General features: G+C 65.3%; 418 protein-coding genes, 4 tRNA genes, 8 pseudogenes and 2 CRISPR repeat arrays (2 of these 432 cut by a window edge). Of the genes and pseudogenes, 215 read left to right on the forward strand and 215 right to left on the reverse strand.

Annotated elements, in window-relative coordinates:
- Window positions 1–605: the 5' end (the start) of a hypothetical protein gene (locus Ga0080574_RS11930; protein ID WP_076699266.1), read on the reverse strand. The gene continues 1300 nt to the left of window position 1, outside the view; 605 of the gene's 1905 nt are visible here — the first part of the coding sequence; the start codon lies at window positions 603–605; its stop codon lies beyond the left edge, outside the window.
- Window positions 606–776: 171 nt separating this feature from the next.
- On the opposite strand from Ga0080574_RS11930, the gene Ga0080574_RS11935 reads away from it, so the two are divergent.
- The gene (locus Ga0080574_RS11935) at window positions 777–1826 is read left to right on the forward strand and encodes an AI-2E family transporter (protein ID WP_076699269.1); all 1050 of its coding nucleotides are present in this window, start codon (window positions 777–779) and stop codon (window positions 1824–1826) included.
- Between the two features lie 192 nt (window positions 1827–2018).
- Here the strand turns inward: Ga0080574_RS11935 and Ga0080574_RS11940 are convergent, their stop codons facing one another.
- Window positions 2019–2924 (reverse strand): YihY/virulence factor BrkB family protein, encoded by a 906-nt coding sequence (locus Ga0080574_RS11940; protein WP_076699272.1) that lies wholly within the window; start codon window positions 2922–2924, stop codon window positions 2019–2021.
- A 189-nt stretch (window positions 2925–3113) separates the two neighbouring features.
- Between Ga0080574_RS11940 and Ga0080574_RS11945 the strand changes: the two genes are divergently transcribed.
- Window positions 3114–3596, forward strand: coding sequence for a hypothetical protein (locus tag Ga0080574_RS11945; RefSeq protein WP_076699275.1), 483 nt, complete (start codon window positions 3114–3116; stop codon window positions 3594–3596).
- On the opposite strand, the gene Ga0080574_RS11950 is transcribed toward Ga0080574_RS11945, so the two are convergent.
- The 3 genes from Ga0080574_RS11950 to Ga0080574_RS11960 form a co-directional block, all read right to left on the reverse strand.
- The gene (locus Ga0080574_RS11950; protein ID WP_076699278.1) at window positions 3597–4064 is read right to left on the reverse strand and encodes a DsrE family protein; all 468 of its coding nucleotides are present in this window, start codon (window positions 4062–4064) and stop codon (window positions 3597–3599) included. It lies immediately after the preceding gene.
- Window positions 4065–4182: 118 nt separating this feature from the next.
- Window positions 4183–5556 (reverse strand): PhnD/SsuA/transferrin family substrate-binding protein, encoded by a 1374-nt coding sequence (locus Ga0080574_RS11955; protein ID WP_076699281.1) that lies wholly within the window; start codon window positions 5554–5556, stop codon window positions 4183–4185.
- Window positions 5439–6917 carry an MORN repeat-containing protein gene (locus Ga0080574_RS11960; RefSeq protein WP_076699284.1) on the reverse strand — a complete coding sequence of 493 codons (1479 nt, stop codon included), beginning with the start codon at window positions 6915–6917 and terminating at the stop codon, window positions 5439–5441. Before Ga0080574_RS11960 ends, Ga0080574_RS11955 begins: the two co-directional genes overlap by 118 nt.
- 147 nt (window positions 6918–7064) lie before the next feature.
- Between Ga0080574_RS11960 and Ga0080574_RS11965 the strand changes: the two genes are divergently transcribed.
- Window positions 7065–8723 carry an NAD+ synthase gene (locus Ga0080574_RS11965; RefSeq protein WP_076699287.1) on the forward strand — a complete coding sequence of 553 codons (1659 nt, stop codon included), beginning with the start codon at window positions 7065–7067 and terminating at the stop codon, window positions 8721–8723.
- Window positions 8724–8728: 5 nt separating this feature from the next.
- Window positions 8729–9769, forward strand: a complete 1041-nt coding sequence (locus tag Ga0080574_RS11970; protein WP_076699290.1) for a glycosyltransferase family 4 protein — start codon at window positions 8729–8731, stop codon at window positions 9767–9769.
- A gap of 38 nt (window positions 9770–9807) precedes the next feature.
- Here Ga0080574_RS11970 and Ga0080574_RS11975 read toward each other — a convergent pair whose 3' ends face one another.
- From Ga0080574_RS11975 to Ga0080574_RS11985, 3 genes are all read right to left on the reverse strand, one after another.
- Complete coding sequence (locus Ga0080574_RS11975; RefSeq protein ID WP_076699293.1) at window positions 9808–10716, reverse strand: inositol monophosphatase family protein; 909 nt, start codon at window positions 10714–10716, stop codon at window positions 9808–9810.
- A 71-nt stretch (window positions 10717–10787) separates the two neighbouring features.
- Window positions 10788–13313 carry an ABC transporter permease gene (locus Ga0080574_RS11980; RefSeq protein WP_076699296.1) on the reverse strand — a complete coding sequence of 842 codons (2526 nt, stop codon included), beginning with the start codon at window positions 13311–13313 and terminating at the stop codon, window positions 10788–10790.
- Complete coding sequence (locus Ga0080574_RS11985) at window positions 13310–14005, reverse strand: ABC transporter ATP-binding protein (protein ID WP_076699299.1); 696 nt, start codon at window positions 14003–14005, stop codon at window positions 13310–13312. Before Ga0080574_RS11985 ends, Ga0080574_RS11980 begins: the two co-directional genes overlap by 4 nt.
- 18 nt (window positions 14006–14023) lie before the next feature.
- Here Ga0080574_RS11985 and Ga0080574_RS11990 point away from each other — a divergent pair, with 18 nt between their 5' ends.
- Window positions 14024–14710: an arylesterase gene (locus Ga0080574_RS11990; RefSeq protein WP_076699302.1), complete on the forward strand. Its 687-nt coding sequence runs from the start codon at window positions 14024–14026 to the stop codon at window positions 14708–14710.
- Between the two features lie 11 nt (window positions 14711–14721).
- Here the strand turns inward: Ga0080574_RS11990 and Ga0080574_RS11995 are convergent, their stop codons facing one another.
- Window positions 14722–14925, reverse strand: a complete 204-nt coding sequence (locus Ga0080574_RS11995; protein WP_237219370.1) for a hypothetical protein — start codon at window positions 14923–14925, stop codon at window positions 14722–14724.
- A 178-nt stretch (window positions 14926–15103) separates the two neighbouring features.
- Window positions 15104–15664: a L,D-transpeptidase gene (locus Ga0080574_RS12000; RefSeq protein ID WP_076699305.1), complete on the reverse strand. Its 561-nt coding sequence runs from the start codon at window positions 15662–15664 to the stop codon at window positions 15104–15106.
- Between the two features lie 146 nt (window positions 15665–15810).
- On the opposite strand from Ga0080574_RS12000, the gene trxC reads away from it, so the two are divergent.
- A complete protein-coding gene (trxC, locus tag Ga0080574_RS12005) occupies window positions 15811–16236 on the forward strand; it encodes a thioredoxin TrxC (protein ID WP_237219371.1) in 426 nt (141 codons plus the stop codon).
- A 16-nt stretch (window positions 16237–16252) separates the two neighbouring features.
- On the opposite strand, the gene Ga0080574_RS12010 is transcribed toward trxC, so the two are convergent.
- The 3 genes from Ga0080574_RS12010 to Ga0080574_RS12020 are packed head-to-tail and all read right to left on the reverse strand — an operon-like array spanning window position 16253 to window position 17779.
- Window positions 16253–16873, reverse strand: coding sequence for a MotE family protein (locus Ga0080574_RS12010; protein ID WP_076699311.1), 621 nt, complete (start codon window positions 16871–16873; stop codon window positions 16253–16255).
- Window positions 16870–17229 carry a hypothetical protein gene (locus tag Ga0080574_RS12015; RefSeq protein ID WP_076699314.1) on the reverse strand — a complete coding sequence of 120 codons (360 nt, stop codon included), beginning with the start codon at window positions 17227–17229 and terminating at the stop codon, window positions 16870–16872. Before Ga0080574_RS12015 ends, Ga0080574_RS12010 begins: the two co-directional genes overlap by 4 nt.
- Before the next feature lie 13 nt (window positions 17230–17242).
- Window positions 17243–17779, reverse strand: a complete 537-nt coding sequence (locus tag Ga0080574_RS12020) for a flagellar basal body-associated FliL family protein (RefSeq protein WP_076699316.1) — start codon at window positions 17777–17779, stop codon at window positions 17243–17245.
- Between the two features lie 115 nt (window positions 17780–17894).
- On the opposite strand from Ga0080574_RS12020, the gene fliF reads away from it, so the two are divergent.
- Genes fliF through fliP form a run of 4 tightly spaced genes read left to right on the forward strand, consistent with a single transcriptional unit; the run spans window position 17895 to window position 21119 of the window.
- A complete protein-coding gene (fliF, locus tag Ga0080574_RS12025; RefSeq protein ID WP_076699319.1) occupies window positions 17895–19511 on the forward strand; it encodes a flagellar basal-body MS-ring/collar protein FliF in 1617 nt (538 codons plus the stop codon).
- Window positions 19508–20113, forward strand: coding sequence for a FliH/SctL family protein (locus Ga0080574_RS12030; RefSeq protein WP_076699322.1), 606 nt, complete (start codon window positions 19508–19510; stop codon window positions 20111–20113). The genes fliF and Ga0080574_RS12030 overlap by 4 nt, the downstream gene beginning before the upstream one ends.
- A complete protein-coding gene (locus Ga0080574_RS12035; RefSeq protein WP_076699325.1) occupies window positions 20106–20393 on the forward strand; it encodes a FliM/FliN family flagellar motor switch protein in 288 nt (95 codons plus the stop codon). Before Ga0080574_RS12030 ends, Ga0080574_RS12035 begins: the two co-directional genes overlap by 8 nt.
- A 3-nt stretch (window positions 20394–20396) precedes the next feature.
- A complete protein-coding gene (gene fliP / locus Ga0080574_RS12040; protein ID WP_076699328.1) occupies window positions 20397–21119 on the forward strand; it encodes a flagellar type III secretion system pore protein FliP in 723 nt (240 codons plus the stop codon).
- An 80-nt stretch (window positions 21120–21199) separates the two neighbouring features.
- Here fliP and trhO read toward each other — a convergent pair whose 3' ends face one another.
- Window positions 21200–22126 carry an oxygen-dependent tRNA uridine(34) hydroxylase TrhO gene (gene trhO, locus Ga0080574_RS12045; protein ID WP_076699331.1) on the reverse strand — a complete coding sequence of 309 codons (927 nt, stop codon included), beginning with the start codon at window positions 22124–22126 and terminating at the stop codon, window positions 21200–21202.
- A 76-nt stretch (window positions 22127–22202) separates the two neighbouring features.
- Here trhO and pncA point away from each other — a divergent pair, with 76 nt between their 5' ends.
- The 8 genes from pncA (at window position 22203) to Ga0080574_RS12085 (ending at window position 32267) form a co-directional block, all read left to right on the forward strand.
- Window positions 22203–22796 (forward strand): bifunctional nicotinamidase/pyrazinamidase, encoded by a 594-nt coding sequence (pncA, locus tag Ga0080574_RS12050; protein WP_076699334.1) that lies wholly within the window; start codon window positions 22203–22205, stop codon window positions 22794–22796.
- Window positions 22797–22865: 69 nt separating this feature from the next.
- Entirely contained in the window at window positions 22866–25214 is a 2349-nt protein-coding gene (locus Ga0080574_RS12055; protein WP_076699337.1) for a PAS domain-containing hybrid sensor histidine kinase/response regulator, read from the forward strand.
- Window positions 25151–26440 (forward strand): nicotinate phosphoribosyltransferase, encoded by a 1290-nt coding sequence (gene pncB, locus Ga0080574_RS12060; RefSeq protein WP_076699340.1) that lies wholly within the window; start codon window positions 25151–25153, stop codon window positions 26438–26440. Before Ga0080574_RS12055 ends, pncB begins: the two co-directional genes overlap by 64 nt.
- A gap of 88 nt (window positions 26441–26528) precedes the next feature.
- Window positions 26529–27950 carry a homospermidine synthase gene (locus Ga0080574_RS12065; protein ID WP_076699343.1) on the forward strand — a complete coding sequence of 474 codons (1422 nt, stop codon included), beginning with the start codon at window positions 26529–26531 and terminating at the stop codon, window positions 27948–27950.
- A 165-nt stretch (window positions 27951–28115) separates the two neighbouring features.
- Window positions 28116–29201, forward strand: coding sequence for a histidinol-phosphate transaminase (hisC, locus tag Ga0080574_RS12070; RefSeq protein WP_076699346.1), 1086 nt, complete (start codon window positions 28116–28118; stop codon window positions 29199–29201).
- A complete protein-coding gene (locus Ga0080574_RS12075; RefSeq protein ID WP_076699349.1) occupies window positions 29198–30109 on the forward strand; it encodes a prephenate/arogenate dehydrogenase family protein in 912 nt (303 codons plus the stop codon). Before hisC ends, Ga0080574_RS12075 begins: the two co-directional genes overlap by 4 nt.
- 2 nt (window positions 30110–30111) lie before the next feature.
- Window positions 30112–31062: an extensin family protein gene (locus Ga0080574_RS26985; RefSeq protein ID WP_442975568.1), complete on the forward strand. Its 951-nt coding sequence runs from the start codon at window positions 30112–30114 to the stop codon at window positions 31060–31062.
- A gap of 152 nt (window positions 31063–31214) precedes the next feature.
- Window positions 31215–32267 carry a cytochrome-c peroxidase gene (locus tag Ga0080574_RS12085; protein ID WP_076705909.1) on the forward strand — a complete coding sequence of 351 codons (1053 nt, stop codon included), beginning with the start codon at window positions 31215–31217 and terminating at the stop codon, window positions 32265–32267.
- A 67-nt stretch (window positions 32268–32334) separates the two neighbouring features.
- On the opposite strand, the gene Ga0080574_RS12090 is transcribed toward Ga0080574_RS12085, so the two are convergent.
- Window positions 32335–32895 (reverse strand): TlpA family protein disulfide reductase, encoded by a 561-nt coding sequence (locus Ga0080574_RS12090; protein ID WP_076699352.1) that lies wholly within the window; start codon window positions 32893–32895, stop codon window positions 32335–32337.
- Between the two features lie 22 nt (window positions 32896–32917).
- Here Ga0080574_RS12090 and argH point away from each other — a divergent pair, with 22 nt between their 5' ends.
- The 9 genes from argH to cueR all read left to right on the forward strand — a co-directional run bounded on the left by argH (window position 32918) and on the right by cueR (window position 43785).
- Window positions 32918–34309 carry an argininosuccinate lyase gene (gene argH / locus Ga0080574_RS12095; protein WP_076699355.1) on the forward strand — a complete coding sequence of 464 codons (1392 nt, stop codon included), beginning with the start codon at window positions 32918–32920 and terminating at the stop codon, window positions 34307–34309.
- Window positions 34306–34446 (forward strand): argininosuccinate lyase, encoded by a 141-nt coding sequence (locus Ga0080574_RS12100; protein WP_076699357.1) that lies wholly within the window; start codon window positions 34306–34308, stop codon window positions 34444–34446. Before argH ends, Ga0080574_RS12100 begins: the two co-directional genes overlap by 4 nt.
- Window positions 34443–34760, forward strand: a complete 318-nt coding sequence (locus Ga0080574_RS12105) for a DUF2834 domain-containing protein (RefSeq protein WP_076699360.1) — start codon at window positions 34443–34445, stop codon at window positions 34758–34760. The genes Ga0080574_RS12100 and Ga0080574_RS12105 overlap by 4 nt, the downstream gene beginning before the upstream one ends.
- Before the next feature lie 210 nt (window positions 34761–34970).
- Window positions 34971–36236, forward strand: a complete 1266-nt coding sequence (gene lysA / locus Ga0080574_RS12110) for a diaminopimelate decarboxylase (protein ID WP_076699364.1) — start codon at window positions 34971–34973, stop codon at window positions 36234–36236.
- 37 nt (window positions 36237–36273) lie between these two features.
- Complete coding sequence (locus Ga0080574_RS12115; RefSeq protein WP_076699367.1) at window positions 36274–38874, forward strand: TIGR02302 family protein; 2601 nt, start codon at window positions 36274–36276, stop codon at window positions 38872–38874.
- Window positions 38875–39144: 270 nt separating this feature from the next.
- Window positions 39145–40341 (forward strand): dual-specificity RNA methyltransferase RlmN, encoded by a 1197-nt coding sequence (gene rlmN, locus Ga0080574_RS12120; RefSeq protein WP_076699370.1) that lies wholly within the window; start codon window positions 39145–39147, stop codon window positions 40339–40341.
- 92 nt (window positions 40342–40433) lie between these two features.
- A complete protein-coding gene (locus Ga0080574_RS12125) occupies window positions 40434–40865 on the forward strand; it encodes a hypothetical protein (protein WP_236016363.1) in 432 nt (143 codons plus the stop codon).
- A gap of 47 nt (window positions 40866–40912) precedes the next feature.
- Window positions 40913–43399: a heavy metal translocating P-type ATPase gene (locus tag Ga0080574_RS12130; RefSeq protein WP_076699373.1), complete on the forward strand. Its 2487-nt coding sequence runs from the start codon at window positions 40913–40915 to the stop codon at window positions 43397–43399.
- A complete protein-coding gene (gene cueR / locus Ga0080574_RS12135) occupies window positions 43396–43785 on the forward strand; it encodes a Cu(I)-responsive transcriptional regulator (protein WP_076699376.1) in 390 nt (129 codons plus the stop codon). The genes Ga0080574_RS12130 and cueR overlap by 4 nt, the downstream gene beginning before the upstream one ends.
- A 254-nt stretch (window positions 43786–44039) precedes the next feature.
- On the opposite strand, the gene aspS is transcribed toward cueR, so the two are convergent.
- Window positions 44040–46031, reverse strand: coding sequence for an aspartate--tRNA ligase (gene aspS / locus Ga0080574_RS12140; RefSeq protein WP_076699379.1), 1992 nt, complete (start codon window positions 46029–46031; stop codon window positions 44040–44042).
- 179 nt (window positions 46032–46210) lie between these two features.
- Between aspS and Ga0080574_RS12145 the strand changes: the two genes are divergently transcribed.
- Entirely contained in the window at window positions 46211–47440 is a 1230-nt protein-coding gene (locus Ga0080574_RS12145; protein WP_076699382.1) for an SAM-dependent methyltransferase, read from the forward strand.
- Window positions 47441–47648: 208 nt separating this feature from the next.
- Entirely contained in the window at window positions 47649–50981 is a 3333-nt protein-coding gene (gene carB, locus Ga0080574_RS12150; RefSeq protein ID WP_076699385.1) for a carbamoyl-phosphate synthase large subunit, read from the forward strand.
- Here the strand turns inward: carB and Ga0080574_RS12155 are convergent, their stop codons facing one another.
- Window positions 50982–51269: a hypothetical protein gene (locus Ga0080574_RS12155; RefSeq protein ID WP_076699388.1), complete on the reverse strand. Its 288-nt coding sequence runs from the start codon at window positions 51267–51269 to the stop codon at window positions 50982–50984.
- Between the two features lie 279 nt (window positions 51270–51548).
- Here Ga0080574_RS12155 and Ga0080574_RS25895 point away from each other — a divergent pair, with 279 nt between their 5' ends.
- The 6 genes from Ga0080574_RS25895 to Ga0080574_RS12180 all read left to right on the forward strand — a co-directional run bounded on the left by Ga0080574_RS25895 (window position 51549) and on the right by Ga0080574_RS12180 (window position 57105).
- A complete protein-coding gene (locus Ga0080574_RS25895; RefSeq protein WP_156876352.1) occupies window positions 51549–52031 on the forward strand; it encodes a hypothetical protein in 483 nt (160 codons plus the stop codon).
- 86 nt (window positions 52032–52117) lie between these two features.
- The gene (gene gpmI / locus Ga0080574_RS12160; RefSeq protein ID WP_076699391.1) at window positions 52118–53635 is read left to right on the forward strand and encodes a 2,3-bisphosphoglycerate-independent phosphoglycerate mutase; all 1518 of its coding nucleotides are present in this window, start codon (window positions 52118–52120) and stop codon (window positions 53633–53635) included.
- Window positions 53632–54744: a murein hydrolase activator EnvC family protein gene (locus Ga0080574_RS12165; RefSeq protein ID WP_076699394.1), complete on the forward strand. Its 1113-nt coding sequence runs from the start codon at window positions 53632–53634 to the stop codon at window positions 54742–54744. Before gpmI ends, Ga0080574_RS12165 begins: the two co-directional genes overlap by 4 nt.
- 7 nt (window positions 54745–54751) lie before the next feature.
- Window positions 54752–56095 carry a S41 family peptidase gene (locus Ga0080574_RS12170; RefSeq protein WP_076705913.1) on the forward strand — a complete coding sequence of 448 codons (1344 nt, stop codon included), beginning with the start codon at window positions 54752–54754 and terminating at the stop codon, window positions 56093–56095.
- A 63-nt stretch (window positions 56096–56158) separates the two neighbouring features.
- Window positions 56159–56641, forward strand: a complete 483-nt coding sequence (locus tag Ga0080574_RS12175) for an RNA pyrophosphohydrolase (RefSeq protein ID WP_076699397.1) — start codon at window positions 56159–56161, stop codon at window positions 56639–56641.
- Window positions 56638–57105 (forward strand): hypothetical protein, encoded by a 468-nt coding sequence (locus Ga0080574_RS12180; protein ID WP_076699399.1) that lies wholly within the window; start codon window positions 56638–56640, stop codon window positions 57103–57105. The genes Ga0080574_RS12175 and Ga0080574_RS12180 overlap by 4 nt, the downstream gene beginning before the upstream one ends.
- 123 nt (window positions 57106–57228) lie before the next feature.
- On the opposite strand, the gene Ga0080574_RS12185 is transcribed toward Ga0080574_RS12180, so the two are convergent.
- The 4 genes from Ga0080574_RS12185 to dapE all read right to left on the reverse strand — a co-directional run bounded on the left by Ga0080574_RS12185 (window position 57229) and on the right by dapE (window position 63706).
- A complete protein-coding gene (locus Ga0080574_RS12185) occupies window positions 57229–58506 on the reverse strand; it encodes a lytic murein transglycosylase (RefSeq protein WP_076699401.1) in 1278 nt (425 codons plus the stop codon).
- Window positions 58507–58649: 143 nt separating this feature from the next.
- A complete protein-coding gene (rnr, locus tag Ga0080574_RS12190) occupies window positions 58650–60956 on the reverse strand; it encodes a ribonuclease R (protein WP_076699403.1) in 2307 nt (768 codons plus the stop codon).
- Between the two features lie 94 nt (window positions 60957–61050).
- Window positions 61051–62451: a dihydrolipoyl dehydrogenase gene (locus Ga0080574_RS12195; RefSeq protein WP_076699405.1), complete on the reverse strand. Its 1401-nt coding sequence runs from the start codon at window positions 62449–62451 to the stop codon at window positions 61051–61053.
- 106 nt (window positions 62452–62557) lie between these two features.
- Window positions 62558–63706, reverse strand: coding sequence for a succinyl-diaminopimelate desuccinylase (gene dapE / locus Ga0080574_RS12200; RefSeq protein ID WP_076699407.1), 1149 nt, complete (start codon window positions 63704–63706; stop codon window positions 62558–62560).
- Window positions 63707–63921: 215 nt separating this feature from the next.
- On the opposite strand from dapE, the gene Ga0080574_RS12205 reads away from it, so the two are divergent.
- Entirely contained in the window at window positions 63922–64995 is a 1074-nt protein-coding gene (locus Ga0080574_RS12205) for a Hint domain-containing protein (protein WP_076699410.1), read from the forward strand.
- Here Ga0080574_RS12205 and Ga0080574_RS12210 read toward each other — a convergent pair.
- From Ga0080574_RS12210 to Ga0080574_RS12230, 5 genes are all read right to left on the reverse strand, one after another.
- Window positions 64992–65324, reverse strand: coding sequence for a DUF8846 family protein (locus tag Ga0080574_RS12210; RefSeq protein ID WP_076699412.1), 333 nt, complete (start codon window positions 65322–65324; stop codon window positions 64992–64994). The genes Ga0080574_RS12205 and Ga0080574_RS12210 overlap by 4 nt on opposite strands.
- 61 nt (window positions 65325–65385) lie before the next feature.
- A complete protein-coding gene (locus Ga0080574_RS12215) occupies window positions 65386–66417 on the reverse strand; it encodes a sodium:calcium antiporter (RefSeq protein ID WP_076699414.1) in 1032 nt (343 codons plus the stop codon).
- 3 nt (window positions 66418–66420) lie between these two features.
- Window positions 66421–66666, reverse strand: coding sequence for a GlsB/YeaQ/YmgE family stress response membrane protein (locus Ga0080574_RS12220; protein WP_076699416.1), 246 nt, complete (start codon window positions 66664–66666; stop codon window positions 66421–66423).
- 98 nt (window positions 66667–66764) lie between these two features.
- Complete coding sequence (dapD, locus tag Ga0080574_RS12225; protein WP_076699418.1) at window positions 66765–67592, reverse strand: 2,3,4,5-tetrahydropyridine-2,6-dicarboxylate N-succinyltransferase; 828 nt, start codon at window positions 67590–67592, stop codon at window positions 66765–66767.
- Between the two features lie 271 nt (window positions 67593–67863).
- On the reverse strand, window positions 67864–70011 hold the full coding sequence (locus tag Ga0080574_RS12230; protein ID WP_076699420.1) for a methyl-accepting chemotaxis protein: 2148 nt from the start codon (window positions 70009–70011) through the stop codon (window positions 67864–67866).
- Window positions 70012–70265: 254 nt separating this feature from the next.
- Here Ga0080574_RS12230 and rimP point away from each other — a divergent pair, with 254 nt between their 5' ends.
- The 4 genes from rimP to infB are packed head-to-tail and all read left to right on the forward strand — an operon-like array spanning window position 70266 to window position 75684.
- Complete coding sequence (rimP, locus tag Ga0080574_RS12235; protein ID WP_076699422.1) at window positions 70266–70850, forward strand: ribosome maturation factor RimP; 585 nt, start codon at window positions 70266–70268, stop codon at window positions 70848–70850.
- A gap of 7 nt (window positions 70851–70857) precedes the next feature.
- Window positions 70858–72486 carry a transcription termination factor NusA gene (gene nusA, locus Ga0080574_RS12240; RefSeq protein WP_076699424.1) on the forward strand — a complete coding sequence of 543 codons (1629 nt, stop codon included), beginning with the start codon at window positions 70858–70860 and terminating at the stop codon, window positions 72484–72486.
- A 4-nt stretch (window positions 72487–72490) separates the two neighbouring features.
- Entirely contained in the window at window positions 72491–73174 is a 684-nt protein-coding gene (locus tag Ga0080574_RS12245; protein ID WP_076699426.1) for an RNA-binding protein, read from the forward strand.
- Entirely contained in the window at window positions 73171–75684 is a 2514-nt protein-coding gene (gene infB, locus Ga0080574_RS12250) for a translation initiation factor IF-2 (RefSeq protein WP_076699428.1), read from the forward strand. Before Ga0080574_RS12245 ends, infB begins: the two co-directional genes overlap by 4 nt.
- A gap of 151 nt (window positions 75685–75835) precedes the next feature.
- Here the strand turns inward: infB and Ga0080574_RS26725 are convergent, their stop codons facing one another.
- The 4 genes from Ga0080574_RS26725 to Ga0080574_RS12265 form a co-directional block, all read right to left on the reverse strand.
- A complete protein-coding gene (locus tag Ga0080574_RS26725; RefSeq protein ID WP_257787900.1) occupies window positions 75836–75964 on the reverse strand; it encodes a hypothetical protein in 129 nt (42 codons plus the stop codon).
- A gap of 163 nt (window positions 75965–76127) precedes the next feature.
- On the reverse strand, window positions 76128–76529 hold the full coding sequence (gene mutT / locus Ga0080574_RS12255; RefSeq protein WP_076699431.1) for an 8-oxo-dGTP diphosphatase MutT: 402 nt from the start codon (window positions 76527–76529) through the stop codon (window positions 76128–76130).
- An 82-nt stretch (window positions 76530–76611) separates the two neighbouring features.
- On the reverse strand, window positions 76612–77841 hold the full coding sequence (gene argJ, locus Ga0080574_RS12260; protein ID WP_076699433.1) for a bifunctional glutamate N-acetyltransferase/amino-acid acetyltransferase ArgJ: 1230 nt from the start codon (window positions 77839–77841) through the stop codon (window positions 76612–76614).
- Window positions 77842–78693, reverse strand: coding sequence for a peptidylprolyl isomerase (locus Ga0080574_RS12265; RefSeq protein WP_076699434.1), 852 nt, complete (start codon window positions 78691–78693; stop codon window positions 77842–77844).
- Window positions 78694–78885: 192 nt separating this feature from the next.
- Here Ga0080574_RS12265 and secA point away from each other — a divergent pair, with 192 nt between their 5' ends.
- The 3 genes from secA to Ga0080574_RS12280 all read left to right on the forward strand — a co-directional run bounded on the left by secA (window position 78886) and on the right by Ga0080574_RS12280 (window position 84342).
- A complete protein-coding gene (secA, locus tag Ga0080574_RS12270) occupies window positions 78886–81648 on the forward strand; it encodes a preprotein translocase subunit SecA (RefSeq protein ID WP_076699435.1) in 2763 nt (920 codons plus the stop codon).
- Between the two features lie 149 nt (window positions 81649–81797).
- The gene (locus Ga0080574_RS12275; RefSeq protein WP_076699438.1) at window positions 81798–82763 is read left to right on the forward strand and encodes a translocase; all 966 of its coding nucleotides are present in this window, start codon (window positions 81798–81800) and stop codon (window positions 82761–82763) included.
- A 25-nt stretch (window positions 82764–82788) separates the two neighbouring features.
- On the forward strand, window positions 82789–84342 hold the full coding sequence (locus Ga0080574_RS12280; RefSeq protein WP_076699440.1) for a substrate-binding domain-containing protein: 1554 nt from the start codon (window positions 82789–82791) through the stop codon (window positions 84340–84342).
- 66 nt (window positions 84343–84408) lie between these two features.
- On the opposite strand, the gene radC is transcribed toward Ga0080574_RS12280, so the two are convergent.
- From radC to dnaK, 3 genes are all read right to left on the reverse strand, one after another.
- On the reverse strand, window positions 84409–85173 hold the full coding sequence (gene radC / locus Ga0080574_RS12285) for a RadC family protein (RefSeq protein WP_076699452.1): 765 nt from the start codon (window positions 85171–85173) through the stop codon (window positions 84409–84411).
- A gap of 139 nt (window positions 85174–85312) precedes the next feature.
- Window positions 85313–86470, reverse strand: coding sequence for a molecular chaperone DnaJ (gene dnaJ, locus Ga0080574_RS12290; protein WP_076699454.1), 1158 nt, complete (start codon window positions 86468–86470; stop codon window positions 85313–85315).
- An 80-nt stretch (window positions 86471–86550) separates the two neighbouring features.
- Window positions 86551–88482, reverse strand: coding sequence for a molecular chaperone DnaK (gene dnaK, locus Ga0080574_RS12295; protein WP_076699457.1), 1932 nt, complete (start codon window positions 88480–88482; stop codon window positions 86551–86553).
- A 219-nt stretch (window positions 88483–88701) separates the two neighbouring features.
- On the opposite strand from dnaK, the gene Ga0080574_RS12300 reads away from it, so the two are divergent.
- The 4 genes from Ga0080574_RS12300 (at window position 88702) to Ga0080574_RS12315 (ending at window position 91379) form a co-directional block, all read left to right on the forward strand.
- Window positions 88702–89307, forward strand: a complete 606-nt coding sequence (locus Ga0080574_RS12300; RefSeq protein ID WP_076705916.1) for an alpha-ketoglutarate-dependent dioxygenase AlkB family protein — start codon at window positions 88702–88704, stop codon at window positions 89305–89307.
- 69 nt (window positions 89308–89376) lie between these two features.
- The gene (locus Ga0080574_RS12305) at window positions 89377–90150 is read left to right on the forward strand and encodes a potassium channel family protein (protein ID WP_076699459.1); all 774 of its coding nucleotides are present in this window, start codon (window positions 89377–89379) and stop codon (window positions 90148–90150) included.
- Window positions 90150–90650: a GNAT family N-acetyltransferase gene (locus Ga0080574_RS12310; RefSeq protein WP_198039808.1), complete on the forward strand. Its 501-nt coding sequence runs from the start codon at window positions 90150–90152 to the stop codon at window positions 90648–90650. Before Ga0080574_RS12305 ends, Ga0080574_RS12310 begins: the two co-directional genes overlap by 1 nt.
- Window positions 90651–90668: 18 nt before the next feature.
- Window positions 90669–91379, forward strand: a complete 711-nt coding sequence (locus tag Ga0080574_RS12315; RefSeq protein ID WP_076699461.1) for an NYN domain-containing protein — start codon at window positions 90669–90671, stop codon at window positions 91377–91379.
- 23 nt (window positions 91380–91402) lie between these two features.
- Here the strand turns inward: Ga0080574_RS12315 and Ga0080574_RS12320 are convergent, their stop codons facing one another.
- A complete protein-coding gene (locus Ga0080574_RS12320) occupies window positions 91403–92026 on the reverse strand; it encodes a TetR/AcrR family transcriptional regulator (RefSeq protein WP_076699470.1) in 624 nt (207 codons plus the stop codon).
- A 207-nt stretch (window positions 92027–92233) separates the two neighbouring features.
- Between Ga0080574_RS12320 and mbfA the strand changes: the two genes are divergently transcribed.
- Complete coding sequence (gene mbfA / locus Ga0080574_RS12325; protein WP_076699471.1) at window positions 92234–93208, forward strand: iron exporter MbfA; 975 nt, start codon at window positions 92234–92236, stop codon at window positions 93206–93208.
- Between the two features lie 143 nt (window positions 93209–93351).
- Entirely contained in the window at window positions 93352–96159 is a 2808-nt protein-coding gene (gene polA, locus Ga0080574_RS12330) for a DNA polymerase I (protein ID WP_076699472.1), read from the forward strand.
- A 135-nt stretch (window positions 96160–96294) separates the two neighbouring features.
- On the opposite strand, the gene Ga0080574_RS12335 is transcribed toward polA, so the two are convergent.
- The 3 genes from Ga0080574_RS12335 to nth all read right to left on the reverse strand — a co-directional run bounded on the left by Ga0080574_RS12335 (window position 96295) and on the right by nth (window position 99285).
- A complete protein-coding gene (locus tag Ga0080574_RS12335; RefSeq protein ID WP_076699474.1) occupies window positions 96295–97521 on the reverse strand; it encodes a S8 family peptidase in 1227 nt (408 codons plus the stop codon).
- 109 nt (window positions 97522–97630) lie between these two features.
- Window positions 97631–98644 carry an adenosine kinase gene (locus Ga0080574_RS12340; protein ID WP_076699476.1) on the reverse strand — a complete coding sequence of 338 codons (1014 nt, stop codon included), beginning with the start codon at window positions 98642–98644 and terminating at the stop codon, window positions 97631–97633.
- Window positions 98641–99285 carry an endonuclease III gene (gene nth / locus Ga0080574_RS12345; RefSeq protein ID WP_076699477.1) on the reverse strand — a complete coding sequence of 215 codons (645 nt, stop codon included), beginning with the start codon at window positions 99283–99285 and terminating at the stop codon, window positions 98641–98643. The genes Ga0080574_RS12340 and nth overlap by 4 nt, the downstream gene beginning before the upstream one ends.
- Before the next feature lie 124 nt (window positions 99286–99409).
- On the opposite strand from nth, the gene Ga0080574_RS12350 reads away from it, so the two are divergent.
- Both Ga0080574_RS12350 and Ga0080574_RS12355 read left to right on the forward strand, forming a co-directional pair.
- Window positions 99410–100240 (forward strand): methylated-DNA--[protein]-cysteine S-methyltransferase, encoded by an 831-nt coding sequence (locus Ga0080574_RS12350; protein ID WP_076699478.1) that lies wholly within the window; start codon window positions 99410–99412, stop codon window positions 100238–100240.
- A gap of 180 nt (window positions 100241–100420) precedes the next feature.
- Window positions 100421–101086, forward strand: a complete 666-nt coding sequence (locus Ga0080574_RS12355; protein ID WP_076699480.1) for a YiaD family glycine zipper/OmpA-like lipoprotein — start codon at window positions 100421–100423, stop codon at window positions 101084–101086.
- Window positions 101087–101245: 159 nt separating this feature from the next.
- Here Ga0080574_RS12355 and Ga0080574_RS12360 read toward each other — a convergent pair whose 3' ends face one another.
- Entirely contained in the window at window positions 101246–101935 is a 690-nt protein-coding gene (locus Ga0080574_RS12360) for a sugar transferase (protein WP_076705920.1), read from the reverse strand.
- 973 nt (window positions 101936–102908) lie between these two features.
- On the opposite strand from Ga0080574_RS12360, the gene Ga0080574_RS12365 reads away from it, so the two are divergent.
- The 7 genes from Ga0080574_RS12365 to Ga0080574_RS12395 all read left to right on the forward strand — a co-directional run bounded on the left by Ga0080574_RS12365 (window position 102909) and on the right by Ga0080574_RS12395 (window position 107555).
- Window positions 102909–103523, forward strand: coding sequence for a ribonuclease D (locus Ga0080574_RS12365; RefSeq protein WP_076699482.1), 615 nt, complete (start codon window positions 102909–102911; stop codon window positions 103521–103523).
- A gap of 3 nt (window positions 103524–103526) precedes the next feature.
- On the forward strand, window positions 103527–104135 hold the full coding sequence (lptC, locus tag Ga0080574_RS12370; protein ID WP_076699484.1) for an LPS export ABC transporter periplasmic protein LptC: 609 nt from the start codon (window positions 103527–103529) through the stop codon (window positions 104133–104135).
- A 10-nt stretch (window positions 104136–104145) separates the two neighbouring features.
- Window positions 104146–104643 carry an LptA/OstA family protein gene (locus Ga0080574_RS12375; RefSeq protein WP_076699485.1) on the forward strand — a complete coding sequence of 166 codons (498 nt, stop codon included), beginning with the start codon at window positions 104146–104148 and terminating at the stop codon, window positions 104641–104643.
- A 16-nt stretch (window positions 104644–104659) separates the two neighbouring features.
- Window positions 104660–105418, forward strand: coding sequence for an LPS export ABC transporter ATP-binding protein (lptB, locus tag Ga0080574_RS12380; RefSeq protein WP_076699488.1), 759 nt, complete (start codon window positions 104660–104662; stop codon window positions 105416–105418).
- A gap of 250 nt (window positions 105419–105668) precedes the next feature.
- Window positions 105669–106232, forward strand: coding sequence for a ribosome hibernation-promoting factor, HPF/YfiA family (gene hpf / locus Ga0080574_RS12385; protein ID WP_076699491.1), 564 nt, complete (start codon window positions 105669–105671; stop codon window positions 106230–106232).
- Between the two features lie 57 nt (window positions 106233–106289).
- Entirely contained in the window at window positions 106290–106754 is a 465-nt protein-coding gene (locus tag Ga0080574_RS12390; protein WP_076699493.1) for a PTS sugar transporter subunit IIA, read from the forward strand.
- A 489-nt stretch (window positions 106755–107243) separates the two neighbouring features.
- Entirely contained in the window at window positions 107244–107555 is a 312-nt protein-coding gene (locus Ga0080574_RS12395; RefSeq protein ID WP_076699495.1) for a hypothetical protein, read from the forward strand.
- Between the two features lie 196 nt (window positions 107556–107751).
- Here Ga0080574_RS12395 and Ga0080574_RS12400 read toward each other — a convergent pair whose 3' ends face one another.
- The 8 genes from Ga0080574_RS12400 to cysQ form a co-directional block, all read right to left on the reverse strand.
- A complete protein-coding gene (locus Ga0080574_RS12400) occupies window positions 107752–109182 on the reverse strand; it encodes a nodulation protein NodH (RefSeq protein WP_076699496.1) in 1431 nt (476 codons plus the stop codon).
- An 8-nt stretch (window positions 109183–109190) separates the two neighbouring features.
- Window positions 109191–110891 carry a DUF5927 domain-containing protein gene (locus Ga0080574_RS12405; RefSeq protein ID WP_076699497.1) on the reverse strand — a complete coding sequence of 567 codons (1701 nt, stop codon included), beginning with the start codon at window positions 110889–110891 and terminating at the stop codon, window positions 109191–109193.
- Window positions 110888–111898, reverse strand: coding sequence for a glycosyltransferase family 2 protein (locus tag Ga0080574_RS12410; protein WP_076699504.1), 1011 nt, complete (start codon window positions 111896–111898; stop codon window positions 110888–110890). The genes Ga0080574_RS12405 and Ga0080574_RS12410 overlap by 4 nt, the downstream gene beginning before the upstream one ends.
- A gap of 52 nt (window positions 111899–111950) precedes the next feature.
- On the reverse strand, window positions 111951–113225 hold the full coding sequence (locus tag Ga0080574_RS12415) for a glycosyltransferase family 4 protein (protein ID WP_076699505.1): 1275 nt from the start codon (window positions 113223–113225) through the stop codon (window positions 111951–111953).
- A complete protein-coding gene (gene galE / locus Ga0080574_RS12420; protein ID WP_076699508.1) occupies window positions 113206–114189 on the reverse strand; it encodes a UDP-glucose 4-epimerase GalE in 984 nt (327 codons plus the stop codon). The genes Ga0080574_RS12415 and galE overlap by 20 nt, the downstream gene beginning before the upstream one ends.
- A 5-nt stretch (window positions 114190–114194) precedes the next feature.
- Window positions 114195–115085 (reverse strand): UTP--glucose-1-phosphate uridylyltransferase GalU, encoded by an 891-nt coding sequence (galU, locus tag Ga0080574_RS12425; RefSeq protein ID WP_076699509.1) that lies wholly within the window; start codon window positions 115083–115085, stop codon window positions 114195–114197.
- A 121-nt stretch (window positions 115086–115206) separates the two neighbouring features.
- A complete protein-coding gene (locus Ga0080574_RS12430; RefSeq protein ID WP_076699511.1) occupies window positions 115207–116457 on the reverse strand; it encodes a glycosyltransferase family 2 protein in 1251 nt (416 codons plus the stop codon).
- Window positions 116458–116464: 7 nt separating this feature from the next.
- A complete protein-coding gene (cysQ, locus tag Ga0080574_RS12435) occupies window positions 116465–117262 on the reverse strand; it encodes a 3'(2'),5'-bisphosphate nucleotidase CysQ (RefSeq protein ID WP_076699514.1) in 798 nt (265 codons plus the stop codon).
- Window positions 117263–117387: 125 nt separating this feature from the next.
- Here cysQ and Ga0080574_RS12440 point away from each other — a divergent pair, with 125 nt between their 5' ends.
- Both Ga0080574_RS12440 and Ga0080574_RS12445 read left to right on the forward strand, forming a co-directional pair.
- Window positions 117388–118218, forward strand: a complete 831-nt coding sequence (locus Ga0080574_RS12440; protein WP_076699517.1) for an ABC transporter permease — start codon at window positions 117388–117390, stop codon at window positions 118216–118218.
- A 79-nt stretch (window positions 118219–118297) separates the two neighbouring features.
- Entirely contained in the window at window positions 118298–118912 is a 615-nt protein-coding gene (locus Ga0080574_RS12445) for a COG3650 family protein (RefSeq protein WP_076699518.1), read from the forward strand.
- A gap of 7 nt (window positions 118913–118919) precedes the next feature.
- Here the strand turns inward: Ga0080574_RS12445 and Ga0080574_RS12450 are convergent, their stop codons facing one another.
- The 3 genes from Ga0080574_RS12450 to gloB form a co-directional block, all read right to left on the reverse strand.
- Window positions 118920–119678, reverse strand: a complete 759-nt coding sequence (locus Ga0080574_RS12450) for a FadR/GntR family transcriptional regulator (RefSeq protein ID WP_237219372.1) — start codon at window positions 119676–119678, stop codon at window positions 118920–118922.
- Window positions 119679–119840: 162 nt separating this feature from the next.
- Complete coding sequence (gene clpA / locus Ga0080574_RS12455) at window positions 119841–122171, reverse strand: ATP-dependent Clp protease ATP-binding subunit ClpA (RefSeq protein WP_076699521.1); 2331 nt, start codon at window positions 122169–122171, stop codon at window positions 119841–119843.
- 155 nt (window positions 122172–122326) lie between these two features.
- The gene (gloB, locus tag Ga0080574_RS12460; protein WP_076699523.1) at window positions 122327–123082 is read right to left on the reverse strand and encodes a hydroxyacylglutathione hydrolase; all 756 of its coding nucleotides are present in this window, start codon (window positions 123080–123082) and stop codon (window positions 122327–122329) included.
- Window positions 123083–123144: 62 nt separating this feature from the next.
- Between gloB and Ga0080574_RS12465 the strand changes: the two genes are divergently transcribed.
- From Ga0080574_RS12465 to Ga0080574_RS12505, 9 genes are all read left to right on the forward strand, one after another.
- Window positions 123145–123894 (forward strand): class I SAM-dependent methyltransferase, encoded by a 750-nt coding sequence (locus Ga0080574_RS12465; RefSeq protein WP_076699524.1) that lies wholly within the window; start codon window positions 123145–123147, stop codon window positions 123892–123894.
- Between the two features lie 467 nt (window positions 123895–124361).
- Window positions 124362–124928 (forward strand): F0F1 ATP synthase subunit delta, encoded by a 567-nt coding sequence (locus tag Ga0080574_RS12470; RefSeq protein ID WP_076699534.1) that lies wholly within the window; start codon window positions 124362–124364, stop codon window positions 124926–124928.
- Window positions 124929–126467, forward strand: coding sequence for a F0F1 ATP synthase subunit alpha (atpA, locus tag Ga0080574_RS12475; RefSeq protein WP_076699537.1), 1539 nt, complete (start codon window positions 124929–124931; stop codon window positions 126465–126467).
- Between the two features lie 21 nt (window positions 126468–126488).
- Window positions 126489–127367 (forward strand): F0F1 ATP synthase subunit gamma, encoded by an 879-nt coding sequence (locus Ga0080574_RS12480; RefSeq protein WP_076699540.1) that lies wholly within the window; start codon window positions 126489–126491, stop codon window positions 127365–127367.
- Between the two features lie 16 nt (window positions 127368–127383).
- The gene (gene atpD, locus Ga0080574_RS12485; protein WP_076699543.1) at window positions 127384–128808 is read left to right on the forward strand and encodes a F0F1 ATP synthase subunit beta; all 1425 of its coding nucleotides are present in this window, start codon (window positions 127384–127386) and stop codon (window positions 128806–128808) included.
- Between the two features lie 100 nt (window positions 128809–128908).
- Window positions 128909–129346 carry a F0F1 ATP synthase subunit epsilon gene (locus Ga0080574_RS12490; RefSeq protein WP_076699546.1) on the forward strand — a complete coding sequence of 146 codons (438 nt, stop codon included), beginning with the start codon at window positions 128909–128911 and terminating at the stop codon, window positions 129344–129346.
- A gap of 203 nt (window positions 129347–129549) precedes the next feature.
- Window positions 129550–130470 carry a hypothetical protein gene (locus tag Ga0080574_RS12495; RefSeq protein WP_156876354.1) on the forward strand — a complete coding sequence of 307 codons (921 nt, stop codon included), beginning with the start codon at window positions 129550–129552 and terminating at the stop codon, window positions 130468–130470.
- 90 nt (window positions 130471–130560) lie between these two features.
- Entirely contained in the window at window positions 130561–130911 is a 351-nt protein-coding gene (locus tag Ga0080574_RS12500) for an H-type lectin domain-containing protein (protein ID WP_076699548.1), read from the forward strand.
- A gap of 90 nt (window positions 130912–131001) precedes the next feature.
- Window positions 131002–133158, forward strand: a complete 2157-nt coding sequence (locus tag Ga0080574_RS12505) for a methyl-accepting chemotaxis protein (RefSeq protein WP_083716830.1) — start codon at window positions 131002–131004, stop codon at window positions 133156–133158.
- 111 nt (window positions 133159–133269) lie between these two features.
- Here Ga0080574_RS12505 and Ga0080574_RS12510 read toward each other — a convergent pair whose 3' ends face one another.
- A complete protein-coding gene (locus Ga0080574_RS12510; protein ID WP_076699552.1) occupies window positions 133270–134280 on the reverse strand; it encodes a ribose-phosphate pyrophosphokinase in 1011 nt (336 codons plus the stop codon).
- 102 nt (window positions 134281–134382) lie between these two features.
- On the opposite strand from Ga0080574_RS12510, the gene Ga0080574_RS12515 reads away from it, so the two are divergent.
- Window positions 134383–134982, forward strand: coding sequence for a 2-hydroxychromene-2-carboxylate isomerase (locus Ga0080574_RS12515; protein ID WP_076699555.1), 600 nt, complete (start codon window positions 134383–134385; stop codon window positions 134980–134982).
- A gap of 57 nt (window positions 134983–135039) precedes the next feature.
- Here the strand turns inward: Ga0080574_RS12515 and Ga0080574_RS12520 are convergent, their stop codons facing one another.
- The 7 genes from Ga0080574_RS12520 to Ga0080574_RS12550 all read right to left on the reverse strand — a co-directional run bounded on the left by Ga0080574_RS12520 (window position 135040) and on the right by Ga0080574_RS12550 (window position 140056).
- On the reverse strand, window positions 135040–135552 hold the full coding sequence (locus Ga0080574_RS12520; RefSeq protein ID WP_076699558.1) for a methylated-DNA--[protein]-cysteine S-methyltransferase: 513 nt from the start codon (window positions 135550–135552) through the stop codon (window positions 135040–135042).
- A complete protein-coding gene (locus tag Ga0080574_RS12525; protein ID WP_076699561.1) occupies window positions 135549–136109 on the reverse strand; it encodes a bifunctional transcriptional activator/DNA repair enzyme AdaA in 561 nt (186 codons plus the stop codon). The genes Ga0080574_RS12520 and Ga0080574_RS12525 overlap by 4 nt, the downstream gene beginning before the upstream one ends.
- Window positions 136110–136185: 76 nt before the next feature.
- On the reverse strand, window positions 136186–136797 hold the full coding sequence (plsY, locus tag Ga0080574_RS12530; RefSeq protein WP_076699566.1) for a glycerol-3-phosphate 1-O-acyltransferase PlsY: 612 nt from the start codon (window positions 136795–136797) through the stop codon (window positions 136186–136188).
- A complete protein-coding gene (gene pyrC / locus Ga0080574_RS12535; protein WP_076699569.1) occupies window positions 136797–138080 on the reverse strand; it encodes a dihydroorotase in 1284 nt (427 codons plus the stop codon). The genes plsY and pyrC overlap by 1 nt, the downstream gene beginning before the upstream one ends.
- A gap of 91 nt (window positions 138081–138171) precedes the next feature.
- On the reverse strand, window positions 138172–138567 hold the full coding sequence (locus tag Ga0080574_RS12540; RefSeq protein WP_076699572.1) for a hypothetical protein: 396 nt from the start codon (window positions 138565–138567) through the stop codon (window positions 138172–138174).
- A complete protein-coding gene (locus Ga0080574_RS12545) occupies window positions 138564–139109 on the reverse strand; it encodes an aspartate carbamoyltransferase catalytic subunit (RefSeq protein WP_076699575.1) in 546 nt (181 codons plus the stop codon). Before Ga0080574_RS12545 ends, Ga0080574_RS12540 begins: the two co-directional genes overlap by 4 nt.
- Window positions 139106–140056 (reverse strand): aspartate carbamoyltransferase catalytic subunit, encoded by a 951-nt coding sequence (locus Ga0080574_RS12550; RefSeq protein WP_076699578.1) that lies wholly within the window; start codon window positions 140054–140056, stop codon window positions 139106–139108. Before Ga0080574_RS12550 ends, Ga0080574_RS12545 begins: the two co-directional genes overlap by 4 nt.
- Window positions 140057–140235: 179 nt before the next feature.
- Here Ga0080574_RS12550 and Ga0080574_RS12555 point away from each other — a divergent pair, with 179 nt between their 5' ends.
- The 4 genes from Ga0080574_RS12555 to Ga0080574_RS12570 all read left to right on the forward strand — a co-directional run bounded on the left by Ga0080574_RS12555 (window position 140236) and on the right by Ga0080574_RS12570 (window position 146636).
- Window positions 140236–141024, forward strand: coding sequence for a uracil-DNA glycosylase (locus tag Ga0080574_RS12555; RefSeq protein WP_076699581.1), 789 nt, complete (start codon window positions 140236–140238; stop codon window positions 141022–141024).
- Between the two features lie 118 nt (window positions 141025–141142).
- Window positions 141143–141685 carry a molybdenum cofactor biosynthesis protein B gene (gene moaB, locus Ga0080574_RS12560; protein ID WP_076699584.1) on the forward strand — a complete coding sequence of 181 codons (543 nt, stop codon included), beginning with the start codon at window positions 141143–141145 and terminating at the stop codon, window positions 141683–141685.
- 94 nt (window positions 141686–141779) lie between these two features.
- Entirely contained in the window at window positions 141780–143243 is a 1464-nt protein-coding gene (locus tag Ga0080574_RS12565) for an efflux RND transporter periplasmic adaptor subunit (RefSeq protein WP_076699587.1), read from the forward strand.
- Window positions 143244–143246: 3 nt separating this feature from the next.
- Window positions 143247–146636: an efflux RND transporter permease subunit gene (locus tag Ga0080574_RS12570; protein ID WP_076699590.1), complete on the forward strand. Its 3390-nt coding sequence runs from the start codon at window positions 143247–143249 to the stop codon at window positions 146634–146636.
- 93 nt (window positions 146637–146729) lie between these two features.
- Here the strand turns inward: Ga0080574_RS12570 and Ga0080574_RS12575 are convergent, their stop codons facing one another.
- Window positions 146730–147521 (reverse strand): protein-disulfide reductase DsbD domain-containing protein, encoded by a 792-nt coding sequence (locus tag Ga0080574_RS12575; RefSeq protein WP_076705924.1) that lies wholly within the window; start codon window positions 147519–147521, stop codon window positions 146730–146732.
- 157 nt (window positions 147522–147678) lie between these two features.
- Between Ga0080574_RS12575 and Ga0080574_RS12580 the strand changes: the two genes are divergently transcribed.
- Window positions 147679–148254, forward strand: a complete 576-nt coding sequence (locus tag Ga0080574_RS12580; protein ID WP_076699593.1) for a YqgE/AlgH family protein — start codon at window positions 147679–147681, stop codon at window positions 148252–148254.
- 360 nt (window positions 148255–148614) lie between these two features.
- Here Ga0080574_RS12580 and Ga0080574_RS12585 read toward each other — a convergent pair whose 3' ends face one another.
- Window positions 148615–149571 carry an L-threonylcarbamoyladenylate synthase gene (locus tag Ga0080574_RS12585; RefSeq protein WP_076699596.1) on the reverse strand — a complete coding sequence of 319 codons (957 nt, stop codon included), beginning with the start codon at window positions 149569–149571 and terminating at the stop codon, window positions 148615–148617.
- A 123-nt stretch (window positions 149572–149694) separates the two neighbouring features.
- Here Ga0080574_RS12585 and Ga0080574_RS12590 point away from each other — a divergent pair, with 123 nt between their 5' ends.
- From Ga0080574_RS12590 to Ga0080574_RS12605, 4 genes are all read left to right on the forward strand, one after another.
- Window positions 149695–151395: an acyl-CoA dehydrogenase gene (locus Ga0080574_RS12590; RefSeq protein ID WP_076699599.1), complete on the forward strand. Its 1701-nt coding sequence runs from the start codon at window positions 149695–149697 to the stop codon at window positions 151393–151395.
- Window positions 151395–152423 (forward strand): MBL fold metallo-hydrolase, encoded by a 1029-nt coding sequence (locus tag Ga0080574_RS12595; RefSeq protein ID WP_076699602.1) that lies wholly within the window; start codon window positions 151395–151397, stop codon window positions 152421–152423. Before Ga0080574_RS12590 ends, Ga0080574_RS12595 begins: the two co-directional genes overlap by 1 nt.
- 117 nt (window positions 152424–152540) lie before the next feature.
- On the forward strand, window positions 152541–152675 hold the full coding sequence (locus tag Ga0080574_RS12600; RefSeq protein ID WP_076699605.1) for an aa3-type cytochrome c oxidase subunit IV: 135 nt from the start codon (window positions 152541–152543) through the stop codon (window positions 152673–152675).
- A 33-nt stretch (window positions 152676–152708) separates the two neighbouring features.
- A complete protein-coding gene (locus Ga0080574_RS12605; RefSeq protein WP_076699608.1) occupies window positions 152709–153338 on the forward strand; it encodes a hypothetical protein in 630 nt (209 codons plus the stop codon).
- On the opposite strand, the gene Ga0080574_RS12610 is transcribed toward Ga0080574_RS12605, so the two are convergent.
- Window positions 153323–153649, reverse strand: coding sequence for an AzlD domain-containing protein (locus Ga0080574_RS12610; protein WP_076699611.1), 327 nt, complete (start codon window positions 153647–153649; stop codon window positions 153323–153325). The genes Ga0080574_RS12605 and Ga0080574_RS12610 overlap by 16 nt on opposite strands.
- Window positions 153646–154350, reverse strand: coding sequence for an AzlC family ABC transporter permease (locus tag Ga0080574_RS12615; RefSeq protein ID WP_076699614.1), 705 nt, complete (start codon window positions 154348–154350; stop codon window positions 153646–153648). Before Ga0080574_RS12615 ends, Ga0080574_RS12610 begins: the two co-directional genes overlap by 4 nt.
- A gap of 100 nt (window positions 154351–154450) precedes the next feature.
- Here Ga0080574_RS12615 and mobA point away from each other — a divergent pair, with 100 nt between their 5' ends.
- A complete protein-coding gene (gene mobA, locus Ga0080574_RS12620; protein ID WP_076699617.1) occupies window positions 154451–155047 on the forward strand; it encodes a molybdenum cofactor guanylyltransferase MobA in 597 nt (198 codons plus the stop codon).
- Window positions 155044–155523, forward strand: a complete 480-nt coding sequence (mobB, locus tag Ga0080574_RS12625; protein WP_076699620.1) for a molybdopterin-guanine dinucleotide biosynthesis protein B — start codon at window positions 155044–155046, stop codon at window positions 155521–155523. The genes mobA and mobB overlap by 4 nt, the downstream gene beginning before the upstream one ends.
- 263 nt (window positions 155524–155786) lie before the next feature.
- Here the strand turns inward: mobB and Ga0080574_RS12630 are convergent, their stop codons facing one another.
- Both Ga0080574_RS12630 and greA read right to left on the reverse strand, forming a co-directional pair.
- Window positions 155787–156791 (reverse strand): hypothetical protein, encoded by a 1005-nt coding sequence (locus tag Ga0080574_RS12630; RefSeq protein ID WP_076699623.1) that lies wholly within the window; start codon window positions 156789–156791, stop codon window positions 155787–155789.
- A 12-nt stretch (window positions 156792–156803) separates the two neighbouring features.
- Window positions 156804–157274 carry a transcription elongation factor GreA gene (gene greA, locus Ga0080574_RS12635; RefSeq protein WP_076699626.1) on the reverse strand — a complete coding sequence of 157 codons (471 nt, stop codon included), beginning with the start codon at window positions 157272–157274 and terminating at the stop codon, window positions 156804–156806.
- Window positions 157275–157571: 297 nt separating this feature from the next.
- Between greA and Ga0080574_RS12640 the strand changes: the two genes are divergently transcribed.
- The 3 genes from Ga0080574_RS12640 to cobO all read left to right on the forward strand — a co-directional run bounded on the left by Ga0080574_RS12640 (window position 157572) and on the right by cobO (window position 160191).
- On the forward strand, window positions 157572–159218 hold the full coding sequence (locus tag Ga0080574_RS12640) for an electron transfer flavoprotein-ubiquinone oxidoreductase (RefSeq protein ID WP_076699629.1): 1647 nt from the start codon (window positions 157572–157574) through the stop codon (window positions 159216–159218).
- A 111-nt stretch (window positions 159219–159329) separates the two neighbouring features.
- Window positions 159330–159419: transfer RNA gene (locus Ga0080574_RS12645), tRNA-Ser, on the forward strand.
- Between the two features lie 160 nt (window positions 159420–159579).
- Window positions 159580–160191, forward strand: coding sequence for a cob(I)yrinic acid a,c-diamide adenosyltransferase (cobO, locus tag Ga0080574_RS12650; RefSeq protein WP_076699632.1), 612 nt, complete (start codon window positions 159580–159582; stop codon window positions 160189–160191).
- Window positions 160192–160201: 10 nt separating this feature from the next.
- On the opposite strand, the gene Ga0080574_RS12655 is transcribed toward cobO, so the two are convergent.
- Window positions 160202–160861 (reverse strand): phosphoribosyltransferase, encoded by a 660-nt coding sequence (locus Ga0080574_RS12655; RefSeq protein ID WP_076699635.1) that lies wholly within the window; start codon window positions 160859–160861, stop codon window positions 160202–160204.
- Window positions 160862–160906: 45 nt separating this feature from the next.
- Between Ga0080574_RS12655 and Ga0080574_RS12660 the strand changes: the two genes are divergently transcribed.
- Window positions 160907–162064, forward strand: a complete 1158-nt coding sequence (locus tag Ga0080574_RS12660) for a M20 aminoacylase family protein (RefSeq protein ID WP_076699639.1) — start codon at window positions 160907–160909, stop codon at window positions 162062–162064.
- A 4-nt stretch (window positions 162065–162068) separates the two neighbouring features.
- Here the strand turns inward: Ga0080574_RS12660 and Ga0080574_RS12665 are convergent, their stop codons facing one another.
- The 7 genes from Ga0080574_RS12665 to Ga0080574_RS12695 are packed head-to-tail and all read right to left on the reverse strand — an operon-like array spanning window position 162069 to window position 169266.
- Window positions 162069–163823, reverse strand: a complete 1755-nt coding sequence (locus Ga0080574_RS12665) for an adenine deaminase (protein ID WP_076699642.1) — start codon at window positions 163821–163823, stop codon at window positions 162069–162071.
- Complete coding sequence (locus Ga0080574_RS12670; protein WP_076699645.1) at window positions 163820–164701, reverse strand: nucleoside hydrolase; 882 nt, start codon at window positions 164699–164701, stop codon at window positions 163820–163822. The genes Ga0080574_RS12665 and Ga0080574_RS12670 overlap by 4 nt, the downstream gene beginning before the upstream one ends.
- On the reverse strand, window positions 164701–165660 hold the full coding sequence (locus Ga0080574_RS12675) for an ABC transporter ATP-binding protein (protein WP_076699648.1): 960 nt from the start codon (window positions 165658–165660) through the stop codon (window positions 164701–164703). The genes Ga0080574_RS12670 and Ga0080574_RS12675 overlap by 1 nt, the downstream gene beginning before the upstream one ends.
- Entirely contained in the window at window positions 165653–166429 is a 777-nt protein-coding gene (locus tag Ga0080574_RS12680; RefSeq protein ID WP_076699651.1) for an ABC transporter permease, read from the reverse strand. Before Ga0080574_RS12680 ends, Ga0080574_RS12675 begins: the two co-directional genes overlap by 8 nt.
- The gene (locus tag Ga0080574_RS12685) at window positions 166426–167253 is read right to left on the reverse strand and encodes an ABC transporter permease (protein WP_076699654.1); all 828 of its coding nucleotides are present in this window, start codon (window positions 167251–167253) and stop codon (window positions 166426–166428) included. Before Ga0080574_RS12685 ends, Ga0080574_RS12680 begins: the two co-directional genes overlap by 4 nt.
- Before the next feature lie 4 nt (window positions 167254–167257).
- Window positions 167258–168298, reverse strand: coding sequence for an ABC transporter substrate-binding protein (locus Ga0080574_RS12690; protein ID WP_076699657.1), 1041 nt, complete (start codon window positions 168296–168298; stop codon window positions 167258–167260).
- Window positions 168295–169266, reverse strand: a complete 972-nt coding sequence (locus Ga0080574_RS12695; protein ID WP_076699660.1) for a LacI family DNA-binding transcriptional regulator — start codon at window positions 169264–169266, stop codon at window positions 168295–168297. The genes Ga0080574_RS12690 and Ga0080574_RS12695 overlap by 4 nt, the downstream gene beginning before the upstream one ends.
- A 557-nt stretch (window positions 169267–169823) precedes the next feature.
- On the opposite strand from Ga0080574_RS12695, the gene cyoA reads away from it, so the two are divergent.
- Genes cyoA through Ga0080574_RS12720 form a run of 5 tightly spaced genes read left to right on the forward strand, consistent with a single transcriptional unit; the run spans window position 169824 to window position 174678 of the window.
- Window positions 169824–170918 (forward strand): ubiquinol oxidase subunit II, encoded by a 1095-nt coding sequence (gene cyoA / locus Ga0080574_RS12700; protein WP_076699663.1) that lies wholly within the window; start codon window positions 169824–169826, stop codon window positions 170916–170918.
- Window positions 170908–172896 (forward strand): cytochrome o ubiquinol oxidase subunit I, encoded by a 1989-nt coding sequence (gene cyoB / locus Ga0080574_RS12705; RefSeq protein WP_076699666.1) that lies wholly within the window; start codon window positions 170908–170910, stop codon window positions 172894–172896. Before cyoA ends, cyoB begins: the two co-directional genes overlap by 11 nt.
- Entirely contained in the window at window positions 172893–173534 is a 642-nt protein-coding gene (cyoC, locus tag Ga0080574_RS12710) for a cytochrome o ubiquinol oxidase subunit III (protein ID WP_076699669.1), read from the forward strand. Before cyoB ends, cyoC begins: the two co-directional genes overlap by 4 nt.
- A complete protein-coding gene (cyoD, locus tag Ga0080574_RS12715; protein ID WP_076699672.1) occupies window positions 173534–173914 on the forward strand; it encodes a cytochrome o ubiquinol oxidase subunit IV in 381 nt (126 codons plus the stop codon). Before cyoC ends, cyoD begins: the two co-directional genes overlap by 1 nt.
- Window positions 173911–174678, forward strand: coding sequence for an SURF1 family protein (locus tag Ga0080574_RS12720; RefSeq protein WP_076699675.1), 768 nt, complete (start codon window positions 173911–173913; stop codon window positions 174676–174678). Before cyoD ends, Ga0080574_RS12720 begins: the two co-directional genes overlap by 4 nt.
- 88 nt (window positions 174679–174766) lie before the next feature.
- On the opposite strand, the gene purU is transcribed toward Ga0080574_RS12720, so the two are convergent.
- The 5 genes from purU to Ga0080574_RS12745 are packed head-to-tail and all read right to left on the reverse strand — an operon-like array spanning window position 174767 to window position 180675.
- Window positions 174767–175651: a formyltetrahydrofolate deformylase gene (gene purU / locus Ga0080574_RS12725; RefSeq protein WP_076699678.1), complete on the reverse strand. Its 885-nt coding sequence runs from the start codon at window positions 175649–175651 to the stop codon at window positions 174767–174769.
- Complete coding sequence (locus tag Ga0080574_RS12730) at window positions 175648–176211, reverse strand: sarcosine oxidase subunit gamma (protein ID WP_076699681.1); 564 nt, start codon at window positions 176209–176211, stop codon at window positions 175648–175650. Before Ga0080574_RS12730 ends, purU begins: the two co-directional genes overlap by 4 nt.
- Complete coding sequence (locus tag Ga0080574_RS12735; protein ID WP_076699683.1) at window positions 176204–179146, reverse strand: sarcosine oxidase subunit alpha family protein; 2943 nt, start codon at window positions 179144–179146, stop codon at window positions 176204–176206. Before Ga0080574_RS12735 ends, Ga0080574_RS12730 begins: the two co-directional genes overlap by 8 nt.
- Complete coding sequence (locus tag Ga0080574_RS12740) at window positions 179143–179415, reverse strand: sarcosine oxidase subunit delta (protein WP_076699686.1); 273 nt, start codon at window positions 179413–179415, stop codon at window positions 179143–179145. The genes Ga0080574_RS12735 and Ga0080574_RS12740 overlap by 4 nt, the downstream gene beginning before the upstream one ends.
- A 9-nt stretch (window positions 179416–179424) precedes the next feature.
- Entirely contained in the window at window positions 179425–180675 is a 1251-nt protein-coding gene (locus Ga0080574_RS12745) for a sarcosine oxidase subunit beta family protein (RefSeq protein ID WP_076699689.1), read from the reverse strand.
- Between the two features lie 94 nt (window positions 180676–180769).
- On the opposite strand from Ga0080574_RS12745, the gene Ga0080574_RS12750 reads away from it, so the two are divergent.
- On the forward strand, window positions 180770–181717 hold the full coding sequence (locus Ga0080574_RS12750) for a GlxA family transcriptional regulator (protein WP_076699692.1): 948 nt from the start codon (window positions 180770–180772) through the stop codon (window positions 181715–181717).
- 11 nt (window positions 181718–181728) lie between these two features.
- Here the strand turns inward: Ga0080574_RS12750 and Ga0080574_RS12755 are convergent, their stop codons facing one another.
- Both Ga0080574_RS12755 and Ga0080574_RS12760 read right to left on the reverse strand, forming a co-directional pair.
- Window positions 181729–182028, reverse strand: coding sequence for a hypothetical protein (locus Ga0080574_RS12755; RefSeq protein ID WP_076699695.1), 300 nt, complete (start codon window positions 182026–182028; stop codon window positions 181729–181731).
- 72 nt (window positions 182029–182100) lie between these two features.
- Window positions 182101–182679: a TetR/AcrR family transcriptional regulator gene (locus Ga0080574_RS12760; protein ID WP_076699698.1), complete on the reverse strand. Its 579-nt coding sequence runs from the start codon at window positions 182677–182679 to the stop codon at window positions 182101–182103.
- Between the two features lie 355 nt (window positions 182680–183034).
- On the opposite strand from Ga0080574_RS12760, the gene Ga0080574_RS12765 reads away from it, so the two are divergent.
- The 9 genes from Ga0080574_RS12765 (at window position 183035) to Ga0080574_RS12805 (ending at window position 192376) form a co-directional block, all read left to right on the forward strand.
- A complete protein-coding gene (locus tag Ga0080574_RS12765; RefSeq protein ID WP_076699701.1) occupies window positions 183035–183895 on the forward strand; it encodes an ABC transporter ATP-binding protein in 861 nt (286 codons plus the stop codon).
- A 13-nt stretch (window positions 183896–183908) separates the two neighbouring features.
- Window positions 183909–185186: an ABC transporter substrate-binding protein gene (locus tag Ga0080574_RS12770; protein WP_076699704.1), complete on the forward strand. Its 1278-nt coding sequence runs from the start codon at window positions 183909–183911 to the stop codon at window positions 185184–185186.
- A 5-nt stretch (window positions 185187–185191) separates the two neighbouring features.
- The gene (locus Ga0080574_RS12775) at window positions 185192–186004 is read left to right on the forward strand and encodes an ABC transporter permease (RefSeq protein WP_076705926.1); all 813 of its coding nucleotides are present in this window, start codon (window positions 185192–185194) and stop codon (window positions 186002–186004) included.
- Window positions 186005–186041: 37 nt separating this feature from the next.
- A complete protein-coding gene (locus Ga0080574_RS12780; protein WP_076699707.1) occupies window positions 186042–186578 on the forward strand; it encodes an OsmC family protein in 537 nt (178 codons plus the stop codon).
- An 83-nt stretch (window positions 186579–186661) separates the two neighbouring features.
- Window positions 186662–187765, forward strand: a complete 1104-nt coding sequence (locus tag Ga0080574_RS12785) for an acyl-CoA dehydrogenase family protein (RefSeq protein WP_083716833.1) — start codon at window positions 186662–186664, stop codon at window positions 187763–187765.
- A gap of 86 nt (window positions 187766–187851) precedes the next feature.
- Complete coding sequence (cynS, locus tag Ga0080574_RS12790; RefSeq protein WP_076705928.1) at window positions 187852–188304, forward strand: cyanase; 453 nt, start codon at window positions 187852–187854, stop codon at window positions 188302–188304.
- Window positions 188305–188867: 563 nt separating this feature from the next.
- A complete protein-coding gene (locus tag Ga0080574_RS12795; protein WP_076699713.1) occupies window positions 188868–189548 on the forward strand; it encodes a sugar transferase in 681 nt (226 codons plus the stop codon).
- A 177-nt stretch (window positions 189549–189725) separates the two neighbouring features.
- Window positions 189726–190970: a polysaccharide biosynthesis/export family protein gene (locus tag Ga0080574_RS12800; RefSeq protein WP_076699716.1), complete on the forward strand. Its 1245-nt coding sequence runs from the start codon at window positions 189726–189728 to the stop codon at window positions 190968–190970.
- A gap of 194 nt (window positions 190971–191164) precedes the next feature.
- Window positions 191165–192376, forward strand: a complete 1212-nt coding sequence (locus Ga0080574_RS12805; protein WP_076699721.1) for a polysaccharide pyruvyl transferase family protein — start codon at window positions 191165–191167, stop codon at window positions 192374–192376.
- On the opposite strand, the gene Ga0080574_RS12810 is transcribed toward Ga0080574_RS12805, so the two are convergent.
- Window positions 192334–193611 (reverse strand): glycosyltransferase family 4 protein, encoded by a 1278-nt coding sequence (locus tag Ga0080574_RS12810; protein ID WP_237219373.1) that lies wholly within the window; start codon window positions 193609–193611, stop codon window positions 192334–192336. The genes Ga0080574_RS12805 and Ga0080574_RS12810 overlap by 43 nt on opposite strands.
- A gap of 289 nt (window positions 193612–193900) precedes the next feature.
- Between Ga0080574_RS12810 and Ga0080574_RS25900 the strand changes: the two genes are divergently transcribed.
- Complete coding sequence (locus tag Ga0080574_RS25900; protein WP_156876355.1) at window positions 193901–194605, forward strand: calcium-binding protein; 705 nt, start codon at window positions 193901–193903, stop codon at window positions 194603–194605.
- Window positions 194606–194622: 17 nt separating this feature from the next.
- On the opposite strand, the gene Ga0080574_RS12820 is transcribed toward Ga0080574_RS25900, so the two are convergent.
- Together Ga0080574_RS12820 and Ga0080574_RS12825 are read right to left on the reverse strand one after the other, a co-directional pair.
- A complete protein-coding gene (locus Ga0080574_RS12820; RefSeq protein WP_083716836.1) occupies window positions 194623–196320 on the reverse strand; it encodes a glycosyl hydrolase in 1698 nt (565 codons plus the stop codon).
- 41 nt (window positions 196321–196361) lie between these two features.
- Window positions 196362–197777 carry a protoporphyrinogen/coproporphyrinogen oxidase gene (locus tag Ga0080574_RS12825; RefSeq protein ID WP_083716837.1) on the reverse strand — a complete coding sequence of 472 codons (1416 nt, stop codon included), beginning with the start codon at window positions 197775–197777 and terminating at the stop codon, window positions 196362–196364.
- A 186-nt stretch (window positions 197778–197963) separates the two neighbouring features.
- Between Ga0080574_RS12825 and Ga0080574_RS12830 the strand changes: the two genes are divergently transcribed.
- Window positions 197964–198881: a glycosyltransferase family 2 protein gene (locus tag Ga0080574_RS12830; protein WP_076699730.1), complete on the forward strand. Its 918-nt coding sequence runs from the start codon at window positions 197964–197966 to the stop codon at window positions 198879–198881.
- Between the two features lie 23 nt (window positions 198882–198904).
- A complete protein-coding gene (locus Ga0080574_RS12835) occupies window positions 198905–199840 on the forward strand; it encodes a sulfotransferase family protein (RefSeq protein WP_156876356.1) in 936 nt (311 codons plus the stop codon).
- 16 nt (window positions 199841–199856) lie between these two features.
- Here the strand turns inward: Ga0080574_RS12835 and Ga0080574_RS12840 are convergent, their stop codons facing one another.
- Genes Ga0080574_RS12840 through Ga0080574_RS12850 form a run of 3 tightly spaced genes read right to left on the reverse strand, consistent with a single transcriptional unit; the run spans window position 199857 to window position 203307 of the window.
- Window positions 199857–200933, reverse strand: coding sequence for a glycosyltransferase family 4 protein (locus tag Ga0080574_RS12840; protein ID WP_076699732.1), 1077 nt, complete (start codon window positions 200931–200933; stop codon window positions 199857–199859).
- Window positions 200934–200936: 3 nt separating this feature from the next.
- Complete coding sequence (locus Ga0080574_RS12845; RefSeq protein WP_076699735.1) at window positions 200937–201815, reverse strand: hypothetical protein; 879 nt, start codon at window positions 201813–201815, stop codon at window positions 200937–200939.
- Between the two features lie 16 nt (window positions 201816–201831).
- Complete coding sequence (locus Ga0080574_RS12850) at window positions 201832–203307, reverse strand: oligosaccharide flippase family protein (protein WP_076699737.1); 1476 nt, start codon at window positions 203305–203307, stop codon at window positions 201832–201834.
- On the opposite strand from Ga0080574_RS12850, the gene Ga0080574_RS12855 reads away from it, so the two are divergent.
- The 4 genes from Ga0080574_RS12855 (at window position 203293) to Ga0080574_RS12870 (ending at window position 209620) form a co-directional block, all read left to right on the forward strand.
- Window positions 203293–204861, forward strand: a complete 1569-nt coding sequence (locus Ga0080574_RS12855; protein WP_156876357.1) for a hypothetical protein — start codon at window positions 203293–203295, stop codon at window positions 204859–204861. The two genes, Ga0080574_RS12850 and Ga0080574_RS12855, sit on opposite strands and share 15 nt — an antisense overlap.
- 78 nt (window positions 204862–204939) lie before the next feature.
- Window positions 204940–205683: a sulfotransferase gene (locus tag Ga0080574_RS12860; protein ID WP_237219374.1), complete on the forward strand. Its 744-nt coding sequence runs from the start codon at window positions 204940–204942 to the stop codon at window positions 205681–205683.
- Window positions 205684–205983: 300 nt separating this feature from the next.
- Window positions 205984–208245 carry a GumC family protein gene (locus tag Ga0080574_RS12865; RefSeq protein ID WP_076699746.1) on the forward strand — a complete coding sequence of 754 codons (2262 nt, stop codon included), beginning with the start codon at window positions 205984–205986 and terminating at the stop codon, window positions 208243–208245.
- A 241-nt stretch (window positions 208246–208486) separates the two neighbouring features.
- On the forward strand, window positions 208487–209620 hold the full coding sequence (locus tag Ga0080574_RS12870; protein ID WP_076705934.1) for a glycosyltransferase: 1134 nt from the start codon (window positions 208487–208489) through the stop codon (window positions 209618–209620).
- A 3-nt stretch (window positions 209621–209623) separates the two neighbouring features.
- On the opposite strand, the gene Ga0080574_RS12875 is transcribed toward Ga0080574_RS12870, so the two are convergent.
- From Ga0080574_RS12875 to Ga0080574_RS12890, 4 genes are all read right to left on the reverse strand, one after another.
- A complete protein-coding gene (locus tag Ga0080574_RS12875; protein ID WP_076699749.1) occupies window positions 209624–209893 on the reverse strand; it encodes a hypothetical protein in 270 nt (89 codons plus the stop codon).
- Between the two features lie 377 nt (window positions 209894–210270).
- Entirely contained in the window at window positions 210271–226800 is a 16530-nt protein-coding gene (locus Ga0080574_RS12880) for a beta strand repeat-containing protein (RefSeq protein ID WP_076699752.1), read from the reverse strand.
- A gap of 810 nt (window positions 226801–227610) precedes the next feature.
- Window positions 227611–229410 (reverse strand): ABC transporter transmembrane domain-containing protein, encoded by a 1800-nt coding sequence (locus tag Ga0080574_RS12885; protein ID WP_076699754.1) that lies wholly within the window; start codon window positions 229408–229410, stop codon window positions 227611–227613.
- Window positions 229411–229555: 145 nt separating this feature from the next.
- Window positions 229556–229629 (reverse strand) — tRNA-Gly (locus tag Ga0080574_RS12890).
- A gap of 352 nt (window positions 229630–229981) precedes the next feature.
- On the opposite strand from Ga0080574_RS12890, the gene Ga0080574_RS12895 reads away from it, so the two are divergent.
- A complete protein-coding gene (locus Ga0080574_RS12895; RefSeq protein WP_076699757.1) occupies window positions 229982–230992 on the forward strand; it encodes an IS30 family transposase in 1011 nt (336 codons plus the stop codon).
- Between the two features lie 266 nt (window positions 230993–231258).
- Here the strand turns inward: Ga0080574_RS12895 and Ga0080574_RS12905 are convergent, their stop codons facing one another.
- From Ga0080574_RS12905 to Ga0080574_RS12925, 5 genes are all read right to left on the reverse strand, one after another.
- On the reverse strand, window positions 231259–232650 hold the full coding sequence (locus tag Ga0080574_RS12905; RefSeq protein WP_237219376.1) for a multicopper oxidase family protein: 1392 nt from the start codon (window positions 232648–232650) through the stop codon (window positions 231259–231261).
- Window position 232651: 1 nt separating this feature from the next.
- Window positions 232652–233080: a c-type cytochrome gene (locus tag Ga0080574_RS12910; protein ID WP_076699760.1), complete on the reverse strand. Its 429-nt coding sequence runs from the start codon at window positions 233078–233080 to the stop codon at window positions 232652–232654.
- Window positions 233081–233165: 85 nt separating this feature from the next.
- Complete coding sequence (locus tag Ga0080574_RS12915; RefSeq protein WP_076699764.1) at window positions 233166–233498, reverse strand: hypothetical protein; 333 nt, start codon at window positions 233496–233498, stop codon at window positions 233166–233168.
- Window positions 233499–233576: 78 nt separating this feature from the next.
- Window positions 233577–234338, reverse strand: coding sequence for a glutaredoxin family protein (locus Ga0080574_RS12920; protein ID WP_198039809.1), 762 nt, complete (start codon window positions 234336–234338; stop codon window positions 233577–233579).
- A 10-nt stretch (window positions 234339–234348) separates the two neighbouring features.
- Window positions 234349–235173 carry a DUF6692 family protein gene (locus Ga0080574_RS12925; protein WP_076699767.1) on the reverse strand — a complete coding sequence of 275 codons (825 nt, stop codon included), beginning with the start codon at window positions 235171–235173 and terminating at the stop codon, window positions 234349–234351.
- Window positions 235174–235347: 174 nt separating this feature from the next.
- On the opposite strand from Ga0080574_RS12925, the pseudogene Ga0080574_RS25910 reads away from it, so the two are divergent.
- The 5 genes and pseudogenes from Ga0080574_RS25910 to Ga0080574_RS12955 all read left to right on the forward strand — a co-directional run.
- A pseudogene (locus Ga0080574_RS25910) lies at window positions 235348–235455 on the forward strand (transposase); the annotation flags it as partial.
- Window positions 235456–235609: 154 nt separating this feature from the next.
- Window positions 235610–236059 (forward strand): annotated as a pseudogene (locus Ga0080574_RS25625) (transposase); the annotation flags it as partial.
- A gap of 132 nt (window positions 236060–236191) precedes the next feature.
- Complete coding sequence (locus Ga0080574_RS12945; RefSeq protein ID WP_076695235.1) at window positions 236192–237388, forward strand: IS256 family transposase; 1197 nt, start codon at window positions 236192–236194, stop codon at window positions 237386–237388.
- Window positions 237389–237445: 57 nt separating this feature from the next.
- Window positions 237446–238144 (forward strand): annotated as a pseudogene (locus tag Ga0080574_RS12950) (IS3 family transposase); the annotation flags it as partial.
- 192 nt (window positions 238145–238336) lie between these two features.
- Complete coding sequence (locus Ga0080574_RS12955) at window positions 238337–239773, forward strand: aminotransferase class V-fold PLP-dependent enzyme (protein WP_076699770.1); 1437 nt, start codon at window positions 238337–238339, stop codon at window positions 239771–239773.
- Window positions 239774–239785: 12 nt separating this feature from the next.
- Here the strand turns inward: Ga0080574_RS12955 and Ga0080574_RS12960 are convergent, their stop codons facing one another.
- From Ga0080574_RS12960 to Ga0080574_RS13020, 13 genes are all read right to left on the reverse strand, one after another.
- A complete protein-coding gene (locus tag Ga0080574_RS12960) occupies window positions 239786–240268 on the reverse strand; it encodes an Lrp/AsnC family transcriptional regulator (protein ID WP_076699773.1) in 483 nt (160 codons plus the stop codon).
- 4 nt (window positions 240269–240272) lie between these two features.
- Window positions 240273–242519, reverse strand: coding sequence for a molybdopterin-dependent oxidoreductase (locus Ga0080574_RS12965; protein WP_076699776.1), 2247 nt, complete (start codon window positions 242517–242519; stop codon window positions 240273–240275).
- A 63-nt stretch (window positions 242520–242582) separates the two neighbouring features.
- The gene (locus Ga0080574_RS12970) at window positions 242583–244082 is read right to left on the reverse strand and encodes an ABC transporter substrate-binding protein (RefSeq protein WP_076699779.1); all 1500 of its coding nucleotides are present in this window, start codon (window positions 244080–244082) and stop codon (window positions 242583–242585) included.
- Window positions 244083–244136: 54 nt separating this feature from the next.
- Window positions 244137–245063, reverse strand: coding sequence for an ABC transporter ATP-binding protein (locus tag Ga0080574_RS12975; protein ID WP_076699782.1), 927 nt, complete (start codon window positions 245061–245063; stop codon window positions 244137–244139).
- Window positions 245060–246067 (reverse strand): ABC transporter ATP-binding protein, encoded by a 1008-nt coding sequence (locus Ga0080574_RS12980; RefSeq protein ID WP_076699785.1) that lies wholly within the window; start codon window positions 246065–246067, stop codon window positions 245060–245062. Before Ga0080574_RS12980 ends, Ga0080574_RS12975 begins: the two co-directional genes overlap by 4 nt.
- Before the next feature lies 1 nt (window position 246068).
- Window positions 246069–247262 (reverse strand): M24 family metallopeptidase, encoded by a 1194-nt coding sequence (locus Ga0080574_RS12985; protein WP_076699788.1) that lies wholly within the window; start codon window positions 247260–247262, stop codon window positions 246069–246071.
- On the reverse strand, window positions 247259–248116 hold the full coding sequence (locus Ga0080574_RS12990; protein WP_076699791.1) for an ABC transporter permease: 858 nt from the start codon (window positions 248114–248116) through the stop codon (window positions 247259–247261). The genes Ga0080574_RS12985 and Ga0080574_RS12990 overlap by 4 nt, the downstream gene beginning before the upstream one ends.
- 10 nt (window positions 248117–248126) lie before the next feature.
- The gene (locus Ga0080574_RS12995; protein WP_076699794.1) at window positions 248127–249047 is read right to left on the reverse strand and encodes an ABC transporter permease; all 921 of its coding nucleotides are present in this window, start codon (window positions 249045–249047) and stop codon (window positions 248127–248129) included.
- Complete coding sequence (locus Ga0080574_RS13000) at window positions 249044–249901, reverse strand: alpha/beta fold hydrolase (RefSeq protein ID WP_076699797.1); 858 nt, start codon at window positions 249899–249901, stop codon at window positions 249044–249046. Before Ga0080574_RS13000 ends, Ga0080574_RS12995 begins: the two co-directional genes overlap by 4 nt.
- A complete protein-coding gene (locus tag Ga0080574_RS13005; protein WP_076699800.1) occupies window positions 249898–251355 on the reverse strand; it encodes a flavin-containing monooxygenase in 1458 nt (485 codons plus the stop codon). Before Ga0080574_RS13005 ends, Ga0080574_RS13000 begins: the two co-directional genes overlap by 4 nt.
- 3 nt (window positions 251356–251358) lie before the next feature.
- Entirely contained in the window at window positions 251359–252300 is a 942-nt protein-coding gene (locus Ga0080574_RS13010) for a LysR family transcriptional regulator (protein WP_076699803.1), read from the reverse strand.
- 202 nt (window positions 252301–252502) lie between these two features.
- Window positions 252503–253066 (reverse strand): peroxidase-related enzyme, encoded by a 564-nt coding sequence (locus tag Ga0080574_RS13015; RefSeq protein ID WP_198039811.1) that lies wholly within the window; start codon window positions 253064–253066, stop codon window positions 252503–252505.
- Window positions 253063–253545: a CMD domain-containing protein gene (locus tag Ga0080574_RS13020; protein ID WP_076699807.1), complete on the reverse strand. Its 483-nt coding sequence runs from the start codon at window positions 253543–253545 to the stop codon at window positions 253063–253065. Before Ga0080574_RS13020 ends, Ga0080574_RS13015 begins: the two co-directional genes overlap by 4 nt.
- Window positions 253546–253648: 103 nt before the next feature.
- Between Ga0080574_RS13020 and Ga0080574_RS13025 the strand changes: the two genes are divergently transcribed.
- The 14 genes and pseudogenes from Ga0080574_RS13025 to allE all read left to right on the forward strand — a co-directional run bounded on the left by Ga0080574_RS13025 (window position 253649) and on the right by allE (window position 268112).
- A complete protein-coding gene (locus tag Ga0080574_RS13025) occupies window positions 253649–254560 on the forward strand; it encodes a LysR family transcriptional regulator (protein WP_198039812.1) in 912 nt (303 codons plus the stop codon).
- Between the two features lie 240 nt (window positions 254561–254800).
- The gene (locus Ga0080574_RS13030; RefSeq protein ID WP_076699813.1) at window positions 254801–256285 is read left to right on the forward strand and encodes an ABC transporter substrate-binding protein; all 1485 of its coding nucleotides are present in this window, start codon (window positions 254801–254803) and stop codon (window positions 256283–256285) included.
- A 75-nt stretch (window positions 256286–256360) separates the two neighbouring features.
- Window positions 256361–257863: a M81 family metallopeptidase gene (locus tag Ga0080574_RS13035; RefSeq protein WP_076699816.1), complete on the forward strand. Its 1503-nt coding sequence runs from the start codon at window positions 256361–256363 to the stop codon at window positions 257861–257863.
- Window positions 257864–258163: 300 nt separating this feature from the next.
- Window positions 258164–259786: a thiamine pyrophosphate-binding protein gene (locus tag Ga0080574_RS13040; RefSeq protein ID WP_237219377.1), complete on the forward strand. Its 1623-nt coding sequence runs from the start codon at window positions 258164–258166 to the stop codon at window positions 259784–259786.
- 119 nt (window positions 259787–259905) lie between these two features.
- A complete protein-coding gene (locus Ga0080574_RS13045; RefSeq protein ID WP_076699822.1) occupies window positions 259906–260937 on the forward strand; it encodes an ABC transporter substrate-binding protein in 1032 nt (343 codons plus the stop codon).
- 4 nt (window positions 260938–260941) lie between these two features.
- Window positions 260942–262000 (forward strand): ABC transporter ATP-binding protein, encoded by a 1059-nt coding sequence (locus Ga0080574_RS13050; protein ID WP_076699825.1) that lies wholly within the window; start codon window positions 260942–260944, stop codon window positions 261998–262000.
- Window positions 261997–262851 carry an ABC transporter permease gene (locus Ga0080574_RS13055; RefSeq protein WP_076699829.1) on the forward strand — a complete coding sequence of 285 codons (855 nt, stop codon included), beginning with the start codon at window positions 261997–261999 and terminating at the stop codon, window positions 262849–262851. Before Ga0080574_RS13050 ends, Ga0080574_RS13055 begins: the two co-directional genes overlap by 4 nt.
- Window positions 262848–263657: an ABC transporter permease gene (locus Ga0080574_RS13060; RefSeq protein WP_076699832.1), complete on the forward strand. Its 810-nt coding sequence runs from the start codon at window positions 262848–262850 to the stop codon at window positions 263655–263657. The genes Ga0080574_RS13055 and Ga0080574_RS13060 overlap by 4 nt, the downstream gene beginning before the upstream one ends.
- 27 nt (window positions 263658–263684) lie before the next feature.
- Window positions 263685–264407, forward strand: coding sequence for an aspartate/glutamate racemase family protein (locus tag Ga0080574_RS13065; RefSeq protein ID WP_076699835.1), 723 nt, complete (start codon window positions 263685–263687; stop codon window positions 264405–264407).
- Entirely contained in the window at window positions 264404–265309 is a 906-nt protein-coding gene (locus Ga0080574_RS13070) for a polysaccharide deacetylase family protein (RefSeq protein ID WP_076699838.1), read from the forward strand. The genes Ga0080574_RS13065 and Ga0080574_RS13070 overlap by 4 nt, the downstream gene beginning before the upstream one ends.
- Before the next feature lie 3 nt (window positions 265310–265312).
- Window positions 265313–266251, forward strand: coding sequence for a polysaccharide deacetylase family protein (locus Ga0080574_RS13075; protein WP_076699841.1), 939 nt, complete (start codon window positions 265313–265315; stop codon window positions 266249–266251).
- Between the two features lie 159 nt (window positions 266252–266410).
- Window positions 266411–266674: pseudogene (locus tag Ga0080574_RS26490) on the forward strand (M20/M25/M40 family metallo-hydrolase); the annotation flags it as partial.
- Window positions 266581–267378 carry a M20/M25/M40 family metallo-hydrolase gene (locus Ga0080574_RS13080; RefSeq protein WP_237219378.1) on the forward strand — a complete coding sequence of 266 codons (798 nt, stop codon included), beginning with the start codon at window positions 266581–266583 and terminating at the stop codon, window positions 267376–267378. The pseudogene Ga0080574_RS26490 and the gene Ga0080574_RS13080, both read left to right, overlap by 94 nt.
- Window positions 267375–268112 (forward strand): (S)-ureidoglycine aminohydrolase, encoded by a 738-nt coding sequence (gene allE / locus Ga0080574_RS13085; RefSeq protein WP_076699844.1) that lies wholly within the window; start codon window positions 267375–267377, stop codon window positions 268110–268112. The genes Ga0080574_RS13080 and allE overlap by 4 nt, the downstream gene beginning before the upstream one ends.
- A 5-nt stretch (window positions 268113–268117) precedes the next feature.
- Here the strand turns inward: allE and Ga0080574_RS13090 are convergent, their stop codons facing one another.
- Entirely contained in the window at window positions 268118–269038 is a 921-nt protein-coding gene (locus Ga0080574_RS13090) for a LysR family transcriptional regulator (protein WP_076699847.1), read from the reverse strand.
- A gap of 48 nt (window positions 269039–269086) precedes the next feature.
- Between Ga0080574_RS13090 and Ga0080574_RS13095 the strand changes: the two genes are divergently transcribed.
- The gene (locus Ga0080574_RS13095) at window positions 269087–270511 is read left to right on the forward strand and encodes an FAD-binding oxidoreductase (RefSeq protein ID WP_076699850.1); all 1425 of its coding nucleotides are present in this window, start codon (window positions 269087–269089) and stop codon (window positions 270509–270511) included.
- Window positions 270512–270530: 19 nt separating this feature from the next.
- On the opposite strand, the pseudogene Ga0080574_RS26495 reads toward Ga0080574_RS13095, so the two are convergent.
- Window positions 270531–270836, reverse strand: a pseudogene (locus Ga0080574_RS26495) (SLC13 family permease); the annotation flags it as partial.
- A gap of 1110 nt (window positions 270837–271946) precedes the next feature.
- Here Ga0080574_RS26495 and Ga0080574_RS25915 point away from each other — a divergent pair.
- The 3 genes and pseudogenes from Ga0080574_RS25915 to Ga0080574_RS13115 all read left to right on the forward strand — a co-directional run bounded on the left by Ga0080574_RS25915 (window position 271947) and on the right by Ga0080574_RS13115 (window position 274006).
- Window positions 271947–272327: a hypothetical protein gene (locus tag Ga0080574_RS25915; RefSeq protein ID WP_156876358.1), complete on the forward strand. Its 381-nt coding sequence runs from the start codon at window positions 271947–271949 to the stop codon at window positions 272325–272327.
- Window positions 272328–272497: 170 nt separating this feature from the next.
- Window positions 272498–273469: pseudogene (locus Ga0080574_RS13110) on the forward strand (IS3 family transposase); the annotation flags it as partial.
- Window positions 273470–273538: 69 nt separating this feature from the next.
- The gene (locus Ga0080574_RS13115; protein WP_076699853.1) at window positions 273539–274006 is read left to right on the forward strand and encodes a hypothetical protein; all 468 of its coding nucleotides are present in this window, start codon (window positions 273539–273541) and stop codon (window positions 274004–274006) included.
- Here the strand turns inward: Ga0080574_RS13115 and Ga0080574_RS13120 are convergent.
- Window positions 273963–274925 carry an IS1595 family transposase gene (locus Ga0080574_RS13120; protein ID WP_076699856.1) on the reverse strand — a complete coding sequence of 321 codons (963 nt, stop codon included), beginning with the start codon at window positions 274923–274925 and terminating at the stop codon, window positions 273963–273965. The two genes, Ga0080574_RS13115 and Ga0080574_RS13120, sit on opposite strands and share 44 nt — an antisense overlap.
- Before the next feature lie 79 nt (window positions 274926–275004).
- On the opposite strand from Ga0080574_RS13120, the pseudogene Ga0080574_RS13125 reads away from it, so the two are divergent.
- The 3 genes and pseudogenes from Ga0080574_RS13125 to Ga0080574_RS13135 form a co-directional block, all read left to right on the forward strand.
- Window positions 275005–275181, forward strand: a pseudogene (locus Ga0080574_RS13125) (integrase core domain-containing protein); the annotation flags it as partial.
- 91 nt (window positions 275182–275272) lie between these two features.
- Complete coding sequence (locus tag Ga0080574_RS26950; protein ID WP_076699859.1) at window positions 275273–275545, forward strand: AHH domain-containing protein; 273 nt, start codon at window positions 275273–275275, stop codon at window positions 275543–275545.
- Between the two features lie 42 nt (window positions 275546–275587).
- Window positions 275588–276250 carry a hypothetical protein gene (locus Ga0080574_RS13135; RefSeq protein WP_156876360.1) on the forward strand — a complete coding sequence of 221 codons (663 nt, stop codon included), beginning with the start codon at window positions 275588–275590 and terminating at the stop codon, window positions 276248–276250.
- Here Ga0080574_RS13135 and tnpC read toward each other — a convergent pair.
- From tnpC to Ga0080574_RS13200, 12 genes are all read right to left on the reverse strand, one after another.
- Window positions 276193–277743: an IS66 family transposase gene (gene tnpC, locus Ga0080574_RS13140; protein WP_076695246.1), complete on the reverse strand. Its 1551-nt coding sequence runs from the start codon at window positions 277741–277743 to the stop codon at window positions 276193–276195. The two genes, Ga0080574_RS13135 and tnpC, sit on opposite strands and share 58 nt — an antisense overlap.
- Window positions 277744–277797: 54 nt before the next feature.
- Window positions 277798–278151 (reverse strand): IS66 family insertion sequence element accessory protein TnpB, encoded by a 354-nt coding sequence (gene tnpB, locus Ga0080574_RS13145; RefSeq protein WP_076695208.1) that lies wholly within the window; start codon window positions 278149–278151, stop codon window positions 277798–277800.
- Window positions 278145–278555 (reverse strand): IS66-like element accessory protein TnpA, encoded by a 411-nt coding sequence (gene tnpA / locus Ga0080574_RS26955; protein WP_076695206.1) that lies wholly within the window; start codon window positions 278553–278555, stop codon window positions 278145–278147. The genes tnpB and tnpA overlap by 7 nt, the downstream gene beginning before the upstream one ends.
- A 218-nt stretch (window positions 278556–278773) precedes the next feature.
- Window positions 278774–278998 carry a hypothetical protein gene (locus tag Ga0080574_RS13155; protein WP_076699865.1) on the reverse strand — a complete coding sequence of 75 codons (225 nt, stop codon included), beginning with the start codon at window positions 278996–278998 and terminating at the stop codon, window positions 278774–278776.
- 265 nt (window positions 278999–279263) lie between these two features.
- Window positions 279264–279827 (reverse strand): DUF429 domain-containing protein, encoded by a 564-nt coding sequence (locus Ga0080574_RS13160; RefSeq protein ID WP_076699868.1) that lies wholly within the window; start codon window positions 279825–279827, stop codon window positions 279264–279266.
- Between the two features lie 373 nt (window positions 279828–280200).
- Entirely contained in the window at window positions 280201–281892 is a 1692-nt protein-coding gene (locus Ga0080574_RS13165; protein WP_076699871.1) for a BspA family leucine-rich repeat surface protein, read from the reverse strand.
- A 681-nt stretch (window positions 281893–282573) separates the two neighbouring features.
- Window positions 282574–284574, reverse strand: a complete 2001-nt coding sequence (locus Ga0080574_RS13175) for a hypothetical protein (RefSeq protein WP_076699876.1) — start codon at window positions 284572–284574, stop codon at window positions 282574–282576.
- Window positions 284574–285881: an ATP-grasp domain-containing protein gene (locus tag Ga0080574_RS13180; protein WP_076699879.1), complete on the reverse strand. Its 1308-nt coding sequence runs from the start codon at window positions 285879–285881 to the stop codon at window positions 284574–284576. Before Ga0080574_RS13180 ends, Ga0080574_RS13175 begins: the two co-directional genes overlap by 1 nt.
- Before the next feature lie 527 nt (window positions 285882–286408).
- On the reverse strand, window positions 286409–286876 hold the full coding sequence (locus Ga0080574_RS13185; protein ID WP_076699882.1) for a response regulator: 468 nt from the start codon (window positions 286874–286876) through the stop codon (window positions 286409–286411).
- Window positions 286860–287594: a sensor histidine kinase gene (locus Ga0080574_RS25630; RefSeq protein WP_083716844.1), complete on the reverse strand. Its 735-nt coding sequence runs from the start codon at window positions 287592–287594 to the stop codon at window positions 286860–286862. The genes Ga0080574_RS13185 and Ga0080574_RS25630 overlap by 17 nt, the downstream gene beginning before the upstream one ends.
- Window positions 287584–288534 carry a restriction endonuclease gene (locus Ga0080574_RS13195; protein ID WP_198039815.1) on the reverse strand — a complete coding sequence of 317 codons (951 nt, stop codon included), beginning with the start codon at window positions 288532–288534 and terminating at the stop codon, window positions 287584–287586. Before Ga0080574_RS13195 ends, Ga0080574_RS25630 begins: the two co-directional genes overlap by 11 nt.
- A 379-nt stretch (window positions 288535–288913) precedes the next feature.
- Complete coding sequence (locus Ga0080574_RS13200) at window positions 288914–289546, reverse strand: tyrosine-type recombinase/integrase (protein ID WP_076699891.1); 633 nt, start codon at window positions 289544–289546, stop codon at window positions 288914–288916.
- Window positions 289547–290189: 643 nt separating this feature from the next.
- Between Ga0080574_RS13200 and Ga0080574_RS13210 the strand changes: the two genes are divergently transcribed.
- A complete protein-coding gene (locus Ga0080574_RS13210) occupies window positions 290190–290618 on the forward strand; it encodes a hypothetical protein (protein WP_198039816.1) in 429 nt (142 codons plus the stop codon).
- 344 nt (window positions 290619–290962) lie between these two features.
- On the opposite strand, the gene Ga0080574_RS13215 is transcribed toward Ga0080574_RS13210, so the two are convergent.
- The 7 genes from Ga0080574_RS13215 to Ga0080574_RS13245 all read right to left on the reverse strand — a co-directional run bounded on the left by Ga0080574_RS13215 (window position 290963) and on the right by Ga0080574_RS13245 (window position 298960).
- Window positions 290963–291502 carry an AAA family ATPase gene (locus Ga0080574_RS13215; protein WP_076699898.1) on the reverse strand — a complete coding sequence of 180 codons (540 nt, stop codon included), beginning with the start codon at window positions 291500–291502 and terminating at the stop codon, window positions 290963–290965.
- A gap of 337 nt (window positions 291503–291839) precedes the next feature.
- Window positions 291840–293480: a TniQ family protein gene (locus tag Ga0080574_RS13220; RefSeq protein ID WP_076699901.1), complete on the reverse strand. Its 1641-nt coding sequence runs from the start codon at window positions 293478–293480 to the stop codon at window positions 291840–291842.
- Window positions 293477–294433, reverse strand: a complete 957-nt coding sequence (locus Ga0080574_RS13225) for a TniB family NTP-binding protein (RefSeq protein WP_076699904.1) — start codon at window positions 294431–294433, stop codon at window positions 293477–293479. Before Ga0080574_RS13225 ends, Ga0080574_RS13220 begins: the two co-directional genes overlap by 4 nt.
- Complete coding sequence (locus Ga0080574_RS13230; RefSeq protein ID WP_083716846.1) at window positions 294423–296537, reverse strand: TnsB C-terminal domain-containing protein; 2115 nt, start codon at window positions 296535–296537, stop codon at window positions 294423–294425. The genes Ga0080574_RS13225 and Ga0080574_RS13230 overlap by 11 nt, the downstream gene beginning before the upstream one ends.
- Before the next feature lie 64 nt (window positions 296538–296601).
- On the reverse strand, window positions 296602–297798 hold the full coding sequence (locus Ga0080574_RS13235) for an IS256 family transposase (protein ID WP_076695235.1): 1197 nt from the start codon (window positions 297796–297798) through the stop codon (window positions 296602–296604).
- Window positions 297799–297973: 175 nt separating this feature from the next.
- Window positions 297974–298474: a Tn7 transposase TnsA N-terminal domain-containing protein gene (locus Ga0080574_RS13240; RefSeq protein WP_237219379.1), complete on the reverse strand. Its 501-nt coding sequence runs from the start codon at window positions 298472–298474 to the stop codon at window positions 297974–297976.
- Window positions 298475–298699: 225 nt separating this feature from the next.
- Complete coding sequence (locus Ga0080574_RS13245) at window positions 298700–298960, reverse strand: helix-turn-helix domain-containing protein (protein WP_076699907.1); 261 nt, start codon at window positions 298958–298960, stop codon at window positions 298700–298702.
- A 133-nt stretch (window positions 298961–299093) separates the two neighbouring features.
- Between Ga0080574_RS13245 and Ga0080574_RS13250 the strand changes: the two genes are divergently transcribed.
- Window positions 299094–299588 (forward strand): hypothetical protein, encoded by a 495-nt coding sequence (locus Ga0080574_RS13250; RefSeq protein ID WP_198039817.1) that lies wholly within the window; start codon window positions 299094–299096, stop codon window positions 299586–299588.
- 31 nt (window positions 299589–299619) lie between these two features.
- Here the strand turns inward: Ga0080574_RS13250 and Ga0080574_RS13255 are convergent, their stop codons facing one another.
- From Ga0080574_RS13255 to Ga0080574_RS13270, 3 genes are all read right to left on the reverse strand, one after another.
- Complete coding sequence (locus Ga0080574_RS13255; RefSeq protein ID WP_198039818.1) at window positions 299620–299910, reverse strand: helix-turn-helix domain-containing protein; 291 nt, start codon at window positions 299908–299910, stop codon at window positions 299620–299622.
- A gap of 251 nt (window positions 299911–300161) precedes the next feature.
- A protein-coding gene (locus tag Ga0080574_RS13260; protein WP_156876303.1) for an IS3 family transposase occupies window positions 300162–301270 on the reverse strand; the annotation gives its coding sequence in 2 pieces (ribosomal slippage) (window positions 300162–301021 and window positions 301021–301270; 1110 coding nt in all).
- Between the two features lie 62 nt (window positions 301271–301332).
- The gene (locus tag Ga0080574_RS13270) at window positions 301333–301689 is read right to left on the reverse strand and encodes a hypothetical protein (protein ID WP_076699916.1); all 357 of its coding nucleotides are present in this window, start codon (window positions 301687–301689) and stop codon (window positions 301333–301335) included.
- A 103-nt stretch (window positions 301690–301792) separates the two neighbouring features.
- Between Ga0080574_RS13270 and cas3 the strand changes: the two genes are divergently transcribed.
- The 9 genes from cas3 (at window position 301793) to Ga0080574_RS13315 (ending at window position 311912) form a co-directional block, all read left to right on the forward strand.
- A complete protein-coding gene (cas3, locus tag Ga0080574_RS13275; protein WP_237219380.1) occupies window positions 301793–304474 on the forward strand; it encodes a CRISPR-associated helicase Cas3' in 2682 nt (893 codons plus the stop codon).
- Window positions 304475–304809: 335 nt separating this feature from the next.
- On the forward strand, window positions 304810–306306 hold the full coding sequence (gene casA, locus Ga0080574_RS13280) for a type I-E CRISPR-associated protein Cse1/CasA (protein WP_076699919.1): 1497 nt from the start codon (window positions 304810–304812) through the stop codon (window positions 306304–306306).
- The gene (gene casB, locus Ga0080574_RS13285) at window positions 306303–306806 is read left to right on the forward strand and encodes a type I-E CRISPR-associated protein Cse2/CasB (RefSeq protein ID WP_076699922.1); all 504 of its coding nucleotides are present in this window, start codon (window positions 306303–306305) and stop codon (window positions 306804–306806) included. The genes casA and casB overlap by 4 nt, the downstream gene beginning before the upstream one ends.
- Complete coding sequence (cas7e, locus tag Ga0080574_RS13290; protein ID WP_076699925.1) at window positions 306803–307861, forward strand: type I-E CRISPR-associated protein Cas7/Cse4/CasC; 1059 nt, start codon at window positions 306803–306805, stop codon at window positions 307859–307861. The genes casB and cas7e overlap by 4 nt, the downstream gene beginning before the upstream one ends.
- Window positions 307854–308558, forward strand: a complete 705-nt coding sequence (gene cas5e / locus Ga0080574_RS13295) for a type I-E CRISPR-associated protein Cas5/CasD (protein WP_076699928.1) — start codon at window positions 307854–307856, stop codon at window positions 308556–308558. Before cas7e ends, cas5e begins: the two co-directional genes overlap by 8 nt.
- Entirely contained in the window at window positions 308555–309226 is a 672-nt protein-coding gene (cas6e, locus tag Ga0080574_RS13300) for a type I-E CRISPR-associated protein Cas6/Cse3/CasE (protein ID WP_076699931.1), read from the forward strand. Before cas5e ends, cas6e begins: the two co-directional genes overlap by 4 nt.
- A 3-nt stretch (window positions 309227–309229) precedes the next feature.
- Window positions 309230–310171: a type I-E CRISPR-associated endonuclease Cas1e gene (cas1e, locus tag Ga0080574_RS13305; protein WP_076699934.1), complete on the forward strand. Its 942-nt coding sequence runs from the start codon at window positions 309230–309232 to the stop codon at window positions 310169–310171.
- Window positions 310152–310436 carry a type I-E CRISPR-associated endoribonuclease Cas2e gene (gene cas2e, locus Ga0080574_RS13310; protein WP_076699937.1) on the forward strand — a complete coding sequence of 95 codons (285 nt, stop codon included), beginning with the start codon at window positions 310152–310154 and terminating at the stop codon, window positions 310434–310436. The genes cas1e and cas2e overlap by 20 nt, the downstream gene beginning before the upstream one ends.
- Window positions 310437–310715: 279 nt before the next feature.
- The gene (locus Ga0080574_RS13315) at window positions 310716–311912 is read left to right on the forward strand and encodes an IS256 family transposase (protein ID WP_076695235.1); all 1197 of its coding nucleotides are present in this window, start codon (window positions 310716–310718) and stop codon (window positions 311910–311912) included.
- Window positions 311913–311989: 77 nt separating this feature from the next.
- Window positions 311990–313300: direct repeats of the CRISPR family, unit length 29 nt; unit sequence CCGTTCCCCGCTCGCGCGGGGATCAACCG.
- A 75-nt stretch (window positions 313301–313375) separates the two neighbouring features.
- Here Ga0080574_RS13315 and Ga0080574_RS13320 read toward each other — a convergent pair.
- The 4 genes from Ga0080574_RS13320 to Ga0080574_RS13335 form a co-directional block, all read right to left on the reverse strand.
- Window positions 313376–314572, reverse strand: coding sequence for an IS256 family transposase (locus tag Ga0080574_RS13320; RefSeq protein WP_076695235.1), 1197 nt, complete (start codon window positions 314570–314572; stop codon window positions 313376–313378).
- A gap of 167 nt (window positions 314573–314739) precedes the next feature.
- Window positions 314740–316171: a CRISPR direct-repeat array (repeat unit 29 nt; unit sequence CCGTTCCCCGCTCGCGCGGGGATCAACCG).
- Between the two features lie 302 nt (window positions 316172–316473).
- Window positions 316474–317013: an AAA family ATPase gene (locus Ga0080574_RS13325; RefSeq protein ID WP_076699940.1), complete on the reverse strand. Its 540-nt coding sequence runs from the start codon at window positions 317011–317013 to the stop codon at window positions 316474–316476.
- A gap of 169 nt (window positions 317014–317182) precedes the next feature.
- A tRNA-Ala gene (locus Ga0080574_RS13330) sits at window positions 317183–317258 on the reverse strand.
- Window positions 317259–317355: 97 nt separating this feature from the next.
- Window positions 317356–317676 (reverse strand): TIGR02300 family protein, encoded by a 321-nt coding sequence (locus Ga0080574_RS13335; protein ID WP_076699943.1) that lies wholly within the window; start codon window positions 317674–317676, stop codon window positions 317356–317358.
- Window positions 317677–317783: 107 nt separating this feature from the next.
- On the opposite strand from Ga0080574_RS13335, the gene Ga0080574_RS13340 reads away from it, so the two are divergent.
- Together Ga0080574_RS13340 and Ga0080574_RS13345 are read left to right on the forward strand one after the other, a co-directional pair.
- Window positions 317784–318476: a M48 family metallopeptidase gene (locus tag Ga0080574_RS13340; RefSeq protein WP_076699946.1), complete on the forward strand. Its 693-nt coding sequence runs from the start codon at window positions 317784–317786 to the stop codon at window positions 318474–318476.
- Window positions 318477–318509: 33 nt separating this feature from the next.
- Window positions 318510–319163 carry a GntR family transcriptional regulator gene (locus Ga0080574_RS13345; RefSeq protein ID WP_076699949.1) on the forward strand — a complete coding sequence of 218 codons (654 nt, stop codon included), beginning with the start codon at window positions 318510–318512 and terminating at the stop codon, window positions 319161–319163.
- Window positions 319164–319170: 7 nt separating this feature from the next.
- Here the strand turns inward: Ga0080574_RS13345 and Ga0080574_RS13350 are convergent, their stop codons facing one another.
- Both Ga0080574_RS13350 and Ga0080574_RS13355 read right to left on the reverse strand, forming a co-directional pair.
- Window positions 319171–320133, reverse strand: coding sequence for an acetyl-CoA carboxylase carboxyltransferase subunit alpha (locus Ga0080574_RS13350; protein ID WP_076699952.1), 963 nt, complete (start codon window positions 320131–320133; stop codon window positions 319171–319173).
- A 114-nt stretch (window positions 320134–320247) separates the two neighbouring features.
- A complete protein-coding gene (locus Ga0080574_RS13355) occupies window positions 320248–320856 on the reverse strand; it encodes a LysE family translocator (protein ID WP_076699955.1) in 609 nt (202 codons plus the stop codon).
- A gap of 72 nt (window positions 320857–320928) precedes the next feature.
- Between Ga0080574_RS13355 and Ga0080574_RS13360 the strand changes: the two genes are divergently transcribed.
- Window positions 320929–321381, forward strand: coding sequence for an Lrp/AsnC family transcriptional regulator (locus Ga0080574_RS13360; protein WP_076699958.1), 453 nt, complete (start codon window positions 320929–320931; stop codon window positions 321379–321381).
- Between the two features lie 130 nt (window positions 321382–321511).
- Here the strand turns inward: Ga0080574_RS13360 and ilvD are convergent, their stop codons facing one another.
- From ilvD to Ga0080574_RS13375, 3 genes are all read right to left on the reverse strand, one after another.
- Window positions 321512–323341 (reverse strand): dihydroxy-acid dehydratase, encoded by a 1830-nt coding sequence (gene ilvD / locus Ga0080574_RS13365; RefSeq protein WP_076699961.1) that lies wholly within the window; start codon window positions 323339–323341, stop codon window positions 321512–321514.
- Between the two features lie 190 nt (window positions 323342–323531).
- The gene (gene rimK, locus Ga0080574_RS13370; RefSeq protein WP_076699964.1) at window positions 323532–324923 is read right to left on the reverse strand and encodes a 30S ribosomal protein S6--L-glutamate ligase; all 1392 of its coding nucleotides are present in this window, start codon (window positions 324921–324923) and stop codon (window positions 323532–323534) included.
- Window positions 324924–325038: 115 nt separating this feature from the next.
- Entirely contained in the window at window positions 325039–325455 is a 417-nt protein-coding gene (locus Ga0080574_RS13375; RefSeq protein ID WP_076699967.1) for a DUF6636 domain-containing protein, read from the reverse strand.
- Window positions 325456–325614: 159 nt separating this feature from the next.
- Between Ga0080574_RS13375 and Ga0080574_RS13380 the strand changes: the two genes are divergently transcribed.
- Window positions 325615–326103: a LysM peptidoglycan-binding domain-containing protein gene (locus tag Ga0080574_RS13380; protein WP_083716847.1), complete on the forward strand. Its 489-nt coding sequence runs from the start codon at window positions 325615–325617 to the stop codon at window positions 326101–326103.
- Between the two features lie 69 nt (window positions 326104–326172).
- Here the strand turns inward: Ga0080574_RS13380 and Ga0080574_RS13385 are convergent, their stop codons facing one another.
- Window positions 326173–327132: an L-malyl-CoA/beta-methylmalyl-CoA lyase gene (locus Ga0080574_RS13385; protein WP_076699970.1), complete on the reverse strand. Its 960-nt coding sequence runs from the start codon at window positions 327130–327132 to the stop codon at window positions 326173–326175.
- Window positions 327133–327391: 259 nt separating this feature from the next.
- On the opposite strand from Ga0080574_RS13385, the gene dgcN reads away from it, so the two are divergent.
- Both dgcN and dgcA read left to right on the forward strand, forming a co-directional pair.
- Window positions 327392–328393 (forward strand): N-acetyltransferase DgcN, encoded by a 1002-nt coding sequence (gene dgcN, locus Ga0080574_RS13390; protein ID WP_076699973.1) that lies wholly within the window; start codon window positions 327392–327394, stop codon window positions 328391–328393.
- A 91-nt stretch (window positions 328394–328484) separates the two neighbouring features.
- The gene (gene dgcA / locus Ga0080574_RS13395) at window positions 328485–329450 is read left to right on the forward strand and encodes an N-acetyl-D-Glu racemase DgcA (protein ID WP_076699977.1); all 966 of its coding nucleotides are present in this window, start codon (window positions 328485–328487) and stop codon (window positions 329448–329450) included.
- Between the two features lie 10 nt (window positions 329451–329460).
- Here dgcA and Ga0080574_RS13400 read toward each other — a convergent pair whose 3' ends face one another.
- Window positions 329461–330468 carry a DUF5671 domain-containing protein gene (locus Ga0080574_RS13400; RefSeq protein WP_076699980.1) on the reverse strand — a complete coding sequence of 336 codons (1008 nt, stop codon included), beginning with the start codon at window positions 330466–330468 and terminating at the stop codon, window positions 329461–329463.
- A 218-nt stretch (window positions 330469–330686) separates the two neighbouring features.
- Here Ga0080574_RS13400 and Ga0080574_RS13405 point away from each other — a divergent pair, with 218 nt between their 5' ends.
- Entirely contained in the window at window positions 330687–331550 is an 864-nt protein-coding gene (locus Ga0080574_RS13405; protein WP_076699983.1) for a D-amino-acid transaminase, read from the forward strand.
- A gap of 46 nt (window positions 331551–331596) precedes the next feature.
- Here Ga0080574_RS13405 and Ga0080574_RS13410 read toward each other — a convergent pair whose 3' ends face one another.
- A complete protein-coding gene (locus Ga0080574_RS13410; RefSeq protein WP_076699986.1) occupies window positions 331597–332793 on the reverse strand; it encodes a TIGR03862 family flavoprotein in 1197 nt (398 codons plus the stop codon).
- A 76-nt stretch (window positions 332794–332869) separates the two neighbouring features.
- Between Ga0080574_RS13410 and Ga0080574_RS13415 the strand changes: the two genes are divergently transcribed.
- Both Ga0080574_RS13415 and arsB read left to right on the forward strand, forming a co-directional pair.
- The gene (locus Ga0080574_RS13415; RefSeq protein WP_076699989.1) at window positions 332870–333163 is read left to right on the forward strand and encodes an HNH endonuclease family protein; all 294 of its coding nucleotides are present in this window, start codon (window positions 332870–332872) and stop codon (window positions 333161–333163) included.
- Window positions 333164–333297: 134 nt separating this feature from the next.
- On the forward strand, window positions 333298–334308 hold the full coding sequence (gene arsB / locus Ga0080574_RS13420; RefSeq protein ID WP_076705954.1) for an ACR3 family arsenite efflux transporter: 1011 nt from the start codon (window positions 333298–333300) through the stop codon (window positions 334306–334308).
- Window positions 334309–334317: 9 nt separating this feature from the next.
- Here the strand turns inward: arsB and Ga0080574_RS13425 are convergent, their stop codons facing one another.
- The 3 genes from Ga0080574_RS13425 to rplS all read right to left on the reverse strand — a co-directional run bounded on the left by Ga0080574_RS13425 (window position 334318) and on the right by rplS (window position 336399).
- Complete coding sequence (locus Ga0080574_RS13425; RefSeq protein WP_076699992.1) at window positions 334318–335577, reverse strand: glycosyltransferase family 4 protein; 1260 nt, start codon at window positions 335575–335577, stop codon at window positions 334318–334320.
- Between the two features lie 205 nt (window positions 335578–335782).
- A complete protein-coding gene (gene rpmE, locus Ga0080574_RS13430) occupies window positions 335783–336004 on the reverse strand; it encodes a 50S ribosomal protein L31 (protein WP_076699995.1) in 222 nt (73 codons plus the stop codon).
- Window positions 336005–336015: 11 nt separating this feature from the next.
- Window positions 336016–336399, reverse strand: a complete 384-nt coding sequence (gene rplS, locus Ga0080574_RS13435) for a 50S ribosomal protein L19 (protein ID WP_076699998.1) — start codon at window positions 336397–336399, stop codon at window positions 336016–336018.
- A gap of 397 nt (window positions 336400–336796) precedes the next feature.
- On the opposite strand from rplS, the gene Ga0080574_RS13440 reads away from it, so the two are divergent.
- Both Ga0080574_RS13440 and fdhA read left to right on the forward strand, forming a co-directional pair.
- Window positions 336797–338077, forward strand: a complete 1281-nt coding sequence (locus tag Ga0080574_RS13440; protein WP_076700001.1) for an MFS transporter — start codon at window positions 336797–336799, stop codon at window positions 338075–338077.
- Between the two features lie 501 nt (window positions 338078–338578).
- Window positions 338579–339760 carry a formaldehyde dehydrogenase, glutathione-independent gene (fdhA, locus tag Ga0080574_RS13445; protein WP_076700004.1) on the forward strand — a complete coding sequence of 394 codons (1182 nt, stop codon included), beginning with the start codon at window positions 338579–338581 and terminating at the stop codon, window positions 339758–339760.
- Window positions 339761–339947: 187 nt separating this feature from the next.
- Here fdhA and Ga0080574_RS13450 read toward each other — a convergent pair whose 3' ends face one another.
- From Ga0080574_RS13450 to ffh, 13 genes are all read right to left on the reverse strand, one after another.
- Window positions 339948–340406 carry a GNAT family N-acetyltransferase gene (locus Ga0080574_RS13450; protein ID WP_076700007.1) on the reverse strand — a complete coding sequence of 153 codons (459 nt, stop codon included), beginning with the start codon at window positions 340404–340406 and terminating at the stop codon, window positions 339948–339950.
- The gene (gene trmD / locus Ga0080574_RS13455) at window positions 340403–341206 is read right to left on the reverse strand and encodes a tRNA (guanosine(37)-N1)-methyltransferase TrmD (protein ID WP_076700010.1); all 804 of its coding nucleotides are present in this window, start codon (window positions 341204–341206) and stop codon (window positions 340403–340405) included. The genes Ga0080574_RS13450 and trmD overlap by 4 nt, the downstream gene beginning before the upstream one ends.
- 31 nt (window positions 341207–341237) lie before the next feature.
- Window positions 341238–342341 carry a hypothetical protein gene (locus Ga0080574_RS13460; protein WP_076700013.1) on the reverse strand — a complete coding sequence of 368 codons (1104 nt, stop codon included), beginning with the start codon at window positions 342339–342341 and terminating at the stop codon, window positions 341238–341240.
- A 371-nt stretch (window positions 342342–342712) separates the two neighbouring features.
- Window positions 342713–343219 carry a ribosome maturation factor RimM gene (rimM, locus tag Ga0080574_RS13465; RefSeq protein ID WP_076705956.1) on the reverse strand — a complete coding sequence of 169 codons (507 nt, stop codon included), beginning with the start codon at window positions 343217–343219 and terminating at the stop codon, window positions 342713–342715.
- A gap of 75 nt (window positions 343220–343294) precedes the next feature.
- Entirely contained in the window at window positions 343295–344086 is a 792-nt protein-coding gene (locus tag Ga0080574_RS13470) for a MipA/OmpV family protein (protein WP_076705958.1), read from the reverse strand.
- 125 nt (window positions 344087–344211) lie between these two features.
- Window positions 344212–344601 carry a 30S ribosomal protein S16 gene (gene rpsP, locus Ga0080574_RS13475; RefSeq protein WP_076700016.1) on the reverse strand — a complete coding sequence of 130 codons (390 nt, stop codon included), beginning with the start codon at window positions 344599–344601 and terminating at the stop codon, window positions 344212–344214.
- A 51-nt stretch (window positions 344602–344652) separates the two neighbouring features.
- A complete protein-coding gene (locus Ga0080574_RS13480; RefSeq protein ID WP_076700019.1) occupies window positions 344653–344982 on the reverse strand; it encodes a chorismate mutase in 330 nt (109 codons plus the stop codon).
- Window positions 344975–345574 (reverse strand): GNAT family N-acetyltransferase, encoded by a 600-nt coding sequence (locus Ga0080574_RS13485; protein ID WP_076700022.1) that lies wholly within the window; start codon window positions 345572–345574, stop codon window positions 344975–344977. The genes Ga0080574_RS13480 and Ga0080574_RS13485 overlap by 8 nt, the downstream gene beginning before the upstream one ends.
- On the reverse strand, window positions 345571–346092 hold the full coding sequence (locus tag Ga0080574_RS13490; protein ID WP_076700025.1) for a GNAT family N-acetyltransferase: 522 nt from the start codon (window positions 346090–346092) through the stop codon (window positions 345571–345573). The genes Ga0080574_RS13485 and Ga0080574_RS13490 overlap by 4 nt, the downstream gene beginning before the upstream one ends.
- On the reverse strand, window positions 346089–346619 hold the full coding sequence (locus Ga0080574_RS13495) for a GNAT family N-acetyltransferase (RefSeq protein ID WP_076700028.1): 531 nt from the start codon (window positions 346617–346619) through the stop codon (window positions 346089–346091). The genes Ga0080574_RS13490 and Ga0080574_RS13495 overlap by 4 nt, the downstream gene beginning before the upstream one ends.
- 64 nt (window positions 346620–346683) lie before the next feature.
- Entirely contained in the window at window positions 346684–347223 is a 540-nt protein-coding gene (locus tag Ga0080574_RS13500) for a GNAT family N-acetyltransferase (protein WP_076700030.1), read from the reverse strand.
- Window positions 347220–347753, reverse strand: a complete 534-nt coding sequence (locus tag Ga0080574_RS13505) for a GNAT family N-acetyltransferase (RefSeq protein ID WP_076700034.1) — start codon at window positions 347751–347753, stop codon at window positions 347220–347222. The genes Ga0080574_RS13500 and Ga0080574_RS13505 overlap by 4 nt, the downstream gene beginning before the upstream one ends.
- Window positions 347754–347758: 5 nt before the next feature.
- Entirely contained in the window at window positions 347759–349273 is a 1515-nt protein-coding gene (ffh, locus tag Ga0080574_RS13510) for a signal recognition particle protein (RefSeq protein ID WP_076700037.1), read from the reverse strand.
- Between the two features lie 453 nt (window positions 349274–349726).
- On the opposite strand from ffh, the gene Ga0080574_RS13515 reads away from it, so the two are divergent.
- From Ga0080574_RS13515 to Ga0080574_RS13525, 3 genes are all read left to right on the forward strand, one after another.
- Complete coding sequence (locus Ga0080574_RS13515; RefSeq protein ID WP_076700040.1) at window positions 349727–349975, forward strand: hypothetical protein; 249 nt, start codon at window positions 349727–349729, stop codon at window positions 349973–349975.
- A 206-nt stretch (window positions 349976–350181) separates the two neighbouring features.
- A complete protein-coding gene (locus Ga0080574_RS13520; RefSeq protein WP_076700043.1) occupies window positions 350182–351063 on the forward strand; it encodes a LysR family transcriptional regulator in 882 nt (293 codons plus the stop codon).
- Complete coding sequence (locus tag Ga0080574_RS13525; protein WP_380658873.1) at window positions 351060–351938, forward strand: DMT family transporter; 879 nt, start codon at window positions 351060–351062, stop codon at window positions 351936–351938. Before Ga0080574_RS13520 ends, Ga0080574_RS13525 begins: the two co-directional genes overlap by 4 nt.
- A 51-nt stretch (window positions 351939–351989) precedes the next feature.
- On the opposite strand, the gene Ga0080574_RS13530 is transcribed toward Ga0080574_RS13525, so the two are convergent.
- A complete protein-coding gene (locus Ga0080574_RS13530) occupies window positions 351990–352325 on the reverse strand; it encodes an ArsR/SmtB family transcription factor (RefSeq protein WP_076705968.1) in 336 nt (111 codons plus the stop codon).
- 250 nt (window positions 352326–352575) lie between these two features.
- On the opposite strand from Ga0080574_RS13530, the gene Ga0080574_RS13535 reads away from it, so the two are divergent.
- From Ga0080574_RS13535 to Ga0080574_RS13560, 6 genes are all read left to right on the forward strand, one after another.
- On the forward strand, window positions 352576–352923 hold the full coding sequence (locus tag Ga0080574_RS13535) for an AtpZ/AtpI family protein (protein WP_076705970.1): 348 nt from the start codon (window positions 352576–352578) through the stop codon (window positions 352921–352923).
- The gene (locus tag Ga0080574_RS13540) at window positions 352913–353695 is read left to right on the forward strand and encodes a F0F1 ATP synthase subunit A (protein ID WP_076700046.1); all 783 of its coding nucleotides are present in this window, start codon (window positions 352913–352915) and stop codon (window positions 353693–353695) included. The genes Ga0080574_RS13535 and Ga0080574_RS13540 overlap by 11 nt, the downstream gene beginning before the upstream one ends.
- Window positions 353696–353772: 77 nt before the next feature.
- Window positions 353773–353997, forward strand: a complete 225-nt coding sequence (locus Ga0080574_RS13545; protein ID WP_009505655.1) for a F0F1 ATP synthase subunit C — start codon at window positions 353773–353775, stop codon at window positions 353995–353997.
- An 86-nt stretch (window positions 353998–354083) separates the two neighbouring features.
- Window positions 354084–354635 (forward strand): F0F1 ATP synthase subunit B', encoded by a 552-nt coding sequence (locus Ga0080574_RS13550; RefSeq protein ID WP_076700049.1) that lies wholly within the window; start codon window positions 354084–354086, stop codon window positions 354633–354635.
- A gap of 4 nt (window positions 354636–354639) precedes the next feature.
- On the forward strand, window positions 354640–355203 hold the full coding sequence (locus Ga0080574_RS13555) for a F0F1 ATP synthase subunit B (protein ID WP_076700052.1): 564 nt from the start codon (window positions 354640–354642) through the stop codon (window positions 355201–355203).
- Window positions 355204–355391: 188 nt separating this feature from the next.
- Window positions 355392–356201: a division plane positioning ATPase MipZ gene (locus tag Ga0080574_RS13560; protein ID WP_076700055.1), complete on the forward strand. Its 810-nt coding sequence runs from the start codon at window positions 355392–355394 to the stop codon at window positions 356199–356201.
- Window positions 356202–356254: 53 nt separating this feature from the next.
- Here the strand turns inward: Ga0080574_RS13560 and smc are convergent, their stop codons facing one another.
- Window positions 356255–359710, reverse strand: coding sequence for a chromosome segregation protein SMC (gene smc / locus Ga0080574_RS13565; protein WP_076700058.1), 3456 nt, complete (start codon window positions 359708–359710; stop codon window positions 356255–356257).
- Window positions 359711–359899: 189 nt separating this feature from the next.
- Here smc and Ga0080574_RS13570 point away from each other — a divergent pair, with 189 nt between their 5' ends.
- Window positions 359900–360358: a GNAT family N-acetyltransferase gene (locus tag Ga0080574_RS13570; RefSeq protein ID WP_076700061.1), complete on the forward strand. Its 459-nt coding sequence runs from the start codon at window positions 359900–359902 to the stop codon at window positions 360356–360358.
- A 10-nt stretch (window positions 360359–360368) separates the two neighbouring features.
- On the opposite strand, the gene Ga0080574_RS13575 is transcribed toward Ga0080574_RS13570, so the two are convergent.
- A complete protein-coding gene (locus Ga0080574_RS13575) occupies window positions 360369–360749 on the reverse strand; it encodes a hypothetical protein (RefSeq protein ID WP_237219381.1) in 381 nt (126 codons plus the stop codon).
- 148 nt (window positions 360750–360897) lie between these two features.
- Between Ga0080574_RS13575 and Ga0080574_RS13580 the strand changes: the two genes are divergently transcribed.
- The gene (locus Ga0080574_RS13580) at window positions 360898–362109 is read left to right on the forward strand and encodes a TsoY family (seleno)protein (protein WP_076700067.1); all 1212 of its coding nucleotides are present in this window, start codon (window positions 360898–360900) and stop codon (window positions 362107–362109) included.
- A 159-nt stretch (window positions 362110–362268) separates the two neighbouring features.
- Window positions 362269–362826, forward strand: coding sequence for an HdeD family acid-resistance protein (locus Ga0080574_RS13585; protein ID WP_076700070.1), 558 nt, complete (start codon window positions 362269–362271; stop codon window positions 362824–362826).
- Between the two features lie 255 nt (window positions 362827–363081).
- Here the strand turns inward: Ga0080574_RS13585 and Ga0080574_RS13590 are convergent, their stop codons facing one another.
- The 10 genes from Ga0080574_RS13590 to smpB form a co-directional block, all read right to left on the reverse strand.
- Window positions 363082–364371 carry an amidohydrolase family protein gene (locus Ga0080574_RS13590; RefSeq protein ID WP_076700073.1) on the reverse strand — a complete coding sequence of 430 codons (1290 nt, stop codon included), beginning with the start codon at window positions 364369–364371 and terminating at the stop codon, window positions 363082–363084.
- Window positions 364371–365318 (reverse strand): ABC transporter permease, encoded by a 948-nt coding sequence (locus Ga0080574_RS13595; protein WP_076700076.1) that lies wholly within the window; start codon window positions 365316–365318, stop codon window positions 364371–364373. The genes Ga0080574_RS13590 and Ga0080574_RS13595 overlap by 1 nt, the downstream gene beginning before the upstream one ends.
- On the reverse strand, window positions 365315–366361 hold the full coding sequence (locus Ga0080574_RS13600; protein WP_076700079.1) for an ABC transporter permease: 1047 nt from the start codon (window positions 366359–366361) through the stop codon (window positions 365315–365317). The genes Ga0080574_RS13595 and Ga0080574_RS13600 overlap by 4 nt, the downstream gene beginning before the upstream one ends.
- Before the next feature lie 143 nt (window positions 366362–366504).
- Entirely contained in the window at window positions 366505–368046 is a 1542-nt protein-coding gene (locus Ga0080574_RS13605) for an ABC transporter ATP-binding protein (RefSeq protein ID WP_076700082.1), read from the reverse strand.
- Window positions 368046–369077, reverse strand: a complete 1032-nt coding sequence (locus Ga0080574_RS13610) for a BMP family protein (RefSeq protein WP_076700085.1) — start codon at window positions 369075–369077, stop codon at window positions 368046–368048. The genes Ga0080574_RS13605 and Ga0080574_RS13610 overlap by 1 nt, the downstream gene beginning before the upstream one ends.
- A gap of 189 nt (window positions 369078–369266) precedes the next feature.
- Complete coding sequence (deoC, locus tag Ga0080574_RS13615; protein ID WP_076700088.1) at window positions 369267–370262, reverse strand: deoxyribose-phosphate aldolase; 996 nt, start codon at window positions 370260–370262, stop codon at window positions 369267–369269.
- A gap of 65 nt (window positions 370263–370327) precedes the next feature.
- A complete protein-coding gene (locus tag Ga0080574_RS13620; protein WP_237219382.1) occupies window positions 370328–371035 on the reverse strand; it encodes a glycosyltransferase family protein in 708 nt (235 codons plus the stop codon).
- Window positions 371036–371257: 222 nt separating this feature from the next.
- Window positions 371258–372442, reverse strand: coding sequence for an amino acid aminotransferase (locus Ga0080574_RS13625; protein WP_076700094.1), 1185 nt, complete (start codon window positions 372440–372442; stop codon window positions 371258–371260).
- Complete coding sequence (gene sseA, locus Ga0080574_RS13630; RefSeq protein ID WP_076700098.1) at window positions 372442–373299, reverse strand: 3-mercaptopyruvate sulfurtransferase; 858 nt, start codon at window positions 373297–373299, stop codon at window positions 372442–372444. Before sseA ends, Ga0080574_RS13625 begins: the two co-directional genes overlap by 1 nt.
- A gap of 86 nt (window positions 373300–373385) precedes the next feature.
- Complete coding sequence (gene smpB / locus Ga0080574_RS13635; protein WP_076700101.1) at window positions 373386–373859, reverse strand: SsrA-binding protein SmpB; 474 nt, start codon at window positions 373857–373859, stop codon at window positions 373386–373388.
- A 219-nt stretch (window positions 373860–374078) separates the two neighbouring features.
- Here smpB and Ga0080574_RS13640 point away from each other — a divergent pair, with 219 nt between their 5' ends.
- On the forward strand, window positions 374079–376169 hold the full coding sequence (locus Ga0080574_RS13640; RefSeq protein ID WP_076700104.1) for a DEAD/DEAH box helicase: 2091 nt from the start codon (window positions 374079–374081) through the stop codon (window positions 376167–376169).
- Between the two features lie 262 nt (window positions 376170–376431).
- Here the strand turns inward: Ga0080574_RS13640 and uraH are convergent, their stop codons facing one another.
- Window positions 376432–376791, reverse strand: coding sequence for a hydroxyisourate hydrolase (gene uraH, locus Ga0080574_RS13645; RefSeq protein WP_076700107.1), 360 nt, complete (start codon window positions 376789–376791; stop codon window positions 376432–376434).
- 133 nt (window positions 376792–376924) lie between these two features.
- Between uraH and puuE the strand changes: the two genes are divergently transcribed.
- The 4 genes from puuE (at window position 376925) to Ga0080574_RS13665 (ending at window position 381414) form a co-directional block, all read left to right on the forward strand.
- On the forward strand, window positions 376925–378349 hold the full coding sequence (gene puuE, locus Ga0080574_RS13650) for an allantoinase PuuE (RefSeq protein WP_076700109.1): 1425 nt from the start codon (window positions 376925–376927) through the stop codon (window positions 378347–378349).
- 39 nt (window positions 378350–378388) lie between these two features.
- The gene (gene alc, locus Ga0080574_RS13655) at window positions 378389–379408 is read left to right on the forward strand and encodes an allantoicase (protein WP_076700110.1); all 1020 of its coding nucleotides are present in this window, start codon (window positions 378389–378391) and stop codon (window positions 379406–379408) included.
- Window positions 379408–379896 carry an ureidoglycolate lyase gene (locus tag Ga0080574_RS13660; protein ID WP_076700111.1) on the forward strand — a complete coding sequence of 163 codons (489 nt, stop codon included), beginning with the start codon at window positions 379408–379410 and terminating at the stop codon, window positions 379894–379896. The genes alc and Ga0080574_RS13660 overlap by 1 nt, the downstream gene beginning before the upstream one ends.
- Before the next feature lie 66 nt (window positions 379897–379962).
- Window positions 379963–381414, forward strand: a complete 1452-nt coding sequence (locus Ga0080574_RS13665) for a uracil-xanthine permease family protein (RefSeq protein WP_076700112.1) — start codon at window positions 379963–379965, stop codon at window positions 381412–381414.
- Between the two features lie 148 nt (window positions 381415–381562).
- On the opposite strand, the gene Ga0080574_RS13670 is transcribed toward Ga0080574_RS13665, so the two are convergent.
- The gene (locus tag Ga0080574_RS13670) at window positions 381563–382123 is read right to left on the reverse strand and encodes a hypothetical protein (protein WP_076700113.1); all 561 of its coding nucleotides are present in this window, start codon (window positions 382121–382123) and stop codon (window positions 381563–381565) included.
- 182 nt (window positions 382124–382305) lie between these two features.
- Between Ga0080574_RS13670 and Ga0080574_RS13675 the strand changes: the two genes are divergently transcribed.
- The 7 genes from Ga0080574_RS13675 to Ga0080574_RS13705 all read left to right on the forward strand — a co-directional run bounded on the left by Ga0080574_RS13675 (window position 382306) and on the right by Ga0080574_RS13705 (window position 387024).
- Complete coding sequence (locus Ga0080574_RS13675) at window positions 382306–382593, forward strand: hypothetical protein (protein ID WP_076705972.1); 288 nt, start codon at window positions 382306–382308, stop codon at window positions 382591–382593.
- A gap of 82 nt (window positions 382594–382675) precedes the next feature.
- Window positions 382676–383269, forward strand: coding sequence for a winged helix-turn-helix domain-containing protein (locus Ga0080574_RS13680; protein WP_380658892.1), 594 nt, complete (start codon window positions 382676–382678; stop codon window positions 383267–383269).
- Window positions 383270–383384: 115 nt separating this feature from the next.
- The gene (fzlA, locus tag Ga0080574_RS13685) at window positions 383385–384050 is read left to right on the forward strand and encodes an FtsZ-binding protein FzlA (RefSeq protein WP_076700117.1); all 666 of its coding nucleotides are present in this window, start codon (window positions 383385–383387) and stop codon (window positions 384048–384050) included.
- A gap of 89 nt (window positions 384051–384139) precedes the next feature.
- Window positions 384140–385243, forward strand: coding sequence for a tRNA epoxyqueuosine(34) reductase QueG (gene queG, locus Ga0080574_RS13690; RefSeq protein ID WP_076700120.1), 1104 nt, complete (start codon window positions 384140–384142; stop codon window positions 385241–385243).
- A 204-nt stretch (window positions 385244–385447) separates the two neighbouring features.
- The gene (gene msrB, locus Ga0080574_RS13695; RefSeq protein WP_076700123.1) at window positions 385448–385897 is read left to right on the forward strand and encodes a peptide-methionine (R)-S-oxide reductase MsrB; all 450 of its coding nucleotides are present in this window, start codon (window positions 385448–385450) and stop codon (window positions 385895–385897) included.
- Complete coding sequence (gene msrA / locus Ga0080574_RS13700; RefSeq protein ID WP_076700126.1) at window positions 385894–386400, forward strand: peptide-methionine (S)-S-oxide reductase MsrA; 507 nt, start codon at window positions 385894–385896, stop codon at window positions 386398–386400. The genes msrB and msrA overlap by 4 nt, the downstream gene beginning before the upstream one ends.
- Window positions 386401–386418: 18 nt before the next feature.
- Complete coding sequence (locus Ga0080574_RS13705; RefSeq protein ID WP_076700129.1) at window positions 386419–387024, forward strand: class I SAM-dependent methyltransferase; 606 nt, start codon at window positions 386419–386421, stop codon at window positions 387022–387024.
- Between the two features lie 10 nt (window positions 387025–387034).
- Here the strand turns inward: Ga0080574_RS13705 and Ga0080574_RS13710 are convergent, their stop codons facing one another.
- Window positions 387035–387709, reverse strand: a complete 675-nt coding sequence (locus Ga0080574_RS13710) for a Crp/Fnr family transcriptional regulator (protein WP_076700132.1) — start codon at window positions 387707–387709, stop codon at window positions 387035–387037.
- Window positions 387710–388540: 831 nt separating this feature from the next.
- On the opposite strand from Ga0080574_RS13710, the gene Ga0080574_RS13715 reads away from it, so the two are divergent.
- The 5 genes from Ga0080574_RS13715 to Ga0080574_RS13740 all read left to right on the forward strand — a co-directional run bounded on the left by Ga0080574_RS13715 (window position 388541) and on the right by Ga0080574_RS13740 (window position 392572).
- Window positions 388541–389446 (forward strand): LysR family transcriptional regulator, encoded by a 906-nt coding sequence (locus Ga0080574_RS13715; RefSeq protein WP_076700135.1) that lies wholly within the window; start codon window positions 388541–388543, stop codon window positions 389444–389446.
- 158 nt (window positions 389447–389604) lie between these two features.
- Window positions 389605–390372 (forward strand): ion transporter, encoded by a 768-nt coding sequence (locus Ga0080574_RS13720; RefSeq protein WP_076700138.1) that lies wholly within the window; start codon window positions 389605–389607, stop codon window positions 390370–390372.
- A gap of 479 nt (window positions 390373–390851) precedes the next feature.
- A complete protein-coding gene (locus Ga0080574_RS13730) occupies window positions 390852–391334 on the forward strand; it encodes a cupin domain-containing protein (RefSeq protein WP_076700141.1) in 483 nt (160 codons plus the stop codon).
- 44 nt (window positions 391335–391378) lie between these two features.
- Window positions 391379–391741 carry a YigZ family protein gene (locus Ga0080574_RS13735; protein WP_076700144.1) on the forward strand — a complete coding sequence of 121 codons (363 nt, stop codon included), beginning with the start codon at window positions 391379–391381 and terminating at the stop codon, window positions 391739–391741.
- A gap of 66 nt (window positions 391742–391807) precedes the next feature.
- Window positions 391808–392572: a hypothetical protein gene (locus tag Ga0080574_RS13740; protein WP_156876361.1), complete on the forward strand. Its 765-nt coding sequence runs from the start codon at window positions 391808–391810 to the stop codon at window positions 392570–392572.
- On the opposite strand, the gene Ga0080574_RS13745 is transcribed toward Ga0080574_RS13740, so the two are convergent.
- Genes Ga0080574_RS13745 through Ga0080574_RS13760 form a run of 4 tightly spaced genes read right to left on the reverse strand, consistent with a single transcriptional unit; the run spans window position 392511 to window position 395425 of the window.
- Window positions 392511–393437 carry an OmpA family protein gene (locus Ga0080574_RS13745; RefSeq protein ID WP_076700150.1) on the reverse strand — a complete coding sequence of 309 codons (927 nt, stop codon included), beginning with the start codon at window positions 393435–393437 and terminating at the stop codon, window positions 392511–392513. The two genes, Ga0080574_RS13740 and Ga0080574_RS13745, sit on opposite strands and share 62 nt — an antisense overlap.
- Window positions 393409–393978 carry a peroxidase-related enzyme gene (locus Ga0080574_RS13750; RefSeq protein WP_076700153.1) on the reverse strand — a complete coding sequence of 190 codons (570 nt, stop codon included), beginning with the start codon at window positions 393976–393978 and terminating at the stop codon, window positions 393409–393411. The genes Ga0080574_RS13745 and Ga0080574_RS13750 overlap by 29 nt, the downstream gene beginning before the upstream one ends.
- Window positions 393975–394706: a GNAT family N-acetyltransferase gene (locus tag Ga0080574_RS13755; protein WP_076700156.1), complete on the reverse strand. Its 732-nt coding sequence runs from the start codon at window positions 394704–394706 to the stop codon at window positions 393975–393977. Before Ga0080574_RS13755 ends, Ga0080574_RS13750 begins: the two co-directional genes overlap by 4 nt.
- Complete coding sequence (locus Ga0080574_RS13760) at window positions 394703–395425, reverse strand: competence/damage-inducible protein A (protein ID WP_076700159.1); 723 nt, start codon at window positions 395423–395425, stop codon at window positions 394703–394705. Before Ga0080574_RS13760 ends, Ga0080574_RS13755 begins: the two co-directional genes overlap by 4 nt.
- Before the next feature lie 49 nt (window positions 395426–395474).
- On the opposite strand from Ga0080574_RS13760, the gene sfsA reads away from it, so the two are divergent.
- The gene (gene sfsA, locus Ga0080574_RS13765; protein ID WP_076700162.1) at window positions 395475–396182 is read left to right on the forward strand and encodes a DNA/RNA nuclease SfsA; all 708 of its coding nucleotides are present in this window, start codon (window positions 395475–395477) and stop codon (window positions 396180–396182) included.
- A gap of 62 nt (window positions 396183–396244) precedes the next feature.
- On the opposite strand, the gene Ga0080574_RS13770 is transcribed toward sfsA, so the two are convergent.
- The gene (locus Ga0080574_RS13770; RefSeq protein WP_076700164.1) at window positions 396245–397117 is read right to left on the reverse strand and encodes a mechanosensitive ion channel family protein; all 873 of its coding nucleotides are present in this window, start codon (window positions 397115–397117) and stop codon (window positions 396245–396247) included.
- Between the two features lie 165 nt (window positions 397118–397282).
- On the opposite strand from Ga0080574_RS13770, the gene map reads away from it, so the two are divergent.
- Window positions 397283–398140, forward strand: a complete 858-nt coding sequence (gene map / locus Ga0080574_RS13775) for a type I methionyl aminopeptidase (protein WP_076700167.1) — start codon at window positions 397283–397285, stop codon at window positions 398138–398140.
- Window positions 398141–398201: 61 nt separating this feature from the next.
- Here map and Ga0080574_RS13780 read toward each other — a convergent pair whose 3' ends face one another.
- The 3 genes from Ga0080574_RS13780 to Ga0080574_RS13790 all read right to left on the reverse strand — a co-directional run bounded on the left by Ga0080574_RS13780 (window position 398202) and on the right by Ga0080574_RS13790 (window position 401024).
- Complete coding sequence (locus tag Ga0080574_RS13780) at window positions 398202–399170, reverse strand: MBL fold metallo-hydrolase (RefSeq protein ID WP_076700170.1); 969 nt, start codon at window positions 399168–399170, stop codon at window positions 398202–398204.
- 91 nt (window positions 399171–399261) lie between these two features.
- On the reverse strand, window positions 399262–399819 hold the full coding sequence (gene rsmD / locus Ga0080574_RS13785) for a 16S rRNA (guanine(966)-N(2))-methyltransferase RsmD (protein WP_076700173.1): 558 nt from the start codon (window positions 399817–399819) through the stop codon (window positions 399262–399264).
- Entirely contained in the window at window positions 399816–401024 is a 1209-nt protein-coding gene (locus Ga0080574_RS13790; RefSeq protein ID WP_076700176.1) for an NAD(P)/FAD-dependent oxidoreductase, read from the reverse strand. Before Ga0080574_RS13790 ends, rsmD begins: the two co-directional genes overlap by 4 nt.
- An 88-nt stretch (window positions 401025–401112) precedes the next feature.
- On the opposite strand from Ga0080574_RS13790, the gene Ga0080574_RS13795 reads away from it, so the two are divergent.
- On the forward strand, window positions 401113–401601 hold the full coding sequence (locus tag Ga0080574_RS13795; RefSeq protein WP_076700179.1) for a peroxiredoxin: 489 nt from the start codon (window positions 401113–401115) through the stop codon (window positions 401599–401601).
- 52 nt (window positions 401602–401653) lie between these two features.
- On the opposite strand, the gene Ga0080574_RS13800 is transcribed toward Ga0080574_RS13795, so the two are convergent.
- Together Ga0080574_RS13800 and Ga0080574_RS13805 are read right to left on the reverse strand one after the other, a co-directional pair.
- Window positions 401654–402256, reverse strand: a complete 603-nt coding sequence (locus Ga0080574_RS13800; protein WP_076700182.1) for an MlaC/ttg2D family ABC transporter substrate-binding protein — start codon at window positions 402254–402256, stop codon at window positions 401654–401656.
- Window positions 402256–403035: an MlaA family lipoprotein gene (locus tag Ga0080574_RS13805; RefSeq protein ID WP_076700185.1), complete on the reverse strand. Its 780-nt coding sequence runs from the start codon at window positions 403033–403035 to the stop codon at window positions 402256–402258. Before Ga0080574_RS13805 ends, Ga0080574_RS13800 begins: the two co-directional genes overlap by 1 nt.
- 169 nt (window positions 403036–403204) lie before the next feature.
- Here Ga0080574_RS13805 and Ga0080574_RS13810 point away from each other — a divergent pair, with 169 nt between their 5' ends.
- The 6 genes from Ga0080574_RS13810 (at window position 403205) to Ga0080574_RS13835 (ending at window position 409073) form a co-directional block, all read left to right on the forward strand.
- The gene (locus Ga0080574_RS13810; protein WP_076700188.1) at window positions 403205–404935 is read left to right on the forward strand and encodes a type I secretion system permease/ATPase; all 1731 of its coding nucleotides are present in this window, start codon (window positions 403205–403207) and stop codon (window positions 404933–404935) included.
- The gene (locus tag Ga0080574_RS13815; RefSeq protein WP_076700191.1) at window positions 404932–406239 is read left to right on the forward strand and encodes an HlyD family type I secretion periplasmic adaptor subunit; all 1308 of its coding nucleotides are present in this window, start codon (window positions 404932–404934) and stop codon (window positions 406237–406239) included. The genes Ga0080574_RS13810 and Ga0080574_RS13815 overlap by 4 nt, the downstream gene beginning before the upstream one ends.
- A 77-nt stretch (window positions 406240–406316) precedes the next feature.
- Complete coding sequence (locus Ga0080574_RS13820) at window positions 406317–406778, forward strand: RidA family protein (protein WP_076705976.1); 462 nt, start codon at window positions 406317–406319, stop codon at window positions 406776–406778.
- Between the two features lie 3 nt (window positions 406779–406781).
- Window positions 406782–407537 (forward strand): glycerophosphodiester phosphodiesterase family protein, encoded by a 756-nt coding sequence (locus Ga0080574_RS13825; protein ID WP_076700194.1) that lies wholly within the window; start codon window positions 406782–406784, stop codon window positions 407535–407537.
- Window positions 407538–407586: 49 nt separating this feature from the next.
- Entirely contained in the window at window positions 407587–408786 is a 1200-nt protein-coding gene (locus Ga0080574_RS13830; RefSeq protein WP_076700198.1) for a GNAT family N-acetyltransferase, read from the forward strand.
- The gene (locus Ga0080574_RS13835) at window positions 408783–409073 is read left to right on the forward strand and encodes a 4a-hydroxytetrahydrobiopterin dehydratase (RefSeq protein WP_076700201.1); all 291 of its coding nucleotides are present in this window, start codon (window positions 408783–408785) and stop codon (window positions 409071–409073) included. Before Ga0080574_RS13830 ends, Ga0080574_RS13835 begins: the two co-directional genes overlap by 4 nt.
- 32 nt (window positions 409074–409105) lie before the next feature.
- Here the strand turns inward: Ga0080574_RS13835 and Ga0080574_RS13840 are convergent, their stop codons facing one another.
- Window positions 409106–411604: a cation:proton antiporter gene (locus Ga0080574_RS13840; protein ID WP_076700204.1), complete on the reverse strand. Its 2499-nt coding sequence runs from the start codon at window positions 411602–411604 to the stop codon at window positions 409106–409108.
- Between the two features lie 113 nt (window positions 411605–411717).
- Window positions 411718–412938 carry a GTP-binding protein gene (locus Ga0080574_RS13845; RefSeq protein ID WP_076700207.1) on the reverse strand — a complete coding sequence of 407 codons (1221 nt, stop codon included), beginning with the start codon at window positions 412936–412938 and terminating at the stop codon, window positions 411718–411720.
- Between the two features lie 189 nt (window positions 412939–413127).
- Here Ga0080574_RS13845 and Ga0080574_RS13850 point away from each other — a divergent pair, with 189 nt between their 5' ends.
- On the forward strand, window positions 413128–414855 hold the full coding sequence (locus Ga0080574_RS13850; protein WP_076700210.1) for a tetratricopeptide repeat protein: 1728 nt from the start codon (window positions 413128–413130) through the stop codon (window positions 414853–414855).
- On the forward strand, window positions 414842–415717 hold the full coding sequence (locus tag Ga0080574_RS13855) for a 4-(cytidine 5'-diphospho)-2-C-methyl-D-erythritol kinase (protein ID WP_076700213.1): 876 nt from the start codon (window positions 414842–414844) through the stop codon (window positions 415715–415717). Before Ga0080574_RS13850 ends, Ga0080574_RS13855 begins: the two co-directional genes overlap by 14 nt.
- Here the strand turns inward: Ga0080574_RS13855 and Ga0080574_RS13860 are convergent.
- Window positions 415711–416712: a polyprenyl synthetase family protein gene (locus Ga0080574_RS13860; RefSeq protein ID WP_076700216.1), complete on the reverse strand. Its 1002-nt coding sequence runs from the start codon at window positions 416710–416712 to the stop codon at window positions 415711–415713. The two genes, Ga0080574_RS13855 and Ga0080574_RS13860, sit on opposite strands and share 7 nt — an antisense overlap.
- Window positions 416713–416767: 55 nt before the next feature.
- Between Ga0080574_RS13860 and Ga0080574_RS13865 the strand changes: the two genes are divergently transcribed.
- From Ga0080574_RS13865 to Ga0080574_RS13875, 3 genes are all read left to right on the forward strand, one after another.
- Window positions 416768–416983: a putative signal transducing protein gene (locus tag Ga0080574_RS13865; RefSeq protein WP_076700220.1), complete on the forward strand. Its 216-nt coding sequence runs from the start codon at window positions 416768–416770 to the stop codon at window positions 416981–416983.
- Window positions 416973–417746: a tRNA1(Val) (adenine(37)-N6)-methyltransferase gene (locus tag Ga0080574_RS13870; RefSeq protein WP_076700223.1), complete on the forward strand. Its 774-nt coding sequence runs from the start codon at window positions 416973–416975 to the stop codon at window positions 417744–417746. Before Ga0080574_RS13865 ends, Ga0080574_RS13870 begins: the two co-directional genes overlap by 11 nt.
- Before the next feature lie 113 nt (window positions 417747–417859).
- The gene (locus Ga0080574_RS13875) at window positions 417860–418033 is read left to right on the forward strand and encodes a YdcH family protein (protein WP_076700226.1); all 174 of its coding nucleotides are present in this window, start codon (window positions 417860–417862) and stop codon (window positions 418031–418033) included.
- A 72-nt stretch (window positions 418034–418105) separates the two neighbouring features.
- Here Ga0080574_RS13875 and gcvA read toward each other — a convergent pair whose 3' ends face one another.
- The 4 genes from gcvA to Ga0080574_RS13895 form a co-directional block, all read right to left on the reverse strand.
- Entirely contained in the window at window positions 418106–419047 is a 942-nt protein-coding gene (gene gcvA / locus Ga0080574_RS13880) for a transcriptional regulator GcvA (RefSeq protein ID WP_076700229.1), read from the reverse strand.
- A gap of 348 nt (window positions 419048–419395) precedes the next feature.
- On the reverse strand, window positions 419396–420118 hold the full coding sequence (phbB, locus tag Ga0080574_RS13885) for an acetoacetyl-CoA reductase (protein ID WP_076700232.1): 723 nt from the start codon (window positions 420116–420118) through the stop codon (window positions 419396–419398).
- A 154-nt stretch (window positions 420119–420272) separates the two neighbouring features.
- Window positions 420273–421448 carry an acetyl-CoA C-acetyltransferase gene (locus tag Ga0080574_RS13890; protein ID WP_076700236.1) on the reverse strand — a complete coding sequence of 392 codons (1176 nt, stop codon included), beginning with the start codon at window positions 421446–421448 and terminating at the stop codon, window positions 420273–420275.
- A 195-nt stretch (window positions 421449–421643) separates the two neighbouring features.
- Window positions 421644–422447 (reverse strand): EAL domain-containing protein, encoded by an 804-nt coding sequence (locus tag Ga0080574_RS13895; protein ID WP_076700240.1) that lies wholly within the window; start codon window positions 422445–422447, stop codon window positions 421644–421646.
- A gap of 328 nt (window positions 422448–422775) precedes the next feature.
- Here Ga0080574_RS13895 and rpsD point away from each other — a divergent pair, with 328 nt between their 5' ends.
- The 3 genes from rpsD to preA all read left to right on the forward strand — a co-directional run bounded on the left by rpsD (window position 422776) and on the right by preA (window position 426293).
- The gene (gene rpsD / locus Ga0080574_RS13900; protein WP_076700244.1) at window positions 422776–423396 is read left to right on the forward strand and encodes a 30S ribosomal protein S4; all 621 of its coding nucleotides are present in this window, start codon (window positions 422776–422778) and stop codon (window positions 423394–423396) included.
- A gap of 174 nt (window positions 423397–423570) precedes the next feature.
- A complete protein-coding gene (locus tag Ga0080574_RS13905; RefSeq protein ID WP_076700250.1) occupies window positions 423571–424893 on the forward strand; it encodes an NAD(P)-dependent oxidoreductase in 1323 nt (440 codons plus the stop codon).
- A 95-nt stretch (window positions 424894–424988) separates the two neighbouring features.
- Window positions 424989–426293, forward strand: coding sequence for an NAD-dependent dihydropyrimidine dehydrogenase subunit PreA (preA, locus tag Ga0080574_RS13910; RefSeq protein ID WP_076700254.1), 1305 nt, complete (start codon window positions 424989–424991; stop codon window positions 426291–426293).
- Between the two features lie 54 nt (window positions 426294–426347).
- Here the strand turns inward: preA and Ga0080574_RS13915 are convergent, their stop codons facing one another.
- Both Ga0080574_RS13915 and Ga0080574_RS13920 read right to left on the reverse strand, forming a co-directional pair.
- Window positions 426348–426590 carry a hypothetical protein gene (locus tag Ga0080574_RS13915; protein WP_076700258.1) on the reverse strand — a complete coding sequence of 81 codons (243 nt, stop codon included), beginning with the start codon at window positions 426588–426590 and terminating at the stop codon, window positions 426348–426350.
- Window positions 426591–426614: 24 nt separating this feature from the next.
- Complete coding sequence (locus Ga0080574_RS13920; RefSeq protein ID WP_076705978.1) at window positions 426615–427247, reverse strand: TetR family transcriptional regulator C-terminal domain-containing protein; 633 nt, start codon at window positions 427245–427247, stop codon at window positions 426615–426617.
- 186 nt (window positions 427248–427433) lie between these two features.
- Between Ga0080574_RS13920 and Ga0080574_RS13925 the strand changes: the two genes are divergently transcribed.
- The 8 genes and pseudogenes from Ga0080574_RS13925 to Ga0080574_RS13960 all read left to right on the forward strand — a co-directional run bounded on the left by Ga0080574_RS13925 (window position 427434) and on the right by Ga0080574_RS13960 (window position 434781).
- Complete coding sequence (locus tag Ga0080574_RS13925) at window positions 427434–428684, forward strand: Zn-dependent hydrolase (protein ID WP_076700262.1); 1251 nt, start codon at window positions 427434–427436, stop codon at window positions 428682–428684.
- 90 nt (window positions 428685–428774) lie between these two features.
- Window positions 428775–429008: pseudogene (locus Ga0080574_RS13930) on the forward strand (GIY-YIG nuclease family protein); the annotation flags it as partial.
- Between the two features lie 33 nt (window positions 429009–429041).
- A complete protein-coding gene (gene hydA / locus Ga0080574_RS13935) occupies window positions 429042–430496 on the forward strand; it encodes a dihydropyrimidinase (protein WP_076700270.1) in 1455 nt (484 codons plus the stop codon).
- Between the two features lie 69 nt (window positions 430497–430565).
- Window positions 430566–431348, forward strand: a complete 783-nt coding sequence (locus Ga0080574_RS13940) for an ABC transporter ATP-binding protein (RefSeq protein ID WP_076700274.1) — start codon at window positions 430566–430568, stop codon at window positions 431346–431348.
- Window positions 431349–431596: 248 nt separating this feature from the next.
- On the forward strand, window positions 431597–432037 hold the full coding sequence (locus Ga0080574_RS13945; RefSeq protein WP_083716848.1) for a GNAT family N-acetyltransferase: 441 nt from the start codon (window positions 431597–431599) through the stop codon (window positions 432035–432037).
- On the forward strand, window positions 432034–432894 hold the full coding sequence (locus tag Ga0080574_RS13950) for an ABC transporter permease (RefSeq protein ID WP_076700282.1): 861 nt from the start codon (window positions 432034–432036) through the stop codon (window positions 432892–432894). Before Ga0080574_RS13945 ends, Ga0080574_RS13950 begins: the two co-directional genes overlap by 4 nt.
- Window positions 432894–433736, forward strand: a complete 843-nt coding sequence (locus Ga0080574_RS13955) for an ABC transporter permease (protein ID WP_380658841.1) — start codon at window positions 432894–432896, stop codon at window positions 433734–433736. Before Ga0080574_RS13950 ends, Ga0080574_RS13955 begins: the two co-directional genes overlap by 1 nt.
- Window positions 433737–433788: 52 nt before the next feature.
- Window positions 433789–434781: an ABC transporter substrate-binding protein gene (locus Ga0080574_RS13960; RefSeq protein WP_076700291.1), complete on the forward strand. Its 993-nt coding sequence runs from the start codon at window positions 433789–433791 to the stop codon at window positions 434779–434781.
- Window positions 434782–435038: 257 nt separating this feature from the next.
- On the opposite strand, the gene Ga0080574_RS13965 is transcribed toward Ga0080574_RS13960, so the two are convergent.
- Window positions 435039–435347: a hypothetical protein gene (locus Ga0080574_RS13965; RefSeq protein WP_076700295.1), complete on the reverse strand. Its 309-nt coding sequence runs from the start codon at window positions 435345–435347 to the stop codon at window positions 435039–435041.
- 155 nt (window positions 435348–435502) lie between these two features.
- Here Ga0080574_RS13965 and Ga0080574_RS13970 point away from each other — a divergent pair, with 155 nt between their 5' ends.
- On the forward strand, window positions 435503–436234 hold the full coding sequence (locus tag Ga0080574_RS13970; RefSeq protein ID WP_076700299.1) for a Crp/Fnr family transcriptional regulator: 732 nt from the start codon (window positions 435503–435505) through the stop codon (window positions 436232–436234).
- Between the two features lie 4 nt (window positions 436235–436238).
- Here Ga0080574_RS13970 and Ga0080574_RS13975 read toward each other — a convergent pair whose 3' ends face one another.
- Complete coding sequence (locus Ga0080574_RS13975) at window positions 436239–437261, reverse strand: LacI family DNA-binding transcriptional regulator (protein ID WP_076700303.1); 1023 nt, start codon at window positions 437259–437261, stop codon at window positions 436239–436241.
- A gap of 136 nt (window positions 437262–437397) precedes the next feature.
- On the opposite strand from Ga0080574_RS13975, the gene Ga0080574_RS13980 reads away from it, so the two are divergent.
- Window positions 437398–437474: transfer RNA gene (locus tag Ga0080574_RS13980), tRNA-Arg, on the forward strand.
- 24 nt (window positions 437475–437498) lie between these two features.
- Here the strand turns inward: Ga0080574_RS13980 and Ga0080574_RS13985 are convergent.
- The 16 genes from Ga0080574_RS13985 to Ga0080574_RS14050 all read right to left on the reverse strand — a co-directional run bounded on the left by Ga0080574_RS13985 (window position 437499) and on the right by Ga0080574_RS14050 (window position 445965).
- Entirely contained in the window at window positions 437499–438575 is a 1077-nt protein-coding gene (locus Ga0080574_RS13985; RefSeq protein ID WP_156876362.1) for a tyrosine-type recombinase/integrase, read from the reverse strand.
- Complete coding sequence (locus Ga0080574_RS25920) at window positions 438572–438769, reverse strand: hypothetical protein (RefSeq protein ID WP_156876363.1); 198 nt, start codon at window positions 438767–438769, stop codon at window positions 438572–438574. The genes Ga0080574_RS13985 and Ga0080574_RS25920 overlap by 4 nt, the downstream gene beginning before the upstream one ends.
- 1 nt (window position 438770) lies before the next feature.
- The gene (locus Ga0080574_RS13990) at window positions 438771–439616 is read right to left on the reverse strand and encodes a PcfJ domain-containing protein (protein ID WP_076700311.1); all 846 of its coding nucleotides are present in this window, start codon (window positions 439614–439616) and stop codon (window positions 438771–438773) included.
- Between the two features lie 186 nt (window positions 439617–439802).
- Window positions 439803–440480 carry a hypothetical protein gene (locus Ga0080574_RS13995; RefSeq protein WP_076700316.1) on the reverse strand — a complete coding sequence of 226 codons (678 nt, stop codon included), beginning with the start codon at window positions 440478–440480 and terminating at the stop codon, window positions 439803–439805.
- 25 nt (window positions 440481–440505) lie between these two features.
- On the reverse strand, window positions 440506–440715 hold the full coding sequence (locus tag Ga0080574_RS14000; RefSeq protein ID WP_076700320.1) for a hypothetical protein: 210 nt from the start codon (window positions 440713–440715) through the stop codon (window positions 440506–440508).
- Window positions 440716–440812: 97 nt separating this feature from the next.
- Window positions 440813–442024 carry a phosphoadenosine phosphosulfate reductase domain-containing protein gene (locus tag Ga0080574_RS14005; RefSeq protein ID WP_076700324.1) on the reverse strand — a complete coding sequence of 404 codons (1212 nt, stop codon included), beginning with the start codon at window positions 442022–442024 and terminating at the stop codon, window positions 440813–440815.
- 67 nt (window positions 442025–442091) lie between these two features.
- The gene (locus Ga0080574_RS14010) at window positions 442092–442421 is read right to left on the reverse strand and encodes a hypothetical protein (protein WP_076700328.1); all 330 of its coding nucleotides are present in this window, start codon (window positions 442419–442421) and stop codon (window positions 442092–442094) included.
- Window positions 442418–442774: a hypothetical protein gene (locus Ga0080574_RS14015; protein WP_076700332.1), complete on the reverse strand. Its 357-nt coding sequence runs from the start codon at window positions 442772–442774 to the stop codon at window positions 442418–442420. The genes Ga0080574_RS14010 and Ga0080574_RS14015 overlap by 4 nt, the downstream gene beginning before the upstream one ends.
- On the reverse strand, window positions 442771–443025 hold the full coding sequence (locus tag Ga0080574_RS14020) for a hypothetical protein (RefSeq protein WP_076700336.1): 255 nt from the start codon (window positions 443023–443025) through the stop codon (window positions 442771–442773). Before Ga0080574_RS14020 ends, Ga0080574_RS14015 begins: the two co-directional genes overlap by 4 nt.
- A complete protein-coding gene (locus Ga0080574_RS14025) occupies window positions 443025–443426 on the reverse strand; it encodes a hypothetical protein (protein WP_076700340.1) in 402 nt (133 codons plus the stop codon). The genes Ga0080574_RS14020 and Ga0080574_RS14025 overlap by 1 nt, the downstream gene beginning before the upstream one ends.
- Window positions 443423–443827, reverse strand: a complete 405-nt coding sequence (locus tag Ga0080574_RS14030; protein WP_076700344.1) for a recombination protein NinB — start codon at window positions 443825–443827, stop codon at window positions 443423–443425. Before Ga0080574_RS14030 ends, Ga0080574_RS14025 begins: the two co-directional genes overlap by 4 nt.
- On the reverse strand, window positions 443827–444003 hold the full coding sequence (locus tag Ga0080574_RS25925; RefSeq protein WP_156876364.1) for a hypothetical protein: 177 nt from the start codon (window positions 444001–444003) through the stop codon (window positions 443827–443829). Before Ga0080574_RS25925 ends, Ga0080574_RS14030 begins: the two co-directional genes overlap by 1 nt.
- Window positions 444000–444902, reverse strand: coding sequence for an ATP-binding protein (locus tag Ga0080574_RS14035; protein WP_076705980.1), 903 nt, complete (start codon window positions 444900–444902; stop codon window positions 444000–444002). The genes Ga0080574_RS25925 and Ga0080574_RS14035 overlap by 4 nt, the downstream gene beginning before the upstream one ends.
- Window positions 444899–445147 (reverse strand): hypothetical protein, encoded by a 249-nt coding sequence (locus Ga0080574_RS14040; RefSeq protein ID WP_076700348.1) that lies wholly within the window; start codon window positions 445145–445147, stop codon window positions 444899–444901. Before Ga0080574_RS14040 ends, Ga0080574_RS14035 begins: the two co-directional genes overlap by 4 nt.
- Window positions 445148–445250: 103 nt before the next feature.
- Entirely contained in the window at window positions 445251–445586 is a 336-nt protein-coding gene (locus Ga0080574_RS14045) for a hypothetical protein (protein WP_076700352.1), read from the reverse strand.
- Window positions 445587–445650: 64 nt separating this feature from the next.
- Window positions 445651–445965 (reverse strand): hypothetical protein, encoded by a 315-nt coding sequence (locus Ga0080574_RS14050; RefSeq protein ID WP_076700356.1) that lies wholly within the window; start codon window positions 445963–445965, stop codon window positions 445651–445653.
- Window positions 445966–446077: 112 nt separating this feature from the next.
- Between Ga0080574_RS14050 and Ga0080574_RS14055 the strand changes: the two genes are divergently transcribed.
- Window positions 446078–446593, forward strand: a complete 516-nt coding sequence (locus Ga0080574_RS14055) for a DUF2513 domain-containing protein (RefSeq protein WP_076700360.1) — start codon at window positions 446078–446080, stop codon at window positions 446591–446593.
- Window positions 446594–446762: 169 nt separating this feature from the next.
- Here Ga0080574_RS14055 and Ga0080574_RS14060 read toward each other — a convergent pair whose 3' ends face one another.
- From Ga0080574_RS14060 to Ga0080574_RS14070, 3 genes are all read right to left on the reverse strand, one after another.
- Window positions 446763–447080 carry a hypothetical protein gene (locus Ga0080574_RS14060; RefSeq protein WP_156876365.1) on the reverse strand — a complete coding sequence of 106 codons (318 nt, stop codon included), beginning with the start codon at window positions 447078–447080 and terminating at the stop codon, window positions 446763–446765.
- Window positions 447077–447382 (reverse strand): hypothetical protein, encoded by a 306-nt coding sequence (locus Ga0080574_RS14065; protein WP_076700368.1) that lies wholly within the window; start codon window positions 447380–447382, stop codon window positions 447077–447079. The genes Ga0080574_RS14060 and Ga0080574_RS14065 overlap by 4 nt, the downstream gene beginning before the upstream one ends.
- Window positions 447383–447565: 183 nt before the next feature.
- On the reverse strand, window positions 447566–447898 hold the full coding sequence (locus Ga0080574_RS14070; protein ID WP_076705982.1) for a helix-turn-helix domain-containing protein: 333 nt from the start codon (window positions 447896–447898) through the stop codon (window positions 447566–447568).
- Between the two features lie 89 nt (window positions 447899–447987).
- On the opposite strand from Ga0080574_RS14070, the gene Ga0080574_RS14075 reads away from it, so the two are divergent.
- Window positions 447988–448230 (forward strand): hypothetical protein, encoded by a 243-nt coding sequence (locus Ga0080574_RS14075; RefSeq protein WP_076705984.1) that lies wholly within the window; start codon window positions 447988–447990, stop codon window positions 448228–448230.
- Window positions 448231–448304: 74 nt separating this feature from the next.
- Window positions 448305–448327 carry the 5' end (the start) of an ATP-binding protein gene (locus Ga0080574_RS14080; RefSeq protein WP_076700372.1) on the forward strand. 451 nt of this gene lie beyond the right edge of the window, so only the first 23 of its 474 coding nucleotides appear in the window; the start codon lies at window positions 448305–448307; the stop codon falls past the right edge of the window.

Here is a 448327-nt window from a genome sequence, read left to right on the forward strand (position 1 = left end):
CCGAAATTTGTGCCCATCTGCACGACGATCTCGACCCAGGCTGCCTGCGGGTGAGCGCCGGAAAGCCCGGCAAGCTCGTCATCCACGATGCGGGCGATCTCGCTGGCGACGCGGCCGTATTCGGCCGCGCTCATCAACCCGCTACCCCAGTATTCATTGCCGATCTCGAAGGCCTGGATCTCTGCCTCGCCATAGGTGCCGCTGACGGTATCGTGCACGAAGCTGCGCAGCGCCTCCTCATCGACCTCGGCATAGCGGTCGCCATTGGCGTCGCGATCTTCGGAGAGCTGATCGCGGGTCGGGATCACCAGCGTGACCGGCAGATCATGCGCCTCTGCGAAGCCGAAAAAATCGGAGATTGCGATGAAGTCGCGGCTTTCGCCGGTGTCGCGGTGGTACACAGTCGCGGCATCCGGGTTGGCGATGTCGAAATACACCTCGGTCAGCGAACCGCCGGGATATCGCATCGCGGTGACGCCCAGCTCCTCGACCAGCGTGGAGAGGCGCGCCTCCTCCTCCAGCGAGTCGCGATGCGCGAGGATGTTGGCGCCGAAGAGATCGGCGCCGATGGGTTCGGACAGTCCTGACAGGTGCAGCGGCGGCATGAAAGAAGGCTCCGGTTTCGGTGTTTGCCCCCAAGGCTGCCGCCGGAGAATTAATTCGATGTTAGAAACAATTCCTGTTCATGGGGTCATTGTAAGAAATGTAAGAACGATTTGAATCGCCCTGAGCCGGTTCCACGGGAACCAAAATGCCGTAGCAGCCGTTGTCTCGGCATGACCAGACCAGCCATCGTCTCCGACCCCGTGCTGCGCGTCTCGATGGCCATTCTGGCGGCGGGCGCGCTCGTGGTCGCGTTGAAGCTCGCTCAGGACATCTTTGCGCCGCTCATGCTGGCCATCGTTGTCGGCGTGATCTTTTCACCGCTGGCCGACCGAATGGAGCGGCTCGGCCTGCCGCGCGGCGCCGTGGCACTTTTGCTGATTGTAGCGATATTCTTTGCCGCCGCCGCGCTCGCTTTTATGGTCGAGCCTTACATCACCACGGTCATCGACCGGCTGCCCTCGATCAAATACGAGTTACGCAAGCTGATGTTCGAGTATCGCGGGCTGATCCAGGGGCTTGGCGAGGTCAATCGTGAGGTCGAGCAGGCGTTCGGTCAGGGCGCCACCGAGGGCGATATGGCCGATATGCCCAGCATGACCGATGCGATCTTTCTCGCGCCGGTCATTGTGGCGCAGATGCTGATCTTTCTCGGCGGTCTCTTCTTCTTCCTTCTGACGCGCAGCGATATCTATCGCTGGATGTCGACGCGGATCGGCTCGGGCAGCGACACGCCGGTGATCCTCGAACGGTTCTGCGCCGCCGAACATACGGTGTCGCGCTATTTCGCGGCGATCTCGGTCATCAATGCCGGGCTCGGCCTTGCGGTCGGCGCCGCGCTGATCGCCATCGGCGTGCCCGGCGCGGTGGTCTGGGGCATCGCGGCGGCGCTGCTGAACTTCGTGCTCTATCTTGGCCCGGCCTCGGTCGCCGCAGGCCTGCTGCTTTCGGGGATCGTGAACTTCGACGGGCTCATGAGCTTTGCGCCGATGGCGATCTTTCTGGCGCTCAACCTCACCGAGGCGCAGTTCGTGACCCCGGGACTTGTGGGCAAGCACATGCGCATCAACCCGTTCCTGATCTTCGTCTCGCTGGTGTTCTGGCTGTGGCTCTGGGGGCCCTTGGGCGGCATCGTGGCGATTCCGGTGACGCTGATCCTGCTACGGCTCTTCGACATACTCGGAGACCGCCCGAACGGACGCACCACGCTTCGCGCCGCCTGAGAGGGCGGCGCCTTTTTTTCTCTCACCAAAACGCGCGCAAAGAAAAACCCCGCTCTCCGGGAAAGAGAGCGGGGCAAAGGTACGCGTGCCACATGAGGGAAGTCGGGACAGGGTTGGGGCACGCTTAGGGACAGGACGATACAGGCGCCCTTGAGAACCTAACGCCGCCATGCACAAACCGTTCCCTGCGCTTCAGAAAATTTCTTCGCGGCGTTTGCGCTGCCGGTCGAGCTCGGTATTGAGTTGCGCGCCGAGCAGGGTGACCAGCGCGCTCACGTAGAACCACAGCAGCAGCGCCACCACCGCGCCGAGCGAGCCGTAGACCTCGTTCAGCCGGTCGAAATTGCGCACATAGCCGGTGAGCAGGAACGAGCCTGCCGCCCAGGCCAGAAGCGCGATCAGCGCGCCGGGGGTCAGCCAGCGCATGCGCGATTGCCGCCGGTTCGGCCCGTAGCGGTAGAGCAGCGCGATGGCGAAAAACACCACCGCCAGCAGGATCAGCCATTTCACCCCGCTCACCGCCAGCTCGACCGGCAGCGGCAGGCGGAGAAAGGCCAGCGCGGCGGGCAGGATCACCACGGCGGCAAAGGCCAGCAGTGCGGTGATCACCAGCAGCCCGGTCAGCAGCACGGCGACGGCGAGCCTGCGGATGGCGTTTTCGCGATGCGGGGTTTCCGCCACCGCGTTCAGCCCGCGTATCAGCGCCGCGACCGAGGCGCGCGAGGACCAGATCGCCACCATGATCGAGATCACCGAGGCCCATTGCAGCGTAGAGCGGTTGGCCGAGATGAGCTGATCCACCTGTGTGGCGAGCAGCGTAAAGGCCTGTTCCGGGATCATCTCGCGCAGCAGCTCCATCTGTTCGGCGATCACCACCGGATCGGCCCAGTAGCCCCAGATCGCGATCACCGCCGAGATCGCGGGAAATAGCGACAAGAAGGCGTAAAACGCCACCCCCGCGGCGATAAGCCCGAGATTGCGCTGGTCCATGCGCTGCCAGGTCTGCCAGAGCGCGCGCAGCCAGTCGCCCAGCCCCAGCTTTGTGCGCTGGGGTTCGGCATCGGGGGTGGTGTCGGTGTCGGGCGGGATCTCGCTCATGCCCACAAAAGACCGCCTCCCGGACGTGGCGTCAATGCGCCTTCGCACCGGCGGCACGCGAAGCCCCGATGATTCCACGCAATTTTAGGAGAATTCGCACATCAACCGGGAATAAACCCGAATCCGATGCGGTCGGACTGCGCCGGGCCATGGCCCGCCTTTCCTGCAAGCTCAAAAGGAGCCGACCGCATGTGTCCGAGTCCCACGTTCTTCCTCCGTTTTTCGGCAATCGCCCTCCTTGCCGTGGCCGTTTTTGTCTCTGCGCCGCCCGCGCAGGCCGCACCGCAATATGGCTGGGGCGGTGGCCCGGTGCGGGTGATCGGCAACGATCCCGGCGGGCGGCTGAAGCCCCGGTTCGAAGAGATCCGTCGCATGCGGGCGCGCGGCGACCGGGTTGAGATCCGTGGCAGCTACTGCCTTTCGGCCTGTACGCTCTATCTCGGGGCGGGCAATGTCTGCGTCAGCCCGGCAACACGGTTCGGCTTTCACGGCCCGAGCTATCTGTCCGACCCGATCAGTTCGGAGCGGTTCGATTACTGGTCGCGGCGGATGGCGCAACACTATCCGCCGCAGGTTTCCAGCTGGTTCCTGACCCAGGCCCGCTATGTGACCCGGGGCTACATGTCGCTTAGCGGGGCCGAGCTGATCCGCATGGGTGTGCCCCGGTGCTGATCACGGCTTGATATAGGTAAAGCCGTCTATCTGAAGCTTGCTCAGTTCGGCAACGCCCGACATTACGATATCCTCCTCCCAGACATCGTAGAGGTCGTTGGAATAGTCGATCTCGCGTCCGACCAGCGTGTTGTTGCAGACATGAAAGCACACGTTCTGCGATTTCAGCGAGCCCACAGAGGTTTGCAGCGCTGTGTCGGTATTGGCGTTCTGGAGCAGGCCGATGCCGTTGCCGTGCAGAAGCACTTTCACCTCGACATTCTCGGCGCCGAGCGCATTGATATGGTTCTGGATGTTGCGCAGGGCACCGCGATAGGCCTTGTCGCCCTCACCGCCCGGATAGTTGATGTGATAGACCACCTTCTGCTTGCCGTAGGCCCCCATCTGCGCGGCGGCTTCGGTTGCGGTGAGCACGGCGGCGGCGGGGGCGGTCAGGCAAAGACCGGCAAAGATGCGGCGTGTGATCATGATGTTTCCTCCCTGAATGCGGGCGATTGCCCGATGAGGAAAGGCTGACACGCGAGGCGCGCGGCCCGGTAGCCGGACGATTCCCGTGATTTGCCGCAGGAAACCCCTCGGGAATACCCTAGGTTTGGCCGGTTTCACCCTCTGGGCGCGCCTGTTCGCCGGCCACGCTGATCAGTTGCGCCGCACTGCGCACATCGAACTTGCGCAACAGGTTCGAGCGGTGGAACTCCACCGTCTTGGGGCTGACCCCGAGCCGGGCGGCGATCTCCTTGCTCGACAACCCCCGGCTTACCAGGTGCAGGATCTGCCGTTCGCGCCGGGTCAGATCGACCTCGGCGGCTTGGGCCGGGGCAGGGGGCGCGGCTTGCGCCACGCCGGCCCGACGCAGCCAGAGCATCAGCGCGGCAATGCCGGCCAGCGAGGCGGCCATTGTGATCCAGACCAGCAGCGGGATGCGGGCAGCGGGCGCCGACCCGGCGGCGGTCTCCGCGCCATAGGCGGCAAGCAGGCGCTCGGCGGCGAGGTAGCTCACCGGCGCGCGCCAGACATCGCGCAGCCCGCTGGCGCGGCTTTGCAGCAGCGCCAGCGCCACCGCGTTGACCAGCGCCGGGTCGGTGCGCGCGAGCGCCAGAAATGGCCATTCCGGATAGAGCCGCGTGCTGACCGCATCCGCATGGGTGTAGCTCGCCCCGGGGTCGAGCACCTCCAATGCGGCCAGATCTATGATGCCGTCGGCGGCGAGGCGCTCCAGCAGCCCGCTGCGCAGAATGCCGATATCCGCCTCACCCGCCAGCACCGCATTGGCGATGCGGTCCATCGGAAAGCCGAGAAAGATCGTCTCCGAGGGCGCGGTGAGCAGGTCGATGCCCTGTTCTCGCGCCTCGAACCACACCGTCTGGAACCCGCCGAAGCCGCGCGGGCTGACCGCTGCGACCCGCGCGCCCTTGAGCGCCGCGAAGGAGTCGAGCCCGGTGCCCCGGCGTGCCACCAGCGTGCTGCCGAAGCTGGTCGACCGGCTGCCATCGGAGAGCCGGCGCGCGCGGGTCGCCAGAACGCTCATCGGATATGTCTTGGCCAGCGTCAGGTAATGGCCGGGATTGGTGACGAGGAAATCCAGCGCGCCGGTCTCGATCAGCAGCGCCGCCGAACTGAGCGTGACCGGCACCATGCGCACCGGCCTGCCCTCCAGCCGGGCCGATAGATAGCGCGCCAGCGGCTGCCAGTCGTCGCGCCCCTCATCCCAGCCGCGATAGGCCAGCACGCCGATGCGGATGCCCGGCTCTTCGGCCTCCTGCGCCCGGGCGCGAAGGGGCGCGAGCGTCAGAGACAGGCAGCAGAGCAGCAGCGCGAACAGCCAGAGCCGCCCGCCGCCGCTCAGTTGCCGCCGGTGCTCTCTCCGTCCTGTGTGTCTGCCGCTTCCTCGGCGCCCTCTGCGGATCCGTCCTCCTCGGAGTCCACCGGCGTCGCGGTTGTCAGCACCCCGTTGACCCATTCGCCCGAGGCCTCCTCCCCGGTGGCATAGCGCAGGACTCCCTCTCCCTCGCGTTTGCCGTTGCTGAACATGCCCTCATAGACATCGCCATTGGCATAGGTGGCCACGCCCTCTCCCTCGAACGTGCCGTTCACCCAGCCGCCGGAATAGCGGAACCCGTCGGGCATGGTGATCTCGCCCTGCCCGTGGCGCTGATCCTCGCGGAAATTGCCGGTATAGACCGCGCCGTCCGCATAGCGCGCGGTGCCCTTGCCGTGGCGCTGGTTGTCCTTCCAGGCGCCCTCATAGGTGTAGCCGTCGGGATAGGTGATCTTGCCCTGCCCGTTATAGCGGGCATTGCCGAATTCGCCCTCATAGACCACGCCGTTGGGATAGGTGGCGCGCCCCTGCCCCTCGATCACCCCGTCGACCCAGTCGCCCTCATAGGTCGAGCCGTCGGGATAGGTGGTCTTGCCCTGCCCGTTCGCCAGATCGCCGCGGATCTCGCCCTCGTAGACCGAACCATCGGGATAGACCACGCGGCCCTCGCCCTCGATCTGGCCAGCGACCCAGTTGCCCTCAAGCCGGTAACCGTCGGCGCCGGTGAAGACGCCGTAGCCCTGGCGCTGGTCGTTGTTGAAGGCGCCCTCGTAGACATCGCCATTGGCATAGGTTTCCTTGCCCTGCCCCTCGCGGCGCCCATCCACCAGCTCGCCCTCGTAGATATCGCCGTTGGGCAGGGTCAGCGTGCCGCTGCCGTCCTGCTGGCCCTCGCGCCACATGCCTTCATAGACCAGCCCGTCCGCCATGGTCAGCGTGCCCTGGCCCGAGCGCTCGCCATTGGCGACCCGGCCCTCATAGACCGAGCCGTCGGGATAGGTGATCGTGGCGTTGCCCTCTTCGACGCCGTTCACCCAGTCGCCCTCGTAACGATAGCCGTTTGGCGCGGTCATCACGCCGCGTCCATGGTGCAGCGCGTTGCGGAACGAGCCCTCGTAGCGCGAGCCGTTGGCGTACTGGATCACGCCCTTGCCGGTGATCTTGCCGTCGAGCCAGGAGCCCTCGTAGATGCTGCCATCGGCCAGCACGATGCGCCCAATCCCCTCGGGCTTGCCCTTGGCGAACTGGCCCTCGTAGATCGCGCCGCTGGGATAGCGCGCGACGCCCTCGCCGGTGATCTCGCCCGCGACCCAGTTGCCGGTGTACTCGAACCCGTTGGGCAGCCGGTAGGTGCCGGTGCCGTCGCGCAGCCCATCGCGGAAGGTGCCTTCATAGACCCCGCCATCGTCGAACTGCTTGGTGATCACCTCGCCGTCCTGCGCCATGGCACTGCCCGTGATGGCCAGAAAGGCGGCGGCGACTATCGTGCCTGCGCGTCTCATTGATGGATCCTTGCCGGATTGCCTCTCCCTTTGCCCGGAAGGTAAACAAGCCCCGGTGGGCTGACAATCTCTTTTGCCCCGCCCGGCTTTCCCTCCGGCGTGGTTCTGCTATGTCGGCACGAGGATGTGACTGAAAGGACAGGGCGTATGGCCGACCGTTTCCGCCTGACCATCGCGCAGCTCAACCCCACGATGGGCGATCTTGCGGGCAATGCCGCGCAGGCGCGCGACGCCTGGGAGCAGGGCAAGGCCGCGGGCGCCGACATGGTGGCAATGCCCGAGCTCTTCATCGCCGGCTACAATGCGCAGGATCTGCCGCTGAAACATGCCTTCACGCTCGACTGCATGGCGGCGGTGAAGCAATTGGCCGAGGATTGCGCCGACGGCCCGACGCTGGCCATCGGCACGCCCTGGGTCGAGGGGACGGAGCTTTACAACGCCTATGTCATCTGCCGAGGCGGCAAGATGGTCACGCAGGTCTTCAAGCACCACCTGCCGAATTACAATGTCTTCGACGAGCTGCGCATCTATGACAGCGGCCCCATCGGTGGCCCCTATGCGGTGGGCAACACCCGCGTCGGCTCGCCCATCTGCGAGGATGCCTGGTACGAGGACGTGGCCGAGACACTGGCCGAGACCGGCGCGGAATTCCTGCTGGTGCCCAACGGCTCGCCCTATTTCCGCAACAAATATGAAACACGCCTCAACAAGATGGTCGCCCGCGTGGTCGAGACCGGCCTGCCGTTGATCTACCTGAACATGGTGGGCGGGCAGGACGACCAGATCTTCGACGGCGGCAGCTTTGCGCTGAATCCGCATGGCGCGGTGGCGGTGCAGCTGCCGGTCTTCGAGGAGATGCTGGCGCATGTGGACCTGGAGCGCACCGAAGACGGCTGGCGCGTGCTGGAGGGCGATTTCACCCGCCATCCCGACGCGATGGAGCAGGATTACCACGCCATGGTGCTGGCCCTGCGCGATTATTGCCGCAAGACCGGTTTCGGCAAGGTGCTGCTGGGGCTCTCGGGCGGCGTCGACTCGGCGCTGGTGGCGACCATCGCCGTGGATGCGCTGGGTGCGGAGAATGTGCGCTGCGTCATGCTGCCATCGGAATACACTTCCGAGCATTCGCTGGAGGATGCCAAGGCCTGCGCCGAGCGGCTCGGCTGTCACTATGATTTCGTGCCCATCGCCGAGGGACGCGACGCGATCACCAATACGCTGGCGCCGCTTTTCGAGGGGCTGAAGCCGGATCTCACCGAGGAAAACATCCAGTCGCGGCTGCGCGGGCTGCTGCTCATGGCGCTCAGCAACAAGTTCGGCGAAATGCTGCTCACCACCGGCAACAAATCCGAGGTCGCGGTGGGCTATGCCACGATCTATGGCGACATGGCGGGCGGCTACAACCCGATCAAGGATCTCTACAAGACCCGGGTTTTCGACATCTGCCGCTGGCGCAACGCCAATCACCGCCCCTGGATGATGGGGCCGGAACATGCGCCGATTCCGGACCGCATCATCACCAAGCCGCCCTCCGCCGAGCTGCGCGAAGATCAGAAGGACAGCGACTCGCTGCCCGACTACCCGGTGCTGGACGGCATTCTCCAGATCCTCGTGGACGACGACGGCTCCATCGCCGATTGCGTCGCGGCGGGCTACGACCGGGCGGATGCTAAGAAGGTGGAGCATCTGCTCTATATCTCGGAATATAAACGCTTTCAGTCGGCGCCCGGTGCGCGGCTGTCGAAACGCGCCTTTTGGCTCGACCGCCGCTATCCCATCGTCAACCGCTGGCGCGATCCGAGCTGAGCGCGATGCAGGCGAACATCCTCTTCGTCGTTCCGCGGTTTCATACCAATCTGGCCTTTGCGGTGCGGGCACTGACCGATGCCGGAGCAAAGGTCGCGGTCTGGGCCTCGCAATCGGGCGGCGCCGAGGATCATTCGGTGATCGAACCGCAGGTCTTTGCCGACCCGTCCGATACCGCCGCGATGACCGAGGCGTGGCGGGCGTTCAACCCCGACATCGCCTTTCTGCGCAACAGCGCGGCGTTGAGGTTCGCGGCAGCAAAGATCGGGCGGCGGCAGGGTTCGGCGCTCTGGTCCTACGATCTGCATCCCTATCGCCGGCACGAGCCGCTCTCGCGGCGCTTCTATCTCTGGCGCAAGGGGCTGCCGATCCGGCGGGTGACCGCGTCTCTCGGTCTGGGCGACACGCGACCCGACGCCTGGGCGCGCTACCTGCCCTGGCCGGTGGTGGGCGATCCGCCGCCGCCGATGCCGGAGCGTAGCAGCACGGCCCCGGTGACGGTGCTCTGCGTCGCCAAGCTCGGGCAGCGCCGCAAGATGCAGCACCTGGTGGTGGACGGCATGCGTGCGGCGGGCCGGGCGGGCAAGGCGCGGCTGATCCTGATCGGCTCCGAGCGCGTGCTCGACACACCCGAGGATCGTGCCCATTACGCCGCGCTGAAAGACGCGGCAGAGGCGGAGGACTGGATCGACATGCGCGGCCTCATCCCGTTTTCCGAGATGCCGGCGCTCTATGCCGCCTCCGATATCTGCATCCTGCCGAGCTTTGATGAGCCGCTGGGGTTCGCGCCCGCCGAGTCGATGGCCTATGGCTGCGTGCCGGTGATCTCCACCGAAGCCGGGTCGGCGGGCTATATCCGCGAGGGCGAGAACGGGCTGCTGGTCGATCCGCTCGCCCCCGAGACCGTCCGCGTGGCGCTGGAGCGGCTGATCGGTGATGCGGATCTGCGCGACAGGCTGGGGCAGGGCGCCCGCGCGACGGCGCTGGACGATCTGGGGCCCAAGCGCTTTGTCGCGCGGATGCAGGCGCTGATCGACGAAGGGTAGACCTCCTGCATGTCAGGAGGCCCATGTGCCGGTCCGGCTCAGGCGCTGACGTCTTCCGTGATCGTTTCGGTTTCTGCCTCGGGCGTATCGAGCAGAAAGCTCATCGCGTCGCGGATGCGGTTCCAGGTGGCGGCGTTAGAGGCGCAGAGCAGATAGCCCTCGCGCTTGGCGGCGTTGTAATCGGACCCGTCCAGCATCGCCACATGCCCGCCCGCGCATTGGCAGAGCAGCGCGCCGGCGGCGTGGTCCCAGGGGGTCAGCCGCGCCGAGAGCACAAAATCCACATGGCCCTGCGCCAGCATCCGGAATTCATGCGCCGAGCAGCGCAGCGACAGGGCGCGCTCGAACCGGGTCATCAGCTGCGCCATGGGCGCCTGCTTGTCCTCGGGCAGCATGTAGAGCGGCAGATAGCCCTGAAGCTCCTCGACCGGGCCGCCCTGCGACACCGAGAGCGGCCGCACGATCCGGCGCTTGGGCACCGTCATTTCCGCCGGGCCGCCGGTCTCGCCCAGGATGAAATCGTCCATCACCGGATCGTAGAGCAGGCCGAAGACCGGCACGCCGAAGCGCAGCGCCGAGAGGATCACGCCGAAAGTGGCGAGCCCATGCGCATAATTCCAGGTGCCGTCCACCGGGTCGATGGTGAAGGCCAGCTCCGCCTCGGCGATCTTGTCGACCACCTCGGGGTGCTCGGCGACATTCTCCTCGCCCACGATCAGCGCGTTGGGGAACAGATTGACCAGCCCGCGCGCGATCATCGCCTCGGCGGCGCGGTCGGCGTCGGTCACCAGATCCTGCCGGCTGGTCTTTTGCGAGATGTCGGCAGCGTCGAGACTGCGAAAGCGCGGCATGATCTCGGTGCGCGCGGCCCGGCGCACGAGGTTCATGATGGAGGTGCGCTGCGCCTTGGTCAGCGTCGAGATCGGCATGGGCAGGGAATCGGTCATCAGTGGGAAGGTCCGTGGCAGCCTCGGGGTCCCCTAGGATTTGCCAGCCAGCGCCCTGGTATTCAAGGCGGCTATTCGCGCGCCCGCAGAACCTGCGCGGGCCGTGCCGCCAGCGGGCGCCAGGCAAAGCCCAGCCCCGCCAGAAGCGTCGCCAGCACGCCACCCGCGATGATCCCGAGCGCCGAGGACCAGATGACGCCGAATTCCGTCTCCATCAGGAAGGTGCTGACCGCCCAGCCGCCCAAGATCCCCGCCCCCAGCGCCACCACCCCGGCGGCTGCGCCCAGCAGTGCCGAGCGCAGGGCAAAGCTTTGCAGGATGCGGGCACGGCTGGCGCCCAGCGTCTTCAGCACCGCCGCCTCATAGGTGCGCGCGCCCTCGCCCGCCGCCGCCGCGCCGATCAGCACCAGAAAGCCGGTGAGCAGCGTCGCCGCCGCGCCCCAGCGGATGGCGCCCGCGATGCCTTCGAGCAGCACGCTCACCCGGTCGATGGCGTCGCGCACCCGGATCGCGGTGATATTGGGATAGGCCCCGGCCAGATCGCGCAGGATCTGCGCTTCGGCCTCCGGCTCGGCATAAACGGTCGAGATGAAAGTATGCGGTGCGCCTTGCAACGCGGCGGGGTTCAGCGTCATGACAAAACCGATCCCGGCGGTGGAGAAATCCACGTCACGAAAGCTGGTGATCGTCGCGGAGATGTCGCGGCCAAGCACGTTGAAGGTGATCTCGTCGCCGAGCTTGAGGCCGATCTCCTCGGCCTCCTCGCGGGCAAAGCTGATCTGCGGCGGGCCGTCGTAATCCTCGGGCCACCATTCGCCCTCGGTGACGATGGTGCGGCTGTCGGGCTCTGCCGCATAGGTGATGCCCCGATCGCCGCGCACCACCCAGTGATCGCCCGCCACCTCCTGCGCGTTCCGCCCATTGATCTGCGTGATCACCCCGCGCAGCATCGGCGCGGTATCCACGCGGCTAACGGCGGGGTCGTCTTCCAGTCGGGCAAGATAACCGTCGATCTGGTCGGGCTGGATGTCGACAAAGAAATAGGACGGGGCCACCTCCGGCAGGTCGCGGCTGATCGAGGCGCGCAGATTGCCGTCGATCTGGCCGATGGCGGCGAGCACCGAGAGGCCCAGCCCCAGCGACAGCACCACCGACGCGGCGGTTTCGCGCGGCCCGCCAATCGCTCCCAGCGCCCAGCGCCAGACCGGATGGCCTCTAGCGGCGGGCGTGGCACGCCTTGCCAGCGCGCGGATGCCGGAGGCGGCGATGGCCAGAATGACCAGCGCGCAGAGGATGCCGCCCGCCGTCCACAGCGTGATGCGCGGATCGCCGGAGAACAGCGCGGCCACCGCGACAAGCAGTGCGAGCAGCAGCAGCGTGGCGATAACATAGCGCGCCGCCGGCAGGGCGCGGGCGCTGTCCAGCGCATCGCGGAAGAGGGTGGCGGCGCGCACCTCCTCGGTGCGGGCCAGCGGCCAGAGGGTGAAGAGCAGCGCGGTCAGCACGCCATAGATGGCGGCCTCGGCCAGCGGCTCGGGGTAGAGGGTAAGGATCACCGGGATCGGCAGTGAGGCGGCGATGATCGGAGAAAACAGCACCGGGATTGCGGCGCCGAGGATCAGCCCCAGTGCGATGCCGACAAGGCTCAGCGCGCCGATTTGAATGAAATACGTGAGAAAGATCACCCGGCGGCTGGCCCCCAGCGTGCGCAGCGTCGCGATGACCGAGGTCTTGCGCGCCAGATAGGCCCGCACCGCCGCCGAGACGCCGATGCCGCCCACCGCGAGCCCCGAGAGCCCCACGAGTACCAGAAACCCGCCCAGTCGGTCGACAAAGCGCGCAATGCCCGGCGCGCCGTTGCGGGCGTCGCGCCAGCGCACGCCGGTGCCCTCGAACTGCGCCTCGGCCTGGGCTTTCAGCGCATCCATATCGCTGCCCTTGGGAACCAGCAGCCGGTATTCGGTTTCAAACAGCGAACCGGGCGCGAGCAGGCCCGAGCCCTCCAGATCGGCGGTGCGCATCAGCGTGCGCGGGCCAAGGCCGAAGCCGTCGCCGGCATCGTCGGGCTCGGTTACGATCACCGCGCTGAGGGTGAAGGGCTGCGTGCCCAGCCGGAACGTGTCGCCGGGGGAGAGCCCCAGCCGGTCGGCCAGAACCGGCGCCATCACCGCGCCGGGATGCTCCGCCCCGTCCAGCGCCTGTGCCAGCGGCATCGGCGGGTCGAGCTGCATCTGCCCCAGCAGCGGATAGGCATCGTCGACCGATTTCACCTGAGTCAGCCCGCGTTCCGGCCCGTCCCCGCCGTCGACCACCGCCATGGAGCGGAAATCGGTCACCTCCGACACGGCGGTCGAGATGCTCTCCAGCCAGGCGCGTTCGGCCTCATCGGCAAAGCGATAGGTGAATCTCGCCTGCGCGTCGCCGCCCAGCAGGATCGCGCCCTGATCGGCCAGCCCCGCCTGGATGGCCGAGCGCACCGAGCCGACCCCGGCAATCGCGGCAACACCCAGCGCGAGACAGGCCAGAAAGATACGAAAGCCGCGCAGCCCTCCGCGCAGCTCGCGGCGGGCAAAGCGGGCGGCAATGCGGAGGCTCATTCGGCGGCCCTCGCCTCTGCGGTGTCGTCCACGCGCCCGTCGGTCAGCCGCACCACCCGGTCGCAGCGCTGCGCCAAGGTATTGGAATGGGTGACCAGCACCAGCGTCGCGCCATGCCGGTCGCGCAGCCCAAAGAGCAGATCCATGATCGCCGTGCCGTTGGCGCCGTCGAGATTGCCCGTCGGTTCATCGGCCAGCAGAATATCCGGGCGCGGCGCCGAGGCGCGGGCCAGCGCCACGCGCTGCTGCTCGCCGCCCGACATCTGCGCCGGGTAATGATCGGCGCGCTGTGCCAGCCCCACGGTCTCCAGCTCGGCGGCGGCGCGGTCAAAGGCATCCTTGTGCCCCGCGAGCTCCAGCGGCGTGGCGACGTTTTCCAGCGCGGTCATGGTGGGGATGAGGTTGAAGCTCTGGAACACCACCCCCATGTGATCCCGGCGGAAGCGCGCCAGCCGGTCCTCGTTCATCGCGGTCAGATCCTGGCCGAGCACGTCGACGCTGCCGGTGCTGGCATTTTCCAGCCCGCCCATGACCATGAGCAGAGAGGATTTGCCGCTGCCCGACGGACCGATCAGCCCCAGCGTTTCGCCCTTGCCGATGGTCAGAGAGATGCCATGCAGGATTTCCACCATTCCGGCATTGCCGCGCAGGCTGAGCGTGACATCTTTGAGAGCAATAACGGCATCGGGCATGAAGGAGCGTCCGGAACAATGATGAGTTCGCTTAGATATGGGGCCGCGGCCCGGCTCAACAAGGCGCTGGCGCTGCTCCTGCTGCTGTGCAGCGTGATGGCGGCGCCGGCCCGGGCGGACACCGTGCATCTGCTGGCGTTGGGCGACAGCCTGACGCAAGGCTACGGGCTCATCGAGCAGGAGGGTTTTGTGCCGCAGCTGCGCGCCTGGCTGGCCGAGCGCGGCCACGATGTGCGGCTGGTCAATGGCGGTGTGTCGGGCGACACCACGGCGGGCGGGCTGTCGCGGGCCGGGTGGTCGCTGACGCCGGAGATTGAGGGCATGATCGTCACGCTGGGCGGCAACGACCTGCTGCGCGGGCTGCCGCCGGAGGTGGCGCGGGCCAATATCGAGGGCATTCTCAAGATCGCGGCGGAAAAGGATGTCGAGGTGCTGCTGGTGGGCATGCAGGCACCGGGCAATTACGGCCCCGACTATAAGGCGGCGTTCGATGCGCTCTATCCCGAGCTGGCCGATGCCTATGGCGCGCTGTTCTTTCCCAGTTTTTTCGAGGGGATCATGCCCGATGGCGAGATGTCTGAGGAGGCCCGTTCATTGATGCAGCCGGACGGGATTCATCCCAATGGCGAAGGCGTTGCCCGGATCGTCGAGGCGATTGGCCCGTCGGTAGAGGCGCTGATCGCGCGGATAGCCGACGCGGGCTAGGAGGTCGGTGGTTAATGTGCGACCCCGGCGGTGACGCGGGAGGCGCGGAGACTGCTGCGCAGGGCGCAGGAAAGAACCGGCAGAAGGCCAAAGCCCAAGGCGGTGGCGAAGTAGAGGGATACAGCGGACATCACTGTGACATCGAGAAAGAGCCAGGCGACGAGCGCGCCGAAAAAGCCCAGGACACTGCCCATCAGAATTGCCATCATCGCCATATCGTCCCTCCGTCCGTTTTCCGAACTACGCTGCAAGTCTTTCTAAAGAATTAATTGCTGCGGATTCTGTCTGGATTGTGGCGCACTCGCGGCTTCTCCAGAGCGATTAGAGGGAATTTTCTGCAATCTCGCCGGATCGCGGCACGGAGGACCCGCGCCGCGAAGTGGGTGCGGCCTCTCAGATCACCGTCACGGGTGTTCCCAGCGGCACACGATTGTAGAGGTCGATCACATGGTCGTTCAGCATGCGTATGCATCCGTTCGAAACCGAGCGACCGATGGATTCCGGTGCGGTGGTGCCGTGGATACGGAAATAGGTGTCGCGGCCGTTCTGGAAGAGATAGAGTGCGCGGGCCCCGAGCGGGTTTCCGGGGCCGCCGGGCTGAACGTAATCGTTGTCCTTGAATTTGCCATAGGCGCCGGGGTCGCGTTCGATCATCTCGTCTGTCGGGCGCCAGGTCGGCCATTCTTTCTTGACCTGGATGACCGCATCGCCGGTGAATTCCAGGCCGGCCTTACCGACGCCGACGCCATAACGGATCGCGCGACCGGGCTCGGCCACGTAATACAGGAAGTGCGCGCGCGGCAGGATCAGGATCTGACCGGGGGTGAGATCGGCCTTGATCCGCACTTGCTGCGGACGGAATTTCGGATCGACTTCGAATGCATGGGCTGGCGCGGCGGCGGCAAGTGCGGTGCCTGCCAGGGCGCTGGCGACAAATTTGCGGCGGTTGATCATGGGTGTGGCTCGAATTCTCTTGTGACAGCTTTTTCATTCTCGTCAGGAAAAACGCGAAATCAATGAAGAGTTTCCAAAGGGGATTGTCACGATGGCGTGCGAGACACATATAATGAAAAATGAATATTAAGGAAGGGGACCGGACGATGGTCAAAATGGTCTGTTTCGAGTGTGGTCAGACGAACCGTGTGCCGCAGGAGCGGCTGACTGCCGGCCCGAAATGCGGCACCTGCGGCGCTGCGCTGATCGAGGGCAAGGCGCGGGAACTGGATGCGGCAACGCTGGCAAAAGCGATTCGCACTGACGAGATGCCGCTGGTGGTGGATTTCTGGGCGCCCTGGTGCGGCCCCTGCCGGATGATGGCGCCGGAGTTTTCCAAAGCCGCGGCGTCGCTCAAGGGCAAGGCGCGGCTGGTGAAGGTGAACACGGAGATGCATCCGCAGGCCTCCGCCTCCTTCGGGATCCGGGGGATCCCGACGCTGATCGGTTTCGCCGGCGGGCGCGAGTCCGGCCGGCAATCGGGAGCGCTGCCGGCAGCACAGATCGAGGCCTTCGCCTCGCGCGTCGGCTGACCGCGCGGCCCGGGCGTTATTCCTTCGGCGCCCGGGCATTGCGCCCCGCCAGCATGACGCTGATCGTATAGGCCTTTTGCGGGCTGAGCCCGGCCATGATCGCCGCCGCCGCATCGGGTCGCATCCGGCCCAGGAAGCCGGCGGCGAATTCCGGATCCATCTCCTCGAACAGCGCCGCCGCCTGCTTGGGCTTCATCGTCGCATAGACCTGTGTCAGCCGCGCCACGTCATCCTCGGCGGCGGTTTCGGCCATGGCGAGGGTGGCGCGCAGCTTTTGCTCGGCCTCTTCCATGGCGGTCATCTTGCGCTCGATCTCCGCCTCGGCGACGGCGAGCGCCTGCATCCGCGTCTGGATATCCCCCTCGCGCTTGGCAACACGCTCCTCACGCGCCTGCAACGCGGCGAGGATCGGCGCGATATCTTCCTCCGCCGCGCAGCCCGGCAGGCCCGAGGCTGCGGTTTTGGCTGGTGCCGTGTCCGGCGCGGGGGCCGGCTCCTCCAGCGCCAGCGCCTCGGTCGCCTGCACCGCGACCCGCGCCACCGCCGAGGCGATGAGCAGCCCGCCGATCACTGCCAGCACGCCCTTGCCGCGCCGCCCTTTGCGGCGCCGGGCGGATTTCCCGAACAGCGCCTTCATCCTGACACCCCGCTGCGTGGATGGCGGAAGAACATCGGCTCCGCCTCCTTCTCCGGGGCCGGCGCGTCGGCGGCGGGCAGGTCATGCATGGAGGCGAGCATCAGCTCGAGCCGCTTGGCGACATCCTCCGCCCGTTTTGTCCGCGATTCGAGCGCCTCGGAGGACTCGCCCGCTGCGCTCTGCGCGGCGTCGAGCGTGCGGGTCAGATCGTCGACCTGCGCCGAGAGTACCGCCACCGCCCCGCCGACGCCGTTTTCCAGATCGGTGAATTTCGACAGGCGCCGGGACAGGACGAAACAGTAGAATCCGGCGCCCAGCGCGCCCGCGGCAAGCAGGATGTCGGCAATCATTTCCATTCCGGTCTTCCTCTCAAGTCAGGACGAATTCCATGATCAGCAGGTCGCGCACGCGCCCCTCTCCGGCGACGAGCTGGAGCCGCCGCAGGATCTGCGAGCGCAGCTTGATCAGCGCGCCCGGCGCCTCGATATCGGCGGGTTCGAGCGCGCGCAGATAGGTGTTCAGCACATCCATGATGCGCGGCTGCAAGGTGGTGACATCGGCGGCATAGGCGGGCGGCACCTCCAGGCTGGCGCGAAACCGCAGGTGGTGCAGATTCGCGGTGGAGCCCATGGAAATGACCAGCGGCGGCAGCTCGACAAAGGCGGCGTTCGCATCCGGCATCGGTGCGGCGTGATCGCCGCCGCCGGCAGACTCATGCGAATCGCCGCCATGGCCGTCCCCGGCGGGTTTGGCGCCGCCGAAGGGCAGCAGGCCCGAGGACGCCGCGTAGAATCCGCCGCCACCGCCCGCCAGCGCCAGAACCAGCCCGACGATCAGCGGCAGTTTCGAGGATTTCTTCTGCGGAACGTCCGCCTCTTCGGGGGCGTCTGCGGTGGCATCGCTCATGGGCAGGCCTCTTCTTCAACCTTGTCCCGTTATAGCCGTGCAGGGACTAACCGATTGTTAAGGCTGATCGTCCAATGATGCCCTCACCGAGCAGAAGGTCGGAACGGAGGTTGGTTTGCAGCAGATCGCGCATATCTGGGAGGGCCTCGGCGCGCGGCGCCGGGTGATCGTCATCGCCGCATCCGCGGCAGTGCTGTTGGCACTGCTGGCGATGGGGCGCATGGCCTCGACGCCGTCGATGGCGCTGCTTTACGCGGGGCTGGAGAATGGCGCCGCGGGCGAGGTGGTCTCGGCGCTGGAAGCGCGCGGCGTGCCCTACGAGGTGCGCGGCGGCGCCATTTTCGTGCCCGAGACAGAGCGCGACACACTGCGCATGACGCTCGCGAGCGAGGGGCTGCCGGCGAATTCCAACCAGGGCTACGAGCTGCTCGACGGGCTGTCGGGATTCGGCACCACCTCGCAGATGTTCGATGCCGCCTATTGGCGCGCCAAGGAGGGTGAGCTGGCGCGCACCATCGTCGCGAATCCCTATATTGCCACGGCGCGGGTGCATATCGCCAATTCCTCGGCGAATCCCTTCCAGCGCGACGTGACGCCTTCGGCCTCGATCTCGGTCACCACCGCCGGCGAGGTGCTGTCGCCACAGCAGGCGCGGGCGCTGAAATATCTCGTCGCCTCCGCCGTGCCCGGGCTCACGCCCGAGGATGTGGCGGTGATCGACGGCAAGGGCGGGCTGATCGGTGCCGAGGACGAGACCGGCGCCGGCCCTACCGCCGACGACAAGGCGGCGCAGCTGCGCGACCGTGTGCAGCGGCTGGTCGAGGCGCGGGTGGGGCTGGGCAACGCGGTGGTCGAGGTCAGCGTCGATACGGTCACCGAGAGCGAGACGATTCGCCAGCGCCAGTTCGATCCCGAGGGCCGCGTGGTGATCTCCACCGATACCGAGGAGCAGAGCAGCACCTCCCAGGATACCGGCGGCGGCGATGTCACCGTCGCCTCCAACCTGCCTGACGGCGAGGCCGGGGGCGGCGACAGCTCGTCGAGCCAGAGCGCCGAGACCCGCGAGCGCGTAAACTACGAAGTCTCTGAAACTATGCGGGAAATCACCCGCGTGCCGGGAGCGATCAAGCGCCTGACCGTCGCCGTTCTGGTCAATGGCAGCTACGAGACGGCGGCAGACGGCACCCAGACATTCGTGCCGCTGCCCGAGGCGGAGCTGACGGCGCTGCGCGATCTGGTGGCCTCTGCCGTCGGTTTCGAGGAGGAGCGCGGCGACGAGATCACCCTGCGTTCCCTGCCCTTCGAGCGGCCCGAGGGGCTGGGCACCGGCCCGCTGGCGCCGGGCTGGTTCTCGATGCCGCTGGATCCGATGACGCTGATCCAGATGGCTGTTCTGGCGGTGGTGGCGCTGATCCTGGGGCTCTTCGTGGTGCGCCCGATCCTGACCGCGCCGGCGCGCGGCGCGGCTGAGGGCGGGGCGCTGGCGCTGCCCGGCGGCGGCGACATGTCGGCACAGGTGCTGGAGGGCGAGATCTCGCCCGACGAGGACGATTTCGCCCCCTTGCCGTCGCTCGGCGGCGGCGAGGGATTCGGCGGCATGGGCATGGTCGATTTCGATGCTCCCGCAGAGGAAGACCCGGTGGACCGGCTGCGCAACCTGATCGAAGAGCGCAAGAGCGAGACGGTCGAGATCCTGCGCAGCTGGCTCGATGACAAGGAAGACGCGCAATGACCAGGCTCTGCGAGATTCTTGAGGATTTCGGCACCGCCCGGGCCGCACCCGAACCCGCCGCGCCGCTGCATGACGACAGCGAACTGGAGGCGGCGCGGCTCGAATCCTTCGACACCGGATATCGCGCCGGCTGGGACGATGCGATCAAGGCGCAGAATGACGATCACGCCCGCATCGCCAGCGATTTTGCACAGAATCTTCAGGATCTGTCCTTCACCTATCACGAGGCCTACAGCCAGGTGCTCAACGGCATCGCACCGCTGCTCGAGGATGTGGTCGGCAAGCTGCTGCCGGCGCTGCTGCGCGAGACTCTGGGCGAACATATCGCCGAGCAGCTGCGCGCCATGGCGCGCGAGATCGGCACGCTCGACGTGGTGATCGCCGTGGCGCCGGGCAGCGCCGAGTCGGTGATGCCGCTGCTCGAGGCGGATTTCGGCTTTCCGCTGAAACTGGTCGAGGATTCGACGCTGGCCGAGGGTCAGGCCGATATCCGCTTTGCCGAGACCGAAAAGCAGATCGACCTTGGCGGGCTTGTGCAGGAGGTGGCGCAGGCGGTGCAGGGCTTTGTGCACGATAACCGGAGGAACACCGCCCATGGATGACATGACCGAAGACACGGGGCCCGGCGCCGCGACCCCTTTCACATCCGTCCCGATCGAGATCACCGTCTCGGTGGGCCGCGCCCGACCGCTGGTGCGCGACCTGCTGAAACTGGGCGAAGGCTCGGTGCTGACGCTCGACAAGCGGCTCGAGGATCCGGTGGAGCTCTATGTCGGCGACCGGCTGATCGGCATCGGCGCGCTGGAGGTGGTCGAGGGGGCGGAGAACGGCCAGCTCGCGGTGCGGCTGACCGAGGTTGTCGATCTGAAGAACCCGTCCTGAGCGATGATCCGGCGCGTTCTCCTCATTCTGGCGGCGCTGCTGCTGGCCGGTCCCGCCGCCGCGCAGGAGGTCACGCTGGATCTGGGCGGTGGCTCGGTCACCGCCGCCAGCCTTCAGCTTATCGCGCTGATCACGCTGCTGAGCCTCGCGCCCGGCATCGCGATCATGGTGACCTGCTTTCCCTTTCTGGTCACCGTGCTGTCGATCCTGCGCCAGGCGGTGGGCTTGCAGCAATCGCCCCCCAATATGCTGATCGTCAGCCTGGCGCTGTTTCTGACCTATTTCGTGATGGAGCCGGTCTTTACCGAGGCCTGGGAACAGGGGCTGCAACCGCTGGTCGAGGAACAGATCGAGATCGCCGAGGCGTTCGACCGCACGCTGGCGCCGTTCCGCAGCTTCATGGCGGCGCGCACCGATGCCGCGACCTTCGACAATATGGCCGATCTGCGCCCGGATGCGCGTGGCACGGCGCTGGCGCCCGAAGCGCCGCTCTCGGTGCTGATCCCCAGCTTCATGCTGTCCGAGATCGCGCGGGCCTTTCAGGTGGGCTTCCTGATCTTCCTGCCCTTCCTGATCATCGATCTGGTGGTCGCGGCGGTGCTGATGTCGATGGGCATGATGATGGTGCCGCCCGCCATCGTCTCGCTGCCCTTCAAGCTCGCTTTCTTCGTCATCGCCGACGGCTGGTCGCTGCTCGCCGGATCGCTGGTCCGGAGCTATTTCTGAGCGGCGAAACACCCGCCCCGGACCTGATCCGGGGCTTCCACCCTGGCCATGAGGCCCCGGATCCGGTCCGGGGCGCGGGGTCAGACTTCGGAATCGTCCGGCACATCCGCATGCAGGTGACGCACGCCCCGGGCGCGGGCCAGCGCGATCTGCTTCTGCCGCTCGCGGAACCGCGCCTTGTCCTCCTCCGAGGTCTCGGAAATGCAGTGATGGCAGGAGACGCCATGCTCGTATTCCGGGCGCTCGCGGTCTTCCGGCAGGATCGGACGACGACAGGCATGGCAGAGCAGATGCGGCCCCTCGCGCAGCCCGTGCTCCACCGAAACGCGCCCGTCGAAGACGAAACAGCTGCCCTGCCAGGCGCTCTCCGCTTCCGGCACCTCCTCGAGATATTTCAGGATGCCGCCCTTGAGGTGATAGACCTCCTCCACCCCCTGACCGAGCAGCCAGTTGGTGGATTTCTCGCAGCGGATGCCGCCGGTGCAGAACATCGCGATGCGCTTGTTGTGGAACCGCGCCTTGTTCTCTTCCCACCAGGCGGGGAAATCGCGGAAGCTCTCGGTCTGCGGATCGACGGCACCCTCGAAACTGCCGATGGCGACCTCGTAATCGTTGCGCGTGTCGATCACCGCCACATCCGGCGACCGGATCAGCGCGTTCCACTCCGCCGGGTCGACGTAATGCCCGACCCGCGCCAGCGGATCGACATCGGGCTGGCCCATGGTGACGATCTCGCGCTTCAGCCGCACCTTCATCCGGGCAAAGGGCCGCTCGGCGGCACTCGACAGCTTCCAGACGATATCGGCGCAGCCGGGCAGCGCGCGGATATGCGCCAGCACCGCGTCGATGCCCTCGCGCGGGCCGGCGATCGTGCCGTTGATCCCCTCGCGCGCCAGCAGCAGCGTGCCGGTGACGGCGTGCTCGCGGCACAGCTCAAGCAGCGGCGCCCGCAGGGCGTCGGGATCGTCGAACCGGGTGAAATGATAGAGCGCGCAGACGGTGAACATGGGCGTCCAGATACGCCTTGCATCGGCGCTGGGCAAGCGGGAGGATCGCCGCAGCCGACCGGAAGGAGACCGACCCATGCACGCGCTCATCGTTATCGACCTCCAGACAGATTTCTGCCCCGGCGGGGCGCTGGCCGTCGCCGGCGGCGACGAGATCGTCGCCCCGGTCAACGCCATGATGCCGGAGTTCGACGCCGTCATCCTGACGCAGGACTGGCACCCGGCGGGGCATTCCTCCTTTGCCAGCAGCCATGACGGCAAGGCGCCGTTCGAGCTGACCGAGATGCCCTACGGCCCGCAGGTGCTCTGGCCGGATCATTGCGTGATCGGCTCGTCGGGGGCGGCGTTCCACCCGGAGCTGGAGACCGACCGCGCCGATCTGGTGATCCGCAAGGGCTTCCGCCCGGCCATCGACAGCTATTCGGCCTTCTTCGAGAACGACCACAGCACGCCCACCGGGCTGGAGGGCTATCTGCGCACGCGCGGCATCAGGCGGCTGACGATGGTCGGGCTCGCCACCGATTTCTGCGTGAATTTCTCGGCGGTGGACGCGGCCAAGCTGGGATTCGACGTCACCGTCCTGGAAAGCGCCTGCCGGGGCATCGACCTCGGCGGCTCGCTCGCGGCGGCGCGTGAGGGCATGCGCGCGGCGGGCGTGACGCTTACCTGAGCGGATTTGCCGATTTCTTAACCCGCGCACGGCTAGATGGTCCGGATAGAGGACCGGAAAGCGCGGGAGATGTCGCAGAGCCCGATTGTGGAAAACCAGTCGCTCGCCGCCTTCGAGGCGAGCAACAGCCCTGCGGGGCTCTTGCAGCGCTATGCGCGCGGCCGGGTGAGGTATTTCGCCCATCGTCAGATTGCCACCGGTGTCGGCGCGCTGGCTCTGGCGCTGCTGGTGTCGCCGCTCACGGGCATGCTCGCCGCGATGCTGGTCATTCTGGGCGAGGCGGTGGATTGCGAGGTGCTGCGCCGGGTGCCGGCGGCACTGCACCGGGGCGCGCCGCTGCGTCGGGTGGCGCTTGTCAGCGCGGTCTCGGCGGGGTTCCAGGCGCTGACCATCTCGGCCACGGTCGTGCTGGCGCAATACACCGCCACCGATGGCGAGGCCTCGCTCTTCAGCTTTGCCTTTCTCGCGGCGGCGGTGCTGAATGCCGGTGTGGTGCGCCGCTATCACCCGCTCGCCACCGATGCGCGCATCGTCATCTACGCGCTGACCGCGCTGGCCGGGTTCGTCGCCGAGGTGCTGGTGGAGGAATCCGGCGCCGGGCTGGTCTATAATTTCTTCGGCCTGGCGATGCTTGCCTTCATCTCCTTCGTATTCCTGCGCTTTGTCGACGGGGCCGAGCGCCGGCGCGCCGAAGACAGCCTGCGCCTGCTCGAGGGGCAGGCGGCGCTGGCGCGTGCCAACCGCGATCTGCGCGCCTCGCAGGCGGAGGTGCGGCAACTGGCGCTGGTCGCCCGGCATGCCAACGATTCGATCATGCTGATGGATCCTGAGTCTCGGGTGCTCTGGGTCAATGACGGGTTCACGCGGCAGAAGGGCTATACTGCCGCCGATGTCGTGGGCCGGCTGGCGGGCGATCTGCTTGCCGGGCCCGACAGCGATCTGGAGGATCTGGCGGATCTGTCGCGACGGGTGGCCGCGGGCGAGACGATGCGCCGCGAGATCCTGAATTACACCGCCGACGGGCGCAAGATCTGGGTCGAGGCGGCCTTTGCACCGATCCTGAATGCACGGGGCGAGGTCGAAAAGGTCATCGTCACCGAGCGCGATATCACCGATGCGCGGCTGCGCGCGCGGGAACTCGCCGAGGCCAAGGAGCGCGCCGAGGAGGGCGCGCGCACCAAGGCGGTGTTCCTGGCCACCATGAGCCACGAGATCCGCACGCCGATGAACGGCATCATCGGCATGACAGACCTGCTCTTCGAGGGGCGGCTGACCCCGGATCAGAAGCTCTACGCCGCGACCATCCGCAAATCCGCCGAGGCGCTGATGAAGATCATCAACGACATTCTCGATTATTCCAAGCTCGAGGCGGACAAGTTCGCCATCCTGGCCGAGCCGTTTTCACTGGCCGCCTGCATCCGCGACGCGGCAGAGGTGCTGCGCCCGCAGGCGCGCGAAAAGGGCCTGTTTCTCGATATCTGCCACGAGACGCCGCTGCCAGACCGGCTTTGCGGCGACAGCGGACGGGTGCGGCAGATCCTCATCAATCTGCTGGGCAATGCGGTCAAGTTCACCGAGGCCGGCGGCGTCACCCTGACCACCCGCGCCAAGAGCGATGTGGCGGGGGCCGATGTGACAATCGTCGTGCAGGACAGCGGCATCGGCGTGCCGGAAGCGCGCGCGGAACGGATCTTCGAGCAGTTCGAACAGGCCGATGCCGAGACCACCCGCCGCTACGGCGGCACCGGGCTGGGTCTGGCGATCTCGCGGCAGCTCGCGGCACGTATGGGCGGCGGTCTGCGCCTGCTGCGCGGCGAGGGCCCCGGCGCCTGTTTCGAGCTGACGCTGCGGCTGGGCAAACCGCTTGGCCAGGGTCCGCCGCCGTGTGTCGCGGCGGCGGCGGTCGCGCCGGGCCTGCTGGCGCCGATGCGCCTGCTTCTGGCGGAGGATAACGGCACCAACCGCCTGCTCGTGCGGCGCTTTCTCGAAGAGCAGCCGGTCGAGATATACGAGGCGCTGAACGGTCGCGAGGCGGTGGAGCGCGTGCGTGCCGATCCGCCCGACGCGGTGCTGATGGACATGTCCATGCCGGTGCTCGACGGGCTCTCGGCGACCCGGATCATCCGCGCGGCAGACCTGCCGCAGCCCTGGATCGTAGCGCTCACCGCCAATGCCTTCGACAGCGACCGCGCCGCATGTCTCGCGGCGGGTATGGACGATTTCCTCGGCAAGCCGCTGCGCAAGAGCGCCCTGCTCGCGGCGCTGGCCCGGGCGCAGGCGGGGGAGAAACCGCTTGGCCCTCCGGCGCGTGATGGCGTATCACGGGCACCGACCCCCGCGCAGGAGCCGCCGTCTTGGAAATCGCCACAAGAGTCTGGAACCACAAGTGGAAAATCGACCCGATCGTCCGCTCGCTGATTGATACCGATTTCTACAAGCTGCTGATGTGCCAGTCGGTGTTCCACAACCGGCCAGACACGCAGGTGACCTTCAGCCTGATCAACCGGTCGTCGCAGGTGCCGCTGGCCCGGCTGATCGACGAGGGTGAGCTGCGCGAACAGCTCGATCATATCCGCTCGCTCTCGCTGAGCCGCGGCGAAAGCACCTGGCTGCGCGGCAACACCTTTTACGGCAAGCGCCAGATGTTCCGCCCGGATTTCATGGAGTGGTTCGAGAACCTGCAACTGCCGCCCTATTTCCTCGAGCGCGTCGGCGATCAGTACGAGCTGACCTTCGAAGGCTCCTGGCCCGAGGTCATGCTGTGGGAAATCCCGGCGCTCGCGGTGCTTATGGAGCTGCGCGGCCGCGCCGTGCTCAACGATATGAAGCGCTTCGAGCTTCAGGTGCTCTATGCCCGCGCGGCGACGAAGCTCTGGGAAAAGGTCGAGCGGCTGCGCATGGTGCCCGGGCTGCGCATCGCCGATTTCGGCACGAGGCGCCGGCACAGCTTTCTCTGGCAGGACTGGTGCGTGCAGGCCATGGTCGAGGGGCTGGGCAGCGGCTTTACCGGCACCTCCAACTGCCTCATCGCCAAGAACCGCGATCTGGAGGCCATCGGCACCAACGCCCATGAGCTGCCCATGGTCTATGCGGCGCTGGCCGGGGACGACGCGGCGCTGGCGCGCGCGCCCTACGACGTGCTGGCCGACTGGCATCAGGAACACGAGGGCAATCTGCGCATCATCCTGCCCGACACCTACGGCACCGAAGGCTTCCTGCGCCACGCGCCCGACTGGCTGGCGGGCTGGACCGGCATCCGCATCGACAGCGGCGATCCCGAGCGCGGCGCCGAGATCGCAATCGACTGGTGGAAGCAGCGCGGCGAGGATCCCAGGGAAAAGCTGGTGATCTTCTCCGACGGGCTCGATGTCGACAAGATCCTGGAGCTGCACGAGAAATTCCATCGCCGGGTGCGCGTGTCCTTCGGCTGGGGCACGCTGCTGACCAATGATTTCCGCGGGCTGACGACGGATGACCGGCTGGCGCCATTCAGCCTGGTCTGCAAGGCGATCAGCGCCAACGGGCGCCCCACGGTCAAGCTTTCGGACAATCCCAACAAGGCGATGGGCCCGGCGTCAGAGATCGAGCGTTACAAGCGGGTGTTCCAGGTCGGCGAGCAGGAACGCCACGAGGTGCTCGTCTGAGCCCGCGCGGGCGCTAGACTCTTGGCGGTTGAACACCCCGAAGGGTGCCGCAAGGCCGCGGCCCCGGCAGTTCAGGAGGACAGGACGCATGGCGCAGGACTACCCCGTCTACGGTCGCATCGACGGCCCCATCGTGATGATCGGCTTCGGTTCGATCGGCAAGGGCACCTGGCCGCTGATCGAGCGGCATTTCGACTACGATGCCGACAGGTTCACGGTGATCGAACCGGATGCGCGTCAGGCCAATTTCCTGCGCCAGCATAAGCTCAACCACGTCACCACCGCGCTCACGCCGGAGAATTACCGCGAGGTGCTGGGCGGGCTGTTTCCCGAGGGCAAGGGGTTCTGCGTGAACCTCTCGGTCGATACCTCGTCGCTCGACATCATGAAATTCTGCCGCGAGATCGGCGTGCTTTATATCGACACGGTGGTGGAGCCCTGGGCGGGGTTCTATTTCGACACCCAGAACAATGCCGAACGGACCAACTATGCGCTGCGCCAGAAGGTGCGCGACGAGAAGGCCGCCAATCCCGGCGGCACCACGGCGGTGAGCTGCTGCGGCGCCAATCCCGGCATGGTGAGCTGGTTCGTCAAGGAGGCGCTGCTGACTCTGGCCAGGGATACCGGTCGTGACGTTGCTGCGCCGAAGGATCGCGACGGCTGGGCAAAGCTGATGATGCAGCTGGGCGTGCAGGGGGTGCATATCGCCGAGCGCGACACCCAGGCCCGCCGCCAGCCGCGCCCGCGCGGTGTTTTCGTCAACACATGGTCGGTGGAGGGCTTCATCGCCGAGGGGTTCCAACCCGCCGAGCTTGGCTGGGGCACGCATGAGCCCTGGTTCCCCGAGAATGGTCATCGTCACGAGACCGGCTGCAAGGCGGGCATCTGGCTGGAGCGCCCGGGTGCGATCACCCGCGTGCACACATGGTGCCCCACACCCGGCCCGCAATTCGGCTTTCTGGTGACCCATAACGAGGCGATCTCGATCTCGGATTATTACACCGTGGGCGCCAAGGATGCGCCGGAGTTCCGACCCACTTGCCACTACGCCTATCACCCGAGCGACGATGCGGTGCTGTCGCTGCACGAGATGTTCGGCTCGGGCCGGCAGCAGGAAAAGCATCACATTCTCGACGTGGACGAGATCGTCGAGGGCATCGACGAGCTGGGCGTGCTGCTCTACGGCCACGAGAAGAACGCGCTCTGGTACGGTTCGCGCCTGTCGAACGCGGAAACGCCCGATCTGGCGCCCTATCAGAACGCCACCGGCTTGCAGGTGACGAGCGCGGTACTGGCCGGCATGGTCTGGGCGCTGGAAAACCCGCAGGCCGGCATTGTCGAGACCGACGAGATGGATCATGCCCGCTGTCTCGAGGTGCAGACACCCTATCTCGGCCCGGTCGAGGCGCATTACACCGACTGGACGCCGCTTCAGGACCGCTGGGAGCATTTCCCCGAGGATATCGACGAAAGCGTGCCTTGGGCCTTCCGCAACGTGCTGGCAACCTGAGCGACCGCTTCAAGAGATTTTTCGTACGAAAAATCTCCCGGAGCTCCCGACAGGTCCGAGAAAATTCGTACGAATTTTCTCGCAACGCCGCTTTGCTGCGGTGATGTCTGGTCTTGCGGAGGCACGCGGGCTAGAAGGGCCGGACAGAGTTTTAAGGGTGGCATTATGGCTGGCATCGAACCGCAGCCCGGGATCATGGACATCTCGCTCTATGTCGGCGGGAAATCGAGCGTCGAGGGCGTCTCGAACGTGATCAAGCTGAGCTCGAACGAGAACCCGTTCGGCCCGTCTCCGGCGGCACAGGAGGCGGTGCGCCGCGCCGTGCACGAGCTGCACCGCTACCCCTCGACCGATCACGCCCAGCTACGCGCCGCCATCGCCGAGACCCACGGGCTCGACGCAGCGCGCGTCATCTGCGGCGTGGGCTCCGACGAGGTGCTGCAATTCATCTGTCAGGCCTATGCCGGGCCGGGCGACGAGGTGATCCACACCGAGCACGGCTTTGCCATGTACCGCATCCTCGCCCATGCGGTCGGCGCCACCCCGGTGGAGGTGGCCGAGCGCGAGCGCGTGGTCAGCGTCGACAATATCCTCGCCGCCTGCAACGAGCGCACGAAGCTCGTGTTCATCGCCAATCCCAACAACCCCACCGGCACGATGATCGGGCTGGCCGAGATCGAGCGGCTGGCCACCAACCTGCCGGAGCAGGCGATCCTCGTGCTCGACGGCGCCTATGCGGAATATGTCGAGGGCTACGATGGCGGCGCGCGGCTGGTCGAGAGCCGCGACAACGTGGTGATGACCCGCACCTTCTCCAAGCTCTATGGGCTCGGCGGCATGCGCGTGGGCTGGGGCTATGGCCCGCAGGAGATCGTCGACGTGCTGACCCGCGTCCGGCAACCCTTCAACCTGTCGAATGTGGCTCTGGCCGCCGCCGAGGCGGCGATCCGCGACACCGCCTATGTCGAGAAGAGCCGCGAGGAGAACACCCGCCTGCGCGCCTGGCTGGCCGAGGCGCTGGCCGAGCATGGCGTGCCCTCCGATGCCTCGACGGCGAATTTCGTGCTGGCGCGCTTCGCCAGTCCCGAAGAGGCCGGGGCCTGCGACACCTATCTACAGGCGCAGGGCATTCTGGTGCGCCGGGTGACCGGCTACAAGCTACCCGCCGCGCTGCGCATCACCGTCGGCGACGAGGCGTCCTGCCGCCGCGTGGCGCATTGCATCGGCCTGTTCAAGGCGGGGGCGCGATGAGCTACAACCGTGTTGCGCTGATCGGGCTGGGGCTCATCGCCTCGTCGATCTTCTGGGCGATGAAACGCGCGGGCATGGAGGCGCATGTCACCGGCTATGCCCGCAGCGCCGACACCCGCGACACCGCCCGCCGCATCGGGCTTTGCGACACCATCTGCGACAGCGCCGAAGAGGCGGTGAAGGATGCCGATCTGGTGATCCTGGCGGTGCCGGTGGGCGCCATGGGCCGCGTCGCCGAGGCCATCGCGCCGCATCTCAAACCGGGCTGCACCGTGACCGATGTGGGCTCGGTGAAGAAGGCGGTGATCGAGGCGGTCGGGCCGCATATCCCGGAGGGTGTCGATTTTGTGCCCGCCCACCCCATGGCCGGCACCGAGCATTCCGGCCCCGAGGCGGGCTTTGCGCAGCTTTACGACAACCGCTGGTGCCTGATCGTGCCCAATGGCGCGCGCGAAGAGGCGACCGAGCGGCTGGAAGCGTTCTGGCGGGCGCTGGGCGCCAATACCGAACGCATGGAGGTCGAACATCACGATCTGGTCTGTGCGGTTGTGAGCCACGTGCCGCACCTCATCGCCTATACGATGGTGGGCGTGGCGGACGATCTGCGCCGCGTCTCCGATCAGGAGGTGATCAAGTTCTCCGCCGCGGGCTTCCGGGATTTCACCCGCATCGCCGCCTCCGACCCGACCATGTGGCGCGACGTCTTCCTGACCAACAAGGAGGCCGCGCTGGAGATCCTCGGGCGCTTTACCGAAGAGCTGTTCGCGCTTCAGCGGGCGATCCGCACCGGCGATGGCGACACGCTCTTCGATTATTTCACGCATACACGGGAAATCCGCCGTGGTATCCTCCAGGCGGGGCAGGATACCGATGCCCCGGATTTCGGACGGATCAAGACGGCGGAGTGAGCATGCGGGCGATTGCGGTTTCGGTGATGCTGGCGGTGCTCGCGACGCAGAGCCCCGCCGGCGCGCCAGAGACCTCGCCGCGCCCGCCGCTTACGTCTAGCGCTACGGCGCCCGCCCCCACCGATCCGATGATTGCCACCGCACCGCGCCGTCCGGAGGCGCGGCCTATCCAGCTCGAACGGCTGCTGCATCGTGAGTTGGCGCATGAGCTGCGCGCCGCCGGGGTGCCGGGCTTCGTGCCCGAGGACGCGGCGCAGAGCATCGCGCGAGCCCGCGCCTTTGCCGCGCGCTCGCCGCAGGCGGTGGCGCTGTCGCCGCGCCCGTCGCTGCGGCCGGTGTCGATGGTGCAGGACGCGCTGGCGCGGCAGCGCGAACGCATCCGGGGCGCGGTCTGCGGCGATCCGGATTTGCAGGGCGAGACCATAGGGGTCGTGCCGGGCCGGATTTCCGCCTGCGGCCTGCGCGACGCGATTGAGCTGCGTTCGGTTTCGGGGGTGCGCCTGAGCCAGAAGGCGGTGATCGACTGCACCACCGCCAGGGCGCTGAAGCGCTGGGTCGAGCGCGGGGTGAAGCCGGCGGTGGGCAGGCAGGGCGGCGGTGTCGCGGGCCTGCGGGTGGCGGCGCATTACGCCTGCCGCACCCGCAACAACCAGCCCGGCGCCAAGGTCAGCGAGCACGGCAAGGGGCGGGCCATCGACATCGCGGCGATCCGCCTGCGCGACGGCAGCGAGATGAACGTCTTGCAGCACTGGGCAGTGGCGACCGGGGCCGCGCGCTGCGGCAGATGCACAAGGCCGCCTGCGGCCCCTTCGGAACGGTGCTCGGGCCGGGCTCGGACGGGTTCCACCGCGATCACATCCACCTGGATACGGCGCGCTATCGCAGCGGCTCCTACTGCCGCTAAGCCGGCGGCGCGGTTGACGCAACGTCCCCGCATATCTCAGAAAATATGATGGGAAATCAGACGGTTTTCCGCGCCTTTTGCGCGGTTTCCGGGTTTTCTGCGACCCCGGACTTGCGCTGAATCAAAGCATCGGCCGCCCTGAATCTATAATCGTTCTAAAAGGACACGCGCACAGACCCATCTGCTTCAATGGAGACAGGTATGGATTTCCGACAGACGCTCCCGGCCACGGCGCTCGCGCTGATCCTCGGTGCACAGACGGCCACGGCGCAGGATCTGCGCGCCGATGCGCTGGATTTCTTCGCGGCGCTGCCCTCGACGACCCCCGCTGTCAGCGACAACCCGATCACCGACGACAAGATCGCGCTGGGCAAGGCGCTGTTCTTCGATCCGCGTATGTCGGCCTCGGGGGTGTTTTCGTGCAACTCGTGCCACAACCTCGCCACCGGCGGCGACGACAATCTCGAAACCTCCATCGGCCATGGCTGGCAGAAGGGGCCGCGCAACGCGCCGACCGTGCTGAACGCGGTGTTCAACGAGGCGCAGTTCTGGGACGGTCGCGCCGCCGACCTCGCCGAACAGGCCAAGGGCCCGGTGCAGGCCGGGGTCGAGATGGCCAATACGCCGGAAAATGTGGTCGCGACACTGAACTCGATGCCGCAATATCAGGACTGGTTCAAAGCCTCCTTCCCCGAAGAGGCCGATCCGGTGAGTTTCGACAATTTCGCCAAGGCGATCGAGGCCTATGAGGCCACGCTGCTGACGCCGGCGCCCTTCGATGCCTGGCTGAACGGCGACGACAACGCCATGACCGAGCAGCAGGTCGCGGGGCTCGAAACCTTTCTCGATGCGGGCTGTGTCTCCTGTCACAACGGCATCAATCTGGGCGGGCACAGCTATTACCCGTTCGGGCTGATCGAGAAACCGGGGGCGGATGTGCTGCCGGAGGGCGACAAGGGGCGCTTTGTCGTGACCGAGACGGTGGATGACGAATATGTCTTCCGTGCCGCGCCGCTGCGCAACATCGCGGTGACCGCGCCCTATTTCCATTCGGGCAAGGTCTGGGATCTGCGCGTCGCGGTGGAGATCATGGCCAGCTCGCAGCTCGGCGCCGAGCTGACCGGCGAAGAGGTCGGCGATATCGTCGCCTTCCTCGGTGCGCTGACCGGCGATGTGCCGGATGTGGTCTATCCGATCCTGCCCGCCGAAACGGCGGCAACACCGCGGCCCTCGGGCGAAATCATGGTTGAGTAAGGTATAAGGTGGGGTAAACGGTTTTCTTTTGTGTACCGGGGCGGGCTTTTGTCCGCCCCGTTTTTTATCAGCTCTCGGCGCCGATCAGGGCAGAGAGCACGGCCTTGGCGTTCTCGGAGCCCCAGTCGGCATCGCCGCGCAGCCGCGCGACCTCCTGCCCTTCGGGGTTCAGGATCACCGTGATCGGCAGGCCCAGCACCCCCATCTCGCGGGCGAGTTTCGAGCCCGGATCGCGGTGCAGCGGCAGGTTGTCGACGCCGATCTCTTCGAAGAAGCTCTGCATGGCGGGCGGCGGGTTGCGTCCGGTGGCGATGGTCACGACCTCAAAGCTGTCGCCGCCCAGCTCCTCCTGTAGCGTCGATAGCATCGGCATCTCCTTGCGGCAGGGGGCGCACCAGGTGGCCCAGAAATTCACCAGCACCCATTTGCCCTGCCAGTCCGACAGGCTGAGCGGATCGCCGTCGAACGTGATGAACTCGGAACTGCCCGCCGCTTCGGGGGCGCTGTGAAAGTTGAGCTTCTTCATGTCGCCGTCGCGCAGCGCCTCGGCGGCGGCGGTATCGGCCAGCGCCGGATTTGCAAGCGCCGCAGCGGCGGTATAGAGGAGCGCGAGCGCCAGGTGTTTCATTGTTCCTCCGGAAAGGCAGGTCATGTCGGACAAAACCTCGAACCAGATGTGGGGCGGCCGCTTTGCCGCAGGGCCGGACGCGATCATGGAGGCGATCAATGCCTCGATCGGGTTCGACAAGCGGCTCGCGGCGCAGGATATCGCCGGCTCGAGGGCCCATGCCGCCATGCTGGCCGCGACAGGCATCATCAGTGATAGCGATGCCGAGGTGATCCGGGAAGGCCTGCTCACGGTACTGTCAGAGATCGACAGCGGGACATTCGCCTTTTCCACCGCGCTGGAGGACATTCACATGAATGTCGAGGCGCGGCTGAAGGAGATCGTCGGCGAGCCGGCGGGGCGGCTGCACACCGCGCGCTCGCGCAACGATCAGGTGGCGACGGATTTCAAGCTCTGGGTGCGCGATCAGTTCGACGCCATGGAGGGCGGTCTGCTGGCGCTCTTGCGCGCGCTTCTGGCGCAGGCGGAGGCCGGCGCCGATTGGGTGATGCCGGGCTTTACCCATTTGCAGACCGCGCAGCCGGTGACCTGGGGCCATCACATGATGGCCTATGTCGAGATGTTCGGCCGCGATCTCTCGCGCTGCCGCGACGCGCGGGCGCGGATGAACGAAAGCCCGCTGGGGGCTGCGGCGCTGGCCGGCACCGGCTTTGCCATCGACCGGCAGATGACGGCGGAAGCGCTGGGGTTCGACCGCCCGGCGGCGAACTCGCTCGACGCGGTGAGCGACCGCGATTTCGCGCTGGAATTCCTCAGCGTGGCCAGCATCTGCGCCATGCACCTGTCGCGCTTTGCCGAGGAGCTGGTGATCTGGTCTTCGGCGCAGTTCCGTTTCGTGGTGCTGTCGGACCGGTTCTCGACCGGTTCCTCGATCATGCCGCAGAAGAAGAACCCCGATGCCGCCGAGCTGATCCGTGCCAAGATCGGCCGGATCTTCGGCGCCAATGTGGCGCTGATGACGGTGATGAAGGGGCTGCCGCTGGCCTATTCCAAGGACATGCAGGAGGACAAGGAGCAGGTCTTTGACGCCGCCGACAACGTGATGCTGGCGCTGGCGGCGATGGAGGGCATGGTCAAGGACATGCAGGCCAATGTGGCGGCGCTGGAGGCAGCGGCCTCCGCCGGGTTCTCGACCGCGACGGATCTGGCCGACTGGCTGGTGCGCGAGACCGGGCTGCCCTTCCGCGAGGCGCATCACGTCACCGGGACGCTGGTGGCGATGGCCGAGAAAAAGGGCTGCGACCTGCCCGATCTGTCTCTGGAAGAGATGCAATCGGTGAGCGGCAGCATCACCGAGGGTATCTATGACGTGCTGGGCGTGCATAACTCGGTGGCGAGCCGTCTGAGCTATGGCGGCACCGCGCCCGCGCGGGTGCGCGAGCAGGTTGCGCGCTGGAAGGAGATCCTGGCATGAGACCGCTTATTGTCCTCAGCATGGTCGCGCTTCTGGCGGGCTGCGGCGCCGATGGCGATCCGGTGCCGCCGGAGCCCGCGCCGGAACCGGGGATCACAATCTCTGGCTCTGCCTCGATGGGGGTCGCGGGCCGGTGAGCCTGCGGCTGCGGCATCTCTGGCTGGCGCTGGCGCTCTGGGGCGCGGTGCATCCGCTGTTTCATCTGCTGGGCTGGCTGGCGGGCAATGGCTGGTCGGTGTCCGGCATGGTGGCGGCGTGGATGGCCAACGGGGCCACGCGCGGGCTGAGCTGGGACCTGGTGATCTCGGCGCTGGTGCTGGTGCTGTGGATCCTCGCGGAAGTGGCGGTGCGGCGGAACTGGACGGCGCTCTGGGCGATTCCCGCCACCTGCCTCATCGGCGTGAGCTGCGGTCTGCCGCTTTATCTCTGGTTCCGCTCGCGCCCGGTGTGATCTTGCGGTGCGCGCCCCTGGGCGCGCGCATGTCGTCTCGCCGTCGGCCTATGGCCGTCTGCTCGGAGCCCGTGGCCGTCGTGACGCGCACTCTGCCGCCGTGCCTCTGGCGGGGGCTGTAATGTGAGTATTTGCAGAAAGATGAAAGCCGGAGGGTGGCGCGGGTCATGGGCTTGCGCTATGGCGGCGCGGTGAGCGCAGGAGGCGGGCTTGGATCATTTTCTCTATCGTGACGGGCAGCTCTATGCCGAGGATGTGCCAGTGGCGGAGATCGCCGCCGCCGTGGGCACGCCGGTCTATATCTATTCCACCGCGACGCTGCTGCGGCATTTCCGGCTCTTCGACGAGGCGCTGGCCTGGGGGCCGCATCTTGTGTGCTATGCGATGAAGGCGGCCTCGAACCAGGCGATCCTGAAGACGCTGGCCGAGGCCGGTGCCGGCATGGATGTGGTCTCGGGCGGGGAATATGCGCGCGCCAGGGCCGCCGGTGTGCCGGGCGAGCGGATCGTGTTCTCGGGCGTGGGCAAGACCCGCGAGGAGATCCGCACGGCGCTGGAGGGCGGCATCCGGCAGTTCAATATCGAGAGCGAGCCGGAGATGCGGGCGATTTCCGAGATCGCGGCGTCGATGGGCGTGGAGGTGCCGGTAACCGTGCGGGTGAACCCCGATGTCGACGCCAGGACCCATGCCAAGATCGCCACCGGCAAGAGCGAGAACAAGTTCGGCATTCCGATTGCCCGCGCCCGCGCTGTCTATGCCGAGGCGGCGGCGCTGCCGGGGCTGAAAGTGGTGGGGATCGACGTGCATATCGGCTCGCAGCTCACCGAGCTTGAGCCTTTTGCGCAGGCCTATCGCAAGGTGGCGGAGCTGACGCAGGCCCTGCGCGGCGACGGGCACGAGATCAGCCGGCTGGATCTCGGCGGGGGTCTGGGGATTCCCTATACCCGCAGCAACGAGGCGCCGCCGCTGCCGGTTGAATATGGCCGGCTGATCGAGCGCGAGCTGGGGCATCTGGGCTGCGAGATCGAGATCGAGCCGGGGCGGCTGATTGCTGGCAATGCTGGGATTCTGGTCAGCCGGGTGATCTATCTGAAGGAAGGCGAGGGGCGGGATTTCCTGATTCTCGACGCCGCGATGAACGATCTGATCCGGCCCGCCATGTATGAGGCGCATCACGATATCGTGCCGGTGGTGGAGCCCGCGGCGGCGGTGGAGCAGGCGCCCTACGACATCGTCGGTCCGGTCTGCGAGACCGGCGATACCTTTGCCAAGGGGCGTATGATGCCCGCCGTGGGCGAAGGCGATCTGGTGGCCTTCCGTTCGGCTGGGGCCTATGGCGCGGTGATGTCGAGCGAGTACAATACGCGGGCACTGATCCCCGAGGTTCTGGTGAAAGACGATCAATTCGCTGTCATTCGCGCCAGACCGAGCTTTGACGAGATCATAAACCGCGATAGCCTTCCCGAGTGGCTGTAGGGCATCCTTCCTGCGGCCCCGACCGCAGGAGACCCGCATGGCCGAGAAGGGCACACCGCCCCCGGATATCCTGACACCGATCAGATGGCCGCTGCGCCTGACCCTCTGGGGCATGTCGGCGGAGCGGATCACCCGTGCCTTCTGGCCGCTCTGGTCGCTGCTGCTGGCGGCGCTGGGGCTTTTGATGCTGGGGGTGCAGGATCTCGTCGCCGTGGAATGGGTCTGGGTCGCGGGCGCGGGCTTTGCCGCGGCGCTGCTCTGGGCGCTGTGGCGCGGCGTGCGGATGCTGCGATTCCCGACGCGGGAGGAGGCGCTGGCGCGGCTCGACGCGACGATGCGGGGCAATCCGATTCAGGCGGCGCTGGACGATCAGGCCATCGGCGCGGCGGATCTCGGCTCGCAGGCGGTCTGGCAGGCGCATCAGGCGCGCATGCGGGCGCGGCTGGCGGAGGCAAAGCCGGTGGAGCCGGATCTGCGGGTGGCCAGGGCGGACCCGTTCGCGCTGCGCTATGTGGCGCTGTTGGCGTTCGTGGCGGCGCTGGTCTTTGGGTCTTTCCTGCGGGTGTCCTCGGTGACGGCGATGGGGCCGAGCGGGGTGGATCTGGTCTCCGGCCCCGCCTGGGAGGGCTGGATGGAGCCGCCGGGCTATACCCGTCTGCCCTCGGTCTATCTCAACGACATCACCGCGCCGGGCATCGACGTGCCCGAGGGCGCGCAGATCACCCTGCGCATGTATGGCGAGGTCGGCTCGCTGAGCGTCGAGGAAGATGTCTCGGATCGCGCGCCGGTGCCCGAGGCGCAGCAGGAGACAGCGCAGGATTTCGCCGTGGTGCGTTCCGGGCGGCTGGCCATTGACGGGCCGGGCGGGCGCGCCTGGGAGATCAGCATGAAGGCCGATACCGCGCCGACGGTGGCGCGCGAGGGCGAGATCGAATCGAGCTATGAGGGCGATGCGCAGATCCCCTTTGCCGCGTCGGACGATTACGGTGTGGTCGCGGGCCGTGCCCGGATCACCCTGGCGCTGGAGGAGGCCGACCGGCGCTATCTGCTGGCGACCGAGCCCGAGCCGCGCGATCCGATCGAGGTGCCGCTGCCCATGCCCATCGCCGGCGACCGGGCGGAATTTACCGAAACGCTGGTGGAGAATTTCTCGGAACATCCCTGGGCCAATCTGCCGGTGCGGCTGGAGCTGAGCGTCGAGGACGAGGCCGGGCAGCGCGGCGTGTCGGATATGGAGGTGATCACCCTGCCGGGGCGGCGCTTCTTCGATCCGATGGCGGCGGCGGTCATCGAGCAGCGCCGGGCGTTGCTCTGGACGCGCGAGAACGTGCCCGAGATCGCGCGGATCCTGCGCGCGATCAGCCATGAGCCCGACGACGTGTTCCGCTCGGCGGTGCCCTATCTGCGGCTGCGCACCATCCTGCGCCGTCTGGAGGCGGCGGGCCCGGCGATGGACGATGCGGCACAGGAAGAGCTGGCTCGCGCCATGTGGGATCTGGCGCTGATTCTCGAAGAGGGCGATCTGGCCTCGGCGCTGGAGCGGTTGCAGCGCGCGCAGGAGCGGCTGACCGAGGCGATGAAGAACGGCGCTTCGGAGCAGGAGATCGCCGAGCTGATGCAGGAGCTGCGCGAGGCCACCGACGATTACCTCCGGCAGCTTTCGCGGCAAGCGCAGCAGCAGGGCGAGCAGAATCCCGAGATGGCGCAGTCTCAGGACATGATGGAGATGAGCCAGAACGATCTCCAGCGCATGATGGACCGCATCCAGGAGCTGATGGAGCAGGGCCGCATGGCCGAGGCGCAGGAGGCGCTGGAGCAGCTTCAGCAGATGATGGAGAACATGCAGGTCACCCAGGGCCAGCAGGGCCAGTCGCCGGGCGAGCAGGCGATGGAGGGGCTGGGCGAGACGCTGCGCGAGCAGCAGGGGCTCTCGGACGACGCCTTCCGCGATCTTCAGGAGCAGTTCAACCCCGGCCAGCAGGGGCCGCAGGGCCAGCAAGGCCAACAGGGTCAGCCGCAGGGCCAGTCCGGTCAGGGTCAGGGCCGCGATGGCGAAGAGGGGCGCGACGGTCAGGGTCAGCAGCAGGGCCAGGGTCAGGGCACCGAACAGGGTCAGCAGGGGCAGGGCGGCCAGCAGTCGCTGGGAGACAGCCTTGCCGACCGCCAGCAGGCGCTGCGCGGCGAGCTGAATCGTCAGCGTCAGAACCTGCCCGGCGCCGGAACCGAGCCGGGCGAGGCGGCGCGTGACGCGCTGCGCCGTGCCGAAGAGGCGATGGACGGCGCCGAGGAAGCGCTGCGCGAGGACGATCTCGCCGGGGCGATCGACCAGCAGAGTCAGGCGATGGAGGCGCTGCGCGAGGGCATGCGCAATCTCGGCGAGGCGATGGCGCAGCAGCAACAGCAGAATCAGGGTCAGCAGGGCCAGGCGCAGGGCGGCAACCCGGGCCAGCAGCGCGATCCGCTGGGGCGCAATTCGGGCGCGAACGGTCAGATCGGCACCGATGAGAACATGGTGCAGGACGAGGATGTCTATCGTCGCGCCCGCGAACTGCTCGACGAGATCCGCCGCCGCAGCGGTGAGGGCGAGCGCCCCGAGGCGGAGCTTGAGTATCTGGAGCGGTTGCTGGAGCGGTTCTAGGGGGTGCGGTGGGCAAGATTGCCCACCCTACGGGGTCGCACGTTGTCTTGGGCGGGGCGCGGGCCGGATGGTTTCAGCAGGCGTATTTGTCAAAGAGAAGAAGGTGGCAGGTGCGCGCCTTGTGTTTCTTCTCTTTCCAAATACGCAAAATCTGCGCGAGGCCGGGCGAGCGCGGCAATGGCCGGGTCTTGAAACCGCGCCCTACCGCCCCTTTGTTTCTCAGCACGAATCCTGTATGGAGCAGGCTTCCTCAGCCAAAGGACGACCGAGATGGCCGCAGATGCGCCGATCACGCAGGACGTGGTGACGATTCCCCGCAAGCAGCCGGAGGGCGGCAAGGTGAACCTCATAGGTCTCACCCGCGACGGGCTGCGCGCGGCGCTGATCGAGATCGGCACGCCCGAGAAGCAGGCGAAGATGCGGGTCAACCAGATCTGGCAATGGCTCTATCACTGGGGCGTGCGCGATTTCGCCCAGATGACCAACCTGGCGAAAGACTACCGTGCCAGGCTGGATGCCAATTTCCAGATCGCGCTGCCCGAGATCGTCTCGAAACAGGTCTCGGCGGATGGCACGCGGAAATATCTCGTGCGCATTGCCGGCGGCCATGAGGTCGAGGTGGTCTATATCCCCGAAACCGACCGGGGCACGCTGTGCATCTCGTCCCAGGTGGGCTGCACGCTGACCTGTTCCTTCTGCCACACAGGCACGCAGAAGCTGGTGCGCAACCTGACCGCCGGAGAGATCGTCGGCCAGATCATGCTGGCGCGCGACGATCTGGACGAATGGCCCGCGCCGGGCACCGGCACCGGAGAGAACGGGCCGCGGCTGCTGTCCAACATCGTGCTGATGGGCATGGGCGAGCCGCTTTATAATTTCGACAATGTGCGCGACGCGATGAAGATCGCCATGGATGGCGAGGGCATCGCGCTGTCGCGCCGCCGCATCACGCTCTCGACCTCTGGCGTGGTGCCGGAGATCGCCCGCTGCGCCGAGGAGATCGGCTGTCTCATGGCGGTGAGCTTTCACGCCACCACCGACGAGACCCGCAACAAGCTGGTGCCGATCAACAAGCGCTGGAACATCGAAGAGCTGCTGAACGCGCTGCGCGAATATCCGCGCCTGTCGAACTCCGAGCGCATCACCTTTGAATACGTGATGCTCAAGGATGTGAACGACAGCGACGCCGATGCGCGCCGGCTGATCAACCTGATCAAGGGCATTCCGGCCAAGATCAACCTCATCCCCTTCAACGAATGGCCCGGCGCGCCCTATCAGCGCTCGGACTGGGAGCGGATCGAGCGATTCGCCGACATCGTGCACAAGGCGGGCTATGCCTCGCCGATCCGCACACCGCGCGGCGAGGATATCATGGCGGCCTGCGGTCAGCTGAAATCCGCCACCGAACGCGCCCGGAAATCCCGCGCCCAGATCGCCGCCGAGGCGGGTGTCGGCGGGAGCGCTTGATTTATCCGATAAAATAAGTCAGGTTTTTCCTGTCCAGCCAGCCCATCGCGGGTGAGCCCGGAATCTGGGCGTTGTCTGGCTGGAGGAGACACATGCGTCACGAATGGTTCGAACCCCTCGGCCCCGCGATGCGGGCGCCGGAATGGCGTGTGGTGCAGATGCTGCGGCAGCGCCACGATCCCGCGCGGCTCGAGGCCGCGCTGGCGGATGTGCTTGGCACGGCGCGGGCGCGTTACTGTGTCGGCGGGTTCGAGCAGCTCATGGCGCTGCTGCACCGCCACGGCTGGCACGCGCCGCTGATCTTGCCCGCCGATGCCCAGGGCGTCAGCGACGACGAGCGCAGCCTGGCCCGGTTCGTGCTGCTCGCATCGGAGCAGGACCGCGATCTCGCGCTGGCCGAGGCGACGATGCTGGTCACGCCGCAGGCGATCCTGCCGCTGGTGGCGGCGGGCGAGCGCATGGGCCTGCCGCTTCTGTGCGAGGAATGCCGGGAGCGGCTGCGCTGCCCCTTGACCTTCCAGTGACTGGAAGGAGTATATCCCGGCCATAGACAGATTTCGGGAGTCGGGTCATGGCTGGCCAGAGCATACGTTTCGAGGTGACCAAGCTGAATTGCGGCGGCTGTGCCGGCCGTGCGCAGAAGGCGCTGGCCGCGGTGCCGGGGGTCGACGAGGCGAGCGTGAACCTCGCCAGCAAGATGGCGAAGGTCGAGGGCACGGCGGGACTTGCCACGCTGCGCGACGCGCTGAAAAGCGCCGGCTACCCGGCGCGCGAGGCCCAGGTGAAGCTGGCGATCGAGGGCATGAGCTGCGCCTCCTGCGTGAACCGCGTCGAAAAGGCGCTGAACGCGGTGCCGGGGGTGCTGTCGGCCAATGTGAACCTCGCGAGCGAAACCGCCGAGGTGCGGATTCTCGCGGGCAGCGTCGACGGGGTTACGCTGGCGCGCGCGGCGAGCGACGCGGGCTACAAGGCGCATCTTGCCGGCGACGACAGCGCCGAGCGCGAGGCGCATAAGGCGGCGGAACACCGGGCGCTGACGCGCGATCTGATCGTGGCGGGGGTGCTGACCCTGCCGGTCTTCGTGATCGAGATGGGCGGGCATTTCATTCCCGGCTTTCACGAGGTGATCATGAACAGCATCGGGCAGCAGGCGTCGTGGCTGCTGCAATTCGTGCTGATCACCGCCGTGCTGGTCTGGCCGGGACGGCGCTTTTATCAGGTTGGGCTGCCGCTGCTCTTCAAGGGCGCGCCGGATATGAACTCGCTGGTGGCGCTGGGCACGCTCGCGGCCTGGACCTATTCCACCGTGGCGCTGTTCCTGCCCGGGCTGCTGCCCGAGGGCACCCGCGCGGTCTATTTCGAGGCCGCCGGCGTGATCGTCACCCTGATCCTGCTGGGCCGCTTCTTGGAGGCGCGGGCCAAGGGCCGCACCGGGGCTGCGATCAAGCGGCTGGTGGGGCTGCGCCCGGCCACCGCGCGGGTCGAGCGCGAGGGCCAGATCTCCGAGATTGCCATCGACGAAGTGGCGCTGGGCGATGTGGTGCATGTGCGCCCGGGCGAGCGTATCGCGGTCGATGGCGAGCTTCTGACCGGCACCAGCTATATCGACGAGAGCATGATCACCGGCGAGCCGGTGCCGGTGGGCAAGGGTCCCGGCGACACGGTTGTGGGCGGCACGGTGAACGGGCAGGGAGCGCTGAGCTTCCGCGCCACCGCCGTGGGCGCCGACACGATGCTGGCGCGGATCATCTCGATGGTCGAGGACGCGCAGGGCGCCAAGCTGCCGATCCAGGCGCTGGCCGACAAGGTCGTGGTGTGGTTCGTGCCCGCCGTCATGGCTGCCGCGGCGCTGACCTTTGTGATCTGGATGATCTTCGGCCCCTCGCCCGCGCTGACGCTGGCGCTGGTGGCCGGGGTCTCGGTGCTGATCATCGCCTGCCCCTGCGCCATGGGGCTGGCCACGCCGACCTCGATCATGGTGGGCACGGGCCGCGCCGCCGAGCTCGGGGTGCTGTTCCGCAAGGGCGACGCGTTGCAGACGCTGGACTCCTGCAAGGTGGTGGCTTTCGACAAGACCGGCACGCTGACCGAGGGCAAACCGGCGCTGCTGCGCTCGGAGGCCGCTCCGGGCTGGGACGCGGACGCGCTGCTGCGGCTGGCGGCGAGCGCCGAGCAGGGCTCGGAGCACCCGATTGCGCGGGCGCTGGAACAGGCCTCGGACGGTGCGCTGAGCCAGCCCGAGGCGAGCGAGGCCATCGCCGGGCACGGGCTGCGCGCCACGGTCGAGGGCCGGGCGCTGCTGGTCGGTGCGAAACGGCTGATGGACCGCGAGGGCATCGCCCTGGGCGTGCTGGCCGCCGCGCATGACGAGATCGCGCAGGCCGGTCAGACGCCGGTTCTGGTGGCGGTGGATGGCGGGATCGCCGGGGTGTTTGCCGTGGCCGATCGGGTGAAGCCCGGCGCCCGCGCCGCCGTCGAGGCGCTGCATGCGCAGGGCATCAAGGTGGCGATGATCACCGGCGACACGCGCGCCACCGCGCAGGCCATCGCGGGCGAGCTGGGCATCGACCATGTGGAGGCCGAGGTGCTGCCCGAGGGCAAGCTGGCGGCGGTCAAGGCGCTGCGCGCGCGCTTCGGAGCGGTGGGCTTTGTCGGCGACGGCATCAACGACGCGCCGGCGCTGGCCGAGGCCGAGGTCGGTATCGCCATCGGCACCGGCACCGATGTCGCCATCGAAAGCGCTGATGTGGTGCTGGTCTCGGGCGAGCTGTCGGGCGTGGTCGAGGCCTTCCATGTGAGCCGCGCGGTGCTGCGCAATATCCGGCAGAACCTGTTCTGGGCCTTCGGCTACAACGTCGCGCTGATCCCGGTGGCCGCCGGGGCACTCTACCCGGCCTTCGGCGTGCTGCTGTCGCCGATGCTGGCGGCCGGCGCCATGGCGCTGTCGTCGGTCTTTGTGCTGTCGAATGCGCTGCGGCTGCGGCGGCTGTCGCCGGTCATGGGTGGCGGGCGCGGTGCGCAACCGGCGCCGCGACTGGAAATGGAGCCTGCGGAATGAATATCGGACAGGTCTCGGAACGCGCCGGGCTGCCGGCCAAGACGATCCGCTACTACGAGGATATCGGCCTCGTGAGGCCGCATCGCAGCGCCAACGGCTACCGCGCCTTCAGCGAGCAGGATCTGCACAAGCTGGCCTTTCTCGCCCGCGCCCGGGCGCTCGGGTTCACCATCGAGGATTGCCGCACGCTGCTGGGGCTCTACGAGGACGAGGCCCGCGAGAGCGCCGATGTGAAGGCGCTGGCGAGCGAGCATCTGCACCGGATCGAGGAAAAGATCGCCCAGCTTCGCCAGATGCAGGACACGCTGGCACGGCTGGTGGAGGCCTGTCATGGCGACAACCGGCCGGATTGTCCGATCCTCAACGATCTCGCGGCTGAGGGGTGAGGGGGTGCGCGGATTGCCCAACCCTACGGGTCGATCCCGGCGGGTTGGCGACGGCTGGACAGGGTGAGGCCCCGGATCAGGTCCGGGGCGTGAGCCACAAGAGCCTCCCGCCCCGGACTTGATCCGGGGCCTCTGCGCCTCCCACGGGCGCTGACTCATAGGTTGAAACGCACTCCCGGACCCACGAGCGCACGCCTGACCCCGGCGAACCCCAATCATCGACAACAAAAAAGGCGCCCGAAGGCGCCTTTTCGTCATTCCTGCGGGATCACTCGCAGCGACAGTTCCATGAGCTGATCCGAGCTCGGCTCGGAGGGCGCCTGCATCATCAGATCCTCGGCGCGCTGGTTCATCGGGAACATGATGACCTCGCGGATGTTCGAGGTGCCGGCCAGCAGCATCACGATCCGGTCGATCCCGGCAGCACAGCCACCGTGCGGCGGGGCGCCGTACTGGAACGCGGTGTAGAGCCCGGCGAAACGCTTCTTCACCTCGTCCTCGCCATAGCCCGCCAGCTCGAACGCCTTGAGCATGATCTCCGGCTTGTGGTTCCGGATCGCGCCCGAGACCAGCTCGTAGCCGTTGCAGGCCAGATCGTACTGATAGCCCAGCACGTTCAGCGGGTCGCCTTCCAGCGCCGCCATGCCGCCCTGCGGCATCGAGAACGGGTTGTGCTCGAAATCGACCGCGCCGGTCTCCTCGTCCTTCTCGTAGATCGGGAAATCCACGATCCAGGCAAAGGCGAAACGGTTGGTGTCGGTGAGGCCAAGCTCTTCGCCGATCACGTCGCGCGCCTTGCCGGCCACGCGTTGGAAGCCGGCGGGCTTGCCGCCGAGGAAGAAGGCCGCATCGCCGACGCCGAGCCCAAGCTGCTGGCGGATCGCCTCGGTGCGCTCGGGGCCGATATTCTTGGCCAGCGGGCCGGCGGCTTCCATTTTGGTCTTAGAAAAGAGCTGCTTGACGATGTTCTTCGCAGCTTCCCTGTCAAACGCATCACCAGTTTTGTGAAGGTCGTAGATCTTCTTCAGAAGCGCCTGTCGCTCTTCGGTTTGCGTCATCGACTCGACCCGCGAGGCGTCCGTTCCCGAGATATCTTTGCCCTCGAGCATTGCATTTAGTGCATCCTCACACGCTATGCTGCCTTCAGGGTTCTGTACCTCCCGCCAGAAGATATAGCCCATCCCGGGCAGACCCTCTTTCTGGGCAAAGGCGTTCATCCGGTCGCAGAACTTGCGCGAGCCGCCGGTCGGCGCCGGAATGGCGCGGATCTCGGTGCCCTCCTGCTCCAGCAGCTTGGCGAAGATCGCAAAGCCGGAGCCGCGGAAATGCTCGGACACGTCCTGCATCTCGATCGGGTTGCGCAGGTCGGGCTTGTCGGTGCCGTATTTCAGCGCCGCCTCGGCATAGGGGATCTGCGGCCAGCTCGCCGGATCGTCGACTTTCGCGCCCTCGCCGAATTCCTCGAAGATGCCCGCGATCACCGGCGAGATCGTGTCGAACACGTCCTGCTGGGAGACAAAGCTCATCTCCATGTCGAGCTGGTAGAAATCGGTGGGCGAGCGGTCGGCACGCGGATCTTCGTCGCGGAAACACGGCGCGATCTGGAAATACTTGTCGAAGCCCGACACCATGATCAGCTGCTTGAAAAGCTGCGGCGCCTGCGGCAGCGCGTAGAACTTGCCCGGGTGCAGACGCGAGGGCACCAGGAAGTCGCGCGCGCCCTCGGGCGACGATGCGGTGATGATCGGCGTCTGGTATTCGCGGAAGCCCTTGTCCCACATCCGGCGGCGCATGGAGGCGACCACGTCGGAACGCAGGGTCATCGAGCGCTGCATCTCTTCGCGGCGCAGGTCGAGATAGCGATAGCGCAGGCGGGTTTCCTCAGGGTATTCCTGCTCGCCGAAGACCATCAGCGGCAGTTCCTGCGAGGCGCCCAGCACTTCGAGATCGCGCACGAAGACCTCGATCTCGCCGGTGGGCAGCTTGGGGTTCACCAGGCTCTCGTCGCGAGCCTTCACCACGCCGTCGATGCGGATGCACCATTCGCTGCGCACCTTCTCGACCTCGGCGAAGACCGGCGAATCCGGATCGCAGAGCACCTGGGTCAGGCCGTAATGGTCGCGCAGGTCGATGAAGAGGATGCCGCCGTGATCCCGGATGCGATGCACCCAGCCCGAGAGGCGGACGGTGTCGCCGACATTCTCTTTGGTCAGCGCGGCGCAGGTGTGCGAGCGGTAGGCGTGCATGATCTCAGATCCCGGTCTGTGCGGAAAAACTAGGCGCCGATACACAAGGGACCGGCGAGGAAGTCAAGGGAAGGGCCCTTGATTTGTCCAGAATTCCGGTCTGAGATAACATTCGTTAACGTTTTTACGATTCCAAGCGTTTTGAGTCGATTTGGCAGAACAGGTCACGGGGGGTGACGATGTGGAACGCCGTGATGGACCAAATGCTTCGGCGTCTGATCGTGACGGGAGGGCTGGGGGTCACCTGGCCGGACGGATCACATCGCAGCTACGGACCCGGGGACGGGCCGCATGCCAATGTGACGCTGAAGGATGATGGCATAATCAGGGAACTGGCCCTGCGCCCGGTGCTGGCGCTGGGCGAGGGCTATATGGACGGGCGGATCGAAGTGCCGCCGCAGGAGCTCTACGATTTCGTGGCGCTGCTGGTGCGCAATCAGGCGCAGGGGCGAATGCCGGCCTGGTTCAATATCGCGCATGCGCTGCGCGGCTGGCTGCGCGGGGTGGCGCAGCGCAACAATCCGCTGCGCTCGGCACGCAACGTGCAGCATCACTACGATATTTCGGACGATCTCTACCGGCTCTTCCTCGATGAGGACATGCAGTATTCCTGCGCCTATTTCGCCGATCCGAAGATGAGCCTGGAGGATGCGCAGCGCGCCAAGAAGGCGCATATCGCCCGCAAGCTGCATATCGAGCGCGGCATGCGGGTGCTGGATATCGGCTGCGGCTGGGGCGGGATGGCGCTGACGCTGGCGCGCGATTTCGGCGCGCGGGTCACCGGGGTGACGCTGTCGGAAAACCAGCTCGCCACGGCACAGAAGCGCGCCGAGGCGGCGGGGCTGGCCGACCGGGTCGAGTTCCGGCTGCTCGATTACCGCAAGATCGGCGAACGCTTCGATCGGATCGTCAGCGTCGGCATGCTGGAGCATGTGGGCTATCCGCATCTGCGCGAATATTTCTCCAAGGTGAACGACCTGCTGGAGGATGACGGGATCTCGCTGATCCACACGATCGGCCATGTCTCGCCGCCCGGCGCCACGTCGAGCTGGATCGACAAGTACATCTTCCCCGGTGGCTATATTCCCAACCTCTCCGAGGTCTCGGCGGCGGTGGAGCGCTCGGGGCTCTGGTGTACCGATGTGGAGATCCTGCGCGGCCATTACGGCCCGACGCTGAACCACTGGCGCCAGCGCTTCGAGGCGGCGCTGCCGAAGGTGCGCGAGATGTATGACGAGCGCTTTGTACGCATGTGGCGCTTTTACCTCGTGGCCTGCGAGGCCACATTCGAGGAGACGCGGCAGGGTGTGTTCCACCTCCAGCTGGCGCACAAGCAATACGCGGTGCCGACGACGCGGGACTATCTCTATCAGGATCGCCACGGTCACATGCTGCACGCGGCGCAATAGTCCGCGGCTCTCTCCGTCTCTGGATCACCAGAGCGCAGCCAAGAATTTTCGTACGAAAATTCTTGGCTGCGCTGTTGCCGTCTGCTGCACCGATTGGGGTTGCACGGGCATCGCGCTTGTCTATAACGCACGACAATTTGCGGGCAGCGGCGACTCCCCCCGCCCGTTGCCCCATGCCTGACGAACGCGCCAGAACAGAGGTCGAAAAATGCCCAAGAGAACCGATATCAAATCCATCATGATCATCGGCGCAGGGCCCATCATCATCGGTCAGGCCTGCGAGTTCGACTATTCCGGTGCCCAGGCCTGCAAGGCGCTGCGCGAAGAGGGCTACCGGGTGATCCTGGTGAACTCGAACCCCGCCACGATCATGACCGACCCGGAACTGGCCGACGCCACCTATATCGAGCCGATCACCCCCGAGGTGGTCGCCAAGATCATCGAGAAAGAGCGCCCCGACGCGCTGCTGCCCACCATGGGCGGGCAGACCGGTCTCAACACCTCGTTGAAGCTCGAAGAGATGGGCGTTCTGGAGAAATTCGGCGTCGAGATGATCGGTGCCAAGCGCGGAGCCATTGAAATGGCCGAGGATCGCGCGCTGTTCCGCGAGGCAATGGACCGGATCGGGCTGGAAAACCCCGCCGCCACCATCGTCACCGCCCCGCAGAAAGCCGATGGCAAGGCGGATCTGGACGCAGGCGTGAAAATCGCGCTGGACGCGCTCGAAGAGATCGGCCTGCCCGCCATTATCCGCCCCGCCTATACGCTCGGCGGCACCGGCGGCGGCGTGGCCTATAACCGGGAGGACTACATCCATTATTGCCGCTCGGGCATGGATGCCTCGCCGGTGAACCAGATCCTCGTGGACGAGTCGCTGCTCGGCTGGAAAGAGTATGAAATGGAGGTCGTCCGCGACAAGGCGGACAATGCGATCATCGTCTGTTCCATCGAAAACGTCGATCCGATGGGCGTGCATACCGGCGACTCGATCACCGTGGCCCCGGCGCTGACGCTGACCGACAAGGAATACCAGATCATGCGCAACGGCTCGATCGCCGTGCTGCGCGAGATCGGCGTGGAGACCGGCGGTTCCAACGTGCAATGGGCGGTGAACCCGGAAAACGGCCGCATGGTGGTGATCGAGATGAACCCGCGCGTGTCGCGGAGCTCGGCGCTGGCCTCCAAGGCCACCGGCTTCCCCATCGCCAAGATCGCCGCCAAGCTGGCGGTGGGCTACACGCTCGACGAGCTCGACAACGACATCACCAAGGTGACCCCGGCCAGCTTCGAGCCGACCATCGACTATGTGGTCACCAAGATCCCGAAATTCGCCTTCGAGAAATTCCCCGGCTCCGAGCCCTATCTCACCACCGCGATGAAATCGGTGGGCGAGGCCATGGCCATCGGCCGCACCATCCACGAGTCGCTGCAAAAGGCGCTGGCCTCGATGGAATCCGGCCTGACCGGCTTCGACGAGGTGGAGATCGACGGCGCGCCCGAGAAATCCGCCGTCATCAAGGCGATCTCCCAGCAGACCCCCGACCGCATGCGCACCATTGCCCAGGCGATGCGCCACGGCCTGAGCGATGACGAGATCCACGGCGTCACCATGTTCGACCCCTGGTTCCTCGCCCGGATCCGCGAGATCGTCGAGGCCGAGGAAGAGGTCCGCGCAAACGGCCTGCCGCAGGACGAAGAGGGCATGCGCGCGCTCAAGATGCTGGGCTTCACCGACGCGCGGCTGGCGAAACTCACCGGCTTCTCGGAAAAGGACGTGCGCAAGCGCCGCGTCGGCCTCGGCGTCACCGCTGTCTTCAAGCGCATCGACACCTGCGCCGCCGAATTCGAGGCGCAGACCCCCTACATGTACTCCACCTATGAAGAGCCGATGATGGGCGAGGTGGAATGCGAGGCGCGGCCCTCGGACAAGAAAAAGGTCGTCATCCTCGGCGGCGGTCCGAACCGGATCGGTCAGGGCATCGAGTTCGACTATTGCTGCTGCCACGCCTGTTTCGCCCTCACCGGCGCGGGCTACGAGACCATCATGGTCAACTGCAACCCCGAGACCGTCTCGACCGATTACGACACCAGCGACCGGCTCTATTTCGAGCCGCTGACCTTCGAGCATGTCATGGAGATCCTGCGGGTCGAGCAGTCGAACGGCACGCTGCACGGCGTGATCGTGCAGTTCGGCGGCCAGACGCCGCTGAAGCTCGCCAATGCGCTGGAGGCCGAGGGCATCCCGATCCTCGGCACCACACCCGACGCCATCGACCTTGCCGAAGACCGCGAGCGGTTCCAGGCGCTGATCAACCAGCTCGGCCTCAAGCAGCCCAAGAACGGCATCGCCTCCACCGACGCGCAGGCGCTGGCCATCGCCGAGGAGATCGGCTTCCCGCTGGTCATCCGCCCCTCGTATGTGCTGGGTGGCCGAGCGATGGAGATCGTGCGCGACATGGCGCATCTGGAACGCTACATCAAAGAGGCCGTCGTGGTCTCGGGCGACAGCCCGGTGCTGCTCGACAGCTACCTCTCCGGCGCGGTGGAACTGGACGTGGACGCGCTCTGCGACGGCGAGGCCGTGCATGTGGCGGGCATCATGCAGCATATCGAAGAGGCCGGCGTGCATTCGGGCGACTCGGCCTGCTCTCTGCCGCCCTATTCGCTGTCTTCCGACGTGATCGGCGAGATCAAGACCCAAACCGAGGCGCTGGCCAAGGCGCTACATGTTGTGGGCCTGATGAATGTGCAATTCGCCATCAAGGACGGCGAGATCTATCTCATCGAGGTCAACCCCCGTGCCTCGCGCACCGTGCCCTTCGTGGCCAAGGCGACGGATTCGGCCATCGCCTCCATCGCCGCGCGGATCATGGCGGGCGAAAAGCTCTCGGCCTTCCCGCTGCGCGAGGATTACCCGGCGGATGCGGATTACGACACCGATCTGCCCATCGCCGACCCGATGACGCTCGCCGACCCGAACATGCCTTGGTATTCGGTGAAAGAGGCGGTGCTGCCCTTTGCCCGCTTCCCCGGCGTCGACACGATCCTGGGGCCGGAGATGCGCTCCACCGGCGAGGTCATGGGCTGGGACCGCTCCTTCCCGCGCGCGTTTTTGAAAGCGCAGCTGGGCGCCGGCACGCATCTGCCGACCGAGGGCGCGGTGTTCTTCTCGATCAAGGACGACGACAAGACCCCCGAGATGACCGAGGCGGCACGGGTGCTGTCCGATCTGGGCTTCAAACTGGTGGCGACGCGCGGCACGGCGGCCTTCTTCGAGGGCGCGGGGCTGAGCTGCGAGGTGGTCAAGAAGGTCTATGAGGGACGCCCGAACGTGGTGGATCTGATGAAGGACGGCGGCATCCAGCTTGTGCTGAACACCACCGAGGGCGTAGCGGCCGTGGAAGATTCCCGCGAGATCCGCTCGGTCGCTCTCTATGACAAGATCCCCTATTACACGACCGCCGCGGGCGCCCATGCGGCGGCGCTGGCCATGAAGGCGCGTGAGGAGGGGGAGCTGGTGGTGAAGTCGTTGCAGGGATGACTAGAACAGGAGATCGTCTTCATCAGAAGACTGACTTTCCTGCTTCTGCGGTCGCCGCGAGTTATTCCTTGAACTCTTGAATTCATCTCCATCCAAATTTCGGGGAGGGGTGGATGTCCAAAAGATCTTCGACAGCGCGCGAAAGGCCACGCTCGCGGCGATGAGCCCACCGAACTGACCAAACGTATTTCCTGTAAGCGGCAAGACCGATCCTGTATAGGGAATGAACTGCTCTATGACGGAGAGCAGTGCAGAGACTGCGGCGGCAAAGACAATCGCAACGGGCATTGGGCAGCTCCTAGAATCGAGGCGATAGTGAGGTGAGCGTGCCTCAAGTGTGTCACACTGGTGTGATAATTCTACAAAAAATAACAGTTTCTCTCACTCTTTGCGTCCTTCGCTCTGGGCGAAGTGTGTTTCTTGTGTCACGGGCATCATGGGCTTATACAATATATTGACGAAAAGAAGGTTTTGTGCCGATATATGGAGGACACGGAGTTTCTTGTGGAAAATACTTCTGGTGAAATTCTGTACAGTTCGTTACCGTTTCGAAAACGAGAGCAGGCTATGAACCAGAGCAAATCCTCAAGTGGAGTGACCCTACCGGGGCTACGAGAGAAGCTTTTTCAAGCGGGCGTGACGGTTACAGAGCTGTCTGACCGCGCTGAACTTTCGAGGCGGACCGTCTATCAGTTGTTTCATGGAAAACCAGTGAAGCAGGGTACTGCGGCAAAAGTTGTGAGAGCGCTAAAGGAGCTTGGAGGAAACACCTCAGAATATGAAGCATTGGTTGGCATGCAGCGGTTGCGCGAAGAGGGTGTAGACAATGTTGAGCAGCTGCCTGGTACCAAGAGGCAGCTGTCGGCGCGTGAAAATCTGTCAAAATCGCTCACATTGATTACGGAACTTCACACTGTTTTCGGCCTGCTGCTAAATGACGTTATTGAAGATTCTTCACGCCTTCCGAAATCGAGTGAGTGGGTTCGGGTGCAACACCTATTTGAGGAATGTGTAGGTAGGTACCAGAGAATTTCTGAGCTGCGTAAGTAGCAACACTTGCCAGACACTTGCTTCTCCACATCCCCCACCACACCTGCTAAACCGCCCCTGACCTGCCGTTCAGAAGGGCTCCTCCCATGACCACGCCGAAACCCGTTGTCCTGACCATCCTCGACGGATGGGGCCTCCGCGACGAGACCGCGTACAACGCCCCCAAACTCGCCAACACCCCCACCATGGACCGGCTCTACGCCAGCTGTCCGCATGCCACGCTGGTGACCTTCGGGCCGGATGTGGGGCTGCCCTCCGGGCAGATGGGGAACTCGGAAGTGGGCCATACCAATATTGGCGCCGGGCGCGTGGTGGCGATGGATCTGGGCCAGATCGACCTTGCCATCGAGGATGGCTCCTTCTTCGACAACGACGCGATCAAGGCGTTTGCGGCAAAGGTGAAGGACGCCAGCGGCACCGCGCATCTGATGGGCGTGGTCTCGGATGGCGGCGTGCACGGGCATATCGAGCATATCAAGGCGGCGGTGAAGATGATCACCGATCTGGGCTGCACCGTCGTCGTGCATGCCATCACCGACGGGCGCGACGTGGCGCCGAAGTCGGGTGAGGGTTTCGTCAAGGCGCTGGCCGAGAGCCTGCCCGAGGGTGCCAGCATCGGCACGGTGATCGGGCGCTACTACGCCATGGACCGCGACAACCGCTGGGAGCGGGTGGAACAGGCCTATGACGCGATGATCCTCGCCAAGGGCGAGACCGCGCCCGACCCGGTGACGGCGGTCTCCCAGAGCTATGCGCAGGACGTGACCGACGAATTCGTGTTGCCCACGGTGATCGGCGATTACAAAGGCGTGATGCCCGGTGACGGGCTCTTCTGTCTCAACTTCCGTGCCGACCGGGCGCGCGAGATCCTCAAGGCCATCGGCGCGCCGGGTTTCGACGGGTTCGAACGCGAGAAGCCCGAGCTGAGTGCGCTGCTCGGCATGGTCGAGTATTCCACCGATCACAACGCCTATATGGCCACCGCCTATCCCAAGCGCGAGATCGTCAACACGCTGGGCGAATGGGTGGCGAAACACGGGCTGAAACAGTTCCGCCTGGCGGAGACCGAGAAATACCCGCATGTGACCTTCTTCCTCAACGGCGGCAAGGAAACGCCGGAAGAGGGCGAGGACCGGTTCATGCCGAAATCGCCGAAAGTGGCGACCTACGATCTGCAACCGGAGATGTCCGAGCCGGAGGTGGCGGAGAAATTTATCGAGGCGATCGACAAGGGCTATGACCTCATCGTCACCAATTTCGCCAACCCCGACATGGTCGGCCATACCGGCGATCTCGACGCGGCGATCAAGGCCTGCGAGGCGGTCGATGACGGGCTCGGCAAGGTGGTGGCCGAGCTGGAGAAGGTCGGCGGCGCGATGATCGTGATCGCCGACCACGGCAATTGCGAGACGATGTGGGACGATGCGACCAACGGCCCGCACACCGCGCATACCACCAATCTCGTGCCGGTGATCCTGTTCGGCGGGCCCGAGGGCGCGCAACTCCATGACGGCCGGCTCGCCGATGTGGCGCCGACGCTCTTGCAGTTGATGAACCTGCCGCAGCCCGAGGAAATGACCGGGAAGAGCCTGATCTCCTCGTGAAACGGCTGGCGCTGATCCTGTCGCTGCTCGCCACGCCGGTCCTCGCGCAGGATTCGGCGGAGGCCGCGCGCGCCGCCGCCAAGGCGCTGGAAGAGGCCTCGGTGCAGCTCGACGAGGCAGAGAGCGCGCGCGACCGGGTGCGGGCGCTGACCCGCACGGTGCAGGCCTATGAGGCCGGGCTCGCCGCCATGCGCGAGGGGCTGCGCGACGCGGCCATCCGCGAGACCGAACTGTCGCGCCGGCTGCAAAGCCAGGAGGGCGAGATCGCGCAGTTACTGGGCGTGCTCTCCAGCATGGGCGGCAAGGCGGCACCGGCGGCGATGCTGCATCCGCAGGGGCCGGTGGGCGCCGCGCGAGCGGGAATGATGCTGGCCTCGGTGACGCCGGGGCTGACCGCCGAGGCGCAGCAACTGCGCGCCGATCTCGACGAGGTGAGCGCGCTGCGAGCGCTGCAACAGAGCGCGGCGGAGACGCTTCAGGAGGGGCTCTCCGGGGTGCAGCAGGCGCGCACCGAGCTCAGCCAGGCGGTGGCCGACCGCACCGACCTGCCCAGGCGCTTCACCGAGGATGCGGTGAAGACGGCGATCCTGATCTCCTCCACCGAGACGCTGGAGGGCTTTGCCAGCGGCCTTTCGGAGATCGCCGATAACGAGGTGCTGACCAACCTGCCGCCGATGGGCGACCGCAAGGGCACGCTGGAGCTGCCGGTGCAGGGCGAGATCCTGCGCCGTGCCGGCGAGACCGACGCGGCGGGGGTTGCCCGGCCGGGCATCGTGATCGCCACGCATCCGCGGGCGCTGGTCGCGGCCCCCACCGCGGCGACGGTGCGCTACAGCGGCCCGCTGCTCGATTACGGGCTGGTGACGATTCTCGAACCGCAACCGGATCTGCTCTTTGTCTTCGCCGGGCTCGACACGGTCTATGGCCGCGCCGGCGAAGTTTTGCCGGAAGGCAGCCCCGTCGGGCTGATGGGCGGCGGCGATGGGGACAATCCGTCACCATCTGTTGATGGGGGTGGCGCTGGACGCACGGAAACGCTCTATATAGAGGTCAGGCAGGGCGATGTACCCGTGGACCCGCTGACGTGGTTCGCAAGCGACAAGGGATGATATGGGCATGAACAAGTTTCTGATGGCCGCGCTGGGCGGCACGGTCGCCGGCGTTGTCGCGACCACGCAATTCGTGGGCCCGTTGCTGGCGCAGGAATCAGCGCGATCGACCTCCGTTTACGAACAGCTCGATCTTTTCGGCGACATCTTCGAGCGCATCCGCGCGCAATATGTCGAGGAGGTGGACGAGGGCGAGCTGATCGAGGCCGCGATCAACGGCATGCTCACCTCGCTCGATCCGCACTCCAGCTATCTGGCGCCGGACGATGCCGCCGATATGCGCGTGCAGACGCGTGGCGAGTTCGGCGGGCTTGGCATCGAGGTCACGCAGGAGGACGGGTTCGTCAAGGTGGTCTCGCCGATCGACGACACCCCCGCCGACGAGGCCGGGATCGAAGCGGGCGATTTCATCACCCATGTCGACGGCGAGTCGGTGCTGGGCATGACGCTCGACGAGGCGGTCGATCTGATGCGCGGGCCCGTGGGCTCGGAGATCCTCATCACCGTCGTGCGCGAGGGCGAGGAAGAGCCCTTCGAGGTCTCGATCATCCGCGACAAGATCAAGCTGACCGCCGCCCGCACCCGTCTCGAAGGCGACACGGTGGTGCTGCGCGTCACCACCTTCAACGACCAGACCTTCACTCAGATGTCCGAAGGGCTGGCCGAGCGTATCGAAGAGGCCGGCGGGCTCGATCAGATCAACGGCGTGGTACTCGACCTGCGCAACAACCCCGGCGGGTTGCTGACCCAGGCGATCAAGGTGTCCGACGCCTTCCTCGAAAAAGGCGAAATCGTCTCCACCCGTGGCCGCAACCTCGCCGAGGGCGAGCGCTACAACGCCTCCGAGGGCGATCTGAGCAGCGGCAAGCCGATGGTCGTGCTGATCAATGGCGGCTCCGCCTCCGCTTCCGAGATCGTCGCCGGTGCGCTTCAGGATCACCGTCGCGCGGTGGTCGTGGGCACCAAGAGCTTTGGCAAGGGCTCGGTCCAGACGGTGATGCCGGTGCGCGGCGACGGTGCCATGCGGCTGACAACGGCGCGCTATTACACGCCGTCGGGCCGCTCGATCCAGGCGCTGGGCGTCTCGCCCGACATCGTCGTCGAACAGCCCCGCGCCCGCCCCGAGAGCGAGGAAGACGACGTGCCCGCGAACCCGTTCACCCGCTCCGAGGCCGATCTGCGCGGCCGGCTCGACAATGACAGCCTGAGCGAGGAAGAGATCCGCCAGATCGAGGAAGACCGCGCCAAGGCCGAGGCCTCCGCCGCGCTGCGCGAAGAGGATTACCAGCTGGCCTATGCCATCGACATCCTCAAGGGTCTGAGCGTTCTCGAGACCGAGCAACAGCAATAAGCGCGAAGGGCGGGGCAGACCCCGCCCTTTTCCATTTTCCGCCAGCGATTTGACGAACAGGCCATGACCCCCGAAGAGATTGCCCGACTGCCCTATCGCCCCTGCGTGGGGGTGATGCTCGTGAATGCCGACAACGAGGTCTTTGTCGGCCAGCGCATCGACAGCGAAGAGCCCGCCTGGCAGATGCCCCAGGGCGGCGTCGACAAGGGCGAGGCGCCGCGCGACGCGGCGCTGCGCGAGCTCTGGGAAGAAACCGGTGTGCCCGCCGATCTGGTGACCGTGGAGGCGGAATCCGACGAGTGGTATCCCTATGAGCTGCCGCATCACATCGTGCCGCGCATCTGGAAAGGGCGCTACAAGGGGCAGGAGCAGAAATGGTTCCTGCTGCGCTTTCACGGCAGCGACGAGCAGGTGAATATCCGTACCGAGCATCCGGAGTTTTCCACCTGGCGCTGGCTGGCGCCCGACGAGGTGGTGAGCCAGATCGTGCCCTTCAAGCGGAGCGTCTATGAGAAGGTGCTGGCCGGGTTCCGGGATCACCTGTGATCCGGGCGCTTGGTCTGTCTTTGGCGCTGTCGGTCCTTGCGCAGCCCGCGCTGGCGCTGAGCTGCGCGCCCGCGAATGTCATCCAGGACTTCGCCAATGCCGCCGCCTCGCCGGACAACTGGGTCGTTGCCGACGGCGTGCTGAGCTTCGATCCGGCGCTGTTGCCGCCTTCAGGGCCGGACGGGGCAAAGAGCCCGGTCAGCTTTACGGCGCGGATCGCCGGGATGGGACTGGGACATGACGGGTTTACGATCCCCTTCGATTGGACGGTGACGGTGCAGCTCACCTGCGCGGCGCATTGGTGCGGCAGTATCGCGCCGGGCGACTATCTCGCGTTTCTGAAACAGGGCGCGCATGGCTACGAGATGATCGTGGGTCCGTGCCCCGCCTATGTGCACCGCGATCCGACCGCGGCGCAGAAGGCGGCGGTTCTGCGCTGTTTCAGGCAGGGCGACTGCGACTGACCATGCATCCCCCCGCCCCGGACTTGATCCGGGGCCTCTCCCTCGGGCCCCCTTGCTCCGTTCTGGTGGAGAGCATGAGGCCCCGGATCAAGTCCGGGGCGGGATCTTTTCGCCGATCCTACGTTACCGCAACGCGTCCAACACCCGCAGCGAGGCATACCCGTCCGGCACCGCGCCAGTGCTCTTCTGATATCCGCGCACGGCGTTGATGGTGAGCGGCCCGATCCGCCCGTCGATCTTTTCCGGATCGAACCCGGCCTCGCGCAGCCGCGTTTGCAGCTCCATCCGTTCGTCGAGCGTCAGCGCCCGGTCCTCGCGCGGCCAGCCGTGCCGGATCGGTCCGCCGCCCATGATCCGGTCGCCGAGATGGCCGACCCCGATCACATAGGCATCGGCGCTGTTGTAACGCTCGATCACCGCGAAATTCTCGAAGATCATGAAGGCCGCGCCCAGATGCCCGCCCGGCAGCAGGATCGAGGCCGGCCCGTGATCGGCCACCGGCTTGCCATCGGTGCCCGTCACCCCGAGCGCCGCCCAGTCCGACGGCGTCTTCTCGATCTCGCGATCGGCGAGCGTATAGTCGAACCCCTCCGGCAGCGTCACCTCGACACCCCATGGCATGCCCTTCTGCCAACCGTTTTCGCTCAGGTAATTCGCCGCCGAGGCCAGCGCGTCGGCGGGATCGTCCGACCAGATGTCGCGCCGCCCGTCGCCGTTCCAGTCCTCGGCCAGCGCCAGGAAGGACGAGGGCATGAACTGGGTATGCCCCATGGCGCCCGCCCAGGATCCCTTCATGTTCGCGGCCACCGTATCGCCGTTTTGCAGGATGGTCAGCGCGTCCAGCAACTGCCCTTCGAAGAAAGCCCCGCGCCGCGTGTCATAGGCCAGCGTCGCCAGCGACTGGATCACCGGATCGTCGCCGCGATAGGTGCCGAAGGCGCTCTCAAGCCCCCAGATCGCCAGCACCGCCTGCTTGTCGACGCCGTATTTCGCCTCGATCCGGTCGAGCAGCGCGCGGTGCTTCGCAAGCGCCTTTTTGCCCGCCGCGATCCGTGCCTCCGAGGCGGCGCTGTCTAGATAGACCCAGAGGGTCTTGGTGAATTCGTTCTGGTTGCGGTCGCGCTTCACCACCTCGGGGTCGTAGTCCACACCCCGGAACGCCGCGTCGAAGGTGCTGGCGGAAATGCCCTTCTCCAGCGCCCGGCCGCGGAACTCGGCGATCCAGTCGCGGAAGCCGGCGGCGCCCTTGACGCCCTGCGGCACCTGCGTGGCGCTGCCCTGCGTCGACAGGAAGGGCCGCGCGCTGGGGCGCAGCGATTCCTCCGGTGCGCCGTCGCCGGGGGCCGCCGCAACACCTGCCGCCCACAGGCTCATGAAAATGCTCAGGATCCGCGTTCTCATGGCGGTTGCTCCTCTGGTTGCCTCCGCCACAGGCTACCCCGAAAGCCGGTTTTTGCGAAGCGCCCAGACGCGGCGGGCGCGGTTTCCCGCCATCCGCGTGTGCGCCCGTACCGCAGATCCGGCGGCGCGGTCTTGCCAGGATCTCAGCGCTTCGTTGCCCGCTGCCGCGTGACCTTGCGCTTGACCTTGGCGTCCTTGCGCTTGGCCTTGACCTCCTTGCGCCGGGGTGGGCCGCCCGGTTTGCCCCGGCTGCCGGGCCGGCGCCCGCGCGAGGGCCGCCCGGTGCCGCGGCCCTTCGGCAGCTCGGCATCCTCCAGCTCGAGGATCTCCAGCCCGATGCCGCCGGTCACCGGCGCGGCATCGGTCAGCCGCACCCGCACGCGCTGGCCCAGCCCGATGATGACGCCGGTATCGGCGCCCATCAGCGTGCCGGCGTCGCGGTCGAAATGGAAATACTCGTTGCCCAGATTGCGGATCGGCACCAGCCCGTCGGCGCCGGTCTCGTCGAGCTTCACGAACACCCCGAACTTGGCGATGCCGCTGATGCGCCCGCCGAATTCCGCGCCGATCCGGTCGCTGAGATAGGCGGCGAGATAGCGGTCATTGGTGTCGCGCTCGGCCATCATGCTGCGGCGCTCGGTGTCGGAGATATGCTGCCCGATCTGCTCCAGCCGCTCGATCTCCTGCTCGGAGAGCCCGTCATCGCCCCAGCCATGCGCGGTGATCAGCCCGCGATGCACGATGAGGTCGGAATAGCGCCGGATCGGTGAGGTGAAATGCGCGTAATTCTGGAGCGCGAGGCCGAAATGGCCGAAATTCTTCGGCGAGTAATAGGCCTGGGTCATGCTGCGCAGCGTGGCGATATTGATCAGCTCCGCCTCTTCCTTGCCGGCGGCGTCATGCAGCAGCTTGTTGAGATGCGCGGTCTTCAGCACCTGCCCCTTGGCCAGCGTCAGACCCGCCGCGTCGGCGGTGTCGCGCAAGGATTCCAGCTTGTCGGCGGGCGGCTCCTCATGCACGCGGAAGAGCAGCGGCGTCTTTTTCGCGATCAGCGTTTCGGCGGCGGCGACATTGGCGAGGATCATGAACTCCTCGATCAGCTTGTGCGCGTCCAGCCGCTCGACGAAATTCACCGAGGTGACCTTGCCCTCGTCGCTCAGCACCACCTTGCGCTCGGGCAGCTCCAGATCCAGCGGCTGGCGCCTCTCTCGCGCGGCTTTCAGCGCGCCATAGGCGGCAAAGAGCGGCTTGATCACCGGGTCGAGCAGCGGGCCGGTCTTGTCGTTGGGCTCCCCATCGAACGCCGCCTGCACCTCCTGATAGGTCAGCGAGGCGGGCGAGCGCATGAGCCCGCGCACGAACCTGTGCGACTTCTTGTTGCCCTCGGCATCCACCACCATGCGCACGGCGATACAGGCGCGCGGCACACCTTCGTGCAGCGAGCAGAGATCGCCCGACAGCCGGTCGGGCAGCATCGGCACGACACGGTCGGGGAAATAGGAGGAGTTGCCGCGCGTCTTTGCCTCGCGGTCGAGCTTTGAGCCGGGCGTGACGTAATAGGCCACATCGGCGATGGCGACCCAGATGATATGGCCGCCCTCGTTCTTCGGGTCGTCGTCGGGCTCGGCGAAACAGGCGTCGTCATGATCGCGCGCGTCGGCCGGGTCGATGGTGACCAACGGCAGCTCGCGCAGATCGATGCGACCGCTCAGCCCCGCCGGCTTCTTGCTGTCGGCCTCTTCCAGCACGTCAGGCGGGAAATCGTCGGGAATGCCGTGCTGATGGATCGCGATGAGCGACACCGCCTTGGGCTCGGACGGGTCGCCCAGCCGCAGCACGATGCGCGCCTTGGGCAGCCCCATGCGCGTGGCGCGGGGGCCGGCCTGTTCGGCCTCGACAAGCTCGCCATCCTTGGCGCCGTGGGTGGCGTCGGGGCCGACGATCCATTCCTTGTCGGCGCCCTTGTCGATGGGCAGGATGCGCCCGCCCTCGGCATCCTTGCGGAAGATGCCCACCACCTTGCGCGGGCTGGCGCCGATGCGCCGGATCAGCCGCGCCTCATAGTTGTGATCCGCCTCGTGCACGACCTGAAGCCGCGCGAGGATGCGGTCGCCCTCGCCAAGCGCCGGATCGGTGGCGCGCGGCACAAAGAGCACCGTGGGTTCCACCCCCTCGCCATGCCATTCCAGCGGCTGGGCAAAGAGATCGCCATTGGCGTCCGGCGCCTTCATCTGCAACACGCTCACCGGCGGCAGCCGGTCGGGGTCGCGATAGGTCTTCTTGCGTTTTTCCAGATGGCCCTCGTGCTCGAGCTCCTTCAGCAGGCGCTTGAGGTCGATCCGCGCGGCGCCCTTGATCCCGAAGGCCTTGGCGATGTCGCGCTTGGAGGTCAGGGTCGGGTTCGCGGCGATCCAGTCGAGGATATCCGGTTTTGTCGGCAGTTTGCTCATGGCCCTGAGCTAGCACGCCGCCGCGCCGCCGTCATGGGCAAACTCGATACCGGCGGCGGCGCGGTGGCGCTTTTCGGCGGGTGCGTGGCGCGCCTCAGCCGCCCGGCGGGCTGCCGGGATCCTGATCGCCCGAGAGATGCAGCGGCACGGCGCGGCATATCTCCTTCAATGCGCCGCGCAGCCCCTCCTCCAGCGTCGGGTGATAGAAGGGCATGCTCAGCAGCTCCTCCGCCGTCAGCCCCTGCTGGATGGCCAGCGCCAGAAGGTGGCCCATGTGATCGGCGCCGGGGCAGAACAGATCGGCCCCGATCAGCCGCCCGCGCGGCGCGGCCGCATAGATCCGCGCGACGCCGGTATTCTCGTCATCGACGCGGGCGCGGCCCTGCGAGCTGTAATCGGCGGTGCCGATCTTGGCGCTCTCGTCCGGGCCCTGGCCGATGCTGACCAGCGGCGGCTCGGTGAAGGTCAGCGACAGCGGCACCCGGCGGTCGGAGCGCACCACCGCCGGATAGGCCACCGCGTTGCGCCCGGCGATGGCGCCCTCGTCCGAGGCTTCGTGCAGCACCGGGTGCATGGCGTTGGCGTCGCCCGCCATGAAGATCGGCGCCTCGCCGCATTGCATCGTCGCCTCCGAGACCTCGGGCATGCCCTTGTCGTTCAGCTTGAGCCCCGTCGCCTCCAGATTGAGCCCCTTCAGGTTCGGCGGGCGACCGGTGGCGACCAGCACCCTGTCGAAAAACTCCGACTGCCCGTCCCAGTCGATCCGCACCTTGCCCCCCTCTTCGGAGGGCTGCGGATCGCTGCCCAGATGCAGGGCCATCTCCTGCGCCATCGCGTCTTTCAGCGCGTCATGCACCCGCTCGCAGCGCATCTGCGCCAGCCGCTCCGCCCGGTCGAAGACCGCGACGCGCACGCCCAGCCGGGCCATGGCCTGCGCCAGTTCCAGCCCGATCACGCCCGCGCCGATCACCGCGAGGCTCTGCGGCAGGTCGTCGAGCTCGAACACCGTCTCGTTGGTCAGCGTCAGGTCGCCGAGCGCGCGATAGGGGCCGGGCACCATCGGGGCCGAGCCGGTGGCGATCACCACCGCCTTTGCCGAAACGCTGCGCCCGTCATCCAGCTCCAGCGTGGTGGCCGAGGTGAACCGCGCGCGGGCGCGGATGCAGGTGCCCTCGGGCAGCCGGTCAAAGCCCTTGCGGGTGCCGGCGACAAAGCGGTCGCGTTCTTCGCGGACCCGCTTCATCACCGCGCGCCCGTCGACCGAGACCGGCCCGGTGCCGATGCCGAACACCCCGGCCTTGCGCGCGCCATGCGCCGCCCGGCCCGCCGCGATCAGCAGCTTGGAGGGCATGCAGCCCACGGTGGCGCAGGTTGTGCCGGCGAATTCCGGGTCGATGAGCAGGGTGCGCGCGCCGTGTTTGCGCGCGTTGTGTTCGGCGGAAATGCCGGCGGTCCCGGCCCCGATCACCGCCACGTCACAGGTCAGATCGGCCATGATGTCCTCTTTTCCCTATCAGTTAGCGGCAGAGTGCCCCGCGACAACGGCGCCGGAAACGGCAAAGGCGCCCTGTCGCCTGCGACAGGAAGACCCAGGCGGCGGCTCAGACGGTGAAATAGTCGCGCAGGATCCGCGTGTAGATCGCCTTGAGCTGGCGGATCTGCTCCACGGGGACGGATTCATCGATCTGGTGCATGGTCTTGCCCACGAGGCCGAATTCCACCACCGGGCAGTGATCCTTGACGAAGCGCGCATCCGAGGTGCCGCCGGTGGTCGACAGCTCGGGCCGGCGCCCGGTTTCCGCCTCCACCGCGCCGGAGACCAGATCCGAGAGCGGCCCGGGCGGGGTGAGAAAGCTCTCGCCCGAGATCTTGATTGCGACCTCGGTTGTGGTGCCGAATTCCGCATCGAGTTTTGCCGCCTCGGCTGTCAGCCAGTCGCTGAGCCCGGCGCCGGTATGGGCATCGTTGAAGCGGATATTGACCGTGCCGCGCGTCTGCGCCGGGATCACGTTGGTGGCCGGGTTGCCGGTGTCGATGGTCACCACCGCCAGCGTCGAGGCGTCGAAATGCGCGGTGCCCTCGTCGAGCGGGTGCGAGGCGAGCCGGTCCATCAGCCGCGCCATGGCGGGCATCGGGTTCAGCGCGCGATGCGGATAGGCGGCATGGCCCTGCCGCCCGGTCACGGTGAACCAGGCGTTCATCGAGCCGCGCCGCCCGATCTTGATCATCTCGCCCATCTCGCTGGGGCAGGTGGGCTCGCCCACCAGGCAGACCGACATGCGCTCGCCCTCGGTCTCCATCCAGTCGAGCAGCGCCACGGTGCCGTCCACCGCGTCGCCCTCCTCGTCGCCGGTGATCGCCAGCACGAGGGCGCCGTCGGGCGGCGTGTCACGGACGAAATCCACCGCCGCCGCCGCAAAGGCCGCGACGCCCGATTTCATATCGGTGGCGCCGCGCCCGTAGAGGATGCCGTCGCGGATCTCGGCACCGAAGGGATCGGCGCTCCAGGCGGCCAGATCGCCGACCGGCACCACATCGGTGTGGCCGTTGAAGCCGAAGCTCTTCGCATGGCCCTTGTCGCCCCAGCGCGCAAAGAGATTGGCGATGCCGCCCCGGTCGACCCGCGTGCAGACAAAGCCCGCCCCCTCCAGAAGCGTCTGAAGCAAGCTCAGCGCGCCGCCCTCCTCGGGGGTGACCGAGGGGCAGCGGATCAGGTCTGCGGTCAGTTGAACGGGGTCGGTTGCGGTCATCTGGTCTGTCTCCGAAAGCTGTGATGCGATGGCTACCCCGCCACGCGGCGAAGGGCAAATGTCATGAAACCCCGCGCAGCCAAGCCCCGCCCCCTTACGCGAGGGGAAGGGGTGTGCTACCAATAGGTTAATAAAGAACAGGCAGAGCAAGCCGCTGGCATGTCCCGCAGGAGCGAGGAGCAGGGTCGCGGAGAACAGGGCACCGGGAACACCGCATGAGCTGGATCGCCATCGCGGGCGGCGAGCGCCGCTGGACCGACGAGCGCGTTTTCGACGCCGCTCTGCGCCCGCGCGACCAGCTGCTGTCGCGCGGCTCGCTGCTGATCGAGACGCGGCTGTCTGCGGAGGGAAAGCCGCAGACCCTGCTGTCTTACGAGCGCAGCCATCCCTGGCCGGGGGCGCTGTCGTTGCAGGCGCTGCCCGGCGGCAGCATCGTGCTGATTGTCAGCCAGGGCGCCGATGTGTTCCACACCCTGCTGGAGTATCCGGCGGATGCGCGCACCGATGTGCTGCGGGTCACCTATAGCTGGGACTCGACGCAGCGCTGGGGCCGGCTGGCGCTGGAACGGCCGGAAAGCGACACCGTGGCATTGCGCGAGACCCCGCCCCCGCCGCCGCTGGTGCTGGAGGATATCCACACCATGGTGCGGCGCCCGCAGCTCTGCCGGACCGATCCCGATGTGGTGTATTTCGCGGTCTCCGACGAGATCGAGCCGGTCGGGCCGATGCCGGCGCTGCTGGGCGATATTCCGGTGGCCACGCCGCAGGGGGCGCGGCAGGTCAGGGATCTGCGCTGCGGCGACACCGTGCAGACCCGCGACAGCGGCGTCGTGCCGGTGCTGCACCGCGCCAGCCGTTTGGTGCCGGCGCTGGGCTCGTTCCGGCCCATAAGGCTGCGCGCGCCCTATCTGGGCCTGCGCCGCGACATCGTGGTGACGCCGCATCAGCGACTGGTGATCGGTGGCTCCGAGGTCGAATACATCTTCGGTCGCGAGGCGGTGCTGGTGCCGGCGCTGAGCCTGGTCAACGGCTTTGCCGCCGTCGAGGAAGACGGCCCGCTGACGATGCGCTATCACAATCTGCTGCTGCCCACGCATGACGCCTTCATCGCCGCCGGCGCGGCGCTGGAAAGCCTCTATGTCGGGCGCCTGCGCCGCTATCGCGACCGGGTCGCCGCCTCGGTGCTGGCGGAGTGTCCGTCGGGGCTTTTGCCCGAGCAGCACCGGGCGGGTTATCAGGTGCTCGGACCCTTCGAGGCGATCACGCTCGCCGAGGCGCGGGCGGCCTAGCCTTCGTTGAAGAACGGCGTGATTTGCGCCACGATCACCGAGTTTTCCTCCAGCGCGCGCGCCATGAGCTCCTGCTCGTCCGCCTCGATCTCGTGCCCCTGGGCGCGGCGCTCCTCTTCGGTGCCGTAGCCGGTCACATCGAGCGGCGACAGCTCTGCCTGTTTCAGGATCGCCACGGTCTCGCGCACGGCCTCGGCCTCGTCGACGCCGCTGGCATAGCACATCAGAGCCGCGCCGGTGGCGCCCTCGGGTAGCCCGTCGCCCGCCTTGCGGCCGACCTCGACCAACAGGGTGTAGACGCGCTGCTTGGATGGTTTCTTTGCCGCCATGGCCGTGTCTCCCGCGATTGCGGGCGGGATGCGGCAGGGGGCGGGTACTGTCAAGCCCCGCTCAGCCGGCAAAGAGCTCCACCGCCACCGCGCAGCCATAGACCGCCATCATCAGCACGCTTTCGATGCCGATCCGTGCCGGGCCCCGGCGCTGGCGCAGGATCAGCCCGCCGAGCAGGATCGCGGTCATCAGCATGCCCGTGGCCAGCCAGTAGAGATCGGTCATGCCCACCGCCTGAAAGATCGAGCCGTCGCGATAGGCGATGTCGGAGAAGACCAGGAACAGCGTGTCGAAGGTGTTGCCGCCGATGATCCCGCCCACGGCGAGTTGCAGTGCCCCTCGGCGCACCGCCACCATCGTTGTCACCAGCTCGGGCAGCGAGGTGATCACCGCCGTGATCAGCGCGCCGACGAGGCTTGAGGTCAGGCCGAAGCGGGTGATGAAGGTGCTGCCGATCTGGCTGATGACCCAGCCCGCGAGCCCCATCAGCGCCACCAGCGCGGCAAAGATCAGCGCCGGGCGCAGCACCGGGGCGCCGGGGGCGTTGTCGGCTTCAGGTTCGTCGTGGCGGGTGTCGCGGGTCTCGACCGGGCGCCACATCGGGCGCTTGCCGACCTCGGCTGAAAGCTTCACGCCGGAGAGATAGGCCAGAAACATCACGATCGAGACCGGGTGCACGCCGGCAAAGGCGATATCCGGTCCGGCCATGGCGGCGACGGGCAGGCTCAGCAGGATGAGCAGCATGACCGCCTGAAACAGGTTGGCGGGCTCGGCGGCGGCATGTTCGAGATTGGCGTTGCGGTGCAGCAGGTCGGCGATGGCGAGGAACAGCGTCTGCGCCGCGATGCCGCCCACCGCGTTGGAGACGGCAAAGCTGGCATCGCCCCCCGCGGCGCCGGTCACCGAGACCACGACGCCCGAAAGCGAGGTCGCGCCACCCAGCAGCACGCCGCCGGCCAGCGCCTCGCCCAGCCGCGTGCGGTCGGCGATCACATCGGCCAGTGCCGTCGCCCGGATCGAGGCCGCAACGACCAGCGCGCCCGCCAGGGCAAAGAGCCCCAGCAGGAGCGGAAGGGAAAGCTCCTGGATCACGTTTTAGCGGCGCATCCGGCGCGCGGCCCAGATCAGCAGGCTGGCGCCGGCGGTGCCGACCACAAGCTGCGGAATCCAGCTATTGGCGGCGTAGATGCCCAGCAGCGAGAGCAGCGCGTTCAGCACCACGGCGCCGACAATGCCCAGCACGATATTCAGCAAAAGACCGGTATCGGCCTTCATGATCATGCTGGCGATCCAGCCGGCGAGCCCGCCGACGATGATGGATGCAAGAAGTCCCAGGCCCATAGCGCCCCCGCTGTGAATTGCTGTCGTCGCAACCCAACGGCGGGAGGGGCGGAGCGGTTCCCGCGCCACCGCTCGGGCGGCGCGGGAGATGCCGCGGATCAGTCGCGCAGCAGCTCGTTGATGCCGGTCTTGGAGCGGGTCTTGGCGTCGACCCGCTTCACGATCACCGCGCAGTAGAGGCTGATATCGTTCTTCGACGGCATGCTGCCCGAGACCACCACCGAATAGGGCGGCACCTCGCCATACATCACTTCGCCGGTCTCGCGGTCGACGATCTTGGTGGACTGGCCGATATAGACGCCCATGCCCAGCACCGAGCCCTCGCGCACGATCACGCCCTCGACCACCTCGGAGCGGGCGCCGATAAAGCAATTGTCCTCGATGATGGTGGGGCCGGCCTGCATCGGTTCCAGCACGCCGCCGATGCCGACGCCGCCCGAGAGGTGCACGCCCTTGCCGATCTGCGCGCAGGAGCCGACGGTGGCCCAGGTGTCGACCATGGTGCCCTCGTCCACATAGGCGCCGAGGTTCACGAAGGAGGGCATCAGCACCACGCCCGGGGCGATATAGGCGGATTTGCGCACGACGCAGTTCGGCACGGCGCGGAAGCCGGCATCGCGCCAGGTGTTCTCGCCCCAGCCCTTGAACTTGCTGTCGACCTTGTCCCACCAGCCGCCGCCCTGCGGGCCGTTGTCCTGAAGCTCCATGTCCTTGAGGCGGAAGCCAAGCAGCACCGCCTTCTTGGCCCATTGGTTCACATGCCAGCTGCCGTCCGCCTGTTTCTCGGCGACGCGCAGCTTGCCCGAATCGAGCGCCTCCAGCGTGTCTTCGATGGCTTCGCGGGTTTCGCCGCCGGTCGAGGGTGTGATGGTGTCGCGCGCCTCCCAGGCGGCTTCGATGGCGGCTTCGAGCTGTGCGTTGGACATGAGCGTCTCCTCGTGCGATCCGGTTTCAAGCCCTATAGCGGGCCGCCCGGGCCTCGGCAACGCATGCCTTTTGCGTGATGGGCCGAAGCCTCCCGCGCGGGGTCGGAAATTGGTTTCCGGGGAGAGCGTGGGCACGGTCACAAACACGGCACTGGGCCGCAGAGCCCCCGTTATCCCGGTGATCCCCGCGGCGGCGCTTTCGCAGGGCATCGCGACTGCGCCGCGGCCACTGGGTGCGCCCCGCCAGATCGCCGGCACCCCAAGCTTGGCCTCATTCCGCCGCCATATGCATCGCGGTTTGCGCGCCGTGTCCCGGCAGCCGGAATTTGCCCACGACGCCGACCAGCATGTCGGCCTCCACCCGCAGCTTGTGGCTGACCGTCTCCATATCGTGCAGCGCGGCGGCGTTCTGCTGGACATCCTTGTCGATGGCGCCGACCGCTGTGTTGATCTGGTGGACGTTGCTCGATTGCTCCTCCGACGTGGTGGAGATGTAGGAGACCTGTTCCACGAACTGTTCGACCGTTTCCTGGATCGCCTTCAGCGAGGCGGAGGAGGCCGAGACCAGCTCGACCCCTTCGCTGACATGGGCATTGCTGCTTTTGATGACGCTGTTGATCTCGCTGGCGGCATCGGTGGCCCGCTGCGCCAGCCCGCGCACCTCTTGTGCGACGATGGCAAAGCCGCGCCCGGCCTCGCCCGCGCGGGCGGCCTCGACCCCGGCATTGAGCGCGAGCAGGTTGGTCTGAAAGGCGACATCGTCGATCAGACCGGTGATGCGGCTGATGGAGGCGGAGGAGTCCTCGATCCGCTTGATCGCCTCCAGCGCGCTTTCGGCGACGCTGCGGGTCTCGTTGGCGCGGGTGCGCGCCGTGCCCAAAGACTGCTCTGCGCCCTGGGCGCTGCGCGCGGTCTCCTTGACCTGCTCGGTGAGCATTTGCAGCGCGGCGGCGCTTTCCTCCAGCGAGGCGGCGGAGTTCTGGCTGCGCCGCGACACCGCGCCCGAGGCGGCGGTGATCTCGGTGGCGGTGGCGTTCAGCATGCCGCAACTGTCGGAGAGTTGCTGCACCGTATCGGTGAGATTGGCCACCAGCCCGTCGATCGAGCGCGAAATCTCCTCAAACACGCCCTTTTGCCCCTTGGCCATGGTGACGGTCAGATCGCCATCGGCCAGCGCGTCGAGCACATTGCGGATATCGCCGAGCCCTTTCTCGGCGGCGGCGCCGATGGCGTTGACGCCATGCACCAGCTCCGTGGCGCCGCTGCCCTCTTCCGGTTCCGGCAGCCGCTTGGAGAAATTGCCCTCGGCACAGGCACGGATCACCTCTGAAATGGACTGGTCGAGCGAGGCCTTGGAGGCGAGCTCCTGGCGGAACCGTTCCACCGCCGCGCCGATGGCGGCGGTTTCGGCAATGCGCGATCCCGCGATGCGCGAGGAGAAATCCCCCGCGCGCATCTTTTCCAGCGCGATCTGGATGGCGCGCAGCGGTCGGGAGATCACCATCGACAGCGCAACCGCGAGAAACAGGAAAAGCGCGATGCCCGCCGCGGCCGAGGCCATTGCCGCGGCCTGTGTGCGCAGCGTCGCGGCGGTTCCCGCCTCCAGCGTCGTCGCCGCGTTGGCGATGGCGCTCTCGTGCAGGGTGCGCAATAGCGGTTCGGTCTCCTCATAGAGCCTCGACAGCTCTTCGCGGACCGCGCCTTCGGCGAGGCGTTCCTCGACGAACATCGTAAAGGCCTGCTGGTAGGTGGTCAGCAACTCGTCAATCTCGCGTCGCTGGGTCGCGGAGGTGTAATAGCTGGCGGGAAACGCCTGAAATTCCTCGACCCGGGCAGTGAGGCGGTCGAGATATTTCGGATCGCCGCGCATGATGAAATCCTTCTCGTGCCGGCGCATCATCAGCATCTTGACCTGCATTTCCGGCATGCCGATGGCGTTCAGCGCGGTTTCGACCTCGTGCACGGCGCGGCGCAGCTCGCCTTGCAGGCCGCTTTCCTCGTCGAGCCCGAGCCGGCGGTTGCTGGCTACCAGAGCGGCGAAACGGTCCTGATAGGCCTGCATCTTTGCAGTCGCGGTTTCGAGCTGCGGCAGCAGCTCCGTCATGCCACCGTCGCTTTGCAGCAGGCCATGTAGCTGGTCGGCATCGTCGAACAGGTCGGACAGGGCCGCTGCGTGGCGATCAATATACTGATCCTCGAGGCGCAGGAGAAAATCCTTCTCGGCGCGTCGTGCCTCGAGAAAGGCGATGTCCATCTCGGTCACGATATCGGCCAGGCTTTCCGCCTGCCGGACATTGCCGTCGATGGTGTCGCGACGCTCCTTCACATGCTGCATCGCGATGACGAGGCCGATCATGACCGCACCCGCCAGGCCGACGACGGTCAGAATCGCGGTTCGGATGGGGACGGTGGTGCGCATGAGGGGCGGATTCCTTCGTAGCCGGGGTTTCGGTTGCGCAGCCTAAACGCCCAAAAGATAACGAAGCATGAAGCCTGGAGCAGTCTCTTGCCGGTCACCTGTGCGCGCGCGTGAAACGCCCCTCTTGCGGAATCGAATCGCGAGGCGTATATGCCCTTCAACAGCGGCGCGTCGGGGTCTTCTCCGAGGTTCCACCGGGAAAGATCGACGGGCCGCGCGCCCGTTTTTTTGTTTCACGCATCGGACCCGGACACATGACCGACCTGATCGCAAAATCCGCCATCGACCGGCGCCTCGCCGAGATCGTCACCCCCGTCATCGAAGACATGGGGTTCGAGCTCGTGCGCATCCGGCTGATGGGCGGCAAGACCTCGACGCTGCAAATCATGGCGGAACGCCCCGAGGGCGGGATCGAGGTCGACGAATGCGCCGAGATCTCCACCGCCGTCTCCGCCATTCTCGATGTTGAGGATCCGATTCTCGACACCTACACGCTGGAGGTCTCCAGCCCCGGCATCGACCGCCCGCTGACCCGGCTCAAGGATTTCGAGACCTTCGAGGGATATGAGGTCAAGATCGAGACCCAGGAGATGATCGACGGCCGCAAGCGCTGGCGCGGCGTTCTCGCCGGGGTCGAGGGCGGCGAGGTGCTGCTCAATATCGAAGAGGGCGGCGAGGAACAGACCATCGGCCTGCAATTCGACTGGCTCAGCGATGCCAAGCTGATCCTCACCGACGACCTGATCCGCGACATGCTGCGCGCCCGCAAGGCCAAGCCCGTGGACGAAACCCAATACGATGAAATCCAGGCCGACGACGCGGCCGCTCAGGAGGAGTAAAACAACAATGGCAATCACCTCTGCCAACCAGCTTGAGCTTTTGCAGACCGCCGAGGCGGTGGCCCGCGAGAAGATGATCGACCCCGCCCTCGTGATCGAGGCGATGGAAGAGTCGCTCTCGCGCGCGGCGAAATCGCGCTACGGCTCCGAGATGGACATCCGCGTCAAGATCGACCGCAAGACCGGGCGGGCGACCTTTACCCGGGTGCGCACCGTGGTCGAGGACGAGGAGCTGGAGAACTACCAGGCCGAGATGACCGTGCAGCAGGCCAAGCAGTACATGGCCGATCCCAAGGTGGGCGATCAGTTCATCGAAGAGGTGCCGCCGGTCGATATGGGCCGCATCGCCGCGCAATCGGCCAAGCAGGTGATCCTGCAAAAGGTCCGCGAAGCGGAGCGCGACCGTCAGTACGACGAGTTCAAGGACCGTAACGGCACCATCATCAACGGCACCGTCAAGCGCGAGGAATACGGCAACGTCATCGTCGATGTGGGCCGTGGCGAGGCGATCCTGCGCCGCAACGAGAAGATCGGCCGCGAGAGCTATCGCCCCGGCGACCGCATCCGCTGCTACATCAAGGACGTGCGTCGCGAGGCCCGCGGCCCGCAGATCTTCCTGTCGCGCACCGCGCCGGAATTCATGGCCGAGCTCTTCAAGATGGAAGTGCCGGAGATCTACGACGGCATCATCGAGATCAAGGCCGTGGCCCGCGACCCGGGCTCGCGCGCCAAGATCGGCGTGGTCTCCTATGACGGCTCCATCGACCCGGTGGGCGCCTGCGTCGGTATGCGCGGCTCGCGCGTGCAGGCCGTCGTGAACGAGCTTCAGGGCGAAAAGATCGACATCATCCCGTGGAACGAGGATATGCCGACCTTCCTGGTGAACGCGCTTCAGCCCGCCGAGGTCTCCAAGGTGGTGCTCGACGAGGATGCCGAGCGCATCGAGGTGGTGGTGCCGGACGAGCAGCTGTCGCTGGCCATCGGCCGTCGTGGCCAGAACGTGCGTCTGGCGTCGCAGCTCACCGGTCTCGATATCGACATCATGACCGAGGAAGAAGAGAGCCAGCGCCGCCAGAAGGAATTCGAGGAGCGCACCAAGCTCTTCATGGATACGCTGGATCTCGACGAGTTCTTTGCCCAGCTTCTCGTGGCCGAGGGCTTCACCAATCTCGAAGAGGTCGCCTATGTCGAGCTCGACGAACTGCTGGTGATCGACGGAGTCGACGAGGGCACCGCGCAGGAGCTTCAGACCCGCGCCCGCGAATTCCTCGAAGAGCAGGCCCGCAAGGCGCTGGAACATGCCCGCGAGCTGGGTGTCGAGGACAGCCTGGTTGACTTCGAGGGGCTCACTCCCCAAATGGTAGAGGCACTGGCAGAAGACGGCGTGAAGACGCTGGAAGATTTCGCCACCTGCGCCGACTGGGAACTGGCCGGCGGCTGGACCACGGTGGATGGCGAACGTGTCAAGGACGACGGTCTTCTCGAAAAGTTCGATGTGGATCTTGCCGAGGCTCAGAATCTGATCATGACCGCGCGTGTCCTTCTTGGCTGGGTCGATCCCGCCGATCTCGAAGCGGAGGCCGAAGACGAGGCCGACGAAGACGGTGACGCGGAAGAGACCGGGGAAGAGGTCTGAGCGCATGAGCAGGGGCGGCCAGGACAAAGACCGGGCCGACGGGCCGGAGCGGCGCTGCATCGCCACGGGCGAGAGTCAGCCGGCCTCCGGCCTGATCCGTTTCGTGATCGGGCCCGAGAACCAGGTGGTGCCGGATCTGGCGGGCAAGCTGCCGGGCCGGGGCATCTGGGTGGCGTCGGATCGCGCGGCGCTGGAAAAGGCCGCCGCCAAGGGGTTGTTCGCCCGGGCGGCGAAACAGCCTGTGACGGTGCCCGACGATCTGCCCGGGCTGATTGAGCGGATGCTGGCGCGGCGAGTGGTCGAGCTTATCAGCCTCGCCCGCAAGTCGGGCGATGCGGTGGCAGGTTATGAAAAGGTCAAGGATTGGCTGGGCCGCGAGGATGCGGATGTGCTGATCCAGGCCGAGGACGGATCCGGGCGCGGCAAGTCGAAATTGTCCACGCCGCAATGGGGCAGCTATATCGGCTGGCTCACGGCGGATGAGCTGGGTCTGGCCTTTGGACGGGAAAAGGTGATACATGCGGCGCTTGGCGCTGGTGGACTCACGAAACGTGTTGTAGAGGAGGCCCAAAGACTGAAGGGCCTGCGCGTCGGAAGGGCCGATGCGACGTCGGTGGCAGGGGCCACCGGGGCGGCGAAAGCCGCCGGGGGCGGTAGGGCCGCCGGAAAGGATAAGAGAGCTGAATGAGCGATAACGACGGCAAAAAGACTCTGGGTGTTCGTGGTGGCGGTCCCCGTTCGGGATCTGTGAAGCAGAGCTTCAGCCATGGCCGCACCAAGAACGTCGTGGTGGAAACCAAGCGCAAGCGCGTGGTGGTTCCCAAACCCGGTGCCGGTGGCGGCAAGGGCGGGGGCGGCAGCGCGCTCGGCGGGTCGGGCGGCAAGCGTCCGGCGGGGATTTCCGATGCCGAGATGGAGCGCCGGCTCAAGGCGTTGCAGGCCGCCAAGGCCCGCGAGGCCGAGGAACAGGCGCAGCGCGAGGCCGAGGAAAAGGCCCGCGCCGAAGAGCGTGCGCGCCAGCGCGCCGAGAAGGAACAGAAAGAGCGCGAACAGCGCGAGGCCGAAGAGCGCGCCAAGGCGAAAGCCGAGGAAGAAGCGCAGAAGGCCCGCGACGCTGCCGAGGCCGCCAAGAAGGCCGAGGCCGCCGCTGCCGCGCCGAAGGCCGATCCGGCTGCCGCCGCGCAGGCGCGCGGCCCGGCAGGCGGCGGTGCCGGTGCGCCCAAATCGGCGCAGCCGCAGCGCAAATCCGAGCGCGAGCGCGAGGAGCGTGGCCGCTCGACCCGTGGCCGCGACGACGGCAACCGCCGCTCCGGCAAGCTGACGCTGAACCAGGCGCTCGGCGGCGAGGGCGGTCGGCAGAAATCCATGGCCGCGATGAAGCGCAAGCAGGAGCGTGCGCGTCAGAAGGCGATGGGCGGCCAGCAGCAGCGCGAGAAGGTCGTGCGCGACGTCCAGCTGCCCGAGGCGATCACCGTCGCCGAGCTCGCCAACCGGATGGCCGAGCGTGTGGCGGATGTGGTCAAGTCGCTGATGCAGAACGGCATCATGGCGACGCAGAACCAGACCATCGACGCCGATACCGCGGAACTGATCATCGAGGAATTCGGCCACCGCGTGACCCGCGTCTCCGATGCCGATGTCGAGGACGTCATCAAGACCGTCGACGACAAGCCGGAAGATCTTCAGTCGCGTCCGCCGGTCATCACGATCATGGGCCATGTCGACCACGGCAAGACCTCGCTGCTCGACAAGATCCGTCAGGCCAATGTGACCTCTGGCGAGGCCGGCGGGATCACCCAGCATATCGGCGCCTATCAGGTGACGACGAAGGGCGGCGACGTGCTGACCTTCCTCGACACGCCCGGCCACGCCGCCTTTACCTCGATGCGCTCGCGCGGCGCTCAGGTGACGGATATCGTCGTGCTGGTGGTGGCGGCGGATGACGCGGTGATGCCGCAGACCGTCGAAGCCATCAACCACGCCAAGGCCGCCGGCGTTCCGATGATCGTCGCGATCAACAAGGTGGACAAGCCGAGCGCCAACCCGACCAAGGTGCGCACCGACCTGCTTCAGCACGAAGTGGTGGTGGAGCAGATGTCGGGCGAGGTGCAGGATGTCGAAGTGTCGGCCCATACCGGGCAGGGGCTCGACGAGCTGCTCGACGCCATCGCGTTGCAGGCCGAACTGCTGGAGCTGAAGGCGAACCCGAACCGGGCCGCCGAAGGCGCCGTGATCGAGGCACAGCTCGACGTGGGCCGCGGCCCGGTCGCCACCGTCCTCGTGCAGAACGGCACGCTGAAACAGGGCGACATCTTTGTTGTGGGCGAGCAGTACGGCAAGGTCCGTGCGCTGATCAACGACAAGGGCGAGCGGGTCAAGGAAGCCGGCCCGTCGGTGCCGGTCGAGGTTCTGGGCCTCAACGGCACGCCCGAGGCCGGTGACGTGCTCAACGTGACCGAGACCGAGGCGCAGGCCCGCGAGATCGCCGAGTACCGCGAACACGCCGCCAAGGAGAAACGCGCCGCCGCCGGTGCCGCGACGACCCTTGAGCAGCTGATGATGAAGGCCAAGGAAGACGAGAGCGTCTCCGAGCTGCCGGTGGTCGTGAAGGCCGACGTGCAGGGCTCGGCCGAGGCCATCGTCCAGGCGCTGGAAAAGGTCGGCAACGACGAGGTCCGCGTGCGGGTGATCCACTACGGCGTGGGTGCCATCACCGAGACCGATATCGGCCTTGCCGAAGCCTCGGGCTGCCCGGTGATCGGCTTCAACGTTCGTGCCAACGCGCCGGCGCGCAACGCGGCGAACCAGAAGGGCGTGGAGATCCGCTATTACTCGGTGATCTACGACCTGGTGGACGATGTGAAAGCCGCTGCGTCGGGTCTGCTGTCGAACGAGGTTCGCGAGAACTTCATCGGCTACGCGCAGATCAAGGAGGTCTTCAAGGTCTCCAATGTGGGCAAGGTCGCCGGCTGTCTGGTCACCGAGGGTGTGGCGCGCCGCTCCGCCGGTGTCCGCCTGCTGCGCGACGATGTGGTGATCCACGAGGGCACGCTGAAGACGCTCAAGCGTTTCAAGGACGAGGTTGCCGAGGTGCAGTCCGGCCAGGAATGCGGCATGGCCTTCGAGAATTACGACGACATTCGCCCCGACGATGTCATCGAGATCTTCGAGCGCGAGGAGATCGAGCGGTCGCTCTGATCTCCGAAGCGAGAGACAAGGGAAAGGCGGCGCCCTCGGGCGTCGCCTTTTTCAATATTTGAAAACGGGGCCGCCGTTGGAACGGAAAAGCCCGGGCACGAGGCCCGGGCTTTTCCGTAGTACCGATGTGTAAGTCTGTGGCGAGCTGGGCTCAGGCTGCAACCGGCATACCGGTGAAAACCTGAGTACCCACACGCACGGCAATGCGACCGTCGGGCAGGGTCTTTTCGACCAGGCCCTGAACCGAGACGCAGCTGCCGAGAATGATCGTACGCAGCATTTCAATGTTCCCCGTGTTGAGTGTTACAAAACTATGAATAAGGGGGAATCGTTAACGGAACCAGAATAAATTCTGTCAAGTGCGCCTATAATCTATGCAAACAGGCCATTTTCCCGAATTTTCTTATGCTGCAATGCAGAAAATTCTGGACAATTCTAAAGGCTCACAGCCAGTCGCGCAGGATCGCGATGAGGGGAATATCCGCCGGCGGCATGGGGTAATCGCGCAGCTCGCGCGCGCGGACCCATTTCAGCGCCTGGCCCTCCTTCGATTGCGGCGTGCCCTGCCATTTGCGGCAGGCATAGAGCGGCATCAGAAGGTGAAATGTCTCATAGCTGTGCGAGGCGAAGGTCAGCGGCGCGAGGCAGCTTTCCCAGGTGTCGATGCCCAGCTCTTCCTGAAGCTCGCGGATTAGCGCGTGCTCGGGGGATTCTCCCGGCTCGACCTTGCCGCCGGGAAATTCCCAGAGCCCGGCCATGCTCTTGCCCTCGGGTCGCTGCGCGAGGAGCACGCGGCCATCGGGGTCGATCAGGGCGACGGCGGAGACGAGGACGATCTTGGACATGGTGAGGCTCTGGCGGAAAGGGCGAAGGCGAGGGGCAGGCCCCTCGCCGGGGTGAGTATTTAGAGAAAGATGAAGGAGCGGGTCAGGAGCGGTAATCGGCGTTGATGCTGATGTAACCGTGGGTGAGGTCGCAGGTCCAGACGGTGGCTTTGCCCTCGCCCAGGCCGATATCGACCCCGATGGTGATCTCGGGCTCTTTCATCAGCGCGGCGCCGTCCTCTTCGCGGTAGGAGGGCGCGACCCAGCCGTTTTCCGCCACCAGCACATCGCCGAAGCGGATGGTTAACGTGTCGCGGTCGGCGGCGGCGCCGGATTTGCCCACCGCCATGACGATGCGGCCCCAGTTGGGATCCTCGCCGGCGACGGCGGTCTTGACCAGCGGCGAGTTGGCAATGGCCAGCGCATGGGTGCGGGCATCGGCATCGGAGGCGGCGCCGGTCACGTTGACGGTGACGAATTTCGTGGCGCCCTCGCCGTCCTTCACCACCTGATGGGCGAGATCGAGGAAGACACCTTCGAGCGCCTCGGCGAAGGCCGTGTCTTCGGCGGTAACGTCGACACCAGAGGCGCCGGTGGCGCCCATCAGCAGGGTGTCGGAGGTCGAGGTGTCGCTGTCGACGGTGATGCAGTTGAAGGTGCGGGCGTTGATGCCGCTCACCAGCGCCTGAAGATCGGTGCGGGAGATCCTTGCATCGGTGAAGAGATAGACCAGCATCGTCGCCATGTCCGGCGCGATCATGCCCGAGCCCTTGGCAAAGCCCGCGATCTTCAGCGCGCCGCCGGGCAGCGAAACGGTGGCGCAGGCGCCTTTGGGGAAGGTGTCGGTGGTCATGATGGCGCGGGCGGCTTCGGCGCCCTTGCCCGGGTCGAGCGCGGCGACCAGCTCGCCCACCTTTGACGTGATGCGGTCATGCGGCAGGCGCTCGCCGATCACCCCGGTGGAGCTGGTGAAGACGCGGGTTTCCGGCAGGCCGGTGGCGCCGGCCACCGCCGCGCAGATCGCCGCGACCGAGCCGTCGCCTGCCTTGCCGGTGAAGGCGTTGGAATTGCCCGAATTGACGATGATCGCGGCGCCGGCCTCGCTGTCGGCGCCGATCTTGGCCTGACAGTCGAGCACATTGGCCGAGCGCGTGGCGGAGCGCGTGAAGACCCCGGCCATGGTGCTGCCGGGGTCGAGCAGGGCCAGCATCACATCCGTGCGCCCCGCATAGCGCACCCCCGCCGCGGCGGAGGCGAAACGCACGCCCCCGATAACCGGAAGCTCCGGAAAACCCTCGGGCGCGAGGGGCGAAACGGATGTGATCTTGGCCACTTAGTCCTCCAGAAGCTGCGTGTTGGACAGCACCGAGACATCGGCCTCGGATTTGTCCATGCGGGTCACGTCGGCCGCTGCGAGCTTTTCGTCGATATAGCTCTGCACGGCTTCCTGTTGCAGCTTCAGTTCGATCTCTTCGCGCACGCTGTCAAGAGCCGGCGCTTCCTTGTCGCGGGTCTCGTTGAGCTTGATGACGTGCCAGCCGAACTGGGTTTCCACCGGGGCGGAAATCGCGCCGGGCTCCATCTCTTTCACGGCCTCTTCGAAGGGCGCCACCATCATCCCGGCACCGAACCAGCCGAGCTCGCCGCCATTGGGGCCGGAGGGGCCGGTGGATTTCTCCTTGGCCAGTTCGGCGAAATCGGCACCGCCTTCCAGCTCTTCGACCAGCGCCTTGGCCTCGTCCTCTGTTTCCACGAGAATGTGAGAGGCGTTGAACTCGGTGCCGAGATCGGAGCCGGCATAGTCCGCGTCATAGGCGGCCTGCACCGCCTCGTCGGTCAGCGCGGCCTGGGCGACGGTCTTGATCACCTCGGCGGCCATCAGCGCGCGGCGCTCGTTTTCCAGCGACAGGGTGACCAGCTTGGTTTCCTCGGCCTGCTCGTCCTGCGCCAGAACCGCCTGCTGCACCAGCTGATCGAGGATCCCGTCCCACAGCACCTCATCGCCGAGCTGCTGATACTGGTCCGGCAGGGTGGAGCGGATCACCAGCATGTTGCCCAGCGTGATCTCCTGGCCGTTGACCGTGGCCACGACGGAGTCGAGGCCCATTTCCTCCTGCGCCTGAGCGGGCAGCGCCAGCGCAATCGCAAAAGCCGCCGCGGTCAGTTTCGTGAGGGTTTTCGGCATCTGTCAGGTCCTTTCGCGGTCCTTGGGTTGGCCGCCCGGGGCAGGCGGCGTTGACACTCTGTGACCCTAGCCTTACATGGCCAAAAGGCTCTGCAAGGCCGGTCGTTCCCCTGTGTCATATGGGCTGTGTTCGAGGCGGGCAAGCGGATGCCAGCAAAAGAACACGCATTTGTCAGACAGGAACGGGCAGCTATGCTGGGGATCGGAACTATCGCGCGGAAGGTGTTCGGAACGCCGAACGACCGCAAGATCAAGGCGACGCGCCCGCTGGTCGAAAAGATCAACGCACTGGAGCCCGAGTTCGAAAAGCTCGACGATGCCGGGCTGATCGCCAAGACCGAGGAATTCAAGACGCGCATTGCCGAGGGCGAGAGCCTCGACAAGCTGCTGCCCGAGGCCTTTGCCAATTGCCGCGAGGGCGCCAAGCGGGCGCTGGGGCTGCGCGCCTTCGACACGCAGCTGATGGGCGGGATCTTTCTGCACCAGGGCAATATCTCGGAAATGAAGACCGGCGAGGGCAAGACCCTCGTCGCGACCTTTCCGGCCTATCTCAACGCGCTGACCGGCAAGGGCGTGCATATCGTCACCGTCAACGACTACCTCGCCCGCCGCGACGCGGAGTGGATGAGCAAGGTCTACGGTGCGCTGGGTCTGACGACCGGCGTCGTCTATCCGCAGCAGGACGAGGGCGAGAAGAAACAGGCCTATGCCGCCGATGTCACCTATGCCACGAATAACGAGCTGGGCTTCGACTATCTGCGCGACAATATGAAATCCGAGCTGACCCAGATGATGCAGCGCGGGCATTACTTCGCCATCGTCGACGAGGTGGACAGCATCCTGATCGACGAGGCGCGTACGCCGCTGATCATCTCGGGGCCGAGCCAGGACCGCTCGGATCTTTATCTCTCCATCGACAAGCTGATCCCCGAACTCGACGACGACGCCTTTACCATCGACGAAAAGACCCGCAACGTCACCTTCACCGACGAGGGCAACGAGGCGCTGGAGCAGGTTCTGCATCAGCGCGGCATTCTGGCCGAGGGTCAGTCGCTCTACGATCCCGAAAGCACCACGGTGGTGCATCACGTCAACCAGGGTCTGCGGGCGCACAAGCTCTATACCCGCGACAAGGATTACATCGTCCGCGACGGGCAGGTGGTGCTGATCGACGAATTCACCGGCCGGATGATGGCGGGCCGCCGCCTGTCGGACGGTCTGCATCAGGCCATCGAGGCCAAGGAGGGCTGCCAGATCCAGCCCGAGAACGTGACGCTGGCGCAGGTCACCTTCCAGAACTATTTCCGGCTTTATGAAAAACTGTCGGGCATGACCGGCACGGCGGTCACCGAGGCCGAGGAATTCATGGAGATCTACGGGCTGGGCGTGGTCGAGGTGCCGACCAACCGGCCCATCGCGCGGATCGACGACGACGACAAGGTCTACCGCACCGCGCAGGAGAAATACGCCGCCATCGTCGACGAGATCCAGGAAGCGCATGAGAAGGGCCAGCCGGTTCTCGTGGGCACCACCTCGATCGAGAAATCCGAGATGCTGTCGCAGCTGCTGACCCGGGCGGGGCTCAAGCACAACGTGCTGAACGCGCGCCAGCACGAGCAGGAGGCGCAGATCGTCGCCGATGCCGGCAAGCTGGGCGCGGTGACCATCGCCACCAACATGGCGGGCCGGGGCACCGACATCAAACTCGGCGGCAATGTGGATTTCCAGGTGATGGAGGCCATCGCCGCGGATCCGGAGGGCGACCCCGAGGAGATCCGGAAACGGATCGAGGAGGCGCATGCCGCCGACGAAGAGAAGGTGAAAGAGGCCGGCGGGCTCTTCGTGCTGGCCACCGAGCGCCATGAAAGCCGCCGCATCGACAACCAGCTTCGCGGTCGCTCCGGTCGTCAGGGCGATCCGGGGCGCAGCTCCTTCTATCTCTCGCTCGAAGACGACCTGATGCGCATCTTCGGCTCGGAACGGCTCGACAAGATGCTGTCCCGGCTGGGTATGAAAGAGGGCGAGGCCATCGTTCACCCCTGGGTGAACAAGTCGCTGGAACGCGCCCAGGCCAAGGTCGAGGGGCGCAACTTCGACATCCGCAAGCAGCTGCTGAAATTCGACGACGTGATGAACGACCAGCGCAAGGTGATCTTTGCGCAGCGTCTGGAGATCATGGAAACGGCGGACCTTTCGGAGATCGTGCAGGACATGCGCCACGAGGTGATCGACGAGCTGGTCGATATCTATGTGCCGCCGAAGACCTATGCCGATCAGTGGGACACGCAGGGGCTCTATGCCGCGGCGCTCGAAAAGCTCAGCCTCGATCTGCCGGTGATCAAATGGGGCGAGGAAGAGGGCGTCGACGCCGAGGTGATCCGCGAGCGCATGGAAGAGGCCTCCGACAATTTCATGGCGGAAAAGGCCGAGGCTTTCGGCGCCGACACCATGCGCCAGATCGAAAAGCAGGTGCTGCTCCAGACCATCGACACCAAATGGCGCGAGCATCTGCTGACGCTGGAACATCTGCGCTCGGTCGTGGGGTTCCGTGGCTACGCGCAGCGCGATCCGCTGAACGAATACAAGACCGAGGCCTTCCAGCTCTTCGAATCCATGCTCGAATCGCTGCGTGAGACGGTGACGGAACAGCTCTCGCGCATCCGCCCGATGACCGAGGAAGAGCAGCAGGCGATGATGCAGCAGCTCGCCCAGCAGCGCGCGCAGTTGCGCGAGCAGGCCGAGGCTGGCGCTGCGGCGCATCCGGCGGCTCCGGGCGAGCCCGACGCGCCGGCGCCCGCAGCGGGACCGGCGGCGGCGGCGGCGGAAACCGCCGCGGCTGCGGTGGAGGGGTTCGACGAGAACAATCCCGATACCTGGGGCAATCCTGGCCGGAACGATCTCTGCCCCTGCGGCTCGGGAAAGAAATTCAAGCATTGCCATGGTCGTCTCGCCTAAGACAGGCTTGTCATCGCGAGCTTGGGAGACGGGGCGCTGCGGCGCCCCGTTTCGCGTCAGAATGACTCCCCGCTTATGCCGCAACAGCGCCTCTTTTTGGGCTCAGATTGTTTCCAGTTTGGAAGAGTGAGCAGATAGCGGAGGCCGGTATGGCACGCCTCAAGACATATTTCCTGGCCGCGGCGACGGTCTTTACCGCCCTGGCGATCGGCTATGTGATGCAGCATGGCAGCACGCCGGATCAGGCCGGGCTGGACCGGTCCGAAGAGATCGTGGTGCGCGATATCACCGACACCTCCTCGGCGGCGATGCCGCGTCTGCCCTCGGACGATGTGGCGGCGAAGCTGCCCGACGCCGGCATTCAGCGGGTCGCGGCGGAGCGCATGACGGCGCCTGCCGAGCCGCTGCCGCAGGAGCGCGCCACCGCCGGTTTCGACTGCGATATCTCGCTGAGCGCGGCGGCCAATGCCGGCGCCATGGTCGACCTCAAGCTGTCGGCGCCCTGCTACGCCTCCGAACGCGTGACGATCCATCACCACGGGCTGATGTTCACCGAGATCACCCGACCCGATGGCACCCTGCGGGTCAGTGTTCCGGCGCTCTCCACCCGGGCGCTCTTCATCGCCTCCTTTGATGGCGGCGACGGCGCGACCGCCAGCGCCGAGGTGCCGGCGCTGCCGTTCTACGACCGCGTCGTGCTGCAATGGAAGGGCGATACCGGGCTGCAACTGCATGCCCGCGAATTCGGCGCCTCCTATTTCACCGAAGGTCATGTCTGGGCCGCCTCTGCCGGCGATCTGTCGCGGACCGCAAAGGGCGAGGGCGGGTTCCTGACGCGGCTCGGCAATGCCGATGCCACCGCGCCGCTGATCGCGGAGATCTACAGCTTTCCCGTGGGCACCAGCAAGCTGAGCGGGCAGATTGCGCTGACCGTCGAGGCCGAGGTGACCGAGGCCAATTGCGGCGCGCAGGTCGAGGCGCAGACGCTGGAGCGCCATGGCGACACGCCGCTGCGGGTCCGCGATCTGACGCTGGACGTGCCGACCTGCGACAGCACGGGCGATTTTCTGGTGTTGAAAAACCTCATCGAAGACCTGAAGATCGCCGGCAACTGACAGGGGCAACCGGGATCATTCTTTCATGAGGGCGTTTCGTGCGGCGGTCTTCGCCGCACTTTTCTTTGTCGCGGGGCCGCTCTGGGCGCAGGACATCACCCTGCGCTCGCGCGATGGCGGCATCGAGCTCACCGGCACGCTGCTGGGCTTCGACGGCGAGTTCTACCGCATGCAGAGCCGTTTCGGCGAGCTGACGGTGGACAGCTCCGGCGTGCTCTGCGAGGGGCCGGGCTGCCCGTCGCTGACCGATTTCGTCGCCGAGATGCGGGTCTCGGGCTCCGCCACAATCGGCGAGGTGCTGATGCCCGCGCTGCTCGAGGGCTTTGCGCTGCGCAACGGGCTGAGCGCCGCGCGCGAGCCGATGGAGGCACGGCGGTTTCGCTACATCCTCACCGACCCGGATGAGGACCGCGTCGTCGGCCGCTTCGATTTCCATGTGACCAGCACCGATGAGGGCTTTGCCGATCTGCTGGCGGACGAGGCCGATATCGTCATGGCCCTGCGCGAGATACGGCCCGCCGAGCTGCGCCTTGCCAGCGACGCGGGGCTGGGCGACCTGGCGCATCCCAACCGCAGCCGCGTGCTGGCGCTCGACGCGATGATCCCGGTGGTGGCGGCGAACAACCCGGTCGATGCGATCTCGCTCTCGGATCTGGCGCGGGTGCTGTCGGGCCGGCTGCGCAACTGGCGCGAGCTGGGCGGGCCGGACGCGCCGGTGGTGCTGCATCTGCGCAATGCCTCTTCGGGCCTGTCGCAGGGGATCGAGGACCGGTTGTTGCAGCCGTCCGAGCTGGAATTGCATGGCGAGATCGCGCGCCATGACAGCAATACCGCGCTGTCGCGCGCGGTGGGGCGCGATCCGTTCGGCATCGGGCTGGCGAGCTATTCCGAGATCGGCAATACCAAGCCGCTCTATCTCACCGGAAGCTGCGGCTTTCACCTGCGCGGGCGCCGGGCGGCGATCAAGACCGAGGATTATCCGCTGACCGCGCCGATGTTTCTCTACCTTCCGGCGCGGCGGCTGCCGGCGCTGGCGCGGGAGTTTTTGGCCTATACCAGAAGCTCGCCGGCGCAGATCGTGATCCGCCGCGCCGGTTTCGTCGATCAGGCGCCGGAGGAGATCCCCCTGAACCAGCAGGGCGACCGGCTGGCCAATGCCGTTGCGGTGGCAGAGGGCGAGGAGGGGCTCGCCGGATTGCAGCGCATGGTGCGGGTGATGGCGCCAATGCGGCGGCTGACCACCTCGTTCCGGTTCGAACCGGGCTCGGCGCGGCTCGATGCGCAATCGCGTTCGAATGTGCAACAGCTGGCGCGCTCGCTGGAGGCGGGGGAGTATGACGGGCGGCGGCTGGTCTTTGTGGGCTTTTCCGACGGGCAGGGGCCGGCACGGGGCAATCTGGAGATCGCCCGGGAGCGCGCCGATGCGGTGCGCGGGGCGGTGATGCAGACAGCGGAGGCGGCCGATCTGGATCGTATCGACCTGGTGACGGAGGCGTTTGGCGAGGCGATGCCGATGGCCTGTGACGATACCGTTTGGGGGCGGCAGGTGAACCGGCGCGTCGAGGTCTGGCTGCGCTGAGCCGAAGAGGCCCGCAAGGGCTGAGGAGGCGTCTCGTCAAGCCCTTGCGGGCGTTCCTCGACCCCTCTAGAGCAAGCCCTCGCTGCGAAAGCTGAGTTCGCGTGAGCGACCGATCACGAGATGATCGTGCAGCGTGATGCCCAGCGCATCGGCGGCGAGCTGGATCTGCATCGTCATGTCGATATCAGACTGGCTGGGCGTAGGATCTCCCGACGGGTGGTTGTGCACCAGAATGAGCGCGCTGGCATTCAGCTCCAGCGCCCGTTTGACCACCTCGCGGGGATAGACCGGCACATGATCCACCGTGCCGCGCGCCTGCGGCTCGTCGGCGATCAGCACGTTCTTGCGGTCGAGAAACAGGATGCGGAACTGCTCGGTATCGCGATGCGCCATGGCGGTCTGACAATAATCGAGCAGCGCCTCCCAGGAGCTGACCACCTGCTTTTGCAGTACCCTTGAGCGCGCCAGCCGATGCGCCGCCGCTTCGACGATCTTCAGCTCTGTCACCACCGCATCGCCGATGCCCGGGATCTCCTGCAACCGCGCTGGCGGGGCGGAGAGCACGCCGCTGAAATCGCCGAAGGCCTCGAGCAGTGCGCGGGCGAGCGGTTTCACGTCGCGGCGGGGAATGGCGCGGAACAGGACCAGTTCCAGCATCTCATAATCCGGCAGCGCATCGGCCCCGCCCGCAAGAAAACGCTCGCGCAGCCGCGCCCGGTGATCGCGCAGATAGGAGGGCAGGGGGCGGGCCCCCTCCACCGCGAAGGCGGGCGCCTCGTCATGGGCGAAAAGGCTGGCCTGGGAATCGGAAAACTGGCGCGCGCGGGTCATGGGCAAAGCCTCGCGCGGTGGGGTTAGGGAAGGGTTAACGTGAAACGGGCCGCGCTGGGAGGCGCGGCCCGTTGATCTGTGTCGGGCGGGGGACCCTGTCGGGGCTCCGCCTATAGATCCCGGACCACAAGTCCGGGATTTACCCCTTCATCGAATCCCAGAAGTTCTTCACCGACGAGAAGAAGCTGTGCGATTCCGGGTTGTTGTCTTCGCTCTGCTCCTCGAACTCGCGCAGCAGCTCTTTCTGGCGCGAGGTCAGGTTCACCGGCGTTTCGACGGCCAGCTCGATGAACATGTCGCCCGCCGCGCCGCCGCGCAGCGCCGGCATGCCTTTGCCGCGCAGGCGCATCTGCCGGCCCGACTGGCTGCCCGCCGGGATCTTCACCCGCGACCGGCCACCGTCGATTGTCGGCACCTCGATATCGCCCCCCAGCGCCGCCGTGGTCATCGACACCGGTACGCGGCAATGCAGCTCGGGCCCCTCGCGCTCGAAGATCTCGTGCCGCTTCACCTCGATGAAGATATAGAGATCGCCCGGAGGCCCGCCGCGCATGCCCGCTTCGCCCTCGCCGGCAAGCCGGATACGGGTGCCGGTCTCGACGCCTGCGGGGATGTTCACCGACAGCGCGCGTTCTTTCTGCACGCGGCCCATGCCGCCGCATTTCTGGCAGGGATTCTTGATGATCTGGCCCAGCCCCGAACAGGTCGGACAGGTGCGCTCCACGGTAAAGAAACCCTGCGTCGCGCGCACCTTGCCCATGCCGGAACAGGTCGGGCAGGTCACCGGCTCGGCACCGCCTTCGGCGCCGGAGCCGTTGCATTCGCCGCATTGCACCGAGGTCGGCACGTTGATCGTCTTCTGGAGACCGCCATAGGCCTCCTCCAGCGTCACGCGCAGATTGTAGCGCAGATCGGCCCCGCGTGCGGCACGCTGCCGCCCGCCGCCGCCCTGGCGTCCGCCCATGAAATCGCCGAAGAGATCGTCGAACACATCGGAAAACGCGCTGGCGAAATCGCCCTGGCCACCCTGAAAGCCGCCGCCGGGTCGCTGGCCGCCGCCGCCCATGCCGCCTTCGAAAGCGGCGTGGCCGAAGCGGTCATAGGCCGCCTTCTTCTCGGCGTCCTTCAGAACCTCGTAAGCTTCGTTCGCTTCCTTGAACTGGGCCTCGGCTTCGGGATTGTCGGCGTTGCGGTCGGGGTGAAGCTCCTTGGCCTTCTTGCGATAGGCCTTCTTGATTTCGTCCGCGGAGGCACCCTTGCTGACACCGAGCACGTCGTAAAAGTCACGCTTGGACATTCATGCCCTCCTTTTGTCCGGAACGGAAAAGGGCCGGCCCGGCGCCCGGACCGGCCCCCGTTCTGTTCCGTGGCCTCAGCTCAGCTGCTGCGCTTGTCGTTGCCCAGATCCTCGAAATCCGCGTCGACGATATCGTCGTCGGAAGCGGAGGATCCGGCCTCGTCGGCGCCTTCGGGGCTGTCGGAGCCCTCACCGGCTTCGGCCTGCGCCTTGTAGATCGCCTCGCCCAGACGCATGGCCACTTCGGTCACGTTCTGGATGCCGGATTTGATCTTCTCAGCGGTCACATCGTCCTTCTCGAGATCTTCCTTGAGCGCGGACACGGCCAGCTCGATGGCTTCGATGGTCGACGGATCGACCTTGTCGCCATGCTCTTCCATCGACTTCTCGGTCGAGTGGACGAGGCTCTCGGCCTGGTTGCGGGCCTCGACGAGATCGCGGCGCTCCTTGTCCTTCTCGGCGTTTTCCTCGGCGTCCTTGACCATCTGTTCGATGTCGTCGTCCGAGAGACCGCCGGAGGCCTGGATGGTGATCTTCTGCTCCTTGCCGGTGCCCTTGTCCTTGGCCGACACGGAGACGATGCCGTTGGCGTCGATGTCGAAGGTCACCTCGATCTGCGGCATGCCGCGCGGTGCCGGCGGGATGTTCTCGAGGTTGAACTGGCCCAGCAGCTTGTTGTCCGCCGCCATCTCGCGCTCGCCCTGGAAGACCCGGATCGTCACCGCGCCCTGGTTGTCCTCGGCGGTGGAGAAGATCTGGCTCTTCTTGGTCGGGATCGTGGTGTTGCGGTCGATCAGGCGGGTGAACACGCCACCCAGCGTCTCGATGCCGAGCGACAGGGGCGTCACGTCGAGCAGCACCACGTCCTTGACGTCGCCCTGCAGCACGCCGGCCTGAATGGCGGCGCCCATGGCGACCACCTCGTCCGGGTTCACGCCCTTATGCGGCTCCTTGCCGAAGAACTTGGTCACCTCTTCGACGACCTTCGGCATCCGGGTCATACCGCCGACCAGAACCACCTCGTCGATCTCGTCCTTGGAGATGCCGGCGTCTTTCATCGCCGCCTGGCAGGGCTTGATCGAGGCCTTGATCAGGTCGCCCACGAGGCTTTCCAGCTTGGCGCGGGTCAGCTTCATGACCATGTGCAGCGGCTGGCCGTTCGAGCCCATCGAGATGAACGGCTGGTTGATCTCGGTCTGGGACGAGCTGGACAGCTCGATCTTGGCCTTCTCCGCCGCCTCTTTCAGACGCTGAAGCGCCATCTTGTCGGCGGTCAGGTCGACCTGGTGCTCTTTCTTGAACTCGTCGGCGAGGTAGTTGACGATTCGCATGTCGAAGTCTTCACCGCCGAGGAACGTGTCGCCGTTGGTGGATTTCACTTCGAAGAGGCCGTCGTCGATCTCGAGAATGGTCACGTCGAAGGTGCCGCCGCCGAGGTCATAGACGGCGATGGTCTTCGATTCCTTCTTGTCGAGACCGTAGGCCAGCGCGGCGGCCGTCGGCTCGTTGATGATGCGCAGCACTTCGAGGCCGGCGATCTTGCCGGCGTCCTTGGTGGCCTGACGCTGCTGGTCGTTGAAATAGGCCGGCACGGTGATGACCGCCTGGGTCACCTCTTCGCCGAGATAGCTCTCGGCGGTTTCCTTCATCTTGCCGAGGATGAAGGCGGAAATCTGCGACGGGCTGTATTTTTCGCCCTTGGCTTCAACCCAAGCGTCGCCATTGCCGCCGTCGACGATTTTGTACGGCACGATCTTCTGATCTTTGGTCACCTCCGCATCGGTGGTGCGGCGGCCGATCAGACGCTTGACGGCAAAGATGGTGGCTTCGGGGTTGGTGACGGCCTGCCGCTTGGCGGGCTGGCCGACGAGACGTTCGTCGTCGGTGAAGGCGACGATGGAGGGGGTGGTACGGGCACCCTCGGCGTTTTCGATCACGCGGGCCTGAGACCCGTCCATGATGGCAACGCAGGAGTTGGTGGTGCCGAGGTCGATACCGATCACTTTGGCCATGTTCGATCCCTTTCGTAGTCAAGGCGATGACGCGAGGCGAGGGACCCGATTACGGCATCCAGCCCCGCAAGTGTGAAATGCCGTCCGGTTGGGGCCTCGCGGCGTTCGGAGGGTATATAAGGAGGGGCTTTGAGCCCTGCAAGCGCCGTGCCGGGCGAGAGTCCGGCAAATGACAGGAATTTCTTTGCAGCTCGTGGCGGAATGCGGAAGAAAGTGGCCATGGCAGAGTTCATCGACCGGCGCGGTTTCCGGATTTATCACGATTTTCTCGACCGCGCGGCGCAGGAGGCGCTGGTCGGGGCGCTGCGTGCCTGCCTGCGCGTGGCGCCGCTCTATCAGCCGGTGACGCCGCGCGGGCAGAAGATGTCGGTGCGCATGTCGGCGGCGGGGCGGTTCGGCTGGATCACCGACCGGCGCGGCTATCGCTACGAGGAGCGCCACCCGGACGGCATGGCCTGGCCGCCGATCCCGGCAGAGGTGATGGCGATCTGGGAGGCGGTGGCGGATTGCACCCGCGCACCGGAATGCTGCCTGATCAACTGGTACGGCGAAGGCGCCCGCATGGGGCTGCATCAGGACAAGGACGAGGCGGATTGCGCCTGCCCGGTGGTCTCGGTGTCGCTGGGCGACGAGGGTCTCTTTCGCATGGGCAACACCGAACGCGGTGGCAAGACGGAATCGGTCTGGCTGCGCTCCGGCGATGTGGTGGCGATGGGCGGCGAGGCGCGGCTGAAGCATCACGGCGTCGACCGGATCCGCTTCGGCTCCTCGACGTTGCTGCCGCAGGGCGGGCGGATCAACCTGACGCTGCGGGTGGTCACCTGAGCCGGGCCTTCAAACTTGCCCGCGCCTGCCAGGCAATCGTATAGCGGTGCGGGTAAGGGACGGACCGGAATGCGCAAAGACAGGCTGACGACACTCAGAGAGCTCTATGAAGGCGACAGCGACCGCGCGCACCGGTTCCGCTATGTGGTGCTGACATTCGACATCGTCACCGTGCTTTTCGTCATCGCGACCTCCTTCACCCATCACGGCCCGGTGGTCGAGGCGATCGACGCGGTGTTCGGGGTGTTCATCCTGGCGGATTTCGCCGCCCGCATCGCCATTTCGCAGAACCGGCTGCGCTTTCTGCTGATGCCGGTGACGCTCGCCGATATCGTCTCGATCATCTCGTTTCTGGCGCCGCTCGCGGGCGAGGGGCTGGGCTTTCTCCGCGTCGTGCGCACGCTGCGCTTTCTGCACACCTATCAGCTGCTGAAACGGCTGCGGGCGGATTTCCCGTTCTTCCGGCACAATCAGGATGTGTTTATCGCGGCGATCAACCTGATGGTCTTCATCTTCGTGATGACCGGGCTGGTCTATGCCACGCAATACGGCAGCAATCCGCAGATCTCGAACTATGCCGATGCGCTCTATTTCACTGTGACCGCGCTTACCACCACCGGGTTCGGCGATATCACCCTGACCGGATCTTTCGGGCGGATGATCTCGGTGGTCGTGATGATCTTTGGCGTGACGCTGTTTCTGCGGCTGGCGCAGGTGCTGTTCCGCCCCAACAAGGTGCGCGAGACCTGCCGGACCTGCGGGCTGTCGCTGCACGACGCCGACGCGGTACATTGCAAGCATTGCGGCGCGGTGATCCATATCGAAACCGAAGGGCAGAACTGATGACCGATCTGGTGATCCGCGATTTCGAGCTGCGCGACCGCGACGCGCTGTGGCGCATTCTGGAGCCGGTGTTCCGCGCCGGCGACACCTATGCCATCGACCCCGACATCTCGCGCGAGGCGGCGCTGGCCTATTGGTGCGGGCCGGAGCGGCGGGTGTTCTCGGCGGTGCTCGACGGGCGGCTGGCGGGGTCTTACTATCTCGTGCGCAACCAGCAGGGCGGCGGCAGCCATGTCTGCAATTGCGGTTTCGTCACCGATACGGCGCTGCGCGGCAAGGGCGTGGCGCGCCAGATGCTCGCCCATGCGCTGGAGACGGCGCGCGCCGCCGGCTTCCGCGCCATGCAGTTCAATTTCGTGATCTCGACCAACACCCGCGCCGTGGCGCTCTGGGAGCGCGCCGGCTTCGATATCGCCGCCCGCCTGCCCGGCGCCTTCCGGCATCCGGAAAGGGGTTATGTCGACGCGCTCGTCATGTATAAGGCGCTGGTGACGGACTGACCCGTCCTGGAGAGACCTTTGCCCGAAGACACCCGCCTGCTTGCCGTCCTGATCGACGCCGACAACACCTCGCCGAAATACGCCCGCGCGATCTTTGACGAGATCGCCTCGCTGGGGGAGGCCAGCGTGCGGCGGCTCTATGGTGATTTCTCCAGCCAGCAGATGTCGGGCTGGTCGAAGATCACCGCCGAGTTCGGGCTGGTGCCGCTGCATTCGCCGGCCAATACGGTGGGCAAGAACGCCAGCGACATCTCGCTGGTGATCGACGCGATGGATCTGATGCACACGGGTCGCTTCGACGGCTTTGTGCTGGTCAGCTCGGACAGCGATTTCACCCGGCTCGCCAGCCGCATCCGCGAGCAGGGGCTGGATGTGTTCGGCATGGGCATGCAGAAGACGCCAGACGCCTTCCGCAAGGCCTGCAAGCGGTTCATCTTTCTGGAAAACCTCGACGGTGCGCCCGAGCAGAAACCCGGAAGCCCGGCGCCGCGCCCCTCCGGCAAGCTCGACGAGGCGCGCAATCTCATCTTTACCGCGATGGACGGGATCGAGCAGGAGGACGACTGGTACACGCTGGGCCAGCTCGGCCAGTTCATCACCGCCGCGAACCCCGATTTCGACACCCGCAGCTATGGCAAGCGCAAGCTCTCGGATCTGGTGGCGGAGCTGAAGGTGTTCGAGACCAAGCGTGGCCCGGGCAATCAGCTATTGGTTCGCCGGCTCGACTAAGGCGTTCCGCGGGCTGAAAGGCGTCAGGGCTTGCGACCGTAGCGGGCAAGGAAGGTGGTGACCGCGCCATTGACCACGCGGGCGATTTCCTGTTCGGAGAAGCGGGACTTGATGCCGAAGACCAGCTTGGTCCAGAGATCGGCCTTGCAGAGCTCGGCGAACTGATCGGCGGCGAGATCGAAATCCTCGATCTCCAGCTCGCCCCGCTCTACCGCCTCGCGCAGATATCCGGTCATCTCGCCATGCATCAGCATCGGGCCGCTCTGGTAGAACTGCTTGCCGAGCTCGGGGAAGCGGTCGGCCTCCGCCACGCAGATGCGGAACACCCGGTGGCTCATGTCCGAGAGAATGAAGCACAGGAAGGTGCGTCCGACCAACGGCAGCACGATCTGCGGCGGCTGGGTCATGTCGATGGCCATCAGGGACTCGTCGGCCTGAAGCTTGCATTGCTTGCTGGCCATTTCCATGAAGAGCAGGCGCTTGTCCGGAAAGTAGCTGTAAAGCGTCGCCTTCGAGACCCCCGCCGCACGGGCGATATCGTCGACGCTGGCGCCCTCGAACCCGTCGCGCAGAAAGATTTCGCGCGCGCCTGCAAGCACCTGATCGAATTTGCGTCCGCGCCGGACGGTCGCCGCGCTGGCCGGCATCTGAACTCTCCCCTAGTCGACCGATTATAGACGGTTCGGTTCATTTCGGGCAAGCGTTCATGGTGAAAACACGTCTTGAGCGGCCAATCTGCCTGCGAAATGTCACAGATCGGGCTGCGGCATTCTGGACCGGCTGGCGGGCGAAAATCCGATTGAATTTCCCGGCTTGCTTCGTATTTTAGAATCATTCCAAACTGAGGGCCTGTCATGCGCTTTTTCACCCAACGCCGTCATTTCAGGGATCTGAGCGAGCAGGAGGTGCTGGCGCTGGCGATTTCTTCGGAAGAGGACGACGCCCGGATCTATCGCAGCTACGCAGAGATGCTGAGGGGCGATTTTCCCGATACCGCCAAGGTCTTCGATGGCATGGCGGAGGAGGAGGACGGGCACCGCAAGGCGCTGATCTCGGCCCATCGCATTCGCTTTGGCGAGGTCATTCCGCTGATCCGGCGCGAGCATGTGGCGGGGTTCTATGCGCGCCGCCCGGTCTGGCTGATGAAGAACCTGTCGCTGGAGCGCATCCGCGAAGAGGCGGAGATCATGGAGCGCGACGCAGAGCGCTTCTATCTCGAGGCGGCGCGGCGCAGCACCGATGCGGGCACGCGCAAGCTTCTGGGCGATCTCGCCGCCGCCGAGGCCGGGCACGAGCAGCGCGCCACCGAGCTGGGCGAGGCGCATCTGGGCGACGAGGCACGCGGCGACGAGGATCGGCTCGCGCACCGGCAATTCGTGCTGACCTGGGTGCAGCCGGGGCTGGCGGGGCTGATGGACGGGTCGGTCTCGACCCTGGCGCCGATCTTTGCCACCGCCTTTGCCACGCAGGATCCCTGGACGACCTTCCTGGTGGGGCTTGCGGCCTCGGTCGGCGCGGGGATCTCCATGGGGTTCACCGAGGCCGCCTCGGACGATGGCGAGCTGTCGGGCCGCGGCTCGCCGATGAAGCGCGGCATCGCTTCTGGGGTGATGACCACCGTGGGCGGGCTCGGCCACGCGTTGCCCTATCTCATCCCGCATTTCTGGACCGCGACGATCATCGCCTGGATCATCGTGTTCTTCGAGCTCTGGGCGATTGCCTGGATTCAGAACAAGTTCATGGAGACGCCATTCTGGCGGGCTTCGATGCAGGTGGTTCTGGGCGGTGCGCTGGTGCTGGCGGCTGGGGTGCTGATCGGCAGCGGTTGAGGCGCGGCGCTCGTCAAGCCCTTGCGGGCTTTCCTCGCGGGGGCGGCGCGTTTCCCCGGTCTCCGCGCAGATAAGCGCTGGCAGAGCGGGCTGACCCATGGCAAACCGGCACGGGCGTGCAAGAGGCCAAGGGAGACGCGACCATGACCCAGTTCGGCAAGGGCTGCCACCTGCATCTGATCGACGGATCGGCCTTTATCTTCCGCGCCTATCACGCGCTGCCGCCGCTGACCCGCAAATCCGACGGGCTGCCCATCGGCGCCGTTTCGGGCTTTTGCAATATGTTGCAGAAATATGTCGAGGACAATGCCGGCCCCGACGCGCCGACCCATGTGGCGGTGATCTTCGACAAGGGCAGCCATACCTTCCGCAACGATCTCTACGATCTCTACAAGGCCAATCGCGAGGAGATGCCCGAGGATCTGCGCCCGCAGATCCCGCTGACCCGCAAGGCCACAGAAGCCTTCAACATCGCCTGCAAGGAGATGGAGGGGTATGAGGCCGACGACATCATCGCCACGCTGGCGGTGCAGGCGCGCGAGGCCGGCGGGCGGGTGACGATCATCAGCTCCGACAAGGATCTGATGCAGCTTGTCGGCGACGGGGTCGAGATGCTCGACGCGATGAAGAACCGCCGCATCGACCGCGACGGCGTGTTCGAGAAATTCGGTGTCTGGCCCGACCGGGTGGTCGATGTGCAGGCGCTGGCGGGCGACTCGGTTGACAACGTGCCGGGCGCCCCGGGGATCGGTATCAAGACCGCGGCGCTTCTGATCAACGAGTTCGGCTCGCTGGAGGATCTGCTGGAGCGCGCCGACGAGATCAAGCAGCCCAAGCGCCGGCAGACGCTGATCGACAAGCGCGAGCAGATCGAGCTGTCGAAGAAGCTGGTGCAGCTCGATTGCGAAACGCCGCTCGATTTCACGCTCGACGATCTGGAGGTGAAGGAGCCCGATGCGGAGGTGCTGCTGGGCTTCCTCACGGAGATGGAATTCCGCACGCTCACCAAGCGCATCGCCGACTCGCTGGGCACCGAGCCGCCGGTCATTCCCGATACCACGCCGGAGGGCGCCAACCCGCCCGAAGACGATGCGCCGGAGCTGCCGCCCATCGACCCGGAGAAATACGCTTGGGTGAAGAGCGCCGAGGATCTCGCGCCCTGGATCGGGGCGGCATACCAGCGCGGCTGGGTGGCGGTGGATACCGAGACCACCGGGCTCAACGAGATGGCCTGCGATCTGGTGGGGATCTCGCTCTGCATCGAGCCGGGGCAGGCCTGCTATATTCCGCTGGCCCATCGCGCGGCGGGCACTGACGATCTCTTCGGGTCCGAGGATCTCGCCGAGGGGCAGATGCCCATGCAGGCGGCGCTCGACGCTCTGAAGCCGCTGCTCGAGGATCCGGCGGTGATGAAGATCGGGCAGAACATGAAATACGATGCCAAGATCTTTGCCCGTTACGGCGTGCAGATTGCGCCGATCGACGACACGATGCTGATGTCCTACGCGATGAATGCCGGGCTGCACACGCACGGGATGGACGCGCTTTCCGAGCGCTACCTGTCGCACAGCCCGATCCCGATCAAGGAGCTGCTGGGCTCGGGCAAGAGCCAGATCACCTTCGACCGGGTGCCCATCGCGGACGCGGTGAAATACGCCGCCGAGGATGCGGATATCACCCTGCGGCTCTGGCAGATCTTCAAGCCGCAGCTGCACCGCGCGCATGTGACCCGGGTCTATGAGGGGCTGGAGCGTCCGCTGGTGCCGGTTCTGGCAGAGATGGAGATGGCCGGGGTTCAGGTCGACCGCGACACGCTGAGCCGCATGTCCAACGCGTTTTCGCAGAAGATGGCGCAGCTCGAGGCCGAGATCCACGAGCTGGCGGGGGAGACCTTCAATGTCGGCTCGCCCAAGCAGCTCGGCGAGATCCTCTTTGACAAGATGGGGATCGAGGGCGGCAAGAAGGGCAAGACCGGGGCCTATGCCACCGGGGCCGATGTGCTGGAGGATCTGGCGACCGAGCACGAGCTGCCGGCGCGGGTGCTGGACTGGCGGCAGCTCTCGAAGCTGAAGAGCACCTACACGGATGCGCTTCAGGAGCATATCAACAAGGAGACGGGCCGGGTTCACACCTCCTATGTGATCGCCGGCGCGAATACCGGGCGTCTGGCCTCGACCGATCCCAACCTGCAGAACATCCCCGTGCGCAGCGAGGAGGGGCGGCGCATCCGCGAGGCATTCGTGGCGCCCGAGGGCAAGACGCTGGTCTCGCTCGACTATTCCCAGATCGAGCTGCGCATCCTGGCGCATATGGCGGATATCGACGCGCTGAAACAGGCCTTCCGCGAGGGGCAGGACATCCACGCCATGACCGCGTCGGAGATGTTCAACGTGCCGATGGAGGAGATGACGCCGGAGATCCGCCGGCAGGCCAAGGCGATCAATTTCGGGGTGATCTACGGCATCTCGGGCTTTGGCCTCGCGCGTAACCTGCGCATCCCGCGCAAGGAGGCGCAGGATTTCATAGACCGCTATTTCGAGCGCTTCCCCGGCATCAAGACCTATATGGACGACACCGTGGCCTTTGCGAAGGACAACAAGCGGGTGGAGACGCTCTTTGGCCGGGTGATCCACACGCCGGAGATCGCTGCCAAGGGCCCGCGTGCGGGCTTTGCCAAACGCGCCGCGATCAACGCGCCGATCCAGGGCACGGCGGCGGATATCATCCGACGGGCGATGATCCGCATGCCGGAGGCCATCGAGGGGCTGCCCGCGACGATGCTGTTGCAGGTGCATGACGAACTGCTCTTCGAGGTCGAAGCCGGTGCCGAGGACGAGCTGATCGCCGCCGCGCGCAAGGTCATGGAGGGCGCCGCAGAGCCGGTGGTGAAGCTCGACGTGCCGCTGGTGGTGGATGCCGGGCAGGGCGGGAGCTGGGCCGAGGCGCATTGAGCCGAAGATTTGGCCTGGCCGGGGCGTGTGGGAAAATTGCCCGGCCTGCGGTCTCAGACGACCCGCCCCGGGCTTGACCCGGGGCCTCCACCTTTGCCGCCGAGGCCCCGGACCAGGTCCGGGGCGGGTGGGTTTTTAACCCACCGCCGGCGCGGGGGCCTGAACCAGCCCCTGGCCGCGATCCAGCGCGTCGGTGGCCGGGTCGATCCCGGCGGCGGTGCAGGTGGCCAGCAGCCGCGCGCGCACCGCCTCCGCCGTGGCCGGACTGCCGGAGGCGCGCTGGGCCTCCCACCAGAGCGCCGCGATTCCGGCTGCATGCGGGCAGGCCATCGAGGTGCCGTTCAGCGCCCGCAACCCGCCGCCCGTCGCCGCCGAGATCACATTGACTCCGGGCGCCGAGAGCGTGGGATTGGTGTTGGAGAAGGGCGCGATGCCGAAGCCCGCCTCGCCCTGCCCCAGCGCGCCCACCGAGACCACGCCCAGTGCCGCCGCCGGCACCGAAGCCGAGACCTCGAATTGCGGATCGACGGTGCGGCGGCTCTCGTTGCCGGAGGCGGCGCAGACCACGGTGCCGCCGGAAAACGCCGCCTGGGCGCGCAGCATGTCCATCAGCGCGTCGAACATGCGCAGGTTCATCCGGTAGCCTTCGAGCGCGGCGGAACCGGCCAGCAGTGGCGGCCAGCCCTGCTCCTGTAGCTGCTCGACCAGCCCGGGGAAATCGAAGCCGAGCGACATGGAAATCACCTGCGCCTGACGGTCCGAGGCCCATTTCATTGCCTGAAACAGCATGTCGGAGGAGCCGCGCCCGTCATCGGCCAGCACCTTGCCGATCAGCGCATCGGTCACGCCACGCGCGACACCGATGCGGGTGCCCTCCACGTCGCGGCCGAACACCGTGCCGGCGCAATGGGTGCCGTGGCCGTTCGCGTCCTCGATGCCCGATCCCGCGAAGTCGCGGGTGGTGAGCGTGACGCCCTCAAAGGCCGGGTGATCGCTGTCGATGCCGGTATCGAGCACGGCCACCCGCACGCCGGCGCCGGTGAAGGGGCTGGCATCCGCGCCGGTGGCGGCGATGCCCCAGGCGGGCTCGGCATCCTCGGTGCGCACATCGTCCAGCGGCTCGGGCTCGATCAGCCGGGTGGGCATGGCGCGGGCCACCGCCGCGATGGCGGGATCGCGCGACACGTCGCGCATGTCGCGGGCGCTGAGATCGGCGGTTTCGAGGCTGGGCGCGGGTGGCACGGCGCCTGAGATCGCGCTTTCAAGCGCGCCGGATGACATCGCCGGAGCGCCAAGAGGCAGGGCCGACCGCGGCGCGCGGCTGCGGAACGGGGCATTGTCGTCGCGCAGAATGATGAACATGGGAAATCTCGCTTCAATAGGACGGTTTCAATGTCTTAATGAAGCGAGCATACCCCCATAGGTTGATTTCACGAAGCGCGGCCCCGTGAAACCTACGTGAATTCGCCGGTCAGATAAGGCCGTTTCGGCGGAACAATGCCTTCAGATCCGCTTCGGGGCGCGGCCCCATATGGCTGATCACCTCGGAGGCGGCCACGGTGCCCATGCGGCCCGCCGTTTCCATGTCTGCTCCGGTGGCGAGCCCGTAGAGGAAACCCGCGGCGAACTGATCGCCGGCGCCGGTGGCATCGACAGGCACCACCTTGGTCACCGGCACATCGGTGCGCACGCCCTCGCGCATGATGCTCACCCCGTCGCCCGAGCGCGTGCAGACCACCAGCGGGCAGAGCTCGGCCACCCGGGCGAGATCCTTCTCAAGCGAGTCGTCCTGGTAGAGCGAGCGGATCTCGGCCTCGTTGCCGATCACGTAATCCATCTCATTGGCGATGAGGCGCAGGAAATCCTCTCGGTGACGCTCGACGCAGAACGGATCCGAGATCGCGATCCCGGCCAGACCGCCGGCCTTGCGGCAGGTGCGGGCGGCGCGCAGGAACGCCTCCTTGCCCTTGGGCTTGTCGAAGAGATAGCCCTCGAGGAAGACGATTTCCGCCTGTGCGGCCACGTCTTCGGAGACGTCCTCGGGCCCGAGCTCGGCGGAGATGCCGAGATAGGTGTTCATCGAGCGCTCGCCATCGGGCGAGACAAAGATCATCGAGCGCGAGCTGGGCAGCTCGCCGCCCGCGACCGGGGCGTTGACGAAATCGGTGCCGCCCTTTTCCATCGACTCGGCATAGAAACGTCCCAGCGCGTCGTCACGCACACGGCCAATAAAGCCGGTGTTCAGCCCCAGATTGCCGAGTCCGGCCAGGGTATTGGCCACCGAGCCGCCGGCAGCCTGCACGCGGTTTTCCATCGCACCGTAGAGTGTTTCGGCGCGCTCGCGCTCGACGAGCTGCATGATGCCCTTCTCGATCCCCATCAATTCGAGAAAGCTGTCGTCGCTGCGGCTGATCACGTCGACGATGGCGTTGCCGATGCCGACGACCTGGTATTTCTTCGTCGGATGCTGGGGGGTCAATGTCATGGTGTCTTGTCCTCGAACTGGCAGAGATCGCGGATCAGACAGGCATTGCATTTGGGTTTGCGCGCGACGCAGGTATAGCGCCCGTGCAGGATGAGCCAGTGATGCGCATGCTGCTGGAAATCCACGGGGATGTTGTCTTCGATGGCGCGTTCGGTGGCGACCACGTCCTTGCCCGGACAGATGCCGGTGCGGTTGCCGACGCGAAAGATATGCGTGTCGACCGCCTGCGCCGGATAATGCCACCACATGTTCAGCACCACATTCGCCGTCTTGCGCCCGACCCCGGGCAGCGCCTGGAGCGCCGCGCGGGAACAGGGCACCTCGCCGCCGTAGTCCTCGTGCAGGATCTTCGACAGCTTGATGACGTTCTTGGCCTTGTTGCGATAAAGCCCGATGGTCTTGATATGCTCGATCACGCCCTCTTCGCCGAGCGCCAGCATCTTTTCCGGCGTGTCGGCGATCTGGAACAGCTTGCGCGTTGCTTTATTAACGCCGGCATCTGTGGCCTGCGCGGAAAGCGCCACGGCCACCACCAGCGTGTAGGCGTTCACGTGCTCCAGCTCGCCCTTGGGTTCGGGTTCAGCCTCGCGGAAGCGGGTGAAGATTTCCCGCAGGGTGTGGTAGTCGAGCTGTTTTGCCATCCCGCGTTTAATGCCCGCAGCCCGAGGGATGCGCAACATTCGGGTCGCAAGCTGAGGCTATTTGTCTAGAAAAAGAGGAAGATGGCCGGAATCCCGGCAAAGGCTGCGCAATCGGGGCGGATCCATGGACGAGAACGGATATCACTATGAGGTCATGCGGCGGGCCATCGCCATGGTGGACGAGGCCGGGCCGCAGGCAACGCTGGAGGATCTGGCGGCGCGGATGGATATGAGCCCGGCGCATTTCCAGCGGATCTTTTCGCGCTGGGCCGGTGTCTCGCCCAAACGGCTTCAGCAATATCTGACGCTGGGCCATGCCAAGGCGCTGCTGGAAGAGCGCTTTACCACGCTCGACACCGCTTATGCGACGGGCTTGTCGGGCAGCGGGCGGCTGCACGATCTGTTTCTGCGCTGGGAGGCGATGAGCCCGGGCGAGTTCGCCCGCGGCGCCGAGGGGCTGACGATCCGCTGGGGCTGGTTCGACAGCCCGTTCGGCAAGGCGCTGGTGATGGGCACCGACAAGGGGATCTGCGGCATGGGCTTTGCCTCGGAGGCCGGAGACGAGGCGACCATGGCCGATCTGCGCGGGCGCTGGCCCGGCGCGGATTTCGTCGAGGACCCGGCGGCGCTCGCCAGTTGGGCAGAGCGGGCCTTTGGCCGGACAGAGGGCGAGGTGCCGCTCTTCCTGATCGGCGCGCCGTTCCAGATCAAGGTCTGGGAGGCGCTGATGCGCATTCCCTCGGGCCATGTGACGACCTATTCCGAGATCGCCCAGGCCATCGGCAAGCCCCGCGCGGTGCGCGCGGTCGGCACGGCGGTCGGGCGCAATCCGGTCTCGCTGATCATCCCCTGTCACCGGGCGCTGCGCAAATCCGGCGGGCTCGGGGGCTATCATTGGGGCTTGCCTGTCAAACGCGCCATTCTCGCCTGGGAAGCGGCGCGGCTGGAGGCGTAGGGGCGTAGGCTCGGTGGCGTGTCCTGCGCCGGGTGCGGAGGATTGCGACCGATCCGCCCGTTATCACGATGGGCGGAGACCTGCCGATTTCCGCGTGACAGGGTTATTGGCGCGATGCATCCTCGGGCTATAACGCAGGAGGAGACCCCCGCCGGGGGCCAACGAATTATGAGGCATATAATGATCCGGGCCAGAACTCCCATTCTTCTTTCGCTTGCCGCGGTCATGGCGCTGGGCGCCTGTACCGAAGGCCAGATGTTCGACGAGAACAACCCCAACAACAACACCAACCGCGGTGTCGCGCTTGGCGCGCTGGGCGGCGCGGTGGCCGGGCGTCTGATCGGCGGCAACAATGACGATACCGTCAAGAACACCCTGGCGGGCGCCGCCGCTGGCGCGGCCATCGGCGGCATCATCGGCAATCAGCTCGACAAGCAGGAAGCAGAACTGCGCCAGCAGCTGGGCAATGACGTGACGATCAACAATACCGGCGACCGGCTGATCGTGACCATGCCGCAGGACATTCTCTTCGCCACCGACAGCGCGTCGCTGCGGTCCGACCTTCAGGCCGATATCCGCACCGTGGGCCGGTCGCTGCTCGAGTATCCGAACACCACCGTGCAGGTGCTGGGCCATACTGACAGCGATGGCGACGCCGCCTATAACCTCGGCCTGTCGCAGCGCCGGGCGCAATCGGTGGCCAGCCTGCTCATCGCCGAGGGCGTGCCGTCCTCGCGCGTGCAGGCCATCGGGCGTGGCGAGGATCAGCCGGTCGCGTCGAACCTGACCGCCGAAGGCAAACAGCAGAACCGCCGGGTGGAAATCGTGATCCTGCCCACCGGCTGATCCCGGGGGTCTTGACAGATCTGACCGCGCCGCAGGCCACCTGCGGCGCGGTTTTCTTTTGTGCCGGTGCTGGGCTGGCGGCTCCGGGATGCAAAAGGCCCCCGCCGGAGCGGGGGCCTTGATGTGAGCGAGCCCGAAGAGAGAGATGAGAGAGAGGGCTCAGCAACCGGTGCCGTGCAGCACCACTTTGAAGGTCTTCGCGAGGATCTGGAGATCGGTCCCGAGGGACAGCTTGCGGAGATACTCGGTATCGAACCCGGCGCGCTCGGCAAAGCTCGAGTCGTTGCGCACCGAGGTCTGCCAGAAGCCGGTGATGCCGGGGCGCAGCGCGTAATAGGCGGTGCCGGGATAGAGCTCCTGCTGATCCACCATCATCGGGCGCGGGCCGACGAGTGACATGTCGCCGCGCAGCACGTTCCAGAGCTGCGGCAGTTCGTCGAGCGACGTCTTGCGGATGAGCCGGCCGACACGAGTGATGCGCGGATCGTGGCGCAGCTTCTGCGTCAGGTTCCATTCCTTGCGCGCGGCGGGATTGCGGTCGAGATAGGCTTCGAGCTGGCGATCCGCATCGGTGACCATCGAGCGCAGCTTCCACATGTGGAAGACGCGGCCATTCCGGCCCACGCGCTTTTGCAGATAGAAGGGTGATTTGCCGTCGAGCGCGATGATTGCGGCCAGAACCAGCGTCACCGCCAGCACCGGCAGCGCGCCCGTCAGAACAAGTGCGATATCAAGCGCGCGCTTGAAAGCATGGCGGTAAAAGGACGCGCGGGGTGCGGCGAAGAGCGCATCGTCGATGAGCTGTTCAATTTCGGCCGTGGGCAGCGGCTGGCGGATATGAAGAGTCACAATGACCTCCCGAAGGCATGCATCGACGGAAGAAAGCGGCAGGCAGGCCGAGAGGCCGGGTGACATTGGCACGCAGGTACCAGGTGCTCTGCCGAAGGCAGAACAGGACAGCACGCGCCGTTGAGACGGGTTAGATTGTCAAAATGTCAGTTCCGAGCAGTACGCAGCAGACTTACCGTTAACTCCCAAGTGGAAGCACCAACCCCCAGTGCCGTAGTATGACGAAATTATGTTCTTTGGCTCGATGTTGATGGTTATGACCCTGCGCCATATTTTCGTCAACAAGTCGTTTGAGGCACAACTTATAGGAGAGTTTCCTCGCGTCGTTTTGTGTTAGACATGAGCGCGCATCATGATTGCCTGCCACTGCAACCGGTGGGATGCGGCGTCGGATATCGGGGCGCAGCGTTCGGCCTGGAACCGTGCCGCCGCGCTGCACGGTCACGCATTTTGATGCGAAACAGTTGTGGCGCGTTCAGCTCCTAATTGTCCCAAAGCCGGAAACAAATTCGTGCAGTAGCATGTATTGATATTGGGCTTCGCCGTGGTTCGTGCTGCGGTGCATGTCATCTTCCGGACGCTGGCTTGAATTCTGGAAACAATATGCCGAGGTGCGTTTCGCCGCCGAGTTGCGATCCGCCGTCAGCCCTCCCTGTGGTACGGCCCCACGTCTCTGAGTGGCGGACGACCGCCCGGTCCTTTGCACCGTCCCTGGAAATGCTGCGGGTGCAACACGCTTAGGGTGAATAAAATGCTCACGAAATATTACAGATCGTCGGTTCGCGCGATAATCGCAGCCTGAAATGCGCCGGGCATCGGCCCAGCAAACGTCACATTTGATCCGAATCGGGCCACATTCCCGAGGGCCGCCGCGAGAATATGGCGATGATATGCCGCCGCTCTTCAGTTGCATGCGCCGCCCGGCTTGCCTATTTCGACCCGGACTCCTCCGCGCGATGAAAGGGCCCGGCAAATGGCGAACCATCTCTATCAAGGCGACCTGCCCGACGGGCTGGATCTGGGTCCGGTCGTGGCCATCGACTGCGAGACCATGGGGCTCGACCCGCATCGCGACCGGCTCTGCGTGGTGCAGCTCTCCGGGGGCGATGGCAATGCGCATCTGGTTCAGGTGGCCAAGGGCCAGACCGAGGCGCCCAATCTTTGCCGGCTGCTGCGCGACGAGAACGTGCTGAAGCTCTTCCATTTCGGCCGTTTCGACATCGCCGCCATGTATCATGCCTTCGGTGCGCTGGCGGCGCCGGTCTATTGCACCAAGATCGCCAGCCGCATGGTGCGCACCTATACCGACCGGCACGGGCTCAAGGCGCTGACGCAGGAGCTGCTGAGCGTCGATATCTCGAAGCAGCAGCAATCCAGCGACTGGGGCGCCGTCACGCTGACCGATGCCCAGCTCGATTACGCCGCCTCCGACGTGCTCTATCTGCACCGCCTGCGCGAGGCGCTGAACCGCATGCTGGAGCGCGAGGGGCGCGTGGAGCTGGCGCAGGCCTGTTTCGACTTCCTGCCGACCCGCGCGCTGCTCGATCTCGAAGGCTGGCCCGAGACCGACATCTTTGCCCACGCCTGAGCCATGGTGCGGGGCGGCGACACATATTCCAGCGTCATCGGCTGGCTGAAGATCCTGCTGCCGGTCGCGGCGCTGATGCTGCTGTCGACGCTCTTTCTGCTGCCTCGGCAGAGCGATCAGGGCGCGGAACTGCCCTATGCGGGCGGCACAGAGGCGGGCGATGCGACCCGCGAACAGATCGTCGCGCCGCGCTATGCCGGCACCACCCCCAAGGGCGACCGGCTGACGCTGACCGCCGACAGCGCCGAGCCGATCAACGGCTCGCTGGCCCGGGTGCGGGCGCACCGGCTGGATGCGCAGCTCGACATGACCGACGGCAGCCGCATCACGCTCAGTGCCAATGAGGCGCTGGTCGATGACGAGGACAAATCCGCCGATCTGGAAGGCAGCGTTCATATCGTCAGCTCCACCGGCTACGTGATCGACACCGAGCGCATGCTCACCGCGCTCGACCGGGTCGATGCGGAGACCCTGACACCGGTCAGCGGCAGCGGACCGGCGGGGCAGTTCACCGCCGGCAAGATGACGATCACGGCGGAAGGGAGCGGCGGCGATGTGCAACTGCTTTTCACCGGTGGCGTAAACCTGATATACGACCCCCAGGACGAATGAAGGCTTCCGCATGTTCCGTATTCTGACCATCGCCGCCGCGCTGCTTGCCCTCTCCGGGCCGGTGCTGGCCCAGGGAACCCAGGTCGCCTTCGGCGGCATGACGCAGGATACCAGCGCCCCGGTCGAGGTCAGTGCCGATCAGCTCCAGATCAACCAGTCGGACGGAACGGCGCTCTATACCGGCAATGTGGTGATCGGGCAGGGCGAGATGCGGCTCGCCGCGCCGCGCGTGCTGGTGATCTATACCGAGGGGCAGGGCCGGATCGACCGGATGGAGGCCTCGGGCGGCGTGACCCTGGTCAGCGGCGAGGAAGCCGCCGAGTCCGACCGGGCGGATTACAGCATCGACACCGGGGTGATCGTCATGACCGGCAATGTGCTGTTGACCCAGGGCGCCAATGCGCTGACCTCGGAACGGATGGTGGTGAATCTGGAAGACGGCACCGCACAGATGACGGGGCGGGTGCGCACCGTGATCGACCAGGGCTCCGACGCCCCGCAGCAGTAGGTGTAAGAGTACCGATATGGCCCGCCCCGAACTGACCGTGACCGAAGGCGACAGCGGCCTTCGCGTCCGCCATCTGCGTAAGAGCTACCGCAAGCGCGTGGTGATCCGTGACGTGACGCTGGATCTCGACCGGGGCGAGGTGGTGGCGCTGCTGGGGCCGAACGGCTCGGGCAAGACCACGACCTTTTACGCGGTGGCCGGGCTGGTGAATCCGGAGGGCGGGCAGGTGCTGATCGACGGGCGCGACGCGACCTGGCTGCCGATGTATCGCCGCGCCCGGCTGGGCATCGGCTATCTGCCGCAGGAAATGTCGATCTTTCGCGGTCTCTCTGTCGAGGACAATATCGCGGCCGTGCTCGACGTGGCCGAGACCGACCGCCACCGCCGCCGCGAGCGGCTGGAGGAGCTCCTGGGCGAGTTCTCCATCGAACATCTGCGCCGCGCCCCCGCGCTGGCGCTTTCGGGCGGCGAGCGGCGCCGGGTCGAGATCGCCCGCTGCCTCGCCGCCAATCCGAAGTACCTGCTGCTCGACGAGCCCTTCGCCGGGGTCGATCCGATCAGCGTCGGCGATATCCGCCATCTGGTGGCGGATCTCAAGAAACGCGGCATCGGCGTGCTGATCACCGATCACAACGTGCGCGAGACGCTGGAGATCGTCGATCGTGCCTATATCCTGCATGACGGCAAGGTGCTGATGTCCGGCACCCCCGCCGAGGTGGTGCAGAACGAGAATGTCCGCCGGGTCTACCTGGGAGAGAACTTCAGGATCGGATAAAGCGGATTGTTCATACTATGTTGCGAGTTTCCGTCGCCGTTTGCGACAGATCATTGACAAAAAGGGCGAGTCTCACCTCAAATATAACCATGACGCAGCGCATTCCTGCATGCCCGTTTCGAAACGCCCCCGAGGAGAGGGAGGGATGGGCGTTACGTGCAGTTGCCTTGCGTCTCCCCTGATCCGCCACCACATCGAACCTGCCAGAAAGGCGGGAAGGTCGCGGGTCCAACGAAGAGAAGGAATGAAAATGCGCTATCAGATCACGGGAAAGCAGATCGACATCGGCGAAGCGCTCCAGACTCACGTGAAAAACGAGCTGGGAGAGGTCTTGGAGAAATATGCCTTCAGACCGACGGACGCGACCGTTACCTTTTCCAAGAGCGCACATGAGTATATCTGCGAGGTCACGGTGCATCTGTCCACTGGCCTGACCTCTTCGGCCAAGGGCAAGGCAACCGAGATCTATGCCTCGTTCGACGGCTGCGCCGAGAAGATCGACAAGCAGCTGCGCCGCTACAAGCGCCGCCTGAAAGATCACCACAAGGAGCGCGCAGAGCCCGTTGAACTCTTCGGGGTGTCCTCGTATATCCTCGCCGGCGAAGCCGACTCGCACGAAGACGAGCCGGAATCGCTGCAACCGATTATCGTCGCAGAGATGGAAACCCAAATCCCGTCGCTGACGGTGGGTGAAGCCGTGATGCAGATGGAACTTGCCGGCGCACCCGTGCTGGTATTCCGCAACGAGAAAAAGGATGGCGTGAACGTCGTGTATCGCCGCGACGACGGCAACATCGGCTGGATCGATCCGTAAGAGATCGGCGCGAGCTGCGGCCACGAACGCCTCAGAGCAGACAGTGAAAGGCGGTCTATGACCTTTCTGGAACTTCTGAAGCCGCAGGCGGTCAAGGCCGTCGCGGCCGCAAGCAGCAAGAAGCGGCTGATGCATGACATCGCCGAGCTGGCCGAGAGCGCCTATGGCCTCCCGGCCCCTTCGGTGGTCGAAGCACTGATGGAGCGCGAAAGCCTCGGGCCCACCGGTGTGGGCCATGGCGTCGCCCTGCCGCATGCCCGGATCTCGGGCATCGACGCGGTGCATGGCGTGTTCATCCTGCTGGAAAAGCCGGTGGAGTTCGAATCCGTCGACCGCCAGCCGGTGGATGTGGTGCTGGCGCTCTTCGCGCCCGAGGATGCCGGTGTCGAACACCTCAAGGCGCTGGCGCTGGTGTCGCGCACGCTGCGCGACGCGGGGCTCTGCAATAAGCTGCGGGCCAACCCCGATCCGGCGACGCTTCACACGATCCTGACCGAGGACCGGTCGTCTCAGGCCGCCTGACCCGGGCACATATGACACAAAACGAAAGAGCGGGCCGCTGGCCCGCTCTTTGCGTTAAAGGACGCAGTGCCGGGCGGAGAGCCGTTCAGGGCAGTCCGATAGCTCCCGGAGAAATCCTCGGGAGCTGATTTCGATGGATGTCGGCTATACGGGACCTTCTTTCCCTTCGCAGCACCAGCAGTATGCGACGCGTGCAGTGACGGCTGCGCAGGAAGCGGACATGGCACCGTGCAGTTCATTCCCTGAGAGCTGATTTACAGAGGGGGCGCAGCGATCAGAACCTTCGAGCCTTTCAGTCCGGCTGCTTCGTCCTCGCCCTCGAATGGGAGCGACGTCGGCCAAAACGGCTTTTTAGGCCGGGTTCTTGGGTTCTAATTTTGGCTGGTAGCGGGTAGCCGAAGCTCCCAGAATGAGACGGAAATCAGCGCGAAGCTCAGAAAATGCGAATGAAATTCGAAAAGAAATTGCGCTACCACAAGGAGCAAGAGAGTGAATGATAGCCTTGCCGTCGTAGATGCGAACTTCCAAATGGCACAAAGTGGAACTGGAACGGGCTACCTCAATATAGAAGACACAAGGTCCTTGTTAGATTTCACTGCCGGTAAAGGTCGCACTTTCCACACTGTCGAGGCGTTCTTGATCCACGAGGACGGAGGAATGCAGCTCGACCTAGACTACTCGTTGCTGGGGCTCGAAAGTGAAGGTGAAATGTTGAGCGAAGATATCACGGCGCTGTACTACCAAAAGCTCGCCGCCGCTGAAGCGCTGCCGGTAGAGTATCTTTTCAAGATTTGGATTTGACAAGGGCAAAGGACCGCTTCGGGTTGGGGGCCGGACGAATGCAGTCGCAGCGTAGACGCGGCCCAGCGAGGGTACCAAGGGCTCGAAGAGATTAATACCGCTCCGACCCACTGCGGGTCACGCTTGCACCATCGACTGCAAAGAGCGGGCCGTTGGACCGGCTCTTTTTCATATGGTCCTGCCCGGACAGAGCCCGCTATAGCCAGTCGCCGAAACCGAACATGAGGTAGTCGCGCTGATAAGCCTCGCGTGCGGCGCTTTCCAGCCGGTCGTCATAGATCTGCGCCAGCGAATAGGGCGCGCGGATCGGCACATGCACCGGATCGGGCGGTGCCCCATGCCCGACCTGCATCGCCAGCGCGGGAAGATAGCTCGCCATCTCGTCCTCGCGCACGATCATGTCGGGCAGGGTGAGCTCGCCCATGCCATGGATCACATGCGCCTGGCTCGCCCAGTGCCCGTCGATGCGCACCGCCGTCTGGCCGGAGAGATTGGCCTTGAGAAAGACCAGAAAGGCGGTGAAGGCCTCGCGATGCGCCTCCAGCGTGTAGTCGCTGCCGGGCTCCTGCTCGGGGATCGGCAGGTTATGGGCGCGGCGCAGCGTCTTGCGGATGCCGTTATAGCTGCCCTTGCCGGTGGTCAGGATCTTGTTGCAGAACGCGTCATGCGCCCGGGCCAGCGGGTGGCGCAGCACGGTAAAGCTGCGGTGGCCCGGGCGCTCGCGCTTCCACTGGCGCAGGCTCTTCTGGCTGAAGTTGCGCAGCAGCGCCTTGTCCTCCACCTCGTCCAGCGCTTGCAGCCAGTTTTGCACCGCCTCTTCCGGGCCGGATTTGATCGGCATGTAGATCAGCGGCGTTTTCGCCGCCGCCACATAGCCCGGCACCGCCGGCCCGCGACGCGGTTCGAAATTCGGGGTGCGGGTCAGGTTGAACCGGTCGAGCCGCGCCAGTGCGGTCTCCATCTCGGCGAAATTCTCCACCTTGTCGGAGATCGGCTCGGGGTTCTGCCGTTTCAGCGCGGTGTTGAGGCTGTCGAGCTGTGACTGCGCGCCCAGCCACTTCGCCAGCCCGTTCATCACCTCGACGTTCTGGAGGTCTTCGTAGGCAACGTAAAAGGCGGTCTGGCCGGAGACCTGAAGCGCGTTCATCAGGGTCACCTGAAAGGCCTGAAGCGCGTCGAGATGCGCCTCGAATTCCTGCGCGTCGAACCGGGCCTTGCCGTCCTTGCGCTTCTTAACGTTGGTCAGCTTCCACTGCCCGGTGGCCTGCGCGATTTTCCAGCTGACATAGCTGTCCACCGGGTTGCGGGTGAGCACGATCTTGGCGCAGCGCTCATCCGCCAGGATCTTTGGCAGGATGCGCGGATCGTGGTCGTGAAAGAAGCGGAATCCGCCGATGCCGCCGGGGGTCGCCTCGCGGATCTGGGTCAGCAGCCGCTCCGGATCGCGGTCGCGTTCGGCCTGCGAGATGCCCAGCACGTCCTCGGCATTCGGGTAGCCGATGAAATGCGGGTTGAACACCTCGCCGAGGCAGCTCAGCCCGTCGAAGGCGTTGAGATTGGCCTCCAGGAAATTGGAGCCCGTGCGCATCTCGGCAAAGACGACGAAGTAATCGAAGCGGTCGGACATGCGGGGCCTTATTTCTTCACCAGATAGGGTTTCCGGCGTCTCTGCGACGCATGGCGCGGCGCCGGATCGACGGGGAAATCGCCCATCAGATAGGGGTGCATCCCCTGGTTCTTGAGATTTTGCAGAAACTGCCCGAACCCGGCAAGATTCTCCAGCACCGGCGCCTCGGCGAGCCGGCGGGGCGCCTTCTGGCCGATCTCGTCGATCACCACCTGAAGCGGCTCCATCGGCGCCTCGATGAATTCGGCCATGGTCCAGATCCGGATGCGCGCCTTGCAATCGGGCGCGCGGAGCTGGTCGAGCATCTTGTTCTCGATCTTTTGCAACTGCGCCGCCTCGGCGCGCAGATCGGCGAAATTGGCGTTGGACTTGAACAGCGGCACCGCCCAGGCGCCCGAGATCACGCTGATCTGCGCATTCGGATCGCGGGCGATGTGCCAGCTGATCTTGATATTGTCGCGCGGCCCGTACTGGAAGCACTGCCGTTCGCCTCGGGTGTTCCACAGCAGGTTGGTGAGAAATGCCTTGGGGTTGGCGTCGCGCAGGCTGGCGTTGTCGGAGAGCGCACCGTTGATCACCGTTTGACCGCCGGCGAATTCCGCCCGCTCCGGCGCATAGAGATGGCCGTGCACCTGTGCCCCGGTCGAGCGTGCCAGCCAGCTTTCGAAATCCTTGAAAAGCTCGGAGAACCCCTGAAAGACAGAGTATTTCCCCGCCGTCACGCCGTTTTCCCAGCCATAATTGGGATAGCGCGACTGCATGTAGAGCCCGGCGCGCCCGCGCGTCCGCCTGTCGACCGCCTTGGCAAAGATGCGGTCGATCTTGCCGGGGTTCGGCTCCTGCCGGTTCTGGGCGCTTTCGGCGTGGTTGAGAAACGCGTCATAAAGCCGTTCCGCTTGCGGCCAGATCTTGCGCGCGACGAAACAGTCCGACCGGCGCAGCAATTGCAGGTGGTCGTCGTAGAAGATGTGCGGCTTGCCCTGGAAATCGAATTTCGACAGCGTCAGCGAGCGGCTTTCGATATTGGTGGAATAGAGCCGCGCCAGCGTCTGGAAATAGCTCTCGTCAGGGATCCAGACCCGGCGGAAATAGCGGTCGAACCTGCGCCGCTCGGGGTCTTGCAGGATCGCCGAGAGGGTCTGCCGGGTCAGGCACCACCACTGGCTGCCCATATGCGGCACGATTCCCTTTGGCACCGGGCGGCGAAACCCGACGCGGCGCTGCAAATCGACGAACTTGTCGAACAGATAGCGGTTCTTGCGCCATGAGAACGGGAAGAACATCGTGAAGCGCTCGTGGTCGAGCCCGCCCACCGTCCAGGGCACATCGGCGGTGGTGGCGCTTTCGATGAAGTCGGTGCGGGGCCGTTCGGCGAGATAGTCGATCAGCTCCTCGACCGGGCGCAAAGGCAGGCAGGCGCCCGAGGTCAGATAGACATGCCGCACATCGGGGAACCGCTCCAGCAGCAGCTCGGAGGCGTCCTGGCTCGCCGCGACCAGCCCCCATGTGCCCCATTCGCAGCGATGCCGGCGCGAGAACAGCACCTCCGGCAGGTCCGACAGCGCGGTGGTGAAATCGTCATAGACACGCTTGGACACCATCTTGTCGACATGGATCACCACGGGGCAGCCGGCCTTGACCCAGTGCCGCGCCACCTGTTCGGCTCGGCTCAGCGCGGTATGGACCAGCATCACGATGCCGACGCTCATGCCCAGTTCCCCTTGGACATGAGACCCAGAATTTCGAGCTGCCGCCAGTTGATGTATTTCTCTGACCATTTGCACCAGAGATCGGGGTTGTCCTTGATCCCGGCGTGATAGGCCAGATATTCGGTCGAGCCGGCATAGTGCTGTTTGCGCTCCAGCTCCTCCTCGGCCTTCCTGCCGAACGTGTCGAGAAACTTGGTGTGCAGCAGCAACCCGCTGGCCTTTTCGCCCCCCCATTCGTCATAGACGAGGTTGAGCCCGCGCGGCAGCAGCATATGGGTTGAGCTGACATAGGTATAACGTCGGTCCCATTTCACCAGAGGGATCTTGTTCAGCGCCGGCGCGCGTTCGGGGCGGTCGGGAAAGAACATGCGCGCGCGCGGCCCGCCCTGGATCCAGAGATTGCCGAAGCGATTGTTGCGACGGATCGTGTAGTTGCCCGCGTCGAACCACGAGGCGATCTCCAGCGGGTTCTGCCCGGCCTGATAGGGCTGCGCGTCGATCCGGCCCTTGGGATACATGTCGAGCAGCATCGCCGAAAAGCTCTTGATCGAGGAGGCGTCGAGCCAGTCGGTCAGCGCCCGCAGCGGGCGGGTGTCGCAGAACGGAAACAGAAAGAACTCATCCGGATCGACGGTCAGCGCCCAGTGGCCATGGCCGTATTTGCGCAGCAGGTAATTGATCCAGTCCATGCCGAAGCGCGAGCGCTTGTAGCTGCCGCGGCTCGACCAGACCGAGACGTCCGGCTGCCGCGCAAGGTAATCGACCGAGCCGTCGGTGCTGTCATTGTCGACAAAGAAGAAGTGGTTCACCCCCATCTCCCGGTAATAGTCCAGGAAATAGGGCAGGCGGATGCCCTCGTTGCGCTGGGTGCAGAAGACCAGCAGATCGGAGGCGCGGATGCGGTCGGTGCGGTTCGACACAGGCATGAGCTCGCGCCCCTTGCGCAGGGCGCGGATGCGCCAGCGCTTGCGCTGAAGCCTCAGCCGGTATGACTGCCATGCACCCACTATGCACCCTCGCGCGGGCCGGTTTTTCCGGCCCCGTTGTACCGCCCGGCTATCAGATCAGGGTTAACACGGTCTTGAAATGCGCCTCCCAGCCCGGCGGCTGCCAGGCCGTGCTGCGGCGCGTTTCACTGTCCGGGTCTGCCCGCCGATCCTCGGCCATCCTTGTTATATTCTGCGCCCAAAGATAACGGTCTGAAACGCTTGCGTAAACGGGAATATCCCCGAGCACCTCGCGCAGCACCGGCAAATCTCCGGCAAGCACCGGCACCCCCAGCGCCGCCGCCTCCATCGGTGGCAGGCCATAACCCTCGGCATGGCTGGGAAAGAGCAGCCCGGCGCTCTCCGCCAGCAGCGCCGCGATCTGCCCGTCCTCGAGCCCCGGCAACTCATGCACGCGCGGAATGCCCCGGTCGAGCCGCGCGAACACGTCGTCATTGTTCCAGCCGCGCGCCCCGCAGATCAGCAGATGCGGCTCCGCCCCTTCATCTTTCTGCAAATACTCAAAAAACGGCCCCGCGCGCTCCGTCGCCGCTTCCTCCGGCAGAGGCGCTCCCCCCTCCCAGAGATCGAGCAGCAGCGCATGGTTCTTGCGCGGCTCGATGGTGCCCAGCACGACGAAATAGCGCTGCCCCGTCCAGGGCCCCTGCGGCGCCTCGCCCGGCCGCGGCACGTCGATGCCCAGATGCGCGACCACACTCCCGGGCCGCAGCCCGAGCGGGTCCAGATGCCGCCGCATGTCGCGCTCGGTCTGCGCGGAATTGCAGATCACCAGATCGGCAAAGCGCCCCATGCGCAGCAGAAAGCCATGAAAGCGCTCGGTGATGCCCGGCCCCTGATAGTCCGGATAATCCAGCGGGATCGTATCGTGCAGCAGCACCGCGATGCGCAGGCCCGGCACCGAGCGCAGCGCGCTCAGCACCCGGTCGGTCAGGTTGGTATGGCCGATATTGAGGTAGTGCATGCCCGCCGGCAGATGCGCGCGGAGCATGCGGCGCAGACCCCGTGGCAGGCAGCGCGCCAGCGCCACGCGGCGCAGCGCGGTCTCGGCCCCGGCGCGCCCCGGCGCCAGCCGGCGCAGCCGCGACAGGCGGTCGGGGGCGGGCCAGTCATGGCCGTCGATCCGCCGTTTCAGATCGGCGCAGCCGGCGCGGTCGAGCAGCAGATAGCCCAGCGACGAGCGCACCAGTCCGAAAAGCGGGCCGGGCTCTCTCAGCAGCCGGTCGAGATAGGCATATTCGACCCGGTCGATCCCGGTGAAGGGCCGCCCCGCTCGGGAAACCAGCCGGGTTAGGTCCAGCAGTCGCGGATCAGCCGTCGTAATGCCCATTCAGATGCCAGTTCCAGGCGTCGCCGATCATCTGCGCCATGGTCGAGCGCTTCGGCTCCCAGCCCAGCTCCGCCTCCGCCCGGGTCGAGCCCGAGACCAGCTTGGTCGCGTCGCCGGCGCGGCGCGGGCCCTCGGAATGCGGCACCTCGCGATTGGTCACCGCGCGGGAGGCGTCGATCACCTCGCGCACGGAAAACCCCTTGCCGGTGCCGAGGTTAAAGACCCGGCTGCCCTTGCCGGCCTCCAGCCATTTCAGGCCGAGCACATGGGCATCGACCAGATCCATGACATGCACGTAATCGCGGATGCAGGTGCCGTCCGGCGTGTCGTAATCGGTGCCGTTGATGGTCAGCGCCGGGCGCTTGCCGTCGATGGCCTCCAGCATGACCGGGATCAGATGGGTCTCGGGTCGGTGATATTCGCCGACCTCGCCCGCCTCATCGGCGCCCGCCACGTTGAAATAGCGAAAGATCACATGGCGCAGCCCATAGGCGGCCTCGAAATCGCGCAGGATGTTCTCCACCGCGCGCTTGGAGGCGCCATAGGCGTTCAGCGGCTCCTGCGGGGTGTTTTCGTCGAGCACCACATTGTCGTGCTCGCCATAGGTGGCGCAGGTCGAGGAGAAGACGAAGTTCAGACAGCCCGCGGCTGCGGCGGCCTCGATCAGCGTCAGCGAGCCCTCGACATTGTTGCGCCAGTAGCGCCCGGGCTCCGACATCGCCTCGCCGACCTGGCTGAGCGCTGCGAAATGCATCACGGCCACGGGCTGGTATTTGGCGAATACCGCGTCGAGCCGGGTACGGTCGGACAGCGCGCCCTCCTCGAACGGGCCGAACTTGACGGCGTCTTTCCAGCCGGTCACCAGATTGTCGTAGGTCACGGGCGTATAGCCCGCGATCTTAAGCGCCTTGCAGGCATGCGAGCCGATATAGCCCGCGCCTCCGGTCACCAGCACATATGTCACGGGTGTTACTCCGCAGCTTCGCGTGCGGAGACGACCTCGCGCAGATAGGCCTCCAGATCGTCGCGCAGATCCTCACGGTCGAGGCCGAAGGCAACAGTGGCCTGAAGGAAGCCCGCCTTGGAGCCGCAATCGTAGCGCTGCCCGTTGAAGCGGTAGCCATAAACGCCCTCGCCATCGATTTCCTCGGCGATGGCGTCGGTCAGCTGGATTTCGCCGCCGGCCCCGGACTTCATGGCGTTGAGATTGTCGAAAATCTTCGGCGACAGGATATAGCGCCCGATCACCGCGAGATTGGACGGTGCCTCTCCGGCTTTCGGTTTTTCGACCATGCCCTTGACCGAAACCATGGAGCCCATGTCTTCCCGCACATCGAGGATGCCGTAGGCCGAGGCCTTGTCGGCGGGCACTTCCATTGCCGCGACCATGTTGCCGCCGGTTTCCTCATAGGCTTCGACCATCTGCTGAAGGCAGGGCTTGTCGGCAGCGATCACGTCGTCGGGCAGCATCACCGCAAAGGGCTCGTTGCCGATCAGGCGCCGCGCGCACCAGACCGCATGGCCGAGGCCCAGGGCCTTGTGCTGACGGATATAGGCGATCTCGCCGGAGTCCATATTGGTGGACTTGAGAATTTCGAGAAGCTTGTCCTTGCCCTTTTTCTTCAGCTCCTGCTCGAGCTGCGGGGCGTGGTCGAAATAGTCCTCAAGCGCGCTTTTGCCGCGCGAGGTGACGAAGATGAATTCCTTGATACCGGCGGCGCGCGCCTCGTCGATCGCGTATTGAACGAGCGGGCGGTCCACCAGCGTCATGATTTCCTTGGGAACGGATTTCGTGGCCGGAAGGAACCGGGTGCCAAGCCCGGCGACCGGAAAGATGGCCTTGGTTACTTTATTACGCATTATAGTCTGCTCCTGAAATTCGCATGTCGACCGGGCGCCAGCGTCGGGCGATTTATTAACATGTTAGTGCTGCCGAGAAAACAGCGCAAATCCGACGGGAGCGGGGATCGGCGGAACTATGTCAAGCCTCCGGTGGCCGGAAGTCGATGCCGCGAAATTCGGCGATCCGCCGGATTTCCTCGCGCAATCTGGACCCGAAAAACCATGGCTTTACGGCCTGTCCTCGACGCTCGCTGCGGCCCCAAAGACCGCCGATCTGTTCCCAGTACCCATCAGGATGGAATCGCAACCTGTGATAGAGTGCCGTGTGGGAAAACCGGAAGACGCTTACGATCTCGCCCTCTGCTACGCGGCGTACCGCCTCTGCTCGCATGCTTGCGCGATTCCATACCCTCCCCGAGAGGACCGCGCGCCGGGCACCGGGGCGCCCGGGGAAAGGCAGGAACGCAGTGTCCGGTCCGGCAAGCGCTAAAAGCTCGCCGGACTGCCGGCTGAGCCCGTCGCGCCGGCCCTTGTCAAGTCCGCGCAGGAGCCGCGACACATCGTCGGGCGCGAGCGGCCCACGGCGCATATAGCCAAGCAGGCGGCGGCGCTGTTCCGCGCGAAAAGCCTTCCAGGCCGCGTCGCGCACATCTTCGGGGCAATGCTTGGCAAGAAATAGAGCCATCGAGGCGCCAATCTCTGTCAGGTCTCTCGGCGTGCGGTCGGCGGCGCGGCGGTCGCTTTCGGCATAGCCATGATGTACCTGCGCCAGCGGCACGATCGCGGCGGCATGACCGGCCTTTGCGCGGCGCAGGTCGAGGTCGGTCTCGTCGAGGAAAAAGCGGAAGGCCGGATCGAAGCCACCCATTTCGGCGAGCGCCGAGCGGCGATGGGCCATGTTTGTGCCCTGCAACTTTAGGGCGATTTCCGCCTCCGGTTTCAGAATGCGCGCCACCATGCTGTCCAGCTGGATTTCACGCTCCTCGCCGCAGCCGGTCACGCTGCGTGCGCGCCACTGATAATCGATGCCGTTGCGCCCGCGCACATAGCCCCCCGCCGCCATCACCTCCGGGTTGGCGAAGGGCGCCGCCAGATGGGTTAGCCAGGTCGGTTCGGGCACCGCGTCGTCGTCGATGAAGGCCACGATCTCGCCCGCCGCCTGCGTGATGCCGAGGTTGCGCGCGGCCGAGATATTGGGCTCGTCAAAGGCCAGGATCTTGAGCCGCGCCGCCTCCGGGTGCGCGGCGGCGGCTGCCGCGCCTTGCGGGCAGGCCACCACGATCACCTCGAAGCTCGGATAGTCGAGCTGGGCCACGCCGCGCAGGCACAGGGCCAGCGCATCCGGGCGGCCCCGGCTCACGATCACCACGCTGACCGGCGGCGCGGTCATGGCGGATTCAGCCTTCCTTCAGATCCACATCCGGGGAATAGGCGATGAAGAACGGGTTGGCGAACTCCGCCTTGCCATAGGCGAGCGGCGTGTGATCGTCGAAGCGCACCACGCGCCCGCCGGCGCCGTTCAGCACCGCATGACCGGCGGCGGTGTCCCATTCCATCGTGCGGCCCAGACGCGGGTAGAGGTCAGCCTCGCCGGTCGCCACGAGGCAGAACTTCAGCGACGAGCCGGCGCTCTTGGAATCCTTGACCGCGTATTTGTTGATGTAATCGTCGGTCGCCTGATCGCGGTGCGATTTCGACGCCACCACAAGCAGCGCCTCATTGTCCGGTTTCGACACCGACAGCGGCGTCAGCTCGCCCGGGGTCTCCTTGTCGAAGGGGCCGGTTTCTTCCACCGAATTGCCCATGGAGTCGGTGTAGAACATCCGCCCCTTGGCCGGCGCATAGACCACGCCGCGCACCGGCACACCCTCTTCGACCAGCGCGATATTCACGGTGAAATCGCCGCGCCGCTTGACGAATTCCTTGGTGCCGTCGAGCGGATCGACGATGAGAAAGGTCATCACGTCCTGGGTGTGGCTTTCGGCCTGTTCCTCGGTGACCAGCGGCGTGTCGGGGAACGCCTCGCGCAGACCGGCCGAAATCAATGCGTCCGCCGCCTCGTCGGCCTCGGTCACCGGGCTCTGGTCGGATTTCGATTTCACCTCGAAATCGTCGCTGTTGTAGATCTCCATGATCTTGTCGCCCGCTTCGAGCGCGAGCCGCCGCATAACCTGAACCAATGTCTCGTAATTCAAAGCCGGTCTCCCCTTACCGCGAGGCGCGGATTTATTGATTTGAAAGTCTCCTCCCCTTATGCTTCGCAACGTCAAGATGGGCAAGAAGACCCGTCCTCAAGCACGCGTATCGGAGCAGTTCCGCCATGTTTCAGACCACAAAGCCGCGTTCACGGCTGGGTTCCGCGCTCTACATCGCCGAACTGATCTATCACAATTCGGTCCGCGCGGTGCGCAAGAGCCATGGCAATGCCTTCATGGCGCTGTTCATGAACATGCTTCAGACCATCATTTTCGTGCTGGCCTTCTACTTCATGTTCCAGATCCTCGGCATGCGCAGCACGGCGCTCCGCGGCGATTTCATGATCTACATCATGACCGGGGTCTTCCTCTACATGACCCATTCCAAGACGCTGGGCGCGGTGGTCGGGTCGGAGGGGCCGGCCAGCCCGATGATGCAGCACGCGCCGATGAACACCGCCATCGCCATCGCCTCGGCGATGCTCAGCACGCTCTACATCCAGATCCTGTCGCTGGTGGTCATCCTCTTCGTCTATGACGTGGCCTTCAATCCCTTCGTCATGCAGGAGATTTACGATCCCATCGGCTGTATCGCGATGATCCTGCTGTCGTGGTTCTCGGGGGCCGCGATCGGCATGGTGTTTCTGGCGGCCAAGCCGTGGTTTCCGACGCCGGTGTCGATCATTACCACTGTCTACCAGCGGGCCAATATGATCGCCTCGGGCAAGATGTTCGTGGCCAATTCGCTGCCCAGCTACATGCTGGTGATGTTCGACTGGAACCCGCTCTTTCACACCATTGACCAGTCGCGTGGCCATGCCTTCGTCGACTACTACCCGCGCAATTCGAGCTGGGAATACCCGCTCTACCTGTCGCTGGTGCTGATCATGATCGGGCTCATGGGCGAATTCTACACCCGCAAGCACGCCTCTGCCTCGTGGGGCGCGCGGCGCTAGGTCGGGTATTCCGCGCTAGGGAATTCTGCCCCGCCCGGTTAGGCTCTGTATCAAAGGATGCCGTTCTGGGGAGGTTGGGATGTCGCGCGCTGTTTTCGTTCTTATCCTGTGGCTTTGCGCCGGCGGGCCGCTCGCCGCGCAGGAGCTGCCTGCGCTCTACGATGTGACCGGTGTCGCGGCGGACGATCAGCTCAATATCCGCGCCGCGCCCGAGGCCTCCGCCCCGGTGATCGGCGCGCTGGCGCCCGGCCAGACCCATGTGGAGGTCACCGCGATCAACGAGGCCGGAACATGGGGCCGGGTTGTTCTGGGCGAGCAGGCGGGCTGGGCCTCGCTCGCCTATCTCACCGCGCAGCCGGGCAGTGCCATGCCCGACGCGGGCGAGGTGACCTGTTTCGGCACCGAACCGTTCTGGAGCTATCACGTCACCGCCGGCGACACCGCGACCTGGTCGGCCATCGACGACGAGGTTGCGACTCTCAAGTCCGGGCCGTTCCGCCGGGCGGATGCGCGCGTCGAGCCGTTCATATCCGTGGCCGGCGGGCCGGGGCAGCAGGCGGTTCTGGTGATGCAGAAAGATCCGCAATGTTCCGACGGCATGTCGGACGCGCTTTACGGGCTCTCGGCGGTGCTGGTGCTGAGCGGTCGGCTGGAGCGGGCGGTGTCGGGATGCTGTTCGCTGGCGCCGCGATAGCGCGGGCTTACTCGGCGATGAAGCGGCGCAGGACGCGCGCCTCCTGCTCCTTCATCAGCGTCTCGGCCACCTCCATATGGGCGCGCATGATCGCGCGGGCGCGTGAAGCGTCGCCCTTGCGCAGCGCATCCACCAGCTCGATCTGATAGCTGCGCCCCTTCTGCCAGAGCGGGCGGTTATGCGGCTCGTAGAGCCTGCGCCACACGGTCAGCTCGGTCAGGATCTGTGCCATGAACTCCACCACGAAAGCAAGCAGCGGGTTGTCGGCGTAAGAGGCCAGCAGCGCGTGGAATTTCAGCGAAGAGACATGCTGCCTGCGCTCTTCCTCGGTGTCGCGGGCGGGCAGGGGGTATTCCGAGATCACCGCCTCCAGCGCGGCGAGCTGCTCGGCGTCGAGCCGCCCGGCAAGCTCGGCGGCGACCTCCGGTTCTAGCAGTTTGCGCATCTGGTAGATGTCGGAGATCGACAGGTCGCGGAAATAGAAGTAATTCGCCAGCAGTGCACGGGCCCGTTCACCGGTGACCTCGCCGACAAAGCTGCCGCCGCCGGGGCCGGTGCGGGTCTCGACCAGACCCTGGGCCTCGAGAATGCGCATCGCCTCGCGCACGGTGCCCTTGGAGCGACCGTAACGCGCCATCAGCTCCGCCTCGCCGGGCAGCCTGTCGCCGGCGCGCAGCTCGTGCTCCACGACCCATTCCTTGATCGTGTCGGCCAGCTGCACCGGGCGCGACCGGCGCGGGGCGGGTTTCTCTGGGCGTTTGCTCACGCGGCCTCTCCTGTCTCCGGCGCGTTGGGGGCGGTCATAGCGCGGCGCGGCGGGTCGATGCCAGCCCGTTGTGAGCGCTGACACAGAAAGAGTCGGGGGCCAAAACGAACTCCGCCGCGCAGGGCGCGGCGGAGAGATGCGTTGCAGTGCCCACGGGGCATGTCAGTCGGCGGTGAGAAGCGGCGGCTTCTTCGACGACAGGCGCAGCTTGTCGGGGCCCTCGATCGACAGCGACAGCTTGCCGTCCTTGACCCCCACCTTGACCACGCCGCCCTTGGCGAGCTTGCCGAAGAGCAGCTCCTCGGCGAGCGGTTTCTTCAGGTTCTCCTGGATCACGCGGCCCAGCGGGCGCGCGCCCATCTTGTCGTCGTAGCCCTTTTCGCCGAGCCATTCGGCGGCGGGCTTGGTCAGCTCGATGGTCACGTTACGATCCATGAGCTGCGCTTCGAGTTGCAGCACGAACTTCTCGACGACCGAGAGGATGACCGATTTCGGCAGCGGCTGGAAGCTGATCACCGCGTCCAGACGGTTGCGGAATTCCGGCGTGAAGGTGCGCTCGATGGCGGCGGTGTCCTCGCCCTCGCGGCGGTCGCGACCGAAGCCGATGGCCGCCTTGGCCTGCTCGGTGGCGCCGGCGTTCGAGGTCATGATCAGGATCACGTTGCGGAAATCCACCGTGCGCCCGTTATGGTCGGTCAGCGTGCCGTGGTCCATCACCTGGAGCAGGATGTTGTAGACATCCGGGTGCGCCTTTTCGATCTCGTCGAGCAGCAGCACGCAATGCGGGTGCTGGTCGACGCCATCGGTGAGCTGGCCGCCCTGGTCGAAGCCGACATAGCCCGGAGGCGCGCCGATCAGGCGCGAGACCGCGTGTTTCTCCATGTATTCCGACATGTCGAAGCGCAGCAGTTCCACCCCCAGCGTGCTGGCGAGCTGCTTGGCCACCTCGGTCTTGCCGACGCCGGTCGGGCCGGCGAAGAGGTAGTTGCCGATGGGTTTTTCGGGCTCGCGCAGACCGGCCCGGGCCAGCTTGATCGCCGCCGACAGCGCCTCGATGGCCGGATCCTGGCCGAAGACCACGCGCTTGAGCGTGTTTTCGAGATCGCGCAGCACCTCGGCATCGTCCTTGGAGACGTTTTTCGGGGGAATGCGGGCGATCTTGGCCACGACATTCTCGATCTCCTTGGCGCCGATGGTCTTGCGCCGCTTGCTCTCGGCCACGAGATGCTGCGCCGCGCCGGCCTCGTCGATCACGTCGATCGCCTTGTCGGGCAGCTTGCGGTCATTGATGTAGCGCGCCGACAGCTCGACCGCCGACTTGATCGCATCCGCGGTGTATTTGACGCTGTGATGCTCCTCGAAATAGGGCTTGAGGCCCTTGAGGATCTTCACCGTGTCATCGACCGAGGGCTCGTTCACGTCGATCTTCTGGAACCGGCGGCTGAGCGCGCGGTCCTTCTCGAAATGCTGGCGGAATTCCTTGTAGGTGGTGGAGCCCATGGTGCGCAGCTTGCCGCCCTGAAGCGCGGGCTTCAGCAGGTTGGAGGCATCCATCGCGCCGCCGGAAGTGGCGCCGGCGCCGATCACCGTGTGGATCTCGTCGATGAAGAGCACCGCGTCGGGATGTTCCTCGAGCTCGGTCACCACGGCCTTGAGCCGCTCCTCGAAATCGCCGCGATAGCGCGTGCCGGCGAGCAGCGCGCCCATGTCGAGCGAATAGATCGTGGTGTTCGACAGCACCTCGGGCGTGTCGCCATTGACGATCTTGCGCGCCAGCCCCTCGGCGATGGCGGTCTTGCCTACGCCGGGATCGCCCACCAGAAGCGGGTTGTTCTTGCGGCGGCGGCAAAGCACCTGAATCGCGCGCTCGACCTCGTGTTCGCGGCCGATCAGCGGATCGACATCGCCCTTGCGCGACTTGGCGTTGAGATCGACGCAGTATTTGCCGAGCGCCGATTCCTTGTTGTCGGCGGGCGCCTCGGCCTGCTGGGTCTTGGCCTCTTCCTCGGCCTCCTGCGCGCCCTGCACGGGGCGCGCCTCGCCATAGGCGGGATTCTTGGCGACGCCATGGGCGATGAAATTCACCGCGTCATAGCGGGTCATGTCCTGCTCTTGCAGGAAATAGGCCGCGTTCGATTCGCGCTCGGCAAAGATCGCGACCAGCACGTTGGCGCCGGTCACCTCGGTGCGGCCCGAGGACTGCACATGGATGGCGGCGCGCTGGATGACGCGCTGGAAGGCGGCGGTCGGCACCGCCTCCGATCCTTCGATGTCGGTCACGAGGTTCGAGAGATCCTCGTCGATGAATTCCACCAGCGTTGTGCGCAGCTCCTCGGTATCCACGGAGCAGGCTTTCATCACGCGGGCGGCATCGGGCTCGTCGATGAGGGCGAGCAGCAGGTGTTCGAGGGTTGCGAATTCGTGACTGCGCGAGTTCGCAAGAGCCAAGGCTGCGTGGATGGCCTGTTCCAGGGTGTTCGAGAAAGACGGCACGGCGGCGCTCCTCTTGTCTGTGGTCGGGCGGGTATGCCCAACTTTGCCTCTTACGGTTAAAGTTTGGTCGATACCGACCGCGCTTCAAGAAATTTCTGAGCCTTGGGCGCTCACATTTACGGTGATGAGTGCAACGTGGCGTGAAAAGCGGCGGCTCAGAACCTGTCCTTACGGCCCCGGATCTCGGCAAAGACCTGGGCCTGAGACGCGTCCGGCATGCCCAGAAGATCGCGGATTTCCGGGGAGTCGGGGCGCAGGAAAGGGTTGGTGGCCAGTTCCTCGGACAGCATACAGGCGGCGGTGGGGTGCCCCTCTGTCCGGGCTTTGGCAATGGCGTCTGACCTCAATTTAAGCGCTTCGTTGCCCGGTTCAATGGTCATCGCGAAGCGGGCGTTCGCGGTGGTGTATTCGTGGCCGGTATACACCATGGTCTCGGGCGGCAGCGCGGCGAGGCGCGACAGGCTCTGCCACATCATCTCGGGCGTGCCTTCGAAGACGCGCCCGCATCCCAGCGCCACCAGGCTGTCGGCGGTGAAGACCGCGCTCGCCTCGGGGAAATAAAACGCGACATGGCCAAGCGTATGGCCGGGAACGTCGATGACCTCGACCGATGTGCCGGCGAGCGTCAGGGAATCGCCCCCCGCGACGGCGGTGTCGAGCGGCGGCAGCTTGGCCTCTTCGGCCCTGGGGCCGATCACGGTGCAGCCGTATCTCTCGCGCAGCTCGGCGACGCCGCCGACATGGTCGTGGTGGTGATGGGTGATGAGCAGCGTCTCCAGCCCCCAGCCGCGCGCCTCCAGCGCCTCGATGATGGGGCCGGCCTCGGGCGCGTCGATCAGGCAGACGCCTGCGGGCGCCTTCACCAGATAGGCGTAATTGTCGCTGAGACAGGGAACGGTGACGATCTCCATGGTCTTTCCTTATAGGCTTTGCCAGACTGGCCCCAGCTTGGCGGATCGGGAGAGGCCCCGCAATGCACCTTGATGTGCAGACCCTGCGAGATTTCTACTATCGCAGCGCGCTGGGGCGCGCGGCGCAGCGGGTGGTGCGCGATCAGGTGCAGGCCTACTGGCCGCATGCCAAGGGTCAGACCGTGGCGGGATACGGCTTTGCGGTGCCGCTGCTGCGGCCCTATCTGCCGGATGCGCGCCGGGTCGTGGGGCTGATGCCGGCGCCGCAGGGCGTGCTGTCCTGGCCCGCCGGTCAGCCGAATGTCTCGGTCCTGTGCGAGGAGACGCTCTGGCCGCTGGAGACCGGCCATGTGGACCGGCTGGTGATCATGCACGGGCTGGAGACCTCGGAGCGGCCCTCCGAGCTGCTGGAGGAATGTTACCGGGTGCTGGGGCCGGGGGGCGAGATGCTGATCGTGGTGCCGAACCGCTCCGGGCTCTGGGCGCGCTCCGACGCCACGCCCTTCGGCTACGGGCGGCCCTATTCGCTGAGCCAGCTCGACGCGCAGCTCAAGATCCACGATTTCGTCCGGCAGGCGCATGTCTCGGTGCTCTATCAGCCGCCGTCGAGCCGGCGCTTCTGGATGCGCACCGGCCCCGCCTGGGAGCGGATCGGCCGGGCGATCCCGGCAGTGGTGGCTGGCGGTGTGCTGATCGTGCGGGTCGCCAAGCGCTACCCGCCGAAGCGCACGGGGCTGGGCGACAAGGTGCGCGTGCCGAACCCGCTCGACGTGCTCACCCCCTCGCCCAAGAAAGAGCCCAAGGCGGTGTGACCGGGCGCATCCGGGCCTCTGCTCAGAATCGCATCACTCCGACGTGACTCGCCGCGACTTGACGTCATGGGTGATTGCGCAAACACTTCGGTTCTCCTGACGCCGGCCGCTCATACTTTAGGCGGTAACAGGTGCCGGGCCCGCTCCGCCGGAGAGCGGCAAAACGGACGTTTGCGCTATCTCTTATTGCCGCAGTCGGCAGCCTCCAAGTGTCGCGCCTGTTTGCATAAATCCGGGGAAAACCGAATATTTCCAGTGGTATGCCCCTGGTGGTCCGACGGGCCTGGCATACGGGGTTGGAAAAAGGCGGGTTACAGGACGTCTGAAAACACCCTAAGCATGTTGCGAGGGCGTGGAGCCTCTGCTACATCCGCGCTGATTTCGACGCCTTGAGGCAATTCAGGGTTGGGACAACGCCTCCGGACGCCGGGCCTCCCCGTGCGTCGCGGGGGCCTCATATCGGAAGGGTGGACGTGTCAGAACCAGCTTCGATCTCCAGCGGCATCGCGGCACGCTATGCCACGGCGGTCTTCGACATCGCCAAAGAGAACAAGAAACTCGAAAAGCTTGAAAACAACGTTAACGATCTGGCGCTGGCGCTCGATGACAGTGCCGATCTGCGCGCCCTCGTCACCTCGCCGATCTATTCCCGCCAGGCCATGCAGGATGCCATCGTCGCTGTCGCGAAGAAGATGGGCCTCATCCCGGCGCTGAAGAACGCCCTGGGCCTCATGGCGCAGAACCGCCGCCTCTTCGTGCTGCCGCAGCTCGTCGTTCAGCTGCGCGAGATGATTGCCGAGGAAAAGGGCGAAGTGACCGCCGAAGTCACCTCCGCCACCGCGCTGAGCGACACGCAGTCCGCCAAGCTGGCAGAGACGCTCAAGGCCAGCGTCGGCAAGGATGTGAAGATCAAAACGACCGTAGATGAAACGCTCATCGGCGGTCTCGTAGTCAAGGTGGGCTCGAAGATGATCGACACCTCGATCCGCTCGAAGCTCAATTCCCTCCAGAATGCAATGAAAGAGGTCGGATAAATGGGTATCCAAGCAGCCGAGATTTCTGCGATCCTAAAGGAGCAGATCCAAAACTTCGGTAAGGAGGCCGAAGTCGCCGAGGTGGGCCGTGTGCTCTCCGTCGGTGACGGGATCGCCCGCGTTCACGGCCTCGATTCGGTCAAGGCCGGTGAAATGGTCGAATTCCCGGGCGGCATCATGGGGATGGCGCTCAACCTGGAAAGCGACAATGTCGGCGTCGTGATCTTCGGCTCCGACCGCGACATCAAGGAAGGCGATGTCGTCAAGCGCACCAACTCCATCGTGGACGTGCCCGCCGGCCCCGAGCTGCTTGGCCGCGTTGTCGACGGTCTTGGCAACCCGCTGGATGGTAAAGGCCCGATCAAGGCCACCGAGCGCCGCGTCGCAGACGTGAAGGCGCCGGGCATCATCCCGCGTAAGTCGGTGCACGAGCCCATGGCGACCGGCCTCAAGGCCGTCGACGCCATGATCCCGATCGGCCGTGGCCAGCGGGAGCTGATCATCGGCGACCGTCAGACCGGCAAGACCGCGATCGCGCTCGACTCGATCCTGAACCAGAAATCCTACAACGACGCTGCCGGCGACGACGAGAGCAAGAAGCTCTACTGCGTCTATGTCGCCATCGGCCAGAAGCGCTCCACCGTGGCGCAGCTGGTGAAGCGTCTGGAAGCCACCGGCGCCATCGACTACTCGATCGTCGTGGCCGCCACCGCCTCCGACCCGGCCCCCATGCAGTTCCTGGCGCCCTACGCCGCGACCGCAATGGCCGAGTATTTCCGCGACAACGGCAAGCACGCGCTCATCATCTACGATGACCTGTCGAAACAGGCCGTGGCCTATCGCCAGATGTCGCTGCTGCTGCGCCGTCCGCCGGGGCGTGAAGCTTACCCGGGCGACGTGTTCTACCTGCACTCGCGCCTTCTGGAACGTTCGGCAAAGCTCAACGAAGATCACGGCGCAGGCTCGCTGACCGCGCTGCCGATCATCGAAACCCAGGGCGGCGACGTGTCGGCGTTTATCCCGACCAACGTGATCTCGATCACCGACGGCCAGATCTTCCTGGAAACCGAACTGTTCTTCCAGGGCATCCGTCCCGCCGTGAACACCGGTCTGTCGGTGTCGCGCGTCGGCTCCTCGGCCCAGACCAAGGCGATGTCCTCGGTGGCTGGCCCGGTGAAACTGTCGCTTGCGCAGTATCGCGAGATGGCGGCCTTCGCCCAGTTCGGCTCCGACCTCGACGCCGCAACCCAGCGTCTGCTGAACCGTGGTGCACGCCTGACCGAGCTGATGAAGCAGCCGCAGTATTCGCCGCTGACCAACGCGGAAATCGTCTGCATCATCTTCGCCGGCACCAACGGCTACCTGGACGAGATCCCGGTGCGCGAAGTCGGCAAGTTCGAGACGGCGCTGCTCGCCTTCCTGCGCGGCCAGCGCAAGGATATCCTCGACTGGATCGAGAGCGAGGATCCGAAGATTAAGGGTGAACCTGCGGACAAGCTGAAGGCAGCGCTGGACGAATTCGCCAAGACCTACGCCTGAGCGCCCTGAAAGGACAGGATCATGCCTAGCCTCAAGGACCTCAAGAACCGGATCTCCTCGGTCAAATCGACCCGGAAGATCACCAAGGCCATGCAGATGGTGGCCGCCGCGAAACTGCGGCGGGCACAGGATGCTGCCGAACAGTCGCGGCCCTATACCGAGCGCTTCAACGAGGTGCTCGGTTCGCTGGCGGCCTCCGTCGGCGATAGCCCGACCGCGCCGAAACTGCTCTCGGGCACCGGCAAGGACGACGTGCATCTGCTCGTCGTCATGACCTCCGAACGCGGCCTCTGCGGCGGCTTCAACACGAATATCGTGAAGCTCGCCAAGACCCGTATCGCCGAGCTGAAGGCGGCCGGAAAGACGGTGAAGATCCTCACCGTCGGCAAGAAAGGCCGTGAGCAGCTCAAGCGCGAATACGCCGATCTGTTCGTCGGTCACGTCGATCTGTCCGAGGTGAAAAAGCTCGGCTACGCGGATGCGCAGGGCGTCGCCAAGGACATCCTGACCCGTTTCGACGCGGGCGAGTTCGACGTGGCGACGCTGTACTACAGCGTGTTCCAGTCGGTGATCAGCCAGGTCCCGACCGCGCAGCAGATCATCCCGGCCAGCTACGACGCTCCCGAGGGCGAGGAGGGCGCAACCGCGCTCTACGATTACGAGCCCGACGAAGAGCGTATCCTGGCGGACCTGCTGCCCCGTGGTGTCGCAACCCAGATCTTCTCGGCTCTGCTGGAGAACGCCGCCTCGGAACAGGGCGCGCGGATGAGCGCCATGGACAACGCCACGCGCAACGCGGGCGAGATGATCGACAAGCTGACCATCGAATACAACCGTTCGCGTCAGGCGGTCATCACCAACGAACTGATCGAAATCATCTCGGGCGCCGAGGCGCTCTAAGAACCGGAGACGATAAATGGCAAACGCAAAAGGCAAAGTGACCCAGGTCATCGGCGCCGTGGTCGACGTGAAGTTCGACGACCACCTCCCCGAGATTCTGAACGCTCTGACCACCGAAAACGACGGCAAGAAACTGGTTCTTGAAGTTGCTCAGCACCTTGGTGAAAGCACCGTCCGTACCATCGCGATGGACTCGACCGAAGGTCTGGTGCGCGGCCAGGACGTGATCGACACCGACGGCCCGATCTCGGTGCCGGTCGGCAACGCCACCCTGGGCCGCATCCTGAACGTCGTGGGCGAGCCCGTGGACGAGCAGGGCCCGGTCGAGGCGCAGGAAACCCGCGCCATCCACCAGCCCGCGCCCGAGTTCGACGAGCAGGCCACCGATACCGAGATCCTCGTGACCGGCATCAAGGTGATCGACCTTCTCGCGCCCTATTCCAAAGGCGGCAAGATCGGCCTCTTCGGCGGCGCCGGCGTGGGCAAGACCGTTCTCATCATGGAACTGATCAACAACATCGCAAAGGTGCACTCGGGCTTCTCCGTGTTCGCCGGTGTTGGCGAGCGGACCCGTGAGGGCAACGACCTTTACCACGAGATGATCGAATCCAACGTCATCAAGCCCGACAACCTGTCGGAGAGCCAGGTGGCGCTTGTTTACGGTCAGATGAACGAGCCTCCGGGGGCCCGTGCCCGCGTCGCGCTGACCGGCCTGACGCTCGCCGAGCAGTTCCGTGACCAGTCCGGCACCGACGTTCTGTTCTTCGTCGACAACATCTTCCGTTTCACGCAGGCGGGCTCCGAGGTGTCGGCGCTTCTCGGCCGTATTCCTTCGGCTGTGGGCTACCAGCCGACGCTGGCCACCGACATGGGCGCGATGCAGGAACGCATCACCTCGACCAAGAACGGCTCGATCACCTCGATCCAGGCCGTGTACGTGCCCGCGGACGACCTTACCGACCCGGCGCCGGCCACGACCTTTGCCCACCTCGACGCGACCACGGTTCTCAACCGTGCGATCTCGGAACTCGGCATCTACCCGGCCGTGGACCCGCTGGACTCCAACAGCCGGATCCTCGACCCGCAGGTTGTCGGCGAAGAGCATTATCAGGTGGCCCGCGACGTGCAGGGGATCCTCCAGCGCTACAAGTCGCTTCAGGACATCATCGCGATCCTCGGCATGGACGAACTGTCGGAAGAGGACAAGCTGACCGTGGCCCGTGCCCGGAAGATCCAGCGTTTCCTCTCCCAGCCCTTCGACGTGGCGAAAGTGTTCACCGGCTCCGACGGGGTGCAGGTGCCGCTGGAAGACACGATCAAGTCGTTCAAGGCCGTGGTTGCCGGTGAGTACGATCACCTGCCCGAGGCTGCCTTCTACATGGTTGGCGGCATCGACGAGGTGCTTGCCAAGGCCGAGAAGCTGGCCGCGGAAGCCGCGTAAGCCATTGGGGACGGATCCCGGGCTCTTCCGGGATCCTCTCGCCGCAGACGCAGAGGCCCCGGGCCAGGCCCGGGGCAGGTGATAGAGAGAAGAGGCCCAAATGGCTGAAACGATGCAATTCGATCTGGTGAGCCCCGAGCGCAGCCTGATGTCGGCGCAGGTCACCGCGGTGTCGATCCCCGGGACCGAAGGCGACATGACGGCGATGCCGAACCACGCACCGACGATCACCACGCTGCGTCCGGGTATCCTCAAGGTCGAGACCGAGAAAGGCGCCGAGTCCTTCGTCGTCACCGGCGGGTTCGCCGAGATCGGCGAAAAGCTGACGATCCTGGCCGAAAAGGCCGTGCCGCATGCGGATATGGATCAGGCGACCTATGAGGCGCTGGTGAAGGAAGCCGAGGCCGCTTACAAAGAGGTCAAGGACGCCTATTTCGAGAACGAGCCGGGCATTGTCGACGAGGCGGCCAAGCTGCTTCAGGACATGGTGGCCGTCGGCACCCATATCGGGCTCGACCCGATGTCGCCGAACTTCTGAGCGACCGGACCCGTTTGCGAAAGGCCCCGCTTTGGCGGGGCTTTTTTGTTGCCGGTCGGCATCGGTGTTCATGCCGGCGAGACCCTTTTGGGCATTCTCTGGGAGTTTTTGCGGGATATTTTCCGCCTCAGGCTTCGTATAATTCTTGACGCGAATAAGGGCTCTCGCCCATATTTATCATGTATTTTGGGGCACTTGACGATATGTGGCGTATTGCGTTTTTCTCTTTGTTTCTGATTTCATCCGCTTGCGATTTTGTGAATTCCGAACTCTATGAGCCCGACGGGTTCGCCGGGCCTACGCTGAATGAGCGTCTTCCTGCGGTGACCCCGGTACAGAGGGCGGATCGCTATCTGCTCGGGTTGGCGATCCTGGGGCCCGTTACCCTGGAAACCAGCGCCAACGGCACAGATACCCGAAACACGATTTCCCAGATCAACAGCAGCTACGCAGCGCTGTCCGATCTCTACGCGGCAGAGAAAGCTTGCGCCGATCCTTTGGCGTGTCAGCTCAGCCAGCCGGCCAACAGCGTCTATTCTTTCGAGACGGTCAGCTACGATGTGCAGAAACGCTATTATCGCCTGGCAAAGACGCTGGTGGTCAATCTGGATCTCGAGGAAACCGTCAGCGACATAGCGAATTTGGATCTTGCCGCGCTGTTGAAGCTCGTCGAGCGGGCGCGGGAGATGGTTCCCGCCGTTCGCCGCGGCGCCGCGACATATCGCGACGCGATATTCATCTATGCGACGGGCGTGAGTGAAAGTTGCACAGTCTCCTACACCGCCGCCGGCAAGGAGATTCCCGATGCTTGTCGAAATCTGGAAACCGCCCTCACGGATCTCTACAAGACCGGCCGCCCCTATACCTTGCCGGAGACCGGCGAGCGCCGTCTGCGAAAAATTCTGGCACTTGCTCAGGAGGCCGCCACAAAAAGCGCATGGGAGCTCGGAGACGACCGGAGACGCGCCCTGGTCTTTCATCTGGACAAGGCCTGCGACGTGGCGTTCGAGCTACAGACCGTCGGCGACGATCCCGCCGGGCAGGCAGATGCATGCGGCCAGACGGCAAAGCCCGGGGCGGTCAGCAAGGCTCGGGGCGAACTGCTCGGGCAATTCGGCAGCTAAGGTGGCTGCGCCGGATTGTCGCCCGGCACGTTTCCTTTCCTCCCGCTTTCGAAGATACTGCCCGGACGGCGACGAAAGAGAGACGGGCAGATGAAGAAAGTGCAGGCCTCGCAGGTCGGAATCGATCAGGGCAACGAAGAGCTGTTTTCGGAATTCGCCAATGGCGGTGAGATGTGGACGGGCTCGGGGGCGCGCGAACGGCGCAAGACCGTGACCTTCTCCGAGGCGTTCAAGGCACCGCCCGCCGTGCATGCGGGCCTGTCGCTCTGGGACATGGATCAGGGCGCCAATGTGCGCGCCGATATCCAGACCGACAATGTCACCGAGACCTCCTTTGAACTGGTGTTCCGCACCTGGTCGGATACGCGGGTGGCGCGGGTGCGCATGTCGTGGATCGCCATCGGCGAGATCCGCGGCGAGGACGACTGGGAATTGTACTGACGCCCGCCCGGGGGGCTTTTGTCGCCGGTCTTAAGGAAATGGTGAGATCCCGCTGCCAGAACATGGCTGGCAAGCAGGGGAATCGACCACGTGACACAGCTGTTCAAAACGGTTTCCGGCAAGTTGTTGCTGGCCACCGGTGCGGCGATCGCAACCATCGTTTTGGGCTACTCGGCCTATAGCGGCTGGCATGTCTCGCAGAGCGTCGACCGGCAGGTGATGGAGCTGGCCACGGAAAAGGCCGGGCAGGTCGCGCAAAAGGTTGCGGTCGAGGTTACCCAGGCCACCGCCGCCGGTGCCGCGCTCAGCGGCGGTCTGGCGGGCTATCTGGCTACGGGCGAGGCCACGCGCTCGGATATCATCGCGATGATCGGCGGGGTTCCGGCGCAATATGACACCCTGTTCGGCGCCTGGATGACGGGCATTCCCGGCGGCCCGACCAATACGCTGCTGACGGGCGATGGCGCGATGAACGAGGCGGGCGTCTTTACGCCCTATTGGACAAAGAGCGACAGCGGCGCCCTCAATCTTTCGACGTTTACGGTTGATACCGCTCAGCAATGGTATGCGCTGCCCCTGGAAACCGGACACAGTATCATCACCGAACCTTACCTGACCCCGACCGGCTTTCTGCTGACCTCGGTCGCCGTGCCGGTGGTGGTGAACGGTGAAACCGTTGGTATTGCCGGGGTCGATATCGGCCTGGGCGATCTCACCGCGATGATGCAGGAGATGCGTGCCTTCGACGGTGGGCTGGTGCAGCTGGTGGACAGCGGTGGCAAATGGCTGGCCAATCCCGATCCCGCCGATCTGACGCAGGCCTATGACGAACCGGGGGCCGACCGCGTGACGGCGGCGCTAGCGGATGATACGCCACGGGTGATCCGCGACATGCCGGGCGGCGGGGTGCGGCTGATCTACCCGTTCACCGCGCCGGGCATGAATCGCACCTGGGCAGCCATTCTCGATGTGCCGGCCGAGGTCTTTACGGCGCCGGTTCGCCGCGAGGTTACCGCCACGGTGGTCAGCGGTGCGCTGACCCTGATCATGGCGCTGGCGACGATCTACATGACTGCGACCGCGCTGGTGCGGCGCCCGCTCGGGCGCATGCTGGCGGCGGTGAACGGACTGGCGGAGGGCGTCTATGACACTCCGGTACAGGGGGCCGACCGCAGCGACGAGATTGGCGCGATGGCGGCCTCGGTGGAATCGCTGCGGATGAGCCTACTGGAGAAAAAGACGCTCGAACAGGCTCAGGAGCACGCGCAGGCCGAGCAGGCGCGGGTGGTGGAACGGCTTGCCACGGGGCTCAAGGCGCTGGCCGCGGGCAATCTCGATGCCGAGATCCGGCAACGCTTCACCGATGGCTACGAACAGTTGCGCATAGATTTCAACGAAACCCTGGCGCGGCTGGCCGGGCTGATCCGCTCGATCTCCGCCTCGACCGAGGCCATCGCCGGCAGCGTGGGCGAGATCACCGGCGCCTCGACAGACCTGTCGCACCGCACCGAGCGCTCTGCCGCGACGCTGGAACAGACCGCCGCCGCCCTGCGCGAGCTGACCGATGCGGTCCGCGCCGCCGCCGATGGCGCGCGGCAGGCGGACCGGTTGGTGGCGACGGCGAATGACACGGCGCAAACCAGCTCCCGCGTGGTCGATCAGGCGGTGGCGGCAATGGGGGCGATCGAAGTCTCTTCCGGGCAGATCGGCAATATCATCAATGTGATCGACGACATCGCCTTCCAGACCAACCTGCTGGCGCTGAATGCGGGTGTCGAGGCGGCGCGCGCCGGCGAAAGCGGGCGCGGATTTGCGGTGGTCGCGTCCGAGGTGAGGGCGCTGGCACAGCGCTCCTCCGATGCCGCGCGCGAGATCGGCGCGCTGATTTCCGAGTCGGGCCGGCAGGTCACCCATGGGGTCGAGCTGGTGGATCAGGCCAATGCGGCGCTCGAGGCGATCATTGCCTCGATTGCCGATATCTCGAGCCATGTCAGCACCATTGCGCAGTCCGCCGACGAGCAGGCGACCGGCATCGAAGAGATCAACACCGCCGTGGCCGAGCTCGACCGCACCCAGCAGCAGAATGCCGCGATGTTCGAGGAAACCGCCGCGGCCTGCACCGCGCTCGACGACGAGGCGAAGGGGCTCGAGGCGTTGGTGGGGCAGTTCCAGCTGACGGATGCCACCAGGCGTCCGTCCGACGGGACCATTCCCTCAACGCAGTACCGCTCGCCGAACGCCGCCTGAGGGCGGAGGCCCAACCCGACCGGCACGCCGGGCCGACGACGCGTCCAACGAAGGGGCGGGCAGGGCATGCGGTGAGGCGGCCCGCGCATGACGCGATGCCGCCGCGTGGGCTCAGAGAATGCCTTCGTAGATCGGGCCGAGCGTGTCGGTCTCGAAGAGCGAGGACACCGACGTGCCGTTCCAGATGTTCAGGATCGCCTGGGCGAACATCGGCGCGGTGGGCACGATGCGGATATTCGGCGCTGCCGCCACTTCCTCTGTCGCGGCGATGCTGTCGGTGATCACCAGCGTTTTCATCACCGAGTTCTTGACCCGCTCGACGGCTGGGCCGGACAGCACGCCATGGGTGATATAGGCATGCACCTCGGTGGCGCCGTGATCCATCAACACCTCGGCGGCCTTGCAGAGCGTGCCGGCAGTGTCGCAGATATCGTCGACGATGATGCATTTCTTGCCGGTCACGTCGCCGATCACCGTCATCTCGGCGATCTCGCCGGGCTTTTCGCGGCGCTTGTCGACGATCGACAGCGGCACGTTGATCCGCTTGGCCAGTTCCCGCGCCCGGGACACGCCGCCGACATCGGGCGACACCACCATGACGTCCTCAAGCTCGCCGGCGAAATGTTTCTGGATGTCGAGGGCAAAGACCGGAGAGGCGTAGAGGTTGTCCACAGGGATGTCGAAGAAGCCCTGAATCTGCGCCGCGTGCAGATCCATGGTCAGCACCCGTTCGATACCGGCCTCATGGATCATGTTGGCGACCAGCTTGGCGGTGATCGGAGTGCGCGCCTTGGTGCGGCGGTCCTGACGGGCGTAGCCGAAATAGGGCATCACCGCCGTCACCCGCGCCGCCGAGCTGCGGCGCAGCGCGTCGGCCATGATCAGCAGTTCCATGAGGTTGTCGTTCGCCGGGCGCGAGGTCGATTGCAGGATGAACATGTCTTCGCCGCGAACGTTCTCGTAGACTTCGACAAAGATTTCCTGATCGTTGAAACGCTCGACGCGCGCGTCGACCAGACCGACGGACATGCCGCGATAAAGCGACATGCGTTTTGCGATGGCACTGGCGAGCGGGCGGTTGGCGTTCCCCGCGATCAGTTTGGGTTCGACGACGGTGGGCATGTGAGCAGGGCTCCGGCAGCGATTTGACAGATTCGTGACGTTGCCGGTCGCTTAGCATGCGGGTAGCGTGGCGCAAAGACACTGGCCGTAGGCAAGGATGCAATGGCACAAATAGATTACTATTTTACGGTTCTCTCCCCTTACGCTTACCTCGCGGGGCAGCGGCTGGAAGAGATTGCGGCGCGTCACGGCGCGTCGATCACCTATAAACCGCTCGATATCATGGCGCTTTTCCCGCGCACGGGCGGGCTCGCGCCAAAGGACCGGCACCCGGCGCGGATGGAGTATCGCGCGCAGGAGCTGCCGCGCCAGGCGAAGAAGATCGGCATGCCGCTGAACCTGCGCCCGGCCTTCTGGCCGACCAATGCGGCGCCGGCCTCCTACGCGATCATCGCGGCGCAGGAAGCGGGCGGCGGCGATCTCGGCGGGCTTGTGCACAGCGTGCTGCGCGCGGTCTGGGTGGAGGAAAAGGACATCGCCGAGGATGACGTGGTGCAGGACTGCCTGAAAGCGGCGGGGTTCGATCCGGGCCTGACCTTCAGCGGCATGCTCGCCGGGGCAGAGACCTATGCGGCCAATCTCGAAGACGCGGTGAATGCGGGCGTGTTCGGCTCGCCCTTCTACGTGGTCGATGACGGGGCGAAGTTCTGGGGGCAGGACCGGCTCGAGGATCTCGACCTGCATCTCGCGGGCAAGCTCTGATCCCGGCGAGGCCGTTGTGCGGCGCAGCGGTGGGCAGGGGTGTCCACCGCTGCACGCTCAGAACAGCGAGAGCTGCGGATCGCCGACGCCGGCGACCTCCGCCTCATGGCGCAGCAGGAATTTCTTTACCGGCAGCCCGCCGCCAAAGCCCGTGAGCGCGCCGGAGCTGCCGATCACCCGGTGACAGGGCAGGATGACGGGCAACGGGTTGTTGCCATTGGCGGCCCCGACCGCGCGGCTGGCATTGGGCGTTCCGAGCTGTCGTGCGAGGGCGCCGTAGCTGGTGGTCTCGCCATAGGGGATCGTCGCGAGCAGGCGCCAGACGCGGTTCTGAAACGCGGTGCCCGACAGCGTCAGCGGCAGATCGAACTGCCGCAGCGTGCCGGCGAAATAAGCGTCGAGCTGCCGGCGGACCTCGGCAAAAGGTGCTTCGGAAAACGCCCATTCGGGGCGCGGGCCAAAGGCTTTGTGTCCCTCGGGAAAGCTCAGGAAATGCAGCGAGTCGTGATCCCCGGCGAGCAGCAGCGGCCCGACCGGGCTGTCGGTATGGCAGTAGTAGAGCGTGCTCATGGGGCTGCCTTGCGCAGTGCCGAGGGCGGGCGTCCGTAAAGTGCCGAGACCGAAGCGTTGAAGCGCCGCAGGCTGCCGAACCCGGCTTCGCGGGCGATCTCTGACATCGGCAGGGAGGTGTCGTTCAGCAGCCGTTTCGCCCGCTGGAGGCGTAGCGTCTGCGCCACCTGCACGGGCGAGGCGCCGAGCTGCTCGGCGAAGAGCCGCGACAGATGCCGCGCGCCGATCCCCAGCCGCGCGGCCAGCGCCTCGACTCCGCCGCTATCCAGCGCGCCCTCCTCGATCAGCCGCAGCGCGCGCTCGACCGTGGTGCGGGTGCCGTTCCAGGCGGCGCAGAAGGGCGCGGTTTCCGGGCGGCAGCGCAGGCAGGGGCGGTAGCCGGCGCGCTCGGCCGCGGCGGCGCTGGGGTAGAAGGAGACGTTTCTGGTCAGCGGCGGCTTCACCGGGCAGACCGGGCGGCAATAGATCCGCGTCGTCTTCACCGCGGTGAAGAACACCCCGTCATAGGCGGGGTCGCGGCGGAGCCGGGCAGCGTTGCATGTGTCGAAATCCAGCATGCGCCCAGAGTACCGCGCCGGAGGGCGCGAGGCGAGCCTGCGTAGAGTATGAGGTCCGAAAACGGCGAGTCCGGGTTCAGCCCTTCTGGCCGATGCGGCTTTCGCTACCGTCGCGCAGCCGGGCGATATTGCTGCGGTGGCGCCAGAAGATCAGCAGCGTGAGCGCCAGTGTCAGCGCCGTCAGGTCGTAGTCGCGCAGCATCACCATCCAGGCGGTGGACATCAGCGCCGCCACCAGCGCGCCGACGCTGGAGATCCGCGACAGCGCCGCCGCCGCCAGCCAGGTGGCGCAGCTCATCAGCCCCACCGGCCAGCTCAGCGCCAGAACCAGACCGAGGAAGGTCGCCACGCCCTTGCCGCCGCGAAAGCGCAGCCAGACCGGATAGCAATGGCCCAGAAACGCCATCAGCCCGGCGAGCTGTGCGGCATCTTCGCCCGCCAGCCAGCGCGCCAGCAGCACCGCCACCGCGCCCTTGCCGCCATCGAGGATCAGCGTGCCCGCCGCCGCCGCCTTGTTGCCGGTGCGCAGCACATTGGTGGCGCCGATATTGCCCGAGCCGATACTGCGCAGATCGCCGAGCCCCATCACTTTGCTCAGCAGCATGCCGAAGGGGATCGAGCCCAGCAGGTAGCCGATCACGGCCCAGAGGACGAGCCCGGCGGGGAGGGTGGTGATTTCGGGAAGCATCAGGCGCTCCGGTAGACTGCGGTTCCGGCGACAAAGGTCGCGATCACCTTACCCTGAAGCCGCGCGCCGTCGAAGGGGGTATTCTTGGATTTCGACTGAAGCTTGAAGCGGTCGAGAATAAAGGGCTTGTCGGCGTCGAAGAGCAGCAGGTCGGCGGGGGCGCCCTTGGCCAGCCGTCCGCAGTCGAGCCCCAGCCGTTTCGCCGGGTTCAGCGACAGCGCGCGGAACAGCGTCGGCAGGTCGAGCTCGCCGGAATGGTAGAGCCGCAGCAGCACCGGCAGCATGGTCTCCAGCCCCACCGCGCCCGAGGCGGCCTCCTCGAAGGGCAGGCGCTTGGATTCCTCGTCCTGCGGGGTGTGGAAACTGCCGATGATGTCGATAAGCCCGGTGCGCACCGCCTCCAGCACCGCCTGCCGGTCGTCCTCGGAGCGCAGCGGCGGCTTGACCTTGAAGAAGGTGCGGTAATCGGCGAGGTCCATCTCGTTCAGGGTGAGATGGTGCATCGAGGTGCCGGCGGTCACATCGAAGCCGTTCGCCTTGGCGCGCTCCAGCGCGGGCAGGGCGCGGGCGGTGGTGATCTGGTCGGCGTGGTAGCGCACGCCGGTCATCTCGACCAGCGCGATATCGCGGTCGAGCCCCATGCGCTCGGCCATGGGCGAAACCGAGGGCAGGCCGCGCAGCGAGGCGAACTTGCCGGAGGTCGCGGCGCCGCCCTTCGACAGGCCCGGCTCCTGCGGATGGGCCATGATCAGCGCGCCGAGCGAGCGGGCATAGGTCATGGCGCGCGACAGCACCTTGGTGTCGGTCACCACGCGGTCGCAATCGGTGAAGGCCACGGCGCCGGCGTCGAGCAGAAAGCCCAGCTCGGTCATCTCGCGGCCCTCGCGCCCCTTGGTGAGCGCGGCCATGGGCAGCACGTTCACCGGCGAGTCGTCCTCGGCACGGTCGCGGATGAATTCCAGCACTTCCGGCGTGTCGATGGCGGGCGTGGTGTCGGGGCGGGTGACCATGGTGGTGACCCCGCCCGCCGCCGCGGCGAGCCCGGCGGTCTTGTAGCTTTCCTTGTGCCGCTCGCCCGGCTCGCCGACCTTGACGCCGATATCGACGATGCCTGGCGCAAGAAAGGCGCCGCCGGCGTCGATCACCTCGGCGCCGGTGACCTCGGGCGCGGGCGTGTCGAAGCGCTCGGCGATGCGCCCGCCGTCGAGCAGCAGGGCACCGTCGGAGATGCTGCCGGCGTCGGGGTCGATCAGGCGGGCATGGGTGATGAGCGTTGCGGTCATGGGCGTGGCGGTCCCTGTCGAAGATCTCGGTCGGCGGCGCGGGTCGTCCCTGCGGGGCTGGAGTATTTGAAGAAAGATGAAAGGGGAAGGGTCATTCTCGGGCCGGGCGGGCCGCGTCGATCCTGGCGATGGTGGCCTGCGGGTCGGCCTGGAACTTGATGAGATGCTTGTCGCCGCCCGTGGTGATGAGCTGCACGGCGGAGCCGATCTTGCGCAGCTTTGCCAGATCGGTGAGCGCCACGTAGCGCATCGCTGGGCCCTTGAGCCCCTCTGTCGTCAGCTCCCAGACATGGCCGAGCTCTTCATCCATGAGATACCAGCCGCGCAGCGCCACGGCGGCGAGCCCGCCCACGGCGCCCGTCCAGACATGTGGCGTGCCGGTGAGCCAGAGCACGATCATCGCCCCAGGCATGGCGAGCAGCGCCAGGGTGATGTGGCTCTGGATATAGATGGCGCGGTCGGGGGCGAAGACCGTGGTGGTCGTCATGACATGGCCCGCGAGAGTGCCGCCAGCACCAGCAGGACCAGCACCGCGAGCCCGATCAGCGCCAGCATCAGCAGGCGGCGCCTGGGCGTGGCCCGCGCCGGGGCGCCGCTGATCGTGCCGGCGGCGGATTTGCTGCGCAGCGCCGGGCCGCGCGGGCGGGCGGTCTCTTCGTGAAAGCTCGCGACCCAGCGCAGCGGGCTGGCGACGCTCAGCTCCTGGCTGACATGGTCGAAGGCCTGGCTCGGCAGGACCACCACATGGCCGCGCAGCGCGTCGATGCGCGGCGCCATCTGGCGGAAATCCTCGCCCGAGAGCTGATAGGCCTCGGCGAGATAGGCCGAGAGCGACATGCTGCCGAGATCGCGGATCGCCACCACATCGACAAAGGCCGGGCGCAGGCGGCTGGCGCCGAGCGCGTATTGCAGGGGGTATTCGCCGGTGCCGGCCTGGGTGGTGAAGCGCTCCACGGCCTCGGGCGGCAGATCGAGGTGGAAGAGCCGCACCACGCCGCTTTCCGAGCCGTTGATCTGCATCGCCGTCATGCCGAGAGCTCCGTCGGGCGGGCGCGCAGGTTGCGGGCGAGCAGATCCATCGCCGCCATGCGCACCGCCACGCCCATCTCGACCTGCTCCTGGATCACCGAGCGGTTGATGTCGTCGGCCAGCGTGCCGTCGATCTCGACACCCCGGTTCATCGGGCCGGGATGCATGACGATGGCGTCGGGCTTGGCGACGCTCAGCTTCTCCGCGTCGAGCCCCCAGCGGTGGTAATATTCCCGCTCGGAGGGGATGAAGCCGCCATCCATGCGCTCCTTCTGGAGCCGCAGCATCATCACCACGTCGGCGTCTTCGAGCCCTTCGCGCATGTCGTCGTAGATCTCGACGCCGAAGGCCTCCATGCCCGGCGGCATCAGCGTGGCGGGGCCGACGAGGCGGATGCGGTTTTCCATCTTGTGCAGCAGCAGGATGTTGGAGCGGGCCACGCGGGAATGGGCGATGTCGCCGCAGATCGCGATATTGAGCCGGTGCAGCCGGCCCTTGGCACGGCGGATGGTGAGCGCGTCGAGCAGCGCCTGGGTCGGGTGCTCGTGGCGCCCGTCGCCGGCATTGATCACCGCGCAGTGCACCTTCTGCGCCAGCAGATCGACGGCGCCGGAATGCGGGTGGCGGACCACCAGAAGATCCGGATGCATGGCATTCAGCGTCAGCGCCGTGTCGATCAGCGTCTCGCCCTTTTTGATCGAGCTGGCCTGCATCGCCATGTTCATCACATCGGCGCCGAGCCGCTTGCCGGCGATCTCGAAGCTCGACTGGGTGCGGGTCGAGTTTTCGAAGAACATATTGATCTGGGTGAGGCCCGAGAGCACGCTGGAATGCTTTTCGCGGCTGCGCGACAGCGTCACGTACTGGTCGGCGAGGTCGAGCAGCGTGGTGATCTCATCGGGGCGCAGAGGCTCGATGCCGAGCAGGTGGCGCTGATCGAAACGCATGTGAGGCTCCCTGGAAAACTGCGCCGGTTATAGGGAGCGGGCGGGGGTGGGACAAGTGGCTGCCATGCCCGTCGGGCGGCGGGCTGCCGCCGGTGGTCTGTCTCTGCTCGCGGGGATTCGAACAAAGAACGCGCGGGCAGGGATTTCCGCGGCGTCGCGGCGGGGGTAGGATGGCGCTCATGGATTCGGGAATGGACTGGCACTGGGCGCGCGCGGCGCTGGACTGGCAGCTCGAGCTGGGCGCCGACGAGGCGATCGGCGAGCGCCCGGTGGACCGTTTTGCCGCCGAGGCGGAGGCGCAGGCGGCGCGGGCCGCCGATCTGCCGGCGACCCCGGCGCGCGCAGCGCCGCCGCCCGTGGCGCAGGAGACCGGCCCGGACCCGGTCGTCATCGCGCGCAAGGCGGCAGAGGCTGCCAGCTCGCTCGACGAGCTGCGCCACGCGATGGAGGCCTTCGAGCATTGCGAGCTGAAGCGCGGCGCGCGGCAACTGGTGTTTTCCGACGGCGCGGCGCGCGGGCGGGTGATGATCGTCGGCGAGGCGCCGGGCCGCGACGAGGACCGGCAGGGCAAGCCCTTTGTCGGGCGCGCCGGGCAGCTGCTCGACCGGATGCTCGGCGCCGTGGGCCTGTCGCGGCAGGACAGCGTCTATATCACCAATGTGCTGCCCTGGCGGCCACCGCAGAACCGCGATCCCAAGCCCGACGAGATCGCGATGATGAAACCCTTCCTGTCGCGTCATATCGCGCTGGTCGATCCGGATCTGCTGGTGATCATGGGCAATATCTCCTGCGACGCGCTGCTGGGCCGGCGCGGCATCACCCGGCTGCGTGGCAACTGGGCGGAGGCCGAGGGTCGTCCGGCGCTGCCGATGTTCCACCCGGCCTATCTGCTGCGCCAGCCGCGCATGAAGCGCGAGGCCTGGGCGGATATGCTGGAGCTGTCGGCGAAGCTGAAGGCCATCGGCTGACGCGACGCCCGCGACCACGCGCCTCTGGTCTTTGCTGCCGGTATCGCAGAGGATCGGAACGCGCGGCGCGTTGAGCAACCGTGCCTGCCCGTGACCGACCCATCCCCGTGAGAGGCCCATGTCCCGTATCGACGACAGCAAGGAATTCATCCCCGTCCGCATCGCCGTTCTGACGGTGAGCGACAGCCGCACGCTCGCCGATGACCGCTCCGGCGACACGCTGGTGCAGCGGCTAACCGATGCCGGCCACACCCTTGCCGCCCGCGCCATCACCACCGACGATCGGGCGCTGATCGCCTCACAATTGCGTGACTGGATCGCCGACAAAGAGATCGACGTCATTCTGTCGACGGGGGGCACCGGGCTCACCGGCCGCGACGTCACGGTGGAGGCGCATCGCGATGTCTATGAAAAGGAGATCGAGGCGTTTGCCACGGTCTTCACCCTGATTTCCATGAAGAAAATCGGCACGAGCGCGGTTCAGAGCCGTGCCACCGGCGGGGTTGCGGGCGGCACGTATCTGTTTGCGCTGCCCGGCAGCACCGGTGCCTGCAAGGATGCCTGGGACGAAATCCTGTGCTTCCAGCTCGATTATCGCCATGGTCCCTGCAATTTTGTCGAAATTTTTCCGCGTCTCGACGAACACAAGCGGCGGAAATAGCGCCGGCCTGCGTATCATGCCGGTGGAGTTCAGGCTTCGCGGACACATATGCTAAACTGAATTGGGTGCCACCCAGTCTTTCGGGAAGATAGGTATGCGCTTTCTCCGTCAGAGCCTTATGGGGCTCTTTTTGCTTTCCCTGACTTTGGGGCTGCTGGTCTATGCCGGCACGCTGGTGCGTGACGCGGTGCAGGCGCGTCTGAACGACACGCCGAACATGCCCGAGGCGCGCGAACGGGTGTTTGCCGTCAATGTCACGCCCGCCGCCTTCGAGACGGTGACCCCGGTGCTGACCGCTTTCGGCGAGGTGCAGAGCAGTCGCACGCTGGAGCTGCGCAGCGCCGTCGAGGGCACGCTGGTGGATCTGGCGCCGGAGTTCGTCGAGGGCGGAAGGGTGAGCGAAGGCCAGCTTCTGGCGCGGATCGACCCGGCGGATATGCAATCGGAATTCGACCGTGCCGAAAGCGCGCTGCTCGATGCCGAGGCAGAGCTGCGCGAGGCGCGCCGCGCCGTTGGGCTGGAAGAGGACGCGCTGGGCGCCGCCGAGGAACAGGCGGCGCTGCGTCAGCGCGCCTTCGAGCGGCAGCAGAACCTCGCGGACCGCAATGTCGGCACCGCTGCGGCGGTCGAAGAGGCGGAGCTTGCCGCCTCCTCGGCGCGGCAGGCCGTTGTGACGCGGCGCCAGTCAGTGGCGCAGGCGGAGGCGCGGGTGGATCAGGCCGAGACCAGCCTCGCCCGGGCCCGCATTGCGCGGGCCGAGGCGCAGCGCCGGCTCGACGAGACCGAGATCCGCGCCGAATTCGCCGCCCAGCTCAGCGATGTGAGCGTGGTGGCCGGGCGCCGGGTGTCGTCGAACGAACAGCTTGCGGTTCTGGTGGATCCGGATGCGCTCGAGGTGGCCTTTCGCGTCTCCACCCAGCAATACGCGCGTCTTTTGGACGAGCAGGGCCGGCTGCGCGCCGCGCCGGTGCAGGCCAGTCTCGATCTCTACGGCACCAACCTGACCGCCACCGGTACGCTCTCGCGCGAGGGGGCGTCGGTGGGCGAGGGGCAGACCGGTCGCCAGCTTTATGCAAGGCTCGACCGTGCGCCGGGGTTCAAGCCGGGCGATTTCGTCACCGTCGAGATCACCGAGGCGCCGCTTGAGCGGGTGGTGCGCCTGCCCGCCACGGCGCTCGACGCCGCCGGTGCGGTGCTGGTGGTTGATGCCGAGGACCGGCTGGAGAGCATTCCGGTCACGCTGCTGCGCCGGCAGGGCGATGACGTTCTGGTGCGCGGCGACGCGCTGGAGGGGCGCGAGGTGGTGATGGAGCGCACGCCGCTGCTGGGCGCGGGCATCAAGGTGCGTCCGCTGCGGCAGGGCGCTGCCGCAGCCGCCCCCGCCGCGCTGCCCGATCTGGTCGAGCTGACCGAGGATCACCGCGCCCGTCTCGTGGCGATGGTCGAGGGCAACAGCCGCATGCCCGACGATGCCAAGGAGCGCATCCTCGCGCAGCTCTCGCAGGAGCGGGTGCCGGCGCAGGTCATCCAGCGTATCGAAGCCCGGATGGGGGGCTGATTTATGCGGCAGATCCCCGGCCAGGCCAGCGGCATCCTGAGTTACTTCACCCGCCACCCGACCGTCGCCAACCTGCTGCTGGTCATGCTTCTGGCCTCCGGCCTGCTGGCGGCGCCGAACATGCGCGCGCAGTTCTTTCCCGATGTCATCGACGACGACGTGACCGTCTCGGTGCGCTGGGACGGCGCGGGCGCGGGGGATGTGGATTCCGGCATCGTGCAGGTGATGGAGCCCACGCTGCTGGCGGTCGAGGGGGTGGTGAACTCCGAGAGCCGCTCGACCGAGGGCAGCGCCCGCATCGAGCTCGAATTCGAGCCGGGCTACGACATGATGAAGGCGGTCGATGATGTCGAGTCGGCGGTGGATTCGATCACCACTTTGCCCGAGGATGCCGACGATCCGACGATCCGCAGCGGCGGCTGGCGCGACCGGGTCACCGATGTGGTGATCACCGGGCCCGTGGCGCCGGATCAGCTCGGGCGCTTTGCCGACGAGTTCATCGTCCGGCTCTTTGCCGAGGGCGTCACCCGCACCACGATCCGCGGGCTTGCCGCGCCACAGGTCATCGTCGAGGTGCCTTCGCGCAATCTCATCGCCCATGACGTGACCATGCAGGAGATCTCCGAGGCCATCGCCGGCGAGGTCGATGCCAACCCGGCGGGCGATGTCAGCGGCGGCAGCGCGCGCGTGCGTACCGGGGTGGAAAAGCGCAGCGCCGAGGATATCTCCGCCATCGTGCTGCGTTCCGAGCAGGACGGCACCAAGCTCACCATCGGCGATGTCGCGCTTGTGCGGCTCGAAGGAATCGACCGCGAGCGGAGCTATTTCGTCGGCGACGACCCGGCGATTTCGATCCGGGTCGACCGTTCGGCCCAGGGCGACGCCATCGAGATCCAGCACCAGGTCGAGGATGTGGCGCGGGAATTCCAGGCCTCGCTGCCCGAGGGCACGCGGGTTGATCTGATCCGCACCCGGGCCGAGGCGATCACCGGGCGGCTCAACATCCTTCTGGACAATGGCGCAACCGGGCTGCTGCTGGTCGTGGTGCTGCTGTTCCTCTTTCTCAATGCGCGCACGGCGCTCTGGGTGGCGGCGGGCATCCCGACCTCCATGCTGGCGGCGCTGGCGCTGATGTATGCCTCGGGGCTGACGATCAACATGATCTCGCTTTTCGCGCTGATCATCACGCTGGGCATCGTGGTCGACGACGCCATCGTGGTGGGCGAACATGCCGATCACATGTCGCGCCACGGGCTGGGGCCGGTGGAGGCGGCGGAGACGGCGGCCAAGCGCATGGCGCTGCCGGTGTTCTCCTCGACCCTGACCACGGTGATCGCGTTTTTCGGCCTCACCGTCATTGGCGGGCGCTTCGGCGACATGATCGCCGACATTCCCTTCACGGTGATCGCGGTGCTGATGGCCTCGCTGGTCGAGTGTTTCCTGATCCTGCCCAACCACATGTCGCACGCGATTGCGGCCTCGTCGAAGCAGCACTGGTACGACATGCCCTCGCGTCTGGTGAACCGTGGCTTCCGCTGGATCCGCGAGCGTCTGTTCCGGCCCTTCATGGCCGGCGTGATCACCGCGCGCTACGTGGTTCTGGCGGGCGCGGTGCTGGCGCTGGCCAGCCAGGTCTCGCTGCTGATCAATGGCGATGTGCAATGGCGCTTTTTCAACTCGCCCGAACAGCCTTCGGTCACCGGCAATTTCGCCATGGCGCCCGGCGCCGGGCGCGAGGACACGCTGGCGCAGATGCGGCTCTTGCAGCAGACCACCGAGCAGCTCGGCGCGGAATATGAAGAGCGCTATGGCCGCAACCCGGTGGACTACGTCATCGCCGAGGTCGGCGGCAATGCCGGTTACGGGCTCGCCGGTGCCGACAGCAAGGATGCGGACCAGCTCGGCGGGATCTCCATCGAATTGATCGACGCCGACCTGCGCCCTTATTCCAGCTTTGCCTTTGTCGGCGAGTTGCAGGAGCGGGTGGAGCGTCATCCGCTGGTCGAGACCATCAGCTTTCGCGGCTGGCGGTCCGGCCCGGGCGGCGACGCGCTCGACGTGCAGTTCTACGGCGCCAGCTCCGAGACGCTGAAGGGCGCGGCGGAGGATCTCAAGACCGCCGTGTTGCGCTTCCCCGAGGTCTCGGCGGTCGAGGACAACCTCTCCTATGACAAGGAAGAGCTGGTGCTGGAGCTGACGCCGCAGGGCAAGGCGCTGGGCTTTACCATCGACGCGCTGGGCCGGGTGCTGCGCAACCGGCTGGGCGGGATCGAGGCGGCGACCTATCCCGACGGGCCACGCAGCGCGGAGATCCGGGTCGAGCTGCCGGAGAGCGAGCTGACGGCGGATTTCATGGAGCGGATGCAGATGCGCACGCCCGACGGCGCCTATGTGCCGCTCGCCGATATCGTCAGCGTGTCGCGGCAGACCGGCTTTTCCACGGTGCGGCGCGAAAACGGGCTGCGGCTGATCTCGGTCACCGGCGACATTTCCGAAGACGATGCGGAACGCGCCACCGAGATCATGCAGGCGCTGGAGCAGGAGATCCTGCCGACCATCGCCGCCGAGCGGCAGGTGGAATGGCGGATGTCGGGGCTGTCCGAGCAGGAAGACCGCTTTCTCGGCGAGGCGCGCAGCGGGCTGACGCTGGTGCTGCTGGGGATCTACCTGGTGCTGGCCTGGGTCTTTGCGAGCTGGACGCGGCCGCTGGTGGTGATGTCGATCATCCCCTTCGGCCTGGTGGGCACGATCTACGGCCACGCGCTCTGGGAGGTGCCGCTGTCGATGTTCACCGTGGTGGGGCTGCTGGGGATGACCGGGATCATCATCAACGATTCGATCGTGCTGGTGACGCAGATCGACGAATACGCGCCCGACCGGGGCATCTTCCGGGCGATCATCGACGGCACTGCCGACCGTCTGCGTCCGGTCTTCCTGACCACGGCGACCACGGTGCTGGGGCTGGCCCCGCTGCTCTATGAGCGCTCCTCGGACGCGCAGTTCCTCAAGCCGACGGTGATCACGCTGGTCTACGGGCTTGGGTTCGGCATGGTGCTGGTGTTGATCGTGGTGCCGGCGCTGATCGCGGTGCAGCACGATATCGCTCGCCGTGTCGCAGCGCTCCGGCGCGGCGTGCGGTTCCGGCACGGGCGGGTGCGGGCGCTGATGCTGCTGGCGCTGGCGGCGATGCTGGGCTGGCTGGGCGTGACGATGGGCTACACGGCGGTGACCGGCGCGCTGCCGGCGGTGCTGTCGCTGCCGGCGATCGCGGCGCTGCCGCCGCTGCTGGCAGCCTTCCTGCTGTTCGTCGGCGGAATGGCGCTTGGCGTGCTGGCGATCTGGGCGGTGGCTTCGGTCATCTATGCGATGCAGCGCCGGTCGGGCGCGGCCTGAGGCGCGGGCGGAGGTTTGAAAACCCACCCTACGGGCGATGCGCGGGTCTTCTCAGGGAGCATGTGATGGGCAGATTGCCCACCCGACATGCGCTTAGCCATCGCAGCCGTGGATATCGACCGCGTGGCTGGCGCCCAGCACGGTGATGCGCAGGCGCGAGCGGTCGAGCATGAACGGCTTGCCGTCCATATGCATGAGCCTTGTCTCTGTCACCAGCGTGCCGCCCTCGCGATGGGTCTTCGGCTCGGCGACCCATAGCGCCGGCTGGCCGCTTTCGATCACGGTTTCCTCGGTGCCGCCGGCGCCGGGCATGTCTATCTCGGCGCGCAGGGCGATCCCGTTGCCGGCGGGGCTCACCCGGCAGCGCACCTGTTTCACCGAGGCCTCGGATTCGGTGAAAGGCGCCGAGGCGAGGGCCGAGGCGATCATCGGGTCGGGTTGCGCGGTCGTGGACGGCAGCGTCGCATCGATGCGCAGCGTGTGCGGCAGGCAGATCTCGTTGCAGAGCCCGAGCTGCATCTCGGTCTTCAGCCGGATATCGCCATTGCCCTGCGGGGTGATGCGCAGCGGCAGCACCAGCTCTTTCTTGTAGCCGACCGAGCGCATGCCCGATTGCCAGAACACATGCGGCGCGGGCCAGAGCACCTCCACCGACCGGGTGTTGCGCGAGCCGCGCCAGTCGAAGACCGGCGGGATGCCGGCCTCGCCGGGCGCGCGCCAGTAGGTCTTCCAACCCGGCGCCAGCGTCAGATGCAGCGCCGCCATGTGGTCGCCATCGGGCAGGCGCCAGCCCGGGCGCAGCTCGGCCTCCACCGGTTCGGCGGCGAGGGCCGGGGCGGCGCAGGCGAGAAGGGCGGCGAAAATCAGGGACAGGGCTCGGATCATGAGGAAACACATGGTCAATCCTGCATGAAATGCCAAGTCACATTGCGGCGAGAGCGCCGTGCGCCGTGTCCTCCGGGAGACGCCGCGCCTCCTCTCTTGCACCGCGTCCCGCTGGGGGCCATGTTGGAGGTCGACACCCCGATCGGAAGGTTGCCCCATGGACATCGCCTCTGGCACCACGGACCTCACCGGACACATGCTGATCGCGATGCCGGGCATGGGCGATTCGCGATTCGAACAGGCGGTGGTCTTCCTGTGCGCGCATTCCGACGAGGGCGCCATGGGGCTGATCGTCAACAAGCCCTCGGGCGACGTGACCATGGCCGGGCTTCTGGAACAGCTCTCGATCACCCCGGCGCCGGGGCTCGAACGGCGGCAGGTGCATTTCGGCGGACCGGTGGAGATGGGGCGCGGCTTCGTTCTGCACTCGCCTGATTATCAGTCGGGGCTGACCACCTTGCAGGTCGATGGCGAGTTCCACATGACCGGCACGCTGGATGTGCTGGAAACCATCGCGCGCGGCGACGGCCCGGCGCGCTGGATGGCGATGCTGGGCTATGCCGGCTGGGGGCCGGGGCAGCTCGAGGAGGAGCTGGCGCAGAACGGCTGGCTGGTCTGCGACGCCTCGCCGGAGCTGGTCTTCGACATCGCCGATGCCTCGAAATGGGAGGCGGCGCTGAACTCGCTGGGAATCCCCGCGCATCTGCTCTCGGCGGAGGGCGGGACGGCCTGAGACGGTCTTGGCGGCGGTGGGCAGATTGCCCACCCTACGGGTGACAGGGCGACCGCCCCGGACCTGCTCCGGGGCCTCGGCGGTTGTCATCGTCGCGCTGTTTAGTGGTTTTGTCTGATGTGCAACGGAAGCCGGGCCCGGCGACTGACCGTGGGGTGTCGCGCTATCCTCTGAATCCCTTGATTTATCCCGGCCAAATCCGAAGGATATCGAAGCTAGGCGCGAGCGTCACCAAAGCGGCAGCCCGCCCGAACGGGCAGCCGCTGGGCCCGGCGGCGCTACGCGCCTTGTTCCGGGCCAGGGGCGCGGGGAGCTTTTGGAGGGTGTTGTCCAATGGGGCTGATGAACGCGCCGCCCGCGCTACTCCCGCGGTGCCGCCGCGCGGTTCAGCCGGTCGTTGATCGCCACGCCCAGCCCGACATGCGGGATCGGCATGACGGCGATGGCCTCGGCGCCGGAGGCGTCCAGCCGGTGCAGGTATTCGAAGAGATTGGCCGCCGCCTCGACCAGATCGCCCGTGGGCGACAGGTTGAGATCGCAATCGCCCTCGGTCTTGCCGAATCCCAGCCTCGCCTCGCCCGCATGCCATTCCGCCGCGTTGAGGCGCACTCGCGCCCGGGGCGCGTAATGCGAGGCGAGCTGCCCCGGCGCCGAGATCGCCTCGCGGTCGCGGCGGGCCAGCACCGGGCGGCCCAGAGCCTCCGACAGCGCCTCGGTGGTGATCCGGCCCGGGCGCAGCAGCGTCGGCTTGCCCGCAAGGCCGAGGATCGTCGATTCCAGCCCGACCTCGCAGGCACCGCCGTCCAGCACCGCTTCGATCCGCCCGTCGAGCGTGTCGAGCACATGCGCGGCGCGGGTCGGGCTGATGCGGCCCGAGCGGTTGGCCGAGGGCGCCGCAACCGGCCCGCCAAAGCCGCGCAGCAGCGCGCGCGCCGCCGGATTGGCGGGCATCCGTACCGCCAGCGACCCGAGCCCCGCCGTCACCAGCTTCGATACCGGCGCGCCGGCGCGCAGCGGCAAAACCATGGTGAGCGGGCCGGGCCAGAAGGCCGCGGCGGCGGCATCGGCGAGATCGGTCCACTCGACCAGCGCCTTCACCGCGTCGAGATCGGCCAGATGCACGATCAGCGGGTTGAAGGAGGGCCGGCCCTTGGCCTCGTAGATCCGCGCCACGGCGCGGTCGTTGCAGGCGTCTCCGCCCAGCCCGTAGACGGTCTCCGTCGGGAAGGCGACCAGCCCGCCCTGTCGCAGGATCTCTGCCGCGCGGGTGATGCCCGGCTCGTCGGCCGCAAGGCGCTCGGTTGCGATTTCGCTCATGATATTTCGTGACGCCGCGTTTCGATTGGACAGGCGCGCGGGGACCGGTAGGCTCGCGACCCGAGAATGACGCTCTTGCTAGCCGAGCGCCTGCCTGTTGCCAACCGGGATTGGACCCAGCTCATGCCTTATCGCGCCCCCGTTTCCGAAACCTGCTTTCTCCTCGACCATGTGGTGGGCTTTTCCGCCGTTCAGGCCACCGAGCGGTTTGCCGAGGCCACGAGCGACACCGTTCAGGCGGTGCTGACCGAAGCCGGAAAGATGTGCGAGGAGGTCATGGCTCCGGTGCAGCGCAACGGCGATCTGCATCCCGCGGTGCTGGAAAACGGCGTGGTGCGCTGTTCGCCGGGCTATGCCGAGGCCTATCGCGCCATTGCCGAGGGCGGCTGGGTGGCGATCACCGCCGATCCGGAATACGGCGGCATGGGCCTGCCGCTGACGGTGGCCACGGCGGTGAACGAGATGATGTCCGGTGCCTGCCTGGCGCTGCAACTGAACCCGCTGCTGACCCAGGGCCAGATCGAGGCGCTGGAGCATCACGCCGACGAGGAAATGAAGGCGCTCTACCTGCCCAGGCTCATCTCGGGCGAATGGGCCGGCACGATGAACCTGACCGAGCCGCAGGCCGGCTCCGATGTGGGCGCGCTGAGTTCCAGGGCCACCGACAATGGCGACGGCACCTACGCGGTCACCGGGCAGAAGATCTATATCTCCTGGGGCGATAACGATTTCGTCGAGAATATCTGCCACCTGGTGCTTGCGCGCCTGCCCGACGCGCCCGCCGGCACCAAGGGGATCAGCCTCTTCATGGTGCCGAAATTCATTCCCGACGAAAACGGCAACCCGGGCGTGGCCAACAGCCTCAAGGTGGTGAGTCTCGAGCACAAGATGGGCCTGCACGGCTCGCCCACCTGCGTGATGTCCTATGAGGGTGCCACCGGCTGGATGGTGGGCGAACCGGGCGGCGGCATGAAGGCGATGTTCACCATGATGAACAATGCCCGGCTGGGTGTCGGCGGCGAGGGCGTGGGCGCGGCGGAAGGCGCCTATCAGCACGCGCTGGCCTTTGCCAATGAGCGCAAGCAGGGCAAGAACCCTTACGACACGATCATCGGCCACGCGGATGTGCGCCGCATGCTGGCGACGATGAAGGCCGAGATCTTCACCGCCCGCGCCATTGCGCTCGACTGCGCGGTTGCCATCGACATGGGCCGCGCCACCGGCGAGGCGGAGTGGCAGGCCCGCGCGGCGTTTCTGACGCCGATCGCCAAGGCCTTCGGCACCGATACCGGCTGCGAGGTCTCCTCAATGGGGGTGCAGGTGCATGGCGGCATGGGCTATGTCGAGGAATCCGGCGCCGCGCAATATTACCGCGACGTGCGGGTGACGGCGATCTATGAGGGCACCAACGGCATCCAGGCGATGGACATGGTGGGCCGCAAGCTGATGGATGGCGGCGAGGTCGCCGGCCGTCTGCTCGACGAGATCGAGGCCGAGGCGGAGGCCGCCAAGGCCGCGCTGCCGGATCTGGCCGAGGCGGTCTGGCAGGCCGCCGAGACGCTGCGCGAAACCACCGAATGGCTGGTGGCGCGCCCGATGCCGGAGCGCTTCGGCACCGCGGTGCCCTATCTGCGCGCCTTCGCGCGGGTGTTGGGCGGGCATTACCACCTGCGCGCGGCGATGGCCGACCGCGACGGCGCGCATGGCCGGCTGGCGCGGTTCTACATCACCCGGCTGCTGCCCGAGCATACCGGCCTGCTGGCACATGTGCGCGCCGAGGATGCGGCGCTGATGGCGATCAGCCCCGACGATCTGGCAGCGTGATGACCTCCGGCATCCGTTACCCGCACGAGGTGCCGCCGGAGGAAGGCACGGCGCTGGAACTGGCCGAGGGCGTGCTCTGGATGCGCCTGCCGCTGCCGATGGCGCTGGACCATGTGAATGTCTACGCGCTCGACGATGGCGACGGCTGGACCATTGTCGATACCGGCTTTTCCTCGCGCCATACCCGCGCGATCTGGGAGACGCTGCTGAGCGGCCCGCTCGGCGGCAAGCCGGTGCGCCGGGTGCTGGTCACCCATCACCACCCCGATCATATCGGGCTCGCGGGCTGGTTCCAGGAGCGCGGCGCCGAGCTGATCACCACCCGCACCGCCTGGCTGTTCTCGCGGATGTTGCAGCTCGACACGCAGGACCGCCCGACCGAGGCGCAGCTCGCCTATTGGCGCCATTGCGGCATGGACCCGGAGATCCTGCGCCAGCGTGCCGGTGAGCGGCCCTTCAACTCGGCGGATGTGGTCTGGCCGCTGCCGCTGGGCTTCACCCGCATCCGGCAGGACGACACGATCCGCATCGGCGGGCGGGTCTGGGACGTGCATATCGGCAACGGCCACGCGCCCGAACACGCGACGCTCTGGTCGCAGGACGACAATCTGGTGCTGTCGGGCGATCAGATCCTCTCCACCATCAGCTCCAATATCGGTGTCTATGCCACCGAGCCAGAGGCTGACCCGGTGGGCGACTGGCTGGAGGCCTGCGAACGGCTGATGACGCTGGCGCGGCCCGAACATCTGGTGCTGGGCGGGCACAAGCTGCCCTTTACCGGGCTGCCCTTCCGCATGGCGCAGCTCATCGAGAATCACCACTCCGCGCTCGACCGGCTGCACGCCTATCTGACCGAACCCAAATCGGCCGGCGCCTGTTTCGCGCCGCTCTTCAAGCGCAATATCGACGGCGGCACCTACGGGCTGGCGCTGGTCGAGGCGATGGCCCATTGCCTGCACCTGTGGCACGAGGGCCGCGCGGTGCGGACGGTGGGGCCGGACGATGCCTGGCTCTGGCAGGCGATCTGAACCGGCGGGCGGGGAAAAGATACCTGGACCCTGCGTCTTTTGTGCTGGTGACAGGGCTTTGGAAATCGGCTAACCAAAATGCCGAGAAAAGGCATTCCAAAGGGACGGACGTCGCAGATGGCTGAACACAAGCACGGCACCATGGACATCACCGCGCAGGAGAAAACCTTCAACGGGTTCGTCAAGTTCACGATCCGCACGGTCGGCGTGATCATCTTCATCCTGCTGTTCCTGGCGGTCTTCAACACCTGACGCCAGCGCGATCCCACCGGGAGCATTTCAGATATGTTGTTTCGAGCCGCGGTATTCGCCGGTCTGGCAGCGCTCGCGCTTGCGGGATGTACCACGCCGGGCGCAAGAATTCCCAATGCCACGCCTGAAGAGATCGCCGCGGCGGCCTATCGCCACCCTGGCCCGCCGGCGATCACCCTCTATACGATGATCAACAACCGCACCGATGCCGGCGCGCATTCCAGCATGATGATCAACGCACCGTCGCAGCGGGTGGTCTTCGACCCCGCCGGCTCGGTGCGGGCGGATTATCTGGTCGAGGCCGACGATGTGCTCTACGGCATCACGCCGCGCATCGAGGGCTTCTACGAGCGTGCCCATGCCCGCGAGACCTATCGCGTGCGCATCCAGCGCATCGAGGTGCCGCCGGAAGTGGCCGAGCAGGCGCTGCGTCTGGTGCAGGGCTATGGTTCGGTGCCGCATGCGCAATGCACCGTCGCGACCTCGGGCGTGCTGTCTCAGCTTCCGGGTTTCGAAGGGATCAAGAACACCTGGTTCCCGGTGAAACTTGCCGATCAGCTGGCAGAAATGCCCGGCGTGACCGAGCGCGTGTTGCGCGAGGACGATGCCGACGACAAGGCGCTGGCGATTGCCGCCGGGCCGGGCGATCAGCCGAACCAGTAGGCGCCGCCGGCGAGCACCAGCCCGCCGAGCAGCATCGACAGGATCACGTTCTTGATGAAATAGGCCGCCGCCAGCGTCACGCCGGCGGCGGTGAGCCGTACCGGATCGGTCTCGCCTTCGGTTGCGCTGGGCCAGACGACCAGCGGCATGACCAGCGCCGGCAGCACCGCCACGGCGGTATAGCGCAGATGCCGGGTCAGCCATTCCGGCAGCGGTCGGTCGCCCACCAGGCCCAGAAACACGAAGCGCAGGCCGAAGCTTCCCAGCCCCAGTGCCACGATCACGATCCAAAGTTCGGTTCTGTCGATCATTTTGCACCCACCCTGCGTTCCACTTCGGCCCCTGCCGCCATGCCCAGGCCCGCCGCGACCAGCAGGCCGAGATTGAAGGGCAGGAAGGCGAATGTCAGTGCCGCCACCGAGGCGACCAGCGCCGCCGTGCGATGCGCGCCGGTGCGCAGCGCCGGGCCGATCATCGCGATAAAGGCCAGCGGCATGGCGAAATCCAGCCCCCATTCCGTCGGGATCGCCGAGCCCACCAGCGCGCCGACCACCGTGAAGGCATACCAGAACGGGCAGAGCGGCATGGTGGCGCCGAGGAAATAGGCGAATTTCTCGGCCAGCGAGAGGTCGCGCTCCTTCTCGAACTTGACCACCGACAGGGCGTAGTTCTGATCCACCAGGAAATAGGCGCAGACCGCGCGTTTCCAGAGCGGCAGCTTGCCCAGGGCCGGCGTCAGCGAGGCGGAATACATCGCCATGCGCAGATTGACCGCCAGCGCCGAGGCCAGCACCACCACCAGCGGCACGTTTTCCTGCAAGAGCTGAAGCGCGGTGAACTGCGACGCCCCGGCGATCACCGCGAGGGAAAAGGCCAGCGCCTCACCGGCGTTCAGCCCGGCATCCGAGGCCACAACGCCGAACAGCGTGGCAAAGGGCAGGATGACAAGCAGGAAGGGCAGTCCGTCGCGGACGCCGGTCCAAAAGCTTGACTTCACGCCGGGGCCCGCCATGGTGCATCTCCGAATTCAGGGTGTGGTCAAGCCGTACCGAAGCGCCGGGGGAGATGCAATTGCCACAACTGTGTGTGTACGCACGAAAGAGTCTCTTGCCGTGAAGCAACCTTTCGGTGTGATCCTCGCCGGCGGGCTGGCGACGCGGATGGGCGGCGGCGACAAGGCATCGCTCATGCTGGGCGGGCAGAGCCTGCTGTCCCATGCGGTGGAGCGTCTGGAGCCGCAGGTGGCGGGGCTGGCGCTCAACGCCAATGGCGATCCCGCGCGCTTTGCGGCGACGGGCCTGCCGCTGCTGCCCGATCCGCTGTCCGGCCATCCCGGGCCGCTGGCGGGCATTCTCGCGGGGCTCGACTGGGCGGCGGCTGAGGGTGGCGACACGGTGGTGAGCGTGGCCTGCGACACGCCGTTCTTTCCCTGCGATCTGGTGCCGCAGCTTCTGCTTGCCGCCGAAGGGATGGAGGCGCCGCTGGCGCTGGCCGCCAGCCAGGGGCGCCGGCATCCGGTCTTCGGGCTCTGGCCGGTATCGCTTCGCGGCGCGCTGCGCGCCGCGCTGGATCGGGGCGAGCGCAAGGTGGCAGCATTTGCCGACGCCCATGGCGGGCGCGAGGCGGCGTTTCCGGCGCCGGGGCTCGATCCGTTCTTCAACATCAACACGCCCGCCGATCTGGCGGAGGCCGAGGCGGTGCTGGCATGAAGGTCTTTGGCGTCACCGGCTGGAAGAATGCCGGCAAGACCACCCTGGTCGAGCGTCTGATCGCCGAGTTCCGCGCGCGTGGCTTGCGGGTCAGCACGCTGAAACACGCCCATCACGGCTTTGACATCGACCATGAGGGCAAGGACAGCTACCGCCACCGCGCGGCGGGAGCGGGCGAGGTGATCGTTGCCTCCGGGCGCCGTGTGGCGCAGCTCACCGAGCTTGACGAGGAGATGCCGCTGGCGGCGCTGCTGGCGCGGCTGGGGCCCTGCGATATCGTGTTGATCGAGGGCTGGAAGCGCGACGATCACCCGAAGATCGAGGTGCATCGCGCGGAAAATGGCGGTGCGCTGATCGCCGAAGGGGATCCGACGATCCGGGCGGTGGCGAGCGATTATGCGGTGACGGTAGATTGTCCGGTGCTCGATCTGGAAGATGTGGCCGGGATCGCCGATTTCATCCTGGCGGAAGTTTGAGGGGCGTGGCGGGTTGGAAACCCTCCCTACCGTGCCACGCATTGGTGAGCCGCGCCATCGCCGGCCCGTGGGTTGGCGACCTCAGCTCTGAACCTCTCGATTTATCCCGGCCATGTCCGAAAGACCTCGACACGTTGTACTGACGTCACCAAATCGCCAGCCCGGGGGACGGGCCGGCGATGGCGCGGCGCCCTTCGGGCTTGTTCCGCGCCCGAGCAACGCTCAACCGTAGGGTAAGTTTCCAACCCACCGCGCCCCTCAAATCAATCGAACGTCCCCGCCACGCGGCCGAGCAGCATGAAGGCCCGTGCCGAGCGGGTGTTTGCCAGTTCGCTCACCTCGGAATCGCTGGCCTCGGGGGCGAAACGCGCCACCCCCTTGTCGAAGAGCCGCAGGAAGTGATGCGCCGCGTCGCGGAAGATCGGATCCTGCTTCATCCGTCCGGCGGTCAGTGCCAGCGAGGAGCGGTCGCGCACGCCGCCAAGCGCCGCGATGGCGCGGCCCCGTGCGCCGTCGGCGAAGGCGCGCCAGATCTCCGGACGCGCCATGTCCGGGCGCAGGTCGTCCATATAGATGCCGTCCTGCGACAGCAGCGTCAGCACATCCTGTGCTGCCTGGATCAACTGCGCGGTCGGGCGGTCCTTCAGCGCGCGGCGCAGCGCGGCAAAGCCCTGCTCGTCCTCGGCGGTCTCGGGGAAGTTCAGCGCGCGGATGAAATCGGCATTGGCCAGCGGCGGTTGCAATGCCTCGGCAGGCGTGCCCAGCGACAGCACGGGCTGATCCTCGGTCATCTCGGCGGCGGGCGCCGGCACCGGCGCCTGCGCGCTCGCGGCGGTGCGGGTCGAGGTGAAGATCGCCAGCGCCGTCTCAGTCTTGCGCTGGGCGGCGGCGATCTCGTCGAGCTTCTTGGAAATGGAGCCCGCGCCCGCGTCTTTCCGCCCGGCCTGAGCCTGCGCCAGATAGGCGTTGCGGATCGCGTCGATGGCGGTTTGCAGCCGCGCGCTCTCCTCGCGCATCACCCGGCTGGCCCGTGCAGCGGTGGCCGCCACCCAGATCAGTGCCACCGGCATGAACACCACCATGAGCGTCAGGACAAACCGCAGCCCGTCGGTGCCCTCGCCGCCCCACATCAGGAAAAACGCGCCCGACAGCACCAGCCAGCCGATGCTGAGCGCCATCGCGGCGATTTCGATGCCGGAGATGCCGCCTTTCGGGGACCGCTCGTAGATGCCCAGCGGGGTGGGCTGGCTGTCGTTGCTATCGGCCATCTGGCGCGGACCTTACTTGTAAGCGATGCTCAGAATCTCGTAGCTCTTTTCGCCGCCCGGGGTGCGGACTTCAACGCTGTCGCCCTCTTCCTTGCCGATCAGGGCGCGGGCGATGGGCGATTTGATGTTGAGCAGGCCCTTCTCGATATTGGCCTCATGCTCGCCGACGATCTGCCAGGTCTTTTCCTCGTCGGTATCCTCGTCGACCACGGTGACCGTGGCGCCGAACTTCACCGCGCCGGTCAGCTTGGCAGGGTCGATCACCTCGGCCAGCCCCATCACCGACTCGATCTCCTTGATGCGGCCCTCGATGAAACCCTGCTTTTCGCGGGCGGAATGATACTCGGCGTTTTCCTTAAGATCGCCCAGCTCGCGCGCCTCTGCGATCGCCTGGATGATCGCGGGGCGCTCTTCGCTCTTGAGCGTTTTCAATTCGGTCTCGAGCGCGGAGAACCCCGCGCGGGTCATTAGGATCTTTTCCAAGGAGAGGGCTCCTGAACGTACGGTTCGTGCATTTCAGTCTGAGTATGGCACATAACGTGTCTTCCCGCCCCTTCGTCAAGTGGGCAAGCCGGCGTCTTTAGGCGCATTGACCGGATGGGTAAGAGAAATCGACGCATTTCCGCCGTGCGGCGGAGCTCGCCGGCGGTGCGGGGCCCGAATCTGGCGAGAAAGACGCTTTCAAGCGGCATCCTGCCGTGTTTCGATTGACCTTTGCTGCGCTGCCGCGCTACCCCGGGCCGCAAGATTATTTCTTGAGAAGCCAGCGGAGGAGTCGGCATGGCCGAAATCGAGCGCGAGTCGATGGAATACGATGTTGTGATCGTGGGGGCGGGGCCGGCCGGGCTCTCCGCTGCGATCCGGCTGAAACAGCTTGATGCCGACCTGAATGTCGTCGTCCTGGAAAAAGGCTCCGAAGTCGGCGCGCATATCCTGTCGGGCGCGGTGCTCGATCCCTGCGGCCTGAACGCGCTCATTCCCGACTGGAAGGAAAAAGGCGCGCCGGTCACCGTGCCGGTGAAGGAAGACAAGTTCTACCTGCTGGGCGAGGCCGGCAAGGTCGGCATCCCGCACTGGCCGATGCCGCCCTTCATGTCGAACCACGGCAACTACATCGTCTCGATGGGCAATGTCTGCCGCTGGATGGCCGAGCAGGCCGAGGCGATGGGCGTCGAGATCTTCCCCGGCATGGCCTGCTCCGAGCTGGTCTATGGCGACAATGGCGAGGTCAAGGGCGTGGTCGCGGGCGAGTTCGGCAAGGAGGCCGACGGCACCCCCGGCCCGGCCTACGAGCCCGGCATGGAGCTGCACGGCAAATATGTCTTCTTGTCGGAGGGCGTGCGCGGATCGCTGGCCAAGGAAGTGATCGCGAAATACGACCTCTCCGCCGGCAAGTGCCCGCAGAAATTCGGCCTCGGCATGAAGGAGATCTGGGAGATCGACCCCGCCAAGCACCGCGAGGGCCGGGTCGAGCACACGATGGGCTGGCCGCTGGGCAAGAATGCCGGCGGCGGGGCGTTCATCTACCATATCGAGAACAACCAGGTTTATGTCGGCTTCGTGGTTCACCTGAACTACAAGAACCCGCATCTCTTCCCCTATATGGAGTTCCAGCGCTTCAAGCATCACCCGCATGTGGCGGAGCTGCTCGAAGGCGGCAAGCGCGTGGCCTATGGCGCGCGGGCGATCTCCGAGGGCGGCTATCAGTCGATGCCCAAGATGGTGGCGCCGGGCGTGGCGCTGCTGGGCTGCTCGGTGGGCATGGTCAACGTGCCGCGCATCAAGGGCAACCACAACGCCATGCTCTCGGGCAAGGCGGCGGCCGAGGCGGCCTATGAGGCGATCCAGGCGGGCCGCGGCTCGGACGAGCTGACCGCCTACGAGACCGAGGTGCGCGACGGTGCCATCGGCAAGGATCTGTGGAAGGTGCGCAACGTCAAGCCGATCTGGTCGAAATACGGCCTGATGGGCTCGCTCAGCCTCGGTGGCTTCGACATGTGGACCAACCAGCTGGGCTTTTCGCTTTTCGGTACGGTCAAGCACGGCAAATCCGACGCCGCGATGACCGAGCCCGCCGAGAACCACAAGCCGATCGACTATCCCAAGCCCGATGGCAAGATCAGCTTCGACCGCCTGACCAATGTGTCCTTCTCCTTCACCAACCACGAAGAGAGCCAGCCGGCGCATCTCAAGCTCAAGGACGCTTCGGTGCCGGTCTCGGTGGATCTGGCGAAATTCGCGGGCCCGTCGCAGCGCTACTGCCCGGCGGGGGTGTACGAATTCGTCGAGAAGGAGAACGGGCCGGAGTTCGTGATCAACTTCCAGAACTGCGTGCATTGCAAGACCTGCGACATCAAGGATCCTGCGCAGAACATCAACTGGACGGTGCCGCAGGGCGGCGACGGGCCGAACTATCCGAATATGTGAGGCCGGCTTTCCGGTTTCGCGCTGCAAAGCCCCGGCCTCTGGTCCGGGGCTTTGTTTTGTGGGCGGATTCGGCCTTGCAACCGGTTGCGCAGTTCCGCTAAAGGGGTCGGCGGAGAGGTGGCCGAGTGGTCGAAGGCGCACGCCTGGAAAGTGTGTAGGCGGGTAACCGTCTCGAGGGTTCGAATCCCTTCCTCTCCGCCATAAAGCCCGTATCGAGAATGCGGCCTCTCCCCCTCCTGAAATCTTCCGCGACGTCCAGACGGCCTGCGCCGGCAATGTCGCGTCCGGGCTGGCATCGCTGCGCGAGACCTGCTTAGACAGGACCGACCCCACCGGCCCGAGCCAGAAGGAGATGCCCTCCATGACCGACGATCCGAACACCCGTCACACCGAGAAGATGCGCAAGATCAAGGCGGCGCGCGACCGCATGATGGAGAGCAAGACCGGCGAGAAGGGGCTGGTCATCGTGCATACCGGTTCGGGCAAGGGCAAATCTTCCTCTGGCTTCGGCATGATCATGCGCTGCATCGCGCATGGCATGCCCTGCGCGGTGGTGCAGTTCATCAAGGGCACCTGGGAGACCGGCGAGCGGCGCCTGCTCGAAGAACGCTTCTCCGATCTCTGCACCTTTGTCGTCTCCGGCGAGGGGTTCACCTGGGAGACCCAGGACCGCGAGCGCGACATTGCCGCCGCCTGTGCCGGCTGGGAGCGCGCCAAGGCGCTGATCCGTGATCCGGAAATCCGCTTCGTGCTGCTCGACGAGATCAATATCGCGCTGCGCAACGATTATCTGGAGATCGGCGAAGTGGTGGATTTCCTGCGCGCCGAAAAGCCCGAGATGACCCATGTCTGTCTCACTGGGCGCAACGCCAAATCCGAACTGATCGAGCTTGCCGATCTGGTGACCGAGATGACGCTGGTCAAGCACCCGTTCCGCGCCGGGGTGAAGGCGCAGGCCGGGGTGGAGTTCTGAGTAAGGGTGCTCAGCCCTGTGCGGGCTGCCAGCCTTCGCCCGCGCGCGTGAGCAGTGGCGTGTCGAAAACGCCCTCCACCGGTATGCCATGAAGCACCTGCTGCCAGCGAAGCGTCTGGCGCATGGCAACGCCCGTGACGACCGGCGCCCGACCGATCATCTCCAGCAGATCGCGCCCGGCCCGCATCGAGACGCCGGAGCTGACCACATCGTCGATGAGCGCAATCCGCGCACCGTCGAGCAGCGGCAGCATGCGCGGGTCGATATAGAGCCGTTTGGCAGCGCCCGGGCTGGTGATCGAGCTGAGCGGCACCGACAGCGCCTCGTCGTACCAGAACTTGCGCGAGGTGCCGAGCGGCACCATCCGCGCATGGCCCAGATGCGCCGCCACCGCCCGGGCAAGGCCCAGCCCCAGCGTCGGCAGGCCGATCACCACATCCGGCGCATAGGGTTTGAGCCGCGCGGCGAGGTGATCCGCCAGCGCCGCCTCGACCGTGAAACTCGCCTGGTTGAGGATCAGCGAGGCGATGCCGTTGCCGCTTTCTCCCAGCGGACGGATGGGCAGCCAGAGCAGCCGTCCGTCGGGCATCTGCGCCGGGAACCTGTGCTGCCAGGGAGGCGGCGGGGGTGGGCCGGGTTCGAAATCCTGCCAGAATTCGTGGGGCTGCATTCTTGCGCCTTTTCAGGGGGGTAGTCAGAGGCTAGCATCGCACCCATGACGATGCCACCGGATTTCGACCTTGCCGCCCTGACCGCGCTGCGCCGCGATCTGCATGCCCATCCCGAGCTGGGGTTCGAGGAACACCGCACCGCCGCGCTGGTGGCCGAGCGCCTGCGCGCGCTGGGCTACGAGACCGAGACCGGCATTGCCGGCACCGGCGTGGTCGGTACGCTGCGCGGCGGCGGCAAGGCGGTGGGGCTGCGCGCCGATATGGACGCGCTGGCGATGCCCGAGACCTCGGGGCGCGACTGGGCCTCGACCGTGCCGGGCAAGATGCATGCCTGCGGCCATGACGGCCACACTTCGATGCTTCTCGGTGCGGCGGAGGTGCTGGCTAAGGCGCCGCCCGAGGGGGTGACAGTGCATCTGATCTTCCAGCCCGCCGAAGAGGGGCGCGGCGGAGCGAAGGCCATGGTCGAGGCGGGGCTTTTCGAGCGCTACCCCTGCGACATGGTTTTCGGGCTGCACAATATGCCGGGGCTGACGGTCGACGAGATGGCGGTGGTGGCCGGGCCGCAGCTTGCCAGTTCCGATAGCTGGACGCTGCGGCTGGTGGGCGAGGGCACCCATGGTGCCAAACCGCATCTGGGCCGCGACCCGCTGCCGGCGGCGGGGCAGTTCCTCGCGAGCCTGCAAACGGTGACCGGGCGCATCGTCGATCCGTTGCAGCCGGCGGTGGTCAGCGCCTGTTCTGTGCAGGCGGGCGATCCGCGCGCGCTGAACGTGATCCCGGATGTCGTCGAGATCGGCGGTACCGCGCGCGCCTATACCGAAGAGGTGCGCGGCCAGCTCGAGGCGGGGATCGGACGGCTGGCACGCGGCATCGCCGAGGCGCACGGGCTGGAGGCGGAGTATACCTTTATCCGCCGCATCCCGCCGGTGGTGAACGACCCGGCGGCGACGGATGTGGCGCTGGCCGCCGCGCGGCAGGTGTCGGGCAATGTGCGCACGGCGTTTCCGCCCTCCACGGCGGGCGACGATTTCGCCTTTTTCGGTCAGGCGGCGCCGGGGGCCTATGTCTGGCTCGGCAACGGGCCGGCGCAAGACGGCGCGCTGCACCACAATACCGGCTACGATTTCAACGACGCAGCGCTGCCCACCGGCGTGGCGTTCTGGGTGGAGCTGGTGCGCGAGGCGGCACGGCGCGGCTGAGCGCTCAGCCCAGCACCGGCGAGGTCAGGAGCTTGCCCGCCTGCGGATCGGCAATGCCGAGATCGGTCTGATGCGGGCCCTTGTTGCAGGCCAGCGTCGCGCCCACCAGCGCCTTGAAGACCAGATAGGGCGGCTGCCAGTCGACCACGCTCTCCATCGCGGTACGCAGCGTCACCAGCCCTTCGGCCACTTCGTCCAGCGGCGCGTCGGAGACCAGCCCCGCCACCGGCAGCGGCAGCAGCGCCGTGACCGCGCCGCCCTGCGCCACGGCCATGCCGCCGCCGCAGGCGATGAGCGCATTGGCGGCGGTGGCCATGTCGCGCGGATCTGCGCCGAAGACCGTGAGGTTGTGGCTGTCATGGCTGACCGTGGTGGCAAAGGCGCCGCGCCAGTCGCCCCAGCCGGTCAGTATCCCGACCTTGGGCGCGGGTTCGGCAGTCCCGTGGCGATGCAGCACGGCGATCCGTGTGGCGCCCTGCGGCAGCACGACCTTGCAGTCGTTGACCGGGGCTGCGATCTCGCCCCACTGGGTGAAGCGTGGCCGGTCGATGGTGGCAAGCCGTACCTCAGGGCCCTTCGCCGCAATTTCGAACGCTTCCTGCGTGACCGGCGACAGGCGCATGCTGCCGCGCAGCCGTTCGGGCAGTGGCAACGGTGTGGTCGGGGCGGGGGCGGCGCCGTTGAACAGCACATGCTCGGCGCCGAACGCCTCCAGCGAACGGGTCAGCACCAGATCGGCGCGTTTCCCCGGCGCCACGCGACCCAGGTCATGCCTCCCCAGCCGCAGTGCCGCGTTCAGGGTCGCGGCCTGAAGCGCCCGCATCGGCGGCAGGCCATAGCGGATCATCCGGCGCAGCATATCGTCGAGCCCGCCGTCCCGCGCCAGATCGTCGGGAAAGGTATCGTCGGTGCAGAGCGTCAGGGTGGGTGGGCAGTGCGGGAGGCCCGCCAGACGCTGTGCAATCTCCGGCAGCAGGTGATCGTGCGAGCCGCGCAGCTCGATCCAGAGCCCGGCGCGCAGCTTTTCCATCAGATCCTCGGCGGATGTGAGCTCGTGATCCGAGGTGATCCCCGCCGCGGTGAAGGCCTGAAGCTCGGCCCCGGTCAGCCCGCGCGCATGGCCGCAGAGCGGTTTGCCCGAGGCCAGCGCCGCCTGAAGGATGCCGCGCATCCGGGGCGCGCGCGCGATCACCGCGCCCATATCCATGACCTCCGCCAGCCCGTGCATGTCGGGCCGCTCGATCAGCGTGGCGATGGTGGCGCCGTCGAAATCCGCCCCCGCCGTCTCGTAGCCGGGCGCCGAGGGTACGCAGGAGGGCACCAGCGGCAGGATGCGGGCGCAGGCATTGGCGGCGCCGCGCGCAGCATAGTCGAGCCCCTCGACGCCGGCCACATTGGCGAATTCATGCGGATCCCAGACCAACGTCGTCACCCCGCGCGGCAGCACATGGGCGGCATAGGTCTCGGGCGTGATCATGGAGCTTTCCACATGCATATGCGTGTCGATCAGCCCCGGCGTGACGATCATGCCGGTCGCGTCGAGCGTCTCCGCCGCATCCGCCCGCGTGCCCGGCGCGTGGACCGAGGCGATGAGTGGCCCCACGATGCCGATATCGGCCGCGCGGATCTCTCCCAGCGCGGTGTCGGCCACTTGCCCGCCGAGGATCAGCAGATCGAAGGGCGCGTCTCCGCGCGCGGCGGCAATGGCGCGGTCGCGCAACGCGGCATCGTCGAGATCCTGCGGTTCGGAAAGGCTCATGACGGATCCCTCAGGGCGGAGAGGCAGAGCCCGCGCACCGCATCCGCGTCGAGATCGGAGACGATCTGCCAGGGCGTGGCGGTGGCGGGGGTGACGCGGGTCTGGCCCCGGCGCTCCGGATCGGCGAGCTCGGTCACCAGTTCGACATGGCTCAGGGTGAAGAGCTCGGGCGCGCGCAGCAGCGCCGCGGCGACCGGATCGTAAAGCGCCATGCCGGGGCGGCCCCGGCTGAGGCCGATATCGAGATAGCCGCCCATCAGGTCGTGCATGATCGGCGGCAGGGGGGCGAGGTCGGGCTCGGTCACCTGCACCTTGCGGCAGGCTTCGAGATCGACCATCACCAGCGGCACCTCGCGGGCGAGCAGCAGCGCCAGTGCCTCCGGGTCGGCGATGGCGTTGAACTCGGCATAAGGCGTGTGGTTGCCGCGCCCGACCGAGCCGCCCATCCAGACGATGCGGCGGATGCGCGGCAGCAGGTCGGGCCGGGCCAGCGCCAGATAGGCGAGGTTGGTGAGCGGCCCCATGGCCAGAATCTCTGCCTGCTCGTGCCATTCCAGCCAGGTCATCAGCCCGGTCAGCGCGCGGGTCAGCGGCCGGTCCACCGCGCGGGGCAGGCGCAGCCCACGGCTCGGCTGTCCGGCGGGCCCGAGGATGCGTGCGGCGGTCTCCAGCCCCCCGCGAAGCGCGCGGTCGGCGCCCTCGGTCACCGGGAAGGTCCAGCCATAGGCGTTGGCCGCGTCGAGCGCATTGGCCCGCACCGAGGCCAGCTCGGCACAACCAAAGACCAGCGACATGCCGTCGATGGGCAGTGCGCCGTCGAGCATCAGCACCGCAAAGAGGTCGTCGACCCCCATATCGGTGTCGATCCAGATCCCCATCAGTCGAGCCGCGCCAGATGCGCGGCGCGCTCGCGCGGCAGGTCGAAGGCGACGCTCTGGCCGATCTCCAGCGGCGCGGCGCCGGCGGGGGTGTCGGCCTTGATCGTGCCAAGCGGGCTGTCGAGGATGTATTCCCGGCGTTCGCCGGCAAAGGCGGTGCCGCGCACCGTGCCCTGGTTGGGGCCGCTGCCCAGCACCACCGCGCCGGGACGCCAGGCCAGCCCGCCGCCCGCGCCGTCGGGCAGGATCGTCTCGAAGCCGATAAAATCGGCGGCAAAGCCCGAGACCGGCGCGGAATAGATCTCTTCCGGCGTGCCCATCTGCTCGATGGCGCCATCGCGCATCAGCACTATGCGGTCGGCCAGTGCCAGCGCCTCGGCCTGATCGTGGGTGACAAAGACCATGGTGATGCCCGTCTCCTTCTGCACCCGTTGCAGCTCCATCCGCATTTCCAGGCGCAGCCGCGCGTCGAGATTGGAGAGCGGTTCGTCGAGCAGCAACACCTTGGGTTCCATCACCAGACTGCGGGCCAGCGCCACCCGCTGCTGCTGCCCGCCCGACAGATCGCGCGGCGCGCGATCCGCGAACTCGGTCAGCCCGACGGTCGCGAGCCCGTCGCGCACCTTGGCGTCGAGATCGGGTGCCGATTTCAGCCGCAGCCCAAAGGCCACGTTTTCGTAAACCGTCAGATGCGGAAACAGCGCATAGCTCTGAAACACCAGCCCGACCTCCCGCTTGGACGGCGGCAGGCGGGTCACGTCGCGCCCGTCGATCACGATACGCCCGGCGCTGGGCGTCATCAGCCCGGCGATGGCGCGCATGGTGGTGGATTTGCCGCAGCCCGAGGGCCCCAGCAGGGTGATCAGCTCGCCCTTGGCGATGGAGAGGTCGAGCCCCTCCACGGCGACGGTCTTGCCATAGGCGAGCGTGAGCCCGTCGAGCGCAACGTAGTCAGACATATTTCGAGAACCCCAGGAACCGTTCCGCGGCGAGGATGATGCCGATGGAGAGGAAGGCGAGCAGCGCTGAAAGCGCCGCCACGGATGGATCATAGTTGATTTCCATATAGGCGATCATGTCGATGGGCAGGGTGCGGATCCCCGGCCCCGACAGGAACAGTGAGACCGGCACCTGATTGAACGAGGTGACAAAGCCCAGGATGAAGGCGGCGAGGATGCCGCCGCGAATATTCGGCAGCACCACCTTGGTCACCGCCTGAAACCGCGTGCAGCCGAGGATCAGCGCCGCCTCTTCCATGTCGGTGCGCAGGTTCTCCATTGAGGCGGAGACCACGCGTACCGCATAGGGCAGCACCAGTGCCGTATGGGCGAGGAACAGCGCGGTGAGCATGCCGATGCCGGTGGGCAGCACCAGATAGCGCAACAGTGCGAGGCCGACGATGATGCCCGGCACGATGATCGGCGAGGAGACGATCAGCCGCACCGCCTCGGCCCCCGGCACGCGGTAGCGGGTCATCGCGTAGCTGGCGGGAATCCCCAGCGCCAGCGCCGTCAGCGTGCCGCCCACCGCGAGAAACATCGACACGCCGAAAGAGGCGCGGAAGCTCTCGATGGTAAAGACCTTGATGAACCACTTGAGCGACAGGCCCTGCGGCGGGAAGGCCAGCGAATTGCCCGCCGAGAGCGCGGCGGCGATGATGATCAGGAACGGGCCGATCAGAAAGGCGAGGGTCAGGGTCAGGATGACCCAGCTCGGCAGACGGTTCATCGCGCCCTCCTTGCGGTGGCGAGACGCTTGAGCAGCAGGTTGGCGGAGAAGGCCATGACCATGAGGATCATGGCGATCACGCTCGCCGAGGCGAAATCATTGGCCACCGTGACCCGCTGATAGAGCAGCGTCTCCAGCATCAGTACCTTGGCGCCGCCGAGGATGGCGGGTGTGATATAGGCGGTCATCGAACCGGTGAAGACCAGCGTGCCTCCGATCACCAGCCCCTCGCGGGTGAGCGGCAGGATGACCCGGGCAAAGACCTGAAACCAGTTGGCGCCGAGTACTCGCGCGGCGGGCACCGCATCGCGCGGCATGTTCTCCATCGCCGAGACCAGGCTGATGATCATTAGCGGCAGGAAGAGTTGCAGCAGGCCGATAAAGACGGCGGTCTCGGTGAAAAGCAGCCGCAGCGGCGTGTCGAGCAGCCCGCTTCCCACCAGCACCTGGTTGACGAAGCCGGTGCGCCCGAGGATCACCAGCCATGCATAGGTGCGCGCCACGGGCGAGATCATCAACGGCAGGGTGACCAGCGCAAAGACCCGTCCGCGCGAGGCGGGCGGCAGGCTGACGATGGCGAAGGCGGTGGCATAGCCAATCACCGCCGAGACCCCGGCCACAAGCGCCGCCAGTTTCAGCGTGCGCAGGAACACCACGCGGTTGCGGCCGCTGGCGAAGAACTCGACATAAGGCGCCAGCGACCAGCCGTCGGCATTGCGAAAGCCTTCGGAAAGCAGGATGCCCACCGGCAGCAGAAACAGCGCCGCGGCGAAGACCGCCGCAGGCAAGGCCAGGGCGAGACCTGTGCGTTTGTCCTCGAACATGAGCTTACTTCAGCACCTTGGCGTTCCATTCCTCCAGCCAGCTTTCGCGGCTGTCGAGGATCACGTCGGGCGGCAGCAGCTTGAGCGAGGCCACGGTCTCGGCACCATAGGTCAGGTTCTCGGCCACCTCGTCGGAGACCTCCACCTCGGCATTGGCGGGGCTGTCGACCAGCGCCTCGGCCAGCGCGGTCTGGATGTCGGTCGAGAGCCAGAAATCCATGAATTGCAGCGCCAGATCCTCGTTGCCGTTATTGGCGGTCATCACCATGACGTTCATGCCGCCGGTCTGGCCCTCTTTCGGTCTCGCCCATTCCATCGGCAGCCCATTGTCCTTGAACCGGCCCCAGGCAAAGCGGCCCACCGGCGCGGCCCAGATCTCCTCCTGCTGCATGAGCTGAGCGAGCTGCGAGGAGCGCACGTAATAGGTCACGATATCGTCCGCATGCGCGGCGACCTCTTCGATGGCGGGGGAGAGGTCATAGCCCTCCGATCCCATCGCCTGGCCGAGCATGTAGAGCGCCGGCGGGCCCTGGTTGGTGGTGACATCGGGAAAGGCCACGTTGCCTGCCAGCTCGGGCGACATCAGGTCGGCCCAGCTCTCCACCGTCACCTTGTCGGAGCGGTACACGATGGAGGTGGCGTAGAAAGTGTAGCCAATGCCCAGATGGTCGCCCAGCGGATCCTTGGCGATGTCGTAGAGCTTGTCGTAATTCGACAGTTTCGACACATCGACCGGTTGCAGCAGATCCTTGCGGGCGGCGCCCATGGCGTCATGGGTGGAGAGCACCGCCATGTCGATCACCGGGTCGTCCTTGTTGGCTTCGATCTTGGCCAGCCGCTCGACGGAATTGCCGGTCTCGACGACGATATCGCAGTCGCAGATCTCCTCGAACGGGTCGTAGACGATCTCTTTGAATTCATCCTGGGCAAAGCTGTAGACCGAGATGGTCAGCGTCTTGTCGGCGGCATGGGCCGCGGGTGCGAGGGCGAGCGCGCTCAGGCTCGCCGCCGCCAGCAGGCGGGTCTTGGCGGGACGTCGGGTCATGGGCAGGTCTCCGTGTTGGGTTGGTTTATGGTTGTGCCGCGTGGCAGCAGCGTCACCGGAACGGTGCGCGGCGGCGGTGCGGGTTGGGCGTCGAGCTGCGCCAGCACGCTGGCCAGCGCGCCCTCGGCGATGGTGCCCAGATTCTGGGCGACGGTGGTCAGGCCCGGCGCCACAAGCGCCGAGAAGGCGTGATTGTCGAAGCCGGTCACCGCGATCTCTTGCGGCACCTTCAGCCCGGCCGCCTGCAAGCGCGTCAGCAGCGGCAGCGCGATCAGGTCGGAAGTGGCGGCAAGCGCGGTGAAGCCCTGGGCCAGGATGTCGCGCGGCGCGGGGAGGGGGGCTTCCTCCAGCCAAAGCACCCTTGCGCGCATGTCGCTGTCGAGTGCCGCTCGCATGCCGGCCACCCGGTCGGTCTGTACCCGGGACGAGCGGCTTTGCCCGACGATAAGGATGTTCTTGTGCCCGAAGCTGCGCAGATGCTCGGCGATCAGCGCGCCGCCCTGCCGGTGATCGGCAGAGATGGTGTTGCCCGGGGTAGAGGCGGCGTCGATGACCGCGACCGGCACCGCGAGCTCTGGCAGTTTTGTACCGCGTCTCGGCACCACGACCAGCCCGTCGGCCCCTTGCCGCAGCAGCCGGCGCAGCGCCTTGTCCTGTGCCTCGCGGGTGCCCCGGCTGTCGGCGATGAGCACGCCGAGCCCGCGCGCCTGCGCTGCCGCTTCGATGGATTGGGCCAGAGCGGGAAAGAGCGGATTCGCGATGTCGGGCAGTACCAGCCCGATCACGCCGCTGCGCCCGGTGCGCAGCGCCCGCGCCTGCACCGAAGGGGCATAGCCCAGTCGCGCAGCCTCGTCGCGGATGCGGGCCTTCAACGCCTCCGAGACCCGCCCCTTGCCAGAGAGCGCGTTGGACACGGTGGCCTTGGAGACCCCCATGGCGCGCGCGATGTCTTCCAGCTTGGGTGTCATGCCCCGACTCGGCTCCTGGCAGATTAAACGATTAAGCAAATTCAGCGCGACCGATGCGTTCCGCGTCAAGTGGCGACATCGGAAATTCCGGTCAGACAGGCATTTCCCGGAGGTGGTTGCATGCGAATTGATCGCACGCGCATCGGGCTGGTGGCGCGGGCTCCGGAATTGCGGCAGCGCCTCTTTCGGGAGGACTATGCCGAACCACGGTCGATCCAGATCGGGTGCGCGGCTCGAAATCTCGCGTGCTCCGGCGTTCCGACGGAACGCTTTTCCATATGGAATCGTCCGGTTACCGGCGGCGCTGCGCCGCCGCTGGGAGAGAAAGCTGCCTAAAAGGTATGCATTCGGCATCTTTAGCGGCGCGCGACGCGCACGAGAGAGTGAAAACCGCTCAACTATCTGTGAGATAATCGGAATTCTTCCGGCGCATGTCGATTTGTCGCAGCGATGTGCGCCGGCGTGAGGTCTAGGCCCTTGCCTGCGAACCAACGTTCCGGACTGCCCGTGCCCTTCGTCGACACCCGCAGCCTGTCGGACACGAAAGAGGCATACGCTTGATATATCTAAGAAAACCGCTGCTGGCAGCGGGGTGTGCACTTGCGCTCTCCGGATGCCGCTACGATGTTCTGTCGCCGCAGGGCTGGGTCGGCGGGCAGGAACGCAACCTGCTGATCATCTCGACCCTTCTCATGCTGATCGTCATTCTTCCGGTCCTGTTCATGGCCGTCTATTTCCCGCTGAGATACCGCGCCGACCGCAGCGATACCTCCGATTACGACCCGAGTTTCGAGCATTCCAACAAGCTCGAAGCGGTGGTCTGGGGCGTTCCGGTGCTGATCGTCGCGGCGCTGGGCTGGTACACCTATGTCTATACCCACCGGCTCGACCCCTATCGCCCGCTCGATCATCTCGAAGCCGGCGCGCCCGTTGAGGTGCAGGCGGTCTCGCTCGACTGGAAATGGCTCTTTATCTACCCCGAACTGGGCGTGGCCTCGGTCAACGAACTGGCGATCCCGGCCGGGCGTCCGGTGAATTTCAGCCTGACCTCGTCGACCGTGATGAACACGCTGTCGATCCCGGCGCTGGGCGGCATGGTCTATTCCATGGCGGGGATGGAGACCAAGCTGCACCTGATCGCCGACAGCGAGGGCACGTTCCAGGGCCGGTCTGCGCATTACTCCGGTCCCGGGTTCTCGGACATGGTGTTCGAGACAAAGGCGCTCGGCGAGGACGATTTCGAAGCCTGGGTCGCCGGGCTGCGCGAGACGGGTACGCCGCTTGACCGCGACAGCTATCTGGCGCTGGAAAAGCCCTCCATCGACGCGCCGGTGAGCTATTTCGCCTCCGTCGAGGACGGGCTTTTCGACCGCATCGTCAATCTCTGTGTCGAGGCCGGCAAGGTCTGCATGAAGGACATGATGATGTCCGACAGCATGGGCGGCGGCGGGCTGGAGGGCATCGGCGATGCAGCCGCCTACAGCCATGACCGCGCCCGCGCCATCGACGGGTTCGGCGCCCCCATCACCCTGCCGGAACCGGCAGCGACTTCCCATCACGAGAGCGCCCGCGAAGAGGCGCTGCTGACCGTGCCCGGCCTGATCTGCGGCCCCGGCGTGGACGGCCAGGAGGACAGCATCCATGTTAACTGAGACCGCACAACCGAGCCCGTCGCCGATCTTCGGGCGCCTGACGCTCGACTGGATCCCCTATCACGAGCCGATCCTTGTCGGCACCTTTGCCGGCGTTGCGCTGGGCGGGCTGCTGGTGCTGGCGCTGATGAGCTATTTCCGCCTCTGGGGGCCGCTCTGGCGGAACTGGGTGACCACCGTCGATCACAAGAAGATCGGCATCATGTACATGATCCTGGGCTTCATCATGATGGTGCGCGGCTTTGCCGACGCGCTGATGATGCGGCTTCAGCAGGCCATGGCCGCCGGCGGGGTCGAGGGCTATCTGCCGTCGCACCACTACGACCAGGTCTTTACCGCCCATGGCGTGATCATGATCTTTTTCGTCGCCATGGCCTTTGTCACCGGGCTGATGAACTATGTCATGCCGCTCCAGATCGGCGCGCGTGACGTGGCCTTTCCCTTCCTCAACAACTTCTCGTTCTGGATGACCGTCGCGGGCGCGCTGCTGGTCAATATCTCGCTTTTCATCGGTGAGTTCGCGCGGGTCGGCTGGCTGGCCTTTCCACCCTTGTCGGGGGCGAGTTACAGCACCGGGCCGGGGATGGACTACTATCTCTGGGCGTTGCAGATCGCCGGCGTGGGCACCACGCTTTCCGGCATCAACATGATCGCCACGGTGCTCAAGATGCGCGCGCCGGGCATGAAGCTCATGGACATGCCGATCTTTGCCTGGACCTCGCTGATCACCAACGTGCTGATCGTCGCCGCCTTCCCGGTGCTGACCGCCACGCTCGCGCTGCTGACGCTCGACCGCTATCTCGGGTTCCACTTCTTCACCAATGATTTCGGTGGGAACGCGATGATGTATATCAACCTGATCTGGGTCTGGGGTCACCCGGAGGTCTATATCCTCATCATCCCCTGTTTCGGCGTCATCTCCGAGGTCGTGGCGACCTTCTCGGGCAAGCCGATCTTTGGGTATCGCACGATGGTCTGGGCCACCGCCTGCATCATGGTGCTGAGCTTTGTCGTCTGGCTGCACCACTTCTTCACCATGGGTTCGGGTGCCAGCGTGAACACCTTCTTCGGCATCACTACGATGATCATCGCGGTGCCCACGGGGGTGAAGATCTTCAACTGGCTCTTCACCATGTACAAGGGCCGGGTGCGGCTCGAAGTGCCGATGCTCTGGGTGATCGGCTTTCTCGTGACCTTCACCATCGGCGGCATGTCCGGGGTTCTGCTGGCGGTGCCGCCGGTCGATTTCCAACTGCACAACACGCTGTTCCTGATCGCGCATTTCCACAATGTGATCATCGGCGGGGTGGTCTTTGCGGTCTATGCCGCCGTCACCTACTGGTGGCCCAAGGCCTTCGGCTTCCGGCTCGACGACACATGGGGGCGGCGCAGCTTCTGGTTCTGGTTCGTAGGCTTCTACTTTGCCTTCATGCCGCTCTACGCGCTGGGGCTGATGGGGGTCACGCGCCGGATGAACGCCTATCCCGATGCCGGCTGGCAGCCCTATTTCATCGTCGCGGCCTTTGGCGCGGTGCTGATCCTGCTGGGCATCCTGTCGACCTTCGCCGGATTCTACGTCTCGATCCGTGACCGCAAGCGGCTGGCCTGCGGCCGCGATCCCTGGGACGCGCGCACGCTGGAATGGGCCACGCAATCGCCGCCGGCGCCCTATAACTTCCCCGAAGACATCCGGATCGTCGGGCGCGAAGCCTTCTGGCACATGAAGCAGACCGGCTTCACATGGTCCGGGCATTACCGCCCGATCCATATGCCCAAAAACACCGCGACCGGCGCGCTGATCTCCGCCGCCGCGCTGGTCTTCGGCTTTGCCATGGTCTGGTACATCTGGTGGCTCGCGCTCCTGAGCTTTGCCGCGATGCTGGCTTTGGGCATCGCCCACACCTTCAACTACAACCGCGATTACCACATTCCCAGCGATGAGGTGACCGCCACCGAACTGAAAGGAGCGGCCGCATGACCCCGCGCGACGCCGAGCTTGCTCTGCCCGACGGGCCCGCGCCCCACGCCCATGCGGTGGGCCATGACGGGGCCGAGCATCACCACGCCAGCCCGACCCCCATCGGGTTCTGGATCTACCTGATGAGCGACTGCATCATCTTCGGGGCGCTCTTTGCCACCTATGCGGTGCTCGGCGGCAGCTATGCCGGCGGGCCCGCGCCCAAGGATCTGTTCGAGCCGGGCTTCGTCGCCATCGAAACCGCGCTGCTGCTGATCTCCTCCGTCACCTTCGGCGTGGCGATGTTGCAGGCGGAAAAGCGCAAGCGCGACACAACGCTGATGTGGCTGGCGGTGACCGGGCTCTTTGGCGCGGGCTTCATCGGCATGGAGCTTTACGAGTTCCGCCACCTGATCCATATCGGCGCCGGGCCGGACCGCTCGGCCTTCCTGTCGTCCTTCTTCGCGCTGGTGGCCACGCACGGGCTGCACGTCACGGGCGGGATCATCTGGCTGGTGACGCTGATGGCGCAGATCCGCATGCACGGGCTCATCGAGGCCAATATGCGCCGCCTCTCGACGCTCTCGATGTTCTGGCACTTCCTCGATCTCGTCTGGATCGGCGTGTTTTCCTTTGTCTATCTGGTGAGGCTGGTCTGATGTCGTCACACACGCATACCGCATCGCATGGCACCATGGGGCAGCTGATGATCGGCTTCGGCCTCGCGGCGCTGCTGACCATCATTCCCTTCGGCCTCGTCATGGGCGAGGTCGAAATGAGCCGCAGCACGCTTGTGGGCATCATCATGGGGCTGGGCGCGGTGCAGATCCTCGTGCATCTGGTCTATTTCCTGCATCTCAGCCGCTCCTCCGAGGAAGGCTGGACGCTGTCCGCCAGCATCTTCGCGGTGATCATCCTCGCCATCGTGCTCGCCGGCTCGCTCTGGGTCATGCACAATATGAACGAGAACATGATGCCGATGCCCGAGATGCATCGGCAGATCGAGCAGATGAAGAGCCTTCAGGCGCAGGAGGGATGAACATCCCCCTCTCCGGAACGGGGCCCTCCGGGGCCCCGGCACGCGCCCGGGTCGGGATGCGCCTGATCCTCGCCGGGCTGGTCGCCGCGCTGCTCTTCGCGGGGTTCTCGGGGCTCGGTCTCTGGCAGATCCGCCGCCTGCACTGGAAGCGCGACCTGATCGCGCGGGTCGACGCCCGTGTCCATGCCGCCCCGGTGGCGGCGCCCGGCGCCGCCGACTGGCTGGGTATCACGGCGGCGCGCGACGAATACCGGCGCGTCGCCCTCTCCGGGCGCTTTCTCAACGATGAGGAGGTGCTGATCTACACCCCCTCCGATTACGGCCCCGCCGACTGGGTGCTGACGCCGCTGCGGCGCGACGATGACAGCATCGTCATGGTCAATCGCGGGCTGGTGCCGCAGGCGCTCGCCGAGGCCGGGCAGTTCGACCGCGATGCGGGCCGCGTGACCGTCACCGGCCTGCTGCGGATCTCCGAGGATGAGGGCTGGCTCTTCTCGCGCGCCAACGATCCCGAGAACCAGCGCTGGTATCGCCGCGATATCGGCTCGATCACCCAGGCGAAGGGGTTCGCGACCGCCGCCCCCTATTTCGTCGATGCCGAGGGGGTCGACCCGCAGGGCTGGCCGCGCGGCGGGCAGACGGTCGTGCGCTTTCGCAACGCCCATCTCAGCTACGCGCTGACCTGGTTCGCCCTCGCCGCACTGACGCTCGCCGGCTTCGCCCTGCTGCTCCGCCAGGAGCTGCGGCGCCCGCCCGACACCTGACCAAACAAAGGCGCGGCCCCTTATGAGTGCCGCGCCCGCATCTTCATCTTTCTGCAAATACTCAACCCCGGCGCCGCAGGCGCCGCGCTCAGCCCATACGCTCGGAGGCGTAGCTGCCCGGCGAGGCCGGGAACACCACCGTCTTGTTGCCATTGAGGAAAACCCGCCGGTGGATATGCGCGTGGATCGCGCGGGCCAGCACCGAGGCTTCCACATCGCGGCCCAGCGACACGTAGTCTTCCGGCGATTGCGCATGCGTCACCCGCACCGTGTCCTGCTCGATGATCGGGCCTTCGTCGAGATCGGCGGTCACGTAATGCGAGGTCGCCCCGATCAGCTTCACGCCACGCTCGAACGCCTGCTTGTACGGGTTCGCCCCCTTGAAGCTCGGCAGGAAGGAGTGGTGGATATTGATGATCCGCCCCGACATCTTCTGACACATCTCGTCCGAGAGGATCTGCATGTAGCGCGCCAGCACCACCAGCTCGGCGCCGGTTTCCTCGACCACCTCCATGATGCGGCGCTCGGCCTGCGGCTTGTTCTCCTTGGTGACCTTGATGCAGTGGAACGGGATGTCGTGGTTCACCACGACTTTCTGGTAATCCATATGGTTCGAGATCACCGCCACGATGTCGATCGGCAGCGCGCCGATGCGCCAGCGATAGAGCAGGTCGTTGAGACAATGGCCGAAGCGCGAGACCATGATGATGACTTTCATCTTCTGGCTCTCGTCGTGGAAGGCATAGTCCATGCCGAAGCCCTTCGCGGTCTCGGCAAAGCGCGCCTCAAGCTCTGCCCGCGTCGCGCCGGTTTCCGGGGTCATGCTGACCCGCATAAAGAAATTGCCGGTCTCGAAATCGTCGAACTGGGCGCTGTCGGTGATATTGCAGCCCTGTTCGGCAAGGAAACTGGCGATGGCGGCCACGATGCCGCGGGTCGAGCGGCAGGTCACGGTGAGGGCGATCTTGGTCATTCCGGTGTCTCCAGTCGGTGTGCGGCCTGCGTCAGCGCGTGCCAGAGCGATCCCGCCGCCGAGCGCATGCCCAGCACACTCAGCCGGTCTTCGCTGCGGCGCAGGACAAAGACGCTCATGTGATGCAGCCCGGTGCGGGTGGCGCGGCCCGGGGCCAGCGCGTCCGGCGGCAGGTTGACGAGTTTCTCTGCCAGCCGCAGGAGCGGTGCCGCGCCTTGGGACGAGGCGATCTCGAACGCGGCCCAGCCATCGGTCTGCTCGGTCACCGACGCGCCCGGCGCCTCGGCGGCCAGCGCTGCGGTGAAATCCTCCTCCGCCCGGCCCGGCGCCTCGATCATCCATTGCCCAGGGCCTGTCCAGAACGCCGCCACGCCGGTGCCGGCGCGCCAGGCGCCGGGGCCGGGCAGGGTCAGCCCGAAGGGGCTGGGCTCGCGCTGACCCCGGCGCAGCGCCAGCGAGGCCAGCGCGAGCCCGGGGTCTTCGCTCAGGGTCAGCGCGCCATGGCGGATGCGGCGCGGTGCCGGGGCGCCGAGCGCGGTGAGGGGGGCGAGATCATGCACGGAGACGCTCTCCTTCGGGATCGACGAAATGGGCCGAGACGACGCGCAGCGCCACCTCCTGGCCTTCCAGCGGGTTGGCCGCGACAAGCGCGCTGCCCATGCGTGCCTCGCCCTCCGCGACAAAGCCGAGCGCGATGTGGCTGCCGAGATGCGGCGACCAGCAGGCCGAGGTGATCCAGCCGAGATCGCTTTCGGTGGTCCGCTCGGCGCCGGGCTCGAAGAGATGCGCACCGGCGGGCAGCTTCTGCGCCGGGTCCAGCGGCATCAGCCCGACGAGCCGGCGGCTGTCCGAGACCAGCCCCTCGCGGCGTGACATCACCGCGCCGATGGAGTCCTTCTTGGCCGAAACCATCCGTCCCAGCCCGAGCATCTGCGCGCTGGTCTGGCCGTTGAGCTCCGCACCCGCCGCGTGGCCCTTTTCGATGCGCAGCACCGCCAGCGCCTCGGTGCCGTAGGGCGTGGCGCCGAGATCCCGGCCCAGCTCCATCAGCCGTGCCATCAGCGCGTTGCCGTAGCGCGCGGGCACGGCGATCTCATAGGCCAGTTCGCCGGAGAAGGAGATCCGGAAGAGCCGTGCGCGCAGCCCGCCGCAGATGCTGAGCGCCGCGCAGGCCATGAAGGGAAACGCTTTGTTCGAGAGGTCGAAGTCGTCCACCACCCGCTCCAGCAGCGTCCGCGACTGCGGCCCGGCCACCGCGATCTGTGCCCAGGCGTCGGTGGTGGAGATGAGCTGCACGTCGAGATCGGGCCAGAGGCATTGCCGGGCAAACTCCATCTGGCGATAGACGAGCCCGGCATTGGCGGTGGTGGTGGTGACCACGTAGTGATCCTCGGCCAGCCGTGCGCAGGTGCCGTCGTCATAGGCGACCCCGTCCTCGCGCAGCATCAGCCCATAGCGCACGCGGCCCACCTTCAGCGTGGCCATCGTGTTGGCATAGATCCGGTTGAGGAAGTCGCCCGCATCCGCGCCCTGCACATCCACCTTGCCCAGCGTCGTCACATCGCAGAGCCCGACGCCCGCGCGCACCGCCTTTACCTCGCGGTCGACGCTCTCGCGCCAGTGGGTTTCGCCCGGCCGCGGGAAATACTGCGCCCGCATCCATTGCCCGACCTCGACGAATTCGGCGCCCTGTGACTCGGCCCACGGATGGGTCGGCGTCAGGCGGCGGGGGCGGAACGTCTCGCCGGTATCGCCGCCGCCCAGCACCGAAAGCGCCACCGGCGTGTAGGGCGGGCGGAACACGGTGGTGCCGGTCTGGGGCACGGTCCTGCCGGTGAGTTCGGCCATGACCGCAAGCGCGGTGACATTGGCGGTCTTGCCCTGATCGGTGGCCATGCCGAGCGTCGTCCAGCGTTTCAGATGCTCGACGCTGCGCATGTTCTCGCGATGGGCGAGCGCGATATCCTTCACCGTCACGTCGTTCTGGAAATCCACCCAGGCGCGGCCCTTGCCGGGCACATGCCAGAGCGGTGCGGCGCCGGCGGGGCGGTCTTCGGCCCCGGGCAGCGCGGGCAGCGGTGCCGCGATGTCCAGCGCGGCGAGCGCCTGTTGCGCGGCCTCGGCGCCCGAGCGCAGCGCCGCATGGGGCGTGCCATGGCCGGCAGCGGCCCCGGCGACGGTCATGCCGGGCGGCAGGTCGGCGCCGGGCAGGAAGGTGAGTTGCTCATCGCTCCAGACCGGCTTGCCCCTGTGATGGGCGGTCAGGTGCAGGTTCGGGTTCCAGCCGCCCGAGACCCCCAGCACCGCGCATTCGAGCCACTCGGCGCGGCCCTCGCGGGTCACCTGAATGGAGGACAGTCCAAGCCGCCCCTTGCTGCCGGTGACGCTGGCGCCGGCATAGAGCTGATAGTCGCCGAGGCGGGGTGCGGTCTCGCGCGGGTCGATCACCGCGAGGACGGGCACGCCCTTCTCCAGCAGATCGCGCGCGGTGCGGTGGCCATCGTCGTTATTGGTGAAGATCGCCACGCGGTCGCTCTCGCGCGTCTGCGGTGTCACGCCCCAGCGGTTGGCATAGGCGCGCAGCGCGCCGGCCAGCATCACGCCGGGGCGGTCGTTGCCGGCAAAGGGGATGTGGCGCTCGGTGGCGCCGGCGGCCAGCACAGTGCGTTTCGCGGTGATCCGCCAGAGCGTCTGGCGGATGGAGGCCGGTGTGGCGAGGTGATCGCCCAGCCGCTCCACCGCGCCATATATGCCGTGATCATAGGCACCGAACACCGTGGTGCGGCGCATCAGCCGCAGGTTCGGCAGGCTGTCCAGCTCGGCCTCGACACCGGCCACCCAGTCGGTCGCGGGCGCGCCGTCCAGCCTGTGGCTTTCCATCAGCAACCGCCCGCCGAGGCGGAAATCCTCGTCGGCGAGGATCACCTGCGCGCCGCTGCGCGCTGCCGTCAGCGCGGCAGCCAGGCCCGCCGCACCGCCGCCGATCACCAGCAGGTCGCAATGCAGGAACCCCTTGTCATAGGCATCCGGGTCGGGCGCATCGGCGAGCTTGCCCAGCCCCGCCGCGCGGCGAATGAGCGGCTCGTAGAGCTTTTCCCAGAAATGCGCGGGGTACATGAAGGTCTTGTAATAGAACCCGGCGGCAAAGAACGGCGCGAAGAGATCGTTCACCGCGAGCGCGTCGAAGCCGAGCGAGGGCCAGCGGTTCTGGCTGGTGGCTTCGAGCCCGTCATAGAGCTCGACGCAGGTGGCGCGGGTGTTGGGCTCGGCCCGGGCGCCGCTGCGCAGGGTGACCAGCGCGTTGGGCTCTTCGGAGCCCGCCGAGATCACGCCGCGCGGGCGGTGGTATTTGAAGCTGCGGCCCATCAGTCGCACGCCATTGGCCAGCAGTGCCGAGGCCAGCGTGTCGCCGGGGTGGCCGCGATAGCGCTTGCCGTCGAAGGTGAAGCTGAGCGTCTTGCTGCGGTCGATGAGTCCGCCGGGGATCCGGGTCATGCGCCGCCCCTCCGTTTCACGTCCGAGGCGAGCTCTGCCGAGACGATCTCATGCGTGCGGGTGTCGCGGGTGACCACCAGCCAGGAGCGGTCGCCCTGCTCGTGAAACCACAGCTCGCGATGTTGTCCAGCGGGGTTGTCTCGCAGATAGGTGTAGTCGAAAAACGCCGCCTCATCGCCGCCGTCCGGGCGGTCGAGCAGCGCGGCGTCGCCGAGATAGGTGAATTCCTGCGCGTCGCGGAGGCCGAGAAGGGGGTGGGGGATCAGCATGTCAGCGCCTCAATGAAGGTTCGGCTGGGCGCCAACGCCCTTTTCGTCGATGACATGACCGCGCGCGAAGCGGTCGAGACGGAAGGCGGTGGCGGTGGGGTGCGGGCGACCGGTGGCAAGCAGATGGGCAAAGGCATAGCCCGAGGCCGGCGTCGCCTTGAAGCCGCCATAGCACCAGCCGGCATTGAGATAGAGCCCGTCGATATGGGTGGCGTCGATGATCGGCGAGCCGTCCATCGACATATCCATGATGCCGCCCCAGCTGCGCAGCAGCCGCGCCCGCCCGATGCGCGGCATCAGCGCCATGCCGCCCTCGATCACATCCTCGACCACCGGCAGGTTGCCGCGCTGGGCGTAGGAATTGTAGCCGTCGATATCGCCGCCAAAGACCAGCCCGCCCTTGTCGGACTGGCTGACATAGAAATGCCCGGCGCCAAAGGTGATCACCCCGTCGATACAGGGCTTCAGCCCTTCCGAGACAAAGGCCTGCAACACATGGCTTTCGATGGGCAGGCGCATGCCCGCCTTCGCCATGACCAGCCCCGAAGAGCCCGCCACCGCCACGCCGACCTTCCTGGCGCGGATGGCGCCGCGCGTCGTCTCCAGCCCGCGCACCGCGCCGCCCTCGATGCGAAAGCCGGTCACTTCGCAGTTCTGGATGATGTCGACCCCCTTGCGGTCGGCGCCGCGCGCATAGCCCCAGGCGACACCGTCGTGGCGCGCGGTGCCGGCGCGGCGTTGCAGCAGCCCGCCCTTGATGGGAAAGCGGGCGTTGTCGAAATTGAGGAAGGGATACATGGCGCGCACGCCGTCGCGGTCGAGCAGCTCGGCATCGGCGCCGGCCAGCAGCATGGCATTGCCGCGCCGGCGGAAGGCATCGCGCTGCCCGTCGCTGTGGCAGAGGTTGAGAATGCCGCGCTGGCTGACCATGGCGTTGAAGTTGAATTCTTGCTCCAGCCCTTCCCAGAGCTTCATCGAGAATTCATAGAACGGCTCGTTGCCGGGCAGCAGATAGTTCGAGCGGATGATCGTGGTGTTGCGCCCGATATTGCCGGAGCCGAGCCAGCCCTTCTCCAGCACCGCCACACGCGCCTCGCCGAAGGTATTGGCGAGGTAATAGGCGGTGGCGAGCCCGTGGCCGCCGCCACCGACGATGACGATATCGTATTCCGGCTGCGGTTCGGGATCGCGCCAGAGCGGTTTCCAGCCCTTATGGCCGGTCAGCGCCTCCTTGATGACCCTGAAACCCGAGAAATGCATCGCGGAACTCCCTTCTGCTCCTCTTGTCTTAGCAGGGCGTCATCGCGCATATCTTTCGTACAAGAGACGTAAATTTTCGAAAAAGGGTCACGCCATGGCTGCGCGCCGGATCGGGTTCTGCCTTGTCGAGGGCTATGCGATGATGAGCACCGCCGCCGCGATGGAGCCGCTGCGCGCGGCCAACCTGTTCTCCGACCGACCGCTCTACGAGATCCTGCCGCTTTCGGTCGCCGGCGGGCCGGTGCGCTCTTCGTTACCGGCGGCGATCGAGACCCGCGCGCTGGAGGCGGCGGGCAGCGATTTCGACATGGTCTTTGTCGTGGCGGGAGGCGAGCCGCTGCGCATCCGCGACCGGGCGCTCTATGCCTGGCTGCGGCGGATGGACCGGCTGGGCGTGACGCTCGGCGGGATCTCGGGCGGCTCGGCGGTGCTGGCGCGGGCGGGGCTGATGGACAACCGCCGTTTCACCGTGCACTGGCACCATCTGGACGAGCTGCGCGCCATGTCCGACGGTTTCGCGCTGGAGCGCAGGCTCTATGTGATCGACCGCGACCGCTATACCTGCGCCGGTGGCACGGCGCCGCTCGACATGATGCATGCGATGATCTCTGCCGAGCATGGCGCAGGCTTTGCCCGGCGGATCAGCGACTGGTTCATCCAGACCGAGATCCGCGTCGCCGAGGCGCCGCAGCAGGCGAGCATCGCGGCGCGCTATGGCCCCTTGCCGCGCGCGGTGTCCGAGGCGCTGGAGCTGATGGAATCGCATATCGCCGATCCGTTGGAGCTGGGGCAGATCGCGGCGCTGGTCGGGCTCTCGCCGCGCCAGCTACAGCGCCAGTTCGCGGGCGCGGTGGGGATGTCGGTGATCCGCGCCTATCGCGATATCCGCCTCGGCACTGCGCGGGAGCTGCTGCGCACCTCGCGCATCCGCATCGGCGAGATCGCCCAGATGACCGGCTTTGCCACCCAGGCCGCGTTTTCCGAGGCCTATCGGCAGCGCTATGACGAGGCGCCGCGACAGGCGCGCGACGCCGGGCTCTGAAGGGGCGCGCCTCAGCAGGTCAGAAAGACGACCCTCGCGGTGCTCCGCCTCTGCCGCTCTGCCAGACGCCGCTTGGCGACCTCCAGCTTGTCGCGCGCCGCCTGGAGTTGCAGGATCGCGCGTGCGCGGTTTTCATAGAGCTGCCGGATGCGCGAGCCGGGATTGCCCATCGAGGCACGGTAGGGGCGGGCGGATGCGGGAAACCACCGGGTCATCTCGCCGAGTGCCAGCGTCCAGGCCCTGTCGGCCTCCAGATACCGGCGATAGGTCAGCCGCAGCAGGCGCCGCCGCGTTTTCAGTTCAGACTGCATCTTCTCCTCCGCAGAAACAGGTCTGTGGGCCAAGAATAGCAGGATTTCGGCACTCGTTCAAAGGCGCGGCCGCTAGTGCGGGATTGTTCTGTCCAGAAGCTGCTCGGCCAGAACCCGCGCGGTGCGGGCAAAGCTGGGGTCGCGTGTGTGCTGCGCGGCGACGATGGCACCGTCGATCAGTACCGCAAAGGAGCGCGCGACTTCCTTGACGTCGGGCAGCTCCAGCTCGATCGCCTGAGCGGTCAGCCAGGTCATCAGATGCGCCTTGTGCTTTTCCGCCGCCTGCCGCACCGCGTCATTGCCGGTTTCGAACTCCGCCACCGCGTTGATGAAGGGACAGCCGTAAAAGCCCGGATCGGCGAACCACTCCTCGAGCACGTCGAATACCGCCAGCATGCGCTTGTCCGCCGGCGCCTGAATCCTGGCCAGCTTGCCAAAGAACCAGGAGCGCCAGGCCGCGCCCTCGGCTTCCAGGACGGCCTCGATCAGATCCTGTTTCGATGCGAAATGCTTGTAGAGCGTCGCCTTGGCGGTGCCGGCCCGCTCGATCACCGTGTCGACCCCGGTGGAGGAAAAGCCATGGCGGCAGAACAGCGTCGAGGCGGCAACGAGAATGCGGTCGCGGGCGCTGTGAGGTTCCGACTGCGACATGCTCCACGTCCCGGTCGGCGGGGTGGGGCATGCTGGATCGACGGTCTTTAGCATGAGAAAAATCCTGGCGACTGACCCGCGCAACTATTGCAGGAGTTGGGCTCCGAGGCAAGTAAAGGAGACAGATTCGTTCATCTTTGCGAGGCCTGATGCAGAGTCGCATCAATTTGGCCTTTCGGCGCAAAGGCCGGCGAAGTTGCGATGAAAATGCAGATTATCAGCTAAAAATAGCGCTCAAAATGTAGGCCGGGAATAAATCTCTCTGGTTTGTCGGGCGGAAGGCTTGACGAGAATCGGTATTCGTCACCGAAATGTAGACAGACCTGTTCGTCTTGTTTCGGAGTGAAACGCTGATATGACTTCGCACGCCGCCATCGCGACATCCGCCGCCACGAAGGCCGGGGCCGAGATCCGCAAAACCGCCCCGCGCGGGGCGCATCTCGCCGTCATGGGGCTGAGTCACGCCTATAGAAAGAGCGACGGGCTGGTGCTGGACGACATCAGTTTCGACGTGCGGCCCGGCGATGTTCTCGCGCTTCTCGGGCGTTCGGGCTGTGGCAAGTCGACGCTTTTGCACATGCTCTCGGGGCTGGCCATGCCGAGCGGCGGCGAGGTCGTGATCAACGGCAACACCGTCACCGAGCCCTCGCCGAAATGGGTCATGATGTTTCAGGCGCCATCGCTCTATCCTTGGATGACCGTGGCGCAGAACGCGGCACTCGGACTGCGGTTTTCGCGGCGGGGCCACGAGATCGCGCGCCGCGTGCCCGAGGTGCTGGACCTGGTCGACCTCAAGAGCTTTGCCGGTCGCAATGTGCAGGAGCTGTCCGGTGGCCAGCAACAGCGTGTCGCCCTGGCCCGCTCGCTGGCGACCAATCCCGAGGTGCTGCTGCTCGACGAGCCGTTCTCGGCGCTCGATGCCTTTACCCGCCGGTCGCTCCAGCGCGATGTCCGCGCCATCGCGCGCGATCTCGGACTGACGCTGGTGATCGTCACGCATGACGTGTCCGAGGCGGTGCGCATGGCCGACCGCGTGCTTGTGCTCGACGCCAATCCTGGACGCATTGCCGAGGACACCGGTGTGGCGCTGGACGAGGTGCAGCGCGAAGGCGGCTGCGACCGGTTCAATGCCGAGCATATGCGCCTGATGGATCTCTATACCCGCGTCGCCCATGGCGACCCTGCGGATGCCAGCGACGACAACGAAAAATACTGACAGCGAGGAACGGATGACCGATTGCAAGAAACACGCGCAGCACGATCTGCACGCCGCCTGCTGCGGCCATGACGGGACCGATGAGGGCTTTGACCGTGGTCGCCGCATGACGCTGGACATGCTGGCCGGCGGCGGGCTGGCCGCGATGATGGGGGCGCTGACCGGCGGTCTGCCGATGCCGGCCATGGCGCAGGAGGATGACGTGGTGCGCATCGGTTATCTGCCGATCACCGATGCCACGCCGCTGCTCGTCGCCCATGCCAAGGGGTTCTACGCGGACGAGGGGCTCGAGGCCGAGCGCCCGACGCTGATCCGTGGCTGGTCGCCGCTGATCGAGGCGTTCGTCGCGGGCAAGTTCAACCTCGTGCATTTCCTCAAGCCGATCCCGGTCTGGATGCGCTACAACAACGATTTTCCGGTCAAGGTCATGGCCTGGGCGCATACCAACGGCTCGGCGCTGGTGGTCGGTCGCCACACGGATGTCGAGGATTTCGCGGGCCTTGGCGGCAAGCAGGTCGCGGTGCCGTTCTGGTATTCGATGCACAATATCGTGCTGCAATACGCGCTGCGCGCCAATGGCATCAAGCCGGTGATCAAGGCGCAGGGCGAGCCGCTAGCTGCCGACGAATGCAACCTTCAGGTTCTGCCGCCGCCGGAAATGCCTCCGGCGCTCGCCGCGCGCAAGATCGACGCCTATATCGTGGCCGAACCCTTCAACGCGCTGGGCGAGCTGAAAGCGGGCGCGCGGATGCTGCGCTTCACCGGCGACATCTGGAAGAACCACCCCTGCTGCGTGGTCTGCATGAACGAGCAGGTCACCACGGCCAAGCCGGAATGGACGCAGAAGGTGATGAACGCGGTGGTTCGCGCCTCGGTCTATGCCAGCCAGAACAAGGAAGAGGTCGCCGAGCTGCTGTCGAAGGATGGCGAGGGCTATCTGCCGGCACCCGCGCCGGTGGTGAAGCGTGCGATGACGCTTTACGCCGATGACAGCACCTATCTGGAAACCGGCGCGATCAAGAACGAGGCCGAATACAAGAACGGCCGCATCGACTTCCAGCCCTGGCCCTATCCTTCGGCAACCAAGCTGATCGTCGAAGAGATGAACCAGACCGTGGTTTCGGGCGACGCCACCTTCCTCAGCGGGCTCGATCCCGAGTTCGTGGCGCAGGATCTGGTGAATTATGACTACGTGAAAGCGGCGCTTCAGAAATACCCCGAATGGCAGAACGACCCATCGGTCGATACCGGCGGCGACCCGTTCGTGCGTGAAGAGGTGCTGAAGCTGTGACCTCGATGGCGGACACTCCGAGCGTGCGGCTTGCGCTGCCGAAGCTTACCCGCCTGCGCGGTCTCGCCTTCGGGCTGCTGGGTATTGCGGGCCTGCTGGCGCTGTGGTGGCTGGGCGGCTGGGCGGTGGCGAACGATCCCGACATGTTCGCCTTTGCCGATTTCGCGCCGGCGCCGACGCTGGCGGCGCTCTGGGATATCCTGCGCTCGGGTGAGGTGTTGGGGATGTCCGGCCCGTCGCTCTACCGTGTCGGCGCGGGGCTGGTGATCGCCTGCGCCATCGGGGTGCCGGTGGGGATCGCCATCGGTCGTATCGCGTGGCTGCGCGAGCTGACCAATGTGCCGTTCCAGTTCCTGCGGATGATCTCTCCGCTGAGCTGGATGCCCATCGCGGTCATGGTCTACGAGACCTGGGACGGCGCGATCATCTTTCTGATCGGTGTGGCGGCGATCTGGCCGATCCTGTTCAGTACCGCCGCCGGCGTGCGCCGCATCGATCCGAGCTGGCTGAAGGTTGCGCGCAACCTGGGCGCCAATCCGTTCCACATGCTTTTCGTGGTGATCCTGCCTGCCATCGCGGTCGATGTGCTCACCGGCATCCGGCTGGCGCTGGGTGTGGCATGGGTGGTGCTGGTGCCCGCCGAATATCTCGGCGTCACCTCGGGCCTCGGCTACGCGATCAACGATGCCCGCGACACGCTCGATTACTCGCGCCTGGCCGCCGTTGTGGTGGTGATCGGAGTGATCGGTTTCGCCCTCGACTATGCCTGCGCGGCTCTCATCAAACGATTCAACTGGGTGCGCGACAGCGCGCACTGATCTCGCAACCAGACGATATTCCAAGAAGGAGGAAACCATGTCTGAACCCGCAACCGCTCTGACCGGCTGCCTTGCGCCGATCGACAAGACCGGGCTCGACGGCCTGATCGAGCAGGGCAAGGCCAACCCCAATGCCGTCAAGACACTCAAATGCAAGACCGTTGCCGAGGGCCGCTTCCGTCACGCCAACTATATCCGCGATCTGGAACCCTATATCGTCGATGAGCCGCCGGGGCTGCTGGGCGACGACACTGCGCCGAATCCGTCCGAGGCCTCGCTGGCCGCGCTGGGCTCCTGTGTTGCCGTCGGCCTGCACGCCAATGCCATCGCCCGCGGCATCACCATCCAGTCGCTGGAGCTGGCACTCGAGGGCGATCTGAACATTACCGCCGTGTGGGGCACGGGCGATGTGTCGGAAAAGCCGGTGGGCTTCACCGATGTGCGCATCAAGGTCGATATGAAGGCCGACTGCCCGCAGGAAGAAATCGACGCGCTGATCGCTCATGTGATCCAGTGGTCGCCGGTGTTCAATACCTTCTCGCGGCCCGTGAACATGGTCGCCGAGGCGGTCTGACCCGCTTTTCCGCCCCCGCCCCGCGCGGCGCGGGGGCGGCCTTTCCCACCCGTCCCGCCATGCCCGCCCCAGGAGCCCCCGACATGAACATCGCGACCCCCCTGAACGTGGTCGATTTCGAGGCCATCGAACGGATTTCCAAATCCGAACTCGCGCCCATCGCCCGCAAGATCGACGAAGAGCGGATCTATCCCGAAGAGATCATGCGCGCCATGGGTGCGGCCGGCGCCTACGGCACGCATCTGGGCGGCAGCGACGCGGCGACCGATCTGTCTGAGGCGATCCTCGCCATGGCCAAAGCCTCGGAAACCTGCCTTTCGACCGGTTTCTGCATGTGGTGCCAGGATGCGCTGGCCTGGTACATCGCCTCTTCGGGCAATGACTGGTTGAAAGCCAACATCCTTCCCGGCGTGGCCAGGGGGGAGATCCTCGGTGGCACCGGCATGTCGAACCCGATGAAATCCATCGCCGAGATCGAGCCCCTGCGCCTCAAGGGCAAGCGGGTCGAGGGCGGCTATCAGGTCAAGGGCCTGCTGCCCTGGGTCTCGAACCTGTCGGAAGGCGGCTATTTCGGCGTGATGTTCTCGGTCGAGGAGGGCGATACGGCCAAGACCGTGATGGCCATCGCCGAGGCTGACGAGGCCAAGGGCGTGAAGCTGAAGCTCGACCACGATTTCGTTGCCATGGGCGGCACGGCGACCGTCAACGTGCAGTTCCGCGACGTCTTTATCCCCGACGAGCAGGTCATCGGCGACCCGGCGCCCGCCTTTATCAAGCGTATCCGCGGCGGCTTTGTGCTGATGCAATGCGGCATGGCTGCGGGCATGATCAAGAGCGCCATCGAGCTGATGGAGCAGGTCGAGAAGCCGCTGGGCCATGTAAACAGGTATCTCGACAAGCAGCCTGCCGATTTCCGGCAAGCGTATGACGCGCTTGTGGCCGAGGTGCTGGCGCTTGCGAAAACGCCGTATGACGACGGCCCCGACTACTGGAGGCGGGTGCTACAGGCCCGTCTGACCGGTGGCGAGCTGTCCGTCGAGGCGGCGCATTATGCCATGCTGCATTGCGGCGCGCGCGGCTATGTCAGCCAGGGCGCGGCGCAGCGGCGCCTGCGCGAAGCCTATTTCGTGGCCATCGTGACACCGGCGACCAAGCACCTGCGCAAGATGCTGGCCGAACTCGGCTGAGATGTGCGCGCACCCGCCGGGTCATGCGCCGGGAGGGCGCAGCCGGCATTCGTGATCTATCAACAACCTGAATGGAGACCATCGCAATGACCACCCGTGCCGAGCTGACCGAGAAAATCGTCGCGCACAAGACCTTCAACGACATCAAATGGGCCGATGTGGCCGCTGCTGTCGGCCAGTCGAAGGAATGGACGACCGCCGCATTGATGGGTCAGATCTCGCTCACCAAGGAGCAGATCGAGAAGGCCGGCAACGCCATGGGGCTGAACTTCTCGGACGAGGAAACCGCGCTGTTGATGACCGTGCCATATCGCGGGTCGCTGCCCAGTGCGGTGCCCACCGATCCGCTGATCTACCGCCTGTATGAGGTGGTGAATGTCTATGGCACCACCATGAAGGCGCTGATCGAGGAGGAGTTCGGCGACGGCATCATGTCGGCCATCGACTTCACCATGGACATCTCGCGTACCGAAGACCCCAAGGGCGATCGGGTAAAGATCGTGCTCGATGGCAAGTTCCTTCCCTACAAAATGTACTGAGCCACGATACGGGGCGGCGCGGGCCGCCCCTGTCTCTTGTAGCGGAGCGCGAATCCCTGCGCGCAGAGTGGGCACCCAGAGTTAATCTGAGGGCCACACAGGGCATGCCGCACCGCAGAATCACCCGGTGATTCTATCTGGGGTTGAGTTCTGTCGGTTCGGCGAAAAGATAATGACCGAAAATGTGGCACAAGAATGGCGAAATCTTCTGGATTGTCGCAAAGTTGTGTTTCACATTTGACTAAACTTTGCGCAGGGCGGTACGACCTGAATTAGAATTATGCTACGCCGCAGAAATTTTCCGGTTCAATCATGCCGGGGTAAGCTGGGAGTTTCAATAGAAGCTTCTGAAAGGTAACGATTAATTTTAAGAGCCAGTCAATCTTTGGAGGAAGCTGGATTTTATTAATGGCTGTGTCTGGATGCTCATCGCCCTGTAAGGTGAGGGTAAGACGTCGCGCTTCTGTTTGTGCGGGCCATTTCAAAAAGATTTCAGGGCAGGATAAACCTGCCGGTCCCTACGAGCAGTCGAAGTTTGGATGTTAAGTAATTGGGATATCGTCATGTCAGATACTTCGACGAATTCGACCAATCTAGAACCCTACGAGATCGCCGCCGGCGTCAAGAGTGAGCGCTTCTATCACGGTTTCGCAAAGCGACCGTTCGATTTGTTCCTCGCGGCGCTGATGCTGCCGATTCTCGTGCCGGTGATCGCCCTGCTCTATGTGGCGGTCCGTCTTGAGGGCGGGCCGGGCTTTTTCGGACACCACCGGGTCGGGCGCAACGGGCAGGTGTTCCGCTGCTGGAAGATCCGCACCATGGTGCCGGACGCGAAGGAGCGGCTGGAGCATTTGTTGGCCAATGACCCGCAGGCACGCGCCGAGTGGGAAAGCGACCGCAAGTTGCGCAATGACCCGCGTGTCACCCGCCTGGGTGCGTTCCTGCGCAAGAGCTCGCTCGACGAGCTGCCGCAGATCTGGAACGTTCTGAAGGGCGAAATGAGCCTTATCGGACCGCGTCCGGTGACCGCGCCGGAGCTGGAGCGCTACGGCGGTCACAAGTGGATTTACCAGTCCATGCGTCCGGGGATCACCGGGCTCTGGCAGGTCTCGGGCCGCAACGAGGTCAGCTATGACGAGCGGGTCCAGCTTGATGCGAATTACTTCCGGGAGCTTTCGCTCGTGTCGGATGTTCGTATTCTCCTCCAGACCGTCGGCGCCGTGCTGAACCGTACCGGGTGCTGAGACGGCGCCCATCACCCGCCGGGCGTTCGTGGCCGGCGGGTGGCACGGGAAGGCTGAGCGGTCTTCCGGAATGACAACGCGACGCGGGCGGCCTATCCGCCCGGTCTGTCCGCGACGGTGTTTTGCGGGCTATCAGTCCGCCGACAGAGGCGGCAAAGACAGGACGGAAGAAGCGTGATGACGGCATCGGGTGCTGGGCTGGGTATCGCAAGACAGGTGCTGGCCGCTCTGATCTTGTCTCTGATGATTTCGGTGGCCGCGATGACGGTCGCCAGCGCCGAACCCTATCGCCTCGTGGCCGGGGATCGCCTGACCGTGGGCTTTGTGGCCCAGGGGCTGACCGAAGAGATCCCGATCGATATCGACGGCCAAATCCGGCTTTCGGAGCTGGGTGGCCTGACGGTCACCGGGCTGACTCTGGACGAGGCGGAAACGCGGATCGCGGAAAGCGTCGAAGAGGCCGGCCTTTACATCAATGCGCGGGTCTCGCTCGCGGTGGAGAGCTATGCTCCGATCATCGTCGCCGGCGATGTCACGCGGCCCGGAAGCTTTTCCTATATCCCCGGAATGACCGTGAGCGCGGCACTGGCACTGTCCGGCGGCAGCCAGGCCGCCGGGGTCAGCCGTTTCGAGATCGACCGGGCGCGCACCGAGGTCGAGGGCTCGCTGAAGCGGCTGAATCTCCAGATCGCCGCCTCCGTGGCCCGTGTGGCGCGGTTCGAGGCGCTGATTGAAGGGTCGTCGGACTATGTTCTGTCGGAGAGCCTGCGCTCGGTGATCCCGGCGCCCGGCGCGGTCGATCTCGATGCGCTGACCAGCGCCGAAGCGGAGTTGCTGACCAACGCGATTGAGCGCGGAGAAGAGCTGCTCGGGTTCTGGGAGGAGGAGATCTCCTCCATCGAAACGCAGCAGGCGCTGTTCGATCAGCGGATCGAGGTGCAGAACGAGATCGTGGCGAGCGTGGCTGCGGATCTCGACACGGCCCAGGATCTGCGCGACCGCGGATTGCAGACCGCCTCACGGCTTTCGACGGTGGAGCAGCGCGACGCCGATGCAAGGGCGCGGGCGCTGGAGTTGGAATCCGCGCAGATCCGTGCCGCCCAGGCGATTTCCGATGCCAGGCGCGCCAGGTCTCAATTCCTGTCGAGTCGGCGCAGCGATGCGCTGGCGGCCTTGCAGGAGGTCAGGATCGGTCTGGACGAGGCGCAATTGCGCTATGCCCAAGGGCTGGAGCAGCTGGCGCTGTTGACGGGTGGCAATATGGGCACGCTGCTGTTTTCGGATGCCATCGAGACCCGTTTCCAGATCCAGAGCCTGCGCGAGGGTCGCGAAAACCTGACGCAAATCACCCCGCAGACCCGGTTGCTGCCCGGCGACACGCTGTTTGTGGTGCTCGAGCCGGTTGGTGCCGCCGCGAACTGACATCGCGGACCCGGCGCTTGCGGGCTGCGGTACGACGAAGGAGACCCCGTTGCGGAGCCTCACGCCGCCGGCGCATGCGATGACCGGCATTCTTGATTGTCTCACGGGCAGTGTCGGGGTCTGCGCAGGATGCAATCCCGCCCGGAATGCCGGCGGCTCTGTTTGCTGCCCGCCGGCAAGCGGAGAGGCCTGACATGGTGCGCGAGCAGAGCCCGGCCATCCGCTGCATGAACGTCAAATACAGTCCCAATCTGGGCGACGGCTTGCTGTCGGAATGTCTCGAAGCGGCCCTGGTCGGCCACGGGGCGGATCGCGAGGGGACATGGTCGGTCGATCTCGCGGCGCGGGGCGCCTATGGGGAAAGCATGGCGGGGCGTGGCACGGTCATGACGGTGCTGGACGCGCTGCCGGGACCGCTGCGTCAGTTGGCCGTGAGGCTGCCGCTGGCGGTGCAGAGCCGGCGGAAATGGCAACCGCATTACGAAACCGGACTGAGCGGAGCGCAGGCCGTCGCGATCGGTGGCGGCAATCTGTTGTCGGATCAGGATCTGAATTTTCCCACGAAGCTGGCCCTGGCGCTGCGCTGTGCCCGGGCAGGGGATCTGCCGGCGGCGTTTTATGCCTGCGGCATGGCCGGGCACTGGACCCGCGAGGGTGACCGCCGCCTGCGCCGGGCCATCGCGGAGCACGCGCCCGCCGCGGTGTTCCTGCGCGATGCGGCATCGAAGGCGCGCTGGGACTCGCGGTTTGCGTCGGAGGCCGGCTGCGACGCGGTGGTGGTGCGCGATCCGGGGCTGATGGCGTGCGATCTCTACGGGCCGGTGCAGAAAACGGCGGGCGAGGGGCCGCGCATTGGGCTCGGGCTGATGAGCCATGTCGCGATACGCTACCACGCCGAGGCCCGCATCGGCAGCGACGAGCTGATGCGCTGGTATGTCGATCTGGCGCGGGCGCTGCTGGCGCGTGGCGCGCGGGTCGTCGCCTTCACCAACGGCGCGCCGGAGGATGTGGCGACCGCGAATGCGCTGGCGCCGCAACTGGGTGCTATGGGGGTCGAAATGGCCCGGCCACAGGTGCCTGCGGATCTGTCGGCAATTGTCGGAGGCTGCGACGCGATTGTCGCCTATCGGATGCATGCGGTTATCGCGGCCTATTCCCACGCGGTGCCGGCACTCGCGCTCAGCTGGGACGACAAGCTCGATGCGTTCATGGACTCGGTGGATCGCGCTGACTGGCTCGCCGATCCGTCGGATCTTTCGGCAGAAGCGGCTGCGGACAGGGCCTTGACGGCGGCACAGGAGGGGGTCGATCCCGCCCGGCATGCCCAGGTGCTCGCGGAGGCGCGCGCCGATGTCAGCAGGCTTTATGCGACGCTGGCCGGGCGCGCTCCGGTCGCGCGGGCATAAAGCGCCAGCTGTGCGTCGATCCAGGCGTCGGGTGTCATCGACAGCCCCGCCGTGCCCGCGTGGCCGAGTCGGCTCATCTCGGCGAGCTGCGCGTCCGGCAGGGCGGCGACCCGTTTCAAAAGCCCTGAAAAGGCCTCGGGGTTGCGGGTGTCGCAGGCCCAGCCGATGCCTCCGCTGTCGATTTCGTCCGCTAGAAGCGCGCTTTCGGAAAGGATCACGGGCAGGCCGGAGAGCGAGGCTTCCGCCGCCACGAGGCCGAACGGTTCGGGATAGCGCGACGGCATCACCAGGGCGCGTGCGGTCCGGGCCTCGCGCAGGATCGCGTCCCGCTCCAGCCAGCCGGTAAAGCGAATGCCCGGATAGCGCGCCGCCAGCGGCTCGCGCAGCGGGCCTTCGCCGACAACGGTGAGCGGCACATCGGCCGCCGCCGCTGCGGCAATCAGCTCCTCGACACCTTTTTCCGCCTCGACCCGACCGATGAACAGGAACCTGCGGTTCTGCTCTGCCGCGATGCGTGTTTCGGAGAGCGTGCTGGCCGGGTTGCGCAGCGGTATCAGCCGCTCGTCCGGATATCCCGATGCGGAAAGCCGTGGCGCCATGGCGGGATGAATCATCAGGATTCCCGCCCAAGGCGCCCGGCGCGGCAGGGCGCGCCGCAGAACGAGCTGGCGTGAAACGCGCCACATCTTCTGGGCATAGCTGCGTTTGTCACAATGGGTCGTCAGGCAGGAGGCTGAAAGCGGCAGGCGGGCGCAAGGCCGCATGGCCTGATAGTCCATGAAACCGCCATTGGGGCAGGCGAGAAAGAAATCGTGGGCATGGATAAAGACGCGCGGCGCCACCGTCGAGAGCGCGGCGAACACTGCCGGCGTCAGCGTCTTCGACCAGGAATGCACATGATAGACGGTATCGGGTCCGTCTTCGCGAGCGATGACATCCTCCAGCATCGCCTTGACCGCGCTGTTGTAGAGCCCGCGCGTCGCGGCGACATGGGGTGGCGCCTTCATCAGCGGATCGCTGCCGGCGGTGTAGATCCGAACGCCCAGCGCCGCGAGATCCTCATTGCCACCGCGATCGGCTGCGGCGAATACCGTGTCGATGCCCCGATCGCGCAGCATGCGGGCCTGCAACAGAGAAAGCCCGGTAGCGCCGCCGCGCGCAATGCTGGCGTCGTTGACGATGACGGTCTTCATGGCGTTGCGCCCCCGTTGCTGCGTCGCAGCGTTGTCTTTCAAGGCATACGGTCCGCCCGGTATCAATGCAAGTCGCAACCCGGAAGCCGGTTTTGTCGTCAGGCGAATCGCTTAATCGAAAGGCAGATGTGAATCTCGTTTAAATTGACTCGTGGTGAGCCTGTTTTTCCCTGAATTGATTAATGGCCGTTTTTGGGCGGTTATTCCGAAACAGTGTCAGTGATTGTTTTCTATTGGCTGCCATTTTTGGGATAAATCCACCATTTCCAGAAAATTCTCCGCCAATTGTGGCACAATCGTGACGCTGTATCGTGGGTTTTAGGGGAATGGGATGTTCTTTAGATTCATAAAATTGTCCGGCTGGTTCGGGGATACGCCATTTTGGGGGAGCGGGCCGTTTGGCGACCATGGTCCGGGCAGATCTCATGACGCGCCGGGGCATCATCATGGACACGGCGCTGGTCATCACCACCACGGCCGTGGCCATGGCTGGGGGCATGGCTGCGAGGAGAACGAGCCGCTCGGCACGCAGCAATACAATGCCGACGCCGGTAGCAACCTGATCAAGGTGCCGGAAGGATATGCTGCCATTATCGCTGGCAATGAAGGTGACGACACCATGAAGGGCGGCGAATTCGACGACCTTCTGTTCGGCAATCGCGATGACGACCTCATCTACGGCAACGATGGCGACGACACGCTTTATGGCGGGTTGGGCAGCGACACGCTTGACGGCGGCAGGGGCAACGATGTGATCAGCGGCGACGCGGGACTCGATTTCCTGTCGGGCGGCGCGGGTGAAGATCGCTTTGAGTTCCGGGCCAGCGCGATTGGTGACGGGCTGGTCGATACCATTATGGATTTCGATGCGGACGCCGATACGATCCTGTTCCTGAACGAAGCAGCCGCCGATGTCAGCTTTGCCCAGAACGGTGCCGATGTGGAAATCCTGGTTGACGGTGTGACCGAGGTGCTTGTGACCGATGCCGATGCGGGTGATGTGGCATCCCTCACGGACTACGGCGTCACCGTCTGATTTGGTCGCCGGCTTGGCTAAGGGCGGGTCAGCCGGATGCGGTATTCGGTCAGGTCGCTTTTGCGATTGCCGTTCGGGCCGACCGCGATATCGAGATGGTCGCCCGCTGAAAGGGCCAAATCCACCAGATCGGCCTCTATCGGGGTCTTTCCGCTGTTCTCGAAAAGCGGCGCACCGTTTTTTGTAATCGTGACGGCGATGCCGTCGTCGCTTCGATCGGTCACGGCGAAGCGGGCGGAGAGAGACACCGTCTGGTCCTCGGGCGCGGTGTAACGATGGACGATGTCTACCGGGCTGTCGCCGCGTCCGCCGGGCAGCAGCATCTCGGCGGTGAGGCGGATCGGGCCGAAATCGGGATTGCCGCGATAGGGAAACCACGGTGTCCCGCGCGCTTCCTGTCCGGGTAGCGTGTGCAGGGAGATGTCGCGATTGCCTCGCCGGGCGAACCGGGCGAACCCGTCGCCTTTGGCCAGGGCTTCATCGCCTTCCGGATAGGCGAATTGATGGTAACTGTCCGCAATCAGGGCGCTCTTGCCCATCGTGACCCGGTTGCCAATGCCGCCCTGTGCCGCGACGAAGACAAGCGGCTCGGTTTCAGACAGGCCGAGGGGCCCGGTGACGGTGTTGCCCTCGGCGTCGAGAACGGTGACGCCCTCGTCCGGCACAACCTCGCGCGGGGCGCCCCAGAGGACCAGCACGCTATCGCCGAACCGGCAGCCATAGGCAAAGGGGTCGTCCGGTGCGGCATCGGCGACCGGCTGCCCCTCCATATGTTCTGCAATCAGCCGAAAGGCGCGGCCCGCCGGGGTGATCCGCCCCATCGGCGTATAGAGCGGCACATGTTTTTCGCCGCGCAGATTCATCGGATACCAGACCGCGCGGCTGACACCGCCCAGAGCGAACTGGCAGTAGTTGCGCAGGAAATGCCCGGCAGCGCGCGCCGGATCGGCATGGGCGAACTCGGTGATCTCAATTGGAAGTCCGGCGGCCTCGGGATGCCGGCGCAGAACCGCGATCTGCCGGGTGAACTGTTCCGCGGGCGTTGTGTAGGGGTGGATCGCGAGCGCATCCATATACGCGGCGCCGCCTGCGTCGAGGATTTCCCAGAGATAGGCGACCGGAAGCGAGTGGGTGGCGCCGCCCGAGATCCGGATATCGGGCCTGGCGGCGCGCGCCGCCTTGGCCGCGCTTTCGAGCAGCGGCACATAGGCGCGCGCGCGCTCCAGCGGAGTCATCTGTTTGATCGGACCGCGGACAAAATTCACCCCGTTGAATTCGTTGCCGATCTCAAGGCTGTCGATAACGGGAAAGCGGGTGATCAGCTCGGCGGCAAAGGCGCCGAAGGCGGCGACCGCCTCGGGGCTGGTCGGGGTGTTCCCGCCGTCAAAGATCGGATTCCCCCAGTTCAGAACGACGGAAACATGCGCGCCGGCCTGGGCGATTTCGTCGGGAAATCGCGTCCGGGCCTCGTCGAACCGGTACTGCCCGGGCCGTTTCTCGGCCCGGGCCCAGGCCATGCCGTCACGGAAATCGGTCACGCCCAACGCGCGGGCAAGGCCGATATCGTTCTTCGCCCGGCCCTGCGACAGGTTGGAGGCGGCGCCGAGTGCGGGCCCGACGGGCTCTGCGGTAGCGCCCTGCATCGACAGCACAATGGCCAGAGCCGGCGCGAGGGCCCGTCGCAAGACGCGGAACAAGGCGTGGTCGTGGATCATCTGGAACCCCTCAGCCGTCCGTGATGGTCCGGGCCGCCGCGTCAGACGGCGATCAGCGTCCTGTCATCCGGTCGCGCTGCGGGACGGTCGGGCAGCGCTGCGGCGTCGAGCTCTCTGGCGACCTGCGCGATGACACCGCCTGCCGTCGGAAGGTATTCGAATCGGCCCTGCCGCCCAACCGGGATGACCCCCGCTCCCGTCACTTTGTCGAGAATTCGGGCGAGGTCCGCCTGCCGACCGGGCATATAGAGCGGGTATGCGGAGGAAACGATCGTATGGCCTTCGAGCCGCAGGTCCTCGGCAAGCCCGAGCCCGGACAGATGTGCCGAGAAATCGGCGAAGGCGGCCTCAGGGTCGGGGCTGTGGCCGACCGGCAGGGTTACCTCGGCGGCGAGGAACTCGCGGGTGGTGTCGCGGTCGCTATAGAGGCGTGAATAGATGGTGGCGCGCTTCCATCGCCCCGTCTCGTGAAAGTTGAAGAGCACATTGCCCGCCTCGGGATCGAGCCGGCTGGCCGAGACGAAGAGCGTCATCAGATCGAGCGAGCGCAATTCGGAGGATGTGCCAAAGAGCGCCCGGTGCAGCGTATCGAGCGGCAGCGCCCCGATTACCGATGCGGCGCGATGGACCGACTTGTCGGTGGTGATGTCGAAGCCGTCGCCTGCCGGGCTGATCGTCTGTAGCGTTTCGGCGAGACGGAATTGCACGCCACGCGCTTCGAGCTGCGCTTTGATCCGGTCGAAGAGCTGGTCGAATCCGGCTTCGGGGCGCACCCGCAGCGGGCTGCGCTTGCCGCGCCGAAAGGGCTTTTTGCGCAGCATGCGGAAAGCCGACTGCATCAGCGCGCGTCCGCGTGTGGCCTTTTCGATAAAGCCCATGCGGTGAAAGAAGAACTCCTCGTCGATCTCGCCGGGGGGCATGTGATTGAACCGGGTGATATAGCTGCGCAGCCCGGTGCCCGCGAACATGGTCTCGCCGAGCCGTTTGCGGCAGATCGCTTCGAGCGTGCCGTCCTGTTTCTGCGCCAGGCGTGACCAGAGCAGATCGGCGACCGCGACGGCGAGCCGTGCTTTCGGCCAGCTCATGAGATCGCGGGGTTCGATCGGATAGTGTTTGAGCTGACCGTCCGGTGTGATTCGCCGCTGCACACGACGTACCGGTGGGCAGAGATCGCGCAGCCCCTCAGCGAGGCTGAAAAGGCGTGCGTTATCCTCGTAGAAGATGCTGCCGGCATCGAAGGTGTAGGGGCCGATCTCGGTCGATCTGTGTGTGCCGCCACATTTGTCGCTGCTCTCGATCACAAGGATATTATAGCCGCGCGCCGACAGGGTGTCTGCCGCTGAGAGCCCCGCGATACCGCCTCCGAGAATGACAATCGGCGTTTTGTCCGACCCGGACGTCTCGGTCGGGCTGGATCCGCGGAACTTGGCGGCCAGGCCCTGATCAACTGTACTCATCTATGTGTTCCCAGGTGAGCGTAAATTACAGTGTTACCGAACAATCGGAAAACGCCAAGTTTTATTGCAGCGCAGCATGGAATCCGCGGCAAGGCGCCGGGAAAGATTGACCCGACGCTGCGGTGCGGCCAGAAATGAGGAAGATCACCGGATAAAATCACGGATTTTTTGTAGGGGTTTATTGAGATGACGGGCACGGCTACGCGCATCGCGGTCGTTATCTGCTCTGTTGGTCGGGCCGATTGCCTGCGCGAGCTCGTCCCTGCCCTGACCGCGCAAACCCGGCCCGCCGACCGCGTCCTGTTCGTCGTAACGCGACCCGAGGATATCGGATTCGATCCCGCTCCATTGTTTCCGGGCGCCACCACCGCCGAGACTGTGATCTCGGAAAAGGGGCTGCCGCGTCAGCGCAATGCCGGGCTCGACCGGATTGCCGGAGATTGCGATATCGTGGTGTTCTACGACGACGATTTCGTGCCCTCGCGACACGCGCTTGCGGGCATCGAGACAGCCTTTGCCGCGCTGCCCGAGGTCAACGGCATGACCGGCTTCCTGATTGCCGATGGCATCAACGCGCCGGGATTTTCCGTCGATGACGCCGAGGCGCTGGTTGCCGAGTATGACGCCACGGTTGCCCCTGCCGGCCCGGAGCGGGCGTTCCAGGTTCTGCGGGAGGGGCTAGAAGGGCTCTATGGCTGCAACATGGCCTACCGCATGTCGGCGATCGGAGAGGCGCGGTTCGACGAAGCGCTGCCGCTCTATGGCTGGCAGGAGGATATCGACTTCGCGGCGCGTATTCCCGGCGGGCGGATCAAGACGGATGCCTTTGCCGGCGTGCATCGCGGCGCCAAATCCGGGCGCGAAACCTCCGGGCGGCGGCTGGGATACAGCCAGATCGCGAATACCTGGTATCTCTGGCGCAAGGGTACGATGTCGCTGAAATTCGCGGCAAAACTGGCACTGCGCAATACGGCGGCGAACCACCTCAAGGCCTGGCGCCCCGAGCCATGGATCGACCGCAAGGGCCGTGCGGCGGGCAATCGCCGCGCATTCGCCGAAATCGTATCGGGCCGCGCGCACCCGTCGCGTATCCTGGACTTCTGACGACAAGCGGAGGGGTTGCCCCGATGAGTCTCCAGAGTATTCCCGAAACCGGCCTGGTCCCGCCGCCGCAGGACGACGCCGCACGGGCGCTGATGCCGAATCTCTTCGTGATCGGTGCCTCCAAATCCGGGTCCAGCGCTTTGCACGCCTATCTCCGGCCGCATCCCGAAATCTGCATGAGCCGCGAAAAGGAACCGTGCTTTTTCGTCGAACAGGGCGAGCTCGAAGCCGCCTGGCCGATCATGGCCCGCCAGCCCTGTAGCCATGACTGGGAGGCCTATCTCGACCTGTGGAAGGGCGCGGGCGAGGGGGTGCGGTATCGTGGTGAAGGCTCGGTCTACTACTCCCAGGCGCCGCACCGCTCCGGTGTGCCGGCGCGGATCGCCGCAGCGGTGCCGGACGCGCGGATCATCTACACCGTGCGCGAGCCGGTGAGCCGTGCCGTCGCGCATTACTGGCAGCGTTTCAAGGAGTTCCAGGATCCCCTGCCGCTGGACCGGGCGGTGCGCGAGAACCCGCTTTATCGCGACACCTCGGACTATGCGTTGCAGATGGGCGAATATCTCAAGCATTTCGACCGCAGCCAGATCTTTGTGCTGGTGGCCGAGGATCTGCGCGCGCGGCGCCGCGAAACGCTGGCGGAGGTGATCGCCTGGCTTGGGCTCGACCCATATGAGTATCAGGAATCGGAAATCACCGAGCGCCACAAATCGCCGCCGACCTCGCGCAAGGAGCGCTTTCCGCTGGTGGCTGGCCTGCGCAATTCCGGGCTTTGGGCGGCGGCGCGCAAGCGCCTGCCGAAATCCGTGGTCGACGGGCTGCGCAAGACCGCGACGGTCGAGTTCGACAAGGCCGACGTCGACGATACCGAGGCGCGCGCCTGGCTGAAGGCCTATCTCGCGCCGCGGCGGGCCGCGTTCGAAGAGATGATCGGCCGCCGTCTGCCGCAATGGGACTGATGCGCCTGTCGCGCCGCTAGAGCAGCGGTGCGATCACCTGCCAGAGGCGTTCGCCCGCGGCCTGCCAGCTCAACTCGCTGGCGCGGCTCCGGCCGCGCTCGGTCATCCGCGACGCGAGCTCCGGCGATTCGGTCAGCTGCGCCAGCGCGCTGCGCCATGCGGCGGTGTCGTCGGGGTCGGCAAGCAGCGCGGCATCGCCGCAGACCTCGGGCATCGCCCCGGCCCGCGCGGCGATCACGGGCGTGCCGCAATGCATCGCCTCGACCGGCGGCAGGCCGAACCCCTCGGTTTGAGAGGGAAAGGCGAATATGGCGGCATTTTCATAGAGCGCCCGCAGCTCCGCATCCGAGACGAAACCGGTAAAGACAGTGCCGTCGGGCGCCGTCCAGCCGCGCTGCCGATAGGCGCTCTCGGCCGGGCCGCCGGCCACCACAAGGCGCAGGCCGCCGGGCACCGGCGCTGCCATCGCGTCAAAGATCCGGCGCAGGTTCTTGTATCCCTTGGCCGATCCCAGGGCCATTACATAGCTGCCAGGCGCGAGCCCGTGCTTTGTCAGGATAGCGGCGTCGGGTGCCGTTGCATGGATATGATCGGTGCCGTTATGTACGACCTCCGTCTTATCGCGGGCCGCGACCTTGTGCTCGGCGAGCGACTCGCGGGCAAAGCCCGAGACGGTCAGAACCCGGCGTGCGCGGCGGCCAATGATCGGAAGCAGCGCGCGATAGGCGGCGGCCTGACGTCCGGTGTAGTCCTGCGGGTAGAGAAAGGTCTGAGCGTCGTGGATCATAACCACGGAATTGCCATGCAGAACGGGCGCGAGATTGCAGAAATTGACCAGCAGCGCGCCACGGGCCAGCGCCGGGAGGGTGAGCATTTCCCATCCCTGCCCGGCGCCGAAGCGACCGGGAAGACGCTCGGGAACCAGAAGCGGGAACTCCGGGTCGCCGGCGAAGGCGGCGGGCGCCACGAGCCTGACGTTATGCCCAGCGGCGCGGCCATGTTCGATCAGCAGGCTTGAGTAATGCGCGGCGGTCCGGTGAACACCATTCAGCCCCGCGCCGAGAAACTTGCCGTTGATGACGATATTGGCCACGGCTCAGTCTCCCCCGTCCGGCAGGCCTGCAAGCGCTTCGCGGTGCAGCGCCTCGTCACCGGCATAGTATTCGGCGATGAAGGCATCCACGTCGGGACCGAGATCGACGGTGCCGTAGGTTTTCTTTGCGTCCGCAAACAGGCCGCTGCCGGTCCAGATCGGATAAAGCGCCTTGCGCACCGGTTGCGTCAGCAGCCGCCGCCCGACAAACCGTGCCGCCGGTTGCACCGCACGGGCCCAGGGCTTGGGTTGGCGCCGGGTGTGGGTGCGGGGGATTTCGATCTCGAGTCCGGTGTTCTCCGACAGCCAGGCCGAGAGCGCATCCGTCCGGTCGACCGGGAAAACCGCCTTCACGACGCGCGCGCCGTCCAGGTCGACAAAATCGGTCTGGCGGGTGAAATGCGCATATTCCGCCGCGCAGAAGGGATCGTGCCGGGACAGCCAGTCGCTGACCCGTTCCGCCTCTTCGCGCACCAGCGGGTCGTCGGCGCGGATCGCGCCGGCGCCGCGGAACTCCTTTAGCCGCTGCATCAAAGCGGACAGAAAGCGCCCGCGCGGCGCGCGCGTCATGGCAAAGGAATAGGGGGCTGTGCTGAGCGCTTTCCAGGTTTCCGGCAATGTCGAACGGATATAGCCGAGCGGCAGGTGAATCGGGTGGATATGGCCGAGCGCGGGGTGGTCGAAGCCCTGCGGCCACATGCCGGGCTCTGCCGGAAACCGTTGCGATAGGGCCAGCCGCGCCGCCTCTTCCATCTCGACGCCCAGGTCTTCGGCCAGACAGTCATAGCTGGCTTCCTCGAGATCCAGCGCCTTGTGGACGCTCATGCCGGCGCATTTCGGGACATGGATGAAATATATCCCGCGATCGGGGAGGTATTTCATGAGCTTCTCCTCAAATTCACCCTGAAAAGACTTGCAGTGTAAAGACTTTCAGCTTCCAGCCGGCGACGAGGACGACGCCTGCCAGCAGCGTTGCGATGCCGAGCCCGAGTATCAGCGCGCCGATCCCCGCCAGCGCCAGCGGCCCGGTGATCCAGCTCCAGATCAGCCACAGCGCGAGGCCGTAGGCGATGACGATCACAAGCGACACGGTCAGCGCGCGGAGCGCCCCGCGAATCTCGATCCCGGCCTTTCGCTTCATGACGATGAGCGCGGCGCCGGTGGCAAGCGCGGTAACGGCGGTCTGTGCCCAGGCGAGGGCTGAAAGGCCGAAGGGGGAGGCGGCGAAAACCGCCAGAATGATCGCGCCGGCCGATCCCATGTTGAAGAACATCAGCAACCCGGTGCGGCTGCGCGCCGAAAGCGCGGGTGTGAGCAGAAGAAGCCCAACGTTCATGACGCCGCGTATGGCCATTGCGTAGGTCACGCCAAGGCCCGCGAGGTAGGCGGAGTTGAAATACGATCCCACGACGGTCTCGGCAAAGACGACGATCACCGCCGCCACCCCCCCGGTGAGCAGCACGAGCGTGCCGACAAAACGCTCCACGAGTGGGCCGAGCGGCTTGTCATTGCGGTTGGCGGCGCCGAACTGGGTCAGCGAAAAGCTCTGGATCGGCTGGCCGACCACGTCGATGGCGCCCTTCGCGACCCGGTTGCCGAACCGATAAAGACCGGCCTCGGCGGTCGAGAACATGAAACCGAGCAGAAGATCGCCCGAATACTGCTGAAGAAAGTTGATGAATCTCGATCCGTAGAGACCGCCTGAGAAATTCGTGGCCTTCCGCGCCAGATTGCGGTCGAAGCGCAGGGAGGGGCGGTCTCCGGCGAACAGCAGATATAGCATGATCGCCGACAGCACACGCACCGCGCGGAACGCCACCAGCGCATAGAGCGATTGCCACAGCCAGAGCAGCAGCACCCCGCCGGCAAGGGCGAGAGCGTTCTGAAGGAACATCACGGTGAAATGCAGCTGGACCTTCTGGCGGCGCAGCAGCACCGCCGAGTACCAGGCGGTGATCCCGGCAATCGGCTGCAAGGCCGAGAGCAGAACGAGAACCGGCCCCAGTTCCGGCGCATCGAAGAGCCACGAGATCGGGTAGGCCGCGGCGATCATCAGAAGCGCGGCACCGGTCGCAAGGCCGGTGAGCAGCCAGAAGCTCGTGGACAGGACCGTCTGGTCGTCTTCCTTCGAGGTGACGATGAAATGATAGAACCCGGTGTAGGTCATCGTCTGGATCAGGGTCACAAAGACGATGCCCAGACTGTAGACGCCATATTCGGCCGGCAACAGGAAGCGCGCCGCCATCAGCGTGATGACAAAGGTGGATATCTGCTGGAGCGAGCGCGACAGGAAAGCAAAGATCGCAAAGGCGCCGCGCTTGCGGCGGCCTTTCCAACGATTGCCAATTGCCTGATCGTTTTGTGTGTCTGCCACCGGGACTGCCCGTGCTTTTCTGCATCTGCACTATGCACAGCAGGCGGAGCTGGATACAACTATGGAAGTCCGGCAGCGCTCTCTGGCGCCAAGGTTTGTGCATCCTTTGACGTGACGAGGGCAGAAAGCGTGCAGATCGTCCCGAGCACCCTGATCGTCATGGTGATGATGATCGTGATGGCGGCCCGCGGCCCCTATTCCGGTTTGCTGGTGCTGTTCGGTCTGACCCCTTTCGGCATGATGGCGGCGTTCAATCTGCCCGCCGTCGGCGGCACCTCGATCACCGGTATCGACCTCGCCGTTCTGATGCTGTCGGGAATGATTCTTCTGCGCGCGAAGGCCCCGCAGGAGCTCGCGCGTCTGGCGGCGCCCGGCGGCGCTGGGATTTTGCTGCTGGCCTTCCTCGGCTATGCGACGCTCGTGACGCTTTTTATGCCCCGGATCTTTGCGGGCATGACCGAGGTTTTCGGCATCGGTCGCAGCGGCAATGCGTTGGGCATCGTGATTCGCCCGCTGGGGCCGAGCGGCGGCAATATCTCGCAGCTCATCCGCATGATTCTCAGCATCATGGCCTTTGCGGCGGTCGCGTTCTTTGCCGCCCGGCGCCCGGATCCGCAACTCTTCCTGCGCTGTATTCAGGTGGCAACCGCAGTTCATGTGACGCTTGGCATCACCGATATCCTGACGAACGCCGCCAATCTCGAATTTCTTCTGGCGCCCCTGCGTACCGCGAATTACGCGCTGACGCTCGGACAGAAAATGGCGGGCCTGAACCGGATGATCGGCGGTTTTCCAGAGGCGTCCTCCTTCGGATACTACTCTCTCGGCCTGCTGGGTTTCTGGCTCAGTTACTGGTTCGAGTCCGACCGCAAATCCATGATGCCGGGCCTGTTTCTCGCGGCGGCGGCTTTCGTGACCCTGCGCAGCACCTCGTCGTCGGCCTATGTTGGCGCGGCGCTGCTTGCGGCCGTGTTTGTCGCTTCACGCCTTCAGATGCAGCAGGACAACGGACTGCGCCCGCGCAGCGTCGCGATCCTGGTCAGTACGCTGGCGCTGATACCGGTCTTGGTGGCGAGCGTGGTGATCCTTTACCAGATGGTGCCCGGGTTCAGCGATTTCATCGACCGCTCTCTCATCAACAAGCTCGACAGCGACTCCGGCGAGGAGCGCATGGAATGGAATCTTCAGGCGCTCAGGAATTTCTACGACACCTACATGGTCGGCGCGGGCCTCGGGGCGGTGCGGGCCTCCAACTGGCTGATCTCCGCGCTCGCCACCACCGGCATCCCGGGCACGTTGCTGCTGATCGGGTTCCTCTGGCGCGTTTTCAGGCTGCCGGTGCTGCAACTCGATCCGGAAACGCGCCATCTGGTGACCGCCCTGAAATTTGGCTGCGCGGGGCTTTTGTGCCGGGCATTGGTGGTCAAGGCATCGCCGAATCTCGACATTTTCTTTTTTGCCATCGCGGGTGCGGCGGTGGGCATCGTCACGGCCTCCTGGGCGCGCGGACGCCGCCCGCTCGCCGTCATTCCGAAACACGCGGTTGCCGCGTAGCGGTCGCTCGACCGGGGCAGGATCCAGAGGACAGGGCCTGATATGCGAGAAATGGTGAAGTCAGGGATGGGCACGGCCATGGCCGCGCTGAACCCGCAATGCCGCTATGGCAAATGCATCTTTGTCATCGCGCATATGCGCTGCGGCTCGACCGCGCTTTCCAACATTCTCTGCTCGCGTCCGGACGTGTCGGGCTATGGCGAGGCCCATATTCGCTATGACGGCGGCGGCGCCCTGGGGCGGCTGGCGGTCAATCAGGCGAAGCGGCAAAGCTGGAAACCGCGTGCGACGCATCTCTTCGACAAGATTTTGCATTCGCGTCATGACGGCGCGGCTTGCGACGGCTTTTTCACCGCGCGGGCGATCTTTGTCGCGCGCGAGCCCTTCGCGGCCATCCGCTCGATCCGCAAGCTTTACGATGGGCTCGGGCGGGACGAGTACACCACAGATACCGCGGCCGCCGAGTATTACATAGAGCGCATGGAAACGCTGCTCCGTCATTGGGACCGGTTTCCGGCCGACAACCGGGTCGGGCTGACGCATGCCGCTTTGCTGGCGGCGCCTGAGGCCGAGCTGGAGCGGATCTCGACCGTGCTTCGGATCTCGCCCCCGCTGGAGAATCGCTATGAAAGCCGTGCTGCGTCCCGCAAGGGTGGCGCGGGCGATCCGACCGCAAGCGGCAAATTCACCCGCATCGAACCCCGACCGGGGGGCGGGTTTGCGGAAGACGGCGCGGATCTGGCACTCTCTCCCGATCTGAGGTCTGCCGCGCAGGATGTCTATCAGCGGTTCCGCCGGACCATTGGTGAGCCTCACGCGTAAGAGACCGTGAGGGCGCGGGCACAGGCCTGGATCACAGAGACTGGCCGGCACAGGCTGGGCCGCTTCTGGAATGCGGCAAAAGCAGGGCGTGCCGCCAACTGAAATGGTCGGCATTTCCGGGTCTTGGGTGGAAAATGCTGCGATGCAGAAAGGGATCTGTCTCCGCTTTTGCTGCGCTTTGATCATTCGGGTCGCAACATGACATTAGTTTTCGCCGCAGAGCAGAATTGCCAGTTGCCGGATGTCGGGTGAAAGGGCATGCTGCCTTTGACTTGGTAACGACCATCATCATTCAGTTATTTGAGGCCGGCCCTGCAACTTTCCCGTTATACATCTTATTCGACACCCGACGATGGTACTGGCCCGTCTGCTGTTCCTCACGATGATGACCGTATCGAGCTGGGTCTGGTATTCCATTCGATCTGGCGTCAAAAATGGATGATCTTGGCTGTCGCGCTGGTTTTCGCGGTCATCGCCTATCTCATGGTTTCGCAGATCACACCGCGCTACACCGCCCGCGCGAGTGTCATGCTCGACCCGCGCTCGGTGCAGGTTCTGTCGTCCGAGGATGTCGTGTCCGATCTCCAGCTCAGCCACCCGCTGCTCGATACCGAGGTCGCGGTGCTGCGCTCGAATCTGCTTCTGGAGCAGGTGATCCAGAGTTTCGAGCCGTCTCGGCTCGAGGCGTTCGACCCGGCGAACCGTCCGGTCCCGACGACGACGCGCATCAAGATGTCGATCCGTTCGGCGCTCGGCAGCGTGCGCGACGCGATCCTCGGCGGAGGCAACGAGGCCGGTGGCAACCGGACCTCGCAGCTGCTGGGCGAGGAGGAGATGCGCATGCGCCGTCTGATCGGCGCGCTGCGGCAGAGCCTGACCGTCTGGCGGGAAGGGCAGTCCTACCTGATTTCTGTCTCGGTTGAGACCGAGGATCCCGAGCTATCGACGCTGTTCGCCAACGGCATCGTGCGCACCTATCTCGCAAGCCAGGTGTCGGAGCGGGTCGGTGCCATCGAAGGCGCGACACGTTTCCTGGCGGAACGGGTCGAGGAGATGCGCTCGGATGTCGAGGCTGCGGAATCCGCGATCGAAGAATTCCGGACCAACCAGCTCGCCCGGGTTGGTGTCTCTCCGGCCACTATCGAGCAGCAGCTTCAGGAACTCAGCACCCAGCTCGCACTGGCGCGAGCCGATCTGGCGCAGGCGCAGGCGCGCTATGATCAGATCCAGTCGGTGATTGATGCCGACGGCTTCGCTGCCGCCGCCGAGCTTCTGTCCTCGCCCTTCGTGCTGTCGCTGCGCCAGCAGCTTTCCGAAATCAGCCGCGAAAATGCCGATCTCGCGACTCGGCTCAGCCCCGATCATCCAGAGCGCCAGACGCTGCGCGCCGAAATCGAGGCGCTGAACGAGGAGCTGTCGCAGGAGGTTCGGCAGATCGTTGCCACCATGCGCAACGAGGTGGAGGTCGCCCGGATTCGCGAGCAGTCCATTCAGGACAGCCTCAGCGCGATCGAGAATCGGGCCGCCGACCTGTCGCGCGCAAATGTGGCCCTGCGCCAACTCGAACGTGAGGCCGATGCCGCGCGGGAGAACTATCTGTCGATGCTCAACCGTCTGAACGAGACGCGCTCCACCGAACAGGTGCAGCGTGCCGATGCCCGAATGGTCGAGCGCGCGGTGATCCCCGGTGCGCCCTCGGCGCCGCGCACGGCGTTGTTTACGGTGTTCGGCGGGGTTCTGGGCTTTTCCGTGGGGCTTGTCATCAGCCTCATTCTGCTGATGACCGGCGCGGGGTTCAAACGTGCCGGCCAGGTCGAGCAGACCATCGGGCTGCCGGTGCTGGCGTCGCTTCTGAAGGGCAACTGGCGGTCGCCGCGGGCGATGTTGCGTCAGCTACGCGAAACGCCCTATCAGAATTTTGCCGAGCGTCTGCGACAGCTACGCACCGCGCTCATGCTGCGCAAGACCAGGTCCGATGGCGGGCAATGCGTATTGCTGGCCTCCTCCGTCGCCGGTGAAGGCAAGACATCGACCACGCTGGCGCTGGCCTATCTCGAGGCGCTGTCGAAACGCTCCTGCGTGGTGCTGGATTTCGATCTGCGCCGGTCTCCGCTGGCGCGTGAATTCGGCTATGAAGCCAAGACCGATCTTGCCGGCGTGCTGCTCGAGGGTAAGCCCTTGGAGGACGCGGTCTATACCGTGCCCGAGTTCGGTTTCGATCTCATCACCGTCAAGAAATCCGCGCCCGAACTCGTCGACGTGGCGAACAGCGATGCGCTGGCGAAGCTGGTCGAGTCGCTGAAGGCGAAATACGATCTTGTCCTGATCGATACCGCGCCGATCCTCCTGGTCTCTGACACGCTGCGCCTGGCGCGGCTCGCGGATTACGCGCTGCTTCTGGTGCGGCAGAACGCCACCAATCGCCGGGCTGTGGCAGAGGCGGCCCGCATGCTGGAAGATCTGGGGGCCACCTCGATTTCGGTCGCGCTGACCATGTGCGACCCGCGCAACGAAAAGGCGACCTACGGCTATGAGAGCCAGTATGCCTATGGCAGCCCGTGAACTGGCCCGGATCGGATTGGCCTTCGGCTGACTGCGAGGGGCCTGCGATCCGGAGAGCCGGGCCGGCGCGGCGTTCGCGGCGCGCTTGGCAGATCAGCTGAATGGGGGGCAGGTGCCGTAATTACGGCTTGGCGCCGCAATGTGCTGCAATGCAGAATATTGCGTGTTGCCAGGCTGGTATTCTGTGGGCCATGGTTCGTGCAACACCGCGTTTTTCCATTCCGAGCCGGCACATTTTCCGATGAGAGATCTTTCAGATATCAGCATCCAGAACGGCCGGCGGGTCGCTATCATCCATTATTGGCTGGTCGGTATGCGCGGCGGCGAAAAGGTTGTCGAGGCGCTGTGCCGGATGTTTCCCGAGGCGGATATCTTCACCCATGTCGCCGATCCGGCGCGGCTGTCCGCCACGCTTACGCGGCATAACATCGTCGAGACACGCATCGGCCGGCTGCCGATGGCCAGAAAGATGTACCAGAAATACCTGCCGCTCATGCCCCGGGCGCTGGAGGAGCTGGATCTCACCGGCTACGATCTGGTGATCTCTTCGGAATCCGGGCCGGCGAAAGGGGTGATCGCGCCGCCCGACGCGCCGCATCTGTGCTACTGCCATTCGCCGATGCGCTATCTCTGGGATCAGTATCACGTCTATCGCAACGGCGCGGGGGCGCTAACCAGGCTGATGATGCCGATGATGGCGCATTCCCTGCGGCAATGGGATGTGACCAGCGCCGCGCGCGTCGATGGTTTCGCGGCCAATTCGCATTTCGTCGCCAGCCGTATCCGCAAATACTGGCGCCGTGACGCAGAGGTGGTGGCGCCGCCCGTGGCGGTCGAGGATTTTGCACCTGCTCCGCCGCAGGAGCTCGGCGATTTCTATCTCTGGGCCGGCGAGCTTGCGCCTTACAAACGGCCGGATATGGCGGTCGAGGCCTTCCGCCGCCTGAACCTGCCGCTGGTCGTGATCGGTGGACCGCAGGAGACCGTGGACAAGCTCAAGGGCAATGCGGGCAGCCGGACGCGATTTCTTGGCAAGGCGCCGTTCCCGGTGCTTAAGGAGCATCTGGCACGCTGCAAGGCGCTGATTTTCCCGGGCGAAGAGGATTTCGGCATCGTTCCGGTCGAGGCGATGGCCTCCGGGCGGCCGGTGATCGCCTATGGCCGGGGCGGGATTCTCGATTCCGTGGTGGAGGGCGAGACCGGCCTGTTCTTCCAAGAGCAGAGCGTTGAGGCGCTGGTCGACGCGGTCGAGCGGTTCGAAGCGTCGGGGCTGGCGACGGCGGGGCCGGAGCGATGCGTGGCGCGGTCGCGACTCTTCAGCGAAGCGGCGTTCCGTGAAGGGATCGCCGGCAGCCTGCGGAAGATCGGCGCATGAGAATCAGCGATTTGTGCAGCAGCTGATTGCCAGCGCGGACAGCAGGACGAACCCGGTTCCGAACGCGGAATAGAGCGGCAGCGCCCACAGCAGCGACAACGTATAGGTTGTGATCGTCCAGATGGTGAGGACAAGCGCAACGGGAATTGCCAAGAGCACGATCCCAAAGGGAATTCCGCGTCTGCGCGACCCGCTTTCCTCTTCTGAATGCTCCTCTGGCTGCGAACTCGCCGCCTTTGCGGCCAGGCCGCGCCAACCATCGCTGTGGTACATTTCTCGCGTGCTTTCGATCTCCGCCCTGGGACTAGGGTAATCCGGAATTGGAATGTTTCACAGCCGCTTGTTACAAATACGTCAATATTTGTTCAATGCCGATTTCCTGAGCGTTGTAAAAGGCCGATCCCGGCGCCTGCCTTGTGCGGCGATTGATCGTCTGCCCGGTGGATGGGCAGAGGCAGGCACGGTGCGCTAGGCTCTTTTCGCAGAGCGGTGCAAACTCGGGCGGAACGGCGCGAAAATCCCGCCGCCGGGAGGGGGCGCGGATATCGCGGGTGCCACAGCCGGCAGGGGCGCCCCCGACGGTCGGTCGCGGACGAATCAGCTCGGGGTTGTGTGGCGCCCGCGATCGCGGCGGGCGCCGGGCGTGATCATCAGACGATCATTGTAATGTCGGTATGGGCGAGAAGCTCATCGTAAAACACGATCGTGGAGCTGCCGAATTCGATCAGCGTGTCGCTGCCATCATGCGTCAGCGTGTAGCCGCCGCCGCCAACCAGAATGACCTGATCCACCGAAGAGACGAAATCGAACACCTGGTCGCGCCCGTCATTTGTACCGAACACGAAGGAATCGGCACCGGTCGCTCCGGCCGTCCTGTCACCGCCGAGATCGCCGAAGAGGACATCGTCGCCTTCGCCGCCGGTAACGGTGTCATTGCCCGCGCCGCCATAGACCCGGTCGTTGCCGTCGCCGCCCAGAAGGTCGTCGTCGCCGTCCTCGCCGCTGATACGGTCGTTATTGCCGCCGCCGTCGATACTGTCGTCACCCGCGCCGCCGCGGGCCGTGTCGTTGCCGGCTCCGCCCGCGATGGCGTCGTTGCCGCCTTCGCCCAAGAGCAGGTCGTCATCGCCGAGACCGTCGATCACATCGCGGCCCTGCGTGCCGACCAGCCGGTCCTCGCCCGCCGTGCCGGTGATGGTGACCACCCCCACCGCGATATCGACGGTGGCCTGGGCAAGTCCGCCATTGCCGTCGGAGACCTGGTAGCTGAAGCTGTCCGGACCGACAAAGCCGGCATCCGGCGTATAGACGATGACATCGTCGCTGCCATCGCCCGGCGTGCCGTTGTCGTCGATGACGGCACTGCCATTGGCCGGCTGAGCGAGCGACAGGATGGAGAGTGCATCGCCGTCGGGGTCGCTGTCATTGCCGAGCACCTGGATCGCGACCGCGGTCCCGGCGTCGGTCTCCACCGCATCGTTTGCCGCGTCGGGGGGCGTATTCCCGACCGGCAGGACATCGGCGGCGGAGACATTGGCGCCGTAGAAGGTGACCCGGGTCAACCCGTAGGTCATCACGGTGTTTTGGGTGGCCGGGTTGTAACTGAACACTGCCGTCGCAGGCCCGATGAGCTGGATGCGGTCGGCGCCCGGCGCGAAATCGAAGACCCGGTCCGCGCCATCATTCATGCCGAAGACAAGCACATCCGCGCCAATCGCTCCGGCCTCGCGATTGCCGCCCAGATCGGCATAGATAACGTCATTGCCGGTGCCACCAGTAATGGTGTCGTTGCCTTCGCCGCCATAGATGCGGTCGTCATCGGCACCGCCATCGATCACGTCGCCAGAAGCCAGACCATATATGCGGTCGTTGCCGGCAAGGCCCGAGATGGTGTCCTGCTCCGGTGTGCCGGTCAGCCGGTCGTTGCCGGGGGTGCCGACGATACCGACAGGGGCCGCACCGACCGTCACGGTCACCGTCGCGCTGTCGGTGAGGGCACCGTCGGAGATCGTGTAGGTGAAGCTGTCGATACCGGTGAAGCCGCCGGTCGCGGTGTAGACGAGACTGTCATCGGAGGCATCGCCCGGCGTTCCGTTGTCGTCGATCGCGACTGTACCGTTCGTGGCGGTGCCGACGGCGATCAGCCCGATCGTGTCACCATCTGGGTCGCCGTCATTATCGAGAACATCGAAGCGCGTGGCGGTGCCCGTAACGGCGGTGCCGCTGTCGCCGACTGCATCCGGCGCATCGTTCACCGGCGTCACCGTGACGGTGACGGTCGCCGTATCGCTGCCGCCATTGCCGTCCTCGACCAGCATGTCGAAGCTGTCGGTTCCGTTGAAATCCGGATCGGGCGTGTAGATCACCTCACCTAGGGCGTTGACCGCCACCGAACCGTTCGCGGGCGCGCTGTGCACGCTGTAGGAGAGCGGGTCGCCGTCGACATCGGTGGCGTTGTCGAACGGTACGGATATCGCGGTATCCTCGGCGGTCGTCACCGGGATGTCGGCATAGACCGGCGCGTCGTTCTCGCCGTTGATCGTGACGGTCACGGTGCCGGTATCGGTGGCGCCGTCTTCGTCTTCGATTGTGTAGGTAAAGCTGTCGGTGGCGCTCGCGCCCGCCGCCAGCGTTTCGAAGGCGCCGTTCGGATCGTAGACGAAATCGCCGGAACTGGTGAAGGTGATCGTCGCGCCCGAAGGCAGCAGGTTTGGCGTGTCAAAGAAGGCCGCATCGGACGAGGAGATACCGGCGTAACCCGTCATCGTGATCGTATCGAAGCCCGGGTCGCTGTCGTTGAGCAGCGGCGATCCCAGATTTGCGGCGGGCCCGTCTTCCGAGACCGTGCCGCTGTCGGCCGCGGCCACCGGCGGCAGATTGCCGACCGTCACGGCAAAGCTGTCGGTTTCGGTCGAGTTCGCGGCGCCGGCGTTGTCGTCTACCGTCACCGTTACGGTATAGAGCCCGTCGTCGAGATAATCGTGTTGTATCTGCGGATCGGTGAGGCCGCTGTCGAAGCTTTCGGGGGCCGAACCGTCACCCCAGTCGACGGTAAAGCTGCGGGTCTGGGTGTCGGTATCGGTAAGGCTCAGCGTGCGGGTGAGGGTCTCGCCCTCGCTGATCGTTTCGTCCAGCCCGGCCTCGAGCCCGGGGGCATCATTGGCGATGTCGTTGTCGGTGATCGTCGCCTGACCGGTGGCCAGCAGCGTGCCCGACGAGTGGGCGCGCAGTTCTAGGAAGAAGCTCTCGTCACCCTCGACAAGCGCGTCGTCGATGATGCCTGTCGAGACCGTCGTAATCGTCTGGCCAGCGGCGAATGTGAAGGGCAGGAACAGTCCGCCAGTGTAATCGCTGCCTGCCAGCGCCGTGCCGTCGGTAAAGCCCACCGTCAACTGGTCGCTGGCCACGCTGGTGTCGCCAGTGCGCGTAATGGTAAAGGTGGCGGTGCCGTCGCCCTCGCCGATGGTAATGTCTGCGATCGAGAAGGCCGAGACCGGCGGAGCGACCTGGATGGTTATGGTGCCCGTATCCGTCAGGGTGCCGTCCGAGACGATGTAACTGAGCGTTTCGGTGCCGGAGAAGCCCGCGTTAGGCGTAAAGGTGAACGTGCCGTCCGCAGCGACGCCGCTGACGGTTCCGTTCGCACCCGGCAGGATGGACGATACGGTCAGCGTATCCCCGTCCACGTCGGTATCGTTGGCCAGCGGGCCTGGAGCCGGGATCGTGATCGCCGTTTCGAAACCGGTGGAGAAGCTGTCATCCACGGCTACCGGCGCGTCGTTCACCGGGTTGATCTGGAGCGACACGGTTGCCTGATCGGTGCCGCCACTGCCATCGGACACTTCGTAGGTAAAGCTGTCGAACCCATTGAAATCGGGATCGGGATCGTAGCTGAAGCTGCCATCCGGGCTGAGGCTGAGCGTCCCGTGCGACGTGTCCGAGATGAGCGAGACGGTGAGGCTGTCGCCATCGGCATCCGCGTCGTTGGCGAGAACGCCGCCTGCCGCGTTGGCGCCGGAGAAGACATCTTCGTTCAGGACGTAGCTGTCATTCACCGCCACCGGCGCGTCATTCTCGGGTGTGACGGTAATCGAGACCGTGGCCGTATCGGTCCCGCCGCGCCCGTCCGAGACCTGATAGGTGAAGCTGTCGGAGCCGGCGAAATCGGTGTCCGGCGAATAGCTGAAGCTGCCGTCGCCATTGAAGGTCAGCGCCCCGTCGGAGGGGCCGCTCAGCAGGGTGTAGCTCAGCGATGCGTCGTCGACATCGCTGTCGTTCCCGCTGACATTGCCGGTGAGCGTGCCATCCTCGACCACGGTTTCGCTGTCGTTCCCGGCGACCGGAGCGTCGTTCACCTCGGTGACCGTGATCGCGACGCTGGCGGTATCGGTTCCGCCCTGACCGTCGCTCAGCGTGTAGGTGAAACTGTCGCTGCCGGCGAAATTGCCAACCGGGGTATAGGTGATCGTGCCATCGGGATTGATCGCCGTGGTGCCGTGCGCCCCGTTGGAGACGGCTGCGACCGAGAGCGTTCCGCCATCGCTGTCGCTGTCATTGGCCAGCACGGAAATGTCGGTCGCGGTATCCTCGTCGGTCGTCGCGCTGTCATCCGTCGCGACCGGCGCCACGTTGGGCACGGGCAGTGCAAGAATGACATTGTCGAGCGTGCCGACATCGACACCGCTGCGGTACTCGCCCCGGATCTCGATGCTTTGCAGGTCGGCCAGCACCGCGTCGATTTGGGACTGCGATGCGACAGCACCGGATTCCGTGCCAACCCTCCAGTCGCTGCGGGTGTCGAGATAGGTGGTGAAACTCGTCCAGGCGGCATCCGCCTGCCCGATATCGAGCGCGATGGTCACCCCGCCGCCCGTGAGCAGCAGATCCGGCGCGGCGTTTGCCGATCCGTTGCCGCCGCCGCTGCTCAGGTCGAAGGTGAGGCTGCCGCCGGAATAGGCGCTGCGGTCGCCGAGGAAGGCACCCGGCGCGACCCAGTACCAGTAAGGGCCGGTGGCGAGGTCTGTGGCCTCGATATGCCCGTCGGGATTGCCCCCGGTTGCAACCCATTGCAGCCCGGTGACATCGCCCGTGACCGTCCATCCCTCGGTGTCGGTGTCGAAGGTCGAGACGACATCGGCCGGTGCCGCAACCGAGACACTGACCGTGGCGGTGGCGCTGTCGGTGCCGTCGCTGACCGTGTAGCTGAAACTGTCGGACCCGGAAAACCCGGTATCGGGCGTATAGACGATGCGGTCGTCGCTGCTGTCGCCCGGCGTGCCGTTGTCGTCGATGATGACGGTGCCGTTGCCGGCGGGGCCCGCCGCCGTCACCGAGAGCGCGTCGCCGTCAGCGTCGATATCGTTGCCGCCCGCGTCGATGGTCACCGGTGTTTGATAGATGGTCGCGGCGAAATCATTGTTGGCGACCGGCGCGGTATTGCCCTGCACGTTCACGGTGACAGTCGCGGTATCGACGCCGCCATTGCCGTCGCTCACCGTGTAGGTAAAGCTGTCGCTGCCCGAGAACCCGCCATCAGGTGTATATATCACGCTGTCGTCGGTGGTATCGCCCGGCGTTGCGTTGTCGTTGATCGAAACGCTTCCGTTGCTCGCGGTGCCCACCGAGGCAAGGCCCGGAGTGTCCGTCTGGTCGGGGTCGTAATCGCCGGAAAGCACGAAGATCTCGACCGGTGTACCCGCATTGGTGAAGGCGGTCTCGTTGTCCGCCACGGGCGCGTCGTTCACGCCGGTGACGGTGACGGTGCCCTGCGCGCTGGCGGTGAGGCCGGAGCCGGACTCCTCGACCACATAGATGAAGGAGATGTCGCGCGTCTGGCCCACGCCCAGCTCTTCGTACTGGCCGGCGGCGTTGAAGCTGAGGCTGCCGTCGCTGTCGATCTGAAGCACCCCGCCGCCTGACAGGGCCCGGGGCGCGCCGACATTGAGCGCGTCGCCATCGACCTGCACCACGGTCAGCGTATCGCCTTCGGGATCCGTGTCGGCGCCGTTGCCATTGTCGGCAAAGACCGAGCCGGTGACAGCACTGTCCTCGTCGGTGGTAAAGGCGTCGTCCTGCGCCGAAACATTGTCGTCGGCGCCCGAGACATACACGGTGACCACCGCGGTGTCCGTGAGCCCCCCATCATCCTCGATCGTGTAGGTAAAGCTGTCGGTGGCGGAGCCGCCGCTGGCCAGCGCCTGAAGCGATGCCGAGCTGCTGGGATCGTAGACCAGATCGCCGCTCGCCGAGACGGTCACCGAGGCGCCGGAGGCCAGCGTTACGGTGTCGCCCGGCGTATAGGCAACGCCGTCGATCTCGGTGATGGTGAACGGATCGCCGCCGGGATCGCTGTCGCCCGTGAAGATATTGACGCCGGAGACGGCGGTGTCCTCGTCGGTGGAATAAGTCTCATTGTCGGCGTTGGGCGCGGCGTTGTTCACGGTCACGGTAAAGCTGGTGTTCTCTACCGATCCCGCGCCGTCGTCGACGCTGAGCGTGACGGTATAGACGCCTTCGGATTCGTAGTGATTGCTGAGATAGGGCGCATGCGACGTGGTGTTGAAGCTTACATCCGCGTCGCCCTCGCCGTAGTTCACCGTCACCGCGTAGGTATCGCCGTCGGGATCGGCAAAGCTCAGTTGCTGCGACAGCGTGCTGCCTTCGCCGATGCTCTGGTTGGGAACCGGGCCGAGACCCACGGGGTCGTTGACCGGGGTCACCGTGATGTTGCTGAGCGCGATGGCATTGGCGTAACCGCTGCCATCGGTGCCGGTCCAGCCGAAATCCGCGCTGCCGTTGAAATCCGGAACCGGGATATAGACCAGCGCGCCGGCATCGAGTTCGGCAACGGTGATTTCCTGGCCCGGTGTGACGGGCGAGCCCATATATTCCAGCGTTCCCACCGAGGGCAGCACGTCGATCCGGATCGCGACCATGGGATCGCCTTCCGGATCGGAGAAGCCGGCCTCGAACGTCGCGGCGTCGAGCACGAGGCTGACGTCTTCGGCGGTCGTCGCGGAGACGTTGGTCACGATCGGCGAGGTATTTGTGAAGACCTGGTAGAAGATGCCGTTGCCATCGCCATCGCCCGCGGCGCCATTGGTTTGCGAGGTGTAGCTGACCACAAAGCCGCCGGCGTCAAGCGCGGCGACCGAGGCCTCGTCCTGGTTGCTTTCGATGGCGGTGTTGACCAGCACGGGGCCGTCGATACGGTTTCCCGCCGCGTCGTACTGCTGGGCATAGACACCGTTGCCGTAGCCGTCGTCGGAGATATAGGTCACCACGAAGCCGCCATTCGACAGCCCGGTCACATCCGGTGCGGTCTGGTAGCCGATGCGTTCGTCGTTGACGCGGAATTCCTGGCCGACCTCGGTGCCGCCGGCATCGAAGATCTGCGCAAAGATACCCTCGGTGCTGCCATCCGCGCCGTAGCTTTCCCAGGTGATGACAAAGCCGCCGCTGTTGAGCATCGCGATGGCGGGCAGCTGCTGCGCATTCTCGGTGTAGTCATTGACCGCGAACTCGGCGGCGACCGGCGCATAGCCCGAAGCCGCGTTGCCATAGATCCTCGCGAAGATACCGTCGCCCGAGCCATCGCCCGCGCTGCCCGAGCTGGCGGATTCCCACGAAACCGCAAAGCCGCCGCTGGCGAGCGCGGTGACAGAAGGCATCTCCTGTCCGCTCGCAACTTCGGTGTTCACCAGGGACTCGGTGCCGACCGGTGTGCCATCGGCCTGGAAGACCTGGGCAAAGACGTCATATCCGCTGCCGCCGGCGCCGGCGCCGGTGTTGTTGTAGCTGGCATAGGTCACCACATAGTCGCCGTTGGACAATACGGTGACGCTGGCGTCGTACTGCGTCGAGTTGGTGTAGGTATTGACCTGCGTCTCGGTGCCGGCGGGGCTGCCATCCGAGGCATAGCGCTGCATAAAGACGCCGTTGCTGCTGCCGTCCTGCCCGTCGCTGTCGTGCCAGGTGACCACCCATCCGCCGGTGTCCAGCGCCGTGACCTCGGGCTCGTGCTTGTAGCCGGTGACATCGGTGTTCACGAGGAATTCGGTGTCGACCGGGTTGCCATTGGCGTCGAACCGCTGGCCAAAGATCGAATAGGTGCTGTCGGTACTGTCCCAGCCCTGCCAGACGATGACGAAACCGCCATCGTCGAGCCGTGCGACATCGCTTTCGGACTGATGGCTCGCGGTCGTTGTATTGGCCTGGCGTTCGCCCGCAAGCGGTGTCGCCCCATCGGTCTGCGGTGCGATATTGATCGTGACGAAGGCCGGGTCACTGGCACCGTCGTCGCCATCGCCAACCTGCACCCGCACGATGCGGGTGCTTTCGGGCGCATCCGAGCTGTTGCGGTAGGTCAGATTCTCGATGAGCAGCTCGATCGCGGCGACGCTGGCATTGGCATTGAACGTGATTTCGAACGGCGCGCCGGCCACGCCGCTTTCGGTGATCTGGCCGACCACGGTTCCGCCGACCGAGACAGCGCCGCCCGAGACGGTGATCCCCTGGGCCTGGCGCAGCCCCAGATTGTCCTGCGCGCTGTTGTCCGGCGGGGCGACCTGATGGTCATAGGCCAGGCTGTCGCGCACCATGTCGACACGCAGGAAGCCGCCATCGAAATCGCTGCTGTCGTTGTCCGACAGCGCGACGGCGGCATTCGCGTCGATCAACTGCGGCCCGATATTCAGCGCGAGTTCCGTCATGGCGACCGCGTCGTTCAGCCCCTGGAGCACCGGACGCTCCTCGGGCGCGAACGCCGCCGGATCGCCGAGGATCCGCGAGAATACGCCATCTCCGCTGCCGTCACCGGCGGTGCCGGAGCTCGGCGAGGTCCATGCAAAGGCCAGCGCTCCGGAGGCGAGCAGGGCGACTGCCGGCTGCGTCTGCGAGCCGCTCGTTTCCTCGTTGACGAGAAGGCTGCCGTCGATGCGGTTGCCATTGGCGTCGAACTGCTGGGCGACGATGCCGTACCCGCTGGTGTCGAGCGCGGCGGAATTATCGCGGAAGGTGACCACAAAGCCGCCGTCGGCGGTGGCCGAGATCGCCGGCTCGTTCTGCGTGGAATTCACGTATTCATTGACCAGGAACGGAGCGGTCTGCACGTTTCCGGCCGCGTCATAGGTTGCGGCGTAGATCCCCCAGCCGTTTCCGTCCTGGCCGCCGCTCTCTGTCCAGGCAACGGCGAAGCCGCCGCCGCTCAGGGCCGCGAGCTGCGCGTCAGAGATCGTGCCCGCGCCACCGGTGCTTACAGTGAACTCGGTGCCGACGGGGGTTCCGGTGGCATCCAGTCGCTGCGCGTAGAGCGTGTCGCCGAGATTCCAGCCAACGACAAAGCCGCCGCCGGAAAGCGCGATGACCTCCGGATCGAGCACGCCGCCCAAGGTCGTGCTCACGGCGAATTCGCTTCCCAGCGCCGCGCCGGAGGCATCGAACAGCCGGGCCTCGATCTCGCTGGTCGAGTAATTCCGCCAGACCGCGATCAGCCCGCCGCCCGGCACCGCCGCCAGAGCGACGCTGTCCTGCCCGCCCGAGACGGTATCGTTCAGCCGGAATTCGGAGCCGACCGCCGCGCCTGTCGCATCGAAGCGCTGCGCGAAGGTGCCGTTCCCGTCTATGAGGCCGGTTCCCGACCACGCGACGACAAAGCCGCCATCGGAGAGCGCGACCACATCCGGCGCGACTTGCGACGCGGCAACCGTGGTATTCACCACCAGTTCGGGTCCGATCGGCTGGCCCGAGGGATCCATCAGCTGGGCAATGATGCCGTAGTCGTTATCGCCGGGATTGTCCTGATTGTAGGATTGCCAGACCACCACATAGCTGCCGCCGGCGAGCCCGGCCACCGCCGGCGCGTTCTGTGTGTTGGCAGTAAAGCTGTTGACCTGTGCTTCGCCGCCGATCATCTCGAACCCGTCGGTTTCCGGCGTGATGATCACCTCGAACGTCGTGTGTTCGAGCACGCCGCCGTCGCCGTCCGAGAGGGTGATCTCCACCTCGCGCAGAGCGCTGGGATCATTCGAGCTGTTGGCATATGTGAGCCCGCCGAGCAGGGTCTCGATACGCTCTGGCGTTGCCCCTGCGGTGAGAGCGATTTCCAGCCCCGCTCCGCTCTGGCCGTCGCGCAGCAGGTTGCCGACGACGATGCCGTCGACGCTGACGACGCCGCCAGAAACGGAAATGCCGCTGCCCTGAAGGCCGAACACATCCTGTGAGAAATCGTCGGGGCTGGCGAATTGCGCGGTCGCGGCATTGACGCGAACAACATGAACCATGAGGCGGCCGCCGTCGAAATCGACGCTGTCGCTGTCGGAGATCGCGATGGAGCCGGGCAGGAACAGCGCCGCCGCGCCGGCGTTGATCGCCGCTTCACCGAGGGTGACATCCGCAATCGGTGCGAGGTTCGGCGCGACACTCTGGGTTTCGGCGGGGTCGCCCATCAGGGTCAGGAACACCCCGTTGGCGGACCCGTCGCCGGCGCTGCCGCTGCTTGTGCTGGTATAGGCAATGGCGACGCGCCCGTCGCTCAGAGCGGCGATCGCGGGGTCGCTCTGGGTGCCGTCGGTGGCGGCGTTGACACGGGTGTTGCTGTCAATGCGGCTGCCGTCCGGGGCATAGCGCTGGGCGTAGACATTGTAGCTGCCGGTGCCGCGATAATCGCCGTCATAGAAGGTGACGATCCAACCGCCATCGGTGGTGCCGGTCACATCGGCCTGGTACTGCGACGCCGGTTGCCAGTCGCTCACCTGCACCTCGCCGCCCACTGTGCTGCCGGTGGCAGAGAAGCGTTGCATGAAAACGCCGTCGCCGCTGCCGTCCGGGCTGTCCCAGACCACGACAAAGCCGCCGTCTGTGAGCGCGCCGGCGCTCGGATTGCGCTGGTGTCCGGTGGCGGTGGTGTTCACCACCGTTTCGCCGCCCAGCGGGCTACCGCTGTTGTCGAAGCGCTGGAAAGCGATCCCGTCGCCGTCTCCGTCCACCCCGTTGCTCTCCCAGACTGCGACAAAGCCGCCACCGGACAGCGCCACGAGATCGACATCCTGCTGGCTGCCGGTGGTGAGACTGTTGAGGATCAGGTCGCCCGCGCCGAGCGGCGTACCGGTCGCGCTGAAGATGCGCGCGACGATGCCGTAACCATTGCCGTCGCCTGCGCTGCCAGAGGTCGCGGATTCCCAGGCTACGACGAAATTCCCGTTGGAGAGCGCGGTGACGCGCGGCAGCTGCTGTGTCGAGCTGGTCTGGACGTTTACCTGAAACTCGGCGCCGGGCACGCCGCTGGCGTCGTGGATCCGCGCCCAGATGCCCGAGCCGCTGTTGTCATTCGATTCCCAGACGGTCACCCAGCCGCCGGTGCCGAGCGCACTCACATGCGGGTCGCTCTGGCTGCCGGCGGTGGTTTCGTTCACCAGCTCTTCGGGGCCGACCGGCTGGCCTTCGGCGTCATAGCGCTGCTGGTAAATCCCCCAGTCGTAGCCGCTGGCGCTGTCCTGATTGTAGCTCTGCCATGTGACGACGAAGCCGCCATCGGCAAGCTCCGTGATGGCCGCGTTTTGCTGATCGCCGATGCTGAAGGCGTTGACCTGCGCCGCGTCGCCCAGCGGCTGCGCGCCCCCATCGTTCTCGCGCGTGATGTAGAGTTCGAAATCCGGCGATCCGGTGCTGGAATTCGCGGCGTCGCGCACCTCGATTTCCAGGTTCACCTGCTCGGGCGGGCCGTCGGAGCTGTTGGAATAGGTCAGCGCTTCGATCAGCGCGGTGATCGCGTCGGGGGTCGCCGCGGCGACCAGGTTCACCCGCAGATCGGCGCCCGACTGGCCGTTCGCGGTGGCGTCGATGTTGCCGATGACCACGCCGCCAAAGGTGATGTCGGTGCCGGAAATGCCGATCTGATTGGTGCCGGTTCCGATATCGGCGACGCTCAGCGTTTCGAACGCTGTCGTGCCGCGCGTTGTGGTGCGATAGGAGATCTCGACATAACCGCCATCGAACCCGTTTCCGAGGTCATAGTTGAACTCGATCGAGGGATCGAGGCGCAGCCCGGCCTCGACCTGGCTTTCGGTGGCATAGGCGTCGTCGATCTCGGCAAGGCTGTTGCCAAGCGCAGGTGTGGCGCTTTCGATTTCGAGACGGATGCTTTCGCCGGCGCTGAGCCCGCCATCGCCGTCACTGATCCGCAGGCTGACCGAGCGGTCGACGCCGACAACCGGCGCCGTCGAGCTGTAGCCGAGGCGTTCGATGAGAATCTGTACGTTCGCGGCATTGGCATTGGCGTTGAGCGAGATCACCAGATCGGCGCCGTTCACGCCGTTGTCGGTGGCATCGACGGTGCCGATGACAGTGCCGTCATAGAGGATATCGCTGCCCGATACAGAGATGCCGCGCCCGGCGATGATGCTGAGCTGCGCATCGGCTCCGGCCTGGTGATCGAGATAGCGCAGCGTGACCGCGCCACCATCGAAATCGGCGCTGTCGGCGTCGCTCAGCTCGACGGCGTTGTCGATCAACATGGGCGAGGTCACGTCGGCCACGCCGAAATCGGCGATGGCATCGAGATTGTCGAGCACCGGTGCCAGGTTGGCAGGCTGGAAGCTGCTCTCCGGGCCAAAGACACGGGTGAAGATGCCGTAGCCGGAGCCATCGCCCGCGCTGCCGCTGTTGCTCGAGACCCAGGCCGCAGCGAGCCCGGCGTCGGTGCCATCGGATACCTCGGTCAAAACCGGGCCATACTGGGTGCTCGACGTCTCTTCGTTGAGTTGCAGCGGTCCGTCGCGGCGCGACCCGTCGGCGTTGTAGATCTGCGCGAAGGCGCCGCCGCCACTGGCGTCGTTGGCGCCGTCATAGCTGATTGCAAAGCCGCCATCGGACAGAGCCATGACGTCGATGCCGTATTCGTTGCCGTTCACATCCTCCGCCACGAGGAACTCGCCGCCGAGCGGGGTTCCGTCCGCGGCGAAGAGCCGGGCAAAGACGCCGTAGCCATAGCCGTCGAGCCCGCTCTGATCGGTCCAGACCGCAACGATGCGCCCGTCGCTCAGATAGGTCACCTGCGGCAGGTACTGCCTGCCTGCTGCGGTTTCGTTGAGCTGGAAGGCGCTGCCAATGGCGGCACCGCTGCCGTCGATACGCTGCGCATGGACATCGTTGGTCGTTTCGTCCTGCCAGGCGATGAGGATCTCGCCGGATGGGCCGGTCGCGATGGCGGGCAGCCGTTCGGTGCCGGCGGTCGAGGCGACGGAGAATTCCGCGCCGAGCGCGCTGCCGGATCCGTCGAAGAACTGAGCCTTGATATTGTAGCTGCCCGCCTCATAGGACGCCCAGGCCACGATGAACCCGCCCGCGACCTGCGCTACGGCCGGCTGATACTGCGTCGAGCTGGTATTGGTCTCGACCTGGAATTCCGTTCCGCGCGGCGTGCCGTCATCGTTGAGGACCTGCGCCATGATTTCGCCGGCAGCGCTGCTGTCCGTGTCCCGCCACACCACGACAAAGCCGCCGCCATCGGCCGCCGCGATGGGCGCGATATCGGCATCCGATTGACTGGAGGCCGTCGTCGTATTGATCTGGAATTCCTCACCGAGCGCCTGGCCGGTGGCGTCGAAGCGCTGGGCGTAGACGCCGTCATCGTTGCTGCCGGCGTCCTGGTCATAAGAACTCCAGACCACGACGTAGTCGCCGGTGTTCAGAGTGGCGATCCCGGGCGCCGTCTGATTGCCATAGCTGAAGCTGTTGACCTGTTGCTCGGGCGCGGCTGCCGCAAAACCGTCGAGTTCGGGTGTCAGCGTGACACTGATATCGGTCGGGTTCGAAACACCGCCATCGCCGTCGGTCAGCATGACCCGCACCGTGCGGGTGGCTTCCGGGTCGTCGGAAGGATTGGCGTAGGTGACGTTTTGAAGCAGCGCTTCGACGGCCTGCGGCGTGGCCGCGGCGGTCAGGTCCACCGTGAGCTGCACGCCGCTGGCGCTGACGGGCGCGATCGTGCCGATGACCGCGCCGCCATAGGTGACGCTGTTGCCGGACACGCCGATCTGCCCTGCACCGGTGCCCTGATCGCGAATGCCGATCTGGTCCTGGCTGAAATCGTCGGGTGCGGAGAACTGGCTGCCAGCGCCGGCGATGTCGGCGACATAGACCGTCAGCCGTCCGCCGTCGAAATCGGCGCTGTCGGCGTCGCCGACATCGACGCCCTCGAACAGGAGCTGCGGGCCTGCGTTGACATCGGCTTCGGTCAGCGTGACGGCGTGCTCGGCAATGCTGATGCGCGGGTTGGCGTCGGCCGGAGGATAATGCGCCGGATCGCCCATGATCTGCTGGAAAATGCCCGTACCGGAGCCATCCGTGCCGTTCTGGTCCTCAAAGACGACGATCACGTCACCATTGGCCAGCGTCGCCAGAGAGGGGTTTTCCTGCGTGCCTTGGGGAAGCTGGCTGACGCGGGTCTCGCCGTCGATCCGGTTGCCGGCGGCGTCATATGTCTGCATCAGCACGTCATAGCCGTTATATGCCGACGCGGTCGAGCTGAAGACGACAGAGAACCCGCCACCGGGCAGCGCCGTGATCTCGGGCTGGTACTGGTAGCTGCCGGTCAGTTCGTTGATCAGGAACTGCGTGCCGACCGGCGTTCCGTTGGCCGCAAAGATCTGTCCGTAGGTGCCCCAAAGACTGCCGTCGAGGCCGCTTTCATCGGTCCAGACCACGACAAACCCGCCGCCGGTCAGCCCGACGATGGCGGGAGCGTTCTGCTGGCCGGCAGTGGCACTGTTGACCGCGATCTCGGCCGAGACCGCCGCTCCGCTTGCGTCGAAGAGCCGGGCAAAGATCTCCCGCGTGGCGGTGCCCGTGTCGTCGCCGGACCAGGTGACGGCAAAGCCGCCGCCAGCCAGTGCCGCGATGTCGGGCGTGCTCTGGGCGTTTGCCGTCGTCGTGGAGACAAAGCTCTCGCCACCTATCGGGCTGCCCGAGGCATCGAAAAGGCGCAGCATCACATCGGTGCCGCTGCCGCTGTGGTTGGCGCTCCAGACAATCGCGAAGCTGCCATCGGCAAAGCTTTCCACGCGCGCCTCGGACTGCGTGCTGTAGGTGCTGGAGGGCACGGCGATTTCGCCACCCACCCGGGCGCCCGATGCATCGAAGATCTGCGCGCGGACATAGCCTTCGCTGCCATTCGCCGCGTCGTACCATGTGGCCACGAAGCCGCCGGCATGGGCGCCGCCGGTGATCGCCGTCACATCGACCGCGGTCTGGCTGTTCAAAAGCTGCGTGGTGACGAGGAACTCCGGCCCGATAGCTGCCCCGTGGGAATCATAGCGCTGACCGATGATCCCGTAGTCGACCTGGATCCGGCTGTCCTGGCCATAGCTTTCCCACATGACCACCCAGCCGCCATCGCTCAGCGCGGCGACCGTCGGGTTGCGCTGGGTCGATGCGGTGTAGGTATTCACCTGCATTTCCGTTTCGAAAACCGGCGCAGTGGCATCGGTTTCGGGAAGGACCGTGACGTCGATCACCGCGGCGTCGCTCGTGCCCCCATCGCCATCCTCGATCCGGATGGCCAGCAGTGTCTGCGCGATCGGATCGTCTGACGGGTTGGCGTAGGTCAGGTTCTCGACCAGCGCCTCGACCGCCTGGGGCGTCGCATTGCTGTTGAAGACAATCTCCAGCGGCGCGCCCAGCGTTCCGTCCGACACGATTGTGCCGATGGCCGTGCCGCCAAAGCTGACGGTGGTGCCACTGAGGCCGATCTGTCCCGCACCGGTGCCCTGATCGCGCAGGCCGAGGATATCGTCCTCATAGCCGAGCGCGGAGGAATAGGGGGTCGTATCGCCGCGCGCGGTAATTCGGCTGACGGTCAGCCGTCCGCCGTCGAAATCGGCCGGTCCTGACACCGCGACCGCGCCGCTGAGGTCGAGGATCTGCGGCGCGGCCTGTATCTGGGCTTCGGTGAAGGTGATGGCCGGATCGACGCCTTCGAGAGTCGGGCTGACCGGCAAGGCGACGGTTTCGCCGTCGAGGGCAAAGAGGCGCTGGTAGACCGCGTCGCCGGAGCCGTCGCCAGCACTTGCGGGATAGTCCCAGGCGACGACAATGGCGCCGCTGGACAGCATCACGCTGTCGGGATGTTCAGGCAGGTTGCCGGCGCCGTCCTGGGTGACGACAACCTCATCGCCGGTGGCGGTGCCGGTCGAGTCGAAATGCCGCCCAAGTATATCGTAGGGCGATCCGGGAGCGGGCGAGGTATAGCTGGAATAGGTGACGAAAAAACCGCCATCCGAGGTGGCGGTGACCGAGGGTTGCCATTGATAGGACGCGGTGCTCTGGTTGATCTGGAATTCACCGCCCACCGGGGCTCCGGATGCGTCGAGGATCTGGCCGTAGATGCCATAGACCGATCCGTCCGCGCCGTTCTGATCCGTCCAGACGACCACAAACCCGCCGCCGGTCAGCGCCATGACATCCGGTTCGGTCTGGGTTCCGGTCGTGTTCGTGGTGTTGATCTGGGTTTCGCCGCCCTGCGCCACCCCAGCGGCGTTGTAGCGCTGCGCGAAGATGCCATAGCCGGAGCCGTCGGCGCCGGAGCGGTCCTCCCAGACCACGACAAAGCCGCCACCGTTGAGCGCTGTGATCTCGGGCGCGTACTGGCCGTTCGTCAGGGTCGTATTGACGGTGAATTCCGCGCCTGCGGGCGCGCCGGAGGCGTCGAAGCGCTGGGCGCGGATGTCGTAGGTATAGGTCTCGTCGTTATAGGAGGCCCAGGCGATGACATAGCCGCCACCGCTCAGTGCAGCCGCATTCGGCGAGATCTGCGTGGAATAGGTCTCGGAGTTGACCTGAAATTCGGCGGTGACGGGGGTTCCTGTGGCATCGAACTGGCGCGCCAGGATCTCGGTGGCGCCGTCGCCCTCCCAGGTCACGACGAAGCCGCCATCGGCGGTACCTGCGACGTCGCCGATGACCTGATTGCCCAGCGTGTCGGTCTCGATGAAGAAGGGCAGCCCGGTCGGTTCGCCGAACTCTGTCAGAAGCTGCGCGGTCAGTCCCGTTCCGCTGCCATTCTGGCCATTCGACTGCCAGACCGCCACGTATCCGCCCCCGGCAAGTGCCGCGAGGGTGACATTGTTCTGATTGGATTGGGTGAAAATATTCAGACGAGATTCGTCGGAAATTGCATAAACCATAATGCCCCCGGGCCAAGACGGTTAAAAAGCCAGTTGTCATAAATGACGTCGAAGTAATGACTGGAGCGTAGGGCGATTCTCGCAAATCTGACAAGGTGAGGTTTTCCGGACGGCGCGCAGATCGGCGGTTGCGGCAGGTGAAACCCCATGGCTTGTTTAAAATTTGTGCAAAATAAAAAGATTTTCTGGGCGATCAAATGCGACTGCGCTCGAGACCTGGAGTAATTACTTCGCGCATGCCGTTTAATTCGGTTTTTGTGATGTGATTTTTGTGAAGAGCCTGGCGCGGCTCGTTCCGTCAGGGATCGCGTCTATTGTGCGATGAGACGTTCGAGGAGGTGGGTTTTTTGGCAAGTGTATGAATATAATTTGAAATTTTGAGCGCTCATATTGTTGCGCCTGTGTGCGACCCCTGTTGGAAACGGGAAGGTTATGGGTCGAGGCGTCATGTTTCTTTTTCAGAAAGTATTCTTTTTTGAATATGGGCTTAGGTCTATTGTGTCGTGTTTTTTGAGGCCAGCGGCGCAGGGGTTTCCCGATCTACTATGCCAGCTGCCTCGCATTCAATTGCCGGCGGGTGCGTGGATTTCAACTATCGGCGCTCCGGCATGGGGTGTTGGCCGTTTTTTCGTAATCATATCAAAGGGCGATCCAGCGTCTTGCCGTTGCGCAGGCGCGGACCGGTGCCAGGCGCTGGCGCACCGCCGGCTGCCGCTTGCGACATGGGGTGAGGCTGCGATTGACCCGGTGAGTGAAGCGACAGCGACAGGTCGCGACGCAGCGCGCAAGCCTCGGCCACTTGCGGTTGCCTCACTCAGCGGCGATGCCGTCGGTGAATTGCAGCCGTGCCAGCCGGGCATAGAGCCCGCCCTCTGCCACCAGCGCGTCATGCGAGCCCTGCGCCACGATGCGGCCTTGCTCCATCACCACGATGCGGTCGGCCTTTTTGACCGTGGCCAGTCGGTGGGCGACGATGATGGTGGTGCGGCCTTCGGCGAGCCGGTCGACCGCCGCCTGCACCGCGCGCTCGCTTTCCGCATCCAGCGCCGAGGTCGCCTCGTCGAGCAGCAGCACCGGCGCGTCGCGCAGGATCGCCCGGGCGATGGCGATGCGCTGTTTCTGGCCGCCCGACAGCATCACGCCGCGCTCGCCCAGATAGGTGTCGTAGCCTTCGGGCAGGGCGGAGATGAAACCATGCGCCGCCGCCGCCTTGGCCGCCGTCTCGATCTCGGCATCGCTGGCATCGGGCCGGCCGAAGCGGATGTTCTCGCGTGCCGAGGCGGCGAAGATCACCGGATCCTGCGGCACCAGCGCGATATGCCGGCGGAAGGCGTCGCGCGTCATCTCGTCCAGCGCGACGCCGTCGAGGGTCACGCGGCCCGCATCCGGATCGTAGAAGCGCTGGATCAACTGCACGATGGTGGTCTTGCCGGCGCCGGAAGGACCGACAAGCGCCACGGTCTCGCCCGGGCGGATCGCGAGGTCGATATCGTCGAGTGCCGGCACCTCGGGGCGCGAGGGGTAGGAAAAGCCCACATGCTCGAAACCGATGGCGCCTTTGACAGGCGCGGCCAGCGCCTTAGGTGCGGCGGGGTCGGTGACCGAATCTTCTGCCGCGAGCAGCTCGACCAGCCGCTCGGTGGCGCCCGCTGCCCGCTGCAACTCGCCGAAGATCTCCGACAGGGCGGCGACCGCGCCAGCGACCATCACCGAATAGATCACGAACTGCACCAGCGCGCCGGCGCTCATCTCGCCCGCGCGCACGTCCCAGGCGCCCATCCAGAGCACGCCGACGACGCCGGTAAAGACCAGAAAGATCACGATGGCGGTCATCAGCGCCCGCACCCAGATCCGCCGCCGCGCCGCGTCGAAGCTCTTTTCCGTCACCTCGCCAAAGGCATTGCGCGAGATCGCCTCGTGGGTGAAGGCCTGCACCGTCTGCACCGCCGAGAGTGCTTCGGCGGCATTGCCCGAGGAGGCGGCGATCCAGTCCTGATTCTCGCGGCTGAGCTTGCGCAGCTTGCGGCCCAGCGTGAGGATCGGCACGATCACTACCGGCACCAGCAGCAGCACCAGCCCGGTGAGCTTGGCCGAGGTCAGCAGCATCAGCACCAGCCCGCCGGTCATCATCAGGATATTGCGCAGCGCGATCGACACCGAGGAGCCGATCACCGACTGGATCAGCGTGGTATCGGTGGTGATGCGGCTCAGCACCTCGCCGGTCATGATCTTTTCGTAGAACACCGGCGAGAGACCGATCACCCGGTCGAACACCGCCTTGCGGATATCGGCCACCACGCGCTCGCCCAGCCGCGTGACCAGCGCATAGCGCAGCGCCGTGCCGACGGCGAGCAGCCCCGCGATGCCGAGCGCGGCGAGGAAGTAGTAATCGAGCAGACCGCCGTCCTCGACGCTGAAATTGTCCACCACCCGGCGCACAGCCAGAGGCAGGGTCAGCGACACCGCCGCCGTGGCCATCAGCGCCAGCACCGCCGCCAGCATCATCCCCTTATAGGGCAGCATGAACGGCCAGAGCGCCCCGAGCGATCCCAGTTTGCGGGACTTCGCACGCTCTTCTGCCACTGCGGTTGCCGGATTTCCGTGTGCCATGCCCTCTCCTGTGCTGTGGCCGGGGTGTTGTGCCATGCCCGTCGCAGGAATCAAGCGGCCCGTCACGGCATTTCCCGGCCAGAGGCGCAGAAAGCGGAGATTTTCCGGGTGGCGCTGCGGGCGGCGCGTCGATTTCGGGAAAAGCTGGAGCGGGCGACGGGAATCGAACCCGTATCTCTTGCTTGGAAGGCAAGGGTCTTACCATTACACAACGCCCGCTCGGCGTCTGGTGTCCTAGGCGATCCCGGGAACAGGGTCAAGATCTGCGATTTACGCCGCGACGGAAATCGCCGGGGGCAGGGGCGAACCCCGCCATCGCCTCACCGTACCGGGCTTCTGCCCCGGTACGGCGGCGGTGCGGTCACTGGCTGCCGGCGGCGTCGATCAGCGCCTTGAGTTCGGCCTCTTCGGCCTAGGTCGGATCGACCAGCGGCGCGCGCACCGGGCCTGTCTCGAAGCCCTGCAAGCGGACGCCGGCCTTGACCAGCGACACCGCATAGCCCGGGGCGGTGGATTCACAAACGAAGTGCAAATTCTGTATCAAAACAGAAGTTTGCGTGGAGGACGTGGGATGGGTCGTTGCTACCTTCAGCTGAGTTTCGAGGAACGGATCAAGATTGCCAAGTGGCGTGAAGCCAAGATGCCGATACCCGAGATCGCGGATCGCCTGAGCCGCGCCCCCTCGACGATCTATCGTGATCTGAAGCGCAACCACTTCGACGGCGGCGGACTGCCAGAGCTCGCAGGATACTACGCGCTGAACGCTCAGACCATGAGCGAGAAGCGCCGCGCCCTTCACCGCAAGATGGTTCAGCACCCTCAGCTCAAAGCTGCCGTCGAGCATGGTCTCAAGGCTGGCTGGTCGCCGGAGCAGATCGCCGGCCGGATGCGTCTCGAGCAGCATGGTGTCCGCGTGAGCCACGAAACGATCTATCGCTACACCTACTCGAAGGAAGGTCGCGCCGAGCAGTTCTACCGGCACCTGCCCGAGCATCGCAGACGCCGCAGACCTCGTGGATACCGCCGGTACCAGCGCAGCCACATCTCGGATGCGCAGAACCTTTCAAACAGACCGGATCGCGTCGCCGAGCGCGTTGAGTTCGGGCACTGGGAATGTGACCTCGTGATGTTCCGCAAGGAGCATGGCAAGATCAACGTGACCTCCCTGGTGGAGCGCGTCAGCCGCTACACCGTCGTGCTGCGCAACGAGGACCGGCGATCGAAGCCGATCATGGAAGCCCTCATCCAGGGGCTCTCCGCCCTGCCCGCCGACGCACGCCAATCCATCACATTCGACCGCGGGTCCGAGTTCTCGGCATGGCAACGGCTCAAGGATGGGATCGGCGCGGACAGCTGGTTCTGCGACCCGCGGGCGCCCTGGCAGAAAGGCACGGTCGAGAACACCAACAACCGTCTTCGCAAGTTCCTGCCCCGCTCGACCGAACCGACGGCGCTGACAAATCGATATTTGAGGTCGATTTGCCAGCGCCTCAACGCGACGCCCCGCAAATGCCTGGGCTACCGAACGCCTGCCGAGGTCTTCGAGGCCAAGCTCGTGGATATCCAGAACCGACTGACGTAGAATAAGAAATCAGAATTTGCGCTTCGGCGTGAGTTCACATGCCAAAGTGGCCTTTCGGGTCGAAGTGCCAGAACGTGCCAAGCTAATGGCCTTGTGACTTGCCACGACGCACGCGCTTTCATCTGCTTGGCCAGTTCCGACACGCCCATCATGCGGTTCATCACATCGGGGTCTTTCATGTCGCTATGGGCAAGGGCCGCGGAGCCGCTGACGATCAAGGCGATGGCGACGTATTTCTTCATAGGTCTTCCTTCCTGTTGAGTGGTTCAGGATACGTTAATCCAGGTGGTCATGCCCGACGCGGCATGGCCGAGCATGTGGCAGTGGAACAGCCACTTGCCGGGGTTGTTGGCGACGAAGGCGATCTCCAGCGGTTCGTCCGGATAGCTGAGGATCGTGTCGCGCATCGGGCCGAGGGTGCCGTCCTCGGCCACCTGCCGGAAGTGCATCCCGTGCAGGTGCATGGCATGGGCAAAGGCGGTGTCGTTGGTCAACTTGAGGCACACGGTCTCGCCCCGATCGAGACTGGCGAACGGCGTGTCGTTCATGCCGACCTGCCCGGACAGTGCCCAGAACTGACCCTGCCCCGCCATTTCGCGAAAGCCCATGGAGCGGCCGTTCATCATGGCGCCGGACATCCGGCCCATGGCCCCGCCCTCCATCACCAGATCGAGCCGCCGGGCGCCGTCGATCACCGGCACCTCCATGCGCGGGTTAGGCGGCAGAGCGGCGGGGCTATCGCGCCGGGTGGCGGAGGCGCTGCCCGCGACCGGGAACCGGGCTTGCGGCCGCCACTGGTTGTCGTCTTCGAACCTGAGTAGAGCCGCGGCTTCACCGTCTTCCGCCGTTACATCGACAATCAGGTCGATGCGTTGTGCCGGGGCGAGGATCAACTCTGCCTCCACTGGTTCCGGCGCGGGCAGCGGCATGCCGTCCAGCGCGACGGTCCAGCCGTCGAGACCCGCGAGTCGAAGCACGAAGATCCGCGCATTGGACGCGTTGATCAGGCGCAGGCGGAGGCGCTCGTTGGCCCTCACTTCGCGGGCATAGTCATAGGTCCCGTTGGTGCCCGGCAGATTGCCGAGACGACCGCCGTGGCTGAGGCTCATGGGATGGCCGAAGGGCTGCATGAACTGCGCGTCCTCGGGGTTCAGCAGCCAGTCGTTGAGGACGAGCACCTCATCCCGGTCGACCTCCGGAGGCCCTGCCTCCCCTACAATCAACGCGCCGGAAAGACCGCGCGCCACCTGCTCGAACGAGTTGGTATGCGCGTGATACCAATACGTCCCGGCGTCCGGCACGGCAAAGTCGTAGTCGAAGGTTCCGCCCGGCGGCACCGCCTCCTGCGTCAGGCCAGCCACACCGTCCATCGCATTGTCGATGCGGATGCCGTGCCAGTGGATCGAGGTCGGTACCGGCAGGTCGTTCACCAGGCGGCGAGCCAGGCGCCCGCCCTGCGGCACGCGCAGGACCGGACCGGGCAAGGCGCCGTCATAGGTCCACACCTCGGTCGCGGCATATTTCAGCGGGGCGATCTGCGCGGTGGCAACGCGGGCTGTCAGCGTCTGCGGTCCTGCCGCCCGCACAGGTAGGGCGGCAAGGCCCGCGGTTCCGGCCAAAGCACCACAGAAAGCGCGTCGTGTCATGCGTATGGTCATATCACTCGATCCCGTTGGCGCGTTGCAGTTCGCGGACATAGGTGGTGATCCCGCCGACATCGGCCTTCGTCAGGCCGGATTGTGCGGGCATGTCTCCGAAAGGCCAGTGATGGGCACGGACTCCGTTCTGGACGGCCATCACGAAAGCCATGTCTGCGTGGTGGTTCGGCTCGTAGATCTTGTGCACGAGCGGCGGGCCGAAGCCCATCTTGCCGGTGGCATTGGACCCGTGGCAGGCGGCGCAAGTCGCGTCGAAGGCCCGCTGGCCCATTGTGGCATCGGCGGACAACGTATCCGGCACCGTGATCGAGACGAGCGGTTCGCCTTCTCTCGGCTGTGCGCTTGGGTCAGGAGCACTGGGCCGGGTGAGGTAGTAGGCTCCGCCTGCAATGGCAACGACGGCCAAGGCGGCGGGAATGATCTTGTTCATGGGTCATGATCCTGAAGGGTTCGGCCAAGGCGGCCGAACAAATCATTGAACTGCGATCAGTGTCGCAGTCGCGGCTCCAAAGCCGTCAGGATCGTGGAGGCGGCAGGTCCCGGGAGAGGTAGACGGATCGCGGGTCGATCGTGTCGTGAGGACGCGTGCTGCGGGTCGTCGCCGGTTCCAGAGTAAACGACAGGGAGACCGGCAAAGCATGGACTGCCGGACCGCAGCCCGCCCGGTGATGGCAGTCGACACCCGAGGCGTGCCCGCCCGTGTCGTCCATGCCCGGGCAGTCGGCGCAGTCACCTTCCATGGTGGCGGCGCTCCTCTCCGAATGCGGCATCTCATGCGCCTGAGCCGCGCCGGGCAGGAACGCCCAGGCGGTGACGATCAGCACGATGATGACGAGGATATGCCTCACAGAACCTCCGGATGAGTGACCGGACTATGAAGCGATGCGCGTTGCAACGTCAACTGCGGCGGGCAATCACCCTTCCACTCATCCGGCGAAAGCCCGCACGCCCATCCAGATCCCCATGAGCATCATCATCAGGTTCTCTGTCAATGAGATGAACCCGAGCGGCACATTCGAGTCGCCGCCGACGCAGGCGCACTTGAGCTCGCGCCTGTCGATGTAGACCGCCTTGAACACGCTAACCGCGCCGATCGTCCCGATGAAGAGCGCCACCGGGGCCGAGATCCACGGCAGGATCCCCGCCGTCATCAGGATCCCCGCCAGCGCCTCGCCATAGGGATAGATCTTGCCGTAGGGCACCCATCTTTTCGCCAGCAGGTCGTAGTTGAGGAACATGGTCGAGAACTGCTCCACATCCTGAAGCTTCTGGATCGCCAGAACGGTCATCGACAGTGAGATGAACCAGATGAAACTCTGCCAGGTCAGGACGGTGCCAAGCTGGTGCGAGGCCAGACCAAGCGCCAGCAGCGCGCAGACAGAGAAGATTGCGATCACGGGCCGGTAGCTGGTATCGCTCTGCTCCGCCTTCGGCGGGTCGATCCCGAGGAAAATGCGCAACTCGTCGTGGCCGCCGATCCTCTTGCCGTCGACGAAGGTCTGCGGAGTCGTCTCCAGATCATGCTCCCTCATGAAGGCGTCGGTCTCTTCGCGGGTCTTGAGGTGGTGGTCTTCCACCTCGTAGCCATGGGTTTCGAGCAGGTGCTTCGACTTCAGGCCATAAGGGCAGGTGTGCTCCGGCATAACCATGCGGTAGAGCGCAGCGGTTTGCTTGGTTTCCTTGGGCATGGCGCTCTCCTCAGTTCGCGCAGGTGAACTGGCCGCGGAACCCGGCGGTGTAGTCGGAACCGGCGGTCACGATCAGGTCTTGAAGGTTCTCGTCGTCCGTCTGGTTGACCTCCGCCGTTAGCGGGCCGGCGGCAAAGCTGTCTCCGTCAGCCTCAAGCCGGACGAGGTCGCCGCTGACCCGAATCAGCGCGCCATCGTCGGCGGTCACGAGCACCGGCGGGCTGGTCTCGGTATAGGTGAAGCGGCAGGCGGTGCCATCGGGGAAGACCTTTGCGATATCTTCCTCTGTCAGGAACTCCGGATCGACGGTCTTGACGACCTCGGTCGACAGCGCGTCGGCGGCATCCTTCAGCTCCGGCGCGGCAGTGGCAGGCCCCGGCTGCGCCTCGCCATTGGCCGCGATGTCCGCCAGCAGATACCGCATCTCGGCGATCTCCTTGTCCTGCGCGTAGACGATGCTGTCCGCCAGTTCCCGCACCCGGGGGTCGGTCAGATTGGCCCGCGATGAGGTCATGATCGCGATCGAGTGGTGCGGGATCATCGCGCTCATGTAGGACCGGTCCTGCACCGTCACCTGGCTGCGCACGAGCCACAGCGCCCCGGCGAAGACGGCGATGGACCCTATGAAGATCGCGATATTGGCGGTGCGGTTCTTATACATGCCCAGCATGAAGGCGAGCATCACGAAGGCCATGACCGCGCCCATGACCAACGCCATGTAGGCCCGAGTTTCCGACCAGAAGACGTGACTGACGAGGTAGGTGTTCAGATACATCAGCCCCAACATGAGCAGCGTCGAGGTGGCGATCATGAGGAAAAAGCGAGTGTAAGCCATCGGGGTTCTCCTGCTGTAATACGGAGTCAACAACCTTCCATTGGGTGGATGTTCCCGCAAAACTCTGTTCAGTCCGAAAGAGGACGGTGGTGGATCACCGCAAAAGTCGTGACCTGCTCCCCTGAAACGTCCGCAGTTTGAAGTTAGCCTGTTCTCCAGATCAGGAGACAGGCCATGCGGAAAAGCCGTTTTAGCGAAGAGCGGATCATTGGCATTCTGAAGGGGCACCAAGCCGGGATAGGCGCCAAGGAGCTCTGCCGGAAGCATGGCATCAGCGAAGCGATCAACACGCAATAGGTGTGTATCGAGGCAGCATGGATTTTCGTGGGGACAACAGCACCCATCTGCGCGGCAGAGGCAAATCCTCTTGGAGTGCCCCCACTGAAGTGGTCCACCAACTGGGATAGTTTTATCCCGATGTCAGGAGGACCAGGAGATGGCTGGAAAGCGAGACAAGCCCGAAGAGATCGTGCTGAAGCTACGGCAGGTTGAAGGTCTGCAAGGACAAGGGAGCTCGATTGCCGATGCTGTGCGCCAGATCGGCGTGACGCAGCAGACTTACTATCGATGGCGCAAAGAGTATGGCGGCATGAGCCGGGATCAGCTCAAACGTCTGAAGCAGCTGGAGACCGAGGATGCCCGGCTCAGGCGCGCGGTTTCAGATCTGACGCTGGACAAGGTGATCCTTACCGAGGCCGCCCCGGGGAAACGACTGAGCCCCGCCCGCCGCCGTTGTTGCATCGAGCATGTGCGGCAGACCCTCGGCGTATCCGAGCGCCGAACCTGCCGCACATTGGGACAGCATCGCTCGACACAGCGCAAGGTGCCTATCGGTCTGCCGGATGAAGACCGGCTGACCGATGACATCATCGCGGTAGTGTCCCAACGCTTGGTGTAGGAGGCCGCGCGCGGAGCCCCCAGCGTAGCGCAGCGCGCGGCCGGGTGTGACGCTGGCGGCCACCGCCGATCTTCGAGAAGGTTCGGGTTGCGAGACCTTGAACCAAGAACGGAGATGACGATGACCGATGACAGAATGACGCTGATTGAGCTGGTTGCGAAGCAGGCCGATGGCGATCTCGTGCGCGAGATGCTGGCCTTCGCGGCCGAGCGGATCATGGAAGTGGAGGTCGAGGCGCGAACCGGTGCCGCGAAGGGCGCTCGCTCTCCCCTGCGGGAGGTTCAGCGAAACGGTTACCGGGACCGCGACTGGGACACTCGTGCCGGTCGGATCGCGCTGGAAATCCCGCGGCTGAGAAAGGGGAGCTACCTGCCCAGCTTCCTGGAGCCGCGACGGACTGCTGAGAAGGCGCTGGTGGCGGTGATCCAGGAGGCTTACGTCCACGGGGTCTCGACGCGCTCCGTAGACGATCTGGTGAAGGCGATGGGCGCTGGCGGCATGTCGAAGAGCCAAGTCAGTCGCCTTTGTGTCGAAATCGACGAGCGGGTGAATGCATTCCTCTCCCGGCCGCTCGAAGGCGCCTGGCCCTATCTCTGGCTCGACGCGACCTACGTGAAAGTGCGCGAGAGCGGGCGGATCATCAGCCGCGCCGTGATAATAGCGGTAGCTGTGAACGAGGACGGCAAGCGCGAAGTTCTCGGCGTCGCCACCGGTCCATCCGAAGCAGAAACGTTCTGGACCGACTTCCTGCGCTCTCTCGCCGACCGTGGCCTGCGCGGCGTGAAGCTGGTGGTCTCCGATGACCACAAGGGGCTGCGGGCTGCCGCGCGGCGGGTGTTCGACGCGACGCACCAGCGCTGTCGCGTTCACTGGATGAGAAACGCGCTTGCCCATGCTCCGACCAAGCAGCGCACGGCCGTGGCGGCAATGCTGAAGACGATCTTCGCCCAGGAAAACAAGGCGGATGCCGAAGCCCAGTGGGAGGTCGTGGCTGACGCGCTGCGCGAGAAGCAGGCGCGGCTCGGCGCCCTCATGGACGCCTCGCGCGACGACGTCCTCGCCTACATGGATTTTCCACGTGAGCATTGGGCCCAGATCGCGTCGACGAACCCACTGGAGCGGGTGAACCGGGAGATCAAGCGCAGGTCTGACGTCATCGGCATCTTCCCGAACGACGAGGCCATCGTCCGTCTCGTCGGCGCGCTGATGCTCGAGACCAATGACGAATGGACGGTTGCGCGGAGATACATGTCGCTTGAAAGCCTGGCGCGTGTCACCGACACTACAACCGTCAGGCTGTCCGCCGTGGCGACCTGATCAGCCTTGAACCTCTCCGAAGGTCGGCGCTCTTACACCATCTCTCGGGGCACTACCATCATCGCGCTGACGCGAGAGTTTGGGCGCTACGGATATCGCATGATAACTGGCATGCTGAACAACAGCGGCTGGCATGTGAACCACAAGCGCGTAGAGCGGATCTGGCGGCGGGAGGGGCTTACAGTCCCAAGAAAACAATCCAGGAAGGGACGGCTCTGGCTGAATGACGGCTCGTGCGTTCGGCTCCGGCCAGAACGCCCGAACCACGTCTGGTCCTATGACTTTGTCCAGGAGCGGACGCATGACGGGCGGGTATATCGCACCCTCAACATCATTGATGAGTTCACAAAGGAGGCGCTGGTGATCCGTGTCAAACGCAGGCTCAATTCTGTCGATGTGGTGGATGCCTTGACTGACCTGTTCATCCTGCGCGGTCCGCCGGAATGCATACGGTCCGACAATGGCGCGGAATTTATTGCCAAGAAGGTGCGGGCATGGATTGGCGCAGTCGGTGCCAAGACGGCCTTCATTGCGCCTGGCTCACCTTGGGAGAACGGTTACTGCGAAAGCTTCAACGCAAGGTTCCGGGACGAAATGCTGAACGGCGAGGTTTTATACTCGCTACGCGAAGACCAGGTCCTGATCGAGAGATGGCGTCGCCACTACAACACTATCAGACCCCATAGCTCTCTGGGATACCGTCCACCAGCGCCAGAAAGCATCGTCCCGATAGACCAGAGACCGGCCATGCACTAACAATCAAACCGGACCTCTCGATGGGGGCAGACCACATTGTTTTCTACAAGCTGCTGAAATGCCGGAATGGAAATGCGCTTTCCGCTTCGGATTGCGGGAACTTTGGAACCCGTCTGCATTCGCGGACTGATAGTCTCTCGCCAAGCTCAAAACGCGGCTTGGCCGCATCCAATGCACAGCAGGAGACCCCCGATGTCCATCTCCGATCCGGCAACACTTCTCTCCTCTTTCCGCGCCGCGCTTCCGCCTGCGGCGCAGCTGGCCGACGATCTTGTCGGCAAGGGCGCGGTGACCGAGGGGCCGTTCGGCGAAAAGCCACTGGTCTATGCGGATTACGTCGCCTCGGGCCGGGCAGTGAAGACGCTCGAGATGTTCATGCTGGAGCAGGTTCTGCCCTACTATGCCAACAGCCACACCGAGGCGTCGTTCTGCGGCAGCTACATGACCCGGCTGCGCGCCGCCTCGCGTGCGGCCATCGCGCGCCATTGCGGTGCCGATGCGTCGGACCATGCCGTTATCTTCGCCGGCAGCGGCGCCACGGCAGGGCTCAACCGGCTGGTGCGGCTGTTGGGCGCGGACCGGGGCCGGGTGAAAGTCATCATCGGGCCCTACGAGCATCACTCCAATATCCTGCCCTGGCGCGAATGCGGGGCCGAGGTGGTGGAACTGCCCGAAGGCGCGGAGGGTGGCCCGGATCTGCCGGCGCTCGACGCGGCTCTGGCGGATGTGGCGGCCTATGACCGCGTGATCTGCGCCTTCTCGGCCGCTTCGAACGTGTCGGGGATCATTGCCGATGTCGCCGGGCTGACTTCGCGGGTCAAGGCGGCGGGCGCCTTGATGGTCTGGGATTATGCGGGCGGCGGGCCCTACCTGCCGATGGCGATGGAGCCGGCGCCCGACGCAGGCATCGACGCGCTGGTCTTTTCGCCGCACAAGTTCATCGGCGGGCCGGGGGCCACGGGCATCCTCGTGCTGCGCCGCGACGCGGTGGTGTCGGACAGGCCGACCTGGGTTGGCGGCGGCACGGTGCGCTTCGTGTCGTCTGAGGCGCATGATTATGCCGACGGGCTCGAAGCGCGCGAAGAAGCCGGCACGCCGAATGTTGTGGGCGATATCCGCGCCGCGCTCGCGGTGATCGTCAAGGAGCATATCGGACAGGCCCATATGCAGGCGCGCAATGCGGACTTGTCCGCCCGCGCCATCGCCGCTTGGCGCGATGTGCCTGGGATCGAGCTGCTCGGGCTGACAGGGCCGGCGCGGCTGCCGATCCTGTCCTTCCGCATCCGCGATCCGCGCGGAGGGTTCATCCACCAGCAGCTCGCGACGCGGATGCTCAGCGACCGGTTCGGCATCCAGGCGCGTGGCGGCTGTGCCTGCGCAGGGCCTTACGTGCTGCGGCTGCTCGGTCACGATGCCGCCGCCGCGGCGCGGATCCGTGAGGAGATCCTCTCCGGTCAGGAGCTGGAAAAGCCCGGTTTCGTGCGGCTCAACCTGTCGGCGCTGATGAGCGACGCCGAGGTGGCGTATATTCTCGAAAGTGTCGCGACCTTGTCGCGGGATGCCGCCAGCTATGCCGATCTCTACGAGGCCGACAGCGCGCGCGCCATCTTCTCGCGCCGCGCCGCCTGACCGGGGCGGCGCCTAGGCGTAGTCGAGCGGCAGCTCGGTACTCGACCGGATGGTCTCCATCGCGAACATCGACGAGACGTCGCGGATATCGACCTTTTCGATCAGCCGCTGATAGACGCTGTCATAGGTGGCGATGTCGGGCACCACGACCCGCAGCATATAGTCGATCTCGCCCGCCAGGCGAAACACGTCGACGATCTCGGGAATGTCCCGCGTCGCTTTTACGAAGGCCTGAGACCATTCGCGGCTGTGTTCGCCTGTCCGGATCGCCATGAAGACGGACACGCCGACATTCAGCTTTTCCTCATCGAGCAGCACCACCCGGCGCTTGAAATAGCCGCGCTGCTCGAGCTTGCGGATGCGGCGCCAGCAGGGAGTTGTCGTCAGCCCGATTTCGGCGGCGATCTCCGCCACCGGAGTTTCGGAGTTGCGTTGCAGCCGGCTCAGTATTTTCCGGTCGTAGGAGTCGAGTGCTGGTCTTTCGCCTTTGGCCAAGATGTCACCTCCCCGTGCCGGGGTTGCGTGCCGGGATTGTGCCGCGAAACGCGTTCAGCCGCACCCGCGCGCCGCCGGCGCTGGCGCCCTGGGACAGCTCGGAGCTGCCGGTATCCCGTGTCAGCGTGTTGGGATTGCCGCCGAGGTCGATACGTTCCCCGTCGATGGTCGCTGGCCGGTACCAGCCGCCGGTCGGCAGCACGACGTGGCCCGGTGCAAGGGCGGTGTCTGCTTCGATCACCACGAGCACGCTGCCGCGCGCATTGCCGAGCAGCGCAGGCGCACCGCTGGTCAGCCCGGCCTTGGCGATGTCGTCGGGATGCGCCCGGGCGACCTCGCAGCCATGGCGGCGGGCCTTGGTGGCAAGCGGCGCACCGTCGAGCTGGCTGTGCAGGCGGGTTTCGGGCTGTGGCGAGAGCAGCCGCAGCGGCAGGGCGGTGTCTTCTTCGGCGTCGCTTGCCCGCACATGGCTCAGCGGCGCGCCGAGCCGGTGATCCTCTGCCCGGAGGAGATCGGGCAGCAGCGCGATCCGGCCGCTCGGGGTCGAGAGCGGGTTGGCGGCGGGATCGGCGCGGAACGCCTCCAGTGGCTGGGTCACGTCCTGCGGCTCGGGATCGGCGAGCCGGGCGTAACCGGTGGCGCAGAATTCCGGCCAACCTGGCAGTTCTGGATAGGCGGCACGGTAGCCCTCGTAGAGACGGGCCAGCCACTCCGTCTCGGTCAGCCCTTCATGGAAGGCGTCGGCAAAGCCCAGCCTGTCGGCGATCCGGCTGAGCACGGCGTAATCGGTCTCCACTCCAGAAGGGGGCTCCATCACCTTGGTCGAGCGGAGGATCCAGTTGTCCCGCGAGGCGGCAGCGATGTCGTCGCGTTCGGTGGGCAGGGCGGAGGGGAACACCAGATCCGCATGGCGCGCGGTGGCGGTCCAGACGCTCTCCTGAACTATCACCGTCTCCGGGCGCCGCCAGGCGCGGGCGAGGCGGTTGAGATCCTGATGATGGTGGAACGGGTTGCCGCCGGCCCACCAGATCAGCCGGATATCGGGCAGGGTCAGCGGGGCGCCGTTGTAGGCGATGGTCTCGCCGGGGCGCTCCAGCATCTCGGCGATGCGGGCGACGGGGATGTACTCGGCGACCGGGTTGCGGCCCTGGTCGAAGGCCGGGCCGCGCAGGCGGCGCAGCGGATTGCCCACCGAGGACACGGCTGAGAGGCCGCAGGCGATGCCGCAGCCGGGGCGCCCGATCTGCCCGGAGAGCACCGCCAGCACCAGCGCCGCCCAATAGGGCTGTTCGCCCGCTACGGCGCGTTGCAGCGACCAGGAGAGGTTGATCAGAGCCGGACCGTCGGAGAGCTTGCGGGCGATCCGGGTCAGCTCGGACGCCGGAATGCCGGTCAGCGCCGCCGCCCAGTCCGGGCTTTTCGGCTGGCCGTCGGAGAGGCCGAGGATCAGCGCGCGGGTCTCGTCGAACCCGGTGGCGATGCGTTTGACCGCCGCCTCATCGACGCGGTTTTCGCTCAGCAGCACATAGGCCATCGCCAGCATCGCGCAGGCATCGGTTCCTGCGGCAATCGGCAGGTGACGACCTGTCGGCGCGTCCCGCCCGTCAGGCGAGAGGGTCAGCATCTCGCCGCCCGCCTCTGCGAACCGGTCGATCCAGCCGCGCGTGCGATGCGCGCCGGTGCCCCCGGCCTCGACCTGTGCATTGGCGAGGCGCATGCCGCCGAAGGACAGGATGAACGGGCGGTTCTCGACAATACGGTCCCAGCTTGGATTGAAGGTGCCGGGATCGGAAAATTCTGGGCCCACGAGATGCGGGAGCAGCACCTTGGCCGTACCGTAGCTATAGGTGTTGCGAGCAGACACAAACCCGCCCGCGAGGTTCAGGAAGCGCTTGAGCTGGCTTTGCGGATGGTGGAACCGCCCGGCAGAGCCCCAGCCATAGGAGCCGCCAAAGATCGCCCGGTTGCCATGGGCCTTGCGCACCCGGTCGAGCTCGGCGGCGGCGAGATCGCAGGCGCGGTCCATGGTGACCGGCACGAAGGTGTCGTCGCCCCGGCGCGCGCCGCCATCGCCGGCGAGCCAGCCTTTCCGTGCCATCGGCTGCATCACCCGCGTGGGATGGTCTGCCAGCGCCAGAAACCCCGCGCCGAGCGGCGAGGGGTCGGGATCGTGGCGGAACGGCGCGAGCGCCGGACCGTCCGGACCGCGCGCGATCTCATAGGTGCCGAAGTGACTGGCGAAGAGCTCCATGACGGGCCCCTTGAAAGCGGAAAAAGCGCGGGCGACCGAAGTCGCCCGCCCAGTTGGGGAGAGTTAGTTTGCCGGGGTCATGTCGAAGGCGCGCAGCCAGTCGTCGCCGCGCGGCTGATAGCTCACACGGCCCGAAACGCCGTAGGTGGCGGGCTGGGCGTAGAGGAAAACGACCGGGGCTTCGTCGCACATGATCTCGGTGGCCTTCTTGTAAGCCGCCTCGCGCTCCGCTTCGTCGGTGGTGGCGATGCCGGCGACGAGCTGCTCGTCGAAACCCGCATCGTTCCAGTAGGAATACTGGTTGCCCGGCTTGAACAGGGTCAGCAGACCGTCGGCGTCGATGGTCGCCCAGGCCTGCCCCAGCAGCGAGAAACGGCCAAGGTCATGCGCCTTGCGGTATTTGTCGAGATAGGCGCCGAATTCCATCGCCTGAATCTCGGTCTTCACGCCGACATCGCCGAACATCTGCGCCACCGCCTGGGTGACCTCCTCGCCCTGAAGGTAAGTCGACGAGGGCAGTTCGAACTCGATGGTCTGGCTGAGGTCGACGCCGGAGTCCTCCAGCAGCGCGCGGGCCTTGTCGGGATCGTAGGGATAGGCTTCGAGATCGGGATTGTAGCCGAAATAATCCGGGGTCATCACCTGACAGTTCGACACCGTGGCCGCCCCGTCAAAGAGCGCGTCGGCGATCAGCTCCTTGTCGACGGCATAGTTCAGCGCCTGACGGAAGAGCTTGTTGTCGAGCGGCGCCTTCTCGGTGTTGAACTTGATGAAGACCGAGCGGGTGCTGTCCACCGCCCCTGCCTCGGCGTTCGGGCTCGCCTCGATGCGGGCGATCTCGGAGGCGGGGATCTTGTTGATCAGGTCGACCTCACCGGCCATCAGCGCGGCAACGCGGCTGGCGGTTTCTGGGATCACCCGGAAGGTGACGTGATCGAACTGCGCGGGCGTGCCCCAGAAATCGGGGTTCGGCTCCAGCGTGATGTGATCGCCCGCCACGATTTCCGAGATCTGGTACTTATACCCCGACATGGTTTCGGTGACCGGATCGTGCTCGGCCGCCCATTTCGGCGGCAGCAGCATGAACATCGACAGCTGCGCCGGAAGCGCCGGGTACGGCGAAGAGGTCTTGATCTCGAATTCGGTGGGCGAGATCACGTTGACGCCCTCGATCTGGCTGAACCACGAGGAGATCCGCTTGGGGTTTTCCTTGTCGGTCACGCGGGCGATGTTCCAGGCGACGGTCTCGGAATCCAGCGGTTCGCCATTGGCGAAGCTCGCGCCTTCAACCAGCGTGAATTTCCACGTCAGATCGTCGACCGCTTCCCAGGACGTGGCGAGCGAGGGCACGAGATCGTAGCTCGGTTCACGCAGGATCAGCGTCGGGTAGATGTGGCTGAGCACCGACAGGTCGAGCCCGACCGAGGCCGATCCGTGCGGATCGAGCGTGTTCACCGCCGAGGTCTGCGCAATGGTGACATCCATCGCAAAGCCCGGCAGGGCGGGGGCGGCCAGCGTCGCGGCAAGCGCGGTGGTGGCAAGGTATCTGGTCAGCTTGGTCATGGTCTTCCCTCCGTGGGGGTGCCTGTGTTGGCGAAAGGCGGCGCCTTCGGGCGCCTATTGGATCTTCTGGTCGAGCACGAAATGCCCGGGCGCGACCTCGATCATCGGGGTATCGCGCGGCGGAATGTTCGCCGTCACGTCAAAGGGCGTACGGTCGGGGCGGCGGCGGTCGGGATCGGGAACCGGGATCGCCGCCAGCAGGGACCGGGTGTAGGGATGGCGCGGATCGGAAAAGATCTGCTCGGTCGGCGCCAGCTCGACGATCCGCCCGCGCAGCATCACGGCGACGCGCTGGCAAAGATAGCGCACCATCGACAGGTCGTGGGCGATGAACAGATAGGCCAGCCCCAGCTTGTCCTGAAGATCCTGGAACAGATTGACGATCTGCGCCTGAATCGAGACGTCGAGCGCGGTGATCGGCTCGTCTGCCACGATGAAGGCGGGCTCCAGAGCGATGGCGCGGGCGATGTTGATCCGCTGCCGCTGACCGCCCGAGAACTCGTGCGGATAGCGCGACATGAAGCTCGGATCGAGCCCCACCAGCCTGAACAGCTCCGCCACGCGGTCGGTAAGCGCCGAGCCGCTTTCGACCCCGTGCACCACCAGCGGTTCGCCGACGAAGCGGCCGACCTTCATGCGCGGGTTGAGAGCGGAATAGGGATCCTGAAAGATCATCTGCATCTGCCGGCGGTAGGGCTTCAGCCCCTGCGGCCCCAGATTCATCAGCTCGTTGCCGCGAAAGCGGACAGAGCCCTCGTCGGGGGTTTCCAGATGCAGCACGGCGCGGCCGGTGGTGGATTTGCCAGAGCCGGATTCCCCGACCAGCCCCAGCGTCTCGCCCTCGGCGATCTCGAAGGAGATGTCGTTGATCGCGTGGATCACCGGCTTTGGCTTGCCGAAGAGCGGCTTGCCGCCGCCGTAGCTGCGCATCAGGCCGTTCACCTCCAGCACGGGAGGGCGGGTCTCTGCGGACGCGGTCATTGCGTTTCCTCCTTGCGGGCGGCCAGCAGGGCGGGAAGGTCGTACCAGGCGGCGACCTTGTGGCCGGGCACGTCGCCGACCTCGCGCAGCGGCGGCATTTCGGTTTTGCAGCGCTCGGTAACGAAGGGGTTGCGCGGCGCAAACGGATCGCCCGCGGGCGGGTTGGCCATATCGGGCGGGCTGCCGGGGATCTGGTATAGCCGCCGCTGGGTCCGTGCGCCCTCGTCGGGCAGCGAGTTGAGCAGGCCCCAGGTGTAGGCCGAGCGCGGGTCGTGGAAGACGGGCCGCACCGGGCCGCGCTCCATGATCCGGCCACCATACATGACCTGGATCGTGTCGGCGAGTTCCGCCACCACGCCCATGTCATGAGTGATCCAGATCACCGTGGTGCCGAAATCCTCTTTCAGCTTGCGCACCAGATCGAGGATCTGCGCCTGCACCGTCACGTCGAGCGCGGTGGTGGCCTCGTCGGCGATCAGCAGGCGGGGATTGCAGGCCATGCCGATGGCGATCATCACCCGCTGCCGCATACCGCCCGAGAACTCATGCGGGTATTGCGACAGCCGCGCCTCGGGATGGGGGATGCCGACGATGTCGAGCAGCTCCACCATACGCGCCTTGAGCGCCGCGCCGGTCAGGTCGGTGTGCCGGGCCAGAACCTCTTTGAGCTGCCGGCCCACGGTCAGCACCGGGTTCAGCGACGACATGGGGTCCTGAAACACCATGCCGATCTGGCCGCCGCGGATCTCGCGCAGCTCGCGGTCGCTCATCGCCATCAGGTCGCGCCCGTCGAAGCGCGCGCTGCCCGAGACGATGCGGCCCGGCGGGCAGGGCAGGAGGCCCATCATCGCCAGGATATGCACCGACTTGCCCGAGCCGCTTTCGCCGACGATGCCGAGCGTTTCACCGGCCTCGACCGAGTAGGTGAGGTCGTTGACCGCGTGAACCACGCCGCCCGGTGTGTCGAACTCGACCGTCAGGTTCTCGATCTCAAGAAGCGCCACGTCAGACCTCGATATAGCCGCCGCGCGATTTGGTCAGGAAGTCATGGCCGTCCTCGGTGATCAGGATCGTATCCGAGATCTGGGTGGCCACGCCCTGATCGGGCACGCGCAGGTTGGGTTCCAGGGTGAAGAGCATGCCCGGTTCGAGGATCACGTCGGTCTTGCCGTCGAGCGAGAAATGCTCATGCGCGCCGATGCCGATGGTGTGCCCGATGCGTCCGGGGATGTTCGCCTCGTATCCGGCCTCGGTCAGGCCGCGCTTGGTGATGTGATAAAGCTCGGCCAGAGGTGTACCGGGTTTCATCACCGGGGTGATCTCCTCGCGGATCTTCAGGATCGTCTCAAGGGCGCGGCGGCGCTTGTCGGGCACCGCGCCGAAGGCCACCGTGCGTTCGTTCTCGGCATGGATGCCGTTGGCCACGGCCCAGATGAAGATCGCGCAGGTTTCGCCCTGCTCGGGCTTGCGGGCAATGGAGTTGTCGCAGTTGCGGAACATCCGGTCGCCGGACAGAACCCAGGTCGCAAGCCCGTTGACCATGCCGCCCTCGAGCCCGCCGAAATCGGCCACCTCGATCGTGTCGGGCAGGGCGTGGGTCCAGTGTTCGTTCATCGCGATCAGCGAGGCGGTATGCGCCTCGCGCTCGGTGCCGCCGGCGGCCAGCGCCGCGATGGCGGCATCCATGCCCAGGTCCGCCAGCCCGGCGGCGACGCGGGCCATTTCGATCTCGTCGGCGTCCTTGATCAGACGGCAACGGTCGATGAGCTTGGAGCTGTCGGCGAATTTGGCATCGGGCACCAGCGCCTGGACCTGGGTCCAGCGCGCCATGGGGGTGCTGTCGGCTTCCATGCCGATGGTGGCCGCGCCCAGACCCTTCTCGGTCAGGATCGCCTGAAGCGCCTCGGGCCAGGTCGGGCCCATGGTCTTGGTCGTCGACCAGACGCCATAGGCGCGGGTGTCTTCCACAAAGCCCTCGTCACGGCCATGGGCGTCGCGCAGGGCGTGGACGAGCAGGGTGGGTTCGCCCTCGGCGGGCAGGATCATCACCACCGGGTGCGAATAGAGCACCGGGTTGAAGCCGGACATGTAGAAGGTATGTTCGGGCTTGAAGGAGACGAGCGCGTCGATGCCCTTCTCGGCCATCGCGGCCTTGAGGCGGGCGATGCGGGGGCGGGGGCTGGTGGTATCGAGGCTCATTTGGCGCTCCGTGTCTTGGGGTCGAAATAGTCGCGCAGCCAATCACCGAAGAGGTTCACAGACAGCACGGTCAGGACGATGGCGAGGCCGGGGAAGGTCACGGTCCACCAGGCCGAAGAGAGATAGACGCGCCCGTCCGCCAGCATCCGGCCCCAGGAGGGGGTCGGCGGCTGCACGCCGAGGCCGAGGAACGACAGCGCAGCATCCATGATGATGACGCGGGCGAGCTCCAGCGTGCCGACGACAAGCGCAGGCGTCAGCACGTTGGGCAGGATGTGCAGGAACATGATGCGCGCGGTCGAGGCGCCGATGGCACGGGCGGATTGTACGAACTCCCGCTCGCGCAGAGACAGCACCTGCGCCCGGATGATCCGCGCGTAGCGGATCCACGATGTCAGCGCCAGCACCAGCACCACGTTCTGGATCGAGGGGCCGAGCGCCGCGACCACCAGCAGCGCCAGCAGCATCAGCGGAATGGCAAGCTGGATGTCCACGAGCCGCATCAGGATACGGTCGACGATACCGCCCTTATAGCCCGCGAGGATGCCGAGAATCGTGCCCACGACGCCGCCCAGCACCACCGCCGTTGTGGCGACCATCAGGGTCATGCGTGAGCCGTGGATCAGCCGCGAAAGGATGTCGCGGCCCACCTCGTCGGTGCCGAGCGGATGCGCGCCGGGGCTGAAGAGTCCCGCCCAGGTCGGGCCTGCGAGCCGGGCGCGCAGATCGCCGCGCGTCGGGTCGGGCAGGTCCAACACCGGGGCGAGCAGCGCAAGCGCCACGATGACGACCAGCAGTACGGCACCGAAAAGTCCTGCCTTGGAGCGGTAGAGGTCCTTGAGAAGATGTTTCATGGTCAGGGCCTCAGCGGTTCGCGCGGATGCGCGGGTCGAGCACGCCGTAGAGCAGGTCGACAAGGAAATTGATAAGGACGAAGATCGTCGCGATCAGGGTGATGCCGGCCTGGATGACGGGGAAATCCTTGGCCTCGATGGCCTGGATGATCAGCCGCCCGATGCCGGGCCAGGAGAAGACGGTTTCCGTCACCACCGAGCCGCCCAGCAATTCGCCGGTCAGGATCGCGGTCATGGTCACCACCGGAATGAGCGCGTTGCGGGCGACGTGCCAGAAAAACACCGTGTGGCGCAGCAGACCCTTGGCCTTGGCGGTGCGGATGTAATCCTCCTTGAGGATGTCCAGCATGGACGAGCGCAGCAGCCGCGCGATGGAGGCCGAGACGAAGACCGCCAGCGTGAAGGCGGGCAGCACCAGATGCGCCCAGGTGCCGTAGCCGCCCGTCGGCAGCCAGCCGAGATTCACCGCAAAGAACAGGATCAGCATGATCCCCAGCCAGAACACCGGCGTGGCCTGCCCTAGCAGCGCCACGGCCATGACCACCAGCTCGATTGCCTTGCCGCGTTTCAGCGCCGCGATGGAGCCCGCGATGGCGCCGATGATGAGGCCGAGGAAAATCGAGGTGAAGGCGAGCTGCGCGGTGGCGGGCAGCCGTTCCAGCACCACCTGCATGGCGTCGCGGCCATGCTGGAAGGAGGTGCCGAAATCGCCCTGCACGGCGTTCAGCAGGAACTGCCCGTATTGCAGGATCATCGGCTGATCGAGGCCGAGCTGCGCGCGCAGCGCCTGGATGTCGGCTTCGGTCGCGCCGATGGGCAGCAGCAGCGCCGCCGGGTCGCCGAGGATGCGTGTGACGAAGAACACGATCGTCACCACGCCCCAGACGGCCAGAAGAGATTCGCCGAGACGGCGAAGGACGAAACCGGTCATGTCGCACGGTCTCCCAGGAACGCGCGGATCCGGTCGAGAACCAGGGCGTTCTTTTCGTGGTGGCAGGAGTGGTTGGCGCCGGGCACCAGCCAGGCTTCGGCATTCGGGCAGAGCTCGGCGATCAGCCTTGTCTGGCTGGGCGGGCAGATCCAGTCCTTGTCGCCGCAGAAGGCGAGGGTGGGGACGGTCATGCCCTTCAGCGCCTCGCGCAGATCGTGTTCTTTCTCGCGGAACATCTCGTTATGGGTCTCGGCATGCAGATGCATGGTGCGGGTCCGCTCCAGCGCGGCGTTCGGGTCGAACACCTCGAAATAAAGCGGCTGGAGCGCGAACCAGATCAGCCGGAATTCGGTGTCGTCGGTGATCGTCGTGCCAAAGAGCTTGTCGATCATCTCGGGGCTCGCCGAAGGCACCTTGTCGATCCGCGCCTTGAAGGTCTCGATGGCCTCTGCCTCGTGGTGATGGCTGGGTGCGGTGCCGCGCAGGATCAGGTGGCTCAGATGCTGCTGGTAATGTACCGCATAGGTCAGCGCAATCATGCCGCCAAAGCTGCCGCCCTGAAGGATGATCTTGCCCTCCTCGCCGCAGAAATGGCGGCGCATCGCCTCCACGTCATCGGCATATTGGCGGAAATTCATCGGATAGGCGATCTCGGTCAGCCCGCAGCCGCGCTGGTCGAAGGCGATGACGCGGTAGCTGTCGGCCAGCGCCGCATAGGCCGCCCATTCGCCCAAATAATCGCCCGCGCCGCGCCCGCCATGCAGCAGGATGATCGTTTCGGCATGCTCCTCGCCCGCGATCCGGTAGCGGAAGCGGCAGTTGTTGAGCGTGACGTAATCCTCGCGGCCGATCATTTCGCGGTCTCCATCAGGCTGGGGGTGGCATCGACCCATTCGTCGCCCTGAAGCTCGGGGGTATTGTAGGCCTGAAGACCGGCGTAGTGGATGACGGCATCGGCGGTGAATAGCTCCTGCACGATGCCGCGCATCAACCGGTCGGCGCCCGCCGAGATCGCGGGAATATCGCCCGAAAGTTTACCGTGGCTCAGCATCGCGGCATCGTTGAAGCAATGGATGCGCGCCAGCATCGGGCAGCTGCCCGGCTCTTTTTCCAGGAATTCGTAGCTGTCGCCCAGATAGGGCGCATCGACCATGAAGGGCACGGCACGGCCCATCGACGGCTGATAGACGCCGTCCTTCCAGGTCTTGATCTGGCCGGCGAAGCTCGCGAATTCGGGCCGTCCGGTGAAATCGTTGCGAAAGCCGGTGGCGGCGATGACGAAATCCGCCTCGAAATCCGCCAGCGGCGTTTTCACCACGATATGGTCGCCCGCCTCGGTCACATCCTCGACCGGGCAACCCAGAAAGGTGCGGGCGTTGGGATGCCGGGTGACCCGCAGGGTCGAGCTGCGCGGCGGCGGCACCTGCTGGCTGTTGACGTAATCGTTGAAGCGGAATTTCCACGCGTCGGGCAGGGCGCGGATGCCATGCACCACACCCTGGCTGCTGATGCCGGTCATCTTGTTGACCCGCGGCATGTCCTTGCGGCGGATCAGCATGTCGACCGATCCGGCGCCTGCCTCCAGCGCGGTGGCGGCGTTGTCCATCGCCGAGGCGCCGGCGCCGATGACGATGACGCGCTTGCCCTTGAGCGCGGCAAAGTCGATCTTGTCGGCGCTATGCGCCCAGAACCGGCGGTCGGTTTTTTGCAGGAAGCCGGGCACCGCGCCGCCGCCGAGGCCTGAGCGCCCGGTGGCGAGAACCAGATGCCGGCAATATTCAGTGCGACGGCCGCCGGCATCCTCCAGTACGACGGCAATCAGATCGTCGCCCGCCTCGGTCACGGAGGTCACGCGGGTCTCGTTGACGACCGGCAGGTCGAGCGCATCGCGATACCAGCGCAGGTAGTCCATCCACATGCCCTTGGGGATCTTGTCCAGCTCGTCGAAGGCGGCGTCGCCCCATTGCGCTTCGAACCAGGCACGAAAGGTCAGCGCGGGCAGGCCGAGGCAGGGGCCTGCAAGCGTCTTGGGCGAGCGCAGGGTCTTCATGCGGGCGAAGGTGTCCCAAGGCCCTTCGAGCCCTTTCGGCGCGGCATCGTAGAGCAAGATATTGTCCACGCCCGAAAGTTTCAGCCGCGCGGCGCCGGCGAGCCCGCACATGCCCGCGCCCACGAAGATCACATCACGCACGCGCTGACCGTCGTGTTCGCGTGGGGGCACCCAGGATTTCGAAGGCAGTTCGAGCAGGCTCAGATCCTTGGCGAGCCGGGCTTCGAGAGCGGCAAGGCCGTTGCTTGTGTCAGTCATGGTTCAGTCTCTGTCTTGGAAGTTGGCGCCATCGTCAATGCGGCGGACCCGTGGGACCAGGTCGAAGAGCGCGGCCTCGCACAGGTCGAAGAAGTCGCTTGTGCCACGGGCGCCCGCGGCCCCCCCGGCGGCGAAGAAGCCGAAGGTGAAATCCACCTCTTCGGCCAGCGGGCGTAGGATCACGCCTTTGGGTGCGGTGCCATAGGCGGTCACGGGTTCCACAATGGCGGTGGCGCCGGTGAGGCGTGTGAACTGGAGCGTGGAGACCGAGGAATTGGCGCGGACCGCCCGCGCGGGATGCACGCCCGCAGCATCCAGCGCTTGACGGATGCGGCCCTGAAGGCGGGTTTGGTCGAGCATCGTCACGAGGGTGTCGGAGGCGATCTGCGCCAGCGAGACGGGCGTTTCCTCGGGAAATTCATCGGCACGGCTTTCGGGCATCGCGGCGACCAGAGGCGCCGAGAACATCCGTTCTGCATGCACGCCGGGCACATCGAGCGGCAGCGAGGCCAGACCGATGCGGGCGTTGCCGCTCAGCAGATCCTGGGCCACGGCGTTCGGCGCGGCTTGTATCAGGCGCACCTCGCCGGGCCGATCCGCCTCGGGCCAGCGCGCCAGCGCGTGCGGCACCAACCCGGTGCCGAGCGCATAGGTGGCCGAAATCGACATGGGCTGTTCGGTGCCGCGCGCGCGGGCGAGAGTGCGCGCGGGCAGATCTTCGAACATTGCCAGCAACCGCCGTGCCTCTTCCTCGAAAGCCACGCCCTCTGCGGTCAGCGAGATCCGGCGCCCTGCGCGCTCGAACAGCGCGAAGCCGAGCGACGCATCGAGATCCTGAAGGCAGCGCGTGACCGAGGGCTGCGAGCGGCCGAGCATCTCGGCAGCCAGCGTCACGGAGCCGGTCTCGGCGACTTTCAGGAAGGTGGCAAGGTCTTTGCGGTTCATAGACCAAAGATTTCGTAATGATTGGGCGCTATCAATACAAAAATGACATAAATCAAATTTGAGCCGCTTCGGACCGGAAAATTTGCGGGCCTTGATGCATTTTTATGCATTAATAAGTCATGATTATTCATAAAATGAAAGAAGCCCGCCTGAAGCGGGCTTCTTCTTGCTGCTCGGGCGACTCACTTCGCTGAAAGCGGGGTCAGTCCGAATGGCCGAGCGGGTGCATCAGGCGGTTCGCCCAGCCGAAGATGGCGATGGAATGGATCAGATCCTGAATCTCGGCGTCGTCCATGCCCGTCTCGCGCAGCGCCGCGACATGGGTCTCTCCGGCAGTGGGCGGGGTGGCGGTGAGCGCCTCGGCAAAGGCCATGATTGCGCCGTCACGCGGCGGCAGCGCGTCGCCGCGGCCGGCGAAAAGCGCCGAGATCGTCTCGGCCCCTTTCAGCCGTGCATGCTGACGCGCATGGACATTCGCGCAATAGCGGCAGCCGTTGACCAGCGAGGCGCCAAGCGCGCCCAGCTCCCGGTCGGCACGGTTCAGCCCGCCCTCGGCATACATGATCGCGTTGAAAAGCACCGTGCGGGCCACATAGCTGTCGGGGTCGTGCGCAAGCGTGCGCACATAGGGCGAGACCTTCTTGGCCGAGGGCGTGACCTTCATCGCCTCAAGCTGGCGCGGTGTCGCATCCTCGATTTCGACCGGCGGCAGGTGAGGGGTCCATGTCAGCGGTTTCAGGGCGATCTGGGGAATGGCGTCGGTCACGGGCGGGGCTCCTTCAGCAGGTTCAGCCCGTGCGCCACCCGGATCTGGTAGCAGGTATAGGCGAGAAGTTCCGACAGGGCGATGATCTGCGGGACGGTAAAGCCCGCGTCCTGAAGCGTCGCCAGATCCTGTGGGCCGGCCTTGGCGGCGCTGTTGGCGATCATATCGCTATGCCGGGCAAGGGCCGCGAGCGCGGGATCATCGGGCATGTCGCCGGCTGCCAGAAGGGCCAGCTCGGGATCGGTGGGCAGGGGGTAGCCTTCGACCAGACGGGCGTTCCCTCCGCCATTGGCGACGCGCCGGCCAAGCGCCGCGCGCAGCTCGGGCGACAGGCCGAGATCTTCGTCGGGCGTCAGCACCGCAGCGCGGCAGGCCTCGGCGCCCGCGACAAATTCGGGCCGCAGGGCGCGCAGCCGATCCAGGGCGCTGCCGTCTGCGATCCCCAGGGCGGCGTTTATGGCATCATTGGAGAAGGACATATTTCGGTTTCCGCATGGCTCCGGTTGTGGTGGCGTGCTAACGATCCGTCTGTGCCATTATGGCCGCGCCACTATCCGCTTTAATGATCACTCGGGGTTTATTATGTCAAATACAAATGATATTAGGCTCAGTATTCGTGAACTTGAGGTCTTTGTCTCCGTCATGGCGACCGGGTCGATGACCGGGGCGGCGCGGCAGCTCGATATCGGGCAGCCGGCGGTGACACGGATGGTGCGGGATCTTGAGGAGACGATCGGCTTCGATCTCTTCCAGCGCAACGGGCCGCGCATTTCGCCCACCGAAAAGGGGCTGCGGTTTTTCGAAGATGCGCGGCAGCTCCTGGCATCGGTCGGCCAGGTGGCGCAGCGTGCCGCCGGGCTGCGTGACGACCGCGTACAGTCGCTGTCTCTGGTGGCCACGCCCGCGATGTCTGCGGGGCTGGTGCCGGATCTTCTGGGCGAGCTGAAGGACGTGCTGCCGCCGGCGCTCGGCATTCAGACGATGGATGCGGAACATGTTGCGCGGGCGCTGCATGCGGGGGCGGCGCATTACGGGTTCTGCGCGCTGCCGCTGGCGCATGCGGATATCGATTGCCTCGCATCGGCCCGTGCGCGCCTCGTGGCGGTGGTGCCCGCCGATTTGCCCGACGAACCGCTGAGCCTGACGCGGTTCCAGACCCACCGTATGCTGACGGTGGGCAACACTTACCGGGTGCGGCACGCGATCAACACCGCGCTCGAGGCCGCCGGGGTTACGCCTGCCGCCGAACTCACCACCAACAGCTCGCTGAACGCGATCCGTTCGGCGGCGGCGGGGCTGGGCATCGCGCTGGTGGATTGCGTCTCGGCATTGGGCATCGCCATCGAAGGCGTGCGGGTCGTGCCGCTCGAGATCGAGATTCCCTATGAATGGGGCATCTTCCGGCGCAGTGGCACCAGCGTGCCCGAGCTGGAAGGACGCCTTATCGACAGTTTCCGGGTCGTTTCGGAACGCCTCGGTGCAGTGCGTAGCTGAGGCATTTTCCACCACCAAACTTGTGGGGATTTTTCCCTTTTTGGTGAGCGCTCACCCGGTTTGCGATGATTGATCTGAAAGTCGGGGCGGCGGCAGCGGTTCATTCTGCAAGACGAGCCGGTTTGCCTATTTAATGGGCGGGCCCCCGACCGGACGTGCCCAATGATCCCCTTAGGGAATAATAATGTACATAAAATGTCATTTAAGTATAGTGAGGGGTGGCCATAGAAGGGGACCATCATGAAACCGCATTCGTTTTTCCTGTCTGCCTGTTTGCTCGGCGCGAGCGCCCTGCCGGTGCTCGCCGAAGACCTCGCCCTTGCAGTCTCGACCAATGTCACGACGCTCGACCCGCGTATGTCGTCGACCGTGCAAACCAACCTGTCGGTTGCCAGCCACATCTATACGCCTCTGGTGATCCGCACGCCCGATCTCAGCCTCGCGCCCGCCGCCGCCGAAAGCTGGGAAGCGGTGGATGACACCACCTGGCGGTTCAAGCTGCGCGAGGACATCACCTTTTCAGACGGTTCGCCGCTGAACGCCGAGGTGGTGAAGTGGAACATCGAGTCCATGCTCGACGAGTCCGATCCCAAGCACAACGCGCCGTGGTTCAAGCCGATCGAGTCCGTCGAGGTGACCGGCCCCTTCGAGCTCGAGATCCACACCAAGGCGCCGTATCCGGCGCTGCTCGACCAGATGTCGATGTTCTTCTTGATGTCGCCGGGCTGGACCGAAGACCATGACAGCGCCAACGATGCCATGGGCTCGGGCCCCTATGAGCTGGTCTCCTACACTTCGGGCGACGCGGTCGTGCTGAAGGCACGCGACGATTACTGGGGCACCGCGCCGGAATTCGACACGGTCACCATCAAGTCGATCCCGGAAAGCGCTACCCGCGTGGCGGGCCTGCTGGCCGGTGAGCTCGATCTGGTGTTCGACATTCCGCCCACGGAAATCTCGCGCATCAACGATAGCGGCAAGGGAACGGCGGGGGCGCTTTCCTCGATGCGGTCCATGTTCGTGAAGATCAACACGCTCAAGGAACCGATGGGCGATGTGCGGCTGCGTCAGGCGCTGAACTATGCCATCGACAAGGAGGCGATTATCGACGCCTTTTTCGAAGGCTATGGCGAGGTGAGCAACTGCCAGGTGCTGCGGGACGGGTATTTCGGCTATAACGAGGATCTGAAGCCCTATGCCTACGATCCCGAGAAGGCGCGCGCGCTGGTCGCCGAAACCGGGCTCGACACGCCGATCCCGGTGGAATTCGAGGTGCCGGTGGGCCGCTACCTGCTGGCAAGCGAGATCGCGCAGGCGGTCGAGATGCAGCTCGAAGCCGTTGGGTTCGATGTGACGCTCAAGGAAATGAGTTTCCCGTCCTATATCGAGAAGTACATCCGGGCGAACGATCTCGGCCAGCTCTCCTATCTCGGTCAGGCCTGGCCGACGCTCGACGCGGACGGCCTTCTGTCGCTTTTCGAGGCGGGCGCGATCTATGCCTATTGGGACGATCAGCCCTTCAAGGAGGCGCTTGAGAAAGCCCGGCAGACCGTCGATCCGGCGGAACGTAAGGAGATCTATGCGGGTGCCACGGAGCGGATGTGCGAACAGGCGCCGGTGGCCTTCATGTTCAACCAGCCGGTGGTCTATGCCATGTCCGACCGTGTCGACTGGACGCTGCGCGGCGACGACTGGGTGCGGGCCATCGACGTACATCTGAAGTAATCCAACGGTTCCCGGACAGACATTGCGTCCCGCGCCCTGCGCGGGGCGCTTTCCGATTTTGAAAGACAGACGCTCATGACCTCTCCCAAGCGGCCCCGTGTCCTCATCGCCGGCATTTCGCACGAAACCAACAGCTTTGCTGCCGGGCAGACGCCTCTGGAGAAATTCCTCGCGACAAACGATTTCCCCGGCCTGCAAACGGGCGACGAGATCGTCGCCTATCATCGCGGCCGGAATTTCGGCACCTCGGGATTTCTGGCGCGGATGGAGGATGAGGCGGAGATCGTGCCCGCCATCTGGATGCATGGCGGGGCGGGCGGTCCTGCGGAGGACGCGGTCCTGACCTATTTCTGCGATCATCTGCTCGAGGCGTTCGACCGTGCGGGGCCGGTGGATGCGGTCTATCTCGATCTGCACGGCTCAATGGTCACGCCCGGCTGGCCGGATGCCGAAGGCGAGATCCTGCGCCGGTTGCGCGGCGTTACCGGACCCGATCTGCCCATCGTTGCCAGCATGGACTACCACGGCAACCTGTCACGGGCGATGGTCGGTGCGCTCGACGGTTTGAGCGCATACCGGACCTATCCGCATATCGACCGCGCCGAGACCGGCGCGCGGGCGGCGGAGCAGCTGCTGCGGATCTGGGCGGAGGGGCGACCCAATGAAAAGGCGCTGCTGCGCAGCGATTTCCTCATTCCGCTGCCTTTTGAGTGCACGCTGACCGACCCCTCCAGGATGCTTGTCGCGATGTGCGAAGAGCTGCCCGAGGGGGTGAGCGCGCTGGAATACGTGCCGGGTTTTCCGGCTGCCGACACCGCCGAGACCGGCCCCGCCGTGCTGGCCATTGGGCGCGATGCGGCGGCGGTTCGGGCGGCGGCGGAGAGGGTCTTTCAGGCGCTGGAAGCCGCCGAGCGGGATTTTGCGATCCCGGTCTACAGCCCTGAGGCGGCGGTCGCCCGGGCGGCAGAGCTGCGCGGCACCGGCCCCGTGCTGCTTGCCGACACGCAGGACAATCCCGGTGGCGGCGGCGCGGGGGACACCACGGGTCTGCTGAAAGCGATGGTCGCGGCGGACCTGCGGAACGCAGCCCTCGCGATCATGATCGACGGCGAGGCGGCACAGGCCGCCCATGCGGCGGGCGCCGGCGCGCGGCTGCGCCTTGCGCTTGGCGGCAAGCACGGGCCCGAGGGGGTGACGCCGCTTGAGGCCGTATATGAGGTGCGCGCCCTCTCCGACGGGCAGTTTCGCGCCACCGGAAAGGTGGTCGGCGGGCGCGAGATCGACCTCGGGCTGTCGGCGGTGCTGCGTCTGGGCGGCATCGATATCGTGACCGCCTCGAACCCGATGCAACCCTATGACCCCGAGGTGTTCGCGCATCTGGGGCTCGACCCGGTGGGCTACGACATGCTGGGTCTCAAGAGCTCGGTGCATTTCCGCGCGGATTTCGAACCGCTTTCGCGCGGCGTGCTGATCGTGCGTGCGCCGGGCTGGCATCTGATCGACCTCGATGTGCTGCCCTATCGGAATTTGCGCGAAGGGATGCGTCTCGGCCCGCTCGGAAAGGCCTTTGGCGCCTAATACGGTGTGAGTCGGCGTATCCTGACGACGGGGCGTGCCTCGGTCACACGCGCGGTGTCGAGCGAGCGTTGTCCGCCTCGGAAACGTCAAACCATCGAATGTTTCTATGTGCCCCCAGTCGGTAAAGCCGCTGGGGTGTCTGGTGCGGTTTGCCGGGCGGTGGATCCAATCGGAAAAATGGTGAATTTTTGGAACTATTGCGTGAAGTATAATGATCTTTTGTCACCTTCTGGCTGGGCTTAAGGTCGGATCATACCCAGATCAGGCCAGCGGCGAGACATGAAAGACACGGCGAATACCATGAAACTGCATCAAAGGCTGGCCCAGGCCCTCGTCGCCCATGAGACGACCCACCTCTATGGCCTTGTCGGCGATGCCAACCTGTTCATGGTGAACGCCTATGTGGAGGCGGGCAGCGGGCGCTACGTGGCCTGCACCCATGAGGCGAATGTCGTGCTGGCGGCCATCGGCTTTGCCCAGACGACCGGGCGGACCGGCGTCGCGACGATCACCCATGGCCCCGCGCTGACCAATGTCGTCACCGCGCTGACCGAGGCGGCACGCGGCGGCATCCCGCTTGTGGTGCTTTGCGGCGATACCGCGCCGGGCGATCTTCAGCACCTACAGAACATCGACCAGCGCGAGGTTGTCGCCAGCACCGGCGCCACGTTCATCGAGATGCGCAGCGCCGCCAGCGCGATAGAGGATCTCGACCGCGCTTTCCGCATCGCGGCGCACCGCCGCTGCCCGGTGGTGTTCAATATGCGCGTCGATCTCATGTGGGAGGAGCTGGCGACGGTCTCCGAGCCGGTGCCCGTGCCTGCCTACGCCATGGCGCCCGCCTCGGGCGCGCAGCTGGAAGAGGCGGCCGGAATGCTTGCCTCGGCCCGCCGCCCGCTGATCCTCGCCGGCCGCGGCGCCTGTTCGCCCGAGGCACGGGACGCGTTAATCGCCCTTGCTGCCCGCATTGAGGCGCCGCTGGCCACCACGCTCAAGGCGCAGGGGCTGTTCGGGGGCGCACCCGGCGATATCGGCATCTGCGGCGGGCTCAGCCATGCGACGGCGACCGAGGTCATCATGCAATCCGACTGCATCCTCGCCTTCGGCGCCAGCCTCAGCAAGCACACCACCGAGGAGCGCGCCTATACCAAGGGCAAGCGCGTGGTGCAGATCCTGCCCGACGCGGAAGAGACGCCGCGGCTCGACACGCCTTCGCTGCGGCTAATCGGAGATATCGCCGGCACCGCGCGGGCCTTTGCCGAGTTGCTCGACATGGCCGAAATCCCTGGCTCCGGCGCCACCGCCGGACTGGCCGCAAAACTCACCGCCGAGGCGGAGGCGTTCGCGACGGTCCCCGCCGTCGCGCAGACGGCGCCCGGCACGGTCGACATGGGTCCGGCGCTGCGCCGGCTGCACCAGGCGCTCCCGCGCGAGCGGGTACTGGTCGCCGATCTCGGGCGCTTTGTCACCACCGCCTGGCGCAACCTGCCGGTGACGCGGCCGCAGGATCTGGTCTACACCTCGCATTTCGGCGGCATCGGCTGCGGGCTGGGTCAGGCCATCGGCGCCGCCACCGCCATCGCCGACCGCCCCACGGTGCTGGTTGCCGGGGATGGCGGCTTTACCCTGTCGGGGCTGAGCGAGCTGGTGACCGCCGTGCGCGAAGAGGCGGATATGATCGTCATCCTCTGCAATGACGGCAGCTATGGTGCCGAGCATGTGCAGTTCACCAATCGCAGGATGGATCCGGCGCTGTCGATGATTGCCCGCATCGACTTTGCCGCCACCTGCGCGACGCTCGGTTTCGCCACGGTCCGCGTGACCGATGCCGCCAGTCTCGATGCCGCCTGTACCGCCATTGCCGAGCGCAAGGGCCCCGTTCTGATCGACCTGCGACTCGATCCCGAGAAGATCGAGATGTAGGCCCCAACCGAATCCCGCCGCCGCTGCGGCGGGTGACCATGGCCGCCTGTGGCAGCGTTTCCTCCGAACGCCACGACGGACCGAATGACGAAGAAACACCCAACAGGAGACCGTCTTTCATGACCCTCACGCGACGCAACTTCCTCAAGACCTCCGCCGGCGCCGCCGCGCTCGGCGCCATCGGCGCACCCGCCTTCGCGCAATCCGACACGTTCATCGTGAACATGTTCGGCGGCCGCTGGGAGAACGATTGGCGCCAATACGTCATGCCGAAATTCGCCGAGCAGATCGGCAAGGATTTCGACCTCGACATTGGCCTCGGCATGGCCTGGATCTCGAATTTCCGCGCGGCGGGCCCGGACAATCCGCCGTTCCCCGCTGTCATGCTGAACGAGAAATACACCGCGATGATCCGCAATGACGGGTATTTCGCCGAGCTGACGCCCGAGAACGTGCCCAACATGGCCGATGTGATCGAACCGGCGATCCTCAAGGGCAACACCGCCGTCACGGGGATGCTAGCGCCGCTGGTCATCGCCTACCGCACCGACATGGTGTCGGAGCCGCCGAAGGGCTGGGCCGATCTCTGGGACGAGCGCTTCAAGGGGCAGCTGGGCCTTTACAAGATCACCAACTCGGCCGCGACCATGATGGCGATGTGGGCGGGCGAGCATTTCGGTTCGGGCCGCGACGACATCGAGACCGCCGTGGCGAAGTTCAAGGAACTCGCCCCCTTCCCGCAGATCGGCTATTCGGCTCAGCTCACGCCGCTGCTGACACAGGGTCAGATCGCGGTGGCGCCCATCGACCTTGGCGAAGTGAAGACCATGCAGGAGCAGGGTCTGCCGGTGGATTACGTGGTGCCCGAAGAGGGCATGCTGGTCTTCGACCACTCGTTCTCGGTGTTCGAGAACCACCCGGACAAGCAGCTCGGCTTTGACTATATCAATTTCGTGCTGTCGCCGGAAATCCAGCTGTGGATGGCCGAGAACTGGCTCATCGCGCCGACCAACAAGACGGTTACTCTGCCCGAAGAGCTTCAGAAATGGCCGCTGCAACCCGAGGTGGTCAGCCAGGCGATCCGGTTTGACTGGGACGAAACGCTCGCCATCATGCCGGGCTTGAACGACCTCTGGGAACGGACGATCTGAGACAATGGCGACGGTTGAAGTCAGGGATCTGCGCAAGCGGTATCAGGATTTCCTCGCGCTCGACGGGGTGTCGCTGCGGGCCGAAAGCGGCCAGCTGGTGACACTGCTCGGGCCTTCGGGATGCGGCAAGAGCACCACGCTGCGGTGCCTTGCGGGTTTTCTCGAAGCGAATGGCGGGGACATCACGGTCGACGGGGAGTCGATCCTCTCGACCCCGGCCAACCGTCGCGGTTTCGGCGTGGTCTTTCAGAACTACGCCCTGTTTCCGCATATGACCGTAGCCGAGAATATCGGCTACGGTCTCAAGATCCAGAAACTGCCGAAATCCGAGATCGAGACCCGCGTCTATGACGCGATGAAGCTGGTGCGGCTCGACGGTCTGGGCGACCGGCTGCCGCGTGCCATTTCGGGCGGCCAGCAGCAGCGCGTGGCGCTGGCCCGCGCGCTGGTGCTGAAGCCCAAGCTGCTGCTGCTGGACGAACCGCTCGCGAACCTCGACGCGCGGCTGCGCGACGAGGTGCGCTGGCTGATCCGCGACCTGCAACAGCAGTCGGGCATCACCGCGTTTTACGTCACGCACGACCAGTCCGAGGCGATGGCCATGTCCGACATGGTCGCGGTGATGAAGGCCGGGCGCGTGGTGCAGTTCGCCACCCCGCGCGAGATCTATCAGAAACCGGTGGAGCGCTATGTCGCCGATTTCACCGGCGAGGCGAACTTCATCCCCTGCCAGTCGGTCACACCGCTGGGGCGGGGGCGCTATAAGATCACCGCCGCCGGCGCCGCCCTGGAGCTGGAGGGTGTGCCGGATATCGCCGGCCCCGCCGAGCTGCTGCTGCGTCCCGAGGCGCTGGCGCTGACCGACCGCGAGGCGGGCACTTTCCGCGGCACGGTCACGAAATCGGCCTTCCTTGGCGCCGCGCTGCATTGCGAGATCACCCTGGCCGATGGCAGCGTGCTGAAGCTCGCCGCCGCGCCGAACCACCCGGTCAGCACCGGCGAAGAGGTCGGCATCGCCATCGACCGGAGCCACGCCTGGCTGATGCCCGAGGTCGCGCCATGAACCTGCGCAACCCCAAGCTGCTGCTGGCGCTGCCGGCGATCGCGCTGATCTTTGTCTTCATGATCCTGCCGATCACCAACATGATCGAGATGAGCTTTCGCACGCCGGGCACCTCCGAGCCGTTCGGCGCGGATTATACGGCGATGCATTACGACCGCATCCTGAGCGACGGCTATTATTGGGGTGTGCTGCTGCGCTCGCTGCTGACGGCGGGGGCGGTGACGCTGCTCTGCCTCGTGGTGAGCTATCCCATCGCCTGGCACATGTCGAAGGCGCGGGGCATGAAGGCGGTGGTCCTTTACGCCTGCATCGCCTCGCCGCTGATGACCGGCGTGCTGGTACGCAATTTCGGCTGGATGATCGCCGCCGCGCTCAACGGCCCGCTGAACGAGGTTCTGCTGGGCCTTGGCATCATCGAGCGCCCGCTGCGGCTGCTCTTTACCCAGGGGTTGGTGATCCTGGCGCTGGTGCATGTGTTTGTGCCGTTCATGGTGCTGCCGATCAACAACGCGCTGCGCAACATCTCTCCGACGCTGATCGAGGCGTCCTCGTCGATGGGCGCCAGCCGCCGCGAGGTGTTCCGCGACATCATCCTGCCGCTGAGCTTTCCCGGCATCTATCCCGGTATGATCCTCGTCTATGTGCTGGCGGTGGCGGCCTATGTGACCCCGGCGCTGCTGGGCGGGCAGATGGTCAGCTATATGCCGACGCTGATCATCGGCGAGCTGACCGGCACCTTCCAGTGGCCCTTCGGTTCGGCGCTGGCCATCGTGCTGTCGGTCTCCACCATTCTGGTCGTGGCGCTGTTCACCGGGCTCACCGCGCGTCTTATGGAAAGGGCCAAGGCATGAGCGGCACCGCCACATTCGCGCATCAGCGCCCGGTCAATCTAGGCTTTGGCCTGCTGATCGTGCTGCTCTACGTCTTCCTGATGGCGCCGCTGGTGATGATCGTCGGTGCGTCCTTCACGGGCGGGCTGCTGATCGAGTTTCCGCCGCAGGGCCTGTCGCTGCGCTGGTATCTTGAGTTCTTCCAGCGGCAGGATCTGGTGGACGGGCTGCTGATGTCGCTGCGCATCGGCGCGATCACCGCCGTGGTCACCATGACGGTTGCCATGATGGCGGCGCTGGCGGGTCAGGCGGTCTCGGGGCGGCTGGCGGGCTGGTTCCAGCTGGGCATGACGCTGCCGCTGCTGGTGCCCGAGCTGCTGACCGCCGTGGGGCTGCTGTTCTTTCTCTACAAGATCGAGCTGGGCAAGACCGTGGCGGGGCTTCAGATGGGCCATATCCTGATGTCCTTTCCCTATGCCTATGTCTCCATCGCGGCGGCCATGCGCCAGGTGCCGCAGTCGCTGGAAGAGGCGTCGCAAAGCCTCGGCGCGACCGGCTGGCAGACCTTCCGGCTGGTGATCCTGCCGCTGGTGATGCCGGGGCTGGCGATGGCCGGGATCTTTGCCTTCATCAACAGCTTCGACCTCTACACCATCTCGCTGCTGCTGAAGCCGCTCGGGGGCAACACCCTGCCGCTCGCGCTGTTCGATTTCCTGACCTACGAGTTCAAGCCCACGGCCGCCGCCGCCGCCACGCTGTCGATCCTGCTGTCGATCCTCGGCGTGGCGCTGGTGCAAAGGCTCGTCGGCCTGCAACGCGCCTTCTGAGTTGCCGTGACAATGGATACCGCCCCCATGACCGCCCCCCGCGTTCTTTATCAGCTGGCAAGCCCCCTGCACCGCACGGTCGGGCCCGAGGTGGTCGACCGGCGGCTGCGGATGCTGCGCGACTGGGCGCCCTCGGCCGATGTTGCGATCAACGCGCCCGAGACAGGCCCCGGCGCCATCGAAAGCGCCGCCGATGCGGCCATGGTCTTCCCTGCCTTGCGCGACGCGGCGGCGGGCTGGGCGGAGCGCTATGACGCGGTGATCATCGGCTGTTTCAGCGACCCCGCCGTGGACGCGCTGACCGAGGTCGCGGGCATTCCGGTGATCGGGCCGGGTGAGGCGGGTATGCTGGCCGCCGTGCAGCTCGGCGCGCGGTTCTCGGTGCTGTCCTCCGATCCGACCCCGCCGGGCCTGCGCCGCCGCATTCGCGGCATCGGCATCGAGGGCAGCTTTGTCTCCGAGGTCACGGTGGGCGGCTCGGTCGCCGATCTCAACCGCGATCCCGACACGCATCTGCCGGGTATCGTTGCGCAGGCGCGGGCCTGCGTGGCGGCGGGCGCGGATGTTTTGGTGCTGGGCTGCTTTGCGCTGTCTTTCATTCCGGGCCTGCTTGGGAAACTCACAGAAGCGGTGGGCGTGCCCATCGTCAACCCGGTGATCGCCGGGCTCAAGGCCGCCGAGGCGGCGGTTCTCTACCGCGCGGGCCTGCCGCGCGGCCCTGCAAATACCAAGATCCGGAGTGCGGAATGACTTCCTCTGACACCACCGCCCCGGCTCGGGACGACCCGTTCCCGAGCCTTGTCGACACGGCCCGCTTTCAGCGCAACCGACGCATCCCCATCCCGGATTTCGCCTATCCCGAGGGGGTGAAGATTGCGGTGAACTTCACCCTTGATTTCGATGCCATGCTGCTGCGCCGCCTGCTGAACGAACCCTGGGGCCAGAAGGCCAAGGGCGAATTCGGCGGCCGGGTCGGCGTCTGGCGCATCATGGAGATGTTCGACGAAGAGGAGGTGAAGGTCACGCTCTTCACGCCGGGCCGGATCTGCGAGCTGTACCCGGAGGTGCTGAAGGATGTGGTGCAGAACGGCCACGAGCTGGCCGACCACATGTGGGAGCACGAGGTTTATCCCGATCCCGAGATCGAAGACGCGCACCTGACCCGCACGCTTGCGGCGCTGAGTGCTGTGCAGGGCAAGCCGGTCACCGGCACCCGTTCCAGTCACACGCCGGGTCTGCTGAAGTCGAAGGGCGTGGTCTACAATTCCTTCAGCTCGGCCAGCGACATGCCGTTCTACGAGCTGGATGCGCAGGGCGCGAACCCGATCCTGCAACTGCCGTTCCACTACGCGCTGGATGACGCGATGTATTTCAGTTTCGGCTGGCTCGACACGCCGAACGATGCGCAGCGGGTCATGGATGTGGACGAGGTGTTCGAGATCTGGTGGGCCGCCTTCCTCCAGCAATACAGGCAGGGCGGCTATCTGAACTTCCTGCTGCACCCGTTCGTCTCGGGCCATGCGATGCGGGTCGATATGCTGCAACGGCTGATCCAGCGGATGAAAACCCTGCCGGGCGTCTGGTTCCCGACCTGCGACGCGCTGGCCCGGCACATCCTGACGACCCACCCGATGACGCCGGAGGCGAAGTAACCCATGCCCTGGAAAGACAATTACACCACTTCCGACGAAATCGGCATTCGCGACAGCGCCATCGCCTGGCCGGAGGGCGTGCAAATGGCGCTTGGCCTGACGGTGAACCTGAACCCGGCGGGCACCGGCAAGGGCATCACCGCCAAGGATCTGGCTTACCCGACCTGGCATTACGGGCTGAACGAGGGGCTGGACCGGTTTCTGGCGCTGTTCAAGGAGCTGAACATCCGCGCCAGTTTCGCCACCCCGGCGGTGATTGCCGAGAGCTATCCCGACCTCATGGAGCGCATCCTGGGTGAAGGCCACGAGATCGCGGCGCAGGGGCTTTATGGCGAAGACCCCGCGCTGCTGGCGCCGGGGCAGGAGGCCCGGCACATGGACCGCGCTGCCGAGGTTCTGACCCGTGTGACCGGATCGCTGCCCAAGGGCTGGTTCGCACTGTCGCGCCCCGACGACCGCGCCGCCACCGGCTGCGCCACGGATGAGACGATCGCATTGCTGAAAGCGCGCGGCTACCGCTATTTCGGCAACGGGCTGGCGGATGATGCGCCGTATTACTGGGTGTCGGACGAGGCGACGAACGAGGCGCTGCTGACGTTGCCCTATTACTATCATTTCGACGACACCTTCTTTCTGATGTTCCCGCGCGAGGGCACCGGGCTGGAGCGTCCGCAGGCGTTGCTCAACAACTGGCGGGCGGAGTTCCGGGCGCAGTACCGGCGCGGGCGCTATTTCAACCTGTGTGTGTCTCCGGCGCGCTCGGGTTGGGGGCACCGGTTCGAGAACCTCGCCACCGCGCTGCGCGAGGCGATGGGGCATCCGGGCGTCTGGGCCGCAACCGGCGCCGAGATTGCCGCGCATTGGCAGGCCACGCACCCGCCCGAGACCGCGCTGACGCTCGCGCCCAGCATCTGGCAGGATTACCCGGACAGCCTGAGCTGAGCCATGGAGAGCGAAGACATTCTCAGGGGTCTGATGGCCTGGGTCGGGATCGACACGCCGACGGGCGACGTGGCGGGCATCGGCAGGCTGCTTGACCTCATCCAGTCGCAGCTGACCCCCCTTGGCTGCGCGATCGAGCGAATTCCGGGGCGCGACGGCATGGGCGATCACCTCGTTGCCCGGTTCACGGGCGGCGCGGGGCCGGGGGTGCTGGTCACCAGCCATATCGACACGGTCTGTGCGCCGGGCAGCGTCGCGATCCGCCGCGAGGGCGACCGGCAATACGGGCCGGGCATCGCCGATATGAAGGGCGGCGGCTATCTCGCACTTTGTGCCATGCGCGAGATCGTGGAGTCGGGCACGCCGCTGGCGGGGCCGGTGACGCTGATCTACAATTCCGACGAGGAAATTGGCTCGCCCACCTCATACGCGCTGATCCAGGCCGAGGCGCGCCGCATGGGCGCGGCGCTGATCCCCGAACCCGCGCGGGGGATGAGGCGATCACCTTCCGCAAGGGGCGGGCGAAATACACGCTCGAATTCCAGGGCCGCGAAAGCCATGCGGGCTCTGCCTTTGCCGATGGACGCTCGGCCATCCTCCAGATGGCGCGGACCATCGGCCTGCTGGAGCGCATGACCGATCTGGACACCGGAACCACGGTGAATGTGGGCCGGGTGCGCGGCGGGACAGAGCCGAACGTAGTCGCGGGCCATGCGGCCTGCGACATCGACGTGCGCTTTGCCGAGGACGCGCTGGGGCAGGCGGTCGAAGACGCGCTCAAGGCGCTCACGTCCGACGACCCGGAGGTGACGATCACGCTGTCGGGCGAGATCGAAAAGCCGAGCCTTGCCCGCACGCCGGAAACCCGCGCCATGTTCGCTCGCGCCGCCGCAATCAACGCAGGTCTTGGCGCGCCGATGGCTGAGACCCGCTCGGGCGGCGGCAGCGACGGCAACTTTACCTGCGCCGCCGGGGTGCCGACGCTCGATGGGCTTGGCGCCATCGGCAACAACTGGCATTCGCCGCAGGAACATATCCTTGTCTCGCCGCTGGCCCGCCGCATGGCGTTGCTGCGCGGCCTCATCCTGACCTATGCGGGCACGCGCCCGACCGGAGACCTCTCATGAAATCAAGCTTCGGACAGACCCGTTCCGACATCCGCCGCAACCATGCGCTGCTGACCCCGGAAAGCCACGAGTGGATCACCTCGCCCGACTGGCCGGGGGCCGAGCTGGCCTTTCTCATCAGCCCGGACATGGGCGCGAAATTCGCCATGGGGCTGGTGCGCAGCGCCGGGGGTCTGTCGGACATCGCCCCTGCCGCATCCGGTATCGCCCGGTTTGTCTTTGTGCTGGAGGGCAGCGTCAGCTTTTCCACGGGTCAGAGCCTTGGAACCGAGGGCTATGCCTTCCTGCCGCCTGAAGACGCGGCGACGCTCAGCACCTCGGCCGGTGCGCGGTTTGTGCTGTTCGAATGGCGGTTCCTGGCGCGCGGCGATGTGCCCGCGCCGGTCTTTGGGTCGCTCGGTGACATTGAGGGCACCCCTTTGCGCGGTGACGACTGGCTGATCGTGCAGAAGATGCTGCCCACCGATGCGGGCTTTGATGGCGAGTTCAATATCATGAACTTTCACCCCGGCGCCTCGCTCGCCTATGTCGAGACGCATTTCATGGAGCATGGGCTGCTGATGCTGGACGGCGGCGGGGTCTACCGTCTCGATGACCGCTGGTATCCGGTGGGCAAGGGCGATGCGATCTGGATGGGGCCGCATGTGCCGCAATGGTTCGGGGCGCTGGGGCGCGATAAATCGCGTTACCTGATCTACAAGAACTACAACCGGTCGCCGCTGGCGGTGCAATGAGCCGCCTATCCGCCGTAATTCGCAAACAGCGTCTTGATCGCTGCGGCAAAGGCCACCGACGAGGCGGTGGGCGTGCGCCCGGCCATGCGGCAGCAGGCCACCGGCGGGCTGTCGAAAGGCAAGTCGGTCAGCTCGACAAAGGCGATCTTTTCGCGGCGGGTTTGCAGGAACCGGCCAAAGACGATGCCGATGCCCATGCCGCTTTCGACCATCTGCCGCAGCAGGGTGAAGCTGTTGGTGCTCATGATTTCACGCACCGCGATATTGCCCTGCACCAGCGCGTCCTCAAGCAGCTGGCGCATCGGGATCGAGGCATCGGGAAAGATCATCTTTTCGCCCTCGATGTTTTCGAGCCGAACCGTGCGCAGCCGTGCCATGGGATGATCCAGCGCGGTCACGACATAGGTGCGCCGGCGCAGGGTGGCCAGCGTCTCGATCTCGGCCGAGGGCGGGAAGTTGTAGCCGAGCGCGATGTCGATATCGCCATCCTGCATCCGTGCGACGATCTCGCGGGTGTTCTCGACGATGATGGTGAACTTGAGGCCTGGGTGGTTGTAGCTCATATCGCGCAGCAGGCCGGGCAGCAGGTCCGAGGCCAGAACCTCGTTGACGCCGAGCCGCAGATGCCCGCGCTGAAGGCCCTGCAACTGGTCGATCTCATCCTGCGCGATGGTCAGTTCGTTGACCACCGAGGCGCAGCGGAACAGCAGGATCTCGCCCGCCTCGGTGAGTTCGAGCCCGGCGCGGCCTCGGTCGCGGCGGAACAGCTCGACATCGAGTGCGAGTTCGAGGTTCTTGATCTGCTTGCTGACCGCCGAGGGCGCCACATGCAGCTTTTCCGCCGCGGCGCGAAACGAGCCCAGCTGGGCCACTTCGATGAAGTGCCGCAGACCGGGCAGGCGCCCGAGGATTTTGCTGGGTGGCATCGGGATCTCCCGCGATCAAACAGGCCTGGATCAAGGAGCGCATCATAGATGGACCGGAACGGCATTCAACATGGCAATGCGCGGGCCGTGGCGGTCACTGCACTTACCGAACTGCTTGGACCCAAGGGCCTCCTGACCGCTGCGCCGGATTGCGCGCGCTATGCTTCGGACCAGTCGGGCCTGCCGGGTGCCCTGCCGCTGGCGGTGCTGCGCCCGGCCAGTACAGATGAGGTCTCGCAGGCACTTGCCCTCTGTAGCCGCTACCGGATCGGCGTGGTGCCGCAGGGTGGGCGCACCGGGCTTTCGGGTGGCGCTTGCAGCGCCGAGGGCGCGGTCGTGCTCTCGACCGAGCGGATGGCGGGCATTGCCGAGATCGACCGCGAGGCGATGACGCTCACCGCCTGGGCGGGCACGCCGCTTGAGACGGTGCAGGAGGCGGCGCGGACCGTCGGGCTGGATTATCCGGTCGATATCGGCGCGCGCGGCACCGCCACCATCGGCGGCACGATTGCGACCAATGCGGGGGGCATTCGCGTGCTTCAGCATGGTATGACCCGCGCCAATGTGCTGGGGCTCGAGGCGGTGCTCGCCGACGGATCGGTGGTGTCGCGCTTGGGCAAGACGGTGAAGGACAATTCCGGTTTCGACCTGAAGCAGCTCTTTATCGGGTCCGAAGGCACGCTGGGCATCGTCACCCGCGCGGTGCTGCAGCTTTGCCGGCAAGTGCCGCAGAGCGCGCTGGCGCTCTTCGCGCTGCCGGATCATGCGGCGGCCCTGGCCTGTCTGGCCGCCGCACGGCGCCGGTTCGGGTCGCGCATCACCGCCTTTGAAGGGATGTGGCCGGATTACTGGGAGTTTGTCTGTCATGCGACCTCGCTTGCCAGCCCGCCGATGGCAGGGCGGCACGGCTTTTATTTGCTGATCGAGGTCGAGGCCGGATCCGAGGGCGCGGAGGACGAGCTGGAAGCGTTCTTTGCCGAGCTGTTCGAGGCCGGGCTGGCCGAGGATGGCGTGCTTGCGAAATCCGTTGCCGAGATGCGGGCGCTGTGGCGGGTGCGCGAGGCGGTTGGCGAGGCCGACGAGGGCTTCGGGCCGCATATCAACTTCGACATTGGCCTCTCACCCTCGGCCCTCGGGCGGTTCTGCGATGCCGCCGACGTGTTGCTTGCCGGGATGCTGGAGGCGAAAGGCACGTTGAAGGTTGGCCATGTGGGCGATGGCAATGTGCATCTGCTGGTGGCTCACGACGGCAGCGGGCGGGCGGAGGAGCGGATCGAGGCCGCTGTCTATGGCCTGCTGCGCGACTGGAACGGGGCGGTGACCGCCGAGCATGGCATCGGCCGCATCAAGGCGCGCTGGATCGGTCATAGCCGGACGCCCGAAGAACTGGCCATGATGCGCGGTCTGAAAGCCCAGTTCGATCCGCTGGGCATTCTGAACCCGGGTGCGCTGTTCGCAGATCCAGAGCGCTGACGCTGGCCGGCGCCGGGGGTCAGCCGTAGAGCCAGAGGATCCCGGCACAGGCGGCGAAGGCGGCCACGAGGTTCATCGCCAGCCCGATCTTGAGGAAATCCGAGAACCGGTAATTGCCCGCGCCATAGACCAGCGTGTTGGTCTGGTAGCCGATGGGGGTGGCAAAGCTCGCCGAGGCGCCGAACATCACCGCCATGGTCAGGGCGCGCGGATCGAGCCCGGTGCTGTCGGCAAGGCCGATGGCAATGGGGGTGAACACCACGGCGACGGCGTTGTTCGTCACCGTCTCGGTCAGCGCCGAGGCCAGCAGATAGACCGAGAGCAGCTCGTCCTGGCCGACATAGCCCAGCACCACGAACAGCGCGGCGAGCCCGGCGGCGGGCACTTCCGGCGGGTAGAGTTCGAGCACGAAGAACAGGAACAGCGCGACGATCAGCCCGAGGGCGATCAGTGCGTCGTAGGCTGCGACGAGGGAAAGCACTTCGGTCATCGGGACTCACTTGTCTGTCAGCGTTAACGCCGTGGCGGAGGCAGTGGTTGCGTCCACTTCGCCCGCGCGCGAGAGACTTTGCCGCTATTGCACGGTCAGCCGGCCGAGAATGCGCAGCGCATTGAACCGCACCGGGTTTGCCGGGGAGTGCCGGTGCGGGGCTGACCGGGTCGGTCAGCATGGAGATCCTCGGGCACTCCAGCACTTAGAGACAAGATCGAAGTTTTCAAAGATATTCTGGGTGATCGAACTTCCCTCACCGGAAAAAGAAAGCGGGAAGTTAATGTGGCGATCCGCGATCTAAAACGATCGTATGGTGTGGGTAGCTTGACCGAAGAATATGTAAAATTGTCCATTGGCGAAGCAGAAAAAGTACTAGAAGGAATAGAGCCTTTGGGTTTGGGGGTTAGAGTGCGGCGAGAGGAAAAGGCGGCAGGTAAATCTGAAGCATCAGCTAGTGCGCCGACGAACGCAAGAATGCCAATTAGTCGAAAATCTATTACGTTTTGCGACCCATACTTTTAACTCCCACGAGAGAAAGAGGCATACGTGGTTGTGCATGAAATGGGTCACGCTGCCCTGAATTGTTCAGACCGAATTCCCAAAGGTGTTGCAGTGCCCCGGATGCTAGCGCGAGTTGGTCAAGTGGTAGTACAGTTGGCTACGGCTGGAGGGCTGTTGACGCTCTGAACAAAGCAGGAGTAACGTTCAGATTGAATAATGCCTTTACTTGCACGGCGAAAAATTGCTGAAAACATCGCTATCCTCAATCGCGCGTGGTATCCTGTGTCTGGGAGGTTTGTCAGTATGTGGGCTTTATGCTGCGGAATATAGCACCGGCGGAGCTTTGGATGGTGCTCCCATTAGAATCGTGAACATCGAGAGACGATCCGAGAAACTTGTTGAATTTGAGATAGAATTGAGTCCCGAGTTCTCTCAGAGTGCATGTTCATTTTTAGACTTATCCCTTGGTGTGATGTCATTTTTGAAGAAAGTAAAACCGGATATCTTGTAACAAACGAAATTTCTATAGACGATTTTGGGCTTCTTGATAACGAAATTGATGGCCGCCCTCGAGGGCTTTCGGGTATGAGAAAAACTACTTGGATTTGGCCAGTGGCTGAAGGCCTTGTGGCTATTAATGAAAAGGGAGTCGCCGAAAAGGAAGTATCAAGGCATGCGATGATTAAAGCGATCCCCCAAATGCTAACTGTGCCTTGCGACGTCCGCGATGCCTTTTCCATGATTGAGAATGGAAGTTATTCAGTTATAATTGGCGAATCGACCGTATTGCGTGCCAGCGATTTGGTTGTCGATAGACAGTAGTCGCCAATCAATAACTGGATCGCAGCATGCTCAAGGTGAGTTTGACGCAATCTGAAAGATGCAATCCCTCTACTTCACCACATCCAAAACCGTATGCCCCTGAGGAGTGCCCCCACTGAAGTGGTCCACCACCTGGGATAGTTTTATCCCGATGTCAGGAGGACCAGGAGATGGCTGGAAAGCGAGACAAGCCCGAAGAGATCGTGCTGAAGCTACGGCAGGTTGAAGGTCTGCAAGGACAAGGGAGCTCGATTGCCGATGCTGTGCGCCAGATCGGCGTGACGCAGCAGACTTACTATCGATGGCGCAAAGAGTATGGCGGCATGAGCCGGGATCAGCTCAAACGTCTGAAGCAGCTGGAGACCGAGGATGCCCGGCTCAGGCGCGCGGTTTCAGATCTGACGCTGGACAAGGTGATCCTTACCGAGGCCGCCCCGGGGAAACGACTGAGCCCGGCCCGCCGCCGTTGTTGCATCGAGCATGTGCGGCAGACCCTCGGCGTATCCGAACGCCGAGCCTGCCGCACATTGGGACAGCATCGCTCGACACAGCGCAAGGTGCCTATCGGTCTGCCGGATGAAGACCGGCTGACCGATGACATCATCGCGCTGACGCGAGAGTTTGGGCGCTACGGATATCGCATGATAACCGGCATGCTGAACAACAGCGGCTGGCATGTGAACCACAAGCGCGTAGAGCGGATCTGGCGGCGGGAGGGGCTTACAGTCCCAAGAAAACAATCCAGGAAGGGACGGCTCTGGCTGAATGACGGCTCGTGCGTTCGGCTCCGGCCAGAACGCCCTAACCACGTCTGGTCCTATGACTTTGTCCAGGACCGGACGCATGGCGGGCGGGTATATCGCACCCTCAACATCATTGATGAGTTCACAAAGGAGGCGCTGGTGATCCGTGTCAAACGCAGGCTCAATTCTGTCGATGTGGTGGATGCCTTGACTGACCTGTTCATCCTGCGCGGTCCGCCGGAATGCATACGGTCCGACAATGGCGCGGAATTTATTGCCAAGAAGGTGCGGGCATGGATTGGCGCAGTCGGTGCCAAGACGGCCTTCATTGCGCCTGGCTCACCTTGGGAGAACGGTTACTGCGAAAGCTTCAACGCAAGGTTCCGGGACGAAATGCTGCGGTCTTAGATAGCAAATGCACCAAGTTGCCGTCTGGATCGGCGTCGCAATCTCGGGTGGAATGGTGCCATGTCGGAACCACTGATTGTACAGACGCTGACGGAGAAGCGTGCCGAGATCCTCGGTCAGATCAAGGCATACGAAGCGCAGATTGCGCATGCGAAGCATGATCTGGCCCATGTGAACGCGACGATTGAGCTGTTTGCCGCACCGGAACGTCGGCGAGCCAGGTACATCGTGAGCCACGGGTTCTTCAAGAAAGGCGAGATTGCCGATATCTGTGTCCGCCACCTCGGGGTGGATGCCGAACTGACGACACGGGAACTGGCCGAGCGCGTCATGACGGAGCGCGATCTGGATATCTCGGACACCACCCTCCGCAACTCGGTGGTTTTCAAGGTCGTCCAGGCGCTTCGCCATGCCAAGCGGCGGAAGCTCGTCCGGATGATCGAGAAGCGCAAAGGCATGTGCGTCTGGGGCGCCGGGGACGTCGTTACGCTGCGCGTCGTTGCCAGTACCCCTTCCACGACCGGCTGACAGGGGATGCAAGCGCGCCGCCGATCAGGCGGTCCGCCAGAACACCATTGCTCTCTTCCCGATGATCCTCGAGCCAGGCGGCGTGGACCGCATACGCATCGAGGTACCGCCCTTCGACCTTGAGATGCTGCCCGCCAATCATCCGCCTGAGGCGCGAGAAGAAGCTTTCGGCCAGGTTCGTATGCACCCCACCCATGGTGTAACCCTCTGAATGGTTTATTCTTTGCATGTCAAAGTCGGTTTCCAGCGGATCCCAGTGCGCCACCTCGTCGGCCGAGACGACTGCACCGGCAGCAAGCCGTGCTTGTGCGAACTCTACGCCCTGCGCCTCTCGAAGAAATGCCCTCGTCAGCGTGCGACCGCCCCGCTCGCGAAGCACGACAACGACCCGGCGCTTCCCGCTCCGGTGTGCGAGCCGTCGGCGATCGACACGATCTTCCCGCAGATTGGCGGGCCTGACATGACCGCAGAATGCAGCGCCATCCACCTCGATCTCGCCGCCGAGACGAAGGTCCCTGGTTTCCGCCATCATCGCCTCCCTCAGTTTGTGCATGAGCACGAATGCTGTCTTGTGCTGGACATCCAGGTCGCGCGAGAGCTGGACCGCGGAAAGCCCCTTGGAGGCGTTCACGAAGAGGCAGATCGCGCCAAGCAAATCAACGAAGGAGAGTTTTCGGGACGCGAAGATCGTGCCCGAGGTTACGCTGAACTGGCAATAACACGCGGCGCATTTGAACCGGCGCCGGGTCGTTAGATCGTATATGTCGAGGCAGCCGCATGTTGGGCAAACCGGCCTGCCAGCTGTCTCCGGCCAACGTAGTCGACGGAAACGATCGTAGGCCGCGTCTTCGCCCTCGGAAAAGATCGACTTCAGGGAAAGGGTCCTGGCCGCCGCCGAAAGCAGAAAATGCTGTGCCATGGGGTCCTCTCCGAGCAATAATGTTCACATATTTTTCTCTAAAATCCGCTCAATCAACGATTTGGTGCATTTGCTACCTAAGACCGAGTGCCTCAACGAGCACCTGTTCGCAAACCGGCGCCACGCCCGGGAGCTTATCTCGGCCTGGCGCGACGACTACAATCACCACCGCCCCCACACGAGCCTCGACGGGCTCACCCCGTGGGAGTATCACCAACGGTCAGTAGAGGACCAAACCCTGAACAGAGCGAACTAAAAAACGCGGACTCCAAGGGGAGCAGGTCACATCGGGCGTGGTCAGGGAGATTCAGCCGATTCGGAAAAGAGCAGAGCTCGCTTACGACGCGATGAAGAACCGGCATAAGCTGCGGTCCAGACTTACGGGTCCGAAACGCCCGGGTGACACGGCGCATCACGTGATTGACGTGGACAGGCTGGACAAGGATTTTGTTCAGAAAGCGCTCGAAGGCGGATTTGAATTTAACGGCGCTGAAAACGGGATGTGGGCGAAACAGTCGAGCGGGAGAGGGCACCGTGCGTACAGTACTTGGGTATCCCGGCAACTTGCACGAATCGATGCAAAGGATCTTACGCCTGAACAAGCTGCGGGAAATCGCTGAGGACGCAAAGGACCGCATTGACGACAACGACGGGATCGTGAAGTGAAATTTGTATATCCAAACGATGACGATCGCATTCTGCACAATGCTGGCCATTTACCGTTTTCTGACGCAGAGTGTGATCGGCTTAAGGCGAATTTCAGAGGGGGCAGCATTGATCCCGATAGCGGAGTAGTTTGCGAGCCCGATTTTCCTCGACCCTTCACGCCAAAGATCTTCTGGGCCCAATCTGTTTCGTTGTTGTTTGTTCTGCCAGAATGGCGCGACGCGCATTGCTTCACCTTACCTGATGTCTGCAAGGTTGGATGGCTGGTGACGGACACCCGCGGGACGTACTTGGCCTTTGATCTGAAGGTTCTGCAGCAAAAATTTCTGGAAGCGCTGGATTTTTCGAAGAGCGCATTTGACGCCATAAAGAGTGCGTCGCTTGACCGGGAAGCTGGACCTCGCGTGGTCTCAAGCAGCAATGAGGCCAAACGCATGGACGACCTTGAGGCAGCGAGGCCCGGCAGCGCGCCGTTGCGCTTGTGGCTTCCAAGAAAGGCGCAAGTGACGACCAAATGGAATTGGTCAGCGGTGGCGTTTGATGACCTTTTGTTTGTTCGGAACGACGTTGACCGTAAGCGCTGTCTGCGCCCCACGCGGGATCAGCTTGCCGGGTTGAAGTTCCAGGGCAGGAGCTCGTCGATCCTGCTGGCCGGGTGACCGGCGGCGATGGCCTCGAGGGTCGCCTTCAGGTAGGCGAAAGGCTCGACGCCGTTGATCTTTGCGGTGGCGATCAGGGAGGCGGCGCGAGCCCATGTGCGGCCGCCCTCATCGTGGCCGGCGAAGAGGGCATTCTTTCTCGTCAACGCGATCGGTCGGATCAGGTTCTCGACGGCGTTGGAGTCGATCTCGACGCGGCCATCGTGGAGGAAGGTCTGCAGGCCGGGCCAGTGGCGATGGATGTAGGTCAGCTTCTCGCCGAGCCGGGATTTTGCGGAGACGCGAAGACGTTGCGCCTGCAGCCAATCGCCGAACGCGGCCACGAGGGGCGCGCTGCGGGCCTGTCGGGCAGACAGACGCTGGCCGGGGCCCATACCGCGGATCTCGGCTTCGATGCGATAGAACTCGGCAATCCGGCGCAGTCCCTCGGCCGCAATCTCGGAGCCGTCGCGGTCGAAGACTTCCTTCAGCTTGCGGCGAGCGTGTGCCCAGCAGTGGGCAACCGTGATCGGCGCGCCGCCCTTGCGGGAGGGGCGCGTCAACCGATCGTAACCGGTATAGCCATCAAGCTGCAGGATTCCGTCGAAGCCCTGCAGGATCTGCTCTGCATGCGCCCCTGCGCGGCTGGGATGGTAGGTGAAGACCACGCCGGGCGGGTCCTCTCCGCCCCATCCGCGGTCATCCCGGGCAAGCGCCCAGAGGTAGCCGGTCTTGGTTCGGCCACGGCCTGGGTCGAGGACCGGGGCGGTGGTCTCGTCCATGAACAGCTTGCCGGACGACTTGAGATGCTCGGTCAGCCTGTCGACCACGGGGCCGAGATGGAAGGCTGCTGTGCCGGCCCAGTCCGCCAGGGTGCTGCGGTCGATCTGGATGCCGGAGCGCGCCAGGATCTGGCTTTGGCGGTAGAACGGCAGGTGGTCCGCGAACTTGGACATCAGGACATGCGCGATGGCGCCCTCGGTCGGTAGCCCACCTTCGATCAGCCAAGGTGCTGCTGGCGCCTGGGTGACCCCGTCCGAACAGACAAGGCAGGCATACTTCGGCCGGGTGTCGACCAGGACCCGGAGTTGCGCCGGGATGATGTCGAGGCGCTCGGTGCGGTCCTCGCCGATCCGGTGCATCCGGCCGCAGCCACATGGACAATCGAGGCTTGCGGGTTCCAGGACACGCTCGATGCGCGGCAACTCGGCAGGCAGATGGCCCAGGTTGCGACGCCGTGCCGGGCGCGGCGTGGCCGTCGACGGCGCAACCTGCTCCTTGCGGGTCTCGACCTCGGCGACGGCGGTTTCCAGGTCCTCGAAGGCCAGCTGTCGGTCATCATCGCTCAGCTTCTCGGACCGCTTGCCATGCACGACATGGTTCAGCTCGGCCACGAGATGCTCGAGCCGCCGGTTCGCGTCCTTCAGCGCGTCACGCTCCTGCAGCACCGCCAGCACGGCGGCGCGCTGGCTTTCGGGGATCGCGGACAGATCGATGGGTGGGGCGCTGGACATGCGCAGATCATACCGCGCCAAATGCGCCGATGCCCCGTCATTCGTCGGGGCGAGTCACTCTGCCACAGCCGGCCGACGCACCTCCAGTGACCGCACCCGGCGCCAGTCCAGGCCGGCAAACAGGGCCTCGAATTGCGCGCGGTTCAGGGTCATGGCCCCGTCGCGGATCGCCGGCCAGGTGAAGGTGCTTTCTTCCAGCCGCTTGTAGGCCATCACGAGCCCACTGCCGTCCCAGAACAGGATCTTCAACCGGTCGGCCCGCTTCGAGCGGAAGACGAAGACGGTGCCGGTAAATGGGTCCTCGGCCAGCGTCGACTGGACCAGCGCTGCGAGACCGTCATGGCCTTTCCGGAAGTCCACCGGCTGTGTCGCCACCAGGATCCGCACGCCCTGCGAGGGCATCAACATGGATGCGCCTCCAGCGCGTGGACTATCTCGGCAATCCGGGCCGCGGGCGCATCCTGTGCGAGCTCGATGATGACCGAACCCCGGACAACCCTAACTGGCGCCTCGGCGCGGTGCCGCTCGGGCTCGGGGGCCGTCGTGGTCTCATCCCGGACGACCAGAGGTGCGAAAACCGGCTCATCGATCTCGACCGCAGGCAGCACGAGCTTGCCATCCTTGGCCAGCCGCCGCCACGCCGTCAGCTGGCTCGGCATGATCTCGTAGCGCGCGGCGACACCTGACACCGTCGCCCCAGGCTCCAGGGTCTCGGCCACCGCCTGCGCCTTCACATGATCCGGCCAGCGCCTCTGCCCCGAGGCGAAGACTTCAACACCAAGCGCCGTGAGGAACGAACTCTTTGCGAACATTGCGAAACGCACTCCTTTTCTTTGGATGCGTATCAACTCGCAATGGCTGATCCCGTCGGCAATGTGGGGTGGCGACACCGTTTACCGTTGACCTGTCGAATAGCGGACTGGAGAAGTCGGCAACCGTGATTGAGGTGACAACCTTTTAGCGGGCAATGGCCGCGACGGCTGTCCGTTCAAATTAGGGTTTTCTTACATGATCTTTTAGGCTGCGCGTCTCACTCAAAAGATGCTTGAAACGACAGGTGCACCACCACTGGCACCTGCGCCACGCCGACAGCATCTCGCCACGCCACCTTTGCCAACTTCGGCAGCCCCTGCCCATCGCATGGCTCCGTCCAGCGCGGCGGGTCGGCGCGGGTGGGTGTGCCGTAGTAGCGGATGGAGAGGGCGTGGGTGTCCGCGCTCAGGGTGAGGGTTTGGGTGTCGGTTTCGGTGATCATGGACGTGCCGCTTATGCAGAGGGTGAGTTTGAGGGGCGCAATAGAGCGGACCCTCTCAGAAGTGGTCTCACACGGCCTATCTGTTCCGCGTTCACCTGTCGTCTGTGCTGCTGACCTTGATCCCCCCAGACCATGCTGCACGTCGCTATGGACGCCCGGCTCGAGGATGCTGCACTGCGGCAAATGCCCACCCATCGAACGGCAGATCAGGGCCGTGCGCGTCAACCTCGTGCTCTGGCCTACTGATGCAATGGGCTGACTCGCGTCAGACCTCCTCAAACCAAGGGTAGCGAGCTTCCGGCACCACGAGTTCTATGTCGTCTTCAATGTCCACATAGAGATCAACGGCCCATTTGCGATTATGTCCCATGGCCGCGCACCAAGCCGCTACGATAGCGTCCCCCTCATGATCTGCTTCCGTGGCGGACACCGCGTCGTCATAGATCTCGCGGATCGCATTCTCGCCGGATACGCGGAGCAACAGCTTGGGGTGGCTTTCGTAGACGGGTAATCCGAGCCGCTTGGCCACAATCGCACCATTCAAGGTCATAGAGCTGTATAAGGAGTTCTGAGCAACAACCGAATTGCCGCCATATTTCCGTCGTAGCGCATCATCGCAGGCCGGCCCGCCCTTAGGTGACCAAGCCAAGAGGGTATCTATGCCGAGTGCAACCGCTGTTTTTGCATAGTCCTCGAACCAAGACAGTGCCTCGGCAGCATCGCGAACGGTAGCCTTGGCCACGACCTCAGGTGCGTCAGAAACTACCCGAATGGCCGCTACACCGTTTTTGCCTTTTCCACCGGGGTCGTAACCAAGAAACACCGTCATGCCTAAGCCTTATCATTGCAGCAGTTGGATCGTTCGCATCATCTGCTACCTTCCCTTTTCCCTTGGGCGAAGTTGCTGGCAAGGGGCTGAACGTCAGGTTTCAGATGCTGCGCCGCAGCTTGTTTCCTATCAAGGAAAGGCAGCTCAGGGCCGTGCGCAAAGGCCGCTGCAGCCCGCCAGCTGTTTGCCCCTCTGCGCCGCCGCAGGTCGGACAATTCTCCCGGTAGGTGAACGGCGCGCTGCGACGACGAAAGGCGGCTTCTCGCTCATCCCGAATCGTTCATGAATAAGCAACTGATTGCGCAGGCGGGCGAACTGGTTGGCGCATGATGACCGCTACGCAGCCTTGTCTCGGCACCAAACGACAGATTGGTCAGGCCAACAAGTCGAAGCTCTGACCATTTATGAGAATGTCGATCTCTGCCTCGGCAGCGCCATCGATCAGTGCCCACAAGATCTGACCGGTGGGCTTGTATATCACGAAGGCCTCGGCCACGCCGGCGGCGCCCGCGTTTCCAGTTTCGGAGAAATTGACCTGGAAGTCCGAGGCGATCGCCGTTCCGCCATACTGAAGCATGTCGCCCTCGGCGTGGGAAAAATCCTGAACCCAGTCCGAACCATGACCTTCAACCCCAAGATGATAGAAACGGTCCGCGCCGGCCCCGCCATTCAGCCGGTCGTGACCGAAGCCGCCATTGATGAAGTCCATCCCGTCGCCACCGAGGATTACGTCGGACCAGTTCTGGCCAGTCAGCACATCATCGCCGACGCCACCGAAAATCGTGTCGACGCCCGCACCGCCATCGATGGTGTCATTTCCGTCATCACCGCGCAGTTCGTCGTTTCCGTAGCCCCCATTCAGATAATCGTTCCCCGCGCCGCCATAGATCCTGTCCGGCCCATCCTGCGGTATATCGGCCCCCATCCTTCCGCCGTAGAGGACATCATTGTCGTCCCCGCCGGCGAGGTGATCCGCTCCTGCCCCACCTTCGATCGTATCGGACCCGGAGGTGCGTCCACAATTGTCGTCGCCGAAGATCAAGTCGTCAAAGGCACTGCCGATGATCCGGTCATTGCCATTCTGCCCCATCACCGTCACGCCCTCTGGCTCGGCGGAGAGATCGATGACATCGTCACCATCTGTCTGGCCGAACACCCGTGTTGCATTGATTGTCCAGCCATAGGTCTCGGTAAGGATGGTATAGGCTGCAAGGTTGCTGAAGTCCGGCGCGCTCCCCAGCTCGATCCCCGTCGGAATCCTCGTTTCGCCCGGATCGAGCCTGGACCAGCCTTCAAGCGTCGCGTCGAAATCCGCAACGCTCATAGCGGAATTGTGAAGCATGTATCGGGCATTGACCAGGGAGGACAGGTCCCAATCTCCAAGATCGCTGGTAATGTGCATGCCTTGCAGCATGTGCGACATGTCGGTCACCTGACTGACATTCCAGTCCCCGATGTCGATGGCAGAGCTAACGCCCAGGAACATTCGGGACATGTCTGTCACGCGGCTTGTGTCCCAGTCGCTGACTTCAGGATCGAAGCGCCAGGCAAACGCGAACATCCCACTCATGTTGGTCACGTTGCTCGTATCCCAGCTGCTCAGATTGGCGTGAACGAGGCTGTAGTTGTTCTCGAACATATGGCTCATGTTGGTCACGTTGCTCGTGTCCCAACCACCGATATCGCCTGCGAAGCTCCTCGCGTCCCTGAACATCGACCCCATGTCGGTCACGCTGCTCGTGTCCCAGCTGGCGATCTGCACCCCCTGGAATGACGAAGCCCCGAGGAACATCCCGTTCATGGTCGTGACGTTCGATGTGTCCCAATCGCCGATGTCCTGGTTAAAGCTTGATGCGCCGTAGAACATCCCGAGCATGCTATTGACTGATCCTGTGTCCCAGCCGCCGATATCGACATTGAAGTCGCCGTTGTTCTGAAACGTCCTCTCCATCGACGTGACTGCGCTCGTGTCCCACGCCGCGAGATCGGAAGGGATGGGCCGCGTAGAACCGCCCGCCCCGACACTGAAATATTCGGTGAGATCATTGGTCGGTGCGGTTGGCATCTACAGCTCTCCATGGGTGCGATCTATGATTGAGGGTACTAATGGCCCGTTGTCGACGGTACCCGCATAAGGGGTAGGCAACGGGCACACTCGTGTAAAGAGAAAGCGCTTTGCGCTCTTGAGATCGCGGAAATTGATGCACCCGATACTGACTTGAGACCCGACTCTTCTCCGAATTTCCGGAAGGTCGGCAGATTGATTTCTGAGGCTACGCGGCGACGCCAAGCGGCAACCTACCTTGCGGACGCGGACGACGCGGTACTCGAGGCGGCGCCGATCGACCGCGAAAACTTGACCAAGCGCTTCGCGACCTTCGTAAATGGGCGCCGCAAGCCGATGATTGCAGTGCAAGAGAGTACCGGAATCTCGGCCTTTTAAGCATTTTACGGCTGAAAAGGAACTTCGTTCTTTTCGAAGCGAAAGTCGCTTCCATCCGTACCCCGATCGTCCAATGGCCTCGGGGTGACAGTCGGCTTTATTTATTTGACGATTCGATGTGTAATCGCGTTAGCGCTAGCACCAGTCACGCCCTATCAAAGTTCAAATGTCCGCAGAGGGCCGGAAGCGACAAGTTGCTCCGCCAGGGTGGTCGCGCAGCAGCGCCGCGTGTCCGCTCTGACCTGCCACTGAACTTTCATCCAGCTGCGATTTGAGCCCAGTTGGTCCATATTTGATCTTGGCTTATAGTCGATCAGCAGCCCAGCTCTGTGTCGCTTGCTCTTTAACGTCACGGATCTCAGCGCTCGACGAAATCTGCGCCGCCTTGCTGCCGCGCAATGGTTCGTCATGAAACAAATAGACTCGGGATAGGAAGTGCCCAAACTCGAGCGAGCCCTCACCGCTGCGCTCACCGTTTCCGCTTGTCGAAACCACGACGCCGCCGCCCCAATCCTGCCCGCTGTCGTTGTTCGGATTGTAAAAATAGACCCGCATTATGCCGGACTGATCTTCGGCGACGCGCAAGATAGCGATGGCGTGCCAGCCAATGAACTGTTGGTTCGGATCGGTGACCGCGATGCCTGCGGGTTGCGGGTGGCTAACTGGGCGATCGCCATTGTAGTGCGGGTGATAGGCGGCAAAAAAGCGGTGCAGGAAATTGTCGTAATCCGAAAGCTTGCCGGTAGCGACATCCACCGCCACGGCACAGTCTCGCGACACCCACCAACCGTGAAACTCTGGGTTGATCCAGCGATGAGGATCACCTTCGCGCCCGATGCAAAGCTGCCCCATCTTGGCGTAGATTTTGTCCAAATGCGCCACCAACAGGACCGAGACCGGATCTGCGTCGATCGGACCAAAACCTGCCAGACCCACGGGCAGATGCGCCGAATTGATGTCGGTGCCTTCGAAATGCATCAAAATCGCATCGAACTCCGACGCTTGGTAGATGATATGAAGCAGGTAATCGGGCTCGACTTGGGACCACATGGAAATCGCGCGCGCCGACTGGCAGGTCGGGTTCGCTCCCTGGCCCACACCCAGCGGCTGGCCGATGATCTGCAGCACACCCGCAAGAACATGTGTTTCGGGGGACACGAGGTCGCCGAAGCCCATGCGGATACGGTCACGGGCGGAGCCACGCACCTTTTGCTGCAACTGCCGTTCCAAGGCCGGGACCATCGGCGCATGGTGCAGCACACCACGTTCCAGCATCAATGTCAGGCCATAGATCGCCTGCGGCGTCGACAGCGTGACACCGGCACGGATCAAGTCCTCAATCAGGCGACGATAGTGGCGCCAGCAGTCCAGACCGGTCGTCCCGAGGCCCAGCGTTTCAGGCACAAGGGCGCGGTCGCTGTAGTCCAGCACGTAGAGCAGAAATGTCACGTGGTAGTCCGAGACGAGACCGGTATCGTGCATGGCCCGCGCGAAGCCCATCGCCTCGCGCGAAAGAGCGGCCTCGTCGAAATGCGCGATCCGTTCGCGGTATGCGTCCACACCCGGATCGTCCAGCGACGCGACCGTGGGGCCAAACAGTGCACTGACGAGACGCTCCGCCCCCAAACGCTCGCTACCCGGCTCGGTCCCATTTTCGTTCAGGGCGATGGCGATCTGCACGATCATGTCTTTGACCACGCCGACCTGAATGGATCGCTGCTCCAGAAGTCGCCAGATTTCCGTCACCAGCACGCCCAGTACATCCGTGAGACCGATGTGCTCTGAGATGAAACGCAGAATGGCTTGCTTTTGCTCCTGGCGCGCGCCCAGAGCCCGCGTCGCCTCGTCCGACTGTCCGAATATATCGCGAACGTTGAGGGCCAGCACCTGCGTCAGGAAATGTCTCGCGTGGTCCTGATGCAGGTTGCGGTGTCGCATGGCGCCTGTAGCGACCGCGAGAAAGCGAAACAGGCTTGCGACTTCGAGGGCCACGAGGTCGGGTTCTTCGGCAAGCAGCGTATTGCCTGAGATTTGCGGGCGCAGCGCCTCCGGCGCATCCCAGTCCGACCCGACGAACAGCCCGGCAAGGTCCATTGCCGCGGCACGGGCAAAGATCACGTCGATCCCGCCGTCTGTCTGCAACAGCTGCCCGACCACTGCCAGAACGGCCTGTTGATGGGCCAGCTTGGCCTCCGGCTCTGCCGCCTCGAGCTGGTCGATCGTGACGTCCAAATCATGAGACAACCGGGCGTCCTGCGCCCGGCTGTCGATAGCATGATGCTGCTCTTCGTCGGTGGTGTTCATCACACGTAAAAATCCAATTCTTCCTGCGCCTTCAGCAGGTCACGCAGTTTTATCGGATCGTCCCCCGCAAAGAAGACCAGCCCCCAATGCGTGCCGAAGGCGGACCGGTCCGGGACCGTCTCCTCTGTCGGTGCGACCAGTTCATGCGACTCGAAATACGGGTGCTCCGTGGTTTCCTTGGGCATCTCGAGTTTACTGACGACACGGCGGCGCGGATAGACACCAAAACAGCCCGCGTAGCACTTGGCATCCTCGACCGCACGCGGGAAGAAGGCGTCGACCTCCTCCTTGGTGCTTTTGGGGTCGAAAACGAGTATGGATGCCTGATAGGCATTAAAGCCATAGGCGCGCTCGATCAGCTCGAACGCTTTGAAGCCCGGCGGGCGATAGGCGACCTCACCGAAGTACATCTCCCCGTCAGAGGTGACGAAGTACTCAGGGTGGATCTGGCCGAACTGGATATCGAACGTCTTGATCAGCTTCTCGATCTGTTTGGTGATCGCTTCCCGCCAGCTTTCGAGTTCGTGGGTGGCTGGCACGAAGACGGAGTAGCCCAGCGTCACGTATTCGGAGATGTTGAGAAACTTGATCTCGCCGTCATGAATCCAAGCCTCGACCGCGAATTCCCAGCCGTCCAAATGGCTTTCCATCAGCAGCGGGTACTCTTCTTCGGGAATCTTGTCGATGTCTTCGATGTCACGGATCATGCGATGCCCCAGACAGCCGGCCTTATCGAAGGCCTTGACGTGTATCGGGTCGCCCGGGTCGCCATCGAGCTTGAGCAGCGTCTGGTTGACCCGCTTCATGAAGCGGATGATGTCGTCTTTCTCGTAGGCCTCCTCGAAGATCCCGACACGGATGCCGCCCAACTGGGCGCGGCGCTTCATCAGGGCCTTGTCGCGGAACAGGATGGATTGCCCGTACATGCGCGGCTTATCCATGAGCACTGCGTTGATCGCACCCGACCACTCGACGGTCTCCTCGAACAACGGGATGGCTACATCGACACCATCGTCCTTGAGCCGCTGGGCGATTTCCACGGACTGGTCGTTGAGCCGTGCGAAGTCCCACGGAATGAACGGAATGTTGTTGGCCTCGCAGAAATCCGCGGCCCAATCCGGCGCGACCACGACGTAGCGACGGTCGAATTTTTGGGCGGCCTTGATTGCGTTCACGCTCCAGCCGAGCAAGGCGACATAGCCTTTGTTCGGATCCTTGGGAGTTTCAGTTCCGCGCACGGAATCCAGCGTAGGATCGGTCCAGCCCGAAAGAACCTCAGCTGTCGGTGTTTCAATTTTCTTAGACATTAGCAGGCCTCCATAAAGGTTGCGCACTAAACTGACGCCCTGATCGGCAGCACAGTAGTCAACATGCAGATGTTGACTGAGACCTAACGTCCCAAGCGCCTTTTTCCAGCCGGGCCGCCCCGGCGGCGGACGGACCACGTCACAAACGGTGAGGTGCGCCTAGATTTGTAGACGCTTTGCCCCCTTACTTTGAGCCGAGGAGGCGACCATGGGGACAGCACGATCCATGCCACGACTGCGAGATGTCCAGCTGAAACGGGCGGAGCGCTGTCGGTTAGTGCGCTGGCCACGGAGGTCGAAGAGGGTGGGGAGCGGACCTTCGCTGCGCTCTAGACGAACGGCAGCGATGCGCAGAAAGCCGACGCTCATAGCGCGTTATGACTGGTCGTCGGAAGGAAGCGATACATAATTAAATGGAATTCAGAAATCTCCAAAACATCAAATTTCACAGTAGATTTGCAATGGGCAATCTGGACCTATTAGAAAAAATATAAAATCATTACTGTCAGAGTGTTTATTGGGGGGGGCTATTTTTTCACCTCGCTACCAGCTTCAATAGAAGCGGTGGGGTCATAAGAGATTACATGCGTAATCTCTTCCTTCAGTTCAGTCGGCCTGCCCTTCAAGATATACGTGCAGTCTAGATTTCTGGCTTCTTGCTCCACGTCGGGGTCCCTGTGCACCGAGTAAATTATCACTTGTCGGCCCCTGTAGCCTTGATTTCGTGCGTGCCAAGCTACATGTAGGCCGGGATACTTCTTGTATACAGTCTTGGTCATGCCAGGGCCGCTCTGAGGTGAGGTTGAAATAGGGACGTTCAGATCTAGAATTAGAGTCCTGTAAATCTCCTTTGATATTGCCCGAAGCGCGCTATCAGCGTCGGACGCCGATATGACCTCGAAACCCTTGGCTTCCAAGAAGTCTACGAGCCATTGGATATTAAAAATCTCGTCATCCATCAGGACGATAGTATCTGGCTTAGTTGTGACGGCCATCGTCTTCCTCTCCGTCTGGAATTTTCAGCGTAAAAAGCAATCCATCTCCATCGCGCTGTACGGACATGGAGCCATGAAGACGCTTCTCCATCAAGAATTTGCATATATAAAGCCCAAGGCCGGTGCCTGAAGCGATAATATTCCGTGCATTGCCACCTCTAAAGCCAAGATCGAAAATTTTCCTGATCTCAACCTCTGAAATCATCGATCTAGGAACGCTCCGAACGGTGATGACCGCGTCTCCAGTTGAAGATTGAATCCATTGTCTAATTTTCACTTGACTATCTGAAGCGCTGTATTTTACTGCGTTATCGAACAGGTTCATTAGAACCTGCCTCAACGCCTCAGGATGTCCTGGTACCTTATTTTGTTCTCTTTTGTTCAAAAGGTCGATAGATATACCTTTTGCGGCACCTTCCTCTTGATAGTACATCGCAGCCTCAATAACCACTTGAGGCAAAACTATTTTTCTACTCGGGCGATCCGCCTCGTATTGTGTCGAGGATAGATAGGCGAGATTCCTGACCAGAGTAATTACGCCCTCGAGTTGTGCGCGGGCAGCCTTCGTTCGTTGAACTCTGCGGCCCTCTCCTATGGTGCCATCAACCAGATTATCCAGTGTTCCCGCAACTCCATTTAATGGGTTGATAACCTGATGCGTGAAATTGGCAAGCAATGGTAGGTCGATTTCGAAATCTTCGTTGCCGTCATCTGTCATTCACTGCCCTCAACTGAAAGAAGACCTGTGTAGCGCTGCATATTTCAAAGGTGTCACATCGAGCTAGAAGTAGGATCGGATTAAGAAAAGAGAGAGCGCTTTTGTCAATTTGACCTTTAGGGTTTAGAGCGCTGAGCCGTAGTGAGCCATCGGCGACACTACATTCAAGGGCTTCCGCTTGCACGAGATGTCGAACTGTCGCTGCAATAGTTCTGAAGCTCACCTCTTCGGGTTTCCCTAAGTCTCCCTGAATCGTCAGCCAGGGCCAGTCGGAAACATTATCTAGGGGAACTCCTTGAGAAAACCAGCCGTATGTTTTTAGATCATCCATTCTCTTGTCGAAAAGTTCGACCAAAGCTGATGCTGCCGTCAATGGGAGCTCCGGGCTTTGATCGAATGCGAGCGCTCCGTTGGCCGCCTGAACGAGCTTTGATAAGGCCGATATGATATCGAATGATGTACCGCAGCCCTTCACAGTGCTTCCTAATAGACCGTGAGCCAACGCTACATTTTGATGCAGGCGCAAAAGAGCAGGGAAATCATAGCCCCGCCAAACCCTAATCTCAGGCCGCCGTCGTTCCGTGTTCCAGCGTGAAATCTCAGTTTCACATTGCGGTGAAGGTTGGGAATTTGTTACAAGAAGCAAAAAATCCGCCCCGTGAGAATCTGCATATGAAATCTTTTTCCACAACGTGGGCCAATCTACGGAACTGGAATAATGCTTGCACTCAATATACCAATTTCGCTTCGTGTCTGCACCGGTCAAGTCTGAAAAATTTTGCTCTGCCTGGATGTCCCTTCCACCATCGGCACCCGGAGTGCGCCAAATAACATTTCTAAATCCAACAGCACGAACTAAGTCTAATGTTAAATTTTCAAATTGCGTGGGAGATAAGTCATTTATCCGACTGACAATGCCCTCGTCCGAAATTGAGCTCATCATATTCCAACCTTACTTCTGAAGATCTCTCTTGAGCCACTCTTCCCCATCAGTCGAGCGTAGGGGTCACAAACCCTCCTAAGCCAAGTTTTGTCGAAAAGCCAGCCATGGATAGGACCCACTAAGGTGTCGAGCGTCCGCCTTTTTTGAAGGCGCAGTCAGTTGCAGGCTACTGCTTGTGGGAGTTTTCTGGTTCAGCAGGCGCTATGGTCCAGTTCAGAACGATCCGCTCTCCGGACCCGCAAGAAGAGCGACAGAGAGATTATGCTGAAAATTCCGCGCTTCGTCCGAAGAACCGGAAAGGGCTGGGACCGGCCATCTGCTGCGTCTGGCACGAAGGTCGGCTCTGGGCCGGCCGCGATGGACCGGCCCCTAGCGCTTAGATTTCTACCGACTCTGCGATCGCGAGCGCATCCTCTAGTTCCACGCCGAGGTAGCGCACGGTGCTGTCCATCTTCGTGTGGCCAAGCAATAGCTGCACTGCTCTAAGATTGCCGGTCTTCCGATAAATCTGCGCAACCTTCGTGCGACGCATGGAATGGGTACCATAGGCGCTCGGCTCAAGACCGATGGAGACCACCCAGTCCCGGACGAGGCGAGCATACTGCCGCGTCGAAATGTGCAACCGTTCGTGGAACCGTCCCGGCCAGAGATGCTCCGACCCGACCATGAGCGGGGACTCGAGCCAGGCTCCGATTGCTTTCCGGGTCCCTTCGGTAATCTCGAAGCTTACGGGCCTGCTTGTCTTGCTCTGAACGATCGCAGCGCGGTGCTTGACCTGCCCTGCAGCGTAGACGTCGGCGACCTTGAGGCGTACCAGGTCGCAGCCTCGCAACTTGCTATCGATAGCAAGGTTGAAGAGCGCCAGTTCTCGGGTCCGATGGGCGATCTCCAGTCGGACCCGGATCGCCCAGACATGCTTCGGTTTCAGCGGGCGTTTTTGGCCGACGATACGGCCTTTGTTCCAAGCGGGCCGGCAGGCACGGATTGCTGGCAGGTTGGCGGTAGACATAGCGGTTCCTCCACTCCGCCGGTCCCACCACGTCTTCGGCGTTTCGCCGACGGTCAACTTTACCATCGATCTGCGGCGAAAGTCGGCTCCGAGCCCAAAGCTACCCATGCTGCGCATCGTACCAATGCCTGCTCTTCGGAGCACGGCCAAAACGTGACACAATCAGAGGTGGTTTTTCCAAGGGTTTGTGCCACAAGTTTTCTCAAAGCCTAAGGTTATGACCCCCTGAGTGACAGAAGCGGCCGTTTTTCTCGATAGTGGTTCGCTTCGAAGTTCATCGAGAGCACTCGACAGGGAGCTTGCGCTTTCGTACCCTCTAAGTCGTCGATTGACCTACGCAAGGGACATCTGCTTGGCCTATGTGATTGTTGGTGTCTCAAGCAAAACTGGACACATCCATCGTCTCGCTCCGATGAAAGAGCGCGGCGAATATTAACTGACAGCACCCGATCTTACAGCAGACGAGCGGAAGCGCGAGGCCAATTACACTTGGGTGGTAGATACTGAGGAGGCCGTCCAGCTTATTGAAGATGAGGGTTACTATGCGCGGATGCAGAACGTCGAGAATGATCAAACGCCTGATTTTATCGCCAACGAGTTTATCAAGGTTTTCCGAATCCCCTAGGCTGTGCGGAGACTCCAAATGAAATGCCTTCAAATGGTGGCCCTGAGCATCCTGCCAACGGTAGCGATAGCTCAGAACCTGACGACGACTGTCGAAACCACAACCGTGGTATCTCAAGAGAATCTAGATTCCGCCAGTCTTTCTCAACTCACATCTGCAATCCGATCCTTTAATGGGAAGACCGTGCACTTCAAAGGTCATCTATTATATAATTCCATTTCTGAGGAAGAGTGGTGGCTCGCAACCGACGATGGATTGACAATCAAGATCGAACTTGATGACGGCCGGCAAGTAACGCAAACCGCGAAGCGGTGTCCGAGCATCTTTGGCTCGAATGACCGCCAACAAGGCTGCCCGGTATCGTTGGATGTCGAGCTCGAAATAGACAGCATGTATGATTACATCATTTCCCTAAAGGGAATTGGCTTCAACGTAACCTTTGAATAATTATAAGTCAGCCTGCTCTACGTAACTCGACACCTCTTACCTGCCCTGGGCAGTAGTTTCGGACAGTATTCTGGCACCGGCCAGAAACCACTGTTTTTCCCTATCTCTCGAAAGCCGCCATTAGCGCAGCCTCAGCGAAGGGTTGCTTTGTCCCGCCCTGCCGACCTTCGCCCATGACAGATGCTGCGCCATGCACGAATGGCCGCTTCGGTGACGATGCGGTGCCGCATCGTCGGTCGCTTCGAACGGCAGGTCTGGGCCGTGAGTGTCAGGCAGCGGGAGGCCGGAGGGGCCATGCGGTTTGTCTGCTTCAGCAGTTTCGCCACTGCATCTAGAGATGACGGTCAATTTGCCAGTTGCTTACAGACAAAGTCGGCGCGTGATGCAATGTCGGCACGCGGCAGTTCAGTGATTTTGTATCCGAGCGCGGTGTAGGTCTCACGCATGACGGCACAGGTCGCTTCGGCTTCGGCGCGAGTCTGCTTGCGTTCGGTGTCCTGTGCGAAGATGTCATCCCAGAATGGCGCCAGGAAGACGCGGGCGTTGTAGCGGGCTGCCTTGGCCGCTGCAGCGACGTGGGGCGGCACGGGGAGGCTGCATAGGGTCAGGTACCCCATGATGTCGGGAATGCCTCGGTCGAAGATCACGGGGCCTGAGAGCGTTTGTGCGGCGCTGTGGGCGCGCAGGTCCCGCTCCAGCATCCGTTCGGCATAGGCCATGCGATCCGCCCAGGGGAGTGCATCTCCGCCGCGCGCCATCTCCTCGCGAATGACCGCGCGGCCGGATTCGGGAATTGTGTGAAAGCCACGGCGGGCAAGCTCGGTGATGAGGCTGGTCTTGCCCGCACCGGGGCCGCCCGTCACGACGAAGAAATTGTCGCTCATCGGCCATCCTCGGGTTTGACAGGGGAAGGGCTGCGACGGGATCAACACGCCGACAGGCGCGGATCGAGGCAGCATGAATTTTCGCAGGGAAAACAGCACCGGTCTGCGCGGCAGAGGCAAATCCTCTGACGAAAAGGGCAGAACCATCTGGTGTTTTTCAAGGGGTGGGAAGGGGCACGTAGTTTTGCCTCTTGGTGTCAAATTTTCCCTTTGAAATCAGTGTGGAAAAATCCCCGCGAGACGCTTGAACTGCCTTTTCTGTCAGATAGGTTTGCCTCCCAGCGGTCATGAAAAAGCCGACCCGAAGGTCGGCTTCTGATGCGGAAATCGTCTCGCTTCAGATCACGTCGCACCATCTGAAGAACCGCTGGCATTTGTCTCCGATCCGCAGTGGGCGGACGCCATAGCGATAGAGTTCCTTGCTCAGATTGGCCGCGTCGCGATTGCGGCTGTCGGCCAGCTCCGTTAGGGACACGTGGTTGGTTCGGAAGTGCTCCACGCTTCTGGCGCAGACCACCCGCCACCTGCGATGCTTCGCGTCGGAGAATGGCAGGATGTGGTCGATGTGCCCACATTCCAGAAGGGCGCGAATGGTGCGCGTATCGGTTTTCAACCGCAGGCTGGCTTCGCCAAGGGACAATGCCTCGTCAGCCGGGATGGTTGTTGTCTGCCGGATAGCACGGATGGAGACCGACAGATCGCCAAACCTTGCCTCGGTTGGGGCGGAGGCAAATAGAGGTAGGTGATTGTCCAGGACGCACGCCACGACCTCCGCCAGAGATGTCTGGCACTGAAGCGCCGCTTCCCGGAATGGCACCGCATCCTCCGGCGTTTTCGCCCCTGGCTTTGCCAAGCTATTCAGCTTCTTCAGAAAACCAGTGACCTCGCCTTCGTCAAAATATGATGCGCCTTTCGGACAGGCCGGAGCATGAGATATGAGCCCTTGCGCCCGCAGCAACCTCAATGTTGCCAGTGTCATGCCGAGGATTTCCCCGGCACGCGTCGCCGCGGTTGCGGGCGTATGGACCCGCTGTTCGGGTGTCGGGACGCCAAGGATGATGGAACCCTCGGTGACGGGGAAGTTCGACCAGATGTATTCGCGAACGCTGTCGCGGATGATGTCGAAGGCAGGATCTTCGTCGCGGTCCCGCAGCCAATTATAGAACAGCCCGAACCGGTGACGATGAAGACGGGCGTCAATCGGCGTGAGGGACTGTATCTCGCGCAGGGTCGCCAGTATGGCATCCAGTCCGTTTCGCATTACCGCGTATCCGGCATTTCCCGCCCGTAGCCAGTCCCGCGCCGAGATTTCCGAACGCTTCGCGTCAGCCCCCAAGATCATCAGCGCACCTAGGTTCTCGGCGGTCTGGGTGGCAACATGGATTGGGAGATCATCGAACCATCCACTGCCCCGCCCCGTGCCGATCCGTCCGGCAAGCCAGGTTTCGAGATGCCGCTCATTCTCGTCCACGTAGGTGGGCTGCGGTGGCAAATAACCCTCCAGAAGGCGAACAATATCGAACGCATCTCTGCCGTGTCCCAAGGATACCAATGGCTCCAGCAGGCAACCATGAAGGTGGCAGGTGCGGATACTCTCGAGCTGCCAGAGGCCAAGATGAATACCTGAAGCGCGTTCACGTTGCTGACGCGCTTCGGAGATGCAGACTGGACAGACCCGCGCGTTCGTCCTCTGCAAGCATGTGAACTTCAGGTGGGCGCAACCCAACTCGAACCATCCATCCCCCATAAGGCGCGGCGACCAGAATTGCAGTATGCGGTGATCCGCCCCGCCCAAGGTTGCCAAACGCTCGATTTCAGCCGGGGCGCCGTTCATCAATTGGCTGTAGTCGATGCCGACATCCGAGCAGAACGTCACGAGGCGCCGGACGCCATTGCGCCGCGCCAGGCGCGAGGCAAAGGAGGCCGCCGTTTCGCCCGGAATGCACGTCACACGAAGAGGAAGGCGTTTCACGATCATGATCTCCGTGCCCCCCTTGCAAACACTTGACGGGCATCGACGCGATAGAAATCCGGGATGATGAATGGGTTGAACTCGTCATCACAGGACGTGCGCAGTTGATAGGCCCGCATGAAATGCGAGCTGGACAGGGCTGTTTCTTCCTGCAGAAACGCCTGTTCGATGGCTTCAAGGATCAGCTCGATCACCAGCCCGAACTGGTTGGCCGCTGCATGTATCAGCCGTTCGCCATGTTCCAAGCCCAGAAGGTCTGGTGCCGGTGCCAGCTCTGCCCGTTCGCAGTAGTTCTCCAGCAGGTCGAGCACATCGTTTGCATGTGCCGCAGGCGTAAGGCTTTCGAAATGGACGGTTTTCATCCGGCGGGCCAGTTGGGGATCGTGATTGAGGATATCCTCCAGTTCTTCTGTGCCGGACAGGATGATCCCGACGGGCCACTCGTCGTCGGTCATCAAGGTTTTCAGCATGGAGGCGACAGAGTTGAGCTCATGTTTGGTGCCGCGGGATGCCAGATCCTGTGCCTCGTCGAGGTGGACGAACAGCACTCGCCGTTCGCGCAGGTGATGGCGGACCAGATCCCAGATGTACCAGGCCTGCCGCTCGGAGCTGATCTGATACCCGAGGGCGCGCAACAGCGTCTGCCCGACGAATTTCAGCGTCGCTGGCGACGGCACGCGCAGACTGATGATCGTGGCATCTCCATGCCCTGCCGTATCCAGCCGCCCCCGCTCTGATTTCAGGAGATGCGCGATTGCAGCACTTTTCCCGGCGCCCGATGGCCCCGAAAGCGCCAGGCCATGGGCCTCGTTGACCCGCTCCGTCTGGATATCGGCCAATCGTTTCTCAGCAAGTCGGGAAAATACCTGTTCCAAGGGGGTGAACCGATCATGGCGGATGAAATGATCCCGCAGCATCGCAATGCGCAGGACGGTTTGATCAATGTGATCATTCGTCATCGTTGAATCTCCAACGGTTGCGGCGTTCGCGTTTTTTGGAATGAGCGTCATCTGGTGCGGCGATGTTTTGCGTCTCGTTCGACGCCGTCCCGCGCGGGCTGATCTGGATGCCGTCCGCCAAAGGATCAGACGACGGGGAGATATGCCCCAGACGCTCGGCGTCAGAACGGACCGGATAGCGCAGGGCGGCCTGACTGCGCTCGACATCCGCATCGGTCACATGGAACGGGGTCAATTCGCGCAGGGCAAAGGCGCGCCGGTTGGCCTCGGAAATCCGTTCTATGGCCCGCAAAACCACCGGAGCGTCAATCAGGGCATCTTTCCGATACTTGTGCCGGATTGCCCGCATCCCCTCGCGAAGTTGGTCGTAGCTGACGCCCGCGAACCCCGATTGATTGGCAATCGCAGGATACCATGTGGCGCCGACCTTGACAGCGATCCAGCCGATGTCGCGCAGGTCAGCCCGTATTTCGACTGACCGTTCCGGCGAGTGCAGAAACGCTTCCCGCAGTGCGTCGCAGCTGTAGGTCAGGCCCGAGAACATCACGCCGTCTCCCCTGAGTTTGCGGGACAAGGGACGCCCGAAGGCTTTCCTCAGCGTGAGGCCATCCGGCACCGGCGCCGGTGCCGTGTCATGTTCCGCAACGAGCCGGGCCCAGGCCGCGTTCGGTGTTTCGCCCTTGAGGGAGCCATGCGGCTGGTTGTGGTAGATATCGACGATGTAGGTCAGCAGGATCGTGATCAGATCATCGTCGCAGAGGCAGGCCAGTTGCTCGGACGGATAGTCGCCACGCTGGACCGTATCGAAGAATGTGCGCCCAGCCAGCAAAGGCATCAGCTGGTGCCCGAGCGTGCGGAAGAAGGACTCGATATGACCGCGCAACCACGGAAGACCGGCTGGTGGCAGGTGTGCCGTTACGCCCAGGGATGTCACGGTTCCCTGAAAATCATCGGAGACGAAGGCCGATCCCATGTCGGTGACAAGGGTGCCGATGCCGCCGTGGTGGCGCCAGGTACTCTCGCAGCCCGCGGCTTTTGCAATCGGTGTCTTGTCCTCGAAAATGTCTCGCAGGGCGCGGATTGCGTCGTCGGAATTTGGTGTCTCTGCCAGGCGCATGGACACCACGCATTTCGTGGCGCAGTCGATGGCGATGTAGAGCCAGCGGCGACCGCTCTCGAAGCGTTCCTGGCGCTCTCGCGGCAGATGATCCCAGATGCCGCTCAGGGTAAGCAGAGAAATGACATCAAGGCGATTTTCGTCCATCTCCACGCGCTCAAGCGGATACTGGACATCGGGGCCGCTGTCGAACAGGGTGAAGCGTGAGGCTGCCGCAGCGGCGCCGTGTCTCTTGGCATAGACGTAAAACGGGTCCGCCATGTCGAGGCGACGCCGAATACTTGCCGCAGACGGGATGGCCAGAGCCTCCGCCCCGGCGTCCACCCGCCGCTTGTTTTCCGCCTCGAACAGCGCCACGTTTTCCTTGATCGCTTGTGTCTTCGTCGGTCTCTGCGTGTCGGCATAGGTCTCAATGACCTGGTTCATCAGGGCCTCGGCGCGAGGACACCATCGCGGAGCCTTGTTGCCTGACCTGTGGGTCGCCGGAATAAGCGCCAAGGCGGAGAAGCCAGCTTTCTCGTACTTGCGGACCCATTGAAACAGTGTCCTGCTCCCCGGCAGCTGTCGCGTCACGATGTCGGTTCCGGGCTTGGCCGGTCTGCGGGTCTCCGGCGTTTCCCCGAGGAGGCGCTGAACCTCCTCAGACAGTTTCGCACGTCCCCGCGCGAAGCCGTCATGGGTTCGATTGATGTCCCCGCTCGCAGAAAGTGTCAGAAACGCATCGCAGACGGCTTTTCGCCAGAGCGCCAGACGCCTGACTCTCGGCGGCAATTCACTGATCTGCTGGACGGGCTGCCCACGACGTGCTTCTTGTGACGCCCGATCAAAGTATGCGGGGTAATAGCTGGTATCGGGGCGCCGTATCAGCTCGGAAAGTTCCTCGTGCGAGAATGTCTCGGTGATCCCCGGCTGCCCGACACGCTCGAAAATGCCGCCACTGCTGGTGATCTCCACCGGCCGCATTGCGACGCCTGCTGTCGTGATCATGTCGGATGGTAGTGCCCCGAGAGATGGTGTAAGAGCGCCGACCTTCGGAGAGGTTCAAGGCTGATCAGGTCGCCACGGCGGACAGCCTGACGGTTGTAGTGTCGGTGACACGCGCCAGGCTTTCAAGCGACATGTATCTCCGCGCAACCGTCCATTCGTCATTGGTCTCGAGCATCAGCGCGCCGACGAGACGGACGATGGCCTCGTCGTTCGGGAAGATGCCGATGACGTCAGACCTGCGCTTGATCTCCCGGTTCACCCGCTCCAGTGGGTTCGTCGACGCGATCTGGGCCCAATGCTCACGTGGAAAATCCATGTAGGCGAGGACGTCGTCGCGCGAGGCGTCCATGAGGGCGCCGAGCCGCGCCTGCTTCTCGCGCAGCGCGTCAGCCACGACCTCCCACTGGGCTTCGGCATCCGCCTTGTTTTCCTGGGCGAAGATCGTCTTCAGCATTGCCGCCACGGCCGTGCGCTGCTTGGTCGGAGCATGGGCAAGCGCGTTTCTCATCCAGTGAACGCGACAGCGCTGGTGCGTCGCGTCGAACACCCGCCGCGCGGCAGCCCGCAGCCCCTTGTGGTCATCGGAGACCACCAGCTTCACGCCGCGCAGGCCACGGTCGGCGAGAGAGCGCAGGAAGTCGGTCCAGAACGTTTCTGCTTCGGATGGACCGGTGGCGACGCCGAGAACTTCGCGCTTGCCGTCCTCGTTCACAGCTACCGCTATTATCACGGCGCGGCTGATGATCCGCCCGCTCTCGCGCACTTTCACGTAGGTCGCGTCGAGCCAGAGATAGGGCCAGGCGCCTTCGAGCGGCCGGGAGAGGAATGCATTCACCCGCTCGTCGATTTCGACACAAAGGCGACTGACTTGGCTCTTCGACATGCCGCCAGCGCCCATCGCCTTCACCAGATCGTCTACGGAGCGCGTCGAGACCCCGTGGACGTAAGCCTCCTGGATCACCGCCACCAGCGCCTTCTCAGCAGTCCGTCGCGGCTCCAGGAAGCTGGGCAGGTAGCTCCCCTTTCTCAGCCGCGGGATTTCCAGCGCGATCCGACCGGCACGAGTGTCCCAGTCGCGGTCCCGGTAACCGTTTCGCTGAACCTCCCGCAGGGGAGAGCGAGCGCCCTTCGCGGCACCGGTTCGCGCCTCGACCTCCACTTCCATGATCCGCTCGGCCGCGAAGGCCAGCATCTCGCGCACGAGATCGCCATCGGCCTGCTTCGCAACCAGCTCAATCAGCGTCATTCTGTCATCGGTCATCGTCATCTCCGTTCTTGGTTCAAGGTCTCGCAACCCGAACCTTCTCGAAGATCGGCGGTGGCCGCCAGCGTCACACCCGGCCGCGCGCTGCGCTACGCTGGGGGCTCCGCGCGCGGCCTCCTACACCAAGCGTTGGGACACTACCTGTCGGATTTCGAAAAACGGAAGCGAATGGTCATTGCGCCACCTCCGCCAGTTGGGGGCGGGTTCTAGCGAGCTTGCGTGCCGCACCTGCGGCCTTGGCACGGTCGATATGTTGCTCGGTGACGAGCAGGACCCGGTCTGCGAACCGTTTCGACACGGCCGTTGCGATGTTTTCCAACTGGGAAACGAAGTTGAGGTGGAGCACCCGCGACATAGGCTTGATCGCCACCGCGATGCGCTCCCCGCTGGTCAGCGTGATCAGGAAGTCGAAGACGTGGTGCGAGGGACGACCATCGGCGCCGGGAAAGGAGACGGCAGGCGGCTGTTCCTGAATGTTGTGAACATCGTCACGCACCAGCATGAGGCATAGGAAGGCGTATTCGAGCGCGCTCTCGAACTGGATGATGCGCGGGCGCGGGAAGCCTGGGAGGGCGGCCACCATCGAGCCGCGCAGGCTCCCCTTGGAACGGCGCGCAATCGGTCGCGTCGCGTGGCTCGGCTCCGGCCCGCGGTAGATCAGGTTCTGTTTCATGGTGATCGGAGCGCACCTTTCTCGTGTCATCGGCCCACAGGGGCCGAAGACAGGAGGGCGCGATCTCCCCCTTTCTTAAGAATGAGTTGAACTGCCCTGCCGGACGGCTGTCCGGCAGGTTGACTTTGAGACCGACTCGGGGGATGAATATGGCGTCGGCTTCAAACGACACTCTATTCAAAAGGCCTTCCTGTTGGCGCAGGAGGGTCTTTTCCTTTGTCGGGGTCAGGTTTGCTGTCCGGTGGGCTCCTCCTCTGCTGGGTACCTGTCAGGAAAGAGTTCTTGCGGTGTCATACCGATGGCCTCGGCCAGCGCCTTTTCGATCTTTTCGGACCTTCTGAGGCCTTGGCTCACCAACGTGACCGATGAGCGAAAAACATCGAGCTCGCGCGCGATGGACGCAATGGATTTGCCGCGCAAGCGCAGTTCCATCTTCAGACGCTCATGAGGTGCATTGATAAGATCGGGCATCTCTTCCGCAAACATGATTTCCTGACTTCGTACCCGGAAAGGAATCAGGCGCTGATTCGCGAGTCAATAAATTCTTTCTGGCTCAATGTGTTAAAAACTCCGGTGGAATTCACGACTTTGAAAGTCATGGGCTTAAGTTGCCAACTTGATGCGAGATGAGAAGATGGCGTTTCCAAAAAACTGCATCCGGGTGCATGGCGAAAACATCATTGTCTATGACTGCGGCCACGGCCGGATCATGCATCACGCCGACCTGCTTCGGGCGATGGAGCGGACGCGATCTCTGGCGCAGGTCAAAGAGGCGTTCCCGGCCAGCCGCCGAAATCTTCTGGATGTGCTGACCACGTTCGGCTTCGACTTCGATCAGTTGCTTGCAGAGCAGTTTGCCGAAGGCTTGGCGGACACGAAACTTGCCGAGCTGCACACGGTCGACGCGAAGTGGATTGCCAAAAAGCGCGTCTCCTTGGGTCAGGCGAGGCAACCTGGGCGTCCAGCTGCTGACCGTTCGGATCAGGAAGTCATCAGGGCATACGAGAGCGCCGGAAGCTATGCCGCCGCAGCCCGTTCCATGAAGCTCGATCAGCGAACATTCAGGAGGCTGTATCTTCTTGCAAGGTCTCGGACGGGCCAGAATGTCGGCTGAGCCGGGGGACAACGTCTCCGGCCTCGATGCCTCAGTCGGACGAGGACAGAATCCGGGCGACAACTTCGGGTTCGGCTTCGTTCAGGCGTAGCAGCAGATGGGCCGCTCGATCCGGTCGTCGCCGTCCCTGTTCCCAATCTCGGATCGTACTGAGGGGAAGGCCGTAGCGTTCGGCGAAGCGGCTTTGTGACAAGTTCTGAGCCTTGCGGATCGCTGCGACGTCAACCGTGGCAGGCTCGAACTCCGCTGCAGGCTCAAGCCTGCCCTCGGCGATAGCCAGGGCCTCTTTGACACTCGTGACCAGTTCGGTTTCAATTGCCATGCTGCACTCCCGAGGCCAATTCTTGAGTTTCAGAGTGTACGGCATTGCCGTATTGGCGGCAATGGTTCCGCTTTACGATCAGGATTCATCGGCCTAGGAGCTCGACGAGCCAAGGGAAGCCTTCGTCGCTCTCATTCTGGAAAGATGCGTACCACCGCATCAGAAAACATGATCTGGCTTGGTGTGATTACGCCGATATCTCCGATCTTGTTCCAGAAATCGTGACCTGCTCCCCATAGAGTCCGCGTTTTTTAGTTCGCTCTGTTCAGGGTTTGGTCCTCTACTGACCGTTGGTGATACTCCCACGGTGTGAGCCCGTCGAGGCTCGTGTGGGGGCGATGGTGGTTGTAGTCTTCGCGCCAGGCCGAGATAAGCTCCCGGGCGTGGCGCAGGTTGGCGAACAGGTGCTCGTTCAGGCACTCGTCGCGCAGGCGGCCATTAAAGCTCTCGACGAAGCCGTTCTGCATGGGCTTTCCTGGCGCGATGTAATGCCACTCGACCTTGCGGTCCTCCTGCCATTTCAGGATGGCATTCGATGTCAGCTCCGTTCCGTTGTCACTGACCACCATACATGGATAGCCGCGCACCCGGGCGATGCTGTCGAGCTCACGGCCGACACGTTGCCCCGACAGCGAAGTGTCCACGACCGTCGCCAGGCATTCCCGGCTGAAGTCGTCGATGACGCACAGCACCCGGAACCGGCGCCCGTCTGAGAGGCTGTCCGAGACGAAGTCCAGGGACCATCGCTGGTTCGGCCCTTGTGGGATCGCCATCGGGGCCCTCGTTCCGATCGCGCGCTTGCGACCGCCGCGCTTGCGCACTGTCAGGCCCTCTTCCCGGTAGATCCGGTAAAGCTTCTTCCAGTTCACCTTCCAGCCTTCGCGACCAAGAAGCAGGTGCAGCCTTCGATAGCCGAAGCGACGCCGTTCGCTGGAAATCGCCTTCAGCCTCTCCCGCAGCTCGGCGTCTACAGGTCTAATTGATCCACGTCGATACACACGCGGGTCGATCCCGGCCAGGGCACAGGCCCGCCGCTGGTTGTAGTTCTTCTCTGTCATGGCCCAGTCCACGGCTCGTCGCCTTGCACCGGGCTTCAGAAGTTTTTTCCCAGCATCTCCTTGAGCGTGGCCACATCCAGCATCTGCTCCGCGAGCATCTTCTTGAGCTTCGCATTCTCAGCCTCCAGCGCCTTCAGCCGTTTGGCCTCCGACACCTCCATGCCGCCATACTTCGAGCGCCACTTGTAGAACGTGCCGTCACTGATGCCATGCTTCCGGCACAGCTCCTTGGCACCTATCCCGGCCTGGTGCTCCTTTAAAATGCCAATGATCTGCTCTTCGCTGAAACGGCTTTTCCGCATTGTCTGTCTCCTCGTTTGGAGAACAGGCTAACTTCAAAACGCGGACTTTTCAGGGGAGCAGGTCAATCGTGCTCGCCCCCATTTTGCGCGTAGGCTTGGCACACACCATGCTCGCGCATGGTTCGCAGAATTGAAGCCTTCAGAGCTGCACTTCTTGCTCCAATTTCGCGCAGATAAACCAGAGGACCGAGATCTACCCCTTCACTGCGAGCGGCAGCATAGGGCAGCTCAGCGTTGTAGTAACGCTCATTGTCCAAGAGCATCGAGGTATCGAAGGGCGCGCCGTAAGCTATTCTGAGCGCATAGCTCGCAATTGGCCCCTGCTCCATCTGCTTTTTGGCAGAGTTTGGATCGAGAGAGGGAGTACGATAGACCGCATACTCGTCGTCACTTAGACCCGCTAAGAACTGATCGATCATAACCTCGGTTACGCGATCTTGTAGAGCTTTTTAACCCATCGTTCGTGAGGGATGGGGCCGTTCCTCCGGCGCGAAATTTCCTTGCGATGTCACCCCTGCCTCTGTGCAAGGAAGCTTAACACGACCGAACGATAACGAATGTCTTGCGGCGCGTATGACGTTTAAGCTCGCTGCATCGCTTTTGGTATCGTTTGCGTTGGACGATTTTCCAACTTGCGGGGCCGCCAGAAGGCTGCAGGATGCAGGAGAGTTCGGGAACCGGTGGTGCACGGCACTCGAGAAATTTCGCTATATCGGAAGACCAAAAAAGGTTAACTCGGGGAAGACCATGGCGCTTTTGGACTGGCCCGGAAAATCCGCCCCCGAGGGCGGAATTGAACATCCGGCATTCTATCACATGATCGATGTTGCCGCGGTGGCGGAGTGCCTGTTGGGCGCGCTGAGTATTTCCGTCGAGCGCAAGGCGTTTTATGTCCTGGCGGCGGGTCTGCATGATCTCGGGAAGATCAGCGCCAGCTTTCGCGACATGCTGGGGGAGGGGAAACCGCAGAGTGCAGGCCGCCACTGGGAGGTGACCGAAGCGTTCCTGTGCGAATTCGACAGACATCTGGCGTCGATTGCAGAGGACGTTAGCTGCCGTCACGATCTCTATGCCGCGATTGCCGGGCATCATGGCCGCCCGCCGGTTCAGGAAAGTTTTGACCGCATGATCCGGGCCGCGGGTCGAGAGGCGAAGCCGGATGCGCTGGCGGCTCTCAAGGCATTGATCGCGCTTTGGCCAGAGGCGTGTTTCGATCTGCCCGGCGATGAGGTCGCCGCGCAAACATGGTGGCTTCCGGGGCTGATCGCCGTTGCGGACTGGCTGGGATCGAACCCGCTCTATTTTCCGCCCGTTGCACCGGGGCCCGGCGCAAAAGACTATCTGGACGTAGCGCGCGGAAAGGCGGCAGCGGCGGTGCGACAGGCGGGTCTGGATCTGCCCGCCGTGTCGCAGGCTCCGGTTATTCCTGAAGACTGGAGCTTGCGCCCGATGCAGCAGGCCGCGCAGGTCATCTCCTTACCGGACGGGCCAGCGCTGGCGCTGATCGAGGATGAGACGGGCTCGGGCAAGACCGAGGCCGCCCTGATCCTTGCGCAGCGCATGATGCTGGCCGGCAAAGGCGCGGGGCTGTTTTTTGCCTTGCCCACGATGGCCACGGCGAATGCGATGTTCGACCGCTGCGCCGATCTGGTCGGCAGGCTCTATGAAACCGCGCCGAGCCTGGCGCTGGCGCATGGGCGCGCAGGGCTGTCGCATCGTTTTCGGGAGTTGATCCGCGCAAGCCGAAGCCCTGCGCAACCCTCCTGCACCGAATGGCTGGCCGATGACCGGCGGTGCGCGCTTTTGGCGAATGTCGGTGTCGGCACGGTGGATCAGGCGCTTTTGTCGGCGCTGCCGGTGCGCCATGCGATGCTGCGCCACTATGCGTTGTCGCAGAAGATCCTGATCGTGGACGAGGTTCACGAGATGGGTGATCCCTATATGGTCGAAGAGCTTGGCCATCTGCTGCGGCTGCACCGTCGCATGGGCGGATCGGCGATCCTGATGACAGCAACGATGCCGATGGATCTCAGGGCGCGGCTTTGCCGGGCGTTTGGGTGCGCGCCGCCCGAAAGCCGTGCCTACCCAGCGCTGACCGTGGCGGGACATGGCCAGATCACCGATCTGCCTCCGGTGAAGACACGCGGCCCGGTTCGGGTCGTGCGCCTGCCGGAGCGGGACGCGGCGCTGGGTCTTTTGCAGCAGGCGGCTGCGGAGGGCGCGGCGGCGCTCTGGGTGCGGAATGCGGTGGACGATGCCATCGACGCCGTTCAGGCCTTACGGGCACGGGGTGTCGATGCCGGTCTGCTGCATGCCCGTTTCGCGCTGTGCGACCGGATGCGTCACGAACAACGGGCGCTTGCCACCTTTGGCAAGGCCCGGGAGGATCGTCCGGGCCGGGTGCTGGTGGCGACGCAGGTGGTCGAAAGCTCCCTCGATCTGGATTTCGACGTCATGGTGTCCGACCTTGCGCCAATCCCGGCGCTGGTGCAGCGGGCGGGGCGGCTCTGGCGGCATATGGACCGGCGTCCCGCCGGGGGCCGGCCCTGTGCCGCGCCGGTGCTGCATGTCGTCTCGCCCGATCCTGGGGATGTCGCCGACCGGCTGTGGCTGCGCCGTGTGCTGGATCGCGGCGCGTTCACCTATTCGCTCGACCTGCAATGGCGCGCAGCGCGCGCCTTGTTTGCTGCCGGACAGATCGATGCGCCGGACGGTCTGCGCGCGCTCATCGAAGAGGGGCTTTCGGGCGGCACGCTGCCGGAGGCTCTGGCGCAGGCGGAAGAGGATCGCATCGGGCAGGGCTTTGCGCAAACCGATCTCGCACAGCAGAACCTGATTGACCTGTCGCAGCCCTATCGCGGGATCAAGGGGTTTGCCGACGATGCCGATTTCCCGACACGGCTGGGTGTGGAGCAGCGCGTGCTGGTGTTGGCGCGCAGGGCCGAGGCGGGTCTGGTGCCGCTGGATGCGGACAGCTGGACAGTGGACAGCCGCCAGCGATCCGAGATCAGCGCAGCCGCGCGCCGGCTCAACGGCCTGCCTCTTCCCGATCAGTCGGCGCCGGAGATCGCCGCAGTGAAACGGGACTGGCCGGAGTGGCTGCAAACCCGTCTGACGCTGTGCCCGGTGGCGGAGGACGGCACGATTTGCGAGGGCTTGTCATATGATCCGGAAGCAGGTTTAATTCTCGGCAGTTCCCGGTAGGTCCGGGATCTCCCGTCTATATCGAGCGGGGTTGCAGTTCCCTTTAACGTTCCCCGCCTCAGCGGGGATAAGTCTATATCGAGGGGTATAAGGGGTAAAAAAATCTTGACAGCCGAGCTTGTGAAGGCTGTTATGGAAGGCAAGAAGGGGTGAGGGTTTCCCCTCACCCCTTCTTTGTGGAGCCACATCGGCTGTTGCCGCAGCCGCTCGGTGACGGGAGGTTAAGAAGATGCTTACGATACCTTAACGCGCCCGTTACCGCCCTTTTAGGTTATACTAACGGGGCGGTAACGGGCAAGCTTGTCGCCCCAAGTTAATTTATTTTAGAGAGTGCAATGTCTCTCAATTTGATCTCTGATGCCTGGATTCCCGTCCGCATGGCAAATGGTGAGCGCAGCATCGTTGCGCCGCATCAGATGGCCGATCCGGAAATTGCCGCGCCCGACTGGCCCCGTGCCGATCTCAACCTGGCCTGCTACGAATTTCTGATCGGTCTGGTCTATCTGGCCGCGCCGCCGGCGCATCGCGAGGACTGGTCGCGGAAGCGCCCCGATCAGGTGCAGCTTGAAACCCGTCTGGCGGACTATGCCCATGCGTTCGAGCTTTTGGGCGACGGGCCGCGCTTCCTGCAGGATTTGGAAGAGCTCTCCGGCACGCCCTCGGCCCCCGATCTCTTGTTCATCGATTCCTCCGGTGAGAATACGGCGAAAAACAACGCCGATCTGATGGTGCATCGGGACAGGTACAAAACGCTCGACTTGCCGCTCGCCGCGATGGCCCTTTATGCCTTTCAGCAATTCGCGCCGTCCGGCGGGGCGGGCAACCGCACCTCGATGCGTGGCGGCGGGCCGCTGGTCACGCTTGCCGATCCGGGCACCGGGTTGTGGGATCTGGTCTGGGCCAACACGCCTTATGGGCCTTCTGACCGACCGGCAGCCCCGGAGGATCTGCCGTGGATGCGGCCGACGCGCATCTCGGAAAAGGGGCAGGAAGTCACACCCTCGCAAGCGCATCCGGTCGAGGCGTTTTTCGGTATGCCGCGCAGGTTGCGGCTGATCGGCGAGGGCCGCGTGACGGGGGTGATCCAGCGGCCTTACGGTACGAATTACGCGCTCTGGCGGCACCCGCTGTCGCCCTATTACCGTCTGAAAGCGGGCTCTCCGCTTCTGCCGCGTCATCCGGCTTCGGGCCGATTGCCCTATCGAAACTGGGCGGGGGTCGTCTTGAGCGACCCGCAGAAAGGCGACGACGGGCTGCGTTTGCGCGCCACCTGCATCGAAGAGATCTTCCCCCGATACAGGACGCAACCCAAGCGGATGATCGCGGCTGGCTGGGCGATGGACAATATGAAGCCTCGGGATTTTCTTTGGGCCGAGCTGCCGCTTCTGAGCTTCGATGCGGAAGCGCAGGTGCTTGCCGAGGCGTTGATCGGGGCGGCCGATACCGTGGCCTCGGGGCTGCGGCGCGCGCTCTCCGTGCTCGTCTCCGAAGGCAGCGCGCGGCAGATGGAGCTGGATCGGTTCTGGGCCGAGACGGAAGGCGATTTTACCGGCGCGCTCGCGGATCTGGCGCAGGTGGATTTCGACGAACTGGCGATTGCGCAGCGCTTTCTGTCGGCCATCGGCAAACAGGCGCTGGCGCAGTTCGATGCGCTGGCTTTGCCGGGGCTTTCGGATGGAAAGATCGAGCATGCGGCCAGGGCCGTCTCGGAGTGGCGGTTTCTGGCGGCCCTGGTCCATGGGCGCAGCAAGGCGGGCCGAACCCTGTGGGAAACGCTGTATCTGACGCCGCCCGATCCGGCGGCAGACAGGCAACAGGAGGCTGCGGTATGACCGAGAGCGAGGACAGAAAGCGGCCCGGGCAGATCATCCTCGGTTGGTGGTCGGTCGAGCTGGGCGGGCGGGAGAGTGCGGCCCAAAAGGGTCTGTCCGCGCGATTGCGGCGCGGAGACGATGTGACCGTTCTGTGCCAGAGGCCGGTGCATGAGCTCGCAGGACTGCTCGGGCTGCGCGACGGCGCAAGGATCGCCCGGCTGGCGCGCGTGCTGGCGCATGTGCGCGACCATACCGGCGCGTCTCTGCCGCGCAGGCTTGGCGGGAAGGACCCGGTTTTGTCGCCGCTGCGGTTTGAGCGGCTGATCCATTCGGAGGGCGAGGAGCTGGAAACCGCCATCCGGCGTGCTTTGCCGATGGTCGGTCATGCGGCCAATGTCGCCCATCTTGGCGAGGCGATCCTGTTCTGGTCCGACGCCACACGCACAGGCTGGTGCTTTGAGTATTACGGCGCCGACGCGCCCCAGACCCCGACTTCTTCCAAGGACAGTGCCCAATGACGACCTTTCTCCAGTTCCACCTCCTGACTACCTATCCGTTGTCCAACCCGAACCGCGACGATCAGGGCCGTCCGAAACAGGCGCTGATCGGCGGCAGTCCCCGGTTGCGGATTTCCTCGCAGTCTCTGAAACGCGCGATCCGGGAAAGCAGCTATTTCGCGCAGGATCTGGCGGGCCATACCGGCACGCGGACCCGGCGTCTGGCGACCGAGCTGAAATCCGAGTTGATCGGACAGGGTGTTTCGGAACAGCAGGCCGGCGACATTGCGACGGGCATCGGCGTGGCCTTTTCCAAGCTGGATAAGGACACCACCAATGCCACCACGCTGGCGTTCATTTCGCCGGAGGAGTGGGCGCTGGCCCGCGACCTGGCGGCCAGGGCCGTGGCCGGCGAGGCTTTGCCCGAGGGCAAGGAGCTGAAGAAACTGGTTCTGCGGCGGGCCGACGGCGCGGTGGATATTGCCATGTTCGGGCGGATGCTGGCCGATAGCCCCGATTACAACCGGGACGCCGCCGTGCAGGTCGCCCATGCCTTTACCACGCATCGTGCACAGGTGCAGGATGACTGGTTCGCGGCGGTGGATGACTTGAAGACCCGCGAGGAGGATAGCGGCGCTGGCCATATCGGGGAGCACGGGTTCGGGTCGGGGATCTATTACATCTACGCCTGCGTCAACGTGGACCTGCTGGTGGAAAACCTGAGCGGGGATCGCGAGCTTGCGGAACGGGGCATCGCCTCTCTTGTCCGTGCGCTGGCGACCGCGACGCCGAAGGGCAAACAGAACAGCCACGCCCATCACCCGCGCGCCGGATTCATTCGGGTGGAGCGGGGCACGGAACAACCCCGCGACCTGTCCGGGGCCTTCCACAAGGCGGTTGCGGCGGACGAGCGGGTGAGCATCGCGGCCCTGAACGAGATGGCCGAACGGCTCGACAAGGCTTATGACATGTCCTTCGAGCATGCGGTGATGGATGTGGCCATGGGCGAAGGGAGCCTTTCGGAGATCGCCCGTTTTGCCTCTGACGCCGTGAAAGGCGTCTCTGCAGATGCCTGAACATCTGATCTTTCAACTCGTTGCGACGATCGGCGCCATGGGCGAATTCGCAGGGCACGACCGGCGTGGATCCCTTGGCCTGCCTGGCCGATCGTCGGTGATCGGGCTGCTGGGCGCGGCGCTGGGGCGCAGGCGGGACCACGAGTTTTCCGATCTGGAGGCGTTGGGGATCGCGGTGGCCAGCTTTGGACGCACCGGCCATCTGCGGGATTACCATACGGTGCAGACAGTGCCGTCGGCGGCGGTGAAATCCCCGCAATCGCGTCCGCAGGCGCTGAGGGAGGCGGCGGCGAAAGGCCGGGTGAACACCGTCCTGACCAGCCGCGACTACCGCACGGAGTGCGTGTTCGGCGTGGCGGTCTGGGGCGGTGATCTGCCTGCGCTGGCCGCGGCGTTGAGGCAGCCGGTCTTTCAGGTGTTCCTCGGGCGCAAGTCCTGTCCGCTCTCCGCCCCGTTCGATCCGCAACGGGTGACGGCGGACGATCCCGCGCAGGCCCTGGCGCATCTGCGCCTGCCGCCGTGGATCGGGGCAAGGCAGATGGTCGAGATCGTGGCGGAGGAGGGTGTCGGCCTTGGTGCGCCCGCGCGGCTGGAAACCCGTCACGACCGGACCGTCGACCGCGAGAGACGGCATTTCGGGCCGGGGCGCTACAGCGTGGCACATCCCGCTCTCTCTGCGGGGGAGGTGCCGTCATGATGTATCTCTCGCGATTGCGCCTCTCGCGGGATCCGAAGGTGGCCGCGCTCGATGTGCTGCTCGATCCCACGCCGGGAGGCGACAGGCTCGATGCCCATCACCGGCTTGTGTGGACGGCCTTTGCCGGCGATCCGCAGGCCAGGCGCGATTTTCTGTGGCGGGAGGAGGGGCAGGGCGTCTTTCTGGTCCAGTCTTCCCGCCCGCCTGAGGACAGCCCGTTTTTCGAGACGCCGGAGGTGCGTGAACACGCGCCCGACCTGCGGGCCGGAGACCGTCTGTCCTTTCTTTTGCGCGCGAATGCGACACGCGATTTGGGAGGGGAGAAGCGCAGGCGCGTCGATGTGGTCATGAACCTGCTCCACGGGGTGCCCAAGGCGGAGCGCAACCGGAAGCGGATGGATCTGGCTGCCGAGGCGGCAGATCAATGGATGACGGGGCAGGGCAGCCGTGCGGGATTTGCGCCCGAACGGATCGAGGTGCAGGACTATCGCACCGTGACCCTGCCGGGGTATCGCGGGCGGCGGCGCGGAGAGCCGCGTTTCGGCATTCTGGATTTGACCGGACAGATCACCCTGACCGATCCCGACGCCTTTGTGCAGAAGCTGACGCAAGGCTTTGGGCGGGCGAAGAGCTTTGGTTGCGGGCTGATGCTGATCCGGAGGGCCTGAGCCATGGCGGCGATGCCCGGTCTGCCTCCGCCGCATCCGATCCCGCTCAAGGACAGGGCGCAGCTTGTCTTTGTCGAACGCGCCCAACTCGATGTGCGCGACGGTGCCTTTTGCACGGTCAATGCCGATGGCACGGTCACGCAGATTCCGGTCGGCGGTCTGGCCGGGCTGATGCTGGAACCCGGCGCGAGGATCAGCCACGCCGCCGTGGCGCTGGCCGCGCGCACCGGGACGCTGATCACCTGGGTGGGCGAGGGAGGGGTGCGGCTCTACTCGGCCGGTCAGCCGGGGGGCGCCCGATCCGACAAACTTCTTTGGCAGGCGAAACTGGCACTGGAAGACGCCGCACGGCTGCGCATCGTGCGGCGCATGTTCCAGATCCGCTTTGGCGAGGCGGCGCCGGAACGCCGCTCCATCGACCAGTTGCGCGGGATCGAGGGCGTGCGCGTGCGTGAGAGCTATGCGCTTCTCGCCCGCAAATACAATGTGGGCTGGAACCGGCGGAAATACGACCCGAAAGACTGGGAGGCAGGCGACGTTCCGAACCGCTGCCTGTCTGCCGCCACGGCCTGTCTGCACGGTCTGACCGAGGCCGCCGTGCTTGCCGCGGGCTACGCGCCTGCCATCGGGTTCCTGCATACGGGCAAACCGCTCAGTTTCGTTTACGATATCGCCGACCTGTGGAAGCTGCAGACCGTCGTGCCCGAGGCCTTTCGCATTGCCGGCCAGGCGGCACAGGGCAAGCTCGACATGGCGCCCGACCGGGCCGTGCGGCTGGCCTGCCGGGATGCGTTTCGCCGTTCCGGTCTGTTGTCGAAGATCATTCCGCAGATCGAGGATGTCCTGTCCGCGGGCGAACTGCCAAGGCCCGAGCCGCCGCCGGATGCGGTCGGGCCTGCTTTCGAGGACGAGAAAGGAGGCGGGGATGATGGTCATCGTGGTTAGCCGCGCCCCGCCTCGCCTGCGCGGTCGTCTGGCGGCCTGGCTTCTGGAGATCCGGGCCGGGGTCTATGTGGGCGACTACTCGGCCCGCACGCGCGAGATGATCTGGGATCAGGTGCTGGGCGGGCTGGAGGATGGCGATGCCGTGATGGTCTGGCGTGCGCCGAACGATCAGGGTTTCGATTTCAGCACCGCAGGACAGAACCGCCGGATGCCGGAGGATTTCGACGGTCTCAAGCTGGTGAAATTTCTGCCGCAGGCGCGGTAGCAGGACGCCCCAAACCCGAGGCGAAAAACCGGTACGTTCTTTGACAATTGAATAATTGTGTTTTTTCAGGTCTTTCTACGAAGACCGTTCCCCGCTCGCGCGGGGATCAACCGGTGCGGCGCGGGTAGCCCATAGGTAGTGTCCCAACGCTTGGTGTAGGAGGCCGCGCGCGGAGCCCCCAGCGTAGCGCAGCGCGCGGCCGGGTGTGACGCTGGCGGCCACCGCCGATCTTCGAGAAGGTTCGGGTTGCGAGACCTTGAACCAAGAACGGAGATGACGATGACCGATGACAGAATGACGCTGATTGAGCTGGTTGCGAAGCAGGCCGATGGCGATCTCGTGCGCGAGATGCTGGCCTTCGCGGCCGAGCGGATCATGGAAGTGGAGGTCGAGGCGCGAACCGGTGCCGCGAAGGGCGCTCGCTCTCCCCTGCGGGAGGTTCAGCGAAACGGTTACCGGGACCGCGACTGGGACACTCGTGCCGGTCGGATCGCGCTGGAAATCCCGCGGCTGAGAAAGGGGAGCTACCTGCCCAGCTTCCTGGAGCCGCGACGGACTGCTGAGAAGGCGCTGGTGGCGGTGATCCAGGAGGCTTACGTCCACGGGGTCTCGACGCGCTCCGTAGACGATCTGGTGAAGGCGATGGGCGCTGGCGGCATGTCGAAGAGCCAAGTCAGTCGCCTTTGTGTCGAAATCGACGAGCGGGTGAATGCATTCCTCTCCCGGCCGCTCGAAGGCGCCTGGCCCTATCTCTGGCTCGACGCGACCTACGTGAAAGTGCGCGAGAGCGGGCGGATCATCAGCCGCGCCGTGATAATAGCGGTAGCTGTGAACGAGGACGGCAAGCGCGAAGTTCTCGGCGTCGCCACCGGTCCATCCGAAGCAGAAACGTTCTGGACCGACTTCCTGCGCTCTCTCGCCGACCGTGGCCTGCGCGGCGTGAAGCTGGTGGTCTCCGATGACCACAAGGGGCTGCGGGCTGCCGCGCGGCGGGTGTTCGACGCGACGCACCAGCGCTGTCGCGTTCACTGGATGAGAAACGCGCTTGCCCATGCTCCGACCAAGCAGCGCACGGCCGTGGCGGCAATGCTGAAGACGATCTTCGCCCAGGAAAACAAGGCGGATGCCGAAGCCCAGTGGGAGGTCGTGGCTGACGCGCTGCGCGAGAAGCAGGCGCGGCTCGGCGCCCTCATGGACGCCTCGCGCGACGACGTCCTCGCCTACATGGATTTTCCACGTGAGCATTGGGCCCAGATCGCGTCGACGAACCCACTGGAGCGGGTGAACCGGGAGATCAAGCGCAGGTCTGACGTCATCGGCATCTTCCCGAACGACGAGGCCATCGTCCGTCTCGTCGGCGCGCTGATGCTCGAGACCAATGACGAATGGACGGTTGCGCGGAGATACATGTCGCTTGAAAGCCTGGCGCGTGTCACCGACACTACAACCGTCAGGCTGTCCGCCGTGGCGACCTGATCAGCCTTGAACCTCTCCGAAGGTCGGCGCTCTTACACCATCTCTCGGGGCACTACCTAGCCCATATCTTCGTCATACCGTTCCCCGCTCGCGCGGGGATCAACCGCTCGGCCAACGCTCGATCAGGATCGCTTTGAGCCGTTCCCCGCTCGCGCGGGGATCAACCGCGCGACCACGCGAAGGTGCCACCAGAAACGCCCCGTTCCCCGCTCGCGCGGGGATCAACCGACATCCACCCCGGTGAAGCGCGGGAAGCTCGCCCGTTCCCCGCTCGCGCGGGGATCAACCGGGGCGCTGGTTTGCCCCGTGATCGACCAGCGACCGTTCCCCGCTCGCGCGGGGATCAACCGCGGTTACGTTTGGGCTGGTAGTTCGGCGGATCCCGTTCCCCGCTCGCGCGGGGATCAACCGGCTCACGGCCGCGACGACGCGCTCCTGCCCCTCCGTTCCCCGCTCGCGCGGGGATCAACCGTCGAACAGTCCAGGGGCTCGTCCGACGAATGGCCGTTCCCCGCTCGCGCGGGGATCAACCGATCACGTTCCCCATGCAAACCAGCGGGGAGCCCCGTTCCCCGCTCGCGCGGGGATCAACCGGCGGCAGATGACTTTCGCCTTGTCGAAGCTCACCGTTCCCCGCTCGCGCGGGGATCAACCGCACCACGTTGCTTGCGTCGAATATAAGGTTCACCGTTCCCCGCTCGCGCGGGGATCAACCGTCGGATGTCGCAGGTTCGATCCCTGTCACTGGCCGTTCCCCGCTCGCGCGGGGATCAACCGCTGCACGTACCGGTCGAAGCGATCTGCGATTTCCGTTCCCCGCTCGCGCGGGGATCAACCGAGCCAATGCCTTATCGCCATTTCGCGTTACGCCCGTTCCCCGCTCGCGCGGGGATCAACCGGTCTTCCACCGCGATACGAAACACCTTGAGGACCGTTCCCCGCTCGCGCGGGGATCAACCGCATTTTGCGCCGAACCGAATGCAGTTGCTCGATCCGTTCCCCGCTCGCGCGGGGATCAACCGGCGCCTAGAGTTTTGAGCCGTGCGCTTTCGATCCGTTCCCCGCTCGCGCGGGGATCAACCGGCACGAAGCAGGCCGGCCGCGGCCTCGTGCGCCCGTTCCCCGCTCGCGCGGGGATCAACCGCGTTCACGGGACATCGTGAAACCTCTTCAAAACCGTTCCCCGCTCGCGCGGGGATCAACCGGTCCGGGTTGCGCTCGATGACCTCGAGCAATTCCGTTCCCCGCTCGCGCGGGGATCAACCGGGCCTGAGACCACGATGGCCGCAGACGCGAATCCGTTCCCCGCTCGCGCGGGGATCAACCTTGCCCAGCCAGCATTTGCCATTCACATTCGGCCCGTTCCCCGCTCGCGCGGGGATCAACCGGATTCGCACGCCGCCGCCGGTAGTGCCCCGAGAGATGGTGTAAGAGCGCCGACCTTCGGAGAGGTTCAAGGCTGATCAGGTCGCCACGGCGGACAGCCTGACGGTTGTAGTGTCGGTGACACGCGCCAGGCTTTCAAGCGACATGTATCTCCGCGCAACCGTCCATTCGTCATTGGTCTCGAGCATCAGCGCGCCGACGAGACGGACGATGGCCTCGTCGTTCGGGAAGATGCCGATGACGTCAGACCTGCGCTTGATCTCCCGGTTCACCCGCTCCAGTGGGTTCGTCGACGCGATCTGGGCCCAATGCTCACGTGGAAAATCCATGTAGGCGAGGACGTCGTCGCGCGAGGCGTCCATGAGGGCGCCGAGCCGCGCCTGCTTCTCGCGCAGCGCGTCAGCCACGACCTCCCACTGGGCTTCGGCATCCGCCTTGTTTTCCTGGGCGAAGATCGTCTTCAGCATTGCCGCCACGGCCGTGCGCTGCTTGGTCGGAGCATGGGCAAGCGCGTTTCTCATCCAGTGAACGCGACAGCGCTGGTGCGTCGCGTCGAACACCCGCCGCGCGGCAGCCCGCAGCCCCTTGTGGTCATCGGAGACCACCAGCTTCACGCCGCGCAGGCCACGGTCGGCGAGAGAGCGCAGGAAGTCGGTCCAGAACGTTTCTGCTTCGGATGGACCGGTGGCGACGCCGAGAACTTCGCGCTTGCCGTCCTCGTTCACAGCTACCGCTATTATCACGGCGCGGCTGATGATCCGCCCGCTCTCGCGCACTTTCACGTAGGTCGCGTCGAGCCAGAGATAGGGCCAGGCGCCTTCGAGCGGCCGGGAGAGGAATGCATTCACCCGCTCGTCGATTTCGACACAAAGGCGACTGACTTGGCTCTTCGACATGCCGCCAGCGCCCATCGCCTTCACCAGATCGTCTACGGAGCGCGTCGAGACCCCGTGGACGTAAGCCTCCTGGATCACCGCCACCAGCGCCTTCTCAGCAGTCCGTCGCGGCTCCAGGAAGCTGGGCAGGTAGCTCCCCTTTCTCAGCCGCGGGATTTCCAGCGCGATCCGACCGGCACGAGTGTCCCAGTCGCGGTCCCGGTAACCGTTTCGCTGAACCTCCCGCAGGGGAGAGCGAGCGCCCTTCGCGGCACCGGTTCGCGCCTCGACCTCCACTTCCATGATCCGCTCGGCCGCGAAGGCCAGCATCTCGCGCACGAGATCGCCATCGGCCTGCTTCGCAACCAGCTCAATCAGCGTCATTCTGTCATCGGTCATCGTCATCTCCGTTCTTGGTTCAAGGTCTCGCAACCCGAACCTTCTCGAAGATCGGCGGTGGCCGCCAGCGTCACACCCGGCCGCGCGCTGCGCTACGCTGGGGGCTCCGCGCGCGGCCTCCTACACCAAGCGTTGGGACACTACCCCGCCGCCGGGGGTGACCTCGACCGTTCCCCGCTCGCGCGGGGATCAACCGATGTGACCATTGCCCCGGAATACGTTGAGGGGCCGTTCCCCGCTCGCGCGGGGATCAACCGCGATGATCGACGCCAAGAATTTTCGCGCCCAACCGTTCCCCGCTCGCGCGGGGATCAACCGGGCGCAGATGTCGGTGACGGCACGAGCGGACCCCGTTCCCCGCTCGCGCGGGGATCAACCGGGCGAGCTGATGGATCTTCTTCAGCCGCTGGCCCGTTCCCCGCTCGCGCGGGGATCAACCGGCGCAGCAAGCCATAGCAGTCAGCGCCACTGCCCGTTCCCCGCTCGCGCGGGGATCAACCGCGACTCGTGAACAGCGACGACCCGAGTGGCGACCGTTCCCCGCTCGCGCGGGGATCAACCGATCACCAGTGGGCAGGAGCAGGCCGCTCGGGTCCGTTCCCCGCTCGCGCGGGGATCAACCGCGCTGAACCGCGACCTGGCCGCCGCATCTGGCCCGTTCCCCGCTCGCGCGGGGATCAACCGTCGGCTGGCGTCATGGGCGAGGGACAGGAAAACCGTTCCCCGCTCGCGCGGGGATCAACCGGCCCGAGCCGCCGGCGAGCTGGTGGAGATCGTCCGTTCCCCGCTCGCGCGGGGATCAACCGCTGGCCGGGCAGTTGAACGACCAGATCAACGGCCGTTCCCCGCTCGCGCGGGGATCAACCGGAATGATGATGGAACGGCAATACGAGATCGCCCCGTTCCCCGCTCGCGCGGGGATCAACCGGGACATTACCCATGGTTTCCCGGATGTGGTCGCCGTTCCCCGCTCGCGCGGGGATCAACCGGAAACCGGCATCATGAATTTCGCCGGAGACCACCGTTCCCCGCTCGCGCGGGGATCAACCGCGCCGCACCTTGCCGCCGCTGGCCGTTCCGAACCGTTCCCCGCTCGCGCGGGGATCAACCGAGACCGGACATCGTCCCGACTGGGACGTCAAGCCGTTCCCCGCTCGCGCGGGGATCAACCGCTGTCGTTGCCATCAACCGTGTGCCGCAGCCGCCGTTCCCCGCTCGCGCGGGGATCAACCGATGGACGGGCAGGGCGGTGACCAGTCGATGATCCGTTCCCCGCTCGCGCGGGGATCAACCGGAACGTCAGGGGCACCCGATCTCTCTGGAGGCCCGTTCCCCGCTCGCGCGGGGATCAACCGCTGGATGATTTGCCCACCCTAAACGGCCTCGATCGTTCCCCGCTCGCGCGGGGATCAACCGGCTCGGGGCGGATCATATCGGTGCGAGACAATCCGTTCCCCGCTCGCGCGGGGATCAACCGAGCACCAACTTCTCATACGGGTCGAGATCATCCCGTTCCCCGCTCGCGCGGGGATCAACCGGAAAAGTTCCCCGACTGGGATCCGACGAATGACCGTTCCCCGCTCGCGCGGGGATCCGCTTTGAGGCGAGGCGAAGGCTAACAAATTGGCTGCTGCAACAGCACGGCTCCCACTGGCGTCCCATGGGCCTTCGCAGCCGCAGTGAGATCGCGCATTCGCAGCTAACGACCGCTTGGTACCGCACGGTCGACGTTCACCCAATAAAAGTGCTGGCGATGGCCGAACGGCCGGTCTGGTGAGGCTGCACCGCAGCAAAGGCGTCTTTGGTGAACGGCTGGAGTGGGCCGAGAGATTCAGGTGGTAGGGAGGGATCGCGTGGCTTGCCCGCTTCAGCAGTCTCGACGCGGCATCTGGAGGTGACGGTCAAATAGTCAGTTGCTTAAGGACAAAGTCGGCGCGTGATTCGATGTCGGTACGCGGCAGCTCAGTTATCTCGTATTCGAGTGCGGAGTAGGCCTCATACATGGCTTCACAGGTCGCTTCGGCTTCAGCTTGGGTCTGCCTCCGCTCGGTGTCTTGTGTGAAGATCTCGTCCCAGTAGGGCGCCAGAAAGACGCGGGCGTTGTAGCGGATCGTCCTGGCCGCTGCGGTGACGTGCGGCGGCACTGGGAGGCCGCAGAGCGTCAGGTAGCCAAGGATGTCGGGAATGCCGCGGTCGAAGATCACGGGGCTTGAGAGCGCCTGTGCCGTGCTGTGGGCGCGCAGGTCATGTTCCAGCATCCGCTCGGCATAGGCCATGCGGTCCGCCCAGGGGAGGGCGTCTCCGCCGCTCTGCATCTCCTCGCGAATGACCGCGCGGCCGGATTCGGGGATTGTGTGGACGCCGCGTCGGGCAAGCTCGGTGATCAGGCTGGTCTTGCCCGCACCGGGGCCGCCCGTCACGACGAAGAAATGGTCGCTCATGGGCCATCCTCGGTTGTGAAGGGGGAAGGGCTGCGACGGGATCAACACGCCCAAAGGCGCGCATCAAAGCAGCATGGATTTTCGTAGGGAAAACAGCACCGGTCTGCGTGGCAGAGGCAAATCCTCTGACGAGAAAGGCAGATCTATCTGGTGCTTTTCAAGGGGATTTTGGTGGAGCCTAGGGGGATCGAACCCCTGACCTCTTGCATGCCATGCAAGCGCTCTCCCAGCTGAGCTAAGGCCCCGATGATGCCGTCTCCGGCGTCGTGCGCGTCGATCTACGCAATGCCGCGGGCGGGTTCAAGTGAAAAAATCACCGCCCACGGCAGAAATCCGTCAGCCTCAGCCGTCGTCGTCCTCGCTTGCGACATCGGCGATGTCGTCGAGCGAAACGTTGTCGTCGTCCTCGTCCTCGAGCACGTCGTCATCGTCGAGATCGACCTCGACATCGTCTTCGAGCAGATCGGACTCGTCCGAGTCTTCCTTGGCGGCGCTGCGCTTGGCACCGTCGGCGGCATCGGCGACGAGCATCGCGCGCTTGCCGGTGTCCAGTTGCAGGACCTCACCCGTATACGGGCTGACGATCGGGTCCTTGTTCAGGTCGTAAAACCGCTTGCCCGTCGTCGGGCAGACGCGTTTTGTACCCCATTCTTCTTTGGGCATGGGTGGTCCCCTTCCGCTTGTCCGGTCATGTCGACAATCCGCGCCCTCTGCCATATCAGGGAAGCGGTGTCAAAGGCTTTGGCCATGTTGCTGTTGAGGCAGAGCATATGGGGCAGATCACACTTCCTGGCAACCCGCCGATCGCGGTCACGCTGCGCCGTTCCGCACAGGCGCGGCGGCTGTCGCTGCGGCTGAGCCAGATCGACGGGCGGGTGACGCTCACGCTGCCGCGCCGGGTGCCCGAGCGCGAGGCGCTGGGGTTCCTGCGCGACAAGGAGGCCTGGCTGCGCGGCCATATGGAGGCGCGCGGCGAGGATGTGCGAATCGCCGTCGGCGCGGTGCTGCCCGTCGAGGGCGTGCCGCGCGTGCTGCGCGCAGGGACGGGGCGCAGCGTGGCGCTGGCGCCGGATGCGGTCGCGGTGCCCGGCCCGGAGGAGCGCATGGCAGCGCGGCTCCAGGGCTGGCTGCGTACGCTGGCCCGCGAGCGGCTAGCAGAGGCGTCGGACCGTCATGCCGCCGCGCTGGGGCGGCCCTATACCCGGCTCACCCTGCGCGACACGCGCTCGCGCTGGGGCTCCTGCACTGCCGACGGGGCGCTGATGTATTCCTGGCGGCTGATCCTCGCGCCGCCCGAGGTGCTCGACTATGTCGCCGCCCACGAGGTGGCGCATCTGGCCGAGATGAACCATTCCCGCGCCTTCTGGGACACGGTGGAGCGTCTCTATGGCGACTGGCGCGGCGCCCGGCGCTGGCTGCGCGACGAGGGCGGCGGGCTGCATCGCTACCGTTTCGGAGATTGACCTTCGGCGCGTTTGTGATCACATTGGTGCATCATGAATGTCACGCCCCCCCGCGCCACCGAAATCGTCACCTCCGCCCATGACCGGGTCTATCGCGGGCTGCGCACGCGCATCATGCTCGGCCAGATCGCCCCGGGCGAATCGCTGACCCTGCGCGGCATCGGCAAGGAATTCGCCGTCTCGATGACGCCCGCGCGCGAGGCGGTGCGCCGGCTGGTCGCCGAGGGCGCGCTGAGCATGTCCTCCTCGGGCCGGGTCTCGACGCCGGAGCTGTCGAACGAACGTATCGAGGAGCTGGCGGCGCTGCGCGCGCTGATCGAGGTGGAGCTGGCCTCGCGGGCGCTGCCACGGGCGCATATGGCGCTGATCGACCGTTTGCAGACCATAAACGGGGTGATCGCCGATGTCGTGCGCAACCGCGATGCGGTGGGCTATATCCGCTCCAATCTGGAATTTCACCGCACGCTCTATCTGCGCGCCCAGGCGCCGGCGATGCTGGCCATGGCCGAGACGGTCTGGCTCCAGCTCGGGCCGACGATGCGGGCGCTTTACGGGCGGCTGCGGCGCTCTGAGGCGCCGCAATATCACCGGCTGATGATTGCCGCGCTGAAGGCCGGCGACGAGCCCGGGCTGCGGCTCGCGGTGCGCTCGGACGTGACGCAGGGGCTGAAGATGCTGACGAGCTGAGCGCCCGTCAGGCGGCGAGGCCGCGTGCGCCCATGTTGAGGAACTTGTCGCGCCGCGCCTTGACCAGCGCCTTGGGCTTCATGTCGTCCATCTCGGCCAGCATTGCAGCGATGGTCTGGCCGACCGCCGCGATGGAGGCCTCGGGGTCGCGATGCGCGCCACCCAGCGGTTCGGCGATGACGCGGTCGGCGATGCCGAGCTTGAGCAGATCCTGCGCGGTCAGGCGCAGCGCCTCGGCGGCCTCGCGCATCTTCTCCGCGTCTTTCCAGAGGATCGAGGCGCAGCCCTCGGGCGAGATCACCGAATAGACCGAATGTTCGAGCATCGCCACGCGGTTGGCGGTGGCAAAGGCCACGGCGCCGCCGGAGCCGCCCTCGCCGATGATGACCGAGACCAGCGGCACACCGATCTGGAGGCATTTCTCGGTCGAGCGCGCGATGGCCTCGGACTGGCCGCGCTCTTCGGCGCCCTTGCCGGGATAGGCGCCGGGCGTGTCGACCAGGGTGATCACCGGCAGGCCGAAACGGTCGGCCATGTCCATCAGGCGGATCGCCTTGCGATAGCCCTCGGGGCGCGCCATGCCGAAATTGCGCTCGATGCGGCTTTGGGTGTCGTTGCCCTTTTCATGGCCGATCACCATCACCGGACGGTCGTTGAACCGCGCGAGCCCGCCCATCACCGCGTGATCGTCGGCAAAGCCGCGGTCGCCGGCCAGCGGGGTGTATTCGGTAAAGAGCGCCTCGATATAGTCTTTGCAATGCGGGCGGTCGGGGTGCCGCGCCACCTGGCATTTGCGCCAGGGCGTCAGCTTCTTATAAAGATCCTTGAGCAGATCCTGCGCCTTGCGGTCGAGCGCAGCGGCCTCGTCCTCCACATGCATCTCTTCGTTCGCCCGCGCCATATTGCGCAGCTCTTCGGCCTTGCCTTCGATTTCGGCAAGCGGTTTTTCGAAGTCGAGATAGTGCGTCATGCTCCGGATACCCCTGTTACGCGGGGCCTATATGGCGTCTGGAACGGGGGGATGCAACAAAGCAAGATCCGTCCCGTTGCGTCGGCCGCCTCCGCCGGCGTGAGACGGTGAGCCCTATGGCTGCCCCTGCAGCAACACCGGCAGCAGCGAGGCGACGAGCAGCGCCGCCATCGTCCAGTTGAAGGCCCGCAGCCGCGCCGGACGGTTCAGCAGCCGCCGCATCTCGCGGCCGAGCACCGTCCATGAGGTTGTCGAGATCCCCGAGACCGCCACATAGGTGCCCGCCACCCAGAGCACCGCGCCCGGCTCGCGCCCGGCGGCGTAGAGCGTGATCGCCCCCAGCGCCATCGACCAGGCCTTGGGGTTCACCCACTGGAACGCCGCCGCCTGAAGGAAATTCAGTGGCCGTCCCGCAGGCTCGCTTCCCGCTTCGGGCGGCGGGGCGGCATGGGCGATCTTCCAGGCGAGCCAGAGCATGTAGATCACCGAGATGACCAGCAGCACCGTATGCGCCTGCGGCCAGATCTCGAAGATCTGACCGACACCCAGCCCCATCAGCAGCACCATGGCGGGAAAGCCCAGTCCGATCCCCAGCATATGCGGGATCGTCCGGCGAAAGCCGAAATTGGCGCCCGAGGCGAGTAGCATCAGGTTGTTCGGCCCCGGTGTGATGACGGTGACGAGCGCAAAGGCGGAAAGGGCGAGGAGCAGATCGGGTGTCATGACGCAAGGATTGCCCGAAATTCGCGGAGAATGATTGCGAACTGGCGTCCGTTGTCGGTAAGTTCGCAATTAATGAGTGATCTGGACGACATAGACCGCAGGATATTGCGCGTTCTGGCCGGTGACGGGCGGATCAGCAACCTCGCGCTGGCCGAGCGGGTGGGGCTCTCGCCCTCGGCCTGCCTGCGCCGGGTGGCGGCGCTGGAGAAATCCGGGGTGATCGCCGGCTATCGCGCGGTGCTGAGCCCGGAAAAGACCGGGGTGGGCTTCATCGCCTATGTGCTTGTGGGGCTGAACCTGCACACCAAGGGCGCGCAGGAGGCCTTTGAGCGGGCCATCGCGCGGGCACCGGAGGTGCGGGAGTGCCACAATATCACCGGCAATGTGGAATATCTGCTGCGGGTCGAGGTGGCCGATATTGCCGCCTACAAGCATTTCCACAACGAGGTGCTGGGCACGCTGCCGCAGCTCAACGCCATCACCTCCTATGTGGTGATGGGCTCGCCCAAGGACGAACGCGCCTGACCGCGCACCCCGCCCCGGACCTGATCCGGGGCCTCATGGGTTTCCGCATCGCCCCAAATTCGCGTAGCCCCAAAAAAGAGGCCCCGGCGCGGGGGCCGGGGCGGGTCTTGATCGTGTCGGAGGCGGCGGCTCAGATCTGCCGCACGGCGCCCTTGGCGGCGGAGGTGGTCAGCGCCGCATAGGCCTTGAGCGCCTTCGACACCTTGCGCTTGCGCTTCTCGTCCGGCTGCCAGCCCTTGGCGTCGCGGGCGGTGCGGCGCTCGGCCAGCACCGCGTCGTCCACGGCGAGGCTGATCTTGCGGGCGGGGATGTCGATCTCGATCAGATCGCCTTCCTCCACCAGACCGATGGCGCCGCCCTCGGCCGCCTCGGGCGAGACGTGCCCGATGGAGAGCCCCGAAGAGCCGCCGGAGAAGCGCCCGTCGGTAACCAGCGCGCAATCCTTGCCGAGCCCTTTCGACTTCAGATAGCTCGTCGGATACAGCATCTCCTGCATGCCGGGCCCGCCGCGCGGCCCCTCGTAGCGGATCAGCACCACATCGCCGGGGTGGATCTTGCCGGTCAGGATGGCGCTCACCGCGCTGTCCTGCGATTCAAAGATCCGCGCCGGGCCGGAGAAGACCAGGATCGACTCGTCGACACCGGCGGTCTTCACGATGCAGCCGTCCTCGGCGATATTGCCGTAGAGCACCGCCAGGCCGCCATCCTTGGAAAACGCATGCTCCGCCTCGCGGATCACCCCTTTCTGCCGGTCGAGATCGAGGCTCTCATAGCGGCGGTCCTGGGAAAACGCGGTGGTGGAGCGCACGCCGCCCGGAGCGGCGCGGTAGAAATCATGCACCGATTCGGAATTGGTGCGCGACACGTCCCAGCGGTCGAGCGCATGCGACATGGTCTCTGCATGCACGGTATGAACGGTGTTGTCGATGAGCCCCGCGCGGTCGAGCTGGCCGAGGATCGCCATGATGCCGCCGGCGCGGTGCACGTCTTCCATATGCACGTCGTCCTTGGCGGGCGCGACCTTGCAGAGCACCGGCACCTGGCGCGACAGCTTGTCGATGGCTTCCATGTCGAAATCGACCTCGCCCTCATTGGCGGCGGCCAGCAGGTGCAGAACCGTGTTGGTCGAGCCGCCCATGGCGATGTCGAGCGTCATGGCGTTCTTGAACGCGGGCACCGTGGCGATGTTGCGCGGCAGCACGGTCGCGTCGTCCTGCTCGTAGTAGCGCTTGGCCAGATCGACGATCAGATGCCCCGCCTCGACAAAGAGGCGCTGACGGTCGGCATGGGTGGCCAGCGTCGAGCCATTGCCGGGCAGCGACAGCCCCAGCGCCTCGGTCAGGCAGTTCATCGAGTTGGCGGTGAACATGCCCGAGCACGACCCGCAGGTCGGGCAGGCGGCCTCTTCGATGGCCTGCACCTGGGCGTCGGTGTATTTGTCGTCGGCGGCGGCGACCATGGCATCGACCAGATCGAGCGCCTTGGTCTCGTCGTCCCATTCGACCTTGCCGGCCTCCATCGGGCCGCCCGAGACAAAGACCACGGGGATGTTGAGCCGCATCGCGGCCATCAGCATGCCGGGGGTGATCTTGTCGCAATTCGAGATGCAGACCATGGCGTCGGCGCAATGGGCGTTGACCATATATTCGACCGAGTCGGCGATGATCTCGCGCGAGGGCAGCGAATAGAGCATGCCGTCATGGCCCATGGCGATGCCGTCATCCACCGCGATGGTGTTGAATTCCTTGGCCACGCCGCCGGCCTTCTCGACCTCGCGCGCCACCATCTGACCCAGATCCTTCAGATGCACATGGCCCGGCACGAACTGGGTAAAGCTGTTCACGATCGCGATGATCGGCTTGTTCCAGTCGCCTTCGGTCATGCCGGTGGCACGCCAGAGGCCACGGGCGCCGGCCATGTTGCGGCCGTGGGTGGTGGTGCGGGAGCGGTAGGCGGGCATGGGATTCCCCCTCGTTTGCGGTATCGGCGTTGTTTAACGCCGCAATGCCGCTGCGGCAAGGGCGCGCGGACCGCAGCGGCACGCCAGGCCGCAAGGGGACAAGGGCGTATTTTCAAAGAGAAGACGAGCAGGAGGCGGCTCCCCCTCCGTCTTCTCTGTGCAAATACCGCCCGCCGGAGGCATCCCCGTGTCAGGCGGTGCTGCGCCTCGGGCGGGTTCGTGGCGGCTTCGGCGCGACCTTGGCCTCGATATGCTGGATCACCATCGCGGCGATATCCTTGCCGGAGGTCTTTTCGATGCCCTCCAGTCCGGGCGAAGAGTTCACCTCCAGCACCTTCGGCCCGTCCTCGCCGCGCAGCAGGTCGACGCCGGCCACATCGAGCTTCATCGCCCGCGCCGCCCGTACCGCGACCTCGCGCTCGGCCTTCGAGATGCGCACCGGTTCCGCCGTGCCGCCCTGATGCAGGTTGGAGCGGAAATCGTCGGGCTTGCCCTTGCGGCGCATGGCGGCGACCACCTTGCCGCCGACCACGAAGCAGCGGATATCCTCGCCCGCCGCCTCCTTGACGAAGCTCTGCACGAGGAAATCCGCCTTCAGCCCCTGAAAGGCCGAGATCACCGACTCGGCGGCCTTCTTGGTCTCCGCCAGCACCACACCCTTGCCCTGAGTGCTCTCCAGCAACTTCAGCACCAGCGGCGCGCCGCCCACCAGGCTGATCACATTGCCGGAATCCTTGGGGCTGCGGGCAAAGGCGGTGGTGGGCATGCCAATCCGGTGCCGTGCCAGCACCTGATGCGCGTGCAGCTTGTCGCGCGAGACGGTGATGCCCTCGGAGCCGGACAGGCAATAGGTGCCGAGGCTTTCGAACTGCCGCACCACCGCCGTGCCGTAGGAGGTGACCGAGGCGCCGATGCGCGGGATCACCGCGTCGTAATGCGGCAGGCGACGACCGTCGTAATGCACTTCGCCGCCCACCGCGCGGATGTTCATGTAGCAGCGCGAGGTGTCGATCACCTCCATCGTGTGGCCGCCCGCCTCTGCCGCTTCGATCAGCCGGCGGGTCGAGTAATTACCGGGCTCGCGGCTCAGGATCGCCAGCCGCAGGGCGCGGCGATGCTGCTTGAGGCGCGGTGCCGCGCGGTAGGCATCGAAGGAAAGCTGCGGCTGCTGGTATTTCAGGCTGGGTGCGACGATCATCTCCTCGTCGAGCGCGGTGCGCCCGAGCAGCATGCGATAGGCCATGCCGCCGCGATCGGTGAGCGTGACCTCGATGGGCCAGCTGCGCTCGCCCATGCTCAGCGTCGTCTCGATGACGAAACGCAGCTCGGTCTCGCCGTTGGAGGAAGTGACCTCGCGCCGGTCCTTCAGCGGGGCGGAACAGATGATCTCGAGCCCCGGATCCTGCGGATCGGGATGGATGGCAAAGCGCACCATGGGCTTTTCCGCCGGGCCGAAGGGCTCGATGGCAAAGGCGTGCAGGGCCGAAGTCTTGGCGCCGGTATCGACCTTGGCGCGGATCGCTGGCAGGCCGAGATCGGGGAGGGCCAGCCATTCTTCCCATCCGAGGGTAAACTGGGTCATAGCGACTCCTTTCGCTGCGCCGGCACGACTGGCCGGAGCGCCGCTCTAGCGGGTGGATATGACAGGCGCAATACGCGCGCGTGACGCGGTTGCGGCGGGCGGGGCGGTGGCGATGTTACCAAACCTTCAGCACACGCCGGGACAGCAGAAACCCGTGCCCGTCCGCATTCTGACAGCGCAGTCCGGTGCGCTCCGAGAGGCAGGAAATCCCGCCCCAGTCCGACGAAACCCCATAGGGCGCGACATCGACGCCGGAGGGGGAGGCCCCCTTGATCGGCGCACCACATTCCAGCCGCGCCGGCCCCCGCGAGAGCAGCACGTATTTGTGCCCCCAGGGTCCGCTGCACGAGGCCGGGCGCGCCACATTCGGTGTGCCGTTGATCTCGACGATCTCGCAGGACAGATCCGGCGCGCCCGCACCGGTGCCAATCCAGCAGCGGATATTGTCCGAAGGCGTCCGGAAGGGCGACACATCCGCCGCGACGGGCGCCGCGAGGCCCGCAAGGACCAGAAAGGCAATCGGTCTCAACATACCGGGCTCCTGAATGGGCGCGTCGTTTCACCGCCTCAGGGTCGGGCAGTGGAACGCGGCGAGTCAAGTGCGGCTTTCCGGACATCCGGCGCGGCGGCGCCTGTGCTACTCTGATGGGCAAGGGGCGGTCACGCCCCGTCCTGCCAGGGAGGTGGCCCCATGACCGTGACGCTCGACATCCAGCAACCGCAGCCCTTCGATATCGTCGGGCCGACCATCCTCATCGCCGGCAATGCCGCCGCCTTCGAGGGCACGCTGTCGATCACCGTGTCGGAGGGGCATGACGAGGTCACCTCCTTTGCCCAGGTGGGCGCGCTGGGGCTGCGGCAGTTCCAGGCACAGGTCGAGATCCCGCCCGGCACCGCCTTTACGCTCAACCGGCTGTTCCTGACGCTGGCCGACGATACCGGCAACGAGAACGGGCCGAGCGTGACGGTTCCGGTGCTTTACGGGCCGCTGATCCTGCCGGGCTATGCCGGCTGGCAGCCCTATACGGTGCAGCCGGGCGATACGCTGATCTCCATCGCGCAGGCGCATTATGGCAACGGGGATTTCCAGCCGATCTTTCAGGCCAACCAGAACATCCTCGCCAATCCGAACCTGATCTTTCCCGGTCAGGTGCTGCGCATTCCGCGCAACGACCTCTGAGCGCGAGTATGAAAAAGGCGCGGGCCCGAGGGCGCCGCGCCTGAAACCGTCGGGCGGACGGGATGGGTCTCAATGCCCGGCGATCATCTCGGATTGTTTCACGATCACCTCGGCCTGCTTGATCGAGGCGATGTCGACCAGCCGGCCCTTGTAGACCGTGGCGCCCTCCCCCTTGGCCTTGGCCTCTTCCATCGCGGCGAGGATCTCGCGCGCCTCGGCCACGGCCGCCTCGGACGGGGTGAAGACCTCGTTGGCGAGCGCCACCTGCTTGGGGTGGATCGCCCATTTCCCGACCATGCCCAGCGTCGCCGAACGCAGCGCCTGCGCGCGGTAGCCGTCGTCATCGGAGAAATCGCCGAACGGCCCGTCGACCGGCAGCACGCCATGGGTCCGGCAGGCGGCGACGATGGCGGCCTGCGCCCAGTGCCACGGATCGGACCAGTGCTTGGCGCCCTCGTGCAGCATGTAGTAATTCTCCTGGGTACCGCCGATGCCGGTGGTGGCCATGCCCATGGAGGCGGCGAAATCGGCCGCGCCGAGGCTCATGGCCTCAAGGCGCGGGGAGCCGGCGGCAATCTCCTCTACATGCGCAATGCCGGCTGCTGACTCGATGATGACTTCGAACTTGATGGGCTTGGTGCGGCCCCTGGCGCGCTCGACGGCGGTGACCAGCGCGTCCACCGCGTAGAGATCGGCGGCGCAGCCGACCTTGGGGATCATGATCTGGTCGAGCCGGTCGCCCGATTTCTCCAGCAGATCCACCACGTCCTTGTACCAGTAAGGCGTATCCAGCCCGTTGATGCGCACCGACAGGGTCTTCTTGCCCCAGTCGATATCGCCGATGGCCTGGATGATGTTCTCGCGCGCACTATCCTTGTCGGACGGCGCCACGGAGTCCTCGAGATCGAGATTGATCACATCCGCGTCGGAGCCGGCCATCTTCTCGAAGATCGCGGGGCGCGAGCCCGGGCCGAACAGCTGACACCGGTTGGGACGGGCCGGGGCGGCGGGCTGGATGCGAAAGCTCATGACTCACCTCGTCGAGTAAGGAAATTACATATTGCTCGCCAGACGGGTTATTAAATTGCGGCATGCTGCGCAAGCAGAAACCTCCGGCTGCGATGCGGCACTGCGGCAAAATTCGTCGCCGAGTTTGCACGATTCTTCGGCGACACGGCGCGAACGCACGGAAATTCGGCGATATCGCCGGTGAAACGGTGGTTTTCGCGACGTATTTGCGTGTCATGCGAGACAGAATACCGCGACTCCAAACGACAGGGACCCAAGAATGATCGAGACCCCGTATCTGCTCTTCCTCGGAGACGCTCCGGACCCGCTGGCCGCCAAGGTGGCGCAGGGCATCAAGGACTGGCGCCCCGAGAACTGCGTGGGCCAGCTGCGGCTCGAAGGCTGCAAGGCCGATATGAAACTGCCCGACATGACGCTGGCCGAGGCCAAGGCCGCCGGTGCCAAGACGCTGGTCATCGGCGTGGCGAATCGCGGCGGATTGATCTCGCAGACCTGGAAGAAGGTGCTGGTTGAGGCGCTGGAAGAGGGCTTTGACCTCGCCTCCGGCCTGCATAATCTGCTGCGCGACGAAGAGGATCTCGCCGCCGTCGCCAAGGCGACCGGCCGCACGCTGCACGATGTGCGCATTCCGTCGGTGAAATATCCGATCGCCAATGGCGAGAAGCGCAAGGGCAAGCGCCTGCTGGCGGTGGGTACCGACTGCTCGGTCGGCAAGATGTATACCGCGCTGGCGCTGGATGCGGCGATGCGCGAAAAGGGCATGAAGTCGAGCTTCCGCGCCACCGGCCAGACCGGCATCCTGATCACAGGTGACGGCGTGCCGCTCGATGCCGTGATTGCCGATTTCATGGCGGGCTCTATCGAATACCTGACGCCCGACAACGATGACGACCACTGGGACATCATCGAGGGTCAGGGCTCGCTCTTCCATGTGAGTTATTCCGGTGTGACCATGGCGCTGGTGCATGGCGGCCAGCCCGACGCGCTGGTGATCTGCCACGAGCCGACCCGGACCCATATGCGCGGCCTGCCGGGTTATCAGCTGCCGACGATCGAGGCGGTGCGCGACGTGGCGCTGACGCTGGCGCAGGTGGCCAACCCGGCCTGCAAGGTGATCGGCGTCTCGATCAACACCCAGCATATGGGCGAGGACGAAGCGGCGGCCTATTGCGCCGAGGTCGAGGCAAAGCTGGGCCTGCCGACGGTCGATCCGTTCCGCCATGGCGCCGAGCGTCTGGCCGAGGCGGTTGCCGCTTACTGAGCCCGCTGGCAGGGTTGCGACGATCACGGGCGGCGGCGCTTGCTGTGCCGCCGCTGGTGAGTATTTGCAGAAAGATGAAAGGGCAGGGGCTTTGAGCATCGAAGTGACGCGCGACACGTTCCGGCTGGCGCAGGTCTTTACGATTTCGCGGGGCAGCCGGACCGAGGCGAAGGTGCTGACGGTGAAGGTGACCCGCGACGGGGTGACCGGCTGGGGCGAATGCGTGCCCTATGCGCGCTATGACGAGACGCTGGAGAGTGTCGAGGCGGAGATCGCGGGGCTGCCCGCGGATGTGAGCCGCGCGGCGCTTCAGGAGCTGCTGCCCGCCGGGGCCGCCCGCAACGCGGTGGATTGCGCGCTCTGGGATCTGGAGGCCAAGGCGGCGGGGAAGCGGGTCTGGGAGCTGGCGGGGCTGCCGCAGCCCGGGCCGGAGATCACCGCTTACACGCTGTCGCTGGACACGCCGGAAAAGATGCGCGCGCAGGCGGAGAAGAACGCCTTCCGCCCGCTCCTGAAGGTCAAGCTGGGCACGCCCGACGACATGCCGCGGCTCGAGGCGGTGCGCGCCGGCGCGCCGGATGCGACCATTATCGTTGATGCCAACGAGGGCTGGACGGCGGAGGTCTATGCCGATCTCGCGCCGCATCTGCTGCGGCTCGGCGTGGCGATGGTGGAGCAGCCGCTGCCCGCCGGCGATGACGACGCGCTGATCGGCATGGAGCGCCCGGTGCCAGTCTGTGCCGACGAGAGCTGCCACGACCGCGCCAGCCTGCCGGTGCTCAGGGGCAAGTACGACATCGTCAATATCAAGCTCGACAAGACCGGGGGGCTGACCGAGGCGCTGCTGCTGCTCGAGGCGGCGAAGGCCGAGGGCTACGGCATCTTCGTCGGCTGTATGGTGGGCTCGTCGCTGGCCATGGCGCCGGCGGTGCTGCTGGCACAGGGCGCCGCCTTCACCGATCTCGACGGGCCGCTGCTGCTGGCCGAGGACCGGCCAGCGCCGCTGCTTTATGATGCGGCGGGCGTGCACCCCTCCGAACCCGCGCTCTGGGGGTGAGCCGCCCGGCTCACTCCGTCTGTTGCCGCATGCAGGCCGTGCGCTCCGTCAGCGTCAGCCCGTATGGCTGGATCGCCGGCGGGAACTCGATCTCGGTGCAGAGCTCGAATGCGGTGTCGCTGATGCGGTGGTACGCGATCCCGGCGGCGAAGCCGGTCAGGCGCTGCGGATTGCGCGCGCAGCTCATCGGATCCAGCGTTTCGGGGAGTGTTTCGTGATCAATCTCCAGACAGAGCAGCACATCCTGCGTCAGCGTGCGCAGATCGGCAATGCGCGAGCGGTCGCGCTGCTCCATCTGGCCGCGCCCCGGCCCGCCCATGATCGGGAAGGCCAGCGCGGCGGAAAGCACCGCGACGGCGACCGGCGCAGCGCCCATGAGCGTGGGCAGCGCGGTTGCGCGCCCGGCCCTGTCCTGGCGGAAATAGGCCAGCACCATCAGGAAGATCAGCGCCACCGTGGCGGATTTCGCCAGGAAGCGCGCGGTGATCTGACCATTGAGGAAGGTGTAGATCAGGTAGAGCGCGTCGCCCATCAGCGTGACCACGGCGATCAGCATCGCCAGCGACGAGAGCCAGCGGCGGATGGCGCCGTGGCCGCGGGCGGAATCGGTCCGCGCCGCCCGCGCGTCGGCGCGGTCGAGCAGCCAGAAGGCCGGGGTGAAGACGATCAGCGCCGCCAGCGACCAGCGCAGGGTGCCGGCGGCATAGACCGGCGCGCTGCTCCGGTCGGGCAGCTGGACATTGATCCAGCCGAAGAGCAACGTCAGCGCGTTGCCCGCCACCATGCCGAAAGCCACGAAGAGCAGCGCGTAGAAGAACGCGTCTTTCGCGGCGGACGAGCGCAGCGGGCGCGGCACCGGGCCGGCCTCGGTCAGCGTGTCGGTCCATCCCGCAAGCGCCTGCGCCGCCTCGGTCTCGGTCCAGCCGGCGGCGAGCAGGCTGTCATGGATGGCCTCGCGGGACTGGCCGCGTTTCAGCGCCTCGTGAACGAAGCGGGCAAGATCGGACGGGACGGACATCGGGGCGACTCCATGCATGAACAATGTTCATTTGATATATTGAACGACGTTCACGGTCAATCCGTCTCGCGATATTTTTCCGTCTGTCCCGGCGCGGTCTGCGGAAATGGCTTGAACACTGCCCCGCCGCCCCGCAAACCCTCGGGCAAACACATTCCGGAGCCCGCGCGCGCCGAGCGTGCCCGGGCGTGCTTATATCGAAACGCAAGGAGCCTATCATGACCCGTACCGTCTACGTGAACGGAGAATATCTGCCCGAGACCGAAGCCAAGGTCTCGATCTTCGACCGCGCCTTCCTGATGGCGGACGGGGTCTATGAGGTGACGAGCGTGCTGGGCGGCAAGCTGATCGATTTCGATGGCCACCTGGCGCGGCTTGAGCGCTCGCTGACCGAGCTCGACATGCCCAAGCCCAAGGCGTTCGACGAGCTGCTGGAGATCCACCGCAAGCTGGTGGAGCTGAACGGGATCGACGAGGGCATGGTGTATTTGCAGGTCACCCGTGGCGCGCCGGGCGACCGCGACTTCGCCTTCCCCGATCCGGAGACCTGCGAGGCGACGCTGGTGCTCTTTACTCAGAACAAGCCGGGGCTGGCAGCCAACCCGGTGGCCAAGACCGGCATCAAGGTGATCTCGATCGAGGATATCCGCTGGGGCCGCCGCGACATCAAGACGGTGCAGCTGCTCTACCCGTCGATGGGCAAGATGATGGCCAAGAAGGCGGGTTGCGACGATGCCTGGCTGGTCGAGGACGGGTTCGTGACCGAGGGCACCTCGAACAACGCCTATATCGTCAAGGACGGCACCATCATCACCCGCAATCTGGGCACCGACATCCTGCACGGGATCACCCGCGCGGCGGTGCTGCGCTTTGCCCGAGAGGCGCAGATGAAGGTGGAGGAGCGGCCCTTTACCATCGCCGAGGCGCAGGGCGCGGACGAGGCGTTTTATACCTCGGCCTCGGCCTTTGTGATGCCGGTGGTGGAGATCGACGGCGAGAGCATCGGCACCGGCAAGCCGGGCGATGTGGCGACGCGACTGCGCGAGATCTATCTCGAGGAAAGCCGCAAGGCCGGAATCTGACCGGATCGGGGCGGCTCTTCGCCCCTTGCGGGGCGCCTCGCTTTGGTCAGCGCGTTTCCAGCCGCTGCACCGCGTGGCGCCCGGCCCAGAGCCCGGTGGCGAGGCAGGCGGTGAGCAGGTAGCCGCCGGTCGGCGCTTCCCAGTCGATCATTTCCCCGGCGCAATAGGTGCCGGGGCGGGCGCGCAGCATCAGCGCCTCGTCGAGCGCCGCGAAGGGCACGCCGCCTGCCGTGGAGATCGCCTCGTCCATCGGGCGCAGCCCGTCATGCGGCACTGCCAGCGCCTTGATGCGCCGCGCCAGAGCCTCGGGCGCATCGGGCAGCGGGCGGGCATATTCCATCAGCAGGGCGCGCACGGCAGGTGAGAGTTTCAAAACCTTGCGCAGGTGGTTGGACAGGCTCTGCTTGCCGCGCGGGCGCGACAGCCGCGCGGTGAGCTCTTCAAGGCTCAGATCGGGCGCGAGGTCGATTTCCAGCGCCGCGCCGTCGCGCAGGGCGGGTGACAAGGGGTAGAGCCCGCCGCCCTCCAGCCCGCGCGCCGAGATCACCGCCTCGCCGCGCGAGACCAGGGTGCCGGCGCGGAAGGCCACGTTCTTCAGCGGCGCGCCGAAATGCGGGCGCATATGCTCGGACCAGGCGACGCAGAGCCCGGCATTGGCGGGCCGGAACGGCGCCAGTGCCACGCCCTCCCGCGCGAGGATATCGGCCCAGGCGCCATCCGAGCCCAGCTTTGCCCAGCTCGCGCCGCCGAGCGCCAGCACCGTGACGCCGGCGGTGATGTGGCGCAGCCCCTCGGGCGTATCGAAGCGGCAGGCGCCGCCGTCCCAGCCGGTCCAGCGCCAGCGCGTGTGCCGCTCCAGCCCCATGCCGTCGAGCCGCGCCAGCCAGGCGCGCAGCAGCGGCGAGGCCTTCATGACCTCGGGAAAGACCCGACCGGTGGAGCCGGTAAAGGTGGTCTGGCCTAGCCCCTCGGCCCAGCCCTGTACCGCCCCGGGGGTGAAGGCCGAGAGCATCGGGCGCAGCGCCGCCTCCGCCCCGCCATAGGCGGCAAGGAACGGCCCGAAGGGCTGCGCGCGGGTCAGGTTCAGCCCGGATTTCCCCGCCATCAGGAATTTGCGCCCGAGCGAGGGCTTGGCCTCGGCCAGCAGCACCCGGTGGCCCGCCGAGAGCAGCGTATCCGCCGCCATCAGCCCTGCCGGGCCGCCGCCGATGACCAGCGCGGGCGTGTCCGGCGATGTCTGCACGTTGCGTTCCCCTTGATCCTCGGCGTCTGAGCCCCAGACTTGTGCCCTGCCAAGACCCGTCGCACAAGAGCCGCCCGTGACCGACCCTGTCTGCCCGCTATGCCTGCGCCCGATCCCGCCCGGGGCGAAACAGAGCCTGCATCACCTGGTGCCCAAGCTGAAGGGCGGCAAGGGCGGGCCGGTCGTGCTGCTGCACCAGATCTGTCACAACGAGATCCACGCCACCTTTACCGAGGCGGAGCTGGCGCGCGAGTACAACACGCCCGAGGCGCTGCGCGCGCATCCCCGAATGCAGCGCTTTCTGGCCTGGGTGGCCAAACGCCCGCCGGGGTTTCATGCCCGCAGCGCCGGCGGCCGCCGCAAGCGCTGAGCGGCGGGGGCACGCACCCCGGTGGTGCGACACACGGCAACCTGGACGCGGATCGGACGACACTTTCACCGTTGTCAAAGCGACATGGATTGTTGCTACTGCGGCTGAAACACCGGAACGGCATCGAGGGCGACATGGGCATCTTTGAAAAATACCTCTCTGTCTGGATCGCGCTGGCCATCCTCGCGGGCATCGTCATCGGCAATGCCGCGCCGGGGCTGGTCGGCGCGGTGGCGGCGGCGGAGTTTGCCAGCGTCAACCTGGTCGTGGCGGTGCTGATCTGGGCGATGGTCTATCCGATGATGGTGGGTGTCGACCCCGGTTCGCTGCGCGACGTGGCGCGCCAGCCGAAAGGGCTGCTGATCACGCTGGCGGTCAACTGGCTGGTCAAACCCTTTACCATGGCGGCGCTTGCCGTGCTGTTCTTCGAGCATGTCTTTGCGCCCTGGATCGCGCCCGAGGATGCGGCGCAATACACCGCCGGGCTGATTCTTCTGGGGGCGGCGCCTTGCACGGCGATGGTGTTCGTCTGGTCGCAACTGACGCGGGGCGACGCGAATTACACGCTGTTGCAGGTCTCGGTGAACGATCTGATCATGGTGGTGGCTTTCGCCCCCATCGTGGCGCTGCTACTGGGGGTCACCGATATCTCGGTGCCCTGGGAAACGCTTGTCCTGTCGGTGCTGCTGTTCATCGCGCTGCCGCTGCTGGCCGGCATCGTCACCCGCCGGCGCCTCGGCGATGACGACGCGATCACGGCGTTTCAGGCGCGGGTCAAACCCTATTCCGTGATCGGGCTGATCGCCACGGTCGTCATCCTGTTCGGCCTTCAGGGGCAGGTGATCGTCGCCCAGCCCTTCGTGATCGGGCTCATCGCTGTTCCGATCATCGTTCAGAGCTATGGCATTTTCGCGCTGGCCTATGCGGCGGCCTTTGCGCTGAAGGTGCCGCATCGCATCGCCGCGCCCTGTGCGCTGATCGGAACGTCGAACTTCTTCGAGCTTGCCGTCGCGGTCGCCATAAGCCTCTTCGGGCTGACATCCGGTGCGGCGCTGGCCACCGTGGTCGGCGTGTTGGTCGAGGTGCCGGTGATGCTGACGCTTGTCGCGTTTGCGAACCGGACGCGGCGCCGCTTTCCCGCCTGAAGCCGTCTTTCAGTCGCGCGGCGGGCGCGGCTCCAGCTTTGCCAGCTCTTCGACCCAGGCGATATGGCGTGGCAGGCAGCGGGTTTTCAGATCGTATTGCTCGCGCGCCAGGGCGCGGGCGTTGGCGCCCAGCCGCGCCCGTGTCTCGGGATCGTCCAGCAGGGCGCAGAGCCGGTCCACCAGCGCGGTGCGGTCGAAGAAATCCACCATCCAGCCGGTCTCGTCCTCGCTCAGCACCTCGCGCACCGGCTCCGTGCCGCTGGCGAGGATGGCGCAGCCGGCGCTCATCGCTTCGAGCAGCGACCAGCTCAGGACGAAGGGATAGGTCAGATAGACATGCACCCGGCTGACCTGCATCATCGCGAGAAAGCGCTCATAGGGTACGCGACCGAGGAAATGCACCCGCTGCCAGTCGGCCTCTGAGATCTGCTCCTTCACCTCGTCGATGAAGAGCTGCTTCCAGGTCTGGCCCGCCGGCGGTTTCGATCCGTAGCTGACCTCGTCGCCGCCGATCAGGGTGATCTGCGCCTTCGGGCGGCGGCGCAGGATTTCGGGCAGGGCGCGCATGAAGACGTGATAGCCGCGATAGGGTTCGAGATTGCGGTTGATGAAGGTGATGACCTCGTCGTCGCGGGTCAGCACGCGGCCATCGGTCACCTCCAGCGTTGCCTCCGGGTTCGGGCGGACGAGATCGGTGTCGATACCGTCATGCGCGACGGTGATCCGGTCCTGCCAATGCGCCGGGAAGGTGGAGGCCTGGAACCGCGTGGGCGAGATGCCGGCATCCATGATTTCCTCGTGCAGACGGTTGTTGAGGTTCTTCATGCGGATGCGCAGCGCATCGGTTTCGGGGACTTTCGTCGGGAATTCCGGATCGAAATTCACGAAGGTGTCCGTCGTCAGGTGATAGAGTTCGCAATAGAGTCCCATGCGCGCCTGTGGCCAGACATCCTTGAGAAACAGGCTCTCGCCCCAGCCGTGATGCGCGAGAATGAGATCCGGCTCGAAGCCTTGCTGCTTGAGGGCCAGCGCGTTGCGATAACAACTCGTGGCGCGCAGCAGCTTGGTCTCGAAATCCGCCAGCCAGGGATGGATCCCCTTCGTGCTGGATCCGCGGATCTGATAAGGCACCACCGACACTCCGTTCCAGCGCGTGGCCTTCTTTACCTTGGGGGTCAGCGCCACAACCTGATGACCGTTCTGGGCCAGCGCCGGGGCGAGGTGCTTGTACTGGCCGGGGAAATTCTGATGGATACAAAGGATCTTCATGGCAATCACGGGTTGCGGCGAACTGACGACATGTGTGGCATGCCGCCCCCGATTGTCCAAGCCCCGGCGATGGGCGCCGCCGGGAACTGGGATGCCGGGTGGCGGAAATGTCGCCCCCGGTCGCACAGCGCGAAAGAGGCCGCCCTTTTAACGAAAAGCGCCGCCCCGAGGGGCGGCGCCGGTCTTGCGAACGCAGGCGTTGGGATCAGAAGCCCAGGCCTTCGTATTTCTTCTTGAACTTCGACACGCGGCCACCGGTATCCATCAGGCGCGAGGAGCCGCCGGTCCAGGCCGGGTGCACCGAGGGGTCGATGTCGAGGGTCAGCGTGTCGCCCTCTTTGCCCCAGGTGGTGCGGGTCTGATAGACGGTGCCGTCGGTCATCTTGACGTCGACGACGTGGTAATCGGGGTGGATGCCCTTTTTCATGACGTCGCTCCTTATGCGTCGGCGCCGGCGAGCGGCTTGTAGTTGGTGTCCTCCGCGATCCGGGCCGATTTGCCGCGACGCGAGCGGAGATAGTAGAGCTTGGCGCGGCGGACGCGGCCGCGGCGCACGACGGTGATCGACTCGATGTTGGTCGAATAGAGCGGGAACACACGTTCCACGCCTTCACCGAAGGAAATCTTGCGGACGGTGAACGAACCGGCGATGCCCTTGCCGTTCTTGCGGCTGATGCAGACGCCTTCGTAGTTCTGCACCCGGGTGCGGGTGCCTTCGGTCACCTTGTAGCCGACGCGAATGGTGTCGCCGGGCTTGAAGTCGGGGATCTCTTTCCCCAGGGCGGCAATCTGTTCCGCCTCGAGCTGTGCGATCAGATCCATCTGACCTTCTCCTTGGCTGCTCACGGTTGGACCCGTGAATATGTCTCGCGCCCCAGAGCTCCGCGTCTTCGGTCGGGTCCGCGCCGGCTGTTGCCGGGGCGCCCGCGGGAGGCTATCGACGTCTTTTCCGTATCTGTTATCCGGCCCGTCTGTGCCCCGTCGAAGAAGCGGGTCAGGCAATACCGGACAGCCCGCTCGACTCGGGAGAGCCTGCGGACGGGCTGCGTATAGGCGGAGGCGGGCGTGTAATCAAGGAAAAAGGGTGGGGAGGAGAGGCCGCTATGCGGACAAACCAGACCTTCTCCCCGCTTGCACGAACGGCCCCTTTGTTGCGCGGAATAGCTTGCGGCTCATCTGAGGGATTGTGCATGTCGACAGCAACGTTGATGCTGCCAGGATGGCAACCGAAATAGAGTTTTCTTTTGCAGCGCTGAACGGCTCAGCGCGACGGCACATTCGGGTGTTTCAGATACACCAGTTCCTTGACCGTTTTGCGATGGGATTGACGGTTGCCGTTGTCGCTCTGGCTTTGACTGACAGGGGCATGGACCTCTTTCAAATCTCGCTTCTCTTCGGGGTCTATTCGCTCACGACCATGGCGATGGAGCTGCCGTTTGGCGGTCTCGCCGACAGTATTGGACGCAAGCCGGTCTTTCTGACAGCAGTCGTCGCCAGCTTGACGTCGCTCGCGCTCTTTCTCTCGACCAGCAATTTCCATGTTCTCGCACTCTCATTCGCCTTAATCGGTTTTGGGCGGGCGCTTCGGTCGGGCACGCTCGATGCGTGGTTTGTCGAAACTTTCAAAGCCGCTGCGCCAAATGTGGATGTGCAGCCCGCACTGGCCAAAGTGCAATGGGCCAATGCCGTGGGGTTGGCCATTGGCGCCACTGTTGGAGGTCTTTTGCCCGATATTTTCGGATCGGTCGCGAGCAGCCTCGGCTTCAGCATTTATGATGTCTCCTATGCCGCGAGCTTTGGTGTGATGCTGGGCGTGCTTGGCTTTACGATGTTGGCCATCGTCGAAGAACCACGCCCGAAAAACGTCAATGCCCTTAGACAGGGGTTCGCAGACGTGCCCTTGGTGATCAAAGACGCAAACCTTCTCGCCCTGAAACATCCGGCGCTGTCGATCCTCTTGGCGGCACTGGCGTTTTTCTTGATGGCAACCAACCCGGTCGAGGTGATCTGGCCGACCCGTGCAAAGCCCATGTTGGATGAAGGTTACGCGAACACCGTCATCGGTGTTGTGACTGCGACTTACTTTTTTTCCATAGCTTTGGGCGCATCTTTGTCCCCGCGCATCAGCCGGATCTTCAAGCGGCGGCACGCCATGACGCTGGCGGCGACTTTTGCTTGCCTGGCTGGCGTTCAGATCGCATTGGCATTGCAGGGCAATATCATCGGCTTTGTGACGGCTTTCATCCTGTATTCCGTGGTGCTTGGTGTTAGCGAAACGCCGGCCAGCAGCATTCTACATCGCTGCGTTGAAGACCGTCAGCGGTCGACCATGCTTTCGCTCAGGTCATTGATACAACAGTTGGGGGCCGCATTGGGCCTTGTTCTGGCCGGAGCCATCGCCGAAATTTACTCCACACCGGTCGCATGGATCGTCGGGGCAGTGTTTCTTGTCATTGCAGTGATACTGAGCTTGGTGTTGGTCAAACGATTGGCCCCATAAGCCGGCAACTGACCGTCCTGCGCCGCGCCGCATCGGGCAATTTGGGTTCTGCGGCGGTCGGTGGGATCACCTATGCGCGGCGTTGCCGGCGCCCGGCCCTTCCCTGCGGGCGGTCTCTGACGCAGCGTCGGGGTGGTTTTCGCCCATCGCCGCCGGACATGCCGGGCACGGCATGCGCATGGCCACAGCCCAGAGCGGCCGCCAGAGTCTGGCGCAGTGGTCGCGCGTCGATGGCGCAGATCGGCAACGCTGCATCGACCCTGCTATGGCAACAAGCGGGCGGGTAATTCCCGCTTGATCGGCTGTAAAGCGCGCGCTTGGCGTGACCGCCGTCGCAAGTTCATGAACGCAAAGAAACTCTGTCGCTGGCGTTTGAGGGCATGTCGCTTCCCGGCATGTGAGCCGACCTGCCAAGGATAGCATCCGGCGAATGAGGCCCTGTATTCCACGGCATGCCGGGATGCGGTGCCTCGCCTGTGCAAGATCTAGGAGGAGACGCACATGAGCAATATCGGTGTTGTTTACACCGGCCCGGGGGCCGTCGAGGTGCAGAAGATCGACGATCCAAAACTTCAGGCCCCCGACGGTCGCAAGTTGGAGCACGCGGTGATCCTCAAGGTGATCTCGACCAACATTTGCGGCTCCGACCAGCACATGGTGCGCGGACGCACGACCGCCGAGCCGGGCCTCGTTCTGGGCCACGAGATCACCGGCGAGGTGATCGAAACCGGCTCCGACGTGGAAATGCTGGAGGTCGGCGATGTCGTCTCGGTGCCGTTCAACGTGGCCTGCGGACGCTGTCGCTGCTGCCGCGAGGGCGATACCGGCGTTTGCCTGACGGTGAACCCGGAGCGCGCGGGCGGGGCCTATGGCTATGTCGACATGGGCGGCTGGATCGGCGGTCAGGCGCGTTATGTCACGGTGCCTTACGCCGATTTCAACCTGTTGAAGTTCCCCGACCGCGACCAGGCGATGGCGAAGATCCGCGACCTTACCATGCTGTCGGACATTCTGCCGACCGGCTTCCACGGCGCCTTGCAGGCCGGGGTCGGCGTCGGGTCGATCGTCTATGTCGCCGGCGCGGGCCCGGTGGGTCTGGCGGCGGCGGCCTCCGCGCAGATCCTCGGCGCGGCGGTGGTGATGGTCGGTGACTTCAACAAGGAGCGCCTGGATCACGCGGCGAAGGTGGGCTTCACCCCGGTCGATCTGTCGAAGGGCGACAACCTGCCCGAGATGATCGCCGAGATCACCGGGTCTCCGGAGGTCGACGCCGCAATCGACGCTGTCGGCTTCGAGGCGCGCGGCCATTCGGGAGGAGAGCAGCCGGCAATCGTGCTGAACCAGATGATGGAGATCACCCGCGTCGCGGGCGCCATCGGCATTCCCGGCCTTTATGTCACCGAGGATCCGGGAGCCGCGGACGACGCGGCAAAATCCGGCAACCTGTCGATGCGGTTCGGTCTGGGCTGGGCAAAGGCGCAGAGCTTCCACACCGGTCAGACGCCGGTGCTGAAGTACAATCGCCAGCTGATGCAGGCGATCCTGCACGACCGCCTGCCAATCGCGGATATCGTCAACGCCACGATCATGCCGCTCGATCAGGCGGCGGAGGGCTACAAGAGCTTCGACAGCGGTGTGGCGAAGAAATTCGTGCTCGATCCGCACGGACTGCTTGCGTCCTGAAACCGGCCCGTCTCTGGTCAGCCGCCGCCCTTTACGGGCGGCGGTCTTGTCATGCGCACGGTCGGGAGAGGCCGTTTTTCCGAAAAGGAAGGGGCGCATTGACGGGCCGCTTCAAGTTTGAAGCGGACAAGCATCCCTTTGATGAGAACAGACATATCTGGCCATGATCCTCAGCCGGGCAGCAGACTCAGAGCGCCCGTTTGAATCCCACATGACTCGCCGTGAATCCGAGCCCCTCATAGAAGCGGTGCGCATCCTTGCGCGAGGCATCCGAGGTGAGCTGAACCATGACGCAGCCGCGCCGGCGGCATTCCTCGACGGCCCAGCGGATCATCTGCCCGCCGAGCCCCAGCCCGCGCGCCTGGGCCGCGACGCGCACGGCCTCGATGGTGCCGCGCAGGGCGCCCTTGCGGGACAGGCCGGGGGTGAAGGTCAGTTGCAGCGTGCCGATCACCGCGCCGTCGCGTTCGGCCACCGCAAGGAGCTGGTTGGGGTCAGTGTCGATGGCGCGGAAGGCGGCGAAATAGCTCTCGGCGAGCGGTTCGCTCAGGTCTTCGCGCGTGGCGCCGAGCGGATCGTCGGCCAGCATTGCGACGATGGCGGCCAGATCGGCCTCGGTGGCGCGGCGCAGGACGATATCGCTCATGTCTTGCCCCCCTTCGCCGCCTCATGCGCCGCCCAGAGATCCGGGCGGCGGGCGCGGGTGATCTTTTCGGCCTGGGCGCGGCGCCATTTGGCGATCTCGCCGTGATGGCCCGACAGCAGCACCGGCGGGATCTCCAGCCCCTGCCACTCGGCGGGGCGGGTGTATTGCGGGTGCTCCAGCAACCCCTGGGAAAAGCTCTCCTCCTCGATGGACTCGGCATTGCCCAGCACGCCGGGCAGCAGCCGCACCGTGGCATCCAGCATCGCCTGCGCGGCGATCTCGCCGCCGGTCAGCACGAAATCCCCGAGCGAGATCTCGGCGATGCCGTAGTGATCCAGTACCCTCTGGTCGAGCCCCTCGAAACGGCCGCAGATCAGCGTGACCCCGGGGGTGCGCGCAAGATCGCGCGCCACCGACTGGTCGAAGCGGCGCCCGCGCGGCGACAGGTAGAGGATCGGGGCGGCAGGGGAGATGCGACGGCGGGCGCTCTCCAGCGCGCGGCCCATCACGTCGGGGCGCAGCACCATGCCGGCGCCGCCGCCGGCGGGCGTGTCGTCGACATTGCGGTGCTTGCCTTCGCCGAACTCGCGCAGCGGCACCGTGTCGAGCTGCCAGAGCCCGTCCTGCAACGCCTTGCCGGTAAGCGACAGGCCCAGAACCCCGGGGAAGGCCTCGGGGAATAGCGTGACGATCTGCGCGGTCCAGGCGCGCGCCAGCTCGGGCCGCTCGGTCATCAGCTCGCGCGGCTTCAGGCTGGGGCGGATGGCCTTGCGGCCATGGGATTTCGGTGCGTCGCTCATGGCCCTCCTCTAGCCGCAAGGGCCGGGCGGCTCAAGCGGCGTAGAGAGCGGCGGGTTCGAGGTAGTCGGCGATTTGCGGCGGCGCGCTCAGCCCGCCATGGGCGAGGCTCCAGTGATCGCGCGGGCGCGGGGCGCAGCCATGGTACTCGGCGAAGAGCCCGCGCGGCTCCGGCCAGCGCGGCGCGCCGGTGATCTCGGCGAGCCGGTCGAGCTGCGCCGCCAGCGCCGGCGCCGAGCCTGCCACCGCATCCGCAGGGGTGAGCCCCATGGCGCGCCCGGCATAGCGCCCGGCGTTCCAGCCGTCGATCACCTCGCGCAGACCGTCGAGCCAGCCGGTATCGCCCGCCCGTGCCGCCGCCGCGATCTGCCCGCGCGCGGCGACACCCGCCAGGAACAGCGCCACCGAGGCGCGTTCGCAGCTTGTCTGCCGGGCGCACCAGAGCGCCGCGTCCTGCTGCGCCGGATCGTGCGGATCGTGTTCGGCGATAACCTTGTGCCAGAGATCGGGATCGGCGCGGTCGAGCGTCTTCAGCGCCGCCAGCAGCGACCGGGGCGCGGCGTCGCGCGACGCGGTTTCCCAGGCGCGGCAGGTGGCGCGGAACGCAGCCATCTGCGCATCGTAGCTGCGGCGGTGCCGGTCGATCGCGGTGATCCGGTCGCGGATATCGAGCAGCACATCTGGATTGACGAAATGCTGGGCGAGCTCTCCGGCGCGGTCAGGGGTGGCGCGCACCAGCTCGATGAGCAGCCAGATTTCGTGCAGCCGGTCGTCGCTCAGCTCCGTGGGGCTGTGCAGGGCCCAGGAGGCGAGGATTCGTTCAAGAACCCGGCGCAATGCATGATCCGGCGTTTCGGGCTCGGCGCCGCCGAATTCTGCCGCGAGCGGCGCCGGGCTTTGCAGCACCCGGTACAGCTCGGCACGGATCGACCGCGTGTCGGGGATCCCGGGCGGCGGGTGGCGCAGGGCGGAATGGTCGAGCAGCGGGGCCGGACGCTCTCGGCGTCGGTCAATGGCATGGCGGGCGAAATGCGCGGCACCGAAGGCGACCGTCCAAGCCAGGGCGAGAATGACCGAAGGCCCGACCTGTGCCATCGCAGCATTCACGATGCCCTGCGGAAGCGCCAGCAACAGCACCGCTGGGCTCAGTGCAAATCCCGACCAGAGAACTCGTTGATACGTGGTGAGCAAGAGCCGCCCCTTTTTCGACAACATGCGGGCGAAAATTCTGTCCAATTGTGGCAATTTCTGGGAAGCCAATTGGCCTTTTAACGAACGATTTCCCCTACGGAAACAGTGCCTCCCCCGCCTGGCCTCTGTCTGCAAACAGGATGGTAATGTATTAAGGCTTCAGGCAAAAATCCGCCATTTTACCGACCGTTATCGGCGGCCTCCGCGCTTTTGCGGACTCTCGATCCCGCGATATCGCGGCAACGGGGCGCCGGACTTGCGTTGAGTCGCGGCGTCTCGGAAGGCGGCTGGTCGCGGCCCGCGCCCTCCCGGCCGCCTCAGTCGAAGAGCCCCTCGGGCGGATCGGCCACGATGCGCCCCGCCGCCAGATCGACCGTCGGCACCGCCGCATGGGTGAAGGGCAGAAGCACGGTCTTGGAACTGCCGGGCAGGTGCAGCTCCAGCAGATCGGCGGCACCGTGATTGAGCACCGCCTTGATCCGGCCCAGCTCGGCGCCGCCGGTGTCGTAGACCGCAAGCCCGATCAGATCCGCGTGGTAGAACTCGTCGTCGGGCAGGCTGGGCAGCCGGTCGCGCGGAGCAAAGAGCCGGGTGCCGCGCAGCGCGTCGGCATCTTCCTTGCTGCGCACGCCCGAAAGCCGCGCCGCAAAGCCGCCCTTGATCGCGCCGGTGATCTGCACTTCGAAACTGCGGCTGCCGTCCTCGCTGGTCAGCGGGGCGTAATCGGCCAGCGCCTCGGGATCGGCGGTGAAGCTCTTCAGCCGCACCTCACCATGCACCCCGAAGGCACCTGAAATCGCTCCGACGCAGATCCTATCGCTCACTCCGACCTCGCTTTCGCCTCGCATACCGGAGATCTGGATAGACCAGAGCGCCGGGCATTGGCAATCGGGACGGGATCAGAAGCGCAGGCGGAACACCCGGGTGACGCCGAAACGGATCGTCCACTGATCGTCGCTGCCGTTCTCGACAATCGGGCTGTCGGCGGCATCGTTGCGATATTGCTCCCAGGTGAGCGCGCCTTCGACGCCCCAGTCGTCGTTGAGCTGATAGCGCGCGCCCATTTCGATCCCGGCGGAGAGCAGCCCGCCATCGGCGTAATAGGCGGGGCGCGAGGCGGTGGCCTCGTTGCCGTCGACGCCGAAATAGGTATCGGCGTAATCGTTGCTGCCCCAGAAGAGCCGCGGGCCGACGGTCAGCTTCCAGCGGTCGCCGGGACGTGCGATCACGTCCATACCGGCCTCGCCGACCCAGGATTCGTGCCCGCCAAAGCCACGGCGGAAATCGGTGAAGGCGGAGAAATTCTGCGCCGTGTAGCCGAAGCCGAAGCCCAGCTCGACCGCCGTGTCGATATCGTCCATGCCGCGCAGATCGTCGTAATCGGAGGCGTCGCGCTCGCCGATATAGCGGAAGGAGCCATGGATGTCCCAGCCGAGCGGGTCGGTCCAGGGGTCGCCATCGCCGAACTGCCGTCCGTTGCGCAGGCTCAGCCCGTGGAACTTGAAGCCGAGATCCGGGCCGGTCGCGTAATCGTCGCTGCCGAAATATTCCGGCGCCACCGACGCGCCGCCGCGCAGGGAGAACACGAATTCCGGCTGCGCCGAGCCATAGCCGGTTTCGGTGCTTTGCGCGAGCGCGGCACCGGGGAGGGCGGCAAGGGCGAGAAACAGAACAGGACGGAGCGGGGACATGCAGGTCTCCAGAAACAACGGTTGATTCTCATACTAGCGATTTTGCGACGGTTTCACAGTCACATGCATGAGAAAGGCGCGCGGGTGTCACCCGCGCGCCCTTCCGCCAGCCGAATGGCCGGATCTTATTCCGCGGCAGCCTCTTCCTCGGCCGGAGCGGCGGCGGCTTCTGCCGCAGCAGCGGCCTTGGCGGCCTTGGCTTCGGCGCGCTCGGCGGCGGCTTTGCCCGGAACGGCTTTCTTGGGGTTGCTGCGCTCTTTCTTCTCGATCACGCCGGCGGCTTCGAGGAAGCGCGACACGCGGTCGGTGGTCTGCGCGCCCTGGCCAATCCAGTACTGGATGCGCTCGACATCCATGTTCACGCGGCGCTCGTCATCCTTGGCGAGCAGCGGGTTGTAGGTGCCGACCTTCTCGATGAAGCGGCCGTCGCGCGGCATGCGCGAGTCGGCGACGACGATGGCGTAGTGGGGGCGCTTCTTGGAACCGCCGCGGGCGAGACGAATCTTGAGGGCCATTTCAGTTTCTCCTTTAGCAAATGGCGTTGGTTTCGGTTGGCTGCGCCAACCTCACGATTGGTGTCGTTCGTGGTGCTTGATGACTTCCTGAATGACGAAATTCAGGAACTTCTTGGCGAATTCCGGATCGAGATCCGCTTTCTCCGCCAGATCCTGGAGCCGCGCGATCTGTTTCTCTTCGCGCGCGGGGTCGGAGGGGGGCAGGTCGTGGGCCGCCTTGAGCAGGCCCACCGCCTGGGTATGCTTGAACCGTTCGGCCAGCGTGAAGACGAGGATCGCGTCGAGCCGGTCGATGCTCTCGCGGTGTTCCTTGAGCAGCGCGGCGGCGCGCGCGACAGGGTCGTGCGCCTCTGGCGCAACGGGATCGTGCGTCTCAGTCAATGGCCCAGCCTTTCGGTTTGAACAGGGGGTTCTGGAAATTGGCGATTTCCATGTCGATGCCATGCGCCAGCTGCGTGCCGCGCAGCGCCTGCGGTTCGGGGTGGCGATAGACCGCGTCGGAGCCGTCGATGGAGGCCGCCTCCGGGTCTTTCGTCGCGCCCAGCCGTTCGGCCAGCCGGATGGAATCGAGGTTCTTGGGGTCGATATACGACACCGCCCCGTCCCAGCCCTGGCTGTCGTAGAAATGCGCCCGCACCCGATGCGTCGCCTCCAGCGCAAAGCCCATGCCCGCCTTGTCGGGCCAGATGATCCAGGCGATCTCGCGCTCGGGCCATTTCGCCGGGAACCAGCCGCCCGCCATGCCGACGGTTTCGTCGCTGTCGCGCAGATGCACCATCCACATGCCGAAGCCGCGAATCTCCCAATGGCCGATCTCGGCGGCGTAGAGCATCCAGGTCTCGTAGGGGTTCAGCGGCCCGCCCATGAAGCGCGAGCGGTAGGAGGCGAAGGTGGCCTTGAAATCAGGGTAATCCTGCGGCTCGGGGCCGCGCAGCACCAGGCGCTTGGTTTCCAGCACGGGGATCTCGGTCATGCCGCGCCTCCGGTGATTTCCGGGTGGCGGTAGACATGGGCCGGCTTGCCCATCAGCTCTTCCTCGCGCTCGAAATGCGCGCTGAGCCGCAGTGCCAGCGCCTTGGAGCGGTCGTTGGCCGGGTCGATCAGGCTGATGAGCCGGGTGAGGCCGAACTGTCGCGCGGCGGTGGCGCGGGCGGCTTCGGCGGCCTCATGGGCAAAGCCCTTGCCCTCGAAACCCGCGAAAATGCCATAGCCCAGCTCGGGCTCGGGCCATTCAACATGGTTGATGACGCCGGCATGGCCGATCATCTCGCCGGTCTCGCGCAGGGTGATGTGCCAGACGCCGTAGCCACGGATCTGCCAGTGCCCTGCGATACGCAGCAATACCCGCCAAACGCCGCCCCGGTCGAGCGGGCCGCCGACGAAATGCGACCGCTCATCGGCATAGAAGCCGCAGAGCGGGTCCAGATCCTCCAGCCGCGGGGCGCGCAGGATCAGGCGGTCGGTTTCGATGAGGGGGATCTCGACGCTCATTCGAGCACCTCGTCGGGGCCGGGGTGACGATAGAGCAGGTCCTCGCCCATATTGTAGTTCTGATAGGTCCGCTCATAGGTGGCGCCCAGCCGTTCGGCCAGCGCGATGGAGCGGGCGTTGCCCGGCACGATATTCGAGGTCAGCGTCTTGAGGCCGAGATCCTCATAGGCATAGCGGCGCACCCGCCGCGCGGCCTCGCTGGCGATGCCCTTGCCCTCGAACTCGGCGAAGACCACCCAGCCGAGCTCCGGCTCGGGCCAGCCCTCGGGGTTCCAGATGCCGGAGATCCCGGCGGGGGCGCCGGTCTCTTTCAGCTCGATGGTGAAATAGCCGTAGCCGCGCAGATGCCAGTGGCCCACGTTCAGCGCGAACCAGCGCCAGGCGTCGCCGCGATGGTCGTAGCCGCCGAACCCGTCCGACCGCGCGCGGTCGAGCAGGAACTCCATCAGCGGTTCGGCATCCTCGGGCTCGGGGCCGCGCAGGATCAGCCGCTCGGTTTCCAGATAGGGGGCCTGGGTGAGACTCATGCCCGGCCTCCCGCCCGGCGGCGCCGGAGCTGTGAGTATTTGGAGAAAGATGAAAGGCGGGGGCTCATGCGCGCGCCTCCGGGCTGCTGCCGGGGGCGAAATGGCGGAAGCTCTCGCACCCGGGCAGCGGGCAGGGGGCGCCGGTCTCGTCGAGACGGGCGCCCAGGCGCAGGGCCAGTGCGCGCGAGGCGGCGTTGGCGGTGTCGATATAGCTGACGACATTGTCCCAGCCGCGGGTCTCGAAGAGATCGCGCAGCACCGCCTCGCAGGCTTCGCGGGCATATCCCTTGCCCTCATATGCCGCGTCGGTCAGCAGCCAGGACATTTCCGGCTCGGCAAAGCCTTCGGGATGATGCGGGCCGGCCATGCCGATGGTTTCGCCGCTGTCCTTCAGGCGGATGGCGTAGAAGCCATAGCCGCGAAGCACCCACTGACCGACATAGGCCGAGAATTTGTGCCAAGCCGCGACGGTTTCCATCGGTCCGCCATAGAACTGTGCGCGCTCCGAGCCCAGGAAGGACAGCATCGCCGGCTGGTCGGCGGCGCCGGGTGCGCTCAGGATCAGGCGGTCTGTTGCGAGCTGGGGGAACTGGTGCAGGCTCATGCGTAGGCCTCCGGGCTGCCGTCGCTGTCCGGGCGGTGGCGGTAGACGAGGGTTTCCTCCGGCGCCTCATCCGGGGGCAGGGCGGCGTCGGGATCGTGGACCGCGCCCAGCCGTTCGGCCAGCGCGATGGAGCGGCTGTTGTCGCGGTCGATATAGGAGACCAGCGTCTCGATCCCCTGCTCCCACGCCCAGAGCAGCACGGCGCCGGCGGCCTCGGCGGCATAGCCCTTGCCCTCGGCATGTTCCAGCAGCGTCCAGCCGATCTCGGTTTCGGGATAGTGCGGCGGCCGGAGCAGGCCGATCTGGCCGAGGAAGCTGCCGTTCTTGTCCTCGATCCCCCAGGAGCCGAGTCCGATGAGATCCCACATGCCGACCTCGGAGGCGAGCCAGCGCCAGGCCTCCTTGCGCGGCAGCTGGCCGCCCATATAGCGCGCGCGATCGGTCTCGAACAGGTCGCAGAGCTGTTCGAGATCGGCCATCACATGGCCGCGAAGCGTCAGGCGCGGGGTATGGAGGAGCGGAGCGGGCAAGGGGCTTACTTCTTCTTGCCGAGACCGCTGAGGCCCTGCGGCAGGCCGCCGCCACCCATGCCGGGAAGGCCGCCCATGCCACCGGGCATCTTGCCGCCCATGGCCTTGGCCGCCGCCTCGATGGCCTTGGGGTCCATCTGCGAGGGGTCCATGCCCTCGGGCATGCCGCCCTTGCCGAACATGCCCTTCATGGCCTGTTTCAGCATGCCGCCTTTGCCCATCTTGCCCATCTTCTTCATCATGTCGGACATCTGTCGCTGCATCTTGAGCAGCTTGTTGAGATCCGACACCTCCAAGCCCGCGCCCGCCGCGATGCGTTTCTTGCGGCTGGCCTGAAGGATCTGCGGGTTGGCGCGTTCCTTCTTGGTCATGGAGTTGATGAGGGCGATCTGCTGGCGCAGGATCTTGTCGTCGATCCCCGCGCCGTCCATCTGCTTGGCCATCTTGGCGGCGCCGGGCAGCATCGACATCATGCCCTCCATGCCGCCCATCTTGATCATCTGTTCGAGCTGCATCTTGAGGTCGTTCATATTGAACTGACCCTTGGAGAAGCGCTTCATCATGCGCTCGGCCTGCTCGGCCTCAAGCGTCTGCTGCGCCTTTTCCACCAGCGCGACGATGTCGCCCATGCCGAGGATGCGGCCGGCGACGCGGTCGGGCTCGAAGGTTTCGAGCGCCTCCATCTTTTCGCCGAGGCCGACGAACTTGATCGGCTTGCCGGTGACTGCGCGCATCGACAGCGCCGCGCCGCCACGACCGTCGCCGTCCATCCGGGTCAGCACCACGCCGGTGATGCCGATGCGGGTGTCGAAATTCTCGGCCGTGTGCACCGCGTCCTGACCGGTGAGCCCGTCGACCACCAGCAGCGTCTCGCGCGGGTTGGCGACGTCGCGCACCGCCTCAACCTGCGTCATCAGCTCTTCGTCGATGGAGAGGCGCCCGGCGGTGTCGAGCATGTAGACGTCATAGCCGCCAAGGCTGGCCTGGGTCTTGGCGCGCTTGGCGATGGCCACCGGATCCTCGCCCTTGACGATGGGCAGGGTGTCGATGCCGATCTGCTTGCCGAGAATCTCCAGCTGTTCCATGGCCGCCGGACGGTTCACGTCGAGCGAGGCCATGAGCACCTTCTTGTGGTCGCGCTCTTTCAGCCGTTTGGCGAGCTTGGCGGTGGTGGTGGTCTTGCCGCCGCCCTGAAGGCCGACCATCAGGATCGGCGCGGGCGGGCTGTCGATGCGCAGCGCGCCGGGCTCGCCTTCACCGGCCAGCACCGCGATCAGCTCGTCATGCACGATCTTGACCACCTGCTGGCCCGGCGTCACCGATTTGGTGACCGCGGCGCCGGTGGCCTTTTTCTCCACGGCCTTGATGAACTGCCGCGCCACGGGCAGCGACACGTCGGCCTCGAGCAGCGCCACGCGCACTTCGCGCAGGGCGGTGCGCACGTCATCCTCGGAGAGCGCGCCCTGTTTCGTCAGCCGGTCGAAGACGCCGCCTAGGCGCTCGGAAAGATTCTCGAACATGGGGCCTCGGGCCTCCCGTCATTGCTCCTGATGCCACCCGAGATAAGGGCGGCGGCGTTGCGACACCATGGGGCAATGCGAAATGGCCCCCGTGGGCGCAACGCGCTGACGGAGGGCGATCCCGGGCATACCCCAAGGGACCGGAAGCACAAAACTGCATCCGGAATTGCTGGCGAATTACGGCGCGGATGCCCGTGAGTCAAGGCTTTGCCGCTCTTCGCAGGGGGAGACATTGTTTTTCCCGGTGCATTGCGCTAGCGTTTGGGAAGGCCGTTAGGGCTTCGGCGAGCCGGGTTCCGCAGTGCAATCTGTGGAGACTGGCGTGGAATTACGCAAAAATGGCACAGCATGCCAGAAATCTTGCGAAAATCCGCCGGGGTCTGGATTCGGGCTGGCAGATTCGCGGATCTGCCGTTAAGACAGCTTATGAAACGCTCATTTTACAGGTGACGCATGAAACTGAAATCGCTTATGACCTCGGCCGCCATCGTCAGCATGCTGGCCACCTCCGCAGCTTACGCTTCCGACCCGAGCGGCGCCGTCGAAGACGACGATCCCTATGCGCTCGCCGCTGAGTCGTCGGTGGATCAGGGTGTTATCGCCGCTGGTGGCGCACTCGCACTGCTCGCCATCCTGGCATCGGGCGGCGACTCGTCCAGCTCGTCGAGCTCCTCGTCGCAGGACTCGCCGTTCTCGAACTGAGTTCAGCAGGATCGGGCAAATCGCCTGACGATCTTTGCACATAGATTTTCGAAAACGTCCGGATTTTTCCGGGCGTTTTTATTTTTTTCGGGGCATCTGTCGCGGGATCTTTCCTGGCAGGCCATGAATCGCAAAGCTTCCATTGCATTTTCAAACGAAACACCGGCATATCTTGGGCCAGTGTGGCTTTTTGCACAGGGGGGCCTATGACCAACTGGGATGAGATTCGCACCGCCTATCAGGTTGCGCGTCTTGGAACCGTAAGCGGCGCGGCAGAGGTGCTGGGTGTGCACCATGCCACGGTGATCCGGCATATCGATGCGCTCGAGGCGCGGCTGGGGGTGAAGCTGTTCCAGCGCCATGCCCGTGGCTATACGCCGACCGAAGCCGGGCAGGACCTTGCCCGCGTGGCGCAGACCACCGACGATCAGCTTCAGCAGCTGGCCGGGCGGATCAAGGGGCAGGGCGAGGGTGTCTCCGGCGAGCTTCTGGTGACCTCGCTGATCAATTTCTCGCCGCTGATGGTCGGGGCGCTGGCCTCCTTCCGTGCCACGTATCCCGATGTGATCGTGCGCTACCTGACCGGCACGCGGCTGTTCCGACTGGAATATGGAGAGGCGCATGTGGCGTTGCGCGCCGGCTCGGTGCCGCAGGAGCCGGACAACGTGGTTCAGCCCTTCTCCCGCCAGGCCGTGGCGCTCTATGCCGCAAAAAGCTATGTTGCCGCCCGCGGAGCGCCGAAGACCGAACAGGAGCTCGCCGCCTTCGAATTCGTGGGCTACGACGATCCCGATTCGCGGGCACCGTTCAATATCTGGATGAAGCCGCGCGTGCCCTTCGACCGCGTGGTCTTTCGCACCGAGGACAACCGGGTGCAGCAGGAAGCGGTGCGGGCCGGTGTCGGGCTCGGGTTCCTGTCCGTGCATGAGGCGCAGGACGATCCGGAGCTGGTGCAGGTGTTGCCGCCGCGCGAGGAATGGTCCTCGCCGCTCTGGCTGGTCACCCATGTGGATCTGCACCGCACGCCGAAGGTGCAGGCTTTCCTGCGGCATCTGAAGGAATACGCAACCGATAAGAGCGCGCAGTGAGCCCCCAGGCACTGGGCCACCTGGCGATGCTGAGCTTTTCCGCGCTGGTCGCGGGATCCTTCGCGCTGGGCAGCATGGCCGCGCCGCATATCGCGCCCACGGCGCTGAACGCGGTGCGGTTCCTGCTGGCGGCGGCGCTTCTTTCGGTCGTGGCGGCGGCGAGCGGCAAGGTCACGCGGGCCTCGATGGCGGCACCCTGGCGCTATGGCGTGCTGGGCGGGCTGCTGGTCGGGTATTTCGTGCTGATGTTCGAGGGGCTCAAGACCGCGGCGCCGGTGAGCCTGTCGACGGTCTTCACCCTGACGCCGCTGATGGCGGCGGGGTTCGGCTGGTTCCTGGTCCGCCAACGCATGACCCGCCGGATGGCGCTGGCGCTGGCGATCGGGGCCTCGGGCGCGCTCTGGGTGATCTTCCGGGCCGATCTCGGCGCGCTGATGCGGCTGGAGATCGGTCGCGGCGAGATGGTCTATTTCTGGGGATGCGTGGCGCATGCGCTCTACGCGCCGATGGTGCGCAAGCTGAACCGGGGCGAGCCGGCGCTGGTTTTCACGCTCTGGACCAATCTCGCGGGCACGGTGCTGCTGCTGATCTGGGGCGGGCGCGACCTTCTGGCCACCGACTGGCTGGCGCTGCCGGGGATTGTCTGGATCACCATCGTCTACACGGCGGTCGCGGCGACGGCGGCGACTTTCGTGCTGTTGCAGTTCGCGGCGCTGCGGCTGCCCTCGGCCAAGGTCATGGCCTATACCTATCTCACACCCACCTGGGTGATCCTGTGGCAGATCGTGCTCGGGCAGGGGGTGCCGCCGGCGCTGATCCTGGGCGGCGTGGCGCTGACGGTGCTGGCTCTGGTGTTGCTTCTCAAGGAGGAGTGAGGGCAAATTCCTTCGAAGGAATTTGCAAAAGTCTTCGAAGACTTTTGCGGCTCAGCCCTCGGAGGGCAGGTTCAGCTCCTGCGTCAGGAAACGCTCGAACGCGTCGAGATTGACCGGTTCGACCAGCCCGAAGCTCACCATCCAGACCGAAGCCTCGCGCAGCGCGTCCGGCTCCAGCTTGCACCATTTCACCCGCCCGCGCTTTTCCTGGCTGATGAGCCCGGCGGCGGCGAGGATCGCGAGGTGCTTCGAGATCGCCGCGAGCGAGGTCTCGAAGGGCTCGGCCACATCGGTGACCGCCATGTCGTCCTCGAGCAGCATCGCGAGGATGCGGCGGCGCGTCGGGTCGGCCAGCGCGGCGAAGACGGAGGAAAGCGTATCGGTCATTCGGCCATAAGCCGTGCCGCGCCGCCGCCCGTCAAGCGCCATCGGGCAAACTCAACCGCGGGGTTGAATATGGAAATCCGGCATCGTTGGCGCTAACCGGTCCGTGCGGGCCATGCCGCGCCGCGCCACATTCGCAGAAAGTCATTTTTTATCAGTGTCTTGCGTGGGGCTAACATAGCGTTCACCGCTTCTTGACTCAGGCGCCCCCGCCGCATAGCAACATCGCGGAACTCCTCTTGGGGGCAGAATGGTGGGCGATCCCGATCCAAAGCGGCAACTCGACGCGCTGGAGGCCAAGATCGCGGCGGTGAAAGCCGCCCGGGACAGCGACCGGACGCATCAGGAGGAGCATTATTCCCAGGCGCAGCTCGCCTGGCGGATGGTGACGGAAATGGTGGCCGGTCTCGGGATCGGCTTCGGCATCGGATACGGGCTCGATGTGGTCTTTGGCACCACCCCGTTCCTCATGGTGCTGTTCACAGTGCTGGGTCTGGTCGCGGGCGTGCGGGTGATGCTGCGCAGCGCCGCCGAGATCCAGAAGGCGCAAACGGCCGAGGCGGCCGGAGAAGACGAGAAGAGGGATCGCGATGGCGACTGAAGCGACGCACGGTGCAGAGATGGCGGAACACGGCGCTGACGCGGGCGGCCTGGTCTTCCACCCGATGGATCAGTTCATCGTCAAGCCGCTCTTCGGCGACGGCGCGGTGGGCATGTTCACCATCACCAACGTGACGCTGTGGATGGCGATCGCCATTCTGGTCATCACCGGGCTGATGGTGCTGGGCACCTCGCGCCGCGCGGTCATCCCCTCGCGCAGCCAGTCGGTCGCCGAGATGGCCTATGGCTTCATCTACAAGATGGTCGAGGACGTCGCCGGCAAGGACGGCCTGACCTACTTCCCCTATATCATGACGCTGTTCATGTTCATCGTGGTCTCGAACTTCCTCGGGCTGATCCCGATGAGCTTCACCACCACCTCGCATTTCGCGGTCACCGTGGTGCTGGCGCTCTGCGTGTTCCTCACCGTGACGATCATCGGCTTCGTCAAGAACGGCGCCTCCTTCCTGAGCCTCTTCTGGGTGTCGAGCGCGCCGCTGGCGCTGCGCCCGGTCCTGGCGATCATCGAGATCATCTCGTATTTCGTCCGCCCGGTCAGCCACTCCATCCGTCTTGCCGGCAACGTCATGGCAGGTCACGCGGTGATCAAGGTCTTCGCCGGCTTTGCTGGTCTCGCGCTGATCTCGCCGCTCTCGGTGGTCGCGATCACCGCGATCTACGGGCTCGAGGTGATGGTGGCCTTCGTTCAGGCCTATGTCTTCACGATCCTCACCTGCGTCTATCTGAAAGACGCGCTGCATCCGCATCACTGAATGAACGGCGGGCGCTCTGCCCGCCGGACAACCGCACACCCCTATCGACCAACTTCCACACGTAAGGAGATTTCACCATGGAAGGTCAACTCGCACATATCGGCGCAGGTCTCGCAGGTCTCGGCACGGGTCTCGCCGCTCTCGGTGTGGGCAACGTCGCCGCCAACTTCCTGTCGGGCGCTCTGCGCAACCCGTCGGCTGCCGCGTCGCAAACCGCGACCCTCTTCATCGGCATCGCATTTGCCGAAGCTCTGGGCATCTTCTCCTTCCTCGTTGCTCTGCTGCTGATGTTCGCCGTCTGATCGACGGAACGACTATCCTTACGCGCGGGCGGCGCCGTCACTGACGGGCCGCCCGATGTAGAGACAACGTTCCGACGGAGGACGACATGGCGACAGAACCTATCGCCGAAGAACTGGCCGGCACCTGCGTCGACTCCCATGGTTCCGCCATCGGGATGCCGCAGCTCTGCGCCGACTGGATCCCGAACCAGGTCTTTTGGCTGGTCATCGCGCTGGTGGTGGTCTTCCTCGTGCTGTCGCGCATCGCTCTGCCGCGGATCGCATCGGTCCTGGCCGAGCGCCGGGGCACCATCACGAACGACATCGCCGCCGCCGAAGAGCTGAAACGCCAGGCGGCCGAGGCGGAAAAAGCCTATGACAAGGCGCTGGCCGATGCCCGTGCCGAGGCGCAGGCCATCAGTCAGAAAACCCGCGACGAGATCAAGGCGCAGCTCGACGAAGCGACCGCCGCCGCCGACGCGCAGATCGCCGCCAAGACGGCGGAATCCGAAAAGGCGATTGCCGAGATCCGGGCTTCGGCCATGGAGAATGTCGAGCTCGTCGCCAAGGACACCGCCGGGGCCATCGTGGCCGCGCTGGGTGGGTCTGCCGATGCGGCGACCGTCTCGGCTGCCGTCGGCAACCGGATGAAAGGGTGAGCCCATGCGCAAGCTGATCGTCACCAGCGCCCTGAGCGCCAGCCTCGCCAGCCCCGCGCTGGCGGCAACGGGCCCGTTCTTCTCGCTGCGCAACACCGATTTCGTGGTGCTGCTCGGCTTCCTGCTCTTCCTTGCGGTGCTCGTCTACTTCAAGGTGCCGGGCCTGCTGGGCAAGCAGCTCGACAAGCGCGCCGAGGGCATCCGCGACGAGCTCGACGAGGCCCGTGCGCTGCGCGAAGAGGCCCAGACGCTGCTCGCCTCCTACGAGCGCAAGCAGCAGGAGGTCTCTGAGCAGGCGGCGCAGATCGTTGCGAACGCCAAGCAGGAGGCGGAGAACGCCGCCGCGCAGGCGCATGAGGAGCTCAAGGCCTCCATCGCCCGCCGGCTCGCCACTGCCGAGGACCAGATCGCCGCGGCGCAGGCCTCTGCCGTGAAAGAGGTGCGCGACCGTGCCGCCGCCGTGGCCGTGGCCGCCGCGCGCGACGTGATCGCGCAGCAGACCAGCGCCGCCGACAAGGATCGCCTGATCGACGAGTCGATCGCGGACGTGGGTGCAAAGCTGCACTGATCTAGGCACAGTGCGATTGCGAAAAGCCCGGCCCCTGCGGCCGGGCTTTTTGGTTGCCGGGGGAACACGATTTGCCCGCGCATTGGCCGAACTTGGGGGCGTAAGCCTTTTCTTGCCGACGGCCCCCAGATACGGTAGCGGCAACGGTACCACAGCGGAACATGTGGGTTTCAATTCAAGAGGACAGCGTGGCACATATCATCGTCGTCGGGAACGAGAAGGGCGGGGCGGGCAAATCCACCGTCTCGATGCATGTGGCAACCGCTCTGGCGCGCATGGGCCACCGGGTCGGCGCGCTGGATCTCGACCTGCGGCAGCGCACCATGGGGCGCTACTGCGACAATCGCCGGCGCTTTCTGGATGCCGAGGGCCTGTCGCTTCCCGGCCCGGTCTATATGGACCTGCCCGAGATCCAGCAGGACGCGCTGGCGCCGGGCGAGAATGCCTATGATCACCGGCTGAGCAAGGCGGTCTCGGCGCTGGAGGCGGACTCGGATTTCATCCTGATCGACTGCCCGGGCTCGCATACCCGGTTGAGCCAGGTGGCGCATTCGCTCGCCGATACGCTGATCACGCCGCTGAACGACAGTTTCATCGACTTTGACCTGCTGGCACGCATCGACAACGATGGCGAAAAGATCCTCGGCCCCTCGGTCTATTCCGAGATGGTCTGGAGCGCGCGGCAGCTCCGTGCGCAGGCGGGGCTGAAACCCATCGACTGGATCGTGCTGCGCAACCGCCTCGGCGCGCAGCAGATGATCAACAAGATGAAGATGGAAAAGGCGCTGGAGCGGCTCTCCAAGCGCATCGGATTCCGCATCGCGCCGGGCTTTTCCGAGCGGGTGATCTTCCGCGAGCTGTTCCCGCGCGGGCTGACCCTGCTCGACCTCAAGGATATCGGGGTCAAGCAGCTCAATATCTCCAACGTCGCCGCCCGGCAGGAGCTGCGCGATCTCATGCTCGCCCTGGATCTGCCCGGCGTGACCGTCCGCTTCTGAAAATGACAACGGCGGGCCCCGGGCCCGCCGCTACGCCGCGCCTGTCAGGGCGCTCAGGCGACCATCTTCTCCGCTTTCTTGAGATCGACCGAAACCAGCTGGGACACGCCCTGTTCCTGCATGGTCACGCCGAACAGCCGGTCCATCCGCGCCATGGTCACCGCGTGGTGGGTGATGATCAGGAAGCGCGTCTCGGTGCGGCGGCACATCTCGTCGAGCAGATCGCAGAACCGCGTCACGTTGGCGTCGTCGAGCGGCGCGTCCACCTCGTCCAGCACGCAGATCGGAGCCGGGTTCGCCAGGAACACCGCAAAGATCAGCGCCAGCGCGGTCAGCGTTTGTTCGCCGCCCGAGAGCAGCGACAGGGTCGAGAGCTTCTTGCCCGGCGGCTGGCACATGATCTCCAGCCCGGCCTCCAGCGGGTCGTCGCTCTCGACCATCACCAGATTGGCCTCGCCGCCATTGAAGAGATGGGTGAAGAGCATCGAGAAATTGCTGTTCACCTGCTCGAACGCCGTCAGCAGCCGCTCGCGCCCCTCGCGGTTGAGCGAGGCGATGCCGGAGCGCAGTGTCTTGATCGCCTCCTCCAGATCCTGCTTTTCCGAGACCAGCGTGTCGTGCTCTTCCTGAACCTCGCGGGCGTCCTCCTCGGCGCGCAGGTTCACCGCGCCCAGCGAATCGCGCTGGCGTTTCAGCCGGTTGACCTCGGCCTCGATCTGCTCGGCGCCCTGCATCTCCTGAGCATTGGCGCCCAGCCGGTCGAGCAGTTTCGCCGGCGTGGTCTCCTGCTCTTCGAGAATGCGCTCGGCGGCGTAATCCACCGTCTCGCGCGCCGCCTCGACCCGGGCCTCGGCGCGGGCACGCGCCTCGCGCGCCTCCGAGGCCGCGCGTTCCGCGTCGCGCTCGGCGCCGATGGCCTCGCGCAGCGCGCTCTCGGCCGTGGACAGCGCATCGGTGGCGCTGGCCTTGCGCGCCTCGGCCTGGGCAATGGCCTGGCTCAGCTCGTCGCGCTTGGCCGCCAGTTCGGCGGGGGCGGAAGACGCGTCCTTCAGCTCGGCCTCGGCGGCGCCCTTGCGCTCGGCCAGCTCGGCGCTGCGTTTCTCTGCGGTCTCCAGCCGGTGGCGCCAGCCCGACAGCTCCTTGGTGACCTGCTGCGCGCGCGACTTGCGGGCATCGCCCTCGCGGCGCAGCTCGTCATGGGCGGAGCGCTTGGCGATCATCGTCATCCGCGCCGCCTCGACGGTCAGCTTGATGTCCTCGACCTCGGCGCGGGCGCTTTCGAGATCGCCGAGCTCCGCCACCGCGCGCTCGGCCTCGGTGAGCTGCTTGCGCGCGCCGGTGGCCTCGTCCTCGTGGCGTTTCACCGCCATGGCGAGGCTCTCCAGCTTGCCCTCGGCCATATTGCGGTCGGCCTCGGCGCGGTTCATCGCGCGGGTCGCCTCGTTCAGCCGCTGATCGGCCTCGCGCCGGGCCTCGCGCGCGGATTTGTCGGCCTGGGTCAGCTCCGCCAGCCGCGTCACAAGCGCCTCATGCGCGGCGCGCATGCCGTCGACCTTGGCGGTGGCGGCGGCCATTTCCTGTTTCAGCGTTTCCAGCTTGTTGAGCTGTTCCAGACGCAGCGCGGCGGCGGAGGGCGCATCTTCGGCCCAGGCGCGATAGCCGTCCCAGCGCCAGAGATCGCCCTCGACGCTCACCAGCCGCTGGCCCGGTTTCAGCTGCGGCTGGAGCCGCGGACCCTCATCCGCCTCCACCAGCCCGATCTGGCCCATGCGCCGCACCAGAACGTCCGGCACCGAGACGTGGTGAGTGAGCGCTGTTACGCCGGCGGGCAGCGGCTGATCGCTGGGGTAGGGGGGCAGCACCGCCCAGCCGGTGGGGCCGTCGGCCTCCACCTCGGGGGCGCGCAGGTCATCGGCGAGCGCCGCGCCGAGCGCCTTTTCAAAGCCCTGCTCGACCTGAAGCCGGTCGAGGATCTGCCCGCCCTCCGCCGTGTCGCGGTCGAGCAGCCGGGCGAGCGCGGTGACCTCGGCACGCAGCGCGTTGAACTCGCCCTCGGCCTCCGAGCGTTCCGCCCGCGCCTCGGCCTCGCGCGACTGCGCATCGGCGCGCGCGGCATCGGCATCGGTCAGCAGCTTGTCGGCACGCTCGGCCATCGCCTGCGCCTGATCGGTGCGGGTGCGTGCGGTCTCCATCGCCTCGGACGCGCCGGAGAGGGTCTGCTTGGCCGCCGAGACCGCCTCGCGCGCCCGCGCCGCCTCGCCCTCGTGGCGGTCGAGCGTCTTGCGCGCATCGGCGAGGAAGCGGTGGGCCGACTGGTGGCGGGCGGCGAGCCGCGCCACATCCTCGGTGCGCTGCGACAGATCCGCCTCGCGCGCCTGAAGCATCGCCGCCGCCTCGCGTGCGGACTCCGAGGCCTCGGTCAGCCGGTCGTCATGGCCCTCGCCGGCCTTGGCCAGCTCGCGCGCTTCCCAGTCGAGCCGCTCGATGGTCTCGCCCGCGTCGCGGTTGAGCCCGGCCTCGCGCTCCATGTCCTTGGACATCTGCTCGATACGGCGGGTCAGCGCGGCGATGGTCTCCGCCGCGCGCTTTTCCTGATCGGTGAGCGTGTCGCGCTGCACCGAGAGCCGTTGCAGGATCGCCGTGGCGATGCTCTCCTCCTCGCGCAGCGGCGGCAACGCCTCTTCCCTCTGGGCGCGCAGGGTCGCGGCGGCGCGCGCGGCGCCCTCGGCCTGGGCGGCGGCGGTGACCTTTTCGCGGTGCCCGGCCTCGGCCTGCACCCGCGCCTCGTCGGCGTCCTTCCAGCGGCGGAACAGCAGCAGCCCCTCGGCGCGGCGCAGATCCTCGCCGATCGCCTTGTAGCGCGCCGCCTGTTTTGCCTGCCGTTCGAGCTGCGCGAGCTGCGCCGCGAGCTGCTCGATCACGTCGTCGACGCGCAGCAGGTTGGCCTCGGTCGCGTTCAGCTTCAGCTCGGCCTCGTGACGGCGCTGGTAGAGCCCCGAGATGCCGGCGGCCTCTTCGAGAATGCGACGGCGGTTCTTGGGCTTGGCGTTGATCAGCTCCGAGATCTGCCCCTGCCGCACCAATGCCGGCGAATGCGCCCCGGTGGAGGCGTCGGCAAAGAGCATCTGGATGTCGCGCGCGCGCACATCCTTGCTGTTGGCCTTGTAGGCCGAGCCCACGTCGCGGGTGATGCGCCGCACGATGTCGAGCTGGTCGCTGTCGTTGAACCCGGCGGGGGCCAGCCGGTCGGAATTGTCGATGCTGAGGCTGACCTCGGCGAAATTCCGGGCCGGGCGCGAGGCGGCGCCGGCGAAGATCACGTCTTCCATGCCCGAGCCGCGCATCGCCTTGGCGCGGTTCTCGCCCATCACCCAGCGCAGCGCTTCCAGCAGGTTGGACTTGCCGCAGCCATTCGGCCCCACGACACCGGTCAGACCCTCGGCGATGACGAGGTCCGTCGGGTCGACGAAGCTCTTGAAGCCCGTCAGTCTGAGACGTGAAAAACGCAAATCTGCCTGCCCTGATTCCGGTTTGCCCACCACTGTGCCGGTCGGCGCCCGGGTGAGTCAAACGCTTTGCTCTGGATATCGCGGTGAGGTGGCTATTATCCACAAGATATTGCGGAATTTCGCGCAACGTGCTGACTTGACGGAGCGCCTGTTAGCGCGTTTCATCTCAAGCCTAGCCAGGAGCCGCCGATGCCGCTTGCCATACACCCCGTCTCCCCCCGCGATCCGCGCGCGGTGGCGCTGTTGTCCGAAAGCCATGCGCTGATGAACGCGCTCTTTCCGGCGGAGGAGAACCATTATCTCGATGTCGATGCGCTTTGTGCCGAGGGCATCACCTTCTTCGGGGCCGAGGAGGGGGGCGAGCTTCTGGGCTGTGCGGCGCTGGCGCGGCGCGAGGGCTATGGCGAGGTGAAATCCATGTTCGTGGCGCCTGAGGCGCGGGGCATCGGCGTGGCGCGCCGGCTGCTGGCGCATCTGGAGCGCACCGCCCAGCAAGAGGCGCTGCCGCTGCTGCGGCTGGAGACCGGCGACAGGCTCGCCGCCGCGGTGTCGCTCTACGAAGGGCAGGGATATCGCCGTTGCGGGCCGTTCGGCGGCTATGTCGCCAACGGGTCGAGCGTGTTCTACGAAAAGCCGGTTCAGGCATAACCGCCCCCGCTCAGTATTCGGTACATTCCATCGACGCGCTGCCGCCCAGACGGTCGGTGTAATAGGCGTCGAAGATCTCGCAGGAGATCGTGCGGCGGCGCGGCTGTCTCGGTGCCGGCGCCCCGTCGCAGGACAGCCCCATCACCATCATCGCCGGATCGCCGGTGACCCAGGCCGGCACGCAGCCGGTTTCCTGCGCCACGGCCAGTTGCGCGCGTTCGGATATCGGGCCGAAGCGGGCGGGGAATTCCGAGCTGGTGCGGATCACCTCGGCCATGCGGTCCTTTACCCGGATGGTGAAGCGCGAGCCCTCGACCTCGCGCGTCACGGCTGGCACGCCGCGAAAGCCCGGGCTCGCCATGTCGCAGCCCGCCAGCAGAAGAAACCCCAAGATCGCCCCGCGTCGCATCGCCTCAGAAAACCCGATGAGGGTTAAGGCGCGGTTAACCGCGGCGCTGGGACAGGCTGTCGCAGGGAATTTACATTCTGATTTTCGAATGTAATATACGTTCTGAAATCAGACTGTCACGGAGGCCGTCATGACCCAGACGCACGCCCGTCCCGCGGATACCTATACGCCGACCTATTTCCTCGCCTCGCTGGGCGCGGGCGGCACGGCGGTATCCTTCTTCATGTATCTCTTCTTCTGGGTGCCGCATCCCGGCCAGCCCGTCCCGGTCTTCGAGGATATCGCGGCGGCCTGGGCAAACAGCGTGTTGCCGCAGCAGATCGCCATCGTGGTGGCGATGCTGGGGATCGCTGGGTTCGCCTTTCTCAACATCAAGTCGCTGATCTGGAACCTCCGGGCCTTCGCCGCCTTCCGCAAGACCGGGGCCTGGGAGGAGATGCGCCAGTCCAACAGCGAAAGCTCGGTGCTCGCCATGCCGCTGGCGCTCGCGATGAGCGTGAATGTCGCCTTCGTGCTGGGCATGGTCTTTGTGCCGGGGCTCTGGACGGTGGTGGAGTATCTCTTCCCTATGGCGATGGTCGCCTTCGCGCTGATCGGCGTTCTGGCCTTTCGCCAGCTCGGCGGTTTTCTGGGCCGGGTGCTGTCGAAGGGCGGTATCTTCGATGTGACCGCGCACAACTCCTTTGCGCAGCTGCTGCCGGCCTTCGCCATCTCGATGGTCGCCGTGGGCTTTGCCGCCCCCGCCGCGATGAGTACCAACCCGGTGACCGTCGGCACGGCGCTGGTGCTGTCGACCTTCCTCGGGGTGACCGCGATCCTCTACACGGTGCTGGCCGCCGCGACGGCACTGAATTCCATGCTGCATTACGGCACCGCGCGCGAGGCCGGGCCGACTCTGCTGATCATCGTGCCGATCGTGACGGTGCTGGGCATCATGTTCATGCGTCAGGATCACGGGATGCACGCGACTTTCGGCGTGGCGAGCGACCCGGCGGAGATGATGATCTTCCTCGCAAGGCTGCTTTCGGTGCAGGTGGTGTTCCTGCTGCTCGGTCTCACGGTGCTGCGCGCGCAGGGGTATTTCCGCGATTTCGTGCTGGGGCCGAAGATCTCGGCGGGCTCTTATGCGCTGGTCTGCCCGGCGGTGGCGCTGTCGGTGATGCTGCAATTCTTCATCAACAAGGGGCTGGTGGCCGCCGGTCTGATGGACAAGTTCGGCCTTTCCTACTGGCTGCTGACCGGCGTGGCGCTGGCGGCGCAGGCGGTGGCGATCTGGTTGGTGCTGCGGCTCAACAGGCAGCATTTCGCGCGCCCGCAAAAGCTTGCGGTGCCTGCCGAGTAACCTTGCGTCGTTTGGGCGAAACGCTCTCCCGGGGGCTGGATCTTTCGATCCGGCCCCTTTTTACTGCGCCTCGCTGATCACGTCACCGCGTCGCGGCGATGTGATGGAACCGACGGAGAAGCGGTCGGTTTTTTTCCTACAGGCAACAAGGAGTTTCCCATGACCCGGCATGACACGGACCCGGATTCGCCGCGCCCGCCCCTAAACGGCCCCGACTGGCGATGGATGCTGGTTCTTGGCGCGGTGCTGATCGTCGGCGGCGTGCTGGCCTTTCTCAACCCTTTCGCTGCCTCGCTGACCGTGGTGGCGCTCGCGGGGGGCGTGTTCATTCTTGGCGGGGTGCTTCAGCTCTGGATCGCGTTTCAATATGCCGGCCCGACCGCCGCACGGCTGGTCGCCGGTCTGCTGGGGCTGCTGGTGCTGGCCTTCGGCGTTGCGCTGATCGCCAACCCGCTGGCCGGGATCATCTCGCTAACCCTGCTGATTGCGGGCTTCTTCCTAGCTATGGGGGTGCTGCGCATCTGGCTGGGCTTTCACCTGCGCGACCGCACCGGCTGGGGCTGGCTGGTTGCCGCCGGGGCTGTGTCTGTGCTGCTGGGCCTGCTGATCGTGCTGGCCATGCCCGAAGCGGCCGCCGGTCTGCTGGGGCTGTTCCTCGGCGTGGATCTGCTGAGCTCCGGTGTCGGGATGACGGTGCTGGCGCTGCGGATGCGGTGAGAGCGGCGGTGGGCAGATTGCCCGCCCTGCCGGTCGCGGATCTCGGGAGCCGCGCCATCGCCGGCCCGTGGGTTGGCGACCTCAGCTCTGAACCTCTCGATTTATACCGGCCAAGTCCGAATGACCTCGACACGCTGCGTTGACGTCACCAAATCGCCAGCCCGGGGGGCGGGCCGGCGATGGCGCGGCGGCTTCGCCTTGTTCCGCGCCCGGGCACCGCTCAATTGTAGGGGGGCAACCTGCCCTCCGTAGCGCCTAGCCCTCCGCGATCTTGTGACGCCGCCGCACACTAGAGGGCCGCCCCGGCAGCGTAAGCGCCGCGTCGTTCCGTGCCTGTCGCGACACAACCTGTCCCTTGGAGATCACGCAAAGCCTATCGGGCCGCAGCCGCAGCGCCTCGATGGCCGAGCCCGCATCCAGCACCACCAGCGAGGCCAGCTTGCCCGGTGCCAGCCCGTAGTCGTCCAGATGCAGGATCTTCGCATTCTCCTCGGTCACCATGGTGAAACAGCGCTGCATCTCGTCGGGCGCGGTCATCTGCGCCACATGCAGCCCCATGAAGGCCACGTCCAGCATGTCCGCCGTGCCCAGCGAATACCACGGATCGCGCACGCAATCCTGCCCCCAGCCGACCGAGATACCATAGCTCCGCATCTCCTTCACCCGCGTCAGCCCGCGCCGCTTGGGATAGGTATCGTGACGGCCCTGAAGTGTGATGTTGATCAGCGGATTGGGGATCGCCGCCACCTGCGCCTCGGCCATCAGCGGCAGCAGCTTGGAGACGTAGTAATTGTCCATCGAATGCATCGAGGTCAGATGCGAGCCCGCCACCCGGCCCTGAAGCCCCAGCCGCTGCGTCTCATAGGTCAGCGTCTCGATATGGCGCGACAGCGGGTCGTCGGTCTCGTCGCAATGCAGATCGACCAGCAATCCCCGCTCGGCGGCGATCTCGCAAAGCTCGCGGACCGAGGCGGCGCCGTCGCTCATGGTGCGCTCGAAATGCGGGATGCCGCCCACCACATCGACGCCCATATCCAGCGCCCGCAGCGTGTTCGCCCTGGCCGTCGGGTCGCGGTAGAAGCCGTCCTGCGGGAAGGCCACCAGTTGCAGGTCGAGATAGGGTTTCACGACCTCCTTCACATGCAGCAGTGCCTCGACGCCTTTCAGCGCATCATCGCAGGTGTCCACATGGCTGCGCACCGCCAAGAGCCCCATGCTCACCGCCCAGTCGCAATAGGCGAGCGCGCGCTCCACCATCTCCTCGACCGTGGCGATCTGCTTCAGCTCGCCCCAGAGCGCGATGCCCTCCAGCAGCGTGCCGGAGCCGTTGATGCGCGGCGTGCCGTAGCTCAGCGTCGCGTCCATGTGGAAATGCGGATCGACGAAGGGCGGCGAGACCAGATCGCCCGTGGCGTCGATCACCGTGCCCGCCTCGGCGCCGGTCAGGTCGCCCATGGCGGCGATCCGGTCGCCGGTGATGCCGATATCCTTGACGGTGCCGTCGGGCAGGGTGCCGCCTGTCACGAGGATGTCGAAGCTGGCCATCAGCGGTCTCCGCGGTTGAAGGGGGTCATGAGGGCTGCGGGCACCTCGGCCCGGCGCGACATTAGGATAAGCGCCAGAATGGAGAGAAGATAGGGGATCATCAGGAACACCTGATAGGGCACGATCTGCCCCAGCCCGGTCTGTTGCAGCCGCACCTGAAGCGCATCGAACCCGGCGAAAAGCAGCGCGCCCAGCAGCGCCTTGCCCGGCTTCCAGGCGCCGAAGACCACCAGCGCGATACAGATCCAGCCGCGCCCGTTCACCATTTCGAAGAAGAAGCTCGAAAAGGCCGACATGGTGAGAAACGCTCCGCCCACGGCCATCAGCCCCGAGCCGACGATCACCGCCCCCATGCGCAGCGCCGCGACCGACAGCCCCTGCGCCTCGACCGCCTGCGGGTTCTCTCCGGCGGCGCGCAGGGCGAGGCCCAGCGGCGTGCGGTAGAGCACCAGTGCGGTGAGCGCGACGCAGGCAAAGCCCGCCCAGCTCAGCGCGGTCTGGGAAAACAGCGCCTCGCCCAGCCAGGGCAGATCGGAAAGGCCGGGGATGTGCAGCGGCTGAAAGGGCTCGATGCGCGGCGGGTTGGTGACCTCTGGCAGCGCCAGGCGATAGGCGTAATAGGCCGAGGCGGTGGCCAGCATGGTGATTCCCAGCCCCACCACATGCTGCGAGAGCCCGAAGGGCACCGTCAGCAGTGCATGCACCGCGCCGAACCCCATCCCCGCCAGCATCGCCACCGCGACGCCCGCCCAGAGCCCGCCACCCGCATAGACCGTGACCCAGCCAGCGAAGGCGCCAAAGACCATGATACCCTCGATCCCGAGGTTCAGCACGCCGGCGCGCTCGCAGATCAGCTCTCCCATGGTGGCAAAGATCAGCGGCGCGGCGATGCGCAGCACGGCGGCCCAGAAACTGGCCGAGATCAGGATATCGGCAAGCTCGCTCATCCCCTCACCACCCGGAATCGCGTGAGCAGGATCGCCAGCACCATGAAGAGCAGGGCGGCGGCGAGCAGGATATCGGCGATATAGGTCGGCACCTCGGCGGCGCGTGACATGCTGTCGGCGCCGACAAAGATCCCCGCGACGAAGAGCGCCGAGACCACCACGCCCAGCGGGTGCAGCAGCGCCAACATGGCAACGATGATGCCGGTATAGCCGAAACCGGGCGAGAGATCGGAGGTCAGGTTGCCCTTGAGCCCCGCCACCTCCGAGAACCCCGCCAGCGCCGCCAGCCCGCCCGAGATGAGCGCGGTCTTCACCAGCACCCGGCCCACCGGGATGCCGGCAAAGCGTGCCGCCTGCGGGTTCAGCCCCACGGCGCGGATCTCGTAGCCCAGCGTGGTGCGGGTCTGGATCAGCCAGACGCCCGCGGCACAGATCAGCGCCAGCGCAAAGCCCCAGTGCAGCCGCAGCCCCTCGACAATGCGCGGCAGCCGCGCGTCGCGGGGCAGGGCGGGGGATTTCGGCCAGCCCATGCCCATCGGGTCTTTCAGCGGGCCTTCGAGCAGGTAGGAGATGAAGAGCGCCATGATGAAATTCAGCAGCAGCGTGGTCACCACTTCGTCGACGCCGAGCCTTGTCTTGAGTAGAACGGGGCCGAGCAGCGTCAGCGCCCCCGCGAGGACCGCCGCCAGCGCCATGAGCGGGAGCGCCAGCGGGCCGGGCAGGCCAAGCTGCGTGCCGATCAACACGGTGACCAGCGCGCCGGCATAGAGCTGCGCCTCTGCGCCGATATTCCAGAGCCTGGCGCGGAAGGCGACCGCCACGGCGAGCCCGGTGAAAATCAGCGGCGTGGCGCGGTTGAGCGTCTCCAGCGTGGCGAATTTCGAGCCCACGGCGCCCTTGACGATGAGCCCGAAGGTGGCGAGCGGATTGGCTCCGGCCAGCGCGGCGAGCAAGGCCGCGACCAGCACGGTGGCGGCGATGGCGAGCGCCGGCAGGCCCAGCGTGCGGGCATGAGAGGGCGCGGCGATCGGTTCAAGCCGCATGTGCGGTCTCCGGCATGGCGCGACAGAGGCGACAAGCAGCACCAGCCCCGGACCTGATCCGGGGCCTCCACCTCAGCCCTTCTTGTCCCGCGCTGGCGGAGAGCGTGAGGCCCCGGATCAGGTCCGGGGCGGGAGCAAAACACTCACGCCGCATCGGCAAACCCCTGTCCGGCCATCCATTGGCCCAGCTCGGCGGCGCTCTTTTCGCCCCGCGCGAATTCCGGCGACAGCCGCCCGTCCGAGATCACCCGGATCACATCCGACAGCGCCAGGATCTCGTCCAGATCCTCCGAGATCAGCAGCACCGCCGCCCCCGCATCCCGCGCCGCGATAAGCTGCGCCTGCACATAGGTCACCGCGCCGATATCCAGACCCCGCACCGGCTGGTTGGCGAGGACAATCCTTGGCCCGGCCTCCAGCACCCGCCCGAGGATCAGCTTTTGCATATTGCCCCCCGAGAGCAGCCGGATCCGCGCCTCGGGTCCCGGGCAGCGGATGTCGTATTTCGCGATGATCTCCTGCGCCGCGCCGCGCGCAGCGCGCCAGTTCATCCAGCCGCGCCGTGCGGCGGGCGGCTGGGCATAGCTTTCCAGCACCGCGTTCTCGGTCAGGGTGAAATCGGCGATGGTGCCGGTCTTGTGCCGGTCCTCCGGGATGCGCCCGATGCGCGCCGCCAGCGCCGCGCGCGGGCTCCAGCGTGTCACCTCCGCGCCGCTCACCAGCAGCCGCCCGTCCTCGGGCGTCTCCAGCCCCGAGATCAGATCGGCCAGCGCCCCCTGCCCGTTGCCCGACACCCCCGCGAGGCCCATTATCTGCCCCGCCTTCAGCTCCAGATCCACGCCCCGCAGCCCCGGCCGGTTGCCGCGCGGCGGCGTTGTGACCCGCTCCAGCGTCATCAGAACATCGCCGGGTCGTGCCTGCGTCGGCTCCGGCGTGGCGATCTCGGCGCCCACCATCAGCGTCGCAAGCGCGTGGCGGTCGGTATCGCGCGTCGCCACCTCGCCCACCAGCCGCCCGTGCCGCAGAACCAGCACGCGCGACGAGATCGCCATGACCTCGTGCAGCTTGTGCGAGATGAAGATCACCGACAGCCCCTGCGCCACCATCTTCCGCAGCGTCTCGAAAAGCGCCTCGGCCTCCTGCGGCGTCAGCACCGCCGTCGGCTCGTCGAGGATGAGAATCCGCGCCTCGCGATAGAGCGCCTTGAGGATCTCCACCCGCTGCCGCTCGCCCACCGACAGTGTGCCGACCCGCGCGTCAGGATCGACCGCCAGCCCGAAATCCGCCGCCAGCCGCGCCACCCTTTGCCGCACCGCGCCACGACCAAGGCCGAGCTTCCACAGCGGTTCGGTGCCGAGCTGGATGTTCTCCAGCACCGTCATATTGTCGGCCAGGGTGAAATGCTGATGCACCATGCCCACACCCGCCGCCAGCGCCGCGCCGGGCTGGCCCGGCGGCAGCGGCGCGCCGAACACCTCGACCGTGCCCGCATCTGCGGTGTAATGGCCGAAAAGGATGTTCATCAGCGTGGTCTTCCCGGCGCCGTTCTCGCCCAAAAGCGCCACGACCTCGCCCTTGCCCAGCGAGAACCCGATATCGTCGTTGGCGACAAGCGGACCAAAGCGCTTGGTGATGCCGGAAAGGCGCAGGACGGTCTCGCCCCGCGCCGGGGACTCTGCCGTCATCAGGAAGAGCTGGGCTCGCTGTCGTCGATCTCGACCTCGAACTCGCCGGCCTTGATCGCGGCCTCCTTCTCGGCCACCAGATCCAGCGCCTCCTGCGGCACCTTGCCCTCGAAGGTCCCGAGCGGCGCCAGCGAACAGCCGCCTTCCTTCATGAAGCTGTAGAGCCCGTAATTCTCGGCCTCGAAACTGCCCTCGGCGATCTTCACCAGTGCCGCCTGAAGCGTCGGCTCGAAATGCCAGATCGCCGAGGCGACCACGGTGTCCGGATAATCCGCCTGCGTGTCGATCACATTGCCGATGGCGAGGATGCCCTTCTCCTGCGCCGCGTCCGACACCCCGAACCGTTCGGCATAAAGCAGATCGGCGCCGTTCTCGATCATCGCAAAGGCGGTTTCCTTGGCCTTGGGCGGGTCGAACCACGAGCCGATAAAGCTCACCTGGAATTCCGCGTCGGGCTTCACCTCTTTCACGCCGGCCATGAAGGCATGCATCAGCCGGTTGACCTCTGGAATCGGGAAGCCGCCGACCATGCCGATATTGCCGGTCTCGGTCATCGCGCCTGCGATGATGCCCGAGAGATAAGAGGCATCCTGGATGTAATTGTCGAAGACCGCGAGGTTGGGATAGGCCGGGTCCGGCATGAAGGAAGAGCCCAGCAAGAAGGCGGTGTCGGGATAATCCAGCACCACCTCGCGCGCCTCCTGCTCGACACCGAAGATCTCGCCGACGATCAGCTTCACGCCGCTCTCGGCATATTCGCGCATGACGCGGGGGTAATCGGTGTTCGCGGTGTTCTCGCTGAACGTATAGGTGATCTGCCCCTCCGCCTTGGCGGCCTCGGCGGCCTTGTGGATCCGGCTCACCCATTGTTGCTCGACGGGCACCGTATAGATGCCGGCGACCGAGATCGGCTCCTGCGCAAAAAGCCGCGCGGGCAGAAAGCCGCCCCCGGTCGCGGCGGCGAGCCCGGCGGAGCCCATCAGCATCCGTCGGCGGGTGAGATGGGCGAGAAGCGAGCGTCTGTCGGTCATGTGAGCGGTATCCCCTGTTGGCGTGTGGTTAATTTTTGACCAAACGGTAAGGGAAGCGGCGCCATCCGCAAAGAAAGAAACGCATCCGCCCGCGTTTTGCGCCCATCGCGCAGGCAGGGCCGGGCGCGGCGCCCAAAAACCGGGCGCCCGCCCCTTCATCTTTCTTCAAATACTCGAAAAAATCCGGCCTCAGCCAAGCGCGTGCCGCCAGGAGGCGGAATAGGCGCCGGTCACACGATGTTCGAGCTGCCGCTCGATATCGCCGAGCAGGCTGGAGGCGCCGAAGCGGAAGAGATCGGGCCGCAGCCAGCGGTCCCCCAGCTCTTCCTTGATCAGCGCCAGATAATTCAGCGAATCCTTGGCCTTGGAGATCCCGCCCGCCGGCTTGTAGCCGACACGATAGCCCGTCGCCTCGTAATAGTCGCGGATCGCCCGGATCATCACGAGGCTCACCGGCAGCGTGGCGTTGACGCTTTCCTTGCCGGTCGAGGTCTTGATGAAATCGGCGCCGGCCATCATGCAGACCAGCGAGGCGCGCGCGACGTTCTGCAACGTGCCGAGCTCGCCGGTGGCGAGGATCGCCTTCACATGCGCCTCGCCGCAGGCGGCGCGGAACTGCCGCATCTCGTCATAAAGCCCCTGCCAGTCGCCGGTCAGCACCAGCCGCCGGGAAATCACGATGTCGATCTCGCGCGCGCCGGCCTTCACGCTCTCGCCGATCTCGGCAAGCCGCAGCGGGAAGGGCGACAGCCCCGCCGGAAAGCCGGTGGAGACGGCGGCCACCGGGATGCCGGAGCCGTCCAGCGCCGCCACCGCTGGGGCGATCATGTCGTGATAGACGCAGACCGCGCCCACGGTCAGATCCGGCAGCCCCAGCGCGTCGAGCAGATCGGCGCGCACCGGCCGTTTCGCCTTGGCGCAGAGCCGCGCGACGCGGCCCGGCGTGTCGTCGCCCGAGAGCGTCGTCAGGTCGATGCAGGAGATCGCGCGGGCCAGCCAGGCGGCCTGGAAGTCCTTCTTGACGCTGCGCCGTCCGGGCAGGGTCGCGGCGCGGCGCTCGATGGCCGAGCGGTTGGCGCGGGCGCGCAGCACCCAGTCCATGTCGAGCGCCATGCCGGGATTGCGCGGCTCCATGGCCTGCGGCAGATGGGTGACGCTGCGGGGCGCTTCGGTGGTCTCGGCCATATCGTATCCTCCGGAAAAGACGGTGGCACTTCCCCCGCCCGCAGGCAAGAGAGGCCGTCGCGGCATCAGCGGATGCGGTTGGAGATCCAGCGCAGCAGCGGGTTCTTCTGCGGGCGCAGAAGCTCCAGATGCAGAATGCGCGGGCGCGGCGCATCCGACCAGATCAGCTCCGAGGCCTCGAAGACGCGCTTGTTGAACTGCGGCGGGAAGACGTAGAAATCCACATCCGAGCGCCACAGCACCTCACGGAAAGACGGCTGGTCGATGCCCATTCCGCTCGCCGCGAATGTCTCGGCCCAGTCGCGGAAGAACGCCTGTACGCGCTCGGTCTTGCGATAGAGCAGCACGCCGGTGTTGATCTCGGGGAAGGTCTCGGGCAGGTCGAGCGCGATCTTTTTCAGATGTCGGGGCCGGTGCCAGAGGATCACCTGCGCGCCGCACATCTCGTATTTGCGCAGCAGATCGAAGAGCGAGGCCAGATCCGCCCGCACGATGGTGTCGTTGTCGAGAAACAGCGTCTCGTCATAGGGGCTGTCGCCCAGCACGTTCACCTTGGGCCGTTTCAGCCCCTCGGGGATGTAGAACGCCTGATCGAAGCCGCTGGTATCGTCGCCCTCTTTGCACCAGATCGCGGTGCCGAGCGCCGGGTTCGAGCGTTTGACGCTGGCCGCCGAGCGCCGTGCCACCTCCACATGGTCGCGGCCCCAGGCCACATAGACCACCCCGCGCGATGTCTGCGCCATCTCGTCACCCTCCATTGCAGTGTCCGGCATACGCGCGCCGCCTCCGCCTGTAAATCGCGGTGGGCCGTCTTCTCTTTCCAAATACGCATGCTGCGGCATCGGTCGCAGGCCAGGGCTGTCCGAGCGGCGCTCTTGCAGAGCACGGCCCAAGGCCGTGCCACGGCGCTGCGCACCGGAAAGGGCGTATTTTCAAAGAGAAGAAGGCAGGGGCGTGGCGCCGGTATCCAGCCATCGGGATACCGGCGAGGGGGATCAGATCCCCGATTTCACGATCGCCTCGGCGAGGATCGGCACGGAGCTCTTGTTGAGTCCGGCGATGTTCAGCCGCGAGTCGCCGACCATGTAGATGCCGTGATCGCGGCGCAGCGTCTCGACCTGCTCGGGCGAGGCGCCGAGCCGCGAGAACATGCCGCGATGCTGCGCGATGAAGCCGAAGCGATCCGAGCCCGACAGCCGTTGCAGCTCGGCGGCGAGCTGCTCGCGCAGGCCCAGCATCGAGTTGCGCACCTCTTCCAGCTCTGCCGCCCAGTCGGCGCGCAGCGCCGGGTCGGTCAGCACCATGGTCACCAGCCGCGCGCCGTAATCGGGCGGGAAGGAATAGTTCTGCCGGTTGAGATAGTTCAGCGTGCCCTGGTTGAGCTTCTGCGCGCCGGCATCGTTGCTGACCGCCATCAAGAGGCCGGTGCGTTCGCGGTAGATGCCGAAATTCTTCGAGCAGCTCGCCGCGATCAGGCATTCCGGCACCGAAGATGCCACGAGACGGACGCCGGCGGCATCCTCTTCCAGCCCGTCGCCAAAGCCCTGATAGGCGATGTCGATCATCGGAGTGGCGCCGGTCTTGAGCAGCAGATCAACCACCGCCTGCCATTGCGACAGGTTGAGGTTGGCGCCGGTGGGGTTGTGGCAGCAGCCATGCAGCAGCACCACATCGCCTTTGCCCGCCTGCGCGAGATCGGCCATCATGCCGTCGAAATCCACCGCCCGCGTCTCGTTGTCGAAATAGCGGTAGGGGGTGAAGGGGATGCCCATATGCTTGAGGATCGACAGGTGGTTGGGCCAGGTCGGATCCGAGACATAGACCTTGCCCGAGGGGCTCGCCATGCGGACCAGATCGAAGGCCTGACGCACCGCGCCGGTGCCACCCGGGGTCGCGGCGGCGGCCACGTTGGCGCGCGGCACCGCATCGCCCAGCACCAGCGCGATCATCGCGTCGGAAAAGCCGGGATCGCCGGCGAGGCCGGTATAGGCTTTCGTGGTCTCGGCCTCCCAGAGCTGCTTTTCCGCCGTCTTGACGGCGCGCATGATCGGGGTGTTGCCGCTGGCATCCTTGTAGACGCCGACGCCAAGGTCGATCTTCTGCTCGCGCGGATCCTCGCGGTAGAGCTGCATCAGGGCCAGAATTTTGTCGGCAGGTTGCTCTTTGAGGTTCTCGAACATCAGTCCTCTCCGGTGGCGACGGGCAGGGTGGGGAACTGCCCCCACTCGCTCCACGACCCGTCATACAGGGAATGGTCGGTCTTGCCCATGCGGGTCAGGGCAAGGTTGAGCACGGCGGCGGTCACGCCCGACCCGCAGGAGGTGATCGCCGGTTTCGACAGATCGACCCCCGCCGCCTCGAAGACCGCGCGCAGACCCTCGGGGTCTTTCAGCGTGCCGTCGGCATTCATCAGCGTCTGGAAGGGCACGTTCCTGGCGCCGGGAATATGGCCCGAGCGCAGACCCGGGCGCGGCTCGGCCACTTCGCCGCGAAAGCGCTCGGCGGCGCGGGCGTCGATGATCTCGGTATCGCGCAGCTTGGCGGCGGAGGAGACCTGCGTCACGTCCTTCACCATCTGGTTTTGGCGGCGCACGGTCATGTGGCGGTCGCGGATCACCGGCGGCAGATCCTCGGTCTCGCGGCCCTCGGCCTGCCATTTCGGCAGCCCGCCGTCGAGCACGGCGATATCGTTCTGCCCCATCAGCTTGAACAGCCACCAGACCCGCGCGGCGGAATAGATGCCCTGGCTGTCATACACCACGATCTGATGGCCGTCGCCGACGCCGAGTGCCCGCATGCGCGACATGAACTTCTCGACCGGCGGCACCATATGCGGCAGCTCGGAGCGGTGGTCGCTCACATCGTCGATGTCGAAGAACCGCGCACCGGGAATATGCGCCGCGTCGTATTCCGCCCTGGCGTTGCGGTCGGAGCCCGGCAGGAACATGCTCGCATCGAGAACGCGCAGGTCGGGGTCCTTGAGATGCCTGGCGAGCCAGTCGGTCGACACCAGAAGCTTGGGATCGTCGTGGGACATGAGGTCTTCCCCGGGCAGTCACTATCCGCCCGTCTCTAGTCCGCATGGGGCCGCAAGACAAGGGCGCGTCGGGGAAGGCGCGGGACTCAGCCGCGTTCCTTGAGCAGGCGCTGCTTCTGGCGGTTCCAGTCGCGTTTCGCCTCGGTCTCGCGCTTGTCGACGGTCTTCTTGCCCTTGGCGATGCCGACCTTCAGCTTGGCGATGCCCTTGTGGTTGAAATAGAGCACCAGCGGCACGACGGTCATGCCCTTGCGCTGGGTCTCGTTCCACAGCCGCGCCAGCTCTTTCTTTGACACCAGAAGCTTGCGGCGGCGGCGCTCCTCATGGCCGAACATGGCGCGCTCGTAGGGGGCGATATAGCTGTTGACCAGCCACAGCTCGCCATTCTCCACCGCCGCATAGCTTTCGGCGATATTGGCGGTGTTCTCGCGCAGCGATTTCACCTCGGACCCGCTGAGCACGATGCCGCATTCGAGATCGTCCTCGATTGCGTAATCGAAACGCGCGCGCCGGTTCTCGGCGATCACCTTGTAATTCGGGTCTGTCTTCGGTTTGGCCATTGCGTGCATGTAATCGCTGACAGCCCGCCTGTCCATAACGGGCGGGCCGCGTCCGGGCGTGATATTTGTGCCCGGCAGGCCGCGAAACCCGGTGGCTCAGACCAATTCGGCCATATACAGCGGCCGCCGTTCGCGTTAGGAGAGCGCTTTCCCACCTGTCCGGTGACAGCAAAGCGGTGCGAGGCGCCGCGGACAGGCCCCACGCAGATCGGTTTCCAGATGATCCAGACCCTCTCCGATGCGCTCGCCGAGCGCGGTTACGACACGTTGACGCCCGTACAGGAGGCGGTGACCAAGCCCGAGCTGCAAGAGGCCGATCTGCTGGTCTCGGCGCAGACCGGCTCCGGCAAGACCGTGGGCTTCGGCCTCGCCATCGCCGCCACGCTTCTGGGCGATGCCGAGACGCTCGGCCCGGCGGCGGCACCGCTGGCGCTGATCGTGGCGCCGACCCGCGAGCTGGCCTTTCAGGTAAGCCGCGAGCTGGGCTGGCTCTACGCCAAGACCGGCGCGCGCGTGGTCTCCTGCGTCGGCGGCATGGATATGCGCGACGAGCGCCGGGCGCTGGAGCGCGGCGCGCATATCGTCGTCGGCACGCCGGGGCGGCTCAGCGATCACATCCGGCGCGGCTCGCTCGACATGACCGGACTGCGCGCGGTGGTGCTGGACGAGGCGGACGAGATGCTCGATCTTGGCTTCCGCGAGGATCTGGAATTCATGCTGGGCGAGGCGCCGGTAGAGCGCCGCACGCTGCTGTTCTCGGCCACCGTGCCGCCGATGATCGCCACCCTTGCGCAGCAATATCAGCGCGACGCCGTGCGCGTGACGACGCTGACCGACAAGGGCCAGCACGCGGATATCTCCTATCAGGCGCTGCGCGTGGCGCAGCAGGACGTGGAAAACGCCATCATCAACGTGCTGCGCTTTCACGAGGCGCAGAACGCCATCGTTTTCGCTAACACAAGGGCGACGGTGAATCGGCTGACCGCGCGTTTCGCCAATCGCGGCTTTGCGGTGGTCTGCCTCTCGGGCGAGCTGAGCCAGACCGAGCGCAGCCACGCGCTTCAGGCGATGCGCGACGGGCGGGCGCGGGTCTGCGTCGCCACCGACGTCGCCGCGCGCGGCATCGACCTGCCGAATCTGGAGCTGGTGATCCATGCGGAGCTGCCGAGCAATGCCGAGACGCTGCTGCACCGGTCGGGTCGGACGGGCCGCGCCGGGCGCAAGGGGATCTCGGCGCTGGTGGTGCCGCCGAAATCGGTGAAAAAGGCCGAGCGGCTGCTGAAATTCGCCAAGCTTCAGGCCGAGTGGACGACCGCCCCCGGCGCCGACGAGATCCTGCGCCGCGACGAAGAGCGGCTGCTCGCCGATCCTGCCTGGAGCGAGGCGCCGAGCGAGACCGAGGCCGCCTTTGCGGAGCGTCTGCTTGCGGAGCAGTCGCCCGAGGCGGTCGCGGCGGCCTATCTGCGGCTTTTCCGGTCGCGGCATTCGGCGCCCGAGGATCTGTCTTCGCCCGATGCCCGTCCGGAGCGCAAGGAGCGCGCGCCCTTCGGGCCGAGTACCTGGTTCTCGCTCTCGGTGGGCCGCAACGACCGCGCCGAGGCGCGCTGGTTGCTGCCGCTGCTGCTGCGCGCCGGTCAGATCGACAAGGCCGCCATCGGCGCGATCCGGGTGCAGGATCGCGAGACCTTCGTGGAGATCGCCGAGGCCAGCGCCGGGCGGTTTGCCGATGCGCTGGGCGAGGGCGGCACGCTGGAGGACGGCGTGACCGCGCAGCGGCTGGAGGGCGTGCCGTCGTTCGGGCGCCCCGCGGCGCCGAGTGCCGGGCCCCGCCGCCCCGCCGGCCCGCGGCCAAAGCGCGACAGGGACGAGGCTGCGCCTGCAACTGAGCGTCCGAAACCGCAGCACAAGCCCGCGCCGCAGCCCGCCGAGACCCGCGCCGAGCCGAAACCGCCGCGCGCGGCGCCGGCAGACCGGTCCGGGAAAGGGCCGGCCAAGGAATACGCTCCGAGGGACAAGGCGGGATCGCAGACCCCGAGGGACAAAGACCGCAAGCCCCATGGCGGAGACCGCAAACCCTATGCGGGGAAACCGTCGGGGAAGAGCGGCGGCAAACCGTTCGGTGGCGGCAAACCCAAAGCCGGCGCCGGCGCGCCTTCCGGTGGCGGCAAGGGCGGCGGAAAGCCCGCGAGCCGGGTGAAGGCCTCGAACCCGTCAGAACGCTTTACGCCTCCGGGCAAGGCCGCAAAGCCGCGCACTGGCAGCAAGCGTGGTGCCGGTGGGATGCAACCGCCGAAGCGGCGGAAGCCCTGACGGCGCGCAGAGGTCTTGACCGGTAACGTCTGAGCGTTTCCCTAGGCGCGGAATCAAGGCGCACCGCGCCGCCGCGCCATCGCCGGCCCGTTCGGGCGGGCTGGCGATTTGGTGACATCAGCGTAACGTGTCGAGATCCTTCGGACTTGGCCAGGATAAAGTAAGAGGTTCAGAGGTCAGATCGCCACCCCACGGGCCGGCGATGGCGCGGCTACCCGACCGTGGCGCGTAAGGTGGGCAATTTGCCCACCGTTCCGGCACCCTAACTCCCCCGATAGGTCGAATACCCATAGGCCGAGAGCAGCAGCGGCACATGGTAATGCGCCTCCGGATCCGAGATGCCAAAGCGCAGCGGGATCTGGTCGAGAAACAGCGGCTCCACCCCCGCCTGGGCACTGGCGCGCAGATAGTCGCCGGCAAAGAACACCAGCTCATAGGTGCCGGGCGCGAATTTCTCCTTCGGCAGGATCGGCGTGTCGGTGCGCCCGTCCTCGTTGGTCTCGGTCTCGGCGATCTTGCGATGAGAATTGCCCGAGAGCCGGTAAAGCGCGATCTTCACGCCCTTGGCGGGCACCCCGCGTGCGGTGTCGAGCACATGGGTCGTCAGGTAGCCCTCGGCCATTTCTCTTGCTCCTTTTTTCGGCGACGCTAATAAAAGCGGCAATTCTGCGCGCGGACTGCCGCCCTTTGCGGTTCCGTCCCGACTAGAGCGCGATTATCCGAAGATGACAACGACCCAAGGCAGGAGCGGCCCCATGCAGCGTTATCCCCGCAACATGATCGGATACGGGGCGGACCGCCCGGATGCGCAATGGCCCGGCGGCGCGAAGATCGCGGTGCAGTTCGTGCTGAATTACGAAGAGGGCGGCGAGAACAACATCCTGCACGGCGATGCCGCCTCCGAGGCGTTCCTGTCGGATATTCCCGGCGCCGCGCAATGGCCCGGCCAGCGGCACTGGAACATGGAATCAATCTATGAATACGGCGCCCGCGCCGGGTTCTGGCGGCTGCACCGGCTTTTCACCGGGCGCGATGTGCCGCTGACGATCTACGGCGTCGCCACCGCGCTGGCGCGCAATCCCGAGCAGGTCGAGGCGATGAAGGATGCCGGCTGGGAGATCGCCAGCCACGGGCTGAAATGGGTCGAGCACAAGGACATGCCCGAGGACGAGGAGCGCGCCGCCATCGCCGAGGCGATCCGCCTGCACACGGAGGTGGTGGGCGAGGCGCCGCGCGGCTGGTACACCGGGCGCTGCTCGGACAACACCGTGCGGCTCGCCGCCGAAACCGGGCAATTCGCCTATGTCTCCGACACCTATGACGACGATCTGCCCTATTGGCTGGAGCTGGACGGGCGCCAGCAGCTCATCATTCCCTATACGCTGGAGGCCAACGACATGCGCTTCTCGGTCAGCCCCGGCTGGATCGAGGGCGAGCAGTTCTTTACCTATCTGAAGGACAGCTTCGATACGCTCTATGCCGAAGGGGCAGAGGGCAAGGCGGCAATGATGTCCGTGGGGCTGCATAACCGTCTGATCGGGCGGCCCGGCAAGATCGCCGGGCTGACACGCTTTCTCGACTATATCGCCGGGTTCGAGGGGGTGTGGACGCCGCGCCGCATCGACATCGCGGACCACTGGGCCCGCGTGCATCCCGCCCCGGCCGCCGTGCCGGGGCCTCGCCCCTCGCAGATGGACCGGGAAAGCTTCGTGCAGGCCTTCGGCGAGATCGTCGAACATTCGCCCTGGGTCGCCGACCGCGCCTGGGATCTGGAACTCGGCCCCGCGCATGACCGCCCGGCGGGGCTTGCCAATGCGCTGGCGCGGGTGCTGCGCAGCGCCTCGCCTGACGAGCGCATGGGCGTGCTCAAAGCCCACCCCGACCTTGCGGGCAAGCTCGCGGCAGCGAAGCAGCTGACCGAGGACAGCAGCGCCGAGCAGGCCAGCGCCGGGCTCGATGCGCTGACCGACGCGGAACGCGCCCGCTTTACCGAACTCAATACCACGTATATGGAGAAGCACGGATTTCCCTTCATCATTGCCGTGCGCGATCACGACAAGGCCAGTATCCTGAGCGCGTTCGAGCGCCGCATTGCCAATGATACCGACACGGAATTCGCCGAGGCCTGCCGCCAGGTCGAACGCATTGCGCGCCTGCGGCTGGACCAGATCCTGACATAACCTGGCGCGGACCGGTCGCGCTGCAACAAGAGGCCAAGAATGCCGTCCATCGAATCCCTGAACCCCGATCTGCCGCTCTTTGCCCGCGCGGGCATCAACCTCGCCTCCGAGGGGCTGGGCGCGCAGGCGCTTTATGCCACCAACGATTTCTTCGCCCCGGTCGCGCGGATGCTCTCGGACAAGGATCCGGTCTTCATCGACGGCAAGTTCGACGATCACGGCAAGTGGATGGATGGCTGGGAAAGCCAGCGGCGGCGCGACGGCGGCCATGACTATGCGGTGATCAAGCTGGCCGCGGCCGGGCGCATCCTGGGCTTCGATGTCGACACCGCGCATTTCACCGGCAATTACGCCCCCGCCTGTCAGGTCGAGGCGGCGGTGCTGGCCCCGGGCGAGATGCCCGACGACAAGACCCGCTGGGTGAATATCCTGCCCTACAAGCCGCTGGGCCCCTCGGCGCATCACTGGTTCCGCTGCGAAAGCTATGAACGCTGGACCCATCTGCGGCTGCATATCTATCCCGACGGCGGCGTGGCGCGGCTGCGGGTCTATGGCGTGCCCGAGCTCGACGACGCCAATGCAAGCGGCAATATCGACCTTGCCTCGGCGCTGAACGGTGGCCGCGTGCTGGCGCTGTCGGATGCGCATTACGGCGATTACCGCCGCATTCTGGCACCGGGCCGGGGCATCGACATGGGCGACGGATGGGAGACGCGGCGGCGCCGCGAGCCGGGCTATGACTGGATGATCATCGCACTGGGCGCGCGCGGGCGGATCGAACGGGCGGTGATCGACACTGCCCATTTCAAGGGCAATTACCCCGACAGTGTCTCGATGCGCGCGGCGGATATGCAGAATTTCGGCGACGGGCTGACCGACGCGCTTATAACGGACTCCATGTTCTGGAAAGAGCTTATGCCTCGCCGGAAAGTCGGCCCCGATGCCGAGCACGAGTTCAAGGACGAGATTTGCGACATTGGCCCGGTCACCCATGTGCGGCTCAACATCCACCCCGATGGCGGGGTGAGCCGGTTGCGGCTGTTCGGCAAGGCCGAGTGATGCGCCGGATCGCGGCAGAGCCCCTGACCGCAGAGGGTTTTGCGCCCTTCGGCGATGTGCTGGAGGTCGCGGGGGCGCCGGACAAGATCATCAATCAGGGACTTTGCGGGCGTCATCATGACCGTGCGGCGCTCGATTTCGGGCCGGGCGGGCGTGCCGGTATCAGCCTTTTCGATGCCGAGCCGCGCAGCCTGCCCTACAGGCTCGAGATGGTCGAGCGGCACCCCGACGGCAGCCAGGCGTTTCTGCCGATGCACGAGCATCCCTGGCTGGTGATCGTGGCGGAACCCGGCCCTGTGCCGGGCGCGATCCGCGCTTTTCTCGCGGCGCCCGGGCAGGGCATCAACTTTCATCGCGGCACATGGCACGGGGTGCTGACCCCGCTGCATGCGCCGGGGCGTTTCGCGGTGGTCGACCGGATCGGCGACAGCGCGAATCTCGAAGAGCACTGGTTGGAGGAGCCGGTACTCGTCACCGGCCCGGACTAGGGCCACCTCCTCCCGCGAAAGCCCGCAAAGAGGCCGCGGAGACTCCATGGACAGGGAGACAAGACCATGACCGACAAAGCCGCGCTGGGCACGCCCGCGCAACTGGCCGACCCCAACTACACCCCGCCCATCGCCAAGGCGATCCCGCTGGGCATCCAGCACGTTCTGGCGATGTTCGTCTCGAACGTGACGCCCGCGATCATCGTGGCGGGTGCGGCGGGGTTCGGCTTCGGCTCGAACAGCCCGGATTTTCCGGAACTGCTCTATCTCATCCAGATGTCGATGCTGTTTGCCGGCATAGCGACGCTGATCCAGACCATCGGCTTCGGCCCGGCGGGCGCGCGGCTGCCCATCGTGCAGGGCACGTCCTTTGCTTTCATCCCGATCATGATCCCGCTGGTGGCCGGGCAGGGCGTGGAGGCGCTGGCGGCGCTCTTTGGCGGCATCGTCATCGGCGGTATCTTCCACGCCTCGCTGGGCACCATCATCGGCAAGATCCGCTTTGCGCTGCCGCCGCTGGTGACCGGGCTCGTGGTCACGATGATCGGTCTGGCGCTGGTCAAGGTCGGCATCGAATACGCCGCCGGCGGCGTGCCCGCCAAGGCGAGCGGCAGCCCGAGCTATGGCGGGCTGGCGAGCTGGTCCACCGCGCTGGTCGTGGTCTTTGTCACGCTGGGGATCAAGTTCTTCACCCGTGGCCTGCTGTCGATCTCGGCGGTGCTGATCGGCATCCTCGTGGGCTATGTCTATTCGCTGATGATCGGTCTGCTGACCGTCGACGCCATCGTCGGCAGCTGGCAGCGCTCGGCGGCCTTTGCCCTGCCGGTCCCGTTCAAATACGGTTTCGACATCTCGGTCGCGGCCATCGTCGGGTTCTGCCTCATGGCCTTTGTCTCGGCGGTCGAGACCGTGGGCGACGTCTCGGGCATCACCAAGGGCGGCGCAGGGCGCGAGGCCACCGACAAGGAAATCTCCGGCGCCACCTATGCGGACGGGATCGGCTCTGCCGTGGCGGGGCTCTTTGGCGGCTTTCCCAATACCTCGTTCAGCCAGAATGTCGGCCTCATCGCCATGACCGGCGTCATGAGCCGCCATGTGGTGACCATCGGCGCGATCTTCCTGATCATCTGCGGGCTGGTGCCCAAGGTCGGCGGGGTGATCCGCACCGTGCCCATCGAGGTGCTGGGCGGCGGCGTGATCGTGATGTTCGGCATGGTCGTGGCCTCGGGCATGTCGATGCTGTCGGACGTGAAATGGGACAAGCGCAACATGGTGATCTTTGCCGTGGCGCTCTCGGTGGGGCTGGGGCTTCAGCTCGAAGTGCTGAACGTGGCGCCCGGTGCGCCGAACGCGCTTCAGCACCTGCCCGATACGCTGCGCATCCTCGGCGCCTCGGGCATCCTGCCCGCCGCGCTGATCGCGATCATCCTGAACCTGGTGCTGCCGGTGCCGCTCTCGGACGACTCGACCGAGGAAATCACCGGCGGATTATCGGGACAAGGCACCCCCGGCGAGTAAAGGGCCGGTTTATCAAACGGAATGAAGAGCGGCCTCTCCCGGGCCGCTCTTTTCTTCTGGCGCACGCGGGTCTGCCTCGGTCCCCGCGCGCGCCGCGGCAGGCGGTGGACGGGACCTGCCGCCACCTGCCGGCCTGCCTCACGCCGGGTCAGTCGCGATAACGATGACGATCGTCGCGCCCGCCGAACCGGTCACCGCCATGGCGCCGGTGACCGAAATCGTAGCCTGCCTTGCTCAGGCACTGCGCCATATAGGCCTTGCGCTTCTCACCCCGGATACGGAATTCGATCTCGCAGCGTTCCGGCAGGCGATTGGCCTTTATGCCATTCTGCTTGAGGCAGTGCTTGCTCACGATCTGGCGCACACGCCCGAGATTGACGTTCTGCACGCACTGTCCCGGCAGCAGGTTCCGGCCATGGTTCTGCCGGGACGGCGCCGTCCGATGCCCTTGCCAGCGGTCCTCCCGGTCACGGTGCCAGGCGGCCGGGGGATAGCCGTTGGAGCGCGGCGGCCAGGTCTGATGGACGCGGACAGCATTGCTATCGTTGCCATTGCTTGCCTGGCTGATGGCACTGCCGATCACGGCGAGGGTCGCGGCGGTGCCGATCAGGCGGGCGAGGTCTTTTTCGTCAGCGCGTGCCGGTGCGGCGGCAAAGGCCGTCACGGCGAGCGACGCGGACAGAACGGCGGCGATGAATCTGCGGGACATGGAGGTCTCCTCTCTGGGCAGTGTCGTTTCGGAGCGGCGCCGCCTGTTCGGCAGGCGCCCTGTTTCGACCCTCGCCCGGGGCGCCGAAATCGGGCAATAACGCCCCGCTGTTATCCGATATCAGGCGGCCCCGGCCTGCTCTGCTATTGAATTGCCACCCGGCTCAGCGCAGGTTTGCCGCCATGAAACGCATCCTCGCCCCCCTCCTTCTCGCACTTGCCATGCCCGTCGCGGCGCAGGCCGAGTGCTATGTGGAATACAAGGCCAAGCAGGACAGCCCGCTGCGCCTGCATTACGGCATCGCCCGGCTGCCGGGCGGCGACTGTCCGCCGAAAGGTGCCGCCGCGGAGGCGCTTCGCGGCCGGCTGGCGCAAGGGGGCTGGACCTTGCTCAACGTGGTTGGCATGTCCGGTTCCGAACCCGGAGACAAGAAAAAGGCCAATGCCGGTGAGTTTTACCTCCGCTACTGACGCCCGTCGGGTGGGCACGCGGCTTGTGACCGTCGGAATCGCGGCCATCGTGGCGCTGCTGGCCGGCGCGGGCGCGCTGCTCATGTTGACCCTGCCCGATGCCAACGCCTTCAACGCACGGGTCGAGCGGCTGTTCATCGAAAACGACGATCTCACCGGTCAGGCCGAGGTCAAGCTGCTGGAGATCCTCGCGCAGTCGGGTACCGCCTTTTCCGACACGCTGGCCAGCTATCGCATGGTGATCTTCGTGCTGCTGGTCTTTGCCACCGCGATGCTGGTGGCGGCGCTGGTGTTTCTGGTGATGCTGGGGGTGTTCAACCGCCGCATGGCGCAGATCGAGCGCTCGGGCATCCAGGTCAGCTCGCTGATCATCTCGCGCGAGGAAAATACTGTCTATCTTAACACCATGGGCTTCAAGCTGACCGAGGCGATGATCGAGACGCTGGCGGTGCTGGCCGAGGCGCGGATGGATGACGACATGCTCTCGGGCGCGCAGATCGAGGCGATGATCTCGGGGCGCGATGCGTCGGATTGCGAGGAGGCGGCGGGCGCCACGCGGATCAAGCGGCTGCGCGACGGGCTCGGCAACCAGATGGTGAGCGAGCTTCTGGTCAAGAATATCGCCCGGCGCGGCTATATGCTGGCCATCGACAAGGACGTGATCGAGGTTCTCTGAGAGGCCCGCATATCGGCGATGTGCCGCGCGCCTGCCCGAGCGCAGTTGAATCCGGTGCCGATTGGATGCAAAGAGGCTCTCGGATTCCCCTCATTTTCCGGATAGCATTACGCCCATGGCCAAGCTTTACCACGTGCCGCTCTCTCCCTTTTGCCGCAAGGTGCGGCTCAGCCTCGCCGAGAAGAAGATCGAATGCGAGCTGGTCGAGGAGCGTTACTGGGAGAAAGACGCGGATTTCCTGCGCCGCAACCCGGCGGCCAAGGTGCCGGTGCTGAAGATGGACGGCAAGACCATGGCCGAGAGCAGCGCCATCTGCGAATGGATCGAGGAGAAATATCCCGAGCCTGCGCTGATGCCGCGCTCCGCCGATGCGCGGCTCGAGGTGCGCCGGCTGGTGTGCTGGTTCGACGACAAGTTCCATCACGAGGTGACGTCGAAGCTGCTTTACGAGCGGGTCAACAAGAAGATCATGAAGCAGGGTTTTCCGGACAGCGGCAACGTGAAATCCGGCGCCAAGGCGATCAAGTATCACCTCGATTACATGGCCTGGCTGCTGGATCACCGGCGCTGGCTGGCGGGCGATGTGATGACGCTGGCGGATTTTGCCGCCGCGGCGCATCTGTCGTCGCTCGATTATATCTCGGATGTGGACTGGAACCGCAGCCAGACGGTCAAGGACTGGTACGCCAAGATCAAGTCGCGCCCGGCCTTCCGCAATATCCTGGCGGACCAGATCCCCGGCTTCCCGCCGCCGGCGCATTATGCCGATCTGGATTTCTGACACGGCGGGACGGGTGTCAAAACCTCTGGCGCCGCGCGCGCCGTGGCGTTGCGAATGAGTATTTGCCGGAAAGATGAAAGGGGGGCGCCTTGACGCTGAAGGCGCGTCTGATCTCGGAAGCGCAGGAGGTGGGCTTTGCCGCCTGCCGGATCTGCCGGCCCGGCGACGTGCCGCAGGCGGCGAGCCGGCTCGCTGCGTTCCTGGAGGCGGGCTATCACGGGCAGATGGGCTGGATGGCCGAGCGCACCGGTTGGCGCGGCGATCCGCAGGCGCTCTGGCCCGAGGCGCGCTCGGTGATCATGCTGGCGGAGAATTACGGGCCCGAGGCCGACCCGCTGGCGGTGCTGGAGGCGCGCGACCGGGCGGCGATCTCGGTCTATGCGCAGAACCGCGATTACCACGATGTGGTGAAGAAGAAGCTCAAGCGGCTGGGGCGCTGGCTGCTGGCGGAGGCGGAGCGGGGCGGGGGGAAAGACCTTGGCGGGGTGCTGCTCTCGTCGGCGGAGCCGACTGCCGCGCACGCGGCGGCAAAGCCGCCGGAAATAAAAGTCTTCGTCGATACCGCCCCGGTGATGGAAAAGCCGCTGGGGCAGGCGGCGGGGCTGGGCTGGCAGGGCAAGCATACCAATCTGGTCAGTCGCGAGATCGGCTCGTGGTTCTTTCTCGGTGCGATCTTCACCACGCTGGAGCTGCCGCCCGACGGTGCCGAGCGCGATCATTGCGGCTCCTGCCGCGCCTGTCTCGACGCCTGCCCGACCGATGCCTTCCCTGCGCCCTACAAGCTCGACGCGCGGCGCTGCATTTCCTATCTCACCATCGAGCACAAGGGCCCGGTGGACGAGGCGCTGCGTCCGCTGCTCGGCAACCGGATCTACGGCTGCGACGATTGTCTCGCCGTCTGCCCCTGGAACAAGTTCGCCCGCACCGCGCATGAGGTGAAGTATCACGCGCGCCCCGACTTGCAGGCGCCGCAGCTCGCAGAGCTGGCCGGGCTCGACGATGCGGCGTTCCGGGCGCTGTTTTCCGGCTCGCCGATCAAGCGCATCGGGCGCGACCGGTTTCTGCGCAATGTCTGCTATGCCATCGGCAATTCCGGCGATGCGGCGCTTTTGCCCGCGGCGCAGGCGCTTTGCGAGGATCCCGACGAGACGCTGCGCGACGCGGCGCGCTGGGCGGTGGCGCGGCTGTCATGAGAAAGGGGCGCTCCGCCGGGTTAAGCGAAGCGCCCCACGAGGGTCTTGGTCGTACCATCGAAGAGGAAAACTCTTCTTTCAAGACGTGGGGCCCGCCGGGCCGACCCGCAAGGGCGCACAAGCAGCCGTGAGGCAGATGTCAGAGGGCTTTGCTTTTTTGTACGTGACCCCATCTAATGAGCAGGACGCGACAGGAGGGGCCTCATGGCGACATATGAACGCAACCCGGATGTGATCGCGGCGCTCGATCCCGAGCAGTACCGCGTCACGCAGGAAAACGGCACCGAGCGCCCCGGCTCGGGCGCCTATCTGGGCAACAAGGAACCGGGGATCTATGTGGATGTGGTCTCGGGCGAGCCGCTTTTCGCCTCCTCGGACAAGTACGAGAGCGGCTGCGGCTGGCCGAGCTTTGTGAAGCCGCTGGAGCCCGCCCACGTTCAGGAGCTGCGCGACACGACCTACGGCATGGTCCGCACCGAGGTGCGCTCGACCCATGGCGATTCGCATCTGGGGCATGTGTTCCCCGATGGACCGGTGGACCGGGGCGGTCTGCGCTATTGCATCAACTCGGCGTCGCTGCGCTTTGTCCATCGCGACGATATGGAGGCGGAGGGCTACGGCGCCTATCTGGATCAAGTGGAGGATGTGGCATGAGCGAACGCGCTGTACTGGCCGGAGGCTGTTTCTGGGGCATGCAGGATCTGATCCGCAAGCTGCCGGGAGTGAAAAAGACGCGGGTCGGCTATACCGGTGGCGACGTGCCGAATGCGACCTATCGCAACCACGGCACCCATGCGGAGGGGCTCGAGATCGTCTTCGACCCCGCGAAGATCAGCTTCCGCCAGTTGCTTGAATTCTTCTTCCAGATCCACGACCCGACCACGCTGAACCGGCAGGGCAACGATCTGGGCATGAGCTATCGCTCGGCGATCTACTATGTGGACGAGGCGCAGAAAGAGACCGCGCTCGACACCATCGCCGATGTCGAGGCCAGCGGCCTCTGGCCCGGCAAGGTGGTGACCGAGGTCGAACCGGTGGGCGATTTCTGGGAGGCCGAATCCGAGCATCAGGATTACCTGGAGCGTCATCCCAACGGCTATACCTGCCATTTCCCGCGCCCCGACTGGGTTTTGCCCCGGCGCGACGCGGCGGAATAATCGCCGGGGCGCCCCGCGATGAGCGCGGCCTTCTGGGACCGGGTGGCCGAGCGCTATGCGGCGCGCCCGGTGGGCGACGAGGCCGCCTATGAGGCGGCGCTCGCGCGGGTGCGTCACTGGCTCGGCCCCGAGATGCGGGTGCTGGAGCTTGGCTGCGGCACCGGCATGACGGCGGAAAAGCTGGCGGGGTCAGTACTGTCGCTGGAGGGCACCGATTTCTCTCCGGAGATGATCCGTATCGCCGAGGCGCGTCGCACCGCCGGCAATCTGCGCTTTTCCTGCGCCCCTGCCGAGACCGCGCTGGCGGGCGGGCCCTATGATGCGGTGCTGGCATTCAACCTGCTGCATCTTCTGGACGATCTGCCGGGCTGCCTTTCTCGTGTCCATGGCGCGCTGGCCGACGGCGGGCTGCTCATCTCGAAAACGCCCTGCCTCGGGGCGAAATGGTATCTCTGGCCGGTGATCCGCCTCTTGCAGAGCCTGGGCAAGCTGCCGCGCTTCCGCTTCCTGCGGCCCGGGGCGCTCGAGGCGGCGGTTCGCGCCGGCGGCTTCGAGATCGTCGAGACCGGAGATTATCCGCGAAAGCTGCCGGGCCGGCTCATCGTTGCGCGTAAGATGCGATAGGAGACGCGGCTCAGCTGCATTGCTGATCGGCGCCGGCATCTATCCGGCCGCGATCGCAGATGATGATTTTGCCGCGGCTGAGGTTGATCGTGCCCTCGTCGCGCAGCGCCTTGAGCATGCGATTCACCTTCTGGCGCGAACAGCCCATGAGCGCCGCAAGATGCGCCTGGCTGATCTGGATCTCGGGATCGTCCGGCGTACTGAACTGGCGCAGATACTGAAACAGGCGCTCATCGACCGTATAGAACTGTTCGATGGAGCGCTGATGATTATCGCGCAGCAGGCGGGCATGCAGGATCGCCGCGATATTGCGGATAAGCTCGGGCTTGGTGGCATATTCGAAGAGCAGCGCCGCCGGGCAATAGAGCACCGTCGTGTCGGGCATCGAGATGCAGCTTGCCGCGCAGGACGTTTCGGAGAGCACCTCGACCTCACCCAGCACCTCGCCCGGTCCGGCGATATGCACGATGCTGAGATTGCCGGAATCGTCGATATAGCTGACCTCGATCCGGCCCCGCGCAATGAGGTAGCAGCCCTGGGTGGGCTCGCTTTGCGTCAGCAGCGTTGTCCGTTCTCCGCAAAAGCGTCTGGTACAGCTATCTAGAAATGCTGCCTTGTCGGACTCGGGCAGGCCGCTCAGGAGGCCGGAGTCCATAAGATGCGGATAGGCGACGCTGTTTTTCATGCCGGACCCTTTGGATAGGGGCCCAGGGCCGGTGCGTGCCGAAGTACGGCGCGGGAGAATCCGAAACGGCACCCGCTATGGGGTGTTTGAGGACGGATGCAGATTGACGACTTGGCCATGTCCATGGGTTTCGGTTGCTCCCGGCGGGCGACCAAAGAAGCCGCCCGCCGTGCGCACCATACTACCCATACCAATGGGGGAAAATGCCCCCGATACACAAAAACAAGCGCGCGCACCGGCGCGCGGGAAAATCGACAGTCATGGCGTGGGCAAAACCCTGCTCTGAACCTGTCGTCTTACTCGTTACAAAGCCGCACCCCGCAGAGCTAACGATTGCCTTTTGGGGGGCTGCCCCCGGAAAGTGCTGACCTGAGATAAGCGTAGCGAGAGGCTGGATCGGCAAGTGTAACCCGGGTGACTGTTCTGGCGGAAAGTTGCGCAGAGCCGCCCGGCTTGCGCATGGGTTGTGTCTGACAGGCCACAGTTATGGGTCGAAAACTGCGGCGCTCTGACGCATCTTGGGGTATGCAAGGGGCGGGCGGCTGAAACTCCGGGCCCTATTCAGGGGGGACACGTCTCATTTTCCGAATCTGTTGTGTTCGTCTGATCCGGGAGATGTCACGCCAGAGAGTCCCGCGGGCGCAGCCTGCGCGGCGCGCGCTCTGCGGGGTACGGTCACCGCGGGTAAGGAGCCTGATTGCGATCCCGATCGGGTTTCCCGCTCAAACACAGTGCGGTTCGAAACCCTGCTATTGTCTAGCCTAGGTCCAAATCGTGCCTCAATCTGAGGCGATACCCAATCCTCGATAAGAAACGAACGAGGAAACGGTGATGGATCGTCTGACCGAAATGGAGGCCTTTGCCACGGTCGTGGACCAGGGTGGGTTCACCGATGCGGCAAAGAAGATGGGCATCTCGAAATCGGCCGTGTCCAAGCACGTATCGTCGCTGGAGGCCCGTCTCGGTGCCCGGCTGCTCAACCGCACCACTCGCCGTGTCTCGCCCACCGAGATCGGTCTGGCCTATTACGACCGCGCCCGCCGCGTGCTCAACGATGCCGGCGAGGCCGATGCGCTGGTCACCTCGATGCAATCCGCCCCCTCGGGCCTGCTGCGCATCTCGGTCGCCACCGATTTCGGCGTGAATCACCTGTCGCCGGTGCTGGGCGATTTCCTCGCGGAATTCCCCGACATCACCGTGAACATGGTGCTGAACAACCGCTATGTGGAGCTGATCTCCGAAGGGTTCGACATGGCCGTGCGCATCGGTGAGCTGGAAGACAGCACCCTGCGCGCCCGCAAGCTGACCGACACCACCAAGCGGATGATCGCTGCGCCCTCCTATTTCCAGAAATTCGGGCGCCCGACGCGGATCGACGACCTCAACGAGCACAAGCTGCTGCACTATTCCAACCAGTCGAGCGGCAATGTCTGGAAGGTCACCGCGCCCTCGGGCGAAAAGCGCCAGGTGCGCACCGCCGGCTGGCTCTCGGTCAATGACGGGCAGTCGCTGCTCAACGCCTGTATCGCCGGGCTCGGCATCGCCTATCTGCCCTCCTATCTCTATGCGGATGCCATGAAAGAGGGTCTGGTCGAGGATGCGATCCCCGATCTGCCGGTCGAAACGCAGGGCATCTACGCGGTCTATCCGCCGGGCCGCTTCACCCAGCCCAAGGTCCGCGCCTTCATCGATTTCCTGGTCCATGCCTTCGCCGAGCGCGGCCCGCAGGACTGGTAACCAAGGTTCTTCCCCAAGTCTCGCGAGGCACGAGGCCGCCTGCGCTCCGGATCGTTTCCGGGGCGCTTCTTTTTTCCGCGCCCTGCGGCGGCGCCCGCACTGGACTGTCGCCGGCCCCGTGACTAGATGCGCAGAGGTCCCAGCGGAGAAGAGAGCAGATGCGCCAACAGCTTGCCGTGTTTCTGGAGCGCCCCGTGACGCGCTATACGATCATGGGGGTGATCCTGTTCAATGCGATCATTCTGGGGCTCGAAACCTCTCAGGGCGCCATGGACGCCGTCGGCTGGCTGATCGTGACGCTGGACGGCATCTGTCTCGCCATCTTCGTGGCCGAGCTGGTGGCCAAGCTCTATGCGCGTGGTCTGGCCTTCTTCCGCTCCGGCTGGAACATCTTCGATTTCTTCGTGGTCGGCATCGCGCTGGTGCCGGCGGGGCAGGGGCTCGCGGTGCTGCGGGCGCTGCGCATCCTGCGTCTGCTGCGCGTGGTCTCGGTCGCGCCGACCCTGCGCCGGGTGGTCGAGGGCTTCGTCTCGGCGCTGCCCGGCATGGGCTCGGTCTTCCTGCTGATGGGGGTGATCTTCTACATCGCCTCGGTCATCGCGACCAAGCTCTTCGGCGCCAGCTTTCCCGAATGGTTCGGCACGCTTGGCATCTCGGCCTATACGCTGTTCCAGATCATGACGCTGGAAAGCTGGTCGATGGGCATCGTGCGCCCGGTGATGGAGGTCTATCCCGAGGCCTGGATGTTCTTCGTGCCCTTCATCCTCATCACCACCTTCGCGGTGGTGAACCTCGTGGTGGGCCTCATCGTGAACTCCATGCAGGAGGCGCATGCGGTCGAGGAGGTCGCCGCCACCGAAAACTATCGCGACGAGGTGATCACCCGCCTGCGCGCCATCGAGGCGCGGCTTGACGAGCGCGGCTGATCTTTCATCTTTCTCCAAATACTCCCGCCGGAGGCGATCATGCCGAAGTTAACGGACAAGACAGCGCTTTCGGGCTGAAAAGCCCTGCGGATACCCCGAGCGGTCTCATTCAGCGGTGACAATTTCTTTGTTTCGAGAATGCTGTATGGAGTCGCCAAAATGATGTTTCGATGGTGGATCAGATGACCTCTGAAGTTATTCCAACCGACCCAAATGAAGAAATGGCTAGGGGGCGTGTTTCGCTTTGGCTCGATCCCGAGGATTTGGTTTGGCTGTCTCAGCATTGCTGCTGTGACGAAGCCGCGTCCGATTTAGAGCAAGAACGTTGCCGTCGCATGCGTTTCAGAGCTCGTGCGGCTTTGCATAAGGCGGGATTGGTCGTTGATCGAAGCGCGTTCAGGTAGAGACGCAACCCAGCGTAGCATGTGGCTAGCTACAGCCCTTTCATCTTTCTCAAAATACTCCCGTCGGAGGCGAAAATGCCGAAGTTCACCCCCGAGACGGCCCGCACCGAGCAGAACACGGATGGCCCCTGCGGTGCCTACGAGGCGCTGCTCTTCAGCGACAGCGGCGGGCTCACCCAGTTCGGCGCCTTTGTCGAGATCCTGCCGCCGGGGTCGTGCTCCTCGATCCGGCACTGGCACGCGACCGAGGACGAGATGATCTATGTGCTCGCGGGCGAGGTGACGGTCCATGAAGGCGCGGCGCGCTACACGCTCTCTCCGGGCGAGGCCGCGACGTTTCCGGCCGGGGTGGCCGAAGGGCATTATCTGGAAAACGCGGGCGGTGCCCCGGTGCGCTATCTGGTGATCGGCACGCGCGGGATGGCGGATGTCGTCACCTACCCGGATCACGACCGTATCGTGCGGCTGACCCGCGACCCGGAGACTCAGGACATCGTCTCGCGCGAGATTACCACCTTCGACGGCACCCCGGCGGGCTCGCCCTACGATCCCGAGTGAGGGACGCGCTTGCCCGGCCCCGCCGCGCGGATTAGACCGGCGGCATGCGGATCATCGAGAACATCATCAGCGACCGGGGCTCGAAATACGCGGTCTCCGGGGCGCCCTGCGGCAGCGAAGAGGGTGCGAAGGCGCTGATCAAGGAGCTGTGCCGGAAGAAGAAATTCGCCAAGGCCACGCATAACAGCTGGGGTCTGTTAACGGCGGACGGTCCGGTCAAGAATGACGACGGCGAAAGCGGCGCGGGCATGGTGATCCTGCGGATGCTGGAGCGCGAGGACCTGCGCGATCATCTCGTCGTGGTGACCCGCTGGTATGGCGGCAAGCATCTGGGCGGCGACCGCTTCCGCCATGTGCAGGAGGCGGTGCGGATCTATCTGGAGGATCTTCCCGAAAGCGAGCGCTAACAGAACGGTCTTGTCCCGTTCGGTGGGTGCGCTATTTTACCCTAGGGAAAGTGCATGGAGGGCAGCATGTCACAGGGCGAAGGCGATGTTCTGAATCGCACGAGACGCGCAGCCGGGCGTCTGGTGGCGTGGGCGTGGCCCCGGAAACAGCCGCCCCGGACGATGGCGACGCGCCTGCGTTTTGCACTGCTTGCGGGTCTGGGCTACCTGCTGACCGTGCTGTTTTACCAGCTGAGAACGGGCGACGATCTGAGCGTCATCGTGACCTCCGAGCTGCGCGGCGCGGTTGTCAGCGCCGTCGCGGGGCATGCCGCGCCCTACCTGCTCTTCTTGCTGTGTCTCGGGCTGGCTCTGGGCACGATGTTCCTGGCGATGATCGCGACGGTGACGTGGGAGGTCGGCCTGCTGGCACTCATTGGCAGCCTGCATGTTCTGAGTTTCATCCTCTCCGCTGGGTTCGGCATCGGTATGATGTACCTCCTCTACCAGACGGTCAGTTGGGTGTTGGCGCTCCCGTGGCTTGCAATCACGCTCTGGGGTACGGTGGCCATCGGTATGTTGAGCGTGATCGGGGCGCTGTCTCACGGGCTGCGCGCGGAGCGCGCCCGGCGACGCCGCGTCCCCGGGCTCCCAAACGCGCAGCGGCGCCGGTGTCTGTGCCCGTCGAACGCATGGTTGCGGCGCGTGGGCCCTACCGGTCCCGGCGGCCTCGCCCCTGTCACCCGGTTTGCGGGGACGTATGGCGCTCTTGGCGATGTAGGCGAAGGGGTCATTCCGTCGAGATCAGCACAGCCTCCACCCGACGGTTCGCCTCCCGCCCGTCTTGCGTGAGATTGGTCGCCACCGGCGCGAGATAGCCCACCCCGTCCGATCCAATCTGGCCCGCCGGAACGCCCTTGTTCCGCAGATACGAGACCGCCTCGGCGGCGCGCAGGCGCGACAATGCGGTATTGGCCTCGAGCGAGCCTACCGCATCGGTATGGCCGACAAAGAGGATGCGGCGCGAGGGGTTTTCCCTCAGATACTGCGCCAGCGCGTCGAGCGAGGCCACCTCCGCGCCGCCCAAAGTCGAGGCGCCGCTTTCGAAGCGCAGATCGCGCAGGACGACATGGCCCTGCGCCTCCAGCCGTGCGCCGAGATCGGCGGGATCCACGGCGGCCGGCGCCGCGACCGGCGTGGCGGCGGTGTCCTCCGGCAGCGCTGCGCCCGCGCGAATGATTTGCACATAGCCGGCGGCGTTCGAGCGGCTGACCAGCAGCGTCAGGTAATCGCCCTCCGGCCCGCGCGCCGCGAGAAAACGGAAGGAGGTCAGGTCAACATACATCTCGGGCGCCGGCATCACCTCGGTGCCGAAGCGGAAATCGAACCCGCCGCAGCGCGCCGAGGCGCAGTCGAACAGGATCTCGTAGCCCGCCTTCGTGACCTGTTCGCGCAGCGGCGCGAGGATCTGCAAGCTGGTGAGGTCGGAGGCGTCGATGCGCCAGGCCTGCCGCGCGACGCGGCCCTCGGCGCGGGTGACCGGCACGCCGGTCTCCTCCCGCCACGGCCCCAGCGGCACCGCATAGCTGCCCGGATCGGTCACTGTCTCGGCCATCAGCCGCGTGCCCGGCGGCAACGACAGCTCCAGCGCCTGGGCGGGGACCGCGAGGCAGAGCAGCAGCGACGCCTCAGCGAGCCTGCGCGTGATATTCGTCATTCGGCCGCATATCGGTGGCGCTGGCCACCCGGTTGGTCATGTTGAAGAAGGCCGCGACATTGGCGATGTCCCAGATATCGCGTTCCGAAAACCCCGCGTCGCGCAGCGCCTCGCGGTCGTATTCCGCAATCTCGGCGCTGGATTTGGTCATCTTCTCGGCAAAGCTCAGCATGGCGCGCTGGCGATAGGGCAGGTCGGCGACGCGCCAGTTCATCACCAGCATCTCGCCGAGCTTCGGATCGCCCGAGAGCTCGCGCACGGCGGCGCCATGGGCGGTCAGGCAGTAAAAGCACTTGTTGATCGAGGACACCACCACCGCGATCATCTCGCGTTCCAGCTTGCTCAGCCCCGACTCCGCCAGCATCAGCTCGTTATAGAGTCCGGTAAAGGCGTTGAGCTTGGCGATGTCGAAGGCATGCGCCTTGAGCACGTTCGGCACCATTCCCAGCTTTTCGTCGCAGATGTCGAAATATTTCTGCGTCTCGGGCGGCAACGGCTCCACCATGGGCAGGTTGAGCGCGGTGGGCAGATCCTTGGTCATGTCAGGCCTTCGGGTTTGATACGATAGTGGTACTGTCCCACGAGCGTGAACCCAAGGGAAGCGTAGAGACCGTTGGCCGGGGCGTTGTCCTGAAGGCAGAGCACCGACATCCACTCCGCCCCCTGCTCCTGCGCCCAGAACCCGGCGCAGCGCATCATCCACTTGCCGAGCCCCCGGCCACGATGCGGCGCGCGGATCTCCAGCGCATGCACCATGGCGATGCCGTCATGGATGGCGCAAAAGCCGGTGCCCGCCGGGTGGTCGGATTCGCGCCCGAAGATCCCGGTCTTGGGGCCTTTCACCCGTTCCATCACGCGCTGGCGGGCCTCGCCGATGCCGGCTTCTTCCCAGATCTCGCGCATGATCGCCAGCGGCTCCCAGACCGCAAAGGCGGTCACCCGCGGCAGCTTGTGGTCGGTCAGCCCGCTGACGGGGATGCGCCAGAGATTGACCGGGTCGATCCTGTCATAGCCCGTGCCCGCCAGCGCCGCGTCGAGCCGGTCCTCGCCGTCGCGGATCATGAAGAGCGACTCCTGCCCCATCATCTGCATGGCCTTTTCGGCGGCGGGCAGATCGTCCGTCGTCCAGTCGCGTTCGGCGCTGGCGCAGGAGACGCGCTTGCCGCCGCCATTGCCCTCGCGCAGGCACCAGGGGCCGGCGTCGATGCGGCGCGCGGCGGGCCATGTGCCGTCGATGACGGCGTAGAGCTCGGGCAGGCCTGGGGTCATCCGGGGAACATCTCGCAAAGCCGCGTCATCGCCGCGTCGACCCGCGCGCCGTCCTGGCCGCGAATGACGATATTGGCGCCATAGACGCCGTTGCGCTGATAGGGGTAGGAGCCGATGGAGAGATCGCTGAACTCGCCCGCGAGCTCTGCCAGCGGCCCGGCGATCTCGCCCTCGCCGCGCTCGACCCGCAGGTTCTGCGACAAGAGCGGCGCACCGCCGGTGAGCGTGGGCAGGATGCTGGCGACCATCGCCTCGAACACCGCCGGCACGCCGGCCATCACATGCACGTTCTTCATGGTGAAACCGGGCGCGATGGAGACCGGATTCTCGATCAGCGTGGCGCCGTCGGGGATGCGCGCCATGCGCTTGCGGGCGTCGTTGAACTCCACGCCCTGACGGTCGTAATGCGCCTGAAGCAGCGCCCGTGCGTCGTCGCGCACGTCGATAGCAGCGCCAAAGGCGGCGGCGACGCAATCGGCGGTTATATCGTCATGGGTCGGGCCGATGCCGCCGGAGGTGAAGACATGGGTATAGGCCGCGCTGAGCGCAGTGACCGCGCCGACGATGGCCTCGCGGTCGTCGGAGATCACGCGCACCTCGCCCAGATCGATCCCCACCTTGGTCAGCGCGCGCGCGAGGTGATGCATGTTGGAGTCGCGGGTGCGCCCCGAGAGGATTTCGTCGCCGATCACGATCATCGCGGCGGTGGGATTGGTCATGTCTTGGCTCTCCTTGGCGCGGCTCTCGCAATGGTATAGGCCCGCGTTCATGCGCTTTCAAACCCCTCTGATCCCTGCCACGCTGCTCCGCCGCTACAAGCGCTTCCTCGCCGATGCACGGCTGGCGGACGGGCGCGAGATCACCGCGCATGTGGCCAACCCCGGCAGTATGCTGGGGCTGAAGGATCCGGGGCTGAAGATCTGGCTCGAGCCCAATGACGACCCCAAGCGCAAGCTGAAATACGCCTGGCGGCTGGTCGAGCATGATACGGGCGCCTTTACCGGGGTCGATACCGGCGTGCCCAACCGCATGCTGCGCAGCGCGCTGGAGGCGGGCGCGGTGCCGGGGCTGGAGGGCTATGACAGCCTGCGCCCCGAGGTGAAATACGGCGAGAAGAGCCGCATCGACTTCCTGCTTTCGGGCGAGGGCCGGCCAGATGCGTATGTCGAGGTGAAATCGGTGACCTTATCGCGTCAGCCGGGGCTGGCGGAATTTCCCGACAGCGTGACCGCGCGCGGCGCGAAACATCTGGCCGAGCTCTCGGCCATGGTGCGCGCCGGCCACCGCGCGGTGATGCTCTATCTGGTGCAGCGCACCGATTGCTCCGAGGTGACGCTGGCCGCCGATCTCGACCCGGCCTATGCGCGCGCCTTCGCTGCCGCCATGGATGCGGGCGTCGAGGTGCTGGCCTTCGGTTGCGCGATCTCTCCCGAGGGTGTCACGCTCGGGGGCGCCCTGCCGTTCCGCGCCCCCTGAGCCTTTCATCTTTCTTACAAATACTCCCCGCGACGCAGGGCGCCCGCGCCGCGTCCGGAGGCTTACGCGCTTTCGACGGCGCTGCCCTTCTCGACCATGAGCGTGCGCGTCGGGAACGGGATCGGCACGCCGGCAGCATCCAGCGCTTCTTTTACGTTGCGGGTCATATCCGCCTGGAACTGGAAGAAATCGGCGCTGTCCACCCAGACCCGCACCAGGAAATCGACCGAGCTGTCGCCCAGATTGGTGACCTGGAAGAACGGTTCGGGATCGGTCTTGGCGCGCGGATCGGCGAGGATCGTGTCGCGGATGACCTCTTCGGCCTGTTTCAGATTGGCGCCGTACCCCACGCCGAACGTCCATTCGGCACGGCGGGTTTTGTAGACCGAGAAATTCTCGATCACATTGCCCCAGACCTGCGAATTGGGAATGATGATCTGTGTATTGCCCAGCGAGGCGAGCTCGATCGTATTGAGCGTGATGTCCTTGACGGTGCCCATCTCGCCCGCGACCTCGATGAAATCGCCCATCTTGATCGGGCGGAAGATCACGATCATCACGCCGGCGGCGAGGTTCGACAACGTGCCCTGCAAGGCGAGGCCGATGGCGAGGCCGGCGGCACCGATGGCGGCAACGATGGAGGTGGTCTGCACGCCGAAACTGTTCAGCACGAAGAGCGCGGTAAAGAGCAGCACCGTGTAGCGCGCCAGATTGCCGAGGAAGTGAAACAGCGTCTCGTCCAGCCTGGCGCTGCGCTTGGCAATGGCGACGATGCGCCGCTTGACCCAGCCGGCGAGGAAAAAGCCGATGATCAGCAGCAATACGGCGGCGACCACATTGCCCAGAAGCTGGGCGAGGAATTCCAGCGTCAGCAGGTCCGACACCGATTTTCCGTCGTAGATTTGCATGTCCAGAAGATTGCGCAGCGTTTCCATATGTCCTCTCTCTCGTTCTGATATCGCCTTATGTGCTGCTGCGGGTGCGAGAGGCAACGCTTCCGTGGCAGGAAAGCCGCTGCGCTCCGGGCGGCTACTGCCTCTGGCATTGCCGGACAAGAGGTATTAAATGGAACACATTCACGCAGAACGGAGCGCGCAGCCTTGAGACATGACACCGGCGGCCGCCTCACCCGGGACGGTATCCGCATCTACGACACCGCCGATTTCGCCGGCATGCACAAGGCCGGCGCTGTTGCCGCGCGCATCCTCGACGAGGTGGCGCCGCATGTCTATCCCGGCCAGACCACCGCCGGGCTGGAGGCGTTCATCCGTGCCGCGGTCGAAGAGTCGGGGGCGACCTCGGCCACGATCGGCTACAAGGGCTATCAGCACGCCAGCTGCATTTCGGTGAACCACGTGGTCTGCCACGGCATTCCGGGCAACAAGATCCCGAAATGGAAGAACGACACCCATGCACGCAGTGACGACAGCCTGATCGACGGCGATATCCTGAATATCGACGTGACGGTTATCGTCGACGGCTGGTTCGGCGATACCAGCCGCATGTATGTGGCGGGCGAGCCGAAACCCTATGCGCAGCGGCTGATGCAGGTCACCCATGATGCGCTGATGATCGGCATCGAGACGGTGAAGCCGGGCAATACCTTCGGCGATATCGGTCATGCGATCCAGAGCTATGTGGAAGGCCACCGCATGTCGGTGGTGCGCGATTTCTGCGGTCACGGGCTGGGGCGCGTGTTCCACGCGCCGCCAAACGTGCTGCATTACGGTCGTGCCGGCAGCGGGCCGCGGCTCGAGGAAGGCATGTTCTTCACCATCGAGCCGATGGTGAACTTGGGCCGGCCCGAAACAAAGGTGCTGAAGGACGAGTGGACGGCGATCACCCGCGACAAGTCGCTCTCGGCACAGTTCGAGCATTCGGTCGGCGTGACCGCGGACGGGGTGGAGATCTTTACCCTGTCGCCGGCGGGCAAGTTTCACCCGACCTGGGAAAGCTGACGCGAAGACGCCCGCAAGGGCGGAGGAGCGGCTCCTCGCGCCCTTGCGGCCGCTCCTCGCCTCAGTCCCACTTCCAGAGCGCCGGTACGAAGCGATAGGCCTCGCCATCCTTCATCACATGGCCCACGCCCGGAAACGGGAAGTGATAGCCCAGCACCGCCATCCGGTCGGCCACCGCCATATCGAGCAGCCGCCTGCGCGTCGCCACCGTCACGTCGCCATCCATATCGAAGTTGTTGTACCAGCCGGGATGGGCGAAATTCGTGTAGATATGGCTCATCGCATCGCCGGTGGCGAGCAGCTGCTGCCCGCCTGACTCCACGATCACGCTCATATGCCCGGGCGTATGGCCCGGCGTGTCGATCACCCGGATCCCCGGCGCCACCTCCTGCCCGTCCGAAAGCAATTCCCACTCGGCGCCATCCACCGCGATGGAGTTCTGCGCCCCCACCACGAATTGCTGCATCTCCGCCGGGACCGAGCTTGCCAGCCCGTCCTGCATCCAGAAATCGCGCTCCGCCCGGCCGATGAAATAGGCCGCGTCCGGCAGGATCGCCTCGTCGAAATCGTCGCGGATGCCCCAGATATGATCGGGATGGGCGTGGGTGATCACCACATGGGTGATCGTGGCCGGATCCACCCCCGCCGCGTCGAGATTGCGCATCAGCTGCCCGGCGGTATCCAGAAACCGGTTGCCCGAGCCGACATCGACCAGAACCTTCGCCGCGCCCAGCTCCACCAGCAGGTGGTTGGTGTGGGAGTAATTGGTCTCGGTCGAGAGGTAATAGCTCTCGAGAAACGTCTTCACCTCCTCCGGATCGGCATTCACCCCCAGCCCGTTCGCGGCGAGTTGCAGCGAGCCGTCGGAAATCACCGTGAGTTTCGCCTCGCCCAGCGTGAAGGCGAAATGCGACGGGTTGGCCATTGCCGGCGCGCCCAGTTCGGCGCGGCCCATGGCGGGCAGCGTCAGCGCAGGCGCGCTTGCGGCCATGGCAAGGATGTCGCGGCGCGAGGGCCTGAAGAGTGTCATGCGGAGCCTCCCTGTCTTCGCAAATATGAGCATATGTGAATAGGATACCCGAGACGCCTCCGATTACCAGTGCCAAGGCGCCGCCGGGGACTCAGTCGGCGCGCAGTACCGTCACATGGGTGTCGCCATAGCGGCGGCTGTCGAGCAGGGAAAATCCCTCCGGCGCCAGCTGCGGCGCGTTCTCTTCCCAGACCACCAGCGCCTCCGGCGCGATCCACCCGCCGGCTCGCGCGGTGCCCAGAGCGGCGGCGCCCAGCGACTTGCCATAGGGCGGGTCCAGAAACACCAGATCGCAGGCGGTTTCCGCCGGCGGCAGGCGTGTGGCGTCGCGCGCGATCACCCGCGCCCGGTCGTTGCAGCCCAGCAGGCGGATATTGTCGCGCAGCAGCGTCTGCGCCCGGCGCCCGTCATCGACAAAGACGCAATCCGCCGCGCCACGCGACAGTGCCTCAAGCCCCAGCGCGCCGGTGCCGGCAAAGAGATCGAGCACATGCGCGCCGCCGAAAGGCTCGCCGAACCGCCCGCCCGCCAGCATGTTGAACAGGCTTTCGCGCACCCGGTCGGTGGTCGGGCGCAGATGCGCGCGGGGATCGCCCTTGCCGACCGCGGTCAGCGCCCGTCCGCGCCAGTCTCCGGCAATGATCCTCACGCTTTCAGAAGCGTTTTCAGCTCGGTGTCCGGATCGGCCACCGCAACGGGATCGGGCGACTTGCCCGCTTCGATCAGCCGTTTGCCGACCATATAGGCGCGCGGATCGTTCATCGCGTCGAGCGCCAGAAGCGTCTCGCCGGCGTAATACCAATGCGACACCGCCGCCCCGCTCTTGCGCACCACCACGCGGTCATAGCCGGTGTTGAGCCCGGCGATCTGAAGCTTCACATCGTATTGGTCGGACCAGAACCAGGGCTTGGGCACATAGGGCGCACCGGCGCCGAGGATATTGTCAGCGATGGCCTCGGCCATGTCGATGGCATTGCCGACGCTTTCCAGACGGAGCTGCGCATCGCCCTGCGGAAACGAGGCGCAATCGCCCGCCGCCCAGACATGCGGCGCCGAGGTGCGGCCCATCGCATCGGTGCGGATGCCGTTCTCGATCCCGATGCCGGCGGCCTCGGCCAGCGCGGTTTCCGGCAGGATGCCGACCCCGGCAATGACGAAATCCACCGCGAGGCTGCGCCCGTCGGTCAGCTCGGCGCCGGTCACATGGCCCTCGCTGCCGGTCAGCCGACCGAGTCCGACGCCTTCGATGATCTCGACGCCGCGCGCGTTGTGCAGCGCGCGGAAGTAGTCCGCCGTCTCGGGGGCGGCGACGCGCTGAAGGATGCGGTCGGCCATTTCGACCAGCGTGACCTTGAGCCCCAGCTTGCAGGCCACCGCCGCCGCCTCCAGCCCGATATAGCCGCCGCCGACGATCAGCACCCGGGCGCCCTCGGCAAAGCGCGCGCGCATGGCATCGACATCGGCGATGCCGCGCACGGCAAAGACGCCGTCGAGATCGCCGCCGATGGCCGCCGGCAGGCGGCGCGGCGCCGAGCCGGTGCAAAAGACCAGATCGTCATAGGAAAGCTCGCGCCCGCCGGCGATGACATGGCGCGCCTCGGTATCCACGGCAATCGCCGGCTCGCCCAGCATCAGGGTGATGTTCTGCTCGTCGTAAAAGGCGGGCGGGCGCAGAAACAGCCGCTCCTCCTCCATCTCTCCCAGCAGATAGGCCTTGGAGAGCGGCGGGCGCTGATAGGGCGGCACCGGTTCCGCGCCGATCAGCGTGATGCCGCCGTCAAAGCCCTTTGCCCGCAGCCTCGCCACCAGCGAAGCGGCGGCCTGTCCGCCGCCGATCACCACAACATCGCCCATCCCTGGCTCCTTTATTTTTCCTTGGTCTTGTTAGCGCGCAGCCTATATCCCGGTGCGTGGAAAACGCAATCTAGGGAGACGCGCGACCATGGCTATTTCAAAAGGCGACACCCTGCCTGCCGCAACGCTGAGCCAGATGGGCCCCGAGGGCCCCGAACAGGTAAAGCTCGAAGACAAGCTGGCGGGCCGCAAGGTGGTGATCTTCGCCGTGCCGGGGGCGTTCACCCCCACCTGCCACTCGGCGCATGTGCCGAGCTTTATCCGGACCAAGGACAGCTTTGCCGAAAAGGGCGTGGACGAGATCATCTGCGTCTCGGTCAACGATCCCTTCGTGATGAAGGCCTGGGGCGAGGCGACCGGCGCCACCGAGGCCGGGATCACCATGCTCTCGGATGCGGAAAGCGCGTTCACCAAGGCCATCGGCATGGATTTCACCGCGCCGCCGGCGGGGCTCATCGCGCGCTCCAAACGCTATGCGATGCTGGTTGAAGACGGCACCGTCACGCTTTTCCACGCCGAGGCGAGCCCGGGCGAATGCGAAATCTCGGCCGGCGAGGGGCTGCTCGACGCCATGTGATCCGGTCTTGGGATGATGTATCGCGGGCGCCTCACAGGGCGCCCGCTTTGCGTCAGCCGGCGCGTTTGAGGTCTTCGATCATCGCGTCGAGATCGCCGCGCCGCCGGTCGAGCATGGCGCCGATCTCGGTGCGCTCGGTCAGCAGCATGTTCACGCCCTCGATATACATGTTGTAGAACCGGCCCGATTTCTCGCCGACAAAGAAGGTGACTTCGAAAGGCGCCTGACCGCGCAGATAGGCGGTGGTCGAGACCTGATAGGCGTTCTTGACCTTCTTCGCGCCGTTCACCTCCAGCCGTCCGCCGATGAACTTGCGGAACTGCTTGCCGTATTTGCGCGAGATATAGCCCGAGAAGGCCGCCGAGAACGCCCGTTTCTGCGACGTGCTGGCGCTGCGCCCGTCGGCGCCGAGCGCATAGGCGGCGATATAGGGCATATCCCCGTATTGTTCGAAGATGCGTTTGAAATCGCCGATCATCGCCGATTCCGATTTGCCGGAATCGATCACCCTGTTGATTTCGCCCACAAGCTGATCGACCAGCCCCTGAGCCTGCCCTGCGGTAACCGCCAGAGCCGCGCCGGGCAGCGCCGCCATGAGGCCCGCCGCGACCGTGCAGCCCAGAACGCCGCGCCGCGAAAACAGTTGCTGCGCCATCAGAAACCCTCCGTATCCAGTGCTTCGGGGTCGATATAGTCCTCGCCGCCCGAGGTTTCATCTCCCAGCTCGAAACGCCGGTTCTGAAGATAGATCATGCGCAGCTGCGCATAGCTGTCGGCACTGTCGTATAGCAGCGCGTCGATGCTGTCGCCGTATTCGGCGCGCTTCAGAGCCTTGTCGGCGAGCCGCGCGCCGCTGGCATAATAGCGGTCGGGGGTACGCACCAGATAACTCACCGGATCGGTGAAGAGGTCGAAGAATTTGCCGACGGCGTCGCGCTCGGTGGCGGGGCCAAGCACCGGCAGCTCGATATAGGCGCCTTCGGGGAAGCCCCAGACATAGAGGGTTTCGCCGAAATCGCTGTCATCCTCGGGCAGCCCCATCTCGGAGGCCACATCGAAAAGGCCCGCGACCCCGATGGTGGCATTGACCGAGAACCGCAGCGTGTTGCGCGCGGCACGGCCCAGCCGCGCCTGGAGGATCTGGTTCACCACGGTCTGCGGCAGCGATACGGTATCGGCGAAATTTCCGATCCCGGCGGCCACCGGCGCGGGCACAGAGGCGGCAAGGCCCGGGCCGTCGCCGCCGGACAGCGTGCTGTCGACCCGTTTGTTGAATGCATGCACGCGGCGGTTCGCGCCTTCGTTGGGGTCATATATGCCGTCCGGCGCCTCTCCGGGGCCGGGGACGGCACAGGCCGAAACGATCAGGCTGGCGGCCAGAAGGACACCTGTTCGGAGTGTCCGGGTCCGGTCCGTCAGACAGAGAAATGGCATTGGAAATTCCTGCTGTTGTTATACAAGGACTCATAATTGCAGATGGCCCGTGATCCAAGCAAGCAGCGGGCCCGCCATGCCCGCGTGACCGGGATGGTGGAACGATCGTTAAACCATTGCCTGTGCATGATACAGGTATACGCATTACCACGGGAGAGCCGACGCGCTCATGCAACAAACATCCAACGAGGCGGGCCGCGATGAACTCCTGGCCGCTCGCAAGCAAAGCCGCGCCTATTACTGGTTTGTCGCGATCTTCAGTTTCTTTGTGAACCTTCTGATGCTGACCGGGCCGCTCTACATGCTCCAGGTCTACGACCGGGTGCTTGGCTCGCGTTCCGAGGCGACGCTGCTGGCACTTTCGGTACTGGTGGCCTTTCTTTACGGCATGATGGGCATTCTCGACTATGCCCGCGGCCGTGTCATGGCGCGTGTCGCGGCACGGTTTCAGGCCGCAATGGACGTGCGTGTTTTCGACGCGGTGATGCGGCGCTCTGCCGTCAAGCCCGACGAGCTGGCCGCCACCGGGCTGCGGGACCTCGAATCGGTGCAGCGGCTGATGTCTTCGCCGGTGCTGATGGCGATGTTCGATATTCCGTGGACTCCGCTCTTCATCGCCGGGATTTTCATTTTCCATCCCTGGCTCGGCTATCTCGCCCTGGCCGGTGGCGTGGTGCTGGTGATCATCACCGGTTTCAACCAGCTGTTCAGCCGCAAACCGACGCTGAAATCGAACCGCGCGCTGCTGCGTGCGGAGCACACCTCGGAGCAGATCCGCAACGAGGCCGAGATGGTGCAGTCGCTGGGCATGCGCGAAGAGGCGTTCCAGCGCTGGCACAAGGCGCGGTCCTCCTCGCTCAAGGGGCAGATCGGCACCACCGATATCGTCGGCACCTTTACCGTCGTGACCAAGACGTTCCGTCTGTTCCTGCAATCGGCGATGCTGGGGCTTGGCGCCTATCTGGTGCTTCAGGGCGAGCTGACGGCGGGCGCGATGATCGCGGGCTCGATCCTCATGGGCCGGGCGCTGGCGCCGATCGAGCTGGCCATCGGCCAATGGCCGATGGTGACCCGTGCGCGCAAGGGCTGGGAAAGCCTGTCGCAGCTTCTCTCCGAAATCCCGCCCGAGGAGCAGCGGCTGCCGCTGCCCAAACCCCGGGCGCAGCTCGAGGTGACGCAGCTGACCGTTGTGCCGCCGGGCGAGCATCAGGCGGCGCTGCGGCTCGTGAGCTTTGGCCTCACCCCCGGGCAGGCGCTTGGGGTGATCGGGCCGTCCGGTGCCGGGAAATCGACGCTCGCCCGCGCCCTGACCGGGGTCTGGCGCCCGGCCGGTGGCAAGATCCGTCTCGACGGCGCCTCGATCGAGCAATACGGGCAGGCGCTGGGCAAGCATATCGGCTATCTGCCGCAGCGCGTCACACTGTTCGACGGCACCATCGCCGAGAACATCGCGCGGCTGTCGGAAACCCCCGATCCCGAGCTGATCGTCGAAGCGGCGAAAAAGGCCGCGGCGCATGACATGATCCTCAAGCTGCCCAATGGCTACGACACGCGGGTCTCGGCGACCGGCGGGCGGCTCTCGGGCGGACAGTTGCAGCGCATCGGCCTGGCGCGGGCGATGTATGGCGATCCGGTGATCCTCGTTCTGGACGAGCCGAACTCGAACCTCGACAATGAGGGGTCGGAGGCGGTGAACCAGGCGATCCGCCGGATGAAGGAACAGGGCAAGGCCGTGATCATCATGGCGCACCGCCCCGCCGCGATCCGCGAATGCGATGTGCTTCTGATGCTCGAACACGGCGCCCGCGCCGCCTTTGGTCCGAAGGACGAGGTGCTGCGCAGCATGGTCAAGAACCACGAACAGCTCGCCCAGAACGCTGGGCCGGGAGGGGTACGATGAGCGAGCAGGGCAAGGATTTTCCGCTGCGCAAACCGATGATGTTCGGCCTTCTGGCACTGGTCATTCTGGTCGGAGGTTTTGGCACCTGGGCGGCGACCACCGAGATTTCCGGCGCGATCATCGCCGGCGGGCAGATCCAGGTCGATCAGAACCGACAGGTCGTGCAGCATGCAGATGGCGGCATCGTGTCCGAGATCCTCGTCGATGAAGGCGACGTGGTCGAAAAGGGGCAGGTGCTGATCCGGCTCGATCCGACGCTCCTGCAATCGGAGCTCACGATCGTCGAGGGCCAGTATTTCGAGCTTCTGGCGCGCCGGGCCCGTCTCACCGCCGAACGCGATGGCGACGAGGAGTTGGTGTTTTCCGAGGAGTTGCTGGAGCTGGCCGGTGAGAACGAGGAAATCGCCGAGCTTGTCGAAGGCCAGCGCAACTTGTTCTTCGCGCGCCGCGACTCCGTCGGGCGAGAGATCGAGCAGCTGAGCAAGCGCAGCGACCAGATCCGCAACCAGATCGACGGGGTCGAGGCGCAGACCTTGGCGCTCGAAGACCAGCTTGAGCTGATCGACAGAGAGCTGACCGACCAGCAATCGCTGCTCGACCGTGGCCTGGCGCAGGCCAGCCGCGTGCTGGCGCTCCAGCGCGAGCGGGCGCGGCTCGCCGGCTCGCGTGGCGAGCTTATCGCGCAGAAGGCGCAGGCCGAGGGTCAGATCACCGAGATCGAGATCGAGATCCTCAAGCTCGACACCACGCGCCGCGAAGAGGCGATCACCACGCTGCGCGACATGCAATTCCGCTCGCGCGAGCTGGCCGAGCAGCGTCAGGCGCTGAAGGAGCAGCTCAAGCGCATGGAGATCACCGCGCCGGTCTCGGGTGTGGTCTATGGCCTGACCGTGTTCGCGCCGCGTTCGGTGATCCGCGCCGCCGAGCCGGTGCTCTACCTCGTGCCGCAGGACCGTCCGCTGGTGATCGCGGTGCAGGTCGAGCCGATCCATATCGACCAGACCCATGTCGGCCAGGAAGTGACGCTGCGCTTTGCCGCGCTCGATCAGCGCGTGACGCCCGAGCTCTTTGGCACGGTGACGCAGATTTCCGCGGATGCCTTCACCGACGAGAACACCTCGGTCAGCTATTATCGGGCCGAGATCGTGCTCAACGAGGACGAGCTAGCGAAACTGCCCGAGAACACCACGCTGATCCCGGGCATGCCGGTCGAGGCCTTCCTGCGCACCGCCGACCGCACGCCGCTGGCCTATCTGGTGAAACCCTTCACCGATTACTTTTCCAAGGCGTTCCGCGAGAGCTGAACGCCATCGGTCAGAGGGCTATTTCCATTGCGGCGCGGGGCGGCTAGCTTCGCGCCGGAAAAGCAATGGAGACGACCATGTCCGATATCGACGCCCGCCTGAGCGAACTGGGCCTGACCCTGCCCGACGCACCTGCCCCCGCCGCAAACTATGTGCCCTATGTGCAGAGCGGCAACATGCTCTACATCTCCGGCCAGATCAGCCAGGGACCGGACGGGCTGATCCTCGGCAAGCTCGGCGCCGATCTCGATGTCGACGCGGGCCAGAAAGCCGCCGCCGCCTGTGCGCTGAGCCTTCTGGCGCAGGCCAAGGCCGCCTGCGGTGGCGATCTGGGCAAGATCAAGCGGGTGGTGAAGCTGACCGGCTTCGTCAACTCGACACCCGATTTCACCGATCAGCCCAAGGTGATCAACGGCGCCTCCGACCTCTTCGTCGCGGTGCTGGGCGATGCCGGGCGCCATGCCCGCGCCGCGGTCTCGGCGGGTGCGCTGCCGCTCGGTGTCGCGGTCGAGATCGACGCGATCTTCGAGCTGGCCTGAGCCATGCACGCGCTGCCTGCCGCCTTTCTCGACCGGCCCATCGCCCACCGCGCGCTGCACGATGTGGCCTCGGGCCGACCCGAGAACTCCGTCGAGGCGATCGGCGCGGCGGTGGCGGCGGGCTACGGCATCGAGATCGACCTTCAGCTCTCCTCCGATGGCGAGGCGATGGTCTTTCACGATTACGACCTGGCGCGCCTGACCGCCCAAAGCGGCCCGGTGCGCCAGCGCAGCGCGGCGGAGCTGGGCGCGATCCCGCTGCGCCACGGTCAGGCCGGCATCCCGACACTGGCCGAGGTGCTGAAACTGGTGGCAGGCAAGGTGCCGCTGCTCATCGAGTTCAAGGATCAGGACGGCGCCATGGGCCCGGATGTGGGTGCGCTGGAACGCGCCGCTGTGGCGGCGCTCAGCGGCTATGACGGGCCGGTGGCGCTGATGTCCTTCAACCCGCATACGGTGGCGGCGCTGGCCCGGCTGGCGTCCGATCTGCCGCGCGGCCTCACCACCTGCGCCTTCACGGCGGAGGATTACCCGACGCTGCCGCCCGCCACCCGCGAACGGCTGCGCGGCATTCCGGATTTCGAGCGTACGGGGGCGAGCTTTATCAGCCATCACTGGCGCGATCTCGACAATCCGCGCGTCACCGCGCTGCGCGCTGCCGGCACGCCGGTGCTGTGCTGGACGATCCGCACGCCCGCCGAAGAGGCGCAGGCGCGAAAGGTCGCGCAGAACATCACATTCGAGGGCTACGCCGCTTGATCCCCGGCGCATGCAGGCCAGATTAGAGGCAGGCAGGGAACACCCACGCATGACAGATCAAAGCTCCGGCGCCACCATCGCCGTCAATGTCCTGACGTCGCTCGACCAGATCGCGCAAAGCGACTGGGACGCCTGCGCCTGTCCCGAGGTCGTGGATGGCGGGCGTCCGCAGGATCCCTTCACGACCTGGCGCTTTCTGCACGCGCTGGAGGCATCGGGCTCGGTCGGCCCGGGCACCGGCTGGGAGCCGCGCTACCTGACCGCCGAGGCCGATGGCGAGATCATCGCCGTGGCGCCGCTCTATGCCAAGGGCCACAGCCAGGGCGAGTACATCTTCGATCATTCCTGGGCGCATGCCTATGAGAACGCAGGCGGCGACTATTACCCCAAGCTCCAGATCGCCGTGCCCTTCACCCCCGCCACCGGCAGGCGCTTTCTGAGCAAGCCGGGGCAGGACGTGGCCGGCATGTCGGCGCTGGTGCAGGGGGCGGCGCAGTTTGCCGCGCAGAACGGGCTCAGCTCGCTGCATGTCACCTTCTGCACCGAAGCCGAGGCCATTGCCGGCGAGCGCATGGGGCTTTTGCGGCGGGTGACGCAGCAGTTTCACTGGGAAAACCACGATTACGCGGATTTCGACGCCTTCCTCGCCAGCCTCAGCTCGCGCAAGCGCAAGAACATCCGCAAGGAACGCCGTACCGCCCACGACTTTGGCGGCACCATCCGCATGCTGACCGGCGACGAGATCAGGCCCGAGCACTGGGATGCGTTCTGGCATTTCTATCAGGATACCGGCGCGCGCAAATGGGGCTCGCCCTATCTGACGCGGGCGTTTTTCGAGATCGCCCATGACACGCTGCGCGACGATATCGCGCTGGTCATGGCCGAGCGCGACGGGCATTACGTGGCCGGGGCGCTGAATTTCATCGGGCGCCAGGCGCTTTATGGCCGTTACTGGGGCTGCGTCGAGGATCATCCCTGCCTGCATTTCGAAGCCTGCTATTATCAGGCCATCGACTTCGCGATCCGCCACGGGCTGGCGCGGGTCGAGGCCGGGGCGCAGGGCGAGCACAAGCTGGCGCGCGGATACCTGCCGGTCGAGACCCACAGCCTGCACTGGCTGGCCGATCAGGGTTTTGCCAAGGCGGTGGCGCGCTATCTTGAGGAAGAGCGGCAGGCGGTGGGCGAAGATATCGAGATCCTCACCGCCTACGGGCCCTTCCGCAAAGACCAGATAGAGGAACAGGAATGACCGAAAAACTCTCGGATACCGCACGCGAGACGATCCTCGCGCCGCTGCTGGAGAACGGCTGGGAGATGCTCGAAGACCGCGACGCGATTCACAAGCGCTATGTCTTCGAGGATTTCACCGAAGCGTTTTCCTGGATGACCCGCGCCGCGATGTGGGCGGAGAAGTGGAACCACCACCCGGAATGGACGAATGTCTACAAGACCGTGGATGTGGTGCTTTCGACCCATGATGTGGATGGGCTGTCGTCGCTCGACGCCAAGCTGGCGCGCAAGTTCGATTCGCTCTGAGGCAGGCAGGCGCGCTGCGGCCCCGCTTCCGCCTATGCCGGCAGGATCGTATCGGGGTCGATGCCGCGTTTCTCGGCGCTGGCGCGGACGGCGGCGCGCAGACGGTTGCTGCGCTTGAGCAGGCGCCGGAACCGCGTCTCGTCGAGAATAAGCAGCGTGCTGGGCGCCATGGCGCGGGCCTCCACCCGGCGCGGCTTGCGGGTCAGGATCGCCATCTGGCCGAACATCTCGCCGCGCCCCAGCCGCCAGACCTGACCGGCATTCTCCAGCTCCACCGCGCCGGTGGCGATGAAGCAGACGCTGCGCGGAGGGCTGTCCTTGGCCATCACCACCTCGCCGGCATTGGCGTAGCGCGTCGAGAGCGACCGGGCGAGCCGCCGGATCGCGGCCTCGTCGAGCCCGGCGAAGAGCGGAAACTGCCGCACCAGTTCCGCGCGTTGCAGCGCCAGGTCGAGCTTTGGACGTTCCTCGGCGGCGGCGCGGCGCGCGGCGATGTCCTGCACGAGCGCGGTGTGCAGCTCGTCGCCGATCAGCCCGTCCTCGCGCATGGAGGCGTATTCGCGCTCTTCCAGCCGCAGCGCGGTGCGGCGGATGAAGCGGCGCTCCAGCTCTTCGGCATAGCCGGGATATTGCAGCCGCAGCCCGTCCAGCGCCCGGGACAGCGCCTTCATGCGCTGGGTCAGCAATTCGGTCAGCAGTTCAGAGACCCGGCGGCCGTGGATACGGCGGATGCGGCCATGGATGAACCCGTCGAGATCGCGCAGGATCAGCCGCTGCGACAAAAGCTGTTCGAAACGGTCGGCGGTGAGCCGGGTCAGCGGGCCGGACAGGCCGAAGCGATTGTGCAGCCCGGCGGCGAGCCGGAAGCCGCGCCCATAGGCGACGGTGCGCCGCGCGGCGCGGCGATAGCCGGTGCGCCCGGAGGAATGCGTCGCCTCGATCAGCCGGTCGGCATCCGAGAGCAACTGTTCGGCCAGCCGGGACGAGACCGAATGGTCGCGCACCCGGGCGATGATCGTGTCGCGCTCGGCGCCCGCCAGCGCGATCAGCCCGAGGGTGATGCGGTCGCGCTCGAGGATCTCGGTGGTCTCTTCGGCCTCCTGCACCGCGAGGTTCAGCCGGTCGCCAAAGCGTTTGGCCTCGCCGCGCACGATGTCGCGGTTGAGCTCGTAATTCGCGGTGGTACGGGCGACATCCTCGCGCACGGTTTGCAGCGCCACCGCCACCACCTGCCGCGACAGCGCCTGGTCGATGGGCGAGAGCTGGTCGAGCCCCAGCTTGCGGATCACCCAGCGCAGCGTCGTGCCCTGCACGATCAGCGTGAAGAGGGTGAAGCCGGTGGCGAGGATGCCCACCAGCCGCTTGACCTCCAGCGGCACGCGGAAGCTCTCGGTCACCGCCAGCGCCAGCGCCAGGGTGACGGCGCCGCGCAGCCCGCCCCAGAGGATCGCCGCGCGATACGGGCGCTCGACCGTGGGCGACAGGCGCAGCGCGGTCAGCAGCGGCAGCACGCCGAAGAGGATCGCCGCCCGCGCCACGATGGCGGCCAGCACCACCACGCCGATCAGCACCGCATCGCTCAGCCGGAACTCTTCGAGCAGCCGGGGGATCAGCAGGGCGGCGAGGATAAAGATCAGCGCCCCGGCCCAATGCGCCAGCAGGTCCCAGATCTCGCGCAGGTTGGTCCAGGCCTGCGGCGGCAGGCGCCCGGGCCCGACGAGGTTCAGCGTCAGCCCGGCGGCCACCACCGCGATCACCCCGGAGGCGCCGACGCTCTGCTCGGCGACGATATAGGCGAGGTAGGGCAGTGCGACCGAGATCGAATGCTGCGCCAGTTCGTAGCGCGGGATCAGCCCCATCACCCGGATCGCGGCGCGCGCGATGAGCCAGCCGGTGAGCGCGCCGCCGAGGATCAGCAGCGGAAAGCGGGTGAGCGCGTCTTGCAAGGTCGGGTCCGGCAGGCCCAGCATGACAAAGCCCATGAAGAAGCCGAACAGCGCAATGGCGGCGGCGTCGTTCAGCAGGCTCTCGCCCTCGATGATTCGCGCCAGCCGTCGTGGCGCCGAGAGCGAGCGGAAGATCGAGATCACCGCCGAGGGGTCGGTGGTCGAGACGATGGCACCGACCAGAAGGCAGGCCACCAGCGGCAGGCTCGATGTCCAGGAGAGCGCAAAGCCCACGCTCAGCGTGGCCACCACCACCGCGACCACCGCCAGCACCAGGATCGGCACCCAGTCGTCGAGCATGCGGCGGATCTCCATGCCCAGCGTCGCCTGAAAGAGCAGCGTCGGCAGGAAGACGTAGAGGAACACGTTGGAGCGGATCGGCAGGCCGAGGATGGCCTCGGCCACCGGGTTCAGCGCATCGGTGAGGGTGGTGCGCAGGAAGAAGATCGCGGCGCCGCCGATCAGCATGCCCAGCACCGCGAGGATCACGCTGTAAGGCAGCCGCAGCCGTGCCGCGAGCGGCTCGGCCAGGCCGATCACGAGGAACAGCGAGGCGATGATGGTGGTGATCAGAACGATGTCCATGACCGCGCAAATAGAGGCAAAACAGGCTTTTGCAAAAGAGGGGTTTTTGCGGCGCGGGCGGGACAGTGGCGGGAAAGCGCCCGGCGGCGGGGGCACCGCCGGGCAGGATGGCGTCAGGCGGCTTCTGCCGCGCGACGCCATGCGGGGAAGGGATCGGGCAGGGTGGCCCAGCTCTCGGGCACGAACCCGCTGCCCTCCGGCACCAGCGCCGCATCCAGCGCGGCGGTGATCGCCGTGCGGTCAAAGCCTGCGCCGATGAACACCAGTTCCTGCCGGCGGTCGCCGAAGGGCTCCTGCCAGTGCTGTTCCAGATACGCCACGGCCTGCGGATGCTGCGGGCGGCGCGACTCGGGCACGGTGGCCCACCATTGCCCCAGCGGGCGGATGCTCGACAGCGCGCCGGCGAGCGAGAACTCCGCCAGCCAGTCGGGCCGCGTGGCGACCCAGAAATGCCCCTTGGCACGGATCACGCCGGGCAGCGGGCCGTTCAGCACCTTGTGGATCTTCTCCGGCTCGAAGGGCCGCCGCGCCCGGTAGACGAAGGACGAGACGCCGTATTCCTCGGTTTCCGGTATGTGATCGGCAAAACCGTAAAGCTCCTTGGCCCAGAGCGGGTGCTCATGCGCGGTTTCGAAATCGAACAGTCCGGTGTCGAAGATCCGCTCCTGCGGCACGCGGCCGAAATCGGTCTCGATAATCTGCGCGTCGGGGTTGAGCGCGGTCACGATCAGCCGCGCCGCGTCCAGCCGGTCGGGCCCGGCATCGGCGATCTTGTTGAGCACCACCACATCTGCGAATTCGATCTGGTCGACCAGCAGATCGACCAGCGTGCGGTCGTCGGCCTCGCCCAGGCTTTCGCCCCGGTCCGAGAGGAAATCGTGGCTGGAATAGTTCTCCAGCAGGTTCACCGTGTCGACCACGGTCACCATCGTGTCGAGCCGCGCCACATCCGAGAGGCTGCGGCCCCATTCGTCGCGGAACTCGAAGGTGGCGGCCACCGGCAGCGGCTCGGAGATACCGGTGGATTCGATCAGCAGGTAGTCGAAACGCTTTTCCGCGGCGAGGCGCCGGACCTCGGTCAGCAGATCGTCGCGCAGGGTGCAGCAGATGCAGCCATTGGACATCTCGACCAGCTTTTCCTCGGTCTGGCTGAGATCGGCGCCGCCCTCGCGCACGAGATCGGCGTCGATATTCACCTCGGACATGTCGTTGACGATGACCGCCACCCGGCGGCCCTCGCGGTTGTTCAGCACCTCGTTCAGCAACGTGGTCTTTCCGGCGCCGAGGAATCCGGACAGCACGGTGACCGGCAGGCGGGGGTCTTTTTCGGGCATGTCACCTCCAATATGCAATGTTATAACGTATCAATACTGCGGAAGGTCCGGGCTCGGCAAGCCCGAATGTCGGGCTGGGCGGCGAGGGACGCAGAAACCTGCCGCGCTGACCGAGGCGTGATCCGCCGCCGCATTGCGCGGGCAGGCCGGGCAAGATAGGCTTTGCCGATGATAACAGGAGGCTACGGCATGGCAGGCACGGCGTTGGGAAGGCTTCGGAGCGCGGGGATCGCACTGGCGCTCGCGGCGGGTCTGGCGGGGCCTGTGGCGGCGAACAGTCTTTCGGGCGGCTACCTGGCCGCGCGTCAGGCGAGCTTCCTCGGCGATTTCAAGGCGGCGGCGGACTATTACGGCCGCGCCATCGCCTTCGATCCGGGCAATCCCGAGCTGATGGAGCGCGCCACGCTGGCCAATCTTTCGCTCGGCGATATCGAGCACGCGGTGGAGCTGGCGGACCGGCTCACGGAACAGGGGATCCAGAGCCAGATTGGCCATATGGCGCAAGTCGCCGATCTCTCGCAGCGCGAGGACTACGACGCGCTGCTGAAGCGGATCGACGACAAGAAGGCCATCGGCCCGCTGGTCGACGGGCTGGCCGGCGCCTGGGCCGAGCTCGGGCGCGGCGACATGAGCGCGGCGCTGGTCGCCTTCGACAAGGTCGGCGAGGAAAAAGGCTTTGCCGCCTTCGCCGCCTATCACAAGGCGATGGCGCTGGCCTCGGTCGGCGATTTCGAGGGTGCCGAGACGATCTTTGCCGGGCGTCAGGCGGGCAGCATGCAGCTCACGCGGCGGGCGATTATGGCGCGCTCGGAGATCCTCAGCCAGCTCGACCGGCAGGACCAAGCGGTCGCGATGATCGAGGAGGGCTTTCCGCAGCCCCGCGATCCCGGGCTTGAGGAGATGCGTCAGGCGCTGGTCGAGGGCGAACGGCTGCCCTTCACCTATGTGACCTCCGCCAAGGACGGCATCGCCGAGGTGTTCTATACCCTGGCGGGTGCGCTGGCCAACGAGGCCAATGACGATTTCACCCTGCTTTACTCCCGCATCGCCGAGTATCTGCGCCCGGATCATGCGGGCGCGATCCTGCTCTCGGCGAGCCTGCTGGAAAGCCTCGGGCAGTACGATCTGGCTGTGGCCACCTACAAGCGCGTACCGCGCGACGACCCCTCCTATCACGCCGCCGAGCTGGGCCGCGCCGAGGCGTTGCGCTCGGCCGACAAGGTCGATGCGGCGGTCGAGGTGCTCGAACAGCTGGCCGACACCCACGGCGATCAGGCCACTGTGCAATCGGCGCTGGGCGACATGATGCGTCAGCTCGAACGCTATGACGAGGCGGTTGCCGCCTATGACGCGGCGCTTGAGAGCTTCGACGGCACGCACCCGTCGCAATGGTTCCTCTATTATGCACGCGGCATCTCCAAGGAGCGGCTGAAAAACTGGGACGGTGCCGAGGCCGATTTCCGCGAGGCGCTGGAGCTCAATCCGGAACAGCCGCAGGTGCTGAACTATCTCGGCTATTCGCTGGTCGAGCATCAGGAAAAGCTCGACGAGGCGCTGAAGATGATCGAACGCGCGGTCTCGGCGCAGCCGCAGAGCGGCTATATCGTCGACAGCCTGGGCTGGGCGCTCTACCGCCTGGGCCGCTACGAGGAGGCGGTCGTGCATATGGAGCGCGCCGCCGAACTGATGCCGGTGGACCCGGTGGTCAACGACCATCTGGGCGATGTCTACTGGGCGGTGGGCCGCGATCTGGAGGCGGAATTCCAGTGGAAACGGGCGCTGAGCTTTGTCAACTGGAGCGATGCCTCCGACGAGATCGACCCCGAGCGCATCCGGCACAAGCTTCGCGTCGGGCTCGACCAGGTGCTCGCCGAGGAAGGCGCGCCGCCGCTCAAGGTGGCCAATGGCGCCGATTGAGGTTTTTGCCCCGGCAAAGATCAATCTGACACTGCATGTCACCGGACGCCGGGCCGATGGCTATCACCTGCTGGATTCGCTGGTCTGTTTCGCCTCCATCGGCGACCGGCTGGTGCTGAGCGCGGCGGATGCGCTGTCGCTCGAGGTGACCGGGCCGGAGGGCGCGGGCCTGCCTGCGGGGCCGGACAATCTCGCCCTGCGTGCCGCCGCCTGCCTGGCCGGCGAGGCTGGCGCGGCGATGGTGCTGGAAAAGGCCCTGCCGATGGCCTCCGGGATCGGCGGCGGTTCGGCGGATGCGGCGGCGGCGATGCGCGGGATGCTGCACCTGCGGGGCCGCGTGCCCGGGGATGCCGAGGCCGAGGCGGCGCTGCGGCTCGGGGCGGATGTGCCCATGTGCCTCGCCTGCCACCCGCTGCGGGCGCGCGGCATCGGCGAGCGGCTGGAGCCGGTGACGCTGCCGCAACTGCATGCGGTGCTGGCCAATCCCCGCTGTCCGGTGGCGACGCCCGACATCTTTCGCACGCTGGAGCGCCGCGACAACCCGCCGATGCCCGACCCGCTGCCGGATCTCTCCGCCCCGGAGGCGCTGCTGAGCTTCCTGGCGGAAATGCGCAACGATCTGGAGGCGCCGGCGCGGGCGGTGGAGCCGGTGATCACGGAGGTGCTGAGCGCGCTCTCGGCGCTGCCGGGCTGCGCGCTGGCGCGGATGTCGGGATCGGGCGCCACCTGTTTCGGGCTGTTCCCGGGGCAGGGCGGCGCCGCAAGCGCCGCAAGCGAGTTGCGGCGGGCACATCCGGACTGGTGGGTTGCGGACTGCGTGCTGGGCGATGCCTCTGACGTCGCCCGCCCGCGGGCTCAGTAGAGCCGCGCCACCACGAAATCTGCCAGTTCGATCAGCAGGTCGCGCAGCTCGCTCTCGGGCAGCACCGCCAGGGACTTCTTGGCCTTTTCCGACCAGCCGAGCGCGTCGTCGCGGGTGACTTCCAGCGCGCCGTGACGGTCGAGCAGCGCCAGCGCATGCTCCAGATCGCCCTCCTGCTGGTCGCCCTTCTCGATGACCCGCACCCAGAAGGCGCGCTCTTCGTCATCGGCGGCGGCCACCGCCTTGATCACCGGCAGGGTCAGCTTGCGCTCGCGGAAATCGTCTCCGACATTCTTGCCGGTGGCCGCGCTGTCGCCCTGATAATCGAGCAGGTCGTCGGCGATCTGGAAGGCGATCCCCAGCGCGTCGCCATAGGTGAAGAGCGCCTGCACATGCGCCTCCTCGACGCCGGCGATCACCCCGCCGACCTCGGTCGCGGCAGAGAACAGCGCCGCCGTCTTGCCGCGCACCACTTGCAGATAGATGTCTTCGTCGGTGCGCAGATCCTGCGCTGCGGTGAGCTGGAGCACCTCGCCCTCGGCAATGGTGGCGGCGGCGTTCGACAGGATGTCGAGCACCCGCAGATTGCCCGGCTCGACCATCAGCTGGAAGGCGCGCGCAAAGAGGTAATCGCCCACCAGCACGCTGGATTTGTTGTCCCAGAGCAGGTTGGCCGTGGGCCGCCCGCGCCGCTGGCTGCTTTCGTCGACCACGTCGTCATGCAGCAGCGTCGCGGTGTGGATGAACTCCACCGTCGCGGCCAGATGCACATGGAAGGGGCCGTCATAGCCGCACATCCGCGCCGAGGCGAGCGTCAGCAGCGGGCGCAGGCGCTTGCCGCCGGCCTCCACCAGATGCGCGGTGACCTCCGGAATGCGCGGCGCGTGTTTCGACGCCATGCGCTCGCGGATCAGCGCATTGACGCTGGCCATATCTTCGGAAAGCAGCGCGGCAAGCCGGTCATGCGGCTTTTGGTTCGGCGTATCCAGGCCCATCAAACCCTCGGCATAAGGCTCGACAAGGCGGCAGCCCTGTCCTTACATCCCCAGTATGGAAGAGCTTTTACGCACCACCGACATCACGCTGATCCCGCTGGTCAAAACCCTCCTCGACGAGGAGGGTATAGACAGCTTCGAGCTGGACGTAAATATGAGCGTTCTCGAAGGCAGTCTGGGCATTCTGCCGCGCCGTCTCATGGTGCGCTCGGACGAGATCGACGACGCCCGCCGCATCCTGCGCATGAACGGAGTGAAGTTTGAGGGCTGATCCCTTTGCCGAGGCGGCGCTGACGCGCAACGCGTTCCTCGGCGGGCGGGTGCAGCTCTGGCAGCCGCTCGAAGGCTATCGCGCGGGCATCGACCCGGTGCTGCTGGCCGCAACCGTGCCGGCGCGGGCGGGCCAGAGCGTGCTGGAGCTGGGCTGCGGCGCGGCGCCGGCGCTCTGTTGTCTGGGTGTGCGGGTGGCGGGGCTGGTGCTCACCGGGCTGGAGATCCAGCCGGCCTATGCGGCGCTGGCCCGCCGGAACCTCGCCGAGAACGCTTTGACCGGCACGGTGATCGAGGGCGACATCGCCGACCCACCCGCCGTGCTGAAGGCGCAGCGCTTCGATCACGTCATCGCCAACCCGCCCTATTTCGAGGCTGCCAGCCGCAGCGCCGCGCCCGATGCCGGGCGCGAGACGGCGCTGGCCGGCCCGGTGCCGCTTGCCGCCTGGGTGGCGCTTGCGGCCAAACGTCTCGCCCCGCGCGGCACCGCGACCTTCATCCAGCGCGCCGAGCGCCTGCCGGAGCTGATCTCCGCCATGCAGGCGGGGCTGGGATCGCTGGAGCTCTGGCCGCTGGCGCCGCGCGAGGGCCGCGCGCCTCGGCTGATTCTCGCCCGCGGGCGCAAGGGTGGCCGGGCGGCTTTTCGCCTGCATGCGCCGCTACTTCTGCATGCGGGCGCGGCCCATCTTGAAGACGGCGAGGACTATACCGACGTCATTCGTGCGGTGCTGCGGGAAGGCGATGCGCTCAATTTCCCGCCGTGACCGCCCAGTGCATGACGCATGGTAAGGGAATGTTGATGTCGTTTGCACCTGCGGCGTGACTTGAATCGCCGGATGTGCTGCACTGGAGGCTCAACCCAGCAAAGGAGGAAAGTATGAGCTTGAGTTCGCATCTTCAGGAACTGAAGAAGAAGCACGAGAACCTCTCGACCGCTGTGGAAGATCTGCAACGCAGTCCCAGCGCTGACGGCCTGCATGTCGCCACGCTCAAGAAGCAGAAATTGCGCCTCAAGGAAGAGATCACCCGGCTGAGCGAACAGCCGCACTGATCCGCTACTCCTCACGACCCGGGTCCGGTGGCGCATGAGGCCGCCGGCCCCTCGGAACCATCCAGCAAGAGACTAAGCCAGATCCGCGACCTGAATGACCTGCTTTGACGGCAGGGTTTCCGTGTGTGTCCGGATCTCGCCGATCAGCCAGTTGCGATAGGCAACGATGCGGGCATCGTCCTCTTTGCCCGCAGCGCAAACAAAGCGATACCGCGCCGGCGTGCCGAGCGCGGTATCGTACGGTGCGACCAGCGTGCCGGCGCTCAGCGCATGCGCCGCCAGCGACGAACGCGTCAGGATCACGCCGGCGCCGGCAAGGGCGGCGTCGATGGCATGGTCGGCCTGGCTGAACCGGGTGGGGGCGATGGCGGGCCGCTCGATGCCGCAGGCCCGGAACCACGCTGCCCAGTCCGGGCGGGGCGAGATGAAATCCGTGCTCTCCTCGGCGAGAAGCGGCGCTTGCAGCAGGCTTTCCGGCGTGGGAAAGCGCGCGGCCAGCGCCGGGGTCATCATCGGCGAGAGCCATTCCTCCATCAGATCCATCGACCAGAGCGACGGCTCGGATTCGATGCGGTAGCGGATCGCCACGTCGACCTCGTCGCGCTCGAAATCCATCATCCGGAAATTCGCTGAAAAGCGCAGCTCGATCTCGGGGTGACATTGCGCGAATTCGAACAGCCGGGGCGACAGCCATTTCGCGGTGAAGGCGGGGCCGGCGGTGACCGTCAGCACTGGCCTGTCCTGCCGCCGCCGCGCCGCGCGCCAGGCCTCTTCGAGCCTCAGGAAGGCATCGGCGCAGCCCGGCGCCAGTGCGCGCCCGGCGGCGGTCAGCTCGACCGCGCGGTTCAGCCGTCGGAACAGCGGCGCGCCGAGATGCTCCTCCAGATTGCGGATCTGGAAGGAGAGCGCCGCCGGGGTGACGTTGAGCTCGCGCGCGGCCTCGGCAAAGGACATGTGGCGGGCGGCGGCGTCAAAGGCGCGCAGGGCGGTGAGGGGCGGTAGCCTGTCGGGCATGGTGAGTTAAGTTTTTCTTGTGTGATGGCCGAAATAGTCTCGTTTGTGCGCATCGTGACAGAAATTTACCCTGGGGTCAGTTCAAAATTTCTGAGTCAGGAGGCTGTCATGATCGAGACCCATCGCGATCAGCGCTACCGCGATGCCTTTCGCGCCGCGCATCTGGCCCGAGGCGAAATGTTCACCGCGATCTTCCGGATGCTGCGTCCGCGCCGTCACTGACCGAAGGCTCCCCGGCCCTGCGGTCTGGCGCGACTGCGCAGCAAAACGCCCCCGAACCGTATGGCTCCGGGGGCGTTTTTTTGTCGCGCGGCCCTGGCGGATCACCGCCCGGGCCGGATCTGACGATCAGACGAAGAACTGGCCGCCATTGGCCGAGATCGTCGAGCCGTTGAGGAAGGCCGCTTCGTCGGCGGCCAGGAACACCACGCAGCGCGCGATTTCCTCGGGCTCGCCCAGACGACCGGTGGGGATCTGTGCGATGATCGACTCGCGGACCTTCTCCGGCACGGCCATGACCATCTCGGTGCCGATATAGCCTGGGCAGATGGCGTTGGCGGTGATGCCGTAGCGCGCGCCTTCCTGCGCCAGCGATTTCACGATGCCCAGATCGCCGGCCTTGGTCGCGGCATAGTTCACCTGCGCGAACTGGCCCTTCTGGCCGTTGATCGAGGAGATCACGATGACGCGGCCGAACTTGCGCTCGCGCATGCCGGGCCAGATCGGGTGCACGGTGTTGAAGACGCCGGTGAGGTTGGTGTCGATCACCTCTTTCCACTGCTCCGGGGTCATCTTGTGGAACGGCGCGTCGCGGGTGATGCCGGCATTGGCGACCACCACGTCGATCGGGCCGAGATCGGCTTCGACCTGCGCGATACCGGCCTTGGAAGCCTCGTAATCCGCCGCGTTCCATTTGTAGGTCTTGATGCCCGTGGCTTCGGTGAAGGCCGCGGCCTTCTCGTCATTGCCGGCATAGGTTGCGGCCACGTCGTAGCCTTGTGCCTTCAGCGCTTTGGAGATCGCTTCGCCGATGCCCCGCGTGCCGCCTGTGACCAGTGCAACTCTCGCCATGATATCCTCCAGTCTGGCTTGAACTCTCAGGTAAGGTTGTTACCGAAAGAAGTTTCGATGCGCAACAATGTTGCGTGAAGATTTTACAACGACAAAAAGGCCGTCAAATGAAAAGGGGCGCCCATGGCGCCCCGATCCGGAAAGCTCAGGCGCCTCACGGACGCTCCACGCAGACGGCAACGCCCATGCCGCCGCCGATGCAGAGCGTGGCGAGGCCTTTCTTGGCGTCGCGCCGCTGCATCTCGAAGAGCAGGGTGTTCAGCACCCGGCAGCCCGAAGCGCCGATCGGGTGGCCGATGGCGATGGCGCCGCCGTTCACGTTCACGATGGACGGATCCCAGCCCATGTCCTTGTTCACCGCGCAGGCCTGTGCGGCAAAGGCTTCGTTGGCTTCCACGAGGTCGAGATCGTCGACGCTCCAGCCGGCCTTTTCCAGCGCCTTGCGCGAGGCGTAGATCGGGCCGACGCCCATGATCGACGGGTCGAGCCCGGCGGTGGCGTAGGAGGCGATGCGCGCCAGCGGGGTGATGCCGCGCTTTTCGGCATTGTCGGCGGACATCAGCAGCACGCCGGCGGCGCCGTCATTGATGCCCGAGGCGTTGGCCGCAGTCACCGTGCCGTCCTTGGTGAAGGCCGGGCGCAGCTTTTGCATGTTCTCGATGGTGGCGCCGTGGCGGATGTATTCGTCCTTGTCGACGACGGTCTCGCCCTTGCGGGTCTTGATGGTGAAGGGAATCACCTCGTCGTCGAACTTGCCGGCGTTCTGCGCGGCCTCGGCCTTGTTCTGCGAGGCGAGCGCGAACTCGTCCTGCATTTCGCGCGAGATCTGCCACTTCTCGGCGACGTTCTCGGCGGTCTGGCCCATGTGATAGCCGTTGAACGCGTCCCAGAGTCCGTCCCTGATCATGGTGTCGATGTATTTCACATCGCCCATCTTGTGGGCCACGCGCAGGTTCTGCGCATGCGGGGCCATCGACATGTTCTCCTGGCCGCCGGCGCAGACAATGTCGGCATCGCCGAGCTGGATGTGCTGCGCCGCCAGCGCGACCGTGCGCAGGCCCGAGCCGCAGACCTGGTTGATGCTCCAGGCGGCGCTTTCCTGCGGCAGACCGGCATTGATATGTGCCTGACGGGCCGGGTTCTGGCCCTGGGCGGCGGTCAGCACCTGCCCGAGGATGGTTTCCGAAACCTCACCCTTTTCGATGCCGGCGCGCGCGACCAGCGCTTCGAGCACGGCGGCCCCCAGATCGTGCGCCGGGGTATTGGCGAACGAGCCCCCGAAACTGCCGACGGCGGTACGGGCCGCGGATGCGATGACGACATTGGTCATGGATAACTCCTCCAAGCAGAGCGTGACTCAGGAGGCCCGGCCATCCGGCAAGACCTCCCGTTTTGATCTTGCGCTTTGTTCATAGCGTGCCGCTGCGGCATGGGACAGTGCCTGTCTGCGGAAATCGCGGGCTGATAGCGCAAATGCTAGCGCAAAATTTCCGCACCGAGGGGCTGTTAGCGGATGTCCGCGCGCTCAGGCGGTGGCGCTGCCGGTCGCATCGGAGCGCCAGCCGGGCGAGACGGTGGGCGCGCCGAAGTAAAACCCCTGAAGGCAGTCGATTCCGATTTCGGTCAGATACTGCGCGTCATCCGCCCGCTCGACCGATTCGGCAACGGTGAACATGTCGAACTGCTCGGCGATGACGGCGATGGCGCGGGTCAGCACCTGGTTGTCGGGATCGCGGGCGATTCCGTGAATGAACTGACCGTCGATCTTGAGAATGTCGAAGCTGAAGTCCTTGAAATGGCGCAGCGCTGTATATCCTGCCCCGAAATCGTCCATCGCAAAGGCGATACCCTTGCTTTGCAGCCCGGCCATGAAGCTCGTCACGATCTCCGGCACCAGCATGGCGGAGGATTCGGTGATTTCGAGAATCAGCCGCTCGCCCACCGTCGGATCCGTTGCGAGCCCCTGCTCAAGAATACGCATCCAGTCGCGATAGGCGATGGAGCGCGCCGACATATTGACCGCCAGGCGCAGCCCCGGCTCCCTCGCGAGCTCTGCGAGCCCCTTTTCCAGCGCGATGCAGTCGAGCAGCCGGCCATATTCGGTTTCCTCGACTAGGCAGATGAACTCCTCCGCCGGGACGATGCGCCCGGTCTCGTCGAGCACCCGGATCAGCCCCTCGTGATAGGCGGCGATATCGGGTTGCCGTGCCTGCACCACCGGCTGGAAGGCCAGCAGCACCTGCCGGTGCCGGATCGCCGCGCGCACCGTATCCAGCATGCCGCTGTCACGCTTGGCGAGGGCCAGATCCAATGCGTTTTGTGCCTGCATGCCGCAGCCGCCCCTATCGTGCTCGTCCTGCCGTGCCGGGCCGCCATGGCCCCGATGCGCGCCACTCTGCCCTGCCGGGCTTAATCGCGGGTAAATGATTGCATTTTGCAGCGGATTCCGGTGCCGGCGCAGGGCGTGTTGACTCCTCCGCCAAAGCGCCTATAAGCGCGCTTTCATTGGTGTTGGTGGCCCCCGCGAGGGGATGCCCTGTCGCTCCGGCCAAATCCGGGGAGAGGACAACGCCCTTCGAAACTGCGATTGCGGCCCGAAAAACGGAACCCTGTTTTCGGACCAAGCCGCAAGGCACTTATTGTGAAGGAGATCAGCCGTGACCAAACGCACGTCTGCCAAGTACAAAATCGACCGCCGGATGGGCGAGAACATCTGGGGCCGTCCGAAATCCCCCGTCAACCGCCGTGAATACGGCCCGGGCCAGCACGGCCAGCGCCGCAAGGGCAAGCTGTCGGACTTCGGTCTTCAGCTCCGCGCCAAGCAGAAGCTCAAGGGCCATTACGGCGATCTGACCGAAAAGCAGTTCCGCCGCATCTTTGCCGAAGCCGAGCGGATCCGCGGCGACACCGGTGAGCTGCTCATCGGCCTGCTCGAGCGCCGTCTGGACGCGGTCGTCTACCGCGCCAAGTTCGTGCCGACGATCTTTGCCGCCCGTCAGTTCGTGAACCACGGCCATGTGCTGGTGAACGGCAAGCGCGTCAACATCCCCTCCTACCGTGTGAAAGAGGGCGACGTGATCGAGGTCCGCGAGAAGTCCAAGCAGCTCGCCTCCGTCCTGGAAGCGTCCCAGCTGCCCGAGCGCGACGTGCCCGATTACCTCGAGGTCGATCACTCCAAGATGGTCGCGACCTTCGTGCGCACCCCGGGTCTGGCCGATGTGCCCTACGCGGTTCAGATGGAACCGAACCTCGTCATCGAATTCTACGCGCAGAACTGATCCGGTTCCGCGCTTCTCTTCGGAAAGGGCCGCATCTTCGGATGCGGCCTTTTTCTTTGCCCGAATTTTGGGCGCCGCATCGTGCCGGGTCCGCCTTTCGATATTTTACCGATTGATAAAAAATTTGACCTGTGGAACGCTTTTTCCCAAAGCAAAGGCAGCGGGAGGCGACCGATGGACGCAAAGGCACTGGCTCCGGGCATTCAGCCCGGGCGGTTGGACAAGGCCCTGATCGAGGCGGGATTTGCGGATCTGCACCCGCGGCTTGACGATCACGAGGCGCTGGTCGCGGCGGATCGCTGCTATTTCTGCCATGATGCGCCCTGCACGACGGCCTGTCCCACCGAGATCGACATCCCGCTCTTTATCCGGCAGATCGCCACCGGCACGCCGGAGGCGGCGGCAAAGACGATCCTGTCGCAGAACATCCTCGGCGGCATGTGCGCCCGGGTCTGCCCGACGGAGACCCTCTGCGAAGAGGTCTGCGTGCGCGAGACCGCCGAGGGCAAGCCGGTCGAAATCGGGCGGTTGCAGCGCTATGCCACCGATACGCTGATGGCCGAGGGCGTGCATCCGTTCGAGCGCGACGCGCCGACCGGCAAGCGCATCGCCGTGGTGGGGGCGGGGCCGGCGGGGCTCTCCTGCGCGCATCGGCTGGCGATGATGGGCCACGAGGTGGTGCTGATGGATGCGCGGGCGAAGCCGGGCGGGCTCAATGAATACGGGATTGCGGCGTATAAGAGTACCGGAGGCTTTGCGGCGCGCGAGGTCGACTGGCTGATGCAGATCGGCGGGATCACGTTGCAAAGCGGTGTGGCGCTGGGGCGCGATGTGACGCTCGAGGCGCTGCGGGCCGAGTATGACGCGGTGTTCCTGGGCATGGGGCTTGGCGGGGTGAACGCGCTGGGTGTCGCGGGAGACGACAAGCAGGGTGTCGAGGATGCGGTGGAATTCATCGCCGAGCTGCGGCAGGCTTCGGATCTGGCGGCGCTGCCGGTCGGGCGCGACGTGGTGGTGATCGGCGGCGGCATGACGGCGGTGGATGCCGCGGTGCAGGCGAAACTGCTGGGCGCGCTGAACGTCACAATCGTTTACCGCCGCTCGCGCGAGCGCATGGCGGCTTCGGTCTATGAGCAGGAACTGGCGGCGGCCAAGGGGGTGCGGATCATTTGCAGCGCTTCCCCGGTGGCGGTGCATGGCAACGGTGCGGTGCGCGAGATCGAGTTCGAGTTCACCGGCGACGATCTGACGCCCACGGGCGAGCGCTTTCGCCTGCCCGCGGATCAGCTGTTCCGCGCCATTGGGCAGACGCTGACGGGTGAGGGGCTGCCAGAGCTCGACGGGCGCAAGATCGCGGTGGATGGCACCGGCCGGACCTCGCTGCCGGGCGTCTGGGCCGGGGGAGATTGCGCCAGCGGTGGCGACGATCTGACGGTGACGGCGGTGGCCGAGGGCCGCGACGCCGCCGAGGACATTCATGCGAGCCTGATGGGCTAGGCTCACCCGTCCCGGACGCCGGTCCGGGACCTCGCGACGAGAGGCCCCGGAACACGTCCGGGGCGCGTATCCAGCTAACCCGGAGGAGGCTTTCCATGGCCGATCTGACGAGCGATTTCATCGGGATCAAATCCCCCAACCCGTTCTGGCTGGCCTCGGCGCCGCCGACCGACAAGGAATACAATGTCCGTCGCGCCTATGAGGCGGGCTGGGGCGGCGTGGTCTGGAAGACCCTGGGCGAGGAAGGCCCGCCGGTGGTCAACGTGAACGGCCCGCGCTACGGCGCGATCTGGGGCGCCGACCGGCGCTTGCTGGGGCTCAACAATATCGAGCTGATCACCGACCGCCCGCTGGAGGTGAACCTGCGCGAGATGAAGGCGGTGAAGCGCGACTATCCCGACCGCGCGCTGATCGCCTCGATCATGGTGCCCTGCACCGAGGAGGCCTGGAAGGCGATCCTGCCTCTGGTGGAAGAGACCGGCGCCGATGGCGTGGAGCTGAATTTCGGCTGCCCGCACGGGATGAGCGAGCGCGGCATGGGCTCGGCGGTGGGACAGGTGCCCGAATATATCGAGATGGTGACGCGCTGGGTGAAGCAATACACGCGCATGCCCTGCATCGTGAAGCTGACGCCGAATATCACTGATATCCGCAAACCCGCTTTGGCGGCGCATGCGGGCGGGGCGGATGCGGTGTCGCTGATCAACACCATCAACTCGATCACCTCGGTGGATCTTGATCTTTTTGCGCCGGAGCCGACGATCGACGGCAAGGGCGCGCATGGTGGCTATTGCGGCCCGGCCGTGAAACCCATCGCATTGAACATGGTGTCGGAAATCGCCCGCTCGCCGGAAATGGCGGGACTGCCGATCTCCGGCATTGGCGGGGTCACCACATGGCGCGACGCGGCGGAGTTCATGGCGCTCGGCGCCGGCAATGTGCAGGTCTGCACCGCCGCCATGACCTACGGGTTCAAGGTGGTGCAGGAGATGATCTCCGGCCTGTCGCAATATCTCGATGAGAAGGAGATTGCGCTGTCCGATCTGATCGGTCGCGCGGTGCCGAATGTCAGCGACTGGCAGCATCTGAACCTGAATTATATCAGCAAGGCCAGGATCAACGAGGATCTCTGCATCAAATGCGGCCGCTGCTATGCTGCCTGTGAGGATACCTCGCACCAAGCCATCGCCATGAGCGAGGATCGGGTGTTTTCGGTCAAGGATGACGAATGCGTCGCCTGCAATCTTTGCGTCAATGTCTGCCCCATCGAGGATTGCATTACCATGGAGCGCATGGCGCCGGGTATGACCGATCCGCGCACCGGCAAGGCCGTGGAGGCAGAGCCCGCCGACTGGACGATGCATCCCAACAACCCGATGCGCCTGAACGCGGCGGAATAAGATTTTTCGTACGAAAAATCTCTGCCCAGGAAAATTCGTACGAATTTTCCTGGGCTAGCAATGGATGCGCAGAGAGCCGGCATTGCAGATGACGATATACTGGTCGCCGCATTCGATCATGTGAAAGCCGCGCGACCGGATCTCCCTGACGAAATCGTCATATCCGATCTCGCGATGCACATCGCGTTTCCGGCGGCGAACGATGCCGCCATTGCGCGCGGCCTTTGCTGAAAAGAGCTGCGTCTTCCATGCCGGGTTGGAGAGCGCGGGTGCGCGCAGGGAGGGATCGAATTTCATCCGCCAAGCCTGCCGCGATTCTGGTTAACTCTTGGTTGCGCCCGGTGTCAGCAGATTCTGGAACATCGCCTCCACATGCGCGTTTGCCGCCGCCCAGCCCTCTGCCTCGTCAGGCACCAGCACGCGCACCTGTGTGTCGAAATCGGCATAATGCTGGGTAATCGCCCAGATCGACAGGATGAGCTGCGCCGGATCGGCAGGCGCCAGCCGGCCCGCTGCCATCCAGCTCTGTATCAGCGCGCATTTCTCGTCGAAGAGCGGCTTCAGATCGCTTTCCAGATGCGGCAGCATCCGCGGCGCGCCCTGGATGATCTCATTTGCGAAGAGCCGGCTTTCGCGCGGGAACAGCCGGCTCATCTCCATCTTGCGCCGGATATAGGTGAGGATCTCGTCCAGAGGTTCGCCATCGTCGCTGACCTCGGCCAGCGGCGCGAGCCATTCCTCCATCAGCGCATTCAGAAGCGCAACATGGATCGCCTCCTTGCCGTCGAAATAATAGATGAGATTGGGCTTGGACATGCCCGCCGCCTCGGCGATCTGATCCAGGGTCGCGCCGCGATAGCCGTGCTGCGAAAACACCTCCAGCGCCGCCTCCATGATCCGCTTGCGGTTGCGCAATTGAATGCGGCTGGGTTTCTTTGCGCTGCCGTCTGCCATGTCCATCACCGTCCTGCCCGTTTATTGGGCATGCCCGCCCGTTCCCTGCGCGTCTACCGGCATGAGCGCGACAGTCAATTCTTGACTCGCTGAGAGGCGGTTGCAATCGTACCTTTACCAAATGGTAAAAAACACATGCCAGCCCGTGAGGGCTGCGCAAAAGACAAGCGGCAGAGGGGAAGCGAGATGGCGGCACCGGGTGAAAATCTCCGGATCGACGGCGACCGGTTGTGGGACAGCCTCATGGAGATGGCAAAGATCGGGCCGGGCGTCGCGGGTGGCAACAACCGCCAGACGCTGACCGATTCCGATGCCGAAGGCCGCGCGCTCTTCAAAGCCTGGTGCGACGATGCCGGGCTCAGCATGGGCGTCGACCAGATGGGCACCATGTTCATGATGCGCGAGGGCACCGACCCCGACGCGTTGCCGGTCTATGTCGGCTCGCATCTCGACACGCAGCCCACGGGCGGCAAATACGATGGCGTCCTGGGGGTGCTCGGTGCGCTGGAAGCGGTGCGCTCGATGAACGATCTCGGCATCAGGACCAAACACCCGATCTGCGTGGTCAACTGGACCAATGAGGAGGGCGCGCGCTTTGCCCCCGCGATGATGGCCTCGGGTGTCTTCGCCGGCCAGTTCACCATGGATTACGCCTATGGCCGCACCGATCTGGAGGGCAAGCGCTTTGGCGACGAGCTGGAGCGCATCGGCTGGAAGGGTGAGGAAGAGGTCGGCGCCCGCAAGATGCACGCCTATTACGAGCTGCATATCGAACAGGGTCCGATCCTTGAGGCGGAGCAGAAGGATATCGGTGTGGTCACCCATTGCCAGGGGCTGTGGTGGCTGGAATTCACCCTGACCGGCAAGGAGGCGCATACCGGCTCGACGCCCATGGCGATGCGGGTCAATGCCGGGCTCGCCATGGCGCGGATTCTGGAGATGGTGCAGGAGGTGGCGATGGCCGCGCAGCCCGGCGCCGTGGGCGGCGTCGGCCAGATGCAGTTTTCGCCCAATTCGCGCAACGTGCTGCCGGGCACGGTGGTCTTCACCGTCGATATCCGCTCGCCCGATCAGGCCAAGCTCGACGGTATGCGCGCCGAGATCGAGAAACGCGCCGCCACGATCTGCGACGAGATCGGCGTCGGCTGCGCGGTCGAGGCGGTGGGCCATTTCGACCCGGTGACCTTTGCGCCCGAGCTGGTGGGCAATGTGCGCAAGGCCGCCGAGGAGCTGGGCTATTCCCACATGAACCTGATTTCCGGTGCCGGCCACGATGCCTGCTGGGCCGCCAAGGTGGCGCCCGCGACCATGGTCATGTGTCCCTGCGTCGGCGGGCTCTCGCATAACGAGGCCGAGGAGATCTCCAAGGACTGGGCGACGGCGGGCGCCGAGGTGCTGTTCCGTGCCGTGCTGGAGACGGCGGAGATCGTGGAGTGATCAGCCACTTGCGATCACCCGCCCCGGACCTGATCCGGGGCCTCATGACAAACCAGGAGGCCCCGGCGCGGAGGCCGGGGCGGCGCGCTCTATATCGGGCGCAGCGGCAATCTGCGGGCACGGGTCGTGGCGCATCGCGCGGGGCTTTCGGCGCATACTTCGAAATACAAGATCCGCAGGCTGGTCTGGTTCGAGCAGCACGAGGATTTCGAAACCTCGCTCAGACGCGAACGGCAGTTGAAGCGCTGGCGCCGGGCGTGGAAGGATCGGCTTATCACAGAGGCCAATCCGAATTGGCACGACATATCATATGACATCCCCTGAGCTCCGGGGCGGGTGTTGCAAGGGAGAGACGCAATGACCAAAGTCATCAAGGGCGGCACCATCGTCACCGCCGATCTGACCTACGAGGCCGACGTGCTGATCGACGGCGGCAAGATCGTCGAGATCGGTCCCGACCTCAAAGGCGACGAGGTGCTCGACGCCACCGGCTGCTATGTCATGCCCGGCGGGATCGACCCGCACACGCATCTGGAAATGCCCTTCATGGGCACCTACAGCTCGGACGATTTCGAAAGCGGCACCCGCGCCGCACTGGCTGGCGGCACCACCATGGTGGTGGATTTCGCGCTGCCCTCGCCCGATCAGGGCCTGCTCGACGCGCTTCAGATGTGGGACAACAAATCCACCCGCGCCCATTGCGATTACTCCTTCCACATGGCGATCACCTCCTGGTCGGAGCAGATCTTCAACGAGATGGAAACCGTGGTGAAGGAACGCGGCATCACCACCTTCAAGCACTTCATGGCCTATAAGGGCGCGCTGATGGTGAACGATGACGAGCTCTATGCCAGCTTCCAGCGCTGCGCCGAGCTGGGCGCCATCCCGCTCGTGCACGCCGAGAACGGCGACGTGGTGGCCGAGCTTTCCGCCAAGCTGCTGGCGGCGGGCAACAATGGCCCCGAGGGTCACGCCTATTCCCGTCCGCCGCAGGTCGAGGGCGAGGCGACGAACCGCGCCATCATGATCGCCGACATGGCCGGCGTGCCGCTCTATGTGGTGCATGTGAGCTGTGAGGACAGCCACGAGGCCATCCGCCGCGCCCGGATGATGGGCAAACGCGTCTGGGGCGAGCCGCTGATCCAGCACCTGACGCTGGATGAGAGCGAGTATTTCAACAAGGATTGGGACCACGCCGCCCGCCGGGTGATGTCGCCGCCCTTCCGCAACAAGATGCATCAGGACAGCCTGTGGAACGGGCTGGCCTCCGGCTCGCTCTCCTGCGTGGCGACCGACCATTGCGCCTTTACCACCGATCAGAAACGCTATGGCGTCGGCGATTTCACCAAGATCCCCAACGGCACCGGCGGGCTCGAAGACCGGATCCCGATGCTCTGGACCTATGGCGTCGGCACCGGGCGGCTGACGCCCAACGAGTTCGTCGCCGTGACCTCGACCAATATCGCCAAGATCCTCAACTGCTATCCGACAAAGGGTGCGATCCTGGTCGGCGCCGATGCGGATATCGTGGTGCTCGACCCGGAGAAATCCAAGACCATCAGCGCCGCCTCCCAGCAGTCCGCCATCGACTACAACGTGTTCGAGGGCAAGGACGTGAAGGGTCTGCCGCGCTTCGTGCTGACCCGGGGCCGCGTCGCGGTGATGGATGGCGAGATGAAGCCCGAGGAGGGCCATGGCAAATTCGTCAAGCGCACGCCGTCGGGCGCCGTTAACAAGGCGCTGTCCTCGTGGAAGGAACTGACCGCGCCGCGCCCGGTCGAGCGCTCTGGCATTCCGGCGAGCGGGGTGTAATCCTTTGCTCTGCATGACAATCGGCAAGGCGCCCGCCGTTGCACGGGCGCCGAGGGAGACACTGCGATCATGACCGAAGGCGCCATCATCGACGCGCGCGATGTCAGCCTGACCTTCCAGACCAATGACGGCCCGGTGCACGCGCTGCGCGACGTGAACTTGTCCGTGGAGAAGGGCGATTTCGTCTCTTTCATCGGTCCGTCCGGCTGCGGCAAGACCACCTTTCTGCGGGTCATGGCCGATCTCGAACAGCCGACCGCCGGCACGGTTCTGGTCAATGGCGTCAGCCCGGAAGAGGCCCGCAAGGCGCGGGCGTATGGATACGTGTTCCAGGCGGCGGGGCTCTACCCCTGGCGTACCATCGGCGGCAATATCCGCCTGCCGCTGGAGATCATGGGCTATGACAGGCCGGTGCAGGCCAGACGGGTGAAAGAGGTGCTGGAGCTGGTCGATCTGGCCGGGTTCGAAAAGAAATACCCCTGGCAGCTCTCGGGTGGCATGCAACAGCGCGCCTCCATCGCCCGGGCGCTGGCCTTCGACGCCGATATCCTGCTGATGGACGAACCCTTCGGCGCGCTGGACGAGATCGTGCGCGATCACCTCAACGAGCAGCTTCTGGCGCTCTGGGCGCGCACGCAGAAGACCATCTGCTTCGTCACCCATTCGATCCCCGAGGCGGTCTATCTCTCGACCAAGATCGTGGTCATGTCGCCGCGACCGGGCCGGATCACCGATGTGATCGAAAGCCCGCTGCCCAGGGAGCGCCCGCTGGACATCCGCGACACGCCGGAATTCCTCGAAATCGCCCACCGCGTGCGCGAGGGGCTGCGGGCGGGGCATGCCTATGACTGAGCGCGCCGCCCCCTTGCTGCGGTCCGGAGAGCCTCAGACGCCCTCCGCCCCCCGGTGCCGCCCCGCATTGCGTGTCAGGCTGCGGGCGCCCCCTTCACCTTTCACGGTCATCGGCTCTCCAGCCTGTACCGTGCCTCTATCGGACCGGAACATCCTTTCATCTTTCTTAAAATACTCAGAAATCCGCACATTCTGGCCAGTGCTGCGTTGGAGTATTTGGAGAAAGATGAAAGCCGGGGGGCGTTCTCATGAGTATGGCGGTGCTGACCCCGAGACGGGCGGGGCCGGAGGATGTGCCGGGCATCGCCGCCGTGCTGAACCGCTGGATCGACGAGACGCCCTGGTATCCGCGGGCGCATGCGCCGGAGGTGCTGGAGGGGTTCATCGGCGAGGCGCTGCCGGACCGTGAGATCTGGGTGCTGGGCGACCCGATCGAGGGCTATCTGTCGCTCGACCCCGAAACAGGCTGCGTCGGGGCGCTTTATTGTGCGCGTACCGGTGCGGGCTGTGGCAAGGCGCTGATGGACGAGGCCAAGCGCGGGCGCGATTTCCTCTGGCTGCACACCAATGCGCCGAACCTGCGGGCGCAGAAATTCTATCGCCGCGAGGGGTTCCGGCAGGTCGGCGGCGAGATCGCGCCGGAGCCGCCGGAGACCGTGCCCGAGCTGCGCATGGAGTGGCACCGATGAGACATGTCCTTCCCGTGCTGACCGTGGTCGCGGTGATCGTGGCGATCTGGTACGCCGCCGCGATCTGGCTCAACGCGCAATGGGCGCTCGACACCGCCGCGCGGCAGGATCGCACGCTCGGCGCCGCCGAGCTGGTGCTCGACACCTGGAGCCAGGAGAAACCCAAGCTGCCGGCGCCGCATCAGGTGGTGACGGAGCTCTGGCAGACCACCGTGGAGAAGAACGTCACCTCCAAGCGCAGCCTTGTCTACCACGCCTGGGTGACCCTCTCGGCGACTCTGCTGGGCTTTGGCATGGGCACGGCGCTGGGCTTCGCGCTGGCGGTGGGGATCGTCTATATCCGCGTCATGGATATGAGCGTGATGCCCTGGGTGATCGCCAGCCAGACCATTCCGATCCTCGCCATCGCGCCGATGATCATTGTGGTGCTGAACGCCATGGGCCTGTCGGGCCTGCTGCCCAAGGCGATGATCTCGATGTATCTGAGCTTTTTCCCCGTAGTGGTCGGCATGGTTAAGGGGCTGCGTTCGCCGTCGCGGATGATGCGCGACCAGATGCGGACCTGGAACGCCACCCGGGGGCAGGAATTTCTGCGGCTGCGTCTGCCGATGTCTATGCCCTATCTCTTTGCCTCGCTGAAGATCGCCATGGCGGCAAGCCTCGTGGGGGCCATCGTCGGCGAGCTGCCGACCGGCGCCGTGGCGGGCCTGGGCGCGCGGCTGCTGGCGGGCAGCTATTACGGCCAGACCATCCAGATCTGGTCGGCGCTGTTCATGGCCGCCGCCGTGGCTGCCGCCGCTGTCGGGCTGATCGGCATCGTGCAGCGGGCCACGCTGAAACGCATGGGGATGGGCTGATGTGGATCCTGCTCGGCATCCTCGCCTGGGCTGGCGGCTCGGCGCTGAACGTGTGGCTGGCGCGGCAGGCGCCGGGCCGGACAACCGCGCTGGCGGTGCCGCTGATCTTTGGCGTCACGCTGATTTTCGTCTGGGAGGCGGCGGTGCGCGGCTTCGGCATCTCGCCGGTGCTGCTGCCGGCGCCCTCGGCCATCGCGGCGCGCATGGCCGGCTCGACCGGGGTGCTCTGGGAGGATTTCGTTCAGACGGTGATCAAGGGCGCGCTCAGCGGCTATGTGATCGGCTGTCTTGCGGCCTTCGGCACCGCCATTGTGGTCGACCGGTTCGATTTCCTGCGCCGGGGCCTTCTGCCGGTGGGCAATTTCGTCGCCGCCCTGCCGATCATCGGCATCGCACCGATCCTGGTGATGTGGTTCGGTTTCGACTGGCAGTCGAAGGCGGCGGTGGTCGTGGTGATGGTGTTCTTCCCGATGCTGGTGAACACCGTCGAGGGGCTGCGCGACACGTCCGCGATGCAGCGCGACCTGATGCGCACCTATGCCGCCGGCTACTGGACCACGCTCTTGAAGCTGCGCCTGCCGGCGGCGATGCCCTTCATCTTCAACGGGCTGAAGCTTGCCACCACCCTTGCGCTGATCGGCGCCATCGTTGCCGAATTTTTCGGCTCGCCGATCCGCGGCATGGGGTTCCGGATTTCCACCAGCGTCGGGCTGCTTGCGCTCGATCTGGTCTGGGCTGAAATCGTGGTGGCGGCGGTTGCGGGATCGGCCTTTTATGGCGGTGTCGCGCTTTTGGAAAAGGCCGTGACCTTCTGGCACCCGTCGCAGCGCGGGCAGAGCTAGGCACCGGAACAAGACCAACAGGACCAACGACAAGATCAACACGGAGGTAACAATGAACACCCTTACCAAACTGAGCATCGCCGCCGCGCTGAGCCTGGCCGCCGGCACGGCGCAGGCGGCGGACGAGATGACGCTGCAACTGAAATGGGTCACCCAGGCGCAGTTCGCCGGCTATTACGTGGCCAAGGACAAGGGCTTTTACGACGAGGCCGATCTCGACGTGACGATCAAGCCGGGCGGGCCGGATATCGCGCCGGTGCAGGTGCTGCTGGGCGGCGGCGCCGATGTCATGGTCGACTGGCTGCCCTCGGCGCTGGCCGCGCGCGAGAACGGCGCGCCCATCGTCAATATCGCGCAGCCGTTCAAATCGTCTGGGCTGATGCTGACCTGCCTCAAGGAGCACGGCATCGAGACGCCGGCGGATTTCCCCGGCCACACGCTGGGCACCTGGTTCTTCGGCAACGAGCTGCCGCTCTATTCCTGGATGTCCAAGCTCGGCTATGCCACCGACGGTTCCGAGGGCGGGGTGACGATCCAGAAGATCAACTTCAACGTCGATCCGCTGCTGCAAAAGCAGGTCGAGTGCGCCACGACCATGACGTACAACGAATACTGGCAGGTGATCGACGCGGGGCTTACCCCCGATGATCTGGTGGTGTTCAAATACGAGGATGAGGGCATCTCGACGCTCGAAGACGGACTCTACACCACCGAGGCGAATCTCGAAGATCCGGAGATGGTCGACAAGCTGACCCGCTTTGTCGCGGCCTCGATGAAGGGCTGGAAATACGCCGAGGAGAACCCGGACGAGGCCGCCGAGATTGTGCTGGAGAACGACGCCACTGGCGCGCAGACCGAAAAGCACCAGAAACGCATGATGGGCGAGGTTGCCAAGCTCACCGCCGGTTCGAACGGCGCGCTGGACCCGGCGGATTTCCAGCGCACCGTCGACGTGCTGCTCTCGGCCGGTGCCGATCCGGTGATCACCGAAGATCCGGGCGAGGCCGCCTGGACCCACGCCATCACCGACGAAGCGCTGGAGTGATCCAGGCGCGGCAGCGCCGGAGGAGCGGGTGGGTGGCCCGCTCTTTTTCCGGTGCTCCGCTTGAGGCGGAATCGCGATGGAGCAAAAAAGGGGTGGCCAAACGGCCACCCCTTATCTTTATGAAAGGATTATAAAAATGTGGCATTCGGCCGGAGATTTGGGGACGCGCCGCGCCGACCTGACACTCTTTACTTCGCGGACGGGGCGACTCGTAACGGCGCGATGTTACAGCGGCGTGACGATTTCATGAAACGCGGTTAGCGACCGGCAACCCGGAGCATTGCCAGCAGATCCGCTGTCCGGAACGGGCGGTGCAGCACGGCAAAGCCCGAGGCCTCGCCGTGGTCTTCGGCTTCGATTCCCATCAGGGCAATGCGCGCCTGTCGGTCGCTCAGCGCCCTGCCAAGGTCGGATGTTTGCGCCTCTTCCGGTGTCAGTGCCACAATCGCCATCTCCACCCGGGGCAGCTCGCTGAGCACGGCCATCGCCGCGTCGCGGTCTTGCACGCATTCGATGCGGGCGCCGGGATAGGTTTCGCCCAGGGTCGTGGCGATGTCCTCCGCCACGAAGGGCTCTGTGACAAATATAAGAAAGGAAGGGCGCGGTGTTGCGCAGTCTTTGGGTGTCATATCGCTCTGCCATGGAAAGAAGTGGCGAGCGTGGAACATTCCGCGCGGAGCCGCATTTAACTGTGACGTATCAACAGCAAGGATTTCACCGGATGCACAGAATCTCCTGTCAGACCTGCCCGATGCAGAAATGCGCGTTGTTCACGCCGCATTCCGAGGAGCAAAAGGAGTTTCTGGAAGACTTCAAGTCCGGCGAGCTTTCGGTCGAACCCGGGACGCAGATCCTGCTGGAGGGCTCCAGCGCGCCGCAGATCTATACCGTGCTCGAGGGTATGGGGCTGCGCGACAAGACGCTGGAAAACGGTCGCCGGCAGGTACTCAACTTCGTGCTGCCAGGCGATTTCCTCGGGCTCCAGGCCAGCGTGATGGGCGAGATGATGCACTCGATCGAGGCGGTGACGGAGATGCGCCTCTGTGTCTTTCGCCGCGAGGATCTGTGGACGCTGTTCCGGACCCAGCCGGCGCTGGCCTACGATGTGACCTGGATCGCCGCGGCGGAGGAGCATTTTCTTGGCGAGACCGTGGCCACGCTCGGTCAGCGCGACGGGACCGAGCGCGTGGCCTGGGCTCTTCTAAAGCTCTATCAGCGGCTGCGCGGACTGGGGCTGGAGAAGGCCGGCCAGGTGCCGCTGCCCTTCCGCCAGCAGGATCTGGCGGATGCGCTCGGCCTGTCGCTGGTCCACACCAACAAGACGCTGAGCCGGCTGCGCAGCGATGACATGGCTGACTGGTCGGACGGCAAGCTGAGCGTGCCCGATATCCAAGCGCTGGCAGAGCTGGCGGTGACGGACCCCGAGGCGCTGCCCCGGCGCCCGTTTCTCTAACGCGTTACCGGCGCAGTGTGTCGCCGTAGGCGATCTTGGGCGTCAGCTCGATGATCTTGTCGAATTCCGCGTCGGGGCTCTCGACCCGCGTCGCGATGATCTCGGCGGCCTTGCGCCCGATCTCTTCGCGGCAGGCATCCATCGTCGCCAGCTTGCGCGGCAGACCCTGAAGCAACTCGACCCCGTTGAACCCGGCAAGCCCGATATCGGCGGGAATGTCGCGGCCCTGGTCGAGCAGGTAAAGCAGCCCGCCGGCGCCGATCATGTCGTTGGAATAGTAGAGGAAATCCAGCTCCGGCTCGCGTTCCAGAATGGTCTGGGTCATCTCGCGGCCCTTGGCCAGCGCCGAGCCGCCGGAATAGAACTCCTGATCCAGCACCTCGACGCCGCTCTTGGCGAGCGCCTCGGTGAAGCCTTCGAAGCGTTTGCGGGCACGGTGATCGAGCGGCATCTTGGTGCCGAGAAAGCCGATCTTCTGATACCCGGCGCGCAGAATCGCCTTGGCCATCTCGCGACCGGCGCGGCGATGCGAGATGCCGACGGCGGTGTCGATCGGTTTGCCGTCGGTATCCATGATCTCGACCACCGGGATGCCGCTGGCCTTGAGCATCGCCTTGGAGGCCTCGGTATGCTCGATCCCGGCGATGATCACGCCGGAGGGCCGCCAGGACAGCATCTCGTAGAGAACGCGCTCTTCCTTCTCGGGCTCGTAATCGGTGACACCCACGACCGGTTGCAGCTCCGTATCCTCGAGTACCGCCGAGATCCCGGCCATGACCTCGGGAAACACCATGTTGCGCATCGAGGGGATGATCACCGCGACGAGGTTCACCCGCTGGCTGGCCAGCGCACCGGCGATCTTGTTGGGCACGTATCCCAGAGTTTTGGCCGCTTCGAGAACTTTGGCGCGCGTGGCTTCCGACACATCCCCCCGGTTTCGAAGCACTCTGCTGACAGTCATCTCGGACACACCGGAGGCTTCGGAAACATCTCTCAGAGTCAACGGGCGGGGATCGTCGTCTGCCACGGGCGGGCCTCCTCAACGCTGTAAATATCTGCAATGTTAGCGGTTATTGCGCGGCGCACAAGATGCGTGTTCCGCTTGCCGAAAATTCGCGCAGGCAGATGACAAAGCGGGCATGACCGGCTAAGGGAGGGTCAGCGGTCCCGTGGCTCAACTGGATAGAGCAGCCCCCTCCTAAGGGGCAGGTTGCAGGTTCGAATCCTGCCGGGATCGCCATGTGTCAAATATGGCGTTGAAAAGTCATAGCTTTTTCGTCTTCTGGAAACCAGATTCAGAGTTGGTTTCCCTTTCACGTTCTGTTCCCGTTCCGATAACAGCCCGGCGCCGGTCCATTTCGCGGGTGTAATGAGCGATCTCTGACAGGCTGCGGTGGCCGGTCCACGCACCTATCTGCGAGCCTGTTCCGCCGGCCTCTGCGAGCGCTACCGCGCGGGCCTTGCGCAGCCCATGAATGCTGATGCCAGTGAGCCCTATTTCCCGGCACGCGCGGGAGAGAGATTGGCTTGCGCCCTTGGCCGATCTCGGTCGCCCGGCGCCTGTCTGCATGAAGGTCAGCCCGCCAGAAAGATGCTCGATTGCGGCACGGCACAGGTCGCGGTCTGGTGACATGCTGGCGGCGTAGGCCGGCAGGTCGCAGGTCCACGGCACATAGGCCATGTCCCTTGTCTTCGTCTGCCGGAACGCCAGTACGCCCTGATGGTCAATGTGCTGCGGTCCTATCAGAACGATATCGCTCACTCGCGCGCCGGTCCAGAATGCCAGCTCCATGATCGCGCGGGCCGTGCTGCCTATGGCGTAGGCCGAGCGAAACGCCGAGATTTCGTCGCGACTCCAGGTGCGGTGACCCTCTGTCTTTTCGGACACAGGCTTACGGATGCCTGTCGTCGGATCGTCTGTCAGCCAATCCCGCTCGATGCAATACGTTGCCCAGAACCGCCACGCCTTCAGCCGCGCTCCCGGATCTCCCGCCTCTCGCATGTCGGCGCGGATATGTTTCGCGCGCACGGCTGCCGCCTTCACGTCTCCGCCACGATCTGAGATCGCCTTGGCATGGCGCGTGATGATCGCGCGATAGCCTGGGGAGAAGCGGTGGAATGCGTCGGATGCGAGCGCGGCCCGGAACGTGCTGGCAATTGTGCCGGCCTTCGGCTTGGGGATAGGCTTTGCCTCGCCGCGCGCCGCCTCTGCCCATGCTGTGATGAAATCCGGATGATCATGCGGAAGGCCTGCGGGAAGCGGCACAAGCTTGACCTTGCCGCCTCTGCGGCTGCGGTAATACGGCAGTCCCGATCTCGGATGTATCCAAAGCCCCTTCAATCTGACACTCCGAACGCTTCGTCGCACGCCGCAAGATCCTTTTCCGATGCTGTCATCGGAAAGGCTTCGCTGCCCGGTGCGATTCTGTAAACCCGCGCGCCGATCACTATTGCAATGGTCACGCCTTCCTCGCGTGCCACTTGGGCGGCTTGTATCAGCCACTTCGGGGGTTCTGAGGGGCGCACGGCGGGCATGTCAAGGTCTCCCATCGGTGGTGATGATCTCGGCAATAAAGGCCTTCGCTGCGCGCTTCATGCGGGCTGATGGCTGGGAGTTTGCGAAGCCTTTCAGGTCGCAGATCCTACCATCACGCCAGAAGGCGAGGGTGGCGCGCTCTTCACCGGAGATGCTGTAGACTTGCAGATCCCCTTTCTTTGCCTCTCGTGCGTATGACGCCACACAGTGGCGCTGCATCAGGCCTTCGGCGGACAGATCGCGGTCGGACACCAGTCTGGTGAACAGCAGGCCGCTCAACTCGTATCGCGCCGGTGCCGCCCATTCCTTAGGGCTTGATTTCGCAAGTGCCCCCTTGAGAGCCGCTGCGTCATGTTCGCGCTTCAGGCGGCTCAGGCTCCAAGCTGGGTTGACGGTAATACCCATTCGCTGCGTGTCCCGATGCATTGAGGCGATCTCAGAAAACAGGCCCACTGGGGCGAACTTTGCCGCGTAAACCTGGTGTTCTAGGAAGGGCGGCTTCGCATTGACTAGGCGCTGGAGATGACAGGGCCGATACTGGATGATTTCTGCAAATGGCGTCCGTCCGAGGTCGTGGATCCAGATGTAGGCTCGGCGTGAGTTTGTGCTCACTGATGCATGATGAATTTGCTTCCAGACGGCCTTGCCAAGCTCCTTGCGGAGTTCTGTCGGCGTCCTCTCCGCAACTGCGACGATTGGAGCGATCTGGGGCAGGCCATCCCGCTCGCACATTTCGACCTTGCCGCGGTGATGGGAGAAGCGTGAGGCTACAATGTTCTTGATGCCTTTCGGCGCCTTTGTCACCCATGCGGGCATCACTGGCGCGGTCCATTCCGGATAGAGCATCACCCATCCTCCCCATTGCGCGGGGCGGGCTGGTCCCACGGCTCCCATTCCTCGTCCGGATAGACCATGCCCGTGCCGCCACAATATTCGCACTCTTCGTAATCAAAGCCGCAGATGCAGTCTCCCGGCCAACAATCGCAGTGATGGTAGCCCCTGCCATTGCAGACCTTGCAGCGTGTCGATTGATCACCCATCGTCCCGGCCCTCCCCAGCTAGGGCGCGGAGGGCCACGGGCATTTCCCCCGTCCACCGTACCGATATGCTCGCTTCGTAGCTGGGCTTTGCCTGCCATGGGTGATCTTGCGGGAGATACCCTATCGGTAGCGGGTCGTTCTCTGGACCGGCATGGACTGTGAAGCTGGTCACATACTTCGCCGCCTCGGCCACCGTCACGCTGCGGGGCTGTTCGGCGTCGGTCAGGGCGCGGAGCCACGCCTCAACTACAGGTGCGGCGTCTGGGTAAGTCCGGTCCACATGTGCCCATTGATCCGTAATTGCGTCATCTGCGGCTGCGTCTGCACCGTCCTCGAACGCGCCAATTAGCCATGCGTCCAGCAACACCTTCGCCGCCTCGGCCATCGTCACGCTGCGCCGCCCTTCCTCGCGGGCCTCGGCAAGCTGGGCCTCCAGTGCGTCACGCTCGGCGGCGAGGGCATCACAGCGATCCCGCCAGTAACGGTCGGCGCTGTCGTATATGTCGCCGTCAACATAGCGCTGAAATTCGCATTCCCTGTCTCCTTCCCAGCGCGGAACTGTGGCGTGTTCCGACAAGACATAGCGCCCATCAGGATCGTGTTCGCCGCGCTCAGCCGCCCAGATCTCACGCGGCCACTCCACGCTCTCTGTGTCTGTCGGGTGCGTCATGCTGCTGTCTCCTCGAATTGGCCGGCTAGGCATATGCGCCGGTACCATTGTGAAAATCCAAGACCTTCAGCTTGAAGGTTTTCAGCTTGTAGTGCCTTAAAATTTCGGTCGCGCCGCGCAGCTTGTATTCCGGGTGGAACCCGCTGCTCTTGTGCCATTTCCATCCGGTGTCGGCGCCGTCTACCAGGACCCTGCCGTCTCGCTTCAGGGTTACACGCTTTGCGTCTTGGCTCATCTCCGTTCATTTCCGCAGTTATCACAGGTGATCGGTTGGCCGGGCCGCAGGCACATCGCCACGGCACCGCATGTGGGGCAGGGGGTGAAGGCGGGGATCATGTGCGTCTCCCGACAAGATCACGGAATAGGAGTGGTTGGGTGGTGCCGTCCGGATAGACGGCGTCCAGCCATGTGTCAGCTATGGGCTCGCTGCCATCCCACTTGTCGGGGAAGGTGTGCGCCGCGATCAGCTCTCGAATACGGGCCTCTTCCTCGGCGTTGACGAGATCGACAGAAGCCCGGCGCTGGATGTCCAGAACCTTGCTTAATGCGACGGCGCGGGCCTCTAGCGTGATCGGCCCCATGCGCTGTGGGTTCTTGGCGGTTCTACCGTCCTTCAGTTTCTCAGCGCCAGCCTTGCGGTGGCGCTGCGCCGGCTCCCGTAGCCACCGGTAGAGAGGCTTAAGTTCCAATAGCGGCGCGAGGTGCGACCAGTTCGGCAGCGCGATTACGGCTTCGAGCGCGGCGTCCTTCGACGCAAGCGGGCATCCGACACAGCCGGTGCGAGCGTTGATCTCCTCTGCCTCGTCGCCGCCGTAGGCGTCCGCGAGGATAGAGGTAGGCCAGGCACCGAACTCAGGCTGAGGAGCGAAGACTTTGAGCCAGTCCCAAACCGTACACACCCGCCAGTGCAGGATCGGCGCGAGGGTGGCGAGACGGCCACGGATGCCCTTGGCGTTCGGGAGCATCTGCTGATACCAGCCTTGCCCGCACTCGGCGCCATCCTTAGAGCACGACATCGCAATGCGCCCATCCCGCACAGCGCTCTCGCCTTCGCGCACGCCGGTGATCATGAGGGCGGTGCCGGGGAGGTTCTCGGTCGCCGCCTCGAGCGCTGCGGACATCGGGTCAACCTTGATCTGGCGTGTGCACCACCGGAGGGTGTTGTTGTTCGGAGGCGGGACGCCGCGACCGAGGATGTAGACCATGAATCTCTTATCAATCGGGGCACGCACCACGGTGACCTTGATCCAGTCGCGTTCCCTCAGCTTCTCTATGATCCGGTCGGCGGCCTGCTGCAGCGGCGGCAGCTCCTGCCTGGTGTCGGCATAGAACACGTAAAGTCGTTTCGGCTGGCGCAGCTGCCCGCTCTCGATCAGGTGCACGATGAGCGTCAGGACGGCGGTGCTGTCCTTGCCACCAGACCAAGCGACAGCGACGTGGTCGTGATGATCCCAGTAGGAGAGCAGCGACATGAGCGTCAGGTCGACGGCTTCTTCGTGGAGCATGCGGGCGCCACCTGAGAAAAGGGTACCGGCGCCTTTCATGCTGCTGTCTCCTGCGCGAGGGCGTAGCCGCCCCACTGGTGGGCCGTGTCGGGGAGGTAGCACCACGTCATCCCTCCCACCCCACCGCCTTGATCAGCGCCGGCAACCAGTCGGTGACAGCGATCCACAGCACCGCCACGCCGCAAAGCGCCAGAATGGCGATCACGGCGAATGCGAACGGAGAACGCTCTGGCCGGTCGTGGTAGTCGTTCCAGGCGCGCGAGCCGACCGATTGCGCCTCGTTCGGAACGGCCAGCGGGGGTAGGGTGCGCGGCGGTCGCAGTTCGTCATGCGGATATGCCTCCATGCCGGTGTTGCGGCAGATCTGCGCGATGTCCCAGCTCGTGGCGTTGGAGAGGTCGCGGCCAATGGCGGCGTGGAGTTGATCGTCGGTCATTTGCAGGCCTTCCGGAAAGCGGTGAGCGCCAGCCTCGCGGACGCATGCACATCCTCCGGCAGTCCGGCTCCGATGCAGTTCGTGAGCGCTTCATCCATAGCATCAGCGGCCAGCAGCGCGGCCTCCATGTCTGGGACGCGGGAGATGCGATCTGCATTCGATGCGCCTTCCTGGATTCCGTCGTCATCAAGACCAGGAACGAAAACGATTGGTGTCGAGTCCCCTTCTTGGTGGCGAATTTTAAACACCGTTCCGCCTGTCAGGGTGACTTTGTTTTGCGTTCCCTCAGGCCTCATCCACGGCCCCGGCGTTCCCGCCTCGCGGTCGCGCTTGATGTCTTCGATCAGGCTCATTTCGCACCGCCTTTCTCGCGGGCTTCGAGCATGGCGTCGGCCATTTCATAGGCAAATTCCGCAGTAGACGTGACTTTCACTGCGCCATCAGGCTCGTAGGAAGCCAGCCAGCCAGCCAGCGCCTGACCGGCGAACCAGTCGCGCAAGTCCATGCCTTGATGATGGAAAGGGTAGTAGACGCCGCGCTCGTTCGGCTGGGATGTCGTCCCAGGGAATGCGGGGCCTCCGTTGTCGTTCTCTTGTGTCGGCATCAGAAATCAATCTCCATGCTGGAAAGGGCGGCGCGGGTCGGGGCGATGAAGCCGTAATCCTTGCCATGCAGCCGGTGGAATTCGGCTCGTTTCTCGTGGAACAGGCTGTGACAGCCGTGTGGGCCACCGCAGAGCGGAATGGTGTCGCGGTCGCCGGACTTGACTCCGGCGCCGGGCAGGCGGGTGTACAGGCCGCGCTCGTTGAAGTCGGGCAGGTCTCGGCAGTGGTGCGCATCGGTCTGGCCGTGCTTCCCGCAAGCACAGCAGGACAGGGTCTTGACGCGGCGCATGTACTCCATATCAGCTTGCCCCTCGGCGCTGGCGCGGTGCTTGCGGCGCTTGTCGGACACGGGCTTGATCCTGGCCTTGGTGCGAAGGGCTGTCTTGCGGGCGAGGGTCATGCTGCCTGCCCCATGAACCCGCTCCGCTCAGCCTCTTTCCACTCAACGCCATGGCGCGAGCCGTACTCGTAAATCACTTCGATCAGATCGCGCATCTGCGCCACGGTGAGGCCCGAGCTGCGGAAGCCGACAGGAAAGGGGCCGGTGCCATCGAGGCCTTCGGCAAACTGGCACTGGTGGCCCAGCGAGTTCATGAACGCCGCCTTCCACGTCTCGCGCGTCCAGTTGCGCCCCTCCGGCTTGGCGGCGCACACATCCTGCAGCATTGCCCACATCTTCTTGTTCTGGGGCGGTGTCCGCGTCGGCTTGGTGATGCTGACCACGGCATTATCAGGCGCGACACGAAGGGCTTCGGCGGCATACGCGCGCTGGCTCTGGCCCACGAGGTGGATCATCGGCATCAGCCCGCGCCCCAGTTGACGGTGTAGCTGGCGACGATCTCGCGGACCCGCTCAAGCGGCAGGCAATGCTCGTGCGCCAACTCGGACATGATCCAATCAATGTCCGCTCCCTGTGGGGTGGCGTTGGCTCGGCGCTCGCGGATGATGTAGGCGTCGAAGAGGTCAGCGGCGGTCATGCCGCATCCTTCCGTTCGGCGTATTCCTTGGCCTGCACATCGAAGGTCAGCCCCAGCGCCTTGGCGCGGGCGGCAACCATCTTCTTCACGTCAAGCCCAGCCTGAGAGGCGCGGCCCAGAACGCCGTTGATTTCGTCTGCGGACTGCATGTTCGGCAGCGTCTCGCGGAACCATTCAACCTCGGCCTGCCGCTCAATCTGTGCCTCGGACAGCGCGTTGAGCTTGCCCTTGATGGTGCTTATGATGTCGGCCAAGCAGGTCGGGGACGCATCGCTGGATGCTTCCGGCAGTGGCATGGTGCCGATGCCTGCCGGGTCTTTCCCGAAGGCGCTTTCTGTCGGGGAAAAGACAAGGTTGCGCTGGCGGTTGAAAATAGAAATTCGGGCGATCACGTCGCTGTCAGTCAATACGAGATCCTTGGACCCGCCAGCGATCTTCAGGCGCTCTTTGATAGCATCGCCATCGTGCTTTTCGTCCATGTGCGAGATCAAAACGACATCCTTACCGAAGGACCGGAGCATCTTCAGGTAGGCCCCGAACCGGGTGCCAAGCTGGCCCCAGCCCTGTTGGTTCAGCGCGCCGCCATAGCCAAGCTTGGGTGATGTGCGGATGATGTCGGCAGAGAGGCTATCCAGAGCCTTGCCCACGGTGTCGATAATGATGGTGTCGTGGTCGGCCACGTCTGCGGCGGTAATTTCCGCCACGTCGCGCCAGTCGGACACCTGAACCACGTCCTTGCGGTTGACCGCCCGATGCGAGCCCTTATCAAAGTCCAGCATGAGGGGGCGGGATGCGGTAAAAGACAGGCTGGTCTTGCCAAGGCCGGGCTGCGAATAGATCGTGAAGCAAATGTTGCTCACTTCGATCACTTCGTCGGATTTGGTGATTTTCAGGGTCATGATGCCCTCCATGTGCTTTTGGGCTTGCGAAGGTAGGCGAGGTATTCGCGGGCGGCAGCGGTGGCGCGGGCGTCAATGACCAGATCGGCCATTTCCTGACGGGCGAGTTCGTCATCGACGTGGACCAAGTCCCGGTCGCGGACCATCTGCGCGATGCAGCGCATTTCGCCGTTCGTCAGGTCATCAACGTTCCGGGTGCGAAGGCTGGCAAGCCATTCGGCGTCGTTCGAGTGATAGAGGGGCATCAGCAGGCTCCACAGGAGATGAAGACGGCGCGAAGGGTCTGCACCGCCAGGTGAATGAGGTATGCGCCCAAGAGCGCGGCGAGGATGTGGGGGATGGCGCGGGTCATGATCCGAGCCCCGTGCCACGGCAGACAAAGCAGCGGGCTTCGGTCCACTGGCCCCGGTCGTATTCTTCCATCTGCCAGCCCTGACCGTTGCAGGTGCGGCAGCGGTCGCCGGAGCAGCCACCGGATTCGATATGCGCCACGAGGCGAGGGGCAAGCGGGCGGCGCGGCTTGCGCTGACGGGGGCCGATAAAGGCTTCCTGCGCCTCACGCTTGGCACGCTTTTCCGCATCGGCCTTGGCCCACACGAGGTCCGCCAGAGCCTTGCGCTGAGCGATGGCCTCCGGGGTCTGGTGGTATTTGCCACGAGGGTAGATCGGCGCTTCGTTCTGCATGGCTTATGCTCCTGTGTGGAATGGCCCATGTGGCTGCGTCCGGCTGGCGGGCGCAGGAGATGGGTCAGGCGGCGCGGCAGCGCGGCTTAGTGGGTTGGTGGCGGTAGTGGTGGAAGGCGCTTGGGCGGTAATCGACCGTTCCGTAGCTGTCGGCGGTGCGTGCATCGGCGATGCCAAGATCAACTGCCGCTGCGTGCGCCTCGCGCATGGCCTTGTCGATTTCCATGCCAAGCCAGCTCTGGTCGGCGCTGACTTTCTGCGCCTGCTTCGGAGTCATGTCCTGAAGGCTCTTGTCGCTGAGCTTCATCTGCTGCTTGCGCATGCGCTTCAGGCTTTGCAGCTGCTTCGTCAGGCGGTTGAGGTCTTCAAGGTCCAGCATCTATCGTCTCCCATCCTTCCCCGCGATCCTCCGCACCGTGCGGGCTCTTCGGCGGTATGGGGAGAGTATGGTACAGAAAATATGTACCGTCAAGAGATGATGTAAATAAAATATGTACTCATGGCTCGCGCTGTCCGACTCACCATGCTACAGTGCCGGTGTCAGCGCGGTGCTGGCGGCAGCAGCAGCGACCAGTTTGATGGCGAGTTCCGAAGTGACGAAACGCGAGAATCGTCCCAGCATGGCAGAAATGGCCATGTGGGGGATTGATATGCGCCGAGACGATGAACTCATCCGGAAGTACATGTTCGAGATGGAGGATGCGCCCGAGTGGGTGGTTTGGTTCATGCCGGATGAAGGCGACGAGGAGGGGGAAGCGAAATACTACCACCTCCGCCTCTTGGCCGATGAAGGTTTCCTGCAAGAGACCGGGCCGAACGGATGCAACTTTCGCATCACCAACGCGGGCCACGACTTCATCGGCATGATGCGTGACGAGGGCCTTTGGAAGCAGATGAAAATCCGCGCCAGTACGGTGGTCCCGCGTTACGGCCTGCGGCTGTTGTTCGAGGTCGGGAACGCAATTGTGCGCAACCGACTTGCGGAACTCGGTGTTCCGCTGGATTGAAGCCTCCGGCGCGGTGCTGGCGGCATGAAAAAGCCCGGCGCAATGGCCGAGCTTGGGGGTATTGGGTTGCTGAGGCGAAAACGATTTGAAGAGCGTGTAACGGGATTCGGCTGCGCTTACCTGCGCTTCACCGAGACGTGGACACTGTTCGGCCTGCCGGTCTGGCGGATCACGGGGTGGGAAAGGAGGTAAGGAATGCCATGATTTCGTGGCGTAGAACAACCGCAACGATGCCGAGGACGTAAATCGTCAGCCACTTGTAATCGACCTTCGAGTCCAGCTTCGCTGAGATTGTTGCGAGCGTGACCTTGATGTCAGTGAGGTCGCTTTTGACCTCCCGCATATCCTTCTCCAAGTTTTCAACGCGCTTCTCAAGCATCTCAAATCCCGGTGGCTCCCCTCCATCATATGGTGGGTTCGGCGGGGGTGGCAATAGCCCCGAAGTTCGGTCGCGTAGCTGGACGACTTTCTTCTCAAACTCGCTCATCTGTCGTCGCCATCAAGTTTGGCATCCTTGGCCAATGACAATCCGACCTCACTGAAAAGATCGGCGGCTTCCCGAATGCGGCGGCTAGCCTCGGTGGCCTGGTCGGAAAAGATCAGTTGCGGGTTCGCCTTCATCGCCAGCGCATACACAGCTATGTTGGCTTCTATTTGCGCAGCGATAGCGCCATAGACCATAGCAAGCTGGCGCAGGGTGGCGGGCTCATTGATTTCACCGAATTCATCGCGAATTGCTTCTGCAATGCCCCTTGCATCGAAGGCCTCATCATCAGATTTTTCGCTCATCACACCTTCCTCGCCAGATCCGCCGGCCAGTGCAGGCGGACGGGATGGGCGAGACTGGACTCGCCTTGACGCGCTGGGGCGTCAGTCAGTAGGGTGAACAAATGTGGAACATCGGGGGGATTCATCAATTGGGCGCCTTGCATTTTTTCGTAGGTAGAGTGTTCCGCGCCATTGGTGTTGATCTCAATTTTGTGCTTGATCCAGTGCACTCGCTTCGTCTTCGAGCGCGGCGAAAAGCCGGTCTTGAACATCCCCAGGAAGCTGAGCGAACTCGCCGCAAATCATGAAATTCAGGTCAATTCGGTGCTCTCGGTACAGGTAGATCATGACCGATCTACCGGGGTAGGATTGAGCATTTTCTGAGTTGCTGATTGCCGCCTTGGTGATCTTTGCGGCCTTGCCGAGTTCGGCTTGCCCAAGGCCGGCAGCGTTTCTCGCAGCCCGCAGACGCAGGGCTGCGGCCTCCTTGCTGAAATCGCCCGTGCGCGCGAGCGCACTTTTTTCCTCGTAATTCATGCGCGGTATTTTCGCATTGGTACAGGAATTGTGAACGGACATAGTTTGTGCGGCTTGCAAGTACATAAGTTGTGTACTATCCTGCGGACATGATGACAGTTTCCGATATCTGCGATGCGCTTGGACGCAAGAAAATGGAGAGCCGCCTCGGGGTATCGAAGGCGGCGATCAGTAATGCTGTCTCAGACGGCGTCTTCCCCTCGGCTTGGTACGAGGTGATCTCAGACATGTGTCGCGAACACCGCATCGAGTGCCCGACGCCGATCTTCAATTTCCGGCGCCCGACCGATGCTGCCGCGCAAGCATCCCGCTCGCCTAAATCCGCCGCCTGAACACGCATTTCCCATGCCTCAGACATGGGGGAACGCGCCGCAACCTTCCAGCTAACAAGCACGGACCCGTTCACATGAAAGCCTATCGAGCAGGAAC

The sequence above is a fragment of the Salipiger abyssi genome (assembly GCF_001975705.1).
GTDB lineage: Bacteria > Pseudomonadota > Alphaproteobacteria > Rhodobacterales > Rhodobacteraceae > Salipiger > Salipiger abyssi.

What these genes read in the sequence shown, in the direction of transcription:
- Ga0080574_RS11935 (WP_076699269.1), top strand. Translation starts at nt 777, where the DNA reads ATGACCAGACCAGCCATCGTCTCCGACCCCGTGCTGCGCGTCTCGATG.
- Ga0080574_RS11940 (WP_076699272.1), bottom strand. Translation starts at nt 2,924, where the DNA reads ATGAGCGAGATCCCGCCCGACACCGACACCACCCCCGATGCCGAACCC.
- Ga0080574_RS11945 (WP_076699275.1), top strand. Translation starts at nt 3,114, where the DNA reads ATGTGTCCGAGTCCCACGTTCTTCCTCCGTTTTTCGGCAATCGCCCTC.
- Ga0080574_RS11950 (WP_076699278.1), bottom strand. Translation starts at nt 4,064, where the DNA reads ATGATCACACGCCGCATCTTTGCCGGTCTTTGCCTGACCGCCCCCGCC.
- Ga0080574_RS11955 (WP_076699281.1), bottom strand. Translation starts at nt 5,556, where the DNA reads ATGGGTCAACGGGGTGCTGACAACCGCGACGCCGGTGGACTCCGAGGA.
- Ga0080574_RS11960 (WP_076699284.1), bottom strand. Translation starts at nt 6,917, where the DNA reads ATGAGACGCGCAGGCACGATAGTCGCCGCCGCCTTTCTGGCCATCACG.
- Ga0080574_RS11965 (WP_076699287.1), top strand. Translation starts at nt 7,065, where the DNA reads ATGGCCGACCGTTTCCGCCTGACCATCGCGCAGCTCAACCCCACGATG.
- Ga0080574_RS11970 (WP_076699290.1), top strand. Translation starts at nt 8,729, where the DNA reads ATGCAGGCGAACATCCTCTTCGTCGTTCCGCGGTTTCATACCAATCTG.
- Ga0080574_RS11975 (WP_076699293.1), bottom strand. Translation starts at nt 10,716, where the DNA reads ATGACCGATTCCCTGCCCATGCCGATCTCGACGCTGACCAAGGCGCAG.
- Ga0080574_RS11980 (WP_076699296.1), bottom strand. Translation starts at nt 13,313, where the DNA reads ATGAGCCTCCGCATTGCCGCCCGCTTTGCCCGCCGCGAGCTGCGCGGA.
- Ga0080574_RS11985 (WP_076699299.1), bottom strand. Translation starts at nt 14,005, where the DNA reads ATGCCCGATGCCGTTATTGCTCTCAAAGATGTCACGCTCAGCCTGCGC.
- Ga0080574_RS11990 (WP_076699302.1), top strand. Translation starts at nt 14,024, where the DNA reads ATGATGAGTTCGCTTAGATATGGGGCCGCGGCCCGGCTCAACAAGGCG.
- Ga0080574_RS11995 (WP_237219370.1), bottom strand. Translation starts at nt 14,925, where the DNA reads ATGGCGATGATGGCAATTCTGATGGGCAGTGTCCTGGGCTTTTTCGGC.
- Ga0080574_RS12000 (WP_076699305.1), bottom strand. Translation starts at nt 15,664, where the DNA reads ATGATCAACCGCCGCAAATTTGTCGCCAGCGCCCTGGCAGGCACCGCA.
- trxC (WP_237219371.1), top strand. Translation starts at nt 15,811, where the DNA reads ATGGTCAAAATGGTCTGTTTCGAGTGTGGTCAGACGAACCGTGTGCCG.
- Ga0080574_RS12010 (WP_076699311.1), bottom strand. Translation starts at nt 16,873, where the DNA reads ATGAAGGCGCTGTTCGGGAAATCCGCCCGGCGCCGCAAAGGGCGGCGC.
- Ga0080574_RS12015 (WP_076699314.1), bottom strand. Translation starts at nt 17,229, where the DNA reads ATGGAAATGATTGCCGACATCCTGCTTGCCGCGGGCGCGCTGGGCGCC.
- Ga0080574_RS12020 (WP_076699316.1), bottom strand. Translation starts at nt 17,779, where the DNA reads ATGAGCGATGCCACCGCAGACGCCCCCGAAGAGGCGGACGTTCCGCAG.
- Ga0080574_RS12030 (WP_076699322.1), top strand. Translation starts at nt 19,508, where the DNA reads ATGACCAGGCTCTGCGAGATTCTTGAGGATTTCGGCACCGCCCGGGCC.
- Ga0080574_RS12035 (WP_076699325.1), top strand. Translation starts at nt 20,106, where the DNA reads ATGGATGACATGACCGAAGACACGGGGCCCGGCGCCGCGACCCCTTTC.
- fliP (WP_076699328.1), top strand. Translation starts at nt 20,397, where the DNA reads ATGATCCGGCGCGTTCTCCTCATTCTGGCGGCGCTGCTGCTGGCCGGT.
- trhO (WP_076699331.1), bottom strand. Translation starts at nt 22,126, where the DNA reads ATGTTCACCGTCTGCGCGCTCTATCATTTCACCCGGTTCGACGATCCC.
- pncA (WP_076699334.1), top strand. Translation starts at nt 22,203, where the DNA reads ATGCACGCGCTCATCGTTATCGACCTCCAGACAGATTTCTGCCCCGGC.
- Ga0080574_RS12055 (WP_076699337.1), top strand. Translation starts at nt 22,866, where the DNA reads ATGTCGCAGAGCCCGATTGTGGAAAACCAGTCGCTCGCCGCCTTCGAG.
- Ga0080574_RS12065 (WP_076699343.1), top strand. Translation starts at nt 26,529, where the DNA reads ATGGCGCAGGACTACCCCGTCTACGGTCGCATCGACGGCCCCATCGTG.
- hisC (WP_076699346.1), top strand. Translation starts at nt 28,116, where the DNA reads ATGGCTGGCATCGAACCGCAGCCCGGGATCATGGACATCTCGCTCTAT.
- Ga0080574_RS12075 (WP_076699349.1), top strand. Translation starts at nt 29,198, where the DNA reads ATGAGCTACAACCGTGTTGCGCTGATCGGGCTGGGGCTCATCGCCTCG.
- Ga0080574_RS26985 (WP_442975568.1), top strand. Translation starts at nt 30,112, where the DNA reads ATGCGGGCGATTGCGGTTTCGGTGATGCTGGCGGTGCTCGCGACGCAG.
- Ga0080574_RS12085 (WP_076705909.1), top strand. Translation starts at nt 31,215, where the DNA reads ATGGATTTCCGACAGACGCTCCCGGCCACGGCGCTCGCGCTGATCCTC.
- Ga0080574_RS12090 (WP_076699352.1), bottom strand. Translation starts at nt 32,895, where the DNA reads ATGAAACACCTGGCGCTCGCGCTCCTCTATACCGCCGCTGCGGCGCTT.
- argH (WP_076699355.1), top strand. Translation starts at nt 32,918, where the DNA reads ATGTCGGACAAAACCTCGAACCAGATGTGGGGCGGCCGCTTTGCCGCA.
- Ga0080574_RS12100 (WP_076699357.1), top strand. Translation starts at nt 34,306, where the DNA reads ATGAGACCGCTTATTGTCCTCAGCATGGTCGCGCTTCTGGCGGGCTGC.
- Ga0080574_RS12115 (WP_076699367.1), top strand. Translation starts at nt 36,274, where the DNA reads ATGGCCGAGAAGGGCACACCGCCCCCGGATATCCTGACACCGATCAGA.
- rlmN (WP_076699370.1), top strand. Translation starts at nt 39,145, where the DNA reads ATGGCCGCAGATGCGCCGATCACGCAGGACGTGGTGACGATTCCCCGC.
- Ga0080574_RS12125 (WP_236016363.1), top strand. Translation starts at nt 40,434, where the DNA reads ATGCGTCACGAATGGTTCGAACCCCTCGGCCCCGCGATGCGGGCGCCG.
- Ga0080574_RS12130 (WP_076699373.1), top strand. Translation starts at nt 40,913, where the DNA reads ATGGCTGGCCAGAGCATACGTTTCGAGGTGACCAAGCTGAATTGCGGC.
- cueR (WP_076699376.1), top strand. Translation starts at nt 43,396, where the DNA reads ATGAATATCGGACAGGTCTCGGAACGCGCCGGGCTGCCGGCCAAGACG.
- aspS (WP_076699379.1), bottom strand. Translation starts at nt 46,031, where the DNA reads ATGCACGCCTACCGCTCGCACACCTGCGCCGCGCTGACCAAAGAGAAT.
- Ga0080574_RS12145 (WP_076699382.1), top strand. Translation starts at nt 46,211, where the DNA reads ATGTGGAACGCCGTGATGGACCAAATGCTTCGGCGTCTGATCGTGACG.
- carB (WP_076699385.1), top strand. Translation starts at nt 47,649, where the DNA reads ATGCCCAAGAGAACCGATATCAAATCCATCATGATCATCGGCGCAGGG.
- Ga0080574_RS12155 (WP_076699388.1), bottom strand. Translation starts at nt 51,269, where the DNA reads ATGCCCGTTGCGATTGTCTTTGCCGCCGCAGTCTCTGCACTGCTCTCC.
- Ga0080574_RS25895 (WP_156876352.1), top strand. Translation starts at nt 51,549, where the DNA reads ATGAACCAGAGCAAATCCTCAAGTGGAGTGACCCTACCGGGGCTACGA.
- gpmI (WP_076699391.1), top strand. Translation starts at nt 52,118, where the DNA reads ATGACCACGCCGAAACCCGTTGTCCTGACCATCCTCGACGGATGGGGC.
- Ga0080574_RS12170 (WP_076705913.1), top strand. Translation starts at nt 54,752, where the DNA reads ATGAACAAGTTTCTGATGGCCGCGCTGGGCGGCACGGTCGCCGGCGTT.
- Ga0080574_RS12175 (WP_076699397.1), top strand. Translation starts at nt 56,159, where the DNA reads ATGACCCCCGAAGAGATTGCCCGACTGCCCTATCGCCCCTGCGTGGGG.
- Ga0080574_RS12185 (WP_076699401.1), bottom strand. Translation starts at nt 58,506, where the DNA reads ATGAGAACGCGGATCCTGAGCATTTTCATGAGCCTGTGGGCGGCAGGT.
- rnr (WP_076699403.1), bottom strand. Translation starts at nt 60,956, where the DNA reads ATGAGCAAACTGCCGACAAAACCGGATATCCTCGACTGGATCGCCGCG.
- Ga0080574_RS12195 (WP_076699405.1), bottom strand. Translation starts at nt 62,451, where the DNA reads ATGGCCGATCTGACCTGTGACGTGGCGGTGATCGGGGCCGGGACCGCC.
- dapE (WP_076699407.1), bottom strand. Translation starts at nt 63,706, where the DNA reads ATGACCGCAACCGACCCCGTTCAACTGACCGCAGACCTGATCCGCTGC.
- Ga0080574_RS12205 (WP_076699410.1), top strand. Translation starts at nt 63,922, where the DNA reads ATGAGCTGGATCGCCATCGCGGGCGGCGAGCGCCGCTGGACCGACGAG.
- Ga0080574_RS12210 (WP_076699412.1), bottom strand. Translation starts at nt 65,324, where the DNA reads ATGGCGGCAAAGAAACCATCCAAGCAGCGCGTCTACACCCTGTTGGTC.
- Ga0080574_RS12220 (WP_076699416.1), bottom strand. Translation starts at nt 66,666, where the DNA reads ATGGGCCTGGGACTTCTTGCATCCATCATCGTCGGCGGGCTCGCCGGC.
- dapD (WP_076699418.1), bottom strand. Translation starts at nt 67,592, where the DNA reads ATGTCCAACGCACAGCTCGAAGCCGCCATCGAAGCCGCCTGGGAGGCG.
- Ga0080574_RS12230 (WP_076699420.1), bottom strand. Translation starts at nt 70,011, where the DNA reads ATGCGCACCACCGTCCCCATCCGAACCGCGATTCTGACCGTCGTCGGC.
- rimP (WP_076699422.1), top strand. Translation starts at nt 70,266, where the DNA reads ATGACCGACCTGATCGCAAAATCCGCCATCGACCGGCGCCTCGCCGAG.
- nusA (WP_076699424.1), top strand. Translation starts at nt 70,858, where the DNA reads ATGGCAATCACCTCTGCCAACCAGCTTGAGCTTTTGCAGACCGCCGAG.
- Ga0080574_RS12245 (WP_076699426.1), top strand. Translation starts at nt 72,491, where the DNA reads ATGAGCAGGGGCGGCCAGGACAAAGACCGGGCCGACGGGCCGGAGCGG.
- infB (WP_076699428.1), top strand. Translation starts at nt 73,171, where the DNA reads ATGAGCGATAACGACGGCAAAAAGACTCTGGGTGTTCGTGGTGGCGGT.
- Ga0080574_RS26725 (WP_257787900.1), bottom strand. Translation starts at nt 75,964, where the DNA reads ATGCTGCGTACGATCATTCTCGGCAGCTGCGTCTCGGTTCAGGGCCTG.
- mutT (WP_076699431.1), bottom strand. Translation starts at nt 76,529, where the DNA reads ATGTCCAAGATCGTCCTCGTCTCCGCCGTCGCCCTGATCGACCCCGAT.
- Ga0080574_RS12265 (WP_076699434.1), bottom strand. Translation starts at nt 78,693, where the DNA reads ATGCCGAAAACCCTCACGAAACTGACCGCGGCGGCTTTTGCGATTGCG.
- secA (WP_076699435.1), top strand. Translation starts at nt 78,886, where the DNA reads ATGCTGGGGATCGGAACTATCGCGCGGAAGGTGTTCGGAACGCCGAAC.
- Ga0080574_RS12275 (WP_076699438.1), top strand. Translation starts at nt 81,798, where the DNA reads ATGGCACGCCTCAAGACATATTTCCTGGCCGCGGCGACGGTCTTTACC.
- Ga0080574_RS12280 (WP_076699440.1), top strand. Translation starts at nt 82,789, where the DNA reads ATGAGGGCGTTTCGTGCGGCGGTCTTCGCCGCACTTTTCTTTGTCGCG.
- radC (WP_076699452.1), bottom strand. Translation starts at nt 85,173, where the DNA reads ATGACCCGCGCGCGCCAGTTTTCCGATTCCCAGGCCAGCCTTTTCGCC.
- dnaJ (WP_076699454.1), bottom strand. Translation starts at nt 86,470, where the DNA reads ATGTCCAAGCGTGACTTTTACGACGTGCTCGGTGTCAGCAAGGGTGCC.
- dnaK (WP_076699457.1), bottom strand. Translation starts at nt 88,482, where the DNA reads ATGGCCAAAGTGATCGGTATCGACCTCGGCACCACCAACTCCTGCGTT.
- Ga0080574_RS12300 (WP_076705916.1), top strand. Translation starts at nt 88,702, where the DNA reads ATGGCAGAGTTCATCGACCGGCGCGGTTTCCGGATTTATCACGATTTT.
- Ga0080574_RS12305 (WP_076699459.1), top strand. Translation starts at nt 89,377, where the DNA reads ATGCGCAAAGACAGGCTGACGACACTCAGAGAGCTCTATGAAGGCGAC.
- Ga0080574_RS12310 (WP_198039808.1), top strand. Translation starts at nt 90,150, where the DNA reads ATGACCGATCTGGTGATCCGCGATTTCGAGCTGCGCGACCGCGACGCG.
- Ga0080574_RS12320 (WP_076699470.1), bottom strand. Translation starts at nt 92,026, where the DNA reads ATGCCGGCCAGCGCGGCGACCGTCCGGCGCGGACGCAAATTCGATCAG.
- mbfA (WP_076699471.1), top strand. Translation starts at nt 92,234, where the DNA reads ATGCGCTTTTTCACCCAACGCCGTCATTTCAGGGATCTGAGCGAGCAG.
- polA (WP_076699472.1), top strand. Translation starts at nt 93,352, where the DNA reads ATGACCCAGTTCGGCAAGGGCTGCCACCTGCATCTGATCGACGGATCG.
- Ga0080574_RS12335 (WP_076699474.1), bottom strand. Translation starts at nt 97,521, where the DNA reads ATGTTCATCATTCTGCGCGACGACAATGCCCCGTTCCGCAGCCGCGCG.
- Ga0080574_RS12340 (WP_076699476.1), bottom strand. Translation starts at nt 98,644, where the DNA reads ATGACATTGACCCCCCAGCATCCGACGAAGAAATACCAGGTCGTCGGC.
- nth (WP_076699477.1), bottom strand. Translation starts at nt 99,285, where the DNA reads ATGGCAAAACAGCTCGACTACCACACCCTGCGGGAAATCTTCACCCGC.
- Ga0080574_RS12350 (WP_076699478.1), top strand. Translation starts at nt 99,410, where the DNA reads ATGGACGAGAACGGATATCACTATGAGGTCATGCGGCGGGCCATCGCC.
- Ga0080574_RS12355 (WP_076699480.1), top strand. Translation starts at nt 100,421, where the DNA reads ATGATCCGGGCCAGAACTCCCATTCTTCTTTCGCTTGCCGCGGTCATG.
- Ga0080574_RS12365 (WP_076699482.1), top strand. Translation starts at nt 102,909, where the DNA reads ATGGCGAACCATCTCTATCAAGGCGACCTGCCCGACGGGCTGGATCTG.
- lptC (WP_076699484.1), top strand. Translation starts at nt 103,527, where the DNA reads ATGGTGCGGGGCGGCGACACATATTCCAGCGTCATCGGCTGGCTGAAG.
- Ga0080574_RS12375 (WP_076699485.1), top strand. Translation starts at nt 104,146, where the DNA reads ATGTTCCGTATTCTGACCATCGCCGCCGCGCTGCTTGCCCTCTCCGGG.
- lptB (WP_076699488.1), top strand. Translation starts at nt 104,660, where the DNA reads ATGGCCCGCCCCGAACTGACCGTGACCGAAGGCGACAGCGGCCTTCGC.
- hpf (WP_076699491.1), top strand. Translation starts at nt 105,669, where the DNA reads ATGCGCTATCAGATCACGGGAAAGCAGATCGACATCGGCGAAGCGCTC.
- Ga0080574_RS12390 (WP_076699493.1), top strand. Translation starts at nt 106,290, where the DNA reads ATGACCTTTCTGGAACTTCTGAAGCCGCAGGCGGTCAAGGCCGTCGCG.
- Ga0080574_RS12400 (WP_076699496.1), bottom strand. Translation starts at nt 109,182, where the DNA reads ATGTCCGACCGCTTCGATTACTTCGTCGTCTTTGCCGAGATGCGCACG.
- Ga0080574_RS12405 (WP_076699497.1), bottom strand. Translation starts at nt 110,891, where the DNA reads ATGAGCGTCGGCATCGTGATGCTGGTCCATACCGCGCTGAGCCGAGCC.
- Ga0080574_RS12415 (WP_076699505.1), bottom strand. Translation starts at nt 113,225, where the DNA reads ATGGGCATTACGACGGCTGATCCGCGACTGCTGGACCTAACCCGGCTG.
- galU (WP_076699509.1), bottom strand. Translation starts at nt 115,085, where the DNA reads ATGCGTAATAAAGTAACCAAGGCCATCTTTCCGGTCGCCGGGCTTGGC.
- Ga0080574_RS12430 (WP_076699511.1), bottom strand. Translation starts at nt 116,457, where the DNA reads ATGACCGCGCCGCCGGTCAGCGTGGTGATCGTGAGCCGGGGCCGCCCG.
- Ga0080574_RS12440 (WP_076699517.1), top strand. Translation starts at nt 117,388, where the DNA reads ATGTTTCAGACCACAAAGCCGCGTTCACGGCTGGGTTCCGCGCTCTAC.
- Ga0080574_RS12445 (WP_076699518.1), top strand. Translation starts at nt 118,298, where the DNA reads ATGTCGCGCGCTGTTTTCGTTCTTATCCTGTGGCTTTGCGCCGGCGGG.
- gloB (WP_076699523.1), bottom strand. Translation starts at nt 123,082, where the DNA reads ATGGAGATCGTCACCGTTCCCTGTCTCAGCGACAATTACGCCTATCTG.
- Ga0080574_RS12465 (WP_076699524.1), top strand. Translation starts at nt 123,145, where the DNA reads ATGCACCTTGATGTGCAGACCCTGCGAGATTTCTACTATCGCAGCGCG.
- atpA (WP_076699537.1), top strand. Translation starts at nt 124,929, where the DNA reads ATGGGTATCCAAGCAGCCGAGATTTCTGCGATCCTAAAGGAGCAGATC.
- Ga0080574_RS12480 (WP_076699540.1), top strand. Translation starts at nt 126,489, where the DNA reads ATGCCTAGCCTCAAGGACCTCAAGAACCGGATCTCCTCGGTCAAATCG.
- atpD (WP_076699543.1), top strand. Translation starts at nt 127,384, where the DNA reads ATGGCAAACGCAAAAGGCAAAGTGACCCAGGTCATCGGCGCCGTGGTC.
- Ga0080574_RS12490 (WP_076699546.1), top strand. Translation starts at nt 128,909, where the DNA reads ATGGCTGAAACGATGCAATTCGATCTGGTGAGCCCCGAGCGCAGCCTG.
- Ga0080574_RS12495 (WP_156876354.1), top strand. Translation starts at nt 129,550, where the DNA reads ATGTGGCGTATTGCGTTTTTCTCTTTGTTTCTGATTTCATCCGCTTGC.
- Ga0080574_RS12500 (WP_076699548.1), top strand. Translation starts at nt 130,561, where the DNA reads ATGAAGAAAGTGCAGGCCTCGCAGGTCGGAATCGATCAGGGCAACGAA.
- Ga0080574_RS12510 (WP_076699552.1), bottom strand. Translation starts at nt 134,280, where the DNA reads ATGCCCACCGTCGTCGAACCCAAACTGATCGCGGGGAACGCCAACCGC.
- Ga0080574_RS12515 (WP_076699555.1), top strand. Translation starts at nt 134,383, where the DNA reads ATGGCACAAATAGATTACTATTTTACGGTTCTCTCCCCTTACGCTTAC.
- Ga0080574_RS12520 (WP_076699558.1), bottom strand. Translation starts at nt 135,552, where the DNA reads ATGAGCACGCTCTACTACTGCCATACCGACAGCCCGGTCGGGCCGCTG.
- Ga0080574_RS12525 (WP_076699561.1), bottom strand. Translation starts at nt 136,109, where the DNA reads ATGCTGGATTTCGACACATGCAACGCTGCCCGGCTCCGCCGCGACCCC.
- plsY (WP_076699566.1), bottom strand. Translation starts at nt 136,797, where the DNA reads ATGCTTCCCGAAATCACCACCCTCCCCGCCGGGCTCGTCCTCTGGGCC.
- pyrC (WP_076699569.1), bottom strand. Translation starts at nt 138,080, where the DNA reads ATGACCGCAACGCTCATCACCCATGCCCGCCTGATCGACCCCGACGCC.
- Ga0080574_RS12540 (WP_076699572.1), bottom strand. Translation starts at nt 138,567, where the DNA reads ATGACGACCACCACGGTCTTCGCCCCCGACCGCGCCATCTATATCCAG.
- Ga0080574_RS12545 (WP_076699575.1), bottom strand. Translation starts at nt 139,109, where the DNA reads ATGACGGCGATGCAGATCAACGGCTCGGAAAGCGGCGTGGTGCGGCTC.
- Ga0080574_RS12550 (WP_076699578.1), bottom strand. Translation starts at nt 140,056, where the DNA reads ATGCGTTTCGATCAGCGCCACCTGCTCGGCATCGAGCCTCTGCGCCCC.
- Ga0080574_RS12555 (WP_076699581.1), top strand. Translation starts at nt 140,236, where the DNA reads ATGGATTCGGGAATGGACTGGCACTGGGCGCGCGCGGCGCTGGACTGG.
- moaB (WP_076699584.1), top strand. Translation starts at nt 141,143, where the DNA reads ATGTCCCGTATCGACGACAGCAAGGAATTCATCCCCGTCCGCATCGCC.
- Ga0080574_RS12565 (WP_076699587.1), top strand. Translation starts at nt 141,780, where the DNA reads ATGCGCTTTCTCCGTCAGAGCCTTATGGGGCTCTTTTTGCTTTCCCTG.
- Ga0080574_RS12570 (WP_076699590.1), top strand. Translation starts at nt 143,247, where the DNA reads ATGCGGCAGATCCCCGGCCAGGCCAGCGGCATCCTGAGTTACTTCACC.
- Ga0080574_RS12575 (WP_076705924.1), bottom strand. Translation starts at nt 147,521, where the DNA reads ATGATCCGAGCCCTGTCCCTGATTTTCGCCGCCCTTCTCGCCTGCGCC.
- Ga0080574_RS12580 (WP_076699593.1), top strand. Translation starts at nt 147,679, where the DNA reads ATGGACATCGCCTCTGGCACCACGGACCTCACCGGACACATGCTGATC.
- Ga0080574_RS12585 (WP_076699596.1), bottom strand. Translation starts at nt 149,571, where the DNA reads ATGAGCGAAATCGCAACCGAGCGCCTTGCGGCCGACGAGCCGGGCATC.
- Ga0080574_RS12590 (WP_076699599.1), top strand. Translation starts at nt 149,695, where the DNA reads ATGCCTTATCGCGCCCCCGTTTCCGAAACCTGCTTTCTCCTCGACCAT.
- Ga0080574_RS12595 (WP_076699602.1), top strand. Translation starts at nt 151,395, where the DNA reads ATGACCTCCGGCATCCGTTACCCGCACGAGGTGCCGCCGGAGGAAGGC.
- Ga0080574_RS12600 (WP_076699605.1), top strand. Translation starts at nt 152,541, where the DNA reads ATGGCTGAACACAAGCACGGCACCATGGACATCACCGCGCAGGAGAAA.
- Ga0080574_RS12605 (WP_076699608.1), top strand. Translation starts at nt 152,709, where the DNA reads ATGTTGTTTCGAGCCGCGGTATTCGCCGGTCTGGCAGCGCTCGCGCTT.
- Ga0080574_RS12610 (WP_076699611.1), bottom strand. Translation starts at nt 153,649, where the DNA reads ATGATCGACAGAACCGAACTTTGGATCGTGATCGTGGCACTGGGGCTG.
- Ga0080574_RS12615 (WP_076699614.1), bottom strand. Translation starts at nt 154,350, where the DNA reads ATGGCGGGCCCCGGCGTGAAGTCAAGCTTTTGGACCGGCGTCCGCGAC.
- mobB (WP_076699620.1), top strand. Translation starts at nt 155,044, where the DNA reads ATGAAGGTCTTTGGCGTCACCGGCTGGAAGAATGCCGGCAAGACCACC.
- Ga0080574_RS12630 (WP_076699623.1), bottom strand. Translation starts at nt 156,791, where the DNA reads ATGGCCGATAGCAACGACAGCCAGCCCACCCCGCTGGGCATCTACGAG.
- Ga0080574_RS12640 (WP_076699629.1), top strand. Translation starts at nt 157,572, where the DNA reads ATGGCCGAAATCGAGCGCGAGTCGATGGAATACGATGTTGTGATCGTG.
- cobO (WP_076699632.1), top strand. Translation starts at nt 159,580, where the DNA reads ATGACCGACGATCCGAACACCCGTCACACCGAGAAGATGCGCAAGATC.
- Ga0080574_RS12655 (WP_076699635.1), bottom strand. Translation starts at nt 160,861, where the DNA reads ATGCAGCCCCACGAATTCTGGCAGGATTTCGAACCCGGCCCACCCCCG.
- Ga0080574_RS12660 (WP_076699639.1), top strand. Translation starts at nt 160,907, where the DNA reads ATGACGATGCCACCGGATTTCGACCTTGCCGCCCTGACCGCGCTGCGC.
- Ga0080574_RS12665 (WP_076699642.1), bottom strand. Translation starts at nt 163,823, where the DNA reads ATGAGCCTTTCCGAACCGCAGGATCTCGACGATGCCGCGTTGCGCGAC.
- Ga0080574_RS12670 (WP_076699645.1), bottom strand. Translation starts at nt 164,701, where the DNA reads ATGGGGATCTGGATCGACACCGATATGGGGGTCGACGACCTCTTTGCG.
- Ga0080574_RS12675 (WP_076699648.1), bottom strand. Translation starts at nt 165,660, where the DNA reads ATGTCTGACTACGTTGCGCTCGACGGGCTCACGCTCGCCTATGGCAAG.
- Ga0080574_RS12680 (WP_076699651.1), bottom strand. Translation starts at nt 166,429, where the DNA reads ATGAACCGTCTGCCGAGCTGGGTCATCCTGACCCTGACCCTCGCCTTT.
- Ga0080574_RS12685 (WP_076699654.1), bottom strand. Translation starts at nt 167,253, where the DNA reads ATGTTCGAGGACAAACGCACAGGTCTCGCCCTGGCCTTGCCTGCGGCG.
- Ga0080574_RS12690 (WP_076699657.1), bottom strand. Translation starts at nt 168,298, where the DNA reads ATGACCCGACGTCCCGCCAAGACCCGCCTGCTGGCGGCGGCGAGCCTG.
- Ga0080574_RS12695 (WP_076699660.1), bottom strand. Translation starts at nt 169,266, where the DNA reads ATGACACCCAAGCTGGAAGACATCGCGCGCGCCATGGGGGTCTCCAAG.
- cyoB (WP_076699666.1), top strand. Translation starts at nt 170,908, where the DNA reads ATGTTAACTGAGACCGCACAACCGAGCCCGTCGCCGATCTTCGGGCGC.
- cyoC (WP_076699669.1), top strand. Translation starts at nt 172,893, where the DNA reads ATGACCCCGCGCGACGCCGAGCTTGCTCTGCCCGACGGGCCCGCGCCC.
- cyoD (WP_076699672.1), top strand. Translation starts at nt 173,534, where the DNA reads ATGTCGTCACACACGCATACCGCATCGCATGGCACCATGGGGCAGCTG.
- Ga0080574_RS12720 (WP_076699675.1), top strand. Translation starts at nt 173,911, where the DNA reads ATGAACATCCCCCTCTCCGGAACGGGGCCCTCCGGGGCCCCGGCACGC.
- purU (WP_076699678.1), bottom strand. Translation starts at nt 175,651, where the DNA reads ATGACCAAGATCGCCCTCACCGTGACCTGCCGCTCGACCCGCGGCATC.
- Ga0080574_RS12735 (WP_076699683.1), bottom strand. Translation starts at nt 179,146, where the DNA reads ATGACCCGGATCCCCGGCGGACTCATCGACCGCAGCAAGACGCTCAGC.
- Ga0080574_RS12740 (WP_076699686.1), bottom strand. Translation starts at nt 179,415, where the DNA reads ATGCTGATCCCCCACCCCCTTCTCGGCCTCCGCGACGCGCAGGAATTC.
- Ga0080574_RS12745 (WP_076699689.1), bottom strand. Translation starts at nt 180,675, where the DNA reads ATGCATTTCTCGGGTTTCAGGGTCATCAAGGAGGCGCTGACCGGCCAT.
- Ga0080574_RS12750 (WP_076699692.1), top strand. Translation starts at nt 180,770, where the DNA reads ATGGCTGCGCGCCGGATCGGGTTCTGCCTTGTCGAGGGCTATGCGATG.
- Ga0080574_RS12755 (WP_076699695.1), bottom strand. Translation starts at nt 182,028, where the DNA reads ATGCAGTCTGAACTGAAAACGCGGCGGCGCCTGCTGCGGCTGACCTAT.
- Ga0080574_RS12760 (WP_076699698.1), bottom strand. Translation starts at nt 182,679, where the DNA reads ATGTCGCAGTCGGAACCTCACAGCGCCCGCGACCGCATTCTCGTTGCC.
- Ga0080574_RS12765 (WP_076699701.1), top strand. Translation starts at nt 183,035, where the DNA reads ATGACTTCGCACGCCGCCATCGCGACATCCGCCGCCACGAAGGCCGGG.
- Ga0080574_RS12770 (WP_076699704.1), top strand. Translation starts at nt 183,909, where the DNA reads ATGACCGATTGCAAGAAACACGCGCAGCACGATCTGCACGCCGCCTGC.
- Ga0080574_RS12775 (WP_076705926.1), top strand. Translation starts at nt 185,192, where the DNA reads ATGGCGGACACTCCGAGCGTGCGGCTTGCGCTGCCGAAGCTTACCCGC.
- Ga0080574_RS12780 (WP_076699707.1), top strand. Translation starts at nt 186,042, where the DNA reads ATGTCTGAACCCGCAACCGCTCTGACCGGCTGCCTTGCGCCGATCGAC.
- Ga0080574_RS12785 (WP_083716833.1), top strand. Translation starts at nt 186,662, where the DNA reads ATGAACATCGCGACCCCCCTGAACGTGGTCGATTTCGAGGCCATCGAA.
- cynS (WP_076705928.1), top strand. Translation starts at nt 187,852, where the DNA reads ATGACCACCCGTGCCGAGCTGACCGAGAAAATCGTCGCGCACAAGACC.
- Ga0080574_RS12795 (WP_076699713.1), top strand. Translation starts at nt 188,868, where the DNA reads ATGTCAGATACTTCGACGAATTCGACCAATCTAGAACCCTACGAGATC.
- Ga0080574_RS12800 (WP_076699716.1), top strand. Translation starts at nt 189,726, where the DNA reads ATGACGGCATCGGGTGCTGGGCTGGGTATCGCAAGACAGGTGCTGGCC.
- Ga0080574_RS12805 (WP_076699721.1), top strand. Translation starts at nt 191,165, where the DNA reads ATGGTGCGCGAGCAGAGCCCGGCCATCCGCTGCATGAACGTCAAATAC.
- Ga0080574_RS25900 (WP_156876355.1), top strand. Translation starts at nt 193,901, where the DNA reads ATGTTCTTTAGATTCATAAAATTGTCCGGCTGGTTCGGGGATACGCCA.
- Ga0080574_RS12820 (WP_083716836.1), bottom strand. Translation starts at nt 196,320, where the DNA reads ATGATCCACGACCACGCCTTGTTCCGCGTCTTGCGACGGGCCCTCGCG.
- Ga0080574_RS12825 (WP_083716837.1), bottom strand. Translation starts at nt 197,777, where the DNA reads ATGAGTACAGTTGATCAGGGCCTGGCCGCCAAGTTCCGCGGATCCAGC.
- Ga0080574_RS12830 (WP_076699730.1), top strand. Translation starts at nt 197,964, where the DNA reads ATGACGGGCACGGCTACGCGCATCGCGGTCGTTATCTGCTCTGTTGGT.
- Ga0080574_RS12835 (WP_156876356.1), top strand. Translation starts at nt 198,905, where the DNA reads ATGAGTCTCCAGAGTATTCCCGAAACCGGCCTGGTCCCGCCGCCGCAG.
- Ga0080574_RS12845 (WP_076699735.1), bottom strand. Translation starts at nt 201,815, where the DNA reads ATGAAATACCTCCCCGATCGCGGGATATATTTCATCCATGTCCCGAAA.
- Ga0080574_RS12860 (WP_237219374.1), top strand. Translation starts at nt 204,940, where the DNA reads ATGGCCGCGCTGAACCCGCAATGCCGCTATGGCAAATGCATCTTTGTC.
- Ga0080574_RS12870 (WP_076705934.1), top strand. Translation starts at nt 208,487, where the DNA reads ATGAGAGATCTTTCAGATATCAGCATCCAGAACGGCCGGCGGGTCGCT.
- Ga0080574_RS12875 (WP_076699749.1), bottom strand. Translation starts at nt 209,893, where the DNA reads ATGTACCACAGCGATGGTTGGCGCGGCCTGGCCGCAAAGGCGGCGAGT.
- Ga0080574_RS12880 (WP_076699752.1), bottom strand. Translation starts at nt 226,800, where the DNA reads ATGGTTTATGCAATTTCCGACGAATCTCGTCTGAATATTTTCACCCAA.
- Ga0080574_RS12885 (WP_076699754.1), bottom strand. Translation starts at nt 229,410, where the DNA reads ATGGCACACGGAAATCCGGCAACCGCAGTGGCAGAAGAGCGTGCGAAG.
- Ga0080574_RS12895 (WP_076699757.1), top strand. Translation starts at nt 229,982, where the DNA reads ATGGGTCGTTGCTACCTTCAGCTGAGTTTCGAGGAACGGATCAAGATT.
- Ga0080574_RS12905 (WP_237219376.1), bottom strand. Translation starts at nt 232,650, where the DNA reads ATGACCATACGCATGACACGACGCGCTTTCTGTGGTGCTTTGGCCGGA.
- Ga0080574_RS12910 (WP_076699760.1), bottom strand. Translation starts at nt 233,080, where the DNA reads ATGAACAAGATCATTCCCGCCGCCTTGGCCGTCGTTGCCATTGCAGGC.
- Ga0080574_RS12920 (WP_198039809.1), bottom strand. Translation starts at nt 234,338, where the DNA reads ATGCCCAAGGAAACCAAGCAAACCGCTGCGCTCTACCGCATGGTTATG.
- Ga0080574_RS12925 (WP_076699767.1), bottom strand. Translation starts at nt 235,173, where the DNA reads ATGGCTTACACTCGCTTTTTCCTCATGATCGCCACCTCGACGCTGCTC.
- Ga0080574_RS12945 (WP_076695235.1), top strand. Translation starts at nt 236,192, where the DNA reads ATGACCGATGACAGAATGACGCTGATTGAGCTGGTTGCGAAGCAGGCC.
- Ga0080574_RS12955 (WP_076699770.1), top strand. Translation starts at nt 238,337, where the DNA reads ATGTCCATCTCCGATCCGGCAACACTTCTCTCCTCTTTCCGCGCCGCG.
- Ga0080574_RS12965 (WP_076699776.1), bottom strand. Translation starts at nt 242,519, where the DNA reads ATGGAGCTCTTCGCCAGTCACTTCGGCACCTATGAGATCGCGCGCGGT.
- Ga0080574_RS12970 (WP_076699779.1), bottom strand. Translation starts at nt 244,082, where the DNA reads ATGACCAAGCTGACCAGATACCTTGCCACCACCGCGCTTGCCGCGACG.
- Ga0080574_RS12975 (WP_076699782.1), bottom strand. Translation starts at nt 245,063, where the DNA reads ATGACCGCGTCCGCAGAGACCCGCCCTCCCGTGCTGGAGGTGAACGGC.
- Ga0080574_RS12985 (WP_076699788.1), bottom strand. Translation starts at nt 247,262, where the DNA reads ATGAGCCTCGATACCACCAGCCCCCGCCCCCGCATCGCCCGCCTCAAG.
- Ga0080574_RS12990 (WP_076699791.1), bottom strand. Translation starts at nt 248,116, where the DNA reads ATGAAACATCTTCTCAAGGACCTCTACCGCTCCAAGGCAGGACTTTTC.
- Ga0080574_RS12995 (WP_076699794.1), bottom strand. Translation starts at nt 249,047, where the DNA reads ATGACCGGTTTCGTCCTTCGCCGTCTCGGCGAATCTCTTCTGGCCGTC.
- Ga0080574_RS13000 (WP_076699797.1), bottom strand. Translation starts at nt 249,901, where the DNA reads ATGATCGGCCGCGAGGATTACGTCACGCTCAACAACTGCCGCTTCCGC.
- Ga0080574_RS13005 (WP_076699800.1), bottom strand. Translation starts at nt 251,355, where the DNA reads ATGACTGACACAAGCAACGGCCTTGCCGCTCTCGAAGCCCGGCTCGCC.
- Ga0080574_RS13010 (WP_076699803.1), bottom strand. Translation starts at nt 252,300, where the DNA reads ATGAACCGCAAAGACCTTGCCACCTTCCTGAAAGTCGCCGAGACCGGC.
- Ga0080574_RS13020 (WP_076699807.1), bottom strand. Translation starts at nt 253,545, where the DNA reads ATGTCCTTCTCCAATGATGCCATAAACGCCGCCCTGGGGATCGCAGAC.
- Ga0080574_RS13025 (WP_198039812.1), top strand. Translation starts at nt 253,649, where the DNA reads ATGTCAAATACAAATGATATTAGGCTCAGTATTCGTGAACTTGAGGTC.
- Ga0080574_RS13030 (WP_076699813.1), top strand. Translation starts at nt 254,801, where the DNA reads ATGAAACCGCATTCGTTTTTCCTGTCTGCCTGTTTGCTCGGCGCGAGC.
- Ga0080574_RS13035 (WP_076699816.1), top strand. Translation starts at nt 256,361, where the DNA reads ATGACCTCTCCCAAGCGGCCCCGTGTCCTCATCGCCGGCATTTCGCAC.
- Ga0080574_RS13040 (WP_237219377.1), top strand. Translation starts at nt 258,164, where the DNA reads ATGAAACTGCATCAAAGGCTGGCCCAGGCCCTCGTCGCCCATGAGACG.
- Ga0080574_RS13045 (WP_076699822.1), top strand. Translation starts at nt 259,906, where the DNA reads ATGACCCTCACGCGACGCAACTTCCTCAAGACCTCCGCCGGCGCCGCC.
- Ga0080574_RS13050 (WP_076699825.1), top strand. Translation starts at nt 260,942, where the DNA reads ATGGCGACGGTTGAAGTCAGGGATCTGCGCAAGCGGTATCAGGATTTC.
- Ga0080574_RS13055 (WP_076699829.1), top strand. Translation starts at nt 261,997, where the DNA reads ATGAACCTGCGCAACCCCAAGCTGCTGCTGGCGCTGCCGGCGATCGCG.
- Ga0080574_RS13060 (WP_076699832.1), top strand. Translation starts at nt 262,848, where the DNA reads ATGAGCGGCACCGCCACATTCGCGCATCAGCGCCCGGTCAATCTAGGC.
- Ga0080574_RS13065 (WP_076699835.1), top strand. Translation starts at nt 263,685, where the DNA reads ATGACCGCCCCCCGCGTTCTTTATCAGCTGGCAAGCCCCCTGCACCGC.
- Ga0080574_RS13070 (WP_076699838.1), top strand. Translation starts at nt 264,404, where the DNA reads ATGACTTCCTCTGACACCACCGCCCCGGCTCGGGACGACCCGTTCCCG.
- Ga0080574_RS13075 (WP_076699841.1), top strand. Translation starts at nt 265,313, where the DNA reads ATGCCCTGGAAAGACAATTACACCACTTCCGACGAAATCGGCATTCGC.
- allE (WP_076699844.1), top strand. Translation starts at nt 267,375, where the DNA reads ATGAAATCAAGCTTCGGACAGACCCGTTCCGACATCCGCCGCAACCAT.
- Ga0080574_RS13090 (WP_076699847.1), bottom strand. Translation starts at nt 269,038, where the DNA reads ATGCCACCCAGCAAAATCCTCGGGCGCCTGCCCGGTCTGCGGCACTTC.
- Ga0080574_RS13095 (WP_076699850.1), top strand. Translation starts at nt 269,087, where the DNA reads ATGGACCGGAACGGCATTCAACATGGCAATGCGCGGGCCGTGGCGGTC.
- Ga0080574_RS25915 (WP_156876358.1), top strand. Translation starts at nt 271,947, where the DNA reads ATGTTCATTTTTAGACTTATCCCTTGGTGTGATGTCATTTTTGAAGAA.
- Ga0080574_RS13115 (WP_076699853.1), top strand. Translation starts at nt 273,539, where the DNA reads ATGTCGGAACCACTGATTGTACAGACGCTGACGGAGAAGCGTGCCGAG.
- Ga0080574_RS13120 (WP_076699856.1), bottom strand. Translation starts at nt 274,925, where the DNA reads ATGGCACAGCATTTTCTGCTTTCGGCGGCGGCCAGGACCCTTTCCCTG.
- Ga0080574_RS26950 (WP_076699859.1), top strand. Translation starts at nt 275,273, where the DNA reads ATGAAGAACCGGCATAAGCTGCGGTCCAGACTTACGGGTCCGAAACGC.
- tnpC (WP_076695246.1), bottom strand. Translation starts at nt 277,743, where the DNA reads ATGTCCAGCGCCCCACCCATCGATCTGTCCGCGATCCCCGAAAGCCAG.
- tnpB (WP_076695208.1), bottom strand. Translation starts at nt 278,151, where the DNA reads ATGTTGATGCCCTCGCAGGGCGTGCGGATCCTGGTGGCGACACAGCCG.
- tnpA (WP_076695206.1), bottom strand. Translation starts at nt 278,555, where the DNA reads ATGTTCGCAAAGAGTTCGTTCCTCACGGCGCTTGGTGTTGAAGTCTTC.
- Ga0080574_RS13155 (WP_076699865.1), bottom strand. Translation starts at nt 278,998, where the DNA reads ATGATCACCGAAACCGACACCCAAACCCTCACCCTGAGCGCGGACACC.
- Ga0080574_RS13160 (WP_076699868.1), bottom strand. Translation starts at nt 279,827, where the DNA reads ATGACGGTGTTTCTTGGTTACGACCCCGGTGGAAAAGGCAAAAACGGT.
- Ga0080574_RS13165 (WP_076699871.1), bottom strand. Translation starts at nt 281,892, where the DNA reads ATGCCAACCGCACCGACCAATGATCTCACCGAATATTTCAGTGTCGGG.
- Ga0080574_RS13175 (WP_076699876.1), bottom strand. Translation starts at nt 284,574, where the DNA reads ATGAACACCACCGACGAAGAGCAGCATCATGCTATCGACAGCCGGGCG.
- Ga0080574_RS13180 (WP_076699879.1), bottom strand. Translation starts at nt 285,881, where the DNA reads ATGTCTAAGAAAATTGAAACACCGACAGCTGAGGTTCTTTCGGGCTGG.
- Ga0080574_RS13185 (WP_076699882.1), bottom strand. Translation starts at nt 286,876, where the DNA reads ATGGCCGTCACAACTAAGCCAGATACTATCGTCCTGATGGATGACGAG.
- Ga0080574_RS25630 (WP_083716844.1), bottom strand. Translation starts at nt 287,594, where the DNA reads ATGACAGATGACGGCAACGAAGATTTCGAAATCGACCTACCATTGCTT.
- Ga0080574_RS13195 (WP_198039815.1), bottom strand. Translation starts at nt 288,534, where the DNA reads ATGAGCTCAATTTCGGACGAGGGCATTGTCAGTCGGATAAATGACTTA.
- Ga0080574_RS13200 (WP_076699891.1), bottom strand. Translation starts at nt 289,546, where the DNA reads ATGTCTACCGCCAACCTGCCAGCAATCCGTGCCTGCCGGCCCGCTTGG.
- Ga0080574_RS13210 (WP_198039816.1), top strand. Translation starts at nt 290,190, where the DNA reads ATGAAATGCCTTCAAATGGTGGCCCTGAGCATCCTGCCAACGGTAGCG.
- Ga0080574_RS13215 (WP_076699898.1), bottom strand. Translation starts at nt 291,502, where the DNA reads ATGAGCGACAATTTCTTCGTCGTGACGGGCGGCCCCGGTGCGGGCAAG.
- Ga0080574_RS13220 (WP_076699901.1), bottom strand. Translation starts at nt 293,480, where the DNA reads ATGATCGTGAAACGCCTTCCTCTTCGTGTGACGTGCATTCCGGGCGAA.
- Ga0080574_RS13225 (WP_076699904.1), bottom strand. Translation starts at nt 294,433, where the DNA reads ATGACGAATGATCACATTGATCAAACCGTCCTGCGCATTGCGATGCTG.
- Ga0080574_RS13230 (WP_083716846.1), bottom strand. Translation starts at nt 296,537, where the DNA reads ATGATCACGACAGCAGGCGTCGCAATGCGGCCGGTGGAGATCACCAGC.
- Ga0080574_RS13235 (WP_076695235.1), bottom strand. Translation starts at nt 297,798, where the DNA reads ATGACCGATGACAGAATGACGCTGATTGAGCTGGTTGCGAAGCAGGCC.
- Ga0080574_RS13240 (WP_237219379.1), bottom strand. Translation starts at nt 298,474, where the DNA reads ATGAAACAGAACCTGATCTACCGCGGGCCGGAGCCGAGCCACGCGACG.
- Ga0080574_RS13245 (WP_076699907.1), bottom strand. Translation starts at nt 298,960, where the DNA reads ATGTTTGCGGAAGAGATGCCCGATCTTATCAATGCACCTCATGAGCGT.
- Ga0080574_RS13250 (WP_198039817.1), top strand. Translation starts at nt 299,094, where the DNA reads ATGCGAGATGAGAAGATGGCGTTTCCAAAAAACTGCATCCGGGTGCAT.
- Ga0080574_RS13255 (WP_198039818.1), bottom strand. Translation starts at nt 299,910, where the DNA reads ATGGCAATTGAAACCGAACTGGTCACGAGTGTCAAAGAGGCCCTGGCT.
- Ga0080574_RS13270 (WP_076699916.1), bottom strand. Translation starts at nt 301,689, where the DNA reads ATGATCGATCAGTTCTTAGCGGGTCTAAGTGACGACGAGTATGCGGTC.
- casA (WP_076699919.1), top strand. Translation starts at nt 304,810, where the DNA reads ATGTCTCTCAATTTGATCTCTGATGCCTGGATTCCCGTCCGCATGGCA.
- casB (WP_076699922.1), top strand. Translation starts at nt 306,303, where the DNA reads ATGACCGAGAGCGAGGACAGAAAGCGGCCCGGGCAGATCATCCTCGGT.
- cas7e (WP_076699925.1), top strand. Translation starts at nt 306,803, where the DNA reads ATGACGACCTTTCTCCAGTTCCACCTCCTGACTACCTATCCGTTGTCC.
- cas5e (WP_076699928.1), top strand. Translation starts at nt 307,854, where the DNA reads ATGCCTGAACATCTGATCTTTCAACTCGTTGCGACGATCGGCGCCATG.
- cas6e (WP_076699931.1), top strand. Translation starts at nt 308,555, where the DNA reads ATGATGTATCTCTCGCGATTGCGCCTCTCGCGGGATCCGAAGGTGGCC.
- cas1e (WP_076699934.1), top strand. Translation starts at nt 309,230, where the DNA reads ATGGCGGCGATGCCCGGTCTGCCTCCGCCGCATCCGATCCCGCTCAAG.
- cas2e (WP_076699937.1), top strand. Translation starts at nt 310,152, where the DNA reads ATGATGGTCATCGTGGTTAGCCGCGCCCCGCCTCGCCTGCGCGGTCGT.
- Ga0080574_RS13315 (WP_076695235.1), top strand. Translation starts at nt 310,716, where the DNA reads ATGACCGATGACAGAATGACGCTGATTGAGCTGGTTGCGAAGCAGGCC.
- Ga0080574_RS13320 (WP_076695235.1), bottom strand. Translation starts at nt 314,572, where the DNA reads ATGACCGATGACAGAATGACGCTGATTGAGCTGGTTGCGAAGCAGGCC.
- Ga0080574_RS13325 (WP_076699940.1), bottom strand. Translation starts at nt 317,013, where the DNA reads ATGAGCGACCATTTCTTCGTCGTGACGGGCGGCCCCGGTGCGGGCAAG.
- Ga0080574_RS13335 (WP_076699943.1), bottom strand. Translation starts at nt 317,676, where the DNA reads ATGCCCAAAGAAGAATGGGGTACAAAACGCGTCTGCCCGACGACGGGC.
- Ga0080574_RS13340 (WP_076699946.1), top strand. Translation starts at nt 317,784, where the DNA reads ATGGGGCAGATCACACTTCCTGGCAACCCGCCGATCGCGGTCACGCTG.
- Ga0080574_RS13345 (WP_076699949.1), top strand. Translation starts at nt 318,510, where the DNA reads ATGAATGTCACGCCCCCCCGCGCCACCGAAATCGTCACCTCCGCCCAT.
- Ga0080574_RS13350 (WP_076699952.1), bottom strand. Translation starts at nt 320,133, where the DNA reads ATGACGCACTATCTCGACTTCGAAAAACCGCTTGCCGAAATCGAAGGC.
- Ga0080574_RS13355 (WP_076699955.1), bottom strand. Translation starts at nt 320,856, where the DNA reads ATGACACCCGATCTGCTCCTCGCCCTTTCCGCCTTTGCGCTCGTCACC.
- Ga0080574_RS13360 (WP_076699958.1), top strand. Translation starts at nt 320,929, where the DNA reads ATGAGTGATCTGGACGACATAGACCGCAGGATATTGCGCGTTCTGGCC.
- ilvD (WP_076699961.1), bottom strand. Translation starts at nt 323,341, where the DNA reads ATGCCCGCCTACCGCTCCCGCACCACCACCCACGGCCGCAACATGGCC.
- rimK (WP_076699964.1), bottom strand. Translation starts at nt 324,923, where the DNA reads ATGACCCAGTTTACCCTCGGATGGGAAGAATGGCTGGCCCTCCCCGAT.
- Ga0080574_RS13375 (WP_076699967.1), bottom strand. Translation starts at nt 325,455, where the DNA reads ATGTTGAGACCGATTGCCTTTCTGGTCCTTGCGGGCCTCGCGGCGCCC.
- Ga0080574_RS13380 (WP_083716847.1), top strand. Translation starts at nt 325,615, where the DNA reads ATGACCGTGACGCTCGACATCCAGCAACCGCAGCCCTTCGATATCGTC.
- Ga0080574_RS13385 (WP_076699970.1), bottom strand. Translation starts at nt 327,132, where the DNA reads ATGAGCTTTCGCATCCAGCCCGCCGCCCCGGCCCGTCCCAACCGGTGT.
- dgcN (WP_076699973.1), top strand. Translation starts at nt 327,392, where the DNA reads ATGATCGAGACCCCGTATCTGCTCTTCCTCGGAGACGCTCCGGACCCG.
- Ga0080574_RS13400 (WP_076699980.1), bottom strand. Translation starts at nt 330,468, where the DNA reads ATGTCCGTCCCGTCCGATCTTGCCCGCTTCGTTCACGAGGCGCTGAAA.
- Ga0080574_RS13405 (WP_076699983.1), top strand. Translation starts at nt 330,687, where the DNA reads ATGACCCGTACCGTCTACGTGAACGGAGAATATCTGCCCGAGACCGAA.
- arsB (WP_076705954.1), top strand. Translation starts at nt 333,298, where the DNA reads ATGGGCATCTTTGAAAAATACCTCTCTGTCTGGATCGCGCTGGCCATC.
- Ga0080574_RS13425 (WP_076699992.1), bottom strand. Translation starts at nt 335,577, where the DNA reads ATGAAGATCCTTTGTATCCATCAGAATTTCCCCGGCCAGTACAAGCAC.
- rpmE (WP_076699995.1), bottom strand. Translation starts at nt 336,004, where the DNA reads ATGAAAAAGGGCATCCACCCCGATTACCACGTCGTCGACGTCAAGATG.
- rplS (WP_076699998.1), bottom strand. Translation starts at nt 336,399, where the DNA reads ATGGATCTGATCGCACAGCTCGAGGCGGAACAGATTGCCGCCCTGGGG.
- Ga0080574_RS13440 (WP_076700001.1), top strand. Translation starts at nt 336,797, where the DNA reads ATGGCAACCGAAATAGAGTTTTCTTTTGCAGCGCTGAACGGCTCAGCG.
- fdhA (WP_076700004.1), top strand. Translation starts at nt 338,579, where the DNA reads ATGAGCAATATCGGTGTTGTTTACACCGGCCCGGGGGCCGTCGAGGTG.
- Ga0080574_RS13450 (WP_076700007.1), bottom strand. Translation starts at nt 340,406, where the DNA reads ATGAGCGATATCGTCCTGCGCCGCGCCACCGAGGCCGATCTGGCCGCC.
- trmD (WP_076700010.1), bottom strand. Translation starts at nt 341,206, where the DNA reads ATGAGCGACGCACCGAAATCCCATGGCCGCAAGGCCATCCGCCCCAGC.
- Ga0080574_RS13470 (WP_076705958.1), bottom strand. Translation starts at nt 344,086, where the DNA reads ATGTCCCCGCTCCGTCCTGTTCTGTTTCTCGCCCTTGCCGCCCTCCCC.
- rpsP (WP_076700016.1), bottom strand. Translation starts at nt 344,601, where the DNA reads ATGGCCCTCAAGATTCGTCTCGCCCGCGGCGGTTCCAAGAAGCGCCCC.
- Ga0080574_RS13485 (WP_076700022.1), bottom strand. Translation starts at nt 345,574, where the DNA reads ATGACCGAGATCCCCGTGCTGGAAACCAAGCGCCTGGTGCTGCGCGGC.
- Ga0080574_RS13490 (WP_076700025.1), bottom strand. Translation starts at nt 346,092, where the DNA reads ATGAGCGTCGAGATCCCCCTCATCGAAACCGACCGCCTGATCCTGCGC.
- Ga0080574_RS13495 (WP_076700028.1), bottom strand. Translation starts at nt 346,619, where the DNA reads ATGAGTCTCACCCAGGCCCCCTATCTGGAAACCGAGCGGCTGATCCTG.
- Ga0080574_RS13500 (WP_076700030.1), bottom strand. Translation starts at nt 347,223, where the DNA reads ATGAGCCTGCACCAGTTCCCCCAGCTCGCAACAGACCGCCTGATCCTG.
- ffh (WP_076700037.1), bottom strand. Translation starts at nt 349,273, where the DNA reads ATGTTCGAGAATCTTTCCGAGCGCCTAGGCGGCGTCTTCGACCGGCTG.
- Ga0080574_RS13515 (WP_076700040.1), top strand. Translation starts at nt 349,727, where the DNA reads ATGAAACTGAAATCGCTTATGACCTCGGCCGCCATCGTCAGCATGCTG.
- Ga0080574_RS13520 (WP_076700043.1), top strand. Translation starts at nt 350,182, where the DNA reads ATGACCAACTGGGATGAGATTCGCACCGCCTATCAGGTTGCGCGTCTT.
- Ga0080574_RS13530 (WP_076705968.1), bottom strand. Translation starts at nt 352,325, where the DNA reads ATGACCGATACGCTTTCCTCCGTCTTCGCCGCGCTGGCCGACCCGACG.
- Ga0080574_RS13540 (WP_076700046.1), top strand. Translation starts at nt 352,913, where the DNA reads ATGGCGACTGAAGCGACGCACGGTGCAGAGATGGCGGAACACGGCGCT.
- Ga0080574_RS13545 (WP_009505655.1), top strand. Translation starts at nt 353,773, where the DNA reads ATGGAAGGTCAACTCGCACATATCGGCGCAGGTCTCGCAGGTCTCGGC.
- Ga0080574_RS13550 (WP_076700049.1), top strand. Translation starts at nt 354,084, where the DNA reads ATGGCGACAGAACCTATCGCCGAAGAACTGGCCGGCACCTGCGTCGAC.
- Ga0080574_RS13555 (WP_076700052.1), top strand. Translation starts at nt 354,640, where the DNA reads ATGCGCAAGCTGATCGTCACCAGCGCCCTGAGCGCCAGCCTCGCCAGC.
- Ga0080574_RS13570 (WP_076700061.1), top strand. Translation starts at nt 359,900, where the DNA reads ATGCCGCTTGCCATACACCCCGTCTCCCCCCGCGATCCGCGCGCGGTG.
- Ga0080574_RS13580 (WP_076700067.1), top strand. Translation starts at nt 360,898, where the DNA reads ATGACCCAGACGCACGCCCGTCCCGCGGATACCTATACGCCGACCTAT.
- Ga0080574_RS13585 (WP_076700070.1), top strand. Translation starts at nt 362,269, where the DNA reads ATGACCCGGCATGACACGGACCCGGATTCGCCGCGCCCGCCCCTAAAC.
- Ga0080574_RS13590 (WP_076700073.1), bottom strand. Translation starts at nt 364,371, where the DNA reads ATGGCCAGCTTCGACATCCTCGTGACAGGCGGCACCCTGCCCGACGGC.
- Ga0080574_RS13595 (WP_076700076.1), bottom strand. Translation starts at nt 365,318, where the DNA reads ATGAGCGAGCTTGCCGATATCCTGATCTCGGCCAGTTTCTGGGCCGCC.
- Ga0080574_RS13600 (WP_076700079.1), bottom strand. Translation starts at nt 366,361, where the DNA reads ATGCGGCTTGAACCGATCGCCGCGCCCTCTCATGCCCGCACGCTGGGC.
- Ga0080574_RS13605 (WP_076700082.1), bottom strand. Translation starts at nt 368,046, where the DNA reads ATGACGGCAGAGTCCCCGGCGCGGGGCGAGACCGTCCTGCGCCTTTCC.
- Ga0080574_RS13610 (WP_076700085.1), bottom strand. Translation starts at nt 369,077, where the DNA reads ATGACCGACAGACGCTCGCTTCTCGCCCATCTCACCCGCCGACGGATG.
- deoC (WP_076700088.1), bottom strand. Translation starts at nt 370,262, where the DNA reads ATGGCCGAGACCACCGAAGCGCCCCGCAGCGTCACCCATCTGCCGCAG.
- Ga0080574_RS13620 (WP_237219382.1), bottom strand. Translation starts at nt 371,035, where the DNA reads ATGCCGGACACTGCAATGGAGGGTGACGAGATGGCGCAGACATCGCGC.
- Ga0080574_RS13625 (WP_076700094.1), bottom strand. Translation starts at nt 372,442, where the DNA reads ATGTTCGAGAACCTCAAAGAGCAACCTGCCGACAAAATTCTGGCCCTG.
- sseA (WP_076700098.1), bottom strand. Translation starts at nt 373,299, where the DNA reads ATGTCCCACGACGATCCCAAGCTTCTGGTGTCGACCGACTGGCTCGCC.
- smpB (WP_076700101.1), bottom strand. Translation starts at nt 373,859, where the DNA reads ATGGCCAAACCGAAGACAGACCCGAATTACAAGGTGATCGCCGAGAAC.
- Ga0080574_RS13640 (WP_076700104.1), top strand. Translation starts at nt 374,079, where the DNA reads ATGATCCAGACCCTCTCCGATGCGCTCGCCGAGCGCGGTTACGACACG.
- uraH (WP_076700107.1), bottom strand. Translation starts at nt 376,791, where the DNA reads ATGGCCGAGGGCTACCTGACGACCCATGTGCTCGACACCGCACGCGGG.
- puuE (WP_076700109.1), top strand. Translation starts at nt 376,925, where the DNA reads ATGCAGCGTTATCCCCGCAACATGATCGGATACGGGGCGGACCGCCCG.
- alc (WP_076700110.1), top strand. Translation starts at nt 378,389, where the DNA reads ATGCCGTCCATCGAATCCCTGAACCCCGATCTGCCGCTCTTTGCCCGC.
- Ga0080574_RS13660 (WP_076700111.1), top strand. Translation starts at nt 379,408, where the DNA reads ATGCGCCGGATCGCGGCAGAGCCCCTGACCGCAGAGGGTTTTGCGCCC.
- Ga0080574_RS13665 (WP_076700112.1), top strand. Translation starts at nt 379,963, where the DNA reads ATGACCGACAAAGCCGCGCTGGGCACGCCCGCGCAACTGGCCGACCCC.
- Ga0080574_RS13670 (WP_076700113.1), bottom strand. Translation starts at nt 382,123, where the DNA reads ATGTCCCGCAGATTCATCGCCGCCGTTCTGTCCGCGTCGCTCGCCGTG.
- Ga0080574_RS13675 (WP_076705972.1), top strand. Translation starts at nt 382,306, where the DNA reads ATGAAACGCATCCTCGCCCCCCTCCTTCTCGCACTTGCCATGCCCGTC.
- Ga0080574_RS13680 (WP_380658892.1), top strand. Translation starts at nt 382,676, where the DNA reads ATGTTGACCCTGCCCGATGCCAACGCCTTCAACGCACGGGTCGAGCGG.
- fzlA (WP_076700117.1), top strand. Translation starts at nt 383,385, where the DNA reads ATGGCCAAGCTTTACCACGTGCCGCTCTCTCCCTTTTGCCGCAAGGTG.
- msrB (WP_076700123.1), top strand. Translation starts at nt 385,448, where the DNA reads ATGGCGACATATGAACGCAACCCGGATGTGATCGCGGCGCTCGATCCC.
- msrA (WP_076700126.1), top strand. Translation starts at nt 385,894, where the DNA reads ATGAGCGAACGCGCTGTACTGGCCGGAGGCTGTTTCTGGGGCATGCAG.
- Ga0080574_RS13705 (WP_076700129.1), top strand. Translation starts at nt 386,419, where the DNA reads ATGAGCGCGGCCTTCTGGGACCGGGTGGCCGAGCGCTATGCGGCGCGC.
- Ga0080574_RS13710 (WP_076700132.1), bottom strand. Translation starts at nt 387,709, where the DNA reads ATGAAAAACAGCGTCGCCTATCCGCATCTTATGGACTCCGGCCTCCTG.
- Ga0080574_RS13715 (WP_076700135.1), top strand. Translation starts at nt 388,541, where the DNA reads ATGGATCGTCTGACCGAAATGGAGGCCTTTGCCACGGTCGTGGACCAG.
- Ga0080574_RS13720 (WP_076700138.1), top strand. Translation starts at nt 389,605, where the DNA reads ATGCGCCAACAGCTTGCCGTGTTTCTGGAGCGCCCCGTGACGCGCTAT.
- Ga0080574_RS13730 (WP_076700141.1), top strand. Translation starts at nt 390,852, where the DNA reads ATGCCGAAGTTCACCCCCGAGACGGCCCGCACCGAGCAGAACACGGAT.
- Ga0080574_RS13735 (WP_076700144.1), top strand. Translation starts at nt 391,379, where the DNA reads ATGCGGATCATCGAGAACATCATCAGCGACCGGGGCTCGAAATACGCG.
- Ga0080574_RS13740 (WP_156876361.1), top strand. Translation starts at nt 391,808, where the DNA reads ATGTCACAGGGCGAAGGCGATGTTCTGAATCGCACGAGACGCGCAGCC.
- Ga0080574_RS13745 (WP_076700150.1), bottom strand. Translation starts at nt 393,437, where the DNA reads ATGACGAATATCACGCGCAGGCTCGCTGAGGCGTCGCTGCTGCTCTGC.
- Ga0080574_RS13750 (WP_076700153.1), bottom strand. Translation starts at nt 393,978, where the DNA reads ATGACCAAGGATCTGCCCACCGCGCTCAACCTGCCCATGGTGGAGCCG.
- Ga0080574_RS13755 (WP_076700156.1), bottom strand. Translation starts at nt 394,706, where the DNA reads ATGACCCCAGGCCTGCCCGAGCTCTACGCCGTCATCGACGGCACATGG.
- Ga0080574_RS13760 (WP_076700159.1), bottom strand. Translation starts at nt 395,425, where the DNA reads ATGACCAATCCCACCGCCGCGATGATCGTGATCGGCGACGAAATCCTC.
- sfsA (WP_076700162.1), top strand. Translation starts at nt 395,475, where the DNA reads ATGCGCTTTCAAACCCCTCTGATCCCTGCCACGCTGCTCCGCCGCTAC.
- Ga0080574_RS13770 (WP_076700164.1), bottom strand. Translation starts at nt 397,117, where the DNA reads ATGGAAACGCTGCGCAATCTTCTGGACATGCAAATCTACGACGGAAAA.
- Ga0080574_RS13780 (WP_076700170.1), bottom strand. Translation starts at nt 399,170, where the DNA reads ATGACACTCTTCAGGCCCTCGCGCCGCGACATCCTTGCCATGGCCGCA.
- Ga0080574_RS13790 (WP_076700176.1), bottom strand. Translation starts at nt 401,024, where the DNA reads ATGGGCGATGTTGTGGTGATCGGCGGCGGACAGGCCGCCGCTTCGCTG.
- Ga0080574_RS13795 (WP_076700179.1), top strand. Translation starts at nt 401,113, where the DNA reads ATGGCTATTTCAAAAGGCGACACCCTGCCTGCCGCAACGCTGAGCCAG.
- Ga0080574_RS13800 (WP_076700182.1), bottom strand. Translation starts at nt 402,256, where the DNA reads ATGGCGCAGCAACTGTTTTCGCGGCGCGGCGTTCTGGGCTGCACGGTC.
- Ga0080574_RS13805 (WP_076700185.1), bottom strand. Translation starts at nt 403,035, where the DNA reads ATGCCATTTCTCTGTCTGACGGACCGGACCCGGACACTCCGAACAGGT.
- Ga0080574_RS13810 (WP_076700188.1), top strand. Translation starts at nt 403,205, where the DNA reads ATGCAACAAACATCCAACGAGGCGGGCCGCGATGAACTCCTGGCCGCT.
- Ga0080574_RS13815 (WP_076700191.1), top strand. Translation starts at nt 404,932, where the DNA reads ATGAGCGAGCAGGGCAAGGATTTTCCGCTGCGCAAACCGATGATGTTC.
- Ga0080574_RS13820 (WP_076705976.1), top strand. Translation starts at nt 406,317, where the DNA reads ATGTCCGATATCGACGCCCGCCTGAGCGAACTGGGCCTGACCCTGCCC.
- Ga0080574_RS13825 (WP_076700194.1), top strand. Translation starts at nt 406,782, where the DNA reads ATGCACGCGCTGCCTGCCGCCTTTCTCGACCGGCCCATCGCCCACCGC.
- Ga0080574_RS13830 (WP_076700198.1), top strand. Translation starts at nt 407,587, where the DNA reads ATGACAGATCAAAGCTCCGGCGCCACCATCGCCGTCAATGTCCTGACG.
- Ga0080574_RS13835 (WP_076700201.1), top strand. Translation starts at nt 408,783, where the DNA reads ATGACCGAAAAACTCTCGGATACCGCACGCGAGACGATCCTCGCGCCG.
- Ga0080574_RS13840 (WP_076700204.1), bottom strand. Translation starts at nt 411,604, where the DNA reads ATGGACATCGTTCTGATCACCACCATCATCGCCTCGCTGTTCCTCGTG.
- Ga0080574_RS13845 (WP_076700207.1), bottom strand. Translation starts at nt 412,938, where the DNA reads ATGCCCGAAAAAGACCCCCGCCTGCCGGTCACCGTGCTGTCCGGATTC.
- Ga0080574_RS13850 (WP_076700210.1), top strand. Translation starts at nt 413,128, where the DNA reads ATGGCAGGCACGGCGTTGGGAAGGCTTCGGAGCGCGGGGATCGCACTG.
- Ga0080574_RS13855 (WP_076700213.1), top strand. Translation starts at nt 414,842, where the DNA reads ATGGCGCCGATTGAGGTTTTTGCCCCGGCAAAGATCAATCTGACACTG.
- Ga0080574_RS13860 (WP_076700216.1), bottom strand. Translation starts at nt 416,712, where the DNA reads ATGGGCCTGGATACGCCGAACCAAAAGCCGCATGACCGGCTTGCCGCG.
- Ga0080574_RS13865 (WP_076700220.1), top strand. Translation starts at nt 416,768, where the DNA reads ATGGAAGAGCTTTTACGCACCACCGACATCACGCTGATCCCGCTGGTC.
- Ga0080574_RS13875 (WP_076700226.1), top strand. Translation starts at nt 417,860, where the DNA reads ATGAGCTTGAGTTCGCATCTTCAGGAACTGAAGAAGAAGCACGAGAAC.
- gcvA (WP_076700229.1), bottom strand. Translation starts at nt 419,047, where the DNA reads ATGCCCGACAGGCTACCGCCCCTCACCGCCCTGCGCGCCTTTGACGCC.
- phbB (WP_076700232.1), bottom strand. Translation starts at nt 420,118, where the DNA reads ATGGCGAGAGTTGCACTGGTCACAGGCGGCACGCGGGGCATCGGCGAA.
- Ga0080574_RS13890 (WP_076700236.1), bottom strand. Translation starts at nt 421,448, where the DNA reads ATGACCAATGTCGTCATCGCATCCGCGGCCCGTACCGCCGTCGGCAGT.
- Ga0080574_RS13895 (WP_076700240.1), bottom strand. Translation starts at nt 422,447, where the DNA reads ATGCAGGCACAAAACGCATTGGATCTGGCCCTCGCCAAGCGTGACAGC.
- Ga0080574_RS13905 (WP_076700250.1), top strand. Translation starts at nt 423,571, where the DNA reads ATGGACGCAAAGGCACTGGCTCCGGGCATTCAGCCCGGGCGGTTGGAC.
- preA (WP_076700254.1), top strand. Translation starts at nt 424,989, where the DNA reads ATGGCCGATCTGACGAGCGATTTCATCGGGATCAAATCCCCCAACCCG.
- Ga0080574_RS13915 (WP_076700258.1), bottom strand. Translation starts at nt 426,590, where the DNA reads ATGAAATTCGATCCCTCCCTGCGCGCACCCGCGCTCTCCAACCCGGCA.
- Ga0080574_RS13920 (WP_076705978.1), bottom strand. Translation starts at nt 427,247, where the DNA reads ATGGCAGACGGCAGCGCAAAGAAACCCAGCCGCATTCAATTGCGCAAC.
- Ga0080574_RS13925 (WP_076700262.1), top strand. Translation starts at nt 427,434, where the DNA reads ATGGCGGCACCGGGTGAAAATCTCCGGATCGACGGCGACCGGTTGTGG.
- hydA (WP_076700270.1), top strand. Translation starts at nt 429,042, where the DNA reads ATGACCAAAGTCATCAAGGGCGGCACCATCGTCACCGCCGATCTGACC.
- Ga0080574_RS13940 (WP_076700274.1), top strand. Translation starts at nt 430,566, where the DNA reads ATGACCGAAGGCGCCATCATCGACGCGCGCGATGTCAGCCTGACCTTC.
- Ga0080574_RS13945 (WP_083716848.1), top strand. Translation starts at nt 431,597, where the DNA reads ATGAGTATGGCGGTGCTGACCCCGAGACGGGCGGGGCCGGAGGATGTG.
- Ga0080574_RS13950 (WP_076700282.1), top strand. Translation starts at nt 432,034, where the DNA reads ATGAGACATGTCCTTCCCGTGCTGACCGTGGTCGCGGTGATCGTGGCG.
- Ga0080574_RS13955 (WP_380658841.1), top strand. Translation starts at nt 432,894, where the DNA reads ATGTGGATCCTGCTCGGCATCCTCGCCTGGGCTGGCGGCTCGGCGCTG.
- Ga0080574_RS13960 (WP_076700291.1), top strand. Translation starts at nt 433,789, where the DNA reads ATGAACACCCTTACCAAACTGAGCATCGCCGCCGCGCTGAGCCTGGCC.
- Ga0080574_RS13970 (WP_076700299.1), top strand. Translation starts at nt 435,503, where the DNA reads ATGCACAGAATCTCCTGTCAGACCTGCCCGATGCAGAAATGCGCGTTG.
- Ga0080574_RS25920 (WP_156876363.1), bottom strand. Translation starts at nt 438,769, where the DNA reads ATGCCCGCCGTGCGCCCCTCAGAACCCCCGAAGTGGCTGATACAAGCC.
- Ga0080574_RS13990 (WP_076700311.1), bottom strand. Translation starts at nt 439,616, where the DNA reads ATGCTCTATCCGGAATGGACCGCGCCAGTGATGCCCGCATGGGTGACA.
- Ga0080574_RS13995 (WP_076700316.1), bottom strand. Translation starts at nt 440,480, where the DNA reads ATGACGCACCCGACAGACACAGAGAGCGTGGAGTGGCCGCGTGAGATC.
- Ga0080574_RS14000 (WP_076700320.1), bottom strand. Translation starts at nt 440,715, where the DNA reads ATGAGCCAAGACGCAAAGCGTGTAACCCTGAAGCGAGACGGCAGGGTC.
- Ga0080574_RS14005 (WP_076700324.1), bottom strand. Translation starts at nt 442,024, where the DNA reads ATGAAAGGCGCCGGTACCCTTTTCTCAGGTGGCGCCCGCATGCTCCAC.
- Ga0080574_RS14010 (WP_076700328.1), bottom strand. Translation starts at nt 442,421, where the DNA reads ATGACCGACGATCAACTCCACGCCGCCATTGGCCGCGACCTCTCCAAC.
- Ga0080574_RS14015 (WP_076700332.1), bottom strand. Translation starts at nt 442,774, where the DNA reads ATGAGCCTGATCGAAGACATCAAGCGCGACCGCGAGGCGGGAACGCCG.
- Ga0080574_RS14020 (WP_076700336.1), bottom strand. Translation starts at nt 443,025, where the DNA reads ATGCCGACACAAGAGAACGACAACGGAGGCCCCGCATTCCCTGGGACG.
- Ga0080574_RS14025 (WP_076700340.1), bottom strand. Translation starts at nt 443,426, where the DNA reads ATGACCCTCGCCCGCAAGACAGCCCTTCGCACCAAGGCCAGGATCAAG.
- Ga0080574_RS14030 (WP_076700344.1), bottom strand. Translation starts at nt 443,827, where the DNA reads ATGCCGATGATCCACCTCGTGGGCCAGAGCCAGCGCGCGTATGCCGCC.
- Ga0080574_RS25925 (WP_156876364.1), bottom strand. Translation starts at nt 444,003, where the DNA reads ATGACCGCCGCTGACCTCTTCGACGCCTACATCATCCGCGAGCGCCGA.
- Ga0080574_RS14035 (WP_076705980.1), bottom strand. Translation starts at nt 444,902, where the DNA reads ATGACCCTGAAAATCACCAAATCCGACGAAGTGATCGAAGTGAGCAAC.
- Ga0080574_RS14040 (WP_076700348.1), bottom strand. Translation starts at nt 445,147, where the DNA reads ATGCCCCTCTATCACTCGAACGACGCCGAATGGCTTGCCAGCCTTCGC.
- Ga0080574_RS14045 (WP_076700352.1), bottom strand. Translation starts at nt 445,586, where the DNA reads ATGCAGAACGAAGCGCCGATCTACCCTCGTGGCAAATACCACCAGACC.
- Ga0080574_RS14050 (WP_076700356.1), bottom strand. Translation starts at nt 445,965, where the DNA reads ATGCTGGACCTTGAAGACCTCAACCGCCTGACGAAGCAGCTGCAAAGC.
- Ga0080574_RS14055 (WP_076700360.1), top strand. Translation starts at nt 446,078, where the DNA reads ATGTACTCATGGCTCGCGCTGTCCGACTCACCATGCTACAGTGCCGGT.
- Ga0080574_RS14060 (WP_156876365.1), bottom strand. Translation starts at nt 447,080, where the DNA reads ATGAGCGAGTTTGAGAAGAAAGTCGTCCAGCTACGCGACCGAACTTCG.
- Ga0080574_RS14065 (WP_076700368.1), bottom strand. Translation starts at nt 447,382, where the DNA reads ATGAGCGAAAAATCTGATGATGAGGCCTTCGATGCAAGGGGCATTGCA.
- Ga0080574_RS14070 (WP_076705982.1), bottom strand. Translation starts at nt 447,898, where the DNA reads ATGAATTACGAGGAAAAAAGTGCGCTCGCGCGCACGGGCGATTTCAGC.
- Ga0080574_RS14075 (WP_076705984.1), top strand. Translation starts at nt 447,988, where the DNA reads ATGATGACAGTTTCCGATATCTGCGATGCGCTTGGACGCAAGAAAATG.